Source organism: Synechococcus sp. RS9909, assembly GCF_014279595.1.
In the GTDB taxonomy this organism is placed as follows: Bacteria; Cyanobacteriota; Cyanobacteriia; order PCC-6307; family Cyanobiaceae; genus Synechococcus_C.
Genome location: NZ_CP047943.1, coordinates 1,315,163 through 1,748,973 on the forward strand (window position 1 = coordinate 1,315,163; position 433,811 = coordinate 1,748,973).

Sequence of the window (433,811 nt, forward strand, 5' to 3'; positions counted from 1 at the left end):
GAGGAGGCGACAATGGCTGGAGGCCACGGCGCTCCCCAGTATGCGCATCCTTCAGCTCAGCGATCCCCATCTCCTGGCCGATCCCCAGGGGCTGGTGCGGGAGCGCCCGGCCCTCAGCCTCTGGCAGCGGGCCCTCGCCCAGGCGCGGCAGACCCGGCCCGACCTGCTGCTGGTCACGGGCGATCTCTGTCAGGACGAAAGCTGGGGCGGCTATGGCCAGCTGCGCGAGACCCTCACAGACCTTCCCGACGAGACGGCGGTGGCCCTGGTCGCCGGGAACCACGACCAGCCGACGCTGCTGCGCGCCGCCCTGGGGCGCCAGGCCATGGTGGGACCGGCGGAGATCGTCCGCGGCCAGGGCCGGCTGCTCCTGCTGTCCAGTCACCTGGCAGGCCAGTGCGGTGGCGGCCTGGGAACGCCGCAATTGCGCTGGTTGGAACAACGGCTCAACGATCCGCGCCACACCAGCACCGCCACCTTGGTGGCCCTGCACCATCCACCGCTGCCGATCGGTGACCCCGGTCTGGATCGGATCGGTCTGCGCGATGGCGAGGCGCTGATCAGCCTCCTGCAACGGGCGCCAGCGCTGAAGGCGGTGTTGTTCGGCCACATCCATCAGCACTGGCAGGGGCGCTTGCCCGGCCGAGCCGATGTGGTTCTGCTCGCCTGTCCCTCCACCCTCAAGTCGTTTCAGGCGGTGCAGCCCTGTCCACTGGGGCGCCCGGACGATCCGGGGGGGCGATGGCTGGATCTGAAAGCGGACGGTGCCCTGGAGACAAGCCTCTTGCGCTGGTCTTAAGGTGCCGCACTCTGATACGGCTCTGGCGAACGACGGTGGCAGGCTCCTGGCAAGTGGTGATGCGCTGTGTCGCCAGCGCCATGTTTCTGCTCGCCCACGGCTTGCTGGTGCTCGAACACGTGGCGATCGGCACCGCACTCCACGGTGTGGCCGAACTGTTCCTCGCCCCCTGGGCGGTGCGTCACCGCGCTTGGGACATCATCGTGATTGGTGTGGTGTTTTGTGTGTTTGATCTCTGGGGAACGGTGCGGCTCACGGGGGCGATCAGCTGAGGGAGAGCGGCTTCAGGGCGCCGATCCCCTCTCCTCAAGGCGATCCAGCCACGACCCGTTCCACCCACCAACGCTCGACCACGCCGCCGATGCGCTCCCCTGAGGACGGCGTGGTTGGGGCAGGGATCGTGACAACCGACAGTTGGCGGCTGTTGCGGCGATAGTCAAAGCGGCAGAAGCCGGCGCCGGTGCCGGAGCAGGCCGACAAGCTGGTGAGAGGCACCCCGGCCCGCTCCTGATCCAGGGGCAGGGCTGGACCGATCGGATGCGGACGCCAGCCTGAGGACACCAGCACCGCATCCGCTTCCAGGATCGACTGGCCTGCGCTGAGCGGCAGACCGCGGCCCGGCTGGGCGAGCACGGGCGCCATGCCCAGGGCCAGCAGCATGACCAGGATGGACGAGCGGGGCATGCCGGTGGAGGCGACCACCCTGATCCATAGCCACGGTTTGGCGGCCCCGACCACAGACCTTCAGGCGGGCACCGTCCCCTCGCTCAAGCAGAGGCTGGTGAGCTTCTGCACGGTGCCAGGCAGGTTGCGCGACACCGGGCAGAGGGCCATGCGCTGGCGGATGTGATCGAGGACAGCGGCATCGGCCTTGGCGTGATCGTGAGGCGTGGCCGCGGGGTCGAGGCTGATGCGGAAGTCACCCTGGAAGGCGGTCAGAATCCAGTCCTCGCCGGTCGTGACCTTGATATCGCCTTCGACGCGATGGAGGGGAAGCCCCATCTCCCGGGCATTGGCGACGAGATAGAAGTGTTGGCACAGCAACAGTGAGAGCAAGAAGAGCCGAAATCCCGGCGTGGTGAGGCTTGGATCCTGGGGTTCCCACTGCCCCTCAGCATTGAGAAACTCCACCGCCAACGCTTCGGTCTGTCGGTCCGGCGCCGGGTGGTCGCTGCGTAGGCGGAACTGGAAGACGCGATCGGCCATGGTGAGGAGGGTGATCCACTGGAAGACCCATGATATGCCTTTACCGGCATAAACGCATCCAGGGATTGATCGGATCACCTCTGCATTCAGGGGGCGAGTCGCTCCACGTGCCAGCTCTCGCCCTCGCGCTGGTAGCGGAAGCGATCGTGCAGGCGATCCGCGCCCCCCTGCCAGAACTCGATCGTCTGCGGACGCACCCGATAACCACTCCAGAACGGTGGCAAGGGCACCGCGCCAGCTTCAAACCGCTGCCGCATCGCCGCCAGCTGCTGCTCCAGCAGTTGGCGACCGGAAATCACCGAGCTCTGTTGGGAGACCCAGGCACCCAGCTGGCTGCCCCGGGGCCGGGAGCGGAAGTACGTCAGGGTCTCCAGGAGGGCAATGGGCGACGCTTCACCCTGGATTTCCACCTGGCGTTCGAGGCCATACCAGGGAAAAAGCAGGCCAACCCGGCCATTGGCAGCGATCTGCCTCGCTTTGCGGCTGCTGCTGTTGGTGAAGAAGACAAAACCCCGTTGGTCATAGGCCTTGAGCAGCACGGTGCGGCTGCTCGGCTGATCCGCCGCCACGGTGCTGAGCACCATGGCGTTGGGTTCGAGCAGCTCAGCTGCAATGGCCTGCTCGAACCAGAGGCGGAACTGGGCGATCGGGTCATCCTCCAGATCGCGGCGGCGCAGTGCCGCCGATCCGTAGTGACGACGCAGTTCCGCCGGATCCATGCCGATCAGGAGTGGCCCGCCGTGGCCTTCGGTTCGCGATAGTCGAGCCCCATCGCATGCACCAACGGTTTGAACGGCTTGAGATAACGGGCCTCATGGGGTTCGCCCGGCAGCATCCGATTCCAGTAAAGCCAGGGCAGTATCTTGGTTTTCATCAAATACATGCTCCAGCGCTCCTTGGTGGGATCCACCAGGAAGGAACTCACCGGCTTGTTCTCGTAATTGAATTCCGCCATCAGGGTCCGGTTGTAGCCCGTGATCAGGGGGCAGACGGTGTAACCGTCGTAGTGGGCCGTCAGCGGATGCCCCTCCAGCTGAGCGATCAGGTTCGCTGCGGCAATCGGCGCTTCGCCACGCACCGCCCCCGCGGTTTTCGAGGTGGGCAGCTTGGCCACATCGCCGAGGCAGAACACATTCGGCCAACCCGGGTGTTGCAGGGTCTGTTTGTCGGCTGCGGCCCATCCGCCGGGGCCTTCGCCAGCCAGGGGACTGTTGGCCACCACCTCCGGTGCCGTCATCGGCGGCACGGCGTGGAGCATGTCGAAATGGAGCTCCTGCCGGTGGGGTTCGCCCTCCTCGGGGGTCACCTCAAACACCGCCACTTTCTCCTCACCGCGCACCTCGACGAGATTCCAGCGGAAGCGGGCATCGATGCCGCGCCGGGCCACCACCTGCCGGAGGGTGGCGGCATAGGCGGGTACCGAAAAGATGCCAGCGGTGGCGGTGCAGAACATCACCTTGGTGTTCACCCCCACGCCGCTGCGACTCTTGAAGCGGTCATCGGCCATGTACATCACCTTCTGGGGCGCCCCACCGCATTTCACGGGGGTGCCGGGCATGGTGAAGATCGCGGTGCCGCCCTGGAAGGCTTCGATTGTTTCCCAGGTGTAAGGGGCGTAACGGTTGGAGTAGTTGCTGCAGACGCCATTGCGGCCGAGGCTCTCCACCAGGCCAGGAATCCAGTCCCAACGGCATTGCAGCCCGGTAGCCAGCACCATGGCCTCGTACTGGATGCGCTGACCTGCATCGGTGATGACCGTGTTCTGGTCGGGATCAAACGTGCTGGCCGCCGCCTGAATCCAGGTCACACCCTTGGGAATCAGATCCACTTCGTTGCGGCGGGTGCGCTCCACCGGCATCAGTCCGCCACCCACCAGGGTCCAGCCAGGTTGATAGAAGTGATCGCTGCTCGGCTCCAGGATCGTGAGCTGCAGCGAAGGACGCTGTTTGCGAAGGAGGTTGGCCACGGTGATGCCAGCGGCACCACCGCCCACGATCAACACCTTGGTGGAGACGGTCGCAGGGGAATCAGACATGAACAATCAGCGATACCCAAAAGGTATGCAGGCATGCGCGAAATGGCTCAGATCCACCAGGGAGCGCTGCCATCACGGAAATCGGTCTCCGTCCATGGCATTAGGCGCACCTGGTCGTCGTCCACCTGCACGTGGTTGAGGGCGAGGGAGAGGGGTGCCGGTCCGCGCACCACTTTGCCCGTGTCGTCGTATCGGGAGCCATGGCAGGGGCAGATGAACTGGTTGGCACCGCTATCCCAGGGCACGACGCAGCCCAGGTGGGTGCAGATCGCATTGAGGCCGTAACGACCGATCGCATCCTCGCCGGTGACGATCAGATAGGTGGGGTCGCCCTTGAGCCCCTGCACCAGGGAGCGATCGCCAACGTCATGGTCGGCGAGCCAACCGGTGAGAGCGATTGGTTCACCCTGAGCGTTGCGAGCGAGGACGCCACCTGCCGCAGACGGTTCCCGGCTGGGGGTCAGCATGCGCAGCACGGGATAGAGCGTGCCGAGGGCCACACCACCGACGGCGCCGAAGCTGAGCCAATTGAGCAGCTGACGGCGTGAGGGGCTGGGCACCGAGTCCGGCAGGGGAGCACCACTGGAGGAGGCCTGGGTCATGGCGGGAAGAGCCTGAATCAGCAGGCTAGCTATTATTGTTGTATCACTGTGATGTGATGTCAATCTCGGCGCTAGATCTGGAATGAGATCTGGATGGGATGGGCAGCGCCTGATGGGCCGGAGTCAGCGTCTGAGGCGCCATCGCGGCATCCTCGAAACGGAGCGGCGCAGCAGCTGGTTGCAGCATTGGCGCGAGCCTTACCTGCAGGCCCTGGCGATGTCTTGGCCTGTGTTTCTCGCCCTGGTCGCCTTCGCCTATGGCGTGATCAACGCCTTGTTTGCCGTGCTCTATCGCTTCGACCCCACCGGGATTGCCGGCGTCAGGGCGGCAGGCTTGAGCTGGGCTGAGGCGTTCTTCTTCAGCGTGCAGACCCTGGGCTCGATCGGCTATGGGGCCATGCATCCGATCAGCCTCTACACCAACCTGATGGTGACCGTGGAGGCGCTCTGCGGCCTGCTCTTCATCGCCCTGACCACCGGTCTTGCCTTTGCTCGCTTCGCCCGGAGCACGGCCCGGATCCGCTTCTCTCAGTTGGCGGTGGTGCATGCCTACAACGGCGTACCCACCCTGGTGTTCCGGCTCGCCAATGAACGCCGCAATGGTCTGCTCGATGCCCGCCTGCGCGCCTTCCTGGCCGTCGACGAAGTGAGCAGCGAAGGGCATCGCATGCGTCGCCTCCTCCCCCTGGCCCTGGAGCGGGATCAGAGCATCGCCTTCCAGCTGATCTGGACGGGAATGCACCGGATCGATGCCAGCAGCCCGCTGTGCGGCCTGGATGGGGCGGCGCTGCAGCGCCTCAACGCCGAGCTGGTGGTGGCCTTCGCCGGGGTGGATGAAACCTTGGAGCGCCCGGTGCATGCCCGCCACAGCTGGCCTGTGGAACGGATCGCCTTTGGGCGTTGCTTTGAAGACATGCTCGAGCATCAGGCCGATGCGACCCACATCCACTGGGAATCACTCGATCGCACCAGCCCCTGTTCATTGACGGGGTGACAGCGATCCCGACACAGGGCAGCATGGGGTGCTTGAACGGAGACGCATGCGACGCACTGCTCTGCTGCTGGGCGGCCTTCTGTCCTTGGCTGTACCGGCCCATGCGGGGCTGATGGACATCCTCGAGAGCATGCGCCCGGCCCAGCCCCAGCGCCTCGAGCCCCAGTTACCACCGTTGCCGGCCCGCCCCGGCCGAGGCAAAAACTGGATCGGCCGTCGGGCCCCCAACGCCAAGCTGCCGATCCTGGTGATGGCCGGTCATGCCGATTCCCAGCGCATGCATGGCGCTGGCACCCCCGGGCGAGCGGTGGATCTGGGCGGCGCTGCACCGATGCAGGCGGGAATCACCGATGAGCTCTACTGGAATCTGCGCACCGCCAGAGCCGTGGTGGCCGAGGGGCAGAAGCAGGGTCTCAACATCCGCTTCTACGACCCGGGGATCCGCACGCTGCGCAATGAAAACGATCCCCGCTCGAACTGGAGCGTCGGTGCCGAGCACGCCTCGCAGGGTGGGTATGTGGTCGAGATCCACTACGACGCCTACAGCCCCCATGGCATCGGCCCCGGCATCATCCCGGCGGTGTCCTACGGCTTTTCGGTGATCGACGAAGCCCTGGCGTCTGAGTTTGGCGCCTATCCCTACGACTACCGCGGCATGCTCGGTGCGCCGCGTCGCGGCATCGCCATGCTGGAGATCGGTCAGCTCGAGGGTGCACTGGAGGCCAGTCTGCGCGATCCCCGGCGCCGTGACACCACGTTGACTCAGATCGCCGCGCGGGTGGTGAAGGCGCTCCAGCACGGCCAGGAGCTGGCAGCCAAAGCCGCCGAGCCGACCGCCGTGTCTCAGCTCGCCAAGCCCGACATCAACCCTCTGGAATGAACACGGCGTACATGCCGCGCAGATCACCGACCTTGAAGTTGAAGGCCCGGCGTGAGGAGCAGCGGCCTTGCCTGGTTCATGCTGATGACCCGGCCTACCAACACCGCACTCCGGCAATCCATCCGTTTGTGCCCGGCCTGGATTGGCTTGGAACGCATGCAAAACCTGTGTGGCTGAATGCAATCCTCTTCTTGATCGAGGTTGATTCCGGCTCCAATAATTGTATGATTCGGTTGCCATCTGATTGATTGCTTGCCCATTTCTAAGCTCATGAATCAATCAGTGAGCAACCAGCTGCTTCGGATATTTCTGGCGGTCGGAGCCTCTTTGGTATTGGCGCCGTCTTCGTTCTCGTCTGTGTTGTGCGGGAAGCGTGAGGGTGTTTTCTCTGCAAAGCTATTTTCGGGTGCTCAGCTGTTCACAAATTCCCCCACAGTCTATGAATCGATTTCGGCTTCTTCGGCTGGGAGTGTGTCGCGCACGGAGAGGGAGTCGAGCTTGGATTCGAGTAATGGCTCTCTTGTGGGGGCAGAGTTGCTTTATGCCTTTCCGCGCTCCAGATTTTCAGCGGGAATTTCATATTCTTATTCCTCTTTTGATACTGCGTCATACGAAAGGAGGTCTGGATCTTATAGGTCTTCGGCTGAGAGGGGGTCGTATGACGACTCGAGCAGCTCCTTTCTGACTGAGGATGGATCCTCGGTTCGGCTTAGTGTCTACTACGACATGTCGCGGCAGGATTGGCGGGCTAGACCTTATCTGATTGCCGCGTTTGGTGCCAGCGATATCCGCAAAAATTCATCCTTGCAAAGCCTTGAATACAGTGGTAAAGGCTCAGGTAGGGAAAGATATAACGACTCGGTTTCGGGGGTTGGGACTTTGAGTGGATCTACCAGCTGGGTGTTCAGTCCAGAGCTTGGTCTTGGTCTTGATGTTCCCCTGTCTAAGAAGCTGAGCTTTGGAAGTGAAGTGCGATTCGCGCCGCAAAATAGTGAGACGCCGTTCCCTTTTCAGGTTTTGGGTTATTTCAAGTATAGCTTCGTTCGTGCCTCGAGCGGAAAGAGTTCTGTTGTATGTGATGTAATTGAGGTGAAGGGGGAATCTGCTGAAGCGGTTAAAGTGCTCTTGCGTGAAGCGACTGTGGATGAAATTCAAGAGCTCGCTGACTATCTCAAGACAAAGCGTTTGATGAATGATCAAATTTCTCCTTAAGCTGCTAGGTTCGTGAGTATCTGTTTAACGTGCTGTTGGACCTTCTGATTCGTGCTTGCTCGTCACAGCCCTGAATCCAGCCAGTTGGAGAATGCCTCCAGGTGCTACATCGATCCCTGAAGTAGCCGGCTGTATGTCTCGCCCAGGGATGTGCCCTCCAGGCCAATTATCGCTGACTGTAGATCTGCGATGTCGGTCTGCTCCACCACGACACCCACCTGCAAAGCCTCGGCAGCCCCCTGGCTGCCCTGGTCCAAGAGCCTGTCGCATAGCTGCTTGAGCTCGGGGTTGGCATACGTTCCACTCGGCAAACCCGTGATTGCCTCAACATCCAGATGCACTGCTTCTGCGATGCGGAGCAGTGCGCTGGCATGGCGGTCCTCAGATCCACCGATTCAGCAGAAGATCTCCAGCCCGGTTTGGTCCGCGAAGGCCTCGGCTTGCCGTGCCGAACCAGGCCGCCGGGATTGCCGCTGTGGAGCCATGAGGCATCCGCGCCTTATGTTGTCATAACAGTTACGTTCTGCAAGCGTCAGGTGTGATCTGGCTGGGAGGTCACCAGCTCGACGACAAGCTTCGCTATGGACGACTTGCAGGACGGTGTCAGGTCTCCGCCATGCAGGACGTCCTCAAAGAGGATGGTCTGCATCAGGGCGCCGATGAAGATGCGAGCCCTCAGTTCCGGCTGATCCGTGATGACGGCCAGGATCTGTGTGAGCCGCGTGAGCGCGCGCTGTTGCACTTCGGCCACGAATCCCTTGGCCAGATCAGGGAAACGACCGGATTCGCCGATCACCAGCCTCAGAAAATCCAGCATCTCCGGTTGGCGCTCGTTGACCTCCACGATGCGCGCCGCAAGCTGCGCGAGCTGCCGGCGCGCCTGTTTCGGCCCGGGGGGTGCCGGTGAGCTGGGCCCGAACACGTCTTCCACACGCCGCTGCACCATCCAGCAAGTGAGAGCCCGGAACAGCGACGCCTTGTCGCCGTAGTGGCTGTAGATGGTGGGCTTGGACACGCCGGCCGTGGCGGCGATCCGGTCCATCGATGCAGCGGCGTAGCCCCGTTGCAGAAATTCCTGGCGGGCCCCCTTCAGGATCGCATCGGCCTTGCGGGGCGAACGCTGGCGACCCCTTGAATGCCCAGCCGGAGCAGCGTTCATCCGTCGCAATTGCACTACACGGTGTAGTTTAAACAGATCCGGTGGACGTGGTTCCGCATGCTCAAGCTCGAGTGGTCACGGTTGGCTGCCCTGCGCGGGGAACGGCGTCGGCCCTGGCTGGCTGGGATGGCCCTGGCGACATTGGTCGCCGCCACCGGCGCTGGGCTATGGCACCAGCGTTCTGAGCGCCTGGCCCGCGATCGTGAGCGACAGGAGGCGCTGAGCGCTCCGCTCACCACGGTCACGGCGCTTGGCCGGATCGAGCCCGTGGGGGAAGTACGCAATGTGGTGCCGCCGGCCGCCGCTGCGGCCGGCGCGCAGGTGCGACTCAGGCGCCTGCTGGTGGAGGAGGGAGCCTGGGTGGAGGCCGGCCAGTTACTGGCGGAGATGGATTCCCTGCCACGGCTCACCCGGGCTGTGGAGGAGGCTGAAGCCCAGGTGGCGAGTGCACAAACCCAGCTGCAGGTGGCGATCGCCAGGCAGCGCAGCCAGCTCGAATCCCAGCGGGCGCGGGTAGCCAGTGCGGAAGAGAAGCTGCGCACCGCTGCCGCCGAAGAACGGCGCTACCGCCTGATCGTCGAGCAGGGGGCAGCCTCGGTGTCGCTGTATGAGAGCAAGCGACAGGAGCTCGAAGCCGCCAGGGCGCAGCTGCGGGAGGCCAGAGCGGATTTGCAACGACTGGAGACCTCGGTGACCACGTCCTTCGGACCGATCAGCCTGGAGGAAGCCACGGCCCGCCGGGATCTGGAGGCGGCTCGCGCCCATCTGCAACGCAGACGGGCCGAACGCAGTGATGCCCTGGTGCGCTCACCGATCCGCGGTCGCGTGCTCAGTGTGTTGACCCGTCCGGGCGAAGCGGCGGGGGCCGAGGGATTACTGGAAGTCGGCCAGACCGATCGGATGCAGCTCGTGTCGGAGGTGTACCAGAGCGATCGTCAACGGCTCCACGTTGGGCAGGCGGTGCGCATCACCTCCCCCGCCCTCGCCATGCCCCTGGAAGGGAAGATCACCCGGATCGGCGCGATTGTGCGTCGTCAATCGATGATCAACACCGACCCCAGCGCCAATACCGATGCCCGGGTGATCGAGGTACACGCCGAGCTCGATCCGGCGAGTAGCCGCAGAGCCGCCGATCTCTCCAACCTCCAGGTCACGGCGGTGTTCGGAGCATGACGATCTGGCAGCAGCTGAAACGGCGCACACCGCTGGGCTGGTTGCAGCTCAGACACGATCGAAGCCGGCTTCTGGTGGCCCTGGCCGGGATTGCGTTTGCCGATGTGCTGATGTTCACACAGTTGGGCTTTCAGGCCTCGATCTACGACAGCAATACACGCTTTCACCGCTCCCTCAACGCCGACATCGTGCTGCTCAGCCCGAAGGCGCAGAACCTCCAAAATCTTTCGACATTCCCTCGCCGTCGCCTGTTGCAGGCCCAGGACGTGCCAGGCGTGATCGATGCCCATGGGCTTTACGTGAACACCCTCACCTGGAAGAACCCGGATACCCGCCTTGACGCCACGGTGCAACTATTCGGTTTTGATCCAGATGTGCAGGTGTTCCGGCTGCCGGAGGTGAACCAACAGCAACAGATCCTCAAACAGGTGGATAAGGTGCTCTTCGATCGTGGGTCCCGCGGGCCCTACAAAGGCACGATCGCGGCCCTGGCCAAGGGGCAGACACTCACCACCGAATCGGAGCGGCGCACGCTCATCATCCAGGGGCTCTACAGCCTCGGCGCCAGCTTCGGCTCCGACGGCACGTTGATGGCCAGCGATATCACCTTTCTGCGTCAGTTCCCCAGGCGTGAAGCCGGCAGCCTCAGCCTTGGCCTGGTGCGGCTGCAGCCTTCAGCGGATCCTGATCTTGTGGCCGAGCGGCTGCGCCACCATCTGCCCAACGACGTGAAGGTGCTCACGCGTGCGGGCTACATCGCCTTTGAACAGGCCTACTGGCGCCGCGCCTCGCCGGTGGGTGTGATCTTTGGCCTCGGCACGGTGATGGCGTTCGTTGTGGGCGTCGTGATTGTGTATCAGGTGCTCTCCACCGATGTGGCTTCCCACCTGGCTGAATACGCCACCTTTCGGGCGATGGGTTATCGCACACGCTTCCTGCTCGGTGTGGTGTTTGAGGAGGCCTTGGTGCTTGCCAGTCTCGGCTTCATCCCTGGTTTTGTGTTGCCGCTGGGCATCTATGCCATGGCTTCCAAAGCCACGTTTTTGCCCATCGCGATGACAGCGGAGCGTGCGATCAAGGTGTTTGTGCTCACGCTGGTGATGTGTGCGGCCTCGGGAGCGATTGCCACGCGCCGGTTGCAGGCAGCCGATCCGGCGGAGCTGTTCTGATGGCAGCCTCGATTCAGATCGATGCACTGCAACACCACTATGGCCGCGGTGCTCTGCGGCGGCATGTGCTGCACGACATTCAGCTGCAGGTGTTGGAGGGTGAGATCGTGCTGCTCACGGGCCCCTCCGGTTCCGGCAAGACGACGCTGCTGAACCTGATTGGCGGTTTGCGGCAGGGGGAGTGCGGCAGCCTGCGTGTGCTCGGTCGCGAACTGATCGGCGCTGGCGATCGTCAGCTCAGCGAAGCCCGCCGCGAACATGGCTACATCTTCCAGGCTCACAACTTGCACCGAAGCCTCACGGCGCTTCAGAACGTGCGGATGGGGTTGGAGGTGCAGGGCACGCTGTCGGCCGCGGAGATGAACCATCGGGCAGCGGTGATGCTCGAGCAGGTTGGGCTGGCGGATCAGCTGCACCAGTTTCCTGATCAGCTGTCCGGCGGTCAGAAGCAGCGGGTGGCCGTGGCGCGCGCCCTGGTGCATGAGCCACCGCTGGTGCTGGCGGATGAGCCCACGGCAGCACTCGACAGCCGCTCCGGCCGTGATGTGGTGACGCTGATGCAAGCGCTGGCGCGAGAGCGCCACAGCACGATTCTGCTGGTGACCCACGACAACCGCATCCTCGACATCGCCGATCGCGTGATCACGATGGAGGATGGCTACCTGCGCGGGTGGCCAAAGGCTTGCCCAAAGACGTGAGCGCCGAACGCGGCCGGGGCTACGACTTCGAATCGATCGATGCCGACGGCAACCTTTTCTTTATCGAAGTTGAAGGGCCGCGTTGATGGCGACGAATCGGTGACGCTCACGATCAACGAGCTGAGCACTGGCCGCAACGCCCCCCGACGCTTCCGGTTGGCGCTGGTGAGCGGGGTGGACTGGGGCCTACCAGGCTTTGGCGACACGCAGATCACCAAGAACCTGCAGCAGCTGCTCGCCACCCCAGCCTCTGGATCATCTCCCCGACTCAGCTCCCCTGAATCGATGCAAGCGCGAGCGTCCATGCCTTCGTTTTGGTCAGCCCATCGGACTTTGCGCCGCCAGCGCAGCCTGAACTTCAGGGATGTAAACGGCGTACATGCCGCGCAGATCACCGACCTTGAAGTTGAAGGCCCGGTCGTTGGGGTACTTCTCCTGAATGAAGGCTGGCCGGCTGTCTCGGCTGCCATGACACGCCAGGCAGCTCGCCTGGACGTCGATCCGCCGGTAGTAGTTCACGCCCGCACCCTGTTCAGCGCTGGCTGGCTCCCAGAGCCCATTGATTTCCGGGTGCTTGGCGAAGAGATCAATCACCTCGGTCTCCTGAGAGCCGATGGGGGCATGATCGGGATTGCGATATTTGCTCGCCACCTGACGGACGGTCCAGCCGTTGTCCTGGCCAATCGCCATGGCTCTCTTGCCTACGGGCATGCACACTTCACGCATCGTGTCCATGGTGGGCTCTTCCGTGCTGCCCTCCAGGGACGAGGCAAGGGAGATGCGCATGCGATCCAGCGCTTCCATCTGATCCACGGCTTTCGCCAAGACAGCCGGGTCGACGGGAGCAGTCCCCTGGTTGGCCAGGGCGATGGCAGGCTGAACGGTGAAGAGCAGCCCTGCGATCAAAGCAGCGAGTAGCTGCGAGAGGGCAGACGTGAGGTTGTTCATCAGGCATTGAGCAAGGTGTTCAAGATGGCCACGCCGCTGATGACCTGACAGACGAACAGGGCCTGGAGGATCCAGGCCCGGATGCCCTGATCAGCTGGGCGGGGTTCAAAGCCCCACTAACCGATTGCAGGTGCTGTGAGCGCCACGGGTTGACTGTCGACCGCTGCCAGATCGAGCGGGAAGTTATGCACGTTGCGTTCATGCATCGCTTCGATGCCAAGACCGCCACGGTTGAGCATATCGGCCCAGGTGCTGATTACCCGACCCTGGTTGTCGAGGATCGACTGATTGAAGTTGAAGCCATTGACGTTGAAGGAGAAGCTCACCACCGCCATGGAGGCGAACCAGATGCCGATCACCGGCCAGGCCGCCAGGAAGAAGTGAAGGCTGCGGCTGTTGTTGAAGGAGGCGTATTGGAAGATCAGGCGACCGAAGTAACCGTGGGCAGCCACGATGTTGTAGGTCTCTTCTTCCTGGCCGAATTTGTAGCCCCGGTTCTGGGATTCCGCTTCGGTGGTTTCACGCACCAGGGAGGAGGTCACCAGGGAGCCGTGCATGGCGGAGAAGAGGGCTCCACCAAAGACGCCGGCCACACCCACCATGTGGAAGGGGTGCATGAGCACGTTGTGTTCCGCCTGGAGCACCAGCATGAAATTGAAGGTGCCGGAAATACCGAGGGGCAGGGGATCGGAGAAGGAGCCCTGGCCGATGGCATACACGAGCAACACGGCGGTAGCTGCAGCCACAGGGGCGCTGTAGGCAACGGCGATCCAGGGGCGCATGCCAAGGCGATAGGAGAGTTCCCACTCGCGCCCCATGTAGGCGTAGATGCCGATCAGGAAGTGGAAGATGATCAGCTGATAGGGGCCGCCGTTGTAGAGCCACTCATCGAGGCTGGAGGCTTCCCAGATCGGATAGAGGTGCAGTCCGATCGCGTTGGAGGTGGGCACCACCGCTGCGGTGATGATGTTGTTGCCATAGAGCAACGAACCGGTCACGGGCTCGCGCACGCCGTCGATATCAACGGGGGGTGCGGCGATGAAGGCGAGGATGAAGCAGATGGCTGCCGTGAGCAGGCAGGGAATCATCAGCACACCGAACCAGCCGATGTAGAGGCGGTTGTCGGTGCTGGTGATCCAGTTCTTGAAGGCATCCCAGGAGCCAACGCGCCTGCGGGACAGGGTTGTTGAAGACATGAGGTAAGGAAGACAGGATGGGAACAGGCGGTGAAGAAAAATCCTCCGATCGGCTGGGGGCTGAGCGGAGGATCACCGTCCCATTCACTTATAACAGTAGCGCAATGACGTGCAGATGGGGAGTTTTGGCGATGCGTACAAACGCTCAATTGTTCAGACGACCGGCCCAGGTGCTGTTGGCTCTGGTCCTCAGCCTTCTCGTGGTCCTGGGGGCAGTGGCCGCCACCAGCGCGGCCGCCCAGCGCTATCGCCTTCACGACCAGAACGGTGAGGCCTGGCTCGCTGTGGTGATCGAGACTGAGCCAGCGGATGCCATCCCCTGGCAGCTGCGGCTCACGGCCAGCGGCATGGACCAGCACCTGGACCACAGCGCCCCCCTCGCCCTGGCGGATGGCGTGGACCAGACCTGGTCGCTCAGCAACACCAGCGCCATGATGGTGCCTTCAGAGCAGGCCGCGTTACCGGCCGGTTCGGCCCAGTTCAGCCTGGAAGAGCTCGATCCGGCGCCCTCGGAGAGCCGTCCCCTGCTGTTGCACATCCCCCTGGAGTCGGGGGGCGAAGCCGTGATCATCAGCGACCCAGCCCTCACCGCAGCGTTGCATCGGGCTGGTGTTGCCTCGGATCACTGAGCCCGTTCTTCAGGCAGAAAAGCGCCATCCAGCACCGTTCCGCTCAGATCGGCGCTGCGCAGGCGCGTGTCGCGCAGGTCGCAGCCACTCAGGTCGGCACCGCGCAGGTCGGCCCCACTGAGATCAGCGCCATAGAGGCAGCTGTGTCGCAAGTTGGCGCCCTGCAGGTTCACCCCCTGGAGCAGGGCAAAGCTGAGATCGGCGGCAGCGAAATCGGCGCCGCCGAGATCGGTGAGCTGGTCGAGCCCGGAGCGGAAATCCGCTTCCACCAGGCGGGCGCCGCGCCAGAGGCTTCCGGCGGCCACCACGCCCCGCAGGCAGCAGCGGTGCAGGAAGGCGCCACTGAAATCGGCCTTCTGCAGGCGGGAGCCGGAGAGGTCGGCGTCATGCCAGGAGGAGCCCTGGGCGAGCACGCCGGAGAGATCGGCGCCCCAGATCAGCGACTGCTGGAAGCAGCAGCCTTCAATGTTGGTGCCGGCCAAGCAGGCGTGGCCGAAACGGGCCTCCTTGAAACAGCCGCCGTGAAGATCACATCCGGCCAGATCGAGATCGACGCCATCAATCTCACCGAGGCGCAGACCAGGAAATCGGGTCTGCCCGGAGTTCAGTTGATCCCGCAGCTCCTCGACCGTGGTAGGCAGGGCGCTGAAACCAGCCATCAAACGATGGCGCTGAGGGCATCGAGCTGTTGACGCCGGGAGGCGAGCAACAGCTTCTCGGCCTGGGCCACGAAGCGGAACACCGAGCGATCGATCACGTCGTAGAACACCAGCGATCCTTCCGGGCGACGCTCCACCACGCCGGCGATCGTGAGCAGTTTGAGGTGCTTGGAAACCAGGGCCTGGCTCAGACCGGTTTTCTCCACCACGGCGGTGACATTGATCGGCCCATCGCGCAGGGCTTCCAAGACCGCCAGACGGTTGGGTTCGGAAAAGACCTTGAAATAATCGGCGAGATGCTCCATCGGGCCGCGTCACAAGCTTCAGACGCAATCATCATGGCACGGATCCGTTGATCGCCGATTCCGTGTCATCACGCTTTCGTTATGGCATAGTCCTCGAAGCGACATGCCCTGCGCTCTCGACGCCATGACAGCCACCACCAGCGGAGCACCGGCGGCTCCCCATCTTCGTGAAGACCTGCTCACACCTCGCTTCTACACCACGGAGATCGCCAAGGCCGCCCGCACGGATCTCGAGGAGCAGCGCTCCTCCTTCGAGGCGATGCTCAGTGAAATGGAGGCCGACTACAACCGCGATCACTTCGATCGGCGTGCCCCGCTGGATCGCCTGCGCGACCTCAATCCCGAGCAGAAGACGGCGTATGAAAGCTATCTGGTGCGCTCCTGCGTGTCTGAATTCTCCGGCTTTCTCCTGTTCAAGGAGCTCTCCCGCCAGCTGCGCGACGCCAAGCGCCCGGAGCTCAGCCGTCTGTTCAACCTGATGGCCCGCGATGAGGCTCGCCACGCCGGCTTCCTGAACCGGGCCCTGGTGGCGGAAGGGATCGAAATCGACCTGCCCTCCCTCAGTGGCAAGCGACCGATCACCTGGTTCCCGCTCAACTGGGTGCTCTATTCGGTGTATCTCTCCGAGAAGATCGGCTACTGGCGCTACATCCTGATCGACCGACATCTCAAGGCCCATACGGAGAACGCCTTCGCGCCACTGTTTGATTTCTTCGAGCCCTGGTGTCAGGACGAAAACCGCCATGGCGACATTTTCAACATGCTGATCCGTTGTTGGCCTGGCCTCAACAGCGGCCTGCGCGGCTCCCTGCTCAGCCGCTTCTTTCTCTGGAGCGTGTTCCTGACCCACAGCCTCACGGTGTGTGAGCGCGGTGACTTCTACCGTCTGCTCGGCATGGATCCCGACCGCTTCGATGCGGAGGTGATGCGCCAAACCAATCGCACGGCCCGGCGCGCCTTCCCCCGGGTGTTTGATCTGGAGAACTCCCAGTTCCTGGCCCTGCGCGATCAACTGGTCGACACCTTCCGGCGCCTGAACAACAGCAAGCGGGATCAGCCAGGACTGGCCGGTGCCTGGACTCGCCTCGGCCTCAGGCTGCGCTTTGGTCAGTTGTTGCTGCGCCAGTTTCTGCAGCCGATGCAGGCCAGCAACGAGGTGGCGGCATGACGCCCACCGATCAATGTCCCCGCGTCTTCATCGGTTTTGATCCGCGCGAAGACGTGGCGGTGAATGTGCTCACCGATTCGATGCAGCGCCACGCCAGCGTGCCGGTGCAGATCGCCCAGATCCGCCTCTCCCAGCTGCGCTCGGTGTACACCCGGCCGCACAATCCACTGCAGAGCACGGAGTTCTCCTTCAGTCGCTTTCTGGTGCCCTGGCTCTGCGGCTACGAGGGTTGGGCTCTCTTCATCGATGCCGACATGCTCTGCCTCGGTGATCTGGCAGAACTCTGGGCCCTGCGCGACGACCGCTATGCGGTGCAGTTGGTCAAGCATCAGCACGACTGCGAGTCGGGCACCAAATTCCAGGGCATGCCCCAGACCCCCTATCGCCGCAAGAACTGGTCGTCGGTGATGTTGTTCAACTGTGGGCGCTGCAGGGCACTCACCCCCCAGGTGGTGAACACGGCCAGCGGTCTGGAGCTGCACCAGTTCCAGTGGCTCGAGGATGACGCAATCGGCGAACTGCCGCCGCAATGGAATGTGCTGGTGGGCGTGCAGGACGTTCCAGAAGACGCCCGCATTCTCCATTACACCCTGGGCGGTCCCTGGTTTGACGACTGCCAGACCATGCCTCGCTCCGAGCTCTGGACGCAGGCCCGCGAGGCCCTCAACCACCCTTTAGCGCTTCAAGCTTCTTCGTGATGACCCAGCTCGACTTTGCCAGTGCGGCCTACCGCGAGGCCTACAGCCGGATCAACGGCGTTGTGATTGTGGGCGAAGGTCTCGCCAATCGCCATTTCCAGATGTTGGCGCGGCGCATTCCCGCTGATCGCGACGAGCTGCAGCGGCTCGGACGCATGGAGGGAGACCATGCCAGCGCCTTTGTGGGCTGTGGTCGCAACCTCGGTGTGGTGGCCGATCTGCCCCTGGCCCGGCGCCTGTTTCAGCCCCTCCATGATCTGTTCAAACGCCACGACCACGACGGCAATCGGGCCGAATGCCTGGTGATCCAGGGGTTGATCGTGGAATGTTTCGCCGTGGCGGCTTACCGCCACTACCTGCCGGTGGCCGATGCCTACGCCCGGCCGATCACCGCAGCGGTGATGAACGATGAATCGGAACACCTCGACTACGCTGAGACCTGGCTGCAGCGCCATTTCGATCAGGTGAAGGCCCGGGTCAGCGCGGTGGTGGTGGAGGCGTTGCCGCTCACCCTGGCGATGTTGCAATCGCTTGCTGCAGACATGCGACAGATCGGCATGGATCCGGTGGAGACCCTGGCCAGCTTCAGTGAACTGTTTCGGGAAGCGTTGGAATCGGTGGGGTTTGAGGCTGTGGAGGCCAGGCGACTGCTGATGCGAGCGGCCGCCCGGATGGTCTGATCGCTTGGCCTGATCAATCCAGGGCCGCAGGGGCAGCCGCCGGAGGCAGCCCACTGGCATTGCGGTTGAGCCACTCCGGTTCGAGCGACAGGGGTTGGGGGGCGACGCCGAAGCGAAGCTGCAGCCAGGAGGCCACGCTGGGATCCTGCACCACCACCGCCTCCCGACCGGCCACACCGAACACCCCTTCCGACCAGGCCTCGGGGAGATACCAGATCCCGGCGTCGCTGGGGGAGGAATGGGCGTGGCGTTCCTTGATCAGTTCGCGCAACTGGCCATCGCCACTGAGGCGCCCGACGGGGGCGACCAGAGCCTGCAGGCCGGAGGAGGAGTTCTGAGGGGCGCGAGTCATGACAACAGACAACAATCCGAAAACATTGAACCATGGCATAACGGCAGCGTATTAACGTTGACACATTGGTTGCTTCGTTGCCATGACCGCCAGCCACTCGATTTCCGATCACGCCAAGCCCGCCGATGCCGACATGCGTCGCGGCTTTGGCCCCAGGGTGCGCAAGCTGCACAGCCGAATCGGCAAAGCGCATCACAAGGCCGAAGGCATGACCTTCTCCAGGGCCCTTCTCGCCGGTGATGCGTCGCCTCGCCAGCTGGCGGCCCTGATGCGGGCGCTGGCGCCGGCCTATGCCTTCCTTGAGCAGGAAGGGCCCGATCTGGCCTTCTCGCTCGGATCCGATTCGATTCCCTGGCACGATCTGGCCCGCACCACCGCCCTGTGCCACGACCTTGCCATCCTCGCCAGTGTTACCGCCACGCCGGCATCGGCGGCGGCGGCGATCTGGATGGAGCAATTGCAGCAGTTGGCCCGCCAGGCCCCCCATCGGCTGATGGCCCATGTGTACGTGCGCTACGGCGGCGATCTCTCCGGCGGGCAGCAATTGGCGGCCCAGGCCAACGCCATCCTGCACAAGGCCGGCCTTCCCGCCCTCAGCTTCTGGTCGTTCTCGGCACCGATCACCGAGCTCAAGCTGGCGCTCCATGACGGCTTCGAAGAAATGGAACTGTCCGCAGCCGAGGAGGAGGAACTGCTGGATGAGGCGGTGCAGGCCTTCCACGCCACCCAGCGCCTGCTGGCGGAACTGGCCCAGCTCGACTGATCACCCCAAAGCACCTCCACCGCCAACACCCAGCCATCGCCATGACAGCAACGCCCCAGACCAGCCGTGCCCTCGCCTTGCTGCTCAAACACGATCGGCCGGTGCCCCGCTACACCAGCTACCCCACCGCCGCTGCGTTTTGCGCCGATGTTGGCGACCTCCAGTTGCGGCAACAGCTGGCGGACGTCACAGACGCGCCCCTGTCGCTGTATGTCCATGTGCCCTTCTGTCGCCATGCCTGCTGGTACTGCGGCTGCAACCGGATCACCACCCAGCTCGGTTCCAAGGTGGTGGAGCCCTATCTCGCCTCGTTGGCACAGGAACTGGAGCTGATCACCGAGGCCATGCCCCAACGGCGGCGACTGTCGCAGATGCATTGGGGCGGCGGCACCCCGAACTATCTCAATCGCGAGGAAACGGCCCAGCTCTGGGAGTTGATTCGTCGCCATTTCGATTTCGACGACGACCTGGAGGCCTCGATTGAGGTCAACCCGGAAGGTCTCAGCCGCGATGCGGCCTGCCAGCTGCGGGAGCTGGGCTTCAACCGCATCAGTTTCGGCATCCAGGATGCGGATCCGGATGTGCAGAACGCCGTGAACCGGGTGGTGCCGGAAACCCAGTTGCGCTGCGCGATGCTCTGGCTACGGGAAGCGGGGTTCGAGAGTGTGAATGTGGATCTGATCTGTGGTCTGCCCCTCCAGACCCCGGAGCGCTTCCATCGCACGCTGGAGCTGGTGCAGGAGCTGCGTCCGGATCGGATCTCGCTCTTTTCCTTTGCCTACCTGCCCGAGCAGTTGCCGATGCAGCGGAAGATTCAGGCGGAAGATCTCCCCAGCCAGCGGCAACGGCTGAGCATGCTCGAGCACGCCAATCAGCTTCTCTGCGCCAACGGCTACGACGCGATCGGCATGGACCATTACGCGCTGCATGACGATGGTCTGGCGGAGGCCGCCCGGGAGGGCCGGCTGCATCGCAACTTTCAGGGCTACACCACTGGCGGTGAGCTGGATCTGCTCGGGATCGGGCCGAGCGCGATCAGCCAGTTCCGCCATCTGTTCAGCCAGAACGAACGGGATCTCAAGGCCTATGGCGCCGCTCTGGCCCAGGGGCAGTTGCCCGTGGAACGGGGTCTGGTGGTGACCGATCCGCAGGTGTTGCAGCGCCGAGAGCTGATCCGCGAGGTGATGTGTCAGTTTGAAGTGCAGCTGCCGCCAACCGGTTTTGAGCAGGAACTGGCTGATTTCAAGCGGTTGGCGTGCGATGGCTTGGTATGTCTGAGCCAGGGTGCCGATGGAAGCATCACCGTGCGCGTGACCAAGGATGGCCGCTGGTTGATCCGCACGATCGCTGCCGTGTTGGATCCGAATCAACGGCACAAGGCCAGCGGCTCGCGGTTGATCTGAGCAGGCCGCGGTGATGCCGCCTGATCAGCTTGCAACCACCACCCTGCAGCGGCTGGCTCCCTACCTGGTGGCGCGGCCGCGACGGGGCGTGGTGGGCACCAGTCGCCAGGCCAAAGAGTTGCGGGAGGCGATCCGCAGCGCTGCCGCCAACCAGGAGCGCCAGGCTGTGTTGCTCTTCGGCGAACCGGGCCTGGAGAAAGACAACCTGGCGGCGCTGATTCATTTCGGATCTGCGGATCGCCATCGCCTGATGCTGCGGATCGATGGCGCGCGGATGCGTTCGGATGGGGCGGACCTCTTCGGGTCCACGTCCCACGCGGAAGAGCCGCCCCTGTTGCAGCTGGTGGCTGATGGCTCTCTGCTGATCGACAACCTGGATCAGGTGCCGGAGCCGGCCCGGCAGGCCTTGCTCGATCTGGCCCGCACCGGTGCCTGGCGTCCGGTGGGCTCCACCAATCCGCCGCATCGGTTTCAGGGACGCCTCTTCTTCACGGCCGAAACCAGCCAGACGCCTTTTGATGCTTGCTGCAGCGTGATTCGGGTGCCGCCCCTGCGGGTGCGGCGTCAGGATCTGGGCGAATGGTTGCGCTATGGCGTGCGCCAGCGCAGCCGCAGTCTCGGCTGGGAGCCGGCGCCGGAGGTGCCGATGGCGGTGGTGAAGCAGCTGCAGACCCATGAGTTCCCCAACAACCTGCGTGAACTGGATGCGCTGATCGATCGAGCGATCCAGCAGGTGCGCCATCAGGAGTCCCATCAAGCCCACCAGAACCGAGCGGGGCGGCCACCGAAACAGTTGCCGGAGGAGGTGTTCTGGACGTCACCGCGGCAGGAGAACGCCCGCTTCGATCTCTGGCGCTGGAAACCGCCACTGCGCGATTGGATGCGATCTCCCCGGCTCTGGAACGGCCTGCTCTTCGGCCTGGTGAGCTGGGTGTTTGTGCTGGTGAATCTCTGGCTCTGGCTGGGCCCCCAGGATCGGGCCCACAACGGCGCCCTGAATCTGTTCTGGGCCTGGTGGTGGCCCTTGATCCTGATCGGCTTTCCGCTGGTGGGTCGGCTCTGGTGTTCCTTCTGCCCGTTCATGGTGTGGGGGACGATCACGCAGCGCCTGGCGCAAAGGCTGGGCTGGGAGCCGCTGGCCTGGCCCCGAGGTGATCACGACCGCTGGGCCTCGCGTTGGCTCAGCGCTGGTTTCGCGTTGATTCTGATCTGGGAAGCGGTGTGGGACCTTCCCAACACGGCCTGGTTGAGCAGTTGCCTGCTGCTGTTGATCACCGCTGGTGCCGTGATCGGCTCCCTGCGCTTAGAAAAGCGGTTCTGGTGCCGCTACCTCTGCCCGATCGGTGGCATGAACGGCCTGTTCGCCAAGCTTTCAATCCTGGAGCTGCGCGCCCAGGCCGGCATCTGCAGCGGCAATTGCAGCAGTTACGCCTGCTTCAAAGGCGGTCCGGCGGAAGGGGAGGGTCTGGCCACGGAGGGTTGCCCGCTCGGCACCCATCCCGCCCACCTGCGCGACAACCGCAACTGCGTGCTTTGCCTCAGCTGCGCCCAGGCCTGTCCGCATCGCTCGGTGCGTCTGGCAATCCGGCCGCCGGCGGCGGATCTGCAACGGGAAATGGTGACTCCAGCGGGAGAACCGGCCCTGCTGCTGATCCTGCTGGGAAGCGTCGCCCTGGGCCATTGGCAGCGCCTGTGGCCGTGGAGTGGTCTCGCTCCAGCCAGCCTCAGCGAAGGACCCTTGCTACCGCGTCTTGCTGTGGCATCGGCGACGTTGGCCCTGCCCGCCCTGTTGTTTTGCCTCGCCCGGCCGTTCGTGAGTGGGATCCGGCTTGAACGCTGCCTGTACGGCTTGCTGCCGTTGGTCTGGGCCCTGCTGCTGGCGCACCATCTGCCGCTGGGGATGACGGAAGCGGGACTGTTGCTGCCCGTGAGCCTGTCGCCCTGGCCTGGCGTTGCGGCCCTGCCCTTGCCCCACTGGCAGGCTCAGCCCGCGGTGATCGGCTTCTGCCAGAGCGGTGTGGTCGCCCTCGGCGCGATCTGGAGCCTGGTGATCCTGCGCCGCATGTTCAGCAGCCGCCTGAGCGCCTGGACCGGTGCCTCCACCCTGATGCTCACTCTGGCGATCTGTGGCCGCTGGCTGGTGAATGGATCGGGGTAGAGGCTGCGGCCAGCCCAAGCAAGATCACGCCGTCTACTCTTATGCGTACACACCTGGAGGCGGGGTGATGGCGGGGGTTCCCAGTCGGGTCTTCATGATCTGCAACAGCCAAGCGGTGCGCATTCCAGCCGAGTACAGGCTCAACACGGATCGCGTGCAGATCAGCCGCACCGCCGATGGCGATCTACTGATTCATCCCTGACCCACCCAGCGGGGCCAGGCGCTGCTGCAGACCCTGGCGGGTTTCGATGCCGATTTTGCGACCTGCCTTGAGCACCAACAGGCTCAATGAGGCCCGCATCCAGGGCTTGCGCCTCGAAGACTGGGTCTCAGGCTGGGACAACCACTGTGAGGACAATCCCTGAGAAGTGGATCGGGGTAGGGACGGCTGCAACGTGGCATGGGCTCATTGGTTCGCCAGCAGCTCCTTGAGGCGCCGGGCTGCAGTGGGCCCGATCGCCAGTGGCTGCTCAAAGCCATGAAACAAGAGCAGCGTGAGCGAACGGGACACGCGCTTCACGGTGCGCAGCGCCGCCAGGCTGATGATCGTGGAACGATCAAGACGTGGAAATTGATCCTCCGGCAACACGCCATCCCACTCGCCAAGCAGGCGGTTCAACACCAACGGATCACGATCCAGCAGCTGGAGATGTGAGCTTTTGCCCATGGCTACCACCCACAGCACCGCATCCAAGCGGATCTGATCGCGCCAGCCTGAGCGATCAAGCCAGAAGCCTTCGGTGTCACTGAAGCCGGGATCGTTAGCATCGGCGTCGCTCCTCGCCGCAAGCAATCGCTCCAAGCAGAGGCTGAGCCGCTCTGGACGAATCGGCTTGAGCAGGTAATCGCGCACACCGGCATCAAAGGCCTGGATGGCGAAATCGCGGTAGGCCGTGGTGATCACCACCTGGCAGGTTTCGGGAAGCATGGATAGAAGCGCTGATCCGTGGACGCTTCCGAGGCGAAGATCCAGAAACACAAGATCTGGTGGCGACGCCTGCACCGCAGCAATAGCCTGCTCCAGGCAATGTGCCTGGGCCTGCACTCTCACCTGGGGATGCTGCTGCAATAAGGCCATGAGATGCCTCATGGCAGCGGGCTCATCCTCCACCAACAAGGCCTCAAGCATGGCTGAGCTGTCCCTGCCTGACGGGTAACTCCACCGTCACATAGGTGAGATCATCGTTGTTGCTGACGCGCAATGTGGCAGCCGACCCATAGAACAAATCCAGTTGCTGTCGGATCGCCTCCAAGCCGTAGCCTCCCCCATGGGATCCCTGCCAGCAACCTGTATTCGCCACAGACAAGATCAGGCGCTGGCCCTCACAGCGACAGCGCACCTGAATCCGTAGCAAGCCATCGAAACCAGGAGAGCCATGCTTGAACGCATTTTCCACCAGGGGTTGCAGCAGAAACCGAGGCACCCGGTGCTGCAGCACGTCCTTGTCAACAAGGAATTCTGAGCGAAACCGTTCAGCAAAGCGAAGCTCCTGAACACCGATGTAGCCCTCGAGAGCATCCAGTTGCAACTGCAAAGGCTCCAGCAACTCAGGCTTTGCGATCGTGTAGCGAAGATAATCTGCCAGGGCGTTTGATCCATCCTGCACCGCATCGGGATCATGGCGACATGAGGCGATGGCGGTGAGACTATTCAACAAAAAATGGGGCTGAAATGCTGAGGTGAGAAAGCGCAACTGGGCTTGAACCAACGCCTTTTCCTGCTGGCCTCGCCTGACTTCGCTGTGCTGCAGGTCACGTGCATTCAGAAACAGAAGGAAAAATCCAGCCCAAACCAGAAGACGTAGAAGTAACCCGCCATACGTAATCCAGGTTTTCGCGGCGAATTGCAAATCCGTAGAGGCATATCGATCAGCGCTGATCGGCAGCAGACGCATCAAGCCATGCGCAACGCCAATCAGGAGGCTGACGAACAGAACCATGCTGACGAGCAAGACCACGGTTCGTCGCCTGCTCCGCAGGACGCTCCAGCCTGGATTGCACAGGAACCGTCGTTGCATCCAAGCGCAGAACAGGAACCCAGGAATCGCCCAAAACAACATCAATGCAACGCCGGATTCGGGCTGGATCGGCACATTCGCCCAACCCCAGGTGGTGGCAAAGGCATCAAGACCGATGACGAGCCAGAAGAGGGCGTTGAATAACAACAGACGATGGGTTCGAATCCAGCCGTTCCATTGGCGCCACCTCATCGTCAACATGATTCAGCGTGCAACAACGTGAGCATGCCATGGATCCAGGTGCCATGGCGCCAGCAGTCGTCGCCCTCGCCCCATGCTGATGACACATTCATTCCCTGAAACGACCGATTCATTCCAGGCAGGCCCATCAGTGCTTGCCGGTGCGGGCATGCATTCACTAAGAGTGCGTTTACTGCTTACCGACATCGATGACCAACACAGCAGCCCTGTCAACGTTGTGCGTCGCCCAGAAGGCTGGAACTCCAACTGGTGTGCTGCTGGTGGCCGATGGCAGCTGCGCCAAGATCCGCGAGCTCCTGGCGGAAGCGCTGGTGCCTGTGCTCTGGCTGGACGGCACTCAGGATCCGCTGCAGATCGTGACCGCCGCGTTGGCAGAACGGCGGCGGCAGGGCCAGCCGGTGCAGACGCTGCACTGGGTGAGCCATGGGCGGCCGGGAGTGCTGCAGGTGGGCGCAACGTGCGTTGATCGAAATGCCCTGCTGGTGGCAAGCAAGCAACTGATCGAATGGCAGGTGGATCAACTTGCGTTCTGGGCTTGCGATTACGGAGTCGACAAGTCTGTCGTGGGCCTTTGGGAGGAAGTTGTAGGTGCGTCTGTTTACTCATCAGGGGGCACATTGGGCCTCGACACTGACGGCCAAAAACACTGGACTCTCGATTCGAAACGGACCAACAAAACAATCATTTGGCCACGGCATTTCGGCGACACGAACACATGGAAGTACCAACTAGGGATTGTGTCTTACGCGACTTTTGAGGAAGGACCTTCTGAAGACAGTGAGCCATTATCAAATAGTGAGCCTATTGCAGGTGTTGGCCATGCAAGTATGTTTACGTCCTTGCCAACTGGCGTTCTCGACTCCATTGATAATCTTAACTATGAAAACAATAACGATTTTTCATTCTTAGATGAAAAAATACTCGCAGATTTTGTCTATATTTCGCTTCCAGAATCACTGCCAAGTGCTGAACAAACCAGCAATCTAAAAGAATTTGTTCAGTCCGGAGGAACACTGCTTATCAATGGGGAGATGTCTAGTAGCAGTTGGGCCGATATCAACAAAAATTTTTCTCAAATACTTGAAGATCTTGGATCTTCAATTTCGATAAGGGAATCACCAATAAGCGTGAAAGATGATAATTTATTTGCAACAAAAGAAACTGATGAATCACTAATAGAAATTGGTAACTTTGATATTACATCGGGATTGCAAAGTGTAAAAACTGGAACTTTTGGTGTCCTTGATATCGACAATGAATCCGCTGAAGCGATTCTAGTTACTAGCAACTCAGAAGCTAATATCGTGATGGCTAGTGAGTCCATTGGCAGCGGCAATGTGATCGCATTTGCCGACATCAATATCTATGATAAAAACTCACCTGACAATATTAATCTAATCAGCAATATTATCATCCAGTCGAAACAAAATCTAGCCAACGCAAATTCTGTACCGGTGAACACTGTTCCCGGGGCTCAGAGCGCCACTGAAGATACCGCTCTCTCCATCACTGGCATCAGCGTAAGTGATGCGGATGGCAACCTCGCTACCACCCAGCTCAGCGTCACTAACGGAACGCTCACCGTTGACATCAACGATGGTGCCACGATCAGCAGCGGCAGTAACAACTCCGCCGATCTCACTCTCAGTGGCAACCAAACGCAGATCAATGCAGCTCTGGCAACACTCTCATACACACCAATAACCAATTACAACGGTAGCGATACCCTCACCGTTGTCAGCACCGATTCTGGTGACGCGCCTCTAAGCGACACCGATACGGTGACCATCACCGTCAATGCCGTCGATGATTCGGCCGTCGTTTCCGGCGATATCACCGGTTCAGGCGATGAGGACACCACCACCGCAATCACAGGCACACTCAAGGCCACGGATGTCGACGGACTCACCGATGGCACTGTTTTCTCCATTGCCGATGGCAACGGCCCGGCCAATGGCACCGCAACGATTGATGAGGCCTCCGGTGCCTGGTCCTATGTGCCGAATGCCAATTTCAATGGCACCGATCAATTCACCGTCACCATCACCGACGATCTGGGCGGCACCACACCTCAAACGGTGACCATTACCGTCAATGCCGTCGATGATTCCGCCGTCGTCTCTGAAGGCACCACAGACTCCGGATCCGCCCCCAGTACAGTAGCCGACGACTCCACCCAAGTCTCTGTCGCATCAAACGGCGGCACTCAAACTCCAGCTGCTCAAATTGTAACAACATCAGAAGTTGCCAATGGCAGTAGCTTGAGCAACTTACGTGACCTTGAAATCGCCCTCAGCAATAAAGCTATCGACTTCGAGGTTGAGCTTGACGATGATACTTCAACCGCAACCGCCAATATCCCCCTTGCTGTCCTTGAGGATGACCTCACGCTCACATCAGACGATGGAGAGCGTGATTCCTCCATCGCACCGATTTACTACGCCATTAATGACCAGGGTGCTCTCACACCCCTTTCCTACGACCCCCTCGTCAATGCCGGTGCGCGCTTCTACGACACCGATGGTGATGGCATCGCTGATTTCCTCTCACTGACTCTGGTTGATGGCGGATTCGGCGACAAGGATGGTGTCAAAAATGGAGTGATCGATGATCCCTCTGCACTGGGCACCGTCACCCTCGATCCCGTGCTCACCGCGCTCGACAACGGCTTTCTTCAGGTGGCTGATGCCACCAATGCTGCGCCCGCTGCCCTCGCCCTGCAGGCGTCCCTCACCAGTCGCGCCAATGCCGTGACGGAAATCGGTTACGTGATCCTCAACGCGGGCGAGGAGGCCTCCACCGTCAGCGACATCACCGCCCTCCAGGAGCGCGCTCACCTCCTCTTCTCCGCCCTGGAAAACAACGACGTCACCCTCGCCGAGGCAATGACGTTCAACAGCGAGTTCTTGCTGCGCAACGGGCAGAGCATCCGCTTGTTCGCGGTGACCAACGGCACTCTCGCCGATCTCACCAGCCTCGATGATTCACGCGTCTCCTTCCTTGATGGCAGCGTCGATGCCACCACTGGTGCGGCCTCCTTCTCCAGCGCCAGCGGCATCGGCTTGGATCTGACCCTGCTCAACAGCGATCAGAACCTCAGCGCTCTGATCGCCCAGGAGCAACACTCGGTACCCCTGCTCGATTTCACCGCCTTCACCAACGACGAAACCATCACCGGCACGATTGTTCAGGCCCGGGAAGCCGCATACGACGCCGTCACCGGCTTCTATCGCGTGCTCGACACTTCCGGCAGTGTGCGTGCCGCCGATGGCTCCCTGCTCACGCCCGGGGATGCCGGCTATGCCGCCGCCGCTCTGCTGGAGGCCAATCGCATCAGCGCTCTTGGCGATCTCTCCATCGCTGATGGTGAATCCTCGTCCACCGCGTTCAGCCTTCAGGACTCCTCCTACATCGCACCCTTTGCCCAGGTGGAAGGCAACACCTTCTTTGCCTTCGCTGATGCCAACACCGATGGCCTCTCCCACTTCCGCTCCCTCGGCACCAACCTCTTTGGCCTGGAAGACCAACTCGGTGGCGGTGATCTCGATTACGACGATCACATCGTCGGTTTCAACGTTGAGTCGATCTCCTAAACCACATCGTTGATCGGCGGCCATGTCCATGCCTATGGCCTCAATCACCCCTGCCCACCTCTGCGGGCAGGGGTAGCGCCTGCGGATCGGCTGAACCCTGAGAAGTGAGTCGGGGTAGAGGGATTTGAACCCCCGGCATCCTGCTCCCAAAGCAGGCGCGCTACCAAACTGCGCTATACCCCGGAGTTACCACTCTAACGCCAGGGTTGTTCGCTGCTGAGGTCTGCGCTCTGGCGGCGGAACAGACCACCCAGGTAGTGACGCACCACTGAACGCTCCTTGCAGCCCTGCTGAAACAGGAATCCGGCGATCGCGGCCTGCACCAGGCGGTACTGGTCCCACTGGGGGTGGTCAGCGATGAACATCCCCATGGCGCGATAGAGATCCTCCGGCAACTGGTTTTCCACACTCACGTGAACCGGGATCGCATCAGGTGTCTCCTTCAACTCGCTCTCTCGCCGTCAACCCATCCATCACGCCACGGCAACCGGTGGACTGTCAAAACAGCTACACGGGAAGCGACGCAGCGGCTGCGGCCGAGCAGATTGCCGGCCATTACTGGGTTTTGGGGATGCCGATGTGTGCTGGGACACCATTCGGAGGCGGCCTGGAGCCCGCCGTCAAGGGGAGAGAGGGTTTTCCCGAGCTGCCCGCCACATCCCCGCTTGGCCATTCGATTGCCGTGATTGCACCTGTGGAAAAGCTGTGGAAACGATCGAATGTGAGGGGGAAAGGAGCTCTGTTCAAGGCTGCTGATCGATCCGCTCCGCTGGCTCAGCAATCGCGATCAGCAGCAGCGCCAGGATCAGGCAGTGCACCATGCCGCCCCGTCAATCCAGGCTTCGTCGGACCCATTGCTGTTCGTCATCCATTGGTGTTTTCCATCAGCACCTGAAGGATCAGATCGGCGTTGACCCAGCGGATCACGCCACTATCCACATCGGCGATCTGAAACAACGTCCAGGCCTTGGGATCCCGGGCGCCGCCACTGCAATGCACCACCTGACCCATCCACCAGTCCTGATCCAATGCCTCACCAGGAAGCGGGTCATGGCGCACGACCACGGTCATCCCCGGCTGCAGCTTCAGGAAGTCCGGGGGTGATTCCGCCGGCAACGACGGCGGTGGAGACAAGTGGTCAACCGACATCGAGATGGTGCGCCTGTACTACAAGCTACGCGAAAGTTGGTGGTCTGGCGAATCAGCCGCCGTAGGACCAGCCGGTGCTGCTGAGCTCCAGCGCTTCACCATCGCGGTGGAGTGTGGCCGTTTTCACCTCCCCCACAAACACGGTGTGATCGCCATGGGCGACCTGGCCCACCAACGCACACTCGACGGCGCCGAGGGCCTCCTTGAGGATTGGCAAGCCCAGGTCACCGAGGCTGTAGGGCGCGGCTTCAAAGCGACCACCCACCCCCTGTTGTGGCTTGAAGAACACGGCCGCCAGCTCCTTTTGATCCACCGCCAGCACGTTGAGCGAAAAACGGCCGGTGCGCTGGATCATGCCGTTGCTCGTGCTGTCGGCTCGAACGGCCATCACCACAAGAGGTGGTTCAAAGGAGCCCTGGGTCACCCAGCTGGCGGTGAAGCCGTTGATCTCCTCGCCTTCGGCCACGCCGCAGATGAAGAGGCCATGGGGGATCTTGCGCAGCAGGGTCTTTTTGGCCTCGGCATTCAGGGGCATGGAGGTCACCACAACAACTCCATTCATCTTGGCGAGGGAGGGAATGGGGTGTCGGTTCAGGCGGCATCATCACTGGAGAGTTTCGTGCCTATTCGGAAGCAACTGACTCCGGTGGTCGCCGTGCGCTGAGAACGATTCCCTCCAGTTGCCACTTCGGATGAATGGATTCAAAAGCGGAACTGGGTGCCGACCACCACAATCAACAGTGGTTCAATGTCTTGGCAATGGTCAATCTTGGGGGTGAGGGAGTAGCAAGACTCCTTGCGGTTCACTAAAGAGCGCGTTTTGAACATTGCGGCTCAATTGCCCAAGCCTCTGAACTCCTTCAGGAGTGCCCGATTGAGGTTGTCATCACAGCCCACCACCAGCTGCGGATAGATCGTTCCTTCCAGGTAGGAGGCATAGGCGGCAGCGCATAAGGCCTTTGTGGCGTCTTGCCACTGCTGCATCAGCTCAGGGGACACCTTCTCGCGCAACTGGGCATCAGATCGTCTCCAGGCCTGTTCAGCGCAGTAGCGCATTTCAGGTGTGGTGTCGCCAGGGCACTGAATCGCGGCAGGCTGGGCACTGACGACATCGGGGAACAGCGTCAGGCCGGCAACGAGAAGCAAGCGCTTCAAGGCTTCACTGACGCAGGTATGCGAAAACGTCATCTTGAATGCTGTCATGGTGTTGCAGGGCAAGAGGCACCTGATTCACCATGCAAACAAATGGCTCGGGGGAGACTTGAACTCCCGACCTTGGGGTTATGAATCCCACGCTCTAACCAGCTGAGCTACCGAGCCGTGTGAAAGGAGTTTAAACGATCGCCAGAACGGCCTTCAGGCGCGGCGGCTGGGCAGGAACGGCATGGGGTCGGTGGCGGCACCGCCGGGCTTCCGGATTTCGAAATGGAGGTGCGGCCCAGTGCTGCGGCCCGTGCTCCCCATCAACGAGATCGTGGTGCCCTGGGGCACCATCTGGCCCTTGCGCACGACCAGTCGGCTGTTGTGGGCATAGCGCGTGGCCGTGCCATCACCGTGGGCCAGCTCAACCAGATAGCCGTAGCCACTGCTCCAGCCGGAGAACACCACGAGGCCATCCTTGGCGGCCACGATCGGCGTGCCGACGTTGTTGGCAATGTCGATTCCTTTATGCATGCGCCCCCAGCGCCAGCCATAGCCGGAGGTGAACACGCCCTTCGCCGGCCAGATGAAGGCCTGACGCTCAGCCTGGGGGCGAGAGGCGCCTGGCAGGTTGGGCAGGTCAGGCCAGCTGGCACCACCAGAGACACTGGGGCGAATCGCCAACAACTGCCGCGGTGCGGCTTCGGCCACACGCACGGAGGACCCCACCACCAGGCGGGCCAGGTCCATGCCTGGGTTGAGCTTGCGGAACTGGGTGAGGCTCAGACCATGGGCCTTGGCAATCGTGGCAATGGAATCGCCACGCTGCACCTTCACTTCCGCGACTGGTGCCGGAGGAGCCAACACGGGCGCCGTTCTGCGGATGCTGGAGGTATCGAGGGAGAGGCTGCGGCTAAGACGGCGTTCCACCTTGGTGGGCAGGATCAGCCACTGCCCTTTGCTCAGTGTTGCCGAGGGCGCTTGCTCGTTGAGTTCAGCCAGAGCGATGAGCGGCAGATCCAGTTCAGAGGCCAGCGCTTCCAGGCTGGTGTCACGACTGGTCTGGATCCAGAACTTGGTCTGCAGGGTGGGCAGCGAGGCCAGGAGTTGTTGCTGGCTGACTGGTCTTGCCCCATCGGCGATACCAGGCTGGTGCCCAAGGGCAATCAAGCCAAGAACGGGAAGCGCTGACGTGGTGGTGAGAACCAGCAGGGGCTTCATACCAAAAGGAGGAAACAACAACTCCGGAGAAGCCGCCACGACCCGGAGACGCGCCGAAAGTAACGGGCCGAACACCCCGGTGCAAGGGGGCGTGGTTCAGCCTGTCAATCACCACAAGCCGAGTTGCAGACCAGCCTGGAAGCTCACAAGCGCAGCTGCCACCGACAGATTGAGGCTGCGCACCGCTGCACCACCGGGCATCGGAATCGTGCAGAGCTGGTCGCAGCGGCGACGCACGCTCTCCGGCAGGCCGAGATCCTCCCGACCAAACAGCAGCACATCCCCCGGTTCAAACCGCATCTGAGGCAGGGCCGTGCCGCCATGGCGACTGCAGCCGATCAGGCGGAACGGCGTGGGCAGGGCTTCGAGAAAAGCGTCGACATCGCTGTGGCTGCTGAGCTGCACATGGGGCCAATAGTCGAGACCGGCCCGTTTGAGATAGCGATCCTCAAGGCTGAAGCCCAACGGCTCGATCAGGGCCAGGGGTAGCTGGAAGGCCGCTGATGTGCGGGCGATGTTGCCGGTGTTGGGCGGGATCTGCGGCTCATACAGGGCGATGCGCAGGGGGGCAGCCGTCAACTTGGTTGTCGTCATGGCACCCGCTGCCCCACCTCGTGCAGATCGATGGCGCGGCCCTGCACCACCAACCAGCTGCGGCTGGATAACGCCTCGAGACGTTGGGCCAGAGCGCCGAGCCGATCGCGGAACAGGCCGCCGATCGCGGTGGGGGGCACCAGGCCCCAACCCGTCTCTTCAATCACCAGCACCACCGGTTGCTTTCGGATCTTCAGAGCACTGAGCAGATCCGACACGCTGGCGTGCCATTGGGCCTCGGCCTCCTCCAGGTGCCAGGCCACAAACCCACCGAGAGAATCAATCAACAGGGCCCGATCCGCTGCAATTGTCTCCAGGCCTGACGCCAAAGCAGGGCCGCATTCGAGCAGCTGCCAGGCCTCGGGTCGACGCAGACGATGCAGGCGCAAGCGCTCCTGCCAGGCGGGATCCTCGGGCCTGGGATCGGAGGTGGCCACGTAGGTCACGGCGGCATGGTGGCCGAGCAGGTGTTCCGCCCAACGGCTCTTGCCGCTCCGGCTGGGACCACTCACGAGGATGAGATCCCGCACGCCGCAGGCCTCAAGCCGATCAACCACCCCCATTCATGCCGCGCAGCGTTGCCACGGAGGAGGGGCTGACGCGGTTGAGATAGCGGAAGATCCAATACTTGAAGATCGTCGCCAGGATCACAGGGAAGGTGGCGATGAACAACAGGATGAAGTTATCCCGTGCCGGAAACCCGAAGTGATTGGCGATGCCATCAAGCAGCACCGTCCAACCCTCCGGGCTGTGGAAGCCCACGAAGATGTCGGTGAAGAGGATGATCGCGAAGGCCTTAGCGGAATCACTGAGGCCATACACCGCTTCATCAAAGAAGCCACGCAGCACCCGCAGTTCCTCCCGACTCACCAGACACACGCCCACGAAGGCAAACAGGGCGGCAATGTCTGAGAACACATTCTTGACGGCGTGGGTGCTCTCGGAATCCGCCTCCTCCTTCAGTTCCTCAGCCTTGGTGCTGAGGGCCTGTTGCAGGTCTTCCTCACTGGGAATGCCCTTGCCGCGCAGAAGCGCATCGAATTCAATCTCCGCCTTATACACCCGCAGTTTCTCCACCGCCTGCTCCTCCAACTGCGGTTTCGGATAGCTGAGGAACGGAAGATCGGGGGCGTAGCGATCCACCAGGGGGCTGATCACATAGGTGCGGCTCACCTGTTGCACCAGCAGGGGCACCAGGATCAACAGCAGCAACACCTTGAGTGAGATCAAGGTGGAATCACGGCGTCGCCGGAATCCGGCCACCAGGGTCGCTTCGGCGGTGGGATCCAACTGACGCCGCACGGTGTCGACCACACCGAGCAGAGAGCGGGGCAGCGGATCAGGCGCCCGGCTCATGGTGGGGGCGGCCGCTGTGCGTCGCGGTGAATAGCGACTCACCACACTTTCAATCAGCTGCAGCTGACGCAGCTCCTGCATGTCGAGCTGAGCGCGTTGCCCCTCGAGTTTGTCGAGGCTGGTGCGACACACACTCAGGGCCGCCCGGAACTTGCGCAACACGGTGGCCTGCACCGAGCGAGGCACCGATAGCTCAAGGTCGGTGCGGATCGGACGATCGCCGTAGTACTCCAGCTCCAGGCTCTGGATCAGCAGGGCGGCTTCGTAGCCCCGATCCAGATCGCTGTTCACATCGCGGTCGTTCGCCCGACCGAAGGTGCTGATCCAGTTGCGCATGATCGTATTCTCAGGCGAGGTCAGCGGGAGAAGACCCACCAGGTGGCCATCGGCACGATGGTGCCCACCACCAGCAGCACCACCACCCAGGTGAAGGCATTGCTGCTCTGGGTTTCCTCTTTGGAGGGAATGTTGGTGGGCAGGGTGGTGCGCTCCACCTCCACCGGCGGACCGGGGTCTTCACCGCCATCGAGCACCACGGCGAGACGCTCGATGCCATCCAGGCTGGCCTGCCGGTAGCGATCACCATCCCGCAGAGGCTGGCTCATGGTGGTGCGCCCGGTGCTGCGCAACAACTCGGCGGGCAAGCGCTGGCTGAGGGAGGGATCGGCCACCACAGCGGCCTGCTTGTTCTGGGCCTCGATCAGAAACAGCAGGATCGGATCACTGGAGCCCTGGCTCGACCATTGCGCAATCAGATCCTCTCCGAAGGCGGGAAGGCTGAGGCCGTAGTCGAGCCGACGCACGGTCACCAAGCGAGCATCGAGGCGCTGTTCATCAAGCTGATCCAGCCTGGCGCTGAGTTCACTGCGGCTGGCGCGGCTGAGCACATCCGCAGCATCCAGCACCGGGACTTCCGGAGCCACCACAGGAAAATCCTGAGGCGCCACCGCCAGGGCCGCAGGCACCAACAACAGCAACGACAGGCAGGCGGCGGCGAGTCCGGCCAGCAGCTTCGAGATCCTCGGCATCGGTGGAAAAGGCCTGATGCGGGCAGTCTGCCGTCAGTCGGCCAGGCTGTCGCGGTTGAGGGCCATGATCGCTCCGATCACAGCCTCGGCGCGACCTTCCGGCAACACCAATTTGGCGCCGAGTTTGCTGAGAAAATCAGCTTCTGACGCTCCCACCTTGCGATCGGCATGCACCAGCTGGGCCGCCACCGCCAGGGCGGTTTCCTGCTGATGGGGCTTGAGCTGGGGCAGGGCCTGGGTGATCAGCTGATCGATCCCCTGCTCCCGCAACACGGTCAGCAGCGTGTCAAACAGCGCCGCCATCTCCTCTTCGCTCCGGTCTTTGTAGGGCGAGCGATATTCGAGTTGGCGCCGCAAGGCGTGCGCTTCGTCCTTGCCAAGGACGCCATCACAGGCCACGGCTCCGAGAGCCACGGCGGCAAAGGCTTCGGCCTCAGTCATCCCTGCTGGTGCGTGCGCCCCCATTTGAGCAAGAGTGCAGCGATCTGACAGCCTTTTCGCGTCCCTTCATGCCAACCGCCGCCCGCATCACCCTGACTGCCGGCGTGCTGGTGCTCGTTCTGGCCGTAGTCAACGGCGTCACGGCCGCAACGATCGAGCCAAGCCTGCAGCGGGCGGAGGTGATCGCCGGCCTGGCCGGGGTGGGGCTGATGCTGGTGGCGGTGCTCTGGACCCGCGCCGTGCCCCGGGCGGCGGAGGCGGTGGCACTGAATGCGGAGCAGGGCTTTGTGCTCAAGCCGGATCTCACCGGGGCGGAACGGCTCGAACTGGCCTGGGGCAGCCAGATGCTGCTCACCGCCACCTCCGCCGCCACGATCCTGGTGAGCTGGGACGGGGAGGTACTCCTGAGGCGGGGGCTGATCAGCGATCGCCCGTTTCACCCCGGCGCGATCTGCAGCCGCGCCCGGGAGCAACAACAGCTGGTGTCGCTGGTGAAAACGGCGCTGTATCCCGGCCGCGACGAATTTGATGCGGTGGTGCCCCACTTGCCGGCCGTGATGGTGCATCCCCTCGGCCAGCGGGGCTGGGTGGTGCTCGGCGGCTGGTCGGAACGCTGCTTCAGCCGCGCTGATGAGCGTTGGTTCAGCGGTTGGTGCGTACGGCTCAGAACGACACTGGAGCCGGCTTCCGCTTCTGCTCAGGGCCTGGACGACTCTCCTCCAGGCTGAGCTGGGAGCGCACCTTGTCGCCCGGGGCGGAGAACACCACCAGACCTTTCTTGCCCACCTTGCCCTCAAGCCTCTGGCTGCGGGTGATCTGGTCATTGGCCTGGCGCCGCAACACCACCTGGCCTTCGGCGAGCACCGCGTCATCGCTCCAATTCCAGAGGCATCGCTCCGCATCGAGCTGATCACCGGGCTGCTTCAGGCGACAGCCACCGGTCACCAGCACGGTGGTGTCCTTGAGGTTGACGCGGAAGTTCTGGCCGCTCAGGCTCGATTGCTCCATGCGGGCCTGAAACGGTTCGCTGCTGGTGAGGGTCTCCTTCTGAAAGTTCCAACGGGTGGTGAGGGCCTCAAGCACGCCTTGGCGTTTGGGGATCCGCACCTGCACCGGTTCGATCAGATCGATGAATCCCTTCTGGGTGTTGCCCGTGAGCCGACTGGCCTGCAATTGCTGCAGGGTGTTCTGGTCATCCCGCCGCTGACCGAGGACGGGTCCGCGGGCCTTGAGATCACCATCGCCGAGATTCCAATCGGCCAAACCAGTGCGGATTACCGTGGTGGGATCGGCTTGTTTGTTGACCTTACCGGTCCATTGTTCGAGCTGCACCACGCCCTTGAGCGTCAGTTGCTGGGTGTCCTGGCGCAGCTGGGCCGTGGTGGAACGGATGCGACTGCTGGCGTCATCGGCCTGGGGGCGTTGTTCCATCACCAGAAGGGATTGGCCCGGGGTCCAACGCAACCGATCGCCGCGGATCAACACCTTCTGGCCCTGCAGCTGCTGCAACTGCACCTGCCCCTCCAGGATCACGAGCTCGCCGTCGTTGAACACCATCGCCGACTGGGCACGGATTGAAAAAGCCGGTCGGTTGTTGCGATACAACAGCCCGGCAGGATTTCGGGCCCGCACCAGGCGCTGCCTCACGTTGTAACGGGCCTCAGGGCTGGTGAGATCCCAATCGCGCTGCCCATCCGCCTGTTTCTGACGCAGGTCGAGGGAGCGGAACACGAACGGGGGCGTCTCCGGCGTGGAGATCTCGGGTGACGACTGGCAACCACTCAGAACCAGGGGCAGCGCGAGCAAGCCACCGGCCAGGGCTCGCCCAGGGATGGGGTGCATCAGAGAGGAGCGTCGAGTTCGAGGCGGGCCATCACCGGCTGGGGCTGGGTCAGGGGAGAACCGGCTCTCAGCTTGCCCCAGATCAACCGCTCCTTCCAGGTGGAAGCCACAGGCGCTTCACCGAGTTGGTCGAGGATGCGCTGACTCAGATCTGGCACCAGGGGCTGCAGCAACAGGCCCACGAGCCGGCAGCACTCGAGCACGGCGTAGAGATCACTGGCCACGCTCGCCTCGTTGCCGGGTTGCTTCATCTGGCGCCAGGGTGCCTGCGCATTGAGATACCCATTGGCCTGGATCGCCAGGGAAAGAATCGCCTCACAGGCCTGCTGAAAGTGCAACTCGGGCATCGCCTGCCGCACCCGTTCGATCGTCTGCTCCGCGTCGGCCTGAAGCGCATGCCCCGCAGACGCGGTGGAATCGATCGGCGGCACGGCGTCGTTGAACCATTTACGCGCCATCGACGCGGTGCGGTTGAGCAGATTGCCGATCGTGTTGGCCAGATCGTTGTTGACCAGATCGGTGAAGCGTTGCTGCTGAAAGTCACCGTCGTCGCCGAATTGAATGTCGCGCAGCAAATACCAACGCACCGCATCGGCGCCGCAGCGCTCCAGCAACACCTCGGGATCGAGCACATTGCCCAGGGATTTGCCCATCTTCTGGCCTTCTCGGGTGAGAAAACCGTGGCCAAACACCCGTTTTGGAACCGGCAATCCGGCCGACATCAACATCGCCGGCCAATACACGGCATGAAAGCGGAGGATGTCTTTGCCGATCACCTGCACATCGGCAGGCCAACCCGCTGCGCCCAATCGGTTCAGATCCACATCGCCACCGTCGTCGAGCAGGGCGGTGAGATAGCCGAGCAGGGCATCAAACCACACATAAAAGGTGTGGCCCTCGTGGCCGGGAACGGGCAATCCCCATGCCACATTGACGCGGGAAATCGAGAAATCGCGCAAACCGCCCGCCACAAAATTCTGAATCTCCTTGCGGCGGCTGGCGGGTGCGATGAAGCCCGGTTGGTTGATCAGCGTTTCGATCCGCTCCTGGAAATGGGACAGGCAGAAGAAGAGGTTCTCCTCATCGCGCCATTCCAACGGCTTCTGGTGCAAGGGGCAGCAGGGCTCCTTGGCCTCAGCAGGCTCGTCTTTGAATTCCTCGCAACCGACGCAATACCAGCCGGTCTGGCGGCCGCTGCGAATGTCGCCGGCCGCTTCACAGCGCTGGAAGAAGGCTTGCACCAGGGGGCGATGGCGCGGCTCAGTGGTGCGCACGAAGCGGTCGTTGCTGATGCCCCACTGCCGCCAGGCCTCCAGATAGCGGGCGGTGATGCGATCGCAGTGCTCGCGGGGTTCGATCCCCTGCTCTGCTGCGGTGCGTTGGATTTTCTGGCCGTGTTCATCGACACCGGTCACAAACAGCACCGTTTCCCCCTCGAGCCGCTGAAAGCGGGCCAGGGCATCGCAGGCGATCGTGGTGTAGGTGCTGCCGAGGTGGGGGCGGTCGTTGACGTAATAGAGCGGCGTTGTGAGGCTGTAGGTCATCGCTTCGGCGGTCGCTCCCGGCCTCAGGCATGACGCTGGATCCTAACGACCGCTCTTCGCTGCACTCTCCAACCGCGATCGTTCCCCATGGCCTCCCCTGAGCCGCTCGATCCCTCGCTCCAGGTCTGGTTATCAGCCCTGCACCAACTGGCCCTGGCCGATGGCGATTTTGATGCGGAGGAGCGGCGGATGCTCGCCGAACACCTCTCGGAAACCCTGCCGGAATCAGCGCTCGATTGGGAGGCGCTGGAGCCGGTGGACGACGGGGAACTGTCGCGCCTGCTGGCGGCGGATCCCACCGTGGCCGAGCAGTTTCTGCGCACCGCTGTGGTGGTGGCCCTCGCCGACGGCCATCTCAGCCGCTCTGAACTCGATCTGCTGCAGCACTGGGCCGATCTGCTGGGTTGTGATCAGGCGCCGCTGGCGGGCCTCAAGCCCTGCATCGACCACCTCAGCGACGACGATTGGCAACCTCTGGAGCCTCTCAAGCATTGGCTGGATGATCTCGACCCCAGCGATCCGCGGGTGGCGGGCTTCATTGTGAACCTGATCCCGGCCCAGTGTCCGTTTGAACGCGACATCGTGCTGTTCGGCCACAAGCTGGTGCACATCCCGCCGATGTGCAAACTGAATCCGCTTTACGACCAACTGGTGGGGCTTCGTTTCCGCTGCCTCGGCCATCTTCCGGAAGAGCAACAACTGCGGATCTGCCGCAAAGACTCCGCCCAGGCATGAGCGCCTCCCTCGACTCAGTCGATGTGCTCGTGTGGGGCGGCGGCACAGGCGGGGTGGCGGCAGCGATCCAGGCGGCCCGCGGGGGCACCTCCACACTTCTGTTGACTCCTGGCCCCTGGCTCGGCGGGATGGTGAGCGCCGCCGGGGTGTGCTGCCCGGATGGCAACGAGCTCACCCCCTGGCAGACGGGCCTGTGGGGCGCCTTTCTGCGGCAACTGGAGCGACGTGAGCCTGAGGGGCTCGATCACAACTGGGTGAGCTGTTTCGGTTACCGGCCCACCACCGCGGAGCAGATCCTCCAGGACTGGGTGGCTGCTGAGCCAAGGCTGGTCTGGTGGCCGGGATGCCGGTTGCTGGAGGTGGAGCGAGAGGGGGCGTTGATTCCCGCTGTGCGCGTTGAAGTCGACGGAGAGCAACGCCGGGTTGGCTGCCGGGTGGTGATCGATGGTAGTGATCGCGGCGATCTGCTGCCCCTGGCCGAGGCTCCCTTCCGCTTCGGCTGGGAGCCCCAGGAGCAGTGGGGTGAACCGAGTGCCCCCAGTGCCGCGCGGCTCAACACGCAGCCCTTCTTCCGCGAGCAGCCCGTGCAGTCGCCCACCTGGGTGGTGATGGGGCAATTGCAGAGTGAGTACCTGGAGGCGGATCCAGTCCGCGGCATTGATCCCGCCGCTGGCCCCCAGCTACCAGCACCGTTTGAAAGCGCCTGTGAGGCCTTTGGCCTGGAGCGCACCCTCAGCTATGGCCGCCTGCCCGGTGGCTTGGTGATGCTCAACTGGCCGCTGCATGGCAACGACTGGCACTGGGGCCTGGAACGGGCCTTTGAGGGGAATCCACAGCAGGAAGCGGAGCTGTATGACGAGATGCAGGCCCTCAGCCTGCGTTTTGCCGAAGCCTTAAAAGAAGCAAGCGGAGGCTGGCTGCAACTCGGCGATGCGTTTCCTGCCGAATCAGGCAGCCCGTCCCCCTGGCTGGCGGCCATGCCCTATTGGCGGGAGGGACGTCGCATGGTGGGACGCGCCACGGTGATCGAGCAGGATCTGCTGCCCCTTGGCGAGGGGGCCTCGTGCGCTGCCTTGCCGCGCGATGCAGCCGGTGCGCTGCAATCGATCGCTGTGGGCACTTACGCCAATGACCATCACTATCCCGGGCCGGATTGGCCCTTGGCAGCCAAGAGCTGCCGTTGGGGTGGGCGCTGGACGGGGACGCCGTTCTGTATCCCCTACGGAGCGCTGGTGAGTGCCGAGATCGACAATCTGCTGGCGGCCGATAAGGCGATCAGCACCAGCCACATGGCCAATGGCGCCACACGACTGCAGCCGTTGGTGTTGAACGTGGGCCAGGCGGCCGGAGCAGCGGCAGCGCTGGCGGTGCAATCAGGACGACGGCCGGCGCAGGTGAGAGCTGACGACCTGCAAACACGCTTGCTGAGCGATGCCCACGCACCAGCGGCGGTGGTGCCCGATTGGCACACGCCCTGGCATCACCCGCAATGGCGTGAGCGTCAGTTGCAGTTCCTCAACGGCACCAGAGATGAGACGATTGGCCTCACGCACGAGCAGCCATTCATCAGACAAGGGCAACCAGCGAGTCCGCACTTGCAATGTCTGAGAGGTCTGGTGGAACCGATGCCAGACCAGACCTATCGCCTCGTTCTGAGTGATGGAGCAACAGTGCCGATCATCACCCTCGAGCCAGCTGTTGAGCACTCACTCCACGCGGTCTCGAAACCGGAATACAACGTTGTTGAGGGGACATGGAACCAGGCTGGCCCATGGTTTTTGGTGACGCGATGGGGTGAGGTTGAGCCTTGACCAACAGCAAGCCAGGACAGCGCGCGCTTGAGGCTGCTCTCAGCCAGATCAACCAATTCGACTGGCGAATCAGCTGGTTGACGCCACCAGCTTCAGCTGATCGCGCAGGGAATCCACCTGCTGCACGCGAAGGAGCAGCGCTTCGCCAGGGTGGGTGTTCTGGGGGCACTCCGCGGCCAGGTCCATGGCCAGCTCCTCGATGCGTACCAGACCGAGACGATCCTGGGGGCGAAGCCAGCGCAGGAAATCGGCTTGCCACTGTTCGCTGCTGTGGGCTTCAAACCACACCTGCTGCCAGTGGCGCTGATCTTCTCTGGAGATCGCGATGCCTTCGCGCACGGCGCTATCGACACTGTTCAGCAGCTCCTGCAGAGCGTCCCCGCCAAGGGGAGTGGTGCCGCTGAGCTGCGCCTGGATCTGGCGTTGCACCACCAGATCGCCGTAGCGACGGATCGGTGAGGTGGCCTGGGCGTAAGCCGGCAGACCCAGGCTGAAGTGGGGCGCTGCAGTCGTGCCCATCAGCCCGCGGCCGAGACAGCGCTTGATCGCCGCAAAGCGCACCGCCCCGTCAGGAAGCTCATCCAACTGAGCGGGCGACGGCAGATCCGCCGGCAACTGGCTGCGAAACGGCAAGGCCAGGTTGTGCTCCACGCCAAAACGGGCCGCCACCGCCCCGGCCAGGATCATCGCCTCGGCCACCATCAAACGCGAGGGGCTGGGCTCGGTGATCGCCACGCTTGGATGATCATCGTCACGGCAGCGGATCCGCCCTTCCGGTAGGTCCATCAACAGCGCCCCCTGACTGACGCGCCACTGACGGCGGCGCTCCAGCAAGTCGTTCAGCTCCGCCAGGTCCGCCTCTTCCGGCGGAGCAAAATCAATCAACTCATCGGCATCCTCGTAACTGAGCCGGTAGCGCGGTGTCACCCAGCTGCGCGCAATGCCATAGGCCTCGATGGCACCGCTGTCGTCCAGCTCCACCCAGGTGCTCCAGGCGGGATTGCGCTGTCCGGCCCGGAGGCTGAAGGGACCGGTGGAGAGGATGTCCGGGAACATCGGCAGGATCCCCCGCACCAGATACAAGCTGCTGCCGCGACGGCGTGCCTCCAGATCGAGAGGAGACTCCGCTGCCACCAACCGCCCCGGATCGGCCACATGGATCCAGATCCGTAGTTTGCCATCGGGCCTGCGCTCCAGAGCCAGGCCGTCATCGATGTCGCGGGTGTCGTCATCGTCGATGGTGACGCAGCGCTGCTGGGTGCAATCGAGCCGCTCCTCATCGCCGGGCAGGATCTGGTCGTGCAACGCGAGCAATCGCTCCGCCTCCGCGATCAGCTCGGCGCTGAAACCCTGGCTCCAGGTGGTGCCGCCCATCGACACCAGGTGATGGGGGTCCCACTGCCCCAGGTCCACAAGCCAATGGCGCAGGCTGCCGCGGTCGTCATCGAGGTGGAGCTGTTTCAGTGCGCTGCGCACCAGGGGGTCGCAGTCATCGAGATCCAACTGGGATGCGGCCACCTGTTGCATCTGCAGCAGAGCGGCTTGCGACCAGGCATCGAGGCCGGAGGCTTCCACAGGCTGGCGTTGACGCAACAGCGTCAGCCAGCGCTGCTCCTGGCGATCACGCAACAGCAGCCGATAGCGCTCGCAACGTCGTTGGCGCACATCGGCGAGGCTGCGGGGTTCCACCACCCCCTGGCGAAGGCGAAACAGATCCTGCCCAGCCTGCAGAGCCAGCCACACGGCAGCACGGGCCACGGCCGAATCAGCGGCGCCCACAAGGGAGGCAAAGCCAGCAAGATCGAGCGTCTCACCCGTGTCCGAAAGCAAGACCCAGGCTTGGCCCCAGTCGCGTCGCTTGGGACTGACTTCTGTGAGCTGCTCAGGCCTGAATGACCATGGAAAGACCCCCAACCGGGCCGGTGGGTCCACACCGGACGGCAGGGGGTGAATGGGATCGATCTGACGCGCAGGAAGCACCTGTTCCCGCGCCTTGAAACCGACCTGAAGGCGGACTTTGCTGCCCTGAACGGCCAGAACCACGGCCAGCGCTGGGGACTTCTGGTCGTTGATGCCGACCAGATCACCCGGGTGATGGACCGCTGCAGCCAGAGATCAGCCCTCGGGATTCACAAAAGGCAGAAGCGCCACAATGCGGGCGCGCTTCACCGCGTTGGTGAGGTCACGCTGCTGCTTGGCGGTGAGGCCGGTGAGACGACGGGGAAGGATCTTGCCGCGCTCAGTAATGAACTTCTTGAGCAGATCCACATCCTTGTAATCGATGGGATCGCCGGGTTTGATCGGGGAAAGACGCTTCTTGAAGAAGGAGCTGGACATGACTCAGGAACGCTGGTGGATGGGGAAGACCTGCAAGGTCACTTGATCTCCTTATGGGGAGTCGACTTGTTGCAGTGGGGACAGAACTTCTTGATCTCCAGCCGTTCGGTTGTGTTCCGGCGATTCTTCTCGGTGGTGTAGCGAGACACACCGGGAGAGCGCTTGGCGGGATTGGACCGGCATTCGGTGCACTCGAGAGTGATCACGATCCGGACGCCCTTGTTCTTGGCCATAAAGGACGTTGCGCCGCAGTTGCGTAGCGAAGTGACAAACAACGAGCCTACAGGGCCGTTGCCCTCCCTTTGGCCTCCGTAGGATCAATCGCCGTTCCGATCGTCCCGATGCGGGTTTCCCTCTCCTGGCTGCAGGATCTGGTGCAGGTGACTGAACCCGCCGAGGCTCTGGCCGAACGCCTCTCGATGGCCGGCTTCGAGGTTGAGACAATCGATGATCTCAGCAGCCTGGCCCAGGGCGTGGTGGTGGGGCACGTGCTCGAGCGGGAGAACCATCCCAACGCCGACAAGCTCAGCGTCTGCCGCGTCGATGTGGGTGCAGCCGAACCGCTGCAGATCGTTTGCGGTGCCAGCAATGTGCGCGCTGGCATCCACGTGCCCGTGGCCACCGTCGGCGCCGTGTTGCCTGCGGTGAACCTCAAGATCAAGGCCGGAGAGCTGCGCGGTGTGGCCAGCAACGGCATGATCTGCTCCCTCACGGAACTGGGGCAACCCAGTGCGGTGGATGGCATCGCCGTGCTCGAGGAGCTCAGCAGCGCGCCCTTGGTGGTGGGGGCGCCGATCGCCCCGGTTCTCGGTTTGGATGATGTGGTGCTGGAGCTGGCGATCACCGCCAACCGACCCGATGGCCTCTCGATGACCGGCATTGCCCGCGAAGTGGCCGCCCTCACCGGAGCCGATCTCAGCCTGCCGGCGTTGACGCCCCCAGCGGAGCAGGGCGCCCTGGCGGTGGATCCGGCCAGTGCGGAGGCGATGCGGGCCGGCGGGATCTACGCCCTCACCGAAATCAACGGCGTCAACGCCTCTGGCCCTTCGCCCGACTGGTTGCAGCGACGTCTGCAACGGGCGGGCATGAACAGCGTCAATCCGGCGGTGGATCTCACCAACCTGGTGATGCTGGAACTGGGCCAGCCCCTGCACGCCTTCGACGCTGATGCCCTCGAGCGCCTCTGCGGCAACGGCGTGCAGGCAGCGGATTTCGGGCTGCGTCAGGCCCGGCAGGGCGAGACGTTCCGAGGCCTCGATGGTCGAGATCTGAGCCTCGATCCGCGGGCCCAGGTGGTGACCTGCAACGACATGCCGATCGCCCTGGCCGGCGTCATGGGCAGTGAGGCGAGTGGCGTCACCGCCCAGACCACCAGAATCTGGCTGGAGTCGGCGATGTTCTCGGCAGCCTCGGTGCGCAACACCGCCCGCTGCGCCGGGCTGCGTACGGAGGCGTCCAGCCGGTATGAAAAAGGTCTGCCCCGAGAGGTCACCCTGCTGGCTGCACAGCGGGCCTGCAGCCTGATTCAGGAGCACTGCGGTGGCCAGGTCGGTCCCACCCTGGTGTGCGAGGCGCCGATGGCGGCCGCCCAGCCCCTGCTGTTACGGCGTGATGCCCTGCACCAGCTCCTGGGACCGCTGGACACGCCGGAGGGGCCGGAGGATCTGGAGGACGGAGCAATCGAGCGCTGTCTTGAGGCCCTCGGCTGTGATCTCACCAGCATCGAGGCGGGCTGGCAGGTGGCGATTCCACCGTCGCGGCGTTGTGACCTGGTGCGGGAAGTGGATCTGATTGAAGAAGTGGCCCGCCTGATCGGCTTTGATCGCTTTGGCTCCCATCTTCCCGATCCCCTCAGCCCCGGTGGCCTGACACCCCAGCAGACCGCTGAACGGCGCCTGCGCCAACTGCTCTGCGCCACCGGTCTGCAGGAGGTCACCACCCTGTCGCTCACCGGACCCTCCGACGACGACGACCGCATCGCCATCGCCAATCCGCTGCTGGCGGAAACCAGTCACCTGCGCACCAGCCTCTGGGACGAGCATCTGCGCATCTGTCAACGCAATCTGCAAGCGTCCCAACCCGGTTGCTGGATCTTTGAACTGGGCCACGTGTTCTCTCGCCAGGGCGAGAGCGGAACGATCGAACAACGCGGCCGCCTCGGCGGCATGATCTGCGCCGAGCGCCGCCTGGAGCGTTGGAGCAGCAGCGGCAAACCCGAGCCCCTCAACTATTACCAGGCCCGCGGTCTGCTGACGCGCCTGTTTGCCGGCCTGAGGCTCGAGGTGTCTGATCGCCCCCTGCGCAACGACGTGCGGCTCCATCCCGGCCGCAGTGCCGAGCTGATCCTGGAGGGCCGTCCCCTGGGCTGCTTCGGGCAGCTGCACCCCCTGGTGTCGGAGCGGTTTGATCTGCCGGAGCAGACCTATGGCTTCGATCTGGATCTGGAGCGGTTGCTCCAGGCCGCCACCCGCAGCAACCGATGGGTGCCCGCCTTCAAGCCCTATCCCACCGTTCCCGCGATGGAACGGGACCTGGCGGTGCTCGTGCAACGCAGGCAGACCTCCGCTGAGCTGATTCAGGCGATCCGTAAGGCGGGCAAACCGCTACTGGAGAGCGTCGAGCTGATCGATCGGTTTGAGGGCGGCCAGCTGCCGAGCGATCAATGCAGCCAGGCCTTCCGGATCCGTTACCGCAGCCAGCAGGCCACGCTCACCGACGATGCTGTGCAACCGGTGCACGACAAGGTGCGTCAGGCCCTGGTGAAGCAATTCGGCGCCGAACTCAGGAGCTGACCCGCTCCAGCAGAGCCAGGCACTCCAGGTGGCTGGTCTGGGGGAAAAAGTCGAACGGTTGGAGCCTGTGGATCCGATAGGGCGCCTCCGGTCCCGCCAACCGCGCCAGATCCCGCGCCAGCGTGGCCGGATCGCAACTGAGGTAGGCGAGCCAACGGGGCGGGCAGGCGAGGATCTGCTCCGTTACCGACGGATCCAGGCCCTTGCGGGGAGGGTCCACCACCAGGGCCTGATGCTGCGGCAGAGCTTCGGCCAGGTGGTGCTGCACATCGCCGGCGAGGAAGCACACACCGGTCAAGCCGTTGTGCTCGGCGTTACGCCGGGCCTGCTCCACCGACGCCTGGTGCACTTCCAGCCCAAGCACGCTGTGGCCTGCGGCGGCGAGGGGTAAGGCGATCGTGCCGATCCCGCAATAGGCATCAATCACGGCGATCGGCCCCGCCTGCGAGAGCAACCATTGGCTCAGGCTCAGCACCGCCCGCTCCGCCTCGGTTGTGTTCACCTGAAAAAAGGTGGTGGAGGCCAGGGTGAGCTGCAGACCGCAGAACGTCTCCTCCACGGTGCCGGCTCCGGCCAGGGTGAGGGTCTGCGGGCCGAGCACGGTGTTGGTGCGTCTGGGTTGGAGGTTGAGGGTCACACCCTTTACCTGGGGCCAGCGATCACACCAGCCCTGGGCCAGCCTGTGCACGCCGGGCAGTTCGGCGGTGCTACTGATCAAGGTGATCAGCACCTCGCGGCTGCGGGTGGCAAGACGCAAGCCCAGGTGGCGCAGGCCATCGCCCTGGTGCAGATCGGCATCGGCGGGCCAGCCTGTGGCTTGCAGATCCGCCTTGAGCGGCGCCAACAACTCATCGAGGCCGGGATCCAGCACCGGGCAATGGTTCAGATTCACCAGCTGGTGACTGCCTCGCTTGTAGTACCCCAGGCGCAGCTGCCCCTCCGAATCACGCTGCAGCGGCAGCAGGGCGCGGTTGCGATAGCCCAAGGGTGGGCCCATCTCTGATGGCTCCAGCGGGTCCACCGGGTGATGGAGGCCACCGATCCGGCTGAGGGTCTGCACCAGGCGATCGCGTTTCCAGGCGCTCTGATGGGCATTGTCCCAATGCTGAAGGGTGCAGCCGCCACAGCGCCTGACGAGGATGCAGGGGGGCGTGCGGGCGCCTGGGGCGGCGAAAAGGGTTTCGAGGCGTCGGCCGATCCATTGCGAGCGCCGCCGCTGCACCAGCTGCACCCGGGCCAGTTCACCGGGGAGCAGCTCGGGGATCACCAGCACCCAGCCCTGCCAGCGGGCGATGCCTTCACCACGCAGGTTGAGATCCTCCCCCTTCACCGTGAGGGTTAGACCGGGACGGGGGGCGGTTGCGTTCTCGGCCATTGCAAAGGCGTTACACCCAGGCCATCCACCGCGGTCGACAGGCCGGAGAGCACTAAACTCACCCTCAGCATGCCAGCTGCCATGAGCGTTGTTCGGGATCTGATTCTCCAGGCCGATGACGATCTCCGTTATCCGACCAGCGGCGAATTGCGCTCCATGGTCGATTTCCTGGGGCAGGGAGCGATGCGCCTGGCGGTGGTGCGGATCCTCACCGACAACGAGAAGAAAATCGTCGATGAGTCGGCGAAACAACTGTTCAGCCGTAAGCCTGAATACGTCGCCCCCGGTGGCAACGCCTATGGCCAGAAGCAGCGGGCCCAGTGTCTGCGCGACTACAGCTGGTATCTGCGCCTGGTGACCTACGGCGTCCTCGCCGGTAGCACCGAGATGATCCAGAGCATCGGTCTGATCGGTGCCCGCGAGATGTACAACAGCCTCGGCGTGCCGATGCCCGGGATGGTGGAAGCGATGAAAGCGATGCGGGAAGCCTCTCTGGCCTTGCTCTCCGATGAGCAGCAGTCGCTCGCTTCCCCCTACTTCGATTTCCTGATTCAGGGCATGCAGACCACCACCTGAGCACAACCTTCACGCCTCTCTGTGAATCGATTCAGCGCCGGCCCAAGGGCCGGTATTTTTTTTGCACTCAAGTCTCACTCACCCTGCATGAGACGCAGCTCAGGTCTAGTGCCTATTCTTATCCAAGACACAAGAGAACTTATCTCCGATCGCCCTAGTCCGATCTCCGCCGCCTCGGCTGACGTCCCGGTGCCCTCCAATCGCTTGCGTATCTGCTTCTACAGCAGATACGCAAAAGCTAAAAAGACCGTCAGCACAAGGATATCCAATGGCACTGCGTGGCCTGGACAAGGACAACCGCCGTCATGGACGCTGCCTGGGGAAACAATGGCCGCACATCACCCCACGCCTGCACCCCGTGGTCGCCAGCGCAAATCACCTGAAAAGTACAACTAGAAAGCCAACCCTACTACTAAGCCCGGACCCGCCGATTAAAACTGCACGATTTTTCATTGTTGATGAGAAACAGAGAGTCTCAGGCATCTCTAACAAGACACTCTCTCGGTCCAGGTATGCATCTCATCAGGGATACATGATCAGTGATCGCGATAGAGCTCGCGCAGCATCTGATAGGCCTCATTCAGACGGCGCATGCCATCGGTGGATCCACCCGCGTCGGGATGGCTCTGCATCGCCTGCTGCTTGTAAGCTTCGCGAATCGCACGCAGGGTCAATGACGCACCCGCCTGCGTCGGCAGGCCAAGAAGCCGCAGGGCACCATGCACCGTCATCGTGGATTCGAGCGTTTCGAAGGAAGTGATCCGGCGACTGCGCTTGAAGCGATTGACGAAGCGGCGAATCAGGGTGGGGATTCGGTTCTGGAGATCAGAGGTGGCGAAGGGGTCTTCCAGCACGCCGGCCACCACCATCACCTGGGCAAAGGAAGGCTCAGCCAGAAGCCAGCCCGGGCAGCGGGGCTGAAGTTGTCGCCCCAGCTCCGACCAGGTGAAGATCCGGCCCTCCAGGCCTTCCGCATGTGGCCAGATGTCGCGCGCCAGCCAGAGCATGGCGGCTTCCAGCACGGTGGCACCCGGAGCCTGGCCATAGAGGTTCACCCAGTGCGCCTGGGCCAACTCGGCGCAATGCTGCAACAGGTCCGGCTCAATTGCCGGCAACACCATCGCCTCCTCCAGCGACTCTGGTGCTTCTGGCTCGCGCCGCAAGCTCTCGCGCAGAGTGCGACTCTTGCGTCGCACAAAGCCGGGCAGGTCAATCCCAGGGCGTGTCGCAGGCTCAACAGGCGGGAGTGAATCTGCGGCGTCGGCGGAGGATTGGCCATCCAGACGGCGCAACACCTGACCTCCGATCAACACCAGGGCCCGATCGTCGCGATAGGTGCCTGGCTCGTTCGCTTCTGGTGCGGGATCCTGTGGCGAGGGCAGCACGTCCTCACCATCCGTGGGGAACACCTCTTCCAGCAGACGGGTCAGACAATCACCCCGACCGCGCAGTCCCCACTCGCTGCGCAGGGAATCAAGCCATTCGACGAGATGTTCCGGCAGCTCGACACTGATGCGTCGACGACCGTCTCCTGCAGGCGCGCTCACTCAGCCGTCGTCGCTTGCGGCCAAGACTATCGGCCCTGCAGACGTTTGAGCCACTCCTGCTGGGCACGGATCGCATCGCGATAGCGCTGTTCCAGCGATTGATTGAGGCGATTGGGCATGATCATCGCCGGCGGCATCGGATTGAGACCACCGCTGGGGGCCACCAGCACGGGCGGCGGTGGTACGGGGGCCGTCGGTGGCTGACGCTTGGGCTTGGCCACCGGCTGGGCGGCGGGCTTCACGGCAGGCTGGGCGACAGGTTTCGCGGTGGGTTTGGCTTTCGTTGTGGCGGGCTTGTCGGTGGCGGGCTTCGGTGCGGCGTTGAGATTGGGCGGAGCCTGGGCTGGGGTGACCTGACGCTTTTTCGCCTCCTGCTGAGCCCGTCGCGCCGCCTGTAACATCTCCTCGCGCTTGCGGAGCATGGCCAGCTGCTGCACTGGCACCACACTGAGCAGGTGGCCCGGTGTGGCATCGGCGGGATAGACCAGGCTGACGCGCACCGGGTTCACCTGGCCGCCCTTGAGATTGAGCTGGGCGATCGGCAGGCTCTGGCCCGACTTGAGACCCACATGGACTTCCTGATAGCCCTCCTCGGTTTTGATGCCGATGGAGCCACGGAAGGCGGTGAATGGCGCCCGGCCGGAGGCGACGGGATGGCTGAACACCAGCTCGTAGGGACCCTCGCCGGTGAGATTCAGATCCACATCAAAGCGAACGCCATAGGTGCCCACATTGTTCACGGCAGAATCCACCATGCGGGTCTTCAGTTGGTTGACCTGGATGTCGCGGGTGCCGAAATGATGCTTGCGGGTGCTGGTCAAGGGCACGTGCAAAGGCCCCTGGCCGAGGTCATGGCGGATCGACGCTTCGTATTCATCGCCGAGGGCCACCCCCGCCACCCGCGAGAAGATCTGACCGGCCTGAATTTCTCGGATCCGATTCAGATAGATCCGGCCGGGAGCAAGCCGACCTTGATCCAGCACGGCCACCAGATCCTGATCGCGTTTCGTTTCCTCTGCCGCCACAACAGCCATCTGGAAGGGTCCATCACTGCGGCCCTTGAGCAAGCCGTTGGCGATTCCCCTTGCCGGTAACACCGTGCTCACAATCACTTTGCGGCTCCTGGGCGGAATCACCACTTCGCGTAGCAAACGACGATCCAGTTCACCGCGGAGCATCTGCACAGCGGTGGCATCACCCGGGCCGGTGTTCCAGGGCCTGGGACCAAGGGGTTTGACCCCCATCAATTTGTTGGGGTGATAAGGAGCCTCGAAACTGTTTTTCACCGACCCCCGCTCGAATGTGAGGGTCACTGGCTGATCGCCCGGATTGATCGCAATCGCCGCAATAGTTAACAAGCCGCGTTGACGGCGTCCTCCCAACTTGCTGGCATCACTTGGATAATATTTGTGATGCATATGCAAGCCAAATTCACCATTGAACGTGTAACTGGCGTTTCTTAATGGTTGATTGTTTTCGCTGGCGATCGCCGACCCCGGTGTGGTGCTCACAAGAATGCCCGGCCCCTCGACAATCTCCGGTTGGTTGGAGTGAAGAACGGGCACATTGTTGAAACTGCCGTTGAGCGGCTTGGCCCGCTGGCCAGCCATCAAGGGCACGTAAGCCCGTGAGGGCGCCATCCACACCGCCTCGACCGTTGCAAGCGAGACGCCCGCCAAGACCAGGAGTGGGATTCGCTGAGACACCTGAGATGTGGCGAGGGTCGGATTGGGGCGGTTGAGGCTTACCAACCCGCGCAAGCCCCAACGTTAAACATGACCACCCCGGAAGCCAAGCACTCCCCCAACGACCTGATCGATTCGACAGGATGGAGGCGAGATCTTCCTAGCGACATGCTGCCTCCCTTCTGCGCCTCCAGTTGCCAAAGCACCGATTGGCGCCACAAGCACCAGAAACGGAAGTTGGAGATGCTGCGGTTCTGGCGCGATGGCATCGAGCGCCAGCTCGCCGCCATCAATGCAGCGATCAGCACCCTGGAGGGACAGATCGAGCGCGATCAGCCAACCGTCACCCAGGGCTGAGTTCAGCTCACCAGCGGGCTGCAGGTCGTGGCCAGACGCTGCAGCCCCCGGCGCAGGCGCCGTTGCACCGTCATGGCGCTGACGCCCTGCTCCCGGCCGCACTGCCTGAGGCTGAGGCCTTCCAGCACCACGCTGCGGACACTGCGCTGCTCAACCACCGGCAATCGCTTCAGTTGCCGCGCCAGTTGTTCGCGCGTCTCCCGCTGGCTCAGATCCGACCAGCCACCATCTGCCGGCGGCGTCATCGCCTCCACATCACGGCCCTGGTCGTCCAACGACCACCAGCGCCCCTGGTTCCGGTACAGCGCCATGGCGAGAGCGTCGCCCCGTTGCTCAGTTCCATCCTCACCACGGTTCAGACGCTGGGCCCGTTCCTGCAGGCGGCGCGGCAGTTTCACCAAGCCCCGGCTGTCACGCAGGTAGTGCAGGATCGCTCCCCGCACATGCGGCCGGGCAAAGGCCTCGAACGGCACCCCCTTGGCGCCGTCATAGAGCCCGGCGGCTCGAATCAAACCGAGACAGCCAACCTGGAGCAGGTCATCCCTGTCTTCGCCGCTGCGCTGGGCGTAATGGCGGGCAATCGGCTGCACCAGCCGCAGGTGTTGTTCCACCCGCCGGTTGCGTTGTTTGGTTGAGGTTTTCATGGGTCTGAAGCGTCGACGTCAGCTCGATCTGCCGCCGTCTCTTCAGCGATTCATATTCACATCAGCGCTGCCAACCGTGGAAGCACGGATATTAGGAACCACCTCCCGCAGCAAGGCCTCCGGTCCGTGGCGCTCAAGCCAGTTGGCATCGGCGTGGTCGGTGAGCAACAGATAGCCGGCAAAACCGAGGCCATTGATGCTGAAGCCGTGGCTGTGTTCACGCTCGCGGTGAATCAGGGCCATCCACTGCGGCGTCAGCAACAGGTTGTAGGGATGGGCTGGGGCAGCGGCGCTCTCCGGATCACCCAGCTCCAGGCTCAGCGCCAGGCGCCTGTAGAGCCGCTGCAGGGTCAAAGCGGGATCGGAATCGGCTGACAGTCTCTCTCGAGCCAGAACGGCGCAGGCGGCCCGCAGCGGATCGCCTGCCAGGCGCTCGTGGCCCCGCCCCCCCGGCTGGTCGTTGGTGAATCGAATCTGAGTCTCGAACCAGTGCTGCCTCGGGCAAAGGGCCTCCGAGGCGCTGCGGGGCAACAACTGCAGATGGCGATGGGGCTGGCTGGCACCGGCCAAAGGGCCGCTGTTGAAGAACCACAGCCCCGTGGTGTCGGCATCCACCTGCGCCACGGCACGCCAATCGTTGGCGGTGAGCCAGGCTGCCTGGGGCACCCAGTCGCGACTGATCAACAACAGGTGACCGCGTTGCACGGGGTATTTGTTGAGAATCAGCACGTGGTCGTCCGCCACAGGCTCCACTTCAAGGCGGTGATCCCAGGGCCGGAATGGATTCGGTTTCGGTCCGGCAGGGCGGAGATGGCGGGGTAGGCGACTGCGCAGACGACGGCACTCAAAGCCGGCGTCCTGCTGCGAGGCCAGGGGAAGCAGCTCGGTGTCGAGCGGTTGCAGGGCCCCCTGCGCCAAGGCCGAGGCACTGCGCTCCAGGGCCCGCTGCCAGATCCTCGCCTCAGCCATCCCCCTCAACCACCTCCTTCAGCCATCCGTGCGCAGCCGGGCCAAGGCAGCGCCGGTGTAGTAACGCCCGAGGATCTCATTGAAACGTAGTCCCTCGCTTGCCAGTTGCTGGGCACCGGTCTGGCTCATGCTGGCACCGAGATGGCCATGGGCTTCGCGGCTGATCTCGCTCGAGGCGGCATAGAGGCTCTCCACCAGCCCGCCGCGATAGCTGAGCACCATGCCGCGGGTGGCGGCTGTTGCCTGGCGGGTCGCGTCGGTGCTGGTGGCCTGGCCGCCATAGGCCTGCCAGCGGGTGGTGTCACCGAGGTTGTAGAGGCGGCTCGCCGGACGGACCAGATGCACCAGCGCATAGGAGCGTGCGGCGACGGCCTGGGCTTTCAAGGCTTCGCTGCGCCAGTGGCTGGGCATCTCCGCCCCCACGACCGAGGCGACATAACGCTCGAGATCGAGCACATTCACCGCCAGCCAGCCGGCGTCCTGGCGATGGAATTCGATCAGACCCGGGTAGGCACGTCCATTGAGAACCAAGGCGCCATCTGCAGGGGCCTCACAGAACCAGCGCCCGTCGCCCCGCTCCAACCAGAGCGGCAGCTGATCCAAGGCCAGGCGCTGGCCAGCCGCCGTGCGGCAGCTGGCGGAGCCGCTGCTACGCACGGAGCGAATCGGCGCCTGACTGAGCAGGGCCACCCGCAGACGCGGATTGGGGGATGCCCCGGCGGGAGGCACCTTCGGGACCGGGAAGCCGCGCGGCTGCGCCGGCTGTGCCGATTGGGCCTCCGCCTCTGTTGGGCGCGCGCCAGGCTTGGTGCTGGGATCCGATGCCGCCTCGCCATGCAGCAGCGCCTCCAGGAGGGGCTCCTGCCCCGACCCTGGCGACGGGGGCTGATCAACGCTCAACCAGGGCCTCCGGCCCAGGGCCAGGCCCCCCAGCGTCAGCACGGGGAGCAATCCCACCAGCGCCCATCGGCGAAGCATCCAGGCCAAGCGGAAGCGCCACCATCATCGCTGCTTCGCTAAAGGTTGGCGATGACAAGCAGCTCCTGGAACGGACTGGCCCTGGTGGTAGGCGCCGGTGGCATCGGCCGGGCCCTGGTGCCGGCCCTGCGACGCCGCTGCGGGGACCTGACCGTGGTGCTCTGCGGTCGCCAGCTCGCGGCGTCAGAGGGCTGGTGTGTGGATCTGGAGGATCCGCGATCACTCGAGGCCTTGCGGCAACGGGTGGGAGAAGCGCTTCAGCCGCTGCGGCTGGTGGTCAACACCAGCGGTCGCCTGCATGGCCCCGGCCTGCAGCCGGAAAAGCGGTTGCAGCAGGTGCGTGCCGAAGCCCTCGCCGCCAGTTACGCCATCAACGCCATGGCACCGCTGCTTCTGGCCCAGGCGCTCGAACCCTGCCTGGAGCGGCAGCGGCCGTTTCATTTCGCCAGCCTCAGCGCTCGGGTGGGCAGCATCGGCGATAACCACAGCGGTGGTTGGTATGCCTATCGCGCCGCCAAAGCGGCCCAGAACCAGCTCCTGCGCTGCCTCAGCATCGAGTGGGCCCGCCGCTATCCCCAGGCCTGCGTCACCCTGCTCCATCCCGGCACCACCGACACGGCCCTGTCGCGCCCCTTCCAGAGCTTTGTCCCGCCAGGCAAGTTGTTTGCGCCGGCACGGGCCGCCGAACAACTGCTCGATGTGCTCCTGAGCCAGTCAGCGGCCGACAGTGGTGCCTTTCTCGCCTGGGATGGTCAGGCGATCCCCTGGTAGACGTGCTCCTTGAGGATCTCAAGGGGAACCACCTGAAGGGTCGACTGCTCTGTGGCCTCCAGGCGCACCAGCGGTGCCATGCCGTCGTCGTAGGCCTGTTTCCAACGTGGCGCACACACGCACCAATGGTCACCGGGCTGGAGCCCCGGGAATCCGAAGGCCGGCACCGGCGTTGAGAGATCGTTGCCCTGGGCTTTGCTGTAGCTCAGAAAGGCCTCCGTCATCACACAGCAGACGCTGTGCTGGCCGAGATCAGAGGCTTCCGTGCGGCAGTGGCCGTCGCGGAACCAGCCGGTCATGGGCGAACAGCCGCACAGCGCAAGCGGCTGGCCGAGAACATTGAGATCCTCGCTTGGGGACTGGCTTTTCACGGCAGCTGGCGGCGATCGTCGAGCAGGAGTCTGCCGAATCAGTGGCACATTGCGCGACAAGATGGTTGACGGATCCCGGGGGCGAGGCGTTAAAGGTCAATCAGTTATGCCTCCTCGATGGATTGGGAGTTCACGGAAGACGCGGCCTTCATGGCCCTCTGCGATGCCTTTCGCGAGAGCGGTGAAAGCTCGGCGATCGAATTTCTCGCCAACGGGGAGGGGGCCTTCCATTTTCAGGAGCTCACCCAGAATGCAGCGGGTGAGGGCGTGGACCTGAGCGATTCCGACGATCTCGAGGCCTTTCAGCAGGATGTGATCGACACGATGGAATCGCTCTGCCAGGACTAATCAGCCGTAGAAGAAGCTGATCTCCTTGTCCTTCAGGCCTTCCCAGCCGGCCGACACCAGCCGCTGGTTCAAGGTGTCCTGATCGAAATGCTTGGCTCCGGTGCGCACGATTCGATTGCGCATCGATTTCCGCACCCCACTGCGCTGGCGCTGCGCCTCGAGGTCCATCACCTCGCGGTAGAGCGTCAGCATCGGCTCGGGCAAGGGTGAGCCGTCGAGGTCGAGGCCAGCGGCAATGGCCTGGTCAATCGCATCGGGACCGCTGAGATCCATGGGCACAAGGTGGAGGCCATACCAGTCTGCTGCTGCCGGCCCCGCAGCGGCGCCGATTCAGGCGCTGAAGTAACGCGCCTTGCTGTGCAGGGCCACCAAGGCCGTGGTGCTCTGCTCGGGGTGGAGCTGCTCCGACTCATCCATCTCCAGGCCGATCCGCTCAGCGCCGAGCCAGGCGAGCTGTTGCCTCGAATCACCCACATTGGGGCAGGCCGGATAGCCGAAGGAATAACGGCTGCCGCGATACCGCTGCGCCAACACATCGCGGATGGGCAGACCCTCCGGATCAGGGAAACCACACTCCCGGCGGATCCGGGCATGGGTCCATTCCGCCAGGGCCTCGGCCATCTGCACCGCCAAGCCGTGAAAGAAGAGATAGTCGCTGTAGGCATCCCGCTGGAACAGATCCTGAGCGAAGCGACTGGCCTCCTCGCCCATGGTCACCGCCTGCATCGGCAGCACATCGGTTGGTTGGCCGTCGCGCAGGTCAGCGAAGAAATCGGCGATGCAATAACGATTGCCGCTGCGTTGGCGCGGCAGGGAGAAGCGACCGAGCTCCACGGCGCCATCGGTGGAGAACACCACCAGATCGTTTCCCCCCCGGCCGCAGGGGAAGTAGCCATAGGCCACGGCCGGCCTGAGCAGCTGCTCCGACCGCACCCGCTCCAGCCAGCTCTGCAGGATCGGCTCCGCCTTCTCCTGCAGCTCCGCCTCATAGGCCTCGCGCGTTTGTTCCCGGGTTTTGCGCATCTGCCATTGCCCGGCGAAGAGAGCCTGACGGTCGAGATAGGCGATCACGTCCTCGAGCGGAATGGCCTCCGGGCCCTCGAGCAGACTGGCACCCAGGAAAGGGGGCTGGATCGGGGCTTCGGCTGGAACAGCCTCGGAGCGCTCAGAGCTCACTGGCAGGGATGCGGCTGCCTGAGGGGTGGCCTCACTGGCCTCAGCCGTGGCTTCACCGGTAACAGCCTCGCCAGAGGCAGGATCCTCGCCACCGATGCTGAGGCCTTCAGGCGTGCCATCCAGGAAGCCGCGTCGATCATCCCAACGCTCCTCGGCCCGAGCTTTCACATAGGCATCCATGAAACGCAGATCGGTGAAGGCATCACGGCCATAGATCACCTTGCCCTCATACACCTCGCTACAATCCTTATTGACGAATCGGGGGGTGAGTGCAGCACCACCGAGCACCACGGGCACGCTGATTCCAGCATCATTGAACGCCTGCAGGTTGTCTTTCATGAAGGCAGTGGATTTAACCAACAAGCCGCTCATGGCGATGCAATCGGCCTGGTGCTCCTGCTGGGCCGCGATGATCGCGCCCACCTCCTGTTTGATGCCGAGATTGATCACCTCATAGCCATTGTTGGTAAGGATGATGTCGACCAGGTTTTTACCGATGTCGTGCACATCGCCCTTCACAGTGGCGATCAGAAACTTCGCCTTGGCCGACCGTTTGCCATCGGATTTCTCCATATGGGGCTCGAGGAAAGCCACGGCGGCTTTCATGGTTTCGGCGGATTGGAGCACGAAGGGCAGCTGCATCTGGCCGGAGCCAAACAGATCGCCCACCACCTTCATGCCGTCGAGGAGAAATGTGTTGACAATCTCCAGGGGTGGATACGACTGGAGGCCTTCCCTGAGCGCCTCCTCGAGGCCAATGCGTTCCCCATCGATGATGTGCTGTTTGAGGCGCTCCTCCACCGGCAGATCGGCCAGGGACGGCCCCGATTGGCGGGCCTCCTTGGCACTCACCCCTTCAAACAGGGTGGTGAGTTCGGTGAGTGGGTCGTAGGTGCAAACGTCGCCATCAAAGCGACGCCGATCAAAGATCAGATCACGGCAGACCTGCTGGTGCTCCTCGGCGATCTTCATCAAGGGCAGGATCTTGGCGGGCGACACAATCGCCGCGTCCATGCCGGCCTCACAGCAGTCGTGCAGAAACACGGAATTGAGGCTGATGCGCGCCGCCGGTGAGAGGCCGAAACTCACATTCGAAACACCGAGCACCACGTGCACACCGGGCAGTTCGTCGCGGATGCGCCGGATCGCCTCGATCGTTTCCAGACCGTTGCGGCGATCCTCCTCGATACCCGTGGAAATCGGCAGGGCCAGAGGGTCGTAGAAGATCTCACGGGCAGGAATTCCGAATTCCACTGCATCGCGATAGGCCCGTTTGGCGATCGCCAGCTTCTTCTCAGCTGTGCGCGCCATCCCCTCTTCATCGATGGTTCCCACCACCACGCCAGCGCCATAGCGCCGCGCCAGTTCGAGCACCTTGAAGAAGCGCTCATCGCCGTCTTCGTAGTTGGTGGAGTTGAGGATGCACTTGCCACCCGCCACCTTCAGGCCCGCCTCCATCTTCTGCCACTCGGTCGAATCGAGCATCAGCGGCAGGTTGATGTTGGTGACCACACGGGTCACCAATTCGTGCATGTCCTTCTCACCATCACGCCCCACATAATCGACGTTCACATCGAGCACGTGGGCGTTTTCCTTCACCTGGCCGCGGGCCACCGCCACCAGTCCATCCCAGTCCTCAGCATTGAGCAAGTCCCGCACTTTCTTGGAACCGCTGGCGTTGAGGCGCTCACCGATGATCAGAAACGAATTGTCCTGGTGATACGACGTGGCGCCATAAATCGAGGCCGCCGCTGGGTCGTAGCTGAGCTGCACCCGCTGGCGGTGCTCCGTGCGGCAGGGACGCTGCGCAGGCTTGAGTTCTTCGGACAACTCCGCAAGCGCCTGGATGTGGGCCGGTGTGGTGCCACAGCAGCCACCGATCACCTGCACGCCAAGATCCTCCACGAAGTGCATCAGCTGCATCTTCAGCTCCAGCGGCTGCAGGCGGTAATGCGCCACGCCACCCACATTTTCAGGCAGGCCGGCATTGGGAATGCAACTGACCACAAAGGGGGAATGCTCCGCCAGATAACGGATGTGGTCCTTCATCTGCTCCGGACCCGTGGCGCAGTTCAGGCCGAGAATGTCGATGGCGAAGGGTTCCAGAATCGCCACCACAGCGGCGATGTCGGATCCCACCAACATGGTGCCGGTGGTTTCCATCGTCACCGACACCATCAGGGGCCGGCGTTCTCCGGCGTCGGCGAAGGCGGCCTCCACCCCCTGGAGCGCCGCTTTGATCTGCAGCACGTCCTGGCAGGTTTCGATGATGAACAGATCCACATCACCGGCCAACAGCCCAGCGGCCTGTTCGCGGTAGGCCTCTTTCAGGGTGTCGAAGCCGATGTGGCCCAGGGTCGGCAGTTTCGTGGTCGGTCCCATCGAGCCGGCCACGAATCGGGGCTTCTCCGCAGTGCTGTACTCCTGCGCCACCGTGCGCGCCAGTTCCGCCGCCCGTTTGTTGAGCGCAAACGCCTGATCCTGAAGCCCGTATTCCGCCAACACCACCGAGGCGGCACCGAAGGTGTCGGTTTCGATCACATCGCAGCCGGCCTCCAGAAACTGGCGATGCACGGCCTGCACTGCATCCGGACGGGTGACCACCAGATTCTCGTTGCAGCCCTCCAGTTCGGGACCGCCGAAATCCGCAGCGGTGAGATTGAGTTGCTGCAGAGAGGTGCCAGTGGCACCGTCAAACACCAGAACCGGGCGTTCAGGGGAATGGAGGCGAGAAAGAAAGCGGGAAACAACGGGGGTCGGCGCCACCAGTTCTGCCTGCATTCCATTTGCTTGCCTCTGGGGCCATCCTAAGAATCGCCTCAGCCGTTGAGGTCGATTCGCGTGACCCAGTGCTCATAATCGGGGTCGCGCCCTTCGGTGATCGCCACCAGTCGCTCGCGAAGGGCATGCATCAGCGGCCGCTCACTGGAGAGCGTGGTGGATTCCAGCTGGCGCACCGGTGTGATCTTGGCGGCCGTGCCGGTGAGAAACACCTCATCAGCGATGAACAGCTCCGTCTTGTCGACCGGGCGCTCCACCACCGTGATCCCCATGCTGCGGGCCAGCTCGATCACGCTGGCGCGGGTGATGCCCTCGAGGATGTCCTGATCCACACCGGGGGTGATCAGGACGCCATCGCGCACGATGAACAGATTCATGCCGCTGGCCTCGCTGATCTTGCCGCGGCTGTTGAGCAGCAGGGCTTCGTCGAAACCACTGAGCACCGCTTCAGTCTTGGCCAGGGAGCTGGTGATATAAGCGCCACTGATCTTGCCGCGCAGGGGCAGGGAGCGGTCTTCCTGACGGGTCCAGGAGCTGATCCGGCAACTGACGCCCTCGGGCGAGAGGTAGTCACCCAGCTCGAGGCCGTAGATCAGGAAATCGGTTTCGATGTTGTGCAACCGAGGGGCGATGCCGAGGTCACTCGTGTAAACAAACGGCCGCAGGTAGATCGGTGTGGTGGGCCGATTCGCCCGCAGCATCGCGGTGAGGGCCTCCATCACAGTGGTTTCACTCAAGTCAGTCAGCAGCAGCCGGGCGCTTTGACTGAGGCGACGGGCATGGCGATCGGCGCGGAACAGAAGCACGTGATCGGCCCTCTGCGGATCGGGAATCGCCCGCATGCCACCAAACGCGCCCGTGCCGTAGTGGAGCGCGTGGGTGGCCACCGACACCTTCGCTTCTGAGAAGGGGATGCAACGGCCTTCAAACCAGGCGTACGGCAGGAACTGATGCATGGCTGACGGGGCCGTTCGCCAAATCTTCTCACCCACCATCCCACCGGCACGACCGACAATGGCGCCATGCACCGACTGAGCAGCGTCCCTGGATCCGATGAAGGCGGCGAGGTGGTGCTCGTGGAGCAGCCAACGGCACCGCTGTTGCTGCTCACCAGCGCCCAGACCGACATCAGCACCCTCGCCAGGGTGTTGGAGGCAGCGGAGGCGGCCCCCTGGCGCGATCGGATCCGCGCCCTGCCGCTCGATGCCCTGCAGCACCAGGCCCAGATCGATCACTATCTCGCCAGCACCGCTGCCGACGCACGCTTGATCGTGGTGCGTCTGCTCGGGGGCCGGGGCCACTGGTCCTATGGCTTCGAGCAAGTGCTGCGCTGGCAGGAGGCCCGCAGCGATCGCCAGCTGATTGTTCTGGCCGGCACCCCGGATCAGGACCGTGCCCTGCACGGCCTGAGCTCGGTTCCCGAACCTCTCTGCGATGCCCTCGCCGCCCTGATGAGGGAAGGAGGCCCGGAGAATCTCAAGCGTTGCCTCGATGCCCTGGCGCTGCTGCTGGCAGGAGAGGAACCCGAGGCCTCGGCGCTGGAGCCGCTGCCGATGGCTGATCCGGCCCCTTGGCAGTGGCAGGACACCCCCGGCCCTCGGGTGGGGGTGATCCTCTATCGCGCCCTGGCCCGTGCCGGTGACACGGCGTTGGCGGAGGCGCTGCTCAGCAGCCTGCGCCGGCGTGGCCTGGTGCCGCGAGCGCTCTGGGTGAGCAGCCTGCGCGATCCGGTGGTGCAGCAGGGCGTGTTGGATCTGTTGCAGCACCAGCAGGTGGAGCTGGTGATCACCACTACCGCCTTCGCCTCGGTGCAATTCGAGGAGGCCGGTCTCGGCAGTCCGCTCTGGGATCAGCTCGATCGCCCGGTTCTGCAGGTGCTCAGCAGCGGTCGCTCCCGCCAGGTCTGGGCCGACTCCTCCCGGGGCCTCGACCCACTCGACCTCTCACTCCAGGTGGTGCTGCCCGAGCTTGATGGACGCATCACCACCCGGGTCGGTGGCTTCCGGGAACAGCAGCAGGCCCACCCCAGCCTGGCCACAGCGGTGCATGTCCTCGAACCGAACCCCACCGGACTGGACTGGGTGGTGCAACACGCCGAGGCCTGGATTGCGCTGCGGCGCAGCTCGGCCCATGAGCGTCGTGTCGCCCTGGTTCTGGCCAACTATCCAATTCGCAATGGGCGTGTGGCCAATGGCGTCGGTCTCGACACCCCCGCCTCATTGCACAACGCCCTGCACTGGTTGCAGGAGTCGGGGCACAACCTCGGTGTCGTCCCTGTCCCTGCCACACCGGAGGCCTTGATGCAGGCTCTGCTGCGGGGGCGCAGCAACGATCCCGAGAGCCACCATCGCCCAGCCCTCGCCCACCTCCCCCTGCGCGATTACCAGGCCTGGTGGCAGCACTTGCCCACCGCGGCACGCCAGGCGGTGGAACGGCGATGGGGGCCACCGGAGCAGGCGGTGGATCTCGACAGGGCGTTGGATGGCTCCCCCGGTTTCGCCATCCATGGCCTCCGCTTCGGCCATGTGGTGGTGCTGATTCAGCCCAGTCGGGGCTACGACCCGGATCAGCTCAGCGATCTCCACTCCCCCGACCTGCCGCCACCACACCGCTACCTGGCCCAATACCTCTGGATGCGCCAGGTGCACGGCTGCCAGGTGATGGTGCATCTGGGCAAACATGGCAGCGCCGAATGGCTGCCCGGCAAGGCGGTGGGCCTGAGCGCGTCCTGTGCTCCGGCTCTGGCCCTGGGGCCGATTCCCCATCTCTATCCCTTCATCGTCAACGATCCGGGCGAGGGATCCCAGGCCAAACGGCGAGGCCATGCCGTGATCCTCGATCACCTCACGCCGCCGCTGGGGCGCGCTGGATCCCATGGCGACCTGGTGAGCCTGGAGCAGCTGCTCGATGAAGTGGTCGAGGCCCGGCAGCTTGGGTCGGAGCGCTGTGGCGTGCTCGATGAGCAACTGCTGGCGCTGCTCACTCGCCTCAACTGGCCGGGTCTGCCCAGCGGCAGCGTCCACAGGGCCCAGGAGCGCCAGGCCCTGTTTGCTGCGCCGGCGTGGAGCCATTGTCTGGACCAGGTGGAGACCTATCTCTGTGAACTGAAGGAGGCACAGATCCGCACCGGCCTGCATCGACTCGGCGCGATGCCGGAACCCGACGCCCTGGTGGAACTACTGCTGGCGATCGGCCGCTGCCCCGGACCGGATCGCCCCGGCCTCACCCAGGCGATGGCCAGGCGGCTCGACCTCAGCTGTGATCCCTGGGCTGATGAGGATGGCCAGGCTCTCCACCCAAGCGATCAGGCCTGGTTGGAGGGCCATGGCGTGGAGCGGGCGCGACGCGTCGCCGATGCCGTCGACTGGTTGGAGCGTCAGGCCTCCACGCTGATTCAGCGGCTGATTGAGCCTGAGCACCTCAACCCGGCCGGCAGCCGAGCTCTCCATCCCGATCTGGAGCGCTGGCTGCTCGATGGCAGCGACCCCAGTCTGCTGCATCTGAGGCAGACGTTGATCCCCCGCCTGCGGGCCTGCGCCGATCGGGAGCGGGCGGGATTCCTCCATGCCATTGCCGGCGGCCGGATCGCCAGCGGTCCCTCCGGCGCGCCGACACGGGGGCGACCGGATGTGCTGCCCACTGGCCGGAATTTCTATTCAGTGGATCTACGCGGACTGCCGACGGAAGCCGCCTGGGATCTGGGCCGGCGCAGTGCTGAACAGTTGCTGGAGCTTTACCTGCTGGAGGAGGGGGAGCCCCTGCAGCATCTTGCCCTGTCGGTGTGGGGGACGGCGACGATGCGCAACGGCGGCGAGGACATCGCCCAGATGCTGGCCCTGATGGGTGTGAGACCGGTGTGGGATGGACCGACCCGGCGCCTGGTGGATCTGGAGGTGATTCCCCTCGCCCTGTTGCAACGCCCCCGCGTTGATGTGACGCTGCGGATCTCCGGCCTGTTCCGCGATGCCTTTCCCCAGCTGGTGCGCTGGGTGGATCGGGCGCTGGCGTTGGTGGCCGGCCTGGAGGAAGACGCCCACGACAATCCCCTGGCAGCCCGCAGCCGCGCGAGCGGTCGTCCGCCGCGGGTGTTCGGCTCCGCTCCCGGTGCCTATGGCGCTGGCCTGCAGGCCCTGATCGATTCAGGCCAATGGGAGGAGCAGGGCGACCTGGCCGACGCCTTCCTGAGCTGGAGCCGCTGGGCCTACGACGGGCAGGGGGAACCCCAGGAGGATCGAGAGGGCCTGGAGCGCAGCCTGAGCGAGGTGCAGGTGGTGCTCCACAACCAGGACAACCGGGAGCATGACCTGCTCGATTCCGACGATTACTACCAGTTCCAGGGCGGTCTGGCCGCTGCCGTGACGGCGGTGCGCGGCAGACCTGCCGCGCTCTGGTTCGCCGACCACTCCCGGCGGGAGCGGCTGCGCCTGCATCCGCTCGGCAAGGAGATCGACAAGGTGATGCGCAGCCGGCTGCTCAATCCCCGCTGGATCGAGGGCATGCGCGGCCATGGCTACAAGGGAGCCTTCGAGATGGCCGCCAGTCTCGACTACTTGTTTGCCTACGACGCCAGCAGCGGCGTGGTGCAGAACTGGTGTTATGCCGCCGTTCAGGACGCCTGGCTCGATGACAGCGAGAACCGGACGTTTCTGATCCGCCATAACCCCTGGGCCCTGCGCGACATGGCGGAACGCTTACTGGAAGCGGCTAACCGCCGGCTCTGGTCGGATGCGACTCCGGAGCGGCTGGAACGGCTGCGTCAGTTAGTGCTGGAAGCCGAGACGCGCGTGGAGCACGACGGCCTCAGGGAATGAGGCTCAGGTGTTGAGACTCAACTGTTGAGATCCCGCACCATGGCACGAAAGGGATCGATCGAGCCGGGAGCGGCCGACTGGGCGCTGCTGGGCTTGGACGCGCTGGCTTCCGGCTTCAGTTCCGTTTTGCGGGCCACGGGAGCGGCATCGGCTGCGGCCGGAGCGTTGACGCCCGACAGAGCGCTGCCTTTGAGGCGTTGATTCAGCTCCTGCTGACTCATCGGTTCAGCGAAGGTTTTCTTCACCGGTTTGGGCACGCCCTGGGTCACCGAGACGGTCGCCTCGGTTTTGCTCACGCCGCCGAGCCCCTCAGAGGCCACGTCCACCTTCAGGTCCATGGCATCCACCTCGGTCACCAGTTCCTTGCTGCCGGGGCTGTCGGCGGTGCCGGGGAAGGTGCGGCGGATCGTCTTCGCCTCACGCATGTAGCTGAGATCCCCCAGGGAGGTGGAGGTGTCGCTGTCGAGGAAGAAGGCGTCCTGCTTTTTCGCGGGCTTCGGCTGGGCCTGGCTGTTGTCGGTGCGCGGCGCTGCAGCGCGGGGATTCAGGAGACGATCGAAGAAACCCATGCCCGATCAACAGGAAGTGGAACGAACTTAGCGACCCTTGAGGTCGTGGCCGTGGGTATCGGTGCCACACGTACGCAAAAGGCCAAGGTTCTTCAACTGGGCATCGATCGCCTCGCACACCAGCGGTGTCGGGCTCCAATGCGGTTGCATGTCGTAGTCGTACCAGGCCTCGCCGCCATCGAAGCCCAGCTCAGCCGCCGCAGCGATCAGCTCGGGGTAACCGAGGCGATACCGGGCCGGATGGGCCAGCACCGCCAGCCCGCCAGCGGCATGAATCGCCTTGCGGACCGCCTCCGCCCGCAGCGGTTCTCCCACCGCCGCATCCCCCTGGCTGTAAACGTGCAGCGCCGGGTGATCGAGCTCGAAGCCCAGGGCCAGCACGTGCACCAGACAGCCGCGAAGCACGCAACTGATCTCCATGCCGCTCCAGAGGGTGGGCACCGCGTGGCCGGCGTCCAGCTCCCGCTCCAACCAGGCCTGCATCGGGCGGAACGCCGCTGCACTGTGGTGATCGGTGACGGCGAGATGCTGCAGGCCCTGATCGCGGGCCTGACGAATCAGGGCGTCGGGGGAGAGGCTGCCGTCGCTGCAAAGCGTGTGGCAGTGGAAATTGAGGGCGGCCGGGCAGCTCTCGGGGCCCACCGTTTCGAGGATGGACCTCAGGGGGTGGCGATCAGTGGCCATGGGCTTCGGCAGGCTCGGCTGCGAGGGCTTCGGCCTTGAGCCGCCGCCAGCGGGCATAGAACTGAATCGAGGCGGCCATGAACACCACCAGGGCGAACACGAACCAGGTGGCGGCGCCGGTCGGAAACTGGGTCTTGAACACCACCAGCATCACCACGATCACCAGAAGCAGGGTGGGGAGCTCGTTGAGGGCGCGCAGCTGGCGTCCGGTCCAACGGCAGTCGCCTCGTCGCAACTGCCCCATGAGGCGGTAGCAAAAGGCGTGATAGATGAGGAGTGCGGCGACGAACGCGAGCTTGGCGTGCATCCAGCCCTGATGCAGCCAACTGGGTTGCACCACCAGCAGGCCCACCGCCATCGATACCGCCACCACCATGCCGGGAGTGGTGATGATGTTGGCCAAGCGCCGTTCCATCAGGGCGTATTGCGTCTGGAAGGGCGTGCGCAACTCAGGGGCCAGCTCCTCCGCTTCCACGTGGTAGATGAACAACCGCACCAGGTAGAAGAGCCCGGCAAACCACACCACCACGCCCACGATGTGGAGGGTTTTGAACCAGAGGTATGCCTCGGGCGGCAGGGTCATGGGAGAAACGTCAACGCGGTGACCCTACGCAGCATTCAGGCCAGGCCGTCAAGAAACCGCTTGGCCCGCTCGCGATGCTCCGCCAGGGTCGCCTCGCCCATGCGATCGAGATGGCGCGCCATCATCGCCAGACGCACCTGGCTGCGGAAAAAGTCGCCATGGCGATCAATGAAGCTCCAGAAGAGACTGTCCCACACGTCGCACCAGGGCCCCTTCGGGTAATCGGACATCTTGCGCACGTAGTTGGAGCCGGAGACGTAGGGCTTGGTGGTGAACAGCCCCCCATCGGCGAACTGACTCATGCCATAGACATTCGGCACCATCACCCAGTCGTAGGCATCGAGGAACAGCTCCATGAACCAATTGCAGATCCGGGTGGGATGGAAGCCGCAGAGGAGCATCACATTGCCGAGCAGCATCAAGCGCTCGATGTGGTGGCAATAGCCACTGCGCCGCACCCGTTGAATCACCGCATCGATCGGGGGAAGGCCGGTATCACCGGTGGAAAAGGCCTCGGGGATCGGCCGATCCTCCAGACCCCAGAAATTGCCGTTGCGCAGGGTCACCCCGTGATGGCGATACATCAACGCCATGAATTCACGCCAACCGATGATCTGGCGCACAAACCCCTCGAGTGAATTGTGCGGCACATCCCCCGCCTCCGCCCGGGCCAGGGTGCGATCGAGCACCTGTTGCGGGGTGAGCAGACCGATGTTGAGCATGGGGGTGAGCACGCTGTGCCAAAGCACGTGATGCTCCCGGCTGATGGCATCTTCGTAGGCCCCGAACTGCTGCAGGCGTTGCGCGAGAAAAGCATCGAGCCAACGCTCCGCCCCGCTGTGATCGATCGGCACCAGGCAAGTCTCCGGATCCGCCTGGGGATCAGCGCCAAGCGGATGCAGTGGATTCGGTGGCAGCTGGATCTGCTTCGGCAGCTTCTTGCGATTGTCGGCATCGAAACTCCATCGACCGCCCACGGGCTGACCCTGCGGATCGATCAACACGCCCAGGCGCCGCCGCTGGCGCTCGTAGAACCGGGCCATCGAGGGTTTCTTGCCGCGGGCCAGAAAGGCAGCGCCCTCCTCCACCGGCGTCAGCAGCATCGGCGTGGCGTACCACGTGAGCCTGAGGCCCTCCCGGGCCGACCAGCGGCGGATGCGGCGCTCCAGCCAGTCATCGACGGGATCAACCAGGTGGAGGTGACGCACCCCCTGCGCCAGCAGCAGGGCCAGATGGTCATCCGTGCTGGCAGCCTGATCGTGGCGCTGCAGCCGCACCGGATGCCCGGCCGTCTCAAGCCGACGCCTGTAGGCCTCGAGCGAGTGACGATGCAACGCCAGCTTCTGGGGATGGAGCTGCAGCGGCCAGGAGGGATCCGTGCCCAACAGCAGCGGTTCCTCCACCAGCACCACCGCACGGCCGGGGGCCAGTCCGGGATGGTCGGCAAACAGCTGGTGGGGATAGATGAGGGTGATTTCCTCCATCGGCTTCAGCTCAGTTCACCGGCCAGCCGGCAGGCCCGTCGCCCCAGGGCGGTGGCGTAGCCCCGATCCACCTGGCCCGCCCTCGGGCTGAGCACCAGGGCGCGGCAATCCATCACCACCTTCTCCCGATGGCCGAGCTGGTCGTTGAGACGCAGCACCAACTGCCAGTGGTTCTTGGCGCTGCGGGTGATGTGATCGGCGCAAACCGGTCCGGTGCAGAGGCCGGGAGCGGCCCAGGCGGCCTGGCCAGCGCAGAGCGCACCGCTCCACACCAGCGCGAGCAGGGTGCACAGCAGCGACCTCAGGCACCTCATCGCGGCGGAACATCGGAGTGATCACTCTGGCCCCCAGCCGCCGGCGGGGTGGCCTCCGCCTCGGCCTCATCGAAGCCAGGGTCATCCTGGGGATGGAAGAAGGCATGGATCTGCTCGGCGAGGGAGCGGCCGATTCCTGGAGCCGCCGCCAGACGCTCAATGGGCGCCAGCTGGATGGCATCAATGGAGTGGAAATGGCCCAGCAGGTCGCGCACCCGTTTCGGCCCCAGACCGGGTATGTCGGAGAGACGGGAGCGTTTCATCCGTTCGCCCCGTTGCTGCCGATGGAAGCTCACGGCAAAGCGATGGGCCTCATCGCGGAGCCGTCGCAGCAGGGCCACCCCCAGTTGATCCGGCTCGCTCTCCAGGGGCTGCCGTTCCCCCGGCAGAAAAATCTCCTCCCGTTGTTTTGCCAGGGAGCAGACGGTGAGGTCCTGATCCAGATCCAGTTCCCGCAGGGCCTCCATCACGGCTGAAAGCTGACCCTTGCCGCCGTCGATCATCACCACATCGGGCCAGTCGTTGAGGCCATCGGTCTGCAGAGCACTGCCACCGCGATGACGCAGCGCCCCCAGGTCAGCCCCCTCCGCCTTGGCCCGCGCCCAGCGCCGGAACCGGCGCCGGATCACCTCCGCCATCGACATGAAGTCATCGCTGTGGCCCGCACGGACGCTGCTGCTGCGGATCTTGTATTTGCGGTAGTGCTGCTTGGCGGGCAGACCATCGATGAACACCACCTGAGAGGCCACCGCATCACTGCCCTGGATGTGGCTGATGTCATACCCCTCGATCCGTCGAGGCGGGCGGGGCAGTTCGAGCAGCTGGGCCAGATCCTCCGTCGCCAGCGCCTGCTGTTCCTGACCGCGTTGGGCCCGCAACAGCTCGAATTCGGCATTGCGTTGCACCAGCTCGATCAGATCCGCCTTCTGGCGTCGCTGCGGACAGTGGATCTGCACCCGCCGCTCCCGCTGCTCCCCCAACCAGTCCTCCAGCAGGAGCCGCTGCGGCAACGGATATTGCACCAACAGCTCCGGTGGAATCTCCACCGCATCCAGCTGGCTGTAGTGCTCCTCGATCACCCGCTGCAGGATCAATCCCGGCTCCAGGCCCGCGGCGTCAGCGGTGAAACCGAGGCGGCCCACCAACTTGCCGGCGCGCATCTGGAACAACTGGACGGCAGCCACCCGTTGATCACAGGCCAGGGCGAGCACATCCCGACTCACCGAGGAATCGGGCAGGCTCATCTTCTGATCGGCGGTCAGTTGATCCAGCCCCTGAAGCTGATCGCGGATCCGGGCCGCCGCTTCGAAATCGAGCCGTTCGGCGTAGCGCTCCATCTGCTCGGTGAGCAGGGTCTGCAGCTCATCGCTACGGCCCTGGAACACCATCGCCACCTTGCGCAGGATGCGGTGATACTCCTCCGAGCTGATCTTCTCCTGACATACGCCCGGGCAGCGGCCGATGGCATGGTTCAGGCAGGTGCGGTCGGGATACAGGGGCCGCGGACGCTGCCGCAGGGGGAACACCCGTTTCACCAGAAACAGGGTGCGGCGCAGCAGGCCAACATCCACATACGGTCCATAAAACCGATCGAGGGGGCTACGAAAACGGCGGCGGCGGGTGATAAACAGACGCGGATAGGGCTCACTCCAGGTGATGCACAGATAGGGGTATTTCTTGTCGTCCTTCAGCAACACGTTGAAGTGGGGCTGATGGTTCTTGATCAGATTCGATTCCAGCGCCAGCGCTTCCGCCTCGCTGTCGGTCACGATGAATTCGATCTCGCACACCTGCCGTGTCATCAGGCGGATGCGGGGGGAGAGGTCGTGACGACTGCGGAAATAGCTGCGCACCCGGCTGCGCAGACTCTTCGACTTGCCGACGTAAAGAATGCGATCGTCCTGATCGCGCATCAGGTAGCAGCCGGGCTGGGCCGGGATCTCCTTGAGGCGGCGATCCAGCCGCTCCGGTTGCATCAGCAAGGGTGATCGCACCGACGGTGAAGCCAAAGAACCATCCGCTCCGCACCTTCATAAGATCCTGGCTCGCCCGTCGCCGCGCATGCGTGCCCTCTACCCCGGCAGCTTTGATCCGCTCACCCTGGGCCATCTGGATCTGATTGAGCGGGGCTGTCGCCTCTTCGGCGAGGTGGTGGTGGCCGTGTTGCAGAACCCTGGCAAGACGCCGGCCTTCAGCCTCGAACAACGCCTCGCCCAGATCGAAGCCTCCACCGCGCACCTCAGCGGCGTGCGGGTCACCAGCTTCGACGGCCTCACCGTGCGCTGCGCTGAGGAGATCGGCGCCGATCTGATCCTGCGGGGTCTGCGGGCGATGAGTGACTTCGAATACGAGCTCCAGATCGCCCACACGAATCGATCGCTGCAGCCGGAGATCGAAACCGTGTTCCTGGCCACGTCAGCCCACCACAGCTTCCTCAGCAGCTCGGTGGTGAAGGAAGTGGCCCGTTTTGGCGGCCGCGTCAGTCACATGGTGCCGGAGGTGGTGGCGCAAGACCTCGCCAGGCTCTTTAATTTGCCTTTCCCACCTGAACAGCGATGAGCGAGATCCGGTTTCCCGTGCTCGACCAGCTTGATCAGCTGGAGGAGATCGTCCTGGAGGGGAGTCGCATTCCCTTCAGCGGAGGCCGGTTGGTCAATGAGCAGGATGCGATCGAGATCCTCGACAGCGTGCGAGAAGCGCTGCCGGCGCAGATCACCCAGGCCGATGCGCTGATCGAACAACGCGACAGCTTCATCGCCACGGCTCGCCAGCAAGCCGAGGAGATCGTGCAGAAGGCGCAGCAGCAGCGCGAGCAGATGGTGAACGCTGCAGCGATTCGCCAGGAGGCGGAACGCCAGGTGAATGAACTGCGGGAGCACACCCGTCAGCAGTGTGAACAGCTGCTTCAGTCCACCCGGCAGCAGTCGGCCCAGATGGAGCACGACATGCAGGCGAAGCTCGCCCAACTCGAGCAGCAGTTCGCCGGTCGTCGTCAACAGCTCGAACAGGAGGCGCTGCAGCGACGGCAACAGCTTGATCAGGACGCGATGGAGCTGAAGCGGCAACTAAGCGAACAGCACGAGCGCAACCGCACCCAGGCGATGCAAGAGCTGGAGCAGATCCGGCAGGAAGGTCTGCGCCTGCAGAAGGAAGCCCAGGCCGAAGCGGAGCGGCTGCATCAGGACGCCCTCAACTACCGGCAACAGACCCAACAGCAGTGCGAATCCTTGATTCAACGCAGTCGCCAGGAGGCCGCTTCGGTGCAGGACGGCGCCAACCGCTATGCCGAGCAGACCCTGGGCGAACTGGAGACCCGCCTCAAGGAGATGGCCCAGGTGGTGCTCGCCGGGCGGCAGGAGCTGGTGAAAATCCAGACCCTGAAAACCGAGCCGGCGCAGTCCAGGCCTGCTGCCGAGAACGAAAGGGAGAAGGCGGTGCCGATCTCGCGGGCCCGCCGCGCCGCCTCACGCCTCAGACAGATCCGGGGCACGGGCTGAGGCGCTGCACCGACCGCAACACGGCCCCGATCGTTGGATTCGGGGCCCCGGCACCATTGGAGATCAGGCTCACGAACCGAGGCCCATCGGCGGTCTGGAGAATGCCGCTCACGGACCGGACGCCGCGCAGGGTGCCGGTCTTGGCCCATAAGCGTCCCTCCAGGGACGTGCCTCGGAAGTAATTGCGCAAGGTGCCCCGTCGGCCGGCAATCGCCATGGAGGCCTGGTAATAGGGCCCCAGTGGGTGTTGATGCATGTGCAGCAACAGAGCCGCCAGGGTCTGGCTGCTGACCCGATTCGAACGGGACAGGCCGCTGCCATCAGCGATCCGGAGTCCCTGCACCGGCAGATTCTGGGCCGTCATCCAGGCCATCGCCTCACGGGAGGCGGCCTTCACGTCCCACTGGTCCGCTGCCGCCCGCAGCAGCACCTCAGCGGTGAAATTGTGGCTCTCGGTGTTGGCAAGGCTGAGCAGGGCATGCATGGGCGCTGAGGTTTCCTCGTGCAGCAATGTCGTGCCCTCGCCATCAATTCCGCTCAGATCGGGCCTGACCCGCAGCGGTTGGGGCGCCGCAACCGAGAGCTGCACCGCACCGCCCTGCCGTTGCACCTGTTTGCTGAACAGGGTCTTGAACCGGGCGGCCGGGTTCTGCACCGCCATGTCGAGGGCGTTGCTGGTGAGCGCCAGGCGGGTGATCGGGGCGCCATAGGCATAGGCGCGATCAGCGGGCTCCCAGTCGCGGGGCCACCAGCGTTGCGGTGGTTCCTCCCGCAACATCAGCTTGATCGGCCCCGTTCCGGTGTCCGGGTTGCGGGAGCCCCCCTGCCCCAGGGCAGCCATCGCCAGCCGCTGCAGACCGGCCAGACCGAGGTCGGGATCGCCCTGACCCCGTAGCTCCAGCACCCCATCCGGCCTGCGCACCAACTGGGTGCGCAGGCGGAAGTCTGGGCCGAGGCGATCGAGGGCGAAGGCGGTGCTGATCAACTTCTGATTCGACGCGGGGACGCGAGCGACCCGACCGTTCACATCCGCCTGCAGCTCCCCGTTGCCATCGACGATGCTGATGCTCCAGGCCTGCTTGCCGGCACCCAGATCGGCCTCGACAGCCCGCTGCAGCGCCGGGCAACGCTGGCCATCGCGCAAGGAGGGCAGGCCACGCGCCTCCTGGGGGCCCGGGGGACTGAGCAGGGGCACCGGCGGGGGTGCGGCCATCGCCGGGGTCGCGATGGTCAGCAGGCTCAGGAGGGGAAGACTGCGGCGAAGCGGTTGAATCGGGATCATGGTCACTCCACCTCAACGCCGCTGACGGTGCCGTTCACCCGATAACGCGGCCCCTCGAGCTCCACCGGGGTGCCGATCTTCAGATTGGTGCCGGCCATCACCACACCGCTCTTGGAGACAGTCGCTTCCCCTTCCAAGACAAAACGAGCATCGAGGGTGCTTTGCCTGAGCCGGTTCGGATCCTCCGCCGTCACCACCCGCCCCTCGGGGGTGAGAGTCACCAGTTGTCGGGTGATGTCGTCAACTTTCACCAGACGAACCGAGCCATGGGGCTGGTTGCGGATCACGATGCTGGTGCGGCCGTTGGCGAGCGCCTCCTGAATCAACCTGGAGGGATCAGCCGCCGGCACACCGCGCACATCAACACTGATCTGCACGGGCTTCACAGAGCCGGTGGCGCGAGCGACGGTGTTGCTGAGCTTCGGACTCCACAGCACACCGGCCAGGGCAGCGAGGCCGACCACGGCAGCGACGCCATCGATGACGCTGATCGATCTGAAGCGGGGTCCGCTGGCCATCTGCAGTGCTCTGGAATTGACAGGTTACGGAGGTCAGCCCCAGGCTTCAAGCGCCAGGGGCGATCACCCGCTCAGGTCTTTGAGGAAGCGATCCATGGCCCCGATCTGTTGCCCCAGAGCTACTGCACCGTCGTGGAGAGCGCTGTCGATCTGATCCACGTCGGGACGCTGATCAAAGCTGGTGACCTCGCGGTAGCCATCGGCATCCTGTCGGAACAGGGTCCAGGAGGCGGGATAGCGACCGAGCAGTGCCGCTCCGGCCAGGGGCTCTAGCCAGTAGGCCACCTGCCAGGTGGCGACAAAACCGCGGCGACGGGCTCGGGCCACACTGCCGATGCCCACGGCGGCATCCTCGAGGCGACCATTAAGCATCACCACCGGACCGGTCCAGCGTTCACACACCTGTTCCAGCGTGTCGTAATCGCTCGGTTGAGGGGTGACGGTGATCAGCAGATCACCCTGGCGCTGATCCATCCGACCGGCGAGCACATCCTGCAACGAGGCATTGGCGCTCGCCAGCGCACCGCCATCGCGGCGCGCCAGGGCCGCCGCACCGGCATCGGGCCAAACCAGCAGCGGTGCGTGCCCTTGGGCGGCGAGGGCCTGGGCAAAACGAAGTGCCACCGGAAGAATGCGCAGACCCTCAAAGCGCCAGTGCACCGACCAACGCCGTTGCTTCGGCTCGGCGAGGGCCTCGAGCAGGGCCTGCTGAGCCTGATCTTCAGCCTCGAGCAGATCGGCGGGAAGACGAAGACTCACGGTCTGGTGCTGGTTGCAGGCCGGAGGGTACTGCGGCTCAAGGCGGCGCCGACGTGGCGGCGACCCGCTCAAGTGCCCCTTGCACCAGTGCGGCCACACGATCGAGATCGGCTGCGCTGAGCCAGGGGCCGAGGCTGAGGCGAAGGCCGGATCGACACCAATCCGGTGCGATTCCCATGGCCGCCAGCACTGGGCTGCCACCATCGCGGCCGGAGGCGCAAGCACTGCCACTGCTGATCGCCACACCCTCAGCGGCCAGAGCCCGCACAACGGACCGTCCAGGCAGCGGTCGTCCCTGCGGATCAGCCGCCAACAGGGCGATGTGGTGCGGCAGACGCTGCACAGGAGCACCGAGCCGCTGCAGCGGAGCGAGGTCGAGCAACTGCTGCAACAACCGATCGCGCCGTTGCTGAACGGCGCCCATGCGGCTGAGGCCTGGATCGACTCCAGGTGCCTGCGGATCCAGCCAGGGCTCCAACAGGCTGATCGCCCGGGCCATCCCGGCCATCAGGACCACCGGCTGGGTTCCGCCCCGGAGTCCCCCCTCCTGGCCACCACCAGCCTGGATGGGGCCATGCCTCTCCCGGAGAGTCCGGCGTCGCAACAGCAACCCCACCCCTTTCGGACCTCCACACTTGTGGGCTGAGGCACTGAGCAGGTCCACGGGCAGGCGGCGCCAAGCGGGCCGACCCTGGCTCACCACCTGGGTGGCATCCACATGCAACGAAATCCCCCGCGCACGACAGGCTTCCCCCACCCGCTGCACCGGTTGGAGCGTTCCCACTTCGCTCTGTCCCCAGATCAACGACACCAGCCGCGTTGGCGGCGCCAGCAGGGCCTCGAGCTGATCGAGGCGAATGGTGCCCTCTCCATCCACGGGCCAACGGGCGATCTGCCAACCCCGCTCCACCATCTGGGAGGCGGCAGCCTCCACCGCCGGATGTTCCACCGCGGAGATCACCAGCCGCCCTGGAGGCTGGCAACGCGCCACACCGAGCAGGGCGAAATGGATCGACTCGGTGGCGCCGGACGTGACGATCACCTCATCGAGATCGGCCTCGAAGGCCTGGGCGAGCTCGAGGCGGGAGCGCTCCAGCTGTTCAGCGGCCCGCAGCCCCTGGGGGTGCAGACTCGACGCGTTGCCCCAGGCCGATCGCTGCACGGCCACCATGTGCTGCAGCACGTCAGCCCTGGGGGGGGCGGTGGCACAGGCATCGAGGTAGAGCCCGGCTCCCAGATCAGGGGTGAGCTCAAGCACCACGATCCCGATCCATCCGCGCCCGCGTGCGCTGTTCCAGGCTTTCGCCTGCCAGATTGATCATGGCGTCGAGCGACATGGACGACAGCAGCGATTGCACCTCCTTCTGCGCTTCCTCCCGTAGGCAGCGCTCCGGTTGCTGACAGGTGTCGCTGCAGTCGCGGGCGCAATCGAGGGAACTCGCCGAGGCTGCGTCAGGGCTGGGCCCATCGGTGGGCTCCAGCTCCGGCACCAGAACGCCATCAAACACCGCCTCTGCCGGACCGGTCATCAGGATCGAACCGGAGCGATCCGGCCAGCTGATCGTGAGCGGGCCGCCGGGGAGCAGCACCTCCGCTGTGGCCTCCGCCAGACCGAGCAGGTGGGCCGCCACGAGGGTGGCGCAGGCACCGGTGCCGCAGGCCAGGGTTGGACCCGCACCCCGTTCCCAGACGCGGATTTGCAGGCGGCTTGGACTAAGCACCTGGAGAAAATGCACGTTGGTCTTGGCGGGGAAGAGGGGATCCACCTCCAGGGCCGCCCCCCAACGTTCAAAAGGGATCTGATCCAGATCGTCCACCGTCACCACCACATGGGGATTGCCCATCCCGGCGGCGGCCAGTGCCAGGCGGCGGCCATCCAGCTCCACCTCCCCCTGCGGCAGGCCCGCAGCCCCCACCGGCAAGGCGGTGGGCACCTGCTCCGGCTGCAGAAAGGGGCGCCCCATGTCGACCTGGATCTGCCCATCGGCCAGCAAGGTGGGGATGATCAGTCCGGCGGCGGTTTCGATCCGCCAGGTGCGACCGGAGGCATCGCCGTCGCTGTCGGCGAGGAAGCGGGCGAGACAGCGGATGCCGTTGCCACACATCTCGGCCTCACTGCCATCGGCGTTGAAGATGCGCATCCGCAACTCACCCGCCGCCGCTGGGGGAAGCGCCACGATGAGGCCGTCGGCGCCGATGCCGAAGCGTCGATCGCACAAACGCCGCACCCAGGCGGGGTCCGGCTCACAGATCGCCGCAGACAGCTGTCCCGAACGCCCCTCGAGCAGGATGAAATCGTTGCCGAGACCCTGATACTTGCTGAACTGGAGCATGGTTGTTCGCGGCGGCAGGATCGATGGAATCCACCAGTTTCGACCCCAGTCTGCCGGGGGTGCGACTGCTCCAGGACTGGTTGCGACAGGGCCGTGTGCTTCGCATTGAATTGAACGACGGCCAATGCCTGGAGGGTTCCCTGCGCTGGCAGGACCCGGAATTTCTGGCGCTCAATCGTTCAGACAGTGACCAACCGGTGCTTCTCAGTCGCCGCGCCATCGCCCTGATCCGCACCCTCGGCTGACGCGAAGGCGCTCGCTGCTGGCGGCCAATGGGGGCGGGGTGCGGTTGTGTCACGATCGCCCCAGGTGAGCCCTGCCCGTGACCGCCGCGACCCCGTCGAATTCCGCCCCAGCCCAGCCCGGTGGCCAGCGCTACACCCCCCTGGAGCTGGAGGAACGCTGGCAGCGTCAATGGAAGGCTGACGGGGTTGATCGCACCCAGGAGCCGGCCGAGGGGCAGAAGGCTTTTTATGCCCTTTCGATGTTCCCCTATCCCTCGGGAACACTGCACATGGGGCATGTGCGCAACTACGTGATCACCGATGTGATCGCCAGGGCACAACGGATGCGCGGCGATGCGGTGCTTCACCCGATGGGCTGGGATGCCTTCGGACTGCCAGCCGAGAACGCAGCGATCGAGCGCGGTGTGAATCCGGCCGACTGGACCGATCGCAACATCGCCCAGATGAAAGCCCAGCTGAATCGGCTCGGCCTCTCGATCGACTGGGAGCGGGAACAGGCCACCTGCCACGACGACTACTACCGCTGGACCCAGTGGCTGTTCCTTGAGCTGCATGCGGGCGGACTCGCGTATCAGAAGGAAGCGACGGTCAACTGGGATCCGATCGACCAGACCGTGCTGGCCAACGAACAGGTGGATGGCGATGGCCGCTCCTGGCGCTCCGGCGCCCTGGTGGAGCAACGCAAACTGCGTCAGTGGTTCCTGCGGATCACCGACTACGCCGACGCCCTGCTCGACGATCTCGAGCAGCTCCAGGGCTGGCCGGAACGGGTTCGCACCATGCAGGCGAACTGGATCGGTCGCTCCCGCGGCGCAGAAATCGACTTCGCTGTGGTCGAGCCGGGTGGTGCCACGACAGCTGAACGCATCACCGTCTTCACCACCCGCCCCGACACCCTGTATGGCGCCAGTTACGTGGTGCTCGCTCCCGACCACCCCCTGGTGGAGGCCCTGACCAGCGAGGCCCAGCGTGACGCCGTCACCGCTTTCCGTGACCTGATGGAGACCCTCTCCCAGGACGAACGCACAGCGGAGGATCAACCCAAACGCGGCCTGCCGCTTGGCAGCCATGTGATCAATCCGGTCAACGGTGAATCGCTGCCGATCTGGATCGCCGACTACGTGCTGTCGGACTACGGCACCGGCGCCGTGATGGGAGTGCCCGCCCATGACCAGCGCGACTTTCTGTTCGCGCGGCGGCATCAGCTGCCGCTGCGCCAGGTGGTGCAAGCCCCCGGCCATGAGGGTCCTGAGCCCCTGGGGGAAGCCTGGACCGAAGCCGGTGTGCTGGTGAACTCAGGCCGGTTTGATGGCCTGGCCTCCAACGACGCCAAAGCCGCCATCACCGCCTTTGGCGAGGAGCAGGGCTGGGCGCGGGCGACCGTGCAATACCGCCTGCGCGACTGGTTGATCTCCCGCCAGCGCTACTGGGGTTGCCCGATTCCGATCATCCATTGCCCATCCTGCGGGGCGGTGCCCGTGCCCCGGGAGCAGTTGCCGGTGGAATTACCGCGCACGGTGGAGCTGTCGGGTCGGGGCGGTTCGCCCCTGGCCCAGCTGGAGAGCTGGAAAGCGGTGGCCTGTCCGTGTTGCGGTGCCGACGCGCAGCGGGAAACCGACACCATGGACACCTTCATGTGTTCCTCCTGGTATTTCCTGCGCTTCGCCGATCCCCACAATCAGGAGAAGCCCTTCAGCGCCGAAGCGATTGCGCGCTGGCTGCCGGTGCAGCACTACGTGGGCGGCATTGAACACGCGATCCTGCATCTCCTGTATGCCCGCTTCTTCACCAAGGCCCTGCACGATCGCGGTCTGCTCACGATCCGGGAACCGTTCCAGCGGCTGCTCACCCAGGGCATGGTGCAGGGGGTGACCTATCGCAACGCAAGCACCGGTCGCTACGTGCCCGGCACCCAGGTGAGTGATCCCGCCGATCCCCGCGATCCAGACGACGGCAGCCGTCTGGAGATCCTGTTCGAAAAAATGTCGAAGTCGAAGCACAACGGCGTCGACCCAGCGGCGGTGATCGATCGCTACGGGGCCGACACGGCGCGGATGTTCATCCTGTTCAAGGCACCGCCGGAAAAGGATCTGGAATGGGATGACGCCGATGTGGAAGGGCAGTTCCGCTTTCTGCAGCGGCTCTGGCGCCTGGTGGATCAGGCCGACGGCTGCGGCGTGGCACTCCCCACCCCCCTGCCCCTGCCAACCGAGCTCAGCAGCGAAGACCGCGAGGCCCGCCGGGCCGTCCACAGCGCCATCGCCGCCATCGACGAGGACCTGAGCGGCGAGCTGCAGTTCAACACCGCGATCTCTGAGCTGATGAAGCTCGCCAATGCCCTCGGAGGGAGCCTCGACCAGCTCTCCGAACCGGTGCGCCAGGAGGCGCTCTCGGCGCTGATCCGCCTGTTGGCGCCCTTTGCTCCCCACCTGGCCGAGGAGTTCTGGCAGCGTCTCGGCGGTCGCGGCAGCGTGCACCGGCAACCCTGGCCCAGCCACGATCCGGAAGCCCTGGTGCAAGACAGCATCGAATTGGTGATTCAGGTGAAAGGCAAGGTGCGGGGCAGTGTGACCGTGCCTGCTGACGCCGATCGCGACACCCTGCAGCGACTGGCCCTGGCCAGTGATGTGGCCCAGAAATGGCTGGAGGGCCAGCCGCCCCGACGGGTGATTGTGGTGCCGGGGAAGCTGGTGAATCTGGTGCCCTGAGCTCAGGCCTTGCTGAAACGCAGCGAGGCGGGTTGGTCCCAGCTGCCCTGGGCGATGTAGCCCCGCTTGTTGGCGCAGAGGTGACGCAGGATCCAGAAAATCGGCTCCACGGGACTCGCACCGATCGCCTGCTGCACATCCGCGGCGGAGCGGCTCACACCGTCAGCGAGCAGAGCTTCCACCTGACCCTGCAACTTGAGGATGGCAGCCGCCGCTTTTTTGCCGGCCTCCACACCCGGTTGGTGATAGGCATTGATGTTCACCAGTTCGCCGTAGAAGCCCACCGCCCTCTCGAACAGAGCGATCAGGGCACCAAGGCGGCGAGCATCAAGGTGGCGCATGCTGATGCTGATGCTCTGGCGACCGCCCTCCGTGAGGGCCGAGCGGGTGCCCTGCAGGAAGCCATCGAGGAAATCGCCGGGGCGTTCGCCGTTGATCTCCGGGATGTCCTCCACATCGGTGAGCTCTTCGATGAAGGTGACGAAGAAATTGTCGACACCGTCCCGCAGTTGCTGCACGTAGGCGTGCTGATCGGTGGAGCCCTTGTTGCCATACACGGCAATGCCCTGATGCACCTCGGCGCCGCTGCGATCGAGACGCTTGCCCAGGGACTCCATCACCAGTTGCTGCAGGTAGCGGCTGAACACCTCGAGCCGATCGCGGTAAGGCAGCACCACCATGTCGCGCTTGCCCTTGCCCTCACCGGCCACAAACCAGGAGGCGGCCATCAGGGCGGAGGGATTGCGGCGCAGATCGGCGAGCCGGGTCGCCTCATCCATCTGGGCGGCACCGGCAAGGAAATCGCGGATGTTGGCACCGATCAGGGCGCCGGGCACAAGGCCCACGGCGCTGGTGATGCTGGTGCGTCCCCCCACCCAGTCGAACATGTCGAACCGTTGCAGCCACCCCTCCTGCTGGGCTTGCTGATCGAGGTGGCTGTTCTTCATCGTGATAGCCACCGCCTGCCCTGGCCAATCACCCCCACAGGCCTCGAGGCGATGACGGGCCTGCTCCATCCCCAGGTGCGGCTCCGGCGTGCCACCGGACTTGCTCACCGTGATCACCAGCGTGGTCTTGATCGCCTCGCCCAGGCCAGCCAGCACCCGGCTCATGCCGTTGGGATCGACGTTGTCGAAGAAGTGAAAGGGCAGGCCTTCCCCTTGGTTCTGCAGCGCCCGGATCATCAGCAGGGGACCGAGGCCGCTGCCGCCGATGCCGATCCAGAGCACATCGGTGAAGGCCGCACCATTGGGAGCCTTGATCTCTCCCGCGATCACCGCCTTGCCGAACTGCTCGATCTGGTCGATCTCGGCGCTGATGTGGTCGGCTACGTCTGGGCTGGGAGCCAGCTGGGGATGGCGCAGCCAGTAGTGGCCCACCTGCCGCTGTTCATCAGCATTGGCGATGGCACCGCCCTCCAGCGCCTGCATCGCCTGGAAGGCCTGGTCAAACTGGGGAGCGAGGGCGTCGAGGTCGGCGCTGTTCACGTGCATGCGACTCACATCGAGCCACATCCCCAGATCATCGTGAAACCAGAGCAGATCACAGAAGCGCTGCCACTGGGTCTGGGCATCGCTTGCACTGAAATCCGGAAAGCTCATGGCTGGTCAAACGCTGACGCTCACCAGCTGAAGGTATCCATGATCGGCCGGCCTGCCCATCAACTGCGACACCTCAGCTAACGTCGCGCCATGGATCGAATGCGTTCACATCTAAGTGGGCTGATTCGCCCGGTCGTCTGGTCGCCCCTGGTGGCCCTTGTGGTGCTGCTTCAGCTCCTGCAGGCCCTGCGCCAGCCCCAACCTCTGCCCATCGCCACCGCCGATGATGGGCTGGTAACGCCCCAGACCCTGCAGCCGGAAGCGGAACCCACCGACTTTTCTCCCGAAGAGCTGGCCTACCTGCAGCGGCGATTCGGGGTACATGGCCCCCAGACCCCCCTCGCCCAGTTGTTCACCCGCGGCGTCGATCAACTCGAACCGCTCCGCGCCAACACGCTCCTTCGCCTCAGGGAGCTGAAACCGGTGATCCTGCGCGAATCAAACCGGTTGCGGGTGAACCCGATGCTGATCAGCGGCATCCTCTACGACGAGATCCAACACTCCAAACCGGGCGAGGGGCTTCCCTTCGTGGCTCACTCCGGCCTGGTGAGCACCCTGGGACCGGCCCAGCTGGGCGTTAGCGAACTGATCCATCAGGGCAAACTGCCACCGGAACCCAGCGATGCCGACATCGCCGCCGCCCGCGAGTTGCTGCTCGATCCCGAATCGAATGTGGCGTTGCTTGCCGGCAAGATGGCGCGTCTCAAGGCCGAACTCGGCTTTTCCACCCGTTCGCCCCTGATCGCCAGCCGTTCGCCGATGGAAGCGAAAGCGATCGCCACCCTGGCCTATCTCCACAACGGCAAGCTCGACTACCCAGCGCGAATCCTCCGCTACATGCAGGATCCGGCCCTGCATGGCCTCATCTATTCGCAGCAACGTTCCGCCCTCGGTGGCTTGATCTGAGCGTCTGCTTCAGCAGCTCAGCCGGCGCAGAGATCACCGAGGGCGGCGAGGCGCTGCTGCAGGGCCGACCAGTCGAAGCTGCGCGGATCAGCCCGCTCTCCGCCCAGATCCACGTGTTCATGGGTGGTGATCGCGGCGGGCGGGATGCCGAAGCTGCGGATCCAGTCGTGCAACACCAGGGCCAGCGCGTCGTATTGCGCCTCGGTGTAACCGCTGTGGCCCGGGTTGTTGTGCTGACCGTCCTCCGGCGTTTCCAGGCTGAGATGCAGGGCGAAGTTGTTCACCGATCCCTGGAAGTTCGGGTTGGTGGCCGCCCATTCCCCCAGAAAAGCGGAATATCCCGCGCCAAAGGCCCGCTTGAGGGGGTCCACCACATCCACCACCGTGCCATCGAGGCCGATCAGGGTGTGATAACTCACTTGATCTTCATCGCGGGGGTGGGGGGTGCGGAAGGTGTTGAGGGCGGAGGAGAGTGAATAGACGGTTTCATGCAGCACCACCACCCGGGGGCTGGGATTGAGGTTGCGGCCCCAGGGGTCGCGGCGGTAGCGGTCACCGAAGTTGGTCGGATCGATGGCGATTCTCTGACGGCGACCAGGCAACTGGCGGCGTTCCTGTAGGAGGCGCTGGCGCAGCTTCGGGTCGATGCCGCTGCATTGCTGCGCCAGGGGCGATGACCAGGCGACGGCCCGCGGCTGCTTCGGTGGGGCTTGATCCGGTTGCGCCTGCTCCGGCCGGCCCTGCTCCGTCACCTCCTCCAATAACTCCAGCAGGGAGGGGCGACGCTGCTCCGCACCGGTCTTGGGGTCCTCGGCGCTGAGCCAGAGGGCTCCCATCAGGCCAATCGCCACTCCCGCAGCGACCACGGGCAACCAACGCCAGGGATCACGGCCCTCAGAGCCCCAGCCGGCACGCCAGCGACTCCACAGCCTGGTCAGATGATCTGGAACCATGCGTCGCGGAGTGCGCAGGCGGAGGGGGACGCCTCAGGATCACAACGGAGTTGCCAATGGTCCAGGGGCGGTTCCGCTTTGATGAGGGTCGCTGTGGCCACCACGCCGCGACGCGCCAGCACGATCGGCACCGCATCATCGCCGCGCAGGAGCTGCGGCCATTGCTCGAGCGTGCGCAGCCGGCGACCCCGCACCGCCACCAACTCGTCGCCCGGCACCAGGCCGGCCCCATGGCCGGGGCTGTGGCGACGCACCCGTTCCACCACCACCATCTCGCGGTCTTGCCGAAGCTGCAGACCGGTGTCGTCCTGGTCTGAGCGCACCGGCTCCAGACGCAGGCCGATGGCCTGGACGCAGGCCTCGATCGGCATGGTGCCCCGGTGGTCCAACCAGCCGGGCAGGGATGCGGCGAGCTGGGGGGAGACCCGGGCGATCTGGGCCTGGATGTCGGCACGGCCGTAACCGCGGCCGCACCGGCCGAGCCGGCTCCAGAGATCGCGCAACACCTCGGCCAGGCTGGACTCCGCCTGACGCAAGTGCACATCAAGGCAGAAGGCGAGGGCGGCGCCAAGCAGGTAGTAACTGATCTGGCTGTCGGCAGCAGCAGGGGTTCGTTTATAGAGGCGCACCCAGGCCTCGCGGGAACTGTCCGCCAGGCTCTGCATTTGCAGACCGGGACTGAGCAACACCCGGGAGAGATCCCTGCCCAGATCCTTCAGCAGCTGATCGCCATCGGAGCGACCTGCCAGCAGGGGCAGGGCCAGGTCGTAGTAACTGGTGACGCCTTCGGCAAACCACAAGCCATCGGAGAGCACCGCAGCGCCGTGGTCGTAGGGCACGTACTCCTTCGGGCGCAGGCGGCGCACATTCCACTGGTGCAGATATTCATGCCCCACCAGCTGAAGCAGCTCGTGATAGCCGCTCTCAGACGCCAGGGCCGACCAGGAGAACTGGAGCACGGCGCCATGATCATGTTCCAGACCGCCATAACCCTGCTCCAGCATCTGGATCACCAGCTGATAGCGATCACCGGCCGCCGGGGGCTCAGCCATGAGGCGACAGGTGGCGGTGCAGACGGCCTCAATGTCGGCCAGAAGTGTGGTGGGCCAGCCCTGGGGTGGGGCGCCGATCAGCACCAGCTCATGACGGCACCCCTCCACCTCGAAGGGCTGGGCCGGAAAGGGACCGGCATGCACCGGGCTGTCCACCAACGCATCAAAATGCTCAGCGCAATACCAACCCGACGCCAGCGGCAAGGGCACATGGGCCTGCCATTCGCCAGGCAACTGCAGCTGCAGCCGGTGTTCGCTCCAGCGCTCCCCCTCCACCAGCATCGCCACCGCCGAGAGGCAGAGAGAGGCGAAGTCGGGATCGAGGTAACAGGTGCGCACCGTGAGCTGACGCGCCTCCAGCTGATAGCTCAGATGGAGCGGCAAGCCCGGTTCAACGGTGGCGGACCACCGCGACGGGGAGCAGCGCTGCGGCGTCAGAACCTGATCGCCCTGGCGCAGGCTGAGTGAGTGCAGGTGCTGCACAGGATCGCGCACCGTGTAGGAACCCGGCGTCCAGATCGGCAGTTGCCATTGGGCCTGGTCATGACGCGGGAACCAACTCTGCTCAACGCACAGCGTCTGGGAGGCGGCATCCCGCAGATCGAGCCGGAGTGTGACGACAGGAGCGGCAGACAAGGCTTCAGTCGACGCTGACGACAGCGCGAGCGTCGACGCTGTTCAAGGCCTGAATCAAGGCGTAACGCCGCAGGATCTTCCGCAGCCGCAGCTGGGTCGCGGCACTCCACACCTGGCGCTGCAGGTCAGTGACAAGGTCGAGGGGCTGCTCCGGCGACGGGCGGCGCCAGGCAAAACAGGGCCGACCGTGGTGAGACGCCACCAGATCAACGGGCAGGACGCCGGAGGCGAGCGTGGCCACCGTGCCGTTTCGGCTGACGCTGTAGCCCTCAGCCTCCAACGCTGCCGCCAGACCCTCGAGGTCGGTGAGCACGGTGGGCAGGATGGAGAGATGGGACATGAACCAATGCCCGCTTTTTCGAACCCTAGCCAGGCAGCGCAACCCGGGGATCAGACTTCAGCCTCTCTGTTCGTGCCGGCGATCGACCGCTGGCCCCAGTTCGATCCGCCCTTGCGCCTCGGGGTGATGGCCTCAGGCGAGGGAACCAATCTCGAGGCCCTGGCCCAGGCTTGCAGCCAGGGGCTGCTGCAGGCCCAGCTGCTGCGCCTGGTGGTGAACAAGGCCGATTGCGGCGCCCAGGCGCGGGCGGATCGGCTCGGCATTCCCTGGGTGCTGCACGACCACCGACACTTCGAAACGCGAGAGGACCTCGATCGTGCCCTGGTGACCAGTTTCCAGGCCGATGCGGTGGAAGCGGTGGTGATGGCGGGATGGATGCGCATCGTCACCAAGGTGCTGATCGAGGCCTTCCCGCAACGGCTGATCAACCTGCATCCATCCCTGCTGCCCAGCTTTCGGGGCCTCGATGCGGTGGGACAGGCCCTGGCTGCCGGTGTACCGATCAGTGGCTGCTCCGCCCACCTGGTTTGTGGAGACGTGGATTCCGGTCCACTGTTGGCCCAGGCCGCCGTCCCGGTGCTTCCCGGCGACGATCCCACCCGGCTGGCGGCGCGGATCCGGGTGCAGGAACATCGACTCCTGCCCTGGGCCGTGGCGCTTGCCGCGCAGCGATGGCGCGCTCAGGGGTAGAAGGGTGCCAGAGGCAAGCCCGTGGCCACGGGCAGACCCGCCATCAGGTTGAGGCACTGCACCCCCTGACCGGCCTGCCCCTTGATCAGGTTGTCGACAGCGCTCATTAGCACCAGACGGCTGTTGCGCTGATCCACCTGCACCGACAGCAGGGAGAGATTGGTGTGGCGCACCCACTTCGTTGCGGGGTAGGTGCCCACAGGCAGCACCCGGATGAAGGGGTGATGGCGATAGAAAGCCTCCAGCACGGTGGTGCAGTCTTCAGCGGTGAGGCCGGGGTCGCGCAGGCGGCCATACACGGTGGCCAGCAAACCGCGCACCATCGGCACCAAATGGGGTGTGAACTGCAGCTCGATGCCACACCCGGCGGCCTGGCTGGCGAGCTGTTCGATCTCGGAGGTGTGGCGATGGCCGATCACGCCATAGGGCGCGATCGATTCCGACGCCTCCGAGAGGAGCAGGTTTTCCTTGGCGGCCCGACCACCACCGGAGGTGCCGGTTTTGGCATCGATGATCAGCCCTTCGGTTTCAATCAGGCCCTGCTTGAGGAAGGGAAGCAGGGGCAACAGACTGGCGGTGGGAAAACAACCGGGAGCGGCCACAAGCGGCGCTGTGGCGATCGCCGGTCCATTCCATTCCGGCAATCCATACACGGCCTGCTCGCAGAGATCGGCATCCTGCCGCTGGCGCTGGGATGCCTCCTGCACATACACCTGACTCCATTGCTCCAGTGAGCGATAGCGGTAGTCAGCGGAGAGATCCACCACCCGGACACCTCGCTCCAGCAACGCCGGCACCAGGTCACTGGCCAGACCGTTGGGAAGGCTCAGAACGGCGTAGTCAGCCTGCTCGGCGATCCGATCCGGATCGGGCTTCTCGACGATCGGGTCATCCGCCAGGGGCAGAAAGGCACACAGTTCACTCCAGCGTTGGCCGGCACTGCGTTCACCACCGAGAAAGGTGACCACCAGGCCAGGATGGTTCAGCAGCAGGCGAAGCGTCTGCAAACCGCCGTATCCGGACGCCCCGATCACAGCAACCCTGCCAACGGGCGTGTCGGGAAGGGCGGGGGTAACGCTCTGCATGAGCCGGGCTGGACGCCGGCCGATCGTAACGGTGTCGATAATGACCACAGCGCGAACAACAGCCATTTCCTTCGATTCGATTTCTGATGCCCTGGCGGCGATCCGCAACGGAGAGTGTGTCGTTGTTGTCGATGACGAACGTCGGGAGAACGAAGGCGATCTGATCTGTTCCGCCCAGTTCGCCTCACCGGATCAGATCAATTTCATGGCCACCCATGCCCGGGGGTTGATCTGCCTGGCGATGGAGGGGGAACGCCTGGACGCCCTCGATCTGCCCTTGATGGTGGATCGCAACACCGATGCCAATCAGACCGCCTTCACGGTGAGCATCGATGCCGGCCCGGAGCATGGCGTGAGCACGGGCATTTCCGCCGACGACCGCTCACGCACCATCCAGGTCGCCCTACGTCCGGATGCCCGCCCGGCCGATCTGCGCCGCCCAGGCCACATCTTTCCCCTGCGCGCACGCCAGGGCGGGGTGCTCAAACGGGCGGGGCATACCGAAGCCGCGGTGGATCTGGCCCAGTTGGCGGGCCTCATCCCCGCCGGGGTGATCTGCGAAATCCAGAACGCCGATGGCTCGATGGCGCGGCTGCCGGAACTGCGCGACTACGCCCGTCAGTGGAACCTGCGCCTGATCAGCATTGCCGACCTGATTCGCTATCGCCTCAACAACGAGCGATTCGTGCGTCGCCAAGCCCAGGCCACCCTGCCGAGCCTGTTCGGCAGCTTCCAGGCGATCGGCTATCGCAACGAACTCGATGGCAGTGAACATGTGGCGATCATCAAGGGCGATCCGCAACAGCTGCAGGAACCGGTGTTGGTGCGGATGCACTCCGAATGCCTCACCGGTGATGCCTTTGGCTCCCTGCGCTGCGACTGCAGGCCCCAGCTGGAATCGGCCCTGGCCCGCATCGAAGCCGAAGGCGAAGGCGTGGTGGTGTATCTCCGTCAGGAAGGTCGTGGTATCGGCCTGATCAACAAATTGAAGGCCTACAGCCTGCAGGATGGCGGGCTCGACACGGTGGAAGCGAACGAGAAGCTGGGCTTTCCGGCGGATCTGCGCAACTACGGCGTCGGGGCCCAGATCCTCAGCGACCTGGGCATCCACCGCCTGCGCCTACTCACCAACAATCCGCGCAAGATCGCCGGCCTCGATGGATACGGACTCGAGGTGGTGGAACGGGTGCCCCTGGTGATCGAACCCGGTGATCACAACGCCGACTACCTCGCTGTGAAACGGGACAAGCTCGGCCACTGGATCCACGAGGCCTCCACGGTGATCTGCTGGGACGGTACCCTGCCGGCGGACGCCCTGCCGCAGCCTCTGGCCATGGCCTCGGAGGCCGCCGCGATCGAAGGATTGGTGCTGGTGCCCGTGCAGTCGCCCCGACTGCTGGCCCTGTGGGAACGCCCCCAGTTCGCCTGGCGGCTGGCGGAGGCAAGCGCTGAAGCAACGGGTGAGGGCCAGACCAGCCAAGCGGAACCCTTGGACAGCCGACTGAAGCGTTTGCTGAGCGCCATGGCGACCTGGCCGATCACGCGCCGGATCGGCCTGTATCACACATCAAGGCCAGACCAGCTGAACCACCCGCCCCAGACCCTGGAGCGAGAGGAACGGCCGCTGGAGGAGCTGCGGACCAGCTCGCCTGAGCGGAACGGAGCCACGGAATTGCCGCTCTGCAGCAACGACGTCGCCCTGATTCAGTGGAGCTGAACCCCGCAGCGGCGGTGCTCAGTCTTGGAAGCTGGTCAGTCTTCGACGTTCACCTTGGTGATCCGGGAGCCGTTCTTCAGAGCCAGCACCACGGCCATGTCACCGGTCTGACCGAAGACGGTGTGGACCCCATCGAGATGGGGCTGGGCCTCATGCACGATGAAAAACTGACTGCCACCGGTGTTTTTGCCGGCATGGGCCATCGAGAGAGCACCGGGCACATGCTTGCGGCTGTTGATCTCACAGTCGATCGTGTAGCCAGGGCCGCCGGTGCCGGGCATGCCCTTGGCACCCTCACGGGAGTTGGGGCAGCCACCCTGGGCCATGAAGCCATCGATAACGCGATGGAAGGCAAGACCGTCGTAAAAGCCGTCGCGGGCCAGTTTGACGAAGTTGGCCACGGTGTTCGGAGCATCGGCATCGAACATCTCCAGCCGGATCAGGCCAGCGTCCGTCTCCATCAGAACAGTCGTCAAGGCGTGAGTTGTGCAAACAGCAAGCCTAAACAGGTGATGATGGTCGTCGACGACAACATCAGCCAATGAAGGCTTCGGCAGGCACGGCGCCCCTCGATGCGGCCCGGGTGGGAGTGATCGGTGGCAGCGGTCTCTATGCCATCGACGGGCTTTCAGGTGTGGAGGAGGTGGTGGTGGACACCCCCTTCGGCAGCCCCTCGGATCCCCTGCGGGTCGGTCGCCTCAACGGCGTGGATGTGGTGTTTCTGGCCCGCCATGGGCGCGGCCATCACCTGCTGCCGAGTGAGGTGCCCTATCGCGCCAACATCTGGGCGCTGCGCTCCCTCAATGTGCGCTGGCTGGTCTCCGTCTCGGCGGTGGGTTCCCTGCGGGAGCATCTGCGCCCCCGCGACATGGTGGTGCCCTCCCAGTTCATTGATCGAACGATGCAGCGGCCCCAGTCGTTCTTCGGCGAGGGTTGCGTCGCCCACGTCAGCCTGGCGGAACCCTTCTGTTCCCGCCTCAGCTCCCTGCTCGCCAACGCCGCCGAAGCGGAGATGCCAGCCGGGCACCACCTGCATCGGGGCGGCACCTACCTCTGCATGGAGGGGCCGGCGTTCTCGACCCGGGCGGAAAGCGAGCTGTACCGCAACTGGGGCTGCGATGTGATCGGCATGACCAATCACACCGAAGCGCGACTGGCACGGGAGGCGGAAATCGCCTACGCCTCCCTGAGCATGGTCACCGACTTCGATTGCTGGCACAACGACCACGATGCCGTGTCGGTGGAGATGGTGGTGGGCAATCTGCGCGCCAATGCGGTGGCCACCGGTCCGATCCTCCATCAGTTGATGGAGTCTCTGAAGCAGCAGCGGCCCGATTCCGTGGCCCACACAGCCCTCAAGGACGCCCTGATGACGGCGCCGGAGGCGGTTCCCGCTGAAACAAGGCAGCGACTTGATCTGTTCACCGCCCCCTATTGGGGCACGGTGAGCGCCAACACGGCGAGCGCCAGCGCCGATTAGGGCGACACCAGCGCGGCGCCGCAGGAGGTCAGCGCGGGCCGCAGTTGTTCGTTGTGCTCCCGCAGACAGACTCGCGCCGGCTCCGCCTCCAGGCCCGTGGCGGCCATCAGCAAAGCGAGCTTCACCGAGCCTCCCGCTGCCTGCAGCAAGCGTTCCCCGTCCTCGCGGGGCACCCCTGCCAGATCACGCAACATGCGCAGGGCCCGGTCCACCAGCTTGCTGTTGCTGGCGGCCACATCCACCATCCGGTTGCCATACACCTTGCCCAGGCGCACCATCACGCCGGTCGAGAGGATGTTGAGAGCCATTTTGGTGGCGGTTCCGGCTTTGAGCCTGGTCGAACCGGTGAGCAGTTCCGGCCCCGTGAGCAGACGGATGTCGATCGCGCAGGGCAACACTGCCTGGGCGCTGGGGACACAGGCCATGCCGATCGTGAGTGCGCCGAGGGAACCGGCGAACGCGAGCGCCCCGTGCACGTAGGGCGTGGTGCCGCCCGCAGCAATGCCCACCACACAATCGGCCGCGCTGACGCTGCGATCACGCAGAGCCTCGGCTCCGGCATCGCGCTGATCCTCCAAACCCTCCGAACTGCGCAGCAACGCCGGTGTACCACCGGCGAGCACGCCCTGCACCAGCTCCGGCGGGCTGCAGAACGTGGGGGGACATTCAGCCGCATCCAGCACCCCGAGCCGTCCGGACGTGCCGGCGCCCACATAGAAGAGCCGGCCACCCTGGCGCAGCCGATCAGCGATCTGATCAATCGCCTCGGCGAGGGCCGGGGCGGCGCCGGCCACCGCCTCCTGGGGGCGACGATCCTCCGTGACAAACAGATCGACCAGGTCTGCGGTGCTGAGGCGATCGAGAGCGTGACTGCGCGGATTGGCCTGCTCCGTCATCAGATGGCCGCGGTCTTCCGAGGCTGAAATGGACGTCATCAGATGGCTCCTCAGAGCAGATTTTCAAGCTGACGGCGAAACGCCTCCAGCTGGGCCGATTCATCGGAGGGCGCGACGGGTTCGGCGTCCTGCCAGCCCGTCAAATCCCGGTTGGCCGTGGGCGGCGACAACAACAGCCGCTCCTCGTCGGTTTTGGGGACGAAACCACTTTCCACAAACCGCGCCACGTAACCAGCCTCCCGGCAGAAGATCTCGATGTCGTCCCGTTCGATCGCCTCCAGACTGGGCACAGGGAAATCCTGGGCCTCGAGCAGACCGGCATAGCGCTCCGCGTCATCCCGGTTCTCGAACATCAACACCACGGTGGATCCAGCCAGTTCGAGCGAATGGATCCCTTCACTTTCACCGCCGGCGTCGTAAAGCAGCACGTGAACGAGCATGGCTGTTGGCAAAGCGCAGGCAGTTTGGCACCGGCCGGCGCTCACTCCTCCAGGGCCAGCTCCTGAAGCCGTCGATAGAGGGCCCGTTCCGCCTCCGTCAACGCCGACGGGATCACCACCACGATTTCCACCAACTGATCACCACGCTGACCATCCAGCTCGAGACCCCGGCCGCGCAACCGGAGCAAACGGCCGCTGGAGGAGCCCGGCGGCACCTGAAGGGTCACCGGGCCACGCAGGGTGGGCACCTCCACGGCGCATCCGAGCGCCGCGTCCGGGGGCAGCAGTTCGAGGCGATACAGCACCCGCAAACCCTCAATGCGCAGGCCCTCGTCGGTCTGCACGCGCAGGTGCAGAAAGTGATCACCCCCGCCCGGCGTTACCCCCGCCAGGCGCAGACGCCAACCATCTCCGGCCCTTGGTGGAGTCTGCACCTCCACCAGCGTGCCGTCGGCCAGCTCCAGTTCCACGGCGGTGCCGTGCAGCGCCTGATCAGGGCTGAGCCACACATCGGTTTCCAGACTTTCAGCGGCCTGGACCGGGGGAGGGGGCGGCGGTGGTGTGGCAGCGGGCCAATCGGCATGCGTCTCCAGCTCCGGTTCCGATCGATCCGTCGGTTCTGGCTCGGCCATGCCGAGCACCACGGCGAGGTAGTGCTCAAAACTGGGAAAGCCGCTGGCGAAGGGATCCGCACCGGGGTCTGCCGCGCCCCCCTGCTGACGCGACTCCCAGGCCTGGCGACGCCTCGGGTCGCTGAGCACCGCATAGGCCTCATTGACCAACTTGAAGCGTTCCTCGGCCCGAACGTCGTTGCCATTGAGATCGGGGTGCCACCGACGGGCTTCCCGCCGGAAGGCTCGCTTGAGGGCCTGGCTGTCGCTGTCCGGAGGAAGACCGAGCAGCGCCCAGTAATCCGTTTCAGCGGTAAGGGTCATCGTCCCAGGGGTCGAAGCCTTGTCGGGTCGGGCCGTAGCGAGCGGATGGCCGGCCACGCGGTGCCGCCCAGGGATCGTCATCCCAGTCGTCATCGGCGAAGAGCTCATCCTTCAGCGACCCGAGCGTGTTGCGGATGCCCTGCAAGGGGCTGGCCTCACTGCGCCGTTCCGCCGAAAGGCGTCGGTTGAGTCCGAACAGCGCCTCCTCCAGGGCACTCACGCTCAGTTCAAGCTCCTGCAGATCCCCCTGTTCGAGCGTGTCCTGCACATCGCGCATGGCCATTTCCACAGCGCGCTGCTGCCGTTCAGCGCCGTAGGGACCCAGCTCCAGCGCCGCGTCCCGCAAGCGACGCTCCGCCTGGGCCACCAGAGTGAGGGCTCGGTTGCGCCGTTCGATCCCGGCCCGCTTGCGCCGATCCTCGTCGGCCCGCTCCTCCGCCTCCTTGAGCAGGGCCTGCAGTTCGTCTTCGTTGAGGGTGGAGCCACCCTGAATCGTGACCGATTGCTTCCGGCCCGTGGTGCGGTCGGTGGCACTGACCTGAAGGATGCCATTGGCATCGATATCAAAGGCCACCTGGATCTGGGGCACACCGCGGGGCGCCGGCGGAATGCCGGAAAGGCGGAAGCGTCCGAGGGATTTGTTGTCGGCCGCCATCTGTCGCTCGCCCTGCCACACATGAATCTCCACCGAGGATTGATTCGGCTCCGAGGTGCTGAACACATCGGATTGCCGCACCGGAATCGGCGTATTGCGGGGGATCAGCACCTTCATCAGCCCGCCCACGGTCTCCAGGCCAAGCGAGAGGGGCGTCACATCATTGAGCAGCAAATCGCGCAGTTCACCGGTGAGAATCCCGGCCTGCACCGCTGCACCGATCGCCACGACTTCATCGGGATTGACCGACTGGCAGGGGTCGTGGGGAATCAGGGTGCGCACCAGCTGTTGCACCATCGGCATCCGGGTGCTGCCACCAACGAGCACCACATCGTCCACATCTTCGGCGGCCCAGCCGGAGTCGCGCAGAGCCGCCTGCACCGGGAGCAGCAGGCGGTCGAGCAGATCGGGGCAGAGGGCTTCGAATGTGGTGCGATCCAGCCGGGTTTCGATGTGCAGAGGGCCATCCGCACCGGTGGCGATGAAGGGCAGGGAGATGGGCGTGCTGGCCACTCCGGAGAGCTCCTGCTTCGCCTTTTCCGCCGCCTCGGTCAGGCGTTGCAGCGCCTGGCGATCCCGGCGCAGGTCGATGCCGTGCTGCTCCTGGAACGCAGCGGCCAACCAGTCGACGATGCGCTGGTCAAAATCGTTGCCGCCCAGCTGGGTGTCGCCATTGGTGGCTTTCACATCAAACACGCCGTTCGCGATCCGCAGCAACGACACATCGAACGTGCCGCCGCCCAGGTCGAACACGAGCACCCGTTTCACCGCGCTGCGGTCGAAGCCGTAGGCGAGGGCTGCCGCTGTGGGTTCGTTGAGGATCCGCTCCACCTCGAGGCCGGCCAGGCGCCCCGCATCCCGGGTGGCCTGACGCTGGGCGTCGTCGAAGTAGGCGGGAACGGTGATCACCGCGGCTTCGATCGGTTCACCTAAATAGGTGGAGGCATCGTCCACTAGCTTGCGCAGGATTGCGGCCACCAGTTCTTCCGGCGCATACTCCCGCTCCATCTGGGGGCAGGCGACCCGCACATTGCCGCGGTCATTGGCGCGGATCGTGTAAGGCACCGAGAGGCTGGAGTCATCGAGCTCATCCCAGGCGCGCCCCACGAAGCGTTTGAGGTTGGCGAAGCTGTTGCGGGGGTTGAGCACCAGCTGGCGACGGGCGGCCTGCCCCACCAGCAACTCACCCTCTTTCGTGTAGCCCACCACCGAAGGGGTCGTGCGCATCCCCTCGGCATTGGCGATCACCTGGGGGCGACCGGCCTCCAGCACGGCCACGACGGAATTGGTGGTTCCCAGATCAATCCCGACGATTCGGCCCATAACCACCTGAAGGTCGACCCCACGCTACCGAGGCCACCGCTGGCGTTCAGACGAGCATGGACAGGGCAATCCCCGCCCTTTTAAAGGGACCTTAGTGATCCGGCACCCCTACCAGCATTAGTTTGCTGGGGTTTGTTGCTGAGCAGAATGTCTCCCGATACCGGAGAGCAGTATCTCCTGAGGCGTCGGCCGGCTTCCGAGAAGCTTGTTGATGTCAGTTTCAAGAATCTGGCGATCGCGCTGGCCTCGATGGTGGCGATCGTGCTGTTCGCCATCCTCGTGGTGGTGTTCTGGGGTTCCCTGGAATCCATGGGCCGTTACGGCTGGAAGTTCCTGGTGACCTCCAACTGGAATCCGGTCGACGATGAATACGGTGCCTTCACCGCCATTTACGGCACGATTGTCACGTCGTTGTTGTCACTGGCGATTGCCGTGCCCCTCGGCGTGGGAACGGCTGTGTTCATCACCGAAAACATCATTCCACCCCGAATCCGCAATGTGATCGGCGTGATGGTGGAACTTCTGGCGGCGATCCCCTCGGTCGTGCTGGGCCTCTGGGCCATCTTCGTGCTTGAGCCCTTCATTCGGCCCTTCCTCACCTGGCTGAATCAGGCCTTCGGTTGGCTGCCCTTTCTCAGCACCGCTCCGATGGGTCCTGGCATGGCGCCGGCGATTTTGATTCTCGTGGTGATGGTTCTGCCGATCATCACCGCCATCGCCCGCGATTCCCTCAATCAGGTGCCGATCAAGCTGCGGCAAGCCGCCTATGGCGTCGGCACCACCCGTTGGGGCGCCATTCTCAACGTGATCCTGCCGGCTGCCGTGTCCGGGATCGTTGGTGGTGTGATGCTCGCCCTGGGTCGCGCTATGGGCGAAACCATGGCCGTGACCATGATCATCGGCAATTCCAACAATTTCAGCTGGTCGCTCCTGGCCCCCGGCAACACGATTGCAGCCATGTTGGCGAACCAATTCGGTGAAGCTGATGGCAGCCAGGTGTCGTCGTTGATGTATGCCGCCTTTGTGCTGATCGTGTTGACCCTGGCGGTCAACGTGTGCGCCCAGTGGTTGGTGAAGCGTCTCAGCCTCAAGTACTGATTGAGATCATGACTGTTTCCAGTTCCGCCCGTCCGATTCCCGATCTCAGCTACAAGCCGGGCTTGCAACGCAACCTGCTGAGTCGCCTGCTCACCTTGATTGCCGGGCTGTTTTCGGCCATCTGCGTGCTTCCCCTCGTGCTGGTGTTGGCCTACGTGCTGATCATGGGTGGCGGCAAGATCAGCCTGGCGTTGTTCACCCAACTGCCCCCGCCGCCGGGACTGGAAGGCGGCGGTATCGGTAACGCCATCATCGGCACGATCATCGTGTCGATCATCGCCGGGCTGATTGCCATTCCGGTGGGTGTGGGCGGAGGCATCTTCCTGGCGGAATATTCCAAGGGCGGATCCTTCGCTCAGTTCATACGCTTCGGCACCAACGTGCTCTCCGGCGTTCCCTCGATCATCGCCGGTGTGTTCGTCTACGGCATCATTGTTTCGACTCGGATCTTCTTCGGTAATTCCTACAGCGCCCTCGCCGGTGGTATCGCCCTCTCGATCCTGATGCTGCCCACGGTGATCAAAACCACCGACGAGGGCCTGAAGCTGGTGTCCGACGACCTGCGCAGGGGTGCCCTTGGCGTCGGCGCCTCCCGATTCGTCACGATCGTGCGGATCACACTGCCGACGGCCTTCACCCCGATCGCCACGGGGGTGGTGCTCTCGATCGCCCGTGCGGCCGGTGAAACGGCACCACTGATTTTCACCGCCCTGTTCTCTCCCTTCTGGCCGGAGGGAATTTTCAATCCGATCGCCAGCCTGTCGGTGCTGATCTACAACTTTGCGATCATGCCCTACCAGGCCCAGAACGAATTGGCCTGGGCAGCCTCGTTCGTTCTGGTGATGTTCATCCTCGCCATGAACCTCTTCGCCCGTTGGCTCGGTCGATTTGCTGCCAAGTAATCGGCATCCCGAACGGTCGCTTCGGCACCCCCTTCTCTGACACCTCTACCAATCACCCTCCAGGGTCATGACTCTCTCCACTGCCATTCCCAGCCAGCAGGTGTCAGAAGATACCTGCATCTCCCTGCAGAACGTCACGATCAGCTACGGCAGCTATGAAGCTGTCCGCAACGTCTTCTGCGACATCCCCCGCGGCAAGGTCACCGCCTTCATCGGCCCATCCGGTTGCGGTAAATCCACCGTGCTGCGGGCCCTGAACCGCATGAATGACCTGATTGAAGGCTGCTCACTCAAGGGAAGGGTGGTTTTCGACGGGGCCGACCTCTATGACCCCAACGTCGATCCTGTGGAGGTGCGCAGGCGCATCGGCATGGTGTTCCAGCAGCCGAACCCCTTCCCCAAGAGCATCTACGAAAACATCGCCTTCGGGGCAAGGATCAACGGCTACACCGGCGACATGGATGAGTTGGTCGAGCGCTCCCTGCGCCAGGCCGCCGTGTGGGATGAGTGCAAGGACAAGCTCAATGAGAGTGGCTATTCCCTCTCCGGAGGCCAGCAACAGCGCCTCTGCATCGCCCGCACGATCGCCATCCAACCCGAAGTGATTCTGATGGACGAGCCCTGCTCGGCCCTCGACCCGATCTCCACCCTGAAGATCGAGGAAACCATGCATGAGCTCAAGAAGAGCTTCACGATCGTGATCGTGACCCACAACATGCAACAGGCCGTTCGCGTCAGCGACATGACCGCCTTCTACAACGCCGAGGCCCAGGAAGGAGGGTCCGGCAAGGTGGGTTACCTGGTGGAATTCAACGAAACCGAGAAGATTTTCAACGCCCCCACCCAACAAGCCACCCAGGATTACGTGTCTGGCCGCTTCGGTTGATCCAGATCGCCCTGCCAAGCCCCGCTCCAGCAGCGGGGCTTTTTGATGGCAATAATCCGGTCGTTAGCAAAAAAAACCGGCCTCTTGGGCCGGATCCTGCAACGGAGAGGGAGGGATTCGAACCCTCGATAGAGTTGCCCCTATACAGCATTTCCAGTGCTGCGCCTTCGACCACTCGGCCACCTCTCCAGAGGCTGGGTGTGGCAAGTGAGAATGTAGCAGGGCGTTCCCTCACCAGCAGCCATGTCACGCAGCCATCGGGTCACAATTCATTGGCGTCAGGCGCATCGCACGATCACCCATGAGGTGCCTGAGGGGGAGTACATCCTCAAAAGCTTCGAAGCGCAGGGTGATCCGCTGCCCTTCTCCTGTCGGAATGGCTGCTGCACCGCCTGCGCTGTGCGCGTGCTGAGCGGTGAACTCGACCAACGCGAAGCGATGGGCCTTTCGAAGGAGTTGCGTGCAAAAGGTTATGGCCTGCTCTGCGTGGCGCGGGCGGTGGGACCGCTGGAGGCCGAAACCCAGGATGAAGATGAGGTCTATGACCTCCAGTTCGGGCGTCACTTCGGACGGGGACAGGTGCGCCCGGGGCTGCCGCTGGATGAGGACTGACGGGATGGACCAGCAACAGATCAATGATCTGCACGCGATTGCGCGCCAGGCTGCCGAGCTGGGCGGCGCCGTGCTGATGACCCATTACGGTCAACTCACCTCGATCCGCAGCAAGGGACGCATCGGCGATCTGGTGACGGAGGCCGACCTGGCAGCCGAAGCCGAAGTTCTGGGATTGCTGCGGCAGCGCACGCCTGAGGTCGGCATCCTGGCGGAGGAATCGGGGCTCAGTGGCCCGAACCAGGGTCTGCAATGGGTCGTCGACCCGCTCGATGGCACCACCAACTTCGCCCACGGTTATCCCTTTTTCGCCACGTCCGTGGGGCTGACCCTGGAGGGTCAGCCCCTGCTGGGAGCCATCGCCGTTCCCTACCTGAAGCAGACCTATCACGGTGGCCCTGGCCTCGGCGCCCTCTGCAACGACGTCCCCATCCATGTGAGCGACTGCACCAGCCTGCAGGATTCCCTGCTGGTCACTGGCTTTGCCTACGACCGTCACAGCCGCCTCGACAACAACTACGCCGAGTTCTGCACGTTGACGCACCAGAGTCGGGGTGTGAGACGGGGCGGCGCAGCGGCGGTGGACCTGGCCTTTGTGGCTGCAGGACTTGTGGATGGCTACTGGGAACGGGGACTGGCCCCCTGGGATCTGGCGGCCGGCGTGGCTCTGGTGGAGTTGGCCGGTGGTGTGGTGAGCGGCTACGGCGACGCCCCGTTCGATCTCCACGAGGGTCGGATCGTGGCGGCGGGGCCAGGTCTGCATGCCCCGCTGCGGCAGTGCCTGGCCGGCATCGCCCCCCTGGATGGGGCCAGCTATGGGGCGGCAGCGCTGGGGGCCATGGGATCCTGAGAAGGCCCAGTGGACCGATCGCGATGGCCCTTCAACCGGCGGCGGGAGCCCGCGATCTGAATCCCCAGCAGGTCGAACACAACCATCGGCTCAGGGAGCGCCTTGCGGCGGTGTATCGCCGTTGGGGCTACGAGGAAGTGGCGCCACCACGGGTGGAGCGGCTCGACACCCTCAAAGCCGGCGGCGGCATCGCCAGTGAAGACATCGTGCGACTGGTGGCAGATGAACCTCTCGGTCTCAGGCCGGAGATGACGGCTTCCATCGCCCGGGCAGCCAGCACCCGCTTTGCCAAGCGCAGCCGGCCCCTGCGGCTGTGGGCGTCGGGCACGGTATTTGAAAACCGCCAGGCCGATGAGGGCCGCCAGTGCATTGAAGAGAAACTGCACAGCGGTGTGGAACTCTTCGGTGCCAACGCGATCAGCGCCGAACTGGAGCTGCTGACGCTGTTGATGGATGCCCTCGCCAGCCTCGATCTTCAGGGCGATCCGCAGGTGCGGCTGCTGCTGGGCCATGCCGACCTGATGACCCTGATTCTGGCCCCCTTCCGCAGCCCGGAACGGGAAGCGATCCGCATCGCCCTGATGCGCTACGACCGCCTCAGCCTTGAGGCCCTGGATCTGGATACCACCACCATGGAGCGGTTGACACGCCTGATGGATCTGCGGGGTGAACCGAACACCGTGCTCGAAACCCTGAAGCGATTGTTCGGGCCTCAACCCTCCCTGAGCGAACTGGAGCGCCTGTTTGAGCACCTGACACCCCTGGCCCAGGAGCAGGGCGTCACCCTGCAGCTGGATCCGAGCTTCCAATCCCATTACGGCCTCTATGACGGGCTGGTGTTTCAGCTGATCTGCCAGGGACAGTCAGCGCCCGTGGTGGTGGCCCGGGGTGGTCGCTACGACGGCCTGGTGAAACGCTTCGGCGCCAGAGGCGGTGATGGAGCGGGTGTTGGCTTCAGCTTCTGTCTCGATGACATCCGCGATCTGCCCTACTCCCTGGCCGCCTCCGCTGCATCGGAGCGCCGGGTGCTGGTATGCCATGGCCCCAACCAGCGCCTGGAGGAAGCGATCGCTGAGCAACGTCGCCTGCATGGCCAGGGTCACCAGGCCGAACTGGCACTGGAACCCTGCAGCGACCGCACGGAGGCGGAGCAGCGGCTACGGGACCGGCAATGCGACGACCTGGTCTGGCTTGGTGCCTAAAGTTGTCGTTGCTTGAGTCACGGCATGGCCCACACAATCGTCACCGATGTCTGCGAGGGGATTGCCGACTGCGTCGATGCCTGCCCGGTGGCTTGCATTCAACCCGGCCGAGGGCGCAACAAGAAGGGCACAGAGTTTTACTGGATCGATTTCGACACCTGCATTGATTGCGGCATCTGCCTGCAGGTGTGCCCGGTGGATGGGGCGATTCTCGCCGAGGAGCGGGCCGATCTCCAGCGCCGCTCCTGAACGGTTCGGTCACCACCCCACGGACTGTCTTGTTTCGGCCTTCGCTCCTGCCATAAGTTCTGACGGTTATTGACCCAGGGCAATGCTGGAACAAGGCCAGATTCAGATTCATACCGAGAACATCTTCCCGATCATCAAAAAGGCCGTGTATTCCGGCCATGAGGTGTTCCTCCGTGAATTGGTCAGTAACAGCTCTGACGCGATCAGCAAGCGCCGCATGGCCTCCATGGCCGGCGACTGCTCCGAAGGTTCGGATGGCCTGATTCAGATTCGGATCGATCGCGAGAAGAAAACGATCACCGTGTCTGACAACGGCATCGGCATGACGGCCGATGAAGTGAAGCGCTATATCAACCAGGTGGCGTTTTCAAGCGCCGAGGATTTCCTGGAGAAATACAAACAGGAAAGCGATGCGATCATCGGCCACTTTGGCCTCGGATTTTATTCCAGCTTCATGGTGGCCAGGCAGGTTGAACTGGTCACGCTCTCCGCTCGGCCAGAGCAACAAGCCGTGCGCTGGAGTTGTGATGGCTCTCCCTCCTTCACGCTGGATCAGGCGGAACGCTCGGAACCGGGCACCGATGTGATTCTGCATCTGCTAGAGGAGGAGCTCGAGTATCTGGAGCCAGCCCGCCTTCGCACGCTGATCACCCAGTACTGCGATTTCATGCCGGTGCCGGTGCAGCTGGAGGGTGAAACGATCAACAAGCAAACAGCTCCCTGGCGTCAGAGCAGTCGGGAGCTGTCTGATCAGGACTACATCGATCTTTACCACTATCTCTATCCCTTCCAGGGAGATCCCCTGCTCTGGGTGCACCTCAACACCGACTATCCCTATGCCCTCCAGGGAATTCTATATGTCCCGAAATCAACTGGACGCGCCGACTGGGAAAAGGGTGAGATTCGGTTGTATTGCAACCAAGTGTTCGTGAGCGACTCGATCAAGGAGGTCGTGCCTCGTTACCTGCTGCCCCTGCGTGGCGTGATTGATTCCCCCGATATCCCTCTGAATGTGAGTCGGAGTGCCCTGCAGACCGACCGGCGGGTGCGCTCGATCGGCAATTTTGTGGCCAAGAAGGTGGCGGATCGGCTCAAGGCGTTGAAGCAGGACGATGCGACGGCTTACGCGGAAGCCTGGGAAGCCCTGGCGCCCTTCGTGAAGATCGGGGCCATGGAGGATGAAAAGTTCGCTGATCAGGTCGAGCCCCTGGTGCTGTTCGGCACCACCGCCGAGAGTGACGATGGGGAGAACGATGCCGGGGCGTCCATCCTGCGCAGCGGTGAGAAGGTTTACACCACCCTGGCGGGGTACACCTCGCGCCTGCCCCAGAGTTCCGACAAGCAGCGCGTGCTCTATTGCAGCGATGAGATCGCTCAGGCCGGCGCCCTCAGTCTCTGGAAGGGCCAGGGCGCCGAAGTGCTCTTTGCCGACACGGTGATCGACAGCCAATTCCTTCCCTGGTTGGAGTCGCGCCATGACGAGCTCCGCTTCCAGCGCGTCGATGCGGAACTGGATGACAGCCTCAAAGACGACGCACCGGACCTGGTGGATCAAGGCGGTGAGACCCAGGCGGAAAGTCTGCGCAACCTGATGAAGGAGGCCCTCGCCAACGACAAGGTGACGATTCAGGTGCAGGCGCTGAAGGGAGGAGCCGACGCTCCGGCGGCCCTCATCCTCCTGCCCGAACAGATGCGCCGGATCAACGACATCGGTGCGCTGATGGAACAGCGGCTGCCAGGCCTTCCGGAGCATCACGTTCTGGTGGTGAATCGCAGCCATCCGATGGTGGAAGGCCTGCTCAAACTCGAATCCGGCGGAGTGCTGGTGGGCGCTGGCAGCAGTTCCCCCAGCAAAGCGCTCGCCCACGACCTCGCCGTTTATCTCTACGACATGGCCCGTCTGGCGGTCGGTGGCCTCGAGCCGAAGGAGCTCAGCGGTTTCCAGACCCGTAGCAGTCGCCTGATGGCCTCACTGATGGAACGGGGACTGTGAACTTGCTTTGCTAAAATAGTTGTTTGATCCGTTTGGATCAGCGATCAGTCACGGAGTCGATCATGTCCCGGGTATGTCAGCTCACCGGCACGCGCGCCAACAACGGCATGGCTGTGAGCCACTCCCATATCCGCACCAAAAAGCTGCAGCAGGCCAACCTGCAGCAGCGTCGCCTCTGGTGGGCCGAGGGCAAGCGCTGGGTCAACCTGCGCATCACCACCCGCGCTCTGAAAACAATCCAGAAGAAAGGTCTCGGCGCCTACGCCCGCTCCCTTGGCATCGATCTCAGCAAGATCTGAGATCTGTCTAGGGTCTCGAGATTGTCAGGGTCCCTTACTCATGCAGCGTCGCACGCTCCTCCAACTGCTTCTGGTCGGAGGGGTTGTGTTGTGGCGCACCCCCCAGCAGGCTCTCGCCCTCGGCGGCACACTCCCGAGATTGAACCAACCGGCGCCAGGATTTGATTGTCCGGGCACATCACGCCGCGATCCCAGCCGCTCCCAGTGGTCACTGCGGGATTTTCGTGGGCAGTGGCTTGTTCTTTATTTCTATCCACGCGATTTCACCTCCGGCTGCACCCTTGAAGCCCATGGTTTTCAAGCCGCCCTGGCCGAATTTGAAGCTGCCGGAGCATCCATCGCCGCTGTGAGCGCCGATCCCGTCGATGAGCATGCCTCGTTCTGCAGCAGCGAAGGCCTCGATTTCGTGTTGCTCTCCGATCCGAAGGGCCAGGTGAGCCAGCGCTATGGCTCCTGGATGGCACCCTTCTCGATGCGCCACACCTTCCTGATCGATCCGCAGGGTGTGTTGCGTCAGATCTGGACCGGCGTGCGCCCAGCCGGACACGCCCGCGAGGTGCTCGCTTCGCTCCAGACGGTTCAGGCCGCAGGCTGACCCCGCCTCAGGTTTGACAAAGAGCCCGCTTTAAGGAATGGTGGAGATAGATGTAAAGCGTTGGATTGAAGCAATCCAACCGAGGAGAAATCGCTTCCATGTTGAAAGAAGAAGGCAAAAGCTCATTCATTCTTCTCTACCACCGCACCCCTTTTGACGAGGGAAAGGATGAGCAGGGTAAGCGAATCTGGATCGATCAGAAAAGCCCCAACGGCATCATTCCAACCCTGCGGAACCTGTTTCGCAGCCGCCTCGATGGCACCTGGATCGCCTGGCGTCAGGTTGAATCGACCGAAGGGGTCGAAGACGAGCGCATAGCCATGAAGGCGCCGGCAGAATTCACATTGCGACGCATTCCGCTCGAGCAGGAGCAGATCTCAAGTTTTTATCACGTCACATCGAAGGAATCGTTCTGGCCGATTCTTCACACTTTTCCCACCTATTTCGACGTCAACAACACGGACTGGACCATCTTTCAGGACGTCAATCGACGTTTTGCCCAAGCCGCCTGCCATGAGGCTGGTCACGGGGCCACCGTGTGGGTGCACGACTACAACCTCTGGCTAGCCCCCGGCTACATCCGAGAGCAACGCCCTGATCTGAAAATCGCCTTTTTCCATCACACCCCCTTCCCCGGGAATGATGTGTTCGCGATTCTGCCCTGGCGGGAGCAGATCCTGGAAAGTCTGCTCAGTTGCGATCTCGTTGGTTTTCATATCCCGCGTTACACCGAAAACTTCGCCCGAGCCGCCAATTGCCTGCTGGGCGCCCGCAAGGGACCGAAGCAGCCGGTCAACGCCCGCTTCCTCTCCACCGGCTCCGCCCTCACGGAACCGTCGGAAACCCCCTGGCTCGACTACAAAGGCCGGCGGATTCAGCTGCTCTCGTCGCCGGTGGGCACCTCACCGGATGTGATTCAGGCCCTGGTGAATCGCGACGACATTCAGGACTATGCCGCCCGCATCGAAGATGACACCCGCAAGGGTCGTCAGCTGATCCTCTCGGCCAGCCGGGTGGATTACACCAAGGGCAACGAGGAGTTGTTGCTGGCCTTCGAGCGCCTGCTGGAACGTCGCCCGGAATTGCACGGCCAGGTGGTGCTCATGCTTGCCTGTGTGTCGGCTGCCAGTGGGATGAAGATCTACGACGACACGCAGCGTTCCATCGAAGAAATGGCCGGGCGGATCAATGGGCGCTTCAGCCTCATGGACTGGGTGCCGATCCGCTTCTCGACCCGCCGGATTCCCTACGAAGAAATGGTGGCCTGGTTCAGCAAAGCCGATGTTTGCTGGATCACCCCCCTGCGGGATGGTCTCAACCTGGTGGCCAAGGAATACGCCGCTGCCCGCCGCGATCACGGCGGCGTTCTGGTGCTCTCCGAATTCACCGGTGCCTCGGTGGTGCTGGATGGTGCCGTGCTCACCAATCCCTATTCCCATCGCCGGATGGATGAGGCCATCGATCAGGCCCTGGCGATGCCTCCCGAGGAACAGCAACAGCGCATGCGCAAGATGTCGGCCGCCGTGGAGGCGTTCACCGTCAGTGACTGGGCTGAAGAGCAGATGGGAGCCCTGCGCGAGGAGTCCGCCGCGGCATGACATCCGCCCTGCGCCGTCTTCGGCCCTGGATGGTGGTAGCTCTGACCATGGCCCTGCTGCTCGCGGGGAGCGTCGCCTGGCTGCAAGCTCGGTCGATCGAACCGGTCAACATCCTGATGCCGGCGCCGTTCGCCGATGCGACCCAGCCACTGGTGCAGCGGTTCAACCAGGAGCATCGCGGCCGCATTCGGCTCACGGTGACGCGAGGCCCGTTGGAAACAGAGGCGATCTCCGATCTGGCCATCAGCAGTCTGCTGCTGGGCGACACCCCCTTCGATGCCCTGTTGATGGACATCACCTGGGTGCCTAAATATGTGGCCGCGAATTGGCTGCAACCCCTCGATCCCTGGTTTGGCACCGAGGCCATCGAGGCCCTGGCCGAGGGCGTCCGCGCTGGCAACAGCGTCAACGCTGTGCTCTACCGCTGGCCCCTCGTCGCCAGCATGGGTCTGCTCTACTGGCGCACGGATCTGATCGATCAACCACCCCGCACGCCGCAGGAGCTGGTGACGATCAGCCGGCAGCTCCAGGCCGATGGCCAGGTGCCCTGGGGCTACGTGTGGGAAGGGCGCCAATACGAAGGGCTCAGCTGTGTGTATTTAGAGCTGGTGCACGGCTTTGGGGGGTTCTGGTTCCACCCCAACCAGCCAGCAGTGGGCCTCAACCAACCCCAGGCGATCGCCGCTGCCGCCTGGCTGCGTCAACTGATCAGTGAAGGGATCAGCCCTGAGGCGGTGACCAACTACGCCGAACCGGAAGCCCTGCAGAGCTTCAAGGCCGGGGATGCCGCCTTCATGCGCAACTGGCCCTATGCCTGGGCCGAACTGCAGCAGCCGGGCAGCGCCGTGCGCGGTCGGGTGGGGATCACCACGATGGTGGCCAACAGCGGCGATCCCTCCACCGCCACCCTGGGCAGTTGGGGGCTCTCGATGCTGCGCGGTAGTGCCCACCCGGAAGCCACCGCCACGGCGATCCGCTATCTCAGCTCCACCGAATCGCAGAAGGCGCTGTTTCTCTCCCACGGCTACACCCCCACCGCCGCAAGCTTGTATCGCGATCCCGAGTTGATCGCTGTGAATCCGATCCTCCCCCAACTGGAGGAGGCCCTGGAGCACGCCCTGCCCAGGCCGGAAACGCCCCTCTACGCCCAGATCAGCGACGTGCTGCAGCGAGACCTGAGCGCCAGCCTCACCGGCCAGCAGTCCGCCTCGCAAGGGATGGAGCGGGCCAGCGCCGGCACCGAGGCGATCCTGCTGGCTGCCGGAGAAACGCCGTGATCCTGCTGCTTGGGCCCGCCGGCCTGCTCCTTCTCCTGGTGTTTGTGGCGCCGCTGCTGCATTACGCCTGGCTGAGCAACCACGCCCAGTCGGTGGTCACCGGCCTCGAGCCGGTGCTCAATCACGGCGCCAACTGGATCCGACTGCTCCAGGATCAACGCTTCTGGCAAGACGCCGCCCAGACCCTGCGCTTCGCCGTTGTGTCGGTGGGGGTGGAACTGCTGCTGGCCCTGGCGATCGCCCTGTTGCTCGATCAACGCTGGCGCGGCCGTGGTGCCGTGCGGGCCATCGCCCTGATTCCCTGGGCCCTGCCCACCACCGTGATGGCCCTGGGTTGGCGCTGGATCTTCAACACCCCCTACGGCCCCCTCGATCAACTCGCCCAGGCACTCGGTTGGCCATCCCTGAACCTGTTGGCCAATCCTGCGACCACCTGGATCGCCACGGTGGTGGGTGATGTGTGGAAAACCACGCCGTTTGCGGCCCTGATCCTGTTGGCCGGCTTGCAGACCATTCCCGGTGATCTCTACGAAGCGCTGCGCCTGGAAGGGGGCAGCAGCTGGGTCTGCTTCCGACGCATCACCCTGCCCCTGTTGCGCCCTTACCTGGCCCTGGCTCTGCTGTTCCGGCTGGCCCAGGCCTTCGGCGTGTTTGACCTGATCCAGGTGATGACCGGCGGCGGACCGGCCAGCAGCACCGAAAGCCTGGCGCTGTATGCGTACCTCAACGCGATGCGATTCCTCGATTTCGGCTACAGCGCCACCGTGGTGAGCGGAAGCTTCCTGCTCTTGCTCGGTTGTTGCCTCGGCGGTTGGCTGCTGGCCCTCAGCCTCTCCAGGCCCCAGGGGCAGCAGGAGGTGTAAGCGGATGCCACACCAACGTCGCTTCTGGATTGTGCTGTTGCTGGCATGGTCGCTCGGCCCCCTGCTCTGGCAGCTTTACACCTCTTTTTGCAGCAATCAGGCCCTGGTTTCGCCCTTCGCCGCCACGCCGGAGCGCTGGACCCTGGCCCATTACCGGGCCGTGCTCAACAGTGAACCACCGTTTTGGCGCTATCTGCTCAACAGCCTGATCGTGGGCACGAGCAGCACGGTGCTCACCCTGGTGATCGCCCTCCCCGCCGCCTATGCCCTCACCCGGCTCAAGCCCTGGATTGCGCGCCCGGCGCGGCTGCTGCTGCTGGCGGCCGCGCTGTTTCCCTACGTGTTGCTGTTTCTGGCCCTGTTGGAAGTGGCGCGGAGCCTGCACCTGGGCAATCACCTGCTCGCCCTGAGCATTCCCTATGCCGCTCTCTCCCAGCCCCTGGCGATCCTGCTGCTCACCGCAGCCTTCCTGGATCTGCCTCTCGACCTGGAGGATGCCGCCCGTCTTGAGGGCATGGGGCTGTGGCAACGCCTGCGTTGGGTGCTGATCCCCCTGATCGCACCCGCCACCACCAGCACAGCGATTCTGGTGTTTCTGTTCTCCTGGAACGAATACCCGATCGCCCTCACCTGGATCAGCGACGCCTCCCTGCTCACCCTGCCGGTGGCGATGGCCCGGATCGCCGGCTCCTCGATTTACTCCGTTCCTTACGGTGCCTACGCAGCCGCCACCGTGCTGGGGTCGATTCCGCTGGTGCTCCTGGTGTTGCTGTTCCAGAAATCGATCGTTTCAGGTCTGACCAGCGGAGCCGTGAAGGGATGAGTCTGAGCCTCTCAAACATCGGTCGCCGCGCCGGCCAGCAGTGGATTCTTCGCCATCTGGAGCTGACGGTGAGCGATGGCGAATGTCTCGCCCTTGTCGGCCCGAGCGGCTGCGGCAAAAGCACCACCCTGCGGCTGATTGCCGGGCTTGATCCAGCCGATGAGGGCACCATTGAACTCGGGGGACGCGATGTCACCCGCCTGCCTGCTGTGCAACGCCGCATCGGCATGGTGTTTCAGAGCTATGCCCTGTTCCCCCACCTCAGCGTCGCCGACAACCTCGATCTGGGCCTGAAGATTCGCGGGATCGCCATCCAGGAACGACGCCGTCGGGTGAGCGACGTGCTGGAACGCATGCGGCTGAACGAACGGGCCGCCCACAAACCGGCCCAGCTCTCCGGTGGTCAACGCCAGCGCGTCGCCCTGGCCCGGGCCCTGCTCCGCGATCCGCTCATCTATCTGATGGATGAGCCGATGAGCAATCTCGATGCCCAGCTGCGGGAAGACCTCCGGCCGGAATTACGCCAACTGGTGTTGCGCGATCAGAAACCGGTCCTTTACGTGACCCACGATCAACACGAAGCGATGGCGATGGCGGATCGGATCGCCGTTCTGCATCAGGGCAGGTTGGAACAGATCGGCACACCGAGCGAGCTGTATCTCGATCCGGTGTCGCTGTTTGTGGCCACCTTCATCGGTCGCCCCCAGATCAACCTGCTGCACACCGAGTCCAACATCGTGCGTGGCGTCCGCCCGGAGACCCTGCAGCTGCAAGACGACGGCCTGCCCTGCCGGCTCACCCATCTGGAGTGGCTCGGTGCCTCCCAACTCTGGTACCTCGACAGCCCGCAGGGGGCCTTGCGCATGGTGGTGGCCGCCGACAGCCGCGTTCCAGAGACGCTCCGGGTCGGCTGGCGGCCCCAGGACGAACTGCGGTTTGATGCAGTCAGCGGCCGCCGCCATCGCTAGGTTGATCGCGGCAGTGCTGCGGTCATGGGCGACGGCGGTTCCGGACCGATCCTGATCTGCGGCATTGGCTCTCTCGGTCAGATCTGTCTGGAACGGCTCCGCCATTTCGACGTCCCTCTGATCTGCATCGACCGGGATCCACCCGTCTGGCGCTCCGACCAGCTGGAACAGGCGGTGGCCGGCCAGCTGGTGATCGGCGACATGCGCCGGCCCGAGATCCTGGAGCGCGCTCAGGTGCGGCTCGCCCGCAGCGTGTTGCTGCTCAGTTCGAACAGCACGGTGAACCTGGAAGCGGCGCTGCAGGTGAGGATTCTCAATCCCGACACCACGATCGTGGTGCGCTCGAGCAGTCAGCAAGCTTCCCTGAACACCCTGCTGCAGAGCCGGCTACCGAAACTGACGGTGGTGGATCCGCTGCTGCTCTGCGCCGGAGCGATCGCCCAGTCGCTGCGGCCGGACCGGGCACCCGCCACCTTCCGCATCGGTGGGGAGCGGCTGCGCCTGGAGCGCCTGTCCATCGACGCTGGCCACGGCAACAGCCACCGGATCCGGCCCCTGCAACTGCACAGCGGTGACCCGCCCACGCAGGGCTCCCCCCTGGTGGTGAGCTGGGAAGCCAGCAGCAGCCGATCGCGGCAACGTCGACGCACCGCCTGGAGAAGCTTTGGCGCCGTGCGGCTGATGGCCCTGCGGGATCGCCTCCGCCGGCAACTGAGATCACGCCTGGCCCAACCCCGCGCCTGGGATCTGGCCATCCTGCTGATGGTGAGTCTCTTGGTGGTCGGTGTGCAGTATTTCGCCACCGGCAGGGGTCTGCAGGAAGGCCTGTTCATCACGGTGGCCTTGCTCAAGGGGGAACTGGTCGACCCCGTGAACATGCTGATCGAGGCCAGCGGTCAGTCGCTGAACCAACTGCCCCTGCTGGCGCTGGTCACCTCCTTGCTCTACGCCCTGCTCGGCACCGTGCTCACCTCGGCGATTGTGGCCTTGATCCTCGATCAGGTGCTCAGCCGTCGTCTGGGCCTGCAACGGCGGCGGGCGCCGAAACGGGGCAGTCGCACGGTGTTGCTGCTGGAGGGAGGTGCCCTGGCGGCACCGGTGACGGAGCAGTTGGCCCTCGATGGCCTCGATGTGGTGCGGGTGGAAGCGGGAGATGGCGAGGGCGACCAACAGCTGAACCGCAGCCTCGAGAGTTTGCGACGCACCCAGTGCCTGGGTGCCGGATTGCTCTCCAACGACCTGCTGCGCAACCTTCGGATCGGCCTGGAGCTGCAGCAGAGCCTCCCCAACACCCGATTGGCGATCGTGACCAAGGACCTCGATGCAGCCGACGCCCTCGGCGATCTGCTCGGCGGCATCACCCTGATCTCCACCCTCGACCTGGCGGCGGATGCCTTCGTGGCGACCGCCTTCGGCGAGAAAGTGGAGGAGGTGCGCCGCTTGGATGGCAACAACCTGCTTCTCGTGCGCTACCGAGTCGAAACCGACGACAGCCTGCATGGCCTCAGCATTGCCAGGTTGCAATGCGGCTTCGGGGTCACCGCCGTCGCCCTGCGCCGCCAGCTCCACGCCGCTTACACCCTGCTGCCCGGCCTCGACTGGACGCTCTCACCCGGCCAGGAGCTGGTGGTGCTTGCCGACCTGAAGGGACTGCGCCGGATTGAACGCAACGACATCCGGCCACCGCGCTGGCGGTTGCGCTATCAGGTGCATCATCGATCGGCCCAGAGCTTCGACACCCAGCAGGTGCTGGCCCGCAACCTGGGCCAGGCGCCGGGATCCTTTGCCGAGGCAATGGATGGTGCCTGGCACTGCACCCCCGCCCTGGATCTGCCCCTGGCCGAACAACTGCAGGCGGAACTCCGTCGCATGGCGGTGCGGACGGAACGGCTGGCCATGGACGACGGTGCGATGTGCTGCTGAGTACTGCAACGCCTCAACTGGATCGATGAAATGGAGCGTCGCTCGGCCGACTTCCGATGACAACGCTGCTGTGGAAACATCGCAACGACGTGATCGCTTGCCTGGTGCTCCAGGGGTTGCTGCTGCTGATCGGCGCCGCGCTGCACGCCCTGCTGCTCTCCCAGCCCCTCCCCTCTGACTCCGGACGCCACAGTCTGGTGCTGCCAAGATCGGGCCAAGCCATGCCAACGCCATGACGACGGCGTCCAACGCCTCGATCAGTTATCAGGACAGCATTCCGGAACCGATCCGACTCCCGGACAGGCCGGGGGAGATGCCCTCCCACCTGTTCGTCCATGGGGGTCTGGCACCGGTGAGTTGCCGGGCTCTGGACCTCAGCGACACCGCCGTCGGCTGGCAGCCGATTCGCAACGGAGCCACGCTCCGGGCCCTGCGCCAGGAGGGACAACCGCTCTGGGTGCAGATTCGCGGCCTGGGCGATCGCCCCCTTCTCGAAGACCTGCTCAGCGGCCTCCACCTGGATCACGAGCTCTGGCCCCTGCTCCTCGATGCCCCCCAACAGGCGCGGGTCGACTCCTTCCCCCAGGCCGTGCTGGTGGTGCTGCATCAGTTTTCCCTGGCGTCCAATCAGGTGCATCTGATCAGTGAGCAAATCGCCCTGTTGTTGGTGAATGATCTCCTGATCAGCATTCACGAAAATCCCCGCAGCGATTTCAGTGATCTTGAGGCCTGGATTCAGAGCTTGGAAGCACCAGAATCCGATCTTGATCTTGACAATCTGCTCCATTATCTGATTGACGAAGTGCTCGACACCCAGTTGCCCATGCTGGAAATCATGCGCAGCTCTTTCGATGATCTGGAGGAGGCGGCCCTCATGAGGCCGAAGCCATCACTCCTGAATCGCGCTTTTCAGCTGCGGATGAATCTGCGTCGCACCCGGCGACAGCTCTGGCCCCTGCGCAATCAGCTGATCCGCCTGCTCAGGCAGAGCCAGCGCCTGCTCGGCCCCGGCGCTCGCCAGGGCCTGCATGAGATGGCCGAACACGTGAACACCCTGCTCGACATCGGTGAACAGATCCAACGCCAGGCTGACGCCGTGACGGATGCCTACTTGGCGAGCACAGGCAACCGGATGAATCAGATCATGAAAACGCTCACCATTGTGAGCACAATCTTTGCTCCGCTCACATTCATCGCTGGGATCTATGGCATGAACTTCGAGAACATGCCCGAACTCAAGTGGAAATACGGCTACGCCTATTCCCTTCTCTTGATGACGATCATCGCCGCTCTCCAGGCCTATTTCCTCTGGCGACGGGGTTGGTTTCAGGACTGGACCGGTGGTCGACAAGGAAAACGGCTGCCATAACGCTGCATTAACCCTGGTTCGGAACGCACCGTTCAAGATGGAAGTGTTGAACCGACTCCTGATGGCCTTCCGCAAGCCTCTGGGTGCCTTCGCCGTGACCGCTACGGCCCTGACGTCGTTGCTGGCTGTTGCAGCCCAACAGCCGCTGCTGGCTCAGGCGACCATCCGGATCAGTGGGTCAAGCACCGTGTATCCGATCACGGCCCGGGCGATTCAACGCTTCGAGAAGACAAGCGAAGGCAAAAACGTCAAATTTGATCTGAAGGAAACGGGGTCGAGTGCCGGCTTCCGCGACTTCTGCAGCGGCAAGGTGCCGATGGCCAATGCCTCCCGGCCGATTTCCAGCAAGGAGATCAAGGCCTGCAAGGCCAAAGGGATTCAATTCATTGAACTGCCGATCGCCTTTGATGCGATCACCGTGGTAGTGAATCCCAAGAACACCTGGGCCACCACGGTGACCCCGAAGGAGCTGTCGCGCCTCTGGCGCAAGCAGGCCCAGGGAACCGTGACCCGCTGGAACCAGGTGAACCACGATTTTCCCGATCAGCCGATCCGGCTCTGCGGCCCTGGCAATGATTCCGGCACTTACGACATCTTCAACAAAGCGATCAACAAGTCGACCACCAACACGCGTACGGATTACACGGCCAGCGAAGACGACAACGTGTTGGTGAAGTGCGTCGCCACCGATCCCAATGCCCTTGGCTATTTCGGCTTCGGTTACTACAAGAAGAACAGCCAGCGCCTGAAGGCCCTCAAGGTGGTGAATCCGAAGGGCAATTCGATTGCGCCGTCGGTGGCCAACGTGCAGAAGGAGTTGTATCAGCCCCTCTCACGCCCCCTGTTTCTCTATATCAACGACAAGACCCTGAATCAGAACAAAGCCTTCCGCAGCTTTGTCACCAGCTACCTGCGCCATGCCCAGTCGTTGGTGGAGAAAGCCGACTACATCCCCCTGCCTTCCCGCACCTACCGGCTGGTGGAGAGCAAGCTCTATCGCCAGATCCTCGGCACCTCCTTTGGCGGCAACATCCCGGTGGGCCTGACCATCGCTCAAGTTCTCGAGCGCAGCTTCGATCAGCACAAGAAACCGAGCTATCGCTGAAGGCAGACGGGGGTCTGCAGCCGTGGATGCAAAGCCGGATCGCATCGACGCCTATGCCTGTGAACGCATCGCCACTGAGCTGAAGCGCATCGTTGGGCTCCAGGCCGATGTGCTCGAAGACCGCGATCCTGAACCGCTGCATCAATTGCGGGTGAGTCTGCGGCGCTTGCGTTGCGTCCTGCTGCAGTTCGAACCATTCCTGGTGTTACCGAGCGGTGCCACACCCCGCCGGGTGGGGCGAATGTGCGCCAAGCTCGGCCTGGCCCGTGATCTGGATGTGTTGCAGGAGCTGGTGGGCTCCAGCTTCGCCGAGATGCTGGGGCCGCAGGCGTCCGAGGAACTGGCGCCCCTGCGCAAGGCCCTCAGCCGGGAACGGCGCCGGGCCGCGGAGGAGATGAAGCAATCGCTTCGCAGCACGGCCTACCTCAAGGTGATTGCGCGACTGCAACGCTGGCTGCGGGAGCCGAGCACCAGGCCGGCAGCATCGATGCCCATGCAGGCCTGGATCGATGAATTGATCATGCCCTGGCTGCCACCCCTGTGGCTGCATTCGAGCTGGACGCTCGATCCCCTTGAGCATCCCCAGGAACTGCACAGCCTGCGCGGCCGCATCCGGCGCTGCCGTTACATGATCGAGAACCTCGAACCGATCTGCTCGGCGCCGCTCTCGGCCCATCTGCAACGGTTCAAGACCCTGCAGGACATTCTCGGGCAACTGCACGATCTGCATGTGTTCGACAACCTGGTGGAGGACGCCCGCATCAACCTGAGTGCGCACCAGACCAAAACAGTGCTCCAGCTCAGCCACCAGCGCCAGGAGAGGCTGGCGGCCCAGTGGCAGCTTCAGAGCCGTCGCATGCTCAGGAGTTCGCAACGCAAGGTCCTGATCCGTCGGCTGACCACACCGCGTTGAGCGTCGCCTGGTGCACGCCGGCGTTCTGCCGGATCCGGGCGAGACGCTCCGGATTCGGGACTTGGCCGATCTGCTGCTGCCAACAGGCCGCAATCACCTCGGCGGCAGGCAGATCGGCCAGTTCATGGCAGGGAACTGCGGCCGTTGCAGCTGCAGCGGCCACCTTCGGGTCATAACTCAGGGCCGCGCAGGGCGCACCCGCCAGTTGAGCGAGCACCAGAGCATGCAGCCGCATCGGAATCACCAGCCGTGAGCGGGCGAAGCGATCGAGCACATCGGGAAGGGAGCGGGCGACGGCGGTTGTGCTGATCGCCTGCAGCCTGGCGGGAAGCAGCCCCTGATCGCTCAACCAGCTCAGGAGTGGCCCATCCTGCTCCGCGTGGAATGCCAACCAGAGAAGGGAGACGTCGGGTTGGCTGGCCATCAGCTGATCCAGCGCCTGGCCGAGACGGCGCCATCCCTGAGGATCCAGCAAGGGGGTGGGCCGCCAGCAGAGCACGATCGGGCCATCACCATGGCGGGGGCTGCCGGGGTGACACCACACAGGGTCGGGCCCCATGGCCATCGGCACTGGAATTCGCCAACGCTGCGCCAGGGCCAGGGAGGCGGGATCGCGCCAGCTGATGCGGCTCGCGCAAGCGAGGCAACGCCGCACCAACCAACGGCTGCGACGGCGGCGCAGGGGCCCCAGCCCCTGGCCCCAGAGCACCACCGTGAGGCCGCGGGCGCGGGCGATCAGCAACAGGGTCAGGTAATAGAGCAGGCTTTTGAAGCTGGTGCTGTCTTGGAGGAGGCTGCCGCCACCGAACACGAGCACATCGGTCTGCTTCAGGGCCCGAACGGCCGCCAGCAAGGAGCGACGCGGCACCAGGCGGGCAGACGGGGCCCGTTGCAGCACGGGCGTTGGATCGTGGGCCGTGATGCTGAGCTGACAGTCGTCAGGCAGCTGACGCAACAGCACATCGAGCAGGGCATCGTCGCCAAGGTTGTGTTCGCCGTAATAGCCGCAGAGCAACACCCGCCTGCGCCCTGAAGCCCTCTGGCCCATGAGGCTCTCCGATCGCACGTCATTATTGGCCAGCTGCTGCGGCCTAGACTTTTCAAGGTTCTCCAGTGCCCATGCACGCCCTCTCGCTCGGCACTTGGTGGATCCATGTCGCCTCGGTGTTGGAGTGGATCGTGGCGATTGTGCTCTTGCAGCGACTGGCCACGCAACAACGGGAACCGTCCCTGAACTGGTTGGCGCTGGCGATGACTCCCGCCCTGATCAGTGCCATGGCCGCCTGCACCTGGCACTGGTTCGACAACGCTGAAGCGCTGCGGTTTCTGGTGGTGCTCCAGGCCGCGTGCACCTTTCTGGGGAACGGCACCCTGGCGCTGGCCGCCTGGAACCTGCGCCGATGAACCCGGATCAGATCAACCTGGCCATCGCCGCGATTGATCCGGCGCCCCTGTTCGCCCTCTCTCTGGTTCCCTACCTGCTGTTTATCTGGTGGGCGCAGCGGCGTCAGCTGATTCCCAGGCTCAGCCTGCTGGGCTTCCAGCTCACCCTGCTGTTCGTGGCGGTCACGATTGCTGCGGCCTTGGTCGCCGACCAACGCTTCGGGGCGGAACTGGTGGACGTCGACGGCCTGCATGGGGGTGCTGAAGCCTTTCTCACCCTCAGCAATGCGGTGATCGTGGCGGGGCTGATCGGCCGTTTGCGTGACCTGCACCGGCCCGGTGAATAACTCTTACGAGGAGCAGACCGGAGGCTGCTGAAACCTGAAGATGGAGCGTCGCATCATGATTGGCATGCTCCCCTCGCTTCTGGCCATCGCCCCTGCCACGGTTTCCTGGACCCCGAAAGTGGCCCTGGTGATGGTGGTTTGCAACGTTCTTGCCATCGGGATTGGCAAGGCCACGATCAAATATCCGAATGAGGGAGCCAAGCTGCCCAGCCCGGCATTCTTCGGCGGCATGGGTCATGCGGCCCTGTTGGCCACCACCAGCCTGGGCCACATCCTCGGCATCGGTGCGATCCAGGGTCTTGCCGCCCGCGGCGTACTCTGAAAGCGATTCGGTGTCGTTCCAATCGAACCAGCGGCCCCACGGGGCCGCTTTTTTGATGGTTGTGTTGGTAACGGCAACTCAGCCAAGAGCAGCCGTCGCGGCGACGCTGGAGCTGACCTGAGCTGAACCTGCGCGCAGGGGAGCGCTGCCAAAGCGAGCCACAATCCGCTCGGCCATCTGATCGGGCGTGAGGCCCAGGCTTTCGAAACTCTGCTGGGGTGTGGCGTGGTCCACCAGGGTGTCGGGGATGCCAAGACGGAGCAGGGGCACGTGCAGGTCTTGATCGCTGAACGACTCGAGCACCGCAGCCCCGAAGCCACCGGCCAGAGCACCCTCTTCCATCGTCACCACCCGACCGATCCGGCGGGCCAGGGGATGAATCAGCTGCTCATCAAGAGGTCGCAGGAAGCGGGCATTGACCACACTGGCCTCGATGCCCTGCTGGGCCAGGCGATCAGCCGTGGCCATGGCGCGATTCACCATGGAGCCGTAAGCCACGATCAGGAGGTCGTCGCCGTCGCGAATCTGCTCACCGCAGCCGATGGGCAAAGGTTCCCAACCTTCCTCCATCAGCGGCACCCCCTCGCCGGGACCGCGGGGAATGCGAAGGGCGGTGGGGCCATCGTGTTGCAGACAGGTCACGAGCATGCGCTGCAATTCAGCCTCATCGCGGGGAGCCATCACCGTGAAATTGGGCACGGCCCGGAAGTAGCTGATGTCGTATTGACCCTGGTGGGTCGGGCCATCGGCACCGACAATGCCGGCCCGATCCAACACGAAGGTGACGGGCAGATTCTGGATCCCCACATCATGAATCAGCTGGTCGTAGGCGCGCTGCAGGAAGGTGCTGTAGATCGCCACAACCGGCCTGAGCCCCTCGCAAGCCATGCCTGCAGCCAGGGTGACGGCATGCTGCTCCGCAATGCCCACATCGACATATTGCTCGGGAATCGCTTTCTGGAGCAGATCCAGGCCCGTGCCGGTGGCCATGGCGGCGGTGATGCCGATCACCCGGGGATCCTGCTCACAGAGCTTCACCAGGGTCTGGCCGAACACCTTGCTGTAGCTGGGGGGTTTGGGGGTTTTGCTCGGTCGTGCCTTGCCGGTGGAAAGATCGAAGGCCGACTGAGCGTGATAGCCCACCTGGTCGGCCTCGGCATAGGGGTAGCCCTTGCCTTTGGTGGTGACCACATGCACCAGCACAGGTCCGCCAACGCGATGGGCCGCCTGGAAGGTGCGCACCATCTCGGCCATGTCATGGCCATCAATCGGCCCCATATAGGTGAAGCCGAGCTCTTCAAACACCGCACCGACCTTGGGCACCGCCAGTCGCCGCATGCTGCCCTTGAGGCGGTTCAGTTCCGCTGGCAGCTCACCACCCATGAAGGGCAGATGCTTCATGCTCTCTTCCACGGATCCGGAGAGGAACTGCATCGGCGGGCTCAGCCGCATGCGATTGAGATAGGTGGAGAGAGCGCCGACTGGCGGTGAAATCGACATGTCGTTGTCGTTCAACACCACCACGAACGGCGTGTGCGGCAGGTGGCCGGCGTGATTGATCGCCTCAAGAGCCATGCCGCCGGTGAGGGCGCCATCGCCGATCACGGCCACGCATTTGAACTGTTCACCGCGGCGGTCTCGGGCGATCGCCATCCCCAGGGCCGCTGAGATCGAGGTGCTGGCATGGCCAGCACCGAAATGGTCGAAGTCGCTCTCACAACGCTTCAGATATCCGGCCACACCCCCCTGCTGCCGCAAGGTGTGGAAGTCGCCGTAGCGGCCGGTGATCAGTTTATGGGGATAGGCCTGGTGGCCCACATCCCACACCACCCGGTCGTGATCCAGATCGAGGGTTTGATAGAGGGCCAGCGTCAGTTCCACAACGCCGAGGCCAGGCCCCAGATGGCCACCGCTGTTGGAGACCACTTCCAGGTGACGCTCACGGATCTGCCGCGCCACATCCTCCAGCTCAGCCATCGAGAGGCCATGCAGCTGATTCGGATGGGTTAATTCGCTCAGATGCATGCCCGTCCCACGGCCGATCCGGGCAATCTACGGGGCCTACGGCGGATGCGGCGGTTGCCAGACTGACCCAATGGATCATTACCTGCCCCGCATTCTGCGCGCCCGTGTCTACGACGTGGCCCGGGAAACGCCGTTGGAGCCGGCCGCCAATCTGAGTGAACGACTCGACAACGCGATCTGGCTGAAGCGGGAAGATCTGCAGCCGGTGTTTTCGTTCAAACTGCGCGGTGCCTACAACCGGATGGCCCAGCTCTCACCGGAGCAGCTGTCGCGCGGGGTGATTGCCTCCAGCGCAGGCAACCATGCCCAGGGTGTGGCCCTGAGTGCCGAGCACCTCGGCTGTCGGGCCGTGATCGTGATGCCGATCACCACCCCCGAGGTGAAGGTGGACGCGGTGCGGCGTCGCGGCGGCACGGTTGTGCTGCATGGCGAGACCTATGACGAGGCCTATGCCGAAGCCCGTCGGCGCAGCGAAGCGGAGGAGCTTTGCTTCATTCATCCCTTCGACGATCCGGAGGTGATCGCCGGGCAGGGCACGATCGGCATGGAGATCCTGCGTCAACTGCCGACGCCGCCGGATGCCATCTATGTCGCCGTCGGCGGCGGTGGACTGATCGGCGGAATCGCCGCCTATGTGAAGAGCCTCTGGCCCGATGTGGAGGTGATCGGGGTGGAACCCCACGACGCCGCCGCCATGACCCTGTCTTTGGAAGCCGGTGAACGGATTCGCCTCCCCCAGGTGGGCCTGTTCGCTGATGGAGTCGCCGTGCGGGAGGTGGGGGAGCACACCTTTGCGATCGCCCAGGAGCACGTGGACGCCATGGTGACTGTGAGTACCGATGAAATCTGCGCGGCGATCAAGGACGTGTTCGAAGACACGCGCTCGATCCTGGAACCCGCCGGGGCCCTGGCGGTGGCGGGGCTCAAGGCCGATGTGATGCGGCGGGGGTTGCGGGGACAACAGCTGGTGGCGGTGGCCTGCGGCGCCAACATGAATTTCGATCGGTTGCGCTTCGTGGCCGAGCGCGCCGAACTGGGCGAGGAACGGGAAGCGATGCTCGCGGTGCAGATTCCGGAGCGGGCCGGCAGCCTCCGCCACCTCTGCGAGCAGCTCCAGAACCGCAGCCTCACCGAATTCAGCTATCGCATGGCGGCTGGCGACACCGCCCAGATCTTCATGGGCGTGCAGGTGCGGGACCACGACGACCGTCTGGCGCTGATCGAGCAGCTTCAGGAGCAGGGCTTCGCATGTCAGGACCTCAGCGACGATGAACTGGCCAAGGTGCATCTGCGCCACATGGTGGGGGGGCGACTTCCCCAGGGGGCCCTGGAGGCGGCAGGCCAGCACTGCCAGGAATTGCTGTACCGCTTTGAGTTCCCGGAGCGCCCCGGCGCCCTGATGACCTTCGTGACCGCCCTGCATCCGGACTGGACCATCAGCATCTTCCATTACCGCAACCACGGCGCCGATGTGGGTCGGATCGTGGTGGGCGTGCTGGTGCCCGAAGCGGATCGGGACGCCTGGAACGACTTTCTGCGCGATCTCGGCTACGGGAGCTGGGAGGAAACGGGCAATCCGGCCTATGCCTTATTTCTCGGCCATCGCCCCTGAGGCCGATGGGCGGTAGCTTGAAGCGTTGACGGCCCGGGGCATCGGGATGGCTGACGACAGCACGATCTCCCTGCCCGCCAGGCTTGAGGCGATTCTCTATCTCAAGGGGCGATCGCTCAGCCTGCGGGAACTCGCCGAACTGGCGACTCGACGCGAGCAGGAGGTGGAGGAGGCGATGGTGGCCCTGATGGCGGCCTACGCCCAACGGGACACGGCCCTGGAGATCAGCGTCAGCCAGGGTCGCTACAGCCTTCAGCTCAGAGCCGGCCTGGGCGAGCTGGTGCGGGATCTGTTGCCGGTCAATCTGTCAACGGCCACGCTGCGCACATTGGCCACAATTGCGCTCAAGAAACGGATCCTCCAGTCAGACCTGGTGGAGCTGCGCGGTTCCGGGGCTTACGACCACATCAAGGAACTGCTCAACCAGAAGTTCATCGAACGCCAGCGGCACAGCGAGGGGCGTTCCTACTGGATCAGTCTCACGGAAACGTTCCATCGCACCTTCTCGGTGCTGCCCGCCACCGGGCCTGTCGAGCCCGCCACCGATCCTGTCGACACCAGCACCGACGAAGCTGCATAGAGTCTGGAGAGATCAGCAGTCATCGATGGCCTTCGAACTCGCCTCCAACCTTCTGCAGATCCTGGCGCAGACGCTCCAGATCTATTCACTGGTGTTGATTGTGCGGGTGCTGCTCAGCTGGTTCCCCAACCTCGACTGGGGCAATCCCGTGCTGAGCACGGTCAGCTCGATCACCGATCCTTACCTCAACGCGTTCCGGGGGCTGATCCCGCCGATGGGGGGGCTGGATCTCTCCGCAATCCTCGCCTTCATCGCCCTCAGCCTGATGCAACAGCTGCTGATGTCAGCCAGCTTTGCCTTTGCCAGCGGCATGGCGTCCTATTGAGGTCCAGGCCCGCTTCAGCGATGGTCGCCACTGCCACTGAGGCGGCCCCTGGCGGCACGACTGGCCAATTTGGCCAGGTTGGCTGCCGCCACCTCCTCCAGGCTCAGGCCCAGTTCACTGGCCAGCTGGGCGACATACCAGAGCACATCGCCCAGTTCCAGCTTGAGCTCCTCGCGCACCGTCGCATCAAACACACCACCCCGATCCCGGAGCACCTTCTTCACTTTGTCGGCCACCTCGCCGGCTTCACCGCTGAGCCCCAGGGTGGGATAGATCGGATTGGCGCCAACGTGGGGATACAGAGCCGTGGTGCGGGCGGATTGCTGATAGCTGTTGAAGTCCATTTTAGAACGGGTCCTGACAGGCCTGGAGGGTAGATTCCGCAGTGACTCTGGCGCCGCTGATGGCCCTCATCGATCTGACACGCCGTACCAAGATCGTGGCCACCATCGGCCCCGCCACCGAAAGCCCCGAGCGGATCCGCGAGCTGATCCAGGCTGGAGCCACCACCTTTCGACTGAATTTTTCCCACGGCGATCACAGCGAGCACGCCACCCGCATCGCCACCATTCGTCAGGTCGCCAGCGAACTGAGCCAGCACATCGGCATCCTTCAGGATTTACAAGGGCCGAAAATTCGTCTGGGGCGCTTCGCCCTTGGCCCCATCACCCTGGCCAAGGGTGATGCCTTCGCGCTCACATCACGATCCGTAAGCTGCGATCAGCAGATCGCCACGGTGACCTACGACAAGCTGGCCGCAGAAGTGAGTGCCGGCAGCCGGATTCTTCTCGACGACGGTCGGGTGGAGATGAAGGTGGAGCGCGTCGATCAGGCCGAGCAGACCCTGCACTGCACCGTGACCGTTGGCGGCGTGCTCTCCAACAACAAGGGGGTCAATTTCCCCGATGTTCAGCTCTCGGTGCGGGCTCTCACCGAAAAAGATCGGATCGATCTCGCCTTCGGTCTGCAGCAAGGGGTCGACTGGGTGGCGCTCAGCTTCGTTCGCAATCCCTCCGACATGCAGGAGATTCGCGAACTGATCCGCCAGCACGGCTTCTCCACTCCAGTGGTGGCCAAGATCGAAAAATTTGAGGCGATTGATCAGATTGATGCGATCCTGCCGCTCTGCGACGGCGTGATGGTGGCCCGGGGGGATCTGGGCGTGGAAATGCCCGCTGAGGAGGTGCCGCTCCTGCAGAAGGAACTGATTCAGAAAGCCAACAGCCTCGGCATCCCGATCATCACCGCCACCCAGATGCTCGATTCGATGGCCTCCAGTCCGAGGCCCACCCGCGCCGAAGTAAGCGACGTGGCCAACGCCATTCTCGATGGCACCGATGCGGTGATGCTCTCCAACGAAACCGCAGTGGGGGATTACCCGATTGAAGCGGTGGAAACGATGGCGACGATCGCCCGGCGCATCGAGCGGGATTATCCGCAGCGCAGCATCGACAGCCATCTGCCGAGCACGATCCCCAATGCGATCAGCAGCGCGGTGAGCACCATCGCCAGCCAGTTGAATGCGGCGGCGATTCTGCCGCTCACCAAAAGTGGTGCCACGGCCCACAACGTGAGCAAATTCCGCCCTGCCGCACCGATCCTGGCGATCACCAGTGAAGTGGCCGTGGCCCGAAAACTGCAGTTGGTGTGGGGCGTGACCCCGCTGGTGATCGCCCAGCAGAGCACCACCTCAGGCACATTCACCACCGCCATGGCCGCCGCCCAGGACAAAGGCCTGCTGAAGGAAGGGGACCTGGTGATTCAAACCGCCGGTACCCTGGCAGGCGTCGCCGGCTCCACTGACCTGGTCAAGGTGGGCATCGTCAGTGCCGTGCTCGGCCAGGGCACGGGGGTGGGTCAGGGCACGGTGAGCGGCCGGGTCCGCCTCGCCCAGTGCCCGGGCGATGCCTGCAAGATCGAACGGGGGGAGATCCTCGTGGTGCATGACACCACTGCCGATGATGTCGACGCGATCCGCGACGCAGCCGCCGTGATTACCGAAGTGCCGGCTGCAACCTCCCATGCGGCCCTGATCGCCCAGCGACTCGGCACCCCCCTGATTGCCGGCGTGGCCCATGCCACCCGTCACCTGCTGGAAGGGGAAGTGGTGACCCTGCAGATCAAGGACGGGCTTGTGCATCGCGGCACCAGCATCAACACAGCCCTCTGATCCGCCAGGATCGCCTTAACCAGCAAGGGAACCCTGATGGCGCGCAAGCTACCGCTGAGGGACACCGTGGGCATGGCCCTCAACACCCTGCGGGCCAATCGGCTGCGCAGCCTGCTCACCATGCTCGGGATCATCATCGGCAACGCCTCGGTGATCAGCCTGGTGGGGGTGGGCCGGGGCGCCCAGAACCTGGCGGAAGACCAGCTCAGCAACCTGGGCGCCAACGTGCTGTTTGTGGTGCCAGGCAGTAACGACACCCGGCGGCAGGGGGTGGCGTTCCCGAAGACCCTGGTGCTCGAAGACGCGGAAGCGATTGAAGCGCAGGTGCCCAGCGTGCGTCGGGTCGCCCCCCAGATCAGCAGCAGCAACGTGGTGCAGGTGGGATCGCGCAGCGCCACGAGCTCCATCTCCGGTGTCACACCCGAGTTTCTGCCCGTGCGCAGTTTTGAAGTGGCCCGAGGTCGCTTCCTGTCTGAACAGGATCTTCAGGCCGCCCGCAGTGTGGTGGTGATCGGGCCCGATCTCAAAGACAAGCTGTTTCCCAGCGGGTCCGCCATCGGCCAGATGCTCCGCATCCGCAACCAGAGCTTTGAGGTGATCGGTGTGATGGCACCAAAAGGGGCCGTGTTCGGCAGCAATCAAGACGAAAATGCTTACATCCCCCTCACGACCATGGTGAGCCGGCTCACGGGCCGCGATCCCACCTATGGCGTCAGCCTCAGCTTCATCAGTGCTGAAGCCAACGACGAAGCGAGCACCGGTGCCGCCAAATTCCAGATCACCAATCTGTTGCGCCAGCGGCATCGCATCCTCCGGGAGGATGACTTCGCCGTGCGCTCTCAGAAAGATGCGCTCACGATTGTGAGCACCATCACCGGCGGCCTGACCCTGATGCTCGGCGCGATCGGTGGGGTCTCCCTTCTGGTGGGAGGCATCGGCATCATGAACATCATGCTGGTGTCGGTGAGTGAGCGCACCGAGGAGATCGGCCTGCGCAAGGCCCTTGGCGCCCGTCGCGCCGATGTGTTGTCGCAATTTCTGGTGGAATCCCTCGTGCTCGCGAGCCTCGGTGGCCTGGTGGGCACCGCGGTGGGTCTCGGCAGCGTTGCCGCCGTTGCTTCCCTCACGCCTCTGCCGGCGAGCATCGGCGCCAGCACCGTGTTGATCACGGTGTCACTGTCGGGCTCGATCGGCCTCTTTTTCGGCGTGGTGCCGGCCCGTCGTGCCGCCCGCCTCGATCCGATCGTGGCCCTGCGCAGCCTCTGAAGCCAGCGATCACGCGGTGGTCACACTTACAGTCGTGGGATCGAATGATGATTTATGAACCAGCGCTGGCGCCAGATCGCACTCTGGATTCTTCCCATCGGCGTCGCGCTTCTGCTCGGCTGGCAGCTGCTCGGCCAGGGTGGTCTGCAGGCGCTCCGGCCGGGGGGTCCCACCGTGGCACCGCGGAATGCGGCCGTGGCCCGCATGAGCTACGGACGTTTCCTTGATTACGTGGAATCCGGCCGCGTCACCGCTGTTGACATCTATGACGGTGGCCGCAATGCGGTGGTTGAGGCTGTGGATCCCGACCTCGACAATCGGGTGCAGCGCCTGCGGGTGGATCTGCCTGGCCTGGCGCCCGAACTGATCAACACCCTCAAGCAGGAGGGCATCAGTTTTGACATTCACCCACCGCGGACGACACCGCCCGCTCTGGGCATTCTCGGCAACCTGCTCTTCCCCCTGCTGCTGATCGGCTCCTTGATCTTTCTGGCACGTCGGTCCAGCGGGATGCCCGGTGGTCCTGGCCAGGCGATGCAGTTCGGCAAAACCAAGGCCCGCTTCGCCATGGAGGCGGAGACCGGCGTGAAATTTGACGACGTGGCCGGCGTTGCCGAAGCAAAGCAAGACCTCCAGGAGGTGGTGACCTTCCTGAAACAACCGGAGCGCTTCACGTCGGTGGGTGCCCAGATCCCCAAGGGTGTGCTGCTGGTGGGTCCTCCGGGAACCGGCAAGACCCTCCTGGCGAAAGCAATCGCCGGCGAAGCCGGCGTGCCCTTCTTCTCCCTCTCCGGCTCGGAGTTCGTCGAGATGTTTGTGGGCGTTGGTGCCAGCCGCGTTCGCGACCTGTTCAAACGCGCCAAGGAAAACAGTCCCTGCCTGATCTTCATCGACGAGATCGATGCGGTGGGCAGGCAACGCGGCGCCGGAATCGGTGGTGGCAATGATGAGCGTGAACAAACTCTTAACCAGCTCCTCACGGAGATGGATGGTTTTGAAGGCAACAGCGGCATCATCATCATCGCGGCCACCAACCGCCCCGATGTGCTCGATTCAGCGCTGATGCGCCCGGGGCGTTTCGACCGTCAGGTCACGGTGGATGCTCCCGACATCAAGGGCCGGCTGTCGATCCTGGAAGTGCATGCCCGCAACAAAAAGCTCGATTCCGAGCTTTCGCTCGACAGCATTGCGCGTCGCACCCCCGGGTTCACCGGCGCCGATCTGGCCAATCTGCTCAACGAGGCCGCGATCCTCACCGCCCGCCGCCGCAAGGAAGCGATCGGTTTAGCCGAAATCGACGATGCCGTCGATCGGATCATCGCCGGTATGGAAGGTCAGCCGCTCACCGACGGACGCAGCAAGCGCCTGATTGCCTATCACGAAGTGGGCCATGCCCTGGTGGGCACTCTTGTGAAGGACCACGACCCGGTTCAGAAAGTCACCCTGATTCCAAGGGGGCAAGCCCAGGGCCTCACCTGGTTCTCCCCCGATGAGGAGCAGATGCTGGTGTCGCGAGCCCAGCTCAAGGCCAGGATCATGGGCGCCCTCGGCGGACGAGCTGCGGAAGACGTGGTGTTTGGTCACCAGGAGGTCACCACCGGCGCTGGCGGCGACATTCAGCAGGTGGCCTCGATGGCCCGTCAGATGGTGACCCGCTTCGGCATGAGTGACCTTGGACCGATGTCCCTCGAGGGGGGCAGTCAGGAAGTGTTCCTTGGCCGCGATCTGATGACCCGCAGCGACGTGTCCGACGCGATCTCACGTCAGATCGACGAACAGGTGCGGGCGATCGTGAAATGCTGCTACGAGGAAACCGTGGCCCTGGTGCAGGCCAACCGCGACCTGATGGATCGCCTGGTGGAACGCCTGATCGAGATCGAAACCATGGACGGCGACGAATTCCGTGACATGGTTGCCAAAGCGACAACGATCCCCGAGAAAGAGCGATTTTCACCCATTCTTAACCTCTGACCCGGTATTTGGCCGCTTCATTTCCTAAATTGATGTGGATTGACAGCTAAGCATGAAGGACGAAGGGACACGCTCTCCCATGGAGGGTTTCAGCAGCTTCCGCGGCGACAACTGGAGCCCTCAACGCCTGATGTTTCATCAGAATTTAGAGCAGTTTGCCGATCGGGTTGGTTTGATTGTGGGTCTGCAAGCCAATGGCAAAATTGACCAAGATGCTGCTTTCGATGAGATCAAGTCTCTGTGGGCTGAACTAAAAGGAAGCAAAAAAGACCTTCTAAAATAGAAGGTCTAACAAACAACCTGTTGATCTCAACTGAGATGAAGTGAGCTCGACTAAACCGAGTGAACCGGCCGGCGATCAATCACGGAATCAATCAAGCCATAACTCACCGCATCTTGCGGTGACATGAAAAAGTCGCGATCGGTATCCACCTGAATTTTCTCCAAAGGTTGGCCGGATCGTTCGGCGAGCTCACGGTTGAGCTTATCTTTCAAGAAGAGAATCTCATCAGCCTGGATGCGGATATCACTGGCCTGCCCTCGGGCCCCACCGAGGGGCTGGTGAATCATGATGCGTGAATGCTGCAGACTGCTGCGCTTGCCCTTGGCTCCGGCACAAAGGAGAAAAGCGCCCATACTGGCCGCAAGACCGACACAGACCGTATGAACGTCGGGCTTGATGTGTTGCATCGTGTCAAAAATCCCGAGCCCGTCATACACGGATCCTCCAGGGGAGTTGATATAGAGATAGATATCCTTGTCGGGATCTTCCGCTTCAAGGAAAAGCAGCTGGGCCACAATGCGATTGGCTGAATCGCTCGTGACGGGCTCACCGAGAAAAACAATCCGCTCCCTGAGAAGACGGGAATAAATATCAAAGGCCCTTTCTCCCCGGCCCGATTCCTCGATCACGATCAGGATCATGCTGCTCCAGCGTCGGATCCACCGATCTTAACGGCGCCATCAGCGACGCTAAGGTCATTGTCATCTTCTTTCCGTGCCAACGTTGGCTGAGCATCAGACCATTGCTGACAGCAAGCGCGCCTTTCACACCGCCTTCCCGTTTGTCATTCCGCCGCTCTATCGGCGCACGGCCGACGAGCTGCTTGTGGAGCTGCACCTGCTCAGCCATCAGCAGCAGTTTCAGGTGGATGCCCTGTTTGCCGTGGGCTTGCGTCAGGTGTTTCGCGCCTTCACCCGCGGCTACAAACCGGGGCAGCACCTGGCCTCTCTGTTTGAAGCCCTCTGCAGCAGCACCGGATTCCATGCAGGCGAGCTGGAAAGCCTGGCCGATCAAAGCGAAGCCGCCGTGCGTGGCCATTCCATTGAGGAGGTGCGCCATTGGCTCGAACACGGAGGCGATGGCGCGCCGGCTCCTCTCGCCTCCGTGCTGCAACGGGCCGATAGCAGCGGCTTCCACTACTCACGCCTGATGGCCGTGGGTCTGCTCAGCCTTCTTTCGGAAGCCCAGGGTGATCAAGCCGACCCGGAGCAACTGCGCAAACTGGCCCATGAGTTGAGCGGACCGCTCGGGTTTGCCCAAACCAGGGTTGAAAAGGATCTCGGTCTTTACGCCAGCAACCTCGACAAAATGGCTCAGGCGGTGGAACTGATGGAGGAGACCCTGGCGGCGGAACGCCGCAAACGGGAACGACAGCAACAGGAGGCTGCAAGCAGCTGAAGCTCAGGAGCCAAAGCTGAGTCGACCGTCACAGCGCAGCCAGTCCGACTCCATCGTCCCCCCCGGGAGGGGCCTGAGCTCAAGGTTGAGGAGGCCGGCATCGCGCACCACCTTGGGCCAACGGCCAGGTAGCAGCTGCAACGCCTGCAGTTGCTTCGGCCGGGCCTGCAACTGCAGCCCCTGGCCTGGGGGCATCGAGGCCGCCGTGCGCCAGGGGGAGTCGGCAGGTGGCCGCCCCAACCCGATGCTGAGCAGCGCCGTTGCAGGCTGTCCTTTCGTGGCGATCCATCGCCAACCTCCCACGAGCGGGCTCCCAGGCCGCTGGGGATCCTCGAACAGCACCTCCCCCGGTGGGGTGTCGGCCTGGGCGGCTAGGCCACGCTCGATCAAACGACTCTCGATGCGTTCGAGGCTGCGGCGCCAGCGCCTCCCGTTTCCCGGAAGAGGAATCTGGATCTCCAGACCGGCCTGAAACGACCCCTTGGCCTGCGCAGTCAATTGCAGGGCAAACGGCCGGCTCGACAAGGCGGTGCGCGCCTTCTGATCAATGCCGTAGTCCTTCTCCAGAGGGGTCTGAATGATCCGCCGTGACAACAGGGCACCGAGCACATCCGCCAGTTGAGGCCCGCGCAGGCTCAACAGGGTCTGGGCCGGCAGCGGCTCAGGTTGGGGCCCGGGGTCGGCTCGGTCCGCCTTGAATGTGGCGGGTGCTGCCGCAAGGGGACGACGCCCCACCACCCCCTGCCACCGCAAGGCACGCCCCTGCAGTGCAAGCGACAGACAGCCATGGCTGGCCCGTTGCAGCAGAGGCGCGAGAGTGCCACTGACCGAGGCCAGGCCATCAGACGACCAGAACACCGCGGGCCCCTGCTGCAAACGGCTGAGGCAGTTCCTCGCGAGGGGCGACGTTGCCGGCGGCGCCCCGGCAGCGTTCAGACGCTGCAGCAATTGCTGGCGATGCAAGGGATCGGCAGCGGTGGCAAGAACCCCCTGAACCGGGGTGAGCATCAATCCCGAGCGATCGGCCGCAGGCAGCAAGGTGGCGGGAAGCACGAGATAGGCCTCCCCGTCCGTGCTCCACGCCTGCCACCAGATCGCCGACCCCTGGCGATTCCAGAGTTCCTTCGCCCTGCGAAGGCCAAGTCTCTGGGTCCAGAGCTCGGGCACGGGCCGGCTGGGGTCACCGCGAAAACCCTGCAGCAACTGCGTGGCGGCCATCAGGCGACTGAGGCCCGTCTCTCGGGATGGCACCCTGCGATGACTGGATGCGGAGTGAAGCCACACCGCCACAGCGCCAGTGCAGGTGAGCAACAGCACACCCCCGATCGTGAAGGGCCGAGCGAACAGCTGCTGCTTCAGCCTTTCCGCGCAATGCCTCGCCGCCGCCGCCGATCGCGCCATTCAATGGTGGAGAGATAGATCACGGCCACGCTCACGAACACGAGCAGCGCAGCCGCGGTGAGGGCCAGCGCCTGACCGAAACCGGGATTGAGCAGAAACTCCTGCACCTCAGAAGTTCAGAGTGCCGTCGCCGTTACGCCCCCACACCACCATGGCGATGGAAAAACTGAACACGGCGGCCAGGGAGGCCCAGGCAAGGGTGAACAGCATGGAGGTGCAAGCGAATGTTGAGACTTTAACGAGGCCCACGCCCGGATTCGCCAGCGCACCTGATTGCTCACCATGACTGTCACACCCACAGGCACAGCCACCGTGCTGGACCGCGCCACCAGCCGAAGCGATTACCCCCAGGCGCGGGTGATCGTGCTCGACGATGACGTCAATACCTTTCAACACGTGGTGGATTGCTTGTGCCGGATCATTCCAGGGATGGGATCCGAGCGCGCCTGGGACCTGGCCCACCGCATCGATTCTGAAGGAGCTGCCGATGTGTGGTCTGGTCCACTGGAGCAGGCCGAGCTTTACCACCAGCAGCTGAGCGCCGAGGGGCTGACAATGGCACCACTCGAGCGCTGCTGAGGAGCGGAGCCAGCCATGACCGCAGCCACCACAGGGCCGGAGGCACTCAACCCCAGCCAACGCCTTGGCTGGATCGATCTGATGCGCCTGAGCCTGTTTCAGGCCTGTCTGGGCACTCTGGCGGTGGTTTTCACCGGCATGTTCAACCGGATCCTGATCACGGAACTGGCCTTTCCAGCCCTGCTCGCCGGCGGCGGCCTGGCCTTTGAACAACTGGTGTCACCTTCACGGGTTCTGTTCGGCCATCTCAGTGATTCCAGGCCCTGGTTCGGTGCCCACCGCACCCCTTACATCCTTCTGGGGGCCGTCGGCATCTGCCTGCTGGCAGCGCTGAGCGTGCCGATGAGCTTCGCCGTGCGCGAAGCGATCACAAGCGGCTCCGTCGCCCTTGGCACCGCCGGGGTGCTGGCCTTCTGCGGCTTGTTCGCAGCCTACGGACTGTGCACCTCCCTGGCGAGCACCTCCTATCTGGCCCTGGTGATCGATCGCTCCAGCGAAGAGGAACGTCCCCGCTGCATCGGCATCATCTGGGCGATGCTCACGGTGGGGATCGTGGTGGGAGCCATCGTCATCAGCGTGGCGACCCGTTCCATGGATGGGATCGAGACACCCGAACTCCTCCAACCACTGCTGCAGAGCTTCATGCAGCGGGTGGCCCTGGCGGTCCTGCTGCTGACACTGCTGGCGATCCTGGGCATGGAGCGCCGCCGCAGCAAAGCTGGGGAAACGGCGATGCAGGACCTTGTCACCCTGAACGATGCCTGGGCCGTGATCACGTCCAGCCGCCAGATTCTGGTGTTCTTCGGGTTTCTGGTGCTGTACACCCTCGGACTCTTCCTCCAGGATCCGATCCTCGAAAGCTTCGCCGCCGAAGTGTTCGGCATGCCGATCTCGAAAACGACGCTGCTCAATGCCTACTGGGGCTCGGGAACCCTGGTCGGTCTGCTGTTTGCCGGTCTGTGGTTCACCCCGAAGGTGGGGAAGTTGGCCACCGCCCGGATCGGTTGCTGGCTGGTGGTGCTGTCTCTGGCGCTGTTGCTGCTCACCGGCTGGTTGGAGGCGATGCGCTTCCTTCCAGCGGTGATGGTGCTGTTCGGGCTGGCGGCAGGTATCGGCACCAACAGCGCTCTCACCTTGATGCTCGATCTGACGCTGCCGGCCATGGCTGGCACCTTCGTGGGGATCTGGGGCCTTGCCCAGGCGCTCTCCCGCGCCCTGGGCAAGGTGGGCGGCGGTGGCCTTCTCGATCTGGGCCGGCGCCTGTTTCCGGATCAGGGGCCGTTCAGCGGCTTTGCCCTGGTGTTCGGTGTCGAGATCGTCGTGATGATCGCTGCTGCCCTGGTGCTCAATCACCTCAGCGTGCGGCAATTCCGCTCAGCAACGGCCCAGCGGCTGGAGACGGTGCTGCTGGCGGAGATCGAAGGCTGAAGGCCTTCGATCTCCGCCTCAGGCGGCAGGTTGGCGGCTGGATCGGGCGAGACGGAGCATCACCGAAGTCCTCAGCCGATCGGTCTGGGCATCCATTACGTAGCGCAGGATTCGCCCGGGCGAAAAGGCCAGACCCCGCACCTCATGGCCGTGCACCTCAGCCGTGAGCACCCGAACCTCGACGCCGCAACGCTCCGCCAAGGGCCCGGAGACCTGGTGACGCAGGGCATCCACTGACTTGAGCATCACGCCGACAGGAGACCTGCCTTTGTCGTAGCCAGAGCCGCTAATTTCGACCAGTCGCAACGCAAGGTGCCACCGCTTGGGCCGTCTGGTGATCACCCACAGCACCTATGTGGAGGGCCTGATCGACTGGCTCAAACTCCTGGCTGGCGATCCGAGGATTCAAACGATCACCCCGGCCGTGATCCGCCGGGTGCGCGGTCGCGCCCCCGGCCTGCTGCTCAGGGTGTCGGCACCGATCCGCGGTGGCCACAAACTGGTGGCGCGCCGGGGCAGCAGTGTCCAGGAGGTGTTTGTGGTCACCGATCTGAGTGCGGAGGAACTGAGCGATCGGATCGGGCGCTGCCGGCCCGCCTGAACACCGGGCCTGGAGCGAAGGGGGTGAACCGCCGTGCCGTGCGAGCCCCAGTGATCGACCTGGATGAACCAGAAGGGGTAACAAAGTGGGGATTCGTTTCCGGCTGCTGGGCCGGTCTACGGCACCGTCACGACAGTCGCCCCAAGTCGACAGAGAGTCAGATCAGAGCACTAGAGAAAGGCTGTCACCAACACGGCAGTCCGCTTTCAATCTAAGGGCAGAGGCCAGATCGCTCGGATCGCGCCCCGCAGTTCCCGCGCTTCGTGAAACCGCCCTTCACCATCCGTCTGCTCCAGAAGCACCGTGACATGCCCGAGCTTGCGGCCAGGGCTCTCCTCAGCCTTGCCATACCAATGCAGGTGAAAGCGCGGGTCGGCCTTCAGAGCCTGGAGTCGCTGCTCCAGAGGCGTCGCCTGATCGGCATCCAGGCCGAGCAGATTCACCATCAGCGCCCCCTGACAGAGCAGGTCGGGATCAGGGACCGGCAGTCCGGCCGTGATGCAGAGCTGCTGGTCGAACTGGCTGCTGCTGCAGGCTTCAATCGAAAAATGACCGGAGTTGTGGGTGCGCGGTGCGATCTCGTTCACCAGCAGCCCCTGGGGGCCATAGAACAACTCCAGGGCCATCACCCCCACATAGTTGAGCTTGGTGAGCAGGGATGCGGCCATGTTGTAGGCCGTGGCCTCCACCAACTGCTCCACCGGAGCTGGCGCCAACACCCAGTCGCACACCTGCTGGTTCTGGTGGGTCTCCACGAGGGGCAGGCTGCGAACCCTTCCCTTGCCGTCACGACTCACCACCAACGCCAGTTCCCGCTCATAGGCAACCCAGGATTCGAGCAGCCAGGCGCCGGGATCCACGGTCCGGAGCAGCTGGGCCAGATCTTCGATCGACTGGAGAATGCGCGTGCCCTTGCCGTCGTAGCCCCCGCGGGCCGCCTTCGCCATCACGGGAAACACCCAGCCCTTCGGCAGAGAAGGTGCGCCGGGGTCGATCGACCGGAGTGGCACCCAGGCCGGACCGGGGATCGCCAGGTCATCGAGCAATTGACGCTGCTCCAGCTTGTCGATCAGAGGTTTCAGGCTCGCCAACGTGGGCCGGAAGCGCACACCCTGGCGCTCCAGCGGCATGAGCGCGTCGAGATCAATCCATTCATTCTCGAACGTCACGCCCAGGCAACCGGGCACCAGCTCCCGGCTGGCGACGGCATCGAGGGGGTTCGCCTCGACGAGCCGACTCGCCCACGCCGCCGCCGGATCCTCCCGGGAGCTGCACTGCACCGCCAGGGCCACACCGCGCTGGCGCGCCGCTTCAGCGAGCATCTGGGCCAGCTGCCCGCCCCCGATCACTCCGATGGTGTCGGTGGCCAGCTCCCTCGGGGTGGTGGTCATCGCTGGCGGGCCCGGCACTGCCCGAAGAATGCCATTCCACGCTGCATCGCGCTGCCTCAGGTCAGATCAGGGCCTCGCCTCAGATCAGGCCCCGGTCGCCGGCAAACACCAGGCGCACCAGCGTGAGCAGCATCACCAGCAGAAACAGAGCCAGACCGACGGTGCAGGCATAGCTGATCTCCAACTCGGCGAAGGCCTGGTCGTAGACGTAGTACACCAGGGTGCGGGTGGCATCAGCCGGGCCGCCCTGGGTCATCAGGAACACCTCCTCGAACACTTTCGTTGCCGCAATGGCGGAGATCACCGACACCAAGGTGATGTACGAGCGCAGCAGGGGCAGGGTGATGTCGACATGCTGGCGCCACCCCTCGCTCCCATCCAGCTCAGCCGCCTCGTAGAGCTCGCCGGGAATGCCCTGGAGCCCCGCGAGAAAAATCACCATGTAGTAACCGAGGCCTTTCCAGAGGGTCACCAGCATCACCGAGGGCAAGGCCAGCAGAGGGTTGGTGAGAAAGCCGATCGGCTCGAAACCGGCGCCGATCAACACCGACAGCCAGCCATTGATCAAGCCGTTCTCGGCGTAGAGCCAACGGAAGGCGATCGCAGCCACCACGATCGACACCAGCACCGGGGTGTAGAAGGCCGCCCGCAGCCCATGCATGCCAGGCAGGCTTCGGTTGACCAACACCGCCAGGGCCAGGGAGCCAAGCACAATCGGCGGCACAATCCCAATCAGATAGAGCAGGGTGGTGGCCAACACCCGATAAAACATCGGATCGAGGCTGAGCCGTCGCAGGTTGGCCAGGCCAACGAAGCGCAGCGGTTCACTCACATCCAAGCCGGTCTGGGTGAAGGTCATCACCAGGGCCATCAGGGCTGGAATCAACACCGACAATCCGAGCAGGATCAAGGCCGGCGTCAGAAAGGCCCAGGCGGTGAGGGTCTGGCGGGATCGGGCGATGCGGGGCCGGAACACGTCACGTGATCGAACGCTTGGCGGGAGCGTAGGCGGAGTCCAGCATCGGAACGGCAGAGTGGGGTGATGAACAGGTCTCATTCAGGACTGATGCGCATCCCGGTGGCGCTTGAGCAGCAGCCCTACGAGGTGATGATCGAAGCGGGCGGCCTCGATCGTTTGGGGCAGCGTCTGAGCGATGCCGGGGTCCGCTCCGGTCGCAAGCTGCTGGTCGTGAGCAATCCCGACGTGGCCACGCCCTACGGCGAGCGCTGCCTCACCTCGCTGCGGCAGGCGGGCTTCGACGCCCACCTGGTGGTGCTTGAGGCGGGAGAAGATCGCAAGACCCTGGCCAGCATCAGCCTCATTCACGATGCGGCCTTCGCCCAGCGGCTGGAGCGCAGTTCCCTGATGGTGGCTCTGGGCGGCGGTGTGGTGGGCGACATGACCGGCTTTGCCGCTGCCACCTGGCTGCGGGGCATCGGGGTGGTGCAGGTGCCCACCACCCTGCTGGCGATGGTGGATGCCGCCATCGGCGGCAAAACAGGGGTGAACCACCCCGGCGGCAAGAACCTGATCGGCGCCTTCCACCAGCCCCAGCTGGTGCTGATCGATCCCGACAGCCTCGCCACCCTGCCGGAGCGGGAATTCCGTGCCGGCATGGCAGAAGTGATCAAATACGGTGTGATCAGCGATGCGGAGTTGTTCAGGGAACTGGAGGACGCCGGGGAGCGGCTCGCCTCGATGCGCACCCTGCCGGCCGAACTGCTGAAGCGCATCCTGGAGCGCTCCGCTGCCGCCAAGGCCCGCGTGGTGGCCGCTGATGAACGGGAAGGCGGGCTGCGGGCGATCCTCAACTATGGCCACACCCTCGGCCACGTGGTGGAAACGCTCTGTGGCTACGGCACCTACCTGCACGGGGAAGCCGTGGCGATCGGCATGGTCGCCGCCGGCGAATTGGCCCTGGAGCTCGGGCTGTGGAACGCTGAGGATCAAGCTCGCCAGCGGGCGGTGATCGCCGCCGCCGGACTGCCCGGCCGCTGGCCGGAACTCGACAACGCAGCCGTGCTGGAGTGCCTGCAGGGCGATAAAAAAGTGCGCGACGGTTGCGTGCGCTTCGTGCTGCCCACCAGCTTTGGCAGCGTGGAGATCCGCAGCGACGTGAGCGGCGAGCAGGTGGTTGCCGCGCTGGCACGCTGTTAACCCTTGCGCCACATTCAAGCCAGCGGCGGGTCCTGCAGAAACAACGGGGGCGATGCGGGGTTGCTGGTGCCAGCGCTGCTGCGGCGAAAGGCGATCCAGCGAAAATCACCGAGGCTGCGGGGATCCACCAGGCGCAGCAACGCTTCGCGGCGCGCCAGCAAGGCCTCGAGGCCCGCCCCGCTCTGGTGCTGGAGCCCATGCAGTCGCTGCGCCAGACCGAGCGCCAGCAAGGCTTCGCCCTGACGGCGCTGACCCAGGGGCTGCCAACCGGCGGCCAAAGCCGCCTGCTCCAAAGTCTCCAGACAGAGATGGGCCGTGAGATCCCAGCAACCCGGCTCTTGCAGTGGATCGGGGCTGGCCCGTTGCTGCCGGTAGGCCATCAGGGTGCCGCCGCTGCGCTGGGGGGCGTAATAACGCCAGGCCTCAAGGGCGTAATCGATCACCAACAGCACACCGGAGTCCAGGGCTGCGGCTGCAGCCCTTAACCACGGACCCTGCTCGGGATGGAGCTCCGTGCACCAACCGGGGGCGTGCTGAGCACCAGGCGTCAGAAGCCCGAGGGGTTCAAGCTGGGCGAGCTGCTCAGGCCCCAGGGGCTCGCCGGGCTCAAGCCGCAGCGAGGGCTCGGCTCCCGGCACCTGCTGGAGGGCCACCTGCTGACGACGCCAGAGGGCGCCATCCCAGACGATCCGCTCCACCGCCAGGGCATCGAGCACCTCATGGGCCAGCACCACCCCCCGCACGGGCTTGGCCGCCAACTCCGCAACGCTCGGCCACCGGCAGGGAAGCGGGCAGTGGCGCAAGCGCGCGCGCTGCCGCTCGGCCATGCCGGCATTGGGTTCCAGCAGCAGCAACGTCGTGCGCGCTGCCAGCTCGGGCCAGCCAGCCGTTAGCTCCTGGGCCAGATCCCAAGCGCAATCGCCTTCACCGGGGCCGGCTTCCACCAGGGCCAGGGGCTGATCGATCGGTTGCTGCTGCAGCCACTGGGCGATCTGGGGCGCCAGGAGGGCAGCGAAATCCGGGCCCAGCGACGGGGAGGTGGCGAAATCGCCGCGGGGACCCACCTGCAGGCGGCCGCTGCCGTAGGCCCCATGCTCGGGGTGATGGAGCGCCAGTTCCATGAACTGCCGAAAGGGAATGGAGCCGCCCCCCGCTGCCAGTGCGGCAGCCATCCAGGCGGGGCAGGCAGCACCGGAAGCGTTCATTGGAGAGAATGCCGTTCACTGCATCAAGGCCATGGGAGCACAACAGCGCTTACGCACGCTGGTGATCGGGATCGCGCTGACATGCCTGTTGATCGGTGGAGCACCTGCAGAAGCGAGTGACAACCCGGAATTCCTTCCCGACCATGCCACTCCTGTGATTGATCTGGCCCGAGCCTTCAGCGACCAGCAGCGGGCCGATCTGGAAACCAGCCTCGATGACTTCGAGCAACGCAGCGGCTGGAAACTGCGGGTGCTCACGCAATACGAACGGACGCCCGGACTGGCGGTGAAATCCTTCTGGGGCCTGGATGCACGCAGCCTGCTGCTGGTGGCCGATCCCCGTGGCGGCAATCTGCTCAACTTCAACGTGGGGGATGCGTTCTTCGCCCTGATGCCGCGCACCTGGTGGGTGGAACTGCAAACCCGCTACGGCAATCAGTATTACGTGCGTGACAACGGCGAGGATGGCGCCATCCTGGCGGCGATCGGCGCCGTGGAACTGTGTCTCGATCGCGGTGGCTGTCAGGTGGTGCCCGGTCTGCCGGTGGAACAGTGGCTCTGGACGCTCACAACAGCCGTGCTCGGTGGTCTGATCGCCGGATTCGCCGCCTACCCGCGCAAGGAGGGTGACGTGATCTCCTGGTCTTGGTTGCTGCTGCTCTCTCCGCTCTGGTTGATGCTGTTCGGTGTGTTCGGCATCGCTCCGGTGATCACACGAACCCAGGAACTGTTACCGCTCCTGCGCAATGGCCTGGGGTTTCTTGGAGGGGGGGTCGCGGCCTATCTGATTGCCGGAGCCACTGTGGGCCGCAACCGTCAGAGTGGCGAGGCCTGAGGGTTCAAGCTCCCGCTCAGGTTCCGTCAACGCCTCAGATCAGAAGCCGCAGAGCACGGTGGGGCCGGTGCAGACCGGTCGGCTCACGTCTTGTTCTTGTTCGGCTGGCTCACGGCTGCTCAGCAGCTCACGACGCCGGTCGCGAATCTGGCGGAGCTGGGCAAGGCTGACGTTGTAGAAGCCACGCAACTGGGTGAAGCGCTTCACAGGCTGTCCATAGAAGCTGACACCGCGCAGGGTGGGGAAGGAGGCCCATTCAGGGGCCAGGAGGGCAGCCAATTTCGGACTCATCACCCCGGTGTCGGTAAGGCCCATCGCTTTTCGGCGTTGCACCAGGAACAGGGCACCTTGATCCTGAGCTTCAGGACCGAATCCCTGAACGCCAATGCTGCGCTTGACCAGATCCCAGGTGAACGGCATGAACTGGTAGGCCCCGGCGGCAGCGCTGGCATAGCGGGAGGATCGGATCACCCGATTGGGATGGCGATCAAGCGAAGCCATCAGACCGCCACCGAACATGACGCGATACCCGAGGTCGCGCCCACCTTTCCAGGTGCCCTCAGCAAAACGGATTGTGTTGAGGAGGGCGCGGCGCTCAGGCGTGATGATGTAAGGAAGGGCTGAGGCCTTGGGCTCCTCCGGCAGGGTGACCGAGAGGGATCGAGCCGACGACTCGACGGAAGGGAAGGGAACGGCAGCAGCCTGAGCCATGGGCTGCAATAAACCAACTGGCAAACCTGCGACGGCCGCTGCAAGAACACGACAGACGGACGGGGCGAGGGAGACCATAAAAGCGTTCTGTAGAGGACTCTGCGGAAGCAGAACAATCGAACCAGAAGCGGATGGATCGATCGATGAACGTTGCCATTGATACGAAATCAATGACGAACAATTCAGGACTGAAAACTCAGTCAGCGGAACTCTGTCGAACGCACCCTCGCGCCCCAAGCATCAACGTGCCAGTCACACTTCCGTCCATGGAATGCCCCTTGGCCATGAATCTCTCCAGAACCAGTGAAAAACCTCCTCACGATTGAGCCCCAATCTGAAAACGGAAAAGGATCAAAAATTCTGATCAGAACGGGTCGCGTCCGCCGCCGCGATGGTCACGATGGCGCGGGCCGCCTCCAACGCCCCATCCCTCGGCAGGGCTACCCCGCTGGGAGCGCGCAGGGGTTGATCCAGTTGCCAGTCGCCACACTCCAGCTGATCACGACGGAGCAGTCGGTGGTATCCATGCAGGCGCAACCCATCGATCAAGGCGGCGGCCTCAGCGAAGCCGGAGCGTTCCACCACGTGCAGGCCACATCCGGCACTGAGGGCTTCACAGAAGCTGCTGTAGCCGGGCTTGCCGAGGTGGCGCTCGCAGTGCTTGAGCACATCCAGGGGCCGGACACCAGCCGGCAGCAGCAACACATTGCCGCAGGCCTCGAGCTCGCGGCAGTACTCCGGCTCAGCAGGGGCACTGAGCAGAAAGCGGTGGGTCGGCCAGCGCCTGAACAGCTCGGGGTTCAACGCCAGGCCAAGGCCACCGAAACCCACAAACACCGTGGTGCGGGGATCTGCAGCGAGAGCCTCCTGCAGAGCGGCTGGCAAGGGTCGGGTGGGCGACACCGTCAACCCCACGGATCGCTCCGGCACACCCCAGGGCATGGCCAGGGAAAAGGGGCAGCGGAGCAGCAGGGTCCCCTGCCCGTAGGCCGCAGCTGCAGCCTCGGCATGGCCTGCGAACCGATCGCCCAGAGGGGCATAGATCTCGTCCCAACCGAAATTGGCCATCCAGATCAGGGGAGCACCAAGGCGTTGCGCCAGAGCGGCCGCGGCAGGGGGCACATCCCCCACCACCACGACAGGCTCCCCCTGGCTGGCGAGCCAGGCCGACTCGGCATCCAGCTGCTGCGGCAGCGCCTGTTCGAGTCGCCCCAGCGCGTCGAGAGTGGCGGCGGGATCAGTACCCAGCGCATCCGATTGCACCATGCCCACGTCCCAGCGCAGGCGTCGCTGCTCCACGGGTAGCCCCCTCAACACCAGGTGCAGAAAGGCGGGATCCACAGCGGAACTGAGCACCAACCGGGCTGTGGGTGCCAGGCGATGGAGAGCCGAAAGCACAGCGGCCTGGCGGGCCGCATGCCCGAAGCCATGACTGCTGAGGCAGACATAGATCAACATGGCGTCACCTCCTGATGGCGCGGCTGCTCCGACCGCTGCCACAGGGTTTCCGCATAGACGAGGCTGCCTTCGGGCTCATACCAGCGATGGCTCGCATGGGTCAGCTGCAGGCCATGAAATTCCACCCATGCCCAATGGATCAAGTCACGACCGGCCGCGTCCTGGCCGCAGCGGGGAACACAGGCGGCATTGAGATACGCCGTGCCACGACGATCCATCAGAAACGTGCTGCGCTCACCCTGGCCGCGCTTGAGGCGGTGATGCATGTGGCCGAACACCACCAGGGGCAGGGGGCGCGTGCTGCGGATGCGCTCCAGAGCCAGCGCAAGATCCTGATCGCCCCAATCGATGGCAGGCCGCTTCCAGTCTCGACCGCAGAGGCTGGAGACCTCGGAGCCAAGACCGCTCGGACCGACATGGGCCAGCACCACCAGCGGCTGATCCAGGGGTGCGCGGGCGGCGGCTTCCACCAGACGCGTCGCCGACTGCTCCAGCTTCAGCGGCCCATAGACAGCAGTGATGGCTCTCGACAGGTGATAGCCCCCACCGGCACTGCCGGGGCGTGCTCCCAGCACCGACACCGCTGGCTGCGGCACTGACGCCTCTGAGTCGATGGCAGCGTCCCGGTCCCAGCGGCGCAGATCCCAGGCGCAGTGCCGTGGGCCCAGCAAGTTGAGCTGCTGTTGAAACAGCTGGCCACTGGCGTCCTTGCCGTGATCGTGATTGCCAAGAATCACCGCCGTCGGCAACGGCAAAGCGGCAATCGCTTTCACCAGGCGCAGATCGCCATCGCTGAGGTCGCCGACAAAGAGCACAGCATCCGGCTGCAACCGCTGGAGCAGTTGCCGGTCCCGCGGCCCCCACTGGCCATGCAGATCACCAGCGATCGCCAGGCGCAGGGATGGCGATGCCGGGGGACGCGATGCGATCAGGGGCGATGCCTAGGCTGGATTCATCCTGCCCCGAGATGGTCCCGATGACCGCGGACTCCCCAGCGTCCACGGCCGCGACAGCGGTGCCGGCTGACCTTCCCGCCGCCATCGAAGCCCTGCGGCAAGAGCGCCATGCGGTGATCCTGGCGCACTACTACCAGGAACCAGAGATCCAGGATGTCGCCGATTTCATCGGAGATTCGCTCGAGCTCTCACGAAAAGCCGCCGCCACCGATGCCGATGTGATCGTGTTCTGTGGCGTTCACTTCATGGCGGAAACGGCCAAGATCCTCAGCCCCAACAAAACCGTGCTGCTTCCGGATCTGGAGGCCGGCTGCTCCCTGGCCGACGACTGCCCTGCCGACGCCTTCGCCGCATTCCGCGCCCAGCATCCCGATCACATCGTCGTCAGTTACATCAACTGCACGGCCGCTGTGAAAGCCCAGAGCGATCTGATCTGCACCAGCAGCAATGCGGTGGATCTGGTGAAGCAACTCCCCGCCGATCGGCCGATCCTGTTCGCACCCGATCGCAACCTCGGACGCTGGGTGCAACAACAAAGCGGCCGGGAGCTCACCCTCTGGCCAGGGCGCTGCATCGTGCACGAAACCTTCAGTGAGGAAGCGGTGCTCAAACTGCAGCTCCAACATCCTGAGGCGGAGGTGATCGCCCACCCGGAATGCCTGGAACCGTTGTTGGATCTGGCCGACTTCATCGGCTCCACCAGCAAGCTGCTGCACCACGCCGAAGCCAGCCCAGCGCCTAGCTTCATCGTGCTCACCGAGCCTGGCATCCTCCATCAGATGGAGCAACGCCTTCCCCAGAAAACGTTCCTGTCGGTGCCCGGAATCGATGGCTGCAGCTGCAATAGCTGCCCCTACATGCGGCTCAACACGCTGGAAAAACTCTGGCGCTGCCTCCACAGCGGCCAACCGGAGATCCAGATGGAGGAAGACCTGCGCCTGCGGGCACTGGCGCCGATCCAGAAGATGTTGGAGTTGAGCCTCTGAGCCTGCTGCATCGCACGCCTGAGGGCCTGTATTGCCCGGCGGCCCAGGCCTGGATCGATCCGCTCCGCCCCGTGCCCCGCGCCCTGATCACCCACGCCCATGCCGACCATGCCCGGCCCGGCTGCGGCGAGTACTGGGCTGTGGCCAGCAGTGAAGCGATCCTGCGCCAACGCCTGGGGGCCGAGATTCAACTCCTGCCTGTGGACTACGGCCAGCGGCATCGCATCGGTGACGCCCGGGTGTCGTTTCATTCAGCCGGCCACGTGCTGGGCAGCGCCCAGATCCGTCTGGAAGCGGGAGGAGAGTGCTGGGTCGTGACCGGCGACTACAAGCGCTGCCCCGATCCAAGCTGCGACCCGTTCGAGCCGGTGCGTTGCGATGTCTTGATCACCGAAGCGACCTTCGCTTTACCGATCTACCAATGGGGCAGCGGCGCCAAGCTGGCCCGGCAGATCCGCGACTGGTGGCAGGCCGACCAGAGCCGCGCCTCGCTGCTCTTCTGCTACTCCTTCGGCAAGGCGCAGCGCGTGCTGGCGGAACTGGCCGCAATCGGAGTGGAGGAGGAGGTGCTCCTGCACGGTGCCGTGGAGACGGTGACGCGGCACTACCGGGAAGCGGGGGTGCCGATGACGCCCAGCCGGCCCCTGAGTGACCTGCCCCGCAAGCAATCGATGGACGGACGCTTGGTCCTGGCGCCGCCCTCCGCCCATCGCTCCGCCTGGATGCGGCGATTCAAGGCACCGCAAACCGCCTTTGCCTCCGGTTGGATGGCCGTGCGCGGCGCCCGCAGGCGACGCGGCTACGAACGGGGTTTCGTGCTCAGCGACCACGCCGACTGGGACGGCCTGATTCGCACGGTGAAGGAGAGCGGGGCGCGTCAGGTGTACGTGACCCATGGCCATAGCGACGTGCTGGCGCGATATCTCAACGAGGTGGAAGAGATCACGGCAGCACCGCTGCAATCACTGCCTTAGCGTCAGCGCAAAGTCCTCTGCCTCCATGCGTCCTCTCCTGACGGCCTGTCTCGCTCTCACCACCATGGCCGCAGCGATGCCCCAGCACGCCAAAGCCCAGGAGGTGGAGGAGGTGACGATCGAACAGATCCAGACCGTCGTGTTCCCGGCCCAGGGGGATGCAGCGGCGGCGGCGATCTGTGCCGGCCTGGCCGAAGGCGTGCTCAGCCGCGATGGCATCGGCGTCGATCTGGCCCGGCTGCAACGGGCTCTCTCCCTCACCAGCGACCAAGCGCTGGTGAACCGCTACGTGAACAGCTTCAACACCACGGCCCAGCAACAACCCGGTTGCAACATCCGCATCACCGATCCTCAGAACACCGATCTCTACCAATGGAATTACTGATGGTCTGAACGCTGTGCAGGCCTTCGCAGCCCTGGTCGAGGACCTGGACGCCACCACGGGGTCCAAGCGCAAAGTGGCCCTGATCCGTGCGTTCCTCACGAGCCAGCCAGCTGCCGACGGCGCCTGGGCTCTGCACTTGCTGATCGGTCAGCGCCGCCGGCGCCTGATCAACGGGCGTCGCCTGCGCGAGATTCTGCTCAGCTGCAGCGCCATGCCGGACTGGCTGTTTGCCGAGTGTCACGGACAGGTGGGGGATTCGGCTGAAACCGTCGCCCTGCTCTGGCCCCAGGTGCAGGGCAAGCTCACAGAACCTGCCGGCGCCATCCCGGCCACGGTGCGCGCAGGGATCGCAGCGATCGCCAGTGATCCTCCCCTGCACTGGTGGATGGACACCCTCCTGCCCAGCATCGCCTGCCTGGACAGCGCCCAGCAGAGTGCCGCCATGGTTTGCCTCTGGCAGCACTGCGATCCGAGCCAGCATCTGCTGATCAACAAACTGCTCACTGGCGGATTCCGCATCGGCGTGGCCCGCGGGTTGGTGGTGCAAGCGATTGCCAGCGGCTTCGAGCTCGAGGAGACGGTCGTGCTCGAGCGTCTGATGGCACCGCAAAACCCGAGTGCTGCATGGTTCACCCAGCTCACGGTTGCTGCGACAGCGCCCCGTACCGATCGAGGCGCCATCCCCTACCCCTTCTATCTCGCCAGCCCGCTGCAGCTGGAGGCATTGCGCGACAGCCCGGCCGCAGACTGGTGGGTGGAGCACAAATGGGATGGCATCCGCGGCCAGCTCATCCGCCGCGCCAGCGGTGTTTTTCTCTGGAGCAGGGGTGAGGAACTGATCAACAGCCAGTTTCCGGAGCTGGTGACGATGGCGGAGTTTTTGCCGCTGAACACGGTGCTGGATGGGGAGGTGACCTGTTGGCCACAGCAGCATCCCCAGCCCCTGCCGTTCAGCGCCCTGCAGCGGCGTCTGGGTCGCCAACAGGTGGGACGTCGCCTGCGTTTGGAGTGCCCGGCCGCCTTTGTGGCCTATGACCTGCTCGAGCACGAGGGGGAAGATCTCCGCAGCCGGCCCTTGCATCAGCGCAGGGACCAGTTGCAGGGCCTTGATCGCAGCGCCATGGAGGAGCCCTGGCGCCTGCGCTGGAGTGAGGCCAAGCCTCTGCAGAGCTGGGAGGAGCTCGAGGAACTCCGCAACCGGGCGGTCGCCGCCGGGGCGGAGGGCGTGATGCTCAAACATCGAGACTCCCCTTACCTCAGTGGCCGCAAACGGGGGCACTGGTGGAAGCACAAACGGGATCCGATGGCCCTGGATGCGGTGCTGATCTACGCCCAGGCGGGCAGCGGCCGACGCGCCAACCTCTTCACCGACTACACCTTCGCCCTCTGGGATCGCACCGCCACCGAACCCGAACAGCACCGGCTGGTCACCTTCGCCAAGGCCTATTCGGGCCTCAACAATGAGGAGATCCTCGAACTCGATCGCTGGATTCGACGCCACACCCGCGAGCGGTTCGGACCGGCACGGGCGGTGGAACCCCACCAGGTGTTCGAGATCGGATTCGAGGGCATCCAGCACTCGAAACGCCACAAGTGCGGCCTGGCGGTCCGCTTCCCCCGCATTCTGCGCTGGCGCCGTGACCGCACCGCCGAAAGCGCTGACGGCCTCGCCCAGGCGATGGAGCTGGTCAACAGCACCACCAGCCCCACTTCAGCGGATTGACGGTGCCCTCCCTGCGTTGCCTGGAACCGATTGAACGCTGGTTTGAGCGGAAGGGCTGGCAACCCCTGCCCTTTCAGCGACGCGCCTGGGACGCCCATCTGGCGGGGGACAGTGGCCTGATTCAGGTGCCGACGGGCTCCGGCAAAACCTATGCGGCGGTGATGGCCCCCATCGCCAGGATGCTCGCAACACCAGCGGCGGAACGGGGCGTCCGCCTGCTGTACGTCACCCCACTGCGAGCCCTCAGCCGGGACCTGGCCCTGGCCCTGGAGGAACCGATCGAGGCGATGGCGTGGCCCCTGACGATCGGCATCCGCAACGGCGATACCACCACAACGGAGCGCAGCCGACAGATCAAGACCCCGCCCGAGATCCTGATCACCACAGCCGAATCCCTCTGCGTGCTGCTGGCGGGACGCCACTGCGAACGGCTGTTCCGCAACCTCGAGACGGTGATCCTGGATGAATGGCACGAACTGGTGGGCAGCAAGCGCGGCATCCAGACCGAGCTGGCCCTGAGCTGGCTCCGCCAGCAGCGGCCAGCTCTGCAGACCTGGGCCATCAGCGCCACGATCGGCAACCTCAACGAAGCGGCCCGCCATGCCCTCGGCTCCGGGGTCAGGCCCCGGCTGATCACCGGAGCACCGGATCGGCCGCTGCGGATTCAGAGCATCCTTCCCGACAGCATCGATGGCTTCCCCTGGGGCGGGCACCTGGGGCTGCGCCGCTACGACGACCTGGTCGCCCGCCTGCAACCGGAGGTGAGCACCCTGCTGTTCACGAACACCCGCAACCAGGCGGAACGCTGGTATCAGTGCCTGCGCTACGCCTGCCCGGAAATGGAGGGCCTGCTCGCCCTGCATCACAGCGCGCTGGATCGCCAGGAACGGGAGGCGATCGAAGCCGCGGTGAAGGTCGGGGCCCTGCGCTGGGTGGTCTGCACCAGCTCCCTCGATCTGGGCGTGGATTTTCAACCGGTGGAACGGGTGGTGCAGATCGGTTCCCCCAAGAACCTGGCCCGCCTGCTGCAACGGGCCGGACGCTCGGCCCACCTGCCGGGGGGCACCTCCCAGGTGCTGTTCATGCCCACCAACGCCCTGGAACTGCTTGAGCTCAGCGCCGTGCGCCGTGGCCTGAACAACGGCCTGATCGAGGAGCGACGCCCACCGCAGGCGGCCCTGGATGTGCTGCTGCAACACCTCACCACCCTGGCCTGTGGACCCGGTTTCGAGCCCGAGGCCACCCTGGCGGCGATTCGCAGCACCGCCAGCTTTCAGACCCTCAGCGATCCGCACTGGCACTGGTGCCTGCGCTTTCTCCAGCACGGCGGCGACTGCCTCGGCGCCTATCCCCGTTACCGCAAGCTCGAGCAGGCCGAAGACGGGCGGCTGGTGGTTCGGGACCAGGCGATCGCTCGACTGCACCGGTTCAACATCGGCACGATCACCTCCGCACCGGCCATCCGCGTTCGCTTTGTGCGTGGCGCCGTGCTCGGCCATGTGGAGGAGACCTTCATCAGCCAGCTGAAGCCGAAGGATGTGTTCTTCTTCGCCGGTCGCCAGCTGGAATTCGTGCGGCTGCGCGACATGACCGCCTACGTGAAGGCCACCAGTCGCAAAAGCACAGCGGTGCCGGCCTGGGCCGGCGGACAGATGGCCCTCTCCGATCTGCTCACCAAGCATCTGCGCGAGGAGGTGGCCCGCGCCGGTCGCGAGGAACTCGACACCCCCGAATTGGAGGCGCTGGCGCCGCTTCTGGATCGCCAGCGCGACCTCTCGATCCTGCCGCAGGCGGATCAGCTGCTGATCGAAACCTGCCGCAGCCGCGAGGGGCGCCATCTGTTCGCTTACCCCTTCGAAGGGCGCTTTGTGCACGAGGGGCTCGGGTTTCTCTGGGCCACCCGACTCACCCGCTGGCAGCGGGGCACGATCACGGTGTCGGTGAACGACTACGGCTTCGAGCTGCTGGCACCGCCCAGCTACCCGATGGAGAGCTTGCTGGACAGCCACCTCGACGACCTCCTCAGCAGCGACGCCCTGGACACCGACCTGGAGCAGGCCCTGAATCTCTCGGAGCTCTGCCGCCGCCGCTTCCGCAGCATCGCCCAGGTGGCCGGCCTGTTGGTGCAGGGCTATCCGGGCCAGAGCAAAAGCGCCGGTCAGCTGCAGATCAGCGGCGCCCTGCTCTGGGAGGTGTTCAACAAACACGAACCCACCAATCTGCTCTTGCAGCAGGCGCGGCAGGAGGTGCTTCAGGAACAGCTGGAACTCCCGCGTCTGCACAAGGCGCTGGATCGGATGCGCCGCGGCGAGGTGGTGCACAGCGCCACTCCCCGCCCGGGTCCCCTCGCCTTTCCCCTGCTCGTGGAGCGTCTCAACAACCGGATGAGCAATGAGTCGGTGCTGGAGCGGGTGCAGCGGATGGTGGCAGCAGCGCAGCGCCTGGAAGCGGATTAGCGTCGGTGCGACTTTGCCGTCGCGGTTCCGATGCCGAGGTCCTGGGATGTCTTTCGCCAGTTCCTGCTGCTGGGTTGCACCTCGTTCGGCGGGCCGGTGGCCCACCTGGGTTATTTCCGTGAACGCTTCGTGGCCCGCCAGGGCTGGCTCACGGATGCGGCCTACGCCGACCTCGTGGCCCTCTGCCAGCTGTTACCTGGCCCCGCCAGCTCCCAGGTGGGCATCGGTCTTGGCTTGATGCGGGCGGGTTGGCTCGGCGGGCTCGCCGCCTGGATCGGCTTCACCCTTCCCTCGGCGCTGCTGCTGATCATCAGCGCTGCCCTGCTGGCCGCGCACCCCGACTGGCTGGGTGGTGGCTGGCTGCAGGGGTTGAAGGTGGCGGCCGTGGCCGTGGTGAGCCAGGCGGTGCTCGGGATGCAACGAAAGCTGGCGCCGGATCGCGCCCGGGCGAGCCTGATGGTGGCAGCAGCGGCGCTCGTGCTGCTGCTGCCCGTGCCCTGGGTGCAGGTGCTGGCGTTGCTGCTGGGAGCCGGCCTCGGACTGACGGTGCTGGATCCAGCCGACGATCAGCCACGCGATCTCGACCAGGCGCATCACGCGCAGCTGCGCGTTCCGATCGGTCGAGGTGCGGCACTCCTGATGCTGGTGGCACTGGGAGGCCTGCTGCTGGCCCTGCCGTGGTTGAACGCCAGTGCACGGCCTGTGCTGGTGCAACAGCTCGCCTCCTTCCTGCAGGCGGGTGCCCTTGTGTTTGGCGGCGGCCACGTGGTGCTGCCCCTGCTGGAGCAGTCCCTGGTGCCTCCGGGCTGGATCAGCCTGGATCAGTTTCTGGCGGGCTACGGCGCTGCCCAGGCGGTCCCCGGCCCGATGTTCAGCCTGGCGGCCTTTCTCGGGTTCGACCTCCAGGGAGGGCTGCACGGGGTCAGCGGCGCCCTTCTGGCGCTGCTCGCCCTGTTCCTGCCCGCCTTCCTGCTGATCGGGGGGGTGCTTCCGTTCTGGAGTGAACTCGGCCGACTGGCCACCATGCGGCGGGCGCTTCGGGGCATCAACGCTGCCGTGGTGGGCATCCTTCTGGCGGCCCTGTTCCAACCCGTCTGGCAGGTGGGCATCCGCAGCAGCGCCGATTTCAGCCTTGGCGTCGCTGCCTTTCTGCTGTTGGTGGCCTGGCGACAACCGGCCTGGCGCGTGGTGCTGCTCTGCGGCCTGATCGGGTTCAGGCTGTGACCGCAGTGGCGGCATCCCACCAGAGCGCCAGCCGCTCCGGCGAGCCATACCAGGTCGTTCCAAACAGGCCGCCGTGGGCCGTGGCCGGCAACACCAGCTGGCGCCCTCCCTCAAGCAAAGCCGAGCTCACTGGCACCAAGCCATCGCCGCGCACTTCCGCTTCCCCCACGATGCTGCGGTAGCTGCCGCGGGCGCTGCGGCGACTGAAGGCTGAGGCCATCGGCCCGTTGAGATCGAGCTCTCCGGCCACGGCCAGATAATCGACGCCGGCTTCATGGCAGCCGGGGAAGCGCCGATCCACCATCGCCCGCAGGGGCGTGGCCCGTATCGCCTGATGCGGACTGCCGAGTGTGATCAGCCGGTTGCAGCGTTCCGCGCCTGCATAAACGCGACCGGCAAAGGGTTCCCGGCTCAGATAAAGCCTCAGCATCACCCCACCGGAACTGTGGCCGATCAGAGTGACTCGACCGGAGGGGGAACGGGACTGCTGCTCCTGGACCAGAGCGTCGACCCGATCGAGCAACCGCCGCCACCCGAAAGCCCAGGTGGTGCTCAGCCAATCGAGCCGGCCCGCCGGCGTGATCGCCACAGCAAGCTGGTGCTCCTGCCACAGCCAATCCGCCATCGGCGCATAGGCCTCATCCGTGATCAGAAAGCCGCCGAGAATCACCACTGGCTGCTTGGGGTCAACCGCAGGCATCGCTCCGCTCGGCATGGATCGACGCCATCATCAGGTCAGCTGGTGTGCACCTGAATGGCTCCGGAACGGGTTGCCGACTATCCCCGCCCGCCGAGGCTCGAGCCCTGCCGGGATCAGGTGCTGGTGCGGGCCTGTGGTGAGACGTTGTTTGAGGGCCGCGGCTGCATGCGGGTGCTGGAAACCTTTCATCCGCCCACCTACTACCTGCCGCCGGAGGGCATGAACCTGCAATTGTTGCAAGCGGCTGAGGGACGGAGTTTCTGCGAATGGAAAGGCGTGGCCGCCTATTTCGATGTGGTGGTGGGCACCAGGCGACTGGAGCGAGCCGTCTGGCGTTATCCCTCGCCCACAGCCCACTTCGCTCCGATCGCAGGCTGGTATGCGCTCTATCCGCGCCTCATGGACGGCTGCTGGGTTAACGGTGAGGCCGTGATTCCCCAGCCGGGCAACGTCTACGGCGGCTGGATCACCTCCGCGGTGGAGGGTCCCTTCAAGGGAGACCCGGCCCACCCCGAACTGATCTGATCCCCATTCCCGCCGTCCATTCCCGTCGCCTCCTCTTCGATGCCCAACGCGGCCGACGCTCCCAGCACCACCCCGCGACACCAGTTGATCGCCGCTCTGCGCGCCAACCCCCGCGATCCCACGATCCCGGCTCTGATCGCCCAGGTCGAATCCGACAGTGCTGTGGATCTGCGCGAGCAGGCGTCTCTGCTAACGGGAGTGTGGGAGCTGCGCTGGAGCTCGTCCTCCCAACCCTGGCTGAAGCAGGCGCCCTGGCTTGAAAATCTCCAACTGCTGGATCCAGCCAGGGGACGGGGCCTGAACCTCCTGCGCCTCCGCGGCCCCTTCGGCGCCCTGGCCGCGGTGGCCGTGCAGGCCGAACTGACGATCGAAGGGCCCCACAGGGTGGGAGTGCGGTTTCGACGCGGTGGCTGGATCGGCCCTTCCCTGCCCGGGGGATGGCGACCGGAGCTGCTCGCCGCCGTGAAGCAATCCTTCCCCGCCTGGCTGGAGATCACCGCCCTTGATCAGCAGCTGCGGCTGTGCCTGGGCAATGCCGGCACCCGCTTCGCCCTGCTGCGACGGGACGACCTGTCACTCGATGCCTTGATGCCGGCCCCGGCTCAGGACGCCTGAAGCCACAGCAACAGCAGCACCACGGCAATCAACAGCAGCAGCCACCAGAGCCAGCGACCACTGGATCGCCCCGCAGAAGCGGATTTCCGTCCCATCGCCCTGGCCGAGGCCGGAGCGCCACAGCGGCTGCAGACCAGGCGTCCCGCCAGAGAGCGATCAGCGCGAAAACTGCTGGCTCCGCAGCGTGCACAGCGGCGGCTGTTCACCATGACCTCAGCAACCCAGTGGAGAATGCCGCGATGCCGAGTCGTTCGACAAGCGCCAGGAGGTCGATCTGGCTCGATCTGCAGGCGGTGGAGGCCTGGATCGATGGACACCGGGTGTTCGATGACCTGAGCCTGCAACTGCGCTGCGGGGAGCACACGGCACTCCTGGGGCCGAATGGATCAGGCAAGAGTTCGCTGGTGCAACTGATCAGCCGCAGCCTCTATCCGGTGGTGCGTCCGGGCTCCCATCTGAAACTCTTCGGGTCGGACACGGTGAACCTCTGGCAATTGCGCCAGCGCCTGGGACTCGTCGCCAGCGATCTGGAAGCCCGCATCCCCGCCGGACTGCTCGGCAGGGAACTGCTGCTGGCCGCCTTCTTCGGGGCGATCAGCCTCGGACGAGATCGTCATCCCAGTGATGAGCAGATCGAGCGCTGCGAGCGCTTACTGCAGGAGCACGCGCTTGAGGGCCAGGCCGATCAGCCCTTCGGCCGCCTCTCCGACGGCCAGAAACGCCGTTTCCTGCTCGCTCGGGCCCTCGTGCATCAACCGGAGGTGGTCGTTCTGGATGAACCCACCAATGCCCTCGATCTCAAGGCCAAGCACCTCCTTCTCAACCAATTGCGCCATCTGATGGGCACAGGCACCACCCTGGTGATGGTCACGCACCAGCTCGACGCGATCCCACCGGAGATGCAGCGGGTCATCGGCCTGCGCCAGGGCCGGGTGATCCTCGATGGCCCTCCGGATCAAGTGCTGGCGGATCAGCCCCTCTCCGACCTGTTCGACACGCCGCTGCGGGTGGTGACCGCTTCTGGCTACCGACAGGTGCTGCCCGGATAAGCAAACTGGGCGACCAATCCAGCCAGGGTGCTTCGTGATTCTGATGATCCTGCCGGCGCTCACCCTGATGGGTGGCGGTGCACTTGGCAGTCGCTTCCATCCCGGCCATCGCCTGCGCGGCATGATCGCCCACCTGGTGGGAGGCCTGGTGCTGGGCACCGCCGCCGCCGATCTGATGCCCGCAGCCAGCCGCAGCGGCCACCCCCTGGCCCTGGCGCTTGGTTTCTCCTTGGGCTTCTCCCTGCTGCTGGTGATCAATGCGGTGCTCAAAGAGCCGGAGCTCCCCAGCACTGGGGAGCGGGCGCGGCCGCTGGCGATCCTGCTGCTGCCCTTTTTGGTGGACAGCCTGATCGATGGACTGGTGGTGGGCATCAGCAGTGAAGCCACCAGCAACGGTTGGATCATTCCGATCGCCGTGGCCCTGGAGATGGGTCTGGCCGCCCTGGGGGTAGGCACCCTGCTCGGGCGGGGTGCCGGCCGTTGGCGCAGCAGCCTGGCCGGAGTGCTGATGGGTCTGACCTATCTGCTCGGCTTAGGCGTGAGCCAATGGCTGGGGGACTGGTTGCGGGGGTCCGCCCTCACGGGCCTGCTCGCCTTCGGAACCGCAGCCCTGATTTACCTGGTGGTGGAGGAAGTGATGAAGGAGGCCCATGCCGATGGGGAAGATGATTCCGGCGTGGTGAATCTGGCCTTTTTCATCGGCTTGCTCGTGGTGTGGTTGCTTGACAGCGTGCAAGCCTGATCATGCGCTGGGAGCGATGGCACCGACTTAAACCGCTGCCGGCCATGCTCGGCGGCCTGCTGCAACCTGGTGAGCGGGATGCACCGCTCAGCCGGATGGCGATGGCGACCTGGCTGGTTCGCTGCCTCAACGCAGCCGCTCTCCCCATGGCAGAAGCGGAACGCCTGCGGCGGGAGTATGCGGCAGAGCTCGCCGCCTTGCAGTTTCGGGTCGATGCCCTCGACAGCCGTAGCACCAAGCTGGAAGCGCAGCGCTTCAGCACAACCACCAGTCTGCGGGGCACCACCACGGTGGTGGTGGGGGGCAACGCCTTTTTCGGCACCCAGGATTCCACCCTCACAGACACGAGAGCGACCTATGGCGCTGGGGTGGTCAATTACGACCAGAAACTGATTCTCAAAACCAGCTTCACGGGGCAGGATCTGCTCAACATTCGCCTGCGGGCGGGTGACTTTGACAGTGCCCGCAATAGTTTCGGCGGTGGCGGCCCCAGTCGTCTCTCAGAACTCGAGGTGGCGTTTCAGGAAGGGCCCACCCCAAACCTGCTGGGAATCAATCGCGCCTACTACCAATTCCCACTTGGATCCAACCTGCGCGCCACCGTGGGCGGCCGGGTGAACCAGTCGGTGATGCTCGGGCTTCGACCCACCGTCTATCCCGACGACACGGTGCTCGACCTGTTCACCCAGGGGGGAGCCTCAGGTGCTTACAGCAGCAATCTCGGGGTCGGTGCTGGCCTGATCTGGTCGCAGGCCGGGCTGCGTCTCAGTGGTCAGTACATCGCCGGCAATGGCCAGAACGGCAGCAACAGCGGCGGTGTCTTCGGCGCGAATGCCGGCAGCAGCACCACCGTGCAGATCGGCTATCAGGGCACCAACTGGCGACTGGCGGCCGCCGCGGCCTGGATCGAAAACGGATTCGGGATCATCGATTACGGCAGCCCGTTTGTGCTCTCGAGCTACGAGAATCCCGGCCTCACCAGCAGCTACGCCCTCAGCGGCACCTGGCAACCGCAACGGAGTGGCTGGTGGCCCTCGATCAGTACCGGTTGGGGTCTGAACCACACCCGCTACGACCCACAGGTGCGATCCACCGGGCTGGTGTCGACCAGTCAGTCATGGACGCTGGCGCTGCAGTGGGAGGACGTGCTGCTCCAGGGCAATGCCATGGGAGGAGCCATCGGCCAGCCGATCGTGGCCACCGCCCTGGTGGGTGGAGCCACGCCGAATGACAGCAGTTTCGTCGCGGAATGGTGGTATCAGGCCCGGATCACGGATGCGATCACGATGACGCCGGCCCTGTTCTGGCTCAGCCGCCCCCTGGGGGCCGACACCCCTGCGGGCACGGCACTGGCCCAGCTGGGGCTCTTGCTGAAAACGACCCTGCACTTCTGAGCCGGGCCACTGGGGGTTGGCCGTAGCTGTCATAACCTCGCTGCGCGATGTTGCCCTCGCCATGCACAGCAATGCCAGGATCGATGCGTTGGAGCTCATGCTCACCGACCTGCGCACCCGCAACGAACCAATCCGGCACAAAGCGGCATTCCGTGGCTGCCAACCGGAGTTTCAGGCCCTGGTGAGCCAACTGATCGAGCAGCTGGAAACGGAATTGCTGGAGCAGAAGCGCCGGCACAGAAATGACAAGGGCGATTAAGAGCTGGTCGCCCTTGGCACCAGCACCAGAAACAACAGCCACCAGGCGCTCACGGCAACGGCAACCAAGGCGGTGAGCCAGAGCCAATGCAGCAAAACCCAGCTGCCAACCATTGCTCCCACACCGGTCAGGAGAATCGACCAGGGCTGGCACCACCAGGGCTTCAGGCTCCAGAACGACGGAACCGACTCCGGCTCGGTGTGGCTCATCGCAGCTGCATCAGGTCACCGCGTTCGTGCAGGGCCGCGAGGGCGTCGTATCCGCCAAGAAGGGTGCCATCCACAAACACCTGGGGGAACGTGGTCATGCCGCTGCGGCCGTGCCAGTGATGGAAGGCGTCGTCGTGATCAACGCGGAACACCTGATGGGGCACATCGGCACTGCTGAGCAGCCGCAGGGCGCGCGTGCACCAGGGGCAACCGGGGAGAACGGCGATCTCCACCCGGGAGAGCAACGCTGGCCCGGACGGAGCCTGGGGTGATGGCGCCGGCATCGGCGCTGTAACCGGATGGGAGCCGGCAGCCACCCTGGGCTGGTCGAGCACGCCGAGCAGCAACTCCACGCCTTTGAGCACCAGGGTGCCGGGTTCGAGATGGCCACCCCACACCTGGCAGGCACCGTCGGAAAGACTCAGATGCAAGTGAGCGCCCTGGGGCGACACCGTGCCATTGAGGGTGATGATCTCAAGATCTCCCTCCAGCACCGTGGGCTCAGGGCGACCGGGGCACTGGAATGCAGCGCGGCTGAGGTTCCCCACCACGCCGAGCACGAAACCGGAACACTGCTGCTCCCTTGCCAGGGTGTCCAGAGACACCTTGAGATCCTGACCGGGTGCCAACGACAGCGGCAGCGCTCGCATACCTACGGAATTCCGCCTTCAAACGCGGCCAGATTACCGCTCGCAGGGAAGATAACGGTCACTCGCTGGGAGGCTGGCCTTCAAACGTTGTGCGTCCGAAGGTTTTTTCCGTGATCGCATGGATGCGGCCGGAGCGATTCAGCTCCACGATCGACACATCCAGGGCCGTACCCAGGGGGCTGCCGGCTGGAAAGGCAAAGCCATAGGTCTGATCCGCCAGAGAAAAATCGGCCAGCTTGAGGCCGTTACTGGGATTCTGCCGCTGGTAATAGCGGAGCACCGGACGGTCAAACATCACACCATGCACCTTGCCCTGCTGAAGCAGGGCAATCGCCGCATTCAGATTGGTTGCGGCAGTAGGCCTGGCTCCGTAAATCCGCGCCCACACCTCGCTGGTGGTGCCCTCCACCACCGCAATCGGCTGCCCGACCAGCGCTTCCGGGCGCTGGATCGTGCCCGGAGACCAGCGGGAGAACGACACGGTGAAGGCCGAAGCCAGGCCGGCGGTGACAGACGACAGGGCCACCAGTGACAGCACCATCCAGACCCCGGCAATGGTGCGGCCCGTGCGCGACAGGGGCGCCCGATCGCCGTATCCCACCGTGGTGAGGGTCACCAGTGCGAACCACATGCCATTACCGACCCCGTGGAAGTAGTGCCGCGGGAACTGGTCATAGTTGCGCCGCCGTTCCGCCAACCAGATCAGGTTGCCGACGATGAACAGCATGAGCATCAGCACCCCCAGCGACGACAGAGCGGCCCAACCGAAAAAGGGAGCGAGGCGGGAGAGCAGGCCCGGCGGCCGGATCGGCACCAGGAGACCGAGCTGGCCATGGAAATAGGGCTGACTGAAATCGATCGTCTTCTCGGCCAGTCGCTCCGGTGTGATGCTCAGCGGTCCAATCGCCAGATCAATCCGTCGCTCGGACACTGCCTTGAGATTGGCCTCGGCATTGGCCTGACGCACCAACACGAACGGTTGATCGAGGCGATCAGCAACCTGACGCCACACCTCCACGCTGATCCCCGAGAACGCATCATCGCGTTCAAACACAAACGGAGGACTGCCACTGACGCCCACCCGGATCGTGGCGGGCAGCCCGGTCTCAATGGCAACACCTCGGCTTCCGATCGCCAGGCCGGACAGGGTCAGCAGGGACCAGAGCAGGGTCAGCGGTCGGCACAACACGCTCCCTCCGTGAGGCTGGATCATGGCTACCACACCCGCCAGAGATCAGGCCTGGTCGAGCCGACGCACAATCCAGGCCATGGCTGCCAGGGAGCCGGCAAGAGCAATCAGAAGGGCGATGGTCATGATGGAGCGCTCAGTGGGCAAGGGGAGCACTCAGGTTTGCATTGCCATCAGCAAGCAACCAGTCGGCCACTTCCATGCGCAGGGCGAAGGCGCATTCGTGCTGCCCCAGTTGTTCGAGCCAGAGCAGGCGCTGCTCGAGGTAACGGACGATCTCGCATTCCGGGTGGTGCGGACGATCGGTTGACGCCACAATGCAACCGCGCAGGCTTGCTCAGCCTGCAGCAGCGGATGTCCCTGCGTATGCCATTGAAATCACACCGGCCTCGACCAACCGCATGAAGGCCAACGCCATGGCGAGAGGAGAGGTGCTGTGGCGCTGGGGAGAGGAAGAGCTCGTGATGCTGCCGCAACGCGCCCTCTGGCGTCCGGAAAGCCGCCAGTTGCTGGTGGCCGATCTCCATCTCGGCAAGGCGGAACTGTTTCAGGCCCATGGCATTCCCCTGCCCAGCGACGGTGACCAGGCCACCTTCGATCGCCTGATCAACCTCTGCGATCGTCTCAAACCTGATGAGGTGATCGTGCTCGGCGATCTGATCCATGGTCGCCTCGGGCTCACCCCATCCCTGCATCAACGCCTGCGCAGCCTTCCTGAGGCCTGCGGCTGCGCGGTCAGCCTGATCGGTGGCAACCACGACCGGGGCAGTGACCTGGAGGGTCTTCCGCATCAACCCAGCCAGCGACTCGGTGCCCTCTGGCTGAGCCATGAACCGGAGCCGCAGCCGCCGTCGCTGCTCAACATCTGCGGCCACGTGCATCCGGTGGCACGGCTCCGGCAAGGCAGCGATGGCCTGCGCCTGCCCTGCTTTGCCTTTCATGCCTCCGACCAGCAATTGCTGATTCCGGCCTTCGGGGAGTTGACGGGAGGGCATGAGTGCGGCCAGCGTTACCGCAAATGGCTGGTGGCTGACAATGCCATCGTTCCTTGGCTCGATCCGCTCTCCCACTCTCCAAGCAGAAGGCTGGCCCGGTGAAACGCGGATCCTCCCCTTCCAGCACCGCTGAACGCCAGTCCAAACGGCGGCGTCCTCCGGCGACCCGGCGGCGCCGCAAGCGGGGCATGCGCAAACGCTGGGTCGTGATCGGCCTGCCCCTGCTCACCTTTGCCGGGCTCCTGGCTCTGGCGCCGCCCACACCTGACGCCCCGAGCAAGAAACGATCTGCCACCAGCGAAGCCTCCGTTCAGGAGGGAGCCGAGGCCGGCACGTTCCGCTACCTCCCGGATGATGAGGTGTATGCCCTCGATTTCGACCCGCGCAAAGTGCGGGTGGGTCTCCTCGAGGGTTGGGACCGTGAACAGGATGCGTTCCAAGACACGGCGGCCCTGGCCTACGTGTCAGGCCCGATGTATGAACGTCATGTGGACAGCGGCGGTCAGGAGATCACCGTGCCCCTGGGCGATCTCAAACTGGGGCAGCGGATCTGGAAGGGTCGCAACCGCACGGCCGCTCTGCAGAGGGCCTATGTGGGCATTGCCCATGACGGCAGCGTCGACTTCGGCTACGGCGCCCTCACCCCGGAGCGGGAACAGCGCTACGACACCTTCATCGGCGGGTTGCACAGCATCTACAACGATCTGGAGGAGCCGCCCGAGAGCTACAAGGGGGCCTACAGCATCAGCATGGGCCAGCGCATTCGTTATTACCTGCCCAGGATCCGGATGATCTTCGGCCTCAAGCAGGACGGCCGCCTCGAAATGCTGATGAGCAAAGACGGGCTCACCCTCGAGCAGACCAGGGATCTGGCGCGCCGCCGCGGACTGATCGCCGCCTACATGCCCGACCATGCCTCCAAGAGCCGCCTGATCATTCCTGGGGTGAAGGGGTTCACCGAGGAAGACGCCAACTGGATCAGCGGCGGCGCCACCAGTTTTGTGCATGTGCCCTACCTGCTGCGGCTGAGCGAGCGGCGTTTTGCCCTGGAAGGCAATCTGATGGCCAACCTCAGCAACCGCGTCGGGATGGGTGCCCACTGCGATGGACCGATCCGGTGCAGCCAGTGGCTCGGCGGCCGGTTGATCGACCGTGCCCTCGCCGGGCTGAACCGCGTCATGGAGCAAGGCGTGGAACCGATCGCCCGGATGATCTGGCCACCGCGCCAACCCTCCCCCGATCCATTGGCACCCTCAGGCACCGCGCCTGCCACCGCCGTGCGCGAGCGCTCGCCCCTGCCGGAACCGCCGATCACCGCTGATCCCCTGGTGCTGCAAGACCCGGAACCGCTCCGCACTCCCTCCCCGCAGGATGACCCAGTGCTGCCGGAAGCCGATGCCCAGGCAACCCCTCGACCGAGTCTTCCCCCCGACCTGCCACCGCCTCTGGTGGTGCAGGACGAAGAGCCTGTGGAAGCGACAGCTGCAGCCCCAACCTCTTCGCCAACGACACCGCGCCGCGAACCGGTGATCGGTGCACCGCCACCGCCGGTGCTGCCGCCGCCCCTGCCCTAACGCCGGAACACGCCGTTGCAGTCGCCCTGAGGCGGCTGGCTGAAACAGACATTATCGGGAGACCAGTAGCCGATAGCGGGAAAGCGCAAGCCCTGGCGCCTGGCCTCCGCGTTCACCGCGTCCACACCCCGGGCCGTGACCACCACGTGGCCCGGTTGCTCCACCTGATCCAGGAACTTCTGTTCCTTCATTTCCTGGGCTGCGACCACAGGGGAAGGCAGCAACAGGGTGCCGAGCAGGGGCAGAGCGGTTTTCAGAGCAGACAGAGACATGACGACAAACGTTGACGATTCAGTAGTGATCAGTTGGCTTTCACCACCACGGGCGTGCCGACATCCACCATGTTGAACACCTTCACCACATCGGAATTGAGCATGCGGATGCATCCGAGGCTCACGGCCGCACGCAGCTTGACCCAGTTGGGCCAGGCGGTGCCGTGAATGGCATATTCACCCGAACCCAGGGTGAAGTAAGCCATGTAACGCACACCCACGGGATTCTTCGGCCCCGGGGCAATCACTTTGCCGTGCTTGTGATAAACGGGTTTGGCTTCCTTCCGGGTGATCGAATAGTCGCCGGGAGGCGTGGGAGATTCAGGAGCGCCGATCGCCACAGGGAAGCGGGCCACCGGTTCCCCATCATCGAGAATCGTGAGATAACGCTCCTTGAGGCTCACCTCGACGGTGCGCTCCGCCCGGACCGGACTGGCCGCAACGGTCGCCAGCACACCAGCTCCGGCAACGACGGCGAGGCGCTTGAACAGAGCGGAACCCATGGGGTGGAGGCAACGGCAGCGGCAGCATTGTGACGCAAAGGGGTTGGCAGTAACGTCGCCACGTTTTTGTGAAGGCTTGAGGCGATGCGCGGATGGATGCTCACGGCAGTGCTCGGCGCCTCCCTGACCCTGCCGGCCGTGGGGGCCAGGGCGGGCTTTTCGCCGGAGCAACTGGCCGGCCATGAAGTCACCGAAATCCAGGCCACCGTCACCACGGTGATTCCGGATGAAAAGGTGCTGGAAATCGAAGACCCCCAGGGCCACACCGAAGTGCTCACGGTGGGCACCGATCTCACCCCCCTGGCGCTGCAGGCCGGCGATCGGGTGAAGCTCTCGATCCTTGATGGCCTGGTCGTGGATCTGGAACCCTCCGAGGAGCAGGAGCTCAGCTTCAACAGGGAAGACATCATCCTGCCGATGGACATGGGGCAGATGAAGAAAGGCATGCGCGTGGCCCTGGCCTCGGGAACAGCGCGCGTGATCCGGATCGATCGCCAGGATCACAGCATCAGCCTGATGGGCCCCCTTGGCGGTATCCACAACCTGGATGTGCTCAACGCTCAGGGGTCTGATGACTTCGCTGACCTCAAAACCGGCGACCTGGTCGACTTTCGTCTGATCCAACCGATGGCGCTCAGCGTGCGCAAGCTGCCAGCATCGAGCCGCACCAAGGCGCCGGTTGTTGCCGCTCCAACCTCGGTGCGAACGGTGCGCCCCTCCGCATCGCTCAAAGCTGAGCTGCTCGAGTCTTTCGAATTCGCCCATCTCAATGGCACCATCACCCAAGTGATGGAGGACGGCCAGGCGTTTGAGTTGCGGGGGCCGGAGGGTCACACCATCACCTTCTCGGCAGGCCTCGACCTCGGCCGCACGGGCCTGCGCAAGGGCGATCAGGTGGGTGTCGATGTCTTGGAGGGCCTGGTGGTGGACCTGCTGCCAGCCTCAGCGACGCAGCTGGCGGTCACAAGGGAAACCGTGATTCTGGGCAGTCCGTTTGGGCCGGTGCCCAAAGGCACCCGGGTGACGATGGCCACCGGAACGGCCGAAGTGGTGCGGATCGCCAGAAAGGATCACACGATCAGCCTGCGCGGACCGGATGGCCATGTGCACAATCTTGATGTGCGCCGAGCCCTGGAGCAGGAAGCCCTGGCCTCGCTTCAAGTGGGTGATCTGGTGGATTTCCGCCTGATCCAACCGATTGCCTACGCGATTCAGCGACAAGCAATCGGCAGGGGCTGAGGTCAGGCCTCCGCACCGGCGGCAAGCGCCCGCACCACATCGCCGCGGGTGATGACACCGATGGGTTTCTGCTGATCATCGACCACGATCAAGCGCTGGGTGCTGCGTTCATGCAACAGGGACGCAGCCCGTGGCAGGGGCAAGGCAGCCGCGCAGGTGTGGCTGTCGCGGCGCATCAGGTCGTTCACCGCCGTGCCCAGCACCTGATGGACCTGCCGATCCCAGTGCAGGGGATTGCGGAGGTAGATCACGCTGTCGAGCAGCATCACGTAGGGACCCACATCCACGCCGCTCTCGCGCACCATCAGATCCTGTTCCGTGATCTCCCCCACCAGGACCCCCGAGGCATCCACCACCGGCAGGCCGCTGATGTGGTGATCGCTCATCATCGCCACGGCCTCCTGAAGAGGGGTCTCCGGCGTGACCGTCAGCACCGGCGTGGTCATCACCTCACGAACCGACTGCTGGAGCACCATGGAACACATGCGAGTGCTGGCATTCTGAGCCTTGAACAACCCATGGCGCATCTGGGCTGACCGCGTCACGGTGATGCGGGCGATCGCGGGCCTGCCCTTGATTCTCTGCCTGGTGACCGGCCGGGAAGGCATCGCCTGGCTCCTGCTCCTGTTCGGTGGTGCGAGCGACGCCCTCGACGGCTGGCTGGCCCGACGGGCCGGCGCCGGCAGCAGCTGGGGCGCACGCCTGGATCCCCTGGCCGACAAGCTGCTGATCCTGGCCCCCCTGCTGGTGCTCACGGCCCGGCAGACCTTGCCCGTCTGGGCGGTGTGGCTGCTGCTGGCGAGGGAATTGCTGATCTCCGGCTGGCGACGGGACGCCCAGGATGGAGCCCCCGCCTCAAGCGGGGGAAAAGCGAAGACGCTTCTGCAGTTCCTCAGTCTGCTGCTGCTGCTCTGGCCGGGCACCTGGGGGCCCACCGGCCTGGTGGATGGGCTGCAGCGCCTGGGCTGGTGGCTGTTCTGGCCCTCCCTCGCCCTGGCGCTGCAATCAGCCCTGCTCTATCTCAGGCGGCCCCGATCAGGGTCTGATCCGCGCTGAGGTCCGGCGCTGGACCCGGATCGCGATGGAAGTCGCGTCCATAACTGTCGTGGAAGGCGGACGCCGCATCGAAGCGGGGGCTCCAGGCCAGTTCACGTTCCACCCGGGTGATGTCGGTGAGGAAATGGCTGATCCGCAGCGGGAAGGCCTTGCGCGCCTTGGGATCGAGACCACTCGGATCGAAGAAGCGCACGTCGATACTCTGCGGCTCCTTGCCGGCCGCAAGAGCCGCTGCCGTCACCAACCCATTGAAGGTGATGCCACGCCGGGAGGAACAGTTGTAGATCCGATTGGTGGCGGCATCGACCGCCAGCGATCGCACCATGGCCTCAGCCAGATCCTCCACATGGCCCACCTGGGTGATCGTGGTGCCATCGCCGGGAACCGGCACCGGCAGGCCATGGTGGATGCGCGCGAAGAACCAGCGCTCGATCGGGTTGTAGTTGCCAGGCCCCACGATGTAGGTGGGGCGGAAGCTGGTGAAAGGAATGCCCTCCGCCTGCAGCCAGGCCTCGGTGTGGGCCTTGCCGGCATGGCGACTGGCCGGATCCAGCGCGCTGTCTTCATCGAGAGGCCACTGCTCCGAAGCGGCGTACACACCGGCTGAACTCACATAGAGAAAGCGGTGGCTGGGGCGTCCTGTGTGGTCCAGCACGAGGCGACTGTCGTCCAGCGTGCGGCCGGAGCTGTCGATGATCACCTCAAAGCGCCGGCCCTGGAGTTGCTGCAGATCAGCCGCCTTGGTGCGGTCCCCGCAGCAATGCTCCACCCCATCCGGCAGCCCCTGACGCCCGCGGGTGAACAGGGTGAGGGCATGGCCCTGCGCCAGAAGAGCTGCCACCAGGGGCCTGCCGACGAAGCGGGTTCCCCCCATCACAAGGATGTTCACGACTCCTGCAGCGGTTGAGGCGCCATTGAAGCGCGTGCGGCGATGCTGCCGAAAGCCCGCAGCACGGGCAGGATGCCTGCGATCCAGGCACCGATGGTGCGATGAACGATCTGGCAAGAGCTTCCCTGAAGACCCTCGTGGCCAGTGGCTTGGGCATCGCGGTGATGGAGTGGGCCGATCGCGGCCCCTACCTGCCGCTCACCTTGATCATGACGGTGATGTTCATCAGCGAGACCGACACGGCCCCGGTGCGCCGCAGCGTGATCGCTGCCGAAGGTGCCGCGATCGGCGTGGTGGTGGCGATGGCCTGCCACAGCTTCGCGAGCAACTGGGTCACCCTGAGCATCGCCCTGTTGATCACCCATCTGCTCGTGAGCCAACTACGGCTGGAGGCGGGTCGGGGGATGGCCTACCTGGGTTGCTGGTCTGTGAGTCTGTTCTGGCAGGCCGATACCCGCTTTCACTGGGCCCTGTTGATCAATCTGATCGTCGCCTCCCTGGTGGGCATCGTGATGGCCCATCTGGCCACGCAGGCCTTCTTTCCCCGGCTGCGCCGCGATCGTGCTCAGGCTCTGGATCAACAGATCAGCACCGCCTTTGAACAACGCACTGAGCAGGTGCGCCACTGGCTGCTCAACGGCGGCGAGAGACCTGCCGCCGACCGCCTTGATGCCATTCAAACGGCGGTTCTCCAGCTCACCCAGCTGGTGCAAACAGCGCCTGCACAGGATCACCGCAGACGACGGCTGCGCTCTCGATGGCGCCAGAACGGCCTGCTCTGGCAACAATGCCTGCGTCATTGGGCCCTCCTGGAACAGCAGCTGCTGCACGGCGAGCCCCTGGCGGGGCCACCCTTGCTGAGCAACCTCGAACAGCTGCAGGATCTGGTCGGCTCGCTGCGCCTGAGCGACTGGAGCGAGGGGCTGCGCCGCGGTGATCAACTCAACGCGACTCTGCAGCACCAGAGAGCTTCGGAGGCAACGGTGGGCAACTCCATCCTGAGCAGCCTCACGATCCGAGCCCAACTGCAGGTGGTGCTCAACCTGCTCATCAGCCGAGCCCTGCTCGGACCGTCCCTCTCCAAAACCTGAGGGATGGCAGCGCCGCAATCCCATCGCATTGCCCTGCGGCTCGCTTTTGTGGTGGGTCTGCTGCAGGGCCTGGCCCAGATCAGCGGACTGGCCTTCGGCTATTACGCGCCCCTGGCCTGCCTCAGTGTGATGAGCGGCACCTACGGCAACACCCTGGAGTTGGGCCGCCAACGGGTGATCGGCACGGTGATCGGTGGGGTGATCCTCTTCTTCGCCTTCAAGGGGTTCATCGGAATTCCGCTCGCGATCGCATTGCCGCTGGCCTTGCTGCTGGCCCGCCTCGTGGCCGGGGCTTTCGGGCTCACCGTGGGCTACACGGTGTGTTGCTTCGTGGTGGCGATCGGCTGGCTCAAGCACGAAAACGTCTACGACAGCTGGATCAGCCTGCGCATTTTCTGGACCTCCCTGGGGGTGATCGTGAGCCTGCTGGCCCTGCGACTGATCTGGCCCTCACGGGCCCGGATGGAGCAACGCCTCGGCCTGCTCAAGCTGTTGGTGGACCTGGCCAGCAGCCTCGAGGCCCACATCCAACGGGAGCAGCAGATCCTGCTCTGCCAGGAAGAACAGGAGCACAACCGGCTCGTGCGCCACGACAGAAAGCAATTGCAACAGCAACTGGACAACCACCGCCAGACCCTGTTGCAACTGCGCAGCAGCCGACCCGCCGCCCTGCGCGAACTCGGTGCCAGAGCTGCCCATCTCCCGGTCGCCAGGATGTGGCAGCTGCTCGATGGAGCCGCCTTCACCCTGATCCTGGCGATGGCGGAACTGAGTCGATTGCCGGCGATCCCCATGGTGTTGTCGGCGCTGCAGGCAGCGGCAGAGGAACGCCGGCAGCGGGCCGAGGCGGTCGTGGCCCGGCTGAGGCTCTGGGAATCCAGCCTCGGCAGCTCCATGGTGCTGCCGCCTGCTCCGGCCGACACCTGGAGCCTCCCTGGCCTGTCGGCGCGCCATCGTCAAAGCCTGGAGCAGGCATTCCAGACCCTCACGGATCAGGAACAGACCGCACTGGCCAGCCGCCTGTTCCAGATCGACCGGATCGACCAGATGCTGCGGGAGGTGGAGGTGAGCTGGGGCCAGATCATCCAGCCGCGCCAGGCCCCCGTGATCGATCCGATCGGCGCCCCTGACCGATGAAAGCCGAAGATGGACGGCTGCAGAGTGCTGGCTGTCATGGAGATCATTCCCGCCATCGACCTCCTGGGTGGGGCCTGTGTGCGCCTGCACCAGGGGGATTACGACCAGGTGACGCGGTTCAGCGATGATCCGGTTGCCCAGGCGATGCACTGGCAGACCCAGGGGGCCAAGCGTCTCCACCTGGTGGATCTGGATGGCGCCAAAAGCGGCGAGCCCGTGAACGACAGCGCCGTGCGCGCGATCACGGCCGCACTCGCCATCCCCGTGCAACTCGGCGGTGGCGTCCGCACCCTGGAACGCGCCGAAGCGTTGCTGGCCTGCGGCCTTGATCGCGTGATCTTAGGCACCGCAGCGCTGGAGAACCCCGAGCTGGTGAAGACGCTGGCGTCGCTCCATCCCGGCCGGATCGTGGTGGGCATCGATGCGCGCGATGGAAAGGTGGCGACGCGCGGCTGGTTGGAGACCAGCAACACGGAGGCCACGGGCCTGGCTGCAGCGTTGAACAGCACCGGCATCGCCGCAATCATCAGCACCGACATCGCCACCGACGGCACCCTGCAGGGCCCGAATCTGGCGGCGCTCCGATCGATGGCCACAGCGAGTGCGGTGCCCGTGATCGCCTCCGGCGGCGTGGGCTGCATGGCCGATCTTCTCGCTTTGCTGGCCCTCGAACCCCTGGGCATCAGCGGTGTGATCGTGGGTCGGGCCCTCTATGACGGTCGTGTCGACCTGGCGGAGGCGATCAACGCTCTGGCGACAGAGCGGCTGCAGGACCCGCCGACTGGATCCGTGCGCAGCTGTTGATCGGCAAAGAGCATGCCCTTGCCTTGCGCTTTAAGGTGAAGTCATTCCTGTTACGCCTGTGAACGGAGCGTCTGCCTCCATCGACCCGCAAGGAAATCGCGCCATCGATGGCGGCGTGCAGACCGCCTTTGAGCGTTGCCGGCAACTGGGGATGCGCCTGAGCCGGCAACGCCGCATGGTGCTCGATCTGCTCTGGAGTGAGGCCAGCCATCTCAGCGCCCGGGACATTTTTGAAAAACTCAATGCCCGCGGACGCCACATCGGCCACACGTCCGTGTATCAAAACCTCGAAGCGCTGCAGAGCGCCGGCGTGATCGAGTGTCTCGATCGGGCCAACGGCCGTCTCTATGGCTACCGCAGCGATCCCCACAGCCATCTGACCTGTCTGGAATCCGGCCAGATCGAAGATCTGGACATCGAACTGCCCGAAGACCTGCTGCGTTCCATCGAAGAGCGCACCGGCTATCGGATCGAGTCGTATACCTTGCAATTGAATGGTCGGCCTGTGGCTGAGGCCGACTGATCCGCCGTTGCACTCTGGAGCGGAAGCGCTGCCCCCGTTACGTTGTCGGCAACCATGAGCCTCCGGGGATGCCGTTGTGAGCAGCGCGAACACCGAACTCCTCCTGCTCGCCCCTGAACTGCTTGGCGAATCCCTGGCCCTCCAGCTCAGCCAGCGCTTCTCCGATCTGGAGATCAGGCTCAGGGCCGAGGCTCTCAACGGATCTCCCTGCCTGGTGATCTGGTCGATCGAACCAGCAGGCACCCTCGAGACCATCCGCCGGGAGCTTCGCCATCTGCAGGAGCGTTGGCAGCCCGCCGCTCTGCTGCTGCTGCTTCCGGCCCATCTGCAGCTGAGCTCAAGCGATCTGCTGACCCTTGATTGCCCCGGTTTGTTGCAGGATCCGGATCTGCAGACCCTGGCGGAGGCGATCACCACCCTTCGCGGAGGGGGACGGGTGGTGCGGCTACGGCAGGAGCGCGCGGCGGCTGAAGCGACAACGCCCGCCTCGACCATGGGGCTGGGGCAATGGCTGCTGGTGAGCGGTCTGCAACAGATCAGCCAGGATCTTCAGGTGATCGAAGCGCTGCTGAATCCCCCGCCGGAGCACCTGCTGCTGCGCCTTGTGCTGGAGGGCCGTCAGCGGGAACTGCGCAGTGCCCGTGATCTGTTGCTCTGGCTCTGGGGTCCCCTGGAGATGGGTCTGACCGATGCCGTGCCGCTGCGCCGCTCCAGCGATCGGCCTGGCCACTCCCGTGATGAAGCGAGGGAAGACACCGTGGCGATCACCCTGCGTGAGCGCCATGCCACCGCGGTGTGGGCCGCCATTCAGGAGCGGCTCAATGGCGCCGTGAACGCAGGCCTGGGCAACGCCACCGGCAGTCTGCTGGCGATCGAAGGGCTCCATCCGGAACGGCGTCGAGACCTGTTGCTGGCACTTCTCCAGCAACTCGACCGGGTGATGGCCCGCCTGCGCAGCGAGGGCAGCCTCGAGGGGACCCTTCAGGACAACTGGCATGCTCTGCAACCGGAACTGCGACGCCAGGCCCTGCAGGCCATGGCTGGCAGCTACGTGCGACTGCCCCAGGGCGAGAGTCTTCAGCCCGTAGCCGCCTCCCTCCTCGCCCAGGCTGATTTCGACCAGGGGGATGACGAGCTGCCCGATCCACGCCGCATGCTCGAACCACTCCTGCTCGACCAGCCCGTGCTGGTGGACGGGCAGCTGTTGCCGGCGGATCATCCCCGGGCCCTGCTGCAGCTGGAGACCCTGGTGAGCAACTGGCTGGTGCGCACCGCCGAACTGATCAGCGCCGAACTGATCAGCGCCTGCAGCGCCTGGCCGGAACTGCGTCGCTATCTTCTCGATCAGCGCCTGATCTCCACCCGGGAGCTCGAGCGACTGCGCAACCAACTCAACAACCAAAGCCGCTGGCAGGACTGGATTCAGCGACCGATTCGCCTCTACGAAAGCCGTCGATTGCTGTATCGGCTCAAGGCCGGTCGCATCGAACCGCTGTTGCTCACCGAGCCCCGCGACAGTGAATTGCGTCAACTCGGTTGGTGGCAACAACAGGTGGCTCTGCTGCTCGAGGCCCGTGATGCCCTGGCCCCGCAGATTCAGGCCCTGGTGCGCACGATCGGTGACCTGATGGTGGTGGTGCTGACCCAGGTGGTGGGTCGAGCCATCGGACTGATCGGTCGGGGCATCGCCCAGGGCATGGGGCGAAGCCTGAGCAGCCGGCCAGCCGGCCGTGGCTGAGCCGGAGCGTCAGAATGCCGCCTGCTCTGGAGATCGGATGGCCCGCCTGCTGCAAGCGCTGCTGAGTGTCTGTCTTGCCTTTCTGATGATCGTGCCGCCAGCGCAGGCGGGCCGCGACGACGACGCATACGACGGCAACATCTTTGCCCTCTATGCCGGCAACGGCTCCCTGGTGCCACCCGCCACCAGCCTCGACGACGCCCTCGCCGCGGGCCGCACGAGTGTGCTCGTTTTTTATCTCGATGACAGCCGCACGAGCAAAGCCTTTGCCCCCTCCGTCTCGGAACTGCAACGGCTCTGGACCCGAAGCATCGACCTGATGCCCCTCACCACCGACGCCCTCCAGGGTCGCGCTGACCAGGGCCCGACCGACCCGGCCCATTACTGGAGCGGACACATCCCCCAGGTGGTGGTGATCGATGGTGCGGGCTCCGTGCTCCTCGACGCCACGGGGCAGGTGCCCCTCGACCGCATCAACGCGGCCATCAGCAAGGCGACGGGATTGCCGGCACCGGAAGGGAGCAGCACCAGCCTCAGTTTCAATGAGTTGAACACTGAGATCCAGACCCGCTGACCGCGACGGTCCTGATCACTCCAGCGAAAGCGCTTACGCTGCGCGGCTGAACATTCGGTCGGATGACCGCTGGGGCATGGCCGCGTTGATGCTGGTTCTTCTGATCCTCGGGCTGGCGGTGGCCTGGCTCGAGGCACGGCATCGCCTTCGCCCCGCCTCGCCGCTCCGCCTCACCCCCCTCGACTGGCAGGTCCAGGCGATCGATCAGGACCTCCTGATCAGCGGCTGGCTTGAGATTCACAACCCCCATCCCCGCATGGAGGTGATGGTGCCCGAGTTCACGATCCAGCCTGTGCTGCTTGGTCAGCAGGACCTCAGTGATCTGCAGACCCAGACCCGGATCACCCCCCATCACCCCGATGAGGACGCCCGTCCCGATGGGTACTGGGCCGCTTACATCGTTAAAGGACGCAAAACCACGCGGGTGGAGGTGGAGATCCGGATCAGCGCCCCCGCCGCAACATCCCTGGCCGGAAGCGTCGACACGCTCTGGGCCGAGGTGCAGTGGGTGAACTACGGCCCTTTCGGACGGCTGCAACGCCGCCAGGGCGTGGTGGTGCCCGTGCGCCGTCCAGCGGTGGTGGAGGCGAATCAGGTCGTGTTCCGCGAGGGCGAGGGTTGCGCCGTGCTGCCCATCCGCACCCATCTGCTCGGCCCGCTCGATGACACGATCGAGGTGCTGCGGACCTACGCCGGCCACCTGGTGCAACCGGGTGACGTGCTCACCATCGGTGAAACGCCGGTGGCCGTTATCCAGGGTCGCTACCAGCACCCCTCGATGGTGGAACCCGGCTGGCTGGCCCGCCTGCTCTGCCGCGTGTTTCATCCCACCAGCAGCCTCGCCACCGCCTGCGGCTTGCAGACCCTGATCGACCAGGTGGGGCCGACTCGCGTGTTGGTGGCCTGGGGACTGGGCCTGGCGCTCAAGCTGGTGGGAAGCCCAGGCGGTTTCTATCGCCTCGCCGGCGACCAGGCCCGTCTGATCGACGACATCACCGGCACGACGCCGCCCTACGACCAGACCATCGTGCTCGGGCCGGACGCACCGGGGGCGCTGTGCGAAGCAGCGGCGGCGGCTCTCGGGGTGGATGTCGCGATCGTGGATGTCAATGACCTCGGCCGCGTCAAAGTGCTGGCCTCGAACCAACACTGCGATCACACTCTGCTGCATCGCGCCCTGCGTCCGAACCCGGCAGGCAACGCCAATGAGCGCACTCCCCTGGTGCTCGTGCGCCCGGCCTGAGAACGCGGCACCTCGCCACGGGAGATACATTGAAGTCACTCTTGTTGAGTGTTCCGGTGGAGTCTTCCGGCAGCTCCCTTCGGGTTGAGCCGCTGCGGGCGGCTCACCTCCATGGCCTCCAGTCCGAGGAGTTGGGCGACTGCCTGCCCCGGTTGCAGGGGTTGTTGCTGCGCAGCCTGGTGGCACGGCTCGATGGCCTCTGGCCCGGTGAGCCGATCACGCGTCAACCGCGGGTGCTCGTCGCTCTTGAACAGGGGATCCTTCGAGCCCTCGTTCAGGTGCGTCCCTACAACCGGCAGGGGAGCTGCTGGTTGCTGTCCCTCGAAGAGCTCAGCCCCGGCCAGTGGGTGGGCCGGCGTCAACTTCTGAAAGCCCTGCTGCAACAAGCCCTGCTCGGCACCGATGTGCACTCCCGCAGCTGGGTGATCCGTTGCGACAGCAGCTGCGATGAGCAACTGGATGTGCTGCGCGAACTGGGCTTCCAGCCCCTGAAAACCCAACGCATCTGGCAGGCAGGGAACGGGGAGTCCAGCCAGCCTGCGGCCCTCCCTCGCACCCCCACCTCCCTGCCGACCTCCTGTCAGTGGAGTGCCTTGAACCGGCGCACAGCCCCCCTGCTCTGGCCCCTGGAACAGGCAGCCTGCTCCAGTCATCTGCGCCAGATCATCGATCGTCGCTGCAACGATCTCCTCGATCAATCCGGACGCCATACCGGCGTTCTGCTCTGCGACAGCGGTGAAGGCGCCGTCGCCATCGCAGGCCTCGTCCGCCAGGAACTGGCGGATGGGTCATTCGGGATCGAGCTGTTGCGGGATGTGGCCTGGGATGGGCGGCTCAAGCAGGCATTACCGGCCCTGCTGCATCAGCTCCTGACACAGCGACCAGGCGTCGCCCTTGTGACCGACCAGGCGGACTCGGCCCTGACCCAGCTGCTGAGCACAGGAGGCTGGCAACCCGTGAAAGAGGAACTCCTGCTCGGCCGCAGCCTCTGGCGCCAACACGGACGCAGCCGTGCCGTTCCCCTCACCCACTCGCTCGACACCATGCTCGGACGTCTGCAGCCCCAGCATCCTCCGCTCCCCACCCCGAGCCTGGGGCGGCGTTGAGCCAGCCGATGGCCAACGCCAGACCACGCCCTCGCTCCAGCTTGAGCCTCGATGTGGGTCGCCGCCGCATCGGCCTGGCCGGCTGCGACCCCCTCGGCATCACCGTGCGCCCCCTGGCAGCCCTGCAGCGCCGCCGCTTTCCCGAGGATCTGGCCCACTTGCGCGACCTCTGCCTCCAGCGGCGCGTCGAACTGCTGGTGGTCGGACTTCCCCTGGATCGCAACGGACAGCCCACCGAACAGGCGATGCACTGCCAACGCTATGGCCTGCGGCTGGCAGAAGCCCTGCAGTTGCCCCTGGCCTGGATCAACGAACACAGCAGCAGCTGGGCGGCCGGCGAAGCGCTGGGACTTCACGGCGATCGCAGTGGAAAACTCGACAGTGCGGCGGCGGCGCTGCTGCTCGAGCAATGGCTGCGGGAAGGCCCCGAACCGGAACCGGTGACCGCGGCGGCCTCGGAGCGTGGCAGAAGACCCGACGATGCAGGATCCTGGAGGAACAGCGCAAGCCAGAAATGAGCGCCAGCGGAACGGGGAACAGCGGGGAGGTCCCGACTGTTCTGGTCAAGGACAGTGGCGGACTGGATCTGCTCTGCTTCCTGGAACAGCTGATTCCCCTCGATGGAGAGGATTACGCCCTGCTCACTCCGGTCGACACCCCGGTGTGCCTGTTCCGTCTCAAGGACGGCCAGGATCCGGAGCTGATCGATGCGATTGCCGACAGCGAGCCGATCCTTTCCGTGGCCGATGTGGTGCTTCAGGAGCACGACCTCACCCTGGTGCGCTCGGCAGTGACTCTCACGGTGAGCGGCGAACTCGACGAGCCCGACCCGGATGACCTCGACGATGAGGGCGAGGACGACGACGACTCGGAAACCTACGAGCTGCTGGTGAGCTTCCTGGTGGCAGAACAGGAATATGGTCTCTACATCCCACTGGATCCCTTCTTCGTGGTGGCTCGCATGGTCGACGGGGCGGCGGAGCTGGTGGAAGGGGAAGCGTTCGACCGCATTCAGCCCCGGATCGAGGCCGAGCTCGAGGAACGGGAGCTGCCCAACTGATGAGCCGCCACTGGCTGCAACCCGACTGGGATCCAGGCGTCACCGTGGCCCAACTACCGCTGCAGCCCCTGATGCACCGTGGTATCCACGCGCTACTGCTCGATGTGGATCGCACCCTGTTGCCCGGCCATGACGTGACCCTGCCGGCGCCGGTGCTCACCTGGGCCAACGAAGCGCGCCGACATCTGAACCTGCATCTCTTCAGCAACAACCCCTCACGGCAGCGGATCGCCGCCGTGGCCGATCAGCTTCAGGTTGAGTTCACCAGCGGTGCGGCAAAACCCAGGCGGGCAGCCCTCCGTCGTGTGCTGCACCAGCTCCAACTCCAACCGGAGGAAATGGCGATCGTGGGCGATCGCCTCTTCACCGATGTGCTGGCCGGCAACCGGCTGGGGCTGTTCACCGTGCTGGTGCGTCCGCTCCGGGCCGATGGCACGCCCTGCCGCCATGACCGGGTGCAGCGGCTGGAGCGTCACGTCGCCCGTTGGATGGGGGCAGGGCGTCGATGACGCTGCGGGTGGTGAAGGTGGGCACCAGCCTGCTCCGCGGCGACGACGGCTCTTCCACCTCAGCGGTGATCGGCTGGCTGACGGATGCGCTCGCCGCGAGCCTGATCCAGGGCGATCGCACGGTGCTCGTGAGCAGTGGCGCCGTAGGCCTGGGCTGCCGGCGCCTGGGGTTGAGTCACCGCCCCGACAACGTGGTCGCCCTGCAGGCGGCCGCAGCCGTGGGCCAGGGGCACCTGATGAGTCTCTATGAAGAAGCGATGGCTCGCCATGGCCAGCCCGTGGCGCAGGTGCTGCTCACCCGCTCCGATCTCGCCGACCGCCGCAGCTACCGCACCGCTTCAGCCACCCTGCACCAGCTTCTCGACTGGGGGGTGCTGCCGGTGGTCAACGAGAACGACACCGTGTCGTCAGCGGAATTGCGCTTCGGCGACAACGACACCCTCTCAGCCCTGGTGGCGGCAGCGGTGGAAGCCGATGAGCTGATCCTGCTCACGGATGTGGATCGTCTCTACACCGCCGATCCCCGCACCGATGCCAATGCCCATCCGATCACGGATGTGCACCATCCCGCCGAACTGGCCCGCCTGCAGGATGGGGCCGGCGATGGCGGCCGCTGGGGAACCGGAGGCATGACCACCAAACTGGCAGCAGCACGGATCGCCACGGCCAGCGGCATCACCGTGCACCTGGCCGATGGCCGGCAGCCCGAGGTGCTCAAGAAGCTGCTCAGCGGTGGCCGGGGTGGCACTGTGTTTCATCCCCACCCCGAACCGCTGGGCAACCGCAAAAGCTGGCTTGCCCATGCCCTTCGGCCCCAGGGGGATCTCAGGCTCGACAACGGAGCCTGCAACGCCCTGGAACAACGCGGTGCCTCCCTGCTGCTGGTGGGAATCACCGCCGTGCAAGGGCACTTTGCCGCCAACCAACCGATCCGGCTGCTCGCAGCCGATGGTCGGGAAGTGGCACGGGGGTTGAGCTCATGGAGCAGCGAAGCGCTTCAGCGGGCCCTGACCCAGGCCCCAGCCAACGCCAGCGGCTCCCCCGTTGTGGTGCATCGCGATGCCCTCGTGCTCACCACGCCTACGATCCGCCCGCAGGACACCTGAATCATGCGTTTCAGTCAGTTGGTTGCGGCGCTGCAGGAGGGCGAGGCCGGCCTTCTCCGCCACGGACTCGGGCGCGACCCTCAGTTGCACTCCGCCGCCTCCCTCGAGAGGGCCACGGCCGATCAGCTGAGTTTCCTGGAGCCTGGCAATGCTCTGGTCCAGGCGCTGGCCAGCAGTGCCGTGGGAGCCGTCTTGCTGCCGGATCAGGATGACCTGGTGCAGCAGGCGGAATCGCGCCAGCTGGCCTGGGCCGTGTGCAAAGACCCGCGCCTGGCCTTCGCAGAGTCGCTCGAGCAACTCCATCCAAGGCGACTCCCCCAGGCGGGCATCCACCCCACGGCGGTGATCGGTGATCGCGTCGAACTCGGGGCCGGTGTCTCGATCGGCGCCCATGTCTGCATTCATGACGGCAGCCGGATCGGCAGCCAGAGCGTGATCCACCCCGGTGTGGTGATCTACGACGACGTGGTGGTGGGGGAGCGCTGCGAAGTGCATGCCAATGCCGTGTTGCATCCCGGCTCTCGCCTCGGGAACCGTTGTGTCGTTCACTCGAACGCCGTGGTGGGGTCGGAGGGGTTTGGCTTCGTGCCCACCGCCCGCGGCTGGCGCAAGATGCCCCAGACCGGCCTGGTGGTGCTGGATGAGGGCGTTGAGGTGGGCTGCGGCAGCACGATTGATCGCCCTGCCGTGGGCGAAACGCGCATCGGTGCCGGTACCAAGATCGACAATCTGGTGCAGATCGGCCACGGCGTGGAAACCGGTCGAGGTTGCGCCCTGGCCTCCCAGGTGGGCATCGCCGGTGGTGCCCGCCTCGGGGATGGCGTGATCCTTGCCGGACAGGTGGGTGTGGCCAACCGGGCGGTGATCGGCGACCGGGCCATCGCCAGCTCCAAGAGCGGCATCCACGGCGAGATCGCGGCGGGGGAGGTGGTGAGCGGCTACCCGGCGATCCCGAACCGCCTCTGGCTGCGTTGCTCCGCCGCCTTCAGCAAATTGCCCGAACTGGCGAAACAGCTGCGGGAGCTCAAGCGTGCCCAGGAGACGGGGACCACCCCTCAGTAGTCTCGCCGCGTCAGGTCGTGGCTCTGGTCCCATGCGTCAGCATCGCGTTGTTCTGCTGCCCGGTGACGGGATCGGTCCAGAGATCACGGCGGTCGCTCGGATGCTGCTGGAGGCCGTGGCAGCACGGCACGGTTTTGCGCTTCAGTTTGATGAGCAGTTGATCGGGGGTGCCGCGATCGACGCCACGGGTGTCCCCTTGCCAGAAGCCAGCCTCGAGGCCTGCCGCGGCGCCGATGCGGTGTTGCTCGCGGCGATCGGCAACCCCCGTTTCGATGCCCTGCCCCGAGAGCAGCGCCCGGAGAGCGGTCTCCTGGCCCTGCGCTCCGGCTTGGGACTGTTCGCCAACCTCAGACCGGTGAAGATTGTTCCGGCCCTGAGCGCCGCCAGCAGCCTCAAAGCGGAGGTGATCGAAGGGGTGGATCTACTTGTGGTGCGCGAACTCACCGGTGGCATCTATTTCGGTCAGCCCAAGGGACGGGTGACGGCCGATGGAGAGGAACGGGGCTTCAACACCATGACCTACTCCGCCTCCGAGGTCGACCGGATCGCCCGGGTCGCTTTCGAGCTGGCAAAAGAACGCCGCGGCCAGCTCTGCTCGGTGGACAAGGCGAATGTGCTGGATGTGAGTCAGCTCTGGCGCGACCGGGTCGAGGCCATGGCTGCCACTTATCCGGAGGTCAGCGTGAGCCATCTGTATGTCGACAACGCCGCCATGCAGCTGGTGCGTGATCCGCGCCAGTTTGATGTGCTGCTCACGGGCAACCTGTTCGGCGACATCCTCAGCGATGAAGCGGCGATGCTCACCGGCTCGATCGGCATGTTGCCCTCCGCTTCCCTCGGCAGTGCAGGGCCCGGCCTGTTTGAACCCGTGCACGGCTCGGCGCCCGACATCGCTGGTCAGGACAAGGCCAATCCGATGGCGATGGTGCTGTCTGCCGCCATGATGCTGCGCATCGGCCTGAAGGAAACGGAGGCTGCCGATGCGCTCGAAGCGGCGGTGAACCGGGTGCTCGCTGCCGGTTACCGCACCGGAGACCTGATGGCGGAGGGCTGCACACCCCTCGGCTGTCGTGCCATGGGTGAACAGCTGCTGGTCCACTGCAACGGCTGAGGCCATTGGCATTCCCGGCCCAGCTGCCACGGTGCCGGTCCGCTGACCTGCCAAACTCTTCCAGCCTGCTCAGCCTGCGTCGATGTCGAAGCGTCACCCCGTTGTCGCCGTTACAGGGTCCTCCGGTGCCGGAACCAGCACTGTCAAAAGGGCCTTTGAACACATCTTCGCCCGGGAGAACATCACCCCGGCCGTGGTGGAGGGTGACAGCTACCACCGCTTCGAGCGCGCAGCGATGAAGGAAGCCATGGCGGAGGCCATGGCCAAGGGCGAAAACTTCTCCCACTTCGGGCCGGAAGCCAATCTCTTCGACAAGCTCGAAGAGCTGTTCCGCGTTTACGGCGAGAGCGGTGGTGGTCAGAAGCGCTACTACCTGCACAGCCCTGAGGAAGCGGCTGAGCACAACGCTCGCCTGGGCACCGATCTGGCTCCCGGTCAGTTCACCCCCTGGGAAAACATCCCCGCCAGCACCGACCTGCTCTTCTACGAAGGTCTGCACGGCGGTGTGCAGGGCGATGGCTACGACGTGGCGGCCCTCGCCGATCTTCTGGTGGGCGTGGTGCCGATCACCAACCTGGAATGGATCCAGAAGATCCACCGCGACAACGCCGAGCGTGGTTATTCGGCTGAAGCGATCGTTGACACGATCCTGCGCCGCATGCCCGACTACATCAATCACATCTGCCCACAGTTCAGCCGCACCGACATCAACTTCCAGCGTGTCCCCACCGTGGACACCTCAAACCCCTTCATCTGCCGGAACATCCCGACGCCGGATGAAAGCTTTGTGATCATCCACTTCCGCAAGGGAGCTAGGGAGAAGTGGGGGATCGACTTCCCCTACCTGCTGAGCATGATCCACGATTCCTTCATGTCCAGCCCCACCAGCATCGTGGTCAATGGCGGCAAGATGGGCTTCGCCATGGAATTGATCCTCACACCGATCATTCATCGGATGATCGAAGAGAAGCAGAAGCTGGCCTGATTCATTTCCAGGCGGGAGCTCTATCGTGGGTCCATCTGAGCAATCAGGTGGGCCCATTTCCGTTTCGTCGCCATCCTTTCTGATCAGTGGAGCCGGTGCCCCCATCGGTTCAACGCCGCGATGGGATCGGGTCAACAGCCAAGCGCTGATCGCCCTCGCCCGACAGATTTATTTCCGCTACCTGAGCGAAGCAACGCGGAGCCAGGAACCCAGTGGTGTGGTGGTGTGCCAGCGCAGCGGTGAAGGCCGGGTGGTCTTCGAACCACCAACCCTGTTGCCGGATGAGGAATTCCTCTCCACAGCGCTGCTGCGCAATCGCGCCCGACGCTCCGGTGGGCGCTGAAGCCTCCCCCCATGGCCGCCTTCGTTGCCCTGATGCCGCCCCTCGCCCCGGTGCTGATCCTTTTCGGGGCCTGCGTGGGCAGTTTTCTCAATGTGGTCGTCTGGCGGCTTCCCCGCCGCGAATCGCTGATCTGGCCCGGTAGCCATTGCCCCAACTGCGGCCACGCCGTGCGCTGGCACGACAACATCCCGCTGTTCGGATGGCTGCTGCTGCGGGGCCGCTGCCGCGACTGCGCCTGGCCGATCCCTGCGCGCTACCCCGCCACCGAAGTGCTCTGCGGCGGGCTCTGGCTCACGGCGGCATGGGCCCACGGATCGGCCCTCCAGCTGATCGCCGGCCTCGTGCTGGTCAGCCTGCTCCTCACCCTGAGCCTGATCGATTGCGACCATCTCTGGTTACCCGAACCGCTCTGCCGCAGCGGCGTGATCCTGGGGTTTCTGGCCACACTCGCCCTCACAACGCCGGAACGCTGGCTCAATCATCTGGTGGCGGCAGCGGCCGCGCTGCTGGTGATGGAGGGACTGAGCGCTCTCGCGGAGCGACTTCTCGGTCAACCGGCGCTCGGGCTCGGGGATGCGAAGCTCGCCGCCCTCGGGGGTGCCTGGCTCGGCCTGGCCGGAATCACCGCCGCCATGGCCCTGGCGGTCTGCAGCGGCGCGATCATCGGCCTCCTGGGCCGGATCAGCGGACGCCTCGGCCCCCGCCAGCCCTTTCCCTTCGGTCCGTTCATCGCCCTTGGCATCTGGTTGGTGTGGCTCACCGGGCCCCTGTGGTGGTGGCAGAGCTGGATGCGACTGATCGGGGCGAGCTGAGCCTCACTGCGATGCGGTGGGTCTTAAATAGGCCCCAGCAGGAGCGATGGCGTGTCACTGTTCGACTGGTTTGCTGATCGCCGCAAGGGTCAATCGGTGAACAAGGTGGTCCAGGAACCGGAAGAGGGCGATGGCCTCTGGAGCAAATGCCCGGAATGCTCCCAGGTGGTGTATCGCAAAGATCTGCTGGCCAATGCCAGCGTGTGCAGCAACTGCGGTCATCACCACCGCATCGACAGCAGTGAGCGGATCGCCGTCATCGTCGATCCCGGCAGTTTCGTTCCTCTTGACACCGACCTGGAACCCACCGATCCCCTGGGCTTCAAGGATCGTCGCGCCTACGCCGAACGTCTGCGGGAGATGCAGGCGAAAACAGGCCTGAAAGACGCCGTGGTGACTGGCCTCTGCCGGGTGGAGAACCACCGGATGGCCCTGGCGGTGATGGATTTCCGCTTCATGGGCGGCTCGATGGGCTCGGTGGTGGGCGAGAAGATCACCCGCCTGGTGGAACGGGCCACCGAGGAGCGCCTGCCACTGCTGATCGTGTGCGCCTCCGGGGGGGCGCGCATGCAGGAGGGGATGCTCAGCTTGATGCAGATGGCGAAGATCTCCGGGGCGCTGGAGCGCCATCGCGACGCGGGCGTGCTCTACATGCCCCTGCTCACCCACCCCACCACCGGCGGCGTGACCGCCAGCTTCGCCATGCTTGGAGACCTGATTCTGGCGGAACCGAAAGCCTTGATCGGCTTCGCCGGACGGCGGGTGATCGAACAGACCCTGCGGGAGAAACTGCCCGACAATTTCCAGACCGCTGAGTATCTGCAGGAGCACGGATTCGTTGACACGATCGTGCCCCGCACCCAGCTGCGCTCCACCCTGGCCCGACTGCTGCGGCTGCACGGCAGCCGCCCGCTGGAGGCCGTGGGCTGATGGGGCGACTGCGCCAGTGGTGTCAAGGGGGTCTGCTCTGCGGCTTGGTCCTGCTGTTGAGCTGGTGCTGGAGCGGACCGGTCTGGGCAGGCCCCGTGGACTGGCGTGAAGTTCCCGCCACCAGCGAAGGCCGCCAATGGTGGGATGCGGGCAGCCTGCGCCGCGATCGAGACGGCAACCTCTCGGTGTTGAGCCGCTACACCGCGGAGACCGATCCCGACACCCCCAGCCTGGGGACCCTGGTGGTGATGCAGATTGACTGCGGCCAGAAGCTGTATCGCGACCAGCAGGTGAATGGATTGCCGCGCTGGGGTGCCCAGTGGGAAGCTGCCGGCGATGATGCCCTGATCAGCAACGTGATCGAGGCGGTCTGCAGCTCTGCTCCGGCCTGAATGCCACTCTCTGCCTCGACGTCCCCCTCGAATGCCCCAGTGCCGATCGGCGTCGCCATCGCCGGCCTCGGCTTCGGCGAAGCCGTGCATCTCCCAGCCCTGCGCAGCCTGGCGGATGCCCAACCTGTGGCGCTCTGGCATCCCCGCGCCGAACGGCTTGATCAGGCCTGCGCCCAGCATGGGCTGAAGGGGTACCACCACTGGGATGCCCTCATGGCCGATCCGGCCGTTGAGGCCATCGTGATCGCCACCCCACCGCAGCCACGGTTTGATCTGGCTCGCCGCGCCCTTGAGGCGGGCAAGCACCTGCTGCTGGAAAAACCGGTCGCCCTCGAGGCTGACCGGGTGGCCGAACTGCAGCGACTCGCGATCCGGCAGGGGTGCAGCGTGGCGGTGGATTTTGAATATCGGGCCGTGCCGCTGTTCATGCAGGCGGAACGCCTGCTGGCGGCGGGGGCGATCGGCACCCCCTGGCTGGTGAAGCTGGATTGGCTGATGAGCAGCCGCGCCAACCCCGAGCGGCCCTGGACCTGGTATTCCTCAGCCGAGCAGGGGGGCGGTGTGATCGGCGCCCTGGGCACCCATGCCTTCGACATGCTCGCCTGGTTGGTGGGCGAGATCGACCAACTCCAGGCGTTGCACCACACGGCCATCACGAAACGCCCCCTGCCCGGTGGCGGCCAGGCCTCAGTCGATGCGGAGGATGTGGCCCTGATCCAGGCCCGCCTGCTCAGCCATGGAGGCACTGGGCCTGTGCCCGCCCAGGTGAGCCTTGCCTCCGTGGCGCGCAACGGACGCGGCTGTTGGCTGGAGATCTACGGCTCCGAGGGAAGCCTGGTGCTGGGCAGCGACAACCAGAAGGATTACGTGCACGGCTTCGGACTCTGGCTGGCCCAGAACGGGGAGTCGCCCCGCAGCCTTCAGGCGGATGCGGATCTGCGCTTCGCCACCACCTGGAGCGACGGGCGGGTGGCTCCCGTGGCGCGCATCCAGCAGTGGTGGATCGACAGCATCCGCTCCGGCCGCCCCATGCTGCCGGGGCTGAGCGAAGGGCTACGCAGCCAGCAGGCCTGTGACCGCTGCAGACTGATGCCTTGGGACTCGCCCGGAACAACACGGAATCGGGCGAATGAGATCCGGTAGATTCGCCCACATTCGTCCCCACGACGTACCACCACCGAGGATTTCACCATGGCGCTCGTTCCGCTTCGGCTTCTGCTCGACCATGCCGCTGAGAACGGCTACGGCATCCCTGCGTTCAACGTGAACAACCTGGAGCAGGTGCAGTCGATCATGGAAGCCGCTGCCGAAACCGACAGCCCCGTGATCCTGCAGGCCTCCCGCGGCGCCCGCAGCTACGCCGGTGAAATTTTCCTACGCCACCTGATTCTGGCCGCCACCGAGACCTACCCGAACATCCCGGTGGTGATGCACCAGGACCATGGCAACGCCCCTTCCACCTGCTACTCCGCTGCCATCAACGGTTTCACCTCGGTGATGATGGATGGTTCTCTGGAAGCCGATGCCAAGACCCCGGCCAGCTACGACTACAACGTGGCTGTCACCAAGGAAGTGGTGGATTTCGCCCATTCCGTGGGTGTGAGCGTCGAGGGCGAACTGGGTTGCCTCGGTTCCCTGGAAACCGGGAAGGGTGAAGCCGAGGACGGCCACGGTTTCGAGGGCGAACTGTCGAAGGACATGCTCCTCACCGATCCGGCCGAGGCTGCTGATTTCGTTGCCAAAACCAAGGTGGACGCCCTGGCGATCGCCATCGGCACCAGCCATGGCGCCTACAAGTTCACCCGCAAACCCACTGGTGAAGTGCTGGCGATCAGCCGCATCGCCGAGATCCACAAAGCCATCCCCAACACCCACCTGGTGATGCACGGCTCTTCCTCCGTGCCTCAGGAGTGGCTGGACATGATCAACAAGTTCGGTGGTCAGATCCCCGAGACCTACGGCGTCCCCGTCGAGGAGATCCAGGAGGGCATCCGCAACGGTGTGCGCAAGGTGAACATCGACACCGACAATCGCCTCGCCTTCACCGCCGCTGTGCGTGAAGCGGCCTTCGCCGATCCCGCCAACTTCGATCCCCGTCACTTCAACAAGCCGGCCCGCAAGTACATGAAGCAGGTCTGCCTCGATCGGTACCAGCAGTTCTGGTGCGCCGGCCAGGCCAGCAAGATCAAGCAGCAGAGCATCAACTACTACGCCGGCCTGTACGCCAAGGGCGAACTGGACCCCAAGACCGCTGTAGCAGCCTGATCACCGCAGGGATTGATCCAGAGCAATTTTGATCCAGAGCAATTGATGGGGGGGGGGCGCTTTGCCCCCCTTTTTTGATGGAATCGACGGACAGTCAGCGCGGACAGTCAGCGCGCAGATTCAGCGCAGTGCCAGGGAGCCGTTGCGGCCATCCAGGAGCGCCATCTCACCCAGTGGTAAGGCTAGGTTCGGCTGGCCGTGACCCACCGGCAGATCCATCACCAGCGGAACTCCCAGATCGCCGAGGCGCTCCTCGAGGATCGCCGCCATCGAGAAATCGCCGGGCAGGATGTCATCTTCCGCCCAGCTGAAGCGGCCGATGCCGATCCCGGCGACACCCCGCAACACCCCGGCGGTGCGCCAGTGCGTCAGCATGCGATCGATCCGATAGGGCGCTTCCCCCACATCCTCGAGCACAAGAATCGCCCCCTCGAGTGACGGCCACCACGGCGTGCCGATCAGATGGGTCGCCACCGTGAGGTTGGTCACCACCAGCGGACCGGTGGCTCGACCGGACCGAACCGCCCGGCCCGTGAGTGGCGCCACCGCGCGGCCACTGAGCAACTCCACCGTTCGCTGCCACTGGGCCTCACTGCCACCGCTGGAGCCATGAATCGCGCCACGGGACCCTGCGGCCCACTGCGCCAGCAACAGAGAGCTGGTGTCGGAAAAGCCCAGGGTCCAGAGGGAACGACGGGGGAACTGGAAGCCAGCCTCCAGAACCCGAGCACCACCCCAACCGGCACCCACCACGATCAGGCCATCAAGGCTTGGATCGCGCCACGCCTCCTCCAGCGCTTCACAACGCTGGGCATCCGTGCCGGCGAACCACTGCCATTGACGCCGCACCGATGCTGGAATCTCCAGGTGCCATCCCTGCGCCGCGCAGCGGTTCTGCAACGGCGTGAAGTCGGTGTCGGGAGCGATCCAGGTGCCCAGGTTGAGCGCCCGCAAGCGCGAGCCAGGACGCAACGGTGATGGCGGCGGCAGCGGTGACGGCAAGGAACGACCCCGCAGCCAAGCGGGCAGCGCCGTACCGAGCAGGGCCCAAGCACTGCTGGTCAGAACGGTGCGACTCAGAAACGTGCGCCGCCGCATCGTCATCGGTCCAGCCCCCCAGCGGTCAGGCGATCAGAGCGCGCAGGAGGCCCTGACCATCGACTCCGCCGAGCTGAGGATCGCAGGCGCGCTCTGGATGGGGCATCAAGCCGAGCACGTTGCCGCTGGCATTGGTGATCCCGGCGATATCCGCGATCGAGCCGTTGGGATTGTTGCAATAGCGCAGGGCGATGGCGTCGTCGTCCTGCAGCTGCTTGAGCGTGTCGTCGCTGCACTGATAGCGCCCCTCACCATGGGCAATGGGCAGCACCATCTCACTGCCGACGCTCTGATGCCGCAACCAGGGCGTGCGGGAGCTGGCCACAGCCAGGGCAGCGTCTTCACAGATGAAATGGAGGTTCTGGTTGCGGGTCAGAGCACCGGGCAGCAAGCCCAGCTCCGTCAGCACCTGAAACCCATTGCAGATGCCCAACACCCGCCCGCCTTTGGCGGCGAAGTCGACCAGAGCCTGAAGCACGGGAGCAAACCGGGCAATGGCACCGCAACGCAGGTAATCGCCGTAGCTGAATCCGCCCGGCAACACCACCGCATCCAAGCCGCTCAGGTCCTGGTCCTCATGCCAGAGGAAACGGGTGGGCAGGCCGAGGCAGCCCTCCGTGGCCCAACGCACGTCCCGGTCACAGTTGGAGCCGGGAAAAATCACCACCCCGATGCTCATGACTGCTGCAGCTCCAGGCTCCAGTTTTCGATCACGGGATTGGCCAACAGCCGATCGCTGAGCAGCTCCAGTCGCCGGCGGGCCTCCTGCTCATCGGGCGCCTCCAGCTCCAGCTCCACCGCTTTGCCGATGCGCAGCCTGCTCACCCCGTCGACGCCGAGGCGGACCGCGGCGGCACGGGTGGCCTCTCCAGCCGGATCGAGCACGGAGGGACGCAGGTTCACCAAGACGCGGGCTTGAAAACGCGGCACGGACTCCGGGCAGGGATTGTTAAATCTTGACAGGCCGGGGCACCGCTGCCGGAACGCTCTGGGCACGGTGAAGGAAGGCCTCCATCAGCGCCTTGGCTCTCGCTCCTGCCCAACGGATGCCACCCGCCCGCTTGCCTGGAGGGTGCTGGATCGCCCTGGGCACCCTGGGGCTGACACTCGCTGTCGCGCCGACAAGCCACGCCGCCGCCCCCCCGGAACTGGTGCTGGAGCTGGAATGCCGCGAGAACGGTGGACACTGGCAGAGCTGCCGGATGGGGGTGGTGAAGCTGGGGGAGGAGTGGTGGCTGGATCTGGCCCATCAACGCATTCGCTTCCGCCATGACGGCAGCGGTCGAATGCGCATGAAAGGATCGCGCGATCCGAGCTGGCAGTCGGTGCAGGCCCGCTGGATCGCCGAGCGCACCCTCTGCTGGGATGGGGTCTGCGCCCGGGGAGACCTGCCCCTGGATTGAGGGCGAGGAAGAAGCGAAAGCCAAACCGGGAACTGGCTTTTTCTCTCGTGAGCGTTAAAAACAATCCGTAGTTTCGGCATCCGTTTGCGTGCTGCCGATGCCGCTATCCCGGCTCACCACTGCCCTGCTGCTGACCGCCGGGCTGAGCTCCGGTGTCGCCAAGGCCGACACCAGCCCGGAGCAGTGGCTGGCGCTGCTTCAGGAGCGCCAGGAATCGGTGCTGGTGTTGGAGCGGACCGATCGCTCCCTCCAACCCACCGGGGATCCGATCTGGGATCTGCGCCTTGAGATCCCCGGCCAACCGCCACGCCATTACCCGGCCCTCAGCGGCCGTGCCAATCGCCAACTGGCCAACCGGGACCAGATGGGCAGCCGTGCCCCCCTCCCCCGAGGCCATTACACCCTCGGCGCCGTGGAGCCCCTCGCCGCCGGCGCTTATCCGGAGCTGGGTCCGATCTGGATCAGCATTGAGCCGACCTTCCCCACCGGTCGGCGCGTGCTCGGCATCCACCAGGATCCCAGCGCCGGCCTGAATGGCAACAGCGGTACCCTCGGCTGCATCGGCCTCATTCACCGCAAGGACCTGCTGGAACTGTCCACGCTGATTCAACGCAGCGGCACGCGCCAGCTCGTGGTCCGCCACTAGAGGCCACGCAGCTGAAAGGAGCGACGCTTGAGCCCACCCCCAACCCTGCCATCGCTCACAGCGCCCCTTGATGTGGCGGCAGCGCCTGCACCGCTGCGGCGGCGGGTGCTGCTGGCCTACGGGATCGGCGATGCGGGCACCGGCATGGCCTCGGCCCTCGTGGGGTTTTACCTCTTCGTGTTTTACACGGCCGTTGCCGGGCTGCCCCCCTGGTTGGCGGGCACGGTGCTGATGGTGGTGCGTCTCTGGGATGTGTTCAGCGATCAGCTGATCGGCTGGCTCGGAGACCGCACCCGCAGCCGGATGGGACCCCGCATCCCCTGGATGCTGGCCAGCGCCCTGCCCCTGGGGATTTCGATGGCCCTGATGTGGTGGGTTCCACCATTCCCGGATCCCTGGCGTTTCCTCTGGTTTGTGTTGATCGCCAGCCTGTTCCAGGCCTCCTATTCCGGCGTGAATCTGCCCTATTCAGCCCTGGCCACCGAGCTCAGCACCGACGTGAATCTGCGCACGCGGCTCAACAGCGCCCGCTTCACCGGTTCCGTGCTGGCCTCCCTGGTGGGGCTGCTTCTGGGCGCCGCCCTGAGCCACAAGGGCGCCGCGGGCTACTGGAGCATCGGCGTGGCCGCGGGCGCGATTCTGATTGTGGGCAGCCTGCTCAGTGCGTTCGGACTGGCTCCAGCAGCCGCCCGGTGTCAGCGTCCGAGCCAGGAGCATCGCCGGCTGCTGCCCCAGTTGCGCAGCCTCAGCCACAACGGATTCTTCCTTCGGGTGGTGTCGCTCTACCTCCTGATGTGGGGCGCTCTGCAGCTGATGCAGCCCGTGGCGATCATCTTTCTCTCCGATGGCCTGCACCTGCCCCACAGCTGGAGCACCTCCCTGCTGATTCCCTTCCAGATCAGTGCGATGGTGGGGATCTGGATCTGGAATCAGGTGGCAGCGCAGCGCAGTCGCCTGCTGGCACTGCAGATCGGGGGATCCGCCTGGGTGATCCTGTGTCTGATCACGATGCTGCTGCCCGCCCTGCCACAGGGGCAGACCCCTCTGGGGCCGGCCAATCACACCGACCTGGCCCTCTTGCTGGTCAGTCTGGTGGGGCTGGGCATCAGTGCCGCCACCGCCTATCTGCTGCCCTGGGCCTTCCTCCCCGATGCGGTGGACGCAGAACCGGAACATCCGGCTGGCCTGATCACGGCCTTCATGGTGCAGATTCAGAAACTCGGCAGTGCCCTCTCGGTGTTCGCCCTCGGTCTGCTGTTGAGCTGGAGCGGCTACAACCCCGCCCTCAACGACAACCAACCCTCAAGCGCCCTGGTGATGATCCGTTTGTGCATGGGGCTGATTCCCGCGCTGCTGGTGATCGCCAGCCTCTGGGTCATGCGGGACTGGAACCGTTTGTTGGCGACAAAGCCTGCAGCTGGGCACTGAGCTGATCCGCTGCCTCCGGATCGAATCCGATCAGCACCAGATCCACCCCCCCACCGCTGACCGGTCGCCAGGCCTGGTCGGGGGCGGCTTCAAACCAGCTGTCGAGCCTGGGGCCCACCATTTGCAGCTGGAGCGGCAGGTGTTTGCCTTCCAGCCAGATGCGCCCTTTCAGGCGAACCACCCGATGCGCCTGCACAAAGGCAGGCAGGCAGTGCTCCAGTTGCTGCCGCGTCAGTGGCACCTCAAGGCGCACACTGCCGCCAACCACCTCCACATGGCTGTGATCGTGATGGTCGTGATCGTGATGGCTGTCCTGGTGATGGCTGTCGTGGTGATGGCTGTCGTGGTGATCGCCCGATGGCGTGGGGTCAACGGCCGAGGCCGTGTTAAGACCCAGCACGATCCGAGGGTCCACCTGCCCCCGCTCCATCGCCAACAGGCCCGTGCCAGGACGCACCCGCGCTTGCAACTGGGCCTGGAGTGCGGCGAGAGCTGAGGAATCCAACCGGTCGGCACGACTGATCAGCACCTGATCGGCCGCCTGCAACTGATCCTCAAACAACGCATCGATCGAGCTGAGGTGATCGAGACTGGGATCCTCCCGGCGCTGCTGCTCCAGGGCTTCCGGATCACCCACCGGACTACCGGCGACCAGGGCCTCCCCATCCACCACCGTGACCACACCGTTCACCACCACCCGGGAGCGCACCTCCGGCCAGGCCAGGGCCTGAAGCAGCGGACGGGGAAGCGCCAACCCACTCGTTTCAACGACGATCCCGTCAAGGCGGTCAGCGCGTTCCAGCAGGGTGTTCATCGTGGGCAGGAAGTCGTCCTGCACCGTGCAGCAGAGGCATCCGTTGTTCAACTCCACCAGGCGCCCATCGAGCTCATCCTCCGGGCAGAAGCCGCAACTGCGGATGAGATCCCCATCCAGCCCCACGGTGCCGAATTCATTAACCATCACCGCCAGGCGCTGACCGCTCTGGGCGAGCAGATGGCGCAGCAGGGTGGTTTTGCCGGCCCCGAGGAAGCCGGTGATCACGGTGACGGGAAGCCTGGCCATCAGCGGCAACCCAGACTGTCGCGGGTGAGCACACCGGTGCGGCTGTTCTCTCCGGCGGCGCGGGCACAGAGGGCCTTCAGCTGGGGCAGATCGATCACGGCATCCGTGAAATCTGCACCATCAATCTGGGCATCGCCGAAGCGGCTCTGCATCAGCATGGCGTTGGTGAACACGGCATTGCGCAGATCGGCACCATCAAAACGGCTGGCGAAGGCCACCACATCCGACAGATCGGCACCCTGGAGATCGGCACCCTGAAGGGACGACGTGTTGATCACGGCCCCGCGAAGATCACTCCCCGACAGATCAACCCCCTGCAGATCCGCCTTCAGAAACTCCTTTTCCTTGAGATCCATCCCGTGCATGTCAGGAACGATCTCCTGAACAGCCCGTTGCCCGCGCAATTCGGGAGCCGTGATCGCCAGGGCCGGTGCAGCGGGGAGCCAGAACCCGATCGCGAGAACGCAAGCCGCCAGGCTGATCGCCAGGGTGGTGAGGCGGCGGGGAACACGCATGCGCGGCAGATCAAGCGTCATTCGTTCGTCAGGCGACCTGACGTAATTTGAAGGGTCACGTTATGGCAGTCCTCCGCCGCCCCACGCGTCATGGCCAACACTCTGCGGGTGGTGGTTCCCCCCCATCCCCTGATCGCCCACTGGCTGACCGTGCTGAGGCATGGCGACACACCGGCGGCTCTCTATGGCACCGGCCTGGAGGAGCTGGGCCGCTGGCTCACCTACGAAGCGGTGCGCGACTGGCTGCCCCACCGCGCCGAAACCGTTACCACCCCGGTGGCGACGACGGAGGGCCGGGTGATTGAAACGGGAGTGCCCCTGTTGGCGATCCCCGTGCTCCCTGGGAGCTTGTCGCTCTGGCAGGGGGCCCGTCAGGTGCTTCCCAATGCGAATCTCTGCCTCTCGGGTATCCCCGACCAGGTGGAAGCGCAGGCGGGCCTGGTGCTGTTTCTCGATCAAATCGCCGACGGCACCACCCTGCTGGCCCTGTTGGAGGAGCTCCAGACCCGAGGCGTCGAGGATGCCCGGCGCCTCCGGGTGATCACGGCCGTGGCGGCGAGCCCCGGCCTGAAACGGATCGGCGAGCGCATGCCCGATCTCACGATTCACACGGCCTGCATCGATGAGGCACTCGACGCTGAGGGACGCATCACTCCGGGCATTGGCGATCCAGTGCAGCGCCAGCAGATTCGATCGGCGAGCCACTCGGCCGGAGCGACCTAATCTGGATGCACTGCGACACACCCCATGGCCCAGCAGCGGGACACGGCCAGTGGCACCTTGATCACCTTGGTGAGTGGTGCCGTTCTCGGAGCTGCCGGGCTCGCCTGGTGGCTTCTCTCCGAAGCGGACCGACGCCAGCGCCGCCAGCGGCAACGCAACATGCTCTACGCCTCTCGCCTCCAGGACGGCAGCGAGGCCAGTGATCCCAGCCGGCGGCGCAACAACCAGGCCCAGCTTGAGCAACGGGTGGAGCAACTCAATGCCGCCATCGCCGACGTGCGCCGTCAGCTCGAGAATCTGGGCGCCAGGGGCTGAGGCATTTGCTCGGTAGGTTGGGCGAAGTCAAGCCCGTGCTCCGGCTCTCCACAATGCTCCGCTCCGCCGCGATCACCCAGGGGATTCAGCGCTCTCCGAATCGAGCCATGCTCCGTGCTGTGGGTTTCGGCGACGGCGACTTCAACAAGCCGATCATCGGCATCGCCAACGGCTACAGCACCATCACCCCCTGCAATCTGGGGCTCAATGATCTTGCTCGACGCGCCGAGGAAGCCGCCCATCAGGTGGGAGCGATGCCCCAGATGTTCGGCACCATCACCGTGAGCGATGGGATTTCGATGGGGACCGAAGGGATGAAATATTCCCTTGTGAGCCGGGAGGTGATTGCCGATTCGATCGAAACGGTCGTCAACGGGCAAAGCATGGATGCCCTGCTGGCGATCGGTGGCTGTGACAAGAACATGCCTGGTGCCATGCTGGCGATGGCGAGGATGAACGTCCCCTCGATCTTCGTGTATGGCGGCACCATCAAGCCTGGCAAGCTCGGTGCCTGTGACCTCACCGTGGTGAGTGCCTTTGAGGCGGTGGGCCAGTTCAGTGGCGGCAAGATCGAGGAGCAGGAACTCACGGCGATCGAGAAAAACGCCTGCCCTGGGGCGGGCAGCTGCGGGGGCATGTTTACTGCCAACACCATGAGTGCCGCCTTCGAGGTGCTGGGGCTGAGCTTGCCCTACAGCTCCACGATGGCGGCCGAAGACCCCGAGAAGGCCGATAGCGCCGCCCGTAGTGCCGAGGTTTTGGCCGACGCCATCGAGGCCCAGATCCTCCCGCGCGATCTGATGACGCGCGAAGCCTTCGAAAACGCCATCAGTGTGATCATGGCCGTGGGTGGCTCCACCAACTCCGTGCTGCATCTGCTGGCTGTCGCCCGCACGGCGGGGGTGGCGCTGAGCATTGACGACTTCGAGCGGATCCGGCAGCGCGTGCCGGTGATCTGTGATCTCAAGCCAAGTGGCCGCTTCGTGACGGTGGATCTGCACCGGGCTGGGGGCATTCCCCAGGTGATGAAACTACTGCTCGATGCAGGGCTCTTGCACGGCGACTGCCGCACGATCGAAGGCAAGACCCTTCACGAGGTGCTCGCCGCTGTGCCGTCGGTCCCCCCCGCCGGCCAGGAGGTGATTCGGCCCCTGAGCCATCCGCTGTATGCCAAGGGGCACCTGGCGATCCTCAAAGGCAACCTGGCCGAGGAAGGCGCGGTGGCCAAGATCAGCGGCGTCAAAAACCCGGTCATCACCGGCCCTGCCCGCGTGTTCGAGAGCGAAGAAACCTGCCTGGCCGCCATTCTCGACAAGCAGATCAACCCCGGCGATGTGGTGGTCGTGCGCAATGAGGGGCCGGTGGGCGGTCCTGGCATGCGGGAGATGCTCAGCCCCACCTCCGCGATCGTGGGCCAGGGGCTGCTCGACAAGGTGGCTCTGATCACCGATGGCCGCTTCTCAGGCGGTTCCTACGGCCTGGTGATCGGCCACGTGGCTCCGGAGGCCGCCGTGGGGGGCACAATCGGCCTGGTGCAGGAAGGCGACAGCATCACCGTGGATGCGAATCAGCTGCTGATTCAACTCAACGTGGATGAATCCGAGCTAGCTCAACGTCGCGCCGCCTGGACCCAACCCGAACCCCGGTATCGCACCGGCATCCTCGGCAAATACGCCCGACAGGTGAGCTCCAGCAGTGTGGGGGCGGTGACCGATCAGCCCTGAGACCCAGCCAGCAAGGCCCGCAGTCGCCGCGCCAATGCTTCCAATGGCGCCCCATCGCGAGGGCGCTCACACCGTTGGCCACTGCTGCCATCCATCCACACCGGATGGGATCCCTGCCAGAGCAGCGGCCTCCCATCCTGCTGCCACCAACTGAGCATCAGGTGCAGATCAGCGCCACTGCGATAAATCTCCAGCTCCAGATCCAGCTCAGGGCGCCGGTCACCGCCAGGGTCCCTGCTTTCAATCCGCAGGTGGGCGTCGTCCGCGGTCAGATCCACCGCACCACTGACGTTTGACTCCACGACCACGGGAACCACCGCATGCCGCTGCGGTTTGAGGCATACATCCGCTGCTGCGGCAATCAGCACCTGCAGATCCATCAGAGCACCGGTTCAATCGCACGCACGAGCAGCTGAATCGGGCCGGAGCGGAAGCCGGGGTTCTCCCGGCCATCCTCGGCAAAACGGGAATGGAGCAACTGGAGCCGGGTCACTCCCGAGGCATCAAAACGCACCGGCAGGGTCACGGGCTTGGCCCGGACCACGGGCTTGAGATCAGCCAAGGGAATCACCGTGGTGGTGGTTCCCTCAGCCTGGGTCGGTAGCGAAGCCACCCAACGCAGCCCGCCCGGGATCAGGTCGGTGAGGCCCAACACACCATCGCGGCAAGCAACGGCCAGCTTGAGGGTGCGACCAGCTCCGTCCACCACGATCCGCACCCCCTGGGCAGCGGACCAATCCAACGGCGGACGGAACACCGGAGAGCGGCAGCTCACAAAGCCGCCACCCTCAGCCACCAGCTCCCCCTCGAGCCAGAGGCCCTCGGGGCTGTAGCGGCAGCCTGCCCTGCTGGACCCGCCCATGATCGTGTCATTGAGGCAGGTCCAATCCGCAAGTCGCACAGACAAGGACGCCAAGCCTCAGTCGACCACGACAGCTTCGAACACCACCAGATCGTTGTTCTTCAGGGCTTCGGCGACGGCGTTACCAACGGAAATCGCCCGGATGCGCGCGTTGATCACGTTGAGCGCAGCGTTCGGATTGACGTTACTGGGCAAGGTGCCGAGCACATCGCCGAGGCTGAGCTGGCCGATGGCGATCACGGGCTGCTTGGCGATCTTGCCGGCCACGAAGTAGTCACTGAGCGCCACGATCCCGGCGGGAGTCGCCGTTTTGGTGGCGAGGGCCAGGTTGGTGAGGCGGGTGGCGATGGAGGAGCAGCGCTTCTTCACCGAAACGCCTCCCTGGGGAGCGTTCACCAGGGCCACGGGGTAGGAGCCGGAACCCGCCAACGGTGCGATCGTGCTGGGGTTGATCGCCACACCATCAGCGGGGCGGGGCATGGGACCGAGACCCACCACATAGTTCTTACCCGCCTTGAGGCACTGGAAGGCAAAAATCGATTGGCTCTTGGCCTCAGCCATCGGCGCACCGAAAGCGAAAGCCGAGAGGGAGAGAGCGCCAGCGGTGGCAGCGAGGCGTTGCAGCATTGGAGGGAGGAGTAACGGGCCGAGCTTAAGGTGTTCCCAAGGCCGCTTCATCGGCAAGGATGATCAACTCGCCGGCCGGTTGCACCAGGCGAGCCGGGGTGCGCTCAGGTGACTCGCCGGGATCGAGCAAGCGACTGAGGGCCTGACGCTTGCCCTCACCGCTCACGAGGAACACCACCTGACGGGCGGCGCTGAGCACAGGAGCGGTGAGGGTGATCCGATCCAGGCCTTTGCCTCGACCGATCGTGGTCCAGCGGTCGCGCACCAACGGGGCCTCCGTGCCCGGGAACAGCGAGGCGGTGTGACCGTCATCGCCCAGACCGAGCAACATCAGATCAAACACCGGCGGCGCCCCACAGCACAGGCGCGACACAAGGTCGGCGAAGGCATCGGCACTGGCCTCGGCCGACGCCAGCTCCACCGTCGGTACGGGATGGAAACAGGCGCGTGCACCCGGCTGCCCCGGCTTCAGGAGCGTATTGCGCAGCATCCGGGCGTTGCTGGAGGCATCATCGGCGGCGACCCAACGTTCGTCGCCGAGCAACACATCCACCCGATCCCAGGGCAGATGCTCATGGCCGAGCAGCTCGTAGGCCCTGGCCGGTGTGGTGCCTCCAGAGAGGGCAATCTGGGCTCGGTCGCGCTGATCAAGAGCCAGATCAATCGCCGTGGCGATGTGCTCGGCGGCGCGGCGGGCCAGATCCTGGGAATCCTTGGCCCGCTCGATGCGATAGGAGGTCATCCGACCAACCTCAGTTCAGCCACTCGGTGTGGAAGACACCGTCCTTGTCGACCCGCTCGTAGGTGTGGGAACCGAAGCAATCGCGCATGGCCTGCACCAGGTTCTGGGGCAAGCGCGAGGTGCGGTAACTGTTGATGTAATCCAGCGTGCTGCTGAGGCAGGGGACGGGGATCCCGGCTTCAGCAGCGCCGGCCACGATCCGGGCCAGGCCAGGCAAGCGACGGTTCACCTGATCGGCGAACCAGGGGTCAATCAGCAGATTGGGAAGCTGGGGATCAGCATTGAAAGCATCCTGAATGCGCTTGAGCAGACGGGCGCGAATGATGCAGCCGCCCTTCCAGATCTGGGCGATCGAGGGCATGTGAAGGTTGTAGTTGTGCTCGGCGGAGGCGATGCGCAGCAGTTCCATCCCCTGGGCATAACTCGCCATGCAGGCCAGCACCATCGCATCCATCAACGGCGCCATGCCATCGGCGGGGCTGCCCATGTCAAAGGGCTTGATCGCCGGCCCCTTGAGAAGGGGTTCGGCCTTGATGCGCTGATCCTTCATCGAGCTCATCACGCGACCGTTCAAGGCGGCGTAGATGGTGGGCACGGACGCGCCCATCTGCAGGGCACTCACGACGGTCCAGAGGCCGGTGCCCTTCTGGCCCGCCTTGTCCTGGATCTTCTCCACCAGGTCACTGCCGTCGTCGGGATCCTTGGTGCGCAGACACACCTCCGTGATCTCCACCAAATACGAGGACAATTCCTCGGTGCTGTTCCAGTGGGCGAACACTTCCGCCATCGCGCTGCCGCTCAGGCCACCGACCCGCTTCATCAGGTCGTAGCCCTCCGCCAGGATCTGCTCAATGCCGTACTCGATGCCGTTGTGCACGGTCTTGACGAAATGGCCTGACCCCCCGGGGCCGATGTAGGTGACGCAGGGCCCGTCTTCCACCTGGGCCGCCATCTTGCACACCAGACTCTCAATGGCGTCGTAGGAGGCCTTGGTGCCACCGGGCATCATGCTCGGACCTTCGAGAGCACCCTTGGCACCACCGGACACGCCCATGCCGATGAAGCCGAAGCTCTTGCTCTCCAACTCGGCCACCCGTCGCTCGGTGTCGTGGTATTCGGAGTTGCCACCATCAATCAGCAGATCACCTTCCTCCAGGTAGGGGGAGATCTGCTGAATCACAGCGTCGACCGGGCCACCGGCCTTCACCATCATCAGAATCCGGCGGGGACGCTCCAGCTTGTTGACGAAATCCTGAAGATCCGTGGCTCCCTGGATGTTGCGGCCAGCCCCTCGCCCGGCGAGGAACTCCTCTGTTTTGGCGTAGGTGCGGTTGTAAACGACGCTGGAGAAGCCGTTGCGTTCAGCGTTGAGGACGAGATTCTCGCCCATCACACCGAGACCGATCAGACCGAAGTGCGCCTTGGACATGGATCCGTGAAGTCATTCACTGGCGTCAGTGTGACCACGACGGAGCGATTCGGCTGCAACCTGCACCACCTCTGTCAGAAGGAGGTGATCGGCGGCGATCCCGCCGGTGGGATCAGATCACCGTGCCGTCAGGGATGGAGGCATTCTTCACCACCACAACGATGCCGTTGCGGATGTAGAAACCCAGTTCAGGCCGGTCGGCTTCTTCCACGTGATCCTTGTTGACGATGGTGACGTTGGAGCCGATCCGCGTGTTCTTGTCGAGGATGGCGCGCTTCACCGTGGTGCCCTGACCCACACCCACCGGAATGCCACCACGCTCCCTGAGAACGGAGCGCTCAGTGGAGGATTCAAAGAAATCAGCCCCCATCAGCAGCGAGTCCTGGAGCACGACGTCGTTTTCCACACGGCTGCGCACACCCAGCACGCAATGGTGAATACTGCAAGACTTTAGAATAGTGCCCTCGCCGATGATCGACTCCGTGATCTGGGCATCCACGAGTTTGCTCGGCGGCAGATAACGGGGCCGGGTGTAAATCGGGAAGTCTTCGTCGTAGAAGCTGAAGGGCGGTGAGGGTTGCTGGGTCAGGGCCAGGTTGGCCTCATAAAAGGCACCGATCGTGCCGATATCTTCCCAGTAATCATCAAACACATAACTCTTGAGCGTCATGCCACCTGCCAGGGCCTCAGGAATGACCTCCTTACCAAAATCTTTGTGTTGGGGGTGATCGTTGAGGAGATCGATCAGCGCCTTACGGCTGAACACATAAATGCCCATCGAGGCCAGATAGGGCTTCTGCTCAGCCGATTCCGGCGACAAGCCGAAGCGAGAGGTGTCCACAGCCATCTCTTTCAGCGAGTCCCCTTTGGGCTTCTCCCGGAACTCCTGGATCGTGCCATGGGCATCGGTGCGCATCAGGCCGAATGCCTCCGCCTGCTGGGGATCCACAGGCAGGGCAGCCACGGTGAGGTCGGCACCCGACTGGCGGTGATGCTCCACGAACAGGCTGTAGTCCATGCGGTAGAGCTGATCTCCGGACAGGATCAGATATTCATCAACATCCCATTCCTGAAACAGCCATTGATATTTGCGCACCGCATCGGCGGTGCCCTCAAACCAGGACGGGCTCTCGGGTGTCTGTTGCGCCGCCAGCACCTCCACAAACCCCTGGCCGAAACCTGCACTGAGGTCGTAGGTCTGGGAGAGGTGTCGGTTCAGCGATGCACTGTTGAACTGCGTCAACACATACATCTTGGTGATGTTGGAGTTGATGCAGTTGCTGATCGGGATATCGATCAATCGATATTTTCCGGCCAGGGGGACCGCCGGCTTGGCCCTCATCTTGGTGAGCGGGTAGAGGCGGGTTCCAGCCCCCCCCCCCAGAATGATGGCCAGAACGCGCTTCATGCCGCCCCCTTCAGATCGGCGTTGCGCGTGCAAACTTACCGGACATTACGCCCTTCAAACCGCCATCCGGCGAAGATCGGTCAAGAATGCTGGGAATCAGGTCTGGACTGCAGTGCTGGCCGACCGGACGGGCGAGGTCTCAGGCATCGGGCGAGGTTGAATCCAGCTACAGCTCGAAGATCCGCTCCACCACGCGCAGGGCTTGCTGACGATCCTGACGGGGCTGGGGACTGCGCAACTGGGTCACGGGCGTGTGCAGGATCTTGTTGATGATGCCCTTGCTGAGGGCTTCCACCACCTTGCGCTCCCGGGCCGAGAAGTCGGGCCCCATGCGGCTGAGCGCTTTCTGCAGTTCATCCGAGCGGATCTGCTCGAGAGCTGAACGCAGGCGGTTGATCGTGGGAACCGCCTCCAGACTGTCCCACCACTCCAGGAACAGACGCCCCTCCTCATCCAGGAGGCCCTGGGCTTCACGGGCCACCTGCTGGCGGGCTTCCTGATTGCGCGCCACCACTTCCTGCAGGTCGTCCACATCGAAGGCCTCAACGCCGGCGATGTCAGCCACATCCGAGGCGATGTTGCGGGGAACGCCGATGTCGATCAGACGCAGGGAGCTGCGCCGATTCAGCCGTTGCAAGCGAGCGGCATCGATGATCGGATCATCGGCAGCCGTGCTCGTGAACACCAGGGAACAGGTGCTCAGGCAATGGTCAAGCTCCTCCAGGGTGCGGCACTGGGCCGGCAGCCCGGGGAAGTCGGCGGCGAGCATCTGGGCCCGTTCACGGGTGCGGTTGAGCAGCACCACACCGGAACACCCCTTGGCCTGCAGGTGCTGCAACAGCAAACGGCTCATGCGGCCGGCACCCACCACGGCCACCTGCTCCGACTCGAGGGTGACCAGCTGATCGAGACCGCGGGCCTGGCCGAGCTTCAACTGGGCCAGCTCCACCGCAGCCGAACTGATCGACACCGCACCGGTGCCGAGGTTCGTTTCAGTGCGCACCCGCTTGCCGGTGCTGACCGCCTGGGTGAGGAGACGATTGAGGATCGGACCGATCGATTTGTGTTCCTGGCCCAGGCGCATCATCTTCTTCACCTGGGAGAGGATCTGGCCTTCGCCCAGCACCAGACTGTCGAGCCCGGCGGACACCCGCAGCAGGTGGGCGACAGCGTCCTGATGGTGATACGTGAAGAGATGGGGGGTGAGGTCATCGGTCGGCAGACCGGAATGGCCGCTGAGAAACTCACGCACGGCGGACATGCCCAGCTCGGGATGCTGCACCAGGGTGTAGATCTCAAGCCGGTTGCAGGTGCTGAGAATCGACGCCTCGAGCACCTGCTCATGGTCACGCAGGGTCTGGAGCGAGGACTCCATCGTCTGCTCCGGGATGCTGAGCTTCTCCCGGACTTCAACGGGTGCCGTGCGATGACTGAGGCCGACGACGGCAATGTGCATGGAGTGAAACCCTCGAATCCAGACGAAACGGTGATCAGCTCAGAGCGATGCTCTGGGCGCCGTCCTTGATGTGCACCGTGTTGGTGAAGCGGCAGGTGTTGTCGAGATTGCTGATCACCAGGCTGCTGGTGCGGGTGCAGTCCTTCTCGAACTTAACGCCGTGGAACAGGAGGCCGTCGGTGATGCCGCTGCCGGCGAACACCACATGCTCACCGGAGGCGAGCTCCTCGGCTTCATAGATCTTGTCGGGGTCGCTGATGCCCATCTCGGCCAGGCGGGCCAGGTTGCCCTCCTTGGTGAGATCGGCCCACTCCTTGGTTTGGGCGACGGCGGGGTCGTAGACGAGCTGGCCCTGAAAGTGACCGCCGAGGGCGCGCATGGCAGCCGCGGAGATCACCCCCTCGGGGGCGGCGCCGATGCCCATCAGGCAGTGGGTGCCAGTGCCGGCGAAGCCACAGGCGATGGCCGCTTGCACATCACCATCGGAGATGGGCTGCACACGGGCGCCGGTGGCGCGGATCTCAGCGATCAGATCCTTGTGGCGGGCCCGATCCATCACCACGATCGTGAGCTCGCTCACCGCCAGGCCGAGGCACTCGCTGAGGATCTTGATGTTTTCGGTGGCCGACTTGCGGATGTCCACCTTGCCCTTGGCGGCCGGAGGAGCAGCCAGCTTCTTCATATAGAAGTCGGGAGCATTGAACAGACCACCGCGATCGGAAGCCGCGAGCACGGCCATCGAACCGCGCTGGTTGTTGGCGCAGAGGTTGGTGCCTTCGCAGGGGTCAACGGCGAAGTCGACACCGGGGCCCGTTCCGCTGCCCACTTCTTCACCGATGTAGAGCATCGGCGCTTCGTCACGCTCGCCTTCCCCGATCACGATCCGGCCCTGCATCTGGATCTGGCCCATGCGCTGCCGCATGGCCTCCACAGCAGCGGCATCGGCTTCATCCTTCTTGCCGAGACCGGTGAGGCGAGCGGAGGCGATGGCCGCCTGCTCCACGACCTCGAGTATTTCCTGGATGAGAGTGCGATCCACGGGTGTGCGGCGTTGGGGACGATTGCAGCGAACTGAGAGCGGTGCGGACCGGTCTGGGACTCGCCGAGAGCATCGGCAGGCCTGGGCCAGGGGCGCGATGCCGCAGGGCTTTCCAGCTCTTGAGCGCGGCTCACTGTATCAGTGGCATCAGCGCTTCCTACAATCGCCGCGCACTCCCGCGGACCCTTCATGAGCACCAAGCCCCTGGTGATCTCCCCGTCGATCCTCTCGGCCGATTTCGCCCGCCTCGGCGAGGAGGTGAAAGCGGTGGATCAGGCCGGTGCCGACTGGATCCACGTTGACGTGATGGATGGTCGCTTCGTGCCGAACATCACAATCGGCCCGTTGATCGTGGAAGCCCTCCGCCCGGTGACCCAGAAACCTCTGGATGTGCACCTGATGATCGTGGAGCCCGAGAAGTACGTGCCCGATTTCGCGAAAGCGGGAGCCGACATCATCTCGGTGCAGGTCGAGGCCTGCCCGCACCTGCACCGCAACCTGGCGCAGATCAAGGATCTCGGCAAACAGGCTGGTGCTGTGCTCAACCCCAGCACCCCACTCGACACCCTGGAGTATTGCCTTGAGCTCTGCGATCTGGTGCTGATCATGAGCGTGAACCCCGGCTTCGGTGGTCAGAGCTTCATCGACAACCAGGTGCAGAAGATCCGAGATCTGCGTCGCATGTGCGAGGCCAAAGGTCTCGATCCCTGGATCGAAGTGGATGGTGGCGTTAAAGGAGCCAACGCCTGGAAGGTGATCGAGGCAGGGGCCAATGCGATTGTGAGTGGCTCCGGCGTGTTCAATCAGCCCGATTACGCCGCCGCCATCGAGGGCATCCGCAACAGCAAGCGCCCGGAAGGTGTTCTCGTTTGATCAAGACTGCATCACGATCACGAAGGAGAGGCCCCGCCAAGGCGGGGCTTTTTTGATGGATCGATCCGATCAGCTCTCGAAGAACCAGCCATAGCTGTGCAGGCCGATTCCCAGCAGGTTCACGCCGATGTAGCAGACCACAATCACCACCAGTCCGGCAGAGGCCACCAGGGCAGGCCGACGGCCCTGCCAGCCGCGGCTGAGGCGCGTGTGCAGATAGGCGGCGTACACCAGCCAGCAGATCAGAGCCCAGGTTTCCTTCGGATCCCAGCTCCACCAGCTCCCCCAGGCTTCATTGGCCCACACGGCGCCACTGATGATGCCCACGGTGAGCAGCAGGAAGCCCACGGTGATCGTGCGATAGCTGAGGCTGTCGAGCTGCTCAGCTCGGGAAAACTGCACCGGCGAGAGCTGCAAGGACGCGGTGGACTCAGGCTCCAGGCTGGGTCCGGTCAGCGCCGCACGACGAAAGCCACCGCTGCCGATCGAACTGCTGCGCAATTCCAGGGCATTGCCCCGATCGATCACGAGCACAGCAATCGACAGCAGGGAGCCCACCAACAGGGCGGCGTAGCTGACCATGATCACGCTCACGTGCATAACCAACCAGCTCGATCTCAGGGCCGGCACCAAGGGCGATGCCTCCTGCAGACGATCGGGCAGGGCAAAGCTGGCGAAGGCAATGCAGCCCAGACCCATCGGCGTGGCGGCAGCCGCCACCAGGGGCGAGGCCCAGGCCCTCTCCACCAGCAGCTGGGTGAGGGTGCAGGCCCAGGCGAGGAAGCAGAGGGATTCGTAGAGATTGCTGATCGGGAAGTGGCCCGACTGCCACCAACGCAACACCAGCTGGGCGGTGAAGGCCAGGTTCGCCAACGCCACCAGGGTGCGCACGGAACTGGAGCTCTCCCCGGTGGAGAGGGCCCAGAAGGCCCAGGGCAGTGCGAGCAATAACAACGCGAACGCGATCAACCCCAGCAGCAGCACGGGCTCAGACAGGGCGGTGTCCAGGAAGGGCGTCAACGCGGAGAACACGAGAGCTGGGGAAGGGATCATCGGCCGATTCTGACGTTCGGATTCAGCGGCTGGCCTGCCGCAGCAGCAGGCCACCGCCGGCGAGGGAGATCAACACGGGCGCCCAGGCAGCCACCACCGGGGGGAGGGTGCCTTTGACGCCAAGGGAACTGAAACTGAAGCTCAGCACGTAGTACACCAGAATCAGCACCACACTGATGCCGAAGCCCTGGCTGCGACTGGTGCGGCCATTCGGCTTCGCCCCGAGGCTGCTGCCGATCAGACCGAAAACCAGACAGGCCATCGGCAGGGTGAACTTCTCCTGAATGCGCACGCGCATCCGCCGCGCTTCCTTGCGATCGCCGGCTTCATCGAGCATGCGCTCAGCTTCGATCGCCTCGGCCACCGTCATGTTGTTGGCATCCTTCGGCAACTTGGCGATCCGGATCGGTGCGGCACTGAGCGGATAGAGATAGCGATCGAAATCGGCCGAGGTCACGCTGCCGGAGGGAGACAGGGTGAGGATCTGGCCATCGAGGAACTCCCACTTGCTCTCACGCTCGTTCCAGCGAGCCTCATCGGCCACCAACATCTGGGTGAAACCGAGACGGGAGAAATCGAGCACCGTGACGCCACTCATGACCCCCTCGTTGAACTTTTTGGCATAGAACAACTGGGCCAGCCCGGTCTCCGATTCACCATCACCGGCCACCAGGCGCCCGAAGCGGGAATAAATGATGTTGTTCCCCTTCTCGGTTGACACGGAGCGGCCCAGCGCCCGCTGCAGCGTGATCTCCGCCGAGAGGCTGGTGCGGGGCACGATCACATCGTTGAAGACGAAGGTGAGGCCCGTCATCACCAGCGCGAGGGCCAGGGCCGGCGCAATCATCCGTGTGGCACTGATGCCAACGCTGCGCAAGGCCGTCAGTTCACTGTTCGCCGACAGGCGGCTGTAGGCCAGCAGGGTGGCCATCAACGTGGCCATCGGGAAGGAGATCACCAGAAAGCTGGGCAGGCGCAGCAACAACACCTGCACGGCGATGCCCACGGGCAGGCCCGACTCCACGATCCGGCGGACCAGCTCAAACATCACCCCCACCGAGAGGGAGACCACAGTGAAGGCCGCGATCGCGAAGAGAAGGGGCCCGATCAGCTCACCGAGAAGCCAGCGATCCAGCAGAGGAATGCGCCTGCACCAGCTGCCAACGCGCGCCATCATCCGTTGGATCACAGCTGGAACCCCTCCCCGAGATAGTGGCGCCGCACCTGGGGATCGTGGGCAACCTGATCGGAAGGACCGGAGGCCAGGATCGAACCGTCGGTGAGGATGTAGGCGCGATCGGTGATCGCAAGCGTTTCACGCACGTTGTGGTCGGTGATCAGGATGCCCATCCCCCGATCGCGCAGGCCCTGAATCAGCTGTTGCAGATCAGCCACGGCGAGGGGATCCACCCCAGCGAAGGGTTCGTCGAGCAGCAGATAACGCGGACCCTCCAGGCCCACGGCCAGGGCCCGGGCCACCTCGCAGCGGCGTCGCTCACCGCCGGAGAGCTGGTAGCCGCGACGGTTGAGAAAGGCACTGAGGTGGAAATCCTCCACCAATTGGTGCAGGCGCTCACGGCACTGCTGCGTGGGCAGGCAGCTCTGGGCGAGGACGAGCTCAAGATTCTCGCGCACGGTGAGCTGGCGGAAGACACTCGGCTCCTGCGGCAGGTAACCGATCCCGAGACGGGCCCGTTCCGGCATCGGCAGCCCGGCGATCGGATGTCCATCCAACAGCACCTGGCCCTGGTCGGGGCGCAACAAGCCGATCACCAGATTGAAACTGGTGGTTTTGCCAGCCCCGTTCGGCCCGAGCAAACCGATCACCTCACCAGGTGCGAGCGCAATCGAGAGATCGCGCACCAACGGTCGGCCCCCCAGGGTCAGGGAGACCCGTTCCAGGGTCAGGCTCATGGCAGGAGGGGGGTGACCGCCGGCCGCGGTTGGCCCTGGTCCTGGCGGATCACCATCTGGCTGAAGACCTGCCCCCCCTGCGCTGGTTCGGCCACGGCACGTTCGTCATCCAGTGAGTACACCACACGTTCAGCCCGCAGGGCATTGCCGCCCTCCTGAATCACATCCACATCGCCGCTCAGCACCAACCGACCCTCCTTGCTGTAGTACTGGGCCTGACGCGAGGTGGCCACCATCCCCCTGGCGGGATAGACGATGCGCACATTGCCGAGCGCAGTCACCACACCGGTGATGTTGTCGGCGCTCTGGGTGTCGGATTCGATTGTGATCAAACCGCCCTGCTGAGCAGGCTGTTGCGGCTGAGTCGATGCCAAGGGCTGGGCGCGCAGGCCCGGCGCCAGAGCACTGAGACACAGCATGGAAACCCAGGCGGTCGACAGCCGTGACACAGAAACCGACAAGGCGTGGCCAACAATGCAATGGCTCAATGTACCGACATCCCGATCAGGACAACAGACGCAGCGGCGGCGACGTGATGTCTGGATCCTCACCGTTCTGCAGCGCCTGCAGGCGCTGGGAGACGCGTTCGCGCAAGCGCGGCAGATCAAGACCGAGATCGGGATCAGAGCGACGACTGAGACGACCGAGTCCTTCACCGAACAGGATCGTGGCACCCCGCACATTGCCGCGCTGCAGGTGCACCTGGGCCACGGCAATCTGGATCAGCCCCTGCAGCACCCGCCGCTCGGGATCAGAGGTCTCATGCCAGAGATCCTCGAGCACATCGTGGGCGGCATACCACTCGCCTTGATCGAACAGAGCGACACCCCGCGCGAAGCGGGGATCGTCTGCCGGCGCGGTGGGATTGACGCTCAACGCTTGGCCATCTTCTTGGCGGGCAGCTTGCGCAGACGGATCGACTCAGGGGTGACTTCGAGCATCTCGTCGGGGCCGATGTACTCCAGCGCCCGCTCCAGGGTCATCTGCACAGGGGCCTGCAGGGTATCGAGTTCATCGGCACCTGCTGACCGCATGTTGGTGAGCTGCTTCGCCTTACAGATGTTGATCTCCAGATCCTGAGGACGATTGTTCTCACCGATGATCATGCCCTTGTACACCTTGGTGCCGGGTGAGATGAAGAACTGGCCCCGATCTTCGGCGTTCTTGAGGGCATAGAAGGTGGCGGTTCCCTCCTCAAAGGCGATCAACACACCATTACGGCGGGTATCGAAATCACCCAGCATCGGCCGGTATTCAAAGAAGGAATGGCTCATGATCCCTTCACCGCGGGTGGCGCGGATGAATTCACCACGGAAACCGATCAGGCCGCGTGAGGGAACGATGAATTCGAGCTGGGTGCGACCATCCTGGCCGGTTTCCATGTTCTGCATCTCGCCTTTGCGGGTGCCGAGCTTCTCAATGCAGGCCCCAACAGCTTCCTCGGGCACATCCATCACCAGAGTCTCCACAGGCTCGCAGGGAGTGCCGTCAATCGTGCGGAAGATCACCTGCGGCTGGGACACCTGGAACTCGTAGCCCTCGCGCCGCATGGTTTCAATCAGGATGCCCAGGTGGAGTTCACCGCGACCGCTCACGGCAAAGCGATCCGGGGAGTCGGTGTCTTCCACGCGCAGCGCGACATTGGTGAGCAGTTCGCGCTGCAGGCGGTCGCGCACCTGGCGACTGGTCACGAATTTGCCCTCCTTGCCGGCGAAGGGGGAGTCGTTGACCACGAAGGTCATCTGCAGGGTGGGCTCGTCCACCTTGATCAGCGGCAAAGCTTTGGGTTCATCCGGGCAGGCGATGGTTTCGCCGATGTTCACATCGTCGAAACCGGCCACGGCCACCAGATCACCGGCCGAGGCATGCTCGATCTCCACACGCTGCAGGCCCTCGAAGCCGAGCAGCTTGCTGATCCGCCCCTTCTTGACGCTGCCGTCGTCCTTGATCAACGCCGCACTCTGCCCCTGTTTGATCACGCCGTTGTGAACGCGGCCGATGATGATCCGACCAAGGAAATCGGAGTAGTCGAGGGTGGTGATCTGAAGCTGCAGCGGCTTCTCGGGATCGCCGACCGGCGGCGGAACATGGCGGAGGATCGCATCGAACAGCGGTTGCATCGTCTCGCTGTCGGTCTTCATGTCGGGCTTGGCGAACCCACCCAGACCACTGCCGAACAGGTAAGGGAAATCGCACTGATCGTCATCGGCGCCCAGCTCGATGAACAGATCCAGCACCTTGTCGACAGCCGTCTCGGGATCGACGCGCGCCCGGTCGATCTTGTTCACAAACACAATCGGACGGAGCCCCTGCTCCAGCGCTTTCTTCAACACGAAGCGGGTCTGGGGCATCGGCCCCTCATTGGCATCCACGATCAGCAGGCAGCCATCCACCATGCCGAGCACCCGCTCCACTTCGCCACCGAAATCGGCGTGGCCGGGGGTGTCGACGATGTTGATGCGGGTGTCGTTGTAGGTGACCGCCGTGTTTTTGGAGAGAATGGTGATGCCGCGCTCCCGCTCCAGATCGTTGGAGTCCATCACGCAGGTGGGCACCGCTTCGTTGTCGCGGAAGATGCCGGACTGGTTGAGCAGGGCGTCGACCAGGGTTGTTTTGCCGTGGTCAACGTGGGCGATGATCGCGATATTGCGAATCGCCTTGTTCGGGGCGCTCATGGGGTCCGTATCGGTCTGAAAAAGGCTGATTTCGCCCGTGGGCGCAGCCGGCCCAGGCTATCTCAACGTGAGATCCGTCAGGAACCGAGGTGACTGGTGCGTTCGGGCCTCGCACCCCGCAGGCCGCCACGGGTGACCCCGAGCCGATGATCGATCCGTTCCTGCCGCCACACCGCCTCCGAGGCAATCCGGCCCTGGAGCGCCTGGCCATACAGCCTGACGCGGCGCACGCTGGCCTCAGCGGTCTCCTCCAACAGCTCCAGCCGGAAGTGGCGCAAGCCCGCCGCCAGCAGATCGGGCAGAGCCTCCACACCACTCTGGGCTCGGCCATTGAACAGGGTGTTGCGACACCCCAGGTCGGCCCGCAGCGGATGGTCGACACCACTGCGATCGCGCAGGCTCACCACATGGTGCTCACAGGGGCGACCGCAATCGGTGTGATCGTGCCCCTCGGAGAGAAAGGCACAGAAGAGGCAGTGCTCCATGTGAAACAGAGGCATGTGCTGATGCAGGGTCACCTCCAGCTGGTCCGGATCCACCGCCCTGGCCAGGTCGAGCAACTGACTCAGGTTCAGGTCATAGCTGGCGGTGAGCCGCTGGAGCCCCCAGTGCCCGAGCATCCAGCGATGGCTCAGGGGGTTGGCGATATTCAGGGAGAAGTCGCCGACGCAGGGGGCGAGGGGGCTGAGGGTTTCAAGCTGGTCGGCATTGCGCACCAGATAGCCATCGGCTTCGGCGCGAATCAGCGGTTCCAGGCTCCAGCGCTCGTCGGGCCGGGTGATGCGGGCACCGGCCAAACGGATCCCCCCGGGCCAGTGACCACGGCCCAGCCGCACCGCCGTTTTGAGATCACTGGGGCACTCCAGATCCGCCACCACGCTGGCGATCGGGACGGCATCACCCACCTCGATCAGGGCCTGAAGCTGCTCAAGGCTGCGCACCAGCACATGCAGGGCCGGCGCTTCAGTGACAGCGGCACGCTCCGGTCGCTGCGGCGCGCAGGCCGCCAGAGCGCGCTGGATCGCCTCGTGATCCCTCGCAGGCGCGGCGGTTGGCGCGCTGTGATCCGTGTGATCCACTTCGGCCATCGCCGCCAGCAGGCGTCGACGCATCCTGTTGAGTTCAGCGACCGGTAAAAACAGCCCCTCGGCCAGGTCAAGCTCCAGTGACTCCAGCCGCCAACCGCTGCCGCCAAGCCGGCCCAACTGACCCTCGAGTCGCGATCGATCCAACGCCTGAGCCTGGGCTGCCTGGAGGTCCATGGCACTCTCCACTGTGATCGGCCCGGAACGGTTCGCCCCGGAGGCCAGGGGTGGCATCACCGCCTCGAGCCGAAGCGGCACCCCGAACTGACCCGACACCCGCAGCCGCAGCGGCCGCTCCAGGGCTGAGGCCTCCAGGGCCGCCTGCCGCTGCCAATGGCTCTGCCATTGGGGATCATCGGTGAGCCACACTGTGGCGCCGGGACGCAGGGCACGCACATCGTGTCGTTTCGGCCCGAGGCGCAGACGACAGCGATCCATTCCCAGACCTTGAATCTCCATGATCCGCCCCCCGAGCTCCCGCGGCGGCTCCAGGGGATCGGCGCTGGCGTCCTCCACCTCCAGCACCAGCCCCTGCCCGGGCCGGAGCGATTCGGAGCTGCGCAGCACCAGCCAGCCCCGCGCTTCCACTCGCTCGAGGCGACCGATCACGGGTCCACGCTTCTTGCTCCAGAGGCCATGGACCAGTCGGCGGTGGTTCACCCCCTCCAGCCAGCCACTCGAAAGGCCACGGGAAAAGCCCAGCTCCAACTGGCGACGGATCGCTGCAGGATCCACCGCGAGACCATCCAGCTGCTGGCGATAGGCCTGGGTGACCGAGGCCACGTAGGTGGGATCCTTCAGGCGACCTTCGATCTTGAAACTGGCAATCCCCAGGTCGACCAGCTCCGGGAGCAGCGCCCAGGCCGAGAGGTCCTGGGGTGAGAGCAGATAGCGCTGCTCCACCAAATCCCGCTGTTCACCATCCACGATCAGGGCGTAGGGCAGGCGACAGGCCTGGGCGCATTCGCCCCGATTGGCACTGCGCTGCCCGAGCGCTTCGCTGGTGAGGCACTGCCCCGAGTAAGCCACACAAAGAGCGCCATGCACAAACACTTCGAGCGGCATTGGCTGCTGACACTGACCTAACTGCTGACACTGACCTAACTGCTGACACTGACCGAACTGCTGGCGCTGGCGCAGCTGCTGCTGGAGACGCCGCAGGTCCTTCAGGCTCAGTTCCCTGGCGCACACCACCCGCTCACAGCCCGCCGCCGCCGCCTGGGCCACACCGGCAGCGCTGGTGATCGACATCTGGGTGGAGGCATGCAGGGCCAGCTCGGGAACGAGTTGGCGGGCGAGCAGGCAGAGGCCCAGGTCCTGCACGATCAAGGCATCAACCCCAGCCCGTGCCGCGGCCAGCAGCAGGTTCGCCGCTGCAGGCAGCTCATCGGTGAACACGAGCACGTTGAAGGTGAGAAACCCCTTCACGCCCCTGGCATGCAGCCAGGTCATGATCTCGGGCAGCTCCTGGAGACGGAAGTTTTCAGCCCTCAGGCGGGCATTGAAGGCCTCCACCCCGAAATACACCGCATCGGCACCCTGGGCCACGGCCGCTTTGAGTGCGGCCCAATCGCCGGCGGGGGCGAGAAGCTCGGGCAACGTCAAGGCGTCTGGGCAAGCTGGCGGGCGGGCTCGAAGCGCCGCAGAGCCTCGGCGGAGCCCTCAAAACGCCAGTGCCAAGGCTCGTAACTCACCCCCTGGGGGTTCGCGGGTGGGAAGGAGAGCACAAAGTGGTAACTGGCCGCATGGTCCTGAAGCCAGCGGAAGGCGCGGGTTGTTTCAAACGACTGGGAGAGGTTGGTGCCGGGCGCATCGCCATCCCCCAGATCCATGGCGAATCCGGTGCTGTGCTCGGAATAGCCCGGGGGGGCACTCACCTTGGCCCGCTCCGATGCCGTTTGATTCCGCTCCGATTTCACATCGAAGAAAATGCTCTTCTGAAGGGCATGGGAGCGGTAGCCGCTGAGCAGACGAAGATCCACACCATCGACTGCGGCGGCTTGCTGCAGAGCCCGAAACGCGGAGGCCGCATCGGTATGGAGCTCGATCCCAGGCTCCACCGTGACCAGTTCGGTCCCAGAGGCCTCCGGGTAGGGAAAGTGTCCGAGCAGGCGACCGTCGGTGCTGGGGGTTTCCTCGATCCCTTCCACCACCACAGGTGGTGGTGACAATCTCGCCAGAAGGGACGGGCCGAAGAGCACCGTGCCCAGAGAACCGCCAAACACCAGCACACAGGCGATCCAGACACCCGAGCCGCCGGTGCGGCGCCGCACCGGCCGGGCACGACGTGCGACCGGAATGTCATCCCGGCTGGTGCGACGGGGCGCAACGGCACGAGCCACAACGTTGATGCAGTCTTGTGACGATCGTAAGGGGGGGTGCCAGGCCCCCTCCACAGCACCACCGTTGATGGTGATAGCTTCGCGAGAACAATCCAGCGGAGTCAGGCTGCGATGCTTCGAGTTGCCGTCGTCGGTGGGGGTCCTTCCGGATCCTGTGCTGCAGAAATCCTCGCCAAAGCCGGCATCCAGACCTGGCTCTTCGAGCGAAAACTCGACAATGCCAAACCCTGCGGCGGGGCCATCCCGTTGTGCATGGTGGATGAATTCGAGATTCCTGATCACATCATCGACCGCAAGGTGCGGAACATGAAAATGATCTCCCCCTCCAATCGAGAGGTGGACATCAAACTCGATCCGCTCGGTTACGACCAGAACGCCTACATCGGCATGTGCCGGCGTGAGGTGTTTGATGCCTTCCTGCGCAACCGGGCCGCCGAGCTCGGTACCACCCTGGTGAATGGTCTGGTGCAGAAGATCGACACCGGCAATCAACGCCAGGGCCCCTACACCCTCCACTACGCCGACTACAGCAGTGGTGGACCCACCGGGGAGATCAAAAGTCTGGAGGTGGACCTGATCATTGGTGCCGACGGTGCTAATTCCCGTGTCGCCAAAGCGATGGACGCCGGCGACTACAACGTGGCGATCGCCTTTCAGGAGCGGATCAAGCTTCCTGCCGAAGAGATGGCCTATTACGAGGATCTCGCCGAAATGTATGTGGGCACCGATGTGTCCCCTGATTTCTATGCTTGGGTGTTTCCCAAGTACGACCATGTGGCGGTCGGAACCGGCACCATGCAGCAGAACCAGTCGCTGATCAAAGGGCTGCAGAAAGGGATTCGGGAGCGAGCCAGCAAGCGCCTCTTCAAGGGTGAAGTGATCAAGGTGGAAGCCCATCCGATCCCCGAACATCCCCGTCCCCGCCGGGTGGTGGGACGGATGGCCCTGGTTGGCGATGCGGCCGGCTATGTGACCAAGAGCTCTGGTGAGGGGATCTACTTCGCCGCCAAGAGCGGCCGCATGTGCGCGGAGGCGATTGTGGAAATCTCAGGCAACGGTGCCCGCATCCCCACCGAAAAGGAGATCAAATCCACCTATTTGAAGCGCTGGGACCGCAAATATGGCGCCACCTACGCCGTTCTCGACATTCTGCAGCGCATTTTCTATCGCAATGACGCTGCCCGCGAAGCCTTCGTGGAAATGTGCGATGACCGCGACGTGCAGAAGCTGACCTTCGACAGCTACCTCTACAAGCGGGTGGTGATGATGAATCCCTGGCAACAGATCAAGCTGACCCTTCGCACCCTGGGCAGCCTGCTGCGCGGCGAGGCCCTGGCCCCCTCCGACTACGACCCGGTTCCCTCAGCGGTGGGACGATCGGATGGCGATTTCCTCGCCCAGGAAGCGGCCGAAGCGATCAAGGCGAAGGCCCAGGCCCAGGCCAGCGACAGCAGCGATCACAAAGAAACCGCCACCATCGCCTGAAACCGTGCGCTAGATCCGATCCCTGGATCCAGGCCTCAGGCCTGGATCCGCTCGAACTGGGCCAACACCCCGGCTTGATTGCGCAGCACAGAGAGCAGATTGAGACGATTGCGGCGCAGCTCTGGGTCGTCGGCCATCACCATCACACTTTGATCGCCATCAAAGAACGCTTCCAGGGTGGGCGTGGCCTCCACCAGAGCATGGGCAAGCGCCTGATAGTTGCGGGCTTGGGCCAGAGGCTTTAGACGCTGCACCACGCCATACATCGCCTGCTCACTCGGTGAGGCAAACCGTTTCGGATCCACGGTGTCGGCGGCATCGAGCACGCCGCGAGCCAGATCGCCCTTCTCCGCCAGGCGGGCGGCCCGCTGCACCACCGCCTGAACGGCCACCAGTCGGTTCTGCTGACGCAGCTGGGAGAGGAGGCGGATTCGATCCAATACATCGATCGGATCGCAGAGAAGGCGTTCATCGCTGACCGCATCCCCTGCCACGGCCTGCACCAGGTCGGGGGCATGGCCGTCGTCTTCCAGCTGGGAATGGATGCGCTGACGCAACAGGAGCACCAGATCCCTCACCAGGACATCGGTGTCGACAGCGAAAGCCGGCAGCAGCTCCTGCCAACGCCCGGCGGCGCCCTTCAGGAGCTCGAGCAGGTCGAGACGCCAGCCCCGTTCCCAGAGGATCTGAAGGATGCCGTTCCCAGCGCGGCGCAGGGCATAGGGATCGGAGGAACCGCTGGGTCGCTCACCTTTGGCAAAAATGCTCAGGAGCAGTTCGAGGCGCTCGGCCAGAGCCACCACGGCGCCGGCATCACTGGACGGCAAGGCATCGCCGGCTCCCCGGGGTTGATAGTGCTCGACCACCGCCAGCGCCACGGCGCGGGACTCCCCCTCCTCCAGGAGATATTTGCCTCCGATCAATCCCTGCAATTCCGGAAACTCACCCACCATCTGACTCACCAGGTCGTGTTTGCAGAGGTGGGCGGCACGACGGGCCGCCTCCTGCGTGGCCTGGGGACACTCGAGCCGCTCGAGCAGCTGACCTGCGAGATGCTCGATCCGATCGGAGCGATCGCGCAAACTGCCCAACCCCTCAGCAAAGGTCACGGCCTGCAGCGCCTCTCTCCGCGCGCTGCTGGGCTGGCGGCGATCCACGCTGAGAAAGAATTCCGCATCGGCCAGGCGAGCACTCAACACCCGTTGATTGCCTTCACGAATCCGATCATCCGCCGAAGCCAGGCCATTGCTCACCAACAGGAAGTCGGGGCACAACACCTCGCGGGCGCTCAAGCCGAGCGGATCCATGCACACGCCTGGACGGCGGAGGGGCACATAGCGTTGATGCGATTGCATCACGGTGATGATCACCTCCGGCGGCAAGGCCAGATAGCGATCGGCAATCGAGCCGGTGAGCACCCGGGGAGCCTCGACGAGATCCACCAGCTCCTCGAACAGAGCAGGCGGGCAATCAGCCACGCCCTGCAGGACCTCGGCACGCTCCTTGAGGGCGGTGCGGATGATCTCCGCCCGCTTGTTGCGATCCACCACCACGCCCGCCGCCGCCAGGGCAGCGCCGTAGGCCTCCGCATCGGCAAGATCCACCGTCCGATCGAACAGGCGGTGGGCCCGGCTGGAACGGCCGCTGTGCACCACCGGATCGCTGGCCGCCAGGGTCACCGGCACGCAGACCTCACCGAAGAGCGCCACCAACCAGCGCACCGGACGGCTGAAGCGCTGATCACCCGAACCCCAACGCATGAAGCGACGCCCCTGGAGTGCATCCACCCAGCCGGGAATGCGCTCCTGCAGCAGCGACAGGGTGCTCTGACCCTCCACCAACACCGTGGCAAACACACAGTCGCCTTTGGGTGTGGCCCGAACCTCCAGAGCTGAGGGGTCGACGCCGCAGCGGCGCGCGAAACCAAGGGCAGCCGGACCGGGCTGGCCATCGACATAGGCCTGGGCGACGGGCGGCCCCTTGCGGTCTTCGCGCAGATCTTCCTGGCGCTCGACCAGGTTCTCCACGATCACAGCCAGGCGCCGGGGGGTGCTGGTGACCTGAATCGCGCCATGGTTCAGACGCCACTCCTTCAGGTCGCCCGTCACCGTCGCCTTGAGCTGGGGCAGAGCCAGGCGGGCAAAATCGGCCGGCAGTTCCTCCGTTCCGATCTCCAGCAGAAAGGTTGAAGCCACGCCCGTCGGTCCATCCAGTGGCCGACTGTATTGGAAGCCGTTTCGCTACTTTCATAGGGGTGTATTTCGCGTGCCCATGAGCCAGCTCGACGTCGATGCATCGCAGAGTCCGCTGGGCTCCGGCAGCGGCGACGGTGCTCAGGCACTGCCCAAGGCGGAACAACGCAAGATCGACAGCGATTACCTGCGTGAACCGTTGTTGACGGAACTGGCGAACGATCGGCCCCAGTTCAGTGAGGATGCGCTCCAGATCCTCAAGTTTCACGGCAGCTATCAACAGGACGATCGCGATCGGCGCGAGAAGGGCAAAGACAAGCAGTGGCAGATGATGCTGCGTCTGCGCAGCCCCGGCGGCCGAATCCCCGCCTCATTGTTCCTAGCTCTCGACGATCTTTCCAATCGCCTCGGAGACGGCAGCCTGCGGGCCACCACCCGCCAGGCCTTTCAGATGCATGGGGTGGCCAAAGCCGACCTCAAGGAAGTGATCGGCACCATCGTGCGCCACATGGGCTCCACCCTGGCGGCCTGCGGAGACATCAACCGCAATGTGATGGCACCGGCGGCCCCATTCGATAAAGACGGCTATCCGGCAGCCCGGCAGCTCGCCGACGACATCGCCGATCTGCTCAGCCCCGAAACAGCCGAAGGCTCCTATCTCGACCTCTGGGTTGACGGCGACCTCAGCTATCGGATCAAACCGAGCCGCATCGTCAAAGCGGCCCGGCAGCGCCAGCGCGATGGCGCTGTGTTTTCCGGTGATCCACAGGAGCCCCTTTACGGCGACACCTACCTACCCCGCAAGTTCAAGGTGGCCGTCACCGTTCCCGGTGACAATTCAGTGGATCTGCTCACCCAGGACATCGGCCTGGTGGCCTTCAGCGAACCTTCTGGCGCCCTGCGAGGCTGCAATGTGTACGTGGGAGGGGGCATGGGCCGCACCCACAACAAAGAGGAGACCTTCGCCCGGATCGCCGACCCCTTGGGCTATGTGGCCGCCGACCAGGTTCTGGATCTCGTGCAGGCGATCCTCGCCCTCCAACGCGATCACGGTGATCGAACCCTGCGGCGCCATGCGCGGATGAAGTATCTGATTCACGATCGGGGCATCGACTGGTTCCGCGACGAGCTGCTGGCCCGCTACTTCCATGGGGAGCTGGGCGCCCTGCGCCATGAGGCAAAGCCGAAGCTCACCGACTACCTCGGCTGGCACCGCCACCGGCCCGGCATGTGGTTTGTCGGCATTCCCCTGTTGTGCGGTCGCCTGGAGGGAGAGCTCAAGGCCGGGCTGCGGCGGATCGTGGAGACCTACCAGCTCGAGATCCGGCTGACGCCCAACCAGGATCTGCTGCTGTGCAACATCGGCACCCCGCAGCGGGCCGGCATCCGCCAGGCCCTTGCCGATCTCGGCATCGAGACGCCGGACGCGCCCGCGCCGCTGGCCCGCCATGCGATCGCCTGTCCGGCCCTGCCCACCTGCGGACTGGCGATCACGGAATCGGAGCGCATTCTTCCCGACGTGCTCGAGCGGCTCAACACCCAGCTGGAACAGCTGGCGATCAACAAACCGATCCTGGTGCGGATGACCGGCTGCCCGAACGGGTGTGCTCGCCCCTACATGGCGGAACTGGCCCTGGTGGGCAGCGGCGTGAATCAGTATCAGCTCTGGCTTGGCGGCAGCGCCAATCTGCAACGCCTGGCCCGCCCCTTCCTGCAACGGATGCCCCTCGACCAACTCGAGGCCACCCTGGAACCTCTGCTGATCAGCTGGCGCGACGCCGGTGGCCGGCGCAGCCTCGGCGACCATGTCGAGAAACTCGGCGATCAGGTGGTGGCAACCCTGCTCGGTGATCCGGCGGTGGCCCCCACCTGATCCACCCGGCCGTACCGGGCCGATGGCGCCTGCGTGCGCCAGGCCCAGAGCTGATCACCGAAACTGAAATGCCACCACTCGTTCGGGTGTCGGACCAACCCCTGGGTGTGCAGGCAGTCCGCCAGCAGGCAGCGGCGCTGATGCCAGAGCGCAGCCTCCGACACAGGATCGGCAGCAGCAGCGGCGGCGTAGAACTCCGGCTCCGACACCGCATCGATCGCATCAATGGCCCCGCCCATCTCCAGGGGATTGCCGTCGCGATCCGCCAGGGTGAGATCCACTGCAGCGCCGGTGCTATGGGGGGGTGGCGTGGCTGGGTCAGCGCTGGGAGGAGCCCAGAAACGGCCCACCCGGCGACGAAGCTCCTGACGCAACACCGGCTGATCGGCGCCGGTGGGATGCAAGCCATGCCGCCGGCATTCCTCGGCCACGGCATGCTCCACCATGAAGGCCTGCACCGCCACCGGACGCCAGGCATCAAAAATCGCCAGGCGCAAGGAGGCATCCCATTGCTGCAGCTGCTGCTCGGCCCGGACCAGCCGCTCGCGCACGCCCCGGCGCAAACGAAAGGGATCGGCCCCCTCCCCATAAGGGGCACCGAGGCGCTGATAGGGATGGGGGCGGAGGCAATGAAGAACGGATGGGAGCGGCTCCAGGGGTTCGCCGCACTCATGGATTGCACACTTGCTCCAGGGCCTGGGCATGATTCGCGCGTCGAGAACCTCACCGTCGCATTCCAGACGGTGGCCTTCAATTCAACTGCCCGGCAGCGGCGGTTCGCTGAAGCTGATCCGCCAGGAGTTGCCGCAGGATCGGCTGGTTCTGCAGGCTGGGATCAGCGCTGATCAACGCTGCGGCCTCTTCCCGCGCTTCTTCCAGCACACTGCCGTCATCAGCCAGGCTGGCCAGGGCCAGATCGGGCAATCCCGACTGGCGGGTGCCGAGAACCTGCCCGGGCCCGCGCAGACGCAGATCCATCTCGGCGATTTCAAAGCCGTCGTTGGAGCGCACCAGCACCTCCAGCCGCTGCTTCGCCAGCACATTGCGGCTGTCGTTGATCAGCAGGCAATGGGAGGCGGCCGCCCCCCGACCGACACGACCGCGCAACTGATGCAGCTGCGCCAGGCCAAAGCGATCGGCGTGGTCGATCACCATCACGCTGGCCTCCGGCACATCCACCCCCACCTCCACCACGGTGGTGGACACCAGCACCTGCGCCCTCCCTTCCGCAAAGGCATGGATCACCGCCTGCTTCTCCGCACTGCTGAGGCGACCATGCAACAACCCCACCTCGAACTCGGGGAACACCTCATCGCAGAGCTGGCGATGGACCTCCACCGCTGAACGAAGATCCAGTTTTTCTGAGTCCTCCACCAACGGCAGCACCACATAGGCGCGCTGGCCACGTGCGACCTCCTCACGGATCAGGGCATAGGCCTCATCCCGGGCTGATGCGGTGAGCAGCCGGGTCTTGATCGGCGTCCGACCCGGCGGCAGCTCATCGATCTGACTCACATCAAGATCGCCATGGAGCGACAGGGCCAGAGTGCGGGGGATCGGCGTGGCCGTCATCGTGAGCAGATGGGGCTGCAATCCTTTGCCAAGCAGGCGGTTGCGCTGTTTCACGCCGAAGCGATGCTGCTCATCCACCACCACCAGGCCGAGCCTTGAGAAATCAACCGGGTCTTCAATCAGGGCATGGGTGCCCACCAGCACGTTCAACTGGCCATTCGCCAGATCCGTGAGCAGGCGTCGCCGCACCGGCCGAGGCGTGGCACCGGTCAGCAGCTCCACCGACACATTCAAAGGAATCAACCAGCGACAGAGGCTGCGGTAGTGCTGCTCCGCCAGCACCTCGGTGGGGGCCATGAAGGCGCCCTGCCAACCCGCCTCCACGGCTTTGAGCAGGGCTGCGATCGCCACCACGGTCTTGCCACTGCCCACGTCACCCTGCACCAGCCGTGCCATCGGTTCCGGCCGGGCCAGATCAAGTTCAATCTCCGCCAGTACACGCTCCTGGGCCGCCGTGAACCGAAAGGGAAGCTCGTCAAGGAAACGCCCCACCAGGCCATCACGGGCCCCCAATGCGCGCAGGGCTGGCGCCTGACGCTGGCGCAAGGCTGCCCGGCGCAGCATCAAGCCCAGCTGAAGCAGGAGGAACTCATCAAACACCAGGCGACGCCGGGCCTGCTGGAGGCTGTCGCGGTCGGGTGGCTGATGAATCGCCTGCAGCGCTTGCGAGCGGGTCAGCAAACCGAGCCGCTGACGTTGCTGGACCGTCAACGGCTCGGGCCAGAGCCGTCCCAGGGGCAGAACGGCGTCAACCGTGCGACGCAGACGGTCGGCGGTCAACCCTTCCGTCAGCGGGTACACCGGCAGCAGCCGTCCGATCTGGCGCGACCGCAGCGGCGCCTGGGCGCTCTCCATCACCTCGATCAGGGGATCCTGAAAACTGAGTCCATAGGGGCCCGCTTTCACCAGACCGCTGACGGCAACCGTGGCTCCGGCAGGGTATTGGCGGGTCTGGCTGTGCAAGGCCGCTGGAGAACTGAAGCGTCGTCCGGCCAGAAAGCGCGTGACCTTCAAACGGCCGGTGGGATCCTGCAATTGCAGCTCCAGAATGGAGAGATTGGGATTGCGCGGACTGGTGAAGCCATGGCACCGGCGCACGCTGGCGACGATGGTGGCGGTCTCTCCGGCCTGCAGGGCCTCAATCCGGCGCAAGGCGGAATAGTCGACGTAATCGCGGGGGTAATACAGGAGCAGGTCGCGCACCAGCAGCAGACCGAGCGCGGCCAGGCGCTCCGCCAGTTTTGGCCCAACCCCCTTCACCTTCCCCAGGGGCGTGTCCAGGGTCGGCTGGCCGCCCTGGCGGCTCGAGGAAGGCAGCTGTGTTCGCGCCGCCTGAGCGACGGGCGCGTCGAAGCGCAGCCGCGGCGGCGCCATCGGTGCGCTGGGCTCCAGCCGTTGGCGCAGATCATGCAACCACTGCCGCGTGCTGGTCACCAAACGACGCCGCGCCGCCTCATTCAGCTGCGGATAGCCAGCGAAAGACGCCGCCATCTGAGCCAGACGCTGCTGGCTGTCGGCGGGCAGGGGACAGGGAGGCGGTGTCTGCAGTTGCCGGCTCAGAAAGGCGTGGAAGCGCTCCTGGCGGCCCTGCAGATCAGGACAACCCCGTTCAGCCTCGAGACCCAGTGCGGTCTGCAGTGGCTGCAACCAGGCCCGCAGCACAGCCAGATCTTTAGCGGCGAGACCCAGACCTGCCGCCCCGGGCGTCAGCTCTGATCCCGCGGAGGATTGGAAGGGCTGGGCCACCACTGTTGTTGCACCTGCCGGGTCGTTGCACGCCGCTGCCAGTGGCGTTGTTGTCGCACCATTGTGAGCAGTTGACGGCGCCGTTGGTGCAGCCGGGAACGACAGCGACGCAGATCGATCCGATCAAACTCCAGGTCGGCGGTGCGCAGCAGCACACCGGTCAGGTCGACCCAATGGCCGGCTGGAGCCGTGGGTAAAGGCACACGAAGCCGCAGCAGATTGGACACGGATGGCAAGGTCTCGAGCTGGCCGGCGAGAGCGGCATCGAGCAGGCTGATCGGCAACAGGCTGTGCATCAGCTGCGCCCGCATCAACTCCACATTGATGGCATGGGAGAGATTGCGAAGCCGGCGCATCAGCGCCTGATCCTGGCCATCCATCCAATGCAGCAGATCCAGCGGCAGGCTCGGCAGGAGGCGATTCGAATCGGCGTCAAGCCAATCTGCATCGGTGGTTGATTCCTCCTGTTCAGCCTCATTGCCGGCATCGGACACTGCGGCACCACTGGCCATCACCTGACCGGCCATGGCAAACAACGACCTCAGGGTGGCGAGATCGTCCGACTCGGGAGCCGATCCGTCGTCGTCATCGTCTGCGGCGTCGGAGGATGCCGCAGCCTGGGGCGCTGGTAACTCCGGAGTGGGCGGCAGCAATCCCTGCAGCAGCTCCGGCTGATCGATCGGTGGTGTGAGGCTCAAAGCAACCGAAGCGGACGACTCTCCGCCCCCTGGCGCCTCATCGGTGGCGGGTCGATCCTCGAGCAACGCCCTCTGAGCCTGCAGTCGCCTCACCAGGTGCTCGCGCTCGATCTGACGCGACAGCTCCATGAGCTGCTCCACCGTGAGCAGGGAGCAGCAGCGCTGCACCAGCGCATCAACCTTCGCCTGAAACGCCTGGCGAGCCATTGCATCGAGCAGATCCAGACGCGCTCCCTGATCAGCGGTCAGGAGTGCCGAGAGCACGGTGCGAACGGCGGAAGGAAGCTGCTCGCGCAGCAATTGCAGATAAAGGGCCTGATCCCTGTAGAGCGCCGGGGCCAGGGATTGGCCCCAGGCGCTCAAGCGAGCGAGTTGTTCGTTCGGATCGCGCACCTGTGAATCGTGCAAGGACGCAGGCTCTGGGGCGGCGACCAACTCAACTCGCGGTCATGGAGGCGACTTCGGTGGCGAAATCAACCTGCTCCACCTCGATTCCCTCACCCAGGGTGTAACGGGTGAAGCGACGCACCTGCACGTTTTCGCCGATCTTGCCAGCCACCTGCTTCACCAACTCCGCCACGGTGAGGGAGCTGTCGCGAATGAAGGGTTGATCCAACAGGGCCATCTCCTTCAAGCGCTTGCCGATGCGACCCTCCACAATCTTGGCCTTCATGGCCTCGGGCTTGCCGTCGAGATCATCGCGGCCCATTTCAATCGCCTTCTCGCGATCCACCACATCCTGGGGGATGTGGTCGGTGCTCACGTACTCCACACTCGGGCAGGCCGCAATCTGCATGGCCACGTCGCGCAGCAGCCCCTGGAACACATCGCCACGGGCGACAAAGTCGGTCTCACAGTTGAGTTCGAGCAGCACACCCACCCGCGCTCCGGTGTGGATGTAGCTGCCGATGGCGCCTTCAGCAGCGGTGCGACCGGATTTCTTCTCGGCACTGGCGATGCCCTTCTGGCGCAACCACTCGACCGCCTTGGTCATGTCGCCCTCGGTCTCCGCCAGGGCTTTCTTGCAGTCCATCATTCCTGCGCCGGTCTTATCGCGCAGGTCCTTGACAAGCTTGGCAGAAACGGCAGCCATCGGAGAGAAGAAAAAGGTGGGACGAAACTGTGACGAACCGCCGATCCGCAACAGCGCATCGGCGGCGTGAACTTAGCGGTTCAGGCGACTCAGCCCTGGGCGTCGTCGGCACCACGCTGATCATTGGCGCCGTGGCGACCTTCATTGATCGCATCAGCGAGGCGACTCAGCACAAGCTGCACCGAGCGCACGGCATCGTCGTTGCAGGGAATCGGCACTTCGCAGAGATCGGGATCGCAGTTGGTGTCCAGCATGGAAACCAGGGGGATATCGAGCTTGCGCGCCTCCAGCACCGCATTGGTTTCACGGCGCTGATCCACCAGGATCACCACGTCGGGAAGACGACGCATGTTCTTCAGACCGCCCAGATATTTCTGCAGACGATCGAGTTCGCGCCGCAGCACAGCGGCTTCCTTCTTCGGACGCATGGCGATGGCACCACTGGATTCCATCCGCTCCAGATCCTTGAGGCGATCGATGCGGGCCTTCATGGTGGTCCAGTTGGTGAGCATGCCGCCCAACCAGCGCTGGTTCACGTAAGACGCGCCACAGCGGCTGGCCTCCAGGGCCACCACTTCCGAGGCCTGCTTTTTGGTGCCAACAAACAGGAAACGCTTGCCGCTGCGGGCCGCCGAGCGGACCCACTTGTAGGCATTGTTCATGCAGACGGCGGTCTGCACGAGGTCAATGATATGAACCCCGTTGCGCGCGCAATAGATGTAGCGCGACATCTTGGGGTTCCAACGACGCGTCTGGTGCCCGAAGTGGGCGCCAGCCTCCATCATCTCGGCGAGAGTGACAACAGCCATGGTGTTTGGGTTTCGGGTTCGCCTCCACCTGTCAGGGATGGTCTGGGACCAGCACCCGAAACAGACAGGTGTGCGGAATGAATGAACCCATTGAACTTATCAAAGCGACCGTTGCCGCTCAGGCGATGCCCTGCTGCCGCGCTTCCCGCGCCATCGCCCGCACACCGATCCGATTGAGCGGCAACCGCAGCAACTCCAGAGCCAGATCGGGACGACCGCGGCGAATCAACCAGGCAAGAATCGGCCGCAGACTGCGTTCATTCAGCAGCCCTCCCAGGGTGAGCAGCTCCCAGAGCAACCGATGCAGCCAGGTGAACTGAATGATGAAACGTACCCGACGGCTGGGGTGCTTGCGATAAAACACCAGTCCCATCCGGGCCCGTTCCCGCTCCACCCGCACCAGATCGGGAATCTGCTGCAGGCGAAAGGCGGGATGCCAGTGATATCCCACAGCCTCCGGACACTTGACCAAGACGACGCCCATCTGACGAAGGCGCTCACCCAGCTCGAGGTCTTCCCAGCCATAGAGACGAAAGCCGGTGTCAAACAGACCGGAGCGTTCCAGCACCTCCCGATCAATCGCCACATTGCCGGTGGCGAAATAGGCCCAGGAGAGGTCACGCAGCTTGTGACGTTCCGAGGTGGGATCGGCGAAATTGGCCGTGTTGATCACGGCGCCATAGGTGAAACAGAGTCGATCACCCCGTTGCCGCCAGGTGCTCTCTAAGGCGGCGGCGTGGGAGGCCAGGAATCCTGATGTCACGACCAGATCACTGTCGATGAACACGATCACATCGCCTCGGGCCTGATCGACGCCGCGGTTCCGCCCCTCAGCGGGTCCGCCATGGGCCTGCTCAACGAGTCGCACATGGGGAAAGCGGTGGCTGTTGTCGCGCAGCCAGTCGGGTGTGCCATCGGTGGAGCCATCGTCGACGACGACCACCTCATACCCCTGCAGCAGTGGACCGGCTTGCTGCTGCTCCAGGGCGTTCAGACACTTCTCAAGGATCGGCCGCCGGTTGTAGGTGGGGATGACGATGCTGGCAAACATCCGCACGGAATCGGCAGGGGTTGTCTCAGCCTAAAGACATGAAAAAAGGGGGCCGAGGCCCCCAAACAGAGTCTTGCGACCGCGGATCAATCGGCGGCGCCACCATTGTTAGCCGTCCCGGTCACCCCATTGCCAGCACCTTCACCGCGGCCGTCGTTACGGAGCTTGCGCTTCTTGAACTTGCGGGCGTAGGCGCGATTGCGCTCCTGCTTTTCCTTCTTGAGATTTCTGCGCTTGGCCATGCGGTTCGAAGAATGGATCGTCGAGAACTGCCACCAACCTACCCTTCCGCCGCATAGAGGCGGCCGTCTTCCATGCGCACCAGCCGATCGGCCAAATCAAGGATGCGGGGGTCATGGGTGACCATGAGCACCGAACAGGCCTGTTCCCGGGCAAGCCGACGCAAGAGCTCCACCACTTCGCGGCCGGTGGTGCTGTCGAGCGCCGCCGTGGGCTCATCAGCCAGAAGCAACTGGGGCTGGGCCGCCAGCGCCCGGGCAATGGCGACGCGCTGCTTCTGACCACCGGAGAGATCGTGGGGGCGCTTGTTCATGTGATCCTCCAGGCCCACCGCCCGCAACCATTCCCGCGCCTGACCGCGGCGGGCGGCATAGGAGAGGTTGGGCAGAAGGTCGGCGCCCATCTGCACGTTCTGTTCCGCCGAAAGGCAACGCAGCAGGTTGTGACCCTGAAAGATCATGCCGATCCGGCGTCGCAGGCGCTGCCTGGCGCCCCGACCTGCGCCGCGCAGTTGCTCGCCGAACACGCGCAGATCGCCCTCCTGCACCTGACGCAGCGCCCCGATGAGGGTGAGCAGGGTGGTTTTGCCGCATCCGGATGGTCCGGTGAGCAGCACCACCTCGCCGGGCTCGATGCGCAAGAACACCTGCTGGAGCACCTGACGGCGCATGTCGCGACGGCCATACCAGTGGCTCAGGCCCTCGATGTCGACCGTGGGGGAACCAGCCGATGGGCTGAACGCCAAGGGAGACAGGGGCCTGGTCATCGCGTCAGAAGATCTCGGCGGGATCGGCATCGATCAGGCGACGCATGGCGAGACAGGCGGACACCATGCACATCACCAGAATCATGCTGAACACGGTGATGGCACGGGAGAAGTCCATCCCCACGGGCAGCCGGGTGGCCTGGCGCACGAACCAATACAGGCCCTGACCGGCGAGGTAAGCCGGCACATAACCGAACATCGCCAGCAGCAGCCCCTCCCGCACCACCACACCCAGCAATGAGGAGAGGCGATACCCCATCGCCATCAGGGTGGCGTACTCGGGCAGATGGTCGCTCACATCGGTGTAGAGCACCTGATACACAATCACGCAGCCCACCACGAAGCCCATGGCAGCGCCGAGGGTGAAGATGAATCCGATCGAGGTGCTGCTGCGCCAGTAGTTCTGCTCGAAATCGATGAATCCCTGCTTTGTGAGCACGCGCACGTCCTGAGGCAAGAGGGCCTGAAGTCGCTGCTGCACCAGGGCCGGATCCGCGCCGGGCTTCAACCGGATCAGGCCGAGCTCGATGCTCCCCGGCGGAGTGTTGGGCATGAGATCGAGGAAGGTCTCGGAGCTGGTGAGCAGGTTGCCGTCGGCCCCGAAGCTGGTGCCGAGCGCCACCAGACCGGCCACCCGCACCCGGTTGCCACTGATCTCGCTCTCCACGGTTCGCCCGTCGCGGAACCATTCGGCGACGGGGCCGAATTCAGGCCGGGAGCGTTCGTCAAAGAGCACCCGACCCTTCTGCGAGAGAAGACGAGCCTTGGCGGGCAGGTCCTGATCGGTGAAGAAAGGATCGCCCGGATCAAACCCCAGCGCCAGGATGGAGCGGGTCTGAAGCGTTTCCGGATTACGCCACAACATCAGACTCCAGTGCACCGGGGTGATGCCTTCCACGGCCGGATCAGCCATCACCTGGATCAGCCGCCGCCGCGGAAACCCCGCCATTCGCACCGAGCTGGTGGAGCGGGGACTGATCAACACCAGGTCAGCGTCAAAGCGACGATGCACGGTGACGCTGGCATCAAACAACCCATCCCGAAAGCCGAGCTGCATGAACATCAGAATGCCGGCGAAGCTGATGCCCGCCAGGGCCACCAGAAGCCTCACCGGTTGGCGCACCAACATCAGCGACGCCAGGGGAATCCGACGCCACCACCAGAACCGGCCCATCAACGCCCCCTCGTCACGGATTCTGGAAGCGGGCGATCACCTTCATCCCAGCCAACCGGCTCACCTTGGCCGCTGATTCAGGCGAAAGCCGCACGCGCACTTCCACGATGCGCGCATCGGCATCCCCGGTGGGATCGGTGGAGAGAACCCGCCGTTGGCGCACCTGGGGGCTGATCCGCACCACTTCACCACTGAGGCGACCGCTGAAGCCACCGTTCTCGCTCACCAGGGCAACGGGCTGACCGAGGCGGATGCGATTGACATCCGATTCGTACACCTCGATCAGGGCCTCCATCTGCTGGCTGGCACCCACCTCGAGCACACCATCGGCACTGGACCGTTCACCAACGCGGGTGTGCAGCTTCAGCACCACACCATCGATCGGTGAGCGCAGCTCGGAGTCGGCCAGATCGGCCTTCAACTTGCGCTCCCGAGCAAGAGCTTCACGCCGCTCACCCTCGAGGCGCACCAGCTCATCCTGCTTGTCTTCCAGCAGCACAAGCGCGGCGGCTCCTTCCCGGGCAGCAGCGGCGTAACGGGACACTTCCCGCTTGCCCATACGGATTTGAATGTCGAGGGTGCGCAGCTTCTCCCTCACCGCCGCAAGGTCCGCCAGGATCTGGGGGCGGCTGTCGAAGCGGGCGAGCACATCGCCTTGAGCCACAGGATCGCCCTCCTGCACCAACAGTTCGGCCACCCGAGGCGTGCCGCCGAAGCCACTCACCGGAGCGGCCAGGCGCCGCACATCACCAGCGGGCTCCAGCTGACCAAGGGCCGCAACGGCTTCCGGTGGGCGGACCGCTTCAGCTGAGGGAGCCACCGGCCTGGTGGGGGCGGAAGGGCGACGCAGGATCGCCACCAACAGGATCACCACCAGCAGACCCAGCCCCCCCACGAGCCAGGCGAGGCGAGAACGGGTGTTCAAGGCTGCGGCGGATTGTCGAAGAGCAGGTCCTCGATGTAGCGGTCCGCCCACTCCGGACTGAACGCCTTTTCCAGAACCCGTCGCGTCTTGTCGTTGCGTTTCTGTTGGAGGCAATAGGAGAGCTGACCCTGATATCGGGCGATGGTAGGAACTGCCTGAGGCGGATCGGGCTCGGCCTGGTCGATGGCGGCCGCAAGAATCGCCAGGTAGGACCCCACCAGATCCACAAACCACCCCTCCTCCTCCCGATCAACCGGGCGGATGAAGCGCACGTACGGGGAGAAGATCGTGCCCCAGGGCGGCAACTCGCGCACCTGCTGGAACGGCGGCAACACCAGATCCTCCAGCGGACTCCGCACCGCATCGGGCAAGCGGTCTGTCACCGGGGAGAGATCGACGATCGCGGCGGAGATGCCGGCCGGACTGGCGACCAGATCAGCGCCGAAAACAGGCAGATCAAAACGCGGATCCGGAAAAAACACGCAATGAAGGATCTGCAGGCCAAGCCCCAGTCGGGCCGTTTCCAGATGGAGCTTGCGCAGGCCCCTGCAGCGATGCAGCTCGTTGCGAATGAACAGCGCTTCGCCATCGAGGCTCGCGCTGATCTCCTCCAGGGAGGGATCCACCGCCAGATCGTCCAGCGCCGGCAGCTGGGAGCGGCACTCCCGGATCCGATCCGCCAGGGCATCCATCAAGGGATGCATGGGCCGGTCGGGAGCGGTGACGGTCGTCGACACAGGTGCGAAAGAGCACAGAATGGGACTTTGCCACGGGATCCTGAGCCACCCCACCCCCGGCCCTGAGCTGTTGCATCAGACCCTGGCCAACGGCAGTCGCTGTGTGCTCGCCCCCATGCCGGAGAGCCCGCTCACCTGTCTGGATTTCTGGTGCCGGGCCGGTAGCGCCAGCGAAGGGAACGGAGAGGAAGGGCTGGCCCACTTCCTCGAGCACATGGTGTTCAAAGGCAGCGACCGGCTCGGCGCCGGGGAGTTCGACCTGCGGATTGAAGCCCTCGGCGGCAGCAGCAATGCCGCCACCGGTTTTGATGACGTGCACTTTCATGCCCTGGTGCCGCCCGATGCAGCGGCGGAGGGACTGGAGCTGCTGCTCGATCTGGTGCTGCAACCGGCCCTGCAGGCGGAGGCCTTCGCCATGGAGCGGGATGTGGTGCTCGAGGAGATCGCCCAGTACCGCGATCAACCGGATGAACAGGTGATCCAGCAACTCCTCTCAGCCTGCTGCCCCGACCAGGCCTATGGACGACCGATCCTCGGCTGGGAGAGCAGCCTGCAGGCCAGTGATCCCGAGGCGATGCGGCAGTTCCACCGCCGTCGCTACCAGGGTCCCCAGTGCTGCCTGGCCATGGCCGGAGCGATCCCAGCCGGCTGGGAGCACTGGCTGCAATCGAGTGCGCTGGCCGGGCTCGACAGCAAGGGCGACGGCACCCCTGGCCCCAGCGAACCCATGCTCCACTTCCGCCCCGGTCGGCAGGAACAACGGGTGCCCCGACTGGAAGCAGCGCGGCTGCTGATGGCCTGGCCGGCACCGCCCGCCCGGGAGCAGACCACCCTCATGGGCTTCGATCTGGCCACCACGGTGCTGGCGGAAGGACGCCGCAGTCGCCTGGTGCAGCGCCTGAGGGAAGAGCTGCAGATCGTGGAATCGATCGACATGGACCTGACCAGCCTCGAGCAGGGAAGCCTGGTGATGCTGGAAGCCTGCTGCCCTGCGGATCTGGTGACGCGGGTGGAAGCGGAGGTGTGCGCCGTGCTGAAAGCGATGGTCGACGCACCGATCGAACGCCAGGAGCTCGATCGGGCCCGACACCTGGTGGGCAACGGACTGCGCTTCAGCCTCGAAGCTCCGGGGTCGGTGGCGGCCATCGCCGGCGCCCAGACCCTCTGGCGAGGTCCCCAGGCCCTCCTGGATCCCCTGCTGCAGATGGAGGCCTGGGACGGCCCCAGCCTGCGGGAGCGGATTGTTCCGGCGCTGCAACCGGAACTGGCCAGCACCTTGATCGCCCTCCCTGCGGATCCCGCGTGATGGCGACACCGGAATGGATTGTGGATGCGATCAGCACACCCGGTGTGATCGCCGCCAAGCTCTGGCTGCGGAGGGGAAGCGGCAGTGATCCGCTCGGACAGCGTGGCGCCCATCAACTGCTGGGATCCAGCCTCACCCGAGGCTGCGGCCCCTACGACCATCTCCAGGTCGCCGACCTGGTGGAGGGCTGCGGCGCTGGCCTGCGGTGCGACACCCATGAAGACGGCATCCTGATCAGCCTCAAATGCCAGGACCGTGATGCCAGGCGGCTGCTGCCCCTGCTGGGGTGGATGCTCGCCGATCCCCATCTGGCCGAGGAGCAGGTGGAGCTGGAACGGGATCTCAGCCTGCAGGCCCTCCAGCGCCAACAGGAGGATCCCTTCCACCGGGCCCATGACGGCTGGAGACAACTGGCCTATGGAGACGGTCCCTATGGGCACGACCCGCTGGGAATCGCCGCCGAACTGGAGACGCTGAATGCGGAGATCCTGCGTCCCCTGGCCGGGCAGTTGGCCCGCCGCCAGGGCATCCTCGCCCTCTCCGGCACGATTCCTGACGGTCTGCTCACGGAGATGCAGGCCTTCCAGGGGTTCAGCGAACCGGCCACCGACCGCGACTGCTCAGGCGCAACCGGCTTGCCACCCATGGCAAAGACCGACCGATCGGCACGGGTTGGCCTCCAACCGCTCGACACCGAACAGGTGGTGATCATGCTCGGCCAGCCGACCCTGCCCCATGGCCATGCCGATGACCTGGCCCTGCGCATGCTGCAGGCGCACCTCGGGGTCGGCATGACCAGCGTGTTGTTCCGTCGACTGCGGGAGGAGCATGGCGTCGCTTACGACGTGGGCATTCACCATCCAGCCCGCGCCGGTGCCGCTCCCTTTGTGCTGCATGCCAGCAGCAGTGCGGAGCGGGCGGCGCTGAGTCTGCGCTTGCTGCAGGAGGCATGGGATGAGCTGGCCCAGCGGCCGCTCACGACCCAGGACATGACGCTGGCCGCAGCCAAGATCCGCGGTCAGATCGCCCATGCCACCCAGACCTCAGGCCAACGGGCCGAGCGTCGCGCCCAGCTCAGGGCCCTCGGACTGGCCGATGATTACGACCACACCAGCCTGGAGCGCCTGGCCACACTCGAACCCGAGCAGCTGCGCAGGGCCGCCGAACGTCACCTTGATCGCCCCCTGCTCAGCCTCTGTGGACGCGGCGCCGTGATCGACTCTCTGGCATCAGAGTGGAGCCAAAGGACTCAGCGCAGCCGTTAAGAGGCAGGGCCAGCGGATGCACCGGCCTCGGAGATCCGCTGCAACTGGTCGAGGGGAATCAGAAACGTGCCGCGACGAAAGCGCACCACGGCGGTGTTCAGCGGCCGCAGACCGACCAGTTCTCCCGGTTCCTCGGTGGTCACAAGATCAGCCGGCCTGAGCATGGGCATCGGATCAGCGGTTTTCAAATAGGGCAAAGGGCGTCGGAGCTGGACGCGATCGCCGATGACTGGGTTCATGATCCCTGGGCAATGGATGCGTCCTACAGCAGGATGGTGGCCAGTTGAGTGATGCCCGTGCGGGCTCTGGCCACCTGGAGCGGCGCCGTCGCCGGCCTGATGCTGATTCTGGTGGGCAGCCTCATGCCCGCTGCCGTTGTGCTTCCCGTGCTGCCTCCCCAGGTGCTGCCGCTGCCGAGCACCTGGCAGGTGCCGGCCCTGTTGCTCACGGCCCTGGTCTGCGGCCCCCGCGCCGGCGTGATGGCGGCCATGGCCTATCTCACCATCGGCCTTGTGGACCTGCCCGTCTTCCATGACGGCGGTGGCCTCGGGTATCTGCTCAATCCCGGCTTCGGCTATCTGGCCGGCTTTGTTCCGGCCGCCTGGCTCTGCGGGCGCCTGGCCCAGCAACGGGGCATGAACGATCTGGCGCGTCTCAGCCTGGCCGCGATCGCCGGGCTGCTCACGATTCAACTCTGCGGTCTGCTCAATCTGCTGCTGGGCAGCCTGTTCGGACGCTGGAGCGAACCACTGCCCACATTGCTGTTCAGCTACGGCATCGGTCCGTTCCCAGCCCAGATCGCTCTCTGCATTGCCGCCGGGGTGTTGGCCCTGCCGCTCCGGCGCCTGCTGATCATTGATTGATGACGCAGCGCCGGCCCCCATCGATGCCCACCCTCCCCTCCAGCAGGCGGGGCCTTTCGAGGACAGCGCTCCTCGGCCTTGCCACTCTCCTGGTGCTCCTCGACCAAGGCAGCAAGGCCTGGGTGCGGCACCATCTGCTCCCGGGTGTCGTGGCCCCGCTGATCCCCGGCCTGGTGCAGCTGCGCTGGGTCCGCAACAGCGGCGCCGCCTTCAGCCTCTTCACGGATGCCACAGGGCTGCTCGCCCTGCTCAGCCTGGTGGTGGCGTTGGTCCTGTTGGTCTGGTTGTGGCGTGCTCCCAGGCTTGGGCTGTGGCAAGGGCTGGCCCTCGCCTTTCTGCTGGGCGGAACGGTGGGCAACGGAATCGATCGCTGGCGGCTCGGCCATGTGACCGATTTTCTGGAACTGGTGCCGATCCCGTTTCCCATCTTCAATGGAGCTGATCTCGCCATCAACCTTGCCGTCGCCTGCTTCGCCATCGACGCCCTCAGCCGACGCCGTGACCCCAACGGCACCTGAGCCGCCTACGCCAGGCCCCCCCTCGGTGGCACGGCTCTGCATCGATCAGGCCGGTCAGCCCTCGCAGTCGATCCCCCTCCATGGCGAGGCCTACCGCCTCGGGCGTGAGGAGGGAATGGAACTGAGCCTCGACCATCCTGCGGTCAGCCGGCAGCACGCGCTGCTGCGTCGACGTGGCCGCCGCTGGGTCCTGGAGGATCTCAACTCCACCAACGGGCTCTGGTGGCGGGGGCGACGGGTGCAGGAACTGGAGCTGCGCGATGGCGATCGGATCAGCCTCGCTCCTGCCAGTGAACCGGGAGCCCCCTGCCTGCGTTTTCTCAATCCAGCCGAACAGGGCCGGCGCAGGCTGGAACGGCTGCTGGGGTTCGGGCTGTTGACGGGCCTTGGGGCCACGGCGGCGCTGATGCTCATCGCCGTGCTCGATGTGCCGATCCGCGGACGCCTGGCCACGGTGCAGGGACCGATCGCCATCTACGACCGCCTGAACAAACCCCTCGAATCGGTGGATTCCAGCCGCCACCGGGAGTTGAAGACGATTTCAGCGTTCTCTCCTGCGCTGGTCGATGCCCTGCTGAGCTCAGAAGACAATCGCTTCTGGTGGCATCCGGGTGTGGATCCCATTGGCACCCTGCGCGCATTCGCCACCAATCTGAGCGGCGGTCGCCTGATCGAAGGGGGCAGCAGCCTCACCCAGCAGCTGGCACGCAGCCTGTATCCCGATCAGGTCGGGCAGGGCGACACCCTGGGCCGGAAATGGCGGGAGCTGCTGGTGGCCCTGCAGCTGGAAAGCCGTTTCAGCAAGGGAGAGCTGCTGCTCAGTTACCTCAACCGGGTGTATCTCGGCGTGGGCTGGGGGTTCGAGGATGCCTCCCGCGTCTACTTCAACAAATCCGCCTCCAAGCTGTCGCTGCCCGAAGCGGCGCTGCTTGTGGGGCTGCTGCCATCGCCCAATGGCCACGATCCCTGCCGCTACCCGCAACGAGCCCTGGAGGCGCGCAACCGCGTGCTCAACAAGATGGCGGATGCCGGGCGCCTTTCCCTGGAGGAGGCCCGTCTGGCAAGACGCCAACCGATCCAGCTGGCTAAGGCGGCCTGCAGCAAGGAATCGTTGCGCCGCTCCGCTCCCTTCTACACCGATCAGGTGCGGCGCGATCTCAGCGCCCTGGTCGGACCTGATGTGGCCGCCGAAGGCAATTTTCTGATTGAAACCCACCTCGACCCGGTGCTTCAGCAGGTGGTGGAGCGGCAGCTGCAGGAGCTCCTCAACCAGGCTCAAGGGCTGGGCGTGGGCGAGGGCGCCGCGGTGGTGATCGACAGTCGCAACGGCGGTGTGCTCGCCATCGCCGGCGGCAGGGACTACCGCTCGAGCCAGTTCAACCGGGCCACCATGGCGCTGCGTCAGCCCGGCAGCACCTTCAAGCTGTTGACCTACCTGGCGGCGCTGCAGCGGGGGATCAAGCCAGGCGACGGCATCGATTGCAGCACCCTGGAGTGGGGCGGCCAACGCTTTGAAAGCAGCTGCAATGGTCGCCTCAGCCTCACCAGTGCCTTTGCCTCCAGCAGCAACACGGCGGCGCTGCGCCTGGCGCGGCGGGTGGGGCTGGAGCAGGTGGTTCGCCAGGCTCGGGCCCTGGGGATCAACACGCCGCTCGATCCTGTACCCGGGCTGGCGCTCGGCCAGAGCGAGGTGCGCCTGATCGAACTGACCGGAGCCTATGCCGCCGTTGCCAACGATGGGCTCTGGCACCCCCCCACCACGATTCGCAGGCTGCTGGATGCGGAGAGCTGCTCCGCCGACACGTTGAAACGCTGCGGCAGCCTCACCGGCGATGGCTCGGCGCAGGTGAGCAGCGCCCGTCGCGCCATCAGCAAAGACGTGGCGCGACGCATGCAGGCGATGCTGCGGGCTGTGGTGCGCGGTGGCACCGGCTCCGCCGCCTCCCTGGGGGGCCTGGAGGGGGGCAAGACCGGCACCACCAACGATGGCCGGGATCTGCTGTTCATCGGCTACGAACCAAGCCGGCACTGGGTTCTCGGCATCTGGCTCGGCAATGACGACAACAGCCCCACCGCCAGCTCCAGCGCCCTGGCCGCCTCCCTTTGGGGCGACATCATGCGCGCCGCCGGCAGGGGCAGCGCTGGTCAGCGATGAAAGGGCAGAAGCGATGGATCGTCTGGGCGGGTGGCGCCCTGGTGGTCCTGATCGTGCTGGGGATGGTCCTGCAGGCGATTCGCAACCTGCTGTGGGATCTCAGCTACTGGCTGCCGCCCTGGCTGGTGGGTCCGGTGCTGCTGCTGGGATTCGGTGTGATCGCCGCCCTGGCCTGGCAGCTGGGTTGGCCCTGGTGGCAAGCCTGGCGCCAGGGAGCGGGCCGAGCGGGTGGCGCCGGCCGGGGTCGCACCGCAGCAGCGCCGCCAGCGCCGGACAATCGCCGCCAGGCCGCCGAACAGAGCCTGGAGAGCATCGACCGCCTGCTGGAGAAGCTTCAGGATGAGGTGGCCCGCGAGGGCCTGCGTCAGGAGCGTGAGCGGGTGGCGCAGGAACTGAAACGCGGCGATCTCACCGTGGTGGTGTTCGGCACCGGATCAAGCGGCAAAACCTCCCTGATCCGCGCCCTGCTCCAGGAGATGGTGGGGGAGGTGGGCGCCGCCATGGGCAGCACCAGCGAAACCCGCAGTTATCGGCTGCGCCTCAAGGGCCTCGAGCGCGGCCTGAAACTCATCGACACCCCCGGCATTCTCGAAAGTGGTCGCGATGGCCGCGAACGGGAGCAGGAAGCCCGCCGAGAGGCCAGTCGAGCCGATCTGATGCTGGTGGTGGTGGATGGCGACCTCAGAGCGGCGGAGCTGGAGGTGACCCGCCATCTGGCCGGACTGGGCAAACGGCTGCTGCTGGTGCTGAACAAATGCGACCTGCGGGGAGAGGAGGAGGAACGGCGCCTGCTCGCCCTGCTGCATCGGCGTTGCGGCGATCTCCTCAGCAAAGACGACGTGGTATCCGCGAGTGCAGCCCCCCAGTCTGTGCCGAGACCTGGACGCTCCCCCTGGCAACCGCCGGCCGAAGTGGACCGCGTCTTGCGACGCCTCGCCGTCGTGCTCCATGCCGATGGCGAGGAACTCCTGGCCGACAACATCCTGCTTCAGTGCCGCCATCTGGGTGAAGCCGGCCGGGACTTGCTCGATCGTCAACGTCGCCAGGAGGCCGGCCGCATCGTCGATCGCTATAGCTGGATCGGTGGAGGGCTGGTGGCGGCCACTCCCCTCCCCGGGGTTGATCTGCTGGGCACCGCTGCGGTGAATGCCCAGATGGTGATCGAGGTGGCGGGGGTCTATGGGGTGCAACTGACCCGAAGCCGGGCCCAGGAGCTGGCGATGTCGGTGGGTCGCACCTTGGCGGGCCTGGGGGTGGTGAAAGGGGCTGTCTCCCTGATCGGCACAGCCCTCACCCTCAACCTGCCCACCCTGCTACTCGGCAGAGCGGTGCAGGGGGTCGCGGCCGCGTGGCTCACCCGCATCGCCGGTGCCAGTTTCATCACCTTTTTCCAGCAGGATCAAGACTGGGGCGATGGCGGCGTGCAGGATGTGGTGCAGCATCACTACGACCTCAGCCGGCGCGAGGCCTCGCTCAGGCGCTTTCTGGAGACGGCGCTGCGTCGGGTGGTGGAACCACTGCAGCGGCGGGAGGCGAAACGACTGCCGCCCCAGCCAGGGCCTCGGGCGGCGGCGGACGCATCGGACCGCGGGAATCCAGCACCGTGATCAACGCGAGGTACACCACACCGATCAGCACCGACAGGGCGCCGGTGACAATCGCCACCCAGCGACCACGGGGCGAGGCAGGTGCAGCCATCAGCCGTTCTCCAGAACCGAACGATTGAGCATGGCAGCCAGCTGATCGAGGTGATGACTCTGGGTGTGGGGATTGCCCAGCACCGCCTTCAAGGGATGGCAACCGCCATGGAAGGGGCGCGACAGCATGAACCCCTGCTCCAGCAGCCTGGCGCGTGTGGCCTCTGACCAGGCATCGACTTGGTCGGGCGCAGCGATGCGGGGCCGGCACACCAGCAGATGCAAAGGGCCGGAACTGACCTGAATCCGCTCCGGATCCAGAAGGGCTTCCAGTTGCTGGCGACGCTGCAAAGCACCCTGGAGCAGCGATCGGATCCCGGTCTCGCCCAACTGGCGCAGGCCCAGCCAGAGCTTGAGAATCTCCGCAGGTCTTGAGCCCTGCAAACCCTGCTCGCCGCCATGGGCGTCGCCCCAGGCCGGCTCCATGTAGGGCAGACCGGTGGCAAAGGCCTCCGCCAGCAGGCGTCGGTCGGCCACCAGGAGCAGGGAGGAGGTTTTGGTGATTCCGAGCAATTTCTGGGGATTGACCGTGATCGAATCGGCAAGGCCCAGCCCCTCAAGGGGGGCCGAGGTGTCGGGGGAGAGCGCATAAACGGCTCCAATCGCACCGTCCACATGCAGCCAGATCCCGCGACGACGACAGAGCTCCGCCAGCTGGGGCAGGGGATCGATCGCGCCGCGCACGGTGGTGCCGGCGGTGGCCACCACGGCCAGACAGGGTCGTCCTTCCGCCTGAAGCTGCTCCAGTGCGGTCTCGAGCGCCTCCAGCCGCATGGCGCCGTCGGCATCGACGGCGATGCGACGCAGGCCATCAGGCTGCAACCCCATCACGCGCACCGCCTTGGCGAGCGACGTGTGGGCCTCGTCGCTGGCGAGCACCACCGCCCCAGGCTCGGCGCCCAGACCAGCCCGCTGCCGGGCCACCACCAGGGCCATCAGATTGCTGAGGCTGCCGCCACTGGCCGGCACGCCACCGGCGCCTGAGGGCAGGCCAAGGCGCTGTGCCAGCCACTGGCAGAGCTGTCGCTCCAGATGACTGAGGCTGGGCGCCAACTCTTCGGCGAGGAGATTGTTGTTGAGGCCGGCGCAGATCAGGTCGGCGGCGATACTTGCTGTCAACGGCGGCGGATCCAGATGGGCCAGAGCGCCGGGATGGGACGGGCGGTAGGCCCCATCCATCACCAGTTGCAGGTCCTCCAGCAGCGCGGTGGCCGAGCGCGGGGTCGGCTCCGGAGCGATCGCCGGCAACACCGAGAGGGCCGGCAAGGGCCCCCGGCCCTCGGCATCGGCGAGCCAGCGACAGAGCCTTTGGCTCGCCTGATCGAGAAACTCCTGCAGCGCCGGATCAAGCCCCTCCGGCGCAGCAAAGAAAGGCAGGGTCAGCATCGGTTCGCGCGCGGGGTTGCCGACCAAGACCATCGCCAGAACAAACGCCATTCTCCCCTGCGGTGGCACAGTGCCAACGGCAGGTCTCCGTTTCGAGCGCCGTGGCTACCCACCATGTTCTGGGCGATGCGGAACAGCGCCTCTGGATGGGGCGGCTGCTGCGGCGCGCCGACCAGCTCGGCCGCGAGGGCGAAGTGCCGGTGTGCGCCGTGATCCTGGATGGACTGGGGCGCTGCATCGGTTACGGCGGCAACCGACGCGAACGGCAACGGGATCCCCTCGGCCATGCCGAACTTGTGGCCCTTGGGCAAGCCAGCCAGCTGCGTCAGGACTGGCGTTTCAACGACTGCACCCTGCTGGTGACCCTGGAACCCTGCCCGATGTGCGCCGGCGCCCTGGTACAGGCCCGGATGGGCCAGGTGATCTTCGCCGCCTGGGACAGCAAGCGTGGGGCGCTTGGAAGCACGATCGATCTGAGCCAACACCGCAGTGCCCACCACCACATGCGCGTGGTGGGTGGGGTGATGGAGCCGGAGGCGAGAACCAGGCTGGAAGCCTGGTTCAGACAACGGCGGCAGCGACCGACTTGAACCGGGGCAGTTCGGTCTCAAACAGGTTGAGCAGTCGATCCACGTTCTCAGGATTGGAGTTGTAACCCATCAGGCCGATCCGCCAGATCTTGCCGGCCAGGGTGCCGAGCCCACCACCCACTTCGATGCCGTGGGTGTTGAGCAGGTGCTGGCTGAAGGCCTTGCCATCCACCCCTTCCGGGATGCGCACGGTGGTGAGGGTGGGGAGACGCAAGGCCTCGGGGGCATGGAGCACCAGGCCGAGTCGCTCGAGGCCAGCCCAAAGCGCTTCGGCATTGCGACGATGACGGGCCCAGGCCTGCTCCAGCCCCTCTTCCGCCAGCAGACGCAGGGCTTCCCGCATGCCGAAGTTCATGTTCACCGGTGCCGTGTGGTGGTACACCCGATCACTCCCCCAGTATTGATTCAACAGGGAGACATCGAGATACCAGTTGGGCACTTTGCTGGAGCGGGAAGCGAGTTTCGCTTCAGCGCGGGGGCCCATCGTGAAGGGTCCGAGGCCTGGAGGGCAGCTCAGCCCTTTCTGACTGCAGCTGTAGGCAAGGTCGACTTTCCAGGCATCGAGGAAAAGGGGAACGCCACCAAGGGACGTGACGGTGTCGAGCAGCAGCAGGCAATCATGCTTGCGGCAAAGATCGCCCACACCCTCCATCGGCTGGCAGATGCCCGTGGAGGTTTCGGCATGCACCATCGCCAGAATCGCGGGCCGATGCTCGATCAGGGCTGCCTCGAGCTCCTCCAGGCTGAAGGCCTCTCCCCAGGGACGCTCGATCACCCGCACATCGGCGCGGTAACGACCGGCCATGTCAGCGAGGCGATGACCGAAATAGCCCTTCACAGCCACAAGCACGGTGTCACCGGGCTCGACCGTGTTGGCCAGGGTGGCTTCCATGGCAGCACTGCCGGTGCCGCTCATGGGAAGGGTGAGGCGATTGTCGGTTTGCCAGGCGTAACGGAGCAGCTCCTGCACCTCGCTCATCAACTCCACATAGAGAGGATCGAGGTGACCGATCGGGGTGCGCGACAGGGCCTGGAGCACCGTCGGATGGGCATTGGAAGGGCCAGGACCCAACAGAAGCCGATCCGGTGTGGCGATCGGGGCAAGAGCCTGGCGGTGGCTCGAATCAACCGGACGCTGAGAGAGCGATGTCGCCAAGGCCTGCACAAGAAATTAATGGCGTGAAGCCTACGCAGTCGCTCCGCCAAGACGGGGAGAGATGTGCGTTTGCAACGGTGAAAACAGCAAACCGTCAGCGCTGCCGCACGTCGGTGGCCGCCAGGCCGGAGGCCATGTGATCAAAGGGCTGACGAATCACGGCACAACGATCGATCTCCAGACCCTCCGCCACCAGCCGTTCACAGAGCACCTCAGCCAGCAGGGTGATGCTGCGCACGGTCGGACCCGTCGGCACTCCCAGGCTCTTGTAAGTGTCATCGAGTCCGTTCAACACCCGTTCGTTGAGGATGGTGCTGTCACCGGCCACCAGGGCGTAGCTGGCATAGCGAAGGAAGTAATCCATATCGCGCAGACAGGCGGCCAGGCGTCGGGTGGTGTAGGCATTACCGCCGGGAAGCAGCAGTTCCGGGTCGCCGGCAAACAGCCGCTGGCTCGCTTCGCGCACCACCTCCGCGGCTTCGCGGTTGATCAGTTCCACGGCCTTGAGCCGAATGGAAGCTTCCGAGAGATAGTCATCAATCCTGTCCATGGCGGAGCGATCGAGATAACGACCGAGCTGGTCGTAGCGGCCGATCAACCCGGTGATGGCATCACGCATGGCGCAGGCTTAGACGATGACAAGCTGGAAAGTAACACCAGCGAACCGTGGAGAACGCTTTGGGTGGCTGCGATATGGCCCAATTGACAGAAACGGTTACCAAGCAGAAAATCGGCGCAGCCGCCACGCTGCAGGTGTCGACTGCGGCTGACGAGCGCGGGTCAGGACCGAGGACCCCAAAAATGTACGCATTGATACAAAAAGAGGGTCGATCCCTCCCTACGGTCCGCCACGACTGAGGCTTCGTGCCACCCACATCATTCATGGCCAAGACCGCACAGGACGTTCTCCGGCAGATCAAGGACGACGGCATTGAGCTGATCGACCTGAAGTTCACCGATCTGCATGGCAAGTGGCAGCACCTGACGGTCTGCGCCGACATGGTGGATGACCAGGCGTTCAGTGAAGGACTGGCGTTCGACGGGTCATCGATCCGGGGCTGGAAAGCGATCAACGCCTCCGACATGGCGATGGTTCCCGATCCCAACACCGCCTGGATCGATCCTTTTTATCGGCACAAGACCCTGAGCCTGATCTGTTCGATTCAGGATCCGCGCACCGGCGAGCCCTACGACCGCTGCCCCCGGGCCCTGGCGCAGAAAGCGCTGGCCTACCTCGCCGGCACAGGGCTGGCCGACACTGCATTCTTCGGTCCGGAGCCGGAATTCTTCCTGTTCGACGACGTCCGCTACAGCTCCAGTGAAGGAGGATGTTTCTACAGCGTTGACACGATTGAAGCCCCCTGGAATTCCGGCCGACTGGAAGAAGGCGGCAATCTGGCCTACAAGATTCAGTTGAAGGAGGGTTATTTCCCTGTCGCCCCCAACGACACCGCCCAGGACATCCGCTCCGAGATGCTCCTGATGATGGGACAACTGGGGATTCCCATCGAAAAGCACCACCATGAGGTGGCCGGCGCCGGCCAGCACGAACTGGGCATGAAGTTCGCCGAGCTGATCCAGGCCGCCGACAACGTGATGACGTACAAATACGTGGTGCGGAACGTTGCCAAGAAATATGGCAAAACCGCCACCTTCATGCCGAAGCCGGTGTTCAACGACAACGGCAGTGGCATGCACGTGCACCAGAGCCTCTGGAAAGGCGGCCAACCCCTCTTTTTCGGCGAAGGCACCTACGCCAACCTCTCCCAGACCGCCCGTTGGTACATCGGCGGCATTCTCAGGCACGCCCCCTCCTTCCTCGCCTTCACCAACCCCACCACCAACAGCTACAAGCGCCTGGTGCCCGGCTTTGAAGCACCCGTGAACCTGGTGTATTCCGAGGGGAACCGCTCCGCCGCCGTGCGGATTCCGCTCACCGGCCCGAACCCGAAAGCGAAGCGTCTCGAGTTCCGTTCTGGCGATGCTCTGGCCAACCCCTACCTGGCCTTCACGGCGATGATGATGGCCGGTATCGACGGGATCAAGAACCAGATCGATCCCGGCGACGGCACTGATGTGGATCTGTTCGAGCTGCCCGCCGACGAGTTGGCGCAAATCGCCACCGTGCCCGCATCCCTGAACGGGGCTCTGGAGGCCCTCAACGCCGACAAGCACTATCTGATGGAAGGGGGTGTCTTCAGCGAAGACTTCATCAACAACTGGATCGACATCAAATACGAGGAGGTGCAGCAGCTGCGACAGCGGCCCCACCCCCACGAATTCGTGATGTATTACGACGCCTGATTCGATCAGCGAAAGGCGTGCCTCAGCTGGGCCAGGGCGCTGTCATGCAAGTGGCGGCGGTGCTGGTCCCGCTGGGCCCAGGCCCGTTGCTGGGCCATGGCATTGCGGCCATCCAATCGGTCGGGATGGGTTTCCATTTGCGCTAAAAGCGCCTCGTGGTGGCGCTGGTCCTGAGCATGGTGATCAGACCAGGCGACGAATTCAGCGGCTGCCCGCTGGCGACGCTCCAACAGGTTGCGGCGATCACGATCGGTCATGGCTGAAGCCTCCGATTCCTGCCATCAGTCTGTAGCAACCACTACCGTTTTTCCGGGCTGCGACATGAAACGTGCCATGGTCACGCCGGCAGGCTCCGGTGAGCTGGAATGGGCAGCATCTGGATGCCCGACTGCCGCGATGGCGACGCCCACTCTCACTGAAATCGCCTACCGCACCCTGCAGCAGAGCCGCAGCCTGGCGGGCCTCGCGCACAAGGAATTGAGCACCAAGCTCATGGAGTGGGTCGCTCCGGAGGCCACCCCCCAAACCGAAGCGGTGCCCCAGGAGATGTTTCTGGAGCTGCGCCGTTCCCTCGCCGCCCTTGAGGATCAAGACTGGCAAGACGCCGAAGCGGGGCTCTACCCCACCCGTCAGCTTTTCGATCTCCCCTGGGTCGACTGGGCCACCCGCTATCCCCGGCTCTGGCTCGATCTGCCCTCCACCTGGATGCGGCGCAAAGATCGGAATGTGCGCGACCTGCCCGATGAGGCGCAGGATGCGCTCTACCCCTCCTATTACCTACAGAACTTTCACCATCAAACCGATGGCTACCTGAGCGACCACTCCGCGGAGCTCTACGACCTCCAGGTCGAGATCCTCTTCAACGGCTCTGCTGATGCCATGCGCAGGCGCGTGATCGCCCCCCTGCTGCGCGGTGTCCGCCGATTTAACAACCGCCCGGCCGCCGCCCTGAAGGTGCTCGATGTGGCCACGGGAACGGGGCGAACCCTGCATCAGATCCGGGCTGCGCTCCCCGACGCCACCCTGATCGGCCTGGATCTGTCCGAGGCCTATCTGCGTCAGGCGAATCGTTGGCTGAACCAGGGCCGGCAGGGTCTGGTGCAACTGTTGCAGGGCAATGGCGAAGCCCTCCCCTTCGCCGACGGCAGCATGCAGGCGGTGACCTGCGTGTTCCTGCTGCATGAGTTGCCCGGCGACGCGCGTCAGGCCGTGCTTGCAGAGTGCTATCGCGTGCTCGAACCCGGCGGCGTTCTGGTGCTGGCCGATTCGATTCAGCTGGCTGATTCCCCCCAGTTCAGCGTGGCGATGGAGAATTTCCGCCGCGCCTTCCACGAGCCTTACTACCCGGATTACATCCGCGATGACATCGACGCCAGGCTCAGCGCAGCCGGCTTCCAGGGGATCACGGCCGAGTCCCACTTCATGACGCGGGTCTGGGCCGCCCAGAAAACCCCATAAGGTTTTCCTGACACGGGCTCTTGCGCCGGGAGCTCTCGACCATAAGGTGCTCCTATCCCTGTTGCGGGAGTCCATGACCAACCCCTTTCGTTTGCGCTGGCTTCAGGGCTGGACCTTCCAGCTGGTGCTGATGGAGGGAAAGGTTCAGGTTGAAGCCCATGGCTTCGGCATCTGTCTGCGCACAGCCCTCTTCCCAGGTGAAAGCCCCCACGCTGCCGCTGATCGCCTCGTGCTGGCAGAAGATCGCCGTCGCCGCGCCCTCCATCAGGCCTGGATTCGCGGACAGGATCTGCCCCAGGCCAGCCCCCAGGTGGTGCCCAACCTTGACGCACCCCGCCCCGAGGCACCGGAATCGCTGGTGGTGGTCCACCCCGAACCCCTGGCGGCCTGAGCACTTCGCCACCAACCGCTGACTCGCCCGCCTCAGCGTTGCGCCAGGATCCAGCCCAGGAGCAGGCCCGGTCCACCCCAGCGCAAAGCGCGCCAGAACCACCAACCGGAGGGCCTCAGGTTCAGTCTCTGCCGCTCCGGCAGTGCTTCAAGCAGCTGACGCAGCAGGGCCTGGCGTTGCCGCAAACGCACGCGCTGCTGCCGGCCATGGCCCCTAGTCCTGACGGGAGCGGAGAGTTGCTGCTCAACCCGCAACCAGGCCCCCAGGCGATGCAACAGCCCTTGGTGTGTCAACAGCCTTTGTTGTTTCAACAGCCTTTGCCGCGCCATCGGTTGCCGTCGCCCTGAAGGCATGGCTCCATTCCGACGCCACAGCCTCCAGGATAGGAATCCGCCTCTTTGCTGCCATGGCTCCCTCCACCGCCTCCTGGCCCGACACCGCACCGGACCTGGCCCGGACCCTGCATGCGCAGCTGAGCCTGAACGATCGCAACTGGCATCAGCTGAAAACCGATCCGGATCGCCGCGCCGCTGAACTCCTCGCCGGCGCCCTGGCCCAGTTGCTTCAGGGTGGACAGCGCGAGGACGTGGACGCGCTCCTGTGCCAGGGACTGCGTTGGCTCAGACGGGAACTGAAGGATCCAGGCTGCCCGCACCGCTGACGGCAGGGCGGACCGAGACGGCATCAGGCCGGCGACAGGCCACCTGAAGACGATTGCCGCGCTGACTCCAGCGCACATCGTCGAAGCACTGGTGGATCAGAAACAGGCCGCGGCCATGGTCGATATCCAGGCGGCTGGGGAGATCGCCGCGGCGGGCATGGGCCGGCAAGCCCGCACCCTCATCCTGGATCTGCCAGACCAACCAGTTGGGGGTGAGGATGCGTCGCACCCGCAGGCATTTGCGGGGATCGCCGGCATTGCCATGGCGCACCGCATTCACCAGAGCCTCCTGCAGGCCGAGCTCGAGGCGACAACAGGTGTCGCGGCAGCGCACGGGCTCGAGAAGCAGCTCCAGCAGTGGACTGAGCTGCAGCGTGGACGGCAGGATGAAATCCGCCCAGCGGAACATGGGCGCCACGCCAAAGGACTGCAGCAGACTCTGCAGTGGGTCAACGCTGACGCTCCGTTGCCCGGACGACATCGCAGATCCTGCATCCTGTTTCGACCATACCGGGATGCGGACCGGCTGCCACTACCGCCTGGAGCTGGATCGACGGGCCAGCAGAGAGGGGTGATTGAGGATGGCATCCATCAGGCGCACGCCTCGGAGCTGGTTGATCAGGGGCATGTGGCCTTCCGGCGCCGTGATCGACCAGTCGAACGCACCGGGATACCGGGTCCAGACCCCGTCGAGCTTCCAGCCGATCCGCGGCCAAAGGCGGTCGTAGCGGCCATTGAGGCCCTCCAGGAGACGGGCCTGCACACTGAAACCGAAGCGCCCCTGGGAGTAAGCCAACCAGAGACGATCGAGCGTGACCAGATCCTGCCCCGGCATGGCAGGAACTTCGCTGAAGTACACGTAACCGCGGCGCTCCGCCTCCGCACCGGCCAGGCGGCGGAGAATGGCGCTGGTGCTGCGGTCGGCATCCTCGAACCGCTCGGCCAACAGATCCCGCTGCAACGGGCCGTAATCGATGCCGACCGACGAGGGGGCCTGGAACCAGCCATCGCAAGTGCCGAGCAGGGCGGGCAACACCTGGGGCTGATGGCGTTGCAACACCTGCAGCAACCAGCCGGCTTCCCAGGCGTCGCCGGCCGGATCAAAAGCCGCAAGAGCAGCAGAACCGAGCGCCGCGATCTCGCTAGCCCTGGATTCCAGCGTGGGGATCAGGGAGCGACGCTGCCGGGTGGAGCCGCTGCTGAAGCGTTCCAACAGTTCTTCAGCGCTGAGGCTGGTGCTGGGGGAGGAACCGGAAAGCATGGGTCAGGGCCGGCGCTGACGGGCTCGGCGTTGGCCCACTATGTCAGGCATGGGCCCATCGACTTCACTCGAGCTGGAGACCTTCCGTTGCACGGCAGGTGCTCTGGTGGACGTGCGCAGCCCATCGGAATTCCGGCAGGGCCACTGGCCCGGCGCGATCAATCTGCCGTTGTTCAGCGATGCCCAACGGGCCGAGGTGGGTCTCACCTACAAAACCGTTGGCCGGGAGGAGGCGATCCAGCTGGGCCTGGAGGCGGTGGGCCCGCGGCTGGCCAGCCTGGCCACACAGCTGCGGAAGGTTGCGGCTCCAACGCAAGACTCCGCTTCTGGCGCAGCCGTGCGCATCTATTGCTGGCGCGGCGGCATGCGTTCCGGCAGCGTGGCCTGGCTGGCCCAGCTGATCGGCCTGTCCCCCGTGCTGCTGGCGGGGGGCTACAAGACCTATCGCCGCTGGGTACTGCAGCAGTTCACACGCCCATGGCGTCTGCATCTGCTGGGAGGACGCACAGGAACCGGCAAAACCGACCTGTTGCTGAGCCTGCAGCGGCATGGTGTGGCCGTGGTGGATCTCGAAGGACTCGCCCATCACCGCGGCAGCAGCTTCGGCGGTCTGGGCCAGCCGGAACAACCGAGCACGGAGCACTACGAAAATCTGCTGGCGGAGCAGCTGGAGCACCATCGTGCGCACGGAGCGGCGCAGATCTGGCTGGAAGCGGAGAGCGCCCAGGTGGGACGGTGCCGTATCCCCCAGGCCCTGTTTCAGCAGATGCGGGAGGCGCCCGTGCTGGAAATCCAACGCAGCCTGGAGGAACGCATCGCCCAACTGGTCAAGGTCTACGCCCCCCTGGGAGCCGCCCCCCTGCAGGCAGCGACGGAACGGATCAGCCGTCGTCTCGGCCCCCAGCGCACCAAGCAAGCGCTTGACGCGATTCAAGACGCTGACTGGGCGACGGCCTGCCGGGCGATGCTCGATTACTACGACCGCTGCTACGACCATGAGCTCGCCCGGGCTGTGAAGCGCCGGGAGGTTGATCTGCAGGGGCTGAATCTGGAGCAGTCCACCCAGGTGCTGCTGGAGCAGGGCTTGCTGGATTGGTCGGTTTAGTGTTGGCGTTTGGCCTGCTGGGGGACCGCAATGGCAGAAGACACAAACGCTGGGGCAGCGAACAGCGCCGGGCAGGCGGCGGCGGCCATCCAGTTTTTCCGGGGTGTGAATGAGCCGGTGGTACCCGACATCCGCCTCACCCGCAGCCGTGATGGACGCACCGGCCAGGCGATGTTCGTGTTCGAGGAACCGGATGCCCTGGCACCGGAGAGCATGGGTGACATCACCGGCATGTTCCTGGTGGATGAGGAAGGCACCCTGGTGACCCGGGAGGTGAAGGCCCGCTTTGTGAACGGCAAACCGAGCGCGATCGAGGCCACCTACACCTGGAAGAGCGAAGTGGACTTTGAGCGATTCATGCGCTTCGCCCAGCGCTACGCCGATGCCCATGACCTGGGCTATTCGCAGAATTCCGGCAACAATGCCGAGGACGCTGACGGGAACGGGTGAAGCTGCCCCAATGGCTTGGACTGGCGGCCCTCGTGGCCGCGGTCGTCCTGCTCTGGACGCTGAAAGACGTCCTGATCCATTGCTTTGCCGCCATCGTGTTGGCGATGGCGCTCTGCACCCTGGTGGGTCGGCTGCGCCAACGCCTGCCCATGCCCAGACCCCTGGCCCTGCTGGTCTGCCTGGTGGGTCTGGCTCTGGTGATCGGCATCGGCGCCGCGATCGTCGTGCCGCCCTTCACCACCCAGTTTCATCAGTTGCTCCTGCAGCTGCCCGCCGCTGCCCGCGAGTTGAAATCGCTCGCGATCCAGAGCATCAACGGCATTTCCGGCATGGTGTATGGCTCGGGAACGGCGGCCAGCTGGAGTGAGCGCCTCTTCCCCGATGGCGTGAACAACTGGCCCGACGGTTCCGCCCTCGCCTCCGGACTGGGGGGGAGCCTTCAGGGACTGCTCGGGCTCGCCGGCAATCTGGGCAGCGGCCTGGTGCAGATCGTGTTTGTGATCGCCGTGAGCCTGATGGTGGCCGTGCAGCCCCAGGCCTACCGCGAGGTGGCGATTCTGCTGGTGCCCTCCTTCTATCGGCGCCGGGCCCGGGAGATCCTGCTGCAGTGTGGTGATGCGCTGAGCAGCTGGATGGTGGGGCTGCTGATCAGCTCCCTCTGCGTGGCCGTGCTGGCGGGCATCGGCCTCTCCCTGCTCGGCGTGCGCCTGGTGATGGCGAACGCCCTGCTGGCGGGGCTGCTCAATGTGATCCCCAACGTGGGGCCCACGATGAGCACGATCTTTCCCATGGCGATGGCCCTTCTGGATGCCCCCTGGAAATCCCTGGCGGTGCTGGGCCTCTACGTGGTGATTCAACACCTGGAGAGCTACGTGATCACCCCTTCGGTGATGCACCACCAGGTGAAATTGCTCCCTGGCCTTACCCTCACGGCCCAGTTTGTCTTCACGGTGTTGTTCGGCCCCCTCGGTCTGCTGCTCGCCCTGCCCTTGGCGGTGGTGCTGCAGGTGCTGATCCGGGAGGTGGTGATTCACGACATGCTCGACCGCTGGAAACCGGCCCATCGCCACCGGCTCAACCGCCAGCTTCCCCACCAGGCCCGATGAACGCCAGGACCCTGCTCGCCGCCCTCACCCTCGTGGTGCTCGCCCTGCTGGTGTGGGAGCTGCGCTGGGTGCTTCTGGTGCTGTTCGGGGCCGTGGTGTTGGCCGTTGCCCTGGACGTGCCGATCGGCAAGCTGATGCATCTGGGGCTGCCGCGCCACCTGGCCCTGCTCGTGGTGCTGGCCGTGATGACCCTGGGGGGAGCGCTGGTGATCCAGCTGCTGGTGCCGGAACTGCTCACCCAGCTGCAACAGCTCACCTCCCTGGCGCCGAGCCTGTTCGACAAACTCAAATCGATGGTCGCCAGCCAGCCCCAGCTGAGTGAGCTGGAGCGGTCCTTGCCCGATCAGTTCAGCTGGGATCGCATCCAGCCCGTGGGGGTGCAATTGCTCGGAGTGGCGGGGGGCGCCGCCAACAGCGTGATCCAGCTGTTGCTGATGAGCCTTCTCGCCATCCTGATGGCCCTGGACCCCGGAGCCCATCGGCGCATGGTGGTGGCGGTGACGCCCAGGCCCGCCCGGCCGATGATGAATCGGGTGCTGGATCGGTGCCGCACGGCCCTCGGCGGCTGGCTGGCCGGGATGACCCTCTCGGCAACGGCTGTGTTCCTCCTCACCTGGCTCGGCCTGGCCCTGCTCAAAGCCCCCCTGGCCCTGCTCAGTGCGCTGGTGTGCGGACTGTTCACCTTTGTGCCCACCATCGGTCCGACGGCGGCGACGCTGCTGCCCATGGGCCTGGCCCTGCTGATTTCACCCACGCTCACCGTGCAAGTGCTGGTGCTGCGGTTGGTGCTGCAGAACCTGGAGGCCTTCGTGCTCACGCCGGTGCTGCTCAGCCGCACGGTCAACCTGCTGCCCACGGTCGCCCTGATGGCCCAGCTCAGCCTGGGGGCCTTGCTGGGTTTGCCCGGCGTCCTGTTGGCCCTCCCGCTGGTGGTGGTGCTTCAGGTGGGCATGGAGCTGGTGGTGGTGCGCCAGATCATGGATCGCTGGTCTTGATCTGACGGATCGTGTTGCGCGGGCTGGTGCGGGTGGGTCTGGCCTTGGAGGGGCGCAGCTTGGTGGCGGGTTGCCCGGGGCGATGGGGCTGAAACTGGGAGCGGCTGCGCGCCAGCAGTATCACCAACACGAGGCCGCAGAGCAGATACACAGCCCAGAAGCGCTGCAAACCCATGGATCACTCCTGACCTGAGGGTCCATAACGCCGCCACAACGAAGGCATGGCACAGAGCACCGTGATGGCGAGCGCATGATGACGAATCGCGTAGGAGAGCGCCGTGATCGTGACGTGATCACGAAGGAGGAGAAGCTCCGTGCGCAGGTCGAGCAGGGCCAGCAACAGGAGCAGCAGCGGGAACCAGCGCTGTCCGCCCGGGGCCGGGCCAACGACACGCTGGCGCCGCCGCGACGCGAGCGGATCAGGCACCACGACGCTGCTGGGACCAGAGCATGAGCAGGGAGGGCGCCAGGGCAATGCTTGACCAACTGCCCACCACCACCCCCACCGCCAGGGCGATGGCAAACCAGTAGAGCGTGGCGCCACCGAAAAGGATCAATGCCAGGAGAGGCAACAGGGTGGTGCCACTCGTATAAAGCGTGCGGGTGAGGGTGGCATTCACCGCAATGTCGACCTGCTCCGGCAGGGAGAGCGCCTCATCGAACCGCTGCCGCTCGCGAATCCGATCGAACACCACCACGGTGTCATTCACCGAATAGCCCGCAATCGTGAGCAGGGCCACGGCGAACAGGCTGTCAACCTCCAGGGAGATCAACAGACCCAGCCAGGCGAACAGGCCACACACGATCACCACATCGTGGGCCAGGGCCACCAGGGCGAGGAAGGCATAGCGGCGGTCGTAGCGCACGCTGATGTAGGCCGAAATCCCGATGAAGGCCACCGCCAGGGAGATCAGGCTGCTGCGCAGCAGCTGACTGCCGAGGGTCGGGCCGATCGTATCGACCGCTTCGCCACCGGCTTGAAACGGTCCAGCCACAGGCTGGAGTGCCTGAATCAGCGCCTGCCCCTGGGCGGCCGTGAGCGTGGGCAACCTCAACACCAGCGACTGGCCGCGATCGAGCAACTGCAGCCGCGCCGAGGCGAGATCGGGAGCCGCGGTGCCGTCCTGCTCAGGTAGGGAGAGCTTGGCGAGGCTGGCCTGCACCTCGGAGACCCGCAAGTCGGAGCAGGTGGCGCCACAGGCGCGTTCCAGTTGAATCTGGGTGCCGCCCGTGAAGTCGAGGCCGGGGCGGAGCGGCGCCTGAATCGAGGGATTGGTCCAGCAGAGCAGCAGACCGAGGAGGCTGATCAGCAGCACCAGCAACGACACCCACCAGACGCGGCGACGAAGACGACTGAGAGGAAAAACGACCATGGCTCAGGCGGGAGTCGAGGGGAGCTGCCGGGCCGGCAGGAAGTTGGTGGGACGGCGGAGCGCCTGATACCCCATCAGGAAGCGCAGCAGCGTTCGCGTGCAGGTGAGGGCCGTGAACAGACTGAGCAGCACGCCGATGCCCAGCGTTGCCGCGAAGCCCTTCACCAAACCGGTGCCGAGGAAAAACAGGGCGGCACAGCTGATCAGGGTGGTGAGGTGACCATCCACGATCGAGGAGAGCGCTTCGGAGAAGCCGGTTTCAATCGAGCGAATCAAGGTGGTGCCGCGCCGCAATTCGTCTTTGATGCGCTCGAAGATCAACACATTGGCGTCGACCGCCATGCCGATGCTGAGGATGAATCCGGCGATGCCCGGCAGGGTGAGCGTGACCGGAATGAGGGCATACACCGCCAGGTTGAAGAGGGCATAGAGGCTGAGCGCGAGAACAGCCACCAGGCCGGCGAGGCGATAGACGAGCAGCATGAACAGGGCCACGAGCGCCAGACCGGAGAGGGCGGCAATCAGGCTGCGCTGCACGTTTTCCGCCCCCAGGGTGGGGCCGATGGTGCGCACCTCGAGGATTGTCACCGGCAGGGGAAGGGAACCGCCCCGGAGTTGCACCTCAAGATCGCGGGCTTCCTCGGCGCTGAAATTGCCCGTGATGCTGGCGGCACCCCCCGTGATGCCCGCCGCCTTGAACTGCTCCCCCACGCTCGCTTCGCTGATCGGCTGACCATCGAGCACGATCCCCAGCAGGCGACCGCTGCCAGCAATCGAACGGGTGAGGTTGGCAAACGCTTCTCCCCCTTCTCGATTGAAGGTGAGCGTGACCTCCCAACCGGTGGCATTGGGCTGCTGCTGGCGCCCGGCGGTGACCAGATCCTTGCCGGTGAGCGCGGCCGGTTCAAAACGGGCGACGATCTCCTCGTTGACCTTGGCCTGCAACTGCTCCAGCTGCTCCTGTTCACTGCCGGCGCTGCCGCTCAATCCCAGCGCCTGCTGAGCCTTGGCCAGCTGCTCCTGATCCAGGGCCGTTTCGGCATCGCCTGCGGACGACTCCGCACTGCCATCACGGCTGCGAGCCTCCCGCAGAGCGAGGATCTGACGCACCTGGTTGCGCAGTCGCAGCAGACCGCGCATCTCCTCCTCAGTGCCGGGCTTCTGGGCGCGGAATTCGAGCAGGGCTGTGCTGCCCAGCACCTTGGCGGCGCGGGACGGGTCGGTTTCGCCTGGAAGCTGCAGAACCAACTGGTCATCACCCACGGTCTGGAGCGTGGATTCCGCCACACCCAGGCCATTGACGCGGCGATCGAGCACGGCCTTCACCGCCTCGAGCTGCTCCGGCTTCACGGTTTGAATCGAGCCTCCCGGCTGCACTTCAAGGGTGAGCTGACTGCCGCCACGCAGATCGAGGCCCAGCTGAAGCGGGAAGCTGGCGAGCACCGAAGCGGCGGCGATCGCCAAGGCGAGGATGAGGGCAAACCAGCCCTGCTGTCGGGCCATGAATCAGAGCCCCTTGCGCACGATCTGCATCGCCGCCTCAACGATCTGATGGGGCTGGATGATGGTGAGATTCTCCAGGGTGCCGTTGTAGGGCGTGGGGATGTCCTGGCTGGACAACCGCAGGGGCCGGGCATCCAGGTCGTCGAAACAGTGCTCCGTGATCAGAGCGATCAGCTCGGCGCCGATCCCACCGGTTTTCATGCACTCCTCCACCACGATCACGCGGTGGGTCTTGCGGATCGATCGGGCGATCGTGTCCATATCGAATGGCTTGAGGCTGATCAGATCGATCAGTTCGGCGCTGATGCCATCGGCCTCAAGTTGCTCCACGGCTTTCAGGCAGTGATGACGCATGCGGGAATAGGTGAGGATCGTGATATCCGATCCCTCCTGCACCAAATCGGCCTGATCGAGCGCACAGGTGTACTCGCCGGCCGGCAGTTCTTCGCTGAGGTTGTACAGCAACACATGCTCGAAGAACAACACCGGGTTGTTGTCGCGAATGGCGGCCTTCATCAGGCCCTTGGCATTCGTGGGCGTGCTGCAAGCCACGATCTTGATGCCGGGCACCGCATGGAAATAGGCCTCGAGCCGTTGGCTGTGCTCGGCACCCAACTGCCGGCCCACCCCACCGGGACCACGCACCACGGTGGGAATGGTGAAGTTGCCGCCACTGGTGTAACGGAGCATCCCCATGTTGTTGGAGATCTGGTTGAAGGCCAGGAGCAGGAACCCCATGTTCATGCCCTCCACGATCGGGCGCAGCCCCGTCATCGCCGCACCCACTGCCATGCCGGTGAAGCTGTTTTCCGCGATCGGGGTGTCCAGCACCCGCAACTCGCCGTACTTCTCGTAGAGATCCTTGGTGACCTTGTAGGAACCGCCGTAATGACCGACGTCCTCACCCATCACGCAGACATGGGGATCACGGGCCATCTCCTCGTCGATGGCTTCACGGAGTGCATTGAAAAGGAGCGTCCCTGCCACGGCGTTGCTGTCGGTCCGGCCAGGCCGGCGTCAGCGGCCAAGCTATCTCAGTCCGGTCAGGCTCAACCGCCGGCGGCAAAGGTGGTGAGCAGCAGCACCGACAGGAGCAATCCTGGTGAGAGCAGCAGCACCAGTTGACCGAGGTCATGCAGCGTCATGGCAGCCACTCCCCTGAGTGCATCGCATTGGTTGGACCCTAGGCAGGGTCGGCGGGCCGGCCTGTGAAAAGACTGCGAAGAAACACCAGCGCCAGGCCGAGGCCGATGAAGGCAAAGCTGAAGGTGGCGACAAAACACATGCCGGTCAGCAGGGTCTTGAGCGCCGAAGCAATGCTCTGGGCAATCGCCGAGCTGTAGTGGGGTGGATGCTCCGCGAAATAGAGCACCATGCGCTTGCTCAGACCAAGGCTGAGCCAGGCCAGCAGCAGGCTCGTGAGGGATCCGGAGAGAAAACTGAGCGGCCCTTTGCGCCGCGCGTCGACCGGGGGGGTGCTGTTGGTGTCACTCATGCCAACAGCTTGGCCCCATGGCCGAGAAAGGAACAACTCCAGGCCTCCAGCCCGGCGGCCTGAAACTGCGGCATCCCCTGCTCCAGGGCCCCGTCGGCCTGGGGTCGCCCCGGAAACAGGGCGAAGCAACTCGGCCCCGACCCGCTCATCGCCACCCGCAGCTGGCCAGGAAGCGCCTGCAACAGCTTGAGGGCTGTTTGCACTGCCGGCGTCTGCGGCGCCACCACATCCTGGAGGTCATTGCGCAGTGGCGGTGGCGGTGGCGAAGCGGCCTGGGCCAACGGCAACCAGGAAGCCTGCCGCAGGGCGGAGCGCCGTTGCTCAAACGCCGCTTCTCCTTCGAGGTAGGAGGCACCACGCAGGCGACGGCATTCGCCGTAGGCCCATGGCGTTGACACGCTGACGCCGGGATCTTTCACCAGCACAATCCCCAAAGGCTCGGACGCCTCAGCCGCAGCGGGCAAGGGCTCGAGGCGTTCGCCTCGACCGAAGCACAGCTGGGTACCTCCCGACACGCAAAAGGGCATGTCGGAGCCCAGCTCGGCAGCCATCCGCTCCAGATCGGCCTGCGAGTGCCCCAGTCCCCAGAGCGTGTTCAGGGCCACGAGGGTGGCCGCTCCATCACTGGAACCACCGGCCAAGCCCGCACCGATGGGAATCCGCTTGCGCAGATGAAGGCGTGCCCCCAGCTCGGCAAAGCCTGAGCGTTGTCGCAGCAGCTCAGCGGCGCGAAGGATCAGGTTGTCGGCACCGCAACTGAGCTCAGGCCGATCGCAGCTGAGCTGGAGTGAGGCATCGGCGGTGTTCTCGCAGAGCAGTTCATCGGCCAGGTCGATGCTCTGCATCACCATCGCCAGTTCATGAAAACCGTCGGGTCGCAACCCGAGCACCTCCAGATGGAGATTGATCTTGGCGGGAGCGCTGACGCGAACCGTGGCCGTCATGGCATCGATGCGGCGGGATCGGCCTGATTCAAGCCCCTGGCCAGCGCCACCCAGGCCGCCGGTGCGATCTCCTGAGGCCGTTGCTGAAGATCGATCCCCGCCGCACCCGCCAGGGCCTGCAACTGATCCGGCGCCGCGAGAGGAGCCAGGGTGTTGCGCAGCATCTTGCGGCGAGCCAGAAACGCCATGCGCAGCAAGCGCTCAACGTCACGGGCCAGCTCGACCGGCAAGCGCTGGTCCGCAGGCAAAGGGTCGAGTCGCACCACTTCCGACTGCACCTTCGGCGGCGGCTGAAAACAGCGCGGCGGCACAGGGCAGACGCTGCTGCAGTACGCCAGCAACTGCATGCGCACGCTCAACGCACTGAAACTGCTCTGCCCGGGGCGGGCACGGATCCGCTCGGCCACCTCCTTCTGCACGAGCAGCACCAGCGACTGATAGGGCGGATCCACCGGCCGGTCCAGCCGTCCGACCAGGCGCTCCAGCAAAGGACCTGTGATGTTGTAGGGGATATTGGCGACCACCTTGGTGGCACGGCAACCGCCCGGGCCCTCCAGGGCAACGGCCAGCACATCCCCCTCCTGCAGGGAGAAGCGGGGCTCGGCCGCGAAGCGCTGACGCAGCCCGACCACCAGGTCGCGATCGAGCTCAACGGCATGCACCGACGCGACCGGTGAGGCCAGGAGACGCTCGGTGAGGGCGCCGCGGCCGGGCCCCACCTCCAGCACCCGGTCACCCGCCTGCAGATCGGCGGCCTGCAGGATCCGCTCCAGCACCTGGTCATCCCGGAGCCAGTGTTGGCCGAAGCGTTTGCGCGCGGTGTGACCGGAGAACGTCATGGCGTCGGGCTCGACATGGTTTCAGGGACGACGCAGCGCACCACTCAATTCAATCGGTGTGCGCGTCTCCACCTCAATCGCCTCGAAGGGAATCCGGATGCCGTTCTGATCCAGCGCCTCTTTCATCGCCTGCTGCACAATCCGGGTGGCCCACCACTGATTTTCATTGCCATGGATTTTGGTGTTGACGCGCACCACCACCGCATTGGCACGCAATTCCTCCACATTGGAGAAATAGGGATTGTCGAGAAAAACCTCTTTGTATTGCGGGTCCTGCCCCAACGACTTGCCGGTGGCGTTGATGATCGCCTCCACCTGGCGCAGATCAGCGTCGTAGGGAACCGGCAGTCGCACCAGAGACCAGGTCCAACCTTTCGACTGATTGGCCAGAAACGTGACCTGGCTGTTGCGGATGTACCAGACCACCCCCCAGTAATCACGGATGCGGATGTTGTAGAGATTCACCTCCCGCACCTGCCCCAACACCTCTCCGATTTTCACCGAATCACCGATCCCGAGCTGATCCTGAAAGATGATCAGGGTGCCGGCGATGATGTCGGCCACCAGGGATTGGGCACCGAAACCCACCACGCCGGCCACGATGCCCGCGCCAGCCAGCAGGGGCACCAGATTCACCCCGAGGGAATCGAGCATCCAGAGCAGCGCCATGAAGGCCACCAGCAATCGCCACAGGCTCTTGAAGAGGTTGCCCAGGGCCGACACGTGCTGAGCACGCCGGTCGAGCATCAACTTGGTGGCCATCTCGAAGTCGGTCTCGCCGAAGAAGGCCGCCCGATCCTGCGTCGGGCGTTTGCGCACCAGACGCCCCACCACCCGCTCGATCAGTCGGGATCCCAGCCACACCGCCAGCCAAGACGCCAGAAGGATCATCAGCAGCTGGGGCACAGCAACCAAAGACACGGGATCGATCAGATCAGTCTCTCCACCATGACCCAGCGCACCGGCCGTGTGCTCGGCGCCAGGGGCACCAGTGCCAGCACCACCTCCAGCCCAGCCGTGGCCATCCAGGGATGGTCCGCCTGCCAGCAGGCCAGAGCCCGGGCCAGCCGCAGTCGTTTGCGGTGATGAAAGGCGGCCAGTCCGCCGGCATCAGGACCGAGGCGCCGCCGTGCCTTCACCTCCACGGCAAGCAGACGCATGCGGCAGGAGCGCCCCTTGACCATGAGCAGATCGATCTCGCCGTAGCGGCAGCGCCAACGCTGGGCCAGGCAACGCCAACCCTGACCCTGCAATAAGCGCAGGGCCCGCTGCTCCGCCCAGCGACCATCCAGGGTCCGGCCGCGGTTCCGTGGTTCCATGCTCTTCACCCAGACTCCGCTCTTAGGGTTCCCCTGTGGTCTTGCGATCGTGGTCTTGCGAGAGATGTCGTTCCGTCCCGCTGCAGCAGCCCTTGCCCTGCTGCTCTCCGTTTGCACCCTGGTGATGGCAGCGCCAGTCGCCCAGGCCGCCATGGACTACGCCAAGCAGGTGCTGATCGGCGCCGACTTCTCCGGACGGGAGATGCAAGGCGTCACCTTCAACCTCACCAACCTGCGCGAAGCCGATCTCTCCGGCAGTGATCTGCAGGGGGCCAGCCTGTTCGGCGCCAAGTTGCAGGATGCCGATCTGAGCAACACCAACCTGCGCGACGCCACCCTCGATTCCGCCGTGCTGGATGGCACCAACCTCAGCAATGCGGTTCTGGAAGACGCCTTCGCGTTCAACACCCGCTTCATCAACGTGACGATCAGTGGCGCTGACTTCACGAACGTGCCCCTGCGCGGCGATGTGCTCAAAACACTCTGCGCGGTTGCTGAGGGCACCAATCCGGTGACCGGCCGCAACACCCGCGACACCCTCGGCTGCTGATGAGCTTCGATCCCCGCAGCCTCGAACGCCTGAAGGAACTGGGGCGGACCCTGCCCCAGGCCCTGCCGACGCCTGAGGCGAAACCAGCGTCAACGCCGAAGGCCAGTGAACGGCGCCACAAGGTGGAAACGGAGCAGAACCCGGAGCAGCTGTTCCGAGAGCTGATGCAGGTGAGCCCCGATGGCACGGTGCCCGAGCATCTGATGCAGCGCCTGAAGGAGGCGGAACAGCGCAGCCAGGCGGAACGCCGGCCGGCCACAGCGGCCACCAGCTCCCCCTTGCCGGCCCCGACGACCGGTCAACGGCCGATCAAAGGCAAGACCACCCGCCCCCAGCGGCCCTCTGTGGCGCCGGGCAGCGAAGAGGAAAGCCTTTATGTGGCCTTCGGGCAGCTGCTGCTGGAAGACGAGGCGGAGGATTGAATCCCTCCCGCTGCCGGATCATCGCCGTCGGCAAGGTGCGCAAAGGCTGGGTGCAGGAGGGGGTGGAGCTCTACCTCAAACGGCTGCCTGGGCTCCAGGTGCTGGAACTCAAGGACAGCAGCCAAGACAAGGAAGCGGCGGCGATCCGAGCGGCGTTGCGCTCCGATGAGCGGCCGGTGATGCTGATGGAGCAGGGGGAGAATCTCGCTTCGGTTCCCTTCGCCAAGCGGCTGCAGCAGTTCGGCAATGAACGCCTGGCCTTCGTGATCGGCGGCGCCGATGGACTCAGCGATGGGCTCAAAGCAGATGCCCACTGGCAGCTGAGCCTCTCACCGATGACCTTCCCCCATGAACTGGCCCGGCTGCTGCTGCTCGAGCAGCTCTACCGAGCCCAGGCCATTCTGCAGGGGAGCCCGTATCACCGGGCTTGAGACCCGTGGCATGGGTCCCATGCAGGGGGGGATCCCTGTTGCTGATCAGCCCGGCCAGCGCCAGGCGCCTCGTTCCAGGGTTGTCTGGCCTTGCACGTGTGTTGCTTCCAGCGCACGCTGCAACTGCACGTGGCGACAGTGCGCCTGCACCGCCAGCACCTCGATCAACTCCGGAGCATGGGCGATCACCCACACCTGGGCGCGCTCCGCCGCCGACTGGATCAGCCGCGCAAGAGGGGCCAGGAGGTCCGGGTGCAGGCTGCTCCTGCGGATCGACACCGCTCTGGAACAGGCTGCGGTCGGGATCAGCCATGCCGAGGCTGCTGCTGAGCAGATTGGACTGGCGCTATGAGCAACGCAGCTGCCACCACGATCCGCCAGCGGCTGGACGCCCTGAAACCACAGGTGTTGGCGGTGGCCACCAGCCATGGCGCCTCCAACCTCAGGATCTATGGATCCATCGCCACGGGCCGGGAACACCCCGCCAGCGATCTCGACTTGCTGGTCGACCTGCCTGAGGAGCAGTCCCTGCTGGGCCTGATCAGCCTGCGTCAGGACCTGGAAGACCTCCTGGGCTGCTCCGTGGACGTAACGGAAGCAGAGACCCTGCATCCCCTGATTCGCACTCAGATCCTGGAGCAAGCCCTGGCCCTGTGAACAAGGACCGCCTCTATCTCGAAAGCATTCGCGACTGCCTGGAGCGCATCGCCGAGTACACCGCTCCAGGGGAGCAGGCTTTCCTGACTTCGCGGCTGATCCAGGACGGCGTGATCCGCAACCTGGAGGTGAATCTCGCCAGGGTCTGGCGCACCGTGATCACGGATCTACCGCCGCTTACGATGCCCGCCCCGAGCTGGAATTCCTCTGGGATCTGTATCCAGTGGTGGATTGGCTCGCCGATCGCGGCCAGATCACCTTCCCCCGCCATTGCGCCCCGGTACTCCACCTCTCAGAAGGGCTGGATCCTGGTGAGGCGGTGATGGTGCTGCAGGGAACAATTCCCAACCAGAAAGGCATGCCTGTGGTGCAGGAATGGGTGGCGGTGCGCTTCGCCGGCAGTGGACTCAGGGTGATGGCGGTGGAGCCCTTTGAAACGGTGGCCGAACGGCTGCAGCTTGGCCGCAAGGCCTATGCCAATCCCGGTGCACCAATCCCGGAATCGCTGAAACAACAGCGCCAGGTGGCGGTGGATGCCGCGCACCGCTATCTGGTGCAGAAGCAGGAGGCCTGGAGTGCTCGGATGAAACCCGAACTGGAAGCCCAACGGGAGCGACTCAGGCAGCTGCGGGGTCGACAGCAAGAACAACTGCAGCTGGCTTACGAGAGCAGCCAGCGCCCTCAGCAGGTCAAAGAGAAACAACGCATCGCCGACCAGAGCCGGATCGATCGCCGCTTTGACGACCACGAACGGTTCATGCAAGAGGTGATGACGATCGAACCCGCCCCCTACTTGAAGTTGGTGGCCGTGCTGCACCGCGACAGCAGTTGAGCACCCGTTGCGTCAGAGACCTCAATAGCGTTCCAACACTGCCCATCCGAAACCACCTCACCATGAGCTCATCCACTTCCCTGATCACCTGCACACCAGGCGTGCGTAGCGGCAAAGCCTGCGTGGCTGGCACACGAATCAGCGTCTCAGATGTACTCGAGTACCTCGCCAGTGGCATGAGCCAAGAGGAGATCCTGGCGGACTTCCCCGATCTGCGACCAGAGCACATCCAGGCCGTGTTGCGCTACGCCGCCGATCGTGAAAAGCGGCTCAGCGAAGTCACCGTGGCCTGAACGAAACAATGAGGGGCCGTTTTCTGCTGGATGAGAATCTGAGCCCTCGGCTCGCTGCGGCGCTCTCGGAGTTGTTTCCAGGCAGCGTGCATGTGCGGGATGTTCAGTTAAGGGGCCAAAGCGATGAGCGGATCTGGGCCTTTGCAGCCGAAGGCGGCTACGCGATCGTCACCAAAGACGATGACTTTCGCGGCATGAGCCTGCTGCGCGGTGCGCCGCCGAAGGTGATCTGGCTGGTGGTGGGTAACACCAGCACAGCGGAGATCCTGCGCATCCTGCTCGCTCACACCACGGCCATCAAGACCTTCATCGCCGAACCGGTCACTTCTCTACTCACGCTGCGCAAGCCTTGACCCATGGCACTACCAGTGGGGGTCCCCCGGTTTTGAGGACAAGTCGGTAAGGGTCACGTCCTGACCACCAGACTGTGGTTCACGACGCAGCAGAAAGCCGAGGCCGTGGAGCTCTGCCTGCAGGAGGGCCTCTCCTGCAATGCCGTCGCTGAGCGGCTTGGGCTTCCCTCCAGCAGCCTGGCCCGCTGGGTGCGTCAGGCCCGCATCGACCGCGGTCAGGCCGGACCCCGTGATCAGGGCCTGCTCACCAGCGAGGAGCGCGCTGAACTCAACCGGCTCCGCAAGGAAAACCGTGAGCTCAGGAGGGAGAAGGATTTTTTCAGGCTGGCGGCAGCGCACTTTGCGAAAGAGCAGCTGCCGCCGAGAGGTTTCGCCTGATCGACCAGCTGGCCGCTCAGCACTCGGTCTCCTGGCTGTGCCGCCAGCTTGGGGTGGCCCGCAGTGGCTTCTACGCCTGGCGGCGCATCTGGAGTCGCGGAGAACTTGCTGCAGCAGGACTTCGCTGCTGGGCGGGCGACATCACCTATATCCGCACCACGGCGGGCTGGCGGTATCTGGCGGTGTGGATCGATCTGTTCAGTCGCCGCGTCGTCGGCTGGACGCTCGCTCCGCGGATGGATGCGACCCTGGTGATTGAGGCCCTCAACCGAGCCCTCGGCCAGCGGCATTTGGAGCCCGAGCAGCTGCAACGGGATCTGGCCTTCTGGATCGAGGGCTACTACAACCGCGAGCGTCGTCACTCAACGATCGATTACCTCAGTCCAATCGACTACGAACAGCAGTTCATCACTGCTCGTACATTCTCACCTGTGAACCCCTGAGACCTGTCCACGAAATCGGGGGAAGCCCACACCCACGAGTATTTGAAAGTCAGTGATCCAGTGGTTGGGGTGCGATCCAAACAGATCTGCCGGTTCTGATCGAGCACTGCAGCCAGCTGCTCAACCAGCTCGACAAGGGGAAGGGCTGACCCATGGCCACCCTCACGATCCGCAACCTCGACGAAGCCGTGCGCGATCGGCTTCGGCGTCGCGCCGCCGAGGACGGCCATTCGATGGAGGAAGAGGTGCGCCAGATTCTCAGGCAGCTGATCAGGGCCCCCAGGGCCTGGTGGCAGGCGCTGGAACAAGAAGGCCACAGCAATCCCTGGCTCCTCGGCAAACAAACGAACGCCGACTACGCCGCCGCCAGTGCAGCGTTTGCACAATGGGTGGAGTTCATCCACCAGGCCACGCTTTACAACGACGAGATTAGCGGCATTGCAGTCGCTTGAGCAGGAGCAAAAGGTCTTCAGACCAGCCTGCTCCGCTCAAATCGCCACACTCATCATCGGCAACCACGCCGCCGGGATCTCTCGCTCCAACCGCCAGCGAATTGCCATCGGGCGCTCACCCTCGTGACTCTCGTAGACGGCAAAGCCCAGACACGCAAAAGGCTCGGTGATAAGGCCCTGTTTTCGTTGCTCCCGCGCAAAGAGCAACACCCGTGAACCACCACTCACGTATCGCTGGCCTGTCGGAGAGGAAGCCGTGGTGGTGCTTTGACTTTCCCAGTGGAAAAGGCGTGGGCCGAGGGCCAGGTCGCGGTAACGGGTGGACGGGGAGAAAAGGGCCTCGCTCTTTTTGAGGGTCACGAACAGCAGGTCACACCGGCTGGGTTCATGCCAGAGCACGCCTTCACGGTGAATCCACGGTGCGTCATCACTGAGGACGCCAAAAGCCGCTTCGATTTCGGCACGGCTGTAGTGACCATGCACGCGAAGCGGCACTGGTAGCGCCCAAGGAAGTGGGTGCAGGCGGTGATCGGCCCTGGCGGCAAGGAAGACAAGCAGCTGGCGCAGTTCGTCGCGCCAGGCGGCGGCTTGCCAGAGCACAGCCAGAGCGTCGGGAAGCGGACGCCACTGGCGGCCTGTACCGAACAGCTGAGCCGTGAGCATCAACCACTCACGGCGCTCGCGTTCTCCCATGGTGAGCGGATCCGGCGGGGCAGGTTCAGAAAGGGCGGCGGCGAGGGTGAGCAGACGATCAGGATCGTCGCCATGCAGCAGGCCGGTACCGATGGAGCGGCTGAGGCGTTCTTCCTCCGGATGGGGCCCATCGCACAGCCAGCCCAGCTCACGGCGCAGGGCGGTGAATGAGACGCCGCGGATCCCGTAGAAGTCGACCGGATCCATCGCGAGCGCCTCGAGCCAATCGGCGAGACCGCTGGCGGCCGTGATCTTTCCCTCAGCCGCAAGGGCGCGGAGCTCCTCGAGGATCTGAGGGCGTCGGCTGGGTAGGCACTGGCGCAGATTGGCCAGCACCCGCTCACTTGCCACGCGATCCAGGACCAACCGGCAGCCCGGGGGGAGGAATGGAAAGTCCTGAACCAGCTGCTGCTGCAGTTGGCGCCGGCTGCAGCCAAGCAAGGCGCGATAGCGCAGGTCGAACCGGAAGCGGCGGTGCTGCTGGCCGATGAAGTCGAGCACCGTGAGACAACTCTTGCCGGTTTCTGGCGAAAGACGCAAACCACGACCGAGCTGCTGCAGGAACACCACGGCACTCTCAGTGGGGCGCAGCAGCAGCACGGTGTCGATCGAGGGGATGTCGAGTCCCTCGTTGAACAGATCCACCGCAAAGAGGATCTGCAGCTCACCAGCGTGCAGGCGGCGCAAGGCCTCTCGGCGCTCGTCGCTGGGGGTGGAGGCGTCGAGGGCCTCGGCCTGGAGGCCAACGGCACGGAAGCGCTCAGCCATGAAGCGGGCATGCTCCACACTCACGCAGAAGCCCAGAGCGCGCATCCGCCGAGGCTCAGCGACCGCCTTCTCCAGTTCGCTGAGGATCAGCGCGACGCGACGATGGTCGCCGGTGTAGAGGGTGCTGAGCTCAGCGGGCACATAACCACCCCGGCGCCACTCCAGGGAGGAGAGGTCCGTGGCGTCAGCGACGGCGAAGTAATGGAAAGGCGCGAGCAAGCCCTGATCGAGGGCGGTCCAGAGACGCAGCTCCGCAGCGATACGACCGCCAAACCAACGGAGGACGTCGAGCCCGTCGGCGCGCTCGGGGGTAGCGGTGAGGCCAAGCAGCAGCTGGGGGCGCAAGTGGTCGAGCCAGCGGCGATAGCTCAAGGCAGCCGCGTGGTGGAACTCATCCACGATCACCACGGCGAAGCGATCAGCAGGGATCTCGGCCAGATCGCGCTGGGCGAGAGACTGGACAGAGGCAAACACATGCCGCCACTGGCGCGGCAGTTCGCCATCCACATAGAGCTCACCGAAGGCCGGGTCGCGCAACACCTGGCGGAATGTGGCCAGGGCCTGCTGCAGGATTTCCTTGCGGTGAGCGATCAACAGCAGCGGCGGCGGATCGGCTGCGGGGAACCGCTCAGGGAAATCGCTGTGCAGGCGGGCCACGTCGAACGCGGCCAGCACCGTCTTGCCAGTACCCGTGGCAGCGACAACCAGGTTGTGCCAGCGGTCATGGACCGTGCGCTCGGCCGCCAGGGCTTCGAGCATCTCGCGCTGGTAGGCGTAGGGCCGCAGGTTGAACCACGCCAGCGCCGAATCTTCCCTGACTTCATCCACGCCCCGGGCCACAGCGAGCTGGTGATCGATACGAGCCTGTTGATCTGGCGTTGCGGCATAGGACTCGAATTCGCCCTCCTCCCAGTAGGCGTCAAAGGTGGACTGAAACTTGGCCACCATGGCCGGCGTCTCCAGGGCAGCCAGGCGCACGTTCCACTCCAGCCCGTCGAGTAGGGCTGCAGAGGAGAGGTTTGAGGAGCCGATGTAGGCCGTGCTGGTTCCACTCGCACGATGAAAGTGCCAAGCCTTGGCATGGAGCCGGGTGCGGCGAGTGTCGGTACTGACCCGCACGTCGGCGCCATGCTCCACAAGCCAGTCGAGTGCTTTGCGATCGGTAGCGCCGAGATAGGTGGTCGTGAGCACCCGTAGGGATCGTCCGGTCCCCAGGTACTGGGCGAGCACCGGCTGCAGCAACCGCAGGCCACTCCACTTGATGAAGGCGCAAAGCAGATCGATGCGGTCGGCAGAGGGCACTTCTGCCTGCAAGGCCAGCCCCACACTGGGCTCGCTGGGGGCATTGATCAGCAGGGTGCCATCGGCCAGGGGGATGAGGGGCCGGACCAAGGGGGCCTCGTTTGGCAGTAACGGCGTAACTCGCAGTTCCTGCAGCAAGCGAGCGCTTGGGTGCAGGAGATCTCCCGAGCCGATGGCAGAGCTGTGCTGCTGGAGTAACCCAACGATCTGGTTTACCAGGGCCAGTTGCTGCTGTTGCCGCTGGGCCTCAGGTAATGAGGCCAGAGCTATCTCACTCAGCTGGCGCAAGTACCGGGCCAGGCGCTGGGGCGCTTCGGCGGGATCCAGGGGTTGGAGGTAGTGGAAGGATTCCTGCTGGCCGGCAAGGAGCTGGTCAATCGTTGCACTGAGGGGGTGGTCGTAGAGGCCGGGAGGGAACGTTTGCTCATGCATCAGGGATCAGTGGTCTTCTCTGAGATCTGCTTGAGCCACGCACCTAGCTCAGTGTCACACGCAAACACCCAGCAGGCCTTTGTTCCCCGGCTCATCAACGTTCGGTATGTGTTGCGGATGATCGCGTCTGCCTTTAACCGGATCGCCTGGGGGTCACGCTTCAGGCCCACTTTGTATCCCTTCAGCGACTGATCCGTGCGCGCACGCGCCGTAGGAACCGTCACCACCTGGCCATCCCGGTAAGCCAGATCTGGCCCGATGATCACACCGATCGTTTCCAGCTCCAGGCCCTGGCAGGTGTGGATGCAGCCCACCTCCTCCACCGTGCCTGGCTTCATGATCCAAACGCTGCCGTCTTTGCTCAGGTTCCAGCGGGCCCTGTAGCCCCAGGGCTCGATCGTGATGTCCCAGGCGTTGGGGTGGTATTTCGAGGCCCAGTTCCAGCAGTAACCCGCCACCATCCGTGCCTGGTTGGCGTGGTTGGCCTGACGGATCGCCTCGTGCAGCTCCACCGGATCGTCAAACACCCTGAAGTCGTAGCCGGCGGGGTCCAGCTGCTCGTTGGCCGTGGCCCGAATCCCCAGGGTGGAATCGAGCCAGGCCAGGTAGCCATCGGAGCCGCAGCAGCGGAACTGCGAGGGCAGCACGTCGCGGTGGAGCTCGGCCTCGTGGAACTGACTCCACTTTTCGATCTCGGCCGTACTCCCAATGTCGTCGAAAGTGACGCGCTGGTCTTCATCGAGGAAAAACACCGCCAGCTTGCTGGCATGGATGATCTCCTTGACCTGGTTCTCGCCCTGCTTGTCATAGATGGTCTTGGTCATCAGCCGATGGCTTTCATCCACGATCAAGGCGTCGTAGAAGCCCTCCGGACAGCCAACGAAGCAGGCCGAGCCACAGAAGAGGTTGTCGTATTCTCCCTTCTGCAGAGAACCGGTGAGCTTGGCACGGTACACAGCCCGTGGCGCCGCGTTCTTGCTTACGTAACGGGCATTCAGGCCCATGCCCAGTAGCCGGGCCAGCAGGTTCACCGCCAACACCGATTTGCCTGTTCCGGGCCCGCCCCGCACGAGCAGCACACAGTGCCTTCCTTTTTGTAGCCGCCGTGCCAGGGCTAGCGCCTTTTCGTACACCACCTTCTGGTCGTCGATCAGCACGAACTCGACGTTGCCCTTCAGCATCCGCTCCACCGCGTCGGCCAACTGTTGGCTCGGCTTTGGCTTTCCGTCGCGGATCCGCTCGATTGTGTGGCCCCGATCGCCAACTACCAGACAGCGCCGCAAGAAGGCCGCCATGGCTGCGTTGTCGTGTCGCAGGAACACCGGTGCCTGATCGATGTATGGGCGATAGCGGGCATCGGTGATGCCACTGCCATCCGTGCAGTTGTGTAGGTAAGCGCAGGGTTGCAGAGCAATCCTGTGCTCAACCACCGCTGTATTGAATCCCCGTAGGAGCTGCCCGTAGCTCATGGCCTGATACGAAGGATGAATGGTCTCGCGCGGACCCTTTCCGAGGAAAGTTCGTACCACCCCATCCAGCTCAGTGGGCTCCACTGATTCCCACTGCTTCAGTTCCACGATTACCGCAGCTGGAGCGCCAGAAGCATCACAGCCTGAGAGCAGCAGATCAATACGCTTCGCTGTGTTGTGGATGCGGTATTCGATCGCCACACCCAGCTCGGATGGGACCTCCTCGAACTGCAATACGTTTCCAACGCACTGAAGTGAGTTCTTCCAGGATCGAAACTCGTTCGCGGCGACTTTGTGGCCTGTCATCGCGATGTAGCGATCCCGCACCTCCTCCTCGATGCGCTGCTCCCGCACGTGCTTCAGGAAGCATTCCCGAGTTGCGAGATAAATGATCACGAAAGTAACGGGCTGGATGGACACACCTAAAGGGATTCTGGCTGCATCTGATTGTCGGGACTGCAGTTCGCAGCTGGGTACAGATGAGCTTCAGGATTGAGGACTGGATTAATGGAACGCTGATCTGACATCAATACCTCTGCCTCTGCGAAATCACCCCCCTCACACCACCCCGCGGGTCAGGCATGTCGCCCTTGCGCCTCGGGATCAGATGCCAGTGGGCATGCATCACCGTCTGCCCCGCCGACTCACCACTGTTCAGGCCGATGTTGAAACCGCTGATGGAGGCATCCGCCAGCTCAAGATCCTGCCGCCGCTGCTTGAGGAGTGCAGTGACGGCATTCCACTCGGGCTGATGCAGCTCCATCCCATCCGCCACATGCCGGCAGGGGATCACCAGGCTGTGGCCTTCGGTGACGGGGTAGGCATCGGCGATGCAGACCGCCAGTTCGTTCCTGAGAAGCACCCGGTCTGAAGTCTGCAGTTCACAGAAGAGGCATCCCTCCTGCCTGTGGCCGTAGCTCTGCAGAACCCCGCGGAAGTCGGTGCTGTCGCTGTCCCGCTTGCCGGCGTTGCAACGGAAGCAGAGCGCCTGGAAGTTGGAGATGTCATCGGAACCACCGTGGTTCTTCGGGATGATGTGATCCACCTCCAGCGCCGCCTGGTGCTCATGGGCACCGCAGCATTCACAGCGGCCCTTCGCGCGGGTGAACACCCGATAGCGGATCGATCCGCTGATGGCCGTGCGATGGCGTGAGCGATGGGCGAAAACCTCGTCGCCGCGCTTCAGACGAAAGGCATCGAGCTTCTCCCGACAGAGCTGCAGCAGTGCATCCCGCTCGATCTCGCTGAGGTCGTCCACGCCGATCAGGCTGTAGACGCCTCCGGCATGGGACGTGATGCCGTTGGAGGTCATCACCCGCCCCACCATCCGTTTCACACGTTCGGTGTAGTACTCGATCTGGGAGCTGTCCTCGCCGAGGATCCGCCGGGCGATGTCTTCTGCGGGTGCAGGGCTGCTTCTTCCGAGCAGCTCCATCAGCATCAGTGGCTGATAGATGTACGACATGCGCATCCGCCGATTGATGTACTCGGCGAGTCGGTCGTAGGCACTTGATCGAGCAGGCTCCATCGTCAGCAGCAGCCGTTCTGAACCTGAAAGGAATCACCCATTGCGCCATCTTAATCAGTGATTGATTCCGCTAATGGGCCGATCGACCAAATTGGCAAATCCTGCCGTTCAGATGCACTCCACAAAGTTGCAGCATTGATGGCCAATCTTTTGTTCTCACCATTGCCGCCCTTGGCGCCATATGAGTTATCATGAATGACCTTGATTCGACAAAACCTGCATCAACTCCGAAATCAGACCTATTGTGGTCGCATCGGCGGAGCGAGGCATAGCAGAAGCAGTCACAAGCCAGGTTGCGGTGCGGGACCTCAAGACCCACCTCTCCGAATGGCTCGGCCGGGTGCAGGCCGGTGAGGTGGTGGAAGTGACTTCACACCGCAAACCGATCGCCCGGATCATGACCGTGAAGCAAGCGGACTCAGAGATCAGCAGCCCGATGCAAAAGGCGATTGATGCTGGTGTGATCAGCTGGAGCGGTCAGAAGCCCAATCAGAGCAGCTGCGGCAGAACAGCACCACAGTTGATGCCATCGGGGTCTGCCCTCCAGCGTGTTTGACGACAATTAGGTAGGTGGCCGCCTACGTCGTTGACGCCGGGCAGCTTGAACGCTGCATAGACGACGTCTACCTGCTTAGGTAGGATCAGTTGTGATCGATTAGCTGGATATGGCTGCGACTCCTCGCCTCAGCTGGAACCTGCGGGTGTCACCCGGGGATCAAGACCTGATCGATCGAGCTGTGCGGGCTTCGGGGCTCACCCGAACCGACTTTGTGCTGCAGGCGGCGCGGGCTGCAGCACAGAACCTTCTCGTGGAGCAGACCTGGTCTGTCTTGGAGCCCCAGGCCTTTGAGACCTTCCGCCGCCAGCTCGATGCCCCTGCTGGTCCGAATGAGCGGCTGCAGCGCACGATGGCCGCATCCAGGCCCTGGAAGGCCTGATGGGGCTGCAAGCGCCGCAGCCTCTTGACGATCACCACGTCATGAAGGGGTTCGACTGCGGTGACCACACACTCAACCAGTGGCTGCAGCAGCGCGCCCTGGCCAATCAGCGCAGCGGCGCGACCCGCACAGTTGTGGTGTGTGACGCCGACCACGCGGTGAAGGCCTACGTCGCTCTGGCCTCAGGTGCTGTGGCGGTTGCCGCAAGCCCTGGCAGCTTTCGCCGCAACATGCCCGACCCGATCCCAGTGGTCGTTCTCGCTCGCCTGGCGGTCTGCCGCAGTGTGCAGGGGCAGGGCATCGCACGGGCCTTGCTGGCCGATGCCTTCGAGCGCGTACTCCTGACCAGTCAACAGATCGGCGTGCGGGGCATCGTGGTGCACGCTGCGGCAGCAGCAGCGCGAACCTTCTATCTCCACATGGGCTTCGACTCATCCCCCAGCGATCCGAGCCTGTTGCTCCTTCGGCTGAGCGATGTAGCCGCAGCCTTGGAAGCCTCAGCAAAATGAACCACCCAGTCATTCGCTCTAGGGTGACTAACGTGCGGCCTTCATACCGCGATTTCCTCGTAGAACATCGGCAGCGCATCGCGGAGCGGTTGAACATGGTTCTCGCGGCCCAGCAAGGCGCAGATCGCTTCGCGATCGAGCGGGGTCTCCAAGCTGCAGGTGAAGCTCTAGGGGTTGTGGTCATGGCTGCACCTCCTAACTTCAGGATGCCTTGACCAGGTCAGCGAGCACCATCCTGGCTTGCCGAGACTGCGCGGTCAGCCCGCTCACCACTCCGTCAACGTCAGCGGCTGGAACTTGTCGACGCTCAGGGTCCAGCCGCGCCCGGCCATGGCCCGAAGGCCGGCCTGGAAGGCCGAAGCATCCCCCGTGTTCAGCCAGGCGGCTTTCAGGGCCGGGAGATCCTCCGGTAACCGCTCCATCGGCAGCTCCACCAGCAACAGGCTGTCCACGCCGCAGGCGCGGCGGAGCGGTCCGTCATCACTGCGCTGCCACACCCGCAGCAACAGCTCCAGCGCCAGGGCATGGGCCACGTCCACGGGCTTCTCTGAAGCAGCAGCCTCGGCCGTGAGCGAACGACCGGCCAGAGGCAACGCCCGTCGCCCCTCCTGATCGATCAGGGCCAGAGCGACGAGATAGGGAGCCTCAGCCATCGGAAACGCGCCAGTGGGCGCATCCTCACCGATCACCCACGCCATCACTTCAGAACATCTGTACTATTGCAGTGCGTCGGATGGTCTCCCGTGGCGGTCGATCGCTGCTCTCTTCAGGCCGCGCTGCCCCTGCGGGCCCAGCGCCAGCCCCTGCTGCTGCCTCTGGCGGGCGAACGTGTCGCGGCGGGGTTCCCCTCACCCGCCGACGACTACGTGGAGGTGGGGATCGACCTCAATGAGCAGCTGATCCGCCATCCCCTCAGCACCTTCTTCCTGCGGGTGAGCGGTGAGTCGATGCTCGGCGCCGGCATCCACGACGGCGACCTGCTGGTGGTGGACCGCAGCCTCGAACCCAGACCCGGCCGGGTGGTGGTGGCCGTGCTCGATGGCGCCTTCACCCTTAAACGCCTGGCCCGCCATCGCGGCCAGCTGCGTCTGGAAGCGGCCCATCCCGACTATCCGCCACTGGAGCTGCACCGCTGCGGTGATGTGCAGATCTGGGGCGTGGCGATCCATGTGATTCACCCGCTCTGAATCCTCAGAACGCAGCGCCATGCCTGCCGCCACGGCCCTGATTGATGCCAACAATTTCTATGCCTCCTGCGAGCAGAGCCTCGATCCCTCCCTGATCGGCCGACCGGTGGTGGTGCTCTCCAACAACGACGGCTGCATCGTTGCCCGCAGCGCCGAAGCCCGGGCCATGGGCATCGCCATGGGCACGCCATTCTTCAAGGCGAAACGGGACCTGGAACGCCATGGCGTGGTGGTGCGCAGCTCCAACTACGCCCTCTACGCCGACATGAGCCAGCGGCTGATGAGCCTGTTGGAGCGGGAGGTGGAGGAGCTCGAGATCTATTCGATCGACGAGGCCTTCGCCTGCGTACGCCGGCCGGCCGGCGGCGACCTGCTGCCCTGGGGCCGGCGCTTGCGCGCCCTCACCCGGCGCGACCTGGGGCTGCCGATCGCCATCGGTCTGGGCGCCAGCAAGGGGCAGGCCAAACTCGCCAACCGCCTGGCCAAGGTGGTGCCGGCCCATGCCGGCCTGTTCGACCTGACGCGGTGCAGCGACCCCGACCACTGGCTGGAAACGATCGCGATCGAGGATGTGTGGGGAATCGGCCGCCAATTGGCCCACTGGTGTCGGGCGCGGGGGGTGACCCACGCCCGGGCACTGCGCGACATGCCCAGCGGCGTCCTGCGGGCCAAAGCGGGGGTGGTGGGCATGCGGCTGCAGCGAGAGCTGCAGGGTCACAGCTGCCTGCCGCTGGAGCTGACGCCCGCACCGAAGCGGGAAACCTGTGTGAGCCGCAGCTTCAGCCGACCCATCACCAGCCTGGAGGAGCTGCGCGAAGCGGTGGCCACCTACGTGGTGCGCGCCGCCGAAAAATTACGCCAGCAGCATCAGCGCGCCGCCGCCCTCAGCGTCTACACCCGCACCAGTCCGTTCGTCCCCGATTTCTACAGCAACACCGCCAGCACCCGTCTGGACCTGCCCAGCAACGACACCCAGGCCCTGCTCAACGCCGCTTTACCGCTGGTGGAGCGGATCTTTCAGCCGCACCGCCAGCTCGCCAAAGCCGGCGTGTTGATGCAGCACCTGCAAAGCACCGACCAGCTGCAACATCATCTGCTGGTGCCCTGCAGCGCCGCCGAGCAACAGCGGCGCGAGACGCTGATGGCCACGATCGATCGGCTCAACCGACGCTACGGGCGCGGCACCGTGCAGTGGGCCGCCTGTGGCCTGGATCCGAGCTGGGCGATGCGGCGGGAACGGCTGGGCCGGGCCGCCACGACCCGGCTGCGTGATGTGCCGATCGTGCAGGCCTGAGCCACGATGTAAGGCAGCGCACAATCCAGAGATCAGCATGAACGGACTGCTCAGAACGCTGGCCACAGCCCTGGCGGGGGTGGGACTGCTCGGAAGCGCGGTGGGGGCGCCGACCCAGGCCTGCACCAGCTTCACCTTGAAGGGCAATGACGGTGGCCATGTGTATGGCCGCACGATGGAATTCGGCCAACCGCTGAACAGCGAGGCGATTCTGATTCAGAGGGGCACGCCGTTGCGCGGCAATGGGCCCAACGGCGGCATCGGCAATGGCCTGGCCTGGACCAGTCGCTACGCGGTGGTGGGCATGAATGCCCTGGGAGTCGATGATGTGGTGCCCGATGGCATGAATGAGAAAGGCCTGGCGGGCGGCCTGCTCTATTTCGCTGGCTATGCGGATTTTCAGACAGTGCCGGCAGGGCAGACGAAGCGATCGATCAACAGCGCCCAACTGCTCACCTATGTGCTGACCAACTTCGCCACCATCGAGGAGGTGAAGCAAGGACTTCCGAAGATCCTGGTGAATGGAGCCGCCGTGAAGGCCTTCGGCGGACCGATGCCTGTCCACATGACGCTGCATGACAGCAGCGGCAAGAGCCTGTCCGTGGAATACATCCAAGGGGAGCTGACCATGATGGACAACCCCACGGGGACCTACACCAACGATCCACCCTTTCCTTATCACCTGGCGACGGCAGGGAATTACGCCAATTTGAGCGCCATGCCACCGGCGGAGATGACGATCAATGGCCTGAAGCTGCCACCCACCAGCACCGGTGGTGGCCTGCACGGCCTGCCCGGAGATTTCCTCTCCACCTCCCGCTTCATTCGCGCCCTGCTGCTCAGCCGCTTTGCACCAACCAATCTCAGCACCCGGCAACAGGTGGGCACCGCCTTCAGGCTATTGGGCCAATTTGACCTGCCACCGGGGAGCATTCTGCTGCCACCGGGTGGGTCTTTCGGCGGTGCCGGATCCACAACCACTTATGAGATCACGGAATGGACCGTGGCAGCGGATCAGAAAAACCTGGTGTATTACATCCAGACTTACGACAATCCCGGCTTACGCAGTCTGAATTTCGACCAGCTGCCCCTCGATGGTGGAACGATCAAAGTGATGCCGTTGAATCAACCTCTGGAGGTGACCGTGCTGACTCCCTCCTGAGCCGGGCTCAGATGTGCTGGAGCAGCTGCACAGCCTGCTCGCGCTGGCTGAGCAGCAACACCATCCGCTCGCCGTGGCTGTTGAGACCGGTCTGCTCCCGGAGCAGATCGTTGCTGGCCAGGGCCAGACCGCAGGTTTCACAGAACAGCACCGGCAGGGTGCCGTCATGGCCAGCCATCCCCTGAAGGTCGAGAGCCTGACGCACGGCCCGCTGCGCTCTCTCAAGACCGAGTCGTTCCACCAGAGCTGGCCAGAGGTGGTTGACGGGGGTGCAGCTGGCGAAATCAAACGACGACGCTGTCATCAGATCAGACCGGAAGCTGCTCGATCGCGACCACGATCATCTGCGGTGTGACCGGGATCGTCTCCAGGGCATCCTCGTTATCGAGATAGGCGTCGAAGGAGGCGAAGCGTTCGATCCGAGGCGCCGCACCGTCGGCGGCACAGGCCTCGATCCAGTCATTGTTGTCGGGCTTCACCGCCACGTAGGCCTGAAGGGCTTCCTGCAGGTCGCCGCCATCGCCGATGCCCTCCCCGTGCCAGATCGCTTCAAAGAATTCAGACATGACCCGTGGGAAACAGACGACGGTTGCGGTTGGCGATCGCCACCAACGACAGCATGACCGGAACTTCCACCAGCAGCAGGGCGGCAATCGGCGCGAAGGCGAACACCATCGCCGAGCTCGGCAGGTTGATCCCAGCCACCTCCAGGGAGGCGATCGCCTCCGGCCATGCGGGCACAGCCGCCCCGAGGGCGAGACCAGCAAGGATCGCCAAAGCCACCCACCCACTGAGAAACCGCTCAAAGATGCCCATCAAATCTCGAAAGTGTGTCGTCATTGTCGATGACACCGTGCGCCGCCATGCAGCCAAGCAACCTTGCACATCCATCTACATACAATCCACGAGCGTGGAAAGCGGCGCGGTTTCGCTCAGAACCAGACCAACATGCCTCTAAGACAAGACCAGACTCAAGAACTCAAAATTGATGTTTTGATCGTGGGGCTTGGACCAGCGGGCACCGCCTGCGGCCTGGAACTCAACGCAACAGGCATCAAGGCACTTGGTATCGACCGAAGTCACTTTCCTCGCGACAAGATTTGCGGTGATGCACTTCCCACAGAAGCACAACTCGAGATCAACAAGCTCGGACTGGATCAGTCTTGCCCTGAAATAAGGACAACATCAAGATTTGCGCAATGGAGCCATAAGGGGAGCCCATACTATCAACGCCGCTTTCATACACAAGCGCCCATCTTTCAAGCTATTCGACGATACGATCTTGATGATTGGCTCGTCAGCCAATGCGCCGGCAGAGGCCTCTGGATGAAATTCGGATGGAAAGTGCAATTGATTCAACGCGACAAGCTGAATAACACGTGGATCGCCAGCGGATCAATACACTCAAAAAAAGGCATACGGACCGGCTCTTTCTCGATTCATACCCGCTGCATCGTTGGCTGTGACGGAGTCGGCTCCATTGTAAGGCGCGCAACAGAACGAACCAAAGAAACAAAAACGATTGTCCTGGCATCGAGATGCTATCGACCAGTCGATCCCAGAAGGGATCAACATCAGTCGAGCATTGCTTTTCGGTGGCCAGGAACGGGGGCATACTCCTGGCGCTTCGCAGTGCCGGGTGGACACAACTGCGGCGTGGCTTGGCTCTGCCAGTCGGATCAACCAACAATCTCAGGAAAAGCCATCGTTGAACTCACTCGAACGCTCGAGCCAGGCTGCGGAGACGTCCGCACCATGGGGCTCCCTATCCTTCAATCCATCCCTTCGATCGATGGCGATGAAGGGATTTTTCTTTGCGGAGACGCCGCCTGTTTAGTCGATCCACTGCTGGGCCATGGAATCGATCGTGCCATGAAAAGCGGAAAGCTCGCTGGCAAGCTCATAAAGGAGAGCCTAAAAAAGGACGAACAGCCTGCAGAAACAAGCTTCCGTTATCGAGTGAGCTTAGCGAAGCAATGCAAAGAGTGGCTGAATCGATAGTCGTAAATTCAAGCAACGGGAGGTACAGCACGCGATGATTCCGAATCGGCATGGATAGGAACAGAGGCTGCATACCCGGCGCAGCGCTGTTGATCGAGAAACAACAGATGTTGACGCTCGCTGTAATACAGCTGCTGAAAACGCAAGGCATCCGCATTCAGCGTTTCGAACATCAACTGAATGCGCTGCTCCATGTCGACCGAGGGCTGGGGGTCCTGCTGTTCCTCTTGAATCAAGGCGGCAATGCAGCGTTCCAGCGTTTCCAGCCGTTGGCCACCCCAGGCCTCAAGCAGATGGCGACAGCGCTTGAGACTTTTCTGGCGCTCGAGCATGGCAGCGGTGCCCCGCAGCTGCTGCAACGGCTGCTCCAGGCTGAGTCGCTGCAACTCGCCTGGTTCCAGCAGCGGGGTCAGCCTGGTGACCAGGGCACTGTTCTCCAGCAACAACTGATCGGTGAGCAGTCGCGCCAATTCAAGATCGGCCAGCGCATCGCCAGGATCGTCGCCCCGACTGATCGCTTCCAACCGTCCCGCACCCAGGTTGGTTTCCTCCAGTTCACTGATGGCCGCCCAGAGCAGGCGATGGTGCTGAAGGCCGAAATCCTCCAGCTCCCGCTGGCGCAGCTCGCGCCGGATCTCCGGACGATGGGACGGGCAATGGAGATACAGCATCAACAGCTGGGCCTCACAACGCTCCCGTTGACTCGACTCGCCCGGCTGCTCAAAGCGGGCTGCCCGGCCATGCCAGCGCTCACCCTTCACCTGCTGACGCAGGTCGTCTTCCAACTGCAAGGCCACCCGGCTCTGACCACCGCTGAGGCGTTCCGCCACCTGCTGCAGGTAGTGGGTGCGCAGTGCGGACTGGGGCAATTTGCCCAGCAGTTGCACCATGCCTGACACCGCCTGCTGGAACTGGTCGGCCCGATCCAGATCACGCCCCTCCAGCACCTGCTCGATCTGCCAATCGAGCCAGAGCGGCGCCTGATCCAGGAGGGCGCGGTAGTCGCCGGCGCCATGATCCTGGAGAAATTCATCCGGATCCTTGCCCGAGGGCAGGTGGAGAACCCGCAATTCGAGTTGCCCCTGAAGCGCCAGCTGCTCCACCTCACCGATCGCTCGGTTGGCGGCACGCACACCGGCGCGATCGGCATCAAAATTCAGGATGATGCGTTTGCTGTCTGTGCAACGGCAGAGCTGGGTGATCTGCTGACCGCTGAGCGCCGTGCCCAGAGACGCCACCGCATTGGTGATGCCGGCAGCGTGGAGGGCGATGACATCGAAATATCCCTCCACAACCACAGCGCGATCGGCTTTGCGAATCGCGTTGGCGGCCCGATCCAATCCAAACAGGTGCTTGCCTTTTTCAAACACCTCCGTTTCCGGTGAATTGAGATATTTCGGTTCGCTGCCATCGAGGCTGCGCCCACCGAAACCGATCACCCGGCCCTGGCGGTCGTGGATCGGCACGATCACCCGATGGCGAAACCGGTCATAAAAGCCATTCCCCCCCTTGCGCGGCACCACCAGCCCCGCCGCTTCGAGCAGTTCAGGGGCCAGTCCCTCCACCTGCTGGAGATGCTTGAGCAGACCATCCCACTGATCCGGGGCATACCCGAGACCGAACTGCTCCAGCGTCGCCTCCCGCAGCCCCCGTTTCTCCTTCAGATAGCCGAGGGCCTCAGTGCCGCCGGCGCTTTTCAACTGGCTGCGAAACCAGCCGGCTGCCAAGGCGAGAGCCCGCTGCAACGTCTCACGACGGGACAGTTGCTGCCGCAGGCGCTCCTGCTGGGGGCCCTCGACGGTTTCAACCGGCAGCTGATACTTGCGCGCCAGCTCCAGCACCACGTCACTGAAGCTGCGGCGCTGCAGCTCCATCAAAAACTTGATCGCATTGCCGCCGGCACCGCAGGAGAAGCAGTAATAGAACTGCTTGGCCGGGGACACCGTCATGGACGGCTTGCTGTCGTCGTGGAAGGGGCAGATCCCCACGAACTCCCTGCCCTTCTTCTTGAGCACCACGTGCTCGCCGACGACATCGACGATGTCGGCCCGTTCCTTGACGGCGTCAATCGTGCGCGGGTGGAGCCTGGGCATCGCCATCACCGCATTCTGCGAGACCCGGAGCCGGGTGGCATGGTTGACAGGCGATCAGCGCTGGATGGGGATGGCGAGCCTGCTCAAGGCCCTGCGTGGTCGACAGTCGGAGGCGGAATGGCGGGCCTGCGGACTGCTGCTGGCCTGTGCCCTGGCGTTCAGCCTGATGACCGTGTGCGTGAAGCATCTCGGCGGACGGCTGCCGGTGGCGGAGATCGTGCTGGTGCGTTCCGTGATCAGCCTGGCGATCACCCTCGCCATGCTCCGGCAAGCCCAGATCTCGCCCTGGGGACAGCAACGCCCCCTGCTGATGCTCAGAGGAGCCCTCGGCACCGGCGCCCTGCTGCTGTTCTTCGAAGCGCTGGCACGGCTGCCCCTGGCCGCCGCCACCCTGATCCAATACACCTATCCGACCCTCACGGCGCTGACCGCCTGGTTGCTGCTCGGGGAACCCCTCCGCAAGCGCATCGGCCTCGCCGTGCTGCTCGGCTGGCTGGGGGTGACCCTGGTGGTGCAGCCCGAATGGATGGGAGAAACGGTGCGGAACCTGCCGCTGCTGGCGGTGCTGATCGGCCTGGGAGGGGCCCTGCTCACCGCCCTGGCCTATGTGAGTGTGCGCCGCCTGTCGGTGCGGGAACACCCGCTGGTGATCGTGTTCTATTTCCCGTTCATCTCGGTGCCGGTGACCCTGCCAATGCTGTGGGGGCAGGGCGTCTGGCCCACCCTCACCGAATGGTTCTGGCTGATCGGCGTGGGGTTGTTCACCCAGCTGGGTCAGGTGTGGCTCACGGAGGGACTGGCGGTGCTCCCCGCCGCCAGGGCGACCTCAATCAATTACGTGCAGGTGGCCTTCGCCACCCTCTGGGGTGTGTTGTGGTTCGCCGAACCGATCACGGGCACGGTGGTGATCGGGGCCGGCTGCGTGCTGGCCGCCACCCTGATCAGCCTGAGCGCGAGGCAGCCGCGCAGCCTTCAGGAAGGATCGAGCGGCAAGGGGTAGGTGACCCATTCCTGCGTGAGGCCATCGGACGATCCCACCGGCTGGGCCAGCCTCCAGCTCTCGCCCCGCTCCCCTTGTTCCAGGAAGAGCTCGAAGGGACTGTCGACCCGCACCCGATCACCGGGCAATCGCCAGTCGAACCGACCGGTGAGATGAACGCCGCGGTGCTCGCCCAGGCGAATGCTCTCCTGGTCTTCCAACCGCACCCGGCTCACATCCGGATCCCCGGCGACATCGAGGTCGAGGGACTGGGCGATCGCGGATTGGGTGAGCTGAATCTGCAGACCGAGGGCGCTGAGCAGCACGGAGCGGGGCGGCTGGGAGCCACTGCCGCAGGCGCTGAGACCGAAGAGAAGACACACACTCAGAAGCAGACCGAGCGATCGTTTCAGCAGCACTGCCCTGGTGCGAGCCCAGGTGCAACTCAGCACGGAGACCCCCTGGGTGAACGGCGTCGGGTCGGGCAGCATGGGCGCAGGCGGGAACATCCCCATGATCGGCTGGCTGCAAGGGGATCGCATCGACACCTGGGAGCAGGGAAGCCGGCGGGGATGGCTGATCGCCTGTGCCGGCGTGGGCTACGAGGTGCAACTATCGGAACGGCACATGGCCGATCCAGAACAGCAACGCCAGGTGACCCTCTGGATCCACCAGGTGCAGAAGGAGGATGGCAGCAGTCTTTTCGGCTTTCCGGAACGGCGTGAACGCGATCTGTTTCGTCAGCTGATCAGCGTGAACGGTGTGGGACCGCAGGTGGGGTTGGCGTTGCTGGCGTGCTGGCGTGCTGATGAGCTGGTGGACGCGATCCTGGATGGTGATGTGCGCCGCCTGAGCCAGGCGCAGGGGGTGGGGAAGCGCACGGCCGAGCGTTTGGCCGTGGAATTGCGCGATCGCCTCGCCGCCGGTCGCCACCAGATGGACGCGCCACTCTCCCTGGTGGACCGCCAGGACCTGCACGCCCTGCCGATTGCGGCCGACCCCCTGCAGGACCTGCAGCTCACCCTGACCAGCCTCGGTTATGAGGATCTGGAGATCCGTCGTGCCCTCAAGGCGGTGGCGACCGGCGCCACCAGCCCTGCCGCAACGGACGGGGAGGCCTGGCTGCGGGAATGCCTGCGCTGGCTCAGTCGGGAGGCGAGCTGACGAGGGGCCGTCGAGGAGGTAAATTGGTTGTTTGCACTGTCAGGGCCAGACGCCGCGCATGTCGCTCGATACCACCGAAAAGCAGCAACTGATCAACACCCATCAGACACACGCCACCGACACCGGATCGGCGGAAGTGCAGGTGGCGATGCTGACCGAGCGAATCTCCAAGCTCAGCAGCCATCTCCAGCAGAACATCCACGACTTCTCGTCCCGGCAGGGCCTGCTGAAAATGATCGGACGCCGCAAGCGCCTGCTCGGCTATGTGCGCGGCAAGAGCGAGGAGCGCTACACCAGCCTGATCGCCAAACTGGGCATCCGCGGCTGATCCGCCGCGGTTCCGCCTCGCTCTCCTGCCTTGATGGCTGATCCACGCCGCCCCCTTCCTTTCGAACCTCGTCGAGCCCCTGCCGCTGGAAGGTCCAGCGGCAGGGGCTCGAACACGGAGGCGATTCCCAAGCATGTGGCCAATCGGATGGCGCGCCGGGTGGCGATCGCGACGGGTGTGCCCTCTGTGTTGGGCATGGCCGTGTTTGTGATCAGCTACTGGCTCGTGAGTCGAGGCATTCTCGAGATTCCCCCCGGTGTGACCCTGCTCGCGTCCGGAGGCTGCTTTCTGCTGGGGCTGGTGGGGTTGAGTTTCGGTGTGCTCTCCGCCAGCTGGGAACCCGAGGCCGGAAGCCTGCTGGGGCTGGAGAACATCAAGCCCAATCTTCAACGCATGCGCAGCTCCATCAAAGCCCAGAAGAGCTGAATCAGCCGAGTGCTGAATCAGCTGAGCAGGGGATCGGTGCAGCGCGCTGTGAAGGCCTTCGCGACCAGATCGCTGGCGGCCAGGGACGCATCGCGCACGCAGAACTGGGGGCCAAAGCGCACGTAACGCACCTGAGGCCCCTGCCGGACGGCCGCCACCACAGGAACCCGCACCCCCAACTCATCCTGCTGCGGCCGGTGCGACTGCAGGCATTCCCGCAGCCGGTGCTGCACCGCTACATCGCTGGCCTGATCGGGATCAAGCTCCACCAGCAACAGACGCAGATCATCGATGGCGCGGCAGTCATCCACGATCAACTGAACCCGCTCATCGCGGCGATCCACCGCAGCCCACACCAACAAACGGGCCTCCACCATCAGGTGATCAGCCAGACGGGCATAACTCTTCGGGAACACCACGGCTTCGCAGCTGCCGGTGAGATCCTCCAGCTGCAGCACGGCCATGCGATCGCCCTTGCGGGTGGTGACCTGACGCAGCTCACTGACCATCGCGATCGCGCTGACCTTGGCCTTGTCGGCCTGTTCCTGCAGGCTTGCCAAACCGATGGGAGCCAACAGCCTGGCCGGTGGCTTGAGCTGCTTGAGTGGATGATCAGACAGGTAGAAGCCCACCAGTTCCTTCTCAAGCCGCAGTTTTTCGGAGGGGTGGTAGTCAGGAACGGGGGCAGCCTTGGGGGCCAGACTGAGATCCGCAGGGCCCGATCCTGCGCTGTCTGCGGCGGACGCCATCAGATCAAACAGATTGCCCTGGCCGCTGTCGCGATCCTTTGCGCGCGACGAAGCCCAATCGAGCAGCAGATCAAGATCGGCGATCAGCTGGGCCCGATTCGCCTCAGGCGCCAGGGCATCCATCGCACCGCAGTGAATCAGGGATTCAAGGCTGCGGCGATTCAGCACCGATGAAGGCAGACGGTCGCAGAGATCGGCCAACGACTGGAACGGACCATCCGCCTCACGGGACGCGATCAGCTGCCGGATCGCACCATCGCCGAGATTGCGCACCGCCGAGAGACCGAACAGGATGCGATCGCCGGTGGGCGTGAAATCGGTGCCCGATGCATTCACGTCCGGTGGCATCACTTCGATGCCCATGGCATTGCAATTGGCGATGTAGCGCTGCACCTTGTCGCTGGCACCGGCATTCACCGTGAGCAGGGCCGCCATGTAGGCCACGGGGTAGTGGGCTTTGAGATAGGCGGTTTGATACGTCACTGCGCCATAGGCCGTGGAGTGACTTTTGTTGAAGCAATACTCCGCAAAGAGCACCATCTGATCAAACAGCTCATCGGCGACCTTGTCATCGACGCCGCGTTCGCTGGCGCCCTTCACGAAAATGCTGCGATGTTTCTGCATCTCCGCCACCTTCTTCTTGCCCATGGCGCGACGCAACAGATCGGCCTCGCCCAGGGAGTAGCCAGCCAAATCCTGAGCGATCTTCATGATCTGCTCCTGATACACCATGATCCCATAGGTCTCCTGAAGGATCGGTTGCAGCGACTGATGGGCGAAATCAATCGCCTCGCGCCCATGCTTGCGGTTGATGAATTTCGGAATCAGGCCGGCATCGAGGGGTCCGGGGCGATAGAGCGCCAGAATGGAAGAAATATCCTCCAGCGACGAGGGCTTCAGATCGCGAACAATTTGCCGCATTCCCGTTGATTCCAACTGGAAGATGCCCTCCAAGTCACCGCGGGCGAGCAGGGCAAACGTGTCGGGATCCTTGGCAGGCAGTTTATCGGGATCAATTCGTTCTCCCAGGCTGGTCTCCACCAGCTCGAGAGTTTTGTCGATCATGGTGAGATTTTTGAGGCCAAGAAAATCCATCTTAAGGAGTCCCATCGACTCCACATCCTCCATGAAATATTGGGTGATCACCTGGCCGTCGTTGTTGCGCTGCAAGGGCACCAGTTCATCCAGTGGATCAGCGGCAATCACCACCCCGGCTGCATGCACACCGAAGGTTTTGTTGGTGCCTTCGATGCGCATGGCCATGTCGACCCAGCGTTTCACCACCGGATCCTTGTCGTATTTATCGCGAAATTCAGGATTCGGAGACTCCTCTCCAATCATCGCCTTGAGCTTGGCGGGCTTACCGCGCACCACCGGAATCAACTTCGCCAGACGATCGGCATCGCCATAGGGGATATCCAGCACCCGCGCCACATCCTTCAACACCGCCTTGGAGGTCATGCGGTTGAAGGTGATGATCTGCGCCACCTTGTCGTCGCCGTAGCGGCGGGTGACGTAGTCGATCACTTCACCACGGCGCTCGATGCAGAAATCCGTGTCGATATCCGGCATCGACTTCCGTTCCGGGTTGAGGAACCGCTCGAACAGCAAGCCATTGCTCACCGGATCGATGTTGGTGATGCCAAGGGCATAGGCCACGAGAGAGCCTGCCGCAGACCCACGGCCCGGTCCCACCGGAATGCCCTGGTCGCGAGCGAAGCGGATGTAGTCCCACACCACCAGAAAGTAGGTGGGGAAACCCATCTGCTCCATGATTCCCAGCTCATAGGTGAGCCGTTCGCCATAGGTGGGGTCGATCACCTCATCGGCACCGAGCTCCAGGCGCTCGCGCAGGCCACACTCCGACACCTCCCGCAGATAACTCACCGGGGTGTGCCCCTCCGGAATGGGGAACCTCGGCATCTGGTAGCGGCCGAGAATGTCGTAATCCTCCACCTTGTCGGCCACCAACGCCGTGGTGGTAATCGCCTCCTGCACCACCTCCGGCGCGAGATGGTCAGCGAACAGTCGCCCCATCTCCTCTTCGCTGCGGATGTATTCCGTGCCGGTGTAGCGCAACCGTTTCTCGTCGCTGATCAGCTTGCCGGTGAGCACGCACAACAGGGCATCATGGGCCTCAACGTCGTGGCGCGTGAGGTAGTGGGCATCGTTGGTGGCGATCAGACCGATGCCCAGCTCCTTGGCGATACGCACGATCTCCACATTGACGATGCGATCTTCGGGTGACCCATGATCCTGAATCTCAAGATAGAAATCATCACCGAACACCTCCTGATACCAACGGGCTACATCCCTGGCCACATCCGGACGACCGCGCAGAATCGCCTGAGGAATCTCACCGCCAAGACAGGCTGTGGCGATGATCAGACCTTCGCTGTATTGCTTGAGTAGATGCTTATCAATGCAGGCCCGCGAAAAGATGCCTTTGCCGCGCATGCCGCGCAGATGACTGAGGCTGGTGAGCTTCACCAGATTGCGGTAGCCGGTGGCATTCTTGGCCAGCACCACCAGGTGGTAACGCCGTTCTTTCTTCTGCTGGGGATCCTCGATCGAGCCGTTGATCACATACATCTCATTGCCGATGATCGGCTTGATGCCTGCGGCTTTGCAGAGTTTGAGCAGCTCGATCGCCCCATACATCACGCCGTGATCGGTGAGGGCCAGCGCCGGCATGCCCAGCTCCTTGCAGCGCTCCACCATCTGGGGCAGCTGGGAGGCGCCATCAAGCAGGCTGTAGTCGCTGTGGTTGTGAAGGGGAACGAATGCCATGCCCCCAGCCTAGGGGGCGGCGCAAGATAGGGCGTCAGGGGCTGACGCCAGACACCAGATCTGGAGCCTCGACCACTCCGGGGCTGGGTCAGCCCGGGATCAGGGCCCCCTCAGGACGATGCTGCATCACGGCCGCCGCCTGTTCGTATTGGTGGGCCACCTGCAGCAACCGGGGCTCTTCGAGCACGTTGCCGATCAGCTGAACACCGATCGGCAGCCCGGCTTCATCAAAGCCACAGGGAACGCTGATCGCCGGCAGGCCGGCGAGATTGGCCGGGATCGTGAGCAGATCGGCCAGATACATCGCCAGAGGGTCATCGGCATGGGCACCGCGACGGAACGATGTGGTGGGAGCCGTGGGCGTCAGCAGCACATCCACCTGGCGGTAGGCCGCATCGAAGTCCTGACGGATCAGAGTGCGCACCTGCTGCGCTTTTTTGTAGTAGGCATCCACATAACCGGCCGAGAGGGCGTAGGTGCCGATCAGGATGCGGCGCTGCACCTCGGCCCCGAAGCCTTCAGCGCGACTGCGGGCCGTCATGCTGGCCAGGCTGTCGGCGTCCTCGGCCCGGTAGCCGTATTTGACGCCGTCGTAGCGAGCGAGATTGGCGGACGCCTCCGAGGGGGCAATCACGTAGTAGGTGGCAATGCCATCGTTGAAGCGAGGGCAGCTCACATCCACCAAGTCGGCGCCGAGGGCCTGCAGCTGCTCCGCTGCGGCCAGCACCGAAGCCTTCACCTCGGGGTCCAGCCCCTCCTGATCAAAGCATTCACGCACCAGACCCACCCGCAGGCCATCGATCGGATCGGCCAACGTGGCGCTGTAGTCGGGCACCGGCGCCCGCAGGCAGGTGGAATCAAGCGGATCCGAACCGGCCATCACCTGGAGCAGGGCGGCGGCATCGGCCACCGTGGAGGTGAACGGACCGACCTGATCGAGGGAGCTGGCAAATGCCACCAAGCCGTAGCGGCTGATCCGCCCGTAGGTGGGTTTCAGGCCCACCACACCGCAGAAGGAGGCGGGCTGACGAATCGAGCCGCCGGTGTCTGAGCCAAGGGCTGCCATGCATTCACCCGCGGCCAGCGCCGCTGCACTGCCCCCGGAACTGCCGCCGGGCACATGCTCCAGATTCCAGGGATTGCCGGTGGGACCAAAGGCGGAGGTCTCGGTGGATCCGCCCATGGCGAATTCATCGAGATTGGTTTTACCGAGCAGCACGGCACCTGAGCGCCAGAGACGCTCGGTGACGGTGGATTCATAGGGAGGCACAAAGTGCTCCAGCATCCGGCTGGCGCAGGTGGTGCGCACCCCCCGGGTGCAGAGGTTGTCTTTGATGGCGAGGGGCACACCGGCCAACGGCGGCAGGCTCTCCCCCGCCTGCCGTGCCGCATCGATCCGATCCGCATCGGCACGAGCCCGCTCCGCCGTCACATCGAGAAAGGCGTGAAGGCTGGGATCCACCGCAGCAATCCGGGCCAGATGATGATCGGTGAGCTCCCGGGAGGACACCTCACCTCGTTCCAGTTGCTGACGCCACTCGGCGATCGCCATCGGCAGGGTTGTGATGCAGTTGCGACGCTATCAGCCGTTGTCTGCGGCAATGGTGAAGGGTTCGCCGCGTCGGCAACGCAGCAGGCTGTGATCGATGGACTGAGGCGATTCAGAGGAGACATCCTCCAGAAAAGCCGGCAGTTCTCGCTCCAGGCTGGTGCGGGTCACAAACGGACCGAACCAGTAGGTGACATCAGGGCCATGGGTCTGAATTCGTGCCCACCAGGCCATGCCGAGGCCGTTGGCAAGGGTGCGCAGCGGCCGGATCAGGGGGCCCATGGAGCGGGTGGCATGTCTCCGTCATTTTGGCCCGATTCCGCGGCGATGGGACCCACCGATCCGAGGAAAACAGCGGATCGGATCCGAATCAGAGCTCGATGCTGCCTTCAAACACCGTTGGCGGCGGCACTGAAGCAGGGTCCTGCTCGCTCCGATTCAGGTCGAGGTACACCGCCTCTGCCGATGGCAGCTCGGGTTGGGGAGCCTCGGGTTGGGGAGCCTCGTCGGAAAGTTCAGACGGCCCAGAGGTCGCCTCCGCTCCAGGCGCCTGAGCGGCGTTGTTGAAGCGAGGGCGCCGGATGGCAGGCGAGGGGGCCTGGCCCCGCAGATCCTTCATCCAGCCGCGGCGGGCAACCTCATAGAGGCACAGCGCCGTGGCCACGGAGGCATTGAGACTCGGGGTGATGCCGCGCAGGGGAATGCGGATCAGTTGATCGCAGTGGCGACGGGTCAACAGGGAGAGGCCATCGCCCTCCGAACCGGTGACCACCACCAGGGGCCCCTCCAGATCAGCCTCGGCCAGGGTCAGATCGCCCTCCTCAGCCAGACCGACCACCCGATAGCCCGCATCCTTCAGGCTTTCGAGGGAACGATTCAGATTCACCACCCGGGCAACGGGAAGGTGCTCCAGCGCTCCAGCCGCCACCTTGGCCACCGATCCGGTCAGACCGGCACTGCGGCGCTGGGGCAGCACCACACCGTGGGCACCAAGAGCCTCAGCGGATCGAACGATCGCCCCCAGGTTGTGGGGATCGGTGAGGCCATCGAGGGCGAGAAGCAGGGGGGGTTCCCCCAGGGAGGCGCACCCTTCGATCAGGGTCGGGAGATCGAGGGTTTCTGCAGCGGCGGTCTGCAGGGCGATGCCCTGGTGCACGGCACCGCCGGTGATCTGGCCCAGCCGAGCCCAGGTGACCTCCTCCACCAGCACTCCGGAGGCCTTGGCCTCCCGCAGCAGGCCCAGGAAGCGGGGTGCACTGCGCATGTCGGAGGTGCACCAGATGCGATGGATCGGCCGTCCAGCCTCCAGCGCTGCCTGGGTGGCGTGGCGCCCCCAGAGCAGATCATCGGCCGGCGGCTCGGCCGCATGGCTGCTGGCCTCAGGCGCAGGCGCAGGCGCAGGCGCAGGAGCAGCCGTGCGCTCCGGTGGGGTCCAGCCGGCACGCTGGGGTCCGCGGCGAGAGTCGGGGCGGGAGCGTTCCGGACGAGAGGACATCGGCTTGCGCTGATCCCGATCAAAGCGACCTGTTCGATCAGAACGGCCGAATCGATCGGAACGGCCGACCCGATCAGAACGGCCCTCTTGATTCCAACGCGGCTCCCGCGGGGAACGCTCATCCCGATTGAAGCGATCGGACCGATCACGCTCCGGGCGACCCCGATCGAAGCGGTCACGACTGGGGCGCTCCCGAAAGGAGCGTTCGCGATCAGGGCGCTCACGATCCGGGCGACCCCGGTCGAAGCGGTCGCGGTGGTCGCGATCCTCGCGGCGGCCATCGCTGGGCGGTCGGTCATCGCCCTGGCCAGCCCCATCGCGGCGGCTGCGGTAAGGACCACTGGAGCGACCCGCTCCTCCTGGCGAACGGCGATCAGAACGGAAGCTCATGGGCAGAACGGTCTATGACAGGGCGTTGTCGGTCTCCTCGAGTCGATCCAAAAGCTCGGCAAGCCGCGCCGGATTCTGCAAAAAGAGCCAGCCCACCATTGTCTCAAATCCCGTGGCCCGGCCATAAATCGACGCCTCACCGCGGCGGGGTCCACGACCGGCGCGATTCCGCCCCCGGCGCACCCAATCCCTCTCCTGGTCGGTGAGCAGTGGATCAAGCCGCTCGAGCAGATCGGCCTGGGCAGCTGCTTTCACCTCCGCCACCACGGCCCGATGCAGGTCATCGGAGCGCCCGGGACGACGGCAGTGGCGCAAGCGCTGATGCAGCTCCCACACCGCATCACCCAGCCAGGCGAGCTGAAGCGGCCCAAGACCATCGGCGATGCCGCCCTGGGTCGCCTGGGCGCGGATCCAGTCGCTCAAATCAAGCCGCCAGCTGATTCATGGCGCTCTCCAGATCGGGCACCAGATGAAGAAACTCCTCCAGACGCACCAGTTTCACCGTCTGAATCACCCGGGCATTGCCAACCACCAGGAAGCTGCGCTTCCCGTCGTTGCACTGCTTGGCGAGCTGCACCATCGCCCCCAGGCCGGAGGAATCGATGAAATCAATCTTGCTCAGATCCACAACGACCGCAGACTTGTTGGTCTGCAGCACGTCGCCCGTATAGGCCAGGAACTGCTTCTCGGAATAGGCGTCCAGCTGGCCGGTGAAATGGAACACCAGGCAACGGTCCCGTTGCTCGAAACCGCCGCGCAGAGAAACGGTCAATCGCTGCAGTTCAGTGATGGAACCAGACCCCCTCGAAAGCGTTGTGCCGAAGTGTAGGGATCCTCACCGCAGAAGACCACGATTCAGCGCTGTTCCGCCATCAACGCCACAAATCGAGCGAAGTGATGATCGGCATCGTGAGGGCCTGGACTGGCTTCCGGGTGGTACTGCACCCCGAAAACCGGTTGATGACGATGGGCCATGGCCGCCACGGTGCGGTCGTTCAGGTTGAGGTGGGTGATGGCGATCGCCTCAGGGTCGAGCGATGCAGCATCGAGGGCGAAGCCATGGTTCTGGCTGGTGATTTCCACCTGCCCGGTGGTGCCGCACGGATGGTTCAGACCGCGATGGCCGTAGGTGAGTTTGAAGGAGGAGCCCCCCAGGGCGAGGCCGAGGATCTGATGGCCGAGACAGATCCCGAACAACGGCAGGGTCTTCTCCGCCAGCAACCCGCGGGCCAGGGCAATGCCGTTGGTCACAGCGGCGGGATCACCGGGGCCGTTGGAGAGGAACACCCCTTCGGGCTGTTGGGCCAGCACCGTGGCCAGATCAACATCGGCCGGCATCACGGTCACCTCGCAGCCATGGCCCACCAAGCGATCGAGAATCGCCCGCTTGATGCCGAAATCGATCGCCACCACGCGATACCGCTGGGAGGGCGACGGCTGCAAGCGTTGATCAAAGGCGGCCGAGCAGGCGCTTGTCCAGGTGTAGGGCTGCTCGGTGGAGACCTGATCGGCCAGGTTCAACCCCTGCATCGACGGGGCGGAGCGCACGGTGTCGAGCAAGGCCTGGGGTGACTGACCATCACTGCTGATGACGCCATTCATGGCGCCGGTCTCGCGCAGATGACGCACCAGGGCCCGCGTGTCGATGCCATGAATGCCCACCACCCCGTGGGCATCGAGCCAGTCGGGTAGCGGCTGATGGCAGCGCCAGTTGCTGGGACGGGGCGCCAGCTGCCGGGCGATCAGCCCAAGGGCGTGGGGCTTCTCCGCCTCCTGATCCTCAGGGTTGACGCCGGTGTTGCCCAGTTCGGGATAGGTAAAGGTGACCAGCTGGCCGGCATAACTGGGGTCGGTCAGCACCTCCTGATAGCCGGTCATGCCGGTGTTGAACACCACCTCGCCCACCACCGAGCCCCGGGCACCGCAGGCCAGCCCTTCAAACACGGTGCCATCGGCCAGCACCAGTCGCGCCGTCGCTCTGGCCTGAGCGCCTGAATCAGCCACAGTCATCGGCAGCGCGCTCCCTTCGGCGACAGTCGTGATCTCATTCTTCCTCGGCGGGGTCCAGGGCCTGGCGCAACTGCTCCAGACGCTCCCAGGCTCGCCCTTCCGCCAGGGCGGTGATGGCACGATCGACACCGGATCGGAGATCCATCTCCACGCCGGCCACCCAGAGCACCAGCGCCGTGTTGAACGCCACCACATCCCGCTGCGCCTCGCTGCCCCGTCCCTGCAACAGCTCGCGCAGGATCGCCTGATTCAACTCCAGGTCTCCGCCTTTGAGGGCCGACAACGGCGCCTCCCGCAGGCCGAAATCGGCCGGCGCCAATATTTCGGCCCTGATCCGGCCATCCTCCACGATGCGCACGGCATTGGGACCGGCCAGGGAGGCCTCATCCAAACCGCCGGCGCCATGGACCACCACGGCGCGCCGTTGCCCGAGCTGCAGCAGGGCCTCCGCCATCGGATCGAGCAGATCAGGGCGCGCCACACCGAGCACCTGACCATCGGGCAGAAGGGGATTGACCAGGGGGCCGAGCAGGTTGAACACGGTGCGCACGCCAAGGCTGCGCCGCAACGGCGCCAGATTGACCAGGGCCGGATGCCAGGCCGGAGCGAAGAGAAAGGTGACGCCCACGGCGGGCAGCGCCTCCACCACCTGGCGGGCCTCAGCCTGCAAACGCAACCCCAGGCCTTCGAGCACATCGGCCGAGCCCACCCGACCACTGGCGCTGCGATTGCCGTGCTTGGCCACCACCGCCCCGCAGGCCGCTGCGGTGAAGGCCACCGCGGTGGAGATATTGAAGGTGTCGGCACCATCACCACCGGTGCCGCAGGTGTCGACCAGCAGCCCCTCGGGGCGGGCGCAGGGCAGGGGACAAGCCTGGCGCAGCACCCCGGCCATCGCCGCCAGCTCTCCCCCCTGGGCACCCCGCGCCCGCAGGGCCGCCAGGAAGGCTCCGGTCTGAACCGGGCTGAGCTCCTCCGCCAACCAGGCCTCCATCAGCACCGCGGCATCCGAGGGCAGCAGTTGCTCACCCTCGAGCAGGCGATCGAGCAAACGGGGCCAGGGGGCGGAGGCAGTGGCCATGGGCAGACAGAAAAAAACCCGGGTGCGAAGCACGCCGGGCCGGGTGATGGGGACTTTCCCAATATCCCTCAAAAAGCAACATCTGGCCAGAACGCCCCGGTCGTGTCCGGCGGACCCCTGCGCAGACCCCGGGTGGAGCCCAATCGCTTCCTAAGTTGATCTCTGCACCGCCGACTGCATGGCTGCCTTTCGCATTGACCTGATCGGCCGATATCTGAGGCCCCATCGCCGCACCGTCCTGTTGGGCGCCGTGGCCCTGGTGATCGTCAATGTGCTGAGCGTCACGATTCCTCTCGAAGTGCGGCGGATCATCGACGAGCTGCAAGGCGGCTTCGCGGTGAGCGATGTGCTGCGTCAGGCGGGCTGGATCGTGCTCCTGGCGAGCACGATGGCGGTGGTGCGACTGATCTCGAGGCAGCTCGTGTTCGGGGTGGGCCGCCAGGTGGAGGTGGATCTGCGCCAGAAGCTGTTTGAACGGATGCTCGAGCAGGAACCGGGCTGGGTGCAACAGACCGGCAGCGGCGAGGTGATCAGCCGGGCCACCAGCGATGTGGAGAATGTGCGCCGCCTGCTCGGTTTCGCCGTGCTGAGCCTCACCAACACCGCCCTGGCCTATGCCTTCACCCTGCCGGCAATGCTGGCGATCGATCCTGGGCTGACAGTGGCGGCGATCGCCCTCTATCCGGTGATGCTCGGAGCTGTGCGTCTGTTCGGTGGGCGGATGATGCGCCAGCAGCGGCGTCAGCAGGAGGAACTGGCCGGCCTCAGCGATCTGATCCAGGAAGACCTCTCCGGCATCGCCGCCATCAAGATCTACGGCCAGGAGACACAGGAACAGGCCGCCTTCGGCGAACGGAACCTGCGCTACCGGGATTCCGCCATGCATTTGGCGCGCACCCGCAGCACCCTGTTCCCCCTGCTTGAGGGCATCTCCTCAATTTCACTGCTGCTGCTGCTCGCCCTGGGCAGCGGTCAGCTGGAGCGGGGCAGCCTCACGATCGGCGGCCTGGTGGCCCTCATCCTTTATGTGGAACGGCTGGTGTTCCCCACCGCCCTGCTCGGCTTCACCCTCAACACCTTCCAGACCGGTCAGGTGAGTCTGGAGCGGGTGGAGGAACTGCTGAAACGGGAGCCTCAGATCAGCGATCCGATCACACCCCAGCAACCGACAACGCCAGCGCGGGGACGGATCGAAGCCCGAAACCTCCACATCCGCTACGACGGCAGCAACCGCGACACGCTCAACGGCCTCTCCTTTGTGGTGGAGCCCGGCGAGCTGGTGGCTGTGGTGGGCCCCGTGGGCTGCGGCAAAACCACCCTGGCCCGGGCCCTCGGCCGCATGGTGACTGTGCCGCAGGGGGAGTTGTTCATCGACGGTTGCGACGTGACCCAGCTGCGTCTCACGGACCTGCGCAGCCTGATCGCCCTGGTGCCCCAGGAGGGGTACCTGTTCACGAGCACCTTGGCGGACAACCTGCGCTACGGCGAACCCTCCGCCCCCCTCGAAGCGGTGGAAGCGGCGGCAGCGGAAGCACGCCTGCTGGATGACGTGCGCGGCTTTCCGGATGGCTTCGACACCCTGGTGGGTGAACGGGGGATCACCCTGAGCGGCGGCCAGAGGCAGCGCACCGCCCTGGGGCGGGCCCTGATCATGGCGTCGCCGGTGCTAGTGCTCGACGATGCCCTGGCCAGCGTGGACAACAACACGGCGGCGGCGATCCTGGCGTCGGTGCGCGCCCAACGGCAGCGCACGATTCTGATGATCAGCCATCAACTTTCCGCCGCTGCAGCCTGCGATCGGATCCTGGTGATCGAAGACGGTCAGCTGGTGCAACAGGGGCATCACAGCGTGTTGGTGGAGGAGGACGGCGCCTACCGACGCCTCTGGGAGCGGGAACAGGCTGCGGAACGTCTCGAAGCGGTGGCCTGATGGCCCTGGCGCGGCTTAGCTGGAGATGACCCATGGCCTGCCGCCCATGACGCCCGGCACACCGTTTGCGGTGCGTTGCACCCTCACCTTCGGCGACATCTACCTCCAGATCCTGGCCTGGATGGCGGTGATCTTCGTGAGCCTGGCCGCTGGCCTCGGCTTGATGGGAGCCAGCCGGCCCATCTTCGCCCTGGTGGGCGTGGGCCTGATCCTGGTGCTCAGCCTGCCGTTTCTGCTCTTCGCCTTTGTCACCACCCTGCTGAATCACATTCAGCTGGAACCGGTGCAGGCTTCCTAGGGTCGCGCGGTCTGCCCTTCCCTCCATGCTTCCCTCCTGGTTGACCGGACAGCCGGCAGCTGCCGATGCCGGCACCGCTGAGCGCCATGCGGTGTTGAAGACACCACTGCATGCGCCCTTGATGGACGACCAGGAGGAGGCCCTGTTCGGTTGCGGTTGCTTCTGGGGCGCAGAAAAGGGGTTCTGGCGCCTCCCGGGCGTGGTCACCACCACGGTGGGATACGCCGGAGGCACCAGCCCATCGCCCAGCTATCAACAGGTGTGCAGCGGTCGCACCGGCCACGCCGAGATCGTGCGCGTGGTCTGGAGCACGCCAGCGATCGATTTCAGCGATCTGCTCAAGCTGTTCTGGGAATGCCACGACCCAACCCAGGGGGATCGCCAGGGGAACGACCGCGGCAGCCAATACCGCTCGGCGATCTTCACCACCACGGCGCAGCAGCTGGAGCTGGCCCAGGCCAGCAAGGAGGCCTATCAGCAGGCCCTGAGCGAGCGGGGGCTGGGCCGCATCACCACCGACATCCGCCCGGATCAGACCTACTACCCCGCGGAGACCTATCACCAGCAATATCTGGCCAAACCGGGCAGCCGCCCCTATTGCTCAGCCATGCCCACCGGCGTGCCTCTCGGAGCCTTCCCAGGCGCGGCCTACAAACTTCCCGCCCGGGTGTGGAGCCACTACGACTGGTCGATCGACCACTGCGTGCTGCGGGGCGACAACGCTCCGATCCAGCTGGCCTGATGAAATCCCCCTGGCCCGATTGGATGGTGCTGCTCACCCTGGCCCTCACCCTGGTGCTTGTGTTCGCCCTGGTGTTGAGCCAGCGCCCTTCCGGCACGAAGGAGCCGCCGCTGCTCTGGCGCACGCCAGCCGGCCAGGAGAACTCCGGTTCCCTGCAGATCTGACCACCGACGGGAACGGAGCGGGAGCTTTGCTGGCAAGGTACGCCTTGGCCATGCAGGATCGCCGATCGTGACCTCCCCTCCCGATCCTCATCAGCGACGCCAACTCCACCCGCTGCCGAAGGGGCTGGTGGAGCTCTACGGCTTGATCGCCGTGCTCGTGGTGCTGATCCCCGAATGGCTCGCCGATGGAACGATCAGCCTGGGCAACGGCCGCAGCGGCTCCAGCCTGCCGCTGAAGTCCCGCGCCTGGCGCACCCTGCCGGAGCTGCAACTCGCCTCGATGTCGCTGGCGGAGCTGCGTCAGCTGGCGCGCCAGCTGCGCCTCTGGGGCTACAGCAGCGACAGCCGCACCGGGCTCACCGCACGGCTGCTGAAGCGCATCCAACGCCGGACTCAAAGCGGAAGCCGAGGAGGGAATGCCTTGTGATAACTTGCATCTGACGGGGCGTAGCGCAGCTTGGTAGCGCACCACTTTGGGGTAGTGGGGGTCGTGGGTTCAAATCCCGCCGCTCCGATTTCTTTCCATCGTCACCCCAACACAAAGCCCCTCCATGGAGGGGCTTTTTTTGTTGATGGAGGGTCAACGCCGGGGCAGGTGGCTGATCACCAGATGACGCTGATCATCGATCTTCAACCAGCCTTCATCCCGCAACAGACCGATCACCCGGGTCACGGTCACCCGGGTGGTGCTGAGGGCACTGGCCATCTCCTGATGGGTCAGGCGCAGATTGAGGCGCAGACCGTCTTCACAGACCTGGCCGTAATCCTGAGCAAGCAATTCGAGAAAACCGCGCACCCGCTCCTCGACCCGACGTAACCCCAGCAGCGACAACAGGTATTCAGCCTGGCGGTAACGCACGGCAATCGCCTCCAACATCGCCGTCGCCAGCGCGGGTGACTGCTCCACCTCAGCCATCGTTAAACAGAGCAGATCGCAGTCGGTGAGCGTGACGGCCTCATAGGCCTCCACCGTGCTCAGGGGCTCACCGAAGGGCTCATTAGGGCCCGCGAGACCCAGCAGCAGCTCATCGCCATGCACCGACACAGCGCCGAGCTTCACCATGCCGCGCACCACCAACCAAAGGTTGTTTTTCAGGAGGGGCACCACACTGCCGGCCGAGAGATGCACCAGATTGCGTTTCTGATAATTCGCCTCGAGCAGATCACGGAAGCCGTCTCGACGGCGAGCACTGTCGCGGGAGGGAACGGCAACCATGGCAGGTGTCTGTCGGTACGTTCCAACTGTATGGAGCGCCACATGCCCTGCAGGCAAAGGGCAGGAAGTGAGGCTATTAAGAGTGGCCTAAGTGGCTGCTAACAACCAAGAAAAAAGGGGTCCTGACGGACCCCTCCGAATCAAATCTCGCATCACCACAGCGGTGAAGCGATTCAGGCAGGCGCTCAGCTGCCGATCTTGTTCACAGCAGCGCGGGCCTTGCTGAGGATGCCGCCCTTGAGAGGAACGAAACCCAGATCATCGGCCTGGTTCTGAGCCTTATCGCTCAGCATGAAGTTGAAGGTCTTCTTGATGGCGTTGGTGTTCTTGCCGTTGCCGGTCTTGTAGGCCAGCACCCAGGTGAGGGTGGCGATGGGATAGGCACCCTTGGCGGAGGGATTGGGATTGGAGCCAGCCAGGTTGGCATCGAGCTTGATGCCGTTCAGGGCTTTGGCACCGGAGGTGAAGCTGGGCTTCACATACTCACCAGACTTGTTCTGGACGGCAGCGGCCTTGACGTTGCCCTTGATGTAGGACTGGTTCACGTAGCCGATGGCGCCCACTTTGCTCTGGATGACGCCGGCCACACCGGAGTTGCCCTTGGCACCCACAGCGTTCTTACCGGGCCACTTCACGGACTTACCGGCGCCGAGGGTCCACTCGGGAGAGAAGGCAGCCAGAGAAGCGGTGAACGCCTTGGTGGTGCCGGAACCATCAGAACGATGCACCCAGGTGATCGGGCCAGCGGCGCAGCCGACCTGCTTCCAGTCGGTGATCTTGCCCATGGCGACCTGCACGGCCTGCTTCTGGGTGAGCTTCAGGTTGCAGCCGGGCTTGTTGTAACCGAAGGCGATCGTGCCACCCACCATGGGGATCTGCACCACACCGCGCTTCACCTTGGCCATGTCGGCCGCTTTCATCGGATCATCGGAGGCACCGAAGTTGACGGTCTGGTCAATGAACGCCTTGCGGCCGGAACCGGAGCCCACGGCCTGATAGTTCACCTGGGGGCCACCAGATTTGGCCAGTTCAGCAAACCAACGCTGATAAATCTTGGCGGGGAAGGAAGCACCGGCACCGTTGAGACGATCGGCAGCGGAAGCGGAAACACCGGCTCCAAGAGCGAGCACGGAGGAGAACAGGAGAGCCTTCTTGGCGAAGCTCATGGGAAGCCATAGGGAGATCGGCGACCTATGAGTAGCCAAACGCAAGCGAATTAGTCGTTAGCGACAGGTTAAGGAGTTGGCCTATTGGCGGCCTGCGAGGGGGAAGTTGCGCCTTTTTTATTCACACCTCCCCCATGAATCTGTTTGCTGCGATACCAAAGCGCGATCCTGCAACCGCGTCGCCACGGCATAACGCTGCAACCAGCGATTGACCCGATGTCGTTGTGTCGGAGGCACCTCCTCGAGCAACTGCGACAGTTCCAGGGCACCGAGGCGCTTCAGCTCTCGCACATCCACATGCCAGAGCGCTTCGGCCTCCCGGATCAGCCGGGCCCAGGTGCGCACCTGCTGCCAATGGCGCAGGCGAGTGCAGGGTGAAGGTGAGACGTGAGCAACCATGCCTTCAGGCTGCTCGCGGCACAGCGATCCGGCGCAAACCATCGGTGTCCTTTCAGACTGCTGAAGCAAATCCTGTCGTGCACCCGCTTCAGGAGGCCAGAGGCTCGGAGACCTCGAGGGGCACCACCGGGAAATCCAGCGCCTGGGCTTCCCGAGCACTGAGGCGGCGGGTCCAGGCCCCGGCCACCGGATCGTTCCAGCGGAATCCCGCCTCCCGGGCCAGATGGCGCTGCTCAAACGACACCTGGGCGCGCATCAGCAGCCTCGGTTCCAGCCCGAGCCGAATCAGAACCTCCAGATCATCGCGGCGTTTGAACACCTCCGCGATATAAACACAATCCGCCAGGGCGCGGTGCACGGCCCAGACCGGAATGCCGTGGGCCAGGGCAAGGTCGCGCACCGAAGGCCGGGGGCGCAGCTGCAGCTCGGCGGGCCAGCGGATGTCGTCCATGGTGCAGAGCCAGGCGGCCCGGGCCGCGGGCAGATGGCCACGACCGAACCACTGCCGATCAAAGGCTGCGTGATGGGCGACGAGCAGATCCGCTGTGTCCATCAGAGCCTGGAGATAGCGCAGCCCCTCGCGCCAGGGCTGGGGACAGCGGGTGGCGCTGGCGGCGATGTGGTTGATCGCCTGGGCTGGATTGTGTTCAACCGGCAGCAGAAACGACTGCTGCACCAACACCTCCCGCTCCGGCACATCGAAGAGAATGGCCCCCACCTCCAGGCATTGATCCTGTTCAGGGTCGAGACCGCTGGTCTCCGTGTCGAGGATCAGGAGGGTGCGCGGATCAGCATCGGCAGGAGCAGGCGTTGGCAGCGCCGCCGGGATCGGCTCCGCAGGCATCGCCTCGGAGAAGCCCGAGAGCAGATTCAATTGCGATGCGCCAGCCCCGCTCTCCATCCCTTCAGCCTCGACTGCCCCCATTCTCCAATCGTTCGCCAGCGCCCCCTAGGGTGCGGGGCCGATCCGTGCAATCCCCCATGGCCCTTGGCGTCGGCGATTCAGCCCCAGCAATCCGGTTGGAGGATCAGAACGGCGTGCTGCGCGACAGCAACGCCCTGGAGGGACGTTGCCTGGTGCTGTTTTTCTATCCCAAGGATGAGACGCCGGGATGCACCGCCGAGGCCTGCGGGTTCCGGGACAACTACAGCGAGCTGCAGGCCCAGGGCGCGGAGGTGTGGGGGGTGAGCGGGGATGACATCGTCAGTCATCGGCGTTTCGCTGAGCGGCACCAGCTGCCCTTTCCCTTGCTGAGCGATCGCGACCAGGGCCTGCGCCGCGCCTTCGGCGTGCCCAAAACCCTTGGCCTTCTGCCATCGCGGGTCACCTACGTGATCGATGGCTCCGGCACGATTCGCCATGTGTTCAACAACCTGCTCGATGGCCCCGCCCATGTGAACGAGGCGCTACGGATCCTCCAGGGCCTTCAGGGAGGGGCATGAGCCGCTGGCGACGATCGGGCGACTGCTGGTGTCTCTGGCCCGCCCAACCCCGCGCTCTGGTGGAGTTCATCGGCGGCAGCTACCTGGCGGCGACGCCCCAGATCAGTTACAGGCGCTTGCTGGAAGGGCTCGCGCAGCAGGGCTGGGCGATTCACGCCTGGAGCTACGTGCCGGCCTTCGACCACCAGCTGCAGGCCAGGCAGGCCTGGGATGCCTTCCGGAGCTGCCGCAGCATCCTGATCCAGCGGGTGGGTGAGCTGCCCCCGTCGCTCCGGCTCGGTCACAGCCTCGGCTGCAAACTGCACCTGCTGGCTCCGGATGGCGGTCGCAACAGCAGCGGTCTCGCCGCCCTCAGCTTCAACAACTTCGCGGCCGATCGCTCGATCCCCCTGCTCGGCACCCTGGCACCGAGCCTGGGAGTGAGCACGGAGTTCAGCCCCAGCCCGGAGGAAACCCTGCGCCTGATCGCACGCCACTACCTGCCGGCCCGCAACCTGGTGGTGCGCTTCGGCACCGACAGCCTCGATCAAAGCGCAGCGCTGCTCGCCTGCCTCCAGAGCCGTGCCGGCGACCAGAGCACCTGGTTGCCGATGGAGGGCGATCACCTGACGCCGGCGAGTGCCGGACTGCGCCAGGGCCTGCTGGGCGACTGGGCCGATGATCCCAAACGCAGTCGCAGGCTGCGACAACTGATCGAGGCCCTGGTGGCCTGGGCACCCTGAAGCCCCCAGGCGAGCTGGCACTCAGCCGATCAGGCCCGCAGCCGATCCAGCACGGAGCGATCCTCCAGGGTGCTTGTGTCACCGCTCACCTCCTGACCTGCCGCAAGCGAGCGAAGGATGCGCCGCATGATCTTGCCACTGCGGGTCTTGGGCAGGGCATCGCTGCAGCGGATCTCATCGGGCTTGGCGATCGGACCGATCTCCTGGCCCACATGGGCACGCAACTCAGCCACCAAGGCCTCGCTGGGGTCGCGATCGGCCTCCAGGGTGACGAAGGCGACGATGCCCTCCCCCTTGAGCGGATCGGGACGCCCGACCACCGCCGCTTCAGCAACGGCGGGGTGGCTGACGAGCGCTGACTCGATCTCCATGGTGCCGAGACGGTGACCGGAGACATTGATCACGTCATCGACCCGTCCCATCACCCAGAAATAACCATCGGCATCGCGGCGGGCGCCATCACCGGCGAAGTAAATGCAGGAGCCATCGGCGGGGCGGATGTGCTCCCAGTAGCTCTCGCGGAAGCGCTGGGGGTTGCCGTGCACAGTGCGCATCATCCCGGGCCAGGGGCGACGCACCACCAGGTAGCCGCCTTCATCGGCGCCGACACTGCGGCCCTCAGCATCCACCACATCGGCAGCGATCCCCGGCAATGGCAGGGTGGCGGAACCGGGCTTGGTGGGGGTGGCGCCCGGCAGCGGGCTGATCATCACGCCACCGGTTTCGGTCTGCCACCAGGTGTCCACGATCGGGCAGCGGTTGCCACCGATCACCTCGCGGTACCACATCCAGGCCTCGGGGTTGATCGGCTCACCGACCGTGCCGAGCAGACGCAGGCTGCTCATGTCGTATTGATCGGGCACGGCGCGACCGCTCTTCATGAAGGCGCGGATCGCCGTGGGGGCCGTGTAGAAGATCGTGACGCCGTGCTTCTGGATCAGCTCCCAGAAGGCACCGGGCTTGCTCGGCCGGGGCGCCCCCTCATACATCACGGTGGTGGCCCCGTTGGAGAGCGGGCCGTAAACGATGTAGCTGTGGCCGGTGATCCAGCCCACATCGGCGGTGCACCAGTAGATGTCGTCGTCCTTGATGTCGAAGATCCACTGGAAGGTGAGATGGGCCCAGAGGTTGTAACCGGCGGTGGTGTGCACCACACCCTTGGGTTTGCCGGTGGAACCGGAGGTGTAGAGCACAAAGAGGCGATCTTCGCTGGCCATCGGCTCCGCCGGGCACTCGGGGCTCTGGCCCTCCACCAGCTCGTGCCACCAGCGATCGCGACCCTCCACCATCGCCACCGGTTGCTCGGTGCGGCGCACCACCAGAACTGACGTGACGCTGGGGCAGGCGCCGTCGTCGAGGGCCGCATCGACGGCAGGCTTCAGCGACACCGGCTTGTCCTTGCGGAACCCGCCATCGGCGGTGATCACCGCCTTCGCCTCCCCATCAATGAGACGATCGCGCAGGGCCTCGGCCGAAAAGCCGCCGAACACCACCGAATGGGGGGCGCCGATGCGGGCGCAGGCCAGCATCGCGATCGCCGCCTCCGGCACCATCGGCATATAGAGCGCCACCAGATCCCCCTTGCCGATGCCCATGGCCTTCAGGGCATTGGCGGCCTTGCACACCTCGGCATGGAGCTCCCGGTAGCTGAAACGACGCACATCACCCGGTTCGCCCTCCCAGATCAGGGCCGTTTTCTCCGCTGTAGGCCCCTCCAGATGGCGATCCAGGCAGTTGTAAGCGAGGTTGGTGGTGCCGCCTTCGAACCAGCGGGCAAAGGGAGGATCCCGCCAATCGAGCACGGTGTGAAAGGGCTCGAACCAATGCAGTTCCCGCCGGGCTGCCTCACCCCAGAAGCGATCGGGATCCGCCAAGGCTGCCTCGGCCATGGTGCGATACGACTCCAGGCTGTCGATCCGGGCCCCAGCCGCCAGCGCCGCCGGTGGCTCGAACACCCGCTGCTCATGCAGTACCGATTCGATCGTGGTGGAGGGATCGGAAGCCATCAACGAAGCTCACTGGGGCAATGGCCGCATTCAAGCCAGTCGGGGCCACCCGTCAGGGCGGGGTGACACGCTTGTTCAAATGCATCCGATCACCACGGACCATGCCCGCCCCCGCCGCCTGTCTGTTTGATCTGGATGGCCTGCTGCTCGACACCGAGCCCCTGCATGGCCAGGCCTGGACCCGGGCGGCGGCCCAGTTCGGCGGCCAGCTCAGCCCAAGCCAACGGCGTCAGCTGCGGGGACGGCGTCGCCAGGACTGCGCCGCCCAGGTGATCAGCTGGCTCCAGGCCGCCAATGCCAGCCCGCAGAGCGCCACCCCGCTGAGCGTCGAGAAGCTGCTCGCGGTGCAGCAACCGATCTCCCGGCAGTTGCTCGCAGCGGCGCCAGCGATGCCAGGGGCGGAAGCGTTGCTGCGCTGCTGCAGCGAGCTGGCGATTCCGATGGCGCTGGTCACCAGCAGTGCCGAGGAAGCGGTGCAACGCAAAAGTGCGCCCCATCCCTGGCTGGAGCTGATCCAGACGCGGGTGCTGGGGGATGACCCGGAGCTGGCGCAGGGGAAACCGGCCGCTGATCCCTTCCGGCTCGCCGCGGCCCGACTGGGCGTTGATCCAGCGTCCTGCTGGGCCCTGGAAGACTCCCTCGCCGGTGCAACGGCAGCCCTGGCGGCGGGGTGCCGGGTGTGGATTCTCGAGAGCGAGGGCGAAGGCGATGGCCTCCCCCTCGAGCAGTTGCCCAAGGGGAACTGGACCCTGATTCAGCGGCTGGACCAGGTGCAACAGGACCTGCGGCTGCTTGCGGGGGCCTGAGGCCAGACCACCAGCAGATCAGTAGAGACGGCCGAGCACGAAGTCGGGCAGATCGAGCAGAGCCCGGCGACTGGGCGACTCGGGTAACCAGGCCAGGGCCTCCCGGGCTTCGCGGGCGAAGGTTTCGGCCAGCTCCCGGGTGCGCGGAATGGCGCTGGAGGCGCGCACGAGCTCGAGGGCCTGCTCCAGATCGCCATCGCCACTGAATTCCCGCTCGATCAGGCCCGCCAGGGTGTGCTGCTCCTCGAGTGCATAGAGGGCAGGGGCGGTGAGATAGCCACTGGCCAGATCACTGGCGGCTGGTTTGCCGAGCTGCTGATCGCTGCCGGTGAAATCGAGGATGTCATCCACCACCTGGAAGGCGAGGCCGAGCTGGCGGCCGTAGTGATACAGAGCCTGCAGGTGATCGGGGCTCTCACCACTCAACACCCCGGCGGCTTTGGCGCTGTTGGCAATCAGGGATGCCGTTTTGCAGTAGCTCTTTTCGAGATAGGTAGCGAAGGTCTGACCGGTGTCGTAGCGAAACAGACCCTGCTTCACCTCTCCATCCGCCAGGTCCATGATCACCCGGCTGAGCAGTTTCACCACCTCCAGGTCATCCAGGTTGGCCAGGTGCCAACTGGCCTGGGCGAAGAGAAAATCCCCGGCCAACACCGCCACCCGATGGTTGAAGCGGCTGTGCACTGTGGCCACACCCCGGCGTGTGGCCGCCTCATCGACCACGTCGTCGTGCACCAACGAGGCGGTGTGAATCATTTCCGTGATCTCCGCCAGCCGCCGATGACGCGCCGTCAGGTCGCCGCTGGGGGAGAGAGCACGGGAGATCAACAACACGATGCCCGGCCGCAGCCGCTTGCCACCCGCACTGAAGAGATGTTCGGCCGCTGCCTGCAGGATCGGATGACCGGCACCGATCAGGCTGCGCAGATCGCTCAGGAGCGCTTCGAGATCCTGCTCAACCGGCTGCAGCAACTCTGTAACGGTGCTCATGACTCCCCTCGGCGCAGCGATCCTAGGGGCAGCGAGCCGATGAACGCTGAAGGCTCAGCGCAGCTCCACCAGCTCCACGAGCGGCCTCTCCCCCAGCCAGGGAGTGGCCCGGCAGGCAAAGCCTTCGGGATCGGCGGTGACACACAGGCGGGTGGTCGCCAGGGAGAGGGGTTGGTCCGGTCGGCCCTCCCGGGGTGTGCCGAGCAGGGCATCGAGCTGGCGCGCCACCCCTTCCGCTGGATCGATCAGCCGCACATCGGGCGGCAGCAGGCTCTGCAGCAGCGGTTGCAGCAAGGGATAATGGGTGCAACCCAGGATCACCGATTGCACCGACGCCTCCAGCAGGGGCGTGAGATACAGCTGGGCGATCTGGCGCAGGGCCGGGCTGCTGAGATCACCGGCTTCGATCCGGGGCACGAACTCCGGGCAGGCCTGCTGCACCACCAGTGAACCGGGATGGAGCGCCTCGATGCTTTCCCGATAGGCACCGGAGGCCACCGTGGCCGGCGTGGCCAGCACCCCGACGCGGGACTCCCGCACCAGAGCCGCTGCTGCACCGATCAGGCCCACCACCGGCACCCCCGCCTGGCCCTCCGCCACATCACGGGCGAGGGCATTGGTGGTGTTGCAGGCCATCACCACGGTGGACACCTGCTGGGATCGAAGCCAGGCCACCACCTCCGCGGCGATCGAGCGGATCTCGGAGGGCGCGCGACTGCCGTAGGGCACCCGGGCGGTGTCGCCGAGATACACGCAGGGAACCGGTCCATGGCGATGCAACACGCTGCGGAGCACGGTGAGGCCACCGACGCCGCTGTCGAACAGTCCGAGACAAACGCTCACCGCACCCCCTGGAGGTACTCGAGGATGCCGGCAGCGATGGCGAGCGCCAGGCGACGGCGATGGCTCGCATTCGCCAGCCGGGGCGCATCGATCTCCCCGGTGACAAAACCGGTTTCCACCAGCACCGAAGGCATGGTGGTGCGGCGGATCACAAAGAAGCGACCGCGACGCACGCCGCGATCGGGACTGCCCGGCGAGACATTGAGCACCTGCTGCTGAATGCGCGAGGCCAGCCGAGCCGAGCGGGGGTCGGAGAAATAGAAGGTCTCGATCCCGTTCACCTCCGGGCGCGACATGCTGATCGCATTGGCGTGAATGCTCACGAAGGCGGTGGCACCGATGCGGTTGGCGATCGCCACGCGGGGCGGCAGATCGACATCCACATCCGCCGTGCGCGTCATCGTGACCTGCACCCCCTTGGCCTCCAGCAGCTGGGCCACCTGCAGGGAAATATCCAGCACCACGTCGGTCTCGCGCAGCCCGCCGATTCCCACCGCTCCGGGATCAGGACCGCCATGACCGGGATCGATCACGACCCGATACCGACCCCGCGGCACATCGGGCAGGCCGGAGGCATTGATCGGTGTGCGCGTAGGGGTGATGCGCACCCCCGGCGTCCAGCCCCCGGAGCGGGCGGTGAGGTCGCCCTCTCCGATCGCCCGCAGTCCTCGCGTGGGCAGATCGGAGAACACCAGTTTCCAGCGGTCGGCGGCCGTGCCCACCAGCTTGAGGCGACCGGGGTCGAGATCAACACCGGGCTGGAACTCGAGCACCAGCCGGGTGGTGCCCGGGGTGGGCTTGCCGAGTCGCACCTCCCGCAAGGCCCCACTGCCGGCCAGACTGCGCGCCCGACTGAGCTCGCCGGGAAAATCAATCCACACCCGCGGGCCCTGCCGGCGATCGCCGGCTTCAAAAAAAGCTTCCAGGCGGGCACCGGTGGCGGTGCGCAGCTCGAGAACACCCTCGCGATTGAACGACCAGGCGGCCAGGGCGCTGACCGCTCGCGCCGGCAGAGCCAACAGCAAAGCCGACAGCTGCACAAGCGCCAGGCTCGCCAGCGCCAGGGGACGGGGACGGACCGGGCGCATGGGCTCAGAACAGCGCGGGCCGGCGATGTTCAAGGCTGGGCATCTGGCCGCGGATCCGCTTCAGGTGGTCGGGATCGATCGGGGCGATGGCAGCACCGGGCGCAACGCCGGCATCGGCGAGCACCGTGCCCCAGGGGTCGATCACCATGGCGTGACCATGGGTCTGACGCCGGCCGTAGTGGAGCCCCGTCTGAGCCGGTGCCAACACATAGGCCGTGTTCTCGATTGCCCGGGCCTGCAGCAGAACCTGCCAGTGATCCTTCCCGGTGAAGGCAGTGAAGGCGGCTGGGATCATCAACACCTCGGCTCCATCACCGACGAGATGGCGGTAGAGCTCAGGGAAGCGCAGGTCGTAGCAAATGGACACCCCCACCCGGCAGAGACCGGGGATGGTGACAACCGGTGGATGGTTGTGGCCCGGACTGAAGCTGGCGGATTCCCGGTAGGTACTGCCGTCCGGCAGATCCACATCAAAGAGGTGAATCTTGTCGTAGCTCGCCAGCAGCTGGCCATCGCGGCCCACCAGCTGGGCCCGTTGATAGGTGTGCTGGCCGTCGCCGACCGGCACTGGAAAACCGCCGCCGAGGATGGCCAGCTGGTAGCGACAGGCCATGGTGACCAGGAAGCGCTCGCACTGCTCCGCGAGGGTGGGGGCCAGTTCGAGGCGGCGCGGATCGTCGCCCATGTAGGCGAAATTTTCGGGTAGGCCCACCAGCTCGGCACCGCGTCGGGCCGCCAGATCGATCTGTTCTTCCGCCGCCGCCAAGTTGGCCTCTGGATCAGAGCCGCTCGTGAGTTGCACAGCCGCCGCCAGGAAGTCGCTCACGGAAGGTCGAGAAAGGCCTGATCGTAAGGGGATCCCCCTGGGCGGCAAAAATTAGTTGGTGAGCACCACCGCCCGGAGCACACCCGGCTCCACCTGGGTCGGCACCACACGCAGCTGATCCAGACCAGCGCAGCAGCGGAAATCGGCGTCGTGATCGCCGAGCCCGATCAGACGTTGACCATGGCTGGCGGTGCGCAGACAGGCTTCAGGGTCGGCCTGCCAGCGCTGCCAGAGCGCCAGAGCCGCCTCCAATTCATCGTTGGCGACCTGGGCTCCCTGGGCGATCAACAGCGCGGCGAGGGCGCCGGCGGCAAGGGAATCCTCCAGGGAATAGGCCCCCTCCCAGCCACTGCCCACGATCCACAGCTGCTCCAACGGCTCCTGCAACAACCGCTCCGCCACAGCCTGGCGATTGGGCAGGGCCGCGGTGAACACCCGTGACACATCGCGCACCCGCTGCAGCGAGCGGGTGCCGTTCGTGGTGCTCATGAACAAGCGTTTGCCCTGGACCAACTCCGGCACCACGGCCACCGGAGAGTTGCCCAGATCAAAGCCATCGAGCTTCTGGCCGCCCCGTTCGCCCACCAGCAGTCGGGATCCTTCCGGCCAGACCGCCGCCGCGGCCCGCAAGGCATCGAGATCACTGAAGGTCTGCACCGCCTCCGCCCCGTTGTGGAGGGCCCAGGCGATCGTGGTGGTGGCCCGCAGCACATCGATCACGACCGCTGCATCAGGACAGCCTGCATCAGGACAGCCTGCATCAGGAGAAGCAGCCTCCGGCACGTCGTTGGCAACGTGGAAATAGGCAATCTGCAGGGCCACGGCGATCCGGCGGGTGCGTCACAGTACCGGGATCGCCCGATCCGCCACCGTCTGCTCCATGGCCCTGTTTCGCTCCGGACCGGCGACCCGCGACCTAAGAGGCTTCCTGCAGCTCCTGGAGGAGCGGGGCCAGTTGCGGCGGATCACCGCGGCGGTGGACCCCGATCTGGAGCTGGCTGCGATCGCCGATCGGGTGCTGGCTGCCGGTGGCCCGGCGCTGCTTTTTGAGAACGTGATCGGCTCCTCGATGCCCGTGGCCGTGAATCTGCTCGGCACCGTGGAGCGGGTGGTGTGGAGCATGGGGCTGGAGCGGGCTGAGCAGCTGGAGGATCTCGGCTCCCGCCTGGCCCTGCTCCAGCAGCCCAAACCTCCGAAAGGCCTGAAGGAGACCAAGGCCTTTGCCCGCGTGTTCTGGGATCTGGTGAAGGCGGTGCCCGACCGCGACCTCACCCCCCCCTGCCGCCAGCGGGTGGTGATGGGCGATGCAGTCAATCTCGACGCCCTGCCGCTGATCCGCCCCTGGCCGGGGGATGCGGGCGGCGTGATCACCCTCGGCCTGGTGATCACGAAGGATCCGGAAACCGGTGTGCCGAATGTGGGGGTGTATCGCCTGCAGAAGCAATCGATCAACACGATGACCGTGCATTGGTTGAGCGTGCGCGGCGGCGCCCGCCACCTGCGCAAGGCGGCGGCTCTTGGCCAGAAGCTCGAGGTGGCTGTGGCAATCGGGGTGCACCCGCTGCTGGTGATGGCGGCCGCCACGCCGATTCCGGTGCAACTGAGCGAATGGTTGTTCGCCGGGCTGTACGCCGGTGAAGGGGTGCGGCTGGCCCCGTGCAAAACCCTCGATCTGAAGGTGCCGAGCCACAGCGAAATCGTGCTGGAGGGCACGATCACCCCTGGAGAAGTCAGCCCTGACGGCCCCTTCGGTGATCACATGGGCTTTTACGGCGGCATCGAGGATTCGCCGCTGGTGCGCTTTCACTGCATCACGCAACGGCGCGACCCGATCCTGCTCACCACCTTCAGCGGCAGACCACCCAAGGAGGAGGCGATGCTGGCCATCGCCCTCAACCGCATCTACACGCCGATCCTGCGCCAGCAGATTCCGGAGATCAGAGATTTCTTCCTGCCGATGGAGGCCCTCAGCTACAAGCTGGCGGTGATCTCCATCGACAAGGCCTACCCGGGCCAGGCGAAACGCGCGGCGATGGCCTTCTGGAGCGCCCTGCCCCAGTTCACCTACACCAAATTCGTGGTGGTGGTGGATCAGCAGATCAATGTGCGCGATCCGCGCCAGGTGATCTGGGCGATCGCCGCCCAGGTGGATCCCCAGCGGGATCTGTTCGTGCTCGAGAACACCCCCTTCGACAGCCTCGATTTCGCCAGCGAACAGCTGGGCCTCGGGGGGCGGATGGCGATCGATGCCACCACCAAGATCGGCCCGGAGAAGAACCACGACTGGGGCGAACCGCTGAGCCGGCCGGTGGAGCTGGAACAGCGGGTGAGCGCCCGGATGGAGGAACTCGGCCTGGCGGACATCGACAGCCATGACCCCGACCCGGCCCTGTTCGGCTACGTGCTCGACCGGTTTCTGCAGAACCGACCCATAGGATCGGCTCCATCTCAAGGGGGGTGACCCACCGTGTCCGGAACCACTGGCTCTCCCCGTGACCTGAAGGCGGGCGGACGACTGGGCGGACGGGTCCGGGTGCCGGGCGATAAATCGATTTCCCACCGGGCCCTGCTCTTCGGTGCGATCGCCGAAGGCACCACCACCATTGAAGGCTTGCTGCCGGCCGAGGATCCGATCAGCACCGCCGCCTGCCTGCGGGCGATGGGGGCGGTGATCAGCCCGATCGAGGCCGGAGCGGTGATCGAAGTGCAGGGCGTGGGGCTTGATGGCCTGCAGGAACCATCCGAAGTGCTCGACTGCGGCAATTCCGGCACCACCATGCGCTTGATGCTCGGTCTGCTGGCCGGTCGCGAGGGCAGGCACTTCGTGCTCAGTGGCGATGCCTCCCTGCGCCGGCGACCGATGCAACGGGTCGGGCAGCCTCTGGCCCTGATGGGAGCGGAGGTGCGCGGACGCAACGGCGGCAACTTCGCCCCCCTCGCCGTGCAGGGCCAACCGCTCCATGGCGCCGTGGTGGGCACGCCGGTGGCCAGCGCCCAGGTGAAATCAGCGCTGCTGCTCGCTGCCCTCACCGCCAAAGGGCCGAGCACCGTGATCGAACCGGCCCATTCCCGTGACCACAGCGAACGGATGCTGCGCGCCTTCGGCGCTGATCTTGAGGTGGGTGGCGAGATGGGACGCCACATCACGGTGCGGCCTGGCGCCAACCTGCGCGGTCAGCACGTGGTGGTGCCTGGAGACATCAGCTCAGCGGCCTTCTGGCTGGTGGCCGGTGCTCTGGTGCCGGGCGCGGATCTCACGATCGAAAATGTGGGGCTCAATCCCACCCGCACCGGGGTGTTGGCGGTGCTGGAGCAGATGCAGGCGCGGATCGAGGTGTTGAACCGACGGGATGTGGCCGGCGAGCCCGTCGGCGACCTGCGCGTGCGTCAGGGGCCGCTCCAACCCTTCAACTTCGGCGAAGAGATCATGCCCCGACTGGTGGATGAGGTGCCGATCCTGGCCGTGGCGGCCTGCTTCTGCGATGGCGTCAGCCGCATCAGCGGCGCCTCCGAGCTGCGGGTGAAGGAAACCGACCGGCTGGCGGTGATGGCACGCCAACTCAAGGCGATGGGAGCCTCGATCGACGAACACGACGATGGCCTCACCATCCATGGCGGCCATCCTCTGCGCGGGGCCGCCCTCGACAGCGAAACCGACCATCGAGTGGCGATGAGCCTGGCGGTGGCGGCGATGCTGGCGGAGGGAGACTCCACGCTGGCCCGCAGCGAAGCCGCCGCCGTGAGCTATCCCGGTTTCTGGAGCGACTTTGAGCGACTGCGCTCCTGAAGGGTCCGGCGCCGAACCCAGCGGCCATCCGCTCGGGTCGCTGACCCCCCTGAACACAGCGGACGGCAGCCTCAGCCTGCACAGCAGCCTTTTCCAGGAGGCCTTCCACAGTTCTGCCGGAGCGCTGGCGGAAGCCAGGGCAAAGTTCGCCCAGCCGGCTGAACTGCAGCGCTTCGGGCCCAAATCCACCCTGCGGGTGCTCGATGTGTGCGTGGGGCTCGGCTACAACAGCGCCGCCTTGATGACAGAGCTCAACCAGCCCAGGCTCGCCTGGTGGGGGCTGGAGCTGGATCGCCGCCCTCTGGAGCTGGCACTGGCGCAGCCATCCTTCCGCAGGCTCTGGCCCGAGCCGGTGCTGCGGCGACTTGAGGCGCTGCAGCACCAGGGCACCTGGCAGGACAGCGGCAGTGCGGGCACGCTCCTGTGGGGGGACGCGCGCCAGACCCTGACGCAGCTGCCGGCGCACAGTCGCTTCGACCTGATCCTCCACGATGCCTTCTCCCCCAGCCGCTGCCCCGAGCTCTGGAGCGAGGAGTTCCTCAGCGCTCTGGCGCAGCGCCTGGCCCCCGGCGGTCGCCTGCTCACCTACTCACGGGCAGCGGCGGTGCGAGCCAGCCTGCGCCGGGCCGGGCTGGCGTTGCGCTCACTGCTGCCGGCACCGGGCCAACGCCAGGAATGGAGCTCGGGGACGCTGGCCCAGCGACCGAACCCGGTGGACCCCCTACCGGAGCATGGGCCGGGCTGGCAACCGCTGAGCGCCATGGAGGAGGAGCACCTGCACACCCGCGCCGCCATCCCCTACCGGGATCCCCACCAACAGGACGCAGCCACGACGATCCGCCAACGTCGAGACGAGGAACAGCAGCGCTGCGCCCTGGAGAGCACCAGCGCCTGGCAACGGCGCTGGATCGGCACCAGCATCGGCAAGAGCAGCGGACTCTCCCGGTAGATTCCGGCCGACTCGCCTGCCGCGCATGCTCGCCGTTGCCGTTCTGGCCGCCGGAAAAGGCACCCGGATGAAAAGCGCCCTGCCCAAGGTGCTCCAGCCCCTGGCCGGCGCCACTCTGGTGGAGCGGGTGCTGGCCAGTGCCCGCCGCCTGCAGCCGGAGCGACGGCTGCTGATCGTGGGCCACCAGGCGGAGCGGGTGGAGCAACAACTGAGCCATGTGGAAGGGCTCGACTTCGTGCTGCAGCAGCCCCAGAACGGCACCGGCCACGCCGTGCAACAACTGCTGGAACCGCTCAGCGACTTCGACGGCGACCTGCTGGTGCTCAACGGCGATGTGCCCCTGCTGCGGCAGGACACCGTGGAACAGCTGGTGGCGACCCATCGCAGCAGTGGTGCCGATGTGACCCTGCTCACGGCCCGGCTTGCCGACCCGACCGGCTATGGCCGGGTGTTCGCCGATGCCCAGGGCCAGGTGAGCGGCATCATCGAGCATCGCGACTGCAGCGAGGAGCAACGGCGCAACACGCTCACCAATGCGGGGATCTACTGCTTCAACTGGCGACAGCTGGCGCGGGTGTTGCCGCAACTCAGCACCGACAACGACCAGGGAGAGCTCTACCTCACCGACACCGTGGCGATGCTCGAGAAGGCCATGCATGTGGAGGTGGCCGATCCCGCTGAGGTGAACGGCATCAACAACCGGCAACAGCTGGCCCAATGCGAAGGGCTGCTGCAGGAGCGCCTGCGGCAGCACTGGATGGCGGAAGGCGTCACCTTCATCGATCCCGCCAGCTGCACCCTGAGTGAGGAGTGCCACTTCGGCAGAGACGTGGTGATCGAACCGCAGACCCATCTGCGTGGACGCTGCCGGATCGGCGACAACTGTCGACTCGGACCGGGAAGTTTGCTGGAGGATGCGGTTTTGGGGTGCGATGTGACCGTGCTGCAGTCGGTGGTGCGCGGAGCCACCGCGGGCGATGGGGTGGCGATCGGCCCCTTCGCCCACCTCAGGCCGGCCGCGGAGATCGGCGATCAGTGCCGGATCGGCAACTTCGTGGAGGTGAAAAAGAGTGTGCTGGGCAGCGGCAGCAAGGTGAATCACCTCAGCTACATCGGCGATGCCGAACTGGGCCGGGATGTGAATGTGGGGGCAGGCACCATCACCGCCAATTACGACGGCGTCAACAAACACCGCACCGTGATCGGCGATGGCAGCAAAACCGGCGCCAATTCCGTGATCGTGGCCCCGGTGACCATTGGCCAAGCGGTGACGATCGGGGCCGGCTCCACCATCACCAAAGATGTGCCCGATGGCGCCCTGGCCCTGGGCCGCGCCAAACAACTGATCAAGGAACACTGGCAGGGCCCCAAGCCCGAAGCCTGATCAGGCCAGGGCCCGGCCGAGCTCCGGCAGTAGGCGCTCCAGGGCCACACCGCGACTGGCTTTGAGCAGGAGCGTGTCACCCGACTGAAGCCAGGCCGCCAGAACCGGCACGGCCTGCTCGGGGGTGTCGACCCGCTGAAGACGGGGGAGGGGCGCAGCGGCCTCGGCCATGGCGTCGGCTTCCGCTCCCGCCATCACCAGCACCAGACCATCGAGCCCGCAGGCCACTGCCCGCTCCGCCACCTGCCGATGCAGCGCCACGCTCTGGTCACCCAGCTCAAGCATGGCGCCCAGCACCGCAAAGCGCCGCCCAGCCTGGTGCGCCAACAACTCCAGGGCGGCGAACACCGCCTCCGGTGAGGCGTTGTAGGTCTCATCGAGCACCTGGATGCCGGCCAGCTCGATGCGGCGATTGCGCCCGCCGGGAACGGCAACCTTCAGATCCTGAAGCTGCGCCAACGGCACGCCGAGCTCCTGCGCCACCGTGAGCGCCAGCAACAGATTGCGGGCGTTATGGCGCCCCTCCAGCGGCAGACGGATCGCGAGGCCCTCGAGCCGCAGCACCCCGGCGCAGACATCGACGACACCGAGGCGATCCACCGGCGCCTCGGGCCGCACCGACTCGAGAGCATCCCCCTCCAGCGCCACACGCCGCACCCGACCGGCCCAGCACTGCGCCAGGGCCGCCTCCAGCAGGGGATCACCGGCAGGAATCACCACCAGGCCATCGGCCGCCAACGACGCGGTGATCTCACATTTGGCGGCAGCGATCGCTTCCCGACTGCCGAGACGACCGATATGAGCCGTGCCGATGTTGGTGATCACCGCGATCTGCGGTTCGGCGCATCGGGAAAGCCGGGCGATCTCACCGGGGCCGCGCATGCCCATCTCGATCACGGCAGCGCCATGCTCCGGGCCCACACCGAGCACGGTGAGCGGCACGCCGACGTCGTTGTTGTTGTTGCCGCTGCTCGCCTGCACGACACCCAGGGGCGCCAAGGCGGCGCGGATCAGCTCCCGGGTGGTGGTTTTGCCTGCGGACCCTGTCACCGCCACCACCGGGCACGGGAGCTGGCGGCGATGGGCGCGGGCCAGCATCTGGTAAGCCTCCAGGGTGTCGTTGACGCGCCAATGGAGCAGCCCAGGCGGCACGGGGTCGCTCCAAGCGGTCGCCACCACGGCGGCCTGGGCCGGGCGAGCGGCGGCTTCTACCAGGAAGCGATGGCCATCAAAACGCTCGCCCACCAGGGGCACGAAAAAGGCGCCGGCCACGAGCTGGCGGCTGTCGGTGCAGACCGGGCCCAGGGGCTGATCCAGCAGGTCTGGATGCTGCAATCCCACCGGATCGCCCCAGATCTCGATCAGTTGCCTCAGTGTCAGCACGGTCAGCGGTTGTCGACGTTGAACAGGATCATGCCGTTGCCAACCCGGGCTGTCCTGGCCAGGAGGCGCTGATCAGACGATTCGATCGTGAGGGCGCTGAATCCCTCGGCCTCAAGCCGCTCCCACCAGCTCTCGGCCAGCGCCTGGCGACGGGCTTGGGGCCAAGCCAGCCAGTCGTCCGACACGAGCAGGCGCACGCTGTTGCGGTTCAGTTGGGGTTCGGCGGCAAGAATCAGCCCATCGGAATCGTCAGCGGCGAGGAACTGCAACAGAGGGTCGAGGCGCGGCAACGCAGCTTCCGGCTCAGGCGCTGGCTCCGGTGCTGGCTCAGGGGCTGGCTCCGTGGCCGGCTGGTCCGGCAGTAGCCGGGCCTCAGGCAGGGGCGTGGTGGTGAGCTGCTCCACCTGGGGAGATGGGGGTGGGGGTGGCTCGGGGTGCAGCCGCTGCCACTGCATCACTCCCGCAGCAAGCAGCAGGGCAGGCAGCACAAGCACCAGAGGCCAGAAGAGCGGCGCCAGATCCCGGGGCCAGAACCCCGGCGTGGAGAGATCACCCTCGCGGTTGCGACGCCACAGCTCCTGCAGACGCAGGCGCAGATCGGCAGCCACAGCGCGGAGATCCTGGGCTAACGACGACCAGGGGTTGGCATAGGGAGCCGGAAGCGAACCGCTCTCCTGGACGCCTGGATCGGAACGATCGGATCGATCCGCCATTCAGGGTCAGGAGCGGGAGCGGCCGAGCAGGCGAGCCAGGGGATTGCGCCGTTGCACCGGAGCAGCCGCAGGGCCTGGCGCTGAAGGGGTGGGCTCGACAGCCACCTGATGCTCCTCCGCAGGCTGAAGTGCTGAGGGGTCCATCCGGCTGGGATCGGCGTCCTGGCCCTGGGAGAACCGTTCCACGGCCGCCGCATCCGGACTCGGCTCCTTGAGACCACAGACATCGCGGTACATCTGGTCGTAGGCGAGGGCGGAGCGATCCCAGCTGTAGTCCTGCCCCATGCCGCGCAGCTGCAGCTCCCGCCAGCTCTCCTGATGGCGGTAGGCCTCCCAGGCCCGCACCAGGGCGGTGTAGAAATCGACCGGTTCGAAGCGATCGAAACAGAATCCCGTGCCGCTGTGGTGGGCGGGATCGTGGGGCGGCACCGTGTCGACCAGGCCACCCACCTTGCGCACCACCGGCACGCAGCCGTAGCGCATCGCCATCAGCTGACTGATTCCACAGGGCTCGAAGCGGCTCGGCATCAGGAAGGCGTCACTGCCGGCGTAGATCAACCGCGACAGGGCATCGTCGTAGGTGAGGAACACGGCGACCCGGCCGGGATGGCGCGAGGCCAGCTGCCAGAGCCCGGATTCCAGCCCCCGATCGCCGGTGCCGAGCACCACGATCTGGGTGTCGGTGTAAGCGAGCAGCCGGTCGGCCACCTGCAGCAGCAGATCCACGCCCTTCTGATCCACCAGCCGACTCACCATGCCGAGCAGGAAGGTGTCGGGATTGAGCGTCAGCCCCATCCGCTCCTGCAGCACCCGCTTGTTCTCGGCCCGACCGGAGAGGTCGTCGGCACTGAAGTTGGCCGGCAGGGTGCGGTCGGTGGCTGGATCCCAGGCCTCCAGATCGAGGCCATTGAGGATGCCGCGCAGCTTGCCCGAGATGTAATTGAGCAGGCCCTCCAGTTGTTCGCCATATTCGGCCGTGCGGATCTCACTGGCATAGGTAGGCGACACGGCGTTGACCCGATCGGCGTACAGCAGCGCCGCCGCCATCGTGTGATCTCCCTGCATGTACCAGGGGCACCAGGTCATCCGATCGAGCTTCCAGCGCCAGGGGCCCTGGTATTTGAGGTTGTGGATCGTGAAGACCGTGCTGATCTCAGGGTCTTGATGCATCCACACCGGAATCATGCCCGTATGCCAGTCATGGCAGTGCAGCACCTGGGGCTTCCACACATTCCAGGCGAACTCTGCCGCCGCGCTGGCGAAGAAGGTGAAGCGCCAGTCTTCGTCTTCACCGCCGTAGATCCGTTCCGGATCAAACACCGGATGACCCACCAGATAGATGGTCATGCCGTTGCTGGGATGGCGTGTTTCGAACACGGCAAACTCGGTGCCCATGGTCTGGGCCCGCCAGATCGGCTCGTCGGGGATCTGCAGACGGCTCCAGAGCTTGCCGTAGCCCGGCATGATCAGGCGCACATCGTGGCCGAGCTTTGCCAGGGCCGGCGGCAGGGACCCCACCACATCGCCCATGCCACCCACCTTGACCATCGGGGCGCACTCGGCAGCAGCGAACAGGATGCGCATGGACGGGGAGGCCCCAGGAAGGCGCCGCGACTTTAAGGGGAATCGGTGCCGGTTCAGGGAATCACCGTGACCGGGGTGCCCAGTCGCACCAGGTCGAACACCTCCTGCACGTTTTCCTCATAGAGACGCACGCAGCCATGGGACACAGCCCGGCCGACGGTCCAGCGGTAGGGGGTGCCATGGAAACCGGCGACGGTGCAGCCATCGATATCGAGGTATTGCTCACCATCCCAGCCATTGCGGCCCTTGCAATCGCGATAGAAGCCGATCCAGCGGGATCCGAGGGGATTGCGCTCCCCCTGGCCGATCCGTTCACCGGTCACGGGGTGCACCCAGATCGGCTCAGACACCTTTTCGAGCACCCGATGGCGGCCGGCGGGCGTCTCCCAGCCCACCGTGCCCACCGCCGCAGGGAAGCGATGGGTCAGCTCGCCATCCTTCAGCACCATCAGCTGGCGATGGGTGCGGTCGAGCACCAGCTGCACACCCACCGTCTGAAACAGATCGGGAGGGATCCGCGCCAGCGACTCCTGCTCCGAGATCGGCTGGGCCAAAGGCGGAATCGGATCGGCGGCTCGATCTGCGGGCGGGGCTGAAGGCGACGATTCAGCACCGCCGATTTCGCCCTCCACCCTGGCCGGTTCGGGAACCATGGCCTGGCAGGGGGAGACCAGCAACAGGCCCAATGCCATGGCAAGCGACAGGAGACGTGCGCTGCGGAAACGCGACAGAGAAACAGCCAACAACACAGTCAACAGCGATGGCGAGGCCGCACCTTCTTTAGCTATGGCAACCAGGGGGATGACGAGAAATCAGGACGGCGCTTCTCCAGGAAGGCATTGCGCCCCTCCTGGCCCTCGGCGGTCCGATAGAAGAGGTGGGTGGCCTGACCGGCCAGCTCCTGGATCCCGGCCATGCCGTCGGTTTCGGCATTGAAGGCAGCCTTGAGGCAGCGAATGGCGGTGGGGCTGTGCTGCAGCACCTCCCGGGCCCAGCGAACCCCCTCAGCCTCCAGCTGCTCCAGAGGCACCACCTGGTTCACCAGCCCCATCGCCAGGGCGTCCTCAGCGCCGTATTGACGGCAGAGAAACCAGATCTCCCGGGCCTTGCGTTGCCCCACCAGCCGGGCGAGATAGCCGGCACCGAAGCCGCCATCGAAGCTGCCCACCTTCGGGCCCGTCTGCCCAAACACGGCGTTCTCCGCCGCCAGGCTGAGATCACAGAGCAGATGCAACACCTGGCCGCCGCCGATGGCATAGCCCGCCACCAGGGCGATCACCACCTTGGGCAGGCTGCGGATGATGCGCTGCAGGTCGAGCACATTGAGGCGGGGCAGGCCGTCGTCATCGAGGTAACCGCCATCGCCACGCACGCTCTGATCACCACCGGCGCAGAAGGCGAATCCCCCATCGGCAGCCGGCCCGACGCCGGTGAAGAGCACCACACCGATGTCGCTGGCTTCGCGGATGCGACTGAAGGCATCGCAGAGCTCCACCACCGTGCGCGGCCGGAAGGCGTTGCGTTTCTGGGGCCGATTGATCGCCACACGGGCGATCCCCTCGCTGCAGCGATCGAGCAGGATGTCGCTGTAGTCGCCCCAGGGCTGCCAGAGCACCACAGGCGCACCGGGCAACACAGCGCGGGCGGAACATTCGGTCATGGCAGGCACCCCGTGGCGGAGTCATTGTGATCACCCGCGTGGTGATCACCCGCTTGAACAGCGCGGCGCAGGGCCAAGCGCAGGGCCGCATCGCGCCCGCGATCGGTGCGCACCCGCAGCAGGGCCGGACGGCCCTGGGCCCAGCCCCAGTCGAGGGCCTCAGCCAGATCCTCGAGGCAGGCCACCGCACGACCAGGCACCCCATGGGCTGCGGCCAGAGCGAGATGGTCGACGGCCTGGGGCATGGCGAAGAGCTGGTCGAACTGATCCGCTGAAGCCACCGGCACCGGCAGTTGCGCAAAGATGCCACCGCCATCGTTATCAATCAGCAGCACCAGAAGAGGCGGACCCTGCGCCGAGGCGAGCAGCCAACCGTTGCTGTCGTGCAGCAGGGCGAGATCGCCCGTCAGCAGCAGGGTGCGTCCATGGGCGCGGGCAAGGCCGAGCGCCAACGACAAGGTGCCATCAATCCCGGAGGCCCCCCGGAAGCTGATGCAGCGATGCCGACCACGCTCCGCCAGGGCGAACGCCTGCCAATCCCGCACCGGACTGCTGGCCGCAAGCATCACGGCGCAGTCGGCGGGCAACAAGGTTGGCAAGGCGCACATCAGGGCCGGTTCGCTGAAGGCCCCGCGCGCAGGAAGCTGCGCTTCCAACCAGGTCCGCAGCGCCTGATCCTGCTGCTGCCAGAGCTGGCGCAGCGCCTGGGAGGGGCCCTCAGCCGCTGCAGCCTCAGGACACTCCAAGGCCAGGGCCTGCCACCACGAAGCCAGACCTCCAGACCACTGGCTGGCCAGCCGCAACGGATCGAGACCGCGCCGCTCCCCCTCGCTGATCACCACCTGGGGGCCAACCAGCGACTGCAGCCAGCGCTCCAGCCTGCGACTGGCCGGCATCGGGCCGAGCCGCAACACCTGCAGGTCCCGCGGCTCCAGCCCATCGAGCAGGGGCAGGGCATCGGGAAGCAAGAGATCCCAGGCGTGGATCTGTCCCGGCAGATCGGCAGGAATGGCGGCGAGGGGATCCACCAGCAGCGGCCAGCCGCTGCGCTGCTGCCAGGCGCCAAGGGCATGGCAATAGGCTCCATGCTGATGCGGCTGGCCCCGCCACGGTCCGGCGATCACCACACCGGGACGATCGGGATCGAGGCGGCACTGGGCGTCCAAGGCCGGTGCTGCGGACCGGCGCTCGGACGCCGCCACGGCAGAGGCATCCGCCCAGGCCCGCCAGACCTGGTCCTGCTCCTGCGCCGAGGGATGGAGCGGCTCCTCAAAGGGCAGGTTGAGGTGCACCGGGCCGGGCCAGCGATGGGCCTCCCCCCAGGCCTGAACCGCCAGCGCCTGCAGCGCCTTGGGCGCCATCCGATCGATCCCGGCGGGATCGCCGTGGCCGATCCAGCGGCAGACGCTGCGCAGGAACGTCTCCTGATTCACCGTTTGATTGGCACCGCACTGCTTGAGCCGTTCGGGGCGATCGGCACTGAGCAAGAGCAAGGGCAAACAGGACCGATCCGCCTCCACCGCCGCCGGCAGCAGATTGGCCACGGCCGTGCCGGAGGTGGTGATCACCGCCACGCCCCGACCGCTCCCAGCGGCGATGCCCAGGGCATGAAAGGCGGCGGAGCGCTCATCGATGGCGGTGATCAAGGTCAGGCGACCACGGCGGGCCAACCCACCGACGGCATGGGCCAGCGGACCGCTGCGACTGCCGGGGCAGAGCACCAGATGGCGAAGGCCCTGGGCGCAGAATCCCTCCAGCAGGGTCAAGGCGGCCTGCAGATTGGCGATCGATCGCGTCAAGCGAGGATGGCAGTGCTGATGGGATCCTCGGTGAGCATGACAACGGACCCCAGGCCTCAGACAAGCGGACCGGCCTGGCGGAACCTGCTGGTGTGGGTGCTGGTGGCGCTGCTGTTGCGCTGGTTGGTGCTCGAACCGCGCTGGATCCCCTCCGGCTCGATGCTGCCCACCCTGCAACTGCAGGACCGGATTCTGGTGGAGAAGCTGCGGCCAAGATGGGCGGAGCTGCGCCACCAACCCTTGCCCCTGGGCAGCGTGGTGGTGTTCGGGGCGCCGCCCCGGCTGGTGGAGGCGGGCTACGACCCGAACGCAGCCCTGATCAAACGGGTGGTGGGACGGCCCGGTGACACCCTGGAAGTGCGCGACGGGGTGTTATTCCGCAACGGACAGATGGTGAGCGAGCCCTGGCTGGACACACCGATCGACTATTCCCTGGCAGCGGTGACGGTGCCGGAGGATCAGCTCTGGGTGCTGGGAGACAACCGCAACGCCAGCCTGGATTCCCATCTCTGGGGTTCGCTGCCGCAGGATCGGGTGATCGGCACCGCCGTATGGCGCTACTGGCCGCTGAATCGGTTCGGTCCGATTCGGTTCCCCCACCCGGATGCGGAGCTTGCGCATCAGACAGCTGCGGTAGGGTCAACGTCGTGACGGAGAGCACACGGGATGTTCAACCCGGAGTTCCTGACCACCGATAGCCAGGACGGACAACCCGTCAACGGTCTGATTCAGTACCTGCAGGATCAGTCGCCCGATGTGCTGCAACGGGTTGCCAAATCGGCCAGCGGCGACATCCAGGACATCATTCGCCACAACGTGCAGGGGCTGCTGGGCATGCTCCCCGGCGAACATTTCGATGTGAAGGTGACGGCAAGCCGCGACAATCTCGCCAATTTGCTGGCCTCAGCGATGATGACGGGGTATTTCCTGCGTCAGATGGAACAGCGCAAGGAGCTGGAGGAAGCTCTTTTTGGTGACGATCAGATGGCGGTGAATCCCGACGACGATCTGCGTCTCTGATCACGTGGTTTCCGGATCCGAGGGCACCAGCTTGAGATCGAGCAGCCGTTGATCGAGCGCCCCAAGAAAACTCCAGTTGCCCTCACTCGGTGCCCAGGTGCGAGCGTTCAGTTCCGCCCGCAACTGCTGCACCCGCTCCGGCGTGAAGGGCAAGGGAGCGCTGTAGTGGGCGGGCACCAGCCAGCGCAGATCGGGCAGGGCTTCGAGTTGTTCCAGCCAGGCCAGCAGGGTGCGACGGGCGCGGGGGAGCACCAACCGCTCCAGCACCGGTGCCACCTGCAGTTTGGGGGTGGTCTCCCCCATCAAGCGTGCGGCATCGGCCTGCCAGCCGGGTTGCCAGGCAAAGGGATAGAGCCCGAAGTGGGCCCGGGCATTGCGCAGGCCGGGGCGGAAGGCACGGCGCATAAGCTCGGCCAGGCCCGGAATTTCCAGGGGCTGCGGGCGTAAATACGACGCGAACAGCACCAAACGGGCCCAGCCACGGCGCCTGGCCTCCGGCGTATCGGTGAGGGGCGCATCGCCACGATCGCGGGCATGGAAGAGCAACGGGGTGGGATCGCGATCGAAGATCGCGGGCGGGGTGGCCGAAATCCCCACCAGAGCATCGGTGATCAACAGACTCCCCGAGGGACGATGCAGGCAACTGATCTCCTGAAACCGACCCACACCGAGATCGAGGGGGCCCAGCGAGAACCAGTGGCAGACCTCAGGGTGAGGCACACCGTCTTCAAGTAGCAGGCGCCGACGGCTGCGGGGAATGCCTAGCCAGCTGAGCGGCAGCGGCAGGGGGAAACTCCACTGGCCGGGGCAGAGCCAGAGCTGGGCGTTGGGAAAAGCCCGAGCCAAGGGAGCGAGTGGCAGCTTGTGCTCCAGACCGGAGGCGGTGGGCAACACGATCGTGCACACGGGCCCATGCTCGACTTCCAGAGCCTGGAGGGCTGCACGCAATTCGGCCGTGGGGGGCAGCGGATTCACCAGCATCAAGCCGCCCGGCACCTTCACCACCGTGAGCCGAATCGGCACCGCCACGTAATACACGCCCTGGAGCTGCACGAAGCTCCACACCTGGCCGGGGATCAGCTCCTCCATGCAGGTGGCCCGGCGGCCATAGGGATACAGAGGCAGCAAGGGCCACCAAGGCCAGCGTTGATCGCGCCTCGACAAATCGGCTCCAAAAACAACGTTGACGAGCAATGTAAGTGCTCTGTCTGGCCACTCCTGGGAATTGATCAGGCGATGGTTGCCGCATCGAGGTCTGGGGCGTGACCTTGCTCAGATTGTGGGTTCCGCCCAAGCGGCAATCTGCCCCGTGAAGGCCTCCAGATGTCGCTCGGAGCCCTCGAGCAAATGGCTGTAGACCCGGCCCAGGGCCGAATCCTCCAGGCCGAGCATCGCCTCCTGCAAATCCGTGTTGGCATACTCGCCGCTGGGAAGCCCGGTGATCGCATCAACAGCCAGATCGGAACGCTCAGCGACACGCAACAAGGCGTTGAAATGGCGATCTTCCGACTCGGCAATGCGTGAGAACACACTCAGGCCGGTCTGGGTCGCGAGCTGTTCATACAAATCACCAGCCAGCTTCTCCTCTTCCAGCATGTAAAGCAGGTCCTCAGCCTGCTCAGCCATGAGGGAGCCCCCACGGGACGAGAATGGCCTGGGCATGACACTGCTCCAAAAAACAACAGTTTCACGATAACGAGATATCAAAAAAGAGACGGGTCTTGACCGATCAAAATCTGACATCATGTTTCCGTTGTCACGCAAGTGATTCGCAATAGCAGTAGAATCACGGCATGACCAAGCCCACCACCCTCATCCCCCTCAGCCAGGCGCGCGCCGGCCAGCGGGTCCGCATTCACTCCCTGCCCCAGCACCCCGAGTGCCGCAGCCGCCTCGCCGCCATGGGAATCCAGATCAACTCCGAGCTGGAGGTGCTCAGACTTGGCGCCCCAGGGGGCCTTCTGCACCTCGCCAACGGCTTCCTCGAGTTCATGCTGCGCCGGGATATAGCCCATCACATGACCGTGGAGCTGGTGGCGAGCGCCTGAGAGCAAAAGCCCAGGCTGGAATCTTGCTAGCCTGAGATAACGACACAATGATTCCATGTGCCCATTGCAACTTGATGGCGCCAGCTCGGCTCCAACCTTGACGGCTCGAGACTGGGATGCGCGCTATCGGCAGGGCACGGACCGCTGGGAGCTGGGCATGGCAGCGCCACCGCTGCAAGCCTTTCTCGAGCAGCACCCCCTGGCACCCAAGCCCACTGGGACGGTGCTGGTGCCCGGTTGCGGGCGCGGCCATGAAGCCGCCCTGTTGGCCCGCCTAGGCTTCGATGTGGTGGGGCTGGATTTCAGCGTTGAAGCAATCCGTGAAGCCCGGCGTCTGCAGGGTGAACACGAGAACTTGCGCTGGCTTCAGGCCGACCTGTTCAATGGCGCCGCCCTGGACAGAGCCGGTCTGGGGGCCCACAGCCTCAGCGGCGTGGTGGAGCACACCTGCTTCTGCGCCATCGATCCCAGCCAACGCGACCACTACCGCAGCACGGTCGATCGCCTGCTGGAGCCGGGGGGATGGTTGCTCGGGGTGTTTTTCTGCCATGACCGGCCCGGTGGCCCTCCCTACGGCAGCGATGCGGAGCAACTGGCGGCGAGCTGGTCGCAGATCGGCTTCACCGGCGTGATCTGGGAGCCGGCCCAGGGCTCGGTGGCGCAGCGCAGTGATGAATGGCTTGGGCTCTGGCGCAAACCGAGCCAGGCTGACAACGAAGCCATCCCGGCAGGTTCGCGATGACCCACCCCAACTCTCTGCAGGAACGGCTCACGCGCTGGGGCTTCAGCTGGGCCGGCCTGCGCGATAACCGCCACGGTGAATGGTGGGTGCTCGCCCAGATGACCCTGATCGCAGCCCACGCACTGCCACCGGAACCATCGCTGCAGGCCCTGGGCTGGCACTGGCCTCTGGTCTGGCGCGGGGTCGGTGGCTTGGTGGTGCTGATCGGCGTGGCTGTGGGCGCCCAGGCGGTGTTCCACCTGGGCGATTCCCTCAGTCCGCTGCCGGAACCGATGCCCGGTGCCGCCCTGGTGACCGAGGGGGCCTATGGCCGCTGCCGTCATCCGCTGTATCAATCGCTGTTGTTGTGTTCGCTGGGTGTGGTGCTGCTGTTGGGGAGTCTGCTGCACCTGGGCCTGCTGCTCGCCCTGGCCCTCGTGCTGGGCTGGAAGGCGCGGCGGGAAGAGGCTCGCCTCTGCGCTGAGCATCCGGATTACGCGACCTATCAGCAGACCACGGCTGCGATCGTGCCCTTTCTGCCCTGGCTGGATTGGCGCGGTTGAACCGCCGCTGCCAACGCAGAACGCCGAAGGCCCGGGCCAGGGGAGTGAACGGGCGCAGGTAGCCCCCCTCGTGGGGCAGGCCTTTGAGCATGCGATTCCAGTAGATCCAGGGGAAGCCGAACCGCTCCAGCAGCCACTGGAACCATCTCTCCCGCAGGGGGTTGACCAGAAAGCTGCTCACCGGCTGGCGGCTGTAGTCGAATTCCATCAGCATCACCGTGTGATCCGTGGTGATCAACGGGCAAGCGGAATAGCCGTCGTACACGGCCGAGGCCTCTCGCCCCTTCAGTGCAGCGAGCACGTGGGCCGCCACCACCGGCGCCTGCTTGCGGATCGCCGCTGCCGTTTTGGCCGTGGGGAAATTACCCACATCACCGATGGCAAACACGTTGGCGAAGTGGCGATGTCGCCCACTGGCCGGATCCACATCCATCCAGCCCCCCGGCTCCGCTGAGGCGAGGGGACTGGTCGCCACCACCGGCGGAGCCGTCATCGGCGGCACCACATGCAACAGGTCGTAGTGCAGCGTCTGCAACTGTTCGGATCCGTCAGGTTCCGTCACGGCGAACACCGCCTCGCGACTGCTGCCATGCACGGCCACGAGACGGTGGTTGAGATGAATCTCGGCGCCGTGCTCCCGTGCAATCCGCCCCATCTGCTCGGCATAGGCGGGCACGGGGAAGAGGTTGGGCTTGGCGCTGCAGAACAGGTAGCGGGTGCTGACGCCCACCCCACTGCGTTGCGCGAAGCGATCGTGGGCGAGATGCAGAATCTTCTGGGGCGCGCCACCGCATTTGATCGGTGTTTCCGGTTCGGTGAAGATCGCCGTTCCGCCGGCGAAACGCTCCAGCATCCGGCGCGTGTCCTGGGCGAAACGACGGCTGTAGATGCTCACCACGCCCTCACGGCCCAGCGCCTGCACCAGACCCGGGATCGAGGTCCAGCCCAGCTCGAGACCGAGGGCCACGATCAGCACGTCGTAGTGGAGCCGTTCACCCGTGATCAGCTCCACCCGGTTGGCCGCAGGCTCAAAACGGGCAATGCGGCTGTGAATCCACTCCACATCGGGCGGAAGCACACTCTGCTCCGAACGGCTGGTCTGCTCTGGGGGGATGAAGCCACCAGCCACCAACACCCAGCCCGACTGGTAGTGGTGTTGCGTGGATGGCTCCACCAGGGTGATCGGCACGTCGGGATCGAGGCGACGCAACCAGCTGGCCAGGGTGACGCCGCCGGTGCCACCACCGGCGATCAACACCCGGCGACGCCTTGATGCTCCTTGAGGGATGAATGCCATGAAAGCAAGCCTCTCGACATATTCTTTAACCCCTTCATAGCGATACCGTGATATTTCACACCAGAGTGTTTTCACCTGTTTTTCCGCCGCTTCACGGGCAAGGCCACACTAGGCGAAATAACTCATAGTCATAACGAGTCCGCCTTAGTACGCTCAATGCATGCTCATCAACGCATACGAGCATGTCCAACTGCCATCCGACCATGGACTCCACCACCCAAGCCGCCACGCCGAGCCTGCCGCGCCTGAAGGAGCCGGCACCGGCCTTTGAAGCTCGCACCACCCACGGTCCGCGCAAACTCAGCGATTACAGCGGACGTTGGCTGGTGCTGTTCTCCCATCCGGCCGATTTCACTCCTGTGTGCACCACGGAATTCATCGGTTTCGCCCGTGCCTATTCCCAGTTTCAGGATCTGAACTGCGACCTGCTTGGCCTATCGATCGATAGCAATTACGCCCATCTCGCCTGGGTTCGCAACATCCGCGAGAAATTCGGCGTGGAGATCCCTTTCCCGATCATCGAGGACCTGTCGATGAAGGTGGCCCATGCTTACGGCATGATCCAACCGGGAGCCTCCGACACATCTGCGGTTCGCGCCACCTTCGTGATCGACGATCACGGGATTCTGCGCGCCATGGTGTATTACCCAATGACCAACGGCCGCTCGGTGGAGGAATTCCTGCGCCTGGTGAAAGCGCTCCAGACCTCCGACACCCATGGCGTTGCCACCCCGGAAAACTGGAAACCCGGGGAACAGGTGATCGTACCCCCACCGGCCGATGCGGCCGCCGCCGATCAACGCATGCACGAAGGCTACGACTACACCGATTGGTACTTCTGCAAGAAGTCGCTCTGAGCCAGCTGAAGCGATGACGAGATCAGCGACAGCCGTTGCGACTCGTCATCGCTTCTTCCCATTCGGCGAACACCGAGATAGCCAGCAATAAGGATCACCAAAAAAATCACAATCAGCCAAAGAGATCCAGGCAAAGCTCTCGAAGGCATCGAACAACAGCACCACAGTTGCTATCATCTCGGCAGAGACTATACGACTCTGAAAATAAACAACAAAGCGAAGTATCATCAGTCACATCCCAACGCGGGTGGGCTTCTTCTGCTCGATCGTTTGCATCAAATCGTTCTGCCACCGCCGACCCAAGACTCTGGCGGCCTTCTGCTTGTGACCCTGGAAACGGGTTTTGTTCGCATCCTGATGGAAAGCAAGAACGCAGACATCGAGACTTTGACCCTAGGATTCCTTTCGGCTGATCACTGTGGATTCCTGCGTCTTCCCACAGACATTCCAATCCGGCTCGAGGCCTTGACCAAGAGCACACTCAAGCTCAATCAGCCCCTGGAGCCAAATCCTGCCAACCCAACCGATGAGCTTCTCCTACCCTGGCTGATTGAGCTGCACCGCATCCGCCAGATGCGCAATGCCAGTGATCGGCTGCTCAACCTGCTCCAGGTGTTAGTGGAACGGTTTGGACGACGCACCAGCGACGGCTTTGTGATGGCCTGGCCGTTATCTCATGAAAGATTAGGGGAAGTGATCAGTGCCAATCGATCCACCATCACCCGAATTCTCAATCGCTGGAGTGAACGGGGTCAGGTTGTGATCGATCCCACCAAGAAAACCCTGTGGATGACGCCCCAAACGATGGCCCAATCTTGACCAGCAGGCTGGAGACCGGGTTCAGTCTCTGCCGCAACGGCAGCTCGAGCCCTTCCACTTGGAGCATTTGGCCTTCTTGCAACCCTTTTTCTTCGTGGGTGACGGGATCAACACTCGGTTGTCAGGCGCCATGGCGCTGGCTATTGCGAATGCGGATCATCCTAAAGGGTTCCAATCGCACGTGAACGAGGATTCAAAAGCCAGGCCAATCCTCGTAACATTCCTCACGTTGATGTGTGCTGATTCAAGCCAAGCTCCTAATCGCCATGACCAGTGCAAATCTTGAAAGAACGAGCAGCCTTCAGGTTGGCCCCGCAGGGCGAGCCATGGCCGAAGCCATGGATCCAGCGATCCTGGATGCAATGCAGCAACACCTCAATATGGAGCGCAACGCACACGCTGCCTATTTCGCGGCGGCAATCTGGTTTGCAGAAAGAGAATACAGGGGCTTTGCCCGCTTGTTTCGTCAGGAATCGGCCGATGAACATCAACACGCCGCCAAGATCAGCGATTACCTGATCGCCCGCGGCCAAACGGTGCAACTCAACGCACTGGACGCCCCCAATCAGGCCTGGGGGAGCCCCGAAGAAGCGATGGCCACAAGTTTTCTGATGGAATGCGACGTGACCACATCACTGCAACAACTGCACAGCATGGCCGAACGGGTGGGAGACACCCGCACTACCGTGTTTCTGGAACCGATGGTAGATCAACAGATCCAGTCTGAACACACATTTGCCCACCTGCTTGGTCGAGTTCGCCTCGCCCGCGGCGAAGCCTCGGCGATGTTGATCATCGACAACGAGCTGGACCATGGGCATCACAATCCCGCCTCGCTTCAGGACGGTAACGACTGAGAGCACTGCAAGCGATGAAGGTAGCGGCGCAGCCTCTCCCTCAGATACTCAAGACTCAGGCTGGCTGGCCAAGCAGTCTCGATCAACGCGGTGATCGCATCGATGGCGCCCAACCGGTTGAGATGCGCAGTTTGTTCCTGAACCAGGCGGGAACGCAGGTGTTCATCCTGCACAGCGCCTAACTGCTGCTGCACAGTGCGAAGTCGTCGCTCCAGCCAGTCCAATTCACGCACAATATCGGCCACAAGAGCCGCAGACGTGAAAGCCATGGTGCCCACTCAGAAACTGAGGGGTGATGTGGCGATCAGCTCAGGAGCGATGGCCATGACCATGTCACCCGGTGGCGTCGCCAGTTGGCTGGCCTGACGCCAACGCGACAGCAGCCGGGTGGTGGTGACCCTTGTGGCGCCGATCAGCTCCCCGAAGCGTTCATGGGTGAGACGAAAGGGAAGCTGATAGGAGTCGCTGCAGCGCAGACCCAGCCGAGACACCAGCAGAACCAGCAGTGCATGCAGGCGTTGCTCGGCCTGACCGAGATGGCGAATCCGAAGCAACTGGAGGGTCCACTCGTTCACTGAATCCATCCCAGAGGCGTCCTCAGCCAGTGACTCGCGTTGCATCTTCAGGGCGGTGAGAGCCTCAACACACACACCCTCCGCACAAAGGCGATCGATCCGCAGGCGATCACCCGACTGAAGGAAGGCCAGTGTGATTCCTTCGGTTTCCTCACAGGCGCAGTACACCCGACAGACGCCCTCCAAGACGGTGAGCATGGAGGCCTGGCCATGGGAAGCCGGATCGAGAAGCACGGTCTGCTGCCGGGGCATGCTCATGACCGCCAGAGGCTCATCGGGCAGAAATCGGAATGACAGAGACGACACCATGGGAACGGAGGTGCTATTGAGAATCGAACGCAACCCTAGGGGGTCGCCGCTGATTCTGCAAGTCATTCGCAACTACTGCCCTGGCTTCATCAATCAGAAGGACCAGCCATTGGCGCGCATCAGGGCCAGCGCCTGGCTGTTCTTGGCACCGAGCTGGAATGCCGAGACGCCATCGGGTCGGAAGCTGCCGAAGCGCTTGAGGATCGGATTGTTGCCGAATCCCTTGAGCGGGTACTCGTCATTGGCGTTGGCGTAGCTGGATGCAGCCTTGGCGGAGGCGAGAAACTCAAGAAACCTGAGCGCTGCGGCCGGTTGGTCAGAAGCCTTGGTGACGCCACCACCACTGATGTTCACGTGGGTGGGAGTGGGAAAGACCACCCTCACCTTCTCAGCCAGCTTCTGATCGCTCTTTCCATTCTTCCCTGCCAACATCCGGGCCACGTAATAGGTGTTCACGACCGCAGCGCCACATCGGCCTTGCGCAACGGCGCGAATCATCGGGGTGTCAGAAGAGAAGAAGGGCTCCTTCATGTTGGCCACCATCGCCTTGATCCAGGATTTCGTTGCCGTGTCACCCCGAAGAATCAACTGATCGGCAACCAAGGATTGGTTGTAGGGGCTTTTGGCGTTGCGCAAGCAGAGCTGATTTTTCAGCCCAGGTTTGGCCAGGTCGGCGTAGGTGCGGATCTGCGCCGGATTCACCTGCGAAGGGTTCACGACCACCACCCGCGCACGTCTGGTGAGGGCATACCAGCGCCCCTGAGGATCACGCAGATTGGCGGGAACTTCGCGGTTGAGAACGGCGGACGAAGTGGGGCGGAACAGCCCCATGGCCGCAGCGCGATCAAGCCGCGCGGCATCGACCAGAATCAACACATCAGCAGGACTTCGGGACCCTTCACTCTTAAGCCGCTCAATCAACGCGTCGTCTTTCGATTCCAGCAGCTTGACCTTGATCCCAGTCTGCTGGGTGAATTGCTTGTAGAGCTGCTTGTCAGTATTGTAATGGCGGCCGGAGTACACGCCGATTTCCTGGGCGAGCGAAGGAGAGGCGAGCACTGCGGCGAGGGCAGCCGTCAGTGGAAAACGGTACAAGGTTGAGATAATCAACAACCCTCCAATCCTGACCAACGAGGCCAATGATCTAGGGAACGAAGGGAACAGCAAAGAGTATCAAAAGGCACAGATCGCAGCGACAGATCACACCGACGGGACGTCTCAACTCCCCATGGCCAGGATCAACAGCCCTCCCTGATACACGATCAGCGCCAGAATCCAGGCCAGACCAAGTGACCAGGCGAGCGACGTGATTGCAAAACTGCGGCTCTTTGATTCCTTCAGCTGAGCCGCAATGGTGCCGAGACAGGGGGTGTAGAGCAACACAAAGGTCATGAAGCTGAGCGATTGCAACGGCGTGATCACGTTCTGAATCGCACCGCCAAGATTGGATTCGGTGGTCTTGTAGATCACGGCCATCGCCCCCAAAAGAATCTCCTTGGCAATGAAACCGAAGAACAGCGACACCGTGAGCTCCGGATTCATGCCGATCGGCCCCAAGATGGGCTGAAAGAACTGACCGATTGCAGCGGCGTAGGTGCCGCCGGATCCCTCCCGCGCACCCGGCGGCAAGTTGGTGAGCAGCCAGATCGCCGCTGCACCACCGATGATGAAAATGCGCGTGGTGAAGAGAAAGTTAAGCATCGATGACCATCCCCGCCGCAGGATCGTGATCAGGCTCGGCGCCCGATAGGGAGGCAGCTCCAGCACAAACGCCTCCTTGCTGGGGTAAGCGCGTTTGAAGATCAGACCGGTGATGATCGCCGCCAGAAAACTCATCAAATAGAAACTGAACAGCACCAGCCCCGGCGCCCACCAGGGTTTCGGGAAAAACACACCGGCAAGGAACACGAACACGGTGAGCCGGGCCTGGCAGAGGGCAAAAGGAATGCAGAGCATCGCCAGCAGGCGCATGCCCCGATCGCGGATCACGCGGGTTCCCATGATCGAGGGCACATTGCAGCCGAAGCCCATCACCTGCAGCACAAAGCTGCGGCCATCCAGCCCCAGCCAACGCATGAAGCCATCCATCAGGAAGGCGGCGCGCGGCAGATAGCCCGAGTCTTCGATGATGCCGATCAACACATAAAACAGAAAGATCAACGGCAGGAAGGTGGCCACCGTGCTCACCCCCAGCCAGATGCCATCGATCAGGAAGCGCTTCAACCAATCAGGCGAACCGAGCCACTCCAGCCCCGGCTCCAGCCAGCTGCCCTGGATCCAGTCGAGGCCGAAACCGAGCCAGTCCTGCAGTGGCGTGGCGACCGCAAACAGCAGCTGGAACACCGCCAGCACAATCGCCAGAAACAGCAGCACCCCCACCAGGGGATGCAGCAGGATGCGATCCACTGCCCTGGTGCGGCGATTCAGCAACCGCTCCGGCAAGGTCACGAAGCGGGCGATCAGCTGCTCCTGCTCCTCATCGGAGACGTCCGGCTCCAGGTTGAGAGGCTGCTGAGCCCGGCCCAATCGGCAGTCCAAACGTTCGCCCAGCTGGTGGACGCGATCAATCAGAGCGTGAATGCCCTGGTTGCGCTTGGCACTCACCGGCAACAGCGGCAAACCCAACGCCTGGGACAGGCCTTCATGGTTGATCTCAATCCCGAAGCGCTGCGCTTCATCGCTCATGTTGAGCGCCGCCACCACCGGCAGCCCCAGGGCCTGGATCTGCATCAACAAGCGCAGCTGACTGGTGATCTGGCTGGCATTGAGCACCACCAACACCAGGTCGGGCGGCGTGTTGCGCATGAAGCGCTGCACCACGGCCTCGTCTTCACTGCTACCGCTGAAATCGTGGATGCCGGGGAGATCCACCAGTTCATAGGCGCGCCCTCGGCGATCCGCCGGCATCGCGCCGCGCAGCAGCTCCACAGTGAGCCCGGGCCAGTTGGCGATCTGGGCATTGCCGCCGGTGAGGCGGTTGTAGAGAGTGGACTTTCCCGTGTTGGGCATGCCGATGAGGGCCACGTTGAGCGCGTCCTTCCCAACGACACGCTGGTGTGACCCGTTGTCATGACAGGAACCCGTGCCGCCAAAGCGCCAACCGCGGCGGCGGCGACGTCCCGGCTCTCGCGGGGCTGATTCGTCGCACTGGGGACAGGCGCCTGGATCGCCTGAATCAAACGCAGTCATTCACGGCCTCCATTGCATCACAGTAGCGTTGTGCATTCATTCAAGCCCCGCCACCGCCGCCCGCACCAACGCCGTTGCCTTTCACGTAGCTCAGGGCCGTTCCCTCCAGGAATTGCTGATCGAGGAGCCCCCGGTTTCAGGAAAGTTGTCACCCCTGTGATCAGTACACCCGGGGGCTTGAGGACATGACCAATGCGTCGTTACAGCGAGGCTGTAAAGGCTGACGTGAGGAGGCGAATGAGCCCACCGCAGCGGCAAAGCGTGGCCCAGATCTCCGAGGAGCTGGGCATTCACGTGGTGACCCTTTACAACTGGAGGAAGGCATGGCGGTTGCAGGGAGAGGTGGTGCCGGCATCCGAGAAGGAACCAGAGGGCTGGAGCGCTGCCGATAAGTTCACGGTGGTGATGGAGACGGCTGGCTTGAACGCCACCGAACTCAGTGCCTACTGCCGAGAGCGAGGCCTGTTTCCTGAGCAGGTGGAGCGTTGGCGGCAGGCGGCCCAGGATGCCAATGAAAAGCCAGTGCTGACCTTGAAAGAGCAGAAGGAGCTGGAAAAGCTCCGCGCCCAGGACCAACGGGAGATCAAAGCCCTCAAGAAGGAGCTGCAGCGCAAAGAGAAGGCCATGGCGGAGATGGCGGCCCTGCTGGTGCTGCGAAAAAAGTGGGAAGCCTTCTGTTCGGAGGACGCGGAAGGCTGACCAGCGCCGCTCACAGGAAGAAGGCCATCGAGCTGATCAGCGAGGCACATGCCGCTGGCGCGGGTTTGGTGCGTGCCTGCAGCGAGATCGGGATCTCTCTGCGCACCCTCAAGCGTTGGCGCAAGGCCTTGACGGGTGATGACGGTGGTCACGATCGTCGTAAAGGCAGCCCACGCCTGGTCTCCCACAGACTGAGTGAAGAGGAGCGCCAGCGCATCCTGCTCACCTGCAACCAGCCCCAGTACGCCGCATTGCCACCAGGTCAGATCGTGCCAGCACTGGCAGATCAGGGGCTGTACATCGGCTCGGAGAGCAGCTTTTACCGGGTGCTCCACGCCCACGGACAGGTGCACAGGCGCGGTCGTGCACGGCCACCACAGGAACCGCGCCCCATTCCACGGCTCAGGGCCTCAGGCGCAAACCAGGTGTGGAGTTGGGACATCACCTACCTGCCCACCACCGTGCGCGGGATCTGGCTTTACCTCTACCTGGTAATCGACGTCTGGAGCCGCAAGGTTGTGGCCTGGGATGTCGCCGAACGGGAAGATCCAGCGATTGCAGCGGATCTGGTGAGTAGGGCTTGCCTGAGAGAACGGATCAGCAAAGGCAGGAAACAACCTCTGGTTCTCCATGCCGACAACGGCAACGCCATGCGTGCAGCCACGCTGGAAAGCCGGTTGGAGGAACTGGGCGTACTCAGGTCGTTCTCACGGCCACGGGTGTCCAACGACAACCCGTACTCAGAATCCCTGTTCAGGACAGTGAAGTACCGGCCTGATTACCCCCGCAAGCCATTTGCCTCCAAAGAGCAGGCTTGTCAGTGGGTGGCCGCGTTCGTCGATTGGTACAACCACCAACACCGCCACAGCGGGATCAAATTCGTGACGCCCCAGCAACGTCACAATGGCCGGGCTGTGGAGATCAGCCGCCATCGCGCTGTCGTCTACGAGCGAGCCCGACAGCTCAATCCAAGGCGTTGGTCACGATCAACCAGGTGTTGGCGTCAACCGGAGGTGGTCTGGATCAATCAGCCGCCAGATGAACTCAATGAACCAGGGCAGCTACCGTTGATGCAGGCGGCCTGAAAGGCAGCCCAGGAGTGACACCTTTCCTGAAAGTCACCGGAGCAGCAGGGCGGCGGAGTTGTCGCCGGCCAGGCGCAGCCGCTTGCGCACAAAGCGGGCTTCCGCCTCTTCCTGAAGCTGCTCGGCGACGAACCAATCCAACATGGCGGTGGCGCTGCGCTCACCCACCTGTTCGGCGAGGCTGTACAGGCGATTGATCGAGGCGGTGACCCCCTTCTCGAGGTCATAGACCACATCGAAGAGGGTATTGACCGAGGGCCAGCCTCGCTCCGGCGCCTGCACCGTGGGCAGCTCCACTTCTTCATCGCTGTCCACCAGGTAGGCGATCATGCGCGAGGCATGGCCCCGCTCCTCGGTGCTCTTGTTGAGCATGTAGGTGGAGAAGCCGGCCAGATCCTTCTCACGCAGCCAGATCGACATGGCGAGGTAGGTGTGGCTCGCCTGAAACTCCGAAGCGAGGTGGTCATTGATGGCGCGCGTGAGCTCCTTCATTGGTACGGATCTGAATCACTCCACACCGTGATAGCGGCACCGATTGCAAACCACTGCCGCAAATCAGGCCAGTCATGGCATCAATTGCTACAGCAACACGCTGTCGTGACATCCATCACCCTGCGACGTGATGGCTGAACGAGCCTTCCCGGCGAGAGCCAGGAGCATGGCCAGCGACGAACAAGGCCGATGAGTCACGAGTCACTGAACAGCCAGCCCATCCCCAACGGCTGCCGACGCCAGGCACGACAGATGGAAGCAAGCGAATGGCGCGATTGGTGCATGGAGCGACTCTCCAAGCTCAGCCTGGACCATCGACACAACGACGCCCGCGCCCTGACAGCAGAACACCTCGAACTGCTCGAACAGGTGGATGCCTGCTCGATCCTCTGGATGCGCATCGAGCCGGTTTAGCTGATCCACGGCATCGGACGTGCCAATCCTGGCTGATACAAAGGGTGCGCCGGCTCACCGGATTGATTGATTTTCAGGCACATCAAATCCGGAATCATCGCCCGGACTTCCTGGGAGCGCCCCAAATAGGAGCCATGATTCCCCCATGCCGCGACCACAAGCCCAGCCTGCTTGACCAGTCTGATGATCCAATCATCATTGCCTGAACCAATGGGTTGACCAGCTGCCTTCAGATCACCTGGGGACGTTGCTCGAAAGGCAAAGAGGTTGGCCATGCATAACCCTCCATATCCCCAGTCGTGAGAAAAAGCGATGCATCGACGGATCGTTGGATCATTGACGGCTTCATCGGCACTGGATGGATTCAGTCCGATAAACATTGTGCAGGGCCTAGAGTCATCCCAGAGGCGCCACAACGCATACCGATACGTCCTGCAGTCTGACAAAATGGCATCGGATTTCACGGCTGCTCCTTTGAAACTTTTGCCCCATCACCTTCGTTCGAACTAGCACGACACAGCCACGGGCGCCCCAGGGGTCAGCAGCCGGCGTGGTGGCAGCAGGGGTCGACAATGGTCCTTGACAACGTAGAATGATTCTCGTTTGAGCACTGATTGCGCTTCGCCTCCCTGCTTGCGTTGATCGTCGATCCAACAATGCCTGATTCGGTGTGATGAAGCGTTCGACCCTTGTGGCCGATGGTGTGGTGGTTCGCCATGGATCCCATACCGTCTTGGCGAACATTTCTCTCAGGCTTGAACCCGGGACCCTCACCGCGCTGGTTGGCCCCAATGGGGCTGGCAAATCGACCCTGATGCAGGTGCTTCAGGGGCAACGACAGCCGACGTCGGGATGGGTGACGCTTTCCGGTGCACCGATCAGTCGCTGCCGTGACCAGGTGGCGCTGATGCCCCAGCGGGGCCGAATTGCTTGGTCATTCCCGATCACCGTGCGAGACCTTGTCGGCCTGGCCTCAAGCCACAGGACAGCGCGCAGGCACGGCTGTTGTGAGGTGGAGGCAGCACTGCAACGTGTGGGCATGGCGGCACTGGCATCGCGTCGCCTGGACTCACTCTCCGGTGGTCAGCAACAACGCGCTCTGCTGGCAAGAGCGCTGGCGCAGTCCACCGGGGTGCTCCTGCTCGATGAGCCCTGTGCTGCCATTGATCCACCATCACGCGAGCAGCTGCTGCTTTTGATGCAACAACTGGCTGGCTCAGGCCAGACCTTGTTGGTGAGTGGTCACGACTGGGGCTCAGCGCTCCATCACTACGACCGAGTGATTGTGCTTGACGGTCGGATCGTCGCCGATGGTCCACCGACTGTGATCCAGCAAAACCTCGGTGATCGCTTGGCTGGAGGATGGGAGTGCCGTGGATGAGATCAGCCTCTGGATCCTGCCGTTGCTGATGGCAGCGCTGGTGGGACTTCTCTGCCCAGTCACTGGCACATTGCTGGTGACACAGCGAAGGGTCTTGCAGGCCAATCTGATCTCCCACGCGGTGTTGCCAGGCCTGGTGGTGGCCGTGGCCTGCGGGGTCGATCCCGCCATTGGAGGCGTGATCAGCGGCCTCCTGGGTGCCTGGCTGGCAGAGCGCCTGCAGTTACAAGAGGGCGCCAGTCAGGATGCTGTGATCAACACGGTGCTGGCAGGTTTTCTTGGGCTTGGTGTTCTGCTGGTCCCCTTATTACAGCTGCGACTTGATCTAGAGGCGCTGCTTTTCGGTGACCTGTTGATTGTGACCGGATCAGATGTCGTGCGCGTCGCTCTCGCCGGCCTTGCCTTGATGACTCTGCTGCTCTCGCGTTACTCACAGCTTGTCTATCTCGGCGTCGATGCCGATGGAGCTGCAGCGGCGGGTCTACCCGTGCGCGGTCTGCGTCTGTCTCTGGCTCTGGTCACAGCCATGGTGATCGTGAGCGCGATGGCGGCCGTTGGCGTGATTCTGGTGATCGGCCTGCTCTGCGCCCCGGTGTTGCCTGGGTTGAACACGGCGTTGAGTCTTCGTGTGGCAATGGCACGTGCCGCTGGAGTGGGGCTGGGAATGAGCGGCGGCGGCTTTCTGCTGGCCCTGCCATTGAATCTGCCACCAGGCCCCCTGATCGGGGTGCTCTGCCTCTTGATGCTGCTGCTGCCTGGGGGGCGTGGCGCCAAAAAGCGCTGAGCCATGCAAGCTGGTTCGATAATCGTTATCATTTCGTGCAGTTGGTCATCTTGGAATGCCGCTGCCAATGTCGCTGTCTCTGGCAGCTCTGTTGCTGGCTTCGTCTCCTGCCAAACCAGCCATCGTTGCTGCCGATGGCGTGCTGTGTGATCTCACCCGAACCCTGGTTCGCGATCAGGCGAGCGTGTTGTGCCTGATCCCCGCAGGCGCTGATCCCCACACGCTGTCCTTGCGTCCTGCCGATCGCAGGAATCTCAACAAGGCCCGATTGATCCTGATCAACGGTTACAACCTCACACCCGCTCTCAACAACGCTTCCGGTGGCGGACCTGTTGTGCGTGTTGCTGAAAAGGCCGTCCCCAACAGTGCCAACAACGATCCACATGTCTGGCATGACCCGGCGAACACAACCGCGATGGTGAGCATGGTCGCCTCCCAGTTAGAGCCATTGATGCCTGCTGGGGGCGGTCGGCGCATTCAGCAGCGACGAGCGGCGATGACGTCCGTACTGCAAGCCCTGGGCACCTGGACAACACAACAGATTCAGACAGTACCTAATCAACAACGGGTTCTGGTGACAGGTCACCGCGCCTTCTCCGCCTTTGCCAAGCGCTATGGCATTCGCGAGCTTCCCGTGATTGATGATTTCACGACAGGCGGTCGTTTGCGTCCAGCCAGTCTCTCCGCGATCAGCAAAGCGATCCAATCCTCTGGAACGCGAGCCATCTTCCCTGAATCGCTGCCAGCATCGAAAACGATGCGACGCATCAGCCGGGCCAGTGGAATCCCCATCGCCAAACAAGCACTCGTGGCTGATGGTTTGGCACCAGGGAAAAGCCTGATTCAGACCGCCACCGCAAATGTGTGCACATTTGTCGATGCGCAGGGAGGCCGCTGCGACACCAAGGCAGCGTCGCAGCTTCAGCAACGTTGGGCTGCCATTTTCTGAGTGGTGTCGGCCAGTATTTTTTTCTGCTCTTTTGTAATCTTTTGCGATGAAATTCGTGTTTTCGCCAAAACGAAATCTGCTCGTCGCTCTCTTGCCCCTCAGCCTATGCCTGGGTGCCGACTTGTTCAGCCGTGCTGCCAGGGCCCATGGTGCTGGCGGTGGTGAGGCTCCATTGCCCGCGGGACAATTCCGTGCCTTGCCCGTCATCACCATTGAGGGCCATGGCGGTTTTGAAAACAATTTGGAGGGGCGCCCGCAGCACTATGCGATTGATGGCATGTTCGGTGTTGTTTTGGAGTGGGGACTACCTAACAACGGAAGCTTTACCCTTGAAGCGCAACTCGGACCTGCGTTGGTATGGGGTGAAGCTGAACATTTTTACGGACGAGTGCATGTCGAACCCGATGATCATGATCACGATGAGCATGCGTCAGAGCATGAGGATGAACATGAGGACGAACATGAGGATAAGCATGACGACCATGCGTCAGAGCATGAGGATGAACATGAGGATGAGCATGACGACCATGGAGACCATGCGTCAGAACATGGGGGAGAACATGAGGACGACCACGACGACCACGACGACCATACCGAACATGCTCATGCGCATGGATCAGGCGCACCATTCCGACGCACAGACATCAAGGGATTTCTGCAAGCGCGTTATCAACCCAATGATCGACTGGCGTTGTCGGTGGCCTGGGAGCCTTATTACGTCACAGGTGATGAAGGAGAGGATTTTGGCATTGGCCTGAAGAATGAACTTGGCGCTGAAGTGGTCTATGCCTTCGGCGATGGTGATGTGAATTTCGCTCTAGGCGATGGCCTCGAGTCTGTCATTGACGGTGTGTTTGTTTCAGTCGAGAATAGAAGCGGCTGGGAATCCGATGGCACCTTTATTGGCAATTACACCGATCCATGGCTTGGCTTCGGGTTTAATGTTGATCTCCTCAATGTCACTCTCTCTGGTGGACCGCGCTTTTACACGCCGGGGAGTTATTCCGGCTTGCCACAGCGTACCGACTGGGGTGGAGAGATCGAACTGGAATATCCCATTGCAGAGAATGTCGTGCTCTTTGCCCACTGGGAACCCATTTACAGTACGGAAGGCGGCCCGGGCTGGGGCGTTGGCTGGCAGCACCATGTTGGAACAGGGCTCAGCTTGTTGTTCTAAGGACAGCCTGATTCATGTCGCTGTGCCATTGGTTGCCCGGCCCTGTCACTTTCTGGCTGGGCCAAGCCGAATGATCACGCCAGGGTGGTGCAAGACATGCCATCCCGCTCCATGCTCCGCCTCCACGGGACCCGCGACAGCCTGCTGGCTGCACTGACAGCCCACTGGGCCGATCAGCAGCTGCAGCTGCCGTCAGGCATCAACCCCACTGCCGCGCGATCAACTGCTTCTTGCTACGGGCCTCGGGATTCACCGGCGGCATCCCCGCAAACTTCGGCGGGATCTCGATCATCGCCTTGTTGATCAGTAGCTGATTCAGTCGGCGGAGTAAGGACTGGCCAAGGGATGCGGTGGCTGTGCGCCGGCCCTGGTGGCGAAGCCCTCCCTTCCCTGCCTGCCTGGTTGCTGGCTGCATTTGAGCAGAAGCCCCAGACTGGAAGGACTCCGCTCAACGCCGATGAGCACTGAAGAGCCTGGGATTTGAGGAAGTGCGCCAGAAAGGCAGCCACCTGGTGCTCCGCCGAACCAGCAGCAACGCCGATGGCACGCCTGCGTCGGTGATCTGTGTGGTTCCCCTGCATCGCCGGGATCTGGCCGTCGGCACCCTGGCCAGCGTGCTGCGTCAAGCCGGCGTCGATAGCGACACCTTCATCGAGGCCCTTTGAACTCCGCGCGCCATGACGAGGCCTGCGCGGCAGCCATCCCCAGTGCCAGGCGCTTCAGGTGCCTCCGGGCAAATCAGATCGGCAGCTTTGCGGGCATTACTGAGGACCTGCAGCAGCACTCGAGGCGACTCCTTGAGCAGCTCCACCCAGTGGCTCAGATAGGCGGCGTGATTTGCCATGGCACTGCCGATCTCCAGACGATCCCCGAGGAGCACCGCCCCGAGCTCGGCCACCAGCTCCTCGCGGGCATAGGCCCTGCCGCCATCGCCGCCCTCACCCATGCCGCCGGAGAGATCACGGGCCAGCCGGGAGCTGTGGCCCGTGGAATGAATCACCTCATGGGCCCAGGTGGCATAGAGGGCGCCAGCCGAGTGAAAGGCGCTGCGATCAGGGAGCTGGATGCGATCGGGAACCGGCAGGTAGCAGGCCCGATCCCCCGCGAAGCTCACGGGCACCGGCCAACTGCTGAGCACCGCATCGGCTCCAAGCAGCCGCTCCGGCTCGGGCCGCAGCACGGCCCCTTCTGCCTGGCGGCGCTTCTGAATCAGCCCCTCCAGGGCCTCGCCCTCCAGATCGGCAGCATTGAACAATGCCACCGGCCGGTAGCTGACCCAGCTGCGGCCAGGCTGAGCCGACGGCTGGCCATCGGCGTCAGGCGATCCGTGGCTACCTTCACCTGCTGAGACCGACGCCGCAAGCTGGCCTTCGCCCAGCTGATGCACCTGGGGCCGCAGCACATGCACCGCTTTGCTGCCCTTACGGGGAAAGATCCCCAGGGCCTTGGCCTCCGAGAAGCCACACCAGTAAGGCAGGGCTGATCCCCGCAGGTGCAGGCCCAGAGTGAGCAGTGCCGGATTGGCGCCGCGGTAGCGGCGGCCGGAGAGCAGATTCACATGGTGGCCCCCCGAGGCGGCATCCCACTCCCGCCGCCAGGGGGTGGTGCCGGCCTCCAGCAGGGCGACCAGGGAGGCCACCAGCTTCTCCTCAGGGGAGACCTTGGCAGCAGCAGCTCTCCTGGCTGACCGAGAGGAACGGGATGGTGAAGCAACAGCCACGGATGAACAAGCGCAGGACCGCAAGCGCCAGCGCGGCCAGCGGCAAGGGGCCGGCCACAGCGCTCCGTCAACCCAGTGCCACCGGCGTCTCATCACCAGTGGTGGGCCGGCTTGCGCGGCCGCGCACGCTGAGGATTCCTGCGCGTTACCCCTCAGACCAGATCGAACTCAGGGGGATAGCTCAGCGACTGGCTCTGTTTTTCCGAAACGGACTTTCAGCTGATCAGGGCCTGGACGTTGTCCTGGATGTGCTGCTCTGGGCGCGCTGGGTTCCAGCTTCCGATGGGGTTCTGATCGGTTACTTCGATGCCATGCGCAGCCTGGCCAGCTTGCGGTCGTAGTTGTCGGCCGTCTTGTCTTCGTAGAGCCAGCCGTGGCTTGCGAGGACCTCGCAGACCTCTGTTTCAAAGGCGGATTCGAGATGAACGCTCATGGGGTCAGCACCTCCACGGGGCAGCGCAGGCCGGGGGCCCGGGCTGCGCGGGCGTCAGCGGTGAGCAGGGTGGTGCCCAGCTGTTCGGCCAGGGCCACGTAGATCGCGTCGTAGGCGCTGAGGTTGGTGCGCAGTTCCCAGGCCCGCGGCCAGAGATGGCGACTGGTGTGGCGACGCAGACCCAACCGCTGGCTGGTGGCCAGGGCTTGAAGGGCGTGTTGCTCGCCCAGGCGCTCGGCAAGCACCAGGCGGCGCAACACCGAGAGGAGTTCGGCATCAATCAGTTCTGGTGCCTGGAGGTTGGCCTCCGCCAGCCGCGCGCGTGCGGCGCCATCGAGCAACAGCGCATCCACCAGCACCGAGGCATCCACCACCACCATCAGTGTTCAGCTCGGCTCTGGCGCAGGGCCTCGAGGATCTCGCCGGACTCGAGCTGCGCTGAGGGCAGCGCCTGAAGCAGCTCGGCATTGTCGGCACGGCGGGCTGTTTCGCTGAGCTCCTGCAAGGCGAAAGTGCTCAATGGCAGCCCAGCGCGACTGGCCAAGCGTTCCAGCCGTTCGGCCACGTCATCGGGCACGTGGCGGATGTAAAGCGTGCGGGTCATCGCTGTCTTCTGCTTGCTCGTTGCTAGCAGCTTAGGGGTGTTGGTCATCGGTGCAGCCCTCCCGGATCAGTTGATGCAGGGTTGGCCCTTGGGGGCTCTTCCATTCCCTCCAGCCGTTGGCGGTGCGACCAAGCAAGGCAATGGCAGCTCCGCTTGGGGACTTAAACAAGTGGTCTTTCGGGAACACAAGACGGCCACGGTCATCAGGTTGCATGACTCCGCCGTCTAGCAATCGTTGTCTCCATCGTTCATTCGTCTCCCCGAGGGACGGGGCTGTGTCACCACGGCCGACGGAACCGGCCAATACGACGAAGCCTTCGGCTGTGTAGAGCCCCTTAGCCTCAACTCCGTTGGACGGGCTTCTCAAGCTGAGGACCTCCGCTGGCTCTTCGCTCTGCTTCGGCTTGGCGACAGGGTCAAACAGGGGGAATCCAAGGCTTGAGACAAGGACGCTGCCCGTCTCAAACACTTCAAAGCACTCCGCTTCCAGCGGAGCTGGGGTGTGCGGCCTTGAGCCGCTGTTGCCGTTTTCATCGGCAAAACGACCGGCACCCCGAATCTGCTGGAGGGCATGCCACTCCAGGAACAGCGCGTGGGTCTGCGTGAGGCTGTTGGTCTTGGAGATGAGGACTAAAGCCCGCTCCCAGCAGTCCTTCTTCTGGTTGTGGGCTGTCAGTCGAGAACGAAGGTCGCCGGTTTGTCCGACGTACACCAAGCGGTCTCCGTCCTCTGTGTCTTCCCCAATCAGAAAGTAGACGCCCACCTGGGAGCTCTGTTCCATGGATAAGAAGCTGCCAAGAAGGCTCCGGGGGACTTCGATGACCTGAACAATCCGGGTGGTTATCTCCGCGATGCGAATGCCGTGAGGCTCGCCGCTGGGGAGAAAGATTTGGATTGTCTTGGGGGTTGCAGTCACTGCTCAACTGCCTCGGCTTCTGCCAGCCCTCGGACGTCTATCTGGCCGGTTACTACGGCGGAGATGAGGGCTGAGCGGCGTTCCTGAAGTAGCTCTATCAGGCGTTGCTGCTCGGCGATCAGGGCGTCAATCTTGCCGGTTTCGCGGTCGAGGAATCTGGTTACCTGGCTTTGTTCCTCAATTGAAGGAAGTGCGGAGGTGAAGTCTCTAACGAAAGAATCAGGGACACGCTTTTGCCCACCTGCACCATACATCTCTGACTCGCCAAGTCGGCGAAAAGTCTGTGATCTAAAAAGGTAGTCAAGGAACTCACTCGTGATTTTCTCCTTGACAGGCCTGGTGACAATCAGCTCCGTCGTACCGAAGCCAATGCCACCTTTCAAATCGCGAAGAATTGCACCTTTCACGTTTTCAAATCAAGGAGTGATCTTTGCGACGCAAACGTCCCCGTCTCGAAAATATGTATATCCAGAAAGGCATTCCCCGACTTCCTTCTCCTGCTCCAGCCTTATGCTCCCATGTTCGCCAATCGCTTCCATCGGCAGGAAGCTCACCATTTTCTGATCGCCCAGTTCTTTGGCTTCTTGCTTGGAAGGGTTGAGTTGGGTTGCAAATCTGAGGCGTAACGCCTCCCAATGCTCCGGCACCTCCCCCAGCCACTCCACACCGCTGGGCTAGTAGGCCGGGTAACGGGGAAAGCTCATGCTCGTTCACTCCAATAGCCTGGCTGCCGATGCAGGTGCATGACGGCCAAAATCAGAATCGTTGATTGGGTATCGTCAAATGAGTAGATCACCCCATAGGGGAACCTGTGAATCAAGCAGCGGCGCACCCCCTGATTCAGCAGGGGCCATAGGAGCGGATTTGCTTTAATCCGTTCAACTGCGTAGAAAACCTCAATCGCAAATTGATGGCCAAGGCTTGACTCGTTATCTTCATAGTAGTTGATAGAAAAATTCAGCTCTTCCTGAGCATCAGGGTGGAAGACAATCTGCATCAGCTCAATCGTCGCCAGATCCCATCAAAAACATCATCGCTTGTCACGGGCTTGACACGGCCTGCCTCAATGTCATCCAGTCTTTTGGTGGCCAGATCTGCCCACTTCAGATCAATTTCAGACACAGTTGAATTGAGGGAGCGCAGGATGCAATCGGCAACACGCGCACGCTCCTCTACGGGTAACGATTGAATCTCAAGGATCAGGTCGTCAGTCTTCATAATGGTTGGCTAGCCCAGAAACCACCTTAGCTCGTGTTCCCGTGGATACTTGGATGCATTGTTGACTAAACTGTCCGATTCCAACAGCGGGAAAAGCGAGTACCTCGCTGGCTGCGCACTCAAAACCCGACGGACAGGATCGAAGGCGAGCTGGAGTGAGGGTGTTGGCGCCTGACCTGCCGTTCATCTTCGGATCGAACTTGTAAGAACTGCTTACAAGTTCGATCTTCCGCCAGCTCCCCTTCCTTGTAGAGCGCCTTGATGTGCTGGGTCATATTCTGCGGCGTAGCCTGGAACAGCTCCGCCGTCTGTGCCTGCGTGAGCCAAAGGCTCTCATCCTCAAAACGGAACTGAATGCGTGTTTTGCCGTCCTCCGTCTGATCAAGGATCCGCTCAGAAGGTGTGGCATCGACGGGACTGCTCAAGGTTGTTTCAGCACGTCTGGATCAGCGAGGGCAGCATCCAATGAAAGCCCAGATCTCCGCCAGATCACCGTTGGCATAGGGCGTGAGAACGATTGCCCGTGCCGCAGTTGGCATCGGCGTCGATGGCCACCCTTTCAGCCCTCATCCTTTGTCTCCATAGCACTCTCGAGCTCTGCACCCTGAAGGATTCTCAGCTCGCCGTCGATGCGCACGGCAATACCTGTATCGGTCTGCCGCGCCAGCTGACGGGCCCGCTGGCCGGCACGAAGCAGCGCAGCGGAGACGCGATCAAGATCTGGATCGTTGAGGTGGCTGGTAAAACCCGGGCTCATTGGTTTCTGCCTTCTGCCAGCAGGACAGGCATGTCACCTCCATTATTGATCAACTGCCAGCTATCGACGGCGGTATCGGCTGGAACCAGTCGCCCTCAGTGCCTGATGTCGGTGGCCTCGAGCCGCTCCAGCAGCACCTCGAGTGTGCGGGTCTGACGCTCCAGCTGCAGCAGGAAGCCCCCACTGATCAGCGCCAGGATCACCAGCCAGACCGCTGAGGTGAGCGCCACCCACTGCAAGATCGGTTGCTGGGGCAGGCCAGCCGGAAGCGGACTGCGGGAGGAGGATGAATGGTCGTTGCTGAGCACCAGCTCCAGCACCCGCTCTGCGCTCACTGGCACCAGGGCCGAGCAGGCCTCGGCGTCATTGATCTGCTCCGCCAATAACTCCCGGCAACGCTGCAGGCCGCCACCAGCCCAGAACAGACCCCAGGCGCGCTTGTCTTGCTGCAACGCCACCCAGCGGTGCGGCCGGGCGTCGTTGCGGATCAGCTGGGCTGCTTTGGCCAGGCTCCAGCTCCTGCCTTCTGCGACGGAGGGTGCGGAATGGAGCAGCAGGCGCCCATGGGGATCACGGCTGTAGCCGGTGGCGACTTCCAGGGAGAACACATCGACAATCTGCACCCGGCCATGCAGACGTGGGTGGGCTGGCTGCGGTGACCAGAACACCAGGGCATCCCGGATCCGGTGGATGCAGTCCTCGGTCTGGTGGTTGGTGGGCATAACCAGAAGGAAAGCAGCACTGTTCGCTGCTGCTGGAGATGACCACAAGTCTCGCTGCGACCTGGGCAGGTCTTTCCCGTTATCAGCAATCGATGCAGCTTTTGCATGAATCCCCGCTGTCATGCCGATCTCAACCCAAGTGCCTCAGGGTGGGGTGGGATTGATGTGGTGCGCCTCCTATGGCCATGCAGCTGGTTCTCGTCCTCGGTGCGCTTGCAGTGCTGCCTGTTGTCAGTGCCTCCAACGCCCTGGCCCAGCAACCGGTGCGCCCCCTCCCCAGGGTGGGTGGCTGTCCGATGGGGTACTACGCCTCCGGCAGTTACTGCGTGCCAAGCAAGAGCGGCAACACGCGCGGTGCGATTGAGAAGGTGGGCAACGGCTGTCCAATCGGCTTCTATGCCTCTGGGAACTACTGCCTGAGCAGCCCGAGCAACACACGCCAGGCGATCGAGAAGACCGGCAATTCTTGCCCAATGGGCTGGTTCAGCTCCGGGCGCTATTGCGTCAAGAACCGCTGAACCGTTGCTGACGCCATGGCCTTTCGCTTCCGCCGCTCCGCCCGCTTGGGTCCCCTGCGCTTTCACTTCTCGAAGAACGGACTGAGCTCGATCTCCGTGGGCAGTCGGGGTGCCTCGTTCAACATCCCGGTGAATCGCCGGGGCGGCAACCGCAGCACGGTGGGGCTGCCGGGCACGGGCCTGAGCTGGAGCGTCGAGCATGAGGCCGATGCTGCTCGGGGCCTGCCCAACAGCCGCCGGCTCAAGCCAGGCCAGTTGCAACTGCTCAAACAGGAGTGCCTGCAGATCCTGCACCAGGAGTTGTTTGCGCCAGACAACGACGCCCACCGGCTCTGGAGCGAGGGCATGGTGAGCAGGCTGCTGCTGGATCCACGCGTCAAGGGAAGCCAGGCAGGACTCTTGGCGCTGATCGAAACCCCAGAAGCGATGCAGGCCTACATCGAGCGTGGGAGGAGCCAGGACGACGTCAAACGGCGGGCACAGCGCTGCCTCCAGGCGGCGGAGCTGGCCGGTCGGTTGCTCAATCCCGGTGGCACTCGCCACCTGAATGAGACAACCGAGAAATGAGTGGTTGTACGGATCGCAGCACCCCGACAGCTGCGGGACGCTCGGGACAGCGGGCTGGGAAGCCTGCATCGGCCGTTGTCATGCCAGGCGGGATTGAGACCCCCGCCTTTTTTGTTGGTCAAAGCGTTCTCAGCACACAGCAGGACACCGTTACTGGCTCTAGAACCATTTGAGATGCCTGAGAATCATGTCTGCCTTTGCTGTTGCCTCCACGCCCCGCGGTTCTTCGATCGAAAGGCTCGACTCCGGTCGCTACCGGGTGTGTGACGTCGATCATCACTGCCGTGAGGTTGAGGACGTCTGGACCGCCTTTGAGCTGGTGCATGGTCAGGAGCTGGAACTGGAAGGCGCACCGCTCTCTGACACCAATCTCGCCCAGTGCAGCTGATCAGCTCTGCCCTTACCTCTGCCAACGCTCATGTCAGCTGCGCGCCGTTACCGCCTCACCGATGCTGCGATGCAGCCCCATCCGTATCTGGACGTTGATTACCCGTCTTTGCAGGAGGCCCTGGATGCAGCACGCCACTGGAGCCGCAACCGGGCCCTGGATTCCTATCAGGCCTGTATCGGCGTGGAGGTGAGCACCGAACGGGGCGACTGGCGCACCCTGACGCTGCCGACCGAGATCCAGCAACTGGAGCTGATCAGCAAGGGGTGAGCGGATGATCACTCCTTCGCCAGCAGCTCCTTGAGGCGCCGGGCTGCAGTGGGCCCGATCGCCAGTGGCTGCTCAAAGCCATGAAACAAGAGCAGCGTGAGCGAACGGGACACGCGCTTCACGGTGCGCAGCGCCGCCAGGCTGATGATCGTGGAACGATCGAGACGGGGAAACTGGTCCTCCGGCAACACGCCATCCCACTCGCCAAGCAGGCGGTTCAACACCAACGGATCACGATCCACCAGCTGGAGATGTGAGCTTTTGCCCATGGCTACCACCCACAGCACCGCATCCAAGCGGATCTGATCGCGCCAGCCTGAGCGATCAAGCCAGAAGCCTTCGGTGTCACTGAAGCCGGGATCGTTAGCATCGGCGTCTGGTCTCGCTGTAAGCAATCGCTCCAAGCAGAGGGCCAGCCGCTCTGGACGAATCGGCTTGAGCAGGTAATCGCGCACACCGGCATCAAAGGCCTGGATGGCGAAATCGCGGTAGGCCGTGGTGATCACCACCTGGCAGGTTTCGGGAAGCATGGATAGAAGCGCTGATCCGTGGAGCCTTCCGAGGCGAAGATCCAGAAACACAAGATCTGGTGGCGCCGCCTGCACCGCAGCAATAGCCTGCTCCAGGCAATGTGCCTGGGCCTGCACTCTCACCTGGGGATGCTGCTGCAATAAGGCCATGAGATGCCTCATGGCAGCGGGCTCATCCTCCACCAACAAGGCCTCAAGCATGGCTGAGCTGTCCCTGCCTGACGGGTAACTCCACCGTCACATAGGTGAGATCATCGTTGTTGCTGACGCGCAATGTGGCAGCCGACCCATAGAACAAATCCAGTTGCTGTCGGATCGCCTCCAAGCCGTAACCACCCCCATGGGATCCCTGCCAGCAACCTGTATTTGCCACAGACAAGATCAGGCGCTGGCCCTCACAGCGACAGCGCACCTGAATCCGTAGCAAGCCATCGAAACCAGGCGAGCCATGCTTGAACGCATTTTCCACCAGGGGTTGCAGCAGAAATCGAGGCACCTGGAGCTGCAACACGTCTTTATCAACCATGAATTCTGAGCGAAACCGTTCAGCAAAGCGAAGCTCCTGAACACCGATGTAGCCCTCAAGAGCATCCAGTTGCAACTGCAAAGGCTCCAGTAACTCAGGCTTTGCGATCGTGTAGCGAAGATAATCTGCCAGGGCGTTTGACCCTTCCTGCACCGCATCGGGATCGTGGCGACACGAGGCGATGGCGGTGAGACCATTCAACAAAAAATGGGGCTGAAACGCTGAGGTGAGAAAGCGCAACTGGGCTGAAACCAAAGCTTTTTCCTGCTGGCCTCGCCTGACTTCGCTGTGCTGCAGGTCACGTGCATTCAGAAACAGAAGGAAAAATCCAGCCCAAATGAGAAGGCGCAGAATCATTCCGCCGTACACAATCCAGGTTTTCGCGGCGAATTGCAAATCCGTAGAGGCATATTGATCAGCGCTGATCGGCAGCAGACGCATCAAGCCATGCGCAACGCCAATCAGGAGGCTGACGAACAGAACCATGCTGACGAGCAAGATCACGGTTCGTCGCCTGCTCCGCAGGACGCTCCAGCCTGGATTGCACAGGAACCGTCGTTGCATCCAAGCGCAGAACAGGAACCCAGGAATCGCCCAAAACAACATCAATACAACGCCGGATTCGGGCTGGATCGTCAGCTGAGCCCAACCCCAGGTGGTGGCAAAGGCATCAAGACCGATGACGAGCCAGAAGAGGGCGTTGAATAACAACAGACGATGGGTTCGAATCCAGCCGTTCCATTGGCGCCACCTCATCGTCAACATGATTCAGCGTGCAACAACGTGAGCATGCCATGGATCCAGGTGCCATGGCGCCAGCAGTCGTCGCCCTCGCCCCATGCTGATGACACGTTCATTCCCTGAAACGACCGATTCATTCCAGGTAAGCCCATCAGTGCTTGCCGGTGCGGGCATGCATTCACTAGGAAATGTGCGTTTATTGCTTACCGACATCGATGACCAACACAGCAGCCCTGTCAACGTTGTGCGTCGCCCAGAAGGCTGGAACGCCAACTGGTGTGCTGCTGGTGGCCGATGGCAGCTGCGCCAAGATCCGCGAGCTCCTGGCGGAAGCGCTGGTGCCTGTGCTCTGGCTGGACGGCACTCAGGATCCGCTGCAGATCGTGACCGCCGCGTTGGCGGAACGGCGGCGGCAGGGCCAGCCGGTGCAGACGCTGCACTGGGTAAGCCACGGCAGTCCAGGCGTGCTGCAGGTGGGCGCAACGTGCGTTGATCGAAATGCCCTGCTGGTGGCAAGCAAGCAACTGATCGAATGGCAGGTGGATCAACTTGCGTTCTGGGCTTGCGATTACGGAGCCGACAAGTCTGTCGTGGGCCTTTGGGAGGAAGTTGTAGGTGCGTCTGTTTACTCATCAGGGAGCACTTTGGGCCTCGACACTGACGGCCAAAAACACTGGACTCTCGATTCGAAATGGACCAACAAGACAATCAATTGGCCACGGCATTTCGGCGACACGAACAGATGGAAGTACCAACTAGGGATTGTGTCTTACGCGACATTTGAAGAAGGACCTTCTGAAGACAGTGAGCCATTAACAAACAGTGAACCTATCAAAGGTGTTGGCTATGAAAATCCAACGTATGGGACCGCCCGTGCCTTTTTTGGCGAAATTGAGAACCTAGACAATAATGGATATATCGACTATTCCTTCTTAGATGAAAATCTGCAAGTTGATTTTGCTTTTATCTCACTCCCAAAGACACTGCCTACTGAAGCGCAACTTGATAACCTAAAGACATTCGTTGAGTCTGGCGGGACACTATTGATTAACGGGGAACAGCATTCAGGACCTTTGAGTATTAATGCCAACGAGAACGCTAATAAGATTCTTAAAAGCCTAGGGACTTCCATTTCGATACTGACAAATCCAAGCTCTGTTAAAGATGACGACTTTAATGCAACGAAAAGCACAGATGAATCACTGATTGAAATTGGCAACTACGAAATCACTTCCGGAATAGCCAGTGTGAAATCAAGTATCTTCGGCGTTCTTGAAATCAATGATCAATCGGCTGAAGCTATTCTTGTTACCAGCAATTCAGAAGCCAATATTGTGATGGCTCGAGAGCCAATTGGTAGCGGCAATGTGATCGCATTTGCTGATACTGGTCTTTACGACAGGTTTAAAGGTGATAATATTGCACTTTTCACGAATATCATCGTACAGTCTAAACAGAATAAGGATTCTTTAAATGTAGCACCAGTAAATACTGTTCCCGGGGATCAGAGCTTCACAGAAGACACACGTATTAATCGATTCGGTATCATTACTGTCAGCGATGACGATGGGAATCTATCCACGGTCCAGATCAGCGTCAAAAACGGTATTATTGGAATTGGTGTTACTGCTGGTGCCGAGATCATCAACGGCAGTAACAATTCCGCTAATCTTACCCTCAGCGGCTCGCAAGAGCAGATCAATACTGCCCTGAAGACACTCTTCTACACACCATCAGCTGATTATTTCGGTAGCGATACCCTCACCGTTGTCAGCACCGATTCTGGTGACGCGCCGCTGAGCGACACCGATACGGTCTCCATCACGGTGAATCCAGTGGATGATGCCGCTGTCGTCTCTGAAGGCACCACCGGTTCTGGCGATGAGGATGCTGAGGCCATCACAGGCACACTCAAGGCCACGGATGTCGACGGACTCACCGATGGCACTGTTTTCTCCATTGCCGATGGCAACAGCCCGGCCAATGGCACCGCAACGATTGATGAGGCCTCCGGTGCCTGGTCGTATGTGCCGAATGCCAATTTCAACGGCACCGATCAATTCACCGTCACCATCACCGACGATCTGGATGGCACCACAGCGCAAACGGTCACGATCACGGTGAATCCAGTGGATGATGCCGCTGTCGTCTCTGAAGGCACCTCAGACTCCGATGATTCTACCGCCGTTACTGGCGAATCCTCAGTCTCCGGATCCGCCCCCAGTACAGAAGCCGACGACTCCACTCAAGTCTCTGTCGCATCAAACGGCGACACTCAAACTCCAGCTGCTCAAATTGTAACTACATCAGAAGTTGCCAATGACAGTAGTTTGAGCAACTTGCGTGACCTTGAAATCGCCCTCAGCAATAAAGCTATCGACTTCGAGGTTGAGCTTGATGATGACACTTCAACCGCAACCGCCAATATCCCTCTCGCTGTCCTTGAGGATGACCTCACACTCACATCAGACGATGGAGAGCGTGATTCCTCCATCGCACCGATTTACTACGCCATTAATGACCAGGGTGCTCTCACACCGCTTTCCTACGACCCCCTCGTCAATGCCGGTGCGCGCTTCTACGACACCGATGGTGATGGCATCGCTGATTTCCTCTCACTGACTCTGGTTGATGGCGGATTCGGCGACAAGGATGGTGTCAAAAATGGAGTGATCGATGATCCCTCTGCACTGGGCACCGTCAGCCTCGATCCCGTGCTCACCGCGCTCGACAACGGCTTTCTTCAGGTGGCTGATGCCACCAATGCTGCGCCCGCTGCCCTCGCCCTGCAGGCGTCCCTCACCAGTCGCGCCAACGCCGTGACGGAAATCGGTTACGTCATCCTCAACGCGGGCGAGGAGGCCTCCACCGTCAGCGACATCAGCGCCTTCCAGGAGCGCGCTCACCTCCTGTTCTCCGCCCTGGAAAACAACGACGTCACCCTCGCCGAGGCAATGACGTTCAACAGCGAGTTCCTGCTGCGCAACGGGCAGAGCATCCGCTTTTTCGCGGTGACCAACGGCACTCTCGCGGATCTCACCAGCCTCGATGATTCACGCTTCTCCTTCCTTGATGGCAGCGTCGATGCCACCACTGGTGCGGCGTCCTTCTCCAGCGCCAGTGGCATTGGCTTTGATCTGACCCTGCTCAATAGCGATCAGAACCTCGGCGCTCTGATCGCCCAGGAGCAACACGCGGCACCCCTGCTCGATTTCACCGCCTTCACCAACGACGAAACCATCACCGGCACGATTGTTCAGGCCCGAGAAGCCGAATACGACGCCGTCACCGGCTTCTATCGCGTGCTCGACACCAGCGGCAGTGTGCGTGCCGCCGATGGCTCCCTGCTCACGCCCGGTGATGCCGGCTATGCCGCCGCCGCTCTGCTGGAGGCCAATCGCATCAGCGCTCTTGGCGATCTCTCCATCGCTGATGGTGAATCCTCGTCCACCGAGTTCAGCCTTCAGGACGCCTCCTACATCGCACCGTTTGCCCAGGTGGAAGGCAACACCTTCTTTGCCTTCGCGGATGCCAACACCGATGGCCTCTCCCACTTCCGCTCCCTCGGCAGCAACCTCTTTGGCCTGGAAGACCAGCTCGGTGGCGGTGATCTTGATTACGACGATCACGTCTTTGGCTTCAACATCGCTGGCCTCACCCCGGCAACTCCCGACGTGGCCTGAGTTACCAAGCAGTCGCACTTGGAGCCCTATCGCTACCAGGCCTCGATCGGCGTGGAGGTGAGCACCGAGCGGGGGGATTGGCGCACCCTGATGCTGCCCACCGAGATCCAGCAACTGGAGCTGATCAGCAAGGGGTGAGGCTTCTGAAACAGCAGGATCAGGCCTCCAGCAACAACCCCCGTAACCACTGCCAGTCACTGCCTTGGAGTTCCAATCTGCTGGTCAGCTCTGCCACCAGCCGTTGATAGTGGCGTTCTGATGGGGAGTTGCACTCCACCCTTTCAGCGATCTGCGTCAGGAGCACCGGATCGCGCTGCTCGCGCCTTGTCAAGGGCGCTCGGGGCCTCAGCCGATGTGCTGTTTTGAACCCTCAGATGTGGCGATCCGCATGCCCGCGGCAGGTCAGTGCCGGATGAATTCGATCAGGCTGATGGCCATGCGGAGCGATGCTGCCAATGCGTGAGATCACCTTTGATGTGGAACAGGCCAGGCCCCGGAAGTTGACCGGGCGCTCCAGCAACCCACAGCTGCGGATCGATGCCAGCAGCCTGGAGGAGCTGCAGCATGAGGCCCGCGATGCCTTGATCCAGCACTACGGGCCTGCCCACGTGGGCTACCGGGTCCGTTTGCGCCGCCGCGTCAAGCTCATGCCGAGTGCCGGGGAGCATCGCTGAGCAAATCGCCCTCAGCAAAGGTCTTGATCACCGCCAGGTGCTCCAGGCGGGTTTCATACTTGGCTGCCTCGATCAGAGTGAGGTCCATCGGTGCTGCACTCCCGGGGTCCGGCCCCAGTTCTCTTCACCAGCCATTGCCATGCTGGTGAAGAATCAGTCCCATGAGCTCAGGGCTGCTCCGGCTCCAGTCGCAGCACCTCCATCGGTGTCTGGATGAACTGAAAGGCGCGGTCGTTGGTCAGCAGCGCATCACAGCCCCAGTGCACCGCGGCGGCCAGATGGATGGCATCGGCTGTCTGCAGGCGGGTGGAGGCCCGCAGCTCCGCCGCCCGCTCCATCACCTCTGGATGCAGGGGCACCACGGTGCAATCGGAGAAGAAGCTGCGAAAGGCCAGCAGGCGGATCTGATCTGCCGAGCGCAATGGACCCACAAGGCATTCCATGCGCACCAGATCACTGATCACCCAGTCGGCATCGCCGTAGCGCTCCAGCTGCTGCAGGGCGTGACGGCGCAGGTGCTCAGCACCATCAAGGGCATAGATCAGCACGCATGAATCGAGGTAGAGCTGCATGCCTCAACGCCAGCCGGCCCGCTCCTGCTCCAGTGCGGTATCGATCTGCTCCTGGCTGAAGCCCTGAGCTGCGGGGATGACTGCCTGTAGGTCCAGCAGCTTGGCCAGTAGACGACGACCTGTCGGTGCGACCTCCTCAGCAGGTGTGATCGCCACGGTCACACGGCCGGTGGGGGAACCAGCAGGAAGCTGCAAGGTCCGATCCTCCTTGATCTCTGCTGTGAAGGAAAAGCTGCCCATCGCCAACGCATGGATGCATCCACGTTAGGAACGGAAGCTGCAGATGACCGGTCAGCTGGGCGCAGCGGGCCTGTGCATGACGTCAGTGGCCATCGCAGTCGGCGAGGGATGGAAGCCCTCACCGCAGTGGCGGATCGGGTCAGTGTGGTTCCGGGTCGGCTGGGCCTCCACCACGAATATGGCGCCCTCATGGCCCGGCAACTGCTGGAGACCGACGCGTCGTTTGACTGATCGTCAATGCCACCACAAAGCCCAGGAACTGCACCATCACGACTGAAGGGCCAGAGGGAAGGTTAGTGAGGCCAGAGGTCAGCAACCCCACCAGGGCACAACCACCTCCCAGCAAGGCCGAACTGACCACATAGACAGGAAAACGACGGCTGAGCAGGCGGCCTGCGCACGCAGGAATCACCACAAAGGCACTGATCAGCAAGACACCCACCGCTTTGATCGAGACCGCCACCACCACCGCTAACAGCACGATGAAAGCCAGGCGGTGCCTGCCGCTGCGCACGCCCATTGCCCCAGCCAGATCTTCGTTGAGCGTGAGCAACACCTGAGCGCGAAGGCTCAGGGTGAGATACAGCAAAGCAACCAGAAGCAATCCAGCAATCACGCCGAGATCCAGCCAGCTGATGCCCAGAATGTCGCCGAAGAGCAACTGCTGGATCCCACCGCGATAGGTCTCCACCAGGCTCAGCGCGAGCACCGCCGCCGCCAGGGAGCTGGAATAGACGATGTTGAGCAGCGCATCGGTGGGTAGAGCACTGCGTTGCACCAGTTGATGCACCAGCAAAGCGAAGACCACGGCAAACGGAATCAACACCAAGGTGGGATTGATCCCCAGCAAGATGCCCACGGTGATCCCCAGCAAGGCCGAATGGCCAAGCGCATCGCTGAAGAACGACAGCTGGCGCAAGACCGCAAAACTGCCCAACACACCTCCGAGGCTGCCCGTGAGCAGCCCCCCCATCAGGGCCCGTTGCATGAAGGGTTCGGCCAGGATGGAGGTAAGGGCGACAGCGTCAGCCATGGTGCTGAATCAATCACATTGCGCTGCATCCCCACAAAATAGTTCCAAGGCGCACGGCTGATCCGAGTAGCCCCTGGCGACAGGCTCGATTCGACGAGATAGACTCTGTGTATATCCCTTCAAGGGTGAGCCGTGACCAGTGTCACCAAGTTGTTCCTGAGCAACCGCAGCCAGGCGGTGCGCATCCCCGCTCACCTGCGCCTGCCGGACTCCGTCAAAGCCGTCGAGGTGCGTGCCTGCGGCCTGGAGCGAATCATCTCGCCCGTTGGCCAGCGCTGGGACAGCTTTTTCCATCACACCCCGGTGCCACCGGAAGACTTCATGGCCGAACGCTCAAGCCAGGAGCAGGCCGAGCGCGAAGCGTTCTAAAGGCAGTCATGTTGCGTTATCTGCTGGATACCAATATCTGTATCTACGTGATCAAGCGCAGGCCTGAATCACTCTTGGATCAAAACTGGGTCTGAACGACCGATCAGGATGAGGCCAGGATGGAAGCCAGGGCGACAGCGTCAGCCATGGTGCTGATGCCGGTAGGTGATCATGTTGGGGCCGTAGAGCTCATTAAGCCGCTCCGGGCTGAGGGCATGATCGGGGCTGCCACTGCAGCGCAACCGCCGATTCAGGCAGAGCACCTGATCGCAGCTGCGACGCACCATGTCGAGATCGTGGGAGACCTGCAGCACCGTCCAGCCCTCCTGACGGCGCAGGTCAAACAGCAGTTGTTGGAACTGCTCATTGGAGGGCGCATCCAGGCCCGCCTGAGCCTCATCCAACACCAACAACTGGCGGGGGCGCACCACACAGAACGCCAGCAACACCCGCTTGAGTTGACCGCCTGAGAGCTCACTCAACAAGCGCTGGCCCAGACCCTCGCAACCGGTGCGCTGCAGGGCCTGCTGCACCGCCACATGGCGGTTGCGATGATCCTTCCAAGGAAGGCCCAGCCCTGGGGGGTCGAAGCCGAAGCCGACGAACTCCGCCACGGTGAGCGGGAAACGCCCTTGCAGAGCCAGAGTCTGGGGCACATAAGCGATCTGGGCGCGGACGGCTCGAGGCAGCTGCCCATCGATGCCCAGCGGTTGCCCAAGGATCTCCACCACGCCGGATCGCCGCGGCAGCAGTCCCAATAAGGCGGCCACGAGGGTGCTTTTACCGGCACCATTGGGCCCCACCAGGGCGGTATCGCTTTCCGGGGCAAGAGCGAAGGTCACGCCCTCCACCGCCAAACGCCCACTGCGCTCGACGCTGAGATCGTGCACCTGCAGGACCGGTTGGGTCATCGGGCCTTAACCACCGAACGCCTTGATCAGATCGGCCACGTTGCGCCGCATCACCACAAAATAGGTGTCCGGCTCACGGGCGGACACCTCGGAACCGGTGCCCAGGGGATCAAACACACTGATGGCAACACCCAGATCGTTCGCCAGGGCTCGATAGGAGGGCTGGTGCTCCTGGGGCTCGGAGAGCAACACCCTGATCTGCTGACGCTGCACGACCGCTGACAGCCGCTGCAGATCAGCGGGGCTCGGGTTCAGCTCCGGCACATCCACCAGGAAATCGGCCTTGAGCTTGTAGCGCTGGGCGAAGTAGGGGGCGAAATCGTGGAACGTAATGAAAGTCTTGCCTTGGTAAGGCTTCAGTTGGGTGGCGAATGCGTCGTTCAGCGCCCGCAGCTCTGCGGTGTAGGCCGCTGCATTGCGCCGGTAGCCCTCAGCGCAGCTCGGGTCGGCCTTGATCAGGCCATCTCGGATCGTTTCTACCTGCTCCACAGCCCGCAGCGGATCGAGCCAGATGTGGGGATTCACCTCCCCATGGCTATGGCCGTGGTCGTGGCCGTGCTCCTTGTCGTGGTCGTGCTCTTCAGGGGAGTCGATGGTGGCAATGCCGCGGCTGGAATCAATCACCACCAGCTCGCTGTTGCCAGCCGAGGCCACCAGCTTGTCGAGAAAGGCTTCCATCCCCAGCCCGTTTTTGACGAGCACCCGGGCCTGGCGCAGCGCCGCCAGATCTCCTGGCTTGGCCTGGAAGTCGTGGGGGCCCGTGGTGGGGGGGATCAAGGACTTGACCGTGGCGCAATCGCCGGCGACAGCGCGGGTGAACAGGGTGATCGGCAGGAAGGTGGTGACCACCGGGAGCTTCGAGGGGGTTCCGGCCGATGGCTCCGAGCGAGGGGTGACGCCGCAGGCCGTCATCACACCGGCGAGGAGCACTGCAGCAGAGCAGCGCCAGACACGGGGGATCAGCGACACAGCAGCCATGGCAGCGATAATCGTTCTCAGCCTAATCTCCTGTCGAGCGATTTCTGTGTGAGGGCCTCTGAATGAACATCTTCCAGCACCTGCTGGTGGCGCCTGCAGCCCTGGGCCTGCTGGCTCCACTGGCTGTTGACGCCAGCAAACCCGCGAGCGCCGCTGAGCTGAACGCTAGACCGCTAAACATCCGTGGCGTTTCCGACTACGCCAGCAGCTCGTCACCCAACAGCCGGTCATCCAACAGCCTCGAGCAGGTCACCAGCATCACCCAGTTTTCTGACGTTTATCCGACCGACTGGGCCTACCAGGCTCTGAGCAACCTGATCGAGCGCTATGGCTGCGTTGCCGGATATCCCAACGGCACCTACCGCGGTCAGCGCGCCATGACCCGCTTTGAAGCGGCCGCCCTGCTGAACGCCTGTCTCGATCGCGTCACCGAAGTGACCGATGAGCTCAAGCGCCTGATCAAGGAATTCGAGAAGGAACTCGCCATCCTCAAGGGCCGCGTCGATGGCCTCGAAGCCAACGTGGGCGAACTGGAAGCAACCCAGTTCTCCACCACCACCAAGCTGTCAGGGCAGACCACCTTTGTGGTGGGTGCCAACAGCTTTGGGGGGAATGCCAAGGGAATCCTGGATGAAGCCAATGCCACCCGAGCGAACAAGGACTACGGAGCCACCAGCTTCAACTACGACCAACAGCTGGTCTTCAACACCAGCTTCACCGGCAAAGACAACCTGATCGCCGTGCTGCGCGCCGGCAACTTCGATGGTGGCACCAATGCCTTCGGCGGCGGTGGTCCGAGCCCACTCTCCCAGCTCGAAGTCGCCTTCCAGGAGGGAGACACGCCGAATTTTGTCGTGATCGACAAGCTCTTTTACACCTTCCCTCTCGGTGACACCATCGTGCTGACGGCTGGCGGCAGCGTTGGCCAGGAAGACATGCTTGGCATCTGGCCCAGCGTGTATCCCAGCAGCACCGTGCTCGATGTGCTCACCCTCAACGGGGCGCCAGCGGCCTACAACAAAAACCTGGGAGCAGGCGCCGGCATCACCTGGACCACCAACGGCTTCAGCGTCACCGCCAACTATGTGGCCGCCAATGGCAACAGCAGCAACCCCAACGAAGGCGGCATCGCCACCAACGGATCGGGCGGAACCGGCACCGTGCAGATCGGCTACCAGAGCGACACCTGGGGACTGGCCGCTCTCTATTCGTCGATCCAGAACGGGAACGACATCATTGTGTACGGCACCACCTTTGCTCTGGAGAGCTTCACCAACAAAGGCACCACCTCAGCCTTTGCCCTCAGCGGCTACTGGCAACCGGAAGAGAGCGGCTGGGTGCCCTCCATCAGCGCCGGCTGGGGCATCAACTCCACCTCCTACAACGGCAGCGTTTACAACGATCCGAGTGTGGATGCCAGCCGCTTGGTCACCACCAGCCAATCCTGGAGTGTGGGGCTCAACTGGACCGACGTGTTCATCCGAGGCAACAACGCCGGCATGGCTGTCGGCCAACCGGTGTTCGCAACTGCCCTGGAATCCGGGGACACACCACGCGACGGCAATTATGTGTGGGAGTGGTGGTATCAGTTCCAGGTGACGGACAACATCAGCATCACCCCCGCACTCTTCTATCTGTCTCGTCCTTACGGCCAGGACACACCCACTGGCGACACGTTCAACCAGTTCGGTGGCTTGGTGAAAACCCAGTTCCTGTTCTGAGCAGGCTCAGGTCCAGCCGTTGCCTGCCTGCTGCTCCACATAGGCCGCCACATCGGCAATGTCGGTGTCGCTCAGCTTGCCGAGGAAGGAGGGCATGGCGTTTTTGCCTTTGGTCACCTGGGCGGCAATCGCTGCTTCGTGACCTTCGCCATAGCCGCTGAGGTAGGCATCCAGATCGGCCTGCTTCAGGGTGCGCTCCGCATTCACCACGTTGCCGCCACCGATATGGCAGGCCGCACAGTTGGCGGAGAAGATCTGGGCACCATGGGCGGCATCGGCCGCGAACGCAGCCACGGGTGAAAGGAGACCGATCAGAAGGGCCAGGGCGGCACCGAGCAGAACACGCATGGGTGAAATGAAAACCGGGTTCATTGTCACGCCCGCACGGCGCGGAAGCAGCTGCGCAAGCCGATGCCGTGATGAAGTGTCACCACGGGCAGCCCGGGACCCCAGCTCGGGGCATCCGCTGCGTTGCCGCATCTAACGTCATGCAGCACAAGGGTTCCCGCAGGGCTGAACGTTGATGGCTGCGATCCGGCTCCTGGAACTGTTGATCTTGCTCACGGCCCTGATCGGCTTCTGCGGGCTGCTGCTGCGCAAAAACCTGATCCAGAAAGTGCTGGCGATGGATGTGCTCGGCAGCGCCGTGGTCGCCCTTTTTGTGCTGCTGGCTGCCCGCACCGGACTGCGCAGTCCGATCCTCCCCACGGCCGACCAACCCCTCACCCAGGCCCTGCTGCAGAACGCCGACCCGATTCCCCAGGCGGTGATCCTCACGGCCATCGTGATCGGCCTTTCGATTCAGGCCCTGCTGCTGGTGGTGATCAGCCGCCTGTCGGCTGTGGATCCCTGCCTGGAACCGGAGAGCTTTGAAGAATGAGCCCACTTGCTCTCCCCATCACCGCCCTGCTGGGCCCCTACCTGGCCGCCTTTCTCAATGCCCTGCTGCCCTTCCTGGGGCGGCCCTTGTTGCTCGCCTGCAGCCTCAGCAGTGCCGGGCTTGGCCTGAAGGCGATCCTCAGCAGCAGCCCGCAGCTGCTGGCCTGGCTCGGCCCCCTCGGCGTGAAGCTGTCCATCGACCCTCTGGCGGGTTGGTTTCTGCTTCTCGATGGCCTGGTGTTTTGCGCCGTGTTGCTCGATGGCTGGAGCCGACCGCAACGGGCCAGCCAACTCACCCTGATGCTCGTGCTGCTGGGTGGCCTTGGCGGTGCCGCGGTGGTGACCGACCTGATCAGCCTTTACGTGACCCTGGAGGTGATCAGCATCGCCGCCTTTCTGCTCATCCTCTCCGAAACCGACACCAACCTCTGGATCGGCCTGCGCTATCTGCTGTTCGGCAACACTGCCATGACCCTCTACCTGGTGGGTGCAGCCTTGCTCTATGCCCAGACGGAAAGCTTCGGCCTCAGCGAGGCCGCCTCGCTGCCCCTCTGTGCCGGGCACGTGTTCCTGCTGATCGGCCTTTTCACCAAGGGAGGCCTGTTCCTGAACGGGTTCTGGCTGCCTGCCACCCATGCGGCAGCCGCAGCACCGATCTCAGCCCTGCTTTCAGGCTCGGTCGTGACCGCCGGGGTGATCCCCCTGGTGCGCTTCAGCCTCCTGAATGAGCCGCTGGCCCTGCGCATCGGCACGGTGGGATTGGCCAGTGCTCTGCTCGGTGTGATCGCCGGTCTGATCTGCACCGATGTGAAGCGGTTACTGGCCTGGAGCACCCTGTCGCAGATGGGATTGCTGGTGTTGATGCCCGCCAGCGCCGGCCTCTTCGGCCTGGCCCATGGGCTGGCCAAGGCCGCGCTCTTTCTCAGTTGCCGCCAGCTGCCCACCCGGGCGCTGGCCCACTGGAACCTCGGGAACTGCCGCCCGGATCAGCGTCTCGCCTTCTGGCTTGCCCCCCTCTCCCTCGCCGGTCTGCCGCCCCTGATCGGCGCCCTGGCCAAAACCGGCACTCCCTCCCTCGCCGGCCCCTGGCTCGCGCCCCTGCTCAGCCTGATCGCGATCCTGGCGATCGCGGCGTATGCCCGTCTCTGGAGCCGGGGCGGCGCAGCCGACGCGCCGGGGGAGCTGGCCCTAGTGACCGCCGCAGGCGACCGGGGCTGGTCGGCGGGAGTGGTGCTGCTGCTGGCGCTGTTGTGGCTGCCCCTGCTCCGGCCCACCTCCCTCACCCCCCTGCTGTTGCCCACCAAGTGGCTCTGGCTCGGCGCGAACCTGGCAGCAGGCCTGCTGCTCCATCAGCTGCTGCAGCACCAACGCCAGGCTCCAACCGGCACTCCCAGCACCGCCCCTCCTTTTGTGCTCGAACGCCTGGAACACCTGATCGGAGGGCTGGGCTTGATGGGCAGCGGCCTGCTCCTGAGCCTGCCGGGAGGGTGGCCGCGATGACCTGGTTGCTCAGCTGCCTCTTCCGCCTGCTGCTCTGGTTTCTGCTCACCGGCGATCGCTCCGGCCTGAACCTGCTCATCGGCGCGATCGTGACCGTGTTGTTGCCCCAACGGCGCGGACGCAGCGATCTGCTGTCCTTGCTGCGGGCGCTGGTTCAGGCGGTCGCCGCCATCCCCCATGCCTATGCCGAAGCCTTTCGGCTGATGCTGGCGCCGGCGGAAACGGAACAGTGGCTGGAGCGGCCCTCAAGCGGCACCCGCACCGCGGCAGCGATCTTCCTTGAGGTGTTTGCGATCACGCTCACGCCCTTCACCCTGGTGCTCGGGGTCAGCGCCGGGCCCGATGGCCCCACCTACCGCATCCATCAGCTGCAGCCGAGCAGCGGCCTCGAGGAGCAGGAACCATGACGCTGCTGCTCTGGGGCATGGTGCTGGCCCTGCTGGTGCCGATCACGGTGATGGTGCGACCGATTCCCGCCTGGGATCGATTAGCGGCCTTCGCCAGCGTGTCAACCAAGGTGGCGATGATCATCCTGGTGGTGGCGGTGATCCGGGACGAGCGGATGCTCGCCCTGGTGGGTGCGATCGCCCTCAGCGCCGGCAACGCCGGCATGATGCTGCTCGCCCATCTGCTGCGGGAGGTGGAAACCTGATGCACGCCTGGCTCCATCCCCTCAGCCTGTTCCTGCTCAGCCTCGGCCTGCTGATGTGGTTCTGGGGCACCTGGCCCCTGCTGCAGCAGCGCAGCCTGCTGGTGAAGCTGCATCGCCTCTCGGTGGCCGACACACTTGGCTCGGCCCTGATGCTCGCAGGCCTCTGGCTGCGCCGCGCTGATCTCTGGCCCCTGCTGCTGCTGGCGCTGATCGGCCTGATGCTCTGGAACACGATCTTCGGCTACGTGCTCGCCAGCTCCTCCCAGACCCCCCGAAGCCGATGACGACCTCGCTCAGCCTGCAGGGACAGCTGGATGTGCTGCTGCCGATCACGGCCCTGCTTCCCCTCTGTGCCCTGCTGTTGGTGAGTCAGTCGAGCCCGTGGCAGAGCCTGATGCTGCGCGGCATTCTCGGCTCCCTCTCCACCATGCTCTACGCCCTGCTCGGCGCCGTGGATGTAGCCCTCACCGAAGCCCTGGTGGGCACCTTGCTCTCCACCACCCTCTACGCGGTGGCGATGCGCTCCTCGATGACCCTGCGCCTCGATGACCGGCGCCAGCAAGCCGGCAGCGAAGACGAGGAGTTGCTGCAGTGGATCAGCCCCCTGCATCTCCGGCTCCGGCTGATGACCAGCGCCGACAACATCAGCGGCCAGACCAGGGTGCGTCATGGCTGGCTCGAGGAGGGCCGCACCCTGGTGCTCACCCGGGCCGCCCTGGCACGACGCCTGCGGAACTCACCGGGATTCGAACGCTGGCAGGCCCTTGGCGGCAGCCTCCGCCTCCAGGAGGACGCAACAGCATGAACTGGATCTGGATCTATCTGCTGGCTGCGATCGCCCTGTTCGCGGCCCCCCTGCAGAGCGCACTGCCTTCGGTGGATGGCATCACCACCACGATCGAAACGATCCGGCAACAGACCGGGGTGCCCAATCTCGTGTCGGGGGTGATCCTGCAGACCCGCCTGTTCGACACGGTGGCGGAAGTGGTGGTGTTCACCCTGGCCGCCAGCGGCGTGCGCCAGGTGCTGAGCGGCGAACCCCAGCGCCTGAGGGTGCGTGGCATGGTGGATGCGCCATCGCGGGTGCTCTGCGAGGTGGGATCCACCGTGGCCGCCCTGATCGCCGTGGAACTGGCCCTGCGTGGTCACCTCAGCCCCGGCGGCGGCTTCGCGGCAGGCGTGGCGGGCGGCACCGCGATCGGCCTGCTGTTGATCAGCGGCGGCGCCGAACGCTACGAAGAGATCTATCTGCGCTGGCGGGCCGATTGGCTCGAAAAAGTTGCCGTGGTGGTGTTCATCCTGATCGCCGCGGCCTCCCTGGCCGGGCTCGACCTGCCCCAGGGGCGTTTCGGTGCCCTGTTCAGCGGCGGCTGGATCCCGCTGCTCAACGCCCTGGTGGCCATCAAGGTGACCCTCGGCTCCTGGGCGATGATTCAGCGACTGGTGCGGCACCGCGGCTTGCTTTAAGGCAGCCAGCGGGCCAACGCCACCGGGGAATCGAGCACGTTGAGCTGGAGCCCCGCCAGCTTCACCAAGGCCGGTTGGGCCGCTCCCTGTGGGCCCTTGCGCAGGGTGAGCAACAGCTGTTGCCCCACCGGATCGAAGCCAAGGGATGCACCGCTCTCCAGCGACCATGGCGCCAGAGAACGCCGAGCCTGCACCGTTCCCTGCGCATCCAGCTGCAGCAGGGTATCCGTGCCCTGCCCGCCCCCCTCGCGCAGCACCACCCAGATGCGGGTGCCCATCGCATCACAGCTGGCCGCCATCACCGCCTGCTCCCCCAACCAGAGCTGCCGGGGAGCCTGCGACGGAATCACCAGCTCCAGGGAGCGCCGGTAGTCGGGCCAGTGACGCACCAACACGGCCCGTCCGGCACCACTGCAGAAGGCGCGCAGATCCCGGCTGCCAGGCAGGAGCTGCCGCCGCTCCGTGCCACCTTCCGCCGACTGCAGCGCCTCCAGCGAAGCCAGGGCCAGACCGTTATCGGTCGGCAGCACCACGGCGCCACCGCTCGGCAGCAGCTGCATCGTGCCGGAGGGTTGCACAGCGAGATCCACACGACGCCCAGTGCGCTCGCGCAGAGTCACCTGATCACTGTCTGGCTCCTGACCACCGGTCTGGATCAGCAGATCCCCCTGGCGGTCGGCGCTCAGGTGCACAAACATCTGGGCAGGGGCTGTGAGCGGGACCGTCTGCCCCCGCACCGGAAACGCGGGACGCTCCGGGGCCGGCACCAGCGACCGGGGTTGCAACCGTTGCAGCCAACCCTGTTGATAGCCCTGGGCATCGGCGCTGACGTAGGCCACGCCAGCCCCCTGACCGAGAGGCTCCACCTGCAGGATGCGCGGATGCATGCCGCTGAGGGGCATCCAGGTGCCGTCATGGCGACGCAGCCGCAGTTGTTCCCCCTGGCGCGTGCGGGCCACCGCCAGCAGATGGGGGCGTGGATCCCACCACCAGGCCGTTGTGGGCAGAGCGAGGCCGCGGTTGTCGTCTCCGCCCAACTGAAGCCGCAAGGGCTGACGCAGCGGCTGCTCCAGATCAAGCAGCAAACGCAGCAGCCGTTGCTCCCCCTGAAAGCGATGGGGACGGTCGGGCTGCAGCCGACTGTCCTGCAGCACGGACGCGAAGCGCATCGGTCGGCTGAAGCGCAGATCCAACGCTGCAGCAGCGGAATGCACCGGCGCCGGCGCGATGCTTTCCAGATGGGGCGGCTGGCGCAGCAGGAACTGCTGCTGGACGGTCGCCAGCCCGGCCGCACCGATCAGCAGAAGCCACAGCGTTCGTGTCATGGCTCCAGGGGCCGCTCCGGTCGCGGAATCGGCGTGATCCGCTCCGGCACCACCACCGGTCGCTGTCGACCCGCCACGCTCTTCACGGTCATGGTGCCATCAATCTCCAGCCATTGATTCACCGCTGGCGCCACCCCACCGGGCCAGGCCACATCCAGCCCGGCCGGCGTCGCATCAGCCAGACAACAGCGCACCAGCAAACGCGCCAGCTGGGGCGGCTCACCGGCACGCTCCAGCACGAATCCACTGATGCGCACTGGCGCCCCGTCATGCAGGGCGGGGTCGGGCTGACTACGCAACAGACGCACCCATTCGGTGAGGCTGCGCTGCTCCGGGGGCAGATGAAAGATCAAAACCGGTCCGTCGGGCAGGGCCGTGGGCCGGGTGGCCGCCAGGTCGCTGAAGGAGGGGGCCGGTGGAAACGCCAGCACGGCAGCTGCCGCACCAGCGCTCAACACCCAGTGCCAGGGCACCGCTCCACCGGCGCGCAGGCGCAGAGCCGGCGGGCGACGCCACCCCAGAGGCAGCCACCAGAGCACAGCGAGGAGAAGCAGCAGGGCACCGGCCAGGCTCACCAGGGGATGGAAGGCTTCGCGCAGAAGCAACGACAAACGGCCGGACCAACCACTCCAGAACAACAACCAGCCCCAGAGCGCCAGCAGCAGGGAGGGAAGCATCGCCGCCAGCACCCTCACAGCAGCAGCCCATTGACCCATTGCCCCATCAGCAGCACCACCATCGCCGCCGCCACCGCCGTGATCGCAATCGCCCGGGGCTTGAGCACCACCGTGAACAAGCCAGCGAGCTTGAGATCCACCACCGGCCCCAGGAGCAGAAAGGCGAGCAGGGCCCCGGGCGTGACCTGGGCCGCGAAGCCCAGGGCCAGGAAGGCATCCACACTGGAGCACACCGAAATCACCACCGCCATCAGCATCAGGGCGAGGATCGAGAGCGTTGGCGCCTCCCCCACGGCCAGAAGCCAGCTGCGGGGCAGAAAGGTCTGCACGCTGGCAGCGATTGCGCAACCCACAACCAACAGGCTGAGAAGATCGAGGAACTCACGGCTGCTGTGGGCGAGCAGATCCGCAGGCGCCAGCCGGGCCTGTGCCGGTGCCGGCAGAGGCGCCTGTGCCTCGATGGCAGAAGCGCCGAGCATGCCGCTGCGGCGCTCCAACAGGCCCACCTGGGCGAGAGGCTGGCTCAGACGCCGCTCCTCCAGGAGAGCATCGGTGAGCAGGGCGTGTTCGGGAACAGGCCGCAACACGAACGTGAGCACCATGGCGATCAGAAAGGCACCGCAAGGCCGGGCGATCAGTAGCCAGGGTTGATCGGGAAACGCCGCCCAGGTGCTGGCGATCACGATCGGGTTGAGCACCGGCGCGGCGAACAGAAAGCCGAAGCCGGTGCCGAGGGGCGCACCACTGGCAATCAGACGCCGGGCGATCGGCACGTTGCCGCACTCACAGGCTGGCAGGGCAAACCCCATCAGGGCGCCCACCACGGGGGCCAGCAAGGGCTGGCGCGGCAGCCGACGGATCCAACCGGTCTGGGGCAGCAGCCAACGCGCCAGGGCGGAGATGGCCACACCGAGCAACAGAAAGGGCAGGGCCTCCAGCAACAGGCCCTGAAAGATTGCCCAGGCTGTGGAGAGGGGAACCATCAAGGCTCCGCCGCAGCCTCAGCTCCAGCCCTTGCTGGCCTGCTCTTCCACATAGGCCGCCACATCAGAAATCTGAGTTTCGGTGAGCGTATCGATGAATGCGGGCATGGCGTTGCGGCCGTAGGTCACCTGGGCGACGATCGCGCTCTCATGACCATTGGAATACTGGGCCAGATAGTCCTGCAGATCAGCCTGCCTGAGGGTGCGCTCGCCGTTAACGATGTTGCCCCCACCGGCATGGCAGGCGGCACAGTTAGAGGAAAACACCTTCGCTCCCAGGGCGGCATCCGCAGCGGAGGCGCTCAGTGGCGCCCACAGAGCACAGAGCAGAGCAAGGGCAAAGGAGAGAAGCAGGCGCATGACCGACAGCGCAGTGTTGGTCACATTGTTGGCAGGAATCTTCAGCGGGGTTGATCGCAACCAGCAGTTGTCATCGATTTGTCACCGAAGGCCCATCGATCCGCCATCAACAACCGATCGGAGACAGATCCCCTGGCCATCCGTATCGTCCAGACAATGGCGTCAGCACCTTGATCCCTCCCCTCCCCCGGCACTGTCTCGCCGTCGTGCTCGGTCTGCTCTGCTGGCTGCAGACCCTGACGCTGCCGACCGCGGCGTTGGCCTGTGTGCCAGGCCTGGATTGGGGCATGCAGCGCTCCCATCTGGAAAACCGCCTCGGGGTGTCGCTCATCGAGGCGGGCGATCGCACCCTTGAGGCCCATGGCTTGACGATCGGTGAGCTGCCCGTGACGCGCCTGCGGCTTCAGCTCAACGATGGGGGGCTCCAACAGCTCGCCTATGAGCTGGAGCCGGATGCGATGACGGAGGTGCTGGCTGGCCTGCGCTCGCGCTATGGCGCCCCGGTGAGCACCACGGTGGAAACGGAAGGCCACCCCATGCAGCAGGTGTGGGTCTGGAACACCGGCACTGATTGCATCACGGCGGTGCGAGCAGGAGACGAAGCGTTCCTGCTCAGCTATCGGCCCAGTCGACTCAATCCAGCCCTGCTCTGATCTCGCTGGGCAACGCCATCAAGCGCTGATCGCCACCGGCAGGAGCAGCAAGCCACCGCCCAGCACCACAAACACAGCACCGGCACGACGCAGCAGGGGGGCGGGAAGGCGTTGCATCAACACGGTGGTCACACCCACCACCAGGGCAGAAGCCAGCAGGGCACCGGTCCACCAGAGCAGGCTGCCCTGATCGCGGGGGGCTTCCAGGCCGTGGAGCATGGCGTGGATCGCGATGCCACCCGCCACCAACGGACCAGCCACAGCGGCCAGACGGGCGGGCGCCAACAGCACCAGTCCCACCGAAGCGATCGCCAGGGAAGCGAGGATTTCAGCGGCGGGAACCGTCACACCACCGAAGCCGATCGCGGCACCCAGCAGGGCACCAGCCAGGGCCCAGAGCAACAGGCGCGTGGAAAGAGCCGCCGCAACGGTGCCGACCGCCACCAGCATCACCAGGTGATCGAGTCCGAGCAGCGGGTGGGCAACACCGGCGAGCAAGCCACCGGAAGCCTCGCCGTGGGCCTGGGCGGAGGGGGACGCAAGCGTGGCCACCAGGGCGGCTGTCAGTCCGACCGGCAGAAGCAGTCGGCGATTGTTCGTGAAAACCATGGGAATGAAACCGAGAAACAACACCGAAAAACAACGCGGAGTGATCAGGCCACCAGGGCCGTCCAGGCGAAGGCGGCGCCCATGCCGATCCAGATGCCGGCTGCCAGACGTCGACCGTTCTCACCGATCGCGGCAATCCAGCGCCTCGAACCGAGGCACACGGCGAGAAGCAGAGCTCCCTGGCCGAGAAACAGGCCGAGGAAATAGGCGAACAACGGCGTGGGTTCGGCCCCCACGATCGTGCCACCGAGCAGATAGCCATGCAGACCCATCACGGGCATCAGCAAGGCGGTGGGCAGGCTGCCCAGGGCGATCAGGCCTTCGATCGCCAGGCTCAGCGACACCAGCGCTTCCGCCTGCGGCGCCAGGTCGGCGGACAGGGGCATCACCTGGGTGAGGGCCGCCCCCAGCAAGCCGGTGGCCAGCAACGGCAACACCCAGGCCACGGGACGCCCCAGGCCGATGAACCCGATCGCCAGCAGGAAGAGCAGATGGTCGGGACCCAGCAGGGGGTGGCCGATGCCGCTCACCAGGCCCTGCCAGGCATTGAGCTCAGCCCCCTCAGCCATGCCGAAGGGGTGATGGGCGAGGGCGGGGCCGGCCAGGCTCAGCAGCAACAGGGCACTGACCCCGATCAAACCGATGCCGCGAGAGGCACCGGAACAGTGGGAAAACTTCAAGTCGATCCTCGTCGATGGAAACCCCGGCGGGCGTTCTGACTGCCATCCGGCCTGGGCCGATGGTTCACAGCTGCGGGACAGCGATGGAATTTCACCATCTTTCCCCGTTACCTCCGGTGGCTGATCCCCACCGGAACCGAGACACCCTGTTCTAGCTCAGGACTCAATGGCCGGACTGGGCGTTCCCACCATGGTCATGGGCACTGCAGGGCATCCACTTGCTGCCCATGGCATGGGCCCCCTTGCAGTTGAACAGAGGAGCTGCCGCCTCGGCCTCCGCCTTGGTGTCGTAGAGCGCTTTCACCGCACCGCTGCCAGAGGAAGACTCACCACTGGTGTGTTGGGCACGGCCGGGTGCGGCCAGCAAGCCTGCAGACCAGAGGGACAGGGCGATCAGCAGGGTCGCCAGTGGTGACTGAACCATGGGAGCCAAGAGTTTCACCCCATTGTCATGCCAAGCCGCCATCAGGCGGAGAGGTTGGCTTGCCGGCGCCGCAGCACGCCGTGCTCGGGCGCCAACAGGAAGGCGAGCAGAAACAACCCCGTCTGCACCAACACGATGCAACCGGCCGTTGAGCTGTCACTCCAATAACTGAGATACACCCCGAACAGACTCGACACCACGCTGCTGCCCACGGCCAGCCAGGTCATGCGATCAAAACGATCGGTGAGCAAATAGGCGGTGGCACCCGGGGTCACCAGCATCGCCACCACCAGGATGATGCCCACGGTCTGGAGGCCAGCCACCGCCGCCAGAGACAGGATCGAGAGCAGCAGATAGTGCAACACACCGGTGTTGATCCCGATCGAACGGGCATGGGTGGGATCAAAACAGAACAGCAGCAGATCGCGTCGCAACAGCAGCAGCACCGCCGTCACCACCGCCGAAATCAGCAGGGTCTGCTGAATGTCAGCGGCGGAGATGCCCAACACATTGCCGAAGAGAATGTGGGTGAGATCGATGTTGCTGCGGGTCTTCGACACGAGCACGAGCCCCAGGGCAAAAAACCCCGTGAACACCAGGCCGATCACCGTGTCTTCCTTGATGCGCGATTTCTGCTTCACGAAACCGATCGCCGCCACCGAACCCACACCGAACACGAAAGCCCCAAGCGAAAAGGGCAAGCCAAGGGCGTAAGCCAGCACCACACCCGGCAGCACCGCATGGGAGACGGCATCCCCCATCAGGGCCCAACCCTTCAGGGTCATGTAGCAGGAGAGCAGGCCGCACACGGCCCCCACCAGGCCGCTCACCACCAGGGCACGCACCATGAAGTCATGACGCAGGGGTTCCAGCAACCAGTCCATCGGCAGATCAGGCGACCGTCCGATCTTCGCTGGCCGGATCGGCGCTGGCCCGATGGGGGATCGTGCGGTTGAGCGGGGTGCGATCCAGGGAGGGTCGCTGCAGCAGTTCCTGACGCCATTGCTGGGCCCAGCGCATCTGACTGCGCTCGTAGATCCGCTCCAGTTCCACAACGGCATCGTCGTGAAAATCCACCCGCAGATCCAGCAAGGGGAACGCCGCTTCGCCGCTCACCTGCAGCGCCGCCGATGTGGAGCGCTCCGCGCGCCGATCCCCCCCGGCATCTTCCCCGGCGCGCAGCGCCTGGAGCAGCCGTCGCCCAAGCTTCCAGCTGGGATCGGAGGCCAGAAACGCGGCCTCCATCGCCAGCAACACCTCCTCCCCCACCAGCAGATTGCCGGCCACAGCGACGTTGTCGCGGCAGCGATGCCCTGCCCAGGCGCCGCAGGCGTCGCCGGTCCAGCCGGCGGTGTGACCTGAGCCATCGATCAACTGCACCTGGCGCAGCTCCGCCTGGGGGTCATCAGCGAGCAATCCGCTCAGCACCACTGAGGCGCTCTGGTGCTGCTCCAGGCGCTCCAGTCCGCAGATGCCGAGGTAGGGGTTGGTGTGGGCCTGGGTGGCCACCGCTCCAACCCCGGCACGGATGTGGGGCACGGTGGAACCAACGGCAAGATGGCAGGTGGCCACGGCCACGCCGAAGCGACCGTTGTGGGGATCCCGGGCCAGGATCGAAAAGGTCATGGCGCCGGATGCAGGCTGCGGTCGAGCAGACGCAGGCTTTCCAGCAAGACGGCAGTGCCTGCCTGGCACTGATCCAGGCTGGTGAATTCAGCGGCGGAATGGCTCAGGCCCCGATGGCTGGGCACAAAGATCATGCCCATCGGCCAGCGACGACCGATCTCCTGGGCATCGTGACTGGCCCGGCTGGGCAGACGGCTGCTGGGCAGGCCAAACCGTTCGGCGGCCTGGCGGATCGCTGCCATCACGGTGGGGTCAGCCGGGGTTGGGGCCACCGCGAACTGGGGTTCCATCGCCAGGCGGCAGCCGGAGCGAGCACGGATCTGCTCGAGGGCCTGCTCAAGGCCGGCTTCGAGTGCATCGAGCACCGTGGCATCGAGATCGCGCATGTCGACCGTGAGCGTCACCGCACCCGACACCACATTGGCCGCATTGGGCCACACATCGAGCCGACCGACGGTGGCCACGGGGTCGCCGGGATGGTCCGAAGCCAGGCGCTCCACCGCCAGCACCACCTGGGCGGCCGCCACCAGGGCGTCCTGACGCCGGTCCATCGGGGTGGTGCCGGCATGGTTGGCCTGACCCTCCACCCGAATCGTGAAGCGGCGCTGTCCGACCACCCCCTCCACCACGCCGATCAGGTCACCGCGATTCTCAAGCACGCCCCCCTGTTCCACGTGCAGCTCCAAAAAGGCTGCGATCGCCTGATCGTCGCGGCGAGCCTGGGGCAGGGCATGCCAATCGCCACCGATGCTGGCGAGATTGCGCTCGATCGATTCGCCATTGCTGGTGGCATAGGCGTCAGGGTCGGCAGGGGCAACACCGGCCATTCCCTTGCAGCCCACCATCGTGGACTCCTCATCGGCGAACACCACCACTTCCAGCGGATGGCGCAGGCGGAGGCCCCGCTCCCCCAGGCAGCGCACCACCTCCAGACCGGCCAGCACCCCCAGGGCGCCGTCGTAGCGTCCACCCGTGGGCACCGTGTCGAGATGGGAGCCGGTCATCAGGGCGGGCAAGCTGGGTTCGGTGCCCTCGAGGCGACCGATCAGGTTGCCGGCCGCATCAACCCGCACCGTCAAGCCGGCCTCCAGCAACCAGGAGCTGAACAGTTCACGCCCCTGGCGATCGGCAGGGGTGAAACCGCGACGGCAGACGGAACCATCCTCCTGACCACCCACTTCCGCCATCGATTCCAGGCTGGCGAGCAAGCGCAAGCTGTTTGGTTCAATGCGACCCTGCCCGGCCTGACCGTGCATCTCAGCAGTGGGGAGCGTTTGCAGCAGGGTCAAGCACCAGCCTCAGTGTGAAGAATTAGAGATTAACGATCGCGGCAATGCTGAGGCAGTGATGTAGCGAGCGCCACCATTCCCCATCCGCTCACACGTGCCAGCCGAGGGCATCAGCTTTCTGGCGCGCTTGGGCGGGAACATCGGTGGCAATGAACATGCGATGCAGCATCTGCACCCCGAGCAGATGGTTGATCAGGGCATCCATCTGCACCCGATCGGCATCGGTGGTGGCGGGATCCTCATGGCGGGCGAACAGGTCGCGCACCCCCTCGGCGCTGAGCAGGCCGGCCTCGGCGATCGCCGCATCACTGAGGTAGTCGTCGGCCAGCTGCCGCATCTGGTTCCACTTGTCGGGCTCGGTGTGGGCTGGAGGGGCCATGAAGGCGAATTTCTCGCGCTTGTAGAGCACTTCCGGCAACAGCCCAGCCATCGCTTCTCGTAACACATATTTCTCCGTTTTGCCCTTGATGCGCAGCTCCGGAGGCACCTGCACCGCCGCCGCGGCCAGATGGTGATCCAGGAACGCGGGCCTCGCTTCCATCGAATGGGCCATGTCCACCCGATCGCCACCCCAGGTGAGGATCTGGCCCTCGAGCATGGTCTTGATCCACACGTATTGGGCCTTGTCGAGGGCGTGGCGCCCCTCGAGCTGATCGGCATCGAGGGTGGCGGCGATCGCCTTGCCGGGCGCATAGCCCTCGAGCGCCTGGCGATGGGGCTCCGACAGCAGGTCGGGCACGAGAGGAGCGCAGGCCAGCCAGGGCTGCAGGCAGCTGGGGGTGAAGCCCACCACCGCATCGAGATCGGGATCATCCACCTGATCCGCCGCCAACATCGCGCCCTGCACCAGGGCATTCGACTGCTGCAGCAGATCTTCCCAGCTGCGTCGCTCCGCCTCCGGCAGGTCGTTGAAACCATGCAGAAACATGTCGCGGCGGAAGGCGGGATAGCCCCCGAAGAGCTCATCGGAGCCCTCTCCGGTCATCACCACCTTGTAATCCACGGCATTCACATGGCGGCTCATCAGAAATTTCGCCACCGCCAGGGTGTTGTAGATCGTGCGTTCGGTGTGCCAGAGGGTGCGCTCCATCCAGCCATAAAGCTCCTTCCCTGACAAACGCATCAGGTCCTGTTCGGCGCCGGTCGCCTCCGCCATCTCCCGGGCGATCGGCGATTCGTCATAGCGGGCGTCATCGAAGCCGATCGTGAACGCCTTCACCGGGTTCTGACTCACCGCCGCCGCCAGCCCGAGGATCGAGCAGCTGTCGATGCCGCCGGAGAGGTAGCAGCCCACCGGCACGTCGGCCACCATGCGCAGCTCCACCGCGTCCAGCAGGGCGGCCCGGATCGCGTCGATGTGCTCCTGCTCGGTGATGGAAGCGTCGCGCTCCCCCTGCCTGGGGAAATCAAGATCCCAGTATTTCCAGTGCTCCACCGTGAGCTGGCCATCGCGGCGACGCACGGTGATGCCATGACCGGGTGGCACCTGGTGCACACCGGCGAAGGCGGTGGTGCCCGGCACCATCGTCTGCATGAGCTGGTGGAACAGGCCCTCGGAGGTGAAACGCCGCTCCACGGCCGGATGGGCAAACAGCACCTTCAGCTCGGAGCCGAACACCAAGCCCGCCGGCGTCAGCGCCCAATACTGGGGCTTGATTCCGAAGCGATCCCGCACCAGATGCAGGGCATCGTCGGCTTCGTCGTAGATCGCGAAGGCGAATTCGCCGCGCAGCTGCGGCAGGGTGGCTTCAAGCCCCTGCTGTTCATAGAGGCGCAGCAGGATTTCTGAATCGCTCTTGCTGTCGAAACGCACGCCGCGGGCGGTGAGATCAGCGCGGATGCGCTGGAAGTCGTAGAACTCGCCGTTGTGGGCCATCAGCAGCCGCGCCCCGGGGCCGGCGGCCTCGCTCAGGAAGGGCTGGCGGGCCCGCGTCTCGTTGAGGTCGATGATCGAGAGGCGGGCATGGCAGAAGCCGACGCCGGCATCGTCAAGGCTGCGGTAGCCGAAGCCGTCCGGACCACGATGCTCCTGGATCGCGGCCATGTTCACCAGCAGCTGGGGATCGACGCGCTGATGGGCCTGGGCGCTGAACACCCCTCCGATTCCACACATAATGGTCCTCAGATCACATCCATGACGCGGTCGATGCGCTCCACCATGCAGGTGAGCAACGCCATGCGCAAAAACACCGCACCGCGCGCCTGCGAGAAATACCAGTTATGGGGCGTGGTGTCCATGCAGGTGCTCAACTCCGCACCACGGGCGAGCGGATGCAACACGATGGCGTTGGGCTTGAACGGCAGATCATGGGTGATCCGAAAGGAATCACCGTGGGTCTCGTAGCTGTCGCCCACCCAGGCGATCGCGTTGATGTAGAGCACATCCAGCTCGGGCAATTCGCTCCGCAGGCTGGAGGTCCAGCGCACCGTCAGCCCCGCCTCCAGCAACTCCTCCAGCTGGCCGGGATCAAACAGATCCCCACTGGCATTGGTGGCGGGGTCGTGAATGATCACCAGCTCCGACACCATATGGGGGAATTTGGCGAGGATGCGCAGCAATGAGCGCACCGTGCGCATCCGGCTGGGGATTCCGATCACACCGATACGAATGCGTTCCGCTTCAGGCAGAGAGGGATTGGCCAGCTCAGGCCGCCATTTGAGGATCGTGTAGAGATCGGCCATCGCCTGGGTGGGATGTTCATCGATGCCGTTGCCGGCGTTGATGATTGGAATCCGCAATCCCTCCACCATCTGATACACGGCATCCGACTGGTTGTCGCGCAGCACCACGCAGTCGCCGTAGTTGTTGAACATGTGGGCGACATCCAGGAGCGATTCCCCCTTGGCGATCCCGGTGGAGCCACGATCGGTGATGTTGATCGAATCGCCGCCCAGGCGGTGCCAGGCGCTGTCGAAGGAGAGGCGGGTGCGAGTGCTCGGTTCATAGAAGGCGTTGATCAGCACCTTGCCGCGCAGGGGGTGGTTGTGGGCGATGTAGCGGTTGGGATTGCTCTCAAACTTGGCCGCCAAACGAAACAGCTGCAGCAAAGAATCGGCGCGAAAGGGCCGGATCGAGATCACATGCTGATCGGCGAGATCCAACAGGGCATCGCCGTTCTCCTGCACCGCATTGAGCAGCGACTGGGGATGGCTGGATCCGTACACATCCGGGCCAAGACGCTCAAAACGCTGGGGATCGCAGCGGTGGTCGCGCTCAATCACAGGACAACTGGCCATGACAACAACAGCGACACCACCGAAGGCGGCAATGTGGAGCGGGTGAGCATCCGGTGTGTCTCTGAACACCCTTAGACCAGGCTGCGCAGGGGGGGCGAGCCCATGCACGGTTTTCTTTACGCAATTGACGCTTTTTTGTAGCCGCTCAAACGTTTGACCCGAGCAAAGGTTCGCTGAGCTACCAGATGCGCCCCCGGCGCCATTCGATCCACCAGATCAGCAGCAGGGCGAGCACGGCGAGGATCAACCCCACCAGGCTTCCCACCACCACCAGTTCAAACAGGGTCGGTCCGGCGATCCAGGTCATGGCCAACATCGCTCAACCCTCCTTCAGGATGTGCCAGGAGAAACGCTCCGGCCACAGCTGGGTGCCCACCGCCATCACCAGGGCCGACACCGCCGCGGAAATCAACGCAGCGCAGTAAGGCGCGATCAGGGTGTAAGCCAGGAGGCCGCACACACTTCCCGCCACCATCGCAGCGATGGCGGCGACGCGATTGGCACTGCGCCAGTAGAGGCCATAGGCCACCGGCCAGATCGTGGAGGCCACCAGGGCACCGGTGAAGAACAGCACCGAGGCGAGCGAATCCAGCCGCGGCCAGGAGAGCGCCAGGGTGACGACCCCGAGGCCGATCACCACCAGCCGGGTCGCGCGTTTGAGCTCGGCATCGCTGAGCTGGGGGTTGAGCAGTTTGAACACCACATCCTCAGCCACCAGATCGGCCGTGGAGGCGAGCAGGGAATCCAGCGTGGAGGTGAGCGAGGCGAACACCACAACAAACACCATCGCCGCGCCGCCGGCGCCCAGCAGCTGGGAGGCCACCACGGGGAACACCATGTTCACCTGGGGCAGCTCAATCGCCTGGGCCAGCGCCACCAGCCCGATCGAGCCGGTCACCACGGGAACGGTCATCCAGGCGAGGCCACCGAACACAAACGAGCGAAACACCACCGAGGGGCGGCTTGCGAACACCCGCGACCACCAGATGTTGTTGTGAAACACCTCACCCATCGAGAAGAGGGCCGAATTCCAGGCGATCAACAGACCGGCGGGAAGCAGCAGGTTGAGGCGGCCGGGATGGCTGGCCACCAATTCGCGATGCACCTCCGGCACGGGGAACTGGCGAAAGGCGAGCACGGCCACCACCACCAGGAGCACCATGATCAGCAACGACTGAATGAAATCGGTGCCCACCACAGCACGCATGCCGCCATAGAGGGTGTAGATCGTGGAGACGCCGATCACCACCACCATGCCGAGGCGGTAATCGAAACCCGATAAGGCCTCCAGCAGGATCCCCGCCCCCATCGCCTGGGTCATCAGGAAGCCGAGGGTGTAGACCGCCGTGATCACCATGAACACCCACCAGGCCGCCCGGCCGTAACGCAGCCGGAAGAAATCGCCGCTGGTGCGACCGGCGGGCATCAGCTGCTTGATGCGCAGGGCCAGCGGGGCGAACAGGATCAGGCCCAAGCCGGCCAGGGCGTAGCTGACCATGCCCCAGAGCCCGTTGCGGTAGCCGAATTCGGGCGCCAGCAGGGTGGTGTTGCCGGTCACCCAGGAGGCCATCAGGGTGGCGGTGCTCAAGGCCAGGCCGATATTCCGCCCCGCCAGCATGTAGTCATCGGCGTCACCCTTGCCCTTCCGCCCCCAGGACACGCCGAGGGCGATCCAGAGCACGGAGAAGATCACCACCAGAGCCCAGGCGATCCCTGGCGCCAGAAAGGGTTGGGCCATCAATCCGCTCCCTCGAAGGGGTCGCGGCCCTGCCAGTGCCGATACCCCTGCCAGATCATCAGCGTGGTGGCCAGTGTGACCACGGCACCGAGCCCAAAAATCAGCAGGGCCTGTGGCAAATCATCCATGGGATTGCTTGCTGCCCTTCGGGGAACCTACCCGTGCCGCCATCGCTTGCCCATGCCGCAAGGGAGAGGAAAACTTTCTGAATCCGTAACAACACCCACATTCAGCTGTCACCGCGCTCCTGTTCTGTGTGCTCACACGAGTGGGTCACACACCATGCCCTCAGCTGCGCGCCTTCAGGCTTATCAACAGATTCAGCAACGCCAACCGGTTGCCGTGGAGGCCTCCCAGCCCCTCGCCACCAGCTGGGCCGACGATGTGTTCACCCTGGAGCGGATGAAGGGTGCCCTGCCCAAGGCGGTGTTCAAGTCGATCCAGCGTTCGATCCGTCAGGGCAGCAAACTCGACCTCTCCGTGGCTGATGCCGTCGCCCAGGCGATGAAGGAATGGGCCACCGCCCACGGGGCGCTGTATTACGCCCACGTGTTTTACCCGCTCACCAATCTCACCGCGGAGAAACACGACGGATTCATTTCACCGCAATCGGATGGCTCGGCGATCAGCGAATTCTCCGGCAAGTTGCTGGTGCAGGGCGAACCGGATGGGTCGTCGTTTCCCAATGGCGGCATTCGCTCCACCTTTGAAGCCCGCGGTTACACCGCCTGGGATGTCACCAGCCCCGCCTATCTGATGCGCACACCGAATGGGGTGACGCTCTGCATTCCCACCGTGTTCGTGAGCTGGACCGGGGAAGCCCTCGACAAAAAAACACCCCTGCTGCGCTCCAATGCGGCGATGGATCAGCAGGCGCGCCGGCTTCTGCAGCTGCTGGGCGAAGCCGAGATCGCACCCGTGAATTCCAGCTGCGGTGCGGAGCAGGAGTATTTCCTGGTTGACGAAGCCTTTGCCGCCCTGCGCCCCGACCTGCGCCTCGCCGGTCGCACCCTTTACGGCGCTCCGCCAGCGAAAGGGCAGCAGTTTGACGACCACTATTTCGGGGCGATCCCGGAGCGGGTGCAGGTGTTCATGCAAGACGTGGAGCAACAGCTCTATCGCCTCGGCATCCCGGCCAAAACCCGTCACAACGAGGTGGCGCCGGGGCAGTTTGAAATCGCGCCGTTCCACGAAGCGGCCAATGTGGCCACCGATCACCAGCAGCTGATCATGACCGTGCTGCGCAGCACGGCCAAACGCCATGGCTTCACCTGCCTGCTGCACGAAAAACCGTTTGCGGGCGTGAACGGCAGTGGCAAACACGTGAACTGGTCGGTGGGGAACAGCACCCAGGGCAACCTGCTCGACCCCGGCGACACCCCGCATCAGAACCTGCAGTTTCTGCTCTTCTGCGCCGCGGTGATCCGGGGTGTCCACCGCTTCGGCCCCCTGATGCGTACGGCGATCGCCACCGCCAGCAACGATCACCGCCTCGGTGCCAACGAGGCCCCGCCGGCGATCATTTCGGTGTATCTCGGCAGCCAGCTCGAGGATGTGTTCTCCCAGATTCAGAGCGGCTCCCTGAGTGGATCGGCGACCAAGGCGTTGATGTCGTTGGGGATCGACACCCTGCCCGAACTCAACCGTGATCCGGGCGATCGCAACCGCACCTCCCCCTTCGCCTTCACCGGCAACCGCTTCGAATTCCGCGCCGTCGGCTCCGGCCAGTCCGTGGCCGGGCCCCTGGTGGTGCTGAACACGATCCTGGCCGATTCGATCGCCTGGGTGGCCGACCAGCTGGAGGATCTTCTCAAGGCCGGCTCCTCCCTGGAGGAAGCGGGCTTCCAGGTGATCAAACGCACCATGGACGATCACGGTGCCGTGGTGTTCGGCGGCGATGGCTACTCAAGCGAATGGCATCACAAAGCCGTGGAGGAACGCGGGCTGGAGAACCTGCGCACCACCGCCGATGCCCTGCCGGTGCTGCATCGCCCCGAGATCCGCGAGCTGTTCGAGCGTCAGGGGGTGCTGAGCCCGGTGGAACTGGAAAGCCGCTTCGAGGTGTATGCCGAGCAATACGTGCTGGCGATCGAAGTGGAGGCCCGGCTGGCGTTGCGTCTCGCCCGCACCCAGGTGCTGCCGGCGGTGATGGCCTATCAACGCACGCTCACGGAAGTGATGCTGGAGCAGAAGCACCTGCACCAACCGGTCACACCGGAGATCCCGGCCACGATCGCCGAGGGGATCGGCATCGTGAGCAGCCGATCCACCGACCTCGAGCGGGCGATCAAGAGCCTGCCTGAAAGCGATCCCATCGCCCAGATGCGCTACTGCGCCGACACCCTGCTGCCCCTGATGGAGGCACTGCGCGGTGCGGTGGATGGCCTGGAAGAGCTGGTGGATGACAACCTCTGGCCCCTTCCCACCTACGAGGAGATGCTCTTCATGCGCTGAGTCGCCGAGAGCCAGAGCACCACTCAGGCGGGGGGCTCATCGGAACTGTGACCGGTGAGCAGATCCGGAGGCAAGCCACCGAAGGCGAGGGAGAGGTTCTCCGGCGTGAACACCTCCGAGGTCTCGCCGTAGGCGAGCACGGTTTTGTTGATCAGCACCACCAGGTCGCAGAAATCGCGCACATGGCTGAGATCGTGGGTGGAAATCAGGATCGTGCGCCCCTCGCGGCGGAACTGAAAAAACAGTTCGGCCATCAGTTTCTCGGTGCGCACATCCACACCGTTGAACGGCTCATCCAGCAGCAGCACCGAAGCCCCCTGGGCGATGGCCCGGGCCAGAAAGGCCCGCTTGCGCTGTCCGCCGGAGAGGGCACCGATCGGGCGATGGCGCAGATCGAGCAGATCCACCCGGCTCAGGGCCTCACGCACGGCCACCCGATCGGCCTGGCTGGGAATCCGCAGCAGATTCATGCCGCCATACCGCCCCATCATCACCACATCCCACACCGACACAGGAAAGGCGCAATCGATCCCCTCGTTCTGGGGCACGTAGGCCACGGCCTGTTCTCGCTGGGCTTCGCTCACCTGCAGGCCATTGATCCGGATCCGGCCCCGACTGGGCCGAAGAAAACCTGTGAGTGCCTTGAACAAGGTGGATTTGCCAGCGCCATTCATCCCCACCAAGCCGCAGATGCAGCCAGGGGGCAAATGCAGCGATGCGTCATAAAGGGCAACGCTGCCGTTGTAGTCCACGCAGAGCTGATCGGCGTCGATGCGAGCCACGCCCGAACGCTCCGCATCAACCTGTTTGCCGCGCTGCCGCTCCCCCATCCAGGCATCAATCGAGGCCGTCATCCTGGCAGATTTGATCCCTTCAGCCCGTCGAGCAGCAGCTTGACGTTGTGGCGCTGCAGATCGATCAAGGTGGGGGCTGGTCCTTCGGGTTCCGACAGGGAATCGACGTAGAAACTGCCACCGAAGCGGGCACCGCTGGCCCGGGCCACCTCCCGCTGCGCCTTGTCGCTCACTGTGGTTTCACAGAACACCGCCGGCACCTGGCGCGAGCGCACGGTCTCGATCAACTGCACCATCCGGCGGGGCGTGATCTGACTCTCCGCATTCACTGGCCAGAGGTAGGCCTCCTCAAGGCCATAGTCATGGGCGAGATAGCTGAAGGCGCCTTCGCAGCTCACCAGCACCCGTTGCTGGGGCGGAATGGTGGCCAGGGCCACACGCAGCTCCTGATCCAGCGCCTGCAGGCGCTGCTTGTAGGCCGTTCCGTTCTGCTGATACGTGGCTTGTCCTTCGGGATCCAGTTGGCTGAACGCGTCCACCAGGCGGTCCACATAGCTCTGGGCCCGACGGGGCGACATCCAGGCATGGGGGTTGGCTTGGCCTGCAGCGGCATCCGAAGCGATCAGCAGCGGCTCCATCCCCTGCGAGAGGGTCACCGTGGGCACATTGCCGGCCGCGGCGATGTAGCGCTTCGCCCAGCGCTCCAGCCCGAAGCCGTTCTCCACAATCAGATCCGCCCCGGCGGCCCGCTCCATGTCGCTGGGAGTGGGTTCATAGCCATGCACCTCCGCACCGATCCGGGTGATCGATTGCACCACGAGGCGATCACCGGCCACCTGCCGCGCCATGTCGGCCAGCACGGTGAAGGTGGTGAGCACACGCGGGCGACCGTCCGCCTCCTGCGGCGGGGTTGATCGCGGGCCAGCACAGGCGACAAGCAACGCCAGAGCAGCGGCGCCCCCCAGGCGAAGCAAGGCCGATCCCACCCCTCCAACGCACGCCCTCATCCCACCTTCATCCCGCCTTCAGCAGCAGCTTGTTGCAAAAAACGCTAATGAAGTGCCGAGACTCCCCGCCACCTCCGCACGCGATGAACAGCGAATCCCAGATCTGGCCGGTGGTGCTGGTGTCAGCCACGGTGGTGATCCTGCTGATGATGCTCTCGATCACCAGCACCGGCAGCGGCGAGGTCGTGGGTGTGGGCTGATCAGGCGCTGATCCAGGCTTCCGCCTCGCTGCGATTGTGGAAGTGACGCATCTCGCCAGCGAGCAGCAGCTTGCCGATGTTGCTGAGCAACTCGATCCAACGGGCGTTGGTGACCAAGGCCATCCGCTCCACCTGGCGGCCGTGGCTCATCACCACCTTGAAGTCGTCGAGCGCGGCGCGCAGTTCCCACCCCTGAAGCTCGCGGGCATCAAACAGCAAGCGCAGGCGATCACCGGTCTGTTCCGCAAACGCCGCATCCAGTTGGGGCATGAAAGCGACGTAGTCGTCGTGGGTGAGAGTGCCCCGGGCGGTGACGCGAACCACGGGCATGGGAGCCAACGTCAACGACTCGATCTGAAGGCCGTGGCTGGTGGAAGTCGTCATCGGCGTTGCTGCAGTTGCCCCAGCGTTAGCAACATTGGGGCCGAGAGCAGCCGATGTCGCCTCAATCGTCAAAGTCATGGTCGTGCTTGTTCATCGCCTCGATCACCAGGTCGTGGATCATCAATCGGGTTTCCAGGCGACTGTGATGGGCCACCGTGCGCTGGATCACGTAGTACACGAGCAACATCACGGGGAGAACGGCGATGCAGGTGATTTCATACATGGCGTTCAGGCATGAACGGCTCTTGCACCAGCATGCCGCTGTTTTCCGCCTGTGCAGTATTGGATTCCGCTCCTGGGCATGGTGTTGGGTAACACGCTCAATGCGATCTCACTCGGACTCGACACGTTGATGGAGCGAATGCTGAGTCAACGCGCCATTCTTGAATGCGCACTTTCACTCGGTGCCAGTCGCTGGGAAGCCTGCAGAGCGCAGGTGCGAGAAGCCATTCGTGTGGCGATGATTCCCACCATCAATTCGATGATGGTGATGGGCCTGGTGAGCCTGCCTGGAATGATGACAGGCCAGATTCTTGAGGGGGCGATGCCTTCAGCCGCAGTGCGCCATCAAATCGTGATTCTGTTCATGATTGCTTCGGCCACAGCCCTTGGCGTCACTGCGATTGTCGCCCTCGCCTAAGCCTGCAACGCCTCGATCAACCATCGAGGAAACGGATGCTTCAGGGCAAAGGGTGATTCACCCGATACCCGGCCATGGTGATTCCAACCATCAACAACACCAAGGCCAGCGAACCCAGCCAATCCACATGATCCATACGCTCTCCCTCGCGCCTAACTCCTTTATTGAAAACCAGCCAAGCGACTGGCACAAGGGCGGTCGAGAGCGAACACGCAAATCTTTACAACAAATCGTTTCAGGCGATGGATCGGAGCCCAATGCAAACGTCAAAGCATAAAAATCACCGGAAAAGCATCAAGAACCACCGCCGCGCCCCGGCGTGGTCAGCCAGCAAAGCGCCCACCGGCAACTGGCACAGTGCCAGTGCGAGGGCCATGGTGTGTGCGTGAGGAGTGCCCCTCCGATCCGGAGTCGAAACAAGGTCAGACGCCTGGATTCGGATGTGCAACAGAGCCCTGCCTTCGGCGGGGCTTTTTTCTTGCTCCCCCTCCCGAACGCATCCAGAAGCACCCGGGAAAATGACGCAACCGCTACACCCGCTGCAGCACCGAGTCGGTTCAGTGCAAGGAGATTCGGCGACGCGATGCGCGCGCTCTCCATCCACCTCCTGATCCTGGCCCGACTGGTGGCCAACGACGGCATCTTCCTCGACAAGCGGCGCATGCCCCAGCGCACCCGTTCGCGCGAGGTGAATGCGGCGATTCAACGCACCTGGCGCCGGGGCGGACGACCACAATCTGGACAATCAGCCGATCGTCCACACCAGATCTGGTGCACCTGAGCCCGGAAGCACCAACGTGGTGATGCAGGCCTCCCGAAAGGGTGCCAAACCCGGCCCACCACACCAGATCTGGGACTTGCGCCGAGCCAACCACCAGGACTATTGGTATGGGCGGTGGATGGCATGACGCGCTTTCGCTCTAACGTCCGCTCAGGGTCGGGTGATGGGGCACATCACCGACTGACGTGACCCCCGGTCTTGAAGCCGGGGGATTTTTATGGGGCCTTGCTACCACCGGGGGGTCCAGGTCGTTTCTGCCTCGATGACCATCTATCCCGGCCGCCACCTCTCCCCCGAACTGCGCCAGTGCCTGGGCCGAGCCGGCCTGCCCTGCCTGATGACCATGGCGCGCCTGCACGGCGAGCCATCGAAGCGGGCCCTGGCGGCGATTCGCGGCATCCGTGATCACCTGCTGGAGTTGCCGGACGTGGATCTGAGCCGTCTGCCCAGCCTGGAGCCGGAGGCGATGGCCGCGGGCATCACGGCCTGCGATGCCGATCCGGAATGGCGGGAACGCATCCTGCGCGGCATGACCCTGGTGGCCCTATTCGATGGAGAGCCGAGCCCTGAGGCCCTCGAACTGCTGGAACGCACCGCCCGCAGCTTTCAGGTGAACGCCTCGCCGGTGCGCTCCTACCGGAATGTGATGCAGGAGCGACTGGGGATGGTGCGTCTGGATCTGGCTCGACGCAGCTTTGTGCGCGATGCGGCTCGCGCCACGCTGCGGGATGGGGGTCTGCCGATGTTGGCCGCCACCTTGAAGGTGCTGAGCGGACACCGTGATCAGGCAACGCTGGAGCGGTTCCAGGCTCTGGAGGACTACCCGAACGGCAGCTTCGGCAAGGCCTACGCCGACTTCATCAGCATCAATCAATTCAATTTCCCGGGTGATGTGGGCGGTCCGCCAGTGCCGGTGTTTCGCCACGATTGTTGCCATGTGCTCGGCGGATACGGCACCACGGCAGCGGAAGAGGGCGGTGTGGTGGGCTTCCAGGCCGGTTTCGAGCAGCTCGATCCCTTTGATGTGGTGATGTTTGCCATGGCGGAATTCGAGCTGGGGATCGGCGCCTCACCGTTCATCCCTGGGGAATTCGGTCAACTCGATCCCGACCGCCTGTTCGCAGGGCTGGAACATGGCAGCCACGTGACCACCGATCTGATCCGCGACATCGATCCCTGGGACCATTTCGCCGATCCGCTGGAGGAGGTGCGGGAGCGCTTCGCCATTCCGCCCCGGGGCCGCTCTCCTGAGTATCCCCAGCCCAGTGCTGCCCCTAGTCAGGGGTGAGCTCAGTATGACGCTCGCGCTGTTGCTGACGGTTGCGATCACGGCGACACCGCTCTGAGCAGTAGCGCACCTCATCCCACACGTCCTTCCACTTGCGACGCCACTGAAACGGACGACCGCACACGGCACAGATCTTGGTGGGGCGATCACGCGGGCGCGTCATTGGGGCGAAGCCATTGCACCCCGAGGGCTGCGATCATCTCAGCATCATCATCACGCCATCGCACCCACACCCGATGGAGCTCAGACTCACCAGTCGTCGAAGGGATCCGAAGCTGCGCCTGATCTCCCGGCTGCAGCCGACATTCGTTGGCGATCGCCAGGCAGGCTCCACCCTCACCGAGATCAAGCAGGTCGGCTGCAATTGCTGTTCGAAATCTGAGCTCATGCGCTGCGAAGGGCAACCAAGTGCTCGGCGAACTGCTCTGCCGGCATGGGCCGCTGGAACAGATAGCCCTGGAACCCGTCACAGCCCATCTCCAGCAGGGCATTCTGCTGCTGCTCGTTTTCCACGCCTTCGGCCAACGCCACCATGCCGAGGTCGTGGATCAATTGAATCGAGCGGCGAACAATCGCAAGGTCAACCGGATCGCGTTGCATCCGCTGCACAAAGCTCCCGTCGATCTTGATTGTGGTTGCCGGCAGCACCCGCAAGGTGAGCAAGGAGGCGTAGCCGGTGCCGAAATCATCGATCGCCAGCTGAAAACCCGCCTCCAGCAGAGCGATGAGTTGGTTGCGAGACACCTCCAAATGCTGCAGCAGCGCTGTTTCGGTGATTTCCAACTCAAAAGCCGACGGATCGAGCCGATAACGCGCCAAGGTCGCCAAAAACACCTGATCAAGCTGGCGATGGGCAACACCGAGCAGAGCCGCGGATAGATTGATCGCCAGACGCGGAACCTGCAGGTTCTTCTGCTGCCACTGCACCACCTGGGCGCAGGCCGCGTCCAGAACCCAATCGGTGATGGCGGCAATCTGCCCAGATTGCTCCGCCAGCGGGATGAACACGCCGGGCGGCACGAGATGGCCTTGAGGATGCCTCCATCGGAGCAGCACCTCGGCACCCAACAGGGCACCATCACGGCCCACCTGGGCCTGAAACACAAGATGAAAATCTTGGTGCTTGATCGCCTGCTGCAGATCGGCCTCCAGCGAAAGCTGCTGGTGGATGCGCTCACTGATCGCGGCGCTATACAAACAGCGGCCCTGCTTCGCCCGCCGCTTGGCCTCCATCAGTGCGGTGTTGGCGGACTGCACCAGGGCGATGGGGTCATGACCGTGGGTGGGGAAATGGCTGGCACCCACCGACGCCGTGGGTGCGAGGGACTGTTGCAACGGGTCTGCATTCAAAGCGCCGACAAGCGCCTGAATCGAGTCAACCCAGCTGGCCATTTGCTCGAAGGCTGCGGGAATCACCACCAAAAACTCATCACTCTCCAAACGCGCAATCAGGGCATCGGCGGGCAACTGATCGCGCAAGCGGGCTGCCAGGGCGACCAACAAGCGATCGCCCGCAGCGACGCCGAAGCTGTCGTTGAACGCCTGAAAACCATCGAGGTCGAGGTTGATGAGGGCCAGCGCCTCCCCAGGCTCGTCGCCACAGCGACGGGTCAGCTCACGCATGAGCGCCTGACGGTTGAGCAGCGTCGTCAACGGATCGGTGAAGGCAAGACGGGCCAGCTCCTGCTCCGTTTCAGCCAGGGCGGTAATGTCCTGAACGATGCCAACGGAACGCAGGGGCTTCCCCTGGCGATCGAGGCTGGTGGTGGCTCGTGCCTGAATCACCTTCAGCTGGCCATCGGGTGTGACGACGCGGTGGCGCATGTCGTATGCCTGCCCGGTGGCCACAGAGCTGCGATAAGCCTGATCGACGCGCTCGCGTTCGTCGGGATGGACGCAGGACAGGAACAGGGCGTAGTCGGGGGTGATGGTGGGCGCAATCCCGAAGACCCGATGGGTGCCCAACGACCAGAGCAACTCACCGCTGGCGTGAATCAGCTCCCAGCTCCCCATCATGCCGAGCTGCTCCGCTTCGATCAGCAGCTGCTTCAATCGATCAGTCAGGCTCTCGCGCTTGAACTGCATGCTGAGAGCAAGCCGATTCAAAAAACTGCAATCAATTTACTGAGAACTGATGCAGGCGCACAGACTGAGCGGCGGCTTGACGCTGCAGATGGAATTGCTGGGAACGAGTCTGCAGCGACACCTGATCAATTGATGCAGAAACTTCACACCCTGCCGCTGCACCTGGGCGAAGGGCTCTGGCAGGAACTGCTGGCCGATGTGCAGAGCTGGGAGGATCTCACCAGCCACCTCGATCGCCTGCGCGACAACAACAACCTGTTTGTGGGCCTGCGCCTGGAGGGCCGAATTCCAGCTGGAGAACGTGAGCGGCACCCTGGTGGGCTTCTGGACCCCCAGCTATGCCCGCACGATCAACGTGCCGGGATACCACCTGCATCTGCTCAGCGATGACCATCAACACGGGGGCCACGTGCTCGATCTGCACTGCCGCGAGCTCAAGGTGGCTCTGCACCGCGAAGATGAACTCCATCTCGCCCTGCCGGAAAGCAAACACAGTTGACCTCCCCACCCCCGGCATCACCCTTGGACCTGCGTTCTCTCGAGTTGCACCAGAGCCAGGAGCTGCTGGAGTGGATCATCCGTTTCGATGCGGTCACCGTGCGGGAACGGGTGGAGGCGATGCGGCGTCGCTGGCCCGATGACAGTTCCTTCGCCCTGGCTCAGCGGGCCTTCGATCAGGCCGGCCTCTGGGTGATCGGGGCGGGGGTGGTGACCGGCCTGGCCGCCAATCCCCTCCTCGGTGTGGTGGGCACCCTGGCGGACCTCTCGATCACTGTGCGCACCCAGATCTTCGCGGCCGCCTGCGCAGCGGAACTGCTGATCCCCGGTTTTCTCGATGCCGAGACCGCCCGTCAGGAATTACTGCTGCCGATCTTCGGCACCGGTGTGATCAGTCAGGTGGGGCTGGAGCTGGGCGTCAAGGCCCTCAACACCGCCAGCCGCGAGGTGGTGGTGAAACTGCTGAAACGCCAGGGGGCGGAGATCGTGAACCGGGTGACGGCACGGGCCCTGGGGCGGCGCGCCATGCAACAGGGGCTCATCACCAAAACCCTGCCCTTGCTGGGGGGCCTGCTCGGTGGTGGCTGGAACGCCGTGGAGGTGCGGCTGGTGCGCGATCGCACCCTGCGTTATCTCACCAACCACAGCCTCGATGCCTCTCCCGTGATCGACGTGGAAGCCCGACCGATCGACACGGCCCAGAAGGTTCAGCAGGAACCATTTTGGTAGCAACTGTTACAGACATCCCCTTAGAATGTGCTCACGTTGAGCCCCTCGGGGCTGCAGTTCGTTCCACGCCAGGCAACGGGGGCGTGGGCACTGTGGAGTTCCACCATGAACACCCTCGATCTCACCCGCAATCGCATCCAGAAAGCGGAAGCCTTGCGCGAAGCGCAGCGCCTGATGGCGAAGGCCTACCGGGGCGTCGAATACATCGATGCCCATCACACGGCCCAGAAACCCAAGAAGCCCACCGAACTCCGCTACCGCGGTGTTCGCTACAGCGTCTGAGCCCGGTTTCAGGCCCCACAAAAAGCGGCGGGTGTCTCACGCCCGCCGTTTCGTTTGCCGATTTCAGGACGCCGTCCTGCCCCGCAAGTTTGCCGCAGATTGACGCGTTGGCCGAGGTTTGACTCAGCGTTTCGGGCCTTCAACCTGTGACTGAATCTGATCTCCAGCGCGCTGGCGCCGATGCGCACGGCGCTCAGGTCTGCTCCTGGGCGAGCAGATCCTCTGAGAGCATTAACAGGGCGAGGCCCATCAAGGCAAAGCTGATGCCGAGATCGGCAAAATGGCTGGATTCGAGGGTGCGCGCGGCCTGCAGATGCTGGGACCAGGTCAGGCGCATGGGAACTCGTCAGACCTGCCGAATCTGACGGCGGCACGGGCCAGACGCGAGCAGCGTTACAACCCGAAACACTGACAATCGGGGCATGGCGTGGCTGTTGTTACAGCTTGAACGTGTCCACTCGATACATTCACGTCCATCCATTGGAGGCTGATGAACATGACGAGCGGAATTCAGTTCACCACCGAACAGCTGTTTCACGTGGAGCAGTTCAACCGAGCCCTGGATGCCACCAGTGATCCCACCCAACTGCGGGATCTGGCCAAACAGCTGCTGAAGGCCTGGCAAACCCAGAAAGCGGCCACAACCTGGATCATGCATCAGCAACTGCAGGGCTCCACCAATGCCTGGGCCATGGCCCGTTCCCTGCAACACGACCAGGCCGATCCAAACGCCGACTAGCCGAAGAGCATCCACAGCCCCACCAGCAAAGCGGCCACGGCTCCCGCACTCAGTAACACCAATAGCGTGAGCCCCAGGCCAGCGGCCACCACAAAGCGGCGGGTGGTGAGCGGAAACAACAGATACAGGCTCAGGCCCAGGGCCAGGGGCCACAGCGGAGGGATGATCAAACAGATGAGGGTGAGCGCCCACAATTTGCCGCGGTTGCGCTCGATCTGCTGCTGGCGCTGCCGCAACCGAGCTTCCGCCTCGGCTGCCGAAAGCGCCTCCTCATCGCTGAGCCAGCGCCCAAGCCGCTGAGCCTGGGCGAAGTCGCGTTCAATCTGAAATCTGTTCGCGGAATCAGCCATACCTCACCCTAAATCGATCAGGATGGACTGAAGCGAAGAACCGAACCATGCGTGAGATGAGCCTGATGGAGCTGGCTCTGCGGAACCTGGCCAAGGTGGCCGCTGGCGCTGGCATCGCCGCGGTGCTGCTCTGGCTCACCTACGTGATGCTCGATGTGCAACACATGCAACGTGGTTTCACCCTGCCGAGCTGACGCTGAACCCACCCCAGCTCAGGCCACGGCCTGATGGAACGGAGAGGCCATCGCGTTCGAGGCCAGTTCGGGGTCACTGGCATTGGCGGCGAAGTCACTCACGTCCGCGCGGACGCTGAGCAGTTGGCCATTGATCGCCATCTGCCAGATCTCCACCCGCGATTCCTCCGGAGCGTTGAACCAATAGGTCTCCGACGGCAGGATCACCTTTTCGAGATAAAAGTGGTTTTCACCGATACACTTCAGCACCACCATTTTTGGGGTGCTGTTGGTGTAGAGGTAGTCGCCCATTCAGAGAAAAGCTGCTGCTGCCACAGTGGCGCCGACCCGTCGACCCGGTTTGTCGGATCCAACACAGAACTGCCACTGCTTCAGATTTTGTTCGGAAACAGGACTTAATCCACGAAGCGTTTGTATAGCCAGCGCACAAAACCACCCACCACGGGCACCGGCGCAAAGGTGGGCCCCACGAAATCGAAGTAGTCGCGGTGATCGCACACCTTGCCCTCCGCGTTGAAGCGCAGGCGACTGGTGCCGGGATAGAGGAACTCGATGCCCTTGATCTTCAGACCCATCTCCCACTCCACAAAGGCGGTATCGCCCTCGATCGCGATCGCCCCTGGCGCCAGAAACACATCATCACAGCGCTGGATCAACCCGTCCTGGGCGGCGATGTAGGCAGCGATGCCCTGCCGCTCCTGGGTGGGATCCTGAAAATGCACGTTCTCGTCGTAAAGCTCACGCCACTGGGCCTCCGTGGGCGCCGGCTGGCCGTAGGGCTTGGTGAAGAGCGCGCGCAACCGCTCGGAATCATGCAACGCCATCAGCAAGCCGCAAACGCCTTCAGCTTATGGAGGTCCGTTCTGCCGCGGTGAGCTCATGCAGGGCAGAGTAGTCGGCCCCATCCAGGTCGGTGCCTTCCGCCCGGGCCAGCAAAGCGGCCAGGCCCTCCAGGGCCTCGGCGTTCACCCCGGCCAGTGAGGCCTCGCGCAGGAACAGGTTGAGGTCCTTGCGCAGGAGGCTGGTGCTGAAGTTGGGGTCGGCGTAGTGATGCTCAAGCATCCGCGTCAGCTTCTTATCGACCGTGGGGGCGTAAAGGGCGGAGGGGCGCAGCACCGCCATGAACCGCTCCACGTCCAATCCGGCGGCCTGCACCAGGCGCAGGGCCAGCGAATAGCCATGGGTGAGGCTGGCGATCAGCTGGTTGAGCGCCAGTTTTGCCGCTGCCCCGGTGCCCACCGCACCCATCAGGCGCGGCTCGCTCGCCAGACCACGCAACAAGGGCAGTTGACGGGCGAAAACGGCCTCATCACCGCCCGCCATCACAAGCAAACGGCCCTGGAGCGCCTCCGGGCGGCTGCCAAGCACCGGCGCCTCCAGATAGCAGCCTCCCTGCCCCTGCGCCTGGGTCTCCAGGGCCACGCTTTCGCTGATGCCCATCGTGCCCATCGGCATCACACAGGCACCGCGCAGAGAACCGATCCGCGCCACCACCTCGGCCGTGACGGGGCCATCGCGCAGCACCGTGATCACCGTGCCGGCTTCCTCAATGGCCTGGGCTGGATCCTCCAAGCGCTGGGCACCGGCGGAAACCAGAAGTTCACAGCGGGCTGGATCCCTGTTCCAGACCCATAGCGAACAGCCAACCGTCAACAGGCGGTGGCCGATGGCGGAGCCGAGAAGGCCAGCCCCAAGCAGAGCAACCTTGGTCATCAGGCCGGACTCGTCTCCATTTCTGGCTCCAAGAGCCGATCGCGGGCATTGTTGAGCCTGGTCATCAACTCACGGAAACCTTGGCTTTCCACCTTGCTCGATCGCCGATCACGGATCAGGTGCCCAAGCCAACAAAGGGTCGTGGGTCCTGATCGAAGCGATGCTCAAAGGGCAGCGGAGTCGGTTGGTCGTGACCTGCCAGAGCCGCTGTGCTCTCCAGTGCTTGCCGCAGCAGCCGGGCGCTGTGCAGAGGCATGTCGCGAGGCACCGAAATCCGGTCGCGCAGATAACGCAGAGCTGCCGCTGAGCCTGGAGCTGGCATCACAGGCGTCCCACCGATCAGCTTCGTGAGTGCTGCGCGCAAGGGCTGATCAAAACCCTCCCCGAGAGAACTGCGGGCCAGCAGCGTGCTGCGATGGCGCAACACCCGCTCCAGGGCTCTGGCCTGGGGAGTCACCCCTCCTTCGGACGGTGACCAGCGGCATTCGAGGGCGCCAAGTCCCTCCCCTTGATCCACCGCCGCGGCCATGCGTTGCTGCTGAGCACTGCCATCCGACCAGCAACCGCCCATCTGGGGAGGCAGATCATGGGCGTGGGTGTGCACGTCACTCTGGGTGCCCCGGTAAGTGGGCAGCTGCTCCAGCGCCGTGAGCCAGCGATCGATGCCGGGATGGGCTTCGCGCAAGGCAAACCCCTTGAAATAGGCCAGCGAGGCGTTCATGCGCTCCACATAGGGGATGAACACCAGATCCGCGCTGCCGGGTGTTGACCCCATCGGATCATCAGGATCCAGCCAATGTCCGCCACCACTAGCGATCGCCTCCTCCATCTGGGCGGCCAGCCGCTGGAACTGATCCAGGGCACGTCGTTCCTGGTCCTCGCGCAGGCCTGGGCTGCAGAGCCACACACACCAGGCGCGGAACAGCAGCCGTTCCAGCTCACGCAATCGCCTCACCCGCCCGTCGTGCATGCCGGCTCCCAGCGGCCCGAAGGCGCGTTCGAGGGCCTCCAGGATGCGATCGCTTTCCGTGATCAACCGGCCATCCAACTCCAGGGCCGGCAGCATCCCCGAGGGCACCTTGGCGGTGAACCAAGGCTCCTTGGGGCCATAGCAGCGCATGGTCACCTTGCGGATTCGATAGGGAATCCGGCGGAACTCCAGCCACAACCACACCTTCTGGCAGTACGGGCACCAGGCGTGATGGTCGCGATACAGGGTGACGCGAACCGCGTCCTCGGGATGACCGAAAAGGCGCAAGGTCGCCTGGGCGTTCGTGGGGCCTTGGACCCGCTCCTCGGGTTCGGGAGCCAGGGCTTCCAACTCAGGCCAGCTCCAAGCCTCGTCTGCGGCTGCCCTCATTGCCACACCATCCCCGCAAACCCCGACGGGCCAAAGGTTGGCAGAAAAAAAGCGCCCGCTGGTGTGAGGAAGACGAGCGCCGATTTCCCAGCCCCATGGTTAACGCCACGTAAAGACATGGCGTCGTTCAATCCGCTACCGAATCGAGAACAAAGCGATAGCGCACATCGCCACGGCGCAGCCGATCGATCGCTTCATTGAGCCGATCCATCGGCAGGTGCTCCACCTGCGGGCGGATGTTGTGCCGCACGCAGAACTCCACCATCTTCATCAGGCTGGCGGGTGATGAGGTGGGGCTGCCGGTGATGGAGCGGCGGGCCATGATCAGGTCGAAGGCGCTCACCTGCAACGGTTCGAGCACAGCGCCGAGCTGATGCAAACGGCCGAGGGGAGCCAGGGAGCCCATCACGGCACCCCAGTCGAGGGCGTGGTTGACGGTGTTGATCACCAGGTCGAAGCGGCCGGCCAGATCAGGCAGCTCCTCCAACGACTCGACGTGATGGGCCCCGAAACGCTTCGCCTCCTCCGCCTTGGCGAGATGGGTGGTGAGCGCGGTGACCTCACACCCCCAGGCGCGGGCGAACTGCAGGGCCATGTGGCCAAGCCCACCGATGCCGATCACCGCCACATGGGCCGTGGGCGACACCACCTCATCCACCAAGGGCGCAAACACGGTGATCCCCCCGCAGAACAGAGGGCCAGCCGCCGCCGGATCCATCCCCTCCGGCAGGCGAATCGCCCAATCCTGGCGGGCGGTGACGTGGCTGGCAAAACCACCCTGGCGGCCCACGATCGTGGCCTCGAGGGACCCGCAGAGATTGGCGGTGCCGCCGAGACAGAGGGCGCAATGCATGCAACTGCCGCTGATCCAGCCCAAGCCGCGCAGCTCGCCGATCACACCGGGATCCACCCCCTCACCCACGCGCACCACTCGGCCGACCACCTCATGGCCGGGGACCAACGGATAGGCACTCAGGCCCCAGTTGTTGTCGAGCATCGACAGGTCGCTGTGACAGAGGCCGCAATGCAGCACCTCGAGCACGAGCTCACCGGCCGCCGGCTCCAGCATCGCTCGCTCGGCCCGCTCCAGGGGTGCGCCGGCCTCACGGGCCTGCCACACGGTGATCGTCACAACCAAAACCTACGTGAACCCTCGTTCTAACCAGGGCCACCCCACTCGTGGTTGACACATTTGTACTACGGCTCTAGAACAAGCGTACCAGCGCCGGATCCATGGCCTCCAGCTCCCCCTACGCCCCCTTCAAAGCCGAGGCCTGGATGCGCGCCATCGTCATCGCGCCCCGCAAGCCAGTCCTCTCGCCCCGCAAGCAATGCCCAGGCACGGTTGGATCCAGGACCCCCGCACGAGCGACACGAAGCGTTTCCATGCCGACGAAAAAAGCTGGAACCGCGATCCGCGCGTGTTCGTGGATTCAGGGCGACCTCTTCCAGGCCAGCCCCCACTGCTGAAAACCAGGGTCTATCTGCGCCGCGACACGGCGGAACTGCTCTGGCGCGAGCTGCTGCGCGTCGGCTGGCGCACCTGCGAGCCCCAATGGGGTGCCGATGTCGACGTCTGAGCGATCAGGTGAAGCGGTAGTGCTTCCGCACGGGCTTGTGCACAGTCCAGGTGCAGCGCAGCCCCTTGGGGAAATCCACCAGATCTCCCGCGCCGAAATGCACCGGCTCACCATCGTCGGGGGTGACGGTCACCTCACCTTCGATCACCAGGCAGGTTTCGTGCTGGTCGTAATGCCAGGGGAAGCTGCTCACCTCACAGCCCCAGATCGGCCACTGCCGCGCCCCCAGAGCGATCACCACGCTTTCCGGGCAAGGAGAGGTCACACGAATCGGCACAACGCCTGCATCACAGCCAGTCACTCATGATTGCGTGGCGCCTGGCCATCCCCGGCGAGCAGGCCCTGCTCCCAGCGCCCCAGCTGACGCAGCGCCAGTCCTGAAGCCAGAGCGAGCCCAAGGCCAACGGCACTGATCGAGCCCCACTGACCCAGGCCCACCAACGCCGCCGACAGCCAGAGCATGGCGATCAGCCAGGGCCGCAGGGCACGAAGTCGTTGCAACGCCCCAGAACAGCTGCGGCAATGCCGGGTATGGCTCCGCTCGCGATCCATCAGCGCCTCCAGCCCCTGGCGCGGCGGCAGAGCCCGACCCGGGAACGGACCACCACCCTGGCGCTGCACCCAGCGATGCAGAGCGGCCACATAACAATCAGAGTCGGTCGGCAGGTAGAAGGCGTTCTCAGCAGCCGCAGAGCCTCCAGCGGCCTCGAGCACCCGCTCCTGCCAGTGCAGGAACACCTGGTCGTCTTCCAGCACCTTGTGGTTGCCGATGTGCTGCAACCAGCGAGGGCGCAGACCGAGCAGCAACCGCGGCGCAGCCGCCTGGAACTGGAAGGGGAAGCGGGCAAAGAGCCGGCACTCCCCCGGCCGGATCGGCACCGCATACACCACCGTGAGGATGCGGGCAAACCCCTTGGCGGTGAGGTCGTGCCACATCAGCTGGGGGGCCCGGAAGCAGGTGGCCTGGGAGCCGAGCTTGCCCCGCCGCGGCCCCTCCTGCCAGAACGCCTCGAAACCGGTGCCATCCTCCCGGGTGATCTCGGCCTGCACAGGAGCGGCGTTGTCGCGCCGCCCTACGGTGCGGTGGTGGGTGAAGGGCACGTGGCTCACATCGAGCACGTTCTCCAGCAGCGTCAGCGCATCCATCGGCAGGTCCCGGAAGGTGTCCTGCACCACCCAGCCATCGGCCCACCCCTCCCCCTGCTCCTGCAGCACCGGCACCAGGGGGAGCGCCGCCGGATCGGCTGACGCCGGATCGCCACTCCACACAAAGAGCAAGCCCTGGGCGCTGGCGGTGGGCAAGCTGCGGCAGCTGGATCGCCGCCCCTCCGGCCTTGCCTCCTCCGTCATCTGGGGAATGCGGCGGCAATGGCCGCTGCCATCAAAACTCCAGCCGTGATACGGGCACTCCAATTGCCCCTCCGCATTGATCCGCCCCTCACTCAGGGGCACGAGGCGGTGGGGGCAAACGTCGTCGAAAGCGCGCCACTGACCAGCCTCGCGATCCCACCAGAGCACCAGATCCCGCTCCAGCAGCGTGAAACGCGAGGGCCGACCCCGATCCAGGTCGCACAGATAGGCCACGGGCCACCACTGTTCGCTCCAGCTGGGGGGCATGGCTCAGACACAGATGCGGCCATGATCGCCCCATGGGCAGCATCACCGTGACCTCAGGCCGATGATCGAATCCGGCAACTACGGCGATCCACCGCGCACGCGCCGCAAGGACTACTCGCATGTGCTGCTGCAATTGCTCAGCCGCATGCGCTACGACCTCCTCTTGCTGCTGGTCGTGACCGGCCTCGTGATGGGGGGGGTGATCCCGAGAGGCTGGGTGGAGAGCGATGAGATCGTGCGCATCCTCGGCATCGCCGTCTCGATCTTCATCGGTTTTCGCAACACCCAGGCGATCAGTCGCTGGTGGGAAGCCCGCAAACTCTGGGGAACCATGGTGAACCAGAGCCGCAACTGGGCCGACAGCCTCGCCGCCTACCTCCCGGTTTCACCCGCGGGGCGGCGCTGGACGACGCGGCTGGTTCGCCTGCAAGTGGCGATCGTGTGGCAGTTGAATTTTCAGTTGCGCAACTCCTGGCACCGGGATCTGCGCAGCCTGCAGAACGAGCTTCTCCAAGCCCTGCGGCTGCCGGACACCACCACCCTCCGCCAGCTCGGCAGACAACGGGGGCTGTGGTTGCAGCGCTTGCACGCCGAAGGCTTGATCGATGGCTGGGGACGGCACCAGCTGGTGGAGGTGGGCAATGCCTGCACCGATGCGATCGGCGGTCTGGAGCGGATCCGCAACACCCCCCTGCCAGCGTCGTATGACGTGTTCGTGCGGATCATCAACTGGGTGTTCGGCATCCAGCTGTTGCTCAGTTTTCACTACCAGAACGGAGGCCGCTTCAGCAGCTTCAACGGCTTCATGATCATGCTCTGCTTCCTGATGGCCGAGCGAATTGGTGCCTATGTGGAAGGGCCCTTTGATGCCGATGGCAGCAGTTTCTCGCTACCTCTCAACAGCATCTGTCTCACGATCAGTCGCGATCTGCTGGGATCGGAGGCTGATCATGTGCTGCACCTGCAATCGCAGGATCCCGTGCGCTGGACCTGACCATGGACCCACTCATCCGCTTCACCATCCCCTTCATCCTGGGGCTCCTGCACCTGATCGGACCGGTGCCAGCCGACCTCGGTGTCCAGCAGGGCCAGCTCAGTCCGTGCCCCTCACCGGCCCACTGCGCGCGTCAGGCCTGGAGCGTGCAGAACCCGGCGCAGGCGCTGGAGGGTCTGGCCGACCAGCTGCGCGAGGCGCCGCGCACGACCGTGGTGGAGCAGAGCGACACCTACCTGCATGTCACCTGCAGCAGTCGTCTGTTCGGCTTTGTCGACGATCTCGAGCTCTATGCCGATCAAGAGCGGCAGCAACTGCAGGCCCGATCGGTGTCCCGCCTCGGCGACTCCGACCTGGGCGTGAACGCCCGGCGCCTGGAGGCACTGCATCAGCAGCTGAGCAATAGTTGATCGGCGAGATCGAGGGCGCTCTGAAGCGCGCCTTCGGCCATGGCGAAGCCCGGGCCGGCGATCCAGTCGCCACAGAAGCCAACCCGGCTTCGGGCACACCACTGCAGCGGCGGCGCCAAACCGGGTGCGATGGGTTGGGCCGCCCCCCAGCGCATCACGCCGAGCTCCTGGGCCTGGGCCAACGACGCCTGCAGATCCGGCCAGGGGCTCAGAAGCTCGGGCAGCAGCTCCGATTGCTTCGCCGCTGCATTCGCGGCGCCCCCGTCGAGGCCATGCACCACCAGTGCCAAACGGCCATCGCGCTGACGCTGCAACACGAGCCGTTCCACCCCGAAATGCTGCTGCGCCTGCGGCGTCAGCCAGATCTGCCGCGGAACCGCCGCCACCTCCGACGACGCCTGCGCGGGCAGCTCCAGCATCAGGTTCCAGCGCACCGACGGCTGCATCGCAGCGATGGCCCGTAAGGCCTGATCCAGGCGGGGATCCTCCCCCTCGGGCAGGGCAAGCCGCAGCGGCACCTTGGGCCAGCCGAGCAGGGCCAGGGACCGGGGATGGGCCAGCAGCGTGCCACTGAGCACCAGCGTGCGAGCCAGGATCGCCTGGTCGAGCCTCCAGCCCTGGGGGCCATGCTCCAGCGTCCGGATCCGCCCGCCGAAACGGGTGGTGGTGGCGCCACCGCCAGCGGCCAGCAGCGCCTCCGCCACCGCCGCCATCGTCGGCAGCCCCCGCCAACGGGGTCCGCCCAGCAAGGGGTGCTCAGGCGGGGCCACCAGCTGAACAGCGCCAGACCCCAGCGCGAGCCCCACCACCTCGCCCCGATCAGGCACCAACACCCCCTGGGCGATCAAGGGCTCCAGCAACGCAGCCAAGGCCGCCTGGGGCTGCTGGCTGAAGCTCAGGGTCGGGCTGCCATGGTCAAGCCGCCAGAGCGGATCATCGCGGCGACGCCGGGTTGACGCCCGTCCGCCCGCACCACGCCCCGCTTCCAGCACCAGGATCGAGCCGCCAAAGCCCCTGGCCCGCAGGGCCGCCACCAGGCCACAACCCGACAGACCAGCGCCGATGATGGCGAGATCAACACGCTGATCGGCGGTCGCTTGCATAAAAAAGACGGGTGGCGGCCCGTCTCTCAACTCCCGACATTGTTCCCGAGGAAACCCCAGGCCCACGCGTTATCGCGCACCTCCCCCAGGGACTGCTGTAGGAATCAATACTCAAAGCGCAGCTCCCAGCACCGCGCCGAGGGGTTGAGGCGCCAGATCGGGGCGACTGGTGACCTCAAGAATCCGACCGATCGACGCCGGGGTGTCCAACGCCTCCACACAGGCCGTCGCCACCAAACGGCGGGGAATGGCATTGCTGGTCTGCGCGTCGGGGCCCGTCCAGAGAATGCCCTCCGACGCCAGTCCGTCTTCCCGCTCGGAGAGCCCACCCGGTCGGATCACGGTCCAGTCCAGACCGCTGCGCTCAAGAGCCCTCTCGCCCACGCGCTTCCACACCAGGATCAACCCGAACAGGTTGAGCGGATGGCGCCAACGACCAGCGCAGAGGGAACTCACCAACAGCACCCGGCGCACGCCCAGCCGGCGGCAGCTCTCCACCTGGCGCTGCACGCCCCAGGCATCCACCCGCATCGGTCCGCTGAGATCCACCGAAGGCCGCGCGCCCGTGGCGATCACCAAGCCATCGACTCCCATGAGGGCGGCATCGAGGGCGACGGCATCGGAGAGCTCAAGCCGGCGCTGGTCGCAGCCGTGCAAGCTCTCAGGCAGCTGCGATGCAGGCCGAAGCAGCAGACGCGGTTGATCACCGCGCTTCAGCAGTTCTTCAGCGATGCGGTACCCGGTCTTGCCGGAGGCACCGCTGATGGCAATCGTGCGTGGAGACATGGCAGAACGTTCAGCGATCAGTGGAGGAGACGGGCTTGGTGGCGATCACGGCAAAAAAAGGATCGCCCTGACCACCGATCCAGCCCAACGGCCCCGATGCGCGCGTCGACTCGGCGATCAGCTCCGGGCGGGGCCATCCCTGGGCGATCAACACCTCCGCCACATAGGCGAGGTGGTCACGGTCACCGCCATCGGTCCAGATCTGCGGCGCCTTGCTGAAAAACATCCGATTACTGAAGGCCACGATCAGCTCGCCTCCCGGTCGGGTCACGCGCCAGAGCTCTGCCGCCACCGCTTCCGGCTGCTGCAGATATTGCCAACCGGCCACGATCAAACTGCAGTCGACGCTGGCATCCGCCAGCGGCAACGTTTGCGATTGGTTGAGGTTCTGCACCCAATGGCGATCGAGGCGCTGGTTGGCCTCCAGCTCTGCAGCATTGAGGCCATGGCCGATCACCTGCTCGTAGTGCACCTCCTCGGGCAGGTGGCTGACCCAGCTGCTCATCAGATCGAGCACCACGGCGCAACTTGGAATGCGCTGCCGGTACAGCTGGGTGAGACGAAGGCGGAAGGCCGCATCCAGATGGTGCACGAAACGGGGTTCGGCGTAGAAGAGCGCGTCATCGCTGCCGTCGAGCTTGGTGCGCTGCGCCGCCGTGAGCACCTGCACCGCCATGGCCACTCTCGCGCTGAACACTGCTGCGGAACCTAAAGAAACCCTCGAAAAAACGCGATGCGCCCCCCTTCTCCCGAGCTAGGGCAGGGATGAACCCCACCCCCCCCAGACCCATGGTTCCCTTCGAAACCGAACTCGCCAGCACCGGCACAGCGCCGGTGGCCGAGCCCACCACCTCCACCACGACCGCCCGCCGCAGCATGCGCGAGCAGATGGTGGAGGTGATCGATCCACTGCAAAAGCAGCTCGACGCCAAGCTGCACGAACTCGATGAAACGCTGCGCCCTCGCCTGGAGCAACCCGTGAAGGAGAAGCCCCTGCTCGCCGTGGCCGTTTCCGCAGGTGTCGGCGTTCTCGTGGGCGCGCTCACGGTGATGGCCGTTCTGGCTGGCGCCCGCTCAAAGGCCGAGTGAGGCGAGCAGCTCCCGTTGCGCCCTCCTGCCGGTGATCGCATGGGCGGCCATGGCGCCGCTGGCGGCCACCGGCGGGATGCCGATCCCCGGAAAGGTGCTGGCACCGCAGTGAAGCAAGCGCTTCAGCGGTGTCTGCACCCCGGGAAACAACCCCTTGGCGGCAGACAGCGCCGGGCCATAGCTGCCCTGATGCACCGAAAGAAAATGGCGATGGGTGAGCGGCGTGCCTTCCATCACCAGATGGCAACGGCTGCGCAGGTCGGGGATGCGCTGCTCGAGCACCTGCCAGAACAGGGCGCAACGCTGTTGACGCAGCTGGGCATAGGCCTCAGAGCCACGGTCAAGATCAGCCCAGAGGTGCCAGGGTTCGTTGGCCGGTGTGTAGGCATGCAACACGTGCTGGCCTGGAGGCGCCAGGGTCGGATCGAGCACGGAGGGGATCGACACCACCACGGCATTGCACTCCGCCGCGATCCCACGCTGCCAGTCACCCACCCAGACGGTGTGAATCGGCAGATCCTCCAGACCCGCCGCATCAAAACCGAGATGCAGATGAAGAAAGGAGCCGCAGGCCGGCGTCTGCAGCCGCTGGCGCCGCCAGGCAGGCACCGCTGCTTCGGGCAACAGGGAGGCAGTGTTCCAGGCATCGGCATTGCTCACCACATGGTGGGCACGCCACTGCTCGCCATTGGCCAGCACCACACCAACGGCGTGATCATCCTCCACCACCACCTGCTGCACCCGCGCCCCCAGACGCAGCTCTCCGCCATGGGCCTCCAGCCCCCGCACCAGGGCCGCCACCACCGCCGCACTGCCGCCACGGGGGAAATCAAGGCAGGCTTCCGGATCAAACCATTCGCCGAACAGGGTCGCCATTGCCGCGGCATTGGTGTCGGCCATCGGCATGCCGCTGATCAGGAAGCAGAGCAGATCCACCCAATGGCGCAGGAAGGGATCCTGCAGATGGCGGTCCACCAGCGGGCCGAAGGCACCACTGAGATGGCGCAGGGCGGGCAGGTGGGGCAACAGGCGACCACTGCGCCGCAACAACGGCCCCAGGCCTTCGAGCCCATTGGCAGGAAGCGCCAACAGGGGCAGGGCGTCGGCAGCTGCAGCGATCGGCTTCAGCACCGCAGCGAAACGACGCCATTCCTCCACCACCGCAGGCCCACGCAGGTCGGCCACCACCCGCTCAAACCCCTCCGCCCCCACACCGATGCGCAGGTGCCCCTCCGGCAGCAGCACATCCCAGTCGCGATACGACACCACCTCCAGGGGCTGGTCCAACGCCCGCAGGATCTGGGCCAGGGGATTGGCACTCGGCCATCGGCCCAGACCGCTCCAGAGCGAGGGACCTGACTCGAAGTGATAGCCCTGGCGTTCAAAACCATGGGCGGCGCCGCCCGCATGGCCGTGCGCCTCCAACACCACCACCTCAAGGCCCGCCCGGGCACAAAGCGCTGCACAGCAGAGGCCGCCGATGCCGCTGCCGATCACGATCACGTCGGTTGTCGATGCCATCGCCCCGCCACCCGCGGATCGTTCAGTCCGAGTCATAGCCGGTCATCCCTGGTCAACGAATGATTCATGCCGAGGTGGCTGGGCATCGATAGGTTCGGAACACCACAACCAACGGGCATGGCGGGCGAATCAGAGACCATCAACAACGCAACAGGGCCATCGCTGCCGCTCTGGCGCCGGACGCCACCGTTGGTGTTGCCGATGCTGGTGTTAAGCGCCGGTCTGGTGATCGCCGGAGCGGTCGCCGTAAAAGGGATCCGCACCGCCGCCGACACGATCACGGTGACTGGAGCAAGCACGGAACGCATCCGCAGCGACTACGCCGACTGGACCGTGGTGGTGTCGGGCAGTGGCGGCAGCCAGCAGGCGGCTTACCAGAATCTTCAACCCGATTTGCAACGCACCCTCACCTTCCTGCGTGAGCAAGGCCTGCCCGACGAGGCGCTGCAGCTCGCGGTGCTGGAGTCGAACAGCAATCCCGTGCGCAACCGGGTCACCGGTGCCCTGATCAGCACGGAGTGGATCGCCCGCCAGCCGATCCGGATCAGTTCCGCCGATGTCGATCGGATCGCCAAGGTGTCCCGAGCCATCGGCAGTCTGATCGGCGATGGCGTGTCATTGACGATCCAACCACCGGCCTACACCTACACCAAGCTGGAGGGGAAGCGGGTCGACATGCTCGCCAAGGCCACCGCCGATGCGCGCAACCGGGCTGTGGCCATCGCCCGCCAGGCCGGCTCCGGAATCGGCGCGATCACCAAAGCCGACACCGGCACCTTCCAGATCACCGTGCCCAATTCCACCGAGATGGGCAGCTACGGCTCCTATGACACCCGCACGATCGACAAAGACATCACCGCCGTGATGGGTGTGACGTTCCGGGTGCAATAGGGATCAGCCGTGCGGTGGACACGACGGCTGCTGGCGCCAAGAGTGCTGCTGCCCTGGATCCTGTTAGGCCTGGCCTGGCTGCTGGAGTTACTTGACCAGCTGATCGGTGCAGGGCGCTGGTCACTGGCCATGGGCCCAGGCACGCCCTGGTGGACGCTGTTCACCGCCCCGTTCAGCCATGGCGGCCTCGGGCATCTGCTGACCAACAGCCTGGTGTTTGTGCCCCTGAGCTATCTCGTGCTGATCCGAGGCTTCAAGGCCTACCTGGCCGTGTGGATCGGCGTGATCCTGATGGAGATTCCAATCTGGCTGCTCTGGCCGGTCGGCAGCCATGGGCTGTCGGGGGTGATCTACGGACTCCTGGGCTATCTGCTGCTGATCGGCTGGCTGGAGCGACACCCCCTGGCCCTGGCCCTCAGCCTGACGGCGCTGCTGCTCTACGGCAGCGCTTTGCCGGGGCTGCTTCCTTGGCTGACGCCAGCGGGAGTGAGCTGGATCGGCCACGCCAGCGGCTTTGCAGGTGGGGTCGTCGCCGCCCTAGCGGTGTCACGCCAACAGCGCCGATCCTCCGCCAGGCCCTGAACGATCAGGCGTCGTCATCCGACGGGGGTTGCTCGCCATGGGATGGTGCGCCAAGAAAGCGACCCGACCAGCGCACGGCCAGCACCACACAGGCCGCCCCGTAGCCGATGAAGGTGATCACCTGACCGGCCGAACCACTGGCATACACCTCCTGATTGAGCAGGAGCCAGTCGACCAGGGATGAGGCCGTGCCCCAGAGCAGCACCCACACCGACACGTACAGCACACCTTTCATCACTCAACCCCCTTCCATCGACTGCTGATGGCTGTGCTGGCGATACACGTCACTCAAAGGCTCATCCTCCGTTTCACCCGCGGAAACAGGCGCTGACGGGTGGGGCGTCGGCGGAGGCTCGGAATCGGAACGCTCCACGCCAGCTTCTTCTCGGGCGATCGCGCGCGCATAGGCGGACTCAAGGTCGGATGCCTCGGAGGCTGGATCGCGGGCATGATCACGGGCCATGGGAGCGGGTGCCTGAAGCCGGTCAACCCTCCCATTCTCCCAGGCCTTCGCCAACACCCAAGAGCCTTGAACAAGCAGCAGCGGGCCCAGCGCATTCTTGAGCGCCTGAACGAGCACTATCCGGAGCCGCCGATCCCGCTCGACCACAGCGATCCCTTCACCCTTCTGGTGGCGGTGCTGCTCAGCGCCCAATGCACCGACCGCAAAGTCAACGAGGTGACGCCGGCTCTTTTCGCCGCCGCACCCACCCCCCAGGCACTCGCCGCCCTGGAGGAGGGCGAAATCCTGAGCTTCATCCGCCAGCTGGGTCTGGCGAAGACCAAGGCTCGCCATCTCAAGAAATTGGCTCACATCCTCGTGGAGATCCATGGCGGCGAGGTGCCACGCAGCTTTGAGGAGCTGGAGGCCCTACCCGGCGTGGGCCACAAAACAGCCAGCGTGGTGATGGCCCAGGCCTTTGGCGTGCCCGCGTTCCCGGTCGACACCCACATTCACCGACTGGCCCAGCGCTGGGGCCTCAGCAAGGGACTGAGCGTGGAACGCACCGAAGCCGACCTGAAGGCCCTCTTTCCGAAGGAGGCCTGGAATCGCCTGCACCTGCAGATCATTTTTTATGGCCGGGACCACTGCACGGCAAGGGGCTGCGATGGCACGGTGTGCCCGCTCTGCCGGGAGCTGTATCCCAAGCGCCGCACGCCCGTAACCTGGCGCAAGCCTTAGGGGATGTGGAAGCCACGACACTGCAAACGTCAAAAGACTGTTACGTTACGTAGCAATCCACCCCGGAGAGTCGATGGACCGCGATCAAACCCTTCCTAACCAGGCCAGCGACAAGTGGTTTCAGAACGCCGCAGCCCGCGCCATCCACGAAGAGCAACTGGAACGCGTCGAGCGCTTCAACGGCCGCGCTGCCATGCTCGGCATCGTGATCGGCATCCTCACCGAAGCCCTCACCGGTCAGGGCATCGTGCACCAGATCGGCCTTGGCCCCCTCGTGGATGGCTATGCCGCCTGCAGCACCCGCTTCCTGCCCTTCTGCTTCTGATCCCCGGAAGAAGTTCAGTCGCCATCAAGGATCGAGGCCGCAGCTAAGGTGATGAGCTGCGAAATCCACCTGGATGGCCAAAAAACGGCGCAAGCTCAGCAAACCGATGGAGGCCGCCATCAGTGCGGCCCAGAAAAAGGTGGAGCTGATCACCGCCAAAATTCGCGACATTCGCGACGAAGACATCCAGAATGAATTCGCGGAGGCCTTCTCGGGTGTCCACGCCACCCTCACGCAGCTCAGCAAGCTCTACATTCTCGAAGGTTTTTCAGAGGAGAGCGAAGCCCTTCTGAGCGACTATGGCCGTCTCATTCAGGAATTCGAAGAGGACTACGAGCTTTAACCGAATCATCTTTCGGTCTGCTGGGCTCTGCTTCTGCGCAAGCTTCCTAGCTCTTGTTGCCACACCCGCCTCCTCAGCAAGACCATCGCCCAATCTTGAAGATCGAGAACTGGAGACTCTGAGTCGCCGTTACGAGGTTGACCTCTCCACCAAAGCGCAAAGGCTCAACCTCCATGAGATTGCCATTCTCAGTTTCAAGCAGAATCCACGTCTTCCCGCACGACAGCTAGACCAACGCAGTCAGGAATGGAAAACGATCCAACTGCGAAGAGAGTGGCTTCCAGAGCTTGGTTTGAACGCATTCATCGGACGAGGTCGCCGCATTGAAACGATTAATTCAACCCGAAGCGACGGCGTTGACCTGTTCGAATTCAACTTTCGTGATTCCGGCTCTTTCTACCCCTCTGCATATCTTGACTGGAGCCTGATCAACCTTTCTCGAACCAGTCGCCTCAAAGCAAGCAAAGCTGGGGTTCGCAGCCGCAGCCTTCTCACAGTTCAGGAAGGCAGGGATCTACTCCTTTCCCTGCAAAGCACGTATTACTCACTCCAGACCCTGCGTCAACTGGAGGTAGTGATTCACGACCTTTATAAGCTCTGTCGTCTGATTATCACCGAAACCCCGGCTACAGATCGCAGCGATTCTCCAAACAACATCACCGACTCTCTCACCACGAAGGCCCTGGAATTACATACCCAGCGCATTCGTACTCAGCAAGAGGTCATTCGGGCAGCGGCCATGTTGGCTCAGCTGGCGGGATTACCAGGCGATGCTTTCATTCTGCCAAAAACAGCACTGAAACCCTCAGCGCCGTGGTCCTACGATCTTGCCAGCAGCCTAAAACTAGCGACAAAGCAGCGCGAAAGCATTCAGATCGCATCGAGCCGAGCCGAGCAATACGCTTGGACAGCATCAGCAGCTGAAAATCGTTATTTCCCTGAGCTTTACCTCGAAGCCTATGCATCGGTGTGGAGAGAACGGTATTCCCTCAGTGAAACCAATAAACTGGACATTGTGACGGCTGATGGCATCAGCAGCGAGCAATACGTTGGCTTCGGGATCTCCTGGCCTCTGTTTGATAGTGGCGTGAACAGCGCCGCCGCCACCGCTGGCCGCCTCCAGGCTGCAGCGGAGCAAGAACGCATGCGCCAGCAACAACTCATTGCAGCTCAGCAGGTCAAAACGGCCTACGCCAAGTACACCGCCCAGTTGATCCTCAGGGACAACACCCGCGATCAGTTGCGCAGTGCCGAGCGTGCTCTCACGGGAGCCCGCCAGCATTACAACAAGGACCCGAGCCGGGGTGTCACCACGCTCATTCAAACGATCGATCTATATCTATCCGCCTACCGCGACGTTCTTGACAACACCCTCGCCTTCAATACAGCTGTAGCCCAACTCCACCGTTACACCTCAACCTGGCCGGAACACTTGCCATCGATGACCCAGCAGCATTGACTTCTCCCACCCCACCCCTCGCCAACACGCCATGACCCGCGTCCACTGCCGTTACACCGGCGACCTGCGCTGTGAAGCCGAACATGGCCCCAGCGGAGCCGTGATCCGCACCGATAACCCCCTTGAGGGGGAACGGGATCCGGAGGCATTCGGGCCCACCGATCTGGTGGCGGCCTCAGTGGGCACCTGCATTCTCACGGTGATGAGCATCGTTGCCCGCCGCCGCGGCTGGGATCTCACAGGCAGCTCGGTCGATGTCGACAAAACCATGGCCAGCGAAGGGCCGCGCCGGATCGGCCACCTGCGCGTGGCGATCAGCCTGCCTGAAGCTCTCGATGCCCAGCAGCGCAGCCTGCTGCAGCGCGCCGCTGAGACCTGCCCGGTGAAACACAATCTCGAACAAACAGCCGAGATCGAACTGGTCTGGTTGTGAACGGGGCGCTCAACATGTGGGCGATTGCCTGTACAACCGGTGGGTGGATCAGGAGCCCTCAGCCACCATGCCCGAGCAAGCCAACCCATCACCATCGCCCTCTCTCTCCAGTGAGCCGCGCTGGTTCAGGCTCGCCCTGGCCTGCCGTTGGCCCCTCGCTGTGGTGATCGCCGCCTGGGCCGTGGCGGTGGCTGCGATTCAGATCCTCAAGCAACCCCTGCCCGTCGGCCTGCCACTGAACCAACCCTTCCCCGTGCGTCTGGTGGGTGGTATCACGGTGGATCAACTGAAGGCGCCGATTCAGGTGAACAGCGCCACCCCTCTGAAGATCGAAGCTGCCGCCACCCTGCCGGTGCAGGGCGAGGTGGGTGTCCCGGCTGGCATTGCGGTCAACCAACCCGTCACCGTGACCGGCGGCGTCGATGTGCAGGGCCAGGTCTCGGTGGATGAGGTAAGCGCACCGGTCAAGGTGCATGGCAGCGATGAGGGACCGATTCTGGTCGGCACGCCCGAGGATCAGTCCTTGTCGGTGCAGGGTGGCGTGAACGTGAAGCAGGTGGGCGGCAAGATCAATGTGCAGATCCGCGATGCCGCCCAGTCGATCCTGCCAATCCCTTGATGCAGTCATCTGATGCAGTCATCGCCCCACGGTCAGCACCTGCCCAGGCTGCGGCTCGCCGTTGTCGGCCACCTCGAATGGGTGACCTTTCTGGCCGTCGATCAGCTCCCCCAAGCCGGGCTGATCAGCCGCGCCCATCGCAGCCTGGAGGAACCCGCCGGAGCTGGTGCCGTGGTGGCAGTGCAACTGGCGCAACTGTGCGGCGCCGAGGTGCTCTTTTTCACGGCGCTGGGGCGGGATGCCATCGGTGAGCGCAGCGAAGCGCGTCTGCGGGAGCTGGGGGTGACCCCCCAGATCGCCTGGCGCGATCAACCCACGCGCCGCGGTCTCAGCCTGGTGGATGGGAGCAGTGATCGAGCCATCACCGTGATCGGCGAACGGCTCTCCCCCACCGCGGCCGATCCCCTGCCCTGGGAAGAGCTGGCCCACTGCGCTGGCGTGTTTGTGTCCGCCAGCGATACCGAAGGCTTGCGCTTGGCACGCCGCGCAGCGGTGCTCACGGCAACGCCACGGTTGCGCTTGCCGCTGCTGCTCAACGCTGGCGTGGTCCTCGATGCCCTGATCGGCAGCGGCCTCGATCCGAGTGAACAGATCCCCAAGGGTGCCCTCGCGCCTGCGCCGCGCCTGCAGATCACCACCGAGGGCGCCGACGGTGGCCTGCTGATCCCCGGTGGGCGCTTCTCCGCCGAGCCGCTTCCAGGGCCACTGGTGGAGTCTTACGGCTGTGGCGACAGCTTTGCAGCCGGTGTCACGGCAGGTCTGGCCGCCGGCTGGAGCGTGGCGGACAGTGTGCGTCTTGGCGCCCGGTGCGGCGCCACCTGCGCCACACGCTTCGGGCCCTACGGCTGAGCTTGGCGCGGTACCGCAGCTGTGCATAGCTTTCTGGTAGTGCCTCCCGAACCGCAGCGGTTGATCGAGCATGTCGGAACTGCAATGCCCCTTCAGCGGCCACACCGGTGCCACCACACCAGCGGGCGGCACGCGCAACAGCCAGTGGTGGCCCGACCAGATCGACCTGGGGATCCTGCATCAGCACCACCCAGCCGCCAATCCACTCGGGGTTGATTTCGATTACCCCGCGGCCTTCGCCCAACTCGACTACGCCGCGCTCAAGGCCGACCTGAAGGCCCTGATGACCGACTCCCAGCCGTGGTGGCCCGCCGACTGGGGCCACTACGGCGGCTTGTTCATCCGCATGGCCTGGCACAGCGCCGGCACCTATCGCAGCGCCGACGGTCGCGGTGGAGCCGGCCATGGCAACCAGCGCTTCGCACCGCTGAACAGCTGGCCCGACAACACCAATCTCGACAAAGCCCGCCGCCTGCTCTGGCCGATCAAACAGCGCTACGGCAATGCCATCTCCTGGGCGGATCTGATCATCCTCACCGGCAACGTGGCCCTGGAATCCATGGGCTTCCGCACCCTGGGCTTTGCCGGCGGTCGCACCGACATCTGGCAGCCGGAAGAGGACGTGTTCTGGGGCAAAGAGACCCGCTGGCTTGCCGATGAACGCCACAGCGCCGATGGCCAGCTCGACAATCCACTCGCGGCGGTGGAGATGGGCTTGATCTACGTCAACCCTGAAGGTCCGGAGGGGCACCCGGATCCGCTCGCTTCCGGCAAAGAGGTGCGTGACACCTTCGCGCGCATGGGCATGACCGTGGAGGAAACGGTCGCCCTGGTGGCCGGTGGTCACACCTTCGGCAAATGCCATGGCGCTGCCACAGCAGACCATCTGGAGGCCGAACCGGAAGGGGCGTCGCTGGAGGAACAGGGCCTCGGATGGCGCAACCGCTATGGCAGTGGCACGGCGGAACACACGATCACCAGCGGCATCGAAGGGGCCTGGAAACCCCATCCCACCCGCTGGGATCAGGGTTACTTCGAAATGATGTTCACCTACGAATGGGAGCTCACAAAGAGTCCGGCCGGTGCCTGGCAGTGGGTCGCCAAGGATGTAAAACCCGAGCACATGATCCCCGATGCCCACGTGGCCGGGAAAAGCGCAGCGCCGATCATGACCACAGCGGATCTCTCCCTGCGCCATGACCCGATCATGGCGCCGATCGCCCACCGCTTTCATCAAGACCAGGAGGCCTTCGCCGACACCTTTGCCCGCGCCTGGTTCAAACTCACCCACCGCGATCTCGGGCCACGCTCGCTCTACCTCGGCCCCGAGCAACCCGCCGAGGTGATGATCTGGCAAGACCCCCTGCCGGCGGTGGATCAGCCCCTGATCGACGCCTCCGACGTGGCGGTGCTCAAACGGGAGATCCTGGAGCAGGGCCTCAGCATCGGCGCCCTGGCGGCCACGGCCTGGGGGGCCGCCTCCAGTTTCCGCAACTCCGATCGCCGTGGCGGAGCCAATGGCGGCCGGATCCGGCTGTTACCGCAACGCACCTGGGAGGTGAATGATCCGGATCAGCTCAACAGCGTGCTCGGCGCCCTTGAGCAGGTGCAGCAGCGCTTCAACGCCAACAGCTCCGAGAGCCGGACGGTGTCGATGGCCGACCTGATCGTGCTGGCGGGTTGCGCCGCTGTGGAGCAGGCGGCCGCTGCCGGTGGGCATGCCATCAGCGTGCCCTTCCGTCCGGGTCGCACCGATGCGGGGCCAGAGCACACCGACACCGCCTCCTTCAACGCGCTCAAACCACTCGCGGATGGGTTCCGCAACTGGAAGCGCCAGGGTCTGCCGCTCCGCGACGAACAGCTCCTCGTCGATCGAGCCCAACTGCTCAACCTCAGCGCGCCGGAGATGACCGTGCTGGTGGCAGGCCTGCGGGTGCTGGGAGCCAACACTGGGGGCAATCGCCAGGGGGTCTTCACCGATCGCATCGGCGTGCTCAGCCCCGACTTCTGCACCAACCTGCTCGACATGGGCACGGTGTGGGCACCCACCAGCGAAGCGAAGGATGCCTATGAAGGGCGTGATCGAACCAGCGGATCCCTGCGTTGGACTGCCAGCCGCGTCGATCTGGTGTTCGGCTCCCACAGCCAGCTGCGCGCCATCATGGAGGTGTACGCCCAGAGCGACGGGAGGGAGCGCTTTGCGCGTGACTTCGTCAACGCCTGGGTGAAAGTGATGGAGCTCGACCGCTTCGATCTGCGCTGAGCGGCAACCAATCCGGCGCTTGCACGCGCTCTCGGGCTTGGTGGATCCAGGCCTGCACCGCCGCTGATTCGGCAGCAGGACGCTCTCCGGCCTCAACAGCGCGATAGTGATCGGCCACCGCCCAGGTGGTGGTCTGGAGATCCTCCCCATGGCGGGGGATCAGGTGGAGATGCAGATGGCGGGCACCCTCGCCAAAGGCGATCGCATACACCCGATCGCAGCGCGTGAGCTCTTGCACCAGCTGAGACGCCCTCTGCACCACCAGGCCCCAGGCCTGGGCTTCCTCAGCGGTGAAGTCGATCGGACCGCTCAGATGGCGCCGGGCATCGAGACAACACCACCCGAGCAACGGCGACGGCTGTGGATGATGGCGCAGCAACCAATGTGGATTGCGCCAGATTTCCATGGCATCCAGCTGCACCTGGTCCGCATGCAGGGCGCAGATGCCACACGACAGTGTTGAAACAGGCATCAGTTAAAAAGCCCCCACCGTGCGGCAGGGGCTGTTCCAATGCAACCGCGTGGAGCGCCGATCAACCGATGGCGGGAGCCTGCAGAGCCACGGGGGTGGACTCAGCCGCAGCCAGGTCGAGGGGGAAGTTGTGAGCGTTACGCTCGTGCATCACTTCCATGCCGAGGTTGGCGCGGTTCAGCACATCAGCCCAGGTGTTCAACACCCGGCCCTGGGCATCCAGAACCGATTGGTTGAAGTTGAAACCGTTCAGGTTGAAGGCCATGGTGCTGATGCCCATGGAGGTGAACCAGATGCCGACCACAGGCCAGGCAGCCAGGAAGAAGTGAAGGCTGCGGCTGTTGTTGAAGGAGGCGTATTGGAAGATCAGGCGACCGAAATAACCGTGAGCAGCCACGATGTTGTAGGTCTCTTCCTCTTGACCGAACTTGTAGCCGTAGTTCTGGGACTCGCTCTCGGTGGTTTCACGCACCAGGGAGGAGGTCACCAGGGATCCGTGCATGGCGGAGAACAGGGAGCCACCGAACACACCGGCCACACCCAGCATGTGGAAGGGGTGCATCAGGATGTTGTGCTCAGCCTGGAACACCAGCATGAAGTTGAAGGTGCCGGAGATGCCGAGGGGCATGCCGTCGGAGAAGGAACCCTGACCGAAGGGATAGATCAGGAAGACCGCAAAGGCGGCCGAGAGCGGTGCGCTGTAAGCAACGCAGATCCAGGGACGCATGCCGAGGCGGTAGGAGAGTTCCCACTGCCGGCCCATGTAGGCGGAAATGCCGATCAGGAAGTGAAAGACCACCAGCTGGTAAGGACCGCCGTTGTAGAGCCACTCATCGAGGGAGGCCGCTTCCCAGATGGGATAGAAGTGCAGGCCGATGGCGTTTGAGGAGGGCACAACAGCACCGGAGATGATGTTGTTGCCATAGATCAGGGAGCCGGCGACGGGCTCACGGATACCATCGATGTCCACCGCTGGAGCAGCGATGAACGCGATGATGAAGCAGGTGGTAGCAGCCAGCAGACAGGGAATCATCAGCACACCGAACCAACCCACATAAATGCGGTTGTTGGTGTCGGTGACCCACTGACAGAAGTTTTCCCAGCTGCTGAGGCGACCGCTGCGAATGGCAGTAGCCATAGAACAACAGATGAAAAGGACGGATCCACCCGGCCACCGCCACTGGCAGCAGAAGGGCAGGTCTTAAGGGTATGGAAAGGTATCGTGTTTTCCTGAAAAACACAGATTTCGAGTCATGCCTAAAGAGAACTTCATGAAGCGCTTCATCAAGCCTTCATGAACTTTTGATGCGCAAGTTTGCAGTCTGGGCGCTCATCCATTCGCGGGCCTGCTGCAGAAAACCATTCCAATCAAGCCGTTCCCGTTCCGCCGCACGGGCCACCAGCAGGGGAGCCTGTTGCTTCAACAACGCCAGATCGGGCTCAGCCACCCCTGCATTGAGGGCCATCCAATCGGCCATCGACGCACCCACCACCCGGGTGAGATAGGCGGCGCAGAGGGCCTGGAGCGCACCAGCAGCCAGCCAGCTGCCGCCATCAAGCTTGGCGAAGCCGAGCAGGGCCTGGCCACTCCACTCCACCACGCCCTGCGCCAGGGCAGCGGCCGCGAGATGGCGCGCCGCCACCTGCAGCACCTCGGAGCTCCAGGGGCAATCCCACACCTGGGCCATCTCCCGCAGCATCAGGCCATTGCCAACGGCCACGGCCACCAGATCCCCACTGGGCAATGGCGACACCACCACCGCACCTGCCACCAGCCATTGGCTGCGCTGCAGCAAGCTGCGAAACCGTTCGCGACGTCGCTGCTCGAGCTCAGCCTGCCAGCGCTGATGCAGGCGGGCCAGAAGCCGCTGCCGCGTGGCATCGAGGCTTCGTTGCGGTTGCTGGAGGAGGCGACGCAAGGGCTGCAGCAACGGACGCAGCGCCGTCGGCGTGCCGTCCCAGATCAGGAGGCGATCGTGCCACCGCTCCGGCAACTGGGCGCGCAGGTCCGCTTCTGCGCCGGCGTTGCGCTCCACCAGCAGCCAGGCGGGCTGATCGTCAGCGATCTGCTCCAGACGCAGGAAGTCGGCCGCGCGCAGGGGCAACGGCAGGAGAAACAGCAGGGCGTCCTGGTGCTCCAGGGCATCGGGCAGGGTCCAGCGGCCCGTGTTGGTGGTGAGCGGGTGAGCCAGCGACAGCTGCAGCGGGCTGGGGCCGGCCAGGGCCTGCTCGAGCCGCTGGCGCTCAGGCAAGGCCACGCCGGCCGAGGCCACAACCGCGATCGCAAGGGGGCCGGAACGCTCCAGCAACGCATCGAGCTGACGCTGGCGTTCCTCCCGGGCCCCAGACGCTTCCAGTGGCTCCTCGAGGCGATCGAACTGATCGAGCACATCGCGGCAGCGCTGCACCCAGCCGGGAAGGGTGCTGGGGGCCTGAAACCTGGCGGCCGCCGCAGGCCGGCTCAACCACCACACACCGGCACCGACCACCACCACGCCGAGGCCACCCCCGGGAAGATGCAACACGTCGGCGCAGACCCACTGACCGAACAAGAGGCTTCCGCCCGCCCAAAGCAAGGTTTGGCCCTTCACCGGAAGCCAGTTCAGAGAACCCAGCGACGGCACCGGAAGCATGGGGAGTTGTCTGAAGACCCGGCCTTCCTAGCTCAACCCCGGCACGCACACCAGGTCACACCAGCGCAAACCGCTGGGCGGCAGGCAATCCGACCCCGGCGCTGCACCGCAGCTCGGGGTGCTCCATAGCCTGGAAGCACCAGCCACCTCCGGATGATCACCGACCGTCGCACCGAGGTGAAACGGGTGTTGCTCGCAGCCCTGGTGATCAACCTGAGCATGACCGGCCTGAAGCTGGTGCTCGGCCTGATCAGCGGCTCCCTCGCCGTGGTGGCTGACGCCATGCACAGCGCCACAGACGCCCTCTCCAGCCTGATGGGGCTTCTCACCAACAGCCTGTCGGATCCCCATCCGGATCGGGACCATCCCTACGGCCATGAGAAATACGAAGCGGTCGGCGCCCTGGCGATCGCCGGTTTCATCCTCTTCACCGCCCTGGAAATCCTGATCAGCGCTGGGGAGCGACTGCTCGACGGTCTGCCAGCCCTGCGCATCAATGGTCCGGAACTGTTCCTGCTCCTGCTGGTGCTGCTGTTCAACCTGGGCCTGGCCAGCTACGAGCGGCGGGAAGGTCGCCGCCTGCAGAGTCAGCTCCTGCTCGCCGACGCCCGCCACACCACCAGCGACATCTGGACCACGGTGATCGTGCTGGTGGGTCTCACCGGCGCCTGGTGGTTCCAGGTGAACTGGTTGGATGTCGCCCTGGCCGTGCCCCTGGTGGTGTTGCTGCTGCGGGTGTGCTGGCAGGTGCTCCGCGCCAATCTGCCCTGGCTGGTGGATCACATCGCCATCGCCCCTGAGGCGATTCATGAACAGGCGATGGCCGTGCCGGGAGTGCTCAATTGCCACGACATCGCCAGCCGCGGCGTGCTCGGCCAACGCGTCTTCATCGACATGCACATGGTGGTGGACGCCGATGATCTGCCCACGGCCCACAGGATCACCGAAATGGTGGAGGAGCGTCTGGAGAGTCGCTTCGGACCGGTGCGCTGCACCATCCACCTGGAGCCCCGCGATTACGCCGAACAACACATCACCTTCCGGGGCGCCCACGGCTGACTGATCCGCTGACTGATCCACTGACTGGGCCGGTCGTCAGGGCGGCGCGACCGGGCACCGTCAGGCCCCCGGTGATGCGTCACACTTGCCCCTGGTTGCAAGGCCTCAGGCCATGACGGATTCCTACGGCGATTCCCAGACGTTTGCGGGTGAGGGTGACACGGGTCGCGGTCGCGGCCAGGAGGAGGGTGGTCGCCGAGGCGGCTTCCGTGGCGGTGGCGCTGGACGTGGCCAGGGCAACCGGGAGGGCGGTGGCTTCCGCATTCGCCTGAGCGATAACGAAATGCGCGCCACCCGGGCGCTTCAGGAGGCCTTCAATCTCCGCTCCACCGTGGCCGTGCTCGGCTTTGCCGTGCGCACCCTCGGCCAGATGCTCGAAGACGGTGAGCTGGATGCCCTGGTGGAGCAGCAGCGCTCCCAGGCCCCCCGCGGCGCTGGACGCCGGGAGGACGGACGCGGTGAAGGCCGTGATGGTGGCCGGGGCGGCTGGCGGGGCGAAGGCGGCCGGGGCGAAGGAGGTCGCGGCTCCAGGCCTGACCCCTTCGCCCGCCCGGCCAAACCGCAACCGGCCGCGCCTGAGCCCGACGTGGAGGTGAGTGACGCAGAGGCTGTTGAAGCTGACACCACTGTTGAAGCTGACACGGCTGTCGACGCTGACACGGCTGTCGACGCTGACACGGCTGTCGAGGCTGACACCGACACCAGGACCGACGAGGCCTGAGGCGATGGCACGGTCGCGTGTTCTCTCCGGGGTGCAGCCCACCGGCGCCTTGCACCTCGGCAACTGGCTGGGGGCCATTCGCAACTGGGTGGACCTCCAGCACGACCACGACACCTTCTTCTGTGTGGTGGATCTGCATGCGATCACCGTGCCCCATGACCCGACCCGCCTGGCGGACGACACGCTCAACACGGCAGCGCTCTATCTCGCCTGCGGCATCGATCCCGCGGTCAGCACGGTGTTCGTGCAGAGCCATGTCGCCGCCCATGCCGAGCTCTGCTGGCTGCTCAACTGCGTCACACCGCTCAACTGGCTGGAACGGATGATCCAGTTCAAAGAGAAGGCCGTCAAACAGGGCGACAACGTGTCGGTGGGGTTGCTGGATTACCCGGTGTTGATGGCCGCCGACATCCTTCTCTATGACGCTGACCTGGTGCCGGTGGGAGAAGACCAGAAGCAACACCTGGAACTGGCGCGCGACATCGCCCAGCAACGCATCAATGCCCGTTTCGGCTCCGAGGAGTCGCCGGTGCTCAAGGTGCCTCAGCCCCTGATTCTCAGGGATGGGGCCCGGGTGATGAGCCTCACCGACGGTCGCAACAAGATGAGCAAAAGCGACCCGAACGAAGGCAGCCGCATCAACCTGCTCGACCCGCCCGAACTGATCACCAAGAAGATCAAACGGGCCAAGACCGATCCCCAGATGGGCCTGGAATTCGGCAATCCGGAGCGACCGGAAACCGACAACCTTCTCGGCCTTTACGCCATTCTCAGCGGCCTCGGCCGCGATGCCGCAGGGGCGGAGTGCGCCGCGATGGGCTGGGGCCGCTTCAAACCTCTGCTGGCCGAGGCGACTGTGGCGGCCCTGGAGCCGATTCAGGCCCGGCACCGGGAGCTGCTGGATGATCGCGCCGAACTGGAACAGGTGCTGCAGCAAGGACGCGAACGCGCTCAGACCGTGGCGACCTCCACCGTGGAGCGGGTGCGCCAGCAGCTGGGCTTCCTGCCAGCCCGCTGATCAGTGCTACGGCATCACAAAAGTTTCACTGATCATTAAAACTTCCTGAGGGGATTCCCTGGCCCGCGGGGGTCCAACCCCAGGATGTTCGCGCTGCCAACGGGTCTCATGGGTCTCAAGCGCGCCGTGACTGGCGCTTGGTCCGCTTAGGCACATCCGATCAACGCCGTCAAGACCGGTCGTGCTCCCCTCGTCACCATCCCAGGCCGGCCTTCAGGGTATGGGGCCCTCGATGGATGGATTTGCGTCGGTTCTCCCGTTATCAGACCCAGCAGCTCCTCTCCGCCACGGCGGTGAGTGCCGGCCTGCTTCTGTGCTTCGGCCAGGGACTCCATGCCGAACGCGCCCAGGAGCGGCTGGATCAGGCCGAGACCCTGCAGGCGTCGCTGCGCCAACAGGCGGATGCCCGCGCTGAGCTGCTGGCGGATCGGCCCTACCGGATCACCCCGGAGCGCCGCGCCCTCCTCAACACCATCCGCTACGCCGAAGGCACCTGGAAGGACGGTCGCGATCACGGCTACCGCGTGCTCTATGGCGGCAGCCTGTTCCAGGACCTGTCGCGCCACCCAGAAAAGGTGGTCGTGAAGCGTTACACCAGTGCCGCCGCCGGCGCCTATCAGTTCCTGCCAGGCACCTGGCGCCAGGTGGCCCGCGAATTGAAGCTGCCCAGCTTTGAGCCCCAGCACCAGGACCAGGCAGCGCTGCGTCTGGTCGAGCGACGTGGCGCCCTGGAGGAAGTCGACCGCCATGGCCTCACGCCCACAGTCATGAATCGCCTGGCACCGGAGTGGGCCTCCTTCCCCACCCACGCTGGAACAAGCGCCTATGGACAGCCCGTGAAAAGCCACGCTGAGCTGGCGCGCTTCTACAGCAGCAATCTCGAAGCGATTCGCCAAGGCGCCTGATTCAGGCCGGCCAGGGCTGACCGGCCAGCCCCCAGCGCAACAGCCGCACAATCCAGTAGAGCAGCATCGCTGCGCCCAACAGCCAGGTGAGCCTGCGCGCGCTCGGGCCGAAGCGAAGCGGTCGGCCCCACACCGCCTGCCGCCAGCCCAGCCAGGCCAGGCCTGTCACCAGGGGAGGACCGAACAGATGCAGCTCCAAGGCCTCCCCCAGATCGCCTTTCAGGGTCGCCAGAGCTGATCGAGTGAGGAAACAGGTGGGGCAGGGCACACCGGTGAGGGCGCGCCAGGGGCATCCCGGCAGCAGCACTGGAACGCCCCGGGCGCGCAGCATCAACACCAGCAAGACCGCCAGGGAGGCGAGGCCGAGCCGCCGCTGACGCCAGCGGATCCTCATCGAGCCGCCTGGGAGATGCGGGCCGCCAGAGCCCACACCTCCATCACCAGCTGATGCCAGGGCGCCATCGCTTCCATCGACACGGCCATGGCCTGAGGCGACGCTTCCACAAGGGCCCGGGTCGCCACAATCGCCTTGCGGCCCTCCGCCAGGCGGTCGGCCATCTGGGCCCGTTCCTGCGGAGCCATCACCAGATCCGGACACACCGCCAGCAACTCCTCGCCCCGCTGGAACCAATGGCTGAAGTCATTCAGCAGGGAGTCCAGCAAGTGTTCAAGCAGGGCATCGGCATCCGGGTCCATGGCGCTGAATCTCACGCCCATAGGATGGCCGTTCTTGTGCATGAACCGGTGAGCAGCGCTGCAGCAACCACCCCAGTCCCAGACGCAGCGGTGGTTCTGCCCAAAACCAGCGAAAGCAATCAGCTGCTCCGCATCCGCCACTCCATGAGCCACGTGATGGCCATGGCGGTGCAACACCTGTTTCCCCAGGCCCAGGTGACCATCGGCCCCTGGACCGAAACCGGCTTCTACTACGACTTCGACAACCCGGATCCCTTCACCGAAGCCGACCTGAAGGCGATCCGCAAAGAGATGATCAAGATCATCAACCGGAAGTTGCCGCTGGAGCGGATCGCGGTGAGCCGGGATGAGGCCGAGGCCAAGATCAAGGCCCAGAACGAGCCCTACAAACTCGAAATCCTCGCAGGCCTGCAGGAACCGATCACCCTCTACACCCTCGGCGAGCAGTGGTGGGATCTCTGCGCCGGACCCCACGTGGACAACACAAGCGAACTCAACCCCAAGGCGTTCGCCCTCGAAAGCGTTGCCGGCGCCTACTGGCGTGGTGATGAAACCAAAGCCCAGCTGCAGCGGATTTATGGCACCGCCTGGGAAACACCGGAGCAACTGGCCGAATACCAGCGGCGGAAGGAGGAAGCGCTGCGCCGCGACCATCGCCGCCTCGGCAAGGATCTCGACCTGTTTTCCATCGAGGATGAAGCCGGCGCCGGTCTGGTGTTCTGGCACCCGCGCGGTGCCCGCATGCGCCTGCTGATCGAAGACTTCTGGCGTCAGGCCCACTTTGAGGGGGGCTACGACCTTCTCTACACCCCCCATGTGGCCGACATCGGCCTCTGGAAGACCTCGGGGCACCTGGATTTCTACAGCGAGAGCATGTTCGGCCCCATGCAGGTCGACGAACGGGAATACCAGCTCAAGCCGATGAACTGCCCGTTCCATGTGCTGACCTACGCCAGCCGATTGCGCAGCTATCGCGAACTGCCGATTCGCTGGGCCGAACTGGGAACGGTGTACCGCTACGAGCGCCCCGGGGTCATGCACGGCCTGATGCGCGTGCGGGGCTTCACCCAGGACGACGCCCATGTGTTCTGCCTGCCCGAGCAGATCAGTGATGAGATCCTGCGAATCCTCAACCTCACCGAAACGATCCTCTCCGCCTTCGATTTCCGCAACTACGAGATCAACCTTTCCACCCGTCCGGAGAAATCCATCGGTGACGACGCCGTCTGGGACCTGGCGACCCAAGGACTGATCGAGGCTCTTGAGCGCAAGGGCTGGGCTTACAAGGTCGATGCCGGTGGCGGTGCCTTCTACGGCCCCAAGATCGATCTGAAAATCGAGGATGCGATCGGTCGGATGTGGCAATGCTCCACGATCCAGCTCGATTTCAACCTGCCGGAACGGTTTGCTCTCGACTACGTCGCCGCCGACGGCAGCAAACAGCGCCCGATCATGATCCACCGGGCGATCTTCGGCTCGCTCGAGCGCTTCTTCGGAATCATGACGGAGAACTACGCCGGCGACTTTCCCTTCTGGCTGGCACCGGAGCAGATCCGACTGCTGCCCGTCACCGATGAGGTGCTGGCGGATGCCCAGCAGCTCAGCGACCAGCTCCGGGCCGCTGGCATCCGGGCCACGGTGGATCGCAGCGGTGAACGGTTGGGCAAGTTGATCCGCACCGGCGAACAGATGAAGATCCCCCTGCTGGCCGTGATCGGCGCCAAGGAAGCTGAACAGGGCAGCGTGAGCCTGCGCAGCCGCCGCGACGGCGACCTGGGTTCGGTGAACCGCAAGGCCCTGATCGAGGCGGCCAGCCAGGCCAATCAGGAGCGTCTCGCCTCCCTTCCCCTCAACCCCGGCTGATGACGTCCACCCCCATCCGCCATCTCAAGGATCTGGCCCTGCTGCGCACGGCTCCCAGCCTTGGGCCGGCCCAGCGCCTGGCCTTATGCCAGGAACTGTGTGAGGCCATGGCCGCGTTTGACTGGTTCACCGTGGGCGTGATGGCCGCCGATGCGGAACAGGCGCTGCGAAGCCTGCGCCAACTCGAGGCGGCCTGCGGCTGGGAGCCGATGCAGGTGCAGGACGAGGCACTCGCGCCGGGCGACGGCGTGTTTCTCAAGGCGAATCAAGCCAACGGCACCGTGCGGCTCCGCCAGGAGAGCGGCTTGGGGGAGGGCGTGCTGATCACCGGACATCGGCACAACGGCGAAGGCTCCGGCAGCACCTGGGGGCCGCTCCCGCTCGATTGCTTCGCGGGCTGAGCAAAGGCTTGCCGTTTGGAGCCCCGCTGATCAGCCTTGGAGGGAACGGATCCAACCGGACCCATGGCACCCACGACCTTCCTGGCCGGTGATCTAGGGGGAACCAAAACCCTGCTGTCCCTCTTCAGCACGGTGGAGGGCCAGCTCCAGGCCTTGCATGGACACCGCTACGCCTCAGCGGAATGGCCCTCCCTGGACGCGATGCTGGTGCACTTTCTGGAGGAGATGCCAGCGGATCTGGCCCGACCCGCCACCAGCTGCATCGCCGTGGCCGGCCCCGTGCAACAGGGTCAGGCCAAGCTCACCAACCTGCCCTGGCTGGTGCAGGAAACCTCACTCTGCGCCGCCACCGGCCTGGAGCGACTGGAGCTGGTGAACGATTTCGCCGTGCTCATCCACGGGCTGCCCCACTTCAGTGCCAACCAGCAGGTGATGCTCCAGGAGGGGCAGGCCAGCCAGGGTCCGGTGGCGATTCTCGGGGCGGGAACCGGCCTGGGGATGGCCCGCGGTCTACCCGGCCCGGAGGGTTGGATCGCCCTGCCGAGCGAAGGCGGCCACCGGGAGTTCGCTCCCCGCACCGAGGCGGAGTGGGAGCTCAGCCGCTGGCTGATGGCCGACCTGGAGCTGGATCGCCTCTCGGTGGAACGGATCGTGAGCGGCACCGGCCTCGGCCATGTGATGCACTGGCTCCTGCAGCGCCAGGGCAACGAGGACCATCCCCTTCAGGCCCAGGCGCGAGCCTGGCGAACGATCGGGGCCGACCAGCCCGGCCACGAGGACCTTCCCGCCCACACGGGCCGGGCGGCAGCTGCAGGGGATCCGCTGGCCCAGGACGCGCTCACACTCTGGCTGGGGGCCTACGGCTCCGCGGCCGGGGATCTGGCCTTGCAGGAGCTCTGCCGCGGCGGGCTCTGGGTGGGGGGTGGCACCGCTGAGAAAAACCTGGAAGGGCTCCGCTCCGAACGCTTTCTGGAACCGCTGCGCCGCAAGGGACGCTTCCGTTCATTCCTGGAAAGCCTGCCGATCCGGGCGGTAATCGATCCGAATGCCGGCCTGTTCAGTGCCGCCTGCCGCGCCCGGGATCTGCAGGGGGACTGACGGCCGGGTGAGACACTGGCCCAAATAGGACAGCAGGGATGGTGCAGCCGCGCATCGGCCAAACGGTGGTGGTGGACGTGCCTGCCACAACGGCCAACATCGGCCCGGGGTTTGATTGTCTCGGTGCAGCCCTCGATCTGAACAATCGCTTCAGCATGCGCCGGATCGAAGGCAACGGCGAGCGCTTTGAGCTGATCATCGAAGGCCAGGAGGGCAATCACCTCCGTGGCGGCCCGGAGAACCTCGTGTATCGCGCCGCCCAGCGCGTCTGGAAAGCCGCTGGCGAGGAGCCGGTGGCCCTGGAGGCGAGGGTGCGTTTGGCCGTGCCTCCGGCGCGGGGCCTGGGGAGCAGCGCCACGGCGATCGTGGCCGGCCTGGTGGGGGCCAACGCCCTGGTGGGAGAACCCCTGAGCCGGGAGAAGCTGCTGGAGCTGGCGATCGACATCGAAGGCCATCCCGACAACGTGGTGCCCTCCCTGCTAGGCGGTCTGTGCATGACCGCCAAAGCTGCCTCGCAGCGCTGGCGCGTGGTGCGTTGCGAATGGCTGGCGAGCGTGAAGGCGGTGGTGGCGATCCCGGCGATCCGTCTCAGCACCAGCGAAGCGCGGCGGGCGATGCCGAAGACGATCCCCGTGGCCGACGCCGTGGTCAACCTCGGCGCCCTCACCCTGCTCCTCCAGGGCCTGCGCACCGGCAACGGCGACCTGATCGCCGATGGCCTGCACGACCGCCTGCATGAGCCCTATCGCTGGCGCCTGATCAAGGGGGGCCAGGCGGTGCGCGAAGCGGCGATTCAGGCGGGGGCCTGGGGTTGCGCCATCAGCGGGGCCGGCCCGAGCATCCTGGCGCTCTGCACCGAGGAGAACGGCGCCGCCGTCAGCGAGGCGATGGTGCGCGCCTGGGAAGCGGAGGGGGTGGCAAGCCGTGCACCCCTGCTGAACCTGCAGACCACGGGCAGTCACTGGCAACCGAAACAGCCTGGGTAGATGTACCCAGGCACCCCCCAGGTGCTGATAAGTTCAATCACAATCTTGTTGCTGCCATGGACGCCAACCTGCCTCTGACGGTTGCGTCTCCGGAAGCCTTTCCCTGGTTATCTCTGATCGTGCTGCTGCCAGCGGCCACGGCCCTGGTGATGCCGTTGTTATCTGGGGATGACGATCACCCCTCGCCCTGGCCGCGCAACCTCGCCGTCACGGTGCTGGCGATCGATTTCGGGCTGATGCTCGCCGTCTTCAGCCGGCTCTACGACCGCCTCGATGGCGGGCTCCAGCTGGTGGAACGGGTCAACTGGCTGCCGGTGATCGGCCTGGAGTGGTCCCTGGGTGCCGATGGCCTCTCCATGCCCCTGGTGGTGCTGAGTGGACTGGTCACATTGCTCTCGGTGTGTGCCAGCTGGAAGGTGCGCCACAAATCCAATCTTTATTTCGGCCTGCTGCTGGTGCAGGCGTCAGCCCAAGCGCTGGTGTTTCTCTCCCAGGACTTCCTGCTCTTCTTCCTGGCCTGGGAACTTGAACTGGTGCCGGTGTATCTGCTGATCGCCATCTGGGGTGGTCAGAACCGTCAGTACGCCGCCACCAAATTCATCCTCTACACCGCTCTCGCTTCGCTGCTGATCCTGATCAGCGGCTTGGCCCTGGCTCTCTCCGGCGACAGCTTCAGCCTCAATCTCACCGAACTGGCCCAGCGCTCCCCAGGCGGCAGCTTCGGCCTCCTCTGTTACCTCGGATTCCTGGTGGGTTTCGGCGTGAAATTGCCGATGTTCCCTCTGCACACCTGGTTGCCGGATGCCCATGGTGAAGCGAACGCACCGGTGTCGATGCTGCTGGCGGGCGTTCTGCTCAAGATGGGCGGCTATGCCTTGCTGCGCTTCAACGTGCAGATGCTGCCGGAGGTCCATCTCACCCTGGCCCCGGCCTTGATCATCCTGGGCATCGTCAACATCATCTACGGCGCCCTCAACGCCTTCGCGCAAGACAACGTCAAGCGCCGCATTGCCTGCAGCTCCGTGAGCCACATGGGCTTTGTGCTCCTCGGCATCGGTGCCGTCGATGCCCTCAGCCTCAGTGGCGCCATGCTGCAGATGATCAGCCATGGCCTGATCGCCGCGGCCATGTTCTTCATCACAGGCAGCTTCTACGAACGCACCAAAACCCTCTCCATCCCCAACATGGGAGGGCTGGCCAAGGTGCTGCCGATCACCTTCGCCTTCTTCCTGACAAGCTGCCTGGCCTCGCTCGCCCTGCCCGGCATGAGCGGCTTCATCAGTGAAATCACGATCTTCCTGGGGGTGACCAGTCAGGAGCAGTTCACCACCCTCTTCCGGGTGATCACGGTGGTAGTGGCTGCCATCGGCCTCGTGCTCACCCCGATCTACCTGCTCTCCCTCTGTCGTCGGGTTTTCTTCGGGCCGCGCATCCCCGCTCTCGCCTTCGTCGACGACATGAGCCCCAGGGAGTTGGTAATCGGCCTCACCCTGCTGGTGCCCACCCTCACCATCGGCATCTGGCCCCGGGTCGCCATGGATGTCTACGAGGCCTCCACCGACGCCCTCGCCGAAACCCTCTCCGGCCATAGCCTGATGGCCCTGAGCTCCCTGTTACCCCTGGGCTGACGCCATGCCTGAAAGCCGCGATCCGGCCCTGCTCGCGGGCTGGGGGTACCCCGACTACGAGGCGATCACACCCGAGCAGGTGGAAACGCTGATTCCCCAGTTGCTGCAGCGGCTCTCCGACCAGTTTGCCGCCCTGGAGACCAGCCTCGATGCCGCCCTGGCCGCGGGCACCCCCCTGGGCTGGGACAGGGTGATGCCACCCCTGCATCGGATCGGCGAGCAGTTGCGTTGGAGCTGGGGTGTGGTGACCCACCTCAACGCGGTCTGCAACTCTCCCGAGCTGCGCGATGCCCACGCCTCCCAGCAGGCCGACGTGGTGCGGTTCAGCAATCGCCTCGGTCAGAGCCGCAGCCTGCATCAGGCCCTCGAGGCTCTGCAGCAGCGGCCATCCGAACCCCTCGATCACACCCAGCAACGGATCCTGGCGTCCGAATTGCTCTCGATGCAGCAGCGGGGCGTCGGCCTGCGCGGCGACCGCCAGGCCGCCTTCAACGCAGCCAGTGAGCGACTTGCCGAACTCTCCACCCAGTTCGGCAACCACGTGCTCGACGCCACCCAGGCCTGGCATCTGGTGGTGGAGGATCCCAGCCGCATCGCTGGCCTCCCCGAGCGGGCCCGCCAGGCCCTGGCGCAAGCAGCCCGAGAAGCGGGTGATCGTCATGCGGATGGCAGTGAGGCCACGGCGGAACGCGGCCCCTGGCGCCTGGGGCTCGACATGCCGCGGTACATCCCCGTGCTCAGCCATGCCGATGATCGGCAGCTCCGCGAGACGCTCTACCAGGCCCATGTGAGCCGGGCCAGCAGCGGGGAGCTCGACAACACCCCCTTGATCCAGGAGATCCTGGAACTGCGCCAGCAGCAGGCCCAGCGCCTCGGCTATGCCCATTGGGCCGAACTGAGCCTCGCCGGCAAGATGGCTGAAGATGTGCCAGCTGTGGAAGCCCTGCTCGAGGAGCTGCGGACGGCCGCCTACCCCACCGCCTGCCGTGAGCTGAAGGATCTTCAGGCCTGTGCCCGGCGCCATGGAGCCGCCGAAGCCGACGCGCTCGCCCCTTGGGATGTGAGCTATTGGGCCGAAAAGCTGCGTCAGGAACGCTTCGACCTCAACCAGGAGGCCCTGCGCCCCTGGTTCCCGCTGCCCCAGGTGCTCGACGGCTTGTTTGCGTTCTGCGAGCGCCTGTTCGGGATCCGGATCACGGCTGCCGATGGCGAAGCGCCGATCTGGCACCCCGATGTGCGTTTCTTCCGGGTGCTCGAGCGGGATGGCTCGCCGCTGGCCGCCTTCTATCTCGATCCCTACAGCCGGCCGGGCAGCAAGCGCGGTGGGGCCTGGATGGACGAATGCCTCAACCGACAACCCGACGGCCAGGGGGGCTGGATCACGCCAGTGGCGTACCTGATCTGCAACCAGACCCCGCCAACCGACAGCAGCCCGAGCCTGATGAGCTTCGAGGAGGTGGAGACCCTCTTCCACGAGTTCGGCCATGGCCTGCAGCACATGCTCACCACGGTGGAGCACCCCCAGGCGGCGGGGATCAACAACGTGGAATGGGATGCGGTGGAGCTGCCGAGTCAGTTCATGGAGAACTGGTGCCTGGATCGCCCCACCCTGATGGGCATGGCCCGGCACTGGCAGACGGGTGAACCGCTTCCGGACGCCGACTTCGAGAAGCTGAAGCGATCCCGCACCTTTATGACCGGCTTCAGCACCCTGCGGCAGGTGCACTTCGCCCTCACCGATCTGCGGCTGCACAGCAGCTGGACCCCAGAGCTCGGCATCAGCCCAGATCAGATGCGGCGCCAGATCGCCACCACCACCACGGTGATCCCACCGATTGCCGAGGACCGCTTTCTCTGCGCCTTCAGCCACATCTTTGCGGGGGGCTATTCCGCCGGTTACTACTCCTACAAATGGGCCGAGGTGCTCAGCGCCGATGCCTTCGCCGCCTTTGAGGAAGCGGGTCTCGATCTCGATGACCAGGTGAGCGCCACGGGAGAGCGCTTCCGCAGCACCGTGCTCAGCCTCGGCGGCAGCCTCTCACCAGCGGCGGTTTATGAAGCCTTCCGTGGCCGCGCCGCCAGCACCGAGGCCCTGATTCGCCATTCCGGCCTGGTCACCAGCCATGGCTGACCTGCTGGCGCTCTCCGGCCAATGGGGGGCGCGCGAGGAGGACCGAACGGCGCTGGCTCCGCTGCTGCCCTTCCCTGCGGTGCTCGAGGACAGTTGGCTCCGCCGGGGGATCCAGCGCGATGCTTTTCTGCGTGAGCTATTGCAGGGACTGCATCAACGCCGACTGATTCCCCTGCTCGCCATGCTGCCCAGGGGCTGGCGACTGGCCCCGGCCGCCCTTCCGGAAAAACTGCGCGGCCTGGGCTCCCTGCTGGAGGAAGGGCTGGTCAGCCCCACCCTGCTGGCGGCGCTGGCCGATGATCTGCAGCATCTCCTGCCCGCCGGCGACCCCGACAACGCCGCGGGCACCACGGCGCTCAGCCGCTGGACGGCACGGCAGGTGGTGAACCCCGAGGATGGTTCGCGCCAGGCCCTGCCCCAATCGCTGCAGCAGTGGCAGGAGCTTGCCCACCAGCCGGCCATGGAACCCACCCCATGGCCACCCGCCAAGGCCGGATCCATGTCAGCCCCGAACCTGCGCAGCCTCGGCGCCGGCCTCACCTGGCACAACCAGGGGCTGGCCCCCCTGCAACCTGCCCATTGCCGCCAGGCCAACCGCTTGCTCGCCCAGGTGTTCAACGCCCTCAGCGCCAACCGCCTGCCGGATGCTGCTCGCGGTGCCACGGCTGCGGCGGTGGAACCCTTTCAGTTTGAAGGGGTCGTCAGCACTGCGGCCCTGATGGCGTTGCTGCGCAGCCGCGGCTGGTCCGCCAGGGCCAGGGTGCGCTCCAGCGTGGCCAGTTTCGGGCTGGGTGCCAGCACAGCCGCTGAAGACGGCACCTGGCACCAGATCCCCCTGGCCCTTCCGTATCGCACCGGACTGCTGCGCCATGGCCTGGAGATCGAATCCTTGCTCCCCCACTGCTGCCTGGAGCTGGAACTGCAGCCACCTGAAGCGGCGGAGCCTGTGCTGTTGCAGTACTACCAGGGCAGCGAAGGGTTGAACGGCTGGGCAGCGATGAACGATCTCGACCGGCCCTGGCAGAACGACCGCGGCAATGGCACCGTCGCTTACCCCGGCCCAGCCTTTGAAGCCGAGCACCTCGACCTTGCTCTCGATCTCTGCGATCTGATGGCGGCAGTGCACAACAGCACCGCCGCCGCGGGCCAGCTCCGTTTCGGTGGCTATGGCGCTCTCGGCTTCTGCATCGATTCCACCGCCCTGCTGGAGCAGGCCCTGACGGGCCGCAGCACGCTGTTTCCCCTCACCCTGGGGGGAATCTGGCGAGAGCGGCTGGCGCAGCAACTGGAGCGGCTGCTGAACACTGGCCTGAGCACGGCCAGCACCAGCCACGGCGATGAGGCGGTGGAGCGCTACCGCGACGCCCTCCAACGCCTGCCCCAGGACCTGAGCCTGCAGGGCGAAGCGGCCCTGCGCGCCGAAGCCCGCCTGATCCGCAGCCTGCCGACCCACTCTCCTTTTGTGTGCGTGCGCGCGCTCAACGGCGAAGCCGCCGCTGAGACGTCCCTCAGCGATCCGTTGTGAGCTCCAGTTCGCGGCAGATCGCCGCCACCACCTTGCCGCGGTAGTGGTCGCTGAACGGGCCCGAATCACCGTTGTGACTCATGCCATCAATGCTGTAGCGATGCAAGGAGCGCGTTCGCTGCCAACGGTTCCAGTTGGAGAGGGGAAGCAAAAACAAACGCCCCGGATAGGCGATACGGCCGAGCGCCGCCACCGGATCCCGGCTGCCCACCACCATCGCCACATGGTCGACGCTGGTGAGATCGCCATTGCCACTGAACACACCACAAACGGTGATCACCTGCACCGGCACATGGCAGATCTTCTGCAGCATGGCCGCCGTTCCGATCGCCATCTCTCCGCCACCGCTATAGCCCACCAGCACCACCCGCGAGGCCCGGGAGGGATGGAAACCAAGCCCCTCCAGGCGCCTGGCGATTTTGAGCGCCAGCTCGTAATTCATCACCGGGCCGTAGCGGCGATCAGAGGAAATCCCCACCTTGATCACATTGTTGGCCTGCACGAAAAAGGCGCAGAGAAAACGGATCAGGCCAATCGGATGCTGCTCCTGCAGGGCGAATAAACGCTGCCAGAACCACTGCGAATACGACGAGGCGCGCAAGCCCACCGGCATGATCGTGTAGGCCTCGATCCCCTTCACCAGCAGCATGTCGTCAGCGATGCCCTGCTGGAGCACATCGAGAAAGTCACTGACGCGAGGCGGATGACTCTCCTCGCTCTGGTGAATGCCGTCGAGATACACCACAAAGTGACGATGGGGAGACTCGGTCGCTTCGGAGCTTTCAAACAGATGGGAGGGATCGGGAAGGCCCTGCTGCCAACCTTCCCAGAAAACAAAATCCGCCATCACCGAATACATGCCGGTGAGAGCAACAACGATCAACACGACCGCCACACTCATCCCGGTGACTTCCTCCAACACCTCGCGACGAAAAATCAGCGAGGCGTCATGGCGCAGAGCGTTGACACTGAGCAGGCCCAGCACAGCAACGATGACCAGCACGACCACCACCAGGCGCCGACTGAAACGCAGATGGTTGCGATGATGTTGAATCGCCGAGGTGGCGCCAGTCATGAGAAGAGCTTCCGTTGACGGCAGAGAATCAGGAGAGGGACGCCACTTCCCGCGCCAGGGTGTTGTAGCTGGCACGCCAACGCTGGGCGAAGAGCAAGCCGATCAGGATCAACGACAGCACATAACCCGGCAGGCTGATGATCAGCCCTTTCTCGAGGGGCACGCCATAGACCGCCTGGAGAAGCACCAGCACATTCAGATGCACCCATGCCAGCAGGGTGACGGCGATCAGATCGCTGATGTAAGGCGCCGCAACGAGCACATAAAACAGCCCGGGCCAGAGGGCCACACCCATGCGGTTCCCGAAGGCGATTGGCTGCAAGGGAACCCCCGCCACCAGGGTGAGCATCAGGCTATGGCTGACGATGCCGATCAGGAACGCCAGGCTGAGCACCAACGTATCCACCACCATGTGAAACAGGATCTGCCGCGGACGCAACCGATTCGCCAAGAGAGCGAACAGGTGGGAGGCCGACATGGAGGCACCGACGCCCACCAGCAATCCAACACCAACATCCAGTTCAACGAGAAGCTCACCCATGCCGGCAAGCCCAGCACTGATGCCTTGCAGCATGGTGTCAGGCACGACGCAGGTGCGGCCGATTCACAATCCAGAGCACCACAATCGAGAGCACGGCGCAGTAGAAGCACCACACGGAATTGAAGGTGGCGCTGTAGGTGAGCCAGGTAAGGAAGATCGAGACGAAGATCAGCACCCCAAACAGCTTCACGGCTCGGTCATTGAGGGCGATCAAGGGCAGCACGATAAAGGCCCAGTAGGTGAGCTGCCCAACAGGCTCGGTGTTGAGGAAGTTGTGAACAATGCTGCCCAGGTTGGAGACGTCGTAAAGCAGGCGCCCGGTGCTGTGCACGGCGGGCTGCACAGCCGGAGGATTAAACAGCACCGGTAGATAGAAACCAACGCCAATCACTGTGGCGACGATCGCCACCCATTTCAATCGATGCTGGAGCCCCTTGGAATCGGTGCTTCGACTGATCGACCAGGCACTCCAGGGGATCCAGATCATCCAGAAGCAGTAGGCGAAAAAGAGAAATCCCAAGGCAGCTGCCGTGGCGAGTGGTTCAATTCCGCCGCGATCGAGCGCGGTCCACTCCAAGCCCTCCACGAACTGCTGCACCCCGAAGAAGAAGGGCACCAAGGCCAGAGGTTTGTAATCCGGGCGTTCATGACGAGAGGCCAGATGGTGGGAGTACAAACCCAGAGGCATCAGCACCGCAGAGGCGGTGAAACTGGCGGAAGCCGAAAAGCACATTGGCTCAAACGACGGGGGGGAGTGAATCAATGGTGGCAACCGCCACCAAACCTGTCACTCAATCGCTGAGAATCGTTTGAGTGAGCAGCTCGAGGGCCCGGGGATGGGCCATCAGCTGCTGGTGGGTCAGCACCGGAACCGCGTGCTGCGTCCCGAGGGGCAACACGGCCTGCCATCCAGGAAACACCATCAGATCCCAGCGGCAATAGAAACTGGCGCACGCAAGGCGGCGGAGGCTGGAGGGATCCGCATTGAGGTGCCGCAGCAGACGACTGCCCCGCTTCATGTCGGCCAGACCTGCAAACAACCACCGGGGAATCCACTGCGCCGTCAGCGTGCCGCGCTGGGGGCTGCCGACGCTGATGAAGCGATGGGTGCGGCTGGCACCGCCCAGCTCCTGCAACCACACACGGCTGATGATTCCCCCCATCGAGAAGCCGAGGATGTCGATCGGGCGATCCGCACCCCACTGGGCCTGGATGTGACCATCCAACTGCTCGGCGAGGCTGCGCAGGGGGATCGCGCCAAGGCGGTGGGGTAGATGGGGCACCAGCAGAGGCACCCGGTGGTCCTCCAGCTGCCGCACCAGTCGATGGAACAGGTGGGGCGTATCCCAGAGACCGTGCACCAGCACGAGGGGTCTGGGCTGTTTCACCGAGCCGTTCACCGAGGAGCCGGCCAATGCCGGTGCCGTTCGACCGCAACCGTACCGCTGAATCCTGGAATCGGCGGTTTGGTTTTGCGCAGCAACACGCGCATCGGCACCGCACCATAGAGATCGGCCAGACGCTCCAACACCCTTTCACTGAAGTGCTCGATGGTGCGGCAGCGGAGCTCCGACGCCAGCGTCTGCACCGCCTGCACCGCCAGGCTGTAGTCGGCTGTGTCAGTGAGGGCGTCGGATCGGGCCGCCGCCTGACAATCCACCAGGAGGGTCAGATCAAGGCTGAACCATTGCCCTTCCAGGCGTTCCCGCTCCAGCACGCCCACATGGGCCCACACGCGCAGATCCTGGATGTGGATCGCGTCGTTCATGCCTCCAGATCGCGGTGGCTGAAACGACGACGGCCTTCGGCGAAATCGGCGGCCACATGGCCATCACCGCGCAGGCGATAGCGATAGGTCACCAGCCCCTCCAGGCCAACCGGCCCGCGCGGCGGCAGGGTCTGGGTGCTGATGCCCACCTCCGCACCGAAGCCGTAGCGGAACCCGTCGGCGAAACGGGTGGAGCAGTTGTGATAGACACCGGCACTGTCCACCGCCCGCAGAAACCGTTCGGCGGTGGCCCCGTCCTGGCTGGCGATGGCCTCGGTATGGCGTGAGCCATGGCGACGGATGTGCTCCAACGCCTCCTCCAGATCGCTGACCACCCGCACCGAAAGGATCAGATCGAGGTACTCCCGATCCCAGTCGTCCTCTGTGGCCGCCTCCGCCACGCCGAGGGCCTGACTGCGGGAATCGCCCCGCAGACGCACGCCCGCGGCTTCCAACGCCGGCACGGCCGCGGCGAGAAACGCCGGAGCACTGTCCTGATGCACCAGCAGGGTCTCGATCGCGTTGCAGGCTGCGGGGTACTGGGTTTTGCTGTCGATGGCGATCCGCACCGCCTGGGGCACGTCCACCTGGGCATCGACGTACAGATGGCAGACGCCGTCCGCGTGGCCGAGCACGGGGATGCGGGTGTTGTCCTGGATGAAGCGCACCAGCGCATTGCTGCCGCGGGGAATGATCAGATCCACCAATCCATCGAGGCGCAGCAATGCCAGGCTCTCCTGGCGGGTGGTGAGCAAGGCCAGGGCATCGGCCGCAATCGTCGTGTCGACCTCGGCAGCGCCGAGCCCCTCCTGCAGGGCTTCGATCACGGCGCGGTTGGTGCGGTTCGCCTCACTGCCCCCTTTGAGAATCGCCCCGTTGCCGGAGCGGATCGCCAGAGACGCAATCTGAATCACCGCATCCGGTCGCGCCTCAAAGATCACCCCCAGCACGCCGAGGGGCACGCTGACCCTCTCCAGCACCAACCCCTCATCCAGCTCCCGATGCAGCTGACGCACACCGAGGGGATCGGGCAGCGCCGCCACCTGGCGCACGCCATCGATGGCGCCGGCCAGTTTGCCGGCATCCAGCTTGAGACGGGCCACGAGTGCCTGGGCCAGGCCTTCGGCCATGGCTTGCTCAAGATCCTGCTGATTCGCCGCCACGATCGACTCGGCGTGGCGCTCCAACGCAGCGGCCATCGCCTCCAGGGCCTGCTGCCGTTGGCCATCATCGGTCTGCCCCAGGGCTGTGGCGGCCCGGCGCACATCGGTCGCCAACCGCAGCAGTTCAGGCGACGGTTCGGGCACACCCTGAGGAGTCATGGGCTGGGGCGACATCTGCTCAGCATCATCCCGTCCGGCGGGTCAGGCGGCCGGGAGCAGTCGATCGATGGCCAGGCGGGCGGCACCAAGACGTCCAGCGCCATTTCCCAGCTCACAGGCGCGGATCTCCAGCCCCTCCCGACTCACCGCCTGCACGCGGAGGACCACTTCTCGACGCACAGCCGGCAGGAAATGCTTGGCTGCCGCGGCCAACCCCCCACCCAGCAGCACCCGCTGAGGCGTGAACACATACACCAGGGAGCTGATGCCAACGCCAAGGGTGCGCCCATAGCGCTCCCACACCGCCAGGGCCTCGGGGTCCGCGGCGCAGGCACGGCGATTGAGCTCCTCCGGCTCCCCATCCCAGAGGCGGCGCAAGGCGGCGATGCTGGCGTATTGCTCGAGCGACCCCCGATTGCCGCTGTTGCAGGGGGGGCCATTGGGATCAATGCCGATCAGGCCCGGCTCGGCAGCGGCTCCGTTGTGGCCCGTGAACAGGCGGCCTGCCAGCATCACCCCGCCGCCGACGCCGGTGCCGAGGGTGAGCAGCACCACATCGCCGCAACCGCGTGCCGCCCCCTGCCAGGCCTCGCCCACCAGGGCGCAGTTGCCATCGTTGGCCAGGGTGACCCGACGCTGCAGCTGCGGCTCCAGCCATTCGGCCAACGGCACCTCCTGCCAACCCGGCAGGTTGATGCACACCCGCGCCACCCGGGCCGCCGCATCCATCGGCCCCGGCAGACCGATGCCCACCACGGCGGCGCAGCGATCGGGATCGAGCGCTTCAATCGCCTCGCACAGGGCCATGCAGACGGCGCCCGGCACCGCAGGCTGGGGGGTGGCGATGTGCTGTTCAGCGAGGAGCTGGCCGGCGCGATCAAACCGGGCGAGCTTGATGCCGGTGCCACCGAGATCGACTCCGATCACCTGCTGGCTTGAGGCCTTCATGGGGCTCAGAAGCGAACAAACACCTGGAACTGGCTCTGCCAGGTGCCCTGGGTATCCACCGAACCGGAGAGATTGAGGTTGGGACTGATCTGATACGTCAAGGTTCCCTGGGGCGGAATGTCGTTGCGATTGGGGGCGGCCAGCACGGAGAAATTGAAGCGATCGGTGAGGTCCACGCCCACATCGGTGACCACGGCCAGCTGCGGCGGCACCTGACCGGAGACCCGCTCATTCTCATCCTGCACCTCAGGCGTGATGTAGGTGGGATACACGGCAAATTGCAGCCGCTGACTGAAGGCATCGGTGAGGGAACCGATCACCGGCGAGAGCAACGACTGACCGAGAACGGCAGCAAGTGCCGCACCACCACCAGCACCGGTCAAGCCGGCGAGGGAGTTGCCGCCGATCAGACCCAGCAGCTGGGCCCTGGGCATCGGTGGGGAACTGCGCAGCTGGATGTTGTCGGCCAGGCGATCGGCCGGCCCCGTCGCCGTGAGCATCACCTTCACCAGGCGCAGTTGGCCGCCAACGCCCAGGTTGCCGGTGCCATTGGTGTCAAACACATTGGTCGACACGGCGTTGCTGCCGGTGCCCACACTGATGCTGTCGGAGACCCGGCTGTTGAGCGCCACATCCACGTAGGGAATCAATCCCTGCGATGGCGTGAACACGGCCACGTTGGGGGCGCGGCGATCGAGGTTGAAGGTGGTGGTGAACAACGACACGCGGCCGGACAGCAGTTGCACCACCCCCCGCAACTGAAGACTGGGGTCGAGCGCACCATTGAGCGTGAGCCGACCGGCGGTGCTGAAACTGGCCACAGGTTCCACCGTGACCCGCAGCTTGGGGCCGAGACGCAGTTGGAACCGATCGAAACGGATCGCGGGGAGATTGGGCAGGGAGGCGCGCAGGGAGCGACTGCTGCTCGCTTCCACATCCGGCCCCAGCAGCACCAGCGGCTGCTGGAAGTTCCAGTTTTCCTCCAGCAGGGTGTCGGCCGTGACCGGTTGGGCCATGGCAGTGGTCGCCGGGGAGGCAGGCGATGAAGCGGCCGAGGCGGTCAGCGACGCTGGCTTCACAAACATCGAGCGAGCCGGTTTGACCGTGCCGTTGTCGATCGTCAGATCTCCCGACAACTGCGGCTGAATCAGGGCACCGCGCACCTTCAGATCGGCCGCCACCGCCACATCGGCGATGGGCAGCTTGATCCGTGCCTTCTGAAGGGTCACCGCCAGCGGCTTTGGCTCCGGTACGGGCGAGAACAGGGCCAGGGCGCCGGAGCCAAGCAATTCCCCCTGGGAGCCGACGCGGGCGCTGAGGGATTGCACCTCCAGTCGGTTGAAGTCGAACACGATCGCGGTGTTCAGGTCGCTGATCACCTGCTTCTGGATCGTGAAACGCCCCTGCTTCACCACGATGAAGCCATTGGCCTCAGGGGCGCTGAGCGGGCCGCGCAGCAACAGACGCAGATTGGTATCGCCCCCAGTCCAGGCGACCTGATCATCCGTGAATCCGGTCAGGAAGCGCAGGGCATCGCCACGGCTCACCACACGCACATCCAGCTCTTTGGAGGGATCGAGCGGCACCTGGCCGATCACGGTGACCGGGTCCTGGGCCCCATCGCTGATCAGGGCCAGATCAAGGCGCAGGGCCCCTTCCTCGAGGTTGATCTGACCGCGTTCAAGGCTGAGGCGATGACGCCCCACCCGGGCATCCTCCAGCTGGAGATCCGTGCTCAGATCAGGAAGGCCACGGCCGAGGCGGTAGCTGCCGGAGAGCCCGAGAGCCCCCTGCAGCGCCGGCGGCACCGGGGCGACCAGAGCCAGGAGTGTGAAGGGCAGATGCTCGAGTGCAAAGCGTCCTTCGCCGGATTGGATCGGTCCGTTAAGAGTGGCGATGAAGGGTTCGATCTGCAGCGCCCTGTCCTCGTCGTCGCCCTCCACCCAGAGATGGCCACGCGCCTTCAGATCGAGGTTGAGATCCGCCAGGTTGGGCCCGGTGAGATCGAGCACCGCATCCAGCTGGCCGCGCAGGTCTTCGGGATGGAATTGGCTGTCGCTGCGCTTGGACAACGCCTGCTGCCGCAGGCTGGCCTGAATCTCCCGCAAGGCCCGCAACTGACCGTCGATGGAGCCACCGAAGGTGTTGATCAGGAGGGTGCCAAGATCGCTGGCCCGCCCCCGAGCCGGCGGTGCATCCTCTGCAAGCTGCGGCAGGCTCAGGGCTCCACTGGTGAGCCAGCGGGCACTCAAGCCACGGGCCTCGAGATGGGCATCGAGTGCACCGCCCAACCGTCCCTTCGCCTCCAGCAGCATCTGCCCCGTATCCGGCGGCAGCAACTCACCGCTCAGGTCAAAGCGCTCGTTGCGGTAGCGGGCCTGCAGGATGGCCTGACGCAACTGCAGCCCCATCAGTCCGGGGGAGTCGAGCGTCACAGAGCCATCCATGGCCAGAGGCTGCAGGCCGAGGCTGCCACGCCCGCTGATGCGGCCATAGAGCCCCTCAAAACGCCCCTTGGGGGGAAGCGCCAGCTCCAGACCATCCAGGCTCATGCCATCGGCACGCCATTGGTACGACGCGGGTGTGCCCTCCAGGCTCAGCACCCCCTGACGGCGGGTCAGGCGTACCTGGGTGGGCAACCAATTGGCGCCAAGGCTGGCCTCCAGGCGGCCGGGAAGCAGGGACTCCACCGACGCCATCTGCAGCCGGCCGCCACCACCCACCCGGCCTTCAAACCGACCACGCCAGGTTTCCAGCAAACGCAGGGTGCCGGCCCGTGGATCCGTGAGCTGGAGCTGCAGATCGGGGCGGAGAGCGGTCAATGGACCGCCAACACCGCCATAGGCGGACAGGGTGCCATCCATCGTGGTGCCCAACAGGGGCCCAACGCGAGCGAGCGGAAAAGCCTCAAGACTGAGCTGAGCTGCCAGATCTCCGAGCTTGAGACCGCCACCGGCCAGGGCCAGCGGCAAGGCCGCCGTGGCCTGCAGCTGCGGACTGCGGAAGTGCGCAAGCCGCAACTCGCCGGCCTTGGCGCTCCAGTCGGCCCGCAGGGACCAGCGCTCCAGCAGGGGATTGCGCGCCTGATCGAAGCGAAGCGACAGCTCAGGGCTGACGGTGGCGCCACTGAGACGCAGATCTCCCCGCAGCGGCGCCTGGGTGCCGAGCAGATCGGGCACCAGGGGCCAGTGCTTCCACGCCTCTCCATCCAGTTGCAGCTGCTGGCTGCGGATCGCCAACTCGGGATAGAGCGCTCCGCTGAGCGAGGCCGCCAGGCCTGGCCCCGCCAGCTTCAACCGCTCCAGAACGGCTGTGGGGGCCTTGGGCTTGCGCCAGTCGCCGTTCAACTGCAGATCCACAGCGAGGGGTGCCGCCACGGGCACCGACGCAGGCAGGGCCCAACGGCCCACCAGGCGCAGTTGCGGCTGCTTCCAGCGGCCATCGAGGCGCAGGGTGAGCTGGCGCTCTTCGCCGGGTTCACGCAGCACCGCCTTGAGGTCGAGGGCCTGGTTCAGATCCACGTGGCCGGAGAGGCTGGCTTGGTAGGCGCCATAACGCCAGGTGCTGGCGGGAAGACTGAGGCGCTGGTCACGGCAGCGCAGGCGCCACTGGGGATTGCGCAGGGCGCTCTGCAGCGGTTTGCCGCTCACCTCCAGGCCCACCAGAGACAGGGCGCCGGCGCATCCGGCCCTCCCCTGACTCCAGCTCAGGCGAAGGTCACCCCCGATCTGGCCGCGGAAGGCCAGGGGCATGGTCGCGGGCAGCAGCCCCTGGAACGGCTCCAGACGCACCCGTTCCAGCCTGGTCTGCAGATGCAACTGGGGCTTCACCCAACGACCACGGGCCTTGAGGCTGACCCGTCCCTGCTGCGGCAGGGCCACCTTGAGGGCGACGTCGGCCCAGTTTTCGGCCAGATGCACGGAGGCCCGACCATCAGCGCTGAGCGTCAGGCCAGCCGGCTGGATTTTGAGCCGGGCCGGATCCTGAAGCTTCAGCTGCAGATCCAGCTTGGGCGGCTTGCCGCCGCTGGAGGGCCCTGGCACCCAGTAGGCCCCCTGGGCATTGCGACGCAGATCCACCCTGGCGCCGCGAAGGCTGACCACCGCGACGGGACGCCAGCGCCGCAGGCTGGCCAGCGGATCGAGTTGGAGAGTGAGCCCCGAGATCGAGGCCTTGGACTGATCCTTGAGCCCTGGCAGCACCCGGCTGGGACCGATCGCCAGGCCCCAGGGACGCAACCCCTGAAAAGGGCCGATCTCCAGGGGATGGCCAAGCGGCTTGGAGAACTGGCTTTCCAGCGAAGGCTTGAGCCGCGTGAACACCGTCGCGACAATCCGATCCAGAGCGACCCACGCGGTCGCTCCGCCCACCAGCAGGACCAACCCACCGCCAAGGAACACGCGCGACAGGGTCTGCGATCTCACGCCCCTCCCCATCAACGCCGACACTCTTCTCTGGGGCGAGCGCAAAATAACGCTCTCCCCCTGGAAGCACCAGCCCCATGCCACTCACCGACCTCCTCGACCGCGCGATCGGATGGCTGGCCTGGAGCGGCCTGGCCTTTGCCCTGCTGACGCTGGTCGCGTTCGGGGCCCGTTGGGGTGTGCGCTTTCGCCTCGTGGGGGTGACCAGCTTCACCCTGCTGCTGGCGGTGAGCTGCTGGGCCTTCAGCGTCAGCTACCAGCCTCCCGTGATCGTGGAGGGAGCCGTGCGGGCTCCTGTAGTGTTCGACAACGGCAACGATCTGGTCGTCGCCCAGGCACCGGCCGGGATCCCCAAGGAGGCGATCGAACCGACCCTGGCCCAACTGGCGGCGAACCTGCGCAGCGGAGGCCGCAACGGTGAGAAGGTGGTGATCCGACTGCGACAGCTCCAACCCGGCCCTGAGGGCAGCAGCACCCCAGTGGTAGTGGGGGAGGTGGTGGTGGTTCCCCAGTCAGCGGCTTGAGCACTCGATGCCGGCACGCACCCGAAATGACGGCCCGTTCGCCGATCTGCCGGCGTCCTTCCGGGAGGAGCGGCGGGTGATCGAAGCGGCGGGCCTGACGGGCTGGAGCGCTCTTCGGGCCCTCGACGACCAGGCCTTGAGTCAGCTGGCTCGTCGAGGCCGCGCCACGGCCCGCAACCTGCGCCGCCTGCAGGGCATCGCAGCCCTCGTCTGCGATCTCGATCTGGCACCAGCCGATGCGGCCCTGTTGATGCATGCGGGCCTGGCGACGATCCCGGCGTTGGCGGCTGCCAGCCCCCAGGATGTGGTGACCCGCACCGGCCGGTTGGAGCGCCAGCTGCGCACCGGTCGCCCACCGGTGGTGGATCTGGCCGTGGCCCAACGCTGGATTCAGAGGGCACGCCGCTGGCAACCGACGAACTGACCATGACCCGCTGCCGGCCCCGGGCCGGCGGGGTTGAAATGCAGGAAGTGAATGGAGGAGGCACCATGCGCCACCTCTCCTTGATTCTTCCTCTGGCGGCACTCCTGGGTGCATCGATCGCCGCCCCCGCCAGCCTCGCCCAGGAATCCACGCTGCTCGAAAGCGTCAAGCGCAACCCCGGGGAAGCCCGGGCGATGTGCCAGCAGTTCAAAGCTCTCAATGCCAAGAACATCTCGGCCACCTCAGTCGAATCGATCAGTGCCGTCGCCAAGCAGCGCAATCTCAGCCAACAGGACGCCGAAATCCTTGTGACCTACGTGATCGGTCTTTACTGCCCGGATGTGCGCTGACCAGCGCACATCCGGGCCCGGTTCTTGCCAAGACGCAGACCTGATCTGCCGCGACGGCATCCGCTTGAAGTCCACGGTGTGGCGCCCCCCTGGCGAAGGACCCTGGCCGGCCCTGGTGATGCGCCAGCCCTACGGTCGCGCCATCGCCTCCAGCGTCACCCTGGCCCACCCGCAGTGGTGGGCTGCACAGGGTTATCTGGTGATCGTCCAGGACGTCCGCGGCCAGGGGGAGTCCGAGGGAGAGTTCCGCGGCTTCGCCCAGGAAGCTGCCGACACCGCCGACACCCTGGCGTGGGTGCGATGCCGGCCGGACTGCAACGGCCGCATCGGGTTGTATGGCTTCTCCTATCAAGGGTTCAGCCAACTGGTGGGCGACAGCAGCGTGCCACCCCCCGATTGCCTGGCCCCGGCGATGACCGGCCTCGATGAGCGGGACCACTGGAGTTGCGAAGGGGGTGCCCACTGGTGGCATCTCGGCCTGGGCTGGGGCCTGCAGCTGGCGGCGCTCCAGGCCGCTCGCCGAGGTGATGCGGAGGCCTGGGACACGATCCGAAGCGCCCTGGAAACGGGGAGCTATCTCCGCGAGGGACGCGCCCTGTTGGCACAGCACGATCGTCAGGGGATGGCGCACCGCTGGCTGAGCGAAGACCCGAAGGAACGCCAGCGATGGGCGATCCATTCGCCGGCGCCCGGCTGGTTGGCCAGGCCGATGCTGCTGATTGGCGGCTGGTGGGACCCCCATCTCCGCGGCGTGCTGGATCTTCAGGCCCGCAGCCTCGCCGCGGGAGGCGAGCCGGAGCTGCACATCGGTCCGGCCACCCATCTGCAGTGGTGGCCTGAGGTGCAGGAGCTGCATCGCCGCTTCTTCAAGCGTCATCTGATCGATGCGGATCCCCATCCCACCCCTCACCAACAGGTGCATCTCTGGGACCAGCGGCTGGAGCGCTGGGGCGACGGCGTCGCGGATCGGGCCGAGGGGGGCTGCTGGGAGCTGTGGGGCAACGCCCTGAGCAGCCATGACCCGAGGGTGGGTCAGCTGAGGATCGTCGCTGCGCGCCCGACCTCCCCCCCAGCCACGCCGGTGGTCATCGTCCATGACCCCTGGCGACCGGTGCCGGCGGTCGGCGGCCACCTGAGCGCCTCGTCGGGTCGCTGCGATCGACGCAGTCTGGATGCCCGCAACGATGTGGTCACGTTCACCAGCCCCCCACTCGAATCACGCCACCGCCTGCGAGGCCGTCCCGAGCTGGAACTGATCGCCTGGGCTGAT

483 protein-coding genes, 4 tRNA genes, 1 other RNA gene and 1 riboswitch (1 of these 489 cut by a window edge) are annotated in these 433,811 nt (G+C 64.5%); of the genes, 237 read left to right on the forward strand and 251 right to left on the reverse strand.

Going from position 1 to position 433,811, the window contains the following annotated elements; all coding sequences use genetic code 11:
* The first annotated feature begins 40 nt into the window (after positions 1 to 40).
* Together SynRS9909_RS06635 and SynRS9909_RS06640 are read left to right on the forward strand one after the other, a co-directional pair.
* On the forward strand, positions 41 to 799 hold the full coding sequence (locus SynRS9909_RS06635; protein WP_007102557.1) for a metallophosphoesterase: 759 nt from the start codon (positions 41 to 43) through the stop codon (positions 797 to 799).
* 35 nt (positions 800 to 834) lie between these two features.
* Positions 835 to 1,071, forward strand: a complete 237-nt coding sequence (locus SynRS9909_RS06640) for a hypothetical protein (RefSeq protein ID WP_007102556.1) — start codon at positions 835 to 837, stop codon at positions 1,069 to 1,071.
* A gap of 34 nt (positions 1,072 to 1,105) precedes the next feature.
* Here the strand turns inward: SynRS9909_RS06640 and SynRS9909_RS06645 are convergent, their stop codons facing one another.
* From SynRS9909_RS06645 to petC, 5 genes are all read right to left on the reverse strand, one after another.
* Positions 1,106 to 1,483, reverse strand: a complete 378-nt coding sequence (locus SynRS9909_RS06645) for a hypothetical protein (protein ID WP_007102555.1) — start codon at positions 1,481 to 1,483, stop codon at positions 1,106 to 1,108.
* A gap of 60 nt (positions 1,484 to 1,543) precedes the next feature.
* Positions 1,544 to 2,005, reverse strand: a complete 462-nt coding sequence (locus SynRS9909_RS06650) for a hypothetical protein (RefSeq protein WP_007102554.1) — start codon at positions 2,003 to 2,005, stop codon at positions 1,544 to 1,546.
* A gap of 86 nt (positions 2,006 to 2,091) precedes the next feature.
* Positions 2,092 to 2,724 carry a pyridoxamine 5'-phosphate oxidase gene (gene pdxH / locus SynRS9909_RS06655; protein WP_007102553.1) on the reverse strand — a complete coding sequence of 211 codons (633 nt, stop codon included), beginning with the start codon at positions 2,722 to 2,724 and terminating at the stop codon, positions 2,092 to 2,094.
* A 5-nt stretch (positions 2,725 to 2,729) separates the two neighbouring features.
* Positions 2,730 to 4,040, reverse strand: coding sequence for an FAD/NAD(P)-binding oxidoreductase (locus SynRS9909_RS06660; RefSeq protein WP_007102552.1), 1,311 nt, complete (start codon positions 4,038 to 4,040; stop codon positions 2,730 to 2,732).
* A gap of 47 nt (positions 4,041 to 4,087) precedes the next feature.
* The gene (gene petC, locus SynRS9909_RS06665; protein ID WP_007102551.1) at positions 4,088 to 4,642 is read right to left on the reverse strand and encodes a cytochrome b6-f complex iron-sulfur subunit; all 555 of its coding nucleotides are present in this window, start codon (positions 4,640 to 4,642) and stop codon (positions 4,088 to 4,090) included.
* Positions 4,643 to 4,724: 82 nt separating this feature from the next.
* Here petC and SynRS9909_RS06670 point away from each other — a divergent pair, with 82 nt between their 5' ends.
* The 3 genes from SynRS9909_RS06670 to SynRS9909_RS06680 all read left to right on the forward strand — a co-directional run bounded on the left by SynRS9909_RS06670 (position 4,725) and on the right by SynRS9909_RS06680 (position 7,728).
* Positions 4,725 to 5,636, forward strand: coding sequence for an ion channel (locus SynRS9909_RS06670; RefSeq protein WP_240307792.1), 912 nt, complete (start codon positions 4,725 to 4,727; stop codon positions 5,634 to 5,636).
* 46 nt (positions 5,637 to 5,682) lie between these two features.
* Positions 5,683 to 6,516 (forward strand): hypothetical protein, encoded by an 834-nt coding sequence (locus SynRS9909_RS06675; protein ID WP_007102549.1) that lies wholly within the window; start codon positions 5,683 to 5,685, stop codon positions 6,514 to 6,516.
* Between the two features lie 726 nt (positions 6,517 to 7,242).
* On the forward strand, positions 7,243 to 7,728 hold the full coding sequence (locus SynRS9909_RS06680) for a hypothetical protein (protein WP_162858333.1): 486 nt from the start codon (positions 7,243 to 7,245) through the stop codon (positions 7,726 to 7,728).
* A 104-nt stretch (positions 7,729 to 7,832) separates the two neighbouring features.
* On the opposite strand, the gene SynRS9909_RS14200 is transcribed toward SynRS9909_RS06680, so the two are convergent.
* Positions 7,833 to 8,123 (reverse strand): DUF2202 domain-containing protein, encoded by a 291-nt coding sequence (locus SynRS9909_RS14200; protein WP_083774496.1) that lies wholly within the window; start codon positions 8,121 to 8,123, stop codon positions 7,833 to 7,835.
* Positions 8,124 to 8,260: 137 nt separating this feature from the next.
* On the reverse strand, positions 8,261 to 8,887 hold the full coding sequence (locus tag SynRS9909_RS06690; RefSeq protein ID WP_007102547.1) for a TetR/AcrR family transcriptional regulator: 627 nt from the start codon (positions 8,885 to 8,887) through the stop codon (positions 8,261 to 8,263).
* A 57-nt stretch (positions 8,888 to 8,944) separates the two neighbouring features.
* On the opposite strand from SynRS9909_RS06690, the gene SynRS9909_RS06695 reads away from it, so the two are divergent.
* The 4 genes from SynRS9909_RS06695 to SynRS9909_RS06710 are packed head-to-tail and all read left to right on the forward strand — an operon-like array spanning position 8,945 to position 12,013.
* Positions 8,945 to 10,060: an HlyD family efflux transporter periplasmic adaptor subunit gene (locus tag SynRS9909_RS06695; RefSeq protein WP_007102546.1), complete on the forward strand. Its 1,116-nt coding sequence runs from the start codon at positions 8,945 to 8,947 to the stop codon at positions 10,058 to 10,060.
* On the forward strand, positions 10,057 to 11,229 hold the full coding sequence (devC, locus tag SynRS9909_RS06700; protein WP_007102545.1) for an ABC transporter permease DevC: 1,173 nt from the start codon (positions 10,057 to 10,059) through the stop codon (positions 11,227 to 11,229). Before SynRS9909_RS06695 ends, devC (SynRS9909_RS06700) begins: the two co-directional genes overlap by 4 nt.
* Positions 11,229 to 11,927: an ATP-binding cassette domain-containing protein gene (locus SynRS9909_RS06705; RefSeq protein WP_007102544.1), complete on the forward strand. Its 699-nt coding sequence runs from the start codon at positions 11,229 to 11,231 to the stop codon at positions 11,925 to 11,927. The genes devC (SynRS9909_RS06700) and SynRS9909_RS06705 overlap by 1 nt, the downstream gene beginning before the upstream one ends.
* Positions 11,912 to 12,013 carry a protein NO VEIN domain-containing protein gene (locus tag SynRS9909_RS06710; protein ID WP_186593703.1) on the forward strand — a complete coding sequence of 34 codons (102 nt, stop codon included), beginning with the start codon at positions 11,912 to 11,914 and terminating at the stop codon, positions 12,011 to 12,013. The genes SynRS9909_RS06705 and SynRS9909_RS06710 overlap by 16 nt, the downstream gene beginning before the upstream one ends.
* Before the next feature lie 232 nt (positions 12,014 to 12,245).
* Here the strand turns inward: SynRS9909_RS06710 and SynRS9909_RS06715 are convergent, their stop codons facing one another.
* Entirely contained in the window at positions 12,246 to 12,875 is a 630-nt protein-coding gene (locus tag SynRS9909_RS06715) for a DUF3365 domain-containing protein (RefSeq protein ID WP_007102542.1), read from the reverse strand.
* Positions 12,876 to 12,991: 116 nt separating this feature from the next.
* On the reverse strand, positions 12,992 to 14,071 hold the full coding sequence (gene psbA / locus SynRS9909_RS06720) for a photosystem II q(b) protein (protein ID WP_007102541.1): 1,080 nt from the start codon (positions 14,069 to 14,071) through the stop codon (positions 12,992 to 12,994).
* A gap of 176 nt (positions 14,072 to 14,247) precedes the next feature.
* On the opposite strand from psbA (SynRS9909_RS06720), the gene SynRS9909_RS06725 reads away from it, so the two are divergent.
* Positions 14,248 to 14,700: a DUF3122 domain-containing protein gene (locus SynRS9909_RS06725; protein ID WP_186593704.1), complete on the forward strand. Its 453-nt coding sequence runs from the start codon at positions 14,248 to 14,250 to the stop codon at positions 14,698 to 14,700.
* On the opposite strand, the gene SynRS9909_RS06730 is transcribed toward SynRS9909_RS06725, so the two are convergent.
* Positions 14,694 to 15,359, reverse strand: coding sequence for a pentapeptide repeat-containing protein (locus tag SynRS9909_RS06730; protein ID WP_007102539.1), 666 nt, complete (start codon positions 15,357 to 15,359; stop codon positions 14,694 to 14,696). The two genes, SynRS9909_RS06725 and SynRS9909_RS06730, sit on opposite strands and share 7 nt — an antisense overlap.
* Positions 15,359 to 15,664 (reverse strand): helix-turn-helix transcriptional regulator, encoded by a 306-nt coding sequence (locus tag SynRS9909_RS06735; RefSeq protein ID WP_007102538.1) that lies wholly within the window; start codon positions 15,662 to 15,664, stop codon positions 15,359 to 15,361. Before SynRS9909_RS06735 ends, SynRS9909_RS06730 begins: the two co-directional genes overlap by 1 nt.
* Positions 15,665 to 15,788: 124 nt before the next feature.
* Here SynRS9909_RS06735 and acsF point away from each other — a divergent pair, with 124 nt between their 5' ends.
* Genes acsF through SynRS9909_RS06750 form a run of 3 tightly spaced genes read left to right on the forward strand, consistent with a single transcriptional unit; the run spans position 15,789 to position 18,210 of the window.
* A complete protein-coding gene (gene acsF, locus SynRS9909_RS06740) occupies positions 15,789 to 16,832 on the forward strand; it encodes a magnesium-protoporphyrin IX monomethyl ester (oxidative) cyclase (protein ID WP_038002018.1) in 1,044 nt (347 codons plus the stop codon).
* The gene (locus SynRS9909_RS06745; RefSeq protein WP_007102536.1) at positions 16,829 to 17,530 is read left to right on the forward strand and encodes a glycosyltransferase; all 702 of its coding nucleotides are present in this window, start codon (positions 16,829 to 16,831) and stop codon (positions 17,528 to 17,530) included. The genes acsF and SynRS9909_RS06745 overlap by 4 nt, the downstream gene beginning before the upstream one ends.
* Positions 17,530 to 18,210, forward strand: a complete 681-nt coding sequence (locus SynRS9909_RS06750) for a long-chain fatty aldehyde decarbonylase (protein ID WP_007102535.1) — start codon at positions 17,530 to 17,532, stop codon at positions 18,208 to 18,210. The genes SynRS9909_RS06745 and SynRS9909_RS06750 overlap by 1 nt, the downstream gene beginning before the upstream one ends.
* A 13-nt stretch (positions 18,211 to 18,223) precedes the next feature.
* Here the strand turns inward: SynRS9909_RS06750 and SynRS9909_RS06755 are convergent, their stop codons facing one another.
* Positions 18,224 to 18,562, reverse strand: coding sequence for a hypothetical protein (locus tag SynRS9909_RS06755; protein WP_007102534.1), 339 nt, complete (start codon positions 18,560 to 18,562; stop codon positions 18,224 to 18,226).
* Positions 18,563 to 18,644: 82 nt separating this feature from the next.
* On the opposite strand from SynRS9909_RS06755, the gene SynRS9909_RS06760 reads away from it, so the two are divergent.
* From SynRS9909_RS06760 to SynRS9909_RS14000, 4 genes are all read left to right on the forward strand, one after another.
* Positions 18,645 to 19,325 (forward strand): biliverdin-producing heme oxygenase, encoded by a 681-nt coding sequence (locus SynRS9909_RS06760; protein ID WP_007102533.1) that lies wholly within the window; start codon positions 18,645 to 18,647, stop codon positions 19,323 to 19,325.
* 41 nt (positions 19,326 to 19,366) lie between these two features.
* Positions 19,367 to 20,728, forward strand: a complete 1,362-nt coding sequence (gene hemN, locus SynRS9909_RS06765) for an oxygen-independent coproporphyrinogen III oxidase (RefSeq protein WP_007102532.1) — start codon at positions 19,367 to 19,369, stop codon at positions 20,726 to 20,728.
* Between the two features lie 13 nt (positions 20,729 to 20,741).
* Complete coding sequence (locus tag SynRS9909_RS06770; RefSeq protein WP_007102531.1) at positions 20,742 to 22,886, forward strand: sigma 54-interacting transcriptional regulator; 2,145 nt, start codon at positions 20,742 to 20,744, stop codon at positions 22,884 to 22,886.
* Positions 22,887 to 22,953: 67 nt separating this feature from the next.
* A complete protein-coding gene (locus tag SynRS9909_RS14000) occupies positions 22,954 to 23,088 on the forward strand; it encodes an antitoxin (RefSeq protein WP_007102530.1) in 135 nt (44 codons plus the stop codon).
* Positions 23,089 to 23,292: 204 nt separating this feature from the next.
* Here SynRS9909_RS14000 and SynRS9909_RS06780 read toward each other — a convergent pair whose 3' ends face one another.
* Both SynRS9909_RS06780 and SynRS9909_RS06785 read right to left on the reverse strand, forming a co-directional pair.
* Positions 23,293 to 24,015 carry a LytTR family DNA-binding domain-containing protein gene (locus tag SynRS9909_RS06780; RefSeq protein WP_007102527.1) on the reverse strand — a complete coding sequence of 241 codons (723 nt, stop codon included), beginning with the start codon at positions 24,013 to 24,015 and terminating at the stop codon, positions 23,293 to 23,295.
* Positions 24,008 to 25,051 carry a sensor histidine kinase gene (locus SynRS9909_RS06785; RefSeq protein WP_162858331.1) on the reverse strand — a complete coding sequence of 348 codons (1,044 nt, stop codon included), beginning with the start codon at positions 25,049 to 25,051 and terminating at the stop codon, positions 24,008 to 24,010. Before SynRS9909_RS06785 ends, SynRS9909_RS06780 begins: the two co-directional genes overlap by 8 nt.
* 242 nt (positions 25,052 to 25,293) lie before the next feature.
* On the opposite strand from SynRS9909_RS06785, the gene SynRS9909_RS06790 reads away from it, so the two are divergent.
* Positions 25,294 to 28,698 carry an Ig-like domain-containing protein gene (locus SynRS9909_RS06790; RefSeq protein ID WP_071933967.1) on the forward strand — a complete coding sequence of 1,135 codons (3,405 nt, stop codon included), beginning with the start codon at positions 25,294 to 25,296 and terminating at the stop codon, positions 28,696 to 28,698.
* A gap of 109 nt (positions 28,699 to 28,807) precedes the next feature.
* On the opposite strand, the gene SynRS9909_RS06795 is transcribed toward SynRS9909_RS06790, so the two are convergent.
* The 12 genes from SynRS9909_RS06795 to SynRS9909_RS06850 form a co-directional block, all read right to left on the reverse strand.
* Positions 28,808 to 28,881, reverse strand: a tRNA-Pro gene (locus SynRS9909_RS06795).
* 11 nt (positions 28,882 to 28,892) lie between these two features.
* Positions 28,893 to 29,123: a DUF2811 domain-containing protein gene (locus tag SynRS9909_RS06800; protein ID WP_038002016.1), complete on the reverse strand. Its 231-nt coding sequence runs from the start codon at positions 29,121 to 29,123 to the stop codon at positions 28,893 to 28,895.
* 439 nt (positions 29,124 to 29,562) lie between these two features.
* Positions 29,563 to 29,847 (reverse strand): DUF3104 domain-containing protein, encoded by a 285-nt coding sequence (locus SynRS9909_RS06805; RefSeq protein WP_038001369.1) that lies wholly within the window; start codon positions 29,845 to 29,847, stop codon positions 29,563 to 29,565.
* Positions 29,848 to 29,899: 52 nt separating this feature from the next.
* Positions 29,900 to 30,382 carry a flavin reductase family protein gene (locus SynRS9909_RS06810; RefSeq protein ID WP_007102520.1) on the reverse strand — a complete coding sequence of 161 codons (483 nt, stop codon included), beginning with the start codon at positions 30,380 to 30,382 and terminating at the stop codon, positions 29,900 to 29,902.
* Between the two features lie 299 nt (positions 30,383 to 30,681).
* The gene (locus tag SynRS9909_RS06815; protein ID WP_240307789.1) at positions 30,682 to 31,035 is read right to left on the reverse strand and encodes a lysozyme inhibitor LprI family protein; all 354 of its coding nucleotides are present in this window, start codon (positions 31,033 to 31,035) and stop codon (positions 30,682 to 30,684) included.
* 58 nt (positions 31,036 to 31,093) lie between these two features.
* Positions 31,094 to 31,167 (reverse strand) — tRNA-Met (locus SynRS9909_RS06820).
* 36 nt (positions 31,168 to 31,203) lie between these two features.
* On the reverse strand, positions 31,204 to 32,208 hold the full coding sequence (locus tag SynRS9909_RS06825; RefSeq protein ID WP_007102517.1) for a M23 family metallopeptidase: 1,005 nt from the start codon (positions 32,206 to 32,208) through the stop codon (positions 31,204 to 31,206).
* Positions 32,209 to 32,316: 108 nt separating this feature from the next.
* Positions 32,317 to 32,802 (reverse strand): tRNA (cytidine(34)-2'-O)-methyltransferase, encoded by a 486-nt coding sequence (locus SynRS9909_RS06830; RefSeq protein ID WP_007102516.1) that lies wholly within the window; start codon positions 32,800 to 32,802, stop codon positions 32,317 to 32,319.
* Positions 32,799 to 33,365 (reverse strand): bifunctional adenosylcobinamide kinase/adenosylcobinamide-phosphate guanylyltransferase, encoded by a 567-nt coding sequence (locus tag SynRS9909_RS06835; RefSeq protein ID WP_007102515.1) that lies wholly within the window; start codon positions 33,363 to 33,365, stop codon positions 32,799 to 32,801. The genes SynRS9909_RS06830 and SynRS9909_RS06835 overlap by 4 nt, the downstream gene beginning before the upstream one ends.
* Complete coding sequence (gene pxcA / locus SynRS9909_RS06840) at positions 33,352 to 34,494, reverse strand: proton extrusion protein PcxA (RefSeq protein WP_007102514.1); 1,143 nt, start codon at positions 34,492 to 34,494, stop codon at positions 33,352 to 33,354. The genes SynRS9909_RS06835 and pxcA overlap by 14 nt, the downstream gene beginning before the upstream one ends.
* A gap of 20 nt (positions 34,495 to 34,514) precedes the next feature.
* Positions 34,515 to 35,186 (reverse strand): photosystem II repair protein Psb32, encoded by a 672-nt coding sequence (psb32, locus tag SynRS9909_RS06845; protein WP_007102513.1) that lies wholly within the window; start codon positions 35,184 to 35,186, stop codon positions 34,515 to 34,517.
* Between the two features lie 33 nt (positions 35,187 to 35,219).
* Positions 35,220 to 35,627 (reverse strand): tellurite resistance TerB family protein, encoded by a 408-nt coding sequence (locus tag SynRS9909_RS06850; RefSeq protein WP_007102512.1) that lies wholly within the window; start codon positions 35,625 to 35,627, stop codon positions 35,220 to 35,222.
* A 68-nt stretch (positions 35,628 to 35,695) separates the two neighbouring features.
* On the opposite strand from SynRS9909_RS06850, the gene SynRS9909_RS06855 reads away from it, so the two are divergent.
* Entirely contained in the window at positions 35,696 to 36,355 is a 660-nt protein-coding gene (locus SynRS9909_RS06855; protein ID WP_007102511.1) for a cofactor assembly of complex C subunit B, read from the forward strand.
* On the opposite strand, the gene lptC is transcribed toward SynRS9909_RS06855, so the two are convergent.
* Positions 36,291 to 37,469 carry an LPS export ABC transporter periplasmic protein LptC gene (gene lptC / locus SynRS9909_RS06860; protein ID WP_007102510.1) on the reverse strand — a complete coding sequence of 393 codons (1,179 nt, stop codon included), beginning with the start codon at positions 37,467 to 37,469 and terminating at the stop codon, positions 36,291 to 36,293. The genes SynRS9909_RS06855 and lptC overlap by 65 nt on opposite strands.
* Positions 37,469 to 39,013, reverse strand: a complete 1,545-nt coding sequence (gene metG / locus SynRS9909_RS06865; protein WP_007102509.1) for a methionine--tRNA ligase — start codon at positions 39,011 to 39,013, stop codon at positions 37,469 to 37,471. Before metG ends, lptC begins: the two co-directional genes overlap by 1 nt.
* An 87-nt stretch (positions 39,014 to 39,100) precedes the next feature.
* Here metG and SynRS9909_RS06870 point away from each other — a divergent pair, with 87 nt between their 5' ends.
* Entirely contained in the window at positions 39,101 to 39,748 is a 648-nt protein-coding gene (locus tag SynRS9909_RS06870; protein WP_007102508.1) for a Mo-dependent nitrogenase C-terminal domain-containing protein, read from the forward strand.
* Positions 39,745 to 41,559 carry an FAD-dependent oxidoreductase gene (locus SynRS9909_RS06875; protein WP_007102507.1) on the forward strand — a complete coding sequence of 605 codons (1,815 nt, stop codon included), beginning with the start codon at positions 39,745 to 39,747 and terminating at the stop codon, positions 41,557 to 41,559. Before SynRS9909_RS06870 ends, SynRS9909_RS06875 begins: the two co-directional genes overlap by 4 nt.
* 69 nt (positions 41,560 to 41,628) lie before the next feature.
* Here SynRS9909_RS06875 and SynRS9909_RS06880 read toward each other — a convergent pair whose 3' ends face one another.
* The 3 genes from SynRS9909_RS06880 to rpmG form a co-directional block, all read right to left on the reverse strand.
* Positions 41,629 to 43,602, reverse strand: a complete 1,974-nt coding sequence (locus SynRS9909_RS06880; protein WP_007102506.1) for a ribonuclease catalytic domain-containing protein — start codon at positions 43,600 to 43,602, stop codon at positions 41,629 to 41,631.
* Positions 43,603 to 43,674: 72 nt separating this feature from the next.
* The gene (rpsR, locus tag SynRS9909_RS06885) at positions 43,675 to 43,896 is read right to left on the reverse strand and encodes a 30S ribosomal protein S18 (RefSeq protein ID WP_006041316.1); all 222 of its coding nucleotides are present in this window, start codon (positions 43,894 to 43,896) and stop codon (positions 43,675 to 43,677) included.
* 38 nt (positions 43,897 to 43,934) lie between these two features.
* Positions 43,935 to 44,129, reverse strand: a complete 195-nt coding sequence (rpmG, locus tag SynRS9909_RS06890; protein WP_007102505.1) for a 50S ribosomal protein L33 — start codon at positions 44,127 to 44,129, stop codon at positions 43,935 to 43,937.
* 108 nt (positions 44,130 to 44,237) lie between these two features.
* On the opposite strand from rpmG, the gene pheT reads away from it, so the two are divergent.
* Positions 44,238 to 46,688, forward strand: coding sequence for a phenylalanine--tRNA ligase subunit beta (gene pheT / locus SynRS9909_RS06895; protein ID WP_007102504.1), 2,451 nt, complete (start codon positions 44,238 to 44,240; stop codon positions 46,686 to 46,688).
* Here the strand turns inward: pheT and rlmD are convergent.
* Positions 46,678 to 48,063 (reverse strand): 23S rRNA (uracil(1939)-C(5))-methyltransferase RlmD, encoded by a 1,386-nt coding sequence (gene rlmD / locus SynRS9909_RS06900; RefSeq protein ID WP_007102503.1) that lies wholly within the window; start codon positions 48,061 to 48,063, stop codon positions 46,678 to 46,680. The two genes, pheT and rlmD, sit on opposite strands and share 11 nt — an antisense overlap.
* Positions 48,064 to 48,144: 81 nt before the next feature.
* On the opposite strand from rlmD, the gene SynRS9909_RS06905 reads away from it, so the two are divergent.
* Positions 48,145 to 48,639: an allophycocyanin subunit alpha-B gene (locus tag SynRS9909_RS06905; RefSeq protein WP_007102502.1), complete on the forward strand. Its 495-nt coding sequence runs from the start codon at positions 48,145 to 48,147 to the stop codon at positions 48,637 to 48,639.
* A gap of 536 nt (positions 48,640 to 49,175) precedes the next feature.
* On the opposite strand, the gene SynRS9909_RS06910 is transcribed toward SynRS9909_RS06905, so the two are convergent.
* Positions 49,176 to 50,186 (reverse strand): hypothetical protein, encoded by a 1,011-nt coding sequence (locus SynRS9909_RS06910; protein WP_007102501.1) that lies wholly within the window; start codon positions 50,184 to 50,186, stop codon positions 49,176 to 49,178.
* A gap of 26 nt (positions 50,187 to 50,212) precedes the next feature.
* Entirely contained in the window at positions 50,213 to 51,826 is a 1,614-nt protein-coding gene (locus SynRS9909_RS06915; RefSeq protein ID WP_050752642.1) for a DUF3370 domain-containing protein, read from the reverse strand.
* 213 nt (positions 51,827 to 52,039) lie between these two features.
* On the opposite strand from SynRS9909_RS06915, the gene SynRS9909_RS06920 reads away from it, so the two are divergent.
* Positions 52,040 to 52,228 (forward strand): hypothetical protein, encoded by a 189-nt coding sequence (locus SynRS9909_RS06920; RefSeq protein ID WP_007102499.1) that lies wholly within the window; start codon positions 52,040 to 52,042, stop codon positions 52,226 to 52,228.
* A 2-nt stretch (positions 52,229 to 52,230) separates the two neighbouring features.
* Here SynRS9909_RS06920 and SynRS9909_RS06925 read toward each other — a convergent pair whose 3' ends face one another.
* From SynRS9909_RS06925 to SynRS9909_RS06935, 3 genes are read right to left on the reverse strand one after another with little or no spacing between them, the layout of a single operon-like run.
* Complete coding sequence (locus SynRS9909_RS06925; RefSeq protein WP_007102498.1) at positions 52,231 to 52,872, reverse strand: sigma-70 family RNA polymerase sigma factor; 642 nt, start codon at positions 52,870 to 52,872, stop codon at positions 52,231 to 52,233.
* 42 nt (positions 52,873 to 52,914) lie between these two features.
* Positions 52,915 to 53,841 carry a DUF4922 domain-containing protein gene (locus tag SynRS9909_RS06930; protein ID WP_007102497.1) on the reverse strand — a complete coding sequence of 309 codons (927 nt, stop codon included), beginning with the start codon at positions 53,839 to 53,841 and terminating at the stop codon, positions 52,915 to 52,917.
* 18 nt (positions 53,842 to 53,859) lie between these two features.
* The gene (locus SynRS9909_RS06935; protein ID WP_083774534.1) at positions 53,860 to 54,819 is read right to left on the reverse strand and encodes a SpoIID/LytB domain-containing protein; all 960 of its coding nucleotides are present in this window, start codon (positions 54,817 to 54,819) and stop codon (positions 53,860 to 53,862) included.
* A 51-nt stretch (positions 54,820 to 54,870) separates the two neighbouring features.
* Between SynRS9909_RS06935 and SynRS9909_RS06940 the strand changes: the two genes are divergently transcribed.
* The gene (locus tag SynRS9909_RS06940) at positions 54,871 to 55,590 is read left to right on the forward strand and encodes an SDR family NAD(P)-dependent oxidoreductase (RefSeq protein WP_007102495.1); all 720 of its coding nucleotides are present in this window, start codon (positions 54,871 to 54,873) and stop codon (positions 55,588 to 55,590) included.
* Here the strand turns inward: SynRS9909_RS06940 and SynRS9909_RS06945 are convergent.
* Complete coding sequence (locus SynRS9909_RS06945) at positions 55,572 to 55,961, reverse strand: DUF2237 family protein (protein ID WP_038001359.1); 390 nt, start codon at positions 55,959 to 55,961, stop codon at positions 55,572 to 55,574. The genes SynRS9909_RS06940 and SynRS9909_RS06945 overlap by 19 nt on opposite strands.
* Before the next feature lie 117 nt (positions 55,962 to 56,078).
* On the opposite strand from SynRS9909_RS06945, the gene SynRS9909_RS06950 reads away from it, so the two are divergent.
* Positions 56,079 to 56,309 carry a hypothetical protein gene (locus SynRS9909_RS06950; protein ID WP_007102493.1) on the forward strand — a complete coding sequence of 77 codons (231 nt, stop codon included), beginning with the start codon at positions 56,079 to 56,081 and terminating at the stop codon, positions 56,307 to 56,309.
* Here SynRS9909_RS06950 and SynRS9909_RS06955 read toward each other — a convergent pair whose 3' ends face one another.
* Genes SynRS9909_RS06955 through SynRS9909_RS06965 form a run of 3 tightly spaced genes read right to left on the reverse strand, consistent with a single transcriptional unit; the run spans position 56,310 to position 61,222 of the window.
* On the reverse strand, positions 56,310 to 56,582 hold the full coding sequence (locus SynRS9909_RS06955) for a DUF4090 family protein (RefSeq protein WP_007102492.1): 273 nt from the start codon (positions 56,580 to 56,582) through the stop codon (positions 56,310 to 56,312).
* Positions 56,583 to 56,639: 57 nt separating this feature from the next.
* Entirely contained in the window at positions 56,640 to 60,266 is a 3,627-nt protein-coding gene (gene metH / locus SynRS9909_RS06960) for a methionine synthase (protein ID WP_007102491.1), read from the reverse strand.
* A 38-nt stretch (positions 60,267 to 60,304) separates the two neighbouring features.
* A complete protein-coding gene (locus tag SynRS9909_RS06965) occupies positions 60,305 to 61,222 on the reverse strand; it encodes a branched-chain amino acid transaminase (protein ID WP_007102490.1) in 918 nt (305 codons plus the stop codon).
* 66 nt (positions 61,223 to 61,288) lie between these two features.
* On the opposite strand from SynRS9909_RS06965, the gene cobN reads away from it, so the two are divergent.
* On the forward strand, positions 61,289 to 65,077 hold the full coding sequence (cobN, locus tag SynRS9909_RS06970; protein ID WP_007102489.1) for a cobaltochelatase subunit CobN: 3,789 nt from the start codon (positions 61,289 to 61,291) through the stop codon (positions 65,075 to 65,077).
* 17 nt (positions 65,078 to 65,094) lie between these two features.
* Here cobN and SynRS9909_RS06975 read toward each other — a convergent pair whose 3' ends face one another.
* The 6 genes from SynRS9909_RS06975 to uvrC are packed head-to-tail and all read right to left on the reverse strand — an operon-like array spanning position 65,095 to position 70,687.
* A complete protein-coding gene (locus SynRS9909_RS06975; protein ID WP_007102488.1) occupies positions 65,095 to 65,646 on the reverse strand; it encodes a hypothetical protein in 552 nt (183 codons plus the stop codon).
* Between the two features lie 27 nt (positions 65,647 to 65,673).
* On the reverse strand, positions 65,674 to 66,330 hold the full coding sequence (locus tag SynRS9909_RS06980) for a PHP domain-containing protein (protein ID WP_007102487.1): 657 nt from the start codon (positions 66,328 to 66,330) through the stop codon (positions 65,674 to 65,676).
* On the reverse strand, positions 66,320 to 66,913 hold the full coding sequence (gene hemJ, locus SynRS9909_RS06985) for a protoporphyrinogen oxidase HemJ (RefSeq protein ID WP_007102486.1): 594 nt from the start codon (positions 66,911 to 66,913) through the stop codon (positions 66,320 to 66,322). Before hemJ ends, SynRS9909_RS06980 begins: the two co-directional genes overlap by 11 nt.
* A 35-nt stretch (positions 66,914 to 66,948) precedes the next feature.
* Positions 66,949 to 68,397: a cryptochrome/photolyase family protein gene (locus SynRS9909_RS06990; protein ID WP_007102485.1), complete on the reverse strand. Its 1,449-nt coding sequence runs from the start codon at positions 68,395 to 68,397 to the stop codon at positions 66,949 to 66,951.
* A gap of 5 nt (positions 68,398 to 68,402) precedes the next feature.
* Entirely contained in the window at positions 68,403 to 68,711 is a 309-nt protein-coding gene (locus tag SynRS9909_RS06995; RefSeq protein WP_007102484.1) for a hypothetical protein, read from the reverse strand.
* A complete protein-coding gene (gene uvrC, locus SynRS9909_RS07000; RefSeq protein WP_007102483.1) occupies positions 68,708 to 70,687 on the reverse strand; it encodes an excinuclease ABC subunit UvrC in 1,980 nt (659 codons plus the stop codon). The genes SynRS9909_RS06995 and uvrC overlap by 4 nt, the downstream gene beginning before the upstream one ends.
* Before the next feature lie 85 nt (positions 70,688 to 70,772).
* Here uvrC and coaD point away from each other — a divergent pair, with 85 nt between their 5' ends.
* Both coaD and SynRS9909_RS07010 read left to right on the forward strand, forming a co-directional pair.
* Positions 70,773 to 71,270, forward strand: coding sequence for a pantetheine-phosphate adenylyltransferase (coaD, locus tag SynRS9909_RS07005; RefSeq protein WP_038001357.1), 498 nt, complete (start codon positions 70,773 to 70,775; stop codon positions 71,268 to 71,270).
* Positions 71,267 to 72,208 (forward strand): hypothetical protein, encoded by a 942-nt coding sequence (locus SynRS9909_RS07010; protein WP_007102481.1) that lies wholly within the window; start codon positions 71,267 to 71,269, stop codon positions 72,206 to 72,208. The genes coaD and SynRS9909_RS07010 overlap by 4 nt, the downstream gene beginning before the upstream one ends.
* Here the strand turns inward: SynRS9909_RS07010 and dacB are convergent.
* The 5 genes from dacB to dapF form a co-directional block, all read right to left on the reverse strand.
* On the reverse strand, positions 72,183 to 73,490 hold the full coding sequence (dacB, locus tag SynRS9909_RS07015) for a D-alanyl-D-alanine carboxypeptidase/D-alanyl-D-alanine-endopeptidase (protein ID WP_038001355.1): 1,308 nt from the start codon (positions 73,488 to 73,490) through the stop codon (positions 72,183 to 72,185). The genes SynRS9909_RS07010 and dacB overlap by 26 nt on opposite strands.
* 2 nt (positions 73,491 to 73,492) lie before the next feature.
* On the reverse strand, positions 73,493 to 74,008 hold the full coding sequence (locus SynRS9909_RS07020; protein ID WP_007102479.1) for a DUF4330 domain-containing protein: 516 nt from the start codon (positions 74,006 to 74,008) through the stop codon (positions 73,493 to 73,495).
* Positions 74,009 to 74,071: 63 nt separating this feature from the next.
* The gene (locus SynRS9909_RS07025) at positions 74,072 to 74,767 is read right to left on the reverse strand and encodes a DUF1995 family protein (protein WP_038002014.1); all 696 of its coding nucleotides are present in this window, start codon (positions 74,765 to 74,767) and stop codon (positions 74,072 to 74,074) included.
* A 37-nt stretch (positions 74,768 to 74,804) separates the two neighbouring features.
* A complete protein-coding gene (locus SynRS9909_RS07030) occupies positions 74,805 to 76,028 on the reverse strand; it encodes a cysteine desulfurase family protein (RefSeq protein ID WP_007102477.1) in 1,224 nt (407 codons plus the stop codon).
* Entirely contained in the window at positions 76,018 to 77,100 is a 1,083-nt protein-coding gene (gene dapF, locus SynRS9909_RS07035; RefSeq protein WP_007102476.1) for a diaminopimelate epimerase, read from the reverse strand. The genes SynRS9909_RS07030 and dapF overlap by 11 nt, the downstream gene beginning before the upstream one ends.
* Before the next feature lie 23 nt (positions 77,101 to 77,123).
* On the opposite strand from dapF, the gene SynRS9909_RS07040 reads away from it, so the two are divergent.
* Positions 77,124 to 77,345: a hypothetical protein gene (locus tag SynRS9909_RS07040; RefSeq protein WP_038001354.1), complete on the forward strand. Its 222-nt coding sequence runs from the start codon at positions 77,124 to 77,126 to the stop codon at positions 77,343 to 77,345.
* Between the two features lie 77 nt (positions 77,346 to 77,422).
* Positions 77,423 to 80,053 (forward strand): leucine--tRNA ligase, encoded by a 2,631-nt coding sequence (gene leuS / locus SynRS9909_RS07045; RefSeq protein ID WP_007102474.1) that lies wholly within the window; start codon positions 77,423 to 77,425, stop codon positions 80,051 to 80,053.
* A 2-nt stretch (positions 80,054 to 80,055) separates the two neighbouring features.
* Here leuS and SynRS9909_RS07050 read toward each other — a convergent pair whose 3' ends face one another.
* Entirely contained in the window at positions 80,056 to 81,654 is a 1,599-nt protein-coding gene (locus tag SynRS9909_RS07050; protein WP_007102473.1) for a glucose-6-phosphate isomerase, read from the reverse strand.
* 90 nt (positions 81,655 to 81,744) lie between these two features.
* Between SynRS9909_RS07050 and SynRS9909_RS07055 the strand changes: the two genes are divergently transcribed.
* Complete coding sequence (locus SynRS9909_RS07055) at positions 81,745 to 82,560, forward strand: hypothetical protein (RefSeq protein WP_007102472.1); 816 nt, start codon at positions 81,745 to 81,747, stop codon at positions 82,558 to 82,560.
* 17 nt (positions 82,561 to 82,577) lie between these two features.
* Here the strand turns inward: SynRS9909_RS07055 and SynRS9909_RS07060 are convergent, their stop codons facing one another.
* The 3 genes from SynRS9909_RS07060 to SynRS9909_RS07070 are packed head-to-tail and all read right to left on the reverse strand — an operon-like array spanning position 82,578 to position 85,541.
* Positions 82,578 to 83,513, reverse strand: coding sequence for an N-acetylmuramoyl-L-alanine amidase (locus SynRS9909_RS07060; protein ID WP_007102471.1), 936 nt, complete (start codon positions 83,511 to 83,513; stop codon positions 82,578 to 82,580).
* Positions 83,495 to 85,201 (reverse strand): PDZ domain-containing protein, encoded by a 1,707-nt coding sequence (locus SynRS9909_RS07065; RefSeq protein ID WP_007102470.1) that lies wholly within the window; start codon positions 85,199 to 85,201, stop codon positions 83,495 to 83,497. The genes SynRS9909_RS07060 and SynRS9909_RS07065 overlap by 19 nt, the downstream gene beginning before the upstream one ends.
* A 4-nt stretch (positions 85,202 to 85,205) precedes the next feature.
* Entirely contained in the window at positions 85,206 to 85,541 is a 336-nt protein-coding gene (locus SynRS9909_RS07070; protein WP_007102469.1) for a hypothetical protein, read from the reverse strand.
* Positions 85,542 to 85,547: 6 nt separating this feature from the next.
* On the opposite strand from SynRS9909_RS07070, the gene purN reads away from it, so the two are divergent.
* The gene (purN, locus tag SynRS9909_RS07075) at positions 85,548 to 86,231 is read left to right on the forward strand and encodes a phosphoribosylglycinamide formyltransferase (protein ID WP_038001353.1); all 684 of its coding nucleotides are present in this window, start codon (positions 85,548 to 85,550) and stop codon (positions 86,229 to 86,231) included.
* Here the strand turns inward: purN and argC are convergent.
* Positions 86,222 to 87,316, reverse strand: a complete 1,095-nt coding sequence (argC, locus tag SynRS9909_RS07080) for an N-acetyl-gamma-glutamyl-phosphate reductase (RefSeq protein WP_050752531.1) — start codon at positions 87,314 to 87,316, stop codon at positions 86,222 to 86,224. The two genes, purN and argC, sit on opposite strands and share 10 nt — an antisense overlap.
* A gap of 40 nt (positions 87,317 to 87,356) precedes the next feature.
* On the opposite strand from argC, the gene ribBA reads away from it, so the two are divergent.
* Positions 87,357 to 89,033, forward strand: coding sequence for a bifunctional 3,4-dihydroxy-2-butanone-4-phosphate synthase/GTP cyclohydrolase II (gene ribBA, locus SynRS9909_RS07085; RefSeq protein WP_007102466.1), 1,677 nt, complete (start codon positions 87,357 to 87,359; stop codon positions 89,031 to 89,033).
* Positions 89,034 to 89,068: 35 nt separating this feature from the next.
* Here the strand turns inward: ribBA and SynRS9909_RS07090 are convergent, their stop codons facing one another.
* Complete coding sequence (locus tag SynRS9909_RS07090; protein ID WP_038001350.1) at positions 89,069 to 89,494, reverse strand: peptidylprolyl isomerase; 426 nt, start codon at positions 89,492 to 89,494, stop codon at positions 89,069 to 89,071.
* A gap of 80 nt (positions 89,495 to 89,574) precedes the next feature.
* Here SynRS9909_RS07090 and mtnP point away from each other — a divergent pair, with 80 nt between their 5' ends.
* Positions 89,575 to 90,513, forward strand: coding sequence for an S-methyl-5'-thioadenosine phosphorylase (mtnP, locus tag SynRS9909_RS07095; RefSeq protein ID WP_007102464.1), 939 nt, complete (start codon positions 89,575 to 89,577; stop codon positions 90,511 to 90,513).
* Here mtnP and murQ read toward each other — a convergent pair.
* The 4 genes from murQ to dnaK are packed head-to-tail and all read right to left on the reverse strand — an operon-like array spanning position 90,510 to position 94,762.
* Entirely contained in the window at positions 90,510 to 91,448 is a 939-nt protein-coding gene (gene murQ / locus SynRS9909_RS07100) for an N-acetylmuramic acid 6-phosphate etherase (protein ID WP_038001349.1), read from the reverse strand. The genes mtnP and murQ overlap by 4 nt on opposite strands.
* A gap of 11 nt (positions 91,449 to 91,459) precedes the next feature.
* A complete protein-coding gene (locus SynRS9909_RS07105) occupies positions 91,460 to 91,849 on the reverse strand; it encodes a DUF3110 domain-containing protein (RefSeq protein WP_007102462.1) in 390 nt (129 codons plus the stop codon).
* Positions 91,850 to 91,890: 41 nt separating this feature from the next.
* On the reverse strand, positions 91,891 to 92,784 hold the full coding sequence (locus SynRS9909_RS07110; RefSeq protein ID WP_007102461.1) for a DnaJ C-terminal domain-containing protein: 894 nt from the start codon (positions 92,782 to 92,784) through the stop codon (positions 91,891 to 91,893).
* Positions 92,768 to 94,762: a molecular chaperone DnaK gene (gene dnaK, locus SynRS9909_RS07115; RefSeq protein ID WP_007102460.1), complete on the reverse strand. Its 1,995-nt coding sequence runs from the start codon at positions 94,760 to 94,762 to the stop codon at positions 92,768 to 92,770. The genes SynRS9909_RS07110 and dnaK overlap by 17 nt, the downstream gene beginning before the upstream one ends.
* Positions 94,763 to 94,909: 147 nt before the next feature.
* On the opposite strand from dnaK, the gene pstC reads away from it, so the two are divergent.
* From pstC to pstB, 3 genes are all read left to right on the forward strand, one after another.
* Positions 94,910 to 95,860, forward strand: a complete 951-nt coding sequence (pstC, locus tag SynRS9909_RS07120) for a phosphate ABC transporter permease subunit PstC (protein WP_007102459.1) — start codon at positions 94,910 to 94,912, stop codon at positions 95,858 to 95,860.
* 8 nt (positions 95,861 to 95,868) lie between these two features.
* The gene (gene pstA, locus SynRS9909_RS07125; RefSeq protein ID WP_007102458.1) at positions 95,869 to 96,762 is read left to right on the forward strand and encodes a phosphate ABC transporter permease PstA; all 894 of its coding nucleotides are present in this window, start codon (positions 95,869 to 95,871) and stop codon (positions 96,760 to 96,762) included.
* Between the two features lie 67 nt (positions 96,763 to 96,829).
* Positions 96,830 to 97,648 (forward strand): phosphate ABC transporter ATP-binding protein PstB, encoded by an 819-nt coding sequence (pstB, locus tag SynRS9909_RS07130; protein WP_007102457.1) that lies wholly within the window; start codon positions 96,830 to 96,832, stop codon positions 97,646 to 97,648.
* A gap of 102 nt (positions 97,649 to 97,750) precedes the next feature.
* Here the strand turns inward: pstB and SynRS9909_RS07135 are convergent.
* A tRNA-Ser gene (locus tag SynRS9909_RS07135) sits at positions 97,751 to 97,837 on the reverse strand.
* A gap of 54 nt (positions 97,838 to 97,891) precedes the next feature.
* Here SynRS9909_RS07135 and SynRS9909_RS07140 point away from each other — a divergent pair.
* From SynRS9909_RS07140 to SynRS9909_RS07220, 17 genes are all read left to right on the forward strand, one after another.
* A complete protein-coding gene (locus SynRS9909_RS07140) occupies positions 97,892 to 98,260 on the forward strand; it encodes a 2Fe-2S iron-sulfur cluster-binding protein (protein ID WP_007102456.1) in 369 nt (122 codons plus the stop codon).
* Positions 98,250 to 99,110, forward strand: coding sequence for an inositol monophosphatase family protein (locus tag SynRS9909_RS07145; RefSeq protein ID WP_038001348.1), 861 nt, complete (start codon positions 98,250 to 98,252; stop codon positions 99,108 to 99,110). Before SynRS9909_RS07140 ends, SynRS9909_RS07145 begins: the two co-directional genes overlap by 11 nt.
* A 23-nt stretch (positions 99,111 to 99,133) precedes the next feature.
* Positions 99,134 to 100,312, forward strand: a complete 1,179-nt coding sequence (locus tag SynRS9909_RS07150; RefSeq protein WP_007102454.1) for an ATP phosphoribosyltransferase regulatory subunit — start codon at positions 99,134 to 99,136, stop codon at positions 100,310 to 100,312.
* Between the two features lie 24 nt (positions 100,313 to 100,336).
* Entirely contained in the window at positions 100,337 to 100,561 is a 225-nt protein-coding gene (locus SynRS9909_RS07155; RefSeq protein WP_007102453.1) for a ferredoxin family protein, read from the forward strand.
* Positions 100,562 to 100,643: 82 nt separating this feature from the next.
* Positions 100,644 to 102,554: a molecular chaperone HtpG gene (gene htpG / locus SynRS9909_RS07160; RefSeq protein ID WP_007102452.1), complete on the forward strand. Its 1,911-nt coding sequence runs from the start codon at positions 100,644 to 100,646 to the stop codon at positions 102,552 to 102,554.
* Positions 102,555 to 102,616: 62 nt separating this feature from the next.
* Positions 102,617 to 102,853: a 50S ribosomal protein L28 gene (gene rpmB, locus SynRS9909_RS07165; RefSeq protein ID WP_007102451.1), complete on the forward strand. Its 237-nt coding sequence runs from the start codon at positions 102,617 to 102,619 to the stop codon at positions 102,851 to 102,853.
* Positions 102,854 to 102,893: 40 nt separating this feature from the next.
* On the forward strand, positions 102,894 to 103,448 hold the full coding sequence (locus SynRS9909_RS07170) for a peroxiredoxin (protein ID WP_007102450.1): 555 nt from the start codon (positions 102,894 to 102,896) through the stop codon (positions 103,446 to 103,448).
* A 98-nt stretch (positions 103,449 to 103,546) separates the two neighbouring features.
* The gene (gene ggpS / locus SynRS9909_RS07175; RefSeq protein WP_007102449.1) at positions 103,547 to 105,046 is read left to right on the forward strand and encodes a glucosylglycerol-phosphate synthase; all 1,500 of its coding nucleotides are present in this window, start codon (positions 103,547 to 103,549) and stop codon (positions 105,044 to 105,046) included.
* The gene (locus SynRS9909_RS07180; RefSeq protein ID WP_007102448.1) at positions 105,043 to 106,323 is read left to right on the forward strand and encodes an ABC transporter substrate-binding protein; all 1,281 of its coding nucleotides are present in this window, start codon (positions 105,043 to 105,045) and stop codon (positions 106,321 to 106,323) included. The genes ggpS and SynRS9909_RS07180 overlap by 4 nt, the downstream gene beginning before the upstream one ends.
* Positions 106,320 to 107,186: a carbohydrate ABC transporter permease gene (locus tag SynRS9909_RS07185; RefSeq protein ID WP_007102447.1), complete on the forward strand. Its 867-nt coding sequence runs from the start codon at positions 106,320 to 106,322 to the stop codon at positions 107,184 to 107,186. Before SynRS9909_RS07180 ends, SynRS9909_RS07185 begins: the two co-directional genes overlap by 4 nt.
* A 4-nt stretch (positions 107,187 to 107,190) precedes the next feature.
* The gene (locus SynRS9909_RS07190; protein WP_007102446.1) at positions 107,191 to 108,009 is read left to right on the forward strand and encodes a carbohydrate ABC transporter permease; all 819 of its coding nucleotides are present in this window, start codon (positions 107,191 to 107,193) and stop codon (positions 108,007 to 108,009) included.
* Complete coding sequence (locus SynRS9909_RS07195; protein ID WP_007102445.1) at positions 108,006 to 108,977, forward strand: ABC transporter ATP-binding protein; 972 nt, start codon at positions 108,006 to 108,008, stop codon at positions 108,975 to 108,977. The genes SynRS9909_RS07190 and SynRS9909_RS07195 overlap by 4 nt, the downstream gene beginning before the upstream one ends.
* Before the next feature lie 24 nt (positions 108,978 to 109,001).
* Positions 109,002 to 110,900: an NAD(P)-binding protein gene (locus SynRS9909_RS07200; RefSeq protein WP_007102444.1), complete on the forward strand. Its 1,899-nt coding sequence runs from the start codon at positions 109,002 to 109,004 to the stop codon at positions 110,898 to 110,900.
* Positions 110,901 to 110,956: 56 nt separating this feature from the next.
* Positions 110,957 to 111,136 carry a hypothetical protein gene (locus SynRS9909_RS07205; RefSeq protein ID WP_007102443.1) on the forward strand — a complete coding sequence of 60 codons (180 nt, stop codon included), beginning with the start codon at positions 110,957 to 110,959 and terminating at the stop codon, positions 111,134 to 111,136.
* Positions 111,133 to 112,269 (forward strand): magnesium/cobalt transporter CorA, encoded by a 1,137-nt coding sequence (gene corA / locus SynRS9909_RS07210; RefSeq protein ID WP_007102442.1) that lies wholly within the window; start codon positions 111,133 to 111,135, stop codon positions 112,267 to 112,269. The genes SynRS9909_RS07205 and corA overlap by 4 nt, the downstream gene beginning before the upstream one ends.
* 61 nt (positions 112,270 to 112,330) lie before the next feature.
* Positions 112,331 to 113,374: a PstS family phosphate ABC transporter substrate-binding protein gene (locus SynRS9909_RS07215; RefSeq protein ID WP_240307784.1), complete on the forward strand. Its 1,044-nt coding sequence runs from the start codon at positions 112,331 to 112,333 to the stop codon at positions 113,372 to 113,374.
* 22 nt (positions 113,375 to 113,396) lie between these two features.
* Entirely contained in the window at positions 113,397 to 114,287 is an 891-nt protein-coding gene (locus tag SynRS9909_RS07220; RefSeq protein WP_007102440.1) for a CHAD domain-containing protein, read from the forward strand.
* Here SynRS9909_RS07220 and csaB read toward each other — a convergent pair.
* Positions 114,235 to 115,335 carry a polysaccharide pyruvyl transferase CsaB gene (csaB, locus tag SynRS9909_RS07225; RefSeq protein WP_038001346.1) on the reverse strand — a complete coding sequence of 367 codons (1,101 nt, stop codon included), beginning with the start codon at positions 115,333 to 115,335 and terminating at the stop codon, positions 114,235 to 114,237. The genes SynRS9909_RS07220 and csaB overlap by 53 nt on opposite strands.
* A 71-nt stretch (positions 115,336 to 115,406) precedes the next feature.
* Here csaB and SynRS9909_RS07230 point away from each other — a divergent pair, with 71 nt between their 5' ends.
* The 3 genes from SynRS9909_RS07230 to psaK all read left to right on the forward strand — a co-directional run bounded on the left by SynRS9909_RS07230 (position 115,407) and on the right by psaK (position 116,339).
* Entirely contained in the window at positions 115,407 to 115,691 is a 285-nt protein-coding gene (locus SynRS9909_RS07230; RefSeq protein ID WP_007102438.1) for a DUF2499 domain-containing protein, read from the forward strand.
* Positions 115,688 to 116,017, forward strand: coding sequence for a DUF3593 domain-containing protein (locus tag SynRS9909_RS07235; RefSeq protein WP_007102437.1), 330 nt, complete (start codon positions 115,688 to 115,690; stop codon positions 116,015 to 116,017). Before SynRS9909_RS07230 ends, SynRS9909_RS07235 begins: the two co-directional genes overlap by 4 nt.
* Positions 116,018 to 116,081: 64 nt before the next feature.
* Complete coding sequence (gene psaK, locus SynRS9909_RS07240; protein WP_038002002.1) at positions 116,082 to 116,339, forward strand: photosystem I reaction center subunit PsaK; 258 nt, start codon at positions 116,082 to 116,084, stop codon at positions 116,337 to 116,339.
* 78 nt (positions 116,340 to 116,417) lie between these two features.
* Here the strand turns inward: psaK and dxs are convergent, their stop codons facing one another.
* Positions 116,418 to 118,364, reverse strand: a complete 1,947-nt coding sequence (dxs, locus tag SynRS9909_RS07245; protein ID WP_007102435.1) for a 1-deoxy-D-xylulose-5-phosphate synthase — start codon at positions 118,362 to 118,364, stop codon at positions 116,418 to 116,420.
* A gap of 70 nt (positions 118,365 to 118,434) precedes the next feature.
* Here dxs and ilvA point away from each other — a divergent pair, with 70 nt between their 5' ends.
* From ilvA to SynRS9909_RS07260, 3 genes are read left to right on the forward strand one after another with little or no spacing between them, the layout of a single operon-like run.
* Positions 118,435 to 119,976: a threonine ammonia-lyase, biosynthetic gene (gene ilvA, locus SynRS9909_RS07250; protein ID WP_007102434.1), complete on the forward strand. Its 1,542-nt coding sequence runs from the start codon at positions 118,435 to 118,437 to the stop codon at positions 119,974 to 119,976.
* Positions 119,977 to 120,022: 46 nt separating this feature from the next.
* The gene (gene scpB / locus SynRS9909_RS07255) at positions 120,023 to 120,556 is read left to right on the forward strand and encodes an SMC-Scp complex subunit ScpB (protein WP_007102433.1); all 534 of its coding nucleotides are present in this window, start codon (positions 120,023 to 120,025) and stop codon (positions 120,554 to 120,556) included.
* Between the two features lie 25 nt (positions 120,557 to 120,581).
* On the forward strand, positions 120,582 to 120,881 hold the full coding sequence (locus SynRS9909_RS07260) for a YggT family protein (protein ID WP_007102432.1): 300 nt from the start codon (positions 120,582 to 120,584) through the stop codon (positions 120,879 to 120,881).
* Between the two features lie 14 nt (positions 120,882 to 120,895).
* Here SynRS9909_RS07260 and SynRS9909_RS07265 read toward each other — a convergent pair whose 3' ends face one another.
* Complete coding sequence (locus SynRS9909_RS07265; RefSeq protein WP_007102431.1) at positions 120,896 to 121,225, reverse strand: nucleoside triphosphate pyrophosphohydrolase family protein; 330 nt, start codon at positions 121,223 to 121,225, stop codon at positions 120,896 to 120,898.
* Between the two features lie 59 nt (positions 121,226 to 121,284).
* On the opposite strand from SynRS9909_RS07265, the gene pyk reads away from it, so the two are divergent.
* The 4 genes from pyk to SynRS9909_RS07285 all read left to right on the forward strand — a co-directional run bounded on the left by pyk (position 121,285) and on the right by SynRS9909_RS07285 (position 126,571).
* Entirely contained in the window at positions 121,285 to 123,051 is a 1,767-nt protein-coding gene (gene pyk / locus SynRS9909_RS07270) for a pyruvate kinase (RefSeq protein ID WP_007102430.1), read from the forward strand.
* Positions 123,052 to 123,087: 36 nt separating this feature from the next.
* On the forward strand, positions 123,088 to 124,317 hold the full coding sequence (locus SynRS9909_RS07275; protein ID WP_007102429.1) for an ABC transporter permease: 1,230 nt from the start codon (positions 123,088 to 123,090) through the stop codon (positions 124,315 to 124,317).
* Between the two features lie 54 nt (positions 124,318 to 124,371).
* A complete protein-coding gene (gene ftsH, locus SynRS9909_RS07280) occupies positions 124,372 to 126,288 on the forward strand; it encodes an ATP-dependent zinc metalloprotease FtsH (RefSeq protein WP_007102428.1) in 1,917 nt (638 codons plus the stop codon).
* Between the two features lie 79 nt (positions 126,289 to 126,367).
* Positions 126,368 to 126,571, forward strand: a complete 204-nt coding sequence (locus SynRS9909_RS07285; protein WP_007102427.1) for a hypothetical protein — start codon at positions 126,368 to 126,370, stop codon at positions 126,569 to 126,571.
* Between the two features lie 50 nt (positions 126,572 to 126,621).
* Here SynRS9909_RS07285 and clpP read toward each other — a convergent pair whose 3' ends face one another.
* Entirely contained in the window at positions 126,622 to 127,212 is a 591-nt protein-coding gene (gene clpP / locus SynRS9909_RS07290) for an ATP-dependent Clp endopeptidase proteolytic subunit ClpP (protein ID WP_186593705.1), read from the reverse strand.
* An 82-nt stretch (positions 127,213 to 127,294) separates the two neighbouring features.
* Between clpP and psb29 the strand changes: the two genes are divergently transcribed.
* Positions 127,295 to 127,969 carry a photosystem II biogenesis protein Psp29 gene (psb29, locus tag SynRS9909_RS07295; RefSeq protein WP_007102425.1) on the forward strand — a complete coding sequence of 225 codons (675 nt, stop codon included), beginning with the start codon at positions 127,295 to 127,297 and terminating at the stop codon, positions 127,967 to 127,969.
* Positions 127,970 to 127,972: 3 nt separating this feature from the next.
* On the opposite strand, the gene SynRS9909_RS07300 is transcribed toward psb29, so the two are convergent.
* The 3 genes from SynRS9909_RS07300 to petN form a co-directional block, all read right to left on the reverse strand.
* Positions 127,973 to 129,187, reverse strand: coding sequence for a hypothetical protein (locus SynRS9909_RS07300; protein ID WP_162858330.1), 1,215 nt, complete (start codon positions 129,185 to 129,187; stop codon positions 127,973 to 127,975).
* Positions 129,188 to 129,324: 137 nt separating this feature from the next.
* Positions 129,325 to 129,477, reverse strand: coding sequence for a hypothetical protein (locus tag SynRS9909_RS07305; protein ID WP_007102423.1), 153 nt, complete (start codon positions 129,475 to 129,477; stop codon positions 129,325 to 129,327).
* A gap of 1 nt (position 129,478) precedes the next feature.
* A complete protein-coding gene (gene petN / locus SynRS9909_RS07310; RefSeq protein ID WP_006041398.1) occupies positions 129,479 to 129,580 on the reverse strand; it encodes a cytochrome b6-f complex subunit PetN in 102 nt (33 codons plus the stop codon).
* Positions 129,581 to 129,652: 72 nt separating this feature from the next.
* Here petN and clpS point away from each other — a divergent pair, with 72 nt between their 5' ends.
* Together clpS and SynRS9909_RS07320 are read left to right on the forward strand one after the other, a co-directional pair.
* Positions 129,653 to 129,949 (forward strand): ATP-dependent Clp protease adapter ClpS, encoded by a 297-nt coding sequence (clpS, locus tag SynRS9909_RS07315; RefSeq protein ID WP_007102422.1) that lies wholly within the window; start codon positions 129,653 to 129,655, stop codon positions 129,947 to 129,949.
* A gap of 15 nt (positions 129,950 to 129,964) precedes the next feature.
* Positions 129,965 to 131,377: a BCD family MFS transporter gene (locus SynRS9909_RS07320; protein ID WP_007102421.1), complete on the forward strand. Its 1,413-nt coding sequence runs from the start codon at positions 129,965 to 129,967 to the stop codon at positions 131,375 to 131,377.
* Between the two features lie 18 nt (positions 131,378 to 131,395).
* Here SynRS9909_RS07320 and SynRS9909_RS07325 read toward each other — a convergent pair whose 3' ends face one another.
* The gene (locus tag SynRS9909_RS07325) at positions 131,396 to 131,623 is read right to left on the reverse strand and encodes a hypothetical protein (protein ID WP_007102420.1); all 228 of its coding nucleotides are present in this window, start codon (positions 131,621 to 131,623) and stop codon (positions 131,396 to 131,398) included.
* Between the two features lie 76 nt (positions 131,624 to 131,699).
* On the opposite strand from SynRS9909_RS07325, the gene SynRS9909_RS07330 reads away from it, so the two are divergent.
* Positions 131,700 to 131,978, forward strand: coding sequence for a DUF2103 domain-containing protein (locus SynRS9909_RS07330; protein WP_007102419.1), 279 nt, complete (start codon positions 131,700 to 131,702; stop codon positions 131,976 to 131,978).
* A gap of 21 nt (positions 131,979 to 131,999) precedes the next feature.
* Here the strand turns inward: SynRS9909_RS07330 and ssrS are convergent.
* The 3 genes from ssrS to SynRS9909_RS07345 form a co-directional block, all read right to left on the reverse strand.
* Positions 132,000 to 132,183, reverse strand: a non-coding RNA gene (gene ssrS / locus SynRS9909_RS07335) — 6S RNA.
* A 1-nt stretch (position 132,184) separates the two neighbouring features.
* Positions 132,185 to 133,369: a 5-(carboxyamino)imidazole ribonucleotide synthase gene (locus tag SynRS9909_RS07340; RefSeq protein WP_007102417.1), complete on the reverse strand. Its 1,185-nt coding sequence runs from the start codon at positions 133,367 to 133,369 to the stop codon at positions 132,185 to 132,187.
* Between the two features lie 79 nt (positions 133,370 to 133,448).
* Positions 133,449 to 134,345 (reverse strand): carbohydrate ABC transporter permease, encoded by an 897-nt coding sequence (locus SynRS9909_RS07345; protein ID WP_186593706.1) that lies wholly within the window; start codon positions 134,343 to 134,345, stop codon positions 133,449 to 133,451.
* A 66-nt stretch (positions 134,346 to 134,411) separates the two neighbouring features.
* On the opposite strand from SynRS9909_RS07345, the gene aroB reads away from it, so the two are divergent.
* Positions 134,412 to 135,527 (forward strand): 3-dehydroquinate synthase, encoded by a 1,116-nt coding sequence (aroB, locus tag SynRS9909_RS07350; RefSeq protein ID WP_038001342.1) that lies wholly within the window; start codon positions 134,412 to 134,414, stop codon positions 135,525 to 135,527.
* A 14-nt stretch (positions 135,528 to 135,541) separates the two neighbouring features.
* Here the strand turns inward: aroB and SynRS9909_RS07355 are convergent, their stop codons facing one another.
* Positions 135,542 to 136,699 carry a class I SAM-dependent methyltransferase gene (locus tag SynRS9909_RS07355; protein WP_240307783.1) on the reverse strand — a complete coding sequence of 386 codons (1,158 nt, stop codon included), beginning with the start codon at positions 136,697 to 136,699 and terminating at the stop codon, positions 135,542 to 135,544.
* A gap of 64 nt (positions 136,700 to 136,763) precedes the next feature.
* Here SynRS9909_RS07355 and SynRS9909_RS07360 point away from each other — a divergent pair, with 64 nt between their 5' ends.
* A complete protein-coding gene (locus SynRS9909_RS07360; RefSeq protein WP_007102413.1) occupies positions 136,764 to 137,567 on the forward strand; it encodes a TPM domain-containing protein in 804 nt (267 codons plus the stop codon).
* Between the two features lie 39 nt (positions 137,568 to 137,606).
* Here SynRS9909_RS07360 and SynRS9909_RS07365 read toward each other — a convergent pair whose 3' ends face one another.
* The 3 genes from SynRS9909_RS07365 to SynRS9909_RS07375 all read right to left on the reverse strand — a co-directional run bounded on the left by SynRS9909_RS07365 (position 137,607) and on the right by SynRS9909_RS07375 (position 140,635).
* Positions 137,607 to 138,356, reverse strand: a complete 750-nt coding sequence (locus SynRS9909_RS07365) for a glycoside hydrolase family 104 protein (RefSeq protein WP_038001341.1) — start codon at positions 138,354 to 138,356, stop codon at positions 137,607 to 137,609.
* 273 nt (positions 138,357 to 138,629) lie between these two features.
* Entirely contained in the window at positions 138,630 to 139,736 is a 1,107-nt protein-coding gene (locus SynRS9909_RS07370) for a hypothetical protein (RefSeq protein ID WP_007102411.1), read from the reverse strand.
* Positions 139,730 to 140,635 (reverse strand): TIGR04168 family protein, encoded by a 906-nt coding sequence (locus SynRS9909_RS07375; RefSeq protein ID WP_071933966.1) that lies wholly within the window; start codon positions 140,633 to 140,635, stop codon positions 139,730 to 139,732. Before SynRS9909_RS07375 ends, SynRS9909_RS07370 begins: the two co-directional genes overlap by 7 nt.
* Positions 140,636 to 140,703: 68 nt before the next feature.
* Between SynRS9909_RS07375 and nadA the strand changes: the two genes are divergently transcribed.
* From nadA to chrA, 6 genes are read left to right on the forward strand one after another with little or no spacing between them, the layout of a single operon-like run.
* Positions 140,704 to 141,678: a quinolinate synthase NadA gene (gene nadA, locus SynRS9909_RS07380; protein ID WP_083774493.1), complete on the forward strand. Its 975-nt coding sequence runs from the start codon at positions 140,704 to 140,706 to the stop codon at positions 141,676 to 141,678.
* A gap of 2 nt (positions 141,679 to 141,680) precedes the next feature.
* Entirely contained in the window at positions 141,681 to 142,652 is a 972-nt protein-coding gene (locus SynRS9909_RS07385) for a ligase-associated DNA damage response exonuclease (protein WP_038001338.1), read from the forward strand.
* A 25-nt stretch (positions 142,653 to 142,677) separates the two neighbouring features.
* Positions 142,678 to 143,037 carry a hypothetical protein gene (locus SynRS9909_RS07390; protein ID WP_007102407.1) on the forward strand — a complete coding sequence of 120 codons (360 nt, stop codon included), beginning with the start codon at positions 142,678 to 142,680 and terminating at the stop codon, positions 143,035 to 143,037.
* Between the two features lie 13 nt (positions 143,038 to 143,050).
* Positions 143,051 to 144,760 (forward strand): ATP-dependent DNA ligase, encoded by a 1,710-nt coding sequence (locus SynRS9909_RS07395; protein ID WP_007102406.1) that lies wholly within the window; start codon positions 143,051 to 143,053, stop codon positions 144,758 to 144,760.
* A complete protein-coding gene (locus tag SynRS9909_RS07400; RefSeq protein WP_007102405.1) occupies positions 144,757 to 147,216 on the forward strand; it encodes a ligase-associated DNA damage response DEXH box helicase in 2,460 nt (819 codons plus the stop codon). Before SynRS9909_RS07395 ends, SynRS9909_RS07400 begins: the two co-directional genes overlap by 4 nt.
* A 30-nt stretch (positions 147,217 to 147,246) precedes the next feature.
* Entirely contained in the window at positions 147,247 to 148,440 is a 1,194-nt protein-coding gene (gene chrA, locus SynRS9909_RS07405) for a chromate efflux transporter (protein ID WP_007102404.1), read from the forward strand.
* Here chrA and SynRS9909_RS07410 read toward each other — a convergent pair.
* Positions 148,430 to 149,140, reverse strand: a complete 711-nt coding sequence (locus tag SynRS9909_RS07410) for a triacylglycerol lipase (protein ID WP_007102403.1) — start codon at positions 149,138 to 149,140, stop codon at positions 148,430 to 148,432. The genes chrA and SynRS9909_RS07410 overlap by 11 nt on opposite strands.
* Positions 149,141 to 149,194: 54 nt before the next feature.
* Here SynRS9909_RS07410 and SynRS9909_RS07415 point away from each other — a divergent pair, with 54 nt between their 5' ends.
* Together SynRS9909_RS07415 and SynRS9909_RS07420 are read left to right on the forward strand one after the other, a co-directional pair.
* A complete protein-coding gene (locus SynRS9909_RS07415) occupies positions 149,195 to 149,665 on the forward strand; it encodes a DUF427 domain-containing protein (RefSeq protein WP_007102402.1) in 471 nt (156 codons plus the stop codon).
* Positions 149,666 to 149,704: 39 nt separating this feature from the next.
* Positions 149,705 to 150,280: a PAP/fibrillin family protein gene (locus tag SynRS9909_RS07420; RefSeq protein ID WP_007102401.1), complete on the forward strand. Its 576-nt coding sequence runs from the start codon at positions 149,705 to 149,707 to the stop codon at positions 150,278 to 150,280.
* Here the strand turns inward: SynRS9909_RS07420 and SynRS9909_RS07425 are convergent.
* Positions 150,268 to 150,489: a hypothetical protein gene (locus tag SynRS9909_RS07425; protein ID WP_007102400.1), complete on the reverse strand. Its 222-nt coding sequence runs from the start codon at positions 150,487 to 150,489 to the stop codon at positions 150,268 to 150,270. The two genes, SynRS9909_RS07420 and SynRS9909_RS07425, sit on opposite strands and share 13 nt — an antisense overlap.
* A gap of 30 nt (positions 150,490 to 150,519) precedes the next feature.
* Between SynRS9909_RS07425 and SynRS9909_RS07430 the strand changes: the two genes are divergently transcribed.
* From SynRS9909_RS07430 to SynRS9909_RS07445, 4 genes are all read left to right on the forward strand, one after another.
* A complete protein-coding gene (locus SynRS9909_RS07430) occupies positions 150,520 to 151,329 on the forward strand; it encodes an ABC transporter ATP-binding protein (RefSeq protein ID WP_038001993.1) in 810 nt (269 codons plus the stop codon).
* A gap of 43 nt (positions 151,330 to 151,372) precedes the next feature.
* On the forward strand, positions 151,373 to 152,071 hold the full coding sequence (locus SynRS9909_RS07435) for a ZIP family metal transporter (RefSeq protein WP_038001336.1): 699 nt from the start codon (positions 151,373 to 151,375) through the stop codon (positions 152,069 to 152,071).
* Positions 152,072 to 152,073: 2 nt separating this feature from the next.
* A complete protein-coding gene (locus SynRS9909_RS07440; RefSeq protein ID WP_116431325.1) occupies positions 152,074 to 153,465 on the forward strand; it encodes an iron uptake porin in 1,392 nt (463 codons plus the stop codon).
* 61 nt (positions 153,466 to 153,526) lie between these two features.
* The gene (locus SynRS9909_RS07445) at positions 153,527 to 153,724 is read left to right on the forward strand and encodes a hypothetical protein (protein WP_007102396.1); all 198 of its coding nucleotides are present in this window, start codon (positions 153,527 to 153,529) and stop codon (positions 153,722 to 153,724) included.
* Here the strand turns inward: SynRS9909_RS07445 and SynRS9909_RS07450 are convergent.
* The 4 genes from SynRS9909_RS07450 to SynRS9909_RS07465 all read right to left on the reverse strand — a co-directional run bounded on the left by SynRS9909_RS07450 (position 153,721) and on the right by SynRS9909_RS07465 (position 156,088).
* A complete protein-coding gene (locus tag SynRS9909_RS07450) occupies positions 153,721 to 153,933 on the reverse strand; it encodes a DUF6737 family protein (protein WP_007102395.1) in 213 nt (70 codons plus the stop codon). The two genes, SynRS9909_RS07445 and SynRS9909_RS07450, sit on opposite strands and share 4 nt — an antisense overlap.
* On the reverse strand, positions 153,930 to 154,583 hold the full coding sequence (locus tag SynRS9909_RS07455) for a PCC domain-containing protein (RefSeq protein ID WP_007102394.1): 654 nt from the start codon (positions 154,581 to 154,583) through the stop codon (positions 153,930 to 153,932). Before SynRS9909_RS07455 ends, SynRS9909_RS07450 begins: the two co-directional genes overlap by 4 nt.
* 58 nt (positions 154,584 to 154,641) lie before the next feature.
* Positions 154,642 to 155,769, reverse strand: a complete 1,128-nt coding sequence (locus SynRS9909_RS07460; protein ID WP_007102393.1) for a transporter substrate-binding domain-containing protein — start codon at positions 155,767 to 155,769, stop codon at positions 154,642 to 154,644.
* Between the two features lie 139 nt (positions 155,770 to 155,908).
* The gene (locus SynRS9909_RS07465; protein ID WP_007102391.1) at positions 155,909 to 156,088 is read right to left on the reverse strand and encodes a hypothetical protein; all 180 of its coding nucleotides are present in this window, start codon (positions 156,086 to 156,088) and stop codon (positions 155,909 to 155,911) included.
* A gap of 85 nt (positions 156,089 to 156,173) precedes the next feature.
* Between SynRS9909_RS07465 and pdeM the strand changes: the two genes are divergently transcribed.
* Both pdeM and SynRS9909_RS07475 read left to right on the forward strand, forming a co-directional pair.
* A complete protein-coding gene (gene pdeM / locus SynRS9909_RS07470) occupies positions 156,174 to 156,869 on the forward strand; it encodes a ligase-associated DNA damage response endonuclease PdeM (protein WP_007102390.1) in 696 nt (231 codons plus the stop codon).
* 86 nt (positions 156,870 to 156,955) lie between these two features.
* On the forward strand, positions 156,956 to 158,341 hold the full coding sequence (locus SynRS9909_RS07475) for a hypothetical protein (RefSeq protein WP_071933987.1): 1,386 nt from the start codon (positions 156,956 to 156,958) through the stop codon (positions 158,339 to 158,341).
* Here the strand turns inward: SynRS9909_RS07475 and SynRS9909_RS07480 are convergent.
* Both SynRS9909_RS07480 and SynRS9909_RS07485 read right to left on the reverse strand, forming a co-directional pair.
* Entirely contained in the window at positions 158,338 to 158,613 is a 276-nt protein-coding gene (locus SynRS9909_RS07480; RefSeq protein ID WP_007102388.1) for a hypothetical protein, read from the reverse strand. The two genes, SynRS9909_RS07475 and SynRS9909_RS07480, sit on opposite strands and share 4 nt — an antisense overlap.
* 29 nt (positions 158,614 to 158,642) lie before the next feature.
* Positions 158,643 to 159,116, reverse strand: coding sequence for a L,D-transpeptidase (locus SynRS9909_RS07485; protein ID WP_007102387.1), 474 nt, complete (start codon positions 159,114 to 159,116; stop codon positions 158,643 to 158,645).
* Positions 159,117 to 159,200: 84 nt separating this feature from the next.
* Here SynRS9909_RS07485 and SynRS9909_RS07490 point away from each other — a divergent pair, with 84 nt between their 5' ends.
* Entirely contained in the window at positions 159,201 to 160,355 is a 1,155-nt protein-coding gene (locus tag SynRS9909_RS07490; RefSeq protein ID WP_038001332.1) for a hypothetical protein, read from the forward strand.
* Between the two features lie 2 nt (positions 160,356 to 160,357).
* Here the strand turns inward: SynRS9909_RS07490 and SynRS9909_RS07495 are convergent, their stop codons facing one another.
* On the reverse strand, positions 160,358 to 160,831 hold the full coding sequence (locus SynRS9909_RS07495) for a CBS domain-containing protein (RefSeq protein WP_038001989.1): 474 nt from the start codon (positions 160,829 to 160,831) through the stop codon (positions 160,358 to 160,360).
* A gap of 31 nt (positions 160,832 to 160,862) precedes the next feature.
* Here SynRS9909_RS07495 and SynRS9909_RS07500 point away from each other — a divergent pair, with 31 nt between their 5' ends.
* A complete protein-coding gene (locus SynRS9909_RS07500) occupies positions 160,863 to 161,411 on the forward strand; it encodes a CDP-alcohol phosphatidyltransferase family protein (RefSeq protein WP_038001329.1) in 549 nt (182 codons plus the stop codon).
* On the opposite strand, the gene SynRS9909_RS07505 is transcribed toward SynRS9909_RS07500, so the two are convergent.
* Entirely contained in the window at positions 161,377 to 162,300 is a 924-nt protein-coding gene (locus tag SynRS9909_RS07505) for an NAD-dependent epimerase/dehydratase family protein (protein ID WP_007102383.1), read from the reverse strand. The two genes, SynRS9909_RS07500 and SynRS9909_RS07505, sit on opposite strands and share 35 nt — an antisense overlap.
* 101 nt (positions 162,301 to 162,401) lie before the next feature.
* Here SynRS9909_RS07505 and SynRS9909_RS07510 point away from each other — a divergent pair, with 101 nt between their 5' ends.
* The 21 genes from SynRS9909_RS07510 (at position 162,402) to fba (ending at position 181,091) form a co-directional block, all read left to right on the forward strand.
* Complete coding sequence (locus SynRS9909_RS07510; RefSeq protein ID WP_007102382.1) at positions 162,402 to 163,391, forward strand: hypothetical protein; 990 nt, start codon at positions 162,402 to 162,404, stop codon at positions 163,389 to 163,391.
* 3 nt (positions 163,392 to 163,394) lie between these two features.
* Positions 163,395 to 164,528 (forward strand): FUSC family protein, encoded by a 1,134-nt coding sequence (locus SynRS9909_RS07515; protein ID WP_007102381.1) that lies wholly within the window; start codon positions 163,395 to 163,397, stop codon positions 164,526 to 164,528.
* Between the two features lie 36 nt (positions 164,529 to 164,564).
* Entirely contained in the window at positions 164,565 to 165,332 is a 768-nt protein-coding gene (gene hisA, locus SynRS9909_RS07520; RefSeq protein WP_038001985.1) for a 1-(5-phosphoribosyl)-5-[(5-phosphoribosylamino)methylideneamino]imidazole-4-carboxamide isomerase, read from the forward strand.
* A gap of 151 nt (positions 165,333 to 165,483) precedes the next feature.
* Positions 165,484 to 165,855, forward strand: a complete 372-nt coding sequence (locus SynRS9909_RS07525) for a Fur family transcriptional regulator (RefSeq protein WP_083774529.1) — start codon at positions 165,484 to 165,486, stop codon at positions 165,853 to 165,855.
* Positions 165,856 to 165,931: 76 nt separating this feature from the next.
* On the forward strand, positions 165,932 to 167,593 hold the full coding sequence (locus SynRS9909_RS07530; RefSeq protein ID WP_007102378.1) for a DUF3685 domain-containing protein: 1,662 nt from the start codon (positions 165,932 to 165,934) through the stop codon (positions 167,591 to 167,593).
* 37 nt (positions 167,594 to 167,630) lie between these two features.
* Positions 167,631 to 168,167 (forward strand): thylakoid membrane photosystem I accumulation factor, encoded by a 537-nt coding sequence (locus SynRS9909_RS07535; RefSeq protein WP_038001982.1) that lies wholly within the window; start codon positions 167,631 to 167,633, stop codon positions 168,165 to 168,167.
* 76 nt (positions 168,168 to 168,243) lie between these two features.
* Entirely contained in the window at positions 168,244 to 169,410 is a 1,167-nt protein-coding gene (locus SynRS9909_RS07540; protein ID WP_007102376.1) for a hypothetical protein, read from the forward strand.
* A gap of 44 nt (positions 169,411 to 169,454) precedes the next feature.
* Complete coding sequence (locus SynRS9909_RS07545; RefSeq protein ID WP_007102375.1) at positions 169,455 to 170,516, forward strand: hypothetical protein; 1,062 nt, start codon at positions 169,455 to 169,457, stop codon at positions 170,514 to 170,516.
* Positions 170,517 to 170,524: 8 nt separating this feature from the next.
* Positions 170,525 to 171,034: a Holliday junction resolvase RuvX gene (gene ruvX / locus SynRS9909_RS07550; RefSeq protein ID WP_038001981.1), complete on the forward strand. Its 510-nt coding sequence runs from the start codon at positions 170,525 to 170,527 to the stop codon at positions 171,032 to 171,034.
* Positions 171,031 to 171,576 carry a DUF3727 domain-containing protein gene (locus SynRS9909_RS07555; protein WP_007102373.1) on the forward strand — a complete coding sequence of 182 codons (546 nt, stop codon included), beginning with the start codon at positions 171,031 to 171,033 and terminating at the stop codon, positions 171,574 to 171,576. The genes ruvX and SynRS9909_RS07555 overlap by 4 nt, the downstream gene beginning before the upstream one ends.
* Positions 171,576 to 172,085 carry a YqeG family HAD IIIA-type phosphatase gene (locus SynRS9909_RS07560; protein ID WP_007102372.1) on the forward strand — a complete coding sequence of 170 codons (510 nt, stop codon included), beginning with the start codon at positions 171,576 to 171,578 and terminating at the stop codon, positions 172,083 to 172,085. The genes SynRS9909_RS07555 and SynRS9909_RS07560 overlap by 1 nt, the downstream gene beginning before the upstream one ends.
* Positions 172,082 to 173,191, forward strand: coding sequence for a glutamate 5-kinase (gene proB / locus SynRS9909_RS07565; RefSeq protein ID WP_007102371.1), 1,110 nt, complete (start codon positions 172,082 to 172,084; stop codon positions 173,189 to 173,191). Before SynRS9909_RS07560 ends, proB begins: the two co-directional genes overlap by 4 nt.
* Positions 173,192 to 173,194: 3 nt before the next feature.
* The gene (lpxD, locus tag SynRS9909_RS07570; RefSeq protein WP_007102370.1) at positions 173,195 to 174,253 is read left to right on the forward strand and encodes a UDP-3-O-(3-hydroxymyristoyl)glucosamine N-acyltransferase; all 1,059 of its coding nucleotides are present in this window, start codon (positions 173,195 to 173,197) and stop codon (positions 174,251 to 174,253) included.
* 31 nt (positions 174,254 to 174,284) lie between these two features.
* Positions 174,285 to 175,364, forward strand: a complete 1,080-nt coding sequence (leuB, locus tag SynRS9909_RS07575; protein ID WP_007102369.1) for a 3-isopropylmalate dehydrogenase — start codon at positions 174,285 to 174,287, stop codon at positions 175,362 to 175,364.
* Positions 175,365 to 175,446: 82 nt separating this feature from the next.
* Positions 175,447 to 176,349, forward strand: coding sequence for a phosphoribulokinase (locus tag SynRS9909_RS07580; RefSeq protein WP_007102368.1), 903 nt, complete (start codon positions 175,447 to 175,449; stop codon positions 176,347 to 176,349).
* Between the two features lie 25 nt (positions 176,350 to 176,374).
* Positions 176,375 to 176,692: a hypothetical protein gene (locus SynRS9909_RS07585; protein ID WP_007102367.1), complete on the forward strand. Its 318-nt coding sequence runs from the start codon at positions 176,375 to 176,377 to the stop codon at positions 176,690 to 176,692.
* A gap of 11 nt (positions 176,693 to 176,703) precedes the next feature.
* Complete coding sequence (locus SynRS9909_RS07590; protein ID WP_007102366.1) at positions 176,704 to 177,504, forward strand: A24 family peptidase; 801 nt, start codon at positions 176,704 to 176,706, stop codon at positions 177,502 to 177,504.
* Positions 177,505 to 177,555: 51 nt separating this feature from the next.
* The gene (accD, locus tag SynRS9909_RS07595; protein ID WP_007102365.1) at positions 177,556 to 178,434 is read left to right on the forward strand and encodes an acetyl-CoA carboxylase, carboxyltransferase subunit beta; all 879 of its coding nucleotides are present in this window, start codon (positions 177,556 to 177,558) and stop codon (positions 178,432 to 178,434) included.
* Positions 178,434 to 178,826, forward strand: a complete 393-nt coding sequence (locus tag SynRS9909_RS07600; protein WP_050752525.1) for a hypothetical protein — start codon at positions 178,434 to 178,436, stop codon at positions 178,824 to 178,826. The genes accD and SynRS9909_RS07600 overlap by 1 nt, the downstream gene beginning before the upstream one ends.
* Positions 178,827 to 179,969: a Gfo/Idh/MocA family protein gene (locus SynRS9909_RS07605; RefSeq protein ID WP_007102363.1), complete on the forward strand. Its 1,143-nt coding sequence runs from the start codon at positions 178,827 to 178,829 to the stop codon at positions 179,967 to 179,969.
* Positions 179,970 to 180,017: 48 nt separating this feature from the next.
* Entirely contained in the window at positions 180,018 to 181,091 is a 1,074-nt protein-coding gene (fba, locus tag SynRS9909_RS07610; RefSeq protein WP_007102362.1) for a class II fructose-bisphosphate aldolase, read from the forward strand.
* Positions 181,092 to 181,211: 120 nt separating this feature from the next.
* On the opposite strand, the gene SynRS9909_RS07615 is transcribed toward fba, so the two are convergent.
* Genes SynRS9909_RS07615 through purS form a run of 3 tightly spaced genes read right to left on the reverse strand, consistent with a single transcriptional unit; the run spans position 181,212 to position 183,119 of the window.
* A complete protein-coding gene (locus tag SynRS9909_RS07615; protein ID WP_007102361.1) occupies positions 181,212 to 182,195 on the reverse strand; it encodes an LD-carboxypeptidase in 984 nt (327 codons plus the stop codon).
* Between the two features lie 19 nt (positions 182,196 to 182,214).
* Positions 182,215 to 182,868, reverse strand: coding sequence for a phosphoribosylformylglycinamidine synthase subunit PurQ (gene purQ / locus SynRS9909_RS07620; protein WP_007102360.1), 654 nt, complete (start codon positions 182,866 to 182,868; stop codon positions 182,215 to 182,217).
* Positions 182,865 to 183,119: a phosphoribosylformylglycinamidine synthase subunit PurS gene (purS, locus tag SynRS9909_RS07625; RefSeq protein ID WP_038001320.1), complete on the reverse strand. Its 255-nt coding sequence runs from the start codon at positions 183,117 to 183,119 to the stop codon at positions 182,865 to 182,867. The genes purQ and purS overlap by 4 nt, the downstream gene beginning before the upstream one ends.
* A 92-nt stretch (positions 183,120 to 183,211) precedes the next feature.
* Here purS and SynRS9909_RS07630 point away from each other — a divergent pair, with 92 nt between their 5' ends.
* The 3 genes from SynRS9909_RS07630 to SynRS9909_RS07640 all read left to right on the forward strand — a co-directional run bounded on the left by SynRS9909_RS07630 (position 183,212) and on the right by SynRS9909_RS07640 (position 185,666).
* Positions 183,212 to 183,592, forward strand: a complete 381-nt coding sequence (locus tag SynRS9909_RS07630) for a hypothetical protein (protein WP_240307782.1) — start codon at positions 183,212 to 183,214, stop codon at positions 183,590 to 183,592.
* A gap of 97 nt (positions 183,593 to 183,689) precedes the next feature.
* Positions 183,690 to 184,238, forward strand: a complete 549-nt coding sequence (locus SynRS9909_RS07635; protein ID WP_038001974.1) for a L,D-transpeptidase — start codon at positions 183,690 to 183,692, stop codon at positions 184,236 to 184,238.
* A gap of 27 nt (positions 184,239 to 184,265) precedes the next feature.
* On the forward strand, positions 184,266 to 185,666 hold the full coding sequence (locus tag SynRS9909_RS07640; RefSeq protein WP_240307781.1) for an MFS transporter: 1,401 nt from the start codon (positions 184,266 to 184,268) through the stop codon (positions 185,664 to 185,666).
* On the opposite strand, the gene cobW is transcribed toward SynRS9909_RS07640, so the two are convergent.
* Both cobW and SynRS9909_RS07650 read right to left on the reverse strand, forming a co-directional pair.
* A complete protein-coding gene (gene cobW, locus SynRS9909_RS07645) occupies positions 185,614 to 186,732 on the reverse strand; it encodes a cobalamin biosynthesis protein CobW (RefSeq protein WP_116431419.1) in 1,119 nt (372 codons plus the stop codon). The two genes, SynRS9909_RS07640 and cobW, sit on opposite strands and share 53 nt — an antisense overlap.
* Positions 186,729 to 187,244 carry a pentapeptide repeat-containing protein gene (locus SynRS9909_RS07650; protein ID WP_116431418.1) on the reverse strand — a complete coding sequence of 172 codons (516 nt, stop codon included), beginning with the start codon at positions 187,242 to 187,244 and terminating at the stop codon, positions 186,729 to 186,731. The genes cobW and SynRS9909_RS07650 overlap by 4 nt, the downstream gene beginning before the upstream one ends.
* 90 nt (positions 187,245 to 187,334) lie before the next feature.
* On the opposite strand from SynRS9909_RS07650, the gene SynRS9909_RS07655 reads away from it, so the two are divergent.
* Genes SynRS9909_RS07655 through ilvD form a run of 3 tightly spaced genes read left to right on the forward strand, consistent with a single transcriptional unit; the run spans position 187,335 to position 190,006 of the window.
* A complete protein-coding gene (locus SynRS9909_RS07655; protein WP_007102352.1) occupies positions 187,335 to 187,967 on the forward strand; it encodes a uracil phosphoribosyltransferase in 633 nt (210 codons plus the stop codon).
* A gap of 24 nt (positions 187,968 to 187,991) precedes the next feature.
* Positions 187,992 to 188,282 carry a hypothetical protein gene (locus tag SynRS9909_RS07660; protein ID WP_007102351.1) on the forward strand — a complete coding sequence of 97 codons (291 nt, stop codon included), beginning with the start codon at positions 187,992 to 187,994 and terminating at the stop codon, positions 188,280 to 188,282.
* Between the two features lie 53 nt (positions 188,283 to 188,335).
* Positions 188,336 to 190,006, forward strand: coding sequence for a dihydroxy-acid dehydratase (ilvD, locus tag SynRS9909_RS07665; protein ID WP_007102350.1), 1,671 nt, complete (start codon positions 188,336 to 188,338; stop codon positions 190,004 to 190,006).
* On the opposite strand, the gene SynRS9909_RS07670 is transcribed toward ilvD, so the two are convergent.
* The 8 genes from SynRS9909_RS07670 to glpX form a co-directional block, all read right to left on the reverse strand.
* Positions 189,997 to 190,386 (reverse strand): hypothetical protein, encoded by a 390-nt coding sequence (locus SynRS9909_RS07670; protein WP_007102349.1) that lies wholly within the window; start codon positions 190,384 to 190,386, stop codon positions 189,997 to 189,999. The two genes, ilvD and SynRS9909_RS07670, sit on opposite strands and share 10 nt — an antisense overlap.
* Positions 190,386 to 190,913, reverse strand: coding sequence for a CIA30 family protein (locus SynRS9909_RS07675; protein WP_007102348.1), 528 nt, complete (start codon positions 190,911 to 190,913; stop codon positions 190,386 to 190,388). The genes SynRS9909_RS07670 and SynRS9909_RS07675 overlap by 1 nt, the downstream gene beginning before the upstream one ends.
* Before the next feature lie 12 nt (positions 190,914 to 190,925).
* A complete protein-coding gene (locus tag SynRS9909_RS07680) occupies positions 190,926 to 191,495 on the reverse strand; it encodes a hypothetical protein (protein WP_007102347.1) in 570 nt (189 codons plus the stop codon).
* 25 nt (positions 191,496 to 191,520) lie between these two features.
* A complete protein-coding gene (gene pgl, locus SynRS9909_RS07685; RefSeq protein ID WP_007102346.1) occupies positions 191,521 to 192,237 on the reverse strand; it encodes a 6-phosphogluconolactonase in 717 nt (238 codons plus the stop codon).
* A 10-nt stretch (positions 192,238 to 192,247) separates the two neighbouring features.
* Positions 192,248 to 193,666, reverse strand: a complete 1,419-nt coding sequence (gndA, locus tag SynRS9909_RS07690) for an NADP-dependent phosphogluconate dehydrogenase (RefSeq protein WP_007102345.1) — start codon at positions 193,664 to 193,666, stop codon at positions 192,248 to 192,250.
* Between the two features lie 112 nt (positions 193,667 to 193,778).
* A complete protein-coding gene (locus SynRS9909_RS07695) occupies positions 193,779 to 195,074 on the reverse strand; it encodes a glucose-1-phosphate adenylyltransferase (protein ID WP_007102344.1) in 1,296 nt (431 codons plus the stop codon).
* A gap of 166 nt (positions 195,075 to 195,240) precedes the next feature.
* Positions 195,241 to 196,530 (reverse strand): glutamyl-tRNA reductase, encoded by a 1,290-nt coding sequence (locus SynRS9909_RS07700; RefSeq protein WP_007102343.1) that lies wholly within the window; start codon positions 196,528 to 196,530, stop codon positions 195,241 to 195,243.
* 34 nt (positions 196,531 to 196,564) lie between these two features.
* The gene (glpX, locus tag SynRS9909_RS07705) at positions 196,565 to 197,569 is read right to left on the reverse strand and encodes a class II fructose-bisphosphatase (RefSeq protein ID WP_007102342.1); all 1,005 of its coding nucleotides are present in this window, start codon (positions 197,567 to 197,569) and stop codon (positions 196,565 to 196,567) included.
* Between the two features lie 189 nt (positions 197,570 to 197,758).
* Between glpX and rpe the strand changes: the two genes are divergently transcribed.
* Positions 197,759 to 198,442, forward strand: a complete 684-nt coding sequence (gene rpe / locus SynRS9909_RS07710) for a ribulose-phosphate 3-epimerase (protein ID WP_007102341.1) — start codon at positions 197,759 to 197,761, stop codon at positions 198,440 to 198,442.
* 69 nt (positions 198,443 to 198,511) lie between these two features.
* Here rpe and ccsB read toward each other — a convergent pair whose 3' ends face one another.
* From ccsB to SynRS9909_RS07750, 8 genes are all read right to left on the reverse strand, one after another.
* Positions 198,512 to 199,495: a c-type cytochrome biogenesis protein CcsB gene (gene ccsB / locus SynRS9909_RS07715; protein ID WP_050752639.1), complete on the reverse strand. Its 984-nt coding sequence runs from the start codon at positions 199,493 to 199,495 to the stop codon at positions 198,512 to 198,514.
* A gap of 22 nt (positions 199,496 to 199,517) precedes the next feature.
* Entirely contained in the window at positions 199,518 to 200,672 is a 1,155-nt protein-coding gene (locus tag SynRS9909_RS07720; protein ID WP_038001313.1) for an LptF/LptG family permease, read from the reverse strand.
* Positions 200,673 to 200,680: 8 nt separating this feature from the next.
* On the reverse strand, positions 200,681 to 201,409 hold the full coding sequence (gene lptB, locus SynRS9909_RS07725) for an LPS export ABC transporter ATP-binding protein (protein WP_007102338.1): 729 nt from the start codon (positions 201,407 to 201,409) through the stop codon (positions 200,681 to 200,683).
* Positions 201,406 to 201,828: an LptA/OstA family protein gene (locus SynRS9909_RS07730; protein ID WP_050752523.1), complete on the reverse strand. Its 423-nt coding sequence runs from the start codon at positions 201,826 to 201,828 to the stop codon at positions 201,406 to 201,408. The genes lptB and SynRS9909_RS07730 overlap by 4 nt, the downstream gene beginning before the upstream one ends.
* Before the next feature lie 85 nt (positions 201,829 to 201,913).
* On the reverse strand, positions 201,914 to 202,285 hold the full coding sequence (locus tag SynRS9909_RS07735) for a DUF309 domain-containing protein (RefSeq protein ID WP_007102336.1): 372 nt from the start codon (positions 202,283 to 202,285) through the stop codon (positions 201,914 to 201,916).
* Positions 202,282 to 204,084: a translational GTPase TypA gene (gene typA / locus SynRS9909_RS07740; protein ID WP_007102335.1), complete on the reverse strand. Its 1,803-nt coding sequence runs from the start codon at positions 204,082 to 204,084 to the stop codon at positions 202,282 to 202,284. The genes SynRS9909_RS07735 and typA overlap by 4 nt, the downstream gene beginning before the upstream one ends.
* 77 nt (positions 204,085 to 204,161) lie before the next feature.
* Positions 204,162 to 206,774, reverse strand: coding sequence for a U32 family peptidase (locus SynRS9909_RS07745; protein WP_007102334.1), 2,613 nt, complete (start codon positions 206,772 to 206,774; stop codon positions 204,162 to 204,164).
* On the reverse strand, positions 206,771 to 207,511 hold the full coding sequence (locus SynRS9909_RS07750; RefSeq protein WP_007102333.1) for a M15 family metallopeptidase: 741 nt from the start codon (positions 207,509 to 207,511) through the stop codon (positions 206,771 to 206,773). The genes SynRS9909_RS07745 and SynRS9909_RS07750 overlap by 4 nt, the downstream gene beginning before the upstream one ends.
* Before the next feature lie 111 nt (positions 207,512 to 207,622).
* Here SynRS9909_RS07750 and chlP point away from each other — a divergent pair, with 111 nt between their 5' ends.
* Positions 207,623 to 208,996, forward strand: a complete 1,374-nt coding sequence (gene chlP, locus SynRS9909_RS07755; RefSeq protein WP_007102332.1) for a geranylgeranyl reductase — start codon at positions 207,623 to 207,625, stop codon at positions 208,994 to 208,996.
* Positions 208,997 to 209,031: 35 nt separating this feature from the next.
* On the opposite strand, the gene glyS is transcribed toward chlP, so the two are convergent.
* Positions 209,032 to 211,191 carry a glycine--tRNA ligase subunit beta gene (gene glyS / locus SynRS9909_RS07760; protein WP_007102331.1) on the reverse strand — a complete coding sequence of 720 codons (2,160 nt, stop codon included), beginning with the start codon at positions 211,189 to 211,191 and terminating at the stop codon, positions 209,032 to 209,034.
* Between the two features lie 76 nt (positions 211,192 to 211,267).
* Between glyS and SynRS9909_RS07765 the strand changes: the two genes are divergently transcribed.
* Positions 211,268 to 213,061, forward strand: coding sequence for an NADPH-dependent assimilatory sulfite reductase hemoprotein subunit (locus SynRS9909_RS07765; RefSeq protein ID WP_007102330.1), 1,794 nt, complete (start codon positions 211,268 to 211,270; stop codon positions 213,059 to 213,061).
* On the opposite strand, the gene SynRS9909_RS07770 is transcribed toward SynRS9909_RS07765, so the two are convergent.
* From SynRS9909_RS07770 to SynRS9909_RS07820, 11 genes are all read right to left on the reverse strand, one after another.
* A complete protein-coding gene (locus SynRS9909_RS07770) occupies positions 213,013 to 213,765 on the reverse strand; it encodes a M15 family metallopeptidase (RefSeq protein ID WP_038001309.1) in 753 nt (250 codons plus the stop codon). The genes SynRS9909_RS07765 and SynRS9909_RS07770 overlap by 49 nt on opposite strands.
* A gap of 46 nt (positions 213,766 to 213,811) precedes the next feature.
* Entirely contained in the window at positions 213,812 to 216,382 is a 2,571-nt protein-coding gene (gene recG, locus SynRS9909_RS07775; protein ID WP_007102328.1) for an ATP-dependent DNA helicase RecG, read from the reverse strand.
* Positions 216,340 to 217,485, reverse strand: a complete 1,146-nt coding sequence (locus SynRS9909_RS07780) for a hypothetical protein (protein ID WP_007102327.1) — start codon at positions 217,483 to 217,485, stop codon at positions 216,340 to 216,342. Before SynRS9909_RS07780 ends, recG begins: the two co-directional genes overlap by 43 nt.
* A 28-nt stretch (positions 217,486 to 217,513) precedes the next feature.
* Positions 217,514 to 218,170, reverse strand: coding sequence for a translation elongation factor Ts (gene tsf / locus SynRS9909_RS07785; protein ID WP_007102326.1), 657 nt, complete (start codon positions 218,168 to 218,170; stop codon positions 217,514 to 217,516).
* A gap of 89 nt (positions 218,171 to 218,259) precedes the next feature.
* Entirely contained in the window at positions 218,260 to 218,979 is a 720-nt protein-coding gene (rpsB, locus tag SynRS9909_RS07790) for a 30S ribosomal protein S2 (protein WP_007102325.1), read from the reverse strand.
* A gap of 118 nt (positions 218,980 to 219,097) precedes the next feature.
* Positions 219,098 to 220,030, reverse strand: a complete 933-nt coding sequence (locus SynRS9909_RS07795) for a glycosyltransferase family 2 protein (protein WP_007102324.1) — start codon at positions 220,028 to 220,030, stop codon at positions 219,098 to 219,100.
* A gap of 86 nt (positions 220,031 to 220,116) precedes the next feature.
* On the reverse strand, positions 220,117 to 220,272 hold the full coding sequence (locus SynRS9909_RS07800; RefSeq protein ID WP_006171625.1) for a hypothetical protein: 156 nt from the start codon (positions 220,270 to 220,272) through the stop codon (positions 220,117 to 220,119).
* Positions 220,273 to 220,310: 38 nt separating this feature from the next.
* Positions 220,311 to 221,036, reverse strand: a complete 726-nt coding sequence (locus SynRS9909_RS07805; RefSeq protein WP_007102323.1) for a DevA family ABC transporter ATP-binding protein — start codon at positions 221,034 to 221,036, stop codon at positions 220,311 to 220,313.
* Positions 221,037 to 221,040: 4 nt separating this feature from the next.
* On the reverse strand, positions 221,041 to 222,210 hold the full coding sequence (gene devC, locus SynRS9909_RS07810; protein WP_007102322.1) for an ABC transporter permease DevC: 1,170 nt from the start codon (positions 222,208 to 222,210) through the stop codon (positions 221,041 to 221,043).
* Positions 222,211 to 222,223: 13 nt separating this feature from the next.
* A complete protein-coding gene (locus SynRS9909_RS07815) occupies positions 222,224 to 223,135 on the reverse strand; it encodes an HlyD family efflux transporter periplasmic adaptor subunit (RefSeq protein WP_007102321.1) in 912 nt (303 codons plus the stop codon).
* Positions 223,132 to 223,839, reverse strand: coding sequence for a phycocyanobilin:ferredoxin oxidoreductase (locus SynRS9909_RS07820; RefSeq protein ID WP_007102320.1), 708 nt, complete (start codon positions 223,837 to 223,839; stop codon positions 223,132 to 223,134). The genes SynRS9909_RS07815 and SynRS9909_RS07820 overlap by 4 nt, the downstream gene beginning before the upstream one ends.
* 52 nt (positions 223,840 to 223,891) lie before the next feature.
* Here SynRS9909_RS07820 and SynRS9909_RS07825 point away from each other — a divergent pair, with 52 nt between their 5' ends.
* Positions 223,892 to 225,178, forward strand: coding sequence for a pitrilysin family protein (locus tag SynRS9909_RS07825; RefSeq protein WP_007102319.1), 1,287 nt, complete (start codon positions 223,892 to 223,894; stop codon positions 225,176 to 225,178).
* A complete protein-coding gene (locus SynRS9909_RS07830) occupies positions 225,178 to 226,443 on the forward strand; it encodes a pitrilysin family protein (RefSeq protein ID WP_007102318.1) in 1,266 nt (421 codons plus the stop codon). The genes SynRS9909_RS07825 and SynRS9909_RS07830 overlap by 1 nt, the downstream gene beginning before the upstream one ends.
* Here the strand turns inward: SynRS9909_RS07830 and SynRS9909_RS07835 are convergent.
* Positions 226,440 to 226,682 carry an NAD(P)H dehydrogenase assembly family protein gene (locus SynRS9909_RS07835; RefSeq protein WP_038001304.1) on the reverse strand — a complete coding sequence of 81 codons (243 nt, stop codon included), beginning with the start codon at positions 226,680 to 226,682 and terminating at the stop codon, positions 226,440 to 226,442. The genes SynRS9909_RS07830 and SynRS9909_RS07835 overlap by 4 nt on opposite strands.
* 57 nt (positions 226,683 to 226,739) lie before the next feature.
* On the opposite strand from SynRS9909_RS07835, the gene SynRS9909_RS07840 reads away from it, so the two are divergent.
* The 4 genes from SynRS9909_RS07840 to SynRS9909_RS07855 are packed head-to-tail and all read left to right on the forward strand — an operon-like array spanning position 226,740 to position 231,586.
* Positions 226,740 to 227,306, forward strand: a complete 567-nt coding sequence (locus SynRS9909_RS07840) for a biotin transporter BioY (RefSeq protein ID WP_038001968.1) — start codon at positions 226,740 to 226,742, stop codon at positions 227,304 to 227,306.
* The gene (lspA, locus tag SynRS9909_RS07845; RefSeq protein WP_240307779.1) at positions 227,306 to 227,824 is read left to right on the forward strand and encodes a signal peptidase II; all 519 of its coding nucleotides are present in this window, start codon (positions 227,306 to 227,308) and stop codon (positions 227,822 to 227,824) included. Before SynRS9909_RS07840 ends, lspA begins: the two co-directional genes overlap by 1 nt.
* 25 nt (positions 227,825 to 227,849) lie before the next feature.
* Positions 227,850 to 229,979, forward strand: a complete 2,130-nt coding sequence (locus SynRS9909_RS07850; RefSeq protein WP_007102314.1) for a transglycosylase domain-containing protein — start codon at positions 227,850 to 227,852, stop codon at positions 229,977 to 229,979.
* Positions 229,976 to 231,586 carry a YcjF family protein gene (locus tag SynRS9909_RS07855; protein WP_007102313.1) on the forward strand — a complete coding sequence of 537 codons (1,611 nt, stop codon included), beginning with the start codon at positions 229,976 to 229,978 and terminating at the stop codon, positions 231,584 to 231,586. Before SynRS9909_RS07850 ends, SynRS9909_RS07855 begins: the two co-directional genes overlap by 4 nt.
* A 90-nt stretch (positions 231,587 to 231,676) precedes the next feature.
* On the opposite strand, the gene SynRS9909_RS07860 is transcribed toward SynRS9909_RS07855, so the two are convergent.
* Entirely contained in the window at positions 231,677 to 233,095 is a 1,419-nt protein-coding gene (locus tag SynRS9909_RS07860; protein WP_240307832.1) for an aminotransferase class V-fold PLP-dependent enzyme, read from the reverse strand.
* A 113-nt stretch (positions 233,096 to 233,208) separates the two neighbouring features.
* Between SynRS9909_RS07860 and SynRS9909_RS07865 the strand changes: the two genes are divergently transcribed.
* Complete coding sequence (locus SynRS9909_RS07865; RefSeq protein WP_007102310.1) at positions 233,209 to 233,652, forward strand: nucleoside deaminase; 444 nt, start codon at positions 233,209 to 233,211, stop codon at positions 233,650 to 233,652.
* Here SynRS9909_RS07865 and SynRS9909_RS07870 read toward each other — a convergent pair.
* Both SynRS9909_RS07870 and SynRS9909_RS07875 read right to left on the reverse strand, forming a co-directional pair.
* Positions 233,624 to 234,808: an alanine--glyoxylate aminotransferase family protein gene (locus SynRS9909_RS07870; RefSeq protein WP_038001965.1), complete on the reverse strand. Its 1,185-nt coding sequence runs from the start codon at positions 234,806 to 234,808 to the stop codon at positions 233,624 to 233,626. The genes SynRS9909_RS07865 and SynRS9909_RS07870 overlap by 29 nt on opposite strands.
* Before the next feature lie 94 nt (positions 234,809 to 234,902).
* A complete protein-coding gene (locus SynRS9909_RS07875) occupies positions 234,903 to 235,427 on the reverse strand; it encodes an allophycocyanin subunit beta-18 (protein ID WP_007102308.1) in 525 nt (174 codons plus the stop codon).
* Positions 235,428 to 235,690: 263 nt separating this feature from the next.
* Here SynRS9909_RS07875 and glnA point away from each other — a divergent pair, with 263 nt between their 5' ends.
* Positions 235,691 to 237,112 carry a type I glutamate--ammonia ligase gene (gene glnA / locus SynRS9909_RS07880; protein ID WP_007102307.1) on the forward strand — a complete coding sequence of 474 codons (1,422 nt, stop codon included), beginning with the start codon at positions 235,691 to 235,693 and terminating at the stop codon, positions 237,110 to 237,112.
* 5 nt (positions 237,113 to 237,117) lie between these two features.
* Here glnA and SynRS9909_RS07885 read toward each other — a convergent pair whose 3' ends face one another.
* Complete coding sequence (locus SynRS9909_RS07885; protein ID WP_007102306.1) at positions 237,118 to 237,369, reverse strand: hypothetical protein; 252 nt, start codon at positions 237,367 to 237,369, stop codon at positions 237,118 to 237,120.
* 139 nt (positions 237,370 to 237,508) lie between these two features.
* Between SynRS9909_RS07885 and SynRS9909_RS07890 the strand changes: the two genes are divergently transcribed.
* Both SynRS9909_RS07890 and SynRS9909_RS07895 read left to right on the forward strand, forming a co-directional pair.
* Positions 237,509 to 238,570 (forward strand): class I SAM-dependent methyltransferase, encoded by a 1,062-nt coding sequence (locus SynRS9909_RS07890; RefSeq protein ID WP_007102305.1) that lies wholly within the window; start codon positions 237,509 to 237,511, stop codon positions 238,568 to 238,570.
* A gap of 73 nt (positions 238,571 to 238,643) precedes the next feature.
* Entirely contained in the window at positions 238,644 to 238,961 is a 318-nt protein-coding gene (locus SynRS9909_RS07895; protein ID WP_007102304.1) for a hypothetical protein, read from the forward strand.
* 32 nt (positions 238,962 to 238,993) lie between these two features.
* Here SynRS9909_RS07895 and SynRS9909_RS07900 read toward each other — a convergent pair whose 3' ends face one another.
* Entirely contained in the window at positions 238,994 to 239,254 is a 261-nt protein-coding gene (locus tag SynRS9909_RS07900; protein ID WP_186593707.1) for a hypothetical protein, read from the reverse strand.
* Positions 239,255 to 239,367: 113 nt separating this feature from the next.
* Between SynRS9909_RS07900 and SynRS9909_RS07905 the strand changes: the two genes are divergently transcribed.
* Positions 239,368 to 239,622, forward strand: a complete 255-nt coding sequence (locus SynRS9909_RS07905) for a DUF6439 family protein (protein ID WP_007102302.1) — start codon at positions 239,368 to 239,370, stop codon at positions 239,620 to 239,622.
* Here SynRS9909_RS07905 and SynRS9909_RS07910 read toward each other — a convergent pair.
* Both SynRS9909_RS07910 and SynRS9909_RS07915 read right to left on the reverse strand, forming a co-directional pair.
* Positions 239,582 to 240,103 (reverse strand): ATP-binding protein, encoded by a 522-nt coding sequence (locus SynRS9909_RS07910; protein ID WP_007102301.1) that lies wholly within the window; start codon positions 240,101 to 240,103, stop codon positions 239,582 to 239,584. The genes SynRS9909_RS07905 and SynRS9909_RS07910 overlap by 41 nt on opposite strands.
* A gap of 51 nt (positions 240,104 to 240,154) precedes the next feature.
* Positions 240,155 to 240,883 carry a GUN4 domain-containing protein gene (locus SynRS9909_RS07915; protein ID WP_007102300.1) on the reverse strand — a complete coding sequence of 243 codons (729 nt, stop codon included), beginning with the start codon at positions 240,881 to 240,883 and terminating at the stop codon, positions 240,155 to 240,157.
* 40 nt (positions 240,884 to 240,923) lie between these two features.
* On the opposite strand from SynRS9909_RS07915, the gene mnmH reads away from it, so the two are divergent.
* Genes mnmH through SynRS9909_RS07935 form a run of 4 tightly spaced genes read left to right on the forward strand, consistent with a single transcriptional unit; the run spans position 240,924 to position 244,539 of the window.
* Positions 240,924 to 241,988: a tRNA 2-selenouridine(34) synthase MnmH gene (gene mnmH / locus SynRS9909_RS07920; RefSeq protein WP_007102299.1), complete on the forward strand. Its 1,065-nt coding sequence runs from the start codon at positions 240,924 to 240,926 to the stop codon at positions 241,986 to 241,988.
* A gap of 30 nt (positions 241,989 to 242,018) precedes the next feature.
* The gene (gene psb28, locus SynRS9909_RS07925) at positions 242,019 to 242,438 is read left to right on the forward strand and encodes a photosystem II reaction center protein Psb28 (RefSeq protein WP_007102298.1); all 420 of its coding nucleotides are present in this window, start codon (positions 242,019 to 242,021) and stop codon (positions 242,436 to 242,438) included.
* Positions 242,435 to 243,544, forward strand: coding sequence for an AI-2E family transporter (locus tag SynRS9909_RS07930; protein ID WP_007102297.1), 1,110 nt, complete (start codon positions 242,435 to 242,437; stop codon positions 243,542 to 243,544). Before psb28 ends, SynRS9909_RS07930 begins: the two co-directional genes overlap by 4 nt.
* Positions 243,541 to 244,539 carry an AI-2E family transporter gene (locus SynRS9909_RS07935; RefSeq protein WP_007102296.1) on the forward strand — a complete coding sequence of 333 codons (999 nt, stop codon included), beginning with the start codon at positions 243,541 to 243,543 and terminating at the stop codon, positions 244,537 to 244,539. Before SynRS9909_RS07930 ends, SynRS9909_RS07935 begins: the two co-directional genes overlap by 4 nt.
* On the opposite strand, the gene SynRS9909_RS07940 is transcribed toward SynRS9909_RS07935, so the two are convergent.
* From SynRS9909_RS07940 to SynRS9909_RS07985, 10 genes are all read right to left on the reverse strand, one after another.
* Positions 244,520 to 244,714, reverse strand: a complete 195-nt coding sequence (locus tag SynRS9909_RS07940; protein ID WP_007102295.1) for a hypothetical protein — start codon at positions 244,712 to 244,714, stop codon at positions 244,520 to 244,522. The two genes, SynRS9909_RS07935 and SynRS9909_RS07940, sit on opposite strands and share 20 nt — an antisense overlap.
* A gap of 3 nt (positions 244,715 to 244,717) precedes the next feature.
* Complete coding sequence (locus SynRS9909_RS07945; protein ID WP_007102294.1) at positions 244,718 to 244,969, reverse strand: hypothetical protein; 252 nt, start codon at positions 244,967 to 244,969, stop codon at positions 244,718 to 244,720.
* Entirely contained in the window at positions 244,959 to 245,912 is a 954-nt protein-coding gene (secF, locus tag SynRS9909_RS07950; protein ID WP_038001299.1) for a protein translocase subunit SecF, read from the reverse strand. Before secF ends, SynRS9909_RS07945 begins: the two co-directional genes overlap by 11 nt.
* Positions 245,913 to 245,915: 3 nt before the next feature.
* The gene (secD, locus tag SynRS9909_RS07955; protein WP_007102292.1) at positions 245,916 to 247,415 is read right to left on the reverse strand and encodes a protein translocase subunit SecD; all 1,500 of its coding nucleotides are present in this window, start codon (positions 247,413 to 247,415) and stop codon (positions 245,916 to 245,918) included.
* Between the two features lie 3 nt (positions 247,416 to 247,418).
* Positions 247,419 to 248,402, reverse strand: coding sequence for a pyruvate dehydrogenase complex E1 component subunit beta (locus tag SynRS9909_RS07960; RefSeq protein WP_007102291.1), 984 nt, complete (start codon positions 248,400 to 248,402; stop codon positions 247,419 to 247,421).
* Positions 248,403 to 248,598: 196 nt separating this feature from the next.
* The gene (locus SynRS9909_RS07965; RefSeq protein WP_007102289.1) at positions 248,599 to 248,910 is read right to left on the reverse strand and encodes a DUF3082 domain-containing protein; all 312 of its coding nucleotides are present in this window, start codon (positions 248,908 to 248,910) and stop codon (positions 248,599 to 248,601) included.
* Positions 248,907 to 249,854, reverse strand: a complete 948-nt coding sequence (gene ispE, locus SynRS9909_RS07970; RefSeq protein WP_007102288.1) for a 4-(cytidine 5'-diphospho)-2-C-methyl-D-erythritol kinase — start codon at positions 249,852 to 249,854, stop codon at positions 248,907 to 248,909. Before ispE ends, SynRS9909_RS07965 begins: the two co-directional genes overlap by 4 nt.
* Complete coding sequence (gene rsmA / locus SynRS9909_RS07975) at positions 249,851 to 250,693, reverse strand: 16S rRNA (adenine(1518)-N(6)/adenine(1519)-N(6))-dimethyltransferase RsmA (protein ID WP_007102287.1); 843 nt, start codon at positions 250,691 to 250,693, stop codon at positions 249,851 to 249,853. Before rsmA ends, ispE begins: the two co-directional genes overlap by 4 nt.
* Positions 250,694 to 250,714: 21 nt before the next feature.
* The gene (locus tag SynRS9909_RS07980) at positions 250,715 to 251,614 is read right to left on the reverse strand and encodes a mechanosensitive ion channel family protein (RefSeq protein WP_162858328.1); all 900 of its coding nucleotides are present in this window, start codon (positions 251,612 to 251,614) and stop codon (positions 250,715 to 250,717) included.
* Positions 251,615 to 251,622: 8 nt separating this feature from the next.
* A complete protein-coding gene (locus SynRS9909_RS07985; protein ID WP_007102285.1) occupies positions 251,623 to 252,012 on the reverse strand; it encodes a YraN family protein in 390 nt (129 codons plus the stop codon).
* Between the two features lie 64 nt (positions 252,013 to 252,076).
* Between SynRS9909_RS07985 and SynRS9909_RS07990 the strand changes: the two genes are divergently transcribed.
* The 3 genes from SynRS9909_RS07990 to SynRS9909_RS08000 are packed head-to-tail and all read left to right on the forward strand — an operon-like array spanning position 252,077 to position 253,415.
* Positions 252,077 to 252,562 carry a pentapeptide repeat-containing protein gene (locus tag SynRS9909_RS07990; RefSeq protein ID WP_038001297.1) on the forward strand — a complete coding sequence of 162 codons (486 nt, stop codon included), beginning with the start codon at positions 252,077 to 252,079 and terminating at the stop codon, positions 252,560 to 252,562.
* Positions 252,562 to 252,984 (forward strand): hypothetical protein, encoded by a 423-nt coding sequence (locus SynRS9909_RS07995; protein ID WP_007102283.1) that lies wholly within the window; start codon positions 252,562 to 252,564, stop codon positions 252,982 to 252,984. The genes SynRS9909_RS07990 and SynRS9909_RS07995 overlap by 1 nt, the downstream gene beginning before the upstream one ends.
* Positions 252,981 to 253,415, forward strand: coding sequence for a 23S rRNA (pseudouridine(1915)-N(3))-methyltransferase RlmH (locus SynRS9909_RS08000; protein ID WP_007102282.1), 435 nt, complete (start codon positions 252,981 to 252,983; stop codon positions 253,413 to 253,415). Before SynRS9909_RS07995 ends, SynRS9909_RS08000 begins: the two co-directional genes overlap by 4 nt.
* 45 nt (positions 253,416 to 253,460) lie before the next feature.
* Here SynRS9909_RS08000 and SynRS9909_RS08005 read toward each other — a convergent pair whose 3' ends face one another.
* Positions 253,461 to 253,694, reverse strand: a complete 234-nt coding sequence (locus SynRS9909_RS08005) for a hypothetical protein (protein ID WP_007102281.1) — start codon at positions 253,692 to 253,694, stop codon at positions 253,461 to 253,463.
* 69 nt (positions 253,695 to 253,763) lie between these two features.
* Between SynRS9909_RS08005 and SynRS9909_RS08010 the strand changes: the two genes are divergently transcribed.
* The 8 genes from SynRS9909_RS08010 (at position 253,764) to SynRS9909_RS13830 (ending at position 256,823) form a co-directional block, all read left to right on the forward strand.
* On the forward strand, positions 253,764 to 254,072 hold the full coding sequence (locus SynRS9909_RS08010; protein WP_007102280.1) for a nucleotidyltransferase family protein: 309 nt from the start codon (positions 253,764 to 253,766) through the stop codon (positions 254,070 to 254,072).
* Positions 254,069 to 254,395, forward strand: coding sequence for a DUF86 domain-containing protein (locus SynRS9909_RS14005; protein ID WP_007102279.1), 327 nt, complete (start codon positions 254,069 to 254,071; stop codon positions 254,393 to 254,395). The genes SynRS9909_RS08010 and SynRS9909_RS14005 overlap by 4 nt, the downstream gene beginning before the upstream one ends.
* Positions 254,395 to 254,904 (forward strand): hypothetical protein, encoded by a 510-nt coding sequence (locus tag SynRS9909_RS08020; protein WP_007102278.1) that lies wholly within the window; start codon positions 254,395 to 254,397, stop codon positions 254,902 to 254,904. The genes SynRS9909_RS14005 and SynRS9909_RS08020 overlap by 1 nt, the downstream gene beginning before the upstream one ends.
* 62 nt (positions 254,905 to 254,966) lie before the next feature.
* Positions 254,967 to 255,197, forward strand: coding sequence for a DUF433 domain-containing protein (locus SynRS9909_RS08025; protein ID WP_007102277.1), 231 nt, complete (start codon positions 254,967 to 254,969; stop codon positions 255,195 to 255,197).
* A gap of 8 nt (positions 255,198 to 255,205) precedes the next feature.
* Positions 255,206 to 255,550 carry a DUF5615 family PIN-like protein gene (locus SynRS9909_RS08030; RefSeq protein WP_007102276.1) on the forward strand — a complete coding sequence of 115 codons (345 nt, stop codon included), beginning with the start codon at positions 255,206 to 255,208 and terminating at the stop codon, positions 255,548 to 255,550.
* A gap of 105 nt (positions 255,551 to 255,655) precedes the next feature.
* The gene (locus SynRS9909_RS08035; protein ID WP_007102275.1) at positions 255,656 to 255,928 is read left to right on the forward strand and encodes a transposase; all 273 of its coding nucleotides are present in this window, start codon (positions 255,656 to 255,658) and stop codon (positions 255,926 to 255,928) included.
* Positions 255,929 to 255,981: 53 nt separating this feature from the next.
* Positions 255,982 to 256,371, forward strand: coding sequence for a DDE-type integrase/transposase/recombinase (locus SynRS9909_RS08040; RefSeq protein ID WP_007102274.1), 390 nt, complete (start codon positions 255,982 to 255,984; stop codon positions 256,369 to 256,371).
* A 152-nt stretch (positions 256,372 to 256,523) separates the two neighbouring features.
* A complete protein-coding gene (locus SynRS9909_RS13830) occupies positions 256,524 to 256,823 on the forward strand; it encodes a hypothetical protein (protein WP_007102273.1) in 300 nt (99 codons plus the stop codon).
* Between the two features lie 36 nt (positions 256,824 to 256,859).
* On the opposite strand, the gene SynRS9909_RS08050 is transcribed toward SynRS9909_RS13830, so the two are convergent.
* From SynRS9909_RS08050 to SynRS9909_RS14010, 3 genes are all read right to left on the reverse strand, one after another.
* The gene (locus SynRS9909_RS08050) at positions 256,860 to 260,018 is read right to left on the reverse strand and encodes a DUF3427 domain-containing protein (protein WP_007102272.1); all 3,159 of its coding nucleotides are present in this window, start codon (positions 260,016 to 260,018) and stop codon (positions 256,860 to 256,862) included.
* Positions 260,018 to 261,883 (reverse strand): DUF2075 domain-containing protein, encoded by a 1,866-nt coding sequence (locus tag SynRS9909_RS08055; RefSeq protein WP_007102271.1) that lies wholly within the window; start codon positions 261,881 to 261,883, stop codon positions 260,018 to 260,020. The genes SynRS9909_RS08050 and SynRS9909_RS08055 overlap by 1 nt, the downstream gene beginning before the upstream one ends.
* Before the next feature lie 130 nt (positions 261,884 to 262,013).
* The gene (locus SynRS9909_RS14010) at positions 262,014 to 263,015 is read right to left on the reverse strand and encodes an HIT domain-containing protein (protein ID WP_038001290.1); all 1,002 of its coding nucleotides are present in this window, start codon (positions 263,013 to 263,015) and stop codon (positions 262,014 to 262,016) included.
* Positions 263,016 to 263,313: 298 nt separating this feature from the next.
* Here SynRS9909_RS14010 and SynRS9909_RS08065 point away from each other — a divergent pair, with 298 nt between their 5' ends.
* The 3 genes from SynRS9909_RS08065 (at position 263,314) to SynRS9909_RS08075 (ending at position 264,462) form a co-directional block, all read left to right on the forward strand.
* Positions 263,314 to 263,571 (forward strand): type II toxin-antitoxin system Phd/YefM family antitoxin, encoded by a 258-nt coding sequence (locus SynRS9909_RS08065; RefSeq protein WP_007102269.1) that lies wholly within the window; start codon positions 263,314 to 263,316, stop codon positions 263,569 to 263,571.
* A 109-nt stretch (positions 263,572 to 263,680) separates the two neighbouring features.
* Positions 263,681 to 263,953, forward strand: coding sequence for a DUF1778 domain-containing protein (locus SynRS9909_RS08070; protein ID WP_007102268.1), 273 nt, complete (start codon positions 263,681 to 263,683; stop codon positions 263,951 to 263,953).
* Positions 263,953 to 264,462, forward strand: coding sequence for a GNAT family N-acetyltransferase (locus SynRS9909_RS08075; RefSeq protein ID WP_038001288.1), 510 nt, complete (start codon positions 263,953 to 263,955; stop codon positions 264,460 to 264,462). Before SynRS9909_RS08070 ends, SynRS9909_RS08075 begins: the two co-directional genes overlap by 1 nt.
* 266 nt (positions 264,463 to 264,728) lie before the next feature.
* Here the strand turns inward: SynRS9909_RS08075 and SynRS9909_RS08080 are convergent, their stop codons facing one another.
* On the reverse strand, positions 264,729 to 265,115 hold the full coding sequence (locus SynRS9909_RS08080) for a hypothetical protein (RefSeq protein ID WP_038001960.1): 387 nt from the start codon (positions 265,113 to 265,115) through the stop codon (positions 264,729 to 264,731).
* Between the two features lie 90 nt (positions 265,116 to 265,205).
* On the opposite strand from SynRS9909_RS08080, the gene SynRS9909_RS08085 reads away from it, so the two are divergent.
* From SynRS9909_RS08085 to SynRS9909_RS08095, 3 genes are read left to right on the forward strand one after another with little or no spacing between them, the layout of a single operon-like run.
* Positions 265,206 to 265,649 carry a LexA family transcriptional regulator gene (locus SynRS9909_RS08085; protein ID WP_007102264.1) on the forward strand — a complete coding sequence of 148 codons (444 nt, stop codon included), beginning with the start codon at positions 265,206 to 265,208 and terminating at the stop codon, positions 265,647 to 265,649.
* A gap of 19 nt (positions 265,650 to 265,668) precedes the next feature.
* A complete protein-coding gene (locus SynRS9909_RS08090; RefSeq protein ID WP_007102263.1) occupies positions 265,669 to 266,943 on the forward strand; it encodes a Y-family DNA polymerase in 1,275 nt (424 codons plus the stop codon).
* 37 nt (positions 266,944 to 266,980) lie between these two features.
* On the forward strand, positions 266,981 to 268,105 hold the full coding sequence (locus tag SynRS9909_RS08095) for a choloylglycine hydrolase family protein (RefSeq protein ID WP_007102262.1): 1,125 nt from the start codon (positions 266,981 to 266,983) through the stop codon (positions 268,103 to 268,105).
* Between the two features lie 7 nt (positions 268,106 to 268,112).
* Here the strand turns inward: SynRS9909_RS08095 and SynRS9909_RS08100 are convergent, their stop codons facing one another.
* From SynRS9909_RS08100 to SynRS9909_RS14015, 3 genes are read right to left on the reverse strand one after another with little or no spacing between them, the layout of a single operon-like run.
* Entirely contained in the window at positions 268,113 to 268,409 is a 297-nt protein-coding gene (locus SynRS9909_RS08100) for a hypothetical protein (RefSeq protein WP_007102261.1), read from the reverse strand.
* Between the two features lie 4 nt (positions 268,410 to 268,413).
* Positions 268,414 to 268,671 (reverse strand): hypothetical protein, encoded by a 258-nt coding sequence (locus SynRS9909_RS08105; RefSeq protein ID WP_007102260.1) that lies wholly within the window; start codon positions 268,669 to 268,671, stop codon positions 268,414 to 268,416.
* Entirely contained in the window at positions 268,664 to 268,921 is a 258-nt protein-coding gene (locus tag SynRS9909_RS14015; protein ID WP_007102259.1) for a hypothetical protein, read from the reverse strand. Before SynRS9909_RS14015 ends, SynRS9909_RS08105 begins: the two co-directional genes overlap by 8 nt.
* Positions 268,922 to 268,984: 63 nt before the next feature.
* Here SynRS9909_RS14015 and SynRS9909_RS08115 point away from each other — a divergent pair, with 63 nt between their 5' ends.
* Positions 268,985 to 270,106 (forward strand): NAD(P)/FAD-dependent oxidoreductase, encoded by a 1,122-nt coding sequence (locus SynRS9909_RS08115; protein WP_071933965.1) that lies wholly within the window; start codon positions 268,985 to 268,987, stop codon positions 270,104 to 270,106.
* 8 nt (positions 270,107 to 270,114) lie between these two features.
* On the opposite strand, the gene dnaG is transcribed toward SynRS9909_RS08115, so the two are convergent.
* Positions 270,115 to 272,205, reverse strand: coding sequence for a DNA primase (dnaG, locus tag SynRS9909_RS08120; protein WP_007102258.1), 2,091 nt, complete (start codon positions 272,203 to 272,205; stop codon positions 270,115 to 270,117).
* On the opposite strand from dnaG, the gene SynRS9909_RS08125 reads away from it, so the two are divergent.
* Positions 272,177 to 273,199, forward strand: coding sequence for a DMT family transporter (locus SynRS9909_RS08125; RefSeq protein ID WP_370587823.1), 1,023 nt, complete (start codon positions 272,177 to 272,179; stop codon positions 273,197 to 273,199). The genes dnaG and SynRS9909_RS08125 overlap by 29 nt on opposite strands.
* Here SynRS9909_RS08125 and SynRS9909_RS08130 read toward each other — a convergent pair.
* A complete protein-coding gene (locus SynRS9909_RS08130; RefSeq protein WP_007102256.1) occupies positions 273,172 to 273,669 on the reverse strand; it encodes a hypothetical protein in 498 nt (165 codons plus the stop codon). The two genes, SynRS9909_RS08125 and SynRS9909_RS08130, sit on opposite strands and share 28 nt — an antisense overlap.
* A 22-nt stretch (positions 273,670 to 273,691) precedes the next feature.
* On the opposite strand from SynRS9909_RS08130, the gene ruvA reads away from it, so the two are divergent.
* The 3 genes from ruvA to SynRS9909_RS08145 are packed head-to-tail and all read left to right on the forward strand — an operon-like array spanning position 273,692 to position 275,096.
* On the forward strand, positions 273,692 to 274,342 hold the full coding sequence (ruvA, locus tag SynRS9909_RS08135) for a Holliday junction branch migration protein RuvA (protein WP_007102255.1): 651 nt from the start codon (positions 273,692 to 273,694) through the stop codon (positions 274,340 to 274,342).
* A 58-nt stretch (positions 274,343 to 274,400) separates the two neighbouring features.
* The gene (gene rpsO / locus SynRS9909_RS08140) at positions 274,401 to 274,670 is read left to right on the forward strand and encodes a 30S ribosomal protein S15 (protein ID WP_007102254.1); all 270 of its coding nucleotides are present in this window, start codon (positions 274,401 to 274,403) and stop codon (positions 274,668 to 274,670) included.
* A 33-nt stretch (positions 274,671 to 274,703) separates the two neighbouring features.
* Complete coding sequence (locus SynRS9909_RS08145; RefSeq protein WP_007102253.1) at positions 274,704 to 275,096, forward strand: PAM68 family protein; 393 nt, start codon at positions 274,704 to 274,706, stop codon at positions 275,094 to 275,096.
* Positions 275,097 to 275,113: 17 nt separating this feature from the next.
* On the opposite strand, the gene SynRS9909_RS08150 is transcribed toward SynRS9909_RS08145, so the two are convergent.
* From SynRS9909_RS08150 to trpD, 8 genes are all read right to left on the reverse strand, one after another.
* The gene (locus tag SynRS9909_RS08150; RefSeq protein ID WP_007102252.1) at positions 275,114 to 278,635 is read right to left on the reverse strand and encodes a DNA polymerase III subunit alpha; all 3,522 of its coding nucleotides are present in this window, start codon (positions 278,633 to 278,635) and stop codon (positions 275,114 to 275,116) included.
* Between the two features lie 88 nt (positions 278,636 to 278,723).
* Entirely contained in the window at positions 278,724 to 280,187 is a 1,464-nt protein-coding gene (gatA, locus tag SynRS9909_RS08155; protein WP_007102251.1) for an Asp-tRNA(Asn)/Glu-tRNA(Gln) amidotransferase subunit GatA, read from the reverse strand.
* A gap of 30 nt (positions 280,188 to 280,217) precedes the next feature.
* Positions 280,218 to 280,466, reverse strand: coding sequence for a DUF1816 domain-containing protein (locus SynRS9909_RS08160; protein WP_007102250.1), 249 nt, complete (start codon positions 280,464 to 280,466; stop codon positions 280,218 to 280,220).
* Between the two features lie 88 nt (positions 280,467 to 280,554).
* Positions 280,555 to 282,069 (reverse strand): 23S rRNA (guanosine(2251)-2'-O)-methyltransferase RlmB, encoded by a 1,515-nt coding sequence (gene rlmB / locus SynRS9909_RS08165; protein WP_007102249.1) that lies wholly within the window; start codon positions 282,067 to 282,069, stop codon positions 280,555 to 280,557.
* A 12-nt stretch (positions 282,070 to 282,081) separates the two neighbouring features.
* Positions 282,082 to 282,492, reverse strand: coding sequence for a ribonuclease III domain-containing protein (locus tag SynRS9909_RS08170; protein ID WP_007102248.1), 411 nt, complete (start codon positions 282,490 to 282,492; stop codon positions 282,082 to 282,084).
* Between the two features lies 1 nt (position 282,493).
* The gene (locus SynRS9909_RS08175) at positions 282,494 to 282,841 is read right to left on the reverse strand and encodes an STAS domain-containing protein (protein WP_007102247.1); all 348 of its coding nucleotides are present in this window, start codon (positions 282,839 to 282,841) and stop codon (positions 282,494 to 282,496) included.
* A gap of 83 nt (positions 282,842 to 282,924) precedes the next feature.
* Positions 282,925 to 284,079: a glutamine-hydrolyzing carbamoyl-phosphate synthase small subunit gene (carA, locus tag SynRS9909_RS08180; protein WP_007102246.1), complete on the reverse strand. Its 1,155-nt coding sequence runs from the start codon at positions 284,077 to 284,079 to the stop codon at positions 282,925 to 282,927.
* Positions 284,080 to 284,113: 34 nt separating this feature from the next.
* Positions 284,114 to 285,160: an anthranilate phosphoribosyltransferase gene (trpD, locus tag SynRS9909_RS08185; protein ID WP_007102245.1), complete on the reverse strand. Its 1,047-nt coding sequence runs from the start codon at positions 285,158 to 285,160 to the stop codon at positions 284,114 to 284,116.
* A gap of 178 nt (positions 285,161 to 285,338) precedes the next feature.
* Between trpD and SynRS9909_RS08190 the strand changes: the two genes are divergently transcribed.
* The 6 genes from SynRS9909_RS08190 to SynRS9909_RS08215 all read left to right on the forward strand — a co-directional run bounded on the left by SynRS9909_RS08190 (position 285,339) and on the right by SynRS9909_RS08215 (position 288,809).
* On the forward strand, positions 285,339 to 287,090 hold the full coding sequence (locus SynRS9909_RS08190) for an ABC transporter ATP-binding protein (protein WP_007102244.1): 1,752 nt from the start codon (positions 285,339 to 285,341) through the stop codon (positions 287,088 to 287,090).
* A 46-nt stretch (positions 287,091 to 287,136) separates the two neighbouring features.
* Positions 287,137 to 287,388 carry a hypothetical protein gene (locus SynRS9909_RS08195; protein ID WP_038001958.1) on the forward strand — a complete coding sequence of 84 codons (252 nt, stop codon included), beginning with the start codon at positions 287,137 to 287,139 and terminating at the stop codon, positions 287,386 to 287,388.
* A 25-nt stretch (positions 287,389 to 287,413) separates the two neighbouring features.
* Positions 287,414 to 288,130, forward strand: coding sequence for a peptide-methionine (S)-S-oxide reductase MsrA (gene msrA, locus SynRS9909_RS08200; RefSeq protein ID WP_007102242.1), 717 nt, complete (start codon positions 287,414 to 287,416; stop codon positions 288,128 to 288,130).
* Positions 288,130 to 288,294 (forward strand): hypothetical protein, encoded by a 165-nt coding sequence (locus SynRS9909_RS08205; RefSeq protein ID WP_007102241.1) that lies wholly within the window; start codon positions 288,130 to 288,132, stop codon positions 288,292 to 288,294. Before msrA ends, SynRS9909_RS08205 begins: the two co-directional genes overlap by 1 nt.
* 67 nt (positions 288,295 to 288,361) lie before the next feature.
* Entirely contained in the window at positions 288,362 to 288,721 is a 360-nt protein-coding gene (locus SynRS9909_RS08210; protein WP_007102240.1) for a hypothetical protein, read from the forward strand.
* Positions 288,722 to 288,735: 14 nt separating this feature from the next.
* Positions 288,736 to 288,809 (forward strand) — tRNA-Pro (locus SynRS9909_RS08215).
* Positions 288,810 to 288,874: 65 nt separating this feature from the next.
* On the opposite strand, the gene SynRS9909_RS08220 is transcribed toward SynRS9909_RS08215, so the two are convergent.
* The 4 genes from SynRS9909_RS08220 to SynRS9909_RS08235 all read right to left on the reverse strand — a co-directional run bounded on the left by SynRS9909_RS08220 (position 288,875) and on the right by SynRS9909_RS08235 (position 291,976).
* On the reverse strand, positions 288,875 to 289,510 hold the full coding sequence (locus SynRS9909_RS08220; RefSeq protein WP_007102239.1) for a Crp/Fnr family transcriptional regulator: 636 nt from the start codon (positions 289,508 to 289,510) through the stop codon (positions 288,875 to 288,877).
* Between the two features lie 185 nt (positions 289,511 to 289,695).
* Positions 289,696 to 290,676 (reverse strand): phosphate ABC transporter substrate-binding protein PstS, encoded by a 981-nt coding sequence (pstS, locus tag SynRS9909_RS08225; protein WP_007102238.1) that lies wholly within the window; start codon positions 290,674 to 290,676, stop codon positions 289,696 to 289,698.
* 117 nt (positions 290,677 to 290,793) lie between these two features.
* Positions 290,794 to 291,075, reverse strand: coding sequence for a hypothetical protein (locus SynRS9909_RS08230; RefSeq protein ID WP_007102237.1), 282 nt, complete (start codon positions 291,073 to 291,075; stop codon positions 290,794 to 290,796).
* A gap of 88 nt (positions 291,076 to 291,163) precedes the next feature.
* On the reverse strand, positions 291,164 to 291,976 hold the full coding sequence (locus SynRS9909_RS08235) for a 3'-5' exonuclease (protein WP_038001279.1): 813 nt from the start codon (positions 291,974 to 291,976) through the stop codon (positions 291,164 to 291,166).
* An 80-nt stretch (positions 291,977 to 292,056) separates the two neighbouring features.
* On the opposite strand from SynRS9909_RS08235, the gene SynRS9909_RS08240 reads away from it, so the two are divergent.
* Positions 292,057 to 292,518 (forward strand): peroxiredoxin, encoded by a 462-nt coding sequence (locus SynRS9909_RS08240; protein WP_007102235.1) that lies wholly within the window; start codon positions 292,057 to 292,059, stop codon positions 292,516 to 292,518.
* On the forward strand, positions 292,515 to 293,240 hold the full coding sequence (locus SynRS9909_RS08245; protein WP_007102234.1) for a DUF1350 family protein: 726 nt from the start codon (positions 292,515 to 292,517) through the stop codon (positions 293,238 to 293,240). The genes SynRS9909_RS08240 and SynRS9909_RS08245 overlap by 4 nt, the downstream gene beginning before the upstream one ends.
* A gap of 29 nt (positions 293,241 to 293,269) precedes the next feature.
* Here SynRS9909_RS08245 and acs read toward each other — a convergent pair whose 3' ends face one another.
* Positions 293,270 to 295,246, reverse strand: a complete 1,977-nt coding sequence (gene acs, locus SynRS9909_RS08250) for an acetate--CoA ligase (protein WP_007102233.1) — start codon at positions 295,244 to 295,246, stop codon at positions 293,270 to 293,272.
* Between the two features lie 101 nt (positions 295,247 to 295,347).
* Between acs and SynRS9909_RS08255 the strand changes: the two genes are divergently transcribed.
* Positions 295,348 to 296,052, forward strand: coding sequence for an HAD family phosphatase (locus tag SynRS9909_RS08255; RefSeq protein ID WP_007102232.1), 705 nt, complete (start codon positions 295,348 to 295,350; stop codon positions 296,050 to 296,052).
* Positions 296,053 to 296,070: 18 nt separating this feature from the next.
* On the opposite strand, the gene sds is transcribed toward SynRS9909_RS08255, so the two are convergent.
* From sds to SynRS9909_RS08280, 5 genes are read right to left on the reverse strand one after another with little or no spacing between them, the layout of a single operon-like run.
* Complete coding sequence (gene sds / locus SynRS9909_RS08260; protein WP_007102231.1) at positions 296,071 to 297,042, reverse strand: solanesyl diphosphate synthase; 972 nt, start codon at positions 297,040 to 297,042, stop codon at positions 296,071 to 296,073.
* 54 nt (positions 297,043 to 297,096) lie between these two features.
* Complete coding sequence (gene murI, locus SynRS9909_RS08265) at positions 297,097 to 297,885, reverse strand: glutamate racemase (RefSeq protein WP_007102230.1); 789 nt, start codon at positions 297,883 to 297,885, stop codon at positions 297,097 to 297,099.
* Positions 297,882 to 298,973, reverse strand: coding sequence for an N-acetylmuramoyl-L-alanine amidase (locus tag SynRS9909_RS08270; protein WP_007102229.1), 1,092 nt, complete (start codon positions 298,971 to 298,973; stop codon positions 297,882 to 297,884). The genes murI and SynRS9909_RS08270 overlap by 4 nt, the downstream gene beginning before the upstream one ends.
* A gap of 4 nt (positions 298,974 to 298,977) precedes the next feature.
* Complete coding sequence (locus SynRS9909_RS08275; protein WP_007102228.1) at positions 298,978 to 299,799, reverse strand: carbon-nitrogen hydrolase family protein; 822 nt, start codon at positions 299,797 to 299,799, stop codon at positions 298,978 to 298,980.
* 51 nt (positions 299,800 to 299,850) lie between these two features.
* On the reverse strand, positions 299,851 to 300,615 hold the full coding sequence (locus tag SynRS9909_RS08280) for a 2-phosphosulfolactate phosphatase family protein (protein ID WP_038001957.1): 765 nt from the start codon (positions 300,613 to 300,615) through the stop codon (positions 299,851 to 299,853).
* Between the two features lie 64 nt (positions 300,616 to 300,679).
* Here SynRS9909_RS08280 and SynRS9909_RS08285 point away from each other — a divergent pair, with 64 nt between their 5' ends.
* From SynRS9909_RS08285 to glmU, 4 genes are read left to right on the forward strand one after another with little or no spacing between them, the layout of a single operon-like run.
* On the forward strand, positions 300,680 to 302,260 hold the full coding sequence (locus SynRS9909_RS08285) for a UbiD family decarboxylase (RefSeq protein ID WP_007102226.1): 1,581 nt from the start codon (positions 300,680 to 300,682) through the stop codon (positions 302,258 to 302,260).
* Positions 302,261 to 302,266: 6 nt separating this feature from the next.
* Entirely contained in the window at positions 302,267 to 303,586 is a 1,320-nt protein-coding gene (aroA, locus tag SynRS9909_RS08290) for a 3-phosphoshikimate 1-carboxyvinyltransferase (RefSeq protein WP_007102225.1), read from the forward strand.
* Positions 303,567 to 304,535, forward strand: coding sequence for a tRNA (5-methylaminomethyl-2-thiouridine)(34)-methyltransferase MnmD (locus tag SynRS9909_RS08295; RefSeq protein ID WP_007102224.1), 969 nt, complete (start codon positions 303,567 to 303,569; stop codon positions 304,533 to 304,535). The genes aroA and SynRS9909_RS08295 overlap by 20 nt, the downstream gene beginning before the upstream one ends.
* A gap of 25 nt (positions 304,536 to 304,560) precedes the next feature.
* A complete protein-coding gene (glmU, locus tag SynRS9909_RS08300) occupies positions 304,561 to 305,919 on the forward strand; it encodes a bifunctional UDP-N-acetylglucosamine diphosphorylase/glucosamine-1-phosphate N-acetyltransferase GlmU (RefSeq protein ID WP_007102223.1) in 1,359 nt (452 codons plus the stop codon).
* On the opposite strand, the gene murF is transcribed toward glmU, so the two are convergent.
* The 6 genes from murF to menD all read right to left on the reverse strand — a co-directional run bounded on the left by murF (position 305,920) and on the right by menD (position 313,058).
* The gene (murF, locus tag SynRS9909_RS08305) at positions 305,920 to 307,302 is read right to left on the reverse strand and encodes a UDP-N-acetylmuramoyl-tripeptide--D-alanyl-D-alanine ligase (RefSeq protein WP_007102222.1); all 1,383 of its coding nucleotides are present in this window, start codon (positions 307,300 to 307,302) and stop codon (positions 305,920 to 305,922) included. It abuts the gene before it with no gap.
* A 2-nt stretch (positions 307,303 to 307,304) separates the two neighbouring features.
* Positions 307,305 to 308,015: a hypothetical protein gene (locus SynRS9909_RS08310; RefSeq protein ID WP_007102221.1), complete on the reverse strand. Its 711-nt coding sequence runs from the start codon at positions 308,013 to 308,015 to the stop codon at positions 307,305 to 307,307.
* 6 nt (positions 308,016 to 308,021) lie between these two features.
* Positions 308,022 to 309,599: a glycogen synthase GlgA gene (glgA, locus tag SynRS9909_RS08315; protein ID WP_007102220.1), complete on the reverse strand. Its 1,578-nt coding sequence runs from the start codon at positions 309,597 to 309,599 to the stop codon at positions 308,022 to 308,024.
* Between the two features lie 53 nt (positions 309,600 to 309,652).
* A complete protein-coding gene (locus SynRS9909_RS08320; RefSeq protein ID WP_186593839.1) occupies positions 309,653 to 310,252 on the reverse strand; it encodes a L,D-transpeptidase in 600 nt (199 codons plus the stop codon).
* 131 nt (positions 310,253 to 310,383) lie between these two features.
* Positions 310,384 to 311,259: a 1,4-dihydroxy-2-naphthoyl-CoA synthase gene (gene menB / locus SynRS9909_RS08325; RefSeq protein WP_007102218.1), complete on the reverse strand. Its 876-nt coding sequence runs from the start codon at positions 311,257 to 311,259 to the stop codon at positions 310,384 to 310,386.
* On the reverse strand, positions 311,256 to 313,058 hold the full coding sequence (gene menD, locus SynRS9909_RS08330; protein WP_007102217.1) for a 2-succinyl-5-enolpyruvyl-6-hydroxy-3-cyclohexene-1-carboxylic-acid synthase: 1,803 nt from the start codon (positions 313,056 to 313,058) through the stop codon (positions 311,256 to 311,258). Before menD ends, menB begins: the two co-directional genes overlap by 4 nt.
* Before the next feature lie 36 nt (positions 313,059 to 313,094).
* On the opposite strand from menD, the gene lepB reads away from it, so the two are divergent.
* The gene (gene lepB, locus SynRS9909_RS08335; protein WP_038001956.1) at positions 313,095 to 313,709 is read left to right on the forward strand and encodes a signal peptidase I; all 615 of its coding nucleotides are present in this window, start codon (positions 313,095 to 313,097) and stop codon (positions 313,707 to 313,709) included.
* A 15-nt stretch (positions 313,710 to 313,724) separates the two neighbouring features.
* The gene (locus SynRS9909_RS08340; protein ID WP_007102215.1) at positions 313,725 to 314,078 is read left to right on the forward strand and encodes a DUF760 domain-containing protein; all 354 of its coding nucleotides are present in this window, start codon (positions 313,725 to 313,727) and stop codon (positions 314,076 to 314,078) included.
* Here SynRS9909_RS08340 and SynRS9909_RS08345 read toward each other — a convergent pair whose 3' ends face one another.
* Together SynRS9909_RS08345 and SynRS9909_RS08350 are read right to left on the reverse strand one after the other, a co-directional pair.
* Positions 314,079 to 315,206 carry a DUF4336 domain-containing protein gene (locus SynRS9909_RS08345; RefSeq protein ID WP_007102214.1) on the reverse strand — a complete coding sequence of 376 codons (1,128 nt, stop codon included), beginning with the start codon at positions 315,204 to 315,206 and terminating at the stop codon, positions 314,079 to 314,081.
* A 144-nt stretch (positions 315,207 to 315,350) separates the two neighbouring features.
* Positions 315,351 to 315,704 (reverse strand): DUF2202 domain-containing protein, encoded by a 354-nt coding sequence (locus SynRS9909_RS08350; protein ID WP_007102213.1) that lies wholly within the window; start codon positions 315,702 to 315,704, stop codon positions 315,351 to 315,353.
* Between the two features lie 167 nt (positions 315,705 to 315,871).
* Here SynRS9909_RS08350 and SynRS9909_RS08355 point away from each other — a divergent pair, with 167 nt between their 5' ends.
* The 6 genes from SynRS9909_RS08355 (at position 315,872) to SynRS9909_RS08380 (ending at position 321,240) form a co-directional block, all read left to right on the forward strand.
* The gene (locus SynRS9909_RS08355) at positions 315,872 to 316,126 is read left to right on the forward strand and encodes a ferrous iron transport protein A (protein WP_007102212.1); all 255 of its coding nucleotides are present in this window, start codon (positions 315,872 to 315,874) and stop codon (positions 316,124 to 316,126) included.
* Between the two features lie 97 nt (positions 316,127 to 316,223).
* Positions 316,224 to 316,868, forward strand: coding sequence for a methyltransferase domain-containing protein (locus SynRS9909_RS08360; RefSeq protein WP_038001954.1), 645 nt, complete (start codon positions 316,224 to 316,226; stop codon positions 316,866 to 316,868).
* A complete protein-coding gene (locus tag SynRS9909_RS08365; protein ID WP_007102210.1) occupies positions 316,865 to 317,410 on the forward strand; it encodes an isoprenylcysteine carboxylmethyltransferase family protein in 546 nt (181 codons plus the stop codon). Before SynRS9909_RS08360 ends, SynRS9909_RS08365 begins: the two co-directional genes overlap by 4 nt.
* 1,500 nt (positions 317,411 to 318,910) lie before the next feature.
* Positions 318,911 to 319,564: a peroxiredoxin gene (locus tag SynRS9909_RS08370; RefSeq protein WP_007102208.1), complete on the forward strand. Its 654-nt coding sequence runs from the start codon at positions 318,911 to 318,913 to the stop codon at positions 319,562 to 319,564.
* 465 nt (positions 319,565 to 320,029) lie between these two features.
* On the forward strand, positions 320,030 to 320,383 hold the full coding sequence (locus SynRS9909_RS08375; protein ID WP_162858327.1) for a helix-turn-helix domain-containing protein: 354 nt from the start codon (positions 320,030 to 320,032) through the stop codon (positions 320,381 to 320,383).
* 326 nt (positions 320,384 to 320,709) lie between these two features.
* Positions 320,710 to 321,240: a ferritin gene (locus SynRS9909_RS08380; RefSeq protein WP_007102206.1), complete on the forward strand. Its 531-nt coding sequence runs from the start codon at positions 320,710 to 320,712 to the stop codon at positions 321,238 to 321,240.
* On the opposite strand, the gene SynRS9909_RS08385 is transcribed toward SynRS9909_RS08380, so the two are convergent.
* The 4 genes from SynRS9909_RS08385 to feoB all read right to left on the reverse strand — a co-directional run bounded on the left by SynRS9909_RS08385 (position 321,222) and on the right by feoB (position 325,133).
* On the reverse strand, positions 321,222 to 321,509 hold the full coding sequence (locus SynRS9909_RS08385) for a hypothetical protein (RefSeq protein WP_162858326.1): 288 nt from the start codon (positions 321,507 to 321,509) through the stop codon (positions 321,222 to 321,224). The genes SynRS9909_RS08380 and SynRS9909_RS08385 overlap by 19 nt on opposite strands.
* Before the next feature lie 9 nt (positions 321,510 to 321,518).
* A complete protein-coding gene (locus SynRS9909_RS08390) occupies positions 321,519 to 322,067 on the reverse strand; it encodes a helix-turn-helix domain-containing protein (RefSeq protein WP_038001951.1) in 549 nt (182 codons plus the stop codon).
* A 150-nt stretch (positions 322,068 to 322,217) separates the two neighbouring features.
* Positions 322,218 to 323,219, reverse strand: coding sequence for an extracellular solute-binding protein (locus SynRS9909_RS08395; protein WP_007102203.1), 1,002 nt, complete (start codon positions 323,217 to 323,219; stop codon positions 322,218 to 322,220).
* Positions 323,220 to 323,342: 123 nt separating this feature from the next.
* A complete protein-coding gene (gene feoB, locus SynRS9909_RS08400) occupies positions 323,343 to 325,133 on the reverse strand; it encodes a ferrous iron transport protein B (RefSeq protein WP_370587828.1) in 1,791 nt (596 codons plus the stop codon).
* 417 nt (positions 325,134 to 325,550) lie between these two features.
* On the opposite strand from feoB, the gene SynRS9909_RS14020 reads away from it, so the two are divergent.
* Complete coding sequence (locus SynRS9909_RS14020) at positions 325,551 to 326,012, forward strand: helix-turn-helix domain-containing protein (RefSeq protein ID WP_007100121.1); 462 nt, start codon at positions 325,551 to 325,553, stop codon at positions 326,010 to 326,012.
* On the forward strand, positions 325,976 to 327,097 hold the full coding sequence (locus SynRS9909_RS08405) for an IS3 family transposase (RefSeq protein WP_007100122.1): 1,122 nt from the start codon (positions 325,976 to 325,978) through the stop codon (positions 327,095 to 327,097). The genes SynRS9909_RS14020 and SynRS9909_RS08405 overlap by 37 nt, the downstream gene beginning before the upstream one ends.
* 33 nt (positions 327,098 to 327,130) lie before the next feature.
* Here the strand turns inward: SynRS9909_RS08405 and SynRS9909_RS08410 are convergent, their stop codons facing one another.
* On the reverse strand, positions 327,131 to 327,589 hold the full coding sequence (locus tag SynRS9909_RS08410; protein WP_186593709.1) for a ferritin: 459 nt from the start codon (positions 327,587 to 327,589) through the stop codon (positions 327,131 to 327,133).
* Positions 327,590 to 327,778: 189 nt separating this feature from the next.
* Between SynRS9909_RS08410 and SynRS9909_RS08415 the strand changes: the two genes are divergently transcribed.
* The gene (locus tag SynRS9909_RS08415; protein ID WP_007102197.1) at positions 327,779 to 328,003 is read left to right on the forward strand and encodes a hypothetical protein; all 225 of its coding nucleotides are present in this window, start codon (positions 327,779 to 327,781) and stop codon (positions 328,001 to 328,003) included.
* Here SynRS9909_RS08415 and SynRS9909_RS08420 read toward each other — a convergent pair.
* Entirely contained in the window at positions 328,000 to 328,467 is a 468-nt protein-coding gene (locus SynRS9909_RS08420) for a DUF1643 domain-containing protein (protein WP_038001266.1), read from the reverse strand. The two genes, SynRS9909_RS08415 and SynRS9909_RS08420, sit on opposite strands and share 4 nt — an antisense overlap.
* Positions 328,468 to 328,676: 209 nt before the next feature.
* On the opposite strand from SynRS9909_RS08420, the gene SynRS9909_RS08425 reads away from it, so the two are divergent.
* The 5 genes from SynRS9909_RS08425 to SynRS9909_RS08445 all read left to right on the forward strand — a co-directional run bounded on the left by SynRS9909_RS08425 (position 328,677) and on the right by SynRS9909_RS08445 (position 332,959).
* Entirely contained in the window at positions 328,677 to 329,384 is a 708-nt protein-coding gene (locus SynRS9909_RS08425) for an ABC transporter ATP-binding protein (RefSeq protein WP_007102195.1), read from the forward strand.
* Positions 329,377 to 330,168 (forward strand): metal ABC transporter permease, encoded by a 792-nt coding sequence (locus tag SynRS9909_RS08430; RefSeq protein ID WP_038001950.1) that lies wholly within the window; start codon positions 329,377 to 329,379, stop codon positions 330,166 to 330,168. Before SynRS9909_RS08425 ends, SynRS9909_RS08430 begins: the two co-directional genes overlap by 8 nt.
* Positions 330,169 to 330,235: 67 nt before the next feature.
* Positions 330,236 to 331,117: a metal ABC transporter substrate-binding protein gene (locus SynRS9909_RS08435; protein ID WP_007102193.1), complete on the forward strand. Its 882-nt coding sequence runs from the start codon at positions 330,236 to 330,238 to the stop codon at positions 331,115 to 331,117.
* Positions 331,118 to 331,163: 46 nt separating this feature from the next.
* The gene (locus SynRS9909_RS08440) at positions 331,164 to 332,294 is read left to right on the forward strand and encodes a hypothetical protein (protein WP_071933962.1); all 1,131 of its coding nucleotides are present in this window, start codon (positions 331,164 to 331,166) and stop codon (positions 332,292 to 332,294) included.
* Positions 332,295 to 332,806: 512 nt separating this feature from the next.
* On the forward strand, positions 332,807 to 332,959 hold the full coding sequence (locus SynRS9909_RS08445) for a type II toxin-antitoxin system HicA family toxin (RefSeq protein ID WP_255479121.1): 153 nt from the start codon (positions 332,807 to 332,809) through the stop codon (positions 332,957 to 332,959).
* Here the strand turns inward: SynRS9909_RS08445 and SynRS9909_RS08450 are convergent.
* From SynRS9909_RS08450 to SynRS9909_RS08500, 12 genes are all read right to left on the reverse strand, one after another.
* Positions 332,917 to 333,933: an ArdC family protein gene (locus SynRS9909_RS08450; protein WP_007102187.1), complete on the reverse strand. Its 1,017-nt coding sequence runs from the start codon at positions 333,931 to 333,933 to the stop codon at positions 332,917 to 332,919. The genes SynRS9909_RS08445 and SynRS9909_RS08450 overlap by 43 nt on opposite strands.
* A 379-nt stretch (positions 333,934 to 334,312) precedes the next feature.
* Complete coding sequence (locus SynRS9909_RS14025) at positions 334,313 to 334,447, reverse strand: hypothetical protein (protein WP_255479122.1); 135 nt, start codon at positions 334,445 to 334,447, stop codon at positions 334,313 to 334,315.
* Entirely contained in the window at positions 334,444 to 334,827 is a 384-nt protein-coding gene (locus SynRS9909_RS08455) for a type II toxin-antitoxin system VapC family toxin (RefSeq protein WP_007102185.1), read from the reverse strand. Before SynRS9909_RS08455 ends, SynRS9909_RS14025 begins: the two co-directional genes overlap by 4 nt.
* The gene (locus SynRS9909_RS08460; RefSeq protein ID WP_240307775.1) at positions 334,827 to 335,099 is read right to left on the reverse strand and encodes a hypothetical protein; all 273 of its coding nucleotides are present in this window, start codon (positions 335,097 to 335,099) and stop codon (positions 334,827 to 334,829) included. Before SynRS9909_RS08460 ends, SynRS9909_RS08455 begins: the two co-directional genes overlap by 1 nt.
* Positions 335,083 to 335,967: a GIY-YIG nuclease family protein gene (locus SynRS9909_RS08465; RefSeq protein WP_007102183.1), complete on the reverse strand. Its 885-nt coding sequence runs from the start codon at positions 335,965 to 335,967 to the stop codon at positions 335,083 to 335,085. The genes SynRS9909_RS08460 and SynRS9909_RS08465 overlap by 17 nt, the downstream gene beginning before the upstream one ends.
* Positions 335,964 to 336,374 (reverse strand): hypothetical protein, encoded by a 411-nt coding sequence (locus SynRS9909_RS08470; RefSeq protein WP_162858325.1) that lies wholly within the window; start codon positions 336,372 to 336,374, stop codon positions 335,964 to 335,966. The genes SynRS9909_RS08465 and SynRS9909_RS08470 overlap by 4 nt, the downstream gene beginning before the upstream one ends.
* A gap of 9 nt (positions 336,375 to 336,383) precedes the next feature.
* Positions 336,384 to 336,632, reverse strand: a complete 249-nt coding sequence (locus SynRS9909_RS08475; RefSeq protein WP_007102181.1) for a hypothetical protein — start codon at positions 336,630 to 336,632, stop codon at positions 336,384 to 336,386.
* 35 nt (positions 336,633 to 336,667) lie between these two features.
* Complete coding sequence (locus tag SynRS9909_RS08480) at positions 336,668 to 336,964, reverse strand: type II toxin-antitoxin system RelE/ParE family toxin (protein WP_007102180.1); 297 nt, start codon at positions 336,962 to 336,964, stop codon at positions 336,668 to 336,670.
* On the reverse strand, positions 336,964 to 337,185 hold the full coding sequence (locus SynRS9909_RS08485) for an addiction module protein (RefSeq protein WP_007102179.1): 222 nt from the start codon (positions 337,183 to 337,185) through the stop codon (positions 336,964 to 336,966). The genes SynRS9909_RS08480 and SynRS9909_RS08485 overlap by 1 nt, the downstream gene beginning before the upstream one ends.
* Before the next feature lie 119 nt (positions 337,186 to 337,304).
* The gene (locus tag SynRS9909_RS08490; protein WP_007102178.1) at positions 337,305 to 337,610 is read right to left on the reverse strand and encodes a hypothetical protein; all 306 of its coding nucleotides are present in this window, start codon (positions 337,608 to 337,610) and stop codon (positions 337,305 to 337,307) included.
* Positions 337,611 to 337,744: 134 nt separating this feature from the next.
* Entirely contained in the window at positions 337,745 to 337,942 is a 198-nt protein-coding gene (locus SynRS9909_RS08495) for a hypothetical protein (protein WP_007102177.1), read from the reverse strand.
* 95 nt (positions 337,943 to 338,037) lie between these two features.
* Positions 338,038 to 338,664, reverse strand: coding sequence for a hypothetical protein (locus tag SynRS9909_RS08500; RefSeq protein WP_007102176.1), 627 nt, complete (start codon positions 338,662 to 338,664; stop codon positions 338,038 to 338,040).
* A 185-nt stretch (positions 338,665 to 338,849) separates the two neighbouring features.
* On the opposite strand from SynRS9909_RS08500, the gene SynRS9909_RS08505 reads away from it, so the two are divergent.
* The 4 genes from SynRS9909_RS08505 (at position 338,850) to SynRS9909_RS08520 (ending at position 340,407) form a co-directional block, all read left to right on the forward strand.
* On the forward strand, positions 338,850 to 339,182 hold the full coding sequence (locus SynRS9909_RS08505) for a hypothetical protein (protein ID WP_240307774.1): 333 nt from the start codon (positions 338,850 to 338,852) through the stop codon (positions 339,180 to 339,182).
* A gap of 15 nt (positions 339,183 to 339,197) precedes the next feature.
* A complete protein-coding gene (locus SynRS9909_RS08510; RefSeq protein WP_007102174.1) occupies positions 339,198 to 339,749 on the forward strand; it encodes a DUF4236 domain-containing protein in 552 nt (183 codons plus the stop codon).
* Between the two features lie 187 nt (positions 339,750 to 339,936).
* The gene (locus SynRS9909_RS08515) at positions 339,937 to 340,137 is read left to right on the forward strand and encodes a hypothetical protein (protein ID WP_007102173.1); all 201 of its coding nucleotides are present in this window, start codon (positions 339,937 to 339,939) and stop codon (positions 340,135 to 340,137) included.
* Positions 340,138 to 340,167: 30 nt separating this feature from the next.
* Positions 340,168 to 340,407 (forward strand): hypothetical protein, encoded by a 240-nt coding sequence (locus tag SynRS9909_RS08520; RefSeq protein ID WP_007102172.1) that lies wholly within the window; start codon positions 340,168 to 340,170, stop codon positions 340,405 to 340,407.
* A gap of 8 nt (positions 340,408 to 340,415) precedes the next feature.
* Here SynRS9909_RS08520 and SynRS9909_RS08525 read toward each other — a convergent pair whose 3' ends face one another.
* Complete coding sequence (locus SynRS9909_RS08525; RefSeq protein WP_007102171.1) at positions 340,416 to 341,138, reverse strand: LytTR family DNA-binding domain-containing protein; 723 nt, start codon at positions 341,136 to 341,138, stop codon at positions 340,416 to 340,418.
* A complete protein-coding gene (locus SynRS9909_RS08530; protein ID WP_240307772.1) occupies positions 341,131 to 342,174 on the reverse strand; it encodes a sensor histidine kinase in 1,044 nt (347 codons plus the stop codon). Before SynRS9909_RS08530 ends, SynRS9909_RS08525 begins: the two co-directional genes overlap by 8 nt.
* Positions 342,175 to 342,419: 245 nt before the next feature.
* Between SynRS9909_RS08530 and SynRS9909_RS08535 the strand changes: the two genes are divergently transcribed.
* Together SynRS9909_RS08535 and SynRS9909_RS08540 are read left to right on the forward strand one after the other, a co-directional pair.
* On the forward strand, positions 342,420 to 345,887 hold the full coding sequence (locus SynRS9909_RS08535; protein ID WP_186593710.1) for an Ig-like domain-containing protein: 3,468 nt from the start codon (positions 342,420 to 342,422) through the stop codon (positions 345,885 to 345,887).
* Between the two features lie 455 nt (positions 345,888 to 346,342).
* On the forward strand, positions 346,343 to 346,561 hold the full coding sequence (locus SynRS9909_RS08540) for a hypothetical protein (RefSeq protein ID WP_007102164.1): 219 nt from the start codon (positions 346,343 to 346,345) through the stop codon (positions 346,559 to 346,561).
* A 167-nt stretch (positions 346,562 to 346,728) separates the two neighbouring features.
* On the opposite strand, the gene SynRS9909_RS08545 is transcribed toward SynRS9909_RS08540, so the two are convergent.
* From SynRS9909_RS08545 to SynRS9909_RS08555, 3 genes are all read right to left on the reverse strand, one after another.
* Positions 346,729 to 347,133, reverse strand: coding sequence for a PIN domain-containing protein (locus tag SynRS9909_RS08545; protein ID WP_007102162.1), 405 nt, complete (start codon positions 347,131 to 347,133; stop codon positions 346,729 to 346,731).
* A gap of 3 nt (positions 347,134 to 347,136) precedes the next feature.
* Positions 347,137 to 347,373, reverse strand: a complete 237-nt coding sequence (locus SynRS9909_RS08550) for a hypothetical protein (RefSeq protein WP_007102161.1) — start codon at positions 347,371 to 347,373, stop codon at positions 347,137 to 347,139.
* 187 nt (positions 347,374 to 347,560) lie between these two features.
* Positions 347,561 to 348,406 carry a metal ABC transporter permease gene (locus tag SynRS9909_RS08555; protein ID WP_007102159.1) on the reverse strand — a complete coding sequence of 282 codons (846 nt, stop codon included), beginning with the start codon at positions 348,404 to 348,406 and terminating at the stop codon, positions 347,561 to 347,563.
* 132 nt (positions 348,407 to 348,538) lie between these two features.
* On the opposite strand from SynRS9909_RS08555, the gene vapB reads away from it, so the two are divergent.
* Positions 348,539 to 348,775 carry a type II toxin-antitoxin system VapB family antitoxin gene (vapB, locus tag SynRS9909_RS08560; RefSeq protein ID WP_007102158.1) on the forward strand — a complete coding sequence of 79 codons (237 nt, stop codon included), beginning with the start codon at positions 348,539 to 348,541 and terminating at the stop codon, positions 348,773 to 348,775.
* 140 nt (positions 348,776 to 348,915) lie between these two features.
* On the opposite strand, the gene SynRS9909_RS08565 is transcribed toward vapB, so the two are convergent.
* Positions 348,916 to 349,686, reverse strand: a complete 771-nt coding sequence (locus SynRS9909_RS08565; protein WP_007102157.1) for a metal ABC transporter ATP-binding protein — start codon at positions 349,684 to 349,686, stop codon at positions 348,916 to 348,918.
* Positions 349,687 to 349,692: 6 nt separating this feature from the next.
* Complete coding sequence (locus SynRS9909_RS08570) at positions 349,693 to 350,664, reverse strand: metal ABC transporter solute-binding protein, Zn/Mn family (protein ID WP_007102156.1); 972 nt, start codon at positions 350,662 to 350,664, stop codon at positions 349,693 to 349,695.
* Positions 350,665 to 350,726: 62 nt separating this feature from the next.
* Between SynRS9909_RS08570 and SynRS9909_RS08575 the strand changes: the two genes are divergently transcribed.
* Complete coding sequence (locus SynRS9909_RS08575; protein WP_007102155.1) at positions 350,727 to 352,385, forward strand: iron uptake porin; 1,659 nt, start codon at positions 350,727 to 350,729, stop codon at positions 352,383 to 352,385.
* Between the two features lie 6 nt (positions 352,386 to 352,391).
* Here the strand turns inward: SynRS9909_RS08575 and SynRS9909_RS08580 are convergent, their stop codons facing one another.
* On the reverse strand, positions 352,392 to 352,733 hold the full coding sequence (locus tag SynRS9909_RS08580; protein WP_038001246.1) for a c-type cytochrome: 342 nt from the start codon (positions 352,731 to 352,733) through the stop codon (positions 352,392 to 352,394).
* Positions 352,734 to 352,908: 175 nt separating this feature from the next.
* Here SynRS9909_RS08580 and SynRS9909_RS08585 point away from each other — a divergent pair, with 175 nt between their 5' ends.
* The 7 genes from SynRS9909_RS08585 to SynRS9909_RS08615 are packed head-to-tail and all read left to right on the forward strand — an operon-like array spanning position 352,909 to position 356,883.
* A complete protein-coding gene (locus SynRS9909_RS08585; protein ID WP_007102153.1) occupies positions 352,909 to 353,265 on the forward strand; it encodes a cation:proton antiporter subunit C in 357 nt (118 codons plus the stop codon).
* Positions 353,262 to 354,764, forward strand: a complete 1,503-nt coding sequence (locus SynRS9909_RS08590; RefSeq protein WP_007102152.1) for a proton-conducting transporter membrane subunit — start codon at positions 353,262 to 353,264, stop codon at positions 354,762 to 354,764. The genes SynRS9909_RS08585 and SynRS9909_RS08590 overlap by 4 nt, the downstream gene beginning before the upstream one ends.
* Positions 354,761 to 355,171 (forward strand): Na+/H+ antiporter subunit E, encoded by a 411-nt coding sequence (locus SynRS9909_RS08595; protein ID WP_007102151.1) that lies wholly within the window; start codon positions 354,761 to 354,763, stop codon positions 355,169 to 355,171. The genes SynRS9909_RS08590 and SynRS9909_RS08595 overlap by 4 nt, the downstream gene beginning before the upstream one ends.
* The gene (locus tag SynRS9909_RS08600; RefSeq protein ID WP_007102150.1) at positions 355,168 to 355,416 is read left to right on the forward strand and encodes a hypothetical protein; all 249 of its coding nucleotides are present in this window, start codon (positions 355,168 to 355,170) and stop codon (positions 355,414 to 355,416) included. Before SynRS9909_RS08595 ends, SynRS9909_RS08600 begins: the two co-directional genes overlap by 4 nt.
* Complete coding sequence (locus SynRS9909_RS08605) at positions 355,416 to 355,700, forward strand: monovalent cation/H(+) antiporter subunit G (protein WP_007102149.1); 285 nt, start codon at positions 355,416 to 355,418, stop codon at positions 355,698 to 355,700. The genes SynRS9909_RS08600 and SynRS9909_RS08605 overlap by 1 nt, the downstream gene beginning before the upstream one ends.
* Complete coding sequence (locus tag SynRS9909_RS08610) at positions 355,697 to 356,221, forward strand: hydrogenase subunit MbhD domain-containing protein (protein ID WP_007102148.1); 525 nt, start codon at positions 355,697 to 355,699, stop codon at positions 356,219 to 356,221. The genes SynRS9909_RS08605 and SynRS9909_RS08610 overlap by 4 nt, the downstream gene beginning before the upstream one ends.
* Positions 356,218 to 356,883, forward strand: coding sequence for a Na(+)/H(+) antiporter subunit B (locus SynRS9909_RS08615; RefSeq protein WP_007102147.1), 666 nt, complete (start codon positions 356,218 to 356,220; stop codon positions 356,881 to 356,883). Before SynRS9909_RS08610 ends, SynRS9909_RS08615 begins: the two co-directional genes overlap by 4 nt.
* Here the strand turns inward: SynRS9909_RS08615 and SynRS9909_RS08620 are convergent.
* The 4 genes from SynRS9909_RS08620 to SynRS9909_RS08635 are packed head-to-tail and all read right to left on the reverse strand — an operon-like array spanning position 356,880 to position 360,228.
* Entirely contained in the window at positions 356,880 to 358,208 is a 1,329-nt protein-coding gene (locus tag SynRS9909_RS08620; RefSeq protein WP_007102146.1) for a hypothetical protein, read from the reverse strand. The genes SynRS9909_RS08615 and SynRS9909_RS08620 overlap by 4 nt on opposite strands.
* A complete protein-coding gene (locus SynRS9909_RS08625) occupies positions 358,205 to 358,924 on the reverse strand; it encodes a TIGR03943 family protein (protein WP_007102145.1) in 720 nt (239 codons plus the stop codon). The genes SynRS9909_RS08620 and SynRS9909_RS08625 overlap by 4 nt, the downstream gene beginning before the upstream one ends.
* Positions 358,900 to 359,868 carry a permease gene (locus tag SynRS9909_RS08630; RefSeq protein WP_007102144.1) on the reverse strand — a complete coding sequence of 323 codons (969 nt, stop codon included), beginning with the start codon at positions 359,866 to 359,868 and terminating at the stop codon, positions 358,900 to 358,902. The genes SynRS9909_RS08625 and SynRS9909_RS08630 overlap by 25 nt, the downstream gene beginning before the upstream one ends.
* An 18-nt stretch (positions 359,869 to 359,886) precedes the next feature.
* A complete protein-coding gene (locus tag SynRS9909_RS08635) occupies positions 359,887 to 360,228 on the reverse strand; it encodes a c-type cytochrome (RefSeq protein ID WP_038001948.1) in 342 nt (113 codons plus the stop codon).
* Between the two features lie 170 nt (positions 360,229 to 360,398).
* Here SynRS9909_RS08635 and SynRS9909_RS08640 point away from each other — a divergent pair, with 170 nt between their 5' ends.
* Complete coding sequence (locus SynRS9909_RS08640; RefSeq protein ID WP_038001242.1) at positions 360,399 to 360,881, forward strand: hypothetical protein; 483 nt, start codon at positions 360,399 to 360,401, stop codon at positions 360,879 to 360,881.
* A gap of 18 nt (positions 360,882 to 360,899) precedes the next feature.
* Here SynRS9909_RS08640 and SynRS9909_RS08645 read toward each other — a convergent pair whose 3' ends face one another.
* From SynRS9909_RS08645 to SynRS9909_RS14035, 11 genes are all read right to left on the reverse strand, one after another.
* Complete coding sequence (locus SynRS9909_RS08645) at positions 360,900 to 361,490, reverse strand: HupE/UreJ family protein (RefSeq protein ID WP_038001947.1); 591 nt, start codon at positions 361,488 to 361,490, stop codon at positions 360,900 to 360,902.
* A gap of 44 nt (positions 361,491 to 361,534) precedes the next feature.
* Positions 361,535 to 362,170 (reverse strand): HupE/UreJ family protein, encoded by a 636-nt coding sequence (locus SynRS9909_RS08650; RefSeq protein ID WP_007102140.1) that lies wholly within the window; start codon positions 362,168 to 362,170, stop codon positions 361,535 to 361,537.
* A 7-nt stretch (positions 362,171 to 362,177) separates the two neighbouring features.
* A riboswitch (cobalamin riboswitch) is annotated at positions 362,178 to 362,326 on the reverse strand.
* Between the two features lie 7 nt (positions 362,327 to 362,333).
* Positions 362,334 to 362,594 carry a DUF3721 domain-containing protein gene (locus tag SynRS9909_RS08655; RefSeq protein WP_083774527.1) on the reverse strand — a complete coding sequence of 87 codons (261 nt, stop codon included), beginning with the start codon at positions 362,592 to 362,594 and terminating at the stop codon, positions 362,334 to 362,336.
* A gap of 41 nt (positions 362,595 to 362,635) precedes the next feature.
* Positions 362,636 to 363,478 (reverse strand): metal ABC transporter permease, encoded by an 843-nt coding sequence (locus tag SynRS9909_RS08660; protein ID WP_007102138.1) that lies wholly within the window; start codon positions 363,476 to 363,478, stop codon positions 362,636 to 362,638.
* Between the two features lie 7 nt (positions 363,479 to 363,485).
* Complete coding sequence (locus SynRS9909_RS08665; RefSeq protein WP_007102137.1) at positions 363,486 to 364,220, reverse strand: DUF1028 domain-containing protein; 735 nt, start codon at positions 364,218 to 364,220, stop codon at positions 363,486 to 363,488.
* Positions 364,217 to 365,509, reverse strand: a complete 1,293-nt coding sequence (locus tag SynRS9909_RS08670) for a Zn-dependent hydrolase (protein ID WP_007102136.1) — start codon at positions 365,507 to 365,509, stop codon at positions 364,217 to 364,219. The genes SynRS9909_RS08665 and SynRS9909_RS08670 overlap by 4 nt, the downstream gene beginning before the upstream one ends.
* Before the next feature lie 88 nt (positions 365,510 to 365,597).
* On the reverse strand, positions 365,598 to 367,622 hold the full coding sequence (asnB, locus tag SynRS9909_RS08675; RefSeq protein WP_007102135.1) for an asparagine synthase (glutamine-hydrolyzing): 2,025 nt from the start codon (positions 367,620 to 367,622) through the stop codon (positions 365,598 to 365,600).
* 8 nt (positions 367,623 to 367,630) lie between these two features.
* Positions 367,631 to 368,746 carry an aspartate carbamoyltransferase gene (locus tag SynRS9909_RS08680; RefSeq protein ID WP_007102134.1) on the reverse strand — a complete coding sequence of 372 codons (1,116 nt, stop codon included), beginning with the start codon at positions 368,744 to 368,746 and terminating at the stop codon, positions 367,631 to 367,633.
* A 178-nt stretch (positions 368,747 to 368,924) separates the two neighbouring features.
* Positions 368,925 to 369,053 carry a hypothetical protein gene (locus SynRS9909_RS14030; protein ID WP_255441017.1) on the reverse strand — a complete coding sequence of 43 codons (129 nt, stop codon included), beginning with the start codon at positions 369,051 to 369,053 and terminating at the stop codon, positions 368,925 to 368,927.
* A gap of 12 nt (positions 369,054 to 369,065) precedes the next feature.
* Positions 369,066 to 370,484 (reverse strand): urea transporter, encoded by a 1,419-nt coding sequence (locus tag SynRS9909_RS08685; protein ID WP_007102132.1) that lies wholly within the window; start codon positions 370,482 to 370,484, stop codon positions 369,066 to 369,068.
* Complete coding sequence (locus SynRS9909_RS14035) at positions 370,484 to 370,612, reverse strand: hypothetical protein (RefSeq protein ID WP_007102131.1); 129 nt, start codon at positions 370,610 to 370,612, stop codon at positions 370,484 to 370,486. The genes SynRS9909_RS08685 and SynRS9909_RS14035 overlap by 1 nt, the downstream gene beginning before the upstream one ends.
* Positions 370,613 to 370,766: 154 nt before the next feature.
* On the opposite strand from SynRS9909_RS14035, the gene SynRS9909_RS08690 reads away from it, so the two are divergent.
* Complete coding sequence (locus tag SynRS9909_RS08690; protein ID WP_007102130.1) at positions 370,767 to 372,938, forward strand: glutamine synthetase III; 2,172 nt, start codon at positions 370,767 to 370,769, stop codon at positions 372,936 to 372,938.
* A 23-nt stretch (positions 372,939 to 372,961) separates the two neighbouring features.
* Here SynRS9909_RS08690 and SynRS9909_RS08695 read toward each other — a convergent pair whose 3' ends face one another.
* The 4 genes from SynRS9909_RS08695 to SynRS9909_RS08710 all read right to left on the reverse strand — a co-directional run bounded on the left by SynRS9909_RS08695 (position 372,962) and on the right by SynRS9909_RS08710 (position 375,546).
* Positions 372,962 to 373,768, reverse strand: a complete 807-nt coding sequence (locus SynRS9909_RS08695; protein WP_050752633.1) for a metal ABC transporter ATP-binding protein — start codon at positions 373,766 to 373,768, stop codon at positions 372,962 to 372,964.
* A gap of 20 nt (positions 373,769 to 373,788) precedes the next feature.
* Entirely contained in the window at positions 373,789 to 374,739 is a 951-nt protein-coding gene (locus SynRS9909_RS08700; protein WP_050752511.1) for a metal ABC transporter substrate-binding protein, read from the reverse strand.
* 200 nt (positions 374,740 to 374,939) lie between these two features.
* Positions 374,940 to 375,323 (reverse strand): STAS/SEC14 domain-containing protein, encoded by a 384-nt coding sequence (locus tag SynRS9909_RS08705; protein WP_116431319.1) that lies wholly within the window; start codon positions 375,321 to 375,323, stop codon positions 374,940 to 374,942.
* Between the two features lie 61 nt (positions 375,324 to 375,384).
* Entirely contained in the window at positions 375,385 to 375,546 is a 162-nt protein-coding gene (locus SynRS9909_RS08710; protein WP_007102125.1) for a hypothetical protein, read from the reverse strand.
* Between the two features lie 51 nt (positions 375,547 to 375,597).
* On the opposite strand from SynRS9909_RS08710, the gene SynRS9909_RS08715 reads away from it, so the two are divergent.
* From SynRS9909_RS08715 to SynRS9909_RS08725, 3 genes are all read left to right on the forward strand, one after another.
* A complete protein-coding gene (locus SynRS9909_RS08715) occupies positions 375,598 to 375,963 on the forward strand; it encodes an ABC transporter permease (RefSeq protein WP_007102124.1) in 366 nt (121 codons plus the stop codon).
* 583 nt (positions 375,964 to 376,546) lie between these two features.
* On the forward strand, positions 376,547 to 376,744 hold the full coding sequence (locus SynRS9909_RS08720; protein WP_007102122.1) for a hypothetical protein: 198 nt from the start codon (positions 376,547 to 376,549) through the stop codon (positions 376,742 to 376,744).
* 262 nt (positions 376,745 to 377,006) lie between these two features.
* Positions 377,007 to 378,032, forward strand: a complete 1,026-nt coding sequence (locus tag SynRS9909_RS08725; RefSeq protein WP_007102121.1) for a TerB family tellurite resistance protein — start codon at positions 377,007 to 377,009, stop codon at positions 378,030 to 378,032.
* Here SynRS9909_RS08725 and SynRS9909_RS08730 read toward each other — a convergent pair.
* The 3 genes from SynRS9909_RS08730 to SynRS9909_RS08740 are packed head-to-tail and all read right to left on the reverse strand — an operon-like array spanning position 378,019 to position 380,117.
* Positions 378,019 to 378,195 carry a DUF2256 domain-containing protein gene (locus tag SynRS9909_RS08730; protein ID WP_071933961.1) on the reverse strand — a complete coding sequence of 59 codons (177 nt, stop codon included), beginning with the start codon at positions 378,193 to 378,195 and terminating at the stop codon, positions 378,019 to 378,021. The two genes, SynRS9909_RS08725 and SynRS9909_RS08730, sit on opposite strands and share 14 nt — an antisense overlap.
* Complete coding sequence (locus SynRS9909_RS14205; RefSeq protein WP_116431318.1) at positions 378,179 to 378,523, reverse strand: PilZ domain-containing protein; 345 nt, start codon at positions 378,521 to 378,523, stop codon at positions 378,179 to 378,181. The genes SynRS9909_RS08730 and SynRS9909_RS14205 overlap by 17 nt, the downstream gene beginning before the upstream one ends.
* Positions 378,417 to 380,117 carry a bifunctional diguanylate cyclase/phosphodiesterase gene (locus tag SynRS9909_RS08740; protein WP_050752509.1) on the reverse strand — a complete coding sequence of 567 codons (1,701 nt, stop codon included), beginning with the start codon at positions 380,115 to 380,117 and terminating at the stop codon, positions 378,417 to 378,419. Before SynRS9909_RS08740 ends, SynRS9909_RS14205 begins: the two co-directional genes overlap by 107 nt.
* 301 nt (positions 380,118 to 380,418) lie before the next feature.
* Here SynRS9909_RS08740 and SynRS9909_RS14040 point away from each other — a divergent pair, with 301 nt between their 5' ends.
* The 3 genes from SynRS9909_RS14040 (at position 380,419) to SynRS9909_RS08755 (ending at position 381,626) form a co-directional block, all read left to right on the forward strand.
* The gene (locus tag SynRS9909_RS14040; RefSeq protein ID WP_240307768.1) at positions 380,419 to 380,616 is read left to right on the forward strand and encodes an acetolactate decarboxylase; all 198 of its coding nucleotides are present in this window, start codon (positions 380,419 to 380,421) and stop codon (positions 380,614 to 380,616) included.
* A gap of 23 nt (positions 380,617 to 380,639) precedes the next feature.
* Positions 380,640 to 381,344 carry a hypothetical protein gene (locus SynRS9909_RS08750; protein WP_007102115.1) on the forward strand — a complete coding sequence of 235 codons (705 nt, stop codon included), beginning with the start codon at positions 380,640 to 380,642 and terminating at the stop codon, positions 381,342 to 381,344.
* Between the two features lie 105 nt (positions 381,345 to 381,449).
* On the forward strand, positions 381,450 to 381,626 hold the full coding sequence (locus tag SynRS9909_RS08755) for a DUF4278 domain-containing protein (protein ID WP_007102114.1): 177 nt from the start codon (positions 381,450 to 381,452) through the stop codon (positions 381,624 to 381,626).
* Between the two features lie 193 nt (positions 381,627 to 381,819).
* Here SynRS9909_RS08755 and SynRS9909_RS08760 read toward each other — a convergent pair whose 3' ends face one another.
* Complete coding sequence (locus tag SynRS9909_RS08760) at positions 381,820 to 381,963, reverse strand: hypothetical protein (protein WP_007102113.1); 144 nt, start codon at positions 381,961 to 381,963, stop codon at positions 381,820 to 381,822.
* Between the two features lie 153 nt (positions 381,964 to 382,116).
* On the opposite strand from SynRS9909_RS08760, the gene SynRS9909_RS08765 reads away from it, so the two are divergent.
* Positions 382,117 to 382,365, forward strand: coding sequence for a hypothetical protein (locus SynRS9909_RS08765; RefSeq protein WP_162858277.1), 249 nt, complete (start codon positions 382,117 to 382,119; stop codon positions 382,363 to 382,365).
* Here the strand turns inward: SynRS9909_RS08765 and SynRS9909_RS08770 are convergent.
* On the reverse strand, positions 382,362 to 382,715 hold the full coding sequence (locus SynRS9909_RS08770) for a hypothetical protein (RefSeq protein WP_007102111.1): 354 nt from the start codon (positions 382,713 to 382,715) through the stop codon (positions 382,362 to 382,364). The two genes, SynRS9909_RS08765 and SynRS9909_RS08770, sit on opposite strands and share 4 nt — an antisense overlap.
* 47 nt (positions 382,716 to 382,762) lie before the next feature.
* Here SynRS9909_RS08770 and SynRS9909_RS08775 point away from each other — a divergent pair, with 47 nt between their 5' ends.
* On the forward strand, positions 382,763 to 382,909 hold the full coding sequence (locus tag SynRS9909_RS08775) for a hypothetical protein (protein ID WP_007102110.1): 147 nt from the start codon (positions 382,763 to 382,765) through the stop codon (positions 382,907 to 382,909).
* 18 nt (positions 382,910 to 382,927) lie between these two features.
* On the opposite strand, the gene SynRS9909_RS08780 is transcribed toward SynRS9909_RS08775, so the two are convergent.
* The 5 genes from SynRS9909_RS08780 to SynRS9909_RS08800 all read right to left on the reverse strand — a co-directional run bounded on the left by SynRS9909_RS08780 (position 382,928) and on the right by SynRS9909_RS08800 (position 387,114).
* The gene (locus SynRS9909_RS08780) at positions 382,928 to 383,200 is read right to left on the reverse strand and encodes a DUF1830 domain-containing protein (RefSeq protein WP_007102109.1); all 273 of its coding nucleotides are present in this window, start codon (positions 383,198 to 383,200) and stop codon (positions 382,928 to 382,930) included.
* A gap of 104 nt (positions 383,201 to 383,304) precedes the next feature.
* On the reverse strand, positions 383,305 to 383,733 hold the full coding sequence (locus tag SynRS9909_RS08785) for a nuclear transport factor 2 family protein (protein ID WP_038001930.1): 429 nt from the start codon (positions 383,731 to 383,733) through the stop codon (positions 383,305 to 383,307).
* A gap of 19 nt (positions 383,734 to 383,752) precedes the next feature.
* Positions 383,753 to 384,622, reverse strand: coding sequence for an NAD(P)-dependent oxidoreductase (locus SynRS9909_RS08790; RefSeq protein WP_007102107.1), 870 nt, complete (start codon positions 384,620 to 384,622; stop codon positions 383,753 to 383,755).
* Between the two features lie 115 nt (positions 384,623 to 384,737).
* Complete coding sequence (locus SynRS9909_RS08795) at positions 384,738 to 385,982, reverse strand: glutathione S-transferase family protein (protein WP_007102105.1); 1,245 nt, start codon at positions 385,980 to 385,982, stop codon at positions 384,738 to 384,740.
* A 127-nt stretch (positions 385,983 to 386,109) separates the two neighbouring features.
* Complete coding sequence (locus tag SynRS9909_RS08800; protein ID WP_038001240.1) at positions 386,110 to 387,114, reverse strand: NAD(P)-dependent alcohol dehydrogenase; 1,005 nt, start codon at positions 387,112 to 387,114, stop codon at positions 386,110 to 386,112.
* Positions 387,115 to 387,313: 199 nt separating this feature from the next.
* Between SynRS9909_RS08800 and SynRS9909_RS08805 the strand changes: the two genes are divergently transcribed.
* Positions 387,314 to 387,562: a DUF1651 domain-containing protein gene (locus SynRS9909_RS08805; protein WP_007102103.1), complete on the forward strand. Its 249-nt coding sequence runs from the start codon at positions 387,314 to 387,316 to the stop codon at positions 387,560 to 387,562.
* Positions 387,563 to 387,566: 4 nt separating this feature from the next.
* On the opposite strand, the gene SynRS9909_RS08810 is transcribed toward SynRS9909_RS08805, so the two are convergent.
* On the reverse strand, positions 387,567 to 387,833 hold the full coding sequence (locus SynRS9909_RS08810; protein WP_370587901.1) for a cupin domain-containing protein: 267 nt from the start codon (positions 387,831 to 387,833) through the stop codon (positions 387,567 to 387,569).
* A gap of 26 nt (positions 387,834 to 387,859) precedes the next feature.
* Positions 387,860 to 389,179, reverse strand: coding sequence for a Rieske 2Fe-2S domain-containing protein (locus tag SynRS9909_RS08815; RefSeq protein WP_007102101.1), 1,320 nt, complete (start codon positions 389,177 to 389,179; stop codon positions 387,860 to 387,862).
* A gap of 61 nt (positions 389,180 to 389,240) precedes the next feature.
* Here SynRS9909_RS08815 and SynRS9909_RS08820 point away from each other — a divergent pair, with 61 nt between their 5' ends.
* Together SynRS9909_RS08820 and SynRS9909_RS08825 are read left to right on the forward strand one after the other, a co-directional pair.
* A complete protein-coding gene (locus SynRS9909_RS08820; RefSeq protein ID WP_007102100.1) occupies positions 389,241 to 390,173 on the forward strand; it encodes a bestrophin family ion channel in 933 nt (310 codons plus the stop codon).
* 2 nt (positions 390,174 to 390,175) lie between these two features.
* Positions 390,176 to 390,583, forward strand: coding sequence for a DUF1499 domain-containing protein (locus tag SynRS9909_RS08825; protein ID WP_007102099.1), 408 nt, complete (start codon positions 390,176 to 390,178; stop codon positions 390,581 to 390,583).
* Here the strand turns inward: SynRS9909_RS08825 and SynRS9909_RS08830 are convergent.
* The 3 genes from SynRS9909_RS08830 to SynRS9909_RS08840 form a co-directional block, all read right to left on the reverse strand.
* On the reverse strand, positions 390,562 to 391,686 hold the full coding sequence (locus tag SynRS9909_RS08830; RefSeq protein ID WP_007102098.1) for an NAD(P)-binding protein: 1,125 nt from the start codon (positions 391,684 to 391,686) through the stop codon (positions 390,562 to 390,564). The two genes, SynRS9909_RS08825 and SynRS9909_RS08830, sit on opposite strands and share 22 nt — an antisense overlap.
* 111 nt (positions 391,687 to 391,797) lie before the next feature.
* Positions 391,798 to 392,472 carry an SDR family oxidoreductase gene (locus tag SynRS9909_RS08835; protein WP_007102097.1) on the reverse strand — a complete coding sequence of 225 codons (675 nt, stop codon included), beginning with the start codon at positions 392,470 to 392,472 and terminating at the stop codon, positions 391,798 to 391,800.
* A gap of 10 nt (positions 392,473 to 392,482) precedes the next feature.
* The gene (locus tag SynRS9909_RS08840; RefSeq protein ID WP_007102096.1) at positions 392,483 to 393,148 is read right to left on the reverse strand and encodes a class I SAM-dependent methyltransferase; all 666 of its coding nucleotides are present in this window, start codon (positions 393,146 to 393,148) and stop codon (positions 392,483 to 392,485) included.
* A gap of 113 nt (positions 393,149 to 393,261) precedes the next feature.
* On the opposite strand from SynRS9909_RS08840, the gene SynRS9909_RS08845 reads away from it, so the two are divergent.
* The gene (locus tag SynRS9909_RS08845; protein WP_007102095.1) at positions 393,262 to 393,561 is read left to right on the forward strand and encodes a hypothetical protein; all 300 of its coding nucleotides are present in this window, start codon (positions 393,262 to 393,264) and stop codon (positions 393,559 to 393,561) included.
* On the opposite strand, the gene SynRS9909_RS08850 is transcribed toward SynRS9909_RS08845, so the two are convergent.
* Entirely contained in the window at positions 393,547 to 395,082 is a 1,536-nt protein-coding gene (locus SynRS9909_RS08850; RefSeq protein WP_007102094.1) for an NAD(P)/FAD-dependent oxidoreductase, read from the reverse strand. The two genes, SynRS9909_RS08845 and SynRS9909_RS08850, sit on opposite strands and share 15 nt — an antisense overlap.
* A gap of 117 nt (positions 395,083 to 395,199) precedes the next feature.
* Between SynRS9909_RS08850 and SynRS9909_RS08855 the strand changes: the two genes are divergently transcribed.
* Positions 395,200 to 395,973 carry an SIMPL domain-containing protein gene (locus tag SynRS9909_RS08855; protein WP_007102093.1) on the forward strand — a complete coding sequence of 258 codons (774 nt, stop codon included), beginning with the start codon at positions 395,200 to 395,202 and terminating at the stop codon, positions 395,971 to 395,973.
* A gap of 42 nt (positions 395,974 to 396,015) precedes the next feature.
* Positions 396,016 to 396,555 carry a rhomboid family intramembrane serine protease gene (locus tag SynRS9909_RS08860; protein ID WP_007102092.1) on the forward strand — a complete coding sequence of 180 codons (540 nt, stop codon included), beginning with the start codon at positions 396,016 to 396,018 and terminating at the stop codon, positions 396,553 to 396,555.
* A 4-nt stretch (positions 396,556 to 396,559) separates the two neighbouring features.
* On the opposite strand, the gene SynRS9909_RS08865 is transcribed toward SynRS9909_RS08860, so the two are convergent.
* Together SynRS9909_RS08865 and SynRS9909_RS08870 are read right to left on the reverse strand one after the other, a co-directional pair.
* Positions 396,560 to 396,790: a hypothetical protein gene (locus SynRS9909_RS08865; protein ID WP_007102091.1), complete on the reverse strand. Its 231-nt coding sequence runs from the start codon at positions 396,788 to 396,790 to the stop codon at positions 396,560 to 396,562.
* A gap of 3 nt (positions 396,791 to 396,793) precedes the next feature.
* Entirely contained in the window at positions 396,794 to 397,018 is a 225-nt protein-coding gene (locus SynRS9909_RS08870; protein WP_007102090.1) for a hypothetical protein, read from the reverse strand.
* A gap of 66 nt (positions 397,019 to 397,084) precedes the next feature.
* On the opposite strand from SynRS9909_RS08870, the gene nth reads away from it, so the two are divergent.
* From nth to katG, 8 genes are all read left to right on the forward strand, one after another.
* The gene (nth, locus tag SynRS9909_RS08875; protein ID WP_007102089.1) at positions 397,085 to 397,738 is read left to right on the forward strand and encodes an endonuclease III; all 654 of its coding nucleotides are present in this window, start codon (positions 397,085 to 397,087) and stop codon (positions 397,736 to 397,738) included.
* A 73-nt stretch (positions 397,739 to 397,811) separates the two neighbouring features.
* Positions 397,812 to 398,063: a hypothetical protein gene (locus tag SynRS9909_RS08880; RefSeq protein ID WP_007102088.1), complete on the forward strand. Its 252-nt coding sequence runs from the start codon at positions 397,812 to 397,814 to the stop codon at positions 398,061 to 398,063.
* A gap of 73 nt (positions 398,064 to 398,136) precedes the next feature.
* A complete protein-coding gene (locus SynRS9909_RS08885) occupies positions 398,137 to 398,406 on the forward strand; it encodes a hypothetical protein (RefSeq protein ID WP_007102087.1) in 270 nt (89 codons plus the stop codon).
* On the forward strand, positions 398,363 to 399,865 hold the full coding sequence (locus tag SynRS9909_RS08890; protein WP_071933960.1) for a TolC family protein: 1,503 nt from the start codon (positions 398,363 to 398,365) through the stop codon (positions 399,863 to 399,865). Before SynRS9909_RS08885 ends, SynRS9909_RS08890 begins: the two co-directional genes overlap by 44 nt.
* Before the next feature lie 31 nt (positions 399,866 to 399,896).
* Entirely contained in the window at positions 399,897 to 400,298 is a 402-nt protein-coding gene (locus SynRS9909_RS08895; protein WP_007102085.1) for an OsmC family protein, read from the forward strand.
* A 67-nt stretch (positions 400,299 to 400,365) separates the two neighbouring features.
* Positions 400,366 to 400,917: a hypothetical protein gene (locus SynRS9909_RS08900; RefSeq protein WP_050752631.1), complete on the forward strand. Its 552-nt coding sequence runs from the start codon at positions 400,366 to 400,368 to the stop codon at positions 400,915 to 400,917.
* 12 nt (positions 400,918 to 400,929) lie between these two features.
* Positions 400,930 to 401,766: a PfkB family carbohydrate kinase gene (locus tag SynRS9909_RS08905; RefSeq protein WP_007102083.1), complete on the forward strand. Its 837-nt coding sequence runs from the start codon at positions 400,930 to 400,932 to the stop codon at positions 401,764 to 401,766.
* 70 nt (positions 401,767 to 401,836) lie between these two features.
* Entirely contained in the window at positions 401,837 to 404,029 is a 2,193-nt protein-coding gene (gene katG / locus SynRS9909_RS08910) for a catalase/peroxidase HPI (protein WP_007102082.1), read from the forward strand.
* On the opposite strand, the gene SynRS9909_RS08915 is transcribed toward katG, so the two are convergent.
* The 3 genes from SynRS9909_RS08915 to SynRS9909_RS08925 all read right to left on the reverse strand — a co-directional run bounded on the left by SynRS9909_RS08915 (position 403,980) and on the right by SynRS9909_RS08925 (position 407,134).
* A complete protein-coding gene (locus SynRS9909_RS08915; protein WP_050752507.1) occupies positions 403,980 to 404,501 on the reverse strand; it encodes an HIT family protein in 522 nt (173 codons plus the stop codon). The two genes, katG and SynRS9909_RS08915, sit on opposite strands and share 50 nt — an antisense overlap.
* Positions 404,502 to 404,562: 61 nt before the next feature.
* A complete protein-coding gene (gene psbA / locus SynRS9909_RS08920) occupies positions 404,563 to 405,639 on the reverse strand; it encodes a photosystem II q(b) protein (protein ID WP_007102080.1) in 1,077 nt (358 codons plus the stop codon).
* Between the two features lie 154 nt (positions 405,640 to 405,793).
* A complete protein-coding gene (locus SynRS9909_RS08925) occupies positions 405,794 to 407,134 on the reverse strand; it encodes a YcjF family protein (protein ID WP_007102079.1) in 1,341 nt (446 codons plus the stop codon).
* A gap of 153 nt (positions 407,135 to 407,287) precedes the next feature.
* Here SynRS9909_RS08925 and SynRS9909_RS08930 point away from each other — a divergent pair, with 153 nt between their 5' ends.
* The 4 genes from SynRS9909_RS08930 to SynRS9909_RS08945 all read left to right on the forward strand — a co-directional run bounded on the left by SynRS9909_RS08930 (position 407,288) and on the right by SynRS9909_RS08945 (position 410,837).
* Positions 407,288 to 408,193 (forward strand): cation diffusion facilitator family transporter, encoded by a 906-nt coding sequence (locus tag SynRS9909_RS08930; protein ID WP_007102078.1) that lies wholly within the window; start codon positions 407,288 to 407,290, stop codon positions 408,191 to 408,193.
* A gap of 112 nt (positions 408,194 to 408,305) precedes the next feature.
* Positions 408,306 to 408,914 (forward strand): hypothetical protein, encoded by a 609-nt coding sequence (locus tag SynRS9909_RS08935; protein ID WP_007102077.1) that lies wholly within the window; start codon positions 408,306 to 408,308, stop codon positions 408,912 to 408,914.
* Positions 408,915 to 408,918: 4 nt separating this feature from the next.
* A complete protein-coding gene (gene trpS / locus SynRS9909_RS08940; RefSeq protein ID WP_007102076.1) occupies positions 408,919 to 409,932 on the forward strand; it encodes a tryptophan--tRNA ligase in 1,014 nt (337 codons plus the stop codon).
* A gap of 236 nt (positions 409,933 to 410,168) precedes the next feature.
* On the forward strand, positions 410,169 to 410,837 hold the full coding sequence (locus SynRS9909_RS08945; RefSeq protein WP_007102075.1) for a glycoside hydrolase family 104 protein: 669 nt from the start codon (positions 410,169 to 410,171) through the stop codon (positions 410,835 to 410,837).
* 1 nt (position 410,838) lies between these two features.
* On the opposite strand, the gene SynRS9909_RS08950 is transcribed toward SynRS9909_RS08945, so the two are convergent.
* Both SynRS9909_RS08950 and SynRS9909_RS08955 read right to left on the reverse strand, forming a co-directional pair.
* Positions 410,839 to 411,231, reverse strand: a complete 393-nt coding sequence (locus SynRS9909_RS08950) for a DUF2752 domain-containing protein (protein WP_007102074.1) — start codon at positions 411,229 to 411,231, stop codon at positions 410,839 to 410,841.
* Entirely contained in the window at positions 411,228 to 411,533 is a 306-nt protein-coding gene (locus SynRS9909_RS08955; RefSeq protein WP_038001927.1) for a DUF2605 family protein, read from the reverse strand. The genes SynRS9909_RS08950 and SynRS9909_RS08955 overlap by 4 nt, the downstream gene beginning before the upstream one ends.
* 24 nt (positions 411,534 to 411,557) lie before the next feature.
* Here SynRS9909_RS08955 and thrS point away from each other — a divergent pair, with 24 nt between their 5' ends.
* The 7 genes from thrS (at position 411,558) to SynRS9909_RS08990 (ending at position 421,165) form a co-directional block, all read left to right on the forward strand.
* The gene (thrS, locus tag SynRS9909_RS08960; RefSeq protein WP_007102072.1) at positions 411,558 to 413,396 is read left to right on the forward strand and encodes a threonine--tRNA ligase; all 1,839 of its coding nucleotides are present in this window, start codon (positions 411,558 to 411,560) and stop codon (positions 413,394 to 413,396) included.
* Complete coding sequence (locus SynRS9909_RS08965) at positions 413,396 to 413,797, forward strand: DUF1824 family protein (protein ID WP_007102071.1); 402 nt, start codon at positions 413,396 to 413,398, stop codon at positions 413,795 to 413,797. The genes thrS and SynRS9909_RS08965 overlap by 1 nt, the downstream gene beginning before the upstream one ends.
* 63 nt (positions 413,798 to 413,860) lie before the next feature.
* A complete protein-coding gene (locus tag SynRS9909_RS08970; protein WP_007102070.1) occupies positions 413,861 to 414,895 on the forward strand; it encodes a glucokinase in 1,035 nt (344 codons plus the stop codon).
* Positions 414,896 to 414,933: 38 nt separating this feature from the next.
* Positions 414,934 to 415,881, forward strand: coding sequence for a homoserine kinase (gene thrB, locus SynRS9909_RS08975; protein ID WP_007102069.1), 948 nt, complete (start codon positions 414,934 to 414,936; stop codon positions 415,879 to 415,881).
* A gap of 56 nt (positions 415,882 to 415,937) precedes the next feature.
* Positions 415,938 to 417,509 (forward strand): NAD(P)H-quinone oxidoreductase subunit 4, encoded by a 1,572-nt coding sequence (locus SynRS9909_RS08980; RefSeq protein WP_007102068.1) that lies wholly within the window; start codon positions 415,938 to 415,940, stop codon positions 417,507 to 417,509.
* A 4-nt stretch (positions 417,510 to 417,513) separates the two neighbouring features.
* Positions 417,514 to 419,640: a M3 family metallopeptidase gene (locus SynRS9909_RS08985; RefSeq protein WP_007102067.1), complete on the forward strand. Its 2,127-nt coding sequence runs from the start codon at positions 417,514 to 417,516 to the stop codon at positions 419,638 to 419,640.
* On the forward strand, positions 419,633 to 421,165 hold the full coding sequence (locus SynRS9909_RS08990) for a hypothetical protein (protein WP_007102066.1): 1,533 nt from the start codon (positions 419,633 to 419,635) through the stop codon (positions 421,163 to 421,165). Before SynRS9909_RS08985 ends, SynRS9909_RS08990 begins: the two co-directional genes overlap by 8 nt.
* Here SynRS9909_RS08990 and SynRS9909_RS08995 read toward each other — a convergent pair.
* The 8 genes from SynRS9909_RS08995 to SynRS9909_RS09030 are packed head-to-tail and all read right to left on the reverse strand — an operon-like array spanning position 421,149 to position 431,255.
* A complete protein-coding gene (locus tag SynRS9909_RS08995; protein ID WP_007102065.1) occupies positions 421,149 to 422,240 on the reverse strand; it encodes a hypothetical protein in 1,092 nt (363 codons plus the stop codon). The genes SynRS9909_RS08990 and SynRS9909_RS08995 overlap by 17 nt on opposite strands.
* A gap of 28 nt (positions 422,241 to 422,268) precedes the next feature.
* Complete coding sequence (locus SynRS9909_RS09000) at positions 422,269 to 422,826, reverse strand: hypothetical protein (protein ID WP_007102064.1); 558 nt, start codon at positions 422,824 to 422,826, stop codon at positions 422,269 to 422,271.
* A complete protein-coding gene (locus SynRS9909_RS09005; RefSeq protein ID WP_007102063.1) occupies positions 422,819 to 423,514 on the reverse strand; it encodes a DUF6629 family protein in 696 nt (231 codons plus the stop codon). Before SynRS9909_RS09005 ends, SynRS9909_RS09000 begins: the two co-directional genes overlap by 8 nt.
* 58 nt (positions 423,515 to 423,572) lie before the next feature.
* A complete protein-coding gene (locus SynRS9909_RS09010) occupies positions 423,573 to 424,196 on the reverse strand; it encodes a triacylglycerol lipase (RefSeq protein ID WP_007102062.1) in 624 nt (207 codons plus the stop codon).
* On the reverse strand, positions 424,178 to 424,549 hold the full coding sequence (gene folB, locus SynRS9909_RS09015) for a dihydroneopterin aldolase (RefSeq protein WP_007102061.1): 372 nt from the start codon (positions 424,547 to 424,549) through the stop codon (positions 424,178 to 424,180). Before folB ends, SynRS9909_RS09010 begins: the two co-directional genes overlap by 19 nt.
* Positions 424,546 to 425,871: a glutamate-5-semialdehyde dehydrogenase gene (locus tag SynRS9909_RS09020; RefSeq protein WP_038001233.1), complete on the reverse strand. Its 1,326-nt coding sequence runs from the start codon at positions 425,869 to 425,871 to the stop codon at positions 424,546 to 424,548. The genes folB and SynRS9909_RS09020 overlap by 4 nt, the downstream gene beginning before the upstream one ends.
* A 42-nt stretch (positions 425,872 to 425,913) precedes the next feature.
* Positions 425,914 to 426,819: an ROK family protein gene (locus SynRS9909_RS09025; RefSeq protein WP_007102059.1), complete on the reverse strand. Its 906-nt coding sequence runs from the start codon at positions 426,817 to 426,819 to the stop codon at positions 425,914 to 425,916.
* Between the two features lie 5 nt (positions 426,820 to 426,824).
* Positions 426,825 to 431,255 (reverse strand): translocation/assembly module TamB domain-containing protein, encoded by a 4,431-nt coding sequence (locus tag SynRS9909_RS09030; RefSeq protein WP_038001231.1) that lies wholly within the window; start codon positions 431,253 to 431,255, stop codon positions 426,825 to 426,827.
* Positions 431,256 to 431,320: 65 nt separating this feature from the next.
* On the opposite strand from SynRS9909_RS09030, the gene SynRS9909_RS09035 reads away from it, so the two are divergent.
* The 4 genes in view from SynRS9909_RS09035 to SynRS9909_RS09050 are tightly spaced (at most 38 nt apart) and all read left to right on the forward strand, a layout consistent with a single transcriptional unit that may run on beyond the window.
* Positions 431,321 to 431,767, forward strand: a complete 447-nt coding sequence (locus SynRS9909_RS09035) for a Ycf51 family protein (RefSeq protein ID WP_186593712.1) — start codon at positions 431,321 to 431,323, stop codon at positions 431,765 to 431,767.
* 7 nt (positions 431,768 to 431,774) lie between these two features.
* Positions 431,775 to 432,191, forward strand: coding sequence for a DUF4332 domain-containing protein (locus SynRS9909_RS09040; RefSeq protein WP_007102056.1), 417 nt, complete (start codon positions 431,775 to 431,777; stop codon positions 432,189 to 432,191).
* A 38-nt stretch (positions 432,192 to 432,229) separates the two neighbouring features.
* Positions 432,230 to 432,541: a hypothetical protein gene (locus SynRS9909_RS09045; protein WP_007102055.1), complete on the forward strand. Its 312-nt coding sequence runs from the start codon at positions 432,230 to 432,232 to the stop codon at positions 432,539 to 432,541.
* Positions 432,531 to 433,811 carry the 5' portion of a CocE/NonD family hydrolase gene (locus SynRS9909_RS09050; protein ID WP_186593713.1) on the forward strand. It continues 342 nt past the right edge of the window, so only the first 1,281 of its 1,623 coding nucleotides appear in the window; the start codon lies at positions 432,531 to 432,533; its stop codon lies beyond the right edge, outside the window. Before SynRS9909_RS09045 ends, SynRS9909_RS09050 begins: the two co-directional genes overlap by 11 nt.

What these genes read in the sequence shown, in the direction of transcription:
- SynRS9909_RS06635 (WP_007102557.1), top strand. Translation starts at nt 41, where the DNA reads ATGCGCATCCTTCAGCTCAGCGATCCCCATCTCCTGGCCGATCCCCAG.
- SynRS9909_RS06645 (WP_007102555.1), bottom strand. Translation starts at nt 1,483, where the DNA reads ATGCCCCGCTCGTCCATCCTGGTCATGCTGCTGGCCCTGGGCATGGCG.
- SynRS9909_RS06650 (WP_007102554.1), bottom strand. Translation starts at nt 2,005, where the DNA reads ATGGCCGATCGCGTCTTCCAGTTCCGCCTACGCAGCGACCACCCGGCG.
- pdxH (WP_007102553.1), bottom strand. Translation starts at nt 2,724, where the DNA reads ATGGATCCGGCGGAACTGCGTCGTCACTACGGATCGGCGGCACTGCGC.
- SynRS9909_RS06660 (WP_007102552.1), bottom strand. Translation starts at nt 4,040, where the DNA reads ATGTCTGATTCCCCTGCGACCGTCTCCACCAAGGTGTTGATCGTGGGC.
- petC (WP_007102551.1), bottom strand. Translation starts at nt 4,642, where the DNA reads ATGACCCAGGCCTCCTCCAGTGGTGCTCCCCTGCCGGACTCGGTGCCC.
- SynRS9909_RS06670 (WP_240307792.1), top strand. Translation starts at nt 4,725, where the DNA reads ATGAGATCTGGATGGGATGGGCAGCGCCTGATGGGCCGGAGTCAGCGT.
- SynRS9909_RS06675 (WP_007102549.1), top strand. Translation starts at nt 5,683, where the DNA reads ATGCGACGCACTGCTCTGCTGCTGGGCGGCCTTCTGTCCTTGGCTGTA.
- SynRS9909_RS06680 (WP_162858333.1), top strand. Translation starts at nt 7,243, where the DNA reads ATGTCGCGGCAGGATTGGCGGGCTAGACCTTATCTGATTGCCGCGTTT.
- SynRS9909_RS06690 (WP_007102547.1), bottom strand. Translation starts at nt 8,887, where the DNA reads ATGAACGCTGCTCCGGCTGGGCATTCAAGGGGTCGCCAGCGTTCGCCC.
- SynRS9909_RS06695 (WP_007102546.1), top strand. Translation starts at nt 8,945, where the DNA reads ATGCTCAAGCTCGAGTGGTCACGGTTGGCTGCCCTGCGCGGGGAACGG.
- devC (WP_007102545.1), top strand. Translation starts at nt 10,057, where the DNA reads ATGACGATCTGGCAGCAGCTGAAACGGCGCACACCGCTGGGCTGGTTG.
- SynRS9909_RS06705 (WP_007102544.1), top strand. Translation starts at nt 11,229, where the DNA reads ATGGCAGCCTCGATTCAGATCGATGCACTGCAACACCACTATGGCCGC.
- SynRS9909_RS06715 (WP_007102542.1), bottom strand. Translation starts at nt 12,875, where the DNA reads ATGAACAACCTCACGTCTGCCCTCTCGCAGCTACTCGCTGCTTTGATC.
- psbA (WP_007102541.1), bottom strand. Translation starts at nt 14,071, where the DNA reads ATGTCTTCAACAACCCTGTCCCGCAGGCGCGTTGGCTCCTGGGATGCC.
- SynRS9909_RS06730 (WP_007102539.1), bottom strand. Translation starts at nt 15,359, where the DNA reads ATGGCTGGTTTCAGCGCCCTGCCTACCACGGTCGAGGAGCTGCGGGAT.
- SynRS9909_RS06735 (WP_007102538.1), bottom strand. Translation starts at nt 15,664, where the DNA reads ATGGAGCATCTCGCCGATTATTTCAAGGTCTTTTCCGAACCCAACCGT.
- acsF (WP_038002018.1), top strand. Translation starts at nt 15,789, where the DNA reads ATGACAGCCACCACCAGCGGAGCACCGGCGGCTCCCCATCTTCGTGAA.
- SynRS9909_RS06745 (WP_007102536.1), top strand. Translation starts at nt 16,829, where the DNA reads ATGACGCCCACCGATCAATGTCCCCGCGTCTTCATCGGTTTTGATCCG.
- SynRS9909_RS06750 (WP_007102535.1), top strand. Translation starts at nt 17,530, where the DNA reads ATGACCCAGCTCGACTTTGCCAGTGCGGCCTACCGCGAGGCCTACAGC.
- SynRS9909_RS06755 (WP_007102534.1), bottom strand. Translation starts at nt 18,562, where the DNA reads ATGACTCGCGCCCCTCAGAACTCCTCCTCCGGCCTGCAGGCTCTGGTC.
- SynRS9909_RS06760 (WP_007102533.1), top strand. Translation starts at nt 18,645, where the DNA reads ATGACCGCCAGCCACTCGATTTCCGATCACGCCAAGCCCGCCGATGCC.
- hemN (WP_007102532.1), top strand. Translation starts at nt 19,367, where the DNA reads ATGACAGCAACGCCCCAGACCAGCCGTGCCCTCGCCTTGCTGCTCAAA.
- SynRS9909_RS06770 (WP_007102531.1), top strand. Translation starts at nt 20,742, where the DNA reads ATGCCGCCTGATCAGCTTGCAACCACCACCCTGCAGCGGCTGGCTCCC.
- SynRS9909_RS14000 (WP_007102530.1), top strand. Translation starts at nt 22,954, where the DNA reads ATGGCGGGGGTTCCCAGTCGGGTCTTCATGATCTGCAACAGCCAAGCG.
- SynRS9909_RS06780 (WP_007102527.1), bottom strand. Translation starts at nt 24,015, where the DNA reads ATGCTTGAGGCCTTGTTGGTGGAGGATGAGCCCGCTGCCATGAGGCAT.
- SynRS9909_RS06790 (WP_071933967.1), top strand. Translation starts at nt 25,294, where the DNA reads ATGACCAACACAGCAGCCCTGTCAACGTTGTGCGTCGCCCAGAAGGCT.
- SynRS9909_RS06805 (WP_038001369.1), bottom strand. Translation starts at nt 29,847, where the DNA reads ATGTCGGTTGACCACTTGTCTCCACCGCCGTCGTTGCCGGCGGAATCA.
- SynRS9909_RS06810 (WP_007102520.1), bottom strand. Translation starts at nt 30,382, where the DNA reads ATGCCCCTGAATGCCGAGGCCAAAAAGACCCTGCTGCGCAAGATCCCC.
- SynRS9909_RS06815 (WP_240307789.1), bottom strand. Translation starts at nt 31,035, where the DNA reads ATGACGTTTTCGCATACCTGCGTCAGTGAAGCCTTGAAGCGCTTGCTT.
- SynRS9909_RS06825 (WP_007102517.1), bottom strand. Translation starts at nt 32,208, where the DNA reads ATGAAGCCCCTGCTGGTTCTCACCACCACGTCAGCGCTTCCCGTTCTT.
- SynRS9909_RS06830 (WP_007102516.1), bottom strand. Translation starts at nt 32,802, where the DNA reads ATGACGACAACCAAGTTGACGGCTGCCCCCCTGCGCATCGCCCTGTAT.
- SynRS9909_RS06835 (WP_007102515.1), bottom strand. Translation starts at nt 33,365, where the DNA reads ATGGGGGTGGTTGATCGGCTTGAGGCCTGCGGCGTGCGGGATCTCATC.
- pxcA (WP_007102514.1), bottom strand. Translation starts at nt 34,494, where the DNA reads ATGCGCAACTGGATCAGCACCTTCGGTCGGGCGAACGACCGCGATGTG.
- psb32 (WP_007102513.1), bottom strand. Translation starts at nt 35,186, where the DNA reads ATGCCGAGGATCTCGAAGCTGCTGGCCGGACTCGCCGCCGCCTGCCTG.
- SynRS9909_RS06850 (WP_007102512.1), bottom strand. Translation starts at nt 35,627, where the DNA reads ATGACTGAGGCCGAAGCCTTTGCCGCCGTGGCTCTCGGAGCCGTGGCC.
- SynRS9909_RS06855 (WP_007102511.1), top strand. Translation starts at nt 35,696, where the DNA reads ATGCCAACCGCCGCCCGCATCACCCTGACTGCCGGCGTGCTGGTGCTC.
- lptC (WP_007102510.1), bottom strand. Translation starts at nt 37,469, where the DNA reads ATGCACCCCATCCCTGGGCGAGCCCTGGCCGGTGGCTTGCTCGCGCTG.
- metG (WP_007102509.1), bottom strand. Translation starts at nt 39,013, where the DNA reads ATGACCTACAGCCTCACAACGCCGCTCTATTACGTCAACGACCGCCCC.
- SynRS9909_RS06870 (WP_007102508.1), top strand. Translation starts at nt 39,101, where the DNA reads ATGGCCTCCCCTGAGCCGCTCGATCCCTCGCTCCAGGTCTGGTTATCA.
- SynRS9909_RS06875 (WP_007102507.1), top strand. Translation starts at nt 39,745, where the DNA reads ATGAGCGCCTCCCTCGACTCAGTCGATGTGCTCGTGTGGGGCGGCGGC.
- rpsR (WP_006041316.1), bottom strand. Translation starts at nt 43,896, where the DNA reads ATGTCCAGCTCCTTCTTCAAGAAGCGTCTTTCCCCGATCAAACCCGGC.
- rpmG (WP_007102505.1), bottom strand. Translation starts at nt 44,129, where the DNA reads ATGGCCAAGAACAAGGGCGTCCGGATCGTGATCACTCTCGAGTGCACC.
- pheT (WP_007102504.1), top strand. Translation starts at nt 44,238, where the DNA reads ATGCGGGTTTCCCTCTCCTGGCTGCAGGATCTGGTGCAGGTGACTGAA.
- rlmD (WP_007102503.1), bottom strand. Translation starts at nt 48,063, where the DNA reads ATGGCCGAGAACGCAACCGCCCCCCGTCCCGGTCTAACCCTCACGGTG.
- SynRS9909_RS06905 (WP_007102502.1), top strand. Translation starts at nt 48,145, where the DNA reads ATGAGCGTTGTTCGGGATCTGATTCTCCAGGCCGATGACGATCTCCGT.
- SynRS9909_RS06915 (WP_050752642.1), bottom strand. Translation starts at nt 51,826, where the DNA reads ATGGCGCCCTCACGGGCTTACGTGCCCTTGATGGCTGGCCAGCGGGCC.
- SynRS9909_RS06920 (WP_007102499.1), top strand. Translation starts at nt 52,040, where the DNA reads ATGCTGCCTCCCTTCTGCGCCTCCAGTTGCCAAAGCACCGATTGGCGC.
- SynRS9909_RS06925 (WP_007102498.1), bottom strand. Translation starts at nt 52,872, where the DNA reads ATGAAAACCTCAACCAAACAACGCAACCGGCGGGTGGAACAACACCTG.
- SynRS9909_RS06930 (WP_007102497.1), bottom strand. Translation starts at nt 53,841, where the DNA reads ATGGCTGAGGCGAGGATCTGGCAGCGGGCCCTGGAGCGCAGTGCCTCG.
- SynRS9909_RS06935 (WP_083774534.1), bottom strand. Translation starts at nt 54,819, where the DNA reads ATGCTTCGCCGATGGGCGCTGGTGGGATTGCTCCCCGTGCTGACGCTG.
- SynRS9909_RS06940 (WP_007102495.1), top strand. Translation starts at nt 54,871, where the DNA reads ATGACAAGCAGCTCCTGGAACGGACTGGCCCTGGTGGTAGGCGCCGGT.
- SynRS9909_RS06950 (WP_007102493.1), top strand. Translation starts at nt 56,079, where the DNA reads ATGGATTGGGAGTTCACGGAAGACGCGGCCTTCATGGCCCTCTGCGAT.
- SynRS9909_RS06955 (WP_007102492.1), bottom strand. Translation starts at nt 56,582, where the DNA reads ATGGATCTCAGCGGTCCCGATGCGATTGACCAGGCCATTGCCGCTGGC.
- metH (WP_007102491.1), bottom strand. Translation starts at nt 60,266, where the DNA reads ATGCAGGCAGAACTGGTGGCGCCGACCCCCGTTGTTTCCCGCTTTCTT.
- SynRS9909_RS06965 (WP_007102490.1), bottom strand. Translation starts at nt 61,222, where the DNA reads ATGCATCAGTTCCTGCCGTACGCCTGGTTTGAAGGCCGTTGCATCCCC.
- cobN (WP_007102489.1), top strand. Translation starts at nt 61,289, where the DNA reads ATGCACCGACTGAGCAGCGTCCCTGGATCCGATGAAGGCGGCGAGGTG.
- SynRS9909_RS06975 (WP_007102488.1), bottom strand. Translation starts at nt 65,646, where the DNA reads ATGGGTTTCTTCGATCGTCTCCTGAATCCCCGCGCTGCAGCGCCGCGC.
- SynRS9909_RS06980 (WP_007102487.1), bottom strand. Translation starts at nt 66,330, where the DNA reads ATGGCCACTGATCGCCACCCCCTGAGGTCCATCCTCGAAACGGTGGGC.
- hemJ (WP_007102486.1), bottom strand. Translation starts at nt 66,913, where the DNA reads ATGACCCTGCCGCCCGAGGCATACCTCTGGTTCAAAACCCTCCACATC.
- SynRS9909_RS06990 (WP_007102485.1), bottom strand. Translation starts at nt 68,397, where the DNA reads ATGGAGGAAATCACCCTCATCTATCCCCACCAGCTGTTTGCCGACCAT.
- SynRS9909_RS06995 (WP_007102484.1), bottom strand. Translation starts at nt 68,711, where the DNA reads ATGAGGTGCCTGAGGTCGCTGCTGTGCACCCTGCTCGCGCTGGTGTGG.
- uvrC (WP_007102483.1), bottom strand. Translation starts at nt 70,687, where the DNA reads ATGCAACCGGAGCGGCTGGATCGCCGCCTCAAGGAGATCCCGGCCCAG.
- coaD (WP_038001357.1), top strand. Translation starts at nt 70,773, where the DNA reads ATGCGTGCCCTCTACCCCGGCAGCTTTGATCCGCTCACCCTGGGCCAT.
- SynRS9909_RS07010 (WP_007102481.1), top strand. Translation starts at nt 71,267, where the DNA reads ATGAGCGAGATCCGGTTTCCCGTGCTCGACCAGCTTGATCAGCTGGAG.
- dacB (WP_038001355.1), bottom strand. Translation starts at nt 73,490, where the DNA reads ATGATCCCGATTCAACCGCTTCGCCGCAGTCTTCCCCTCCTGAGCCTG.
- SynRS9909_RS07020 (WP_007102479.1), bottom strand. Translation starts at nt 74,008, where the DNA reads ATGGCCAGCGGACCCCGCTTCAGATCGATCAGCGTCATCGATGGCGTC.
- dapF (WP_007102476.1), bottom strand. Translation starts at nt 77,100, where the DNA reads ATGCTCCAGTTCAGCAAGTATCAGGGTCTCGGCAACGATTTCATCCTG.
- SynRS9909_RS07040 (WP_038001354.1), top strand. Translation starts at nt 77,124, where the DNA reads ATGGAATCCACCAGTTTCGACCCCAGTCTGCCGGGGGTGCGACTGCTC.
- SynRS9909_RS07050 (WP_007102473.1), bottom strand. Translation starts at nt 81,654, where the DNA reads ATGAGCTTTCCGGATTTCAGTGCAAGCGATGCCCAGACCCAGTGGCAG.
- SynRS9909_RS07055 (WP_007102472.1), top strand. Translation starts at nt 81,745, where the DNA reads ATGGATCGAATGCGTTCACATCTAAGTGGGCTGATTCGCCCGGTCGTC.
- SynRS9909_RS07060 (WP_007102471.1), bottom strand. Translation starts at nt 83,513, where the DNA reads ATGGTTCCAGATCATCTGACCAGGCTGTGGAGTCGCTGGCGTGCCGGC.
- SynRS9909_RS07070 (WP_007102469.1), bottom strand. Translation starts at nt 85,541, where the DNA reads ATGTCCCATCTCTCCATCCTGCCCACCGTGCTCACCGACCTCGAGGGT.
- purN (WP_038001353.1), top strand. Translation starts at nt 85,548, where the DNA reads ATGCCCGCTTTTTCGAACCCTAGCCAGGCAGCGCAACCCGGGGATCAG.
- argC (WP_050752531.1), bottom strand. Translation starts at nt 87,316, where the DNA reads ATGCAGAGCGTTACCCCCGCCCTTCCCGACACGCCCGTTGGCAGGGTT.
- ribBA (WP_007102466.1), top strand. Translation starts at nt 87,357, where the DNA reads ATGACCACAGCGCGAACAACAGCCATTTCCTTCGATTCGATTTCTGAT.
- SynRS9909_RS07090 (WP_038001350.1), bottom strand. Translation starts at nt 89,494, where the DNA reads ATGGAGACGGACGCTGGCCTGATCCGGCTGGAGATGTTCGATGCCGAT.
- mtnP (WP_007102464.1), top strand. Translation starts at nt 89,575, where the DNA reads ATGAAGGCTTCGGCAGGCACGGCGCCCCTCGATGCGGCCCGGGTGGGA.
- murQ (WP_038001349.1), bottom strand. Translation starts at nt 91,448, where the DNA reads ATGACGTCCATTTCAGCCTCGGAAGACCGCGGCCATCTGATGACGGAG.
- SynRS9909_RS07105 (WP_007102462.1), bottom strand. Translation starts at nt 91,849, where the DNA reads ATGCTCGTTCACGTGCTGCTTTACGACGCCGGCGGTGAAAGTGAAGGG.
- SynRS9909_RS07110 (WP_007102461.1), bottom strand. Translation starts at nt 92,784, where the DNA reads ATGACCCTTACCGCTGAAACGGATTACTGGGCGCTGCTCGGTCTTCCT.
- dnaK (WP_007102460.1), bottom strand. Translation starts at nt 94,762, where the DNA reads ATGGGCCGAATCGTCGGGATTGATCTGGGAACCACCAATTCCGTCGTG.
- pstC (WP_007102459.1), top strand. Translation starts at nt 94,910, where the DNA reads ATGTCTCCCGATACCGGAGAGCAGTATCTCCTGAGGCGTCGGCCGGCT.
- pstA (WP_007102458.1), top strand. Translation starts at nt 95,869, where the DNA reads ATGACTGTTTCCAGTTCCGCCCGTCCGATTCCCGATCTCAGCTACAAG.
- pstB (WP_007102457.1), top strand. Translation starts at nt 96,830, where the DNA reads ATGACTCTCTCCACTGCCATTCCCAGCCAGCAGGTGTCAGAAGATACC.
- SynRS9909_RS07140 (WP_007102456.1), top strand. Translation starts at nt 97,892, where the DNA reads ATGTCACGCAGCCATCGGGTCACAATTCATTGGCGTCAGGCGCATCGC.
- SynRS9909_RS07145 (WP_038001348.1), top strand. Translation starts at nt 98,250, where the DNA reads ATGAGGACTGACGGGATGGACCAGCAACAGATCAATGATCTGCACGCG.
- SynRS9909_RS07150 (WP_007102454.1), top strand. Translation starts at nt 99,134, where the DNA reads ATGGCCCTTCAACCGGCGGCGGGAGCCCGCGATCTGAATCCCCAGCAG.
- SynRS9909_RS07155 (WP_007102453.1), top strand. Translation starts at nt 100,337, where the DNA reads ATGGCCCACACAATCGTCACCGATGTCTGCGAGGGGATTGCCGACTGC.
- htpG (WP_007102452.1), top strand. Translation starts at nt 100,644, where the DNA reads ATGCTGGAACAAGGCCAGATTCAGATTCATACCGAGAACATCTTCCCG.
- rpmB (WP_007102451.1), top strand. Translation starts at nt 102,617, where the DNA reads ATGTCCCGGGTATGTCAGCTCACCGGCACGCGCGCCAACAACGGCATG.
- SynRS9909_RS07170 (WP_007102450.1), top strand. Translation starts at nt 102,894, where the DNA reads ATGCAGCGTCGCACGCTCCTCCAACTGCTTCTGGTCGGAGGGGTTGTG.
- ggpS (WP_007102449.1), top strand. Translation starts at nt 103,547, where the DNA reads ATGTTGAAAGAAGAAGGCAAAAGCTCATTCATTCTTCTCTACCACCGC.
- SynRS9909_RS07180 (WP_007102448.1), top strand. Translation starts at nt 105,043, where the DNA reads ATGACATCCGCCCTGCGCCGTCTTCGGCCCTGGATGGTGGTAGCTCTG.
- SynRS9909_RS07190 (WP_007102446.1), top strand. Translation starts at nt 107,191, where the DNA reads ATGCCACACCAACGTCGCTTCTGGATTGTGCTGTTGCTGGCATGGTCG.
- SynRS9909_RS07195 (WP_007102445.1), top strand. Translation starts at nt 108,006, where the DNA reads ATGAGTCTGAGCCTCTCAAACATCGGTCGCCGCGCCGGCCAGCAGTGG.
- SynRS9909_RS07200 (WP_007102444.1), top strand. Translation starts at nt 109,002, where the DNA reads ATGGGCGACGGCGGTTCCGGACCGATCCTGATCTGCGGCATTGGCTCT.
- SynRS9909_RS07205 (WP_007102443.1), top strand. Translation starts at nt 110,957, where the DNA reads ATGACAACGCTGCTGTGGAAACATCGCAACGACGTGATCGCTTGCCTG.
- corA (WP_007102442.1), top strand. Translation starts at nt 111,133, where the DNA reads ATGACGACGGCGTCCAACGCCTCGATCAGTTATCAGGACAGCATTCCG.
- SynRS9909_RS07215 (WP_240307784.1), top strand. Translation starts at nt 112,331, where the DNA reads ATGGCCTTCCGCAAGCCTCTGGGTGCCTTCGCCGTGACCGCTACGGCC.
- csaB (WP_038001346.1), bottom strand. Translation starts at nt 115,335, where the DNA reads ATGGGCCAGAGGGCTTCAGGGCGCAGGCGGGTGTTGCTCTGCGGCTAT.
- SynRS9909_RS07230 (WP_007102438.1), top strand. Translation starts at nt 115,407, where the DNA reads ATGCACGCCCTCTCGCTCGGCACTTGGTGGATCCATGTCGCCTCGGTG.
- SynRS9909_RS07235 (WP_007102437.1), top strand. Translation starts at nt 115,688, where the DNA reads ATGAACCCGGATCAGATCAACCTGGCCATCGCCGCGATTGATCCGGCG.
- psaK (WP_038002002.1), top strand. Translation starts at nt 116,082, where the DNA reads ATGCTCCCCTCGCTTCTGGCCATCGCCCCTGCCACGGTTTCCTGGACC.
- dxs (WP_007102435.1), bottom strand. Translation starts at nt 118,364, where the DNA reads ATGCATCTGAGCGAATTAACCCATCCGAATCAGCTGCATGGCCTCTCG.
- ilvA (WP_007102434.1), top strand. Translation starts at nt 118,435, where the DNA reads ATGGATCATTACCTGCCCCGCATTCTGCGCGCCCGTGTCTACGACGTG.
- scpB (WP_007102433.1), top strand. Translation starts at nt 120,023, where the DNA reads ATGGCTGACGACAGCACGATCTCCCTGCCCGCCAGGCTTGAGGCGATT.
- SynRS9909_RS07260 (WP_007102432.1), top strand. Translation starts at nt 120,582, where the DNA reads ATGGCCTTCGAACTCGCCTCCAACCTTCTGCAGATCCTGGCGCAGACG.
- SynRS9909_RS07265 (WP_007102431.1), bottom strand. Translation starts at nt 121,225, where the DNA reads ATGGACTTCAACAGCTATCAGCAATCCGCCCGCACCACGGCTCTGTAT.
- pyk (WP_007102430.1), top strand. Translation starts at nt 121,285, where the DNA reads ATGGCCCTCATCGATCTGACACGCCGTACCAAGATCGTGGCCACCATC.
- SynRS9909_RS07275 (WP_007102429.1), top strand. Translation starts at nt 123,088, where the DNA reads ATGGCGCGCAAGCTACCGCTGAGGGACACCGTGGGCATGGCCCTCAAC.
- ftsH (WP_007102428.1), top strand. Translation starts at nt 124,372, where the DNA reads ATGAACCAGCGCTGGCGCCAGATCGCACTCTGGATTCTTCCCATCGGC.
- SynRS9909_RS07285 (WP_007102427.1), top strand. Translation starts at nt 126,368, where the DNA reads ATGGAGGGTTTCAGCAGCTTCCGCGGCGACAACTGGAGCCCTCAACGC.
- clpP (WP_186593705.1), bottom strand. Translation starts at nt 127,212, where the DNA reads ATGATCCTGATCGTGATCGAGGAATCGGGCCGGGGAGAAAGGGCCTTT.
- SynRS9909_RS07300 (WP_162858330.1), bottom strand. Translation starts at nt 129,187, where the DNA reads ATGGCCGCCACGCAGTTGCTGCAGGGTTTTCGCGGTGACCCCAGCCGG.
- petN (WP_006041398.1), bottom strand. Translation starts at nt 129,580, where the DNA reads ATGCTGTTCACCCTTGCCTGGGCCTCCCTGGCCGCCGTGTTCAGTTTT.
- clpS (WP_007102422.1), top strand. Translation starts at nt 129,653, where the DNA reads ATGACTGTCACACCCACAGGCACAGCCACCGTGCTGGACCGCGCCACC.
- SynRS9909_RS07320 (WP_007102421.1), top strand. Translation starts at nt 129,965, where the DNA reads ATGACCGCAGCCACCACAGGGCCGGAGGCACTCAACCCCAGCCAACGC.
- SynRS9909_RS07325 (WP_007102420.1), bottom strand. Translation starts at nt 131,623, where the DNA reads ATGCTCAAGTCAGTGGATGCCCTGCGTCACCAGGTCTCCGGGCCCTTG.
- SynRS9909_RS07340 (WP_007102417.1), bottom strand. Translation starts at nt 133,369, where the DNA reads ATGACCACCACCCCGAGGGAGCTGGCCACCGACACCATCGGAGTGATC.
- aroB (WP_038001342.1), top strand. Translation starts at nt 134,412, where the DNA reads ATGAACAGGTCTCATTCAGGACTGATGCGCATCCCGGTGGCGCTTGAG.
- SynRS9909_RS07355 (WP_240307783.1), bottom strand. Translation starts at nt 136,699, where the DNA reads ATGGCTGCCGCACTGGCAGCGGGGGGCGGCTCCATTCCCTTTCGGCAG.
- SynRS9909_RS07360 (WP_007102413.1), top strand. Translation starts at nt 136,764, where the DNA reads ATGGGAGCACAACAGCGCTTACGCACGCTGGTGATCGGGATCGCGCTG.
- SynRS9909_RS07365 (WP_038001341.1), bottom strand. Translation starts at nt 138,356, where the DNA reads ATGGTCTCCCTCGCCCCGTCCGTCTGTCGTGTTCTTGCAGCGGCCGTC.
- SynRS9909_RS07370 (WP_007102411.1), bottom strand. Translation starts at nt 139,736, where the DNA reads ATGTTGATCTATGTCTGCCTCAGCAGTCATGGCTTCGGGCATGCGGCC.
- nadA (WP_083774493.1), top strand. Translation starts at nt 140,704, where the DNA reads ATGGTCCCGATGACCGCGGACTCCCCAGCGTCCACGGCCGCGACAGCG.
- SynRS9909_RS07390 (WP_007102407.1), top strand. Translation starts at nt 142,678, where the DNA reads ATGCGTCCTCTCCTGACGGCCTGTCTCGCTCTCACCACCATGGCCGCA.
- chrA (WP_007102404.1), top strand. Translation starts at nt 147,247, where the DNA reads ATGCCGAGGTCCTGGGATGTCTTTCGCCAGTTCCTGCTGCTGGGTTGC.
- SynRS9909_RS07410 (WP_007102403.1), bottom strand. Translation starts at nt 149,140, where the DNA reads ATGCCTGCGGTTGACCCCAAGCAGCCAGTGGTGATTCTCGGCGGCTTT.
- SynRS9909_RS07415 (WP_007102402.1), top strand. Translation starts at nt 149,195, where the DNA reads ATGGCTCCGGAACGGGTTGCCGACTATCCCCGCCCGCCGAGGCTCGAG.
- SynRS9909_RS07420 (WP_007102401.1), top strand. Translation starts at nt 149,705, where the DNA reads ATGCCCAACGCGGCCGACGCTCCCAGCACCACCCCGCGACACCAGTTG.
- SynRS9909_RS07425 (WP_007102400.1), bottom strand. Translation starts at nt 150,489, where the DNA reads ATGGTGAACAGCCGCCGCTGTGCACGCTGCGGAGCCAGCAGTTTTCGC.
- SynRS9909_RS07430 (WP_038001993.1), top strand. Translation starts at nt 150,520, where the DNA reads ATGCCGAGTCGTTCGACAAGCGCCAGGAGGTCGATCTGGCTCGATCTG.
- SynRS9909_RS07435 (WP_038001336.1), top strand. Translation starts at nt 151,373, where the DNA reads ATGATCCTGCCGGCGCTCACCCTGATGGGTGGCGGTGCACTTGGCAGT.
- SynRS9909_RS07440 (WP_116431325.1), top strand. Translation starts at nt 152,074, where the DNA reads ATGCGCTGGGAGCGATGGCACCGACTTAAACCGCTGCCGGCCATGCTC.
- SynRS9909_RS07445 (WP_007102396.1), top strand. Translation starts at nt 153,527, where the DNA reads ATGCACAGCAATGCCAGGATCGATGCGTTGGAGCTCATGCTCACCGAC.
- SynRS9909_RS07450 (WP_007102395.1), bottom strand. Translation starts at nt 153,933, where the DNA reads ATGAGCCACACCGAGCCGGAGTCGGTTCCGTCGTTCTGGAGCCTGAAG.
- SynRS9909_RS07455 (WP_007102394.1), bottom strand. Translation starts at nt 154,583, where the DNA reads ATGCGAGCGCTGCCGCTGTCGTTGGCACCCGGTCAGGATCTCAAGGTG.
- pdeM (WP_007102390.1), top strand. Translation starts at nt 156,174, where the DNA reads ATGAAGGCCAACGCCATGGCGAGAGGAGAGGTGCTGTGGCGCTGGGGA.
- SynRS9909_RS07475 (WP_071933987.1), top strand. Translation starts at nt 156,956, where the DNA reads ATGCGCAAACGCTGGGTCGTGATCGGCCTGCCCCTGCTCACCTTTGCC.
- SynRS9909_RS07480 (WP_007102388.1), bottom strand. Translation starts at nt 158,613, where the DNA reads ATGTCTCTGTCTGCTCTGAAAACCGCTCTGCCCCTGCTCGGCACCCTG.
- SynRS9909_RS07485 (WP_007102387.1), bottom strand. Translation starts at nt 159,116, where the DNA reads ATGGGTTCCGCTCTGTTCAAGCGCCTCGCCGTCGTTGCCGGAGCTGGT.
- SynRS9909_RS07490 (WP_038001332.1), top strand. Translation starts at nt 159,201, where the DNA reads ATGCGCGGATGGATGCTCACGGCAGTGCTCGGCGCCTCCCTGACCCTG.
- SynRS9909_RS07495 (WP_038001989.1), bottom strand. Translation starts at nt 160,831, where the DNA reads ATGGTGCTCCAGCAGTCGGTTCGTGAGGTGATGACCACGCCGGTGCTG.
- SynRS9909_RS07510 (WP_007102382.1), top strand. Translation starts at nt 162,402, where the DNA reads ATGAACGATCTGGCAAGAGCTTCCCTGAAGACCCTCGTGGCCAGTGGC.
- SynRS9909_RS07515 (WP_007102381.1), top strand. Translation starts at nt 163,395, where the DNA reads ATGGCAGCGCCGCAATCCCATCGCATTGCCCTGCGGCTCGCTTTTGTG.
- hisA (WP_038001985.1), top strand. Translation starts at nt 164,565, where the DNA reads ATGGAGATCATTCCCGCCATCGACCTCCTGGGTGGGGCCTGTGTGCGC.
- SynRS9909_RS07525 (WP_083774529.1), top strand. Translation starts at nt 165,484, where the DNA reads ATGCGCCTGAGCCGGCAACGCCGCATGGTGCTCGATCTGCTCTGGAGT.
- SynRS9909_RS07535 (WP_038001982.1), top strand. Translation starts at nt 167,631, where the DNA reads ATGGCCCGCCTGCTGCAAGCGCTGCTGAGTGTCTGTCTTGCCTTTCTG.
- SynRS9909_RS07540 (WP_007102376.1), top strand. Translation starts at nt 168,244, where the DNA reads ATGGCCGCGTTGATGCTGGTTCTTCTGATCCTCGGGCTGGCGGTGGCC.
- ruvX (WP_038001981.1), top strand. Translation starts at nt 170,525, where the DNA reads ATGGCCAACGCCAGACCACGCCCTCGCTCCAGCTTGAGCCTCGATGTG.
- SynRS9909_RS07555 (WP_007102373.1), top strand. Translation starts at nt 171,031, where the DNA reads ATGAGCGCCAGCGGAACGGGGAACAGCGGGGAGGTCCCGACTGTTCTG.
- SynRS9909_RS07560 (WP_007102372.1), top strand. Translation starts at nt 171,576, where the DNA reads ATGAGCCGCCACTGGCTGCAACCCGACTGGGATCCAGGCGTCACCGTG.
- proB (WP_007102371.1), top strand. Translation starts at nt 172,082, where the DNA reads ATGACGCTGCGGGTGGTGAAGGTGGGCACCAGCCTGCTCCGCGGCGAC.
- lpxD (WP_007102370.1), top strand. Translation starts at nt 173,195, where the DNA reads ATGCGTTTCAGTCAGTTGGTTGCGGCGCTGCAGGAGGGCGAGGCCGGC.
- leuB (WP_007102369.1), top strand. Translation starts at nt 174,285, where the DNA reads ATGCGTCAGCATCGCGTTGTTCTGCTGCCCGGTGACGGGATCGGTCCA.
- SynRS9909_RS07580 (WP_007102368.1), top strand. Translation starts at nt 175,447, where the DNA reads ATGTCGAAGCGTCACCCCGTTGTCGCCGTTACAGGGTCCTCCGGTGCC.
- SynRS9909_RS07590 (WP_007102366.1), top strand. Translation starts at nt 176,704, where the DNA reads ATGGCCGCCTTCGTTGCCCTGATGCCGCCCCTCGCCCCGGTGCTGATC.
- SynRS9909_RS07600 (WP_050752525.1), top strand. Translation starts at nt 178,434, where the DNA reads ATGGGGCGACTGCGCCAGTGGTGTCAAGGGGGTCTGCTCTGCGGCTTG.
- SynRS9909_RS07605 (WP_007102363.1), top strand. Translation starts at nt 178,827, where the DNA reads ATGCCACTCTCTGCCTCGACGTCCCCCTCGAATGCCCCAGTGCCGATC.
- fba (WP_007102362.1), top strand. Translation starts at nt 180,018, where the DNA reads ATGGCGCTCGTTCCGCTTCGGCTTCTGCTCGACCATGCCGCTGAGAAC.
- SynRS9909_RS07615 (WP_007102361.1), bottom strand. Translation starts at nt 182,195, where the DNA reads ATGACGATGCGGCGGCGCACGTTTCTGAGTCGCACCGTTCTGACCAGC.
- purQ (WP_007102360.1), bottom strand. Translation starts at nt 182,868, where the DNA reads ATGAGCATCGGGGTGGTGATTTTTCCCGGCTCCAACTGTGACCGGGAC.
- SynRS9909_RS07635 (WP_038001974.1), top strand. Translation starts at nt 183,690, where the DNA reads ATGCCGCTATCCCGGCTCACCACTGCCCTGCTGCTGACCGCCGGGCTG.
- SynRS9909_RS07650 (WP_116431418.1), bottom strand. Translation starts at nt 187,244, where the DNA reads ATGCGTGTTCCCCGCCGCCTCACCACCCTGGCGATCAGCCTGGCGGCT.
- SynRS9909_RS07655 (WP_007102352.1), top strand. Translation starts at nt 187,335, where the DNA reads ATGGCCAACACTCTGCGGGTGGTGGTTCCCCCCCATCCCCTGATCGCC.
- SynRS9909_RS07660 (WP_007102351.1), top strand. Translation starts at nt 187,992, where the DNA reads ATGGCCCAGCAGCGGGACACGGCCAGTGGCACCTTGATCACCTTGGTG.
- ilvD (WP_007102350.1), top strand. Translation starts at nt 188,336, where the DNA reads ATGCTCCGCTCCGCCGCGATCACCCAGGGGATTCAGCGCTCTCCGAAT.
- SynRS9909_RS07670 (WP_007102349.1), bottom strand. Translation starts at nt 190,386, where the DNA reads ATGGATCTGCAGGTGCTGATTGCCGCAGCAGCGGATGTATGCCTCAAA.
- SynRS9909_RS07680 (WP_007102347.1), bottom strand. Translation starts at nt 191,495, where the DNA reads ATGCTGCAACGCCTCGCTGCCACCGCTGGCGCTCTCTCCCTCTCGGCT.
- pgl (WP_007102346.1), bottom strand. Translation starts at nt 192,237, where the DNA reads ATGACCTCCTATCGCATCGAGCGGGCCAAGGATTCCCAGGATCTGGCC.
- gndA (WP_007102345.1), bottom strand. Translation starts at nt 193,666, where the DNA reads ATGTCCAAGGCGCACTTCGGTCTGATCGGTCTCGGTGTGATGGGCGAG.
- SynRS9909_RS07695 (WP_007102344.1), bottom strand. Translation starts at nt 195,074, where the DNA reads ATGAAGCGCGTTCTGGCCATCATTCTGGGGGGGGGGGCTGGAACCCGC.
- SynRS9909_RS07700 (WP_007102343.1), bottom strand. Translation starts at nt 196,530, where the DNA reads ATGCACATTGCCGTCGTCGGCCTCAGTCATCGCACGGCACCCGTTGAA.
- rpe (WP_007102341.1), top strand. Translation starts at nt 197,759, where the DNA reads ATGAGCACCAAGCCCCTGGTGATCTCCCCGTCGATCCTCTCGGCCGAT.
- ccsB (WP_050752639.1), bottom strand. Translation starts at nt 199,495, where the DNA reads ATGATCCCTTCCCCAGCTCTCGTGTTCTCCGCGTTGACGCCCTTCCTG.
- SynRS9909_RS07720 (WP_038001313.1), bottom strand. Translation starts at nt 200,672, where the DNA reads ATGATGGCGCGCGTTGGCAGCTGGTGCAGGCGCATTCCTCTGCTGGAT.
- lptB (WP_007102338.1), bottom strand. Translation starts at nt 201,409, where the DNA reads ATGAGCCTGACCCTGGAACGGGTCTCCCTGACCCTGGGGGGCCGACCG.
- SynRS9909_RS07730 (WP_050752523.1), bottom strand. Translation starts at nt 201,828, where the DNA reads ATGCTGTGTCTCAGTGCTCTGGCGCCGGGCCTGCGCGCCCAGCCCTTG.
- typA (WP_007102335.1), bottom strand. Translation starts at nt 204,084, where the DNA reads ATGAGCGCCCCGAACAAGGCGATTCGCAATATCGCGATCATCGCCCAC.
- chlP (WP_007102332.1), top strand. Translation starts at nt 207,623, where the DNA reads ATGCTTCGAGTTGCCGTCGTCGGTGGGGGTCCTTCCGGATCCTGTGCT.
- SynRS9909_RS07765 (WP_007102330.1), top strand. Translation starts at nt 211,268, where the DNA reads ATGAGCCAGCTCGACGTCGATGCATCGCAGAGTCCGCTGGGCTCCGGC.
- SynRS9909_RS07770 (WP_038001309.1), bottom strand. Translation starts at nt 213,765, where the DNA reads ATGCCCAGGCCCTGGAGCAAGTGTGCAATCCATGAGTGCGGCGAACCC.
- tsf (WP_007102326.1), bottom strand. Translation starts at nt 218,170, where the DNA reads ATGGCTGCCGTTTCTGCCAAGCTTGTCAAGGACCTGCGCGATAAGACC.
- rpsB (WP_007102325.1), bottom strand. Translation starts at nt 218,979, where the DNA reads ATGGCTGTTGTCACTCTCGCCGAGATGATGGAGGCTGGCGCCCACTTC.
- SynRS9909_RS07795 (WP_007102324.1), bottom strand. Translation starts at nt 220,030, where the DNA reads ATGTTTGCCAGCATCGTCATCCCCACCTACAACCGGCGGCCGATCCTT.
- SynRS9909_RS07800 (WP_006171625.1), bottom strand. Translation starts at nt 220,272, where the DNA reads ATGGCCAAGCGCAGAAATCTCAAGAAGGAAAAGCAGGAGCGCAATCGC.
- SynRS9909_RS07805 (WP_007102323.1), bottom strand. Translation starts at nt 221,036, where the DNA reads ATGACCAGGCCCCTGTCTCCCTTGGCGTTCAGCCCATCGGCTGGTTCC.
- devC (WP_007102322.1), bottom strand. Translation starts at nt 222,210, where the DNA reads ATGGGCCGGTTCTGGTGGTGGCGTCGGATTCCCCTGGCGTCGCTGATG.
- SynRS9909_RS07820 (WP_007102320.1), bottom strand. Translation starts at nt 223,839, where the DNA reads ATGCATCCCTTGATGGATGCCCTGGCGGATCGGATCCGGGAGTGCCGC.
- SynRS9909_RS07825 (WP_007102319.1), top strand. Translation starts at nt 223,892, where the DNA reads ATGGGACTTTGCCACGGGATCCTGAGCCACCCCACCCCCGGCCCTGAG.
- SynRS9909_RS07830 (WP_007102318.1), top strand. Translation starts at nt 225,178, where the DNA reads ATGGCGACACCGGAATGGATTGTGGATGCGATCAGCACACCCGGTGTG.
- SynRS9909_RS07835 (WP_038001304.1), bottom strand. Translation starts at nt 226,682, where the DNA reads ATGAACCCAGTCATCGGCGATCGCGTCCAGCTCCGACGCCCTTTGCCC.
- lspA (WP_240307779.1), top strand. Translation starts at nt 227,306, where the DNA reads ATGACGCAGCGCCGGCCCCCATCGATGCCCACCCTCCCCTCCAGCAGG.
- SynRS9909_RS07855 (WP_007102313.1), top strand. Translation starts at nt 229,976, where the DNA reads ATGAAAGGGCAGAAGCGATGGATCGTCTGGGCGGGTGGCGCCCTGGTG.
- SynRS9909_RS07860 (WP_240307832.1), bottom strand. Translation starts at nt 233,095, where the DNA reads ATGGTCTTGGTCGGCAACCCCGCGCGCGAACCGATGCTGACCCTGCCT.
- SynRS9909_RS07865 (WP_007102310.1), top strand. Translation starts at nt 233,209, where the DNA reads ATGGGGCGGCTGCTGCGGCGCGCCGACCAGCTCGGCCGCGAGGGCGAA.
- SynRS9909_RS07875 (WP_007102308.1), bottom strand. Translation starts at nt 235,427, where the DNA reads ATGCGTGATGCCATCACCGGGTTGATCGGCCGCTACGACCAGCTCGGT.
- glnA (WP_007102307.1), top strand. Translation starts at nt 235,691, where the DNA reads ATGGCCAAGACCGCACAGGACGTTCTCCGGCAGATCAAGGACGACGGC.
- SynRS9909_RS07885 (WP_007102306.1), bottom strand. Translation starts at nt 237,369, where the DNA reads ATGACCGATCGTGATCGCCGCAACCTGTTGGAGCGTCGCCAGCGGGCA.
- SynRS9909_RS07890 (WP_007102305.1), top strand. Translation starts at nt 237,509, where the DNA reads ATGGCGACGCCCACTCTCACTGAAATCGCCTACCGCACCCTGCAGCAG.
- SynRS9909_RS07895 (WP_007102304.1), top strand. Translation starts at nt 238,644, where the DNA reads ATGACCAACCCCTTTCGTTTGCGCTGGCTTCAGGGCTGGACCTTCCAG.
- SynRS9909_RS07905 (WP_007102302.1), top strand. Translation starts at nt 239,368, where the DNA reads ATGGCTCCCTCCACCGCCTCCTGGCCCGACACCGCACCGGACCTGGCC.
- SynRS9909_RS07910 (WP_007102301.1), bottom strand. Translation starts at nt 240,103, where the DNA reads ATGTCGTCCGGGCAACGGAGCGTCAGCGTTGACCCACTGCAGAGTCTG.
- SynRS9909_RS07915 (WP_007102300.1), bottom strand. Translation starts at nt 240,883, where the DNA reads ATGCTTTCCGGTTCCTCCCCCAGCACCAGCCTCAGCGCTGAAGAACTG.
- mnmH (WP_007102299.1), top strand. Translation starts at nt 240,924, where the DNA reads ATGTCAGGCATGGGCCCATCGACTTCACTCGAGCTGGAGACCTTCCGT.
- psb28 (WP_007102298.1), top strand. Translation starts at nt 242,019, where the DNA reads ATGGCAGAAGACACAAACGCTGGGGCAGCGAACAGCGCCGGGCAGGCG.
- SynRS9909_RS07935 (WP_007102296.1), top strand. Translation starts at nt 243,541, where the DNA reads ATGAACGCCAGGACCCTGCTCGCCGCCCTCACCCTCGTGGTGCTCGCC.
- SynRS9909_RS07940 (WP_007102295.1), bottom strand. Translation starts at nt 244,714, where the DNA reads ATGGGTTTGCAGCGCTTCTGGGCTGTGTATCTGCTCTGCGGCCTCGTG.
- secF (WP_038001299.1), bottom strand. Translation starts at nt 245,912, where the DNA reads ATGGTCGTTTTTCCTCTCAGTCGTCTTCGTCGCCGCGTCTGGTGGGTG.
- secD (WP_007102292.1), bottom strand. Translation starts at nt 247,415, where the DNA reads ATGGCCCGACAGCAGGGCTGGTTTGCCCTCATCCTCGCCTTGGCGATC.
- SynRS9909_RS07965 (WP_007102289.1), bottom strand. Translation starts at nt 248,910, where the DNA reads ATGAGTGACACCAACAGCACCCCCCCGGTCGACGCGCGGCGCAAAGGG.
- ispE (WP_007102288.1), bottom strand. Translation starts at nt 249,854, where the DNA reads ATGACGGCCACGGTTCGCGTCAGCGCTCCCGCCAAGATCAATCTCCAT.
- rsmA (WP_007102287.1), bottom strand. Translation starts at nt 250,693, where the DNA reads ATGACGTTCTCCGGTCACACCGCGCGCAAACGCTTCGGCCAACACTGG.
- SynRS9909_RS07985 (WP_007102285.1), bottom strand. Translation starts at nt 252,012, where the DNA reads ATGGAACCACGGAACCGCGGCCGGACCCTGGATGGTCGCTGGGCGGAG.
- SynRS9909_RS07990 (WP_038001297.1), top strand. Translation starts at nt 252,077, where the DNA reads ATGTCGTTCCGTCCCGCTGCAGCAGCCCTTGCCCTGCTGCTCTCCGTT.
- SynRS9909_RS07995 (WP_007102283.1), top strand. Translation starts at nt 252,562, where the DNA reads ATGAGCTTCGATCCCCGCAGCCTCGAACGCCTGAAGGAACTGGGGCGG.
- SynRS9909_RS08010 (WP_007102280.1), top strand. Translation starts at nt 253,764, where the DNA reads ATGAGCAACGCAGCTGCCACCACGATCCGCCAGCGGCTGGACGCCCTG.
- SynRS9909_RS08020 (WP_007102278.1), top strand. Translation starts at nt 254,395, where the DNA reads ATGGTGCTGCAGGGAACAATTCCCAACCAGAAAGGCATGCCTGTGGTG.
- SynRS9909_RS08025 (WP_007102277.1), top strand. Translation starts at nt 254,967, where the DNA reads ATGAGCTCATCCACTTCCCTGATCACCTGCACACCAGGCGTGCGTAGC.
- SynRS9909_RS08030 (WP_007102276.1), top strand. Translation starts at nt 255,206, where the DNA reads ATGAGGGGCCGTTTTCTGCTGGATGAGAATCTGAGCCCTCGGCTCGCT.
- SynRS9909_RS13830 (WP_007102273.1), top strand. Translation starts at nt 256,524, where the DNA reads ATGGCCACCCTCACGATCCGCAACCTCGACGAAGCCGTGCGCGATCGG.
- SynRS9909_RS08050 (WP_007102272.1), bottom strand. Translation starts at nt 260,018, where the DNA reads ATGCATGAGCAAACGTTCCCTCCCGGCCTCTACGACCACCCCCTCAGT.
- SynRS9909_RS14010 (WP_038001290.1), bottom strand. Translation starts at nt 263,015, where the DNA reads ATGGAGCCTGCTCGATCAAGTGCCTACGACCGACTCGCCGAGTACATC.
- SynRS9909_RS08070 (WP_007102268.1), top strand. Translation starts at nt 263,681, where the DNA reads ATGGCTGCGACTCCTCGCCTCAGCTGGAACCTGCGGGTGTCACCCGGG.
- SynRS9909_RS08075 (WP_038001288.1), top strand. Translation starts at nt 263,953, where the DNA reads ATGGGGCTGCAAGCGCCGCAGCCTCTTGACGATCACCACGTCATGAAG.
- SynRS9909_RS08080 (WP_038001960.1), bottom strand. Translation starts at nt 265,115, where the DNA reads ATGGCTGAGGCTCCCTATCTCGTCGCTCTGGCCCTGATCGATCAGGAG.
- SynRS9909_RS08090 (WP_007102263.1), top strand. Translation starts at nt 265,669, where the DNA reads ATGCCTGCCGCCACGGCCCTGATTGATGCCAACAATTTCTATGCCTCC.
- SynRS9909_RS08095 (WP_007102262.1), top strand. Translation starts at nt 266,981, where the DNA reads ATGAACGGACTGCTCAGAACGCTGGCCACAGCCCTGGCGGGGGTGGGA.
- SynRS9909_RS08100 (WP_007102261.1), bottom strand. Translation starts at nt 268,409, where the DNA reads ATGACAGCGTCGTCGTTTGATTTCGCCAGCTGCACCCCCGTCAACCAC.
- SynRS9909_RS08105 (WP_007102260.1), bottom strand. Translation starts at nt 268,671, where the DNA reads ATGTCTGAATTCTTTGAAGCGATCTGGCACGGGGAGGGCATCGGCGAT.
- SynRS9909_RS14015 (WP_007102259.1), bottom strand. Translation starts at nt 268,921, where the DNA reads ATGGGCATCTTTGAGCGGTTTCTCAGTGGGTGGGTGGCTTTGGCGATC.
- dnaG (WP_007102258.1), bottom strand. Translation starts at nt 272,205, where the DNA reads ATGGCGATGCCCAGGCTCCACCCGCGCACGATTGACGCCGTCAAGGAA.
- SynRS9909_RS08130 (WP_007102256.1), bottom strand. Translation starts at nt 273,669, where the DNA reads ATGCTGCCCGACCCGACGCCGTTCACCCAGGGGGTCTCCGTGCTGAGT.
- ruvA (WP_007102255.1), top strand. Translation starts at nt 273,692, where the DNA reads ATGATCGGCTGGCTGCAAGGGGATCGCATCGACACCTGGGAGCAGGGA.
- rpsO (WP_007102254.1), top strand. Translation starts at nt 274,401, where the DNA reads ATGTCGCTCGATACCACCGAAAAGCAGCAACTGATCAACACCCATCAG.
- SynRS9909_RS08145 (WP_007102253.1), top strand. Translation starts at nt 274,704, where the DNA reads ATGGCTGATCCACGCCGCCCCCTTCCTTTCGAACCTCGTCGAGCCCCT.
- SynRS9909_RS08150 (WP_007102252.1), bottom strand. Translation starts at nt 278,635, where the DNA reads ATGGCATTCGTTCCCCTTCACAACCACAGCGACTACAGCCTGCTTGAT.
- gatA (WP_007102251.1), bottom strand. Translation starts at nt 280,187, where the DNA reads ATGGCGATCGCCGAGTGGCGTCAGCAACTGGAACGAGGTGAGGTGTCC.
- SynRS9909_RS08160 (WP_007102250.1), bottom strand. Translation starts at nt 280,466, where the DNA reads ATGGGCCCCCTGATCCGGCCGCTGCGCACCCTTGCCAACGGCCTCGGC.
- rlmB (WP_007102249.1), bottom strand. Translation starts at nt 282,069, where the DNA reads ATGAGCTTCCGTTCTGATCGCCGTTCGCCAGGAGGAGCGGGTCGCTCC.
- carA (WP_007102246.1), bottom strand. Translation starts at nt 284,079, where the DNA reads ATGACTGTGGCTGATTCAGGCGCTCAGGCCAGAGCGACGGCGCGACTG.
- trpD (WP_007102245.1), bottom strand. Translation starts at nt 285,160, where the DNA reads ATGGCCACTGCCTCCGCCCCCTGGCCCCGTTTGCTCGATCGCCTGCTC.
- SynRS9909_RS08190 (WP_007102244.1), top strand. Translation starts at nt 285,339, where the DNA reads ATGGCTGCCTTTCGCATTGACCTGATCGGCCGATATCTGAGGCCCCAT.
- SynRS9909_RS08195 (WP_038001958.1), top strand. Translation starts at nt 287,137, where the DNA reads ATGACGCCCGGCACACCGTTTGCGGTGCGTTGCACCCTCACCTTCGGC.
- msrA (WP_007102242.1), top strand. Translation starts at nt 287,414, where the DNA reads ATGCTTCCCTCCTGGTTGACCGGACAGCCGGCAGCTGCCGATGCCGGC.
- SynRS9909_RS08205 (WP_007102241.1), top strand. Translation starts at nt 288,130, where the DNA reads ATGAAATCCCCCTGGCCCGATTGGATGGTGCTGCTCACCCTGGCCCTC.
- SynRS9909_RS08220 (WP_007102239.1), bottom strand. Translation starts at nt 289,510, where the DNA reads ATGGTTGCCGTTCCCTCCCGCGACAGTGCTCGCCGTCGAGACGGCTTC.
- pstS (WP_007102238.1), bottom strand. Translation starts at nt 290,676, where the DNA reads ATGAGCTTCGCCAAGAAGGCTCTCCTGTTCTCCTCCGTGCTCGCTCTT.
- SynRS9909_RS08230 (WP_007102237.1), bottom strand. Translation starts at nt 291,075, where the DNA reads ATGGTTGCTCACGTCTCACCTTCACCCTGCACTCGCCTGCGCCATTGG.
- SynRS9909_RS08235 (WP_038001279.1), bottom strand. Translation starts at nt 291,976, where the DNA reads ATGGAGAGCGGGGCTGGCGCATCGCAATTGAATCTGCTCTCGGGCTTC.
- SynRS9909_RS08240 (WP_007102235.1), top strand. Translation starts at nt 292,057, where the DNA reads ATGGCCCTTGGCGTCGGCGATTCAGCCCCAGCAATCCGGTTGGAGGAT.
- SynRS9909_RS08245 (WP_007102234.1), top strand. Translation starts at nt 292,515, where the DNA reads ATGAGCCGCTGGCGACGATCGGGCGACTGCTGGTGTCTCTGGCCCGCC.
- acs (WP_007102233.1), bottom strand. Translation starts at nt 295,246, where the DNA reads ATGGCTTCCGATCCCTCCACCACGATCGAATCGGTACTGCATGAGCAG.
- SynRS9909_RS08255 (WP_007102232.1), top strand. Translation starts at nt 295,348, where the DNA reads ATGCCCGCCCCCGCCGCCTGTCTGTTTGATCTGGATGGCCTGCTGCTC.
- sds (WP_007102231.1), bottom strand. Translation starts at nt 297,042, where the DNA reads ATGAGCACCGTTACAGAGTTGCTGCAGCCGGTTGAGCAGGATCTCGAA.
- SynRS9909_RS08270 (WP_007102229.1), bottom strand. Translation starts at nt 298,973, where the DNA reads ATGCGCCCGGTCCGTCCCCGTCCCCTGGCGCTGGCGAGCCTGGCGCTT.
- SynRS9909_RS08285 (WP_007102226.1), top strand. Translation starts at nt 300,680, where the DNA reads ATGGCCCTGTTTCGCTCCGGACCGGCGACCCGCGACCTAAGAGGCTTC.
- glmU (WP_007102223.1), top strand. Translation starts at nt 304,561, where the DNA reads ATGCTCGCCGTTGCCGTTCTGGCCGCCGGAAAAGGCACCCGGATGAAA.
- SynRS9909_RS08310 (WP_007102221.1), bottom strand. Translation starts at nt 308,015, where the DNA reads ATGGCGGATCGATCCGATCGTTCCGATCCAGGCGTCCAGGAGAGCGGT.
- glgA (WP_007102220.1), bottom strand. Translation starts at nt 309,599, where the DNA reads ATGCGCATCCTGTTCGCTGCTGCCGAGTGCGCCCCGATGGTCAAGGTG.
- SynRS9909_RS08320 (WP_186593839.1), bottom strand. Translation starts at nt 310,252, where the DNA reads ATGGTTCCCGAACCGGCCAGGGTGGAGGGCGAAATCGGCGGTGCTGAA.
- menB (WP_007102218.1), bottom strand. Translation starts at nt 311,259, where the DNA reads ATGACCGAATGTTCCGCCCGCGCTGTGTTGCCCGGTGCGCCTGTGGTG.
- lepB (WP_038001956.1), top strand. Translation starts at nt 313,095, where the DNA reads ATGACAACGGACCCCAGGCCTCAGACAAGCGGACCGGCCTGGCGGAAC.
- SynRS9909_RS08340 (WP_007102215.1), top strand. Translation starts at nt 313,725, where the DNA reads ATGTTCAACCCGGAGTTCCTGACCACCGATAGCCAGGACGGACAACCC.
- SynRS9909_RS08350 (WP_007102213.1), bottom strand. Translation starts at nt 315,704, where the DNA reads ATGGCTGAGCAGGCTGAGGACCTGCTTTACATGCTGGAAGAGGAGAAG.
- SynRS9909_RS08355 (WP_007102212.1), top strand. Translation starts at nt 315,872, where the DNA reads ATGACCAAGCCCACCACCCTCATCCCCCTCAGCCAGGCGCGCGCCGGC.
- SynRS9909_RS08365 (WP_007102210.1), top strand. Translation starts at nt 316,865, where the DNA reads ATGACCCACCCCAACTCTCTGCAGGAACGGCTCACGCGCTGGGGCTTC.
- SynRS9909_RS08370 (WP_007102208.1), top strand. Translation starts at nt 318,911, where the DNA reads ATGGACTCCACCACCCAAGCCGCCACGCCGAGCCTGCCGCGCCTGAAG.
- SynRS9909_RS08380 (WP_007102206.1), top strand. Translation starts at nt 320,710, where the DNA reads ATGGCCGAAGCCATGGATCCAGCGATCCTGGATGCAATGCAGCAACAC.
- SynRS9909_RS08385 (WP_162858326.1), bottom strand. Translation starts at nt 321,509, where the DNA reads ATGGCTTTCACGTCTGCGGCTCTTGTGGCCGATATTGTGCGTGAATTG.
- SynRS9909_RS08390 (WP_038001951.1), bottom strand. Translation starts at nt 322,067, where the DNA reads ATGCCCCGGCAGCAGACCGTGCTTCTCGATCCGGCTTCCCATGGCCAG.
- feoB (WP_370587828.1), bottom strand. Translation starts at nt 325,133, where the DNA reads ATGCCCAACACGGGAAAGTCCACTCTCTACAACCGCCTCACCGGCGGC.
- SynRS9909_RS14020 (WP_007100121.1), top strand. Translation starts at nt 325,551, where the DNA reads ATGAGCCCACCGCAGCGGCAAAGCGTGGCCCAGATCTCCGAGGAGCTG.
- SynRS9909_RS08410 (WP_186593709.1), bottom strand. Translation starts at nt 327,589, where the DNA reads ATGAAGGAGCTCACGCGCGCCATCAATGACCACCTCGCTTCGGAGTTT.
- SynRS9909_RS08415 (WP_007102197.1), top strand. Translation starts at nt 327,779, where the DNA reads ATGAGTCACGAGTCACTGAACAGCCAGCCCATCCCCAACGGCTGCCGA.
- SynRS9909_RS08425 (WP_007102195.1), top strand. Translation starts at nt 328,677, where the DNA reads ATGAAGCGTTCGACCCTTGTGGCCGATGGTGTGGTGGTTCGCCATGGA.
- SynRS9909_RS08435 (WP_007102193.1), top strand. Translation starts at nt 330,236, where the DNA reads ATGTCGCTGTCTCTGGCAGCTCTGTTGCTGGCTTCGTCTCCTGCCAAA.
- SynRS9909_RS08440 (WP_071933962.1), top strand. Translation starts at nt 331,164, where the DNA reads ATGAAATTCGTGTTTTCGCCAAAACGAAATCTGCTCGTCGCTCTCTTG.
- SynRS9909_RS14025 (WP_255479122.1), bottom strand. Translation starts at nt 334,447, where the DNA reads ATGAGCGTTCATCTCGAATCCGCCTTTGAAACAGAGGTCTGCGAGGTC.
- SynRS9909_RS08455 (WP_007102185.1), bottom strand. Translation starts at nt 334,827, where the DNA reads ATGGTGGTGGTGGATGCCTCGGTGCTGGTGGATGCGCTGTTGCTCGAT.
- SynRS9909_RS08460 (WP_240307775.1), bottom strand. Translation starts at nt 335,099, where the DNA reads ATGACCAACACCCCTAAGCTGCTAGCAACGAGCAAGCAGAAGACAGCG.
- SynRS9909_RS08480 (WP_007102180.1), bottom strand. Translation starts at nt 336,964, where the DNA reads ATGCAGATTGTCTTCCACCCTGATGCTCAGGAAGAGCTGAATTTTTCT.
- SynRS9909_RS08485 (WP_007102179.1), bottom strand. Translation starts at nt 337,185, where the DNA reads ATGAAGACTGACGACCTGATCCTTGAGATTCAATCGTTACCCGTAGAG.
- SynRS9909_RS08495 (WP_007102177.1), bottom strand. Translation starts at nt 337,942, where the DNA reads ATGAGCCCGGGTTTTACCAGCCACCTCAACGATCCAGATCTTGATCGC.
- SynRS9909_RS08500 (WP_007102176.1), bottom strand. Translation starts at nt 338,664, where the DNA reads ATGCCCACCAACCACCAGACCGAGGACTGCATCCACCGGATCCGGGAT.
- SynRS9909_RS08505 (WP_240307774.1), top strand. Translation starts at nt 338,850, where the DNA reads ATGCAGCTGGTTCTCGTCCTCGGTGCGCTTGCAGTGCTGCCTGTTGTC.
- SynRS9909_RS08510 (WP_007102174.1), top strand. Translation starts at nt 339,198, where the DNA reads ATGGCCTTTCGCTTCCGCCGCTCCGCCCGCTTGGGTCCCCTGCGCTTT.
- SynRS9909_RS08515 (WP_007102173.1), top strand. Translation starts at nt 339,937, where the DNA reads ATGTCTGCCTTTGCTGTTGCCTCCACGCCCCGCGGTTCTTCGATCGAA.
- SynRS9909_RS08520 (WP_007102172.1), top strand. Translation starts at nt 340,168, where the DNA reads ATGTCAGCTGCGCGCCGTTACCGCCTCACCGATGCTGCGATGCAGCCC.
- SynRS9909_RS08525 (WP_007102171.1), bottom strand. Translation starts at nt 341,138, where the DNA reads ATGCTTGAGGCCTTGTTGGTGGAGGATGAGCCCGCTGCCATGAGGCAT.
- SynRS9909_RS08535 (WP_186593710.1), top strand. Translation starts at nt 342,420, where the DNA reads ATGACCAACACAGCAGCCCTGTCAACGTTGTGCGTCGCCCAGAAGGCT.
- SynRS9909_RS08540 (WP_007102164.1), top strand. Translation starts at nt 346,343, where the DNA reads ATGCGTGAGATCACCTTTGATGTGGAACAGGCCAGGCCCCGGAAGTTG.
- SynRS9909_RS08545 (WP_007102162.1), bottom strand. Translation starts at nt 347,133, where the DNA reads ATGCAGCTCTACCTCGATTCATGCGTGCTGATCTATGCCCTTGATGGT.
- SynRS9909_RS08550 (WP_007102161.1), bottom strand. Translation starts at nt 347,373, where the DNA reads ATGGGCAGCTTTTCCTTCACAGCAGAGATCAAGGAGGATCGGACCTTG.
- SynRS9909_RS08555 (WP_007102159.1), bottom strand. Translation starts at nt 348,406, where the DNA reads ATGGCTGACGCTGTCGCCCTTACCTCCATCCTGGCCGAACCCTTCATG.
- SynRS9909_RS08565 (WP_007102157.1), bottom strand. Translation starts at nt 349,686, where the DNA reads ATGACCCAACCGGTCCTGCAGGTGCACGATCTCAGCGTCGAGCGCAGT.
- SynRS9909_RS08570 (WP_007102156.1), bottom strand. Translation starts at nt 350,664, where the DNA reads ATGGCTGCTGTGTCGCTGATCCCCCGTGTCTGGCGCTGCTCTGCTGCA.
- SynRS9909_RS08575 (WP_007102155.1), top strand. Translation starts at nt 350,727, where the DNA reads ATGAACATCTTCCAGCACCTGCTGGTGGCGCCTGCAGCCCTGGGCCTG.
- SynRS9909_RS08580 (WP_038001246.1), bottom strand. Translation starts at nt 352,733, where the DNA reads ATGCGTGTTCTGCTCGGTGCCGCCCTGGCCCTTCTGATCGGTCTCCTT.
- SynRS9909_RS08585 (WP_007102153.1), top strand. Translation starts at nt 352,909, where the DNA reads ATGGCTGCGATCCGGCTCCTGGAACTGTTGATCTTGCTCACGGCCCTG.
- SynRS9909_RS08590 (WP_007102152.1), top strand. Translation starts at nt 353,262, where the DNA reads ATGAGCCCACTTGCTCTCCCCATCACCGCCCTGCTGGGCCCCTACCTG.
- SynRS9909_RS08595 (WP_007102151.1), top strand. Translation starts at nt 354,761, where the DNA reads ATGACCTGGTTGCTCAGCTGCCTCTTCCGCCTGCTGCTCTGGTTTCTG.
- SynRS9909_RS08600 (WP_007102150.1), top strand. Translation starts at nt 355,168, where the DNA reads ATGACGCTGCTGCTCTGGGGCATGGTGCTGGCCCTGCTGGTGCCGATC.
- SynRS9909_RS08605 (WP_007102149.1), top strand. Translation starts at nt 355,416, where the DNA reads ATGCACGCCTGGCTCCATCCCCTCAGCCTGTTCCTGCTCAGCCTCGGC.
- SynRS9909_RS08610 (WP_007102148.1), top strand. Translation starts at nt 355,697, where the DNA reads ATGACGACCTCGCTCAGCCTGCAGGGACAGCTGGATGTGCTGCTGCCG.
- SynRS9909_RS08615 (WP_007102147.1), top strand. Translation starts at nt 356,218, where the DNA reads ATGAACTGGATCTGGATCTATCTGCTGGCTGCGATCGCCCTGTTCGCG.
- SynRS9909_RS08620 (WP_007102146.1), bottom strand. Translation starts at nt 358,208, where the DNA reads ATGACACGAACGCTGTGGCTTCTGCTGATCGGTGCGGCCGGGCTGGCG.
- SynRS9909_RS08625 (WP_007102145.1), bottom strand. Translation starts at nt 358,924, where the DNA reads ATGGGTCAATGGGCTGCTGCTGTGAGGGTGCTGGCGGCGATGCTTCCC.
- SynRS9909_RS08630 (WP_007102144.1), bottom strand. Translation starts at nt 359,868, where the DNA reads ATGGTTCCCCTCTCCACAGCCTGGGCAATCTTTCAGGGCCTGTTGCTG.
- SynRS9909_RS08635 (WP_038001948.1), bottom strand. Translation starts at nt 360,228, where the DNA reads ATGCGCCTGCTTCTCTCCTTTGCCCTTGCTCTGCTCTGTGCTCTGTGG.
- SynRS9909_RS08645 (WP_038001947.1), bottom strand. Translation starts at nt 361,490, where the DNA reads ATGGTTTTCACGAACAATCGCCGACTGCTTCTGCCGGTCGGACTGACA.
- SynRS9909_RS08655 (WP_083774527.1), bottom strand. Translation starts at nt 362,594, where the DNA reads ATGGTTCAGTCACCACTGGCGACCCTGCTGATCGCCCTGTCCCTCTGG.
- SynRS9909_RS08660 (WP_007102138.1), bottom strand. Translation starts at nt 363,478, where the DNA reads ATGGACTGGTTGCTGGAACCCCTGCGTCATGACTTCATGGTGCGTGCC.
- SynRS9909_RS08665 (WP_007102137.1), bottom strand. Translation starts at nt 364,220, where the DNA reads ATGACCTTTTCGATCCTGGCCCGGGATCCCCACAACGGTCGCTTCGGC.
- asnB (WP_007102135.1), bottom strand. Translation starts at nt 367,622, where the DNA reads ATGTGTGGAATCGGAGGGGTGTTCAGCGCCCAGGCCCATCAGCGCGTC.
- SynRS9909_RS08680 (WP_007102134.1), bottom strand. Translation starts at nt 368,746, where the DNA reads ATGGCCAGTTGTCCTGTGATTGAGCGCGACCACCGCTGCGATCCCCAG.
- SynRS9909_RS14030 (WP_255441017.1), bottom strand. Translation starts at nt 369,053, where the DNA reads ATGACCTGGATCGCCGGACCGACCCTGTTTGAACTGGTGGTGGTGGGA.
- SynRS9909_RS08685 (WP_007102132.1), bottom strand. Translation starts at nt 370,484, where the DNA reads ATGGCCCAACCCTTTCTGGCGCCAGGGATCGCCTGGGCTCTGGTGGTG.
- SynRS9909_RS14035 (WP_007102131.1), bottom strand. Translation starts at nt 370,612, where the DNA reads ATGGATGATTTGCCACAGGCCCTGCTGATTTTTGGGCTCGGTGCCGTG.
- SynRS9909_RS08690 (WP_007102130.1), top strand. Translation starts at nt 370,767, where the DNA reads ATGCCCTCAGCTGCGCGCCTTCAGGCTTATCAACAGATTCAGCAACGC.
- SynRS9909_RS08695 (WP_050752633.1), bottom strand. Translation starts at nt 373,768, where the DNA reads ATGGGGGAGCGGCAGCGCGGCAAACAGGTTGATGCGGAGCGTTCGGGC.
- SynRS9909_RS08700 (WP_050752511.1), bottom strand. Translation starts at nt 374,739, where the DNA reads ATGAGGGCGTGCGTTGGAGGGGTGGGATCGGCCTTGCTTCGCCTGGGG.
- SynRS9909_RS08705 (WP_116431319.1), bottom strand. Translation starts at nt 375,323, where the DNA reads ATGACGACTTCCACCAGCCACGGCCTTCAGATCGAGTCGTTGACGTTG.
- SynRS9909_RS08710 (WP_007102125.1), bottom strand. Translation starts at nt 375,546, where the DNA reads ATGTATGAAATCACCTGCATCGCCGTTCTCCCCGTGATGTTGCTCGTG.
- SynRS9909_RS08720 (WP_007102122.1), top strand. Translation starts at nt 376,547, where the DNA reads ATGCGCGCGCTCTCCATCCACCTCCTGATCCTGGCCCGACTGGTGGCC.
- SynRS9909_RS08725 (WP_007102121.1), top strand. Translation starts at nt 377,007, where the DNA reads ATGACCATCTATCCCGGCCGCCACCTCTCCCCCGAACTGCGCCAGTGC.
- SynRS9909_RS08730 (WP_071933961.1), bottom strand. Translation starts at nt 378,195, where the DNA reads ATGACGCGCCCGCGTGATCGCCCCACCAAGATCTGTGCCGTGTGCGGT.
- SynRS9909_RS14205 (WP_116431318.1), bottom strand. Translation starts at nt 378,523, where the DNA reads ATGCCCTGCTGGAGATGGGCTGTGACGGGTTCCAGGGCTATCTGTTCC.
- SynRS9909_RS08740 (WP_050752509.1), bottom strand. Translation starts at nt 380,117, where the DNA reads ATGCAGTTCAAGCGCGAGAGCCTGACTGATCGATTGAAGCAGCTGCTG.
- SynRS9909_RS08755 (WP_007102114.1), top strand. Translation starts at nt 381,450, where the DNA reads ATGAACACCCTCGATCTCACCCGCAATCGCATCCAGAAAGCGGAAGCC.
- SynRS9909_RS08760 (WP_007102113.1), bottom strand. Translation starts at nt 381,963, where the DNA reads ATGCGCCTGACCTGGTCCCAGCATCTGCAGGCCGCGCGCACCCTCGAA.
- SynRS9909_RS08765 (WP_162858277.1), top strand. Translation starts at nt 382,117, where the DNA reads ATGAACATGACGAGCGGAATTCAGTTCACCACCGAACAGCTGTTTCAC.
- SynRS9909_RS08770 (WP_007102111.1), bottom strand. Translation starts at nt 382,715, where the DNA reads ATGGCTGATTCCGCGAACAGATTTCAGATTGAACGCGACTTCGCCCAG.
- SynRS9909_RS08775 (WP_007102110.1), top strand. Translation starts at nt 382,763, where the DNA reads ATGCGTGAGATGAGCCTGATGGAGCTGGCTCTGCGGAACCTGGCCAAG.
- SynRS9909_RS08780 (WP_007102109.1), bottom strand. Translation starts at nt 383,200, where the DNA reads ATGGGCGACTACCTCTACACCAACAGCACCCCAAAAATGGTGGTGCTG.
- SynRS9909_RS08785 (WP_038001930.1), bottom strand. Translation starts at nt 383,733, where the DNA reads ATGGCGTTGCATGATTCCGAGCGGTTGCGCGCGCTCTTCACCAAGCCC.
- SynRS9909_RS08790 (WP_007102107.1), bottom strand. Translation starts at nt 384,622, where the DNA reads ATGACCAAGGTTGCTCTGCTTGGGGCTGGCCTTCTCGGCTCCGCCATC.
- SynRS9909_RS08795 (WP_007102105.1), bottom strand. Translation starts at nt 385,982, where the DNA reads ATGAGGGCAGCCGCAGACGAGGCTTGGAGCTGGCCTGAGTTGGAAGCC.
- SynRS9909_RS08805 (WP_007102103.1), top strand. Translation starts at nt 387,314, where the DNA reads ATGCCCAGGCACGGTTGGATCCAGGACCCCCGCACGAGCGACACGAAG.
- SynRS9909_RS08815 (WP_007102101.1), bottom strand. Translation starts at nt 389,179, where the DNA reads ATGCCCCCCAGCTGGAGCGAACAGTGGTGGCCCGTGGCCTATCTGTGC.
- SynRS9909_RS08820 (WP_007102100.1), top strand. Translation starts at nt 389,241, where the DNA reads ATGATCGAATCCGGCAACTACGGCGATCCACCGCGCACGCGCCGCAAG.
- SynRS9909_RS08825 (WP_007102099.1), top strand. Translation starts at nt 390,176, where the DNA reads ATGGACCCACTCATCCGCTTCACCATCCCCTTCATCCTGGGGCTCCTG.
- SynRS9909_RS08830 (WP_007102098.1), bottom strand. Translation starts at nt 391,686, where the DNA reads ATGCAAGCGACCGCCGATCAGCGTGTTGATCTCGCCATCATCGGCGCT.
- SynRS9909_RS08835 (WP_007102097.1), bottom strand. Translation starts at nt 392,472, where the DNA reads ATGTCTCCACGCACGATTGCCATCAGCGGTGCCTCCGGCAAGACCGGG.
- SynRS9909_RS08840 (WP_007102096.1), bottom strand. Translation starts at nt 393,148, where the DNA reads ATGGCGGTGCAGGTGCTCACGGCGGCGCAGCGCACCAAGCTCGACGGC.
- SynRS9909_RS08845 (WP_007102095.1), top strand. Translation starts at nt 393,262, where the DNA reads ATGGTTCCCTTCGAAACCGAACTCGCCAGCACCGGCACAGCGCCGGTG.
- SynRS9909_RS08850 (WP_007102094.1), bottom strand. Translation starts at nt 395,082, where the DNA reads ATGGCATCGACAACCGACGTGATCGTGATCGGCAGCGGCATCGGCGGC.
- SynRS9909_RS08855 (WP_007102093.1), top strand. Translation starts at nt 395,200, where the DNA reads ATGGCGGGCGAATCAGAGACCATCAACAACGCAACAGGGCCATCGCTG.
- SynRS9909_RS08865 (WP_007102091.1), bottom strand. Translation starts at nt 396,790, where the DNA reads ATGAAAGGTGTGCTGTACGTGTCGGTGTGGGTGCTGCTCTGGGGCACG.
- SynRS9909_RS08870 (WP_007102090.1), bottom strand. Translation starts at nt 397,018, where the DNA reads ATGGCCCGTGATCATGCCCGCGATCCAGCCTCCGAGGCATCCGACCTT.
- SynRS9909_RS08880 (WP_007102088.1), top strand. Translation starts at nt 397,812, where the DNA reads ATGGACCGCGATCAAACCCTTCCTAACCAGGCCAGCGACAAGTGGTTT.
- SynRS9909_RS08885 (WP_007102087.1), top strand. Translation starts at nt 398,137, where the DNA reads ATGGCCAAAAAACGGCGCAAGCTCAGCAAACCGATGGAGGCCGCCATC.
- SynRS9909_RS08890 (WP_071933960.1), top strand. Translation starts at nt 398,363, where the DNA reads ATGGCCGTCTCATTCAGGAATTCGAAGAGGACTACGAGCTTTAACCGA.
- SynRS9909_RS08895 (WP_007102085.1), top strand. Translation starts at nt 399,897, where the DNA reads ATGACCCGCGTCCACTGCCGTTACACCGGCGACCTGCGCTGTGAAGCC.
- SynRS9909_RS08900 (WP_050752631.1), top strand. Translation starts at nt 400,366, where the DNA reads ATGCCCGAGCAAGCCAACCCATCACCATCGCCCTCTCTCTCCAGTGAG.
- SynRS9909_RS08905 (WP_007102083.1), top strand. Translation starts at nt 400,930, where the DNA reads ATGCAGTCATCGCCCCACGGTCAGCACCTGCCCAGGCTGCGGCTCGCC.
- katG (WP_007102082.1), top strand. Translation starts at nt 401,837, where the DNA reads ATGTCGGAACTGCAATGCCCCTTCAGCGGCCACACCGGTGCCACCACA.
- SynRS9909_RS08915 (WP_050752507.1), bottom strand. Translation starts at nt 404,501, where the DNA reads ATGCCTGTTTCAACACTGTCGTGTGGCATCTGCGCCCTGCATGCGGAC.
- psbA (WP_007102080.1), bottom strand. Translation starts at nt 405,639, where the DNA reads ATGGCTACTGCCATTCGCAGCGGTCGCCTCAGCAGCTGGGAAAACTTC.
- SynRS9909_RS08925 (WP_007102079.1), bottom strand. Translation starts at nt 407,134, where the DNA reads ATGCTTCCGGTGCCGTCGCTGGGTTCTCTGAACTGGCTTCCGGTGAAG.
- SynRS9909_RS08930 (WP_007102078.1), top strand. Translation starts at nt 407,288, where the DNA reads ATGATCACCGACCGTCGCACCGAGGTGAAACGGGTGTTGCTCGCAGCC.
- SynRS9909_RS08935 (WP_007102077.1), top strand. Translation starts at nt 408,306, where the DNA reads ATGACGGATTCCTACGGCGATTCCCAGACGTTTGCGGGTGAGGGTGAC.
- trpS (WP_007102076.1), top strand. Translation starts at nt 408,919, where the DNA reads ATGGCACGGTCGCGTGTTCTCTCCGGGGTGCAGCCCACCGGCGCCTTG.
- SynRS9909_RS08945 (WP_007102075.1), top strand. Translation starts at nt 410,169, where the DNA reads ATGGATTTGCGTCGGTTCTCCCGTTATCAGACCCAGCAGCTCCTCTCC.
- SynRS9909_RS08950 (WP_007102074.1), bottom strand. Translation starts at nt 411,231, where the DNA reads ATGAGGATCCGCTGGCGTCAGCGGCGGCTCGGCCTCGCCTCCCTGGCG.
- SynRS9909_RS08955 (WP_038001927.1), bottom strand. Translation starts at nt 411,533, where the DNA reads ATGGACCCGGATGCCGATGCCCTGCTTGAACACTTGCTGGACTCCCTG.
- thrS (WP_007102072.1), top strand. Translation starts at nt 411,558, where the DNA reads ATGGCCGTTCTTGTGCATGAACCGGTGAGCAGCGCTGCAGCAACCACC.
- SynRS9909_RS08965 (WP_007102071.1), top strand. Translation starts at nt 413,396, where the DNA reads ATGACGTCCACCCCCATCCGCCATCTCAAGGATCTGGCCCTGCTGCGC.
- SynRS9909_RS08970 (WP_007102070.1), top strand. Translation starts at nt 413,861, where the DNA reads ATGGCACCCACGACCTTCCTGGCCGGTGATCTAGGGGGAACCAAAACC.
- thrB (WP_007102069.1), top strand. Translation starts at nt 414,934, where the DNA reads ATGGTGCAGCCGCGCATCGGCCAAACGGTGGTGGTGGACGTGCCTGCC.
- SynRS9909_RS08980 (WP_007102068.1), top strand. Translation starts at nt 415,938, where the DNA reads ATGGACGCCAACCTGCCTCTGACGGTTGCGTCTCCGGAAGCCTTTCCC.
- SynRS9909_RS08985 (WP_007102067.1), top strand. Translation starts at nt 417,514, where the DNA reads ATGCCTGAAAGCCGCGATCCGGCCCTGCTCGCGGGCTGGGGGTACCCC.
- SynRS9909_RS08990 (WP_007102066.1), top strand. Translation starts at nt 419,633, where the DNA reads ATGGCTGACCTGCTGGCGCTCTCCGGCCAATGGGGGGCGCGCGAGGAG.
- SynRS9909_RS08995 (WP_007102065.1), bottom strand. Translation starts at nt 422,240, where the DNA reads ATGACTGGCGCCACCTCGGCGATTCAACATCATCGCAACCATCTGCGT.
- SynRS9909_RS09005 (WP_007102063.1), bottom strand. Translation starts at nt 423,514, where the DNA reads ATGTGCTTTTCGGCTTCCGCCAGTTTCACCGCCTCTGCGGTGCTGATG.
- folB (WP_007102061.1), bottom strand. Translation starts at nt 424,549, where the DNA reads ATGAACGACGCGATCCACATCCAGGATCTGCGCGTGTGGGCCCATGTG.
- SynRS9909_RS09020 (WP_038001233.1), bottom strand. Translation starts at nt 425,871, where the DNA reads ATGACTCCTCAGGGTGTGCCCGAACCGTCGCCTGAACTGCTGCGGTTG.
- SynRS9909_RS09025 (WP_007102059.1), bottom strand. Translation starts at nt 426,819, where the DNA reads ATGAAGGCCTCAAGCCAGCAGGTGATCGGAGTCGATCTCGGTGGCACC.
- SynRS9909_RS09030 (WP_038001231.1), bottom strand. Translation starts at nt 431,255, where the DNA reads ATGGGGAGGGGCGTGAGATCGCAGACCCTGTCGCGCGTGTTCCTTGGC.
- SynRS9909_RS09035 (WP_186593712.1), top strand. Translation starts at nt 431,321, where the DNA reads ATGCCACTCACCGACCTCCTCGACCGCGCGATCGGATGGCTGGCCTGG.
- SynRS9909_RS09040 (WP_007102056.1), top strand. Translation starts at nt 431,775, where the DNA reads ATGCCGGCACGCACCCGAAATGACGGCCCGTTCGCCGATCTGCCGGCG.
- SynRS9909_RS09045 (WP_007102055.1), top strand. Translation starts at nt 432,230, where the DNA reads ATGCAGGAAGTGAATGGAGGAGGCACCATGCGCCACCTCTCCTTGATT.